The following is a 461,373-nucleotide window of genomic DNA, read 5'->3' on the forward strand; positions in this document are numbered from 1 at the left end:
CACGGTGGATGCGGCCATCACCCCCTTCTGTACCCTGGAGGAGATGATTCAGGACGGCCTGGTGAAGAAGGAGGATTTCAGGGTGATCCACCCCACCATGCCGGCGGGCTACGAGTGTCTGGTGAGCACCCAGCTTTACCCCAACTGGTCCTTTGCCGCCGCCGATACCGTGCCGCCGGCCATCACCCAGAAGATCACCCAGGCCCTCTATGCCCTGGGGCCGGACCATCCCGCCGCCATTCAGGCCAAGACCCTGGGCTGGACAGCGCCCATCAGTCAGCTGAAGGTGATCAAGCTGTTTAAGGAGCTGCAGCTCAAGGCGCCACCGCCACCGCTGCACTACACGGTATTGAAGTGGATGGAGAAGAACAAGGAGTGGGGCCTGGCGCTGCTGTTGCTGTTTCTGGTGTCCACCGTCTATCACCTCTGGCTTGAGTATAAGTTTCGGCAGAAGAGCGACTTTCTGATCGACACAGAGCGTCAGCTCAAGGACAAGGCGCTGCAGGTGGAGCGGATGAAGAGTGCGGCGATCCTCGGTGAGATAGGCTCGGGGCTGGCTCATGAGCTGAACCAGCCGATCGCCGCCATCACCCAATACAGCGAGGGGGGCATGATGCAGCTCAACAGCCGCGGCGATGCCGACTCAGACCTGTATGAGTTGCTGGCGAAGATCAATGCCCAATCTGCCCGGGCCGGCGCCGTGGTGCACCGCATCCGAGGCCTGCTCAAGCGGCGCAAGTCCCAATATGAAGCCCTGTCTCTGGATGAAGTGGTCACCAACACACTGGCGCTATTTCGCCGCGAGTTTCAGCAGCAGGGCATCGTCCTCACCCAGGAGGTGCGCGGCGAGCCTTACAGCCTGTTTGGCGACGCAGTCGGCCTGAGTCAGGTGCTGGTGAATCTTATCAAGAACAGCCTGGATGCCATGGCGGAGATGAAACCCGACAGGGAGAAGCGACTGCTGCTGACCCTTGAATATGGTGCCCAGCAGGCGACCCTCAAGCTGGTGGACAATGGCCCCGGCCTCAAGGGCAAGGCCCAGGATCTCATGGCCTCCTTCTACTCCACTAAGGACGACGGCCTGGGGCTCGGCCTCGCCATCTGCTGCGACGTGATGCGCCAGCATAAGGGGCTGTTCACCATAGATAACTGCGCCAATCATGCCGACCTTCCCTGGCGGGAGGGATGCGTGGTGAGTTTGAGTTTGCCAAGAAACTTAGGGACTTGTGAGAGGGGAAGTTAGCCGATTTGGGCTAATCGGCAAATTAGCCTTGTTACCGTTGATTACATTAGTTGTAGTTTGAGTTTAGTTACTTAGTTGTAGCGTTAACCTCAGCTGTCATCAATAGCCTGCGGCTCGCTTATGTGCAGATACATCTGCTACACGCCGTGAATCCATCCGTGGAGGCTCGACGATGGCATCCCTGCCATCGACGTCCGCAGATGCATCTACACCAGGTTATTTCATCTCTTCGATTTGGCGGTATTGGGTGCGAGTAGCGAATCTAAAGCCTGGGTTATTTTTGCCCCATTGCGTATTTTTCCAGATGGTATATTTGGCAAAATGCTGATAAGTTCATTGTATACAGATAGTTAACTGTGTGCGTTTTCACTAGTCCAACGAGGTAAACGCGCATGCGCACTAATAAAATGTTATGCGAAATCAATACGGTGCCAATATTTGTGATTAAGTATTTATACGGAAAAAAGCAGTATCTTACTCCTCTAATAGAGGGGGATTCAGGTTTCCGGTTTAGTGACCTTTCTCATTACGCTCGAATGGAAAATGACGCAATGAGGGATGAAGAGTTGGTGAAGACATTTGCTATCGATAAGTCAACTTTCGAAGTGAAGATAAATGATCATGTAATTGATTCAGAAAGTATGACGGCTGATCCCATATTTTCCTTTCCGGCTCGGCATTGCTTTTGTCTATGTTTGAGTAACCGAAAGGATAGTGAAGAACTCTACGAAAAATTCATGGCAGATGTATGTATTGAGGTTAAGGTTGATTTATATATTGAATTCCTTAATGACTTGTTTAAGCATCGATTTAAGGGCATGGAGATTGTCGCGAAAGATATTACTTATTATGGGAATAGCAGTTTACCAAAAGTCAGCAACCCTGATGAGCTTGTCTTTTTCAAACCAGATGCCTTTTCTCACGAAGATGAATTCCGTATAGCTCTATTTTATCCTGAAGATAAGCAAGGATTTAAAACTAAAGAGGGTGACACAATTCCTTTTTACAATGAGAATGAGTCGAATCATCTTACGCTATCTTATCCTGACCGAGAATTTCAAAAGCAATTTATCGGTGAGATATATGCGCCACGCGCATAATAAGGTGGTGCAGTGGAGCCAATTACCACGGCGTTAGCCTTACAAGGAGGATTATAGTTTGGCAAAAGAGAAAAATTCGGTAAATGTTAGTCATGAGCATGCGAAGCCAATATTGAAGTTTCTATTTAGTAAGTATGACTCTCGGCATAAGGATGATAGTGCTTTAAATAGCTATCCATTTACCCCTCATCACCTGTATCCAGAGCTTAGCGCAGAATTAATTGAACTAATCCATACGATTAAGGACAAGCATAACTTAGCGGAGACTAACCAGACTGTTTTAGACACTGTTTTGAATGGTTTTGTCAAAAATGACCTGCTTAAGAGTGATGATTACGTGGTTTTTAACTTTACGCCCCGTGGCTATAAATTTGCTTTGAAGTACAGCAGTACTTTCCGTTATTTGTGGAAATATCATCCAGCAACTTTATGGGCTGCACTTTCATGTATTATCGCAGGGGCGGGCGTAGTCGCTACGTTGACACAGTAAGGCTAACAAAGCGTTTAAGACAGACTCCCAACGCTTAGCATTCTCAGTTCAGGTTGGGTTTTGTGTTTACGGTGCAATGGTTTAGGTTCGGTGTTTAGAGTTGCTTACACCTTAATGCGGCGTTACTGATTAAATACTCTAACGCGTTTCTGTCCAAAAATGACTTGGCTCTAGACAGTCCGATAAGGTCAAATCGAAGAGACGATAGATACTGGTGTAAACACGTTTTTGGCCTTCGAAATCAGGGCTGAAAATGTTCCCGACATTTTTCGGCATTCCCTACATCCATGTAGGTCAGATTATTTCGTAGAGCCAACACGGACGAGCTGGCGGCCTGCCAAAAACGTGTTTGCACATGAGCCCACCGCAGGTGATAGGTTGCCATGAAGGTGCGACCTTCAAAGAGGTCTACAAGTACCAAAGTTCTTTGCCGTTAAATTTACACATATTATTGGGTTACTCGAAATGGGTCGATAATCCTCACATAGGAAAGGCAACATCTCCATGAACCCCACCCCAAAATCAAAACTCGATAAAAACTGAGTTCCCAGTTTTTTTGATCTAGCTCAATTTTTGTGAGCCTAATAACAATTCCCTACCCGCTGGTTTATTCCTGTGCGCGAGCCTGCGATACTCTTGCCATCGAACTTAGTGTCCCTGCCTGATAACACGCGGAGCTCAATGGATAAGACCCTCGAAAAAGTCCTCGGCCGCTGGCTTAAGCAGCAAAAATCGGCCTGTGGCGCCTACCTCAATCTGACCGTGTTGATTGGCGTGCTTACCGGCTTCGCCCTGGTGGCCCAGGCCTATCTGCTGGCGACTATGCTCCACGGCCTGATCATCGAAAACCTGCCTCGTGAGGCCTTTACCAGCGAGTTCATCGCCCTGATAGCCGTGATCGTGTTGCGGGCGGCGCTGGCCTATGGCCGCGAGCGCATCAGCTTCAAGGCGGGCATGTTGCTACGCAGCCAGATTCGTCAGAGTGTGCTCGACAAGCTGGTGGAGCTGGGGCCTGTGTTTATCAAGGGGCGCCCGGCGGGCAGCTGGGCCAGCATAGTGTTGGAGCAGGTGGAGGACCTTCACGACTTCTACGCTAAATATCTGCCGCAGATGATGCTGGCGGGCTTTATTCCCCTGACCATATTGGCCGTGGTGTTTCCCATCAACTGGGCGGCGGGGATCATTCTGCTGGCCACCGCGCCGCTGATCCCCCTGTTTATGATCTTGGTGGGCATGGGCGCCGCCGATGCTAACCGCAAAAATTTTGGCGCCCTGTCGCGCCTCAGTGGTCACTTCATGGATAGGCTGAGGGGGATTGGCACCCTACGTCTGTTCCACGCGGGTGAGCGCGAGCAGCAGGCGATCGAGAGCGCCTCGGAGGAGTTTCGCAGCCGCACCATGGCGGTGCTGCGTATGGCGTTTCTTAGCTCGGCGGTGCTGGAGTTCTTCGCCGCCGTCTCCATCGCCGTGCTGGCCGTCTATTTCGGTTTTAGCTTTTTAGATCATCTCGACTTTGGTCACTACGGCGCAGGTATGACGCTGTTTATCGGCCTGTTTGTGCTGATTCTGGCGCCTGAGTTTTATCAGCCTCTGCGGGATATGGGTACTCACTATCATGCCAAGGCCCAGGCCATAGGCGCCGCCGAGGCGCTGATGGAGCTGCTGAATCATCAAGGGGATGAGGCTGATGAGGCGCCGCGCGTGCCTTTTACAAGCGAGACGCCACTTAGCATTAAGCTGCAAGGGGCCGAGGTGTTAAGCCCGGATGGCCAGGTGTTGCTGGGGCCGATAACGGCCGAGGTTATCGGCGGCGAGCAGCTTGCCATCGTCGGTCCGAGCGGGGCGGGCAAGACCAGCCTGCTCAACATGTTATTGGGCTTCTTATCCTATCGCGGCAGCGTCCTGATAAATGGCGTAGAGTTGAGCAGCCTAGAGAGGGAGAGCTATCGTCATCATCTCGCCTGGCTGGGGCAGGAGCCGCAGCTGTTTCACGGCACCATTGGTGACAACGTCGCCATGGGCAAGGAGATGTCGGATGAAGCCATCTATACATTGCTGGACGACGCCCGTATCGGCGATTTTGTGCGGGCGCAGCCTCTTGGGCTCGCTCATCCCATAGGGGAGCAGAGCGCCGGGGTGTCCGTGGGGCAGGCCCAGCGCCTCTGTCTGGCAAGGGCCTTAGGTCAGTCCGCCAAGCTGTTTGTGCTCGATGAGCCGACCGCTAGCTTAGATAGCCACAGCGAGGCGGCGGTGATGCAGGCGCTTATTGATGTGCGCCAGGGCGCCACCAGCCTGCTGGTGACCCATCGTCTGGATGCTCTCATCGATATGGATAAGATCTGGGTGCTGGATGGCGGCAAGCTGGTGCAGCAGGGGGATTATCACACCCTGATGGCCGAGCCTGGGCTGTTTAGCGACCTGTGCCATCGACAGGAGGAGGCGTAATGAAACACCTGCTGCCTTTTATCAAGCTGTTTAAGCGCCAGTGGCTAATGATGCTGGTGGGTCTGCTGCTGAGCCTGACCACCCTGATGGCGGGCATTGGTCTACTGTCACTGTCGGGCTGGTTCCTGTCGGCTACCGCGGTAGCCGGGCTGAGTGTGGTGACCGCCCAGGCCTTTAACTATTTCACCCCGGCCGGAGGGGTACGTTTCCTCTCCATCGCCCGTACCGCCAGCCGCTATGGCGAACGTCTGGCGACCCATGAGGCCACCTTTCGCCTGCTGACCGAGCTGCGCACCTGGGCCTGGGGCAAGCTGATGCCCTTGAGCGCCAAGGAGCTCAGCCATCTGCGCGGCGGCGATCTGCTCAATCGTCTGGTGGCGGATATCGACACACTAGATCATCTCTATCTGCGGCTTATCACGCCGCTGCTGGCCTCGCTCTTGATGATCGCCGCCCTGTATGGTTTTCTCGCCTGGTTCGATAGTGAGCTGGCGCTGACCCTGTGCGGCGTGCTGCTGACTCTGTGGTTCCTGCTGCCTCTGGTTTTCTATCGTTTGGGCCACAGGCCGGGCATCGCCCAGTTGGAGAGCCGCCGCCAATACCGGGTGCTACTGTTGGAGTACCTGCAAGGCCAGGCGGAGCTGACCCTGTTTGGTGCCGAAAAGCGCTTCAGGGCTGAGTTAGATAGTGCCCAGGCGAAATTGTTTGCCAGCCAGTCCACCATGACGGCGGTGACCGCCCTGAGTCAGGCGCTGCTGATCTTAAGCCATGGGCTGGCGCTGGTGCTGCTCTGTTATCTCGCCGCCGATGGGGTGGGGGACAAGGTGCCGCCAGGGCCGCTGCTGGCGCTGGTGGTGTTTATGACCCTGGCCTGTATCGAGATGTTGATGCCGCTGGCTGGCGCCTTTCAGCACCTGTCGGCCTGCGTGCAGGCGGCCGAGCGGGTGAGTGAGATCACCGAGCGTCGCCCCAGCATCGGCTATGGGGAAGAGGCCAGCCTGGCGGCGAGTCGCGGTGCCCTGTCTATCGCGGGTGTCAGCTTCGGCTATCAGCCGGGCCAGCGGGTATTGGACGATTTGAGCCTGGAGGTGAAGCCGGGCGAGAAGCTGGCGCTACTGGGCCAGACCGGCTGCGGCAAGTCGAGCCTGTTGTCGCTCATCACCCGGGAGTGGACGCCCGATGCGGGCACTCTCTTGCTCGACGGCCGCCCAATAGAAGATTACAGCGAGCAGGCGCTGCGCCGCGCCATGACGGTGGTGAGTCAGCGTATCTATCTGTTTGCCGGCACCCTGCGCGATAACCTGACCCTGGCGCAGTTTGAGCAGGCGCCCGAGGGCAGCCGCGCCGAGCGCAAGGCCTGGCGTGAGGCCAACGATGCCAAGTTGATTGAGGTGTTAGAGCGTGTCGGCCTGGAGACATTAACCCAAGGCGAAAAGCCGCTGGATAACTGGATAGGCGAGGGCGGCAGACAGCTCTCAGGAGGCGAACGTCGCCGTATTGGGGTCGCCAGGGCGCTGCTGCGTGACGCGCCATTATTGCTGCTGGACGAGCCCACCGAGGGGCTGGATCAACGCACCGAGCGGGAGATCATGGCGCTGTTGCTCGATTTTGCTAAGGATAAGACCATGGTGATGATAAGCCACAGACTGACGGCCATGGACAAGATGGATAGCATCCACCTGATGGAGGCGGGCAAGATCCGCACTAGCGGCACTCACCAAAGTCTGCTGGCACAGGATGCCCACTATGCCAGTTTGAACCGCGTGCTAAGTTAAGGCGTATTCTTCGCCTTGAGTGCTTAGTCCTTAGCTCTTAGTCCTCAGTTCTTTTAGCCCTTGTGACGGGTAATAAAAAAGCCAGTGGAAATCCACTGGCTTTTTTGTTTGTCGCTTAACGAGAGCGCTTAACTAAAACGCTTAGCGAGCAAGATTACTCTTCGCTGTCACCCAGAGAAAGCAGGGTGGCGTTACCGCCGATGGCGGTGATGTTGTTGGTGCGCGTCTTCTCGGTGACGAAACGGGTCAGGTAGTGTGGACCACCGGCCTTAGGACCCGTGCCCGACAGGCCTTGGCCGCCGAACGGCTGCACGCCAACTACGGCGCCGATCTGGTTACGGTTGATGTAGACGTTACCCACGTTGACCTTGTCGGCCACTTCCAGGGCATGGCCCTCGTTGCGGCTGTGGATGCCCAGGGTCAGACCGAAACCGGTGGAGTTGATGTCGTCGATCACCTTAGGCAGGTCGGCTGCCTTGTAGCGGATCACGTGCAGGATAGGACCGAAGTGTTCCTTCTCCAGCACCTTGATAGAGTCGATCTCTACCGCAGTCGGCGCCACGAAGTGACCATTCTCGGTGCCTGCTGGCAGTTCCAGCTGGTTGATCAGACGACCCACCTGCTTGATATGGTCGATGTGGGCGTTGAGGTTCGCCTTGGCGGTCGCATCGATCACAGGGCCAACATCTGTCTTCACCGAACCTGGGTTGCCTATGGTCAGCTCGTCCATGGCGCCCTTCATCACGTCGATCACGCGATCGGCGATATCTTCCTGTAGATAGAGCACGCGCAGGGCCGAACAACGCTGACCGGCGCTGGTGAACGAAGAGGAAACCACGTCGTTAACCACCTGCTCTGGCTGTGAAGTCGAGTCCACCACCATGGCGTTCTGACCACCTGTCTCGGCGATCAGCGGGATGATGGCGCCATCACGCTGGGCCAGTGTCAGGTTGATGCGCTTAGCGGTCACGGTAGAGCCGGTAAAGCAGACGCCGCCGATACGCTCATCGGCCGTGATGGTCGCGCCAACGGTTGCACCCGTACCTGGTAGGAACTGCAGGGCTTCTTTCGGAATACCGGCTTCATGGGCCAGCTGCACTGCGCGGTAACCTACGATAGAGGTCTGCTCGGCAGGTTTGGCAACCACAGTGTTACCCGCCGCCAGGGCTGCGGTGACCTGACCTAGGAAGATCGCCAGTGGGAAGTTCCACGGGCTGATACAGACGAATACGCCGCGGCCTTGCAGGAATAGCTCGTTCAGCTCACCCGTTGGGCCAGGCAGCAGTTCAGGCTTGCCCATCATCTTCTTGGCTTGTACCGCGTAGTAGCGACAGAAATCGACCGCCTCGCGCACCTCGTCGATGCCGTCTTGAATGCTCTTACCCGCTTCACGGGTACAGAGGGCGATCAGCTCTTCGCGGTTCTCTTCAAGCAGATCCGCCAGCTTCTGTAGTGCGTTGGCACGTACTTCAACCGGGGTTGAGCACCAGCTGCCGAAGGCGTTGTGGGCGCTGGCCAGAGCCTGCTCGATCGCCTGATTGTTGGCGAAGGCGACCTTGCCGACGATCTGTGTGGTGTCGTATGGGCTCTTCACCTCAATGGTTTCACCGCTGAGGGTTTCGCCATTGACGATAGGGCCGGCAGACCATTGCTGGTCTTTGAACTTGTCCAGCGCGGCGAAGAAAGGCTCAGATTCTGAGATGATGTTCATGTTGATTCCCTTGGAGTTTTTACGCTCGGCGCCGAAGATGTCGATCGGCTGAACGATTTTATTGTTGGCTAGGGTTTTATAGCTTTGTAGGGTCGTCAATGGGTGGACAACCAAAGATTCGATCGGTGTCTTAGGGTCGACCAGCTTGTGTACGAACGAGGTGTTGGCGCCGTTTTCCAGCAGGCGACGCACCAGGTAAGGCAGCAGATCTTTGTGAGCACCTACAGGGGCGTAGATACGAACCGTGCTTACGCCGCTCTCGGCCAGCAGGGTGTCGTACAGCTCTTCGCCCATGCCGTGTAGGCGCTGGAACTCATACAGACGGTCGCCGGCCATGTCGGTGATGGCGGCCACTGTCTGGGCGTTGTGGCTGGCAAACTGCGGGTAGATGGCGCCGCGGGTGGCGTCAGACAGCAGGTAGCGCGCACAGGCCAGGTAAGAGACGTCGGTTCCTGCCTTGCGGGTGAACAGCGGGTATCCGCCTTCGCCGGCAACCTGAGCCCATTTCAGCTCGCTGTCCCAGTAGGCGCCTTTCACCAGGCGGACAGGGATCTCATCGCCCTGATCTTTGGCCAGACGGGTGATCCAGCACAGCACGGGGAGGGCGCGCTTAGAGTAAGCTTGTACCACGAGACCCAGCAGGCCCCAGCCCTTGGCGGCGTCTGAGTTATACAGCTTCTGGAAGAGTTTCAGCGACAGCTCGAGACGGTCTACCTCTTCGGCATCGATAGAGACGCCTACGTTAAGGCTACGCGCCTGAGACACCAATTTTATGAGCGTGTCATACAGCTCTGTCATGGTTCTGTCTTCGTTGGCCACCTCATAGCGAGGGTGCAGCGCCGATAGCTTGATAGAGATAGTCGGGCGTGGCGCCTCGCTCTCATCGTATTGCTGGGCGCCCAGTGCCGCGATGGCATTGGAGTAATCTTGGTAGTACTTCTGCGCGTCTTTCATGGTCAGGGCGGCTTCGCCCAGCATGTCGTAGCTGTGGGTGTAGCCCAGCTTGCGCTTGTCAGTGCTGTTCTTCAGTGCCTCTTGGACCGTACGGCCCAGTACGAACTGTTTACCCATGATCTTCATCGCCGCCAGCATGGCTTGGCGGATCACAGGCTCACCCAGGCGGTTGACCAGACGATTCAGCAGGCTGCTTGGCTTGCCGTCTATGCTCTTGTCCAGGGAGATGATCTTACCCGTGAGCATCAGGCCCCAGGTAGAGGCGTTAACCAGGGTAGAGTCACTTTTGCTCAGGTGCTCGTCCCACTTGGCGCCCGAGAGTTTGTCGTCGATCAGGGCGTCGGCGGTGGCCGCATCAGGGATACGCAGCAGGGCCTCGGCCAGACACATGAGGATGATCCCTTCTTGGGTCTCCAGGCTGTACTGTTGTAGGAAGGCGTCGATACCGACCATGAGTCCTTTCTTGTCGTATTGACGCACCTTGTGCACCAGGTCGTGGGCACGCTTGGTAATACGTTGAATCTCGTCGTCGCTCGAGGGAACAAGCTTAATCAGTTCAGAGAGGTACTGCTCTTCGTCGACAATATAGTTGTTGGTGATCGCTGTAAATAGCTCATCTAGGGTAGCTGAGTCGTAACGACCAGTCAGAACTTCACTTGCTTTGAACATAGTAATCACTTCCACCTGGACCTAAATAGGGACAGTTTTGGCTTGAACAAAAGGTAAGTTTTCAGGCGTTTAGTATTATTTTTGTATACAATCTGGCGCCATTTGCGCGCCGATTATACCTCCAAAATGTGACGAGGGACACTCTTGTGTGGGTGAATGTGACCTTTGTTTGATCTCGTCCGGCCAGAAGGCGGCTAAGGCCACTGTTTATGGGGGTTGTGGCGGCGTGCTATGAATAAAATTCAGGGTGTTTTATGGCTATTTTAGCCATAAAAAAAGCCAGGGACTCAGCCCTGGCTCATTATGCTCGCTCGCGGTAATGCCTAGATGATTACCAGCGGTTCTTCTGGCGACGACGTGGACGCGGAAGATAGACCAGAATTACACCGATCAACACGCCGATACCGGCAATCATGCCGCCTTGCTTCATCAGCTCGAAGCGCTCGTCGTTTTTCAGCTTGGTCAGCTCGCGGGTGGCGCTGTCGCGCTCGCTCGAGGCCTTGGCCAGGGCTTCTTCGGCGTTAGCCAGTTGCGAACGTAGCTGGCGGATCACCTGAGTGCTGCTGTCGCTCTCGTTGGTGATGTTCTCAAGTTCAGCCTTGACTCTGTCGAGTTCGGCCTGAACCTCTGGCAGCTGCACACGGAAGCTCTTGCCAGAGTCCAACATCTTGCTGTCGACCCAGCCTTCGCGGCCCTTGTGGTCGACGACCTTGGCGTAGTCGTTTTGCATCTCACCCAGGTAGGTGACCGGTTGACCGGCTTCGACGCTGCCCAGAATACGGTATTGGGTGCCAGGACCACCGTGAATGAAGGTGTAGACGTTATCTGAGATATAACGGGTCTGCTCAGCCGCCATCAGGGTCGATGATATTAGCATCATGGCGAGAATAGATAGGAGTCTTAACACTTTGAGTTCTCTTCAGCGAAATATTGGCACATGCTAGGGATTTAGCCACCTATTTGCAAGTGCAACATGGGAAGTGTTACCAGGAATTAATCTTTGTAGCTGCCCAGTTTGGCAGACAAGTTGCACAGAAAAGATAAGCCCAAACGGAATGGCTAAAAGTCAGGATAAATGGAAATAAAAAAGGAAGCCTTGAGGCTTCCTTTTTATTCTCTTATGAATAGGACTTAGCTTAGCTAAAGATCCCCTTGATCATGAAGAAGAAGATGATCGACAGGCCCGCGCCCGCAGGTAGTGTGACTACCCAAGAGACCACGATGTTACGTACCACGCCGATGTTGATGGCGGCGATACCACGCGCCATACCCACACCCAACACGGCACCAACCAGTGTCTGAGTGGTCGAGATAGGCAGACCCGTACCCGAGGCGATAACCACGGTAGAGGCGGCAGCCAGCTCGGCGGCAAAACCACGGCTAGGTGTCAGGTGAGTGATGTTCTTACCGATAGTCTGCATCACACGCTTACCGAAGATAGCCAGACCCATGACAATACCGAAGGCACCTAGTGGTAGGATCCACCAGACTAATTCAGCCTTGCTGGCGATCTCGCCACCGCTATTTACCACGGATACCACGGCGGCCAGAGGGCCAATAGCGTTGGCGACATCGTTAGAACCGTGGGCGAACGCCATACAACAAGCGGTCACAACCATCAGAATAGCGAATACCTTCTCCACGTTACCAAACTGCGTCTGACGATCGGCGCTCTGGCTCATCTTTAGACGTCTGATGGCAATCATACCGCCAATGCCCACCAGGATCGCAATAAAGACCGCCAGTGAGTAGGCTTCGACGTTGGTGAAGTGCAGACCTACGTGCTTCAGACCCTTCTTGATGGTCACCAGCGACATGACGAAACCGGCCAGTGCCATATAGAAAGGCACGTAACGCTTGGCGTTTTCCAGCGGGTTGTCAGTGTTGAAGATCAGCTTCTGTACGCTTTGGAAGATGGTAAAGGCGATAAAGCCAGAGATCGCCGGTGTGATGATCCATGACCCCACGATACCCAATACCTTGCTCCAGGCAACAGAATCGGCGCTCACACCCACGGCGGCAAAACCTACGATAGCGCCGACGATAGAGTGAGTGGTCGATACCGGCCAGCCCAGGGCTGACGCGACAACCAACCAGATACCGGCAGCCAGTAGCGCCGAGATCATGCCGTACACCAGCAGCTCAGGTGAGTCGACAAAATAGGCCGAATCTATGATCCCTTTACGGATCGTGCTGGTTACTTCACCGCCTGCGAGGTACGCGCCGGCAAATTCGAAGATCATCGCGATGATGATCGCTTGTTTAATGGTGATCGCGTTTGAACCTACTGAGGTTCCCATAGCATTAGCGACATCGTTTGCGCCAATACCCCACGCCATTAAAAATCCAAATGCAGCCGCAATGGCAATTAGCCACGGGCCATTGGTGATTAATACATCAACCATGTTGATACCTTGATAACTTTGTTTTTAGACGCGAGCTAACATTAGCTCTAGGCGGGAACCGACACGCTCGGCAAGGTCTGCCAAGTCTCCAACCCACTCAATTATCTTATAGAGGAACATCACATCCACAGGGTTTAGCTGATTCTCGATGCTAAACAACTGACGACGGATTTTGATTTGTAGATCGTCGGTGTCCTCTTCAATTTTGTCGAGTTCCACGATCATTTTAGCGACAAGATCGACCTCACGGCCTCTGAAACCTGTTTCTAGCAGGTCATCGAGCTCGTTAATGGCTTGCTTAGCCTGAGCCACTGCATCGAGACAGCGTGCCAGGTAGGCATTAAAGGTATCTTGAATTGCTTCTGGGACAAGTAGCTGACGGCCGATAACGCGACCTGAAATGTCTTTCGCCTTGTTGGCGATTTTATCTTGCTGGGTAAGTAGCTCCAGTAAGTCTGTTCTTTCAACTGGCATAAACAGGCCGCCGGGAAGCGTTAAGCGGATCTCACGCTTGAGTTCGTCTGCTTCACGTTCTGATTGGCTGATTTGTTTACGGAGTTGAACCGCTTTGTCCCAGTCACCTGCGACAGTAGCGTCAAAAAATGGTACAAGGATCGAGGCACAATCGTGCACCTTGTCGATATGATCTTGTAATGGTTTAATTGGCGATTTTGCAAACACGCCCAAAATAGAGTTTACTGGCATTGCCGTGTACCTATTTAGGTTATTCCACTGTTGGAAAATGCGGGCGCATGTTAACCCAAGCGTCCGCGTATTGAAACTGTGTTTTTATATAAAAACCCACAGTTTTTATTCTAACGAGTTATATATAAACTGCAATGCGAGATACTAATGGCCGATTATGACATTAATGTGACATTGTGAAATTTTCATTAAAGTATAATGACACATTCATTACAGTTCCGAGTCCTAGATTAAAAAAGTGAGCAGCTGGCGAATGGAAGCCGAGATAGAGCTAAAACTATTTTTCCCCGAAAACAAACGCGAAGCCTTGGTATCACTGCTTAACAGTCTACCCCATAGTGATGCAAAAGGCGCGATTCATCTGACCAACAGTTACTACGATACCCCAGATCTTCAGCTCAGACGCTGGGACATGGGACTGCGTATTCGTGGCCGAGACGGTCAATTTGAGCAGACGATCAAGACCGCCGGCACTGTGGTAGGTGGGGTGCACTCCCGCCCCGAGTACAATATTGATATCGATCAAGCAAAGGTCAATTTGTCGCTTTTCCCCACTGAGATCTGGCCAGAGGGCGCCGAAATCGGCCCGGTGCAGGATGCGCTGGTCTCGCTGTTTGACACAGACTTTACCCGCATGAGCTGGCATATCTATCTCGATGAGAGTCTGGTGGAGGTGGCGCTGGATATTGGCAGCATCAGCGCCAATGGCCAGTGCGAGCCTATCTGTGAGTTGGAATTTGAGCTGCTGGCGGGCGATGCCCAGGCGCTATTGGCGCTGGCCGAGCGGGTGACAGAGCAGATCCCGGCGAGACTTGGGCGCGCCAGCAAGGCCCAGCGGGGTTATCGCCTGGCGGCCATGGCTAGCCCCCTGCAGCTAGATACCCTGGCCTTTATCGCCCTGCCAAAGAAGGGCACTCCGAAACAGGCCTTGGTGACTCTATTGGAAACCGGCCTTGATCGCTGGCAGTTGCTGGAAGAGATGCTGCTGGAATCCCGGCAGGCGGCGCGGCAGTTGCCGTTGCTTGGCTATCGTCTGCGCGCCTGCATTCGCCTGCTGCGTTGCACCCTGGCGCAGTTTTCCCTGCTGGACGACAAATTGCTGCAGGCCTTCGACGCCATAGAGTCGCAGCTGAGCTTCGTCGACAAGGGGCTGAGTCTTTGCGAGCTGCTGGACGGTGACGGTGCCCTGCTGAGTAACCTGAGTGAGCCCGAAGGCTTGCTTGATGCGGTGCGCCATGAGCTGGCAGCCCTGGAGATGCCACAAAAGATAGATGCCATGCTTAACCATGTGACCTATGGTCAGTTGCAGGTTCGTCTGGTGAGCCTCTTGATGGCGGTCAACGCCGGGCAGGTATATATCAGCGAGCAGCAGAGCCTGCAGGCCTTCGCCGATCGGCTGCAGGAAGCCTCCTGGCAGCAGATTGTCGATTTAATGCCTTCCAATGCCGAGCTGAGCAGCGAAGATTATCAATCTTTTGCCAAGGCGCTTGATGAGAGCATCTTGGTCGGTGTCGCCTATGGTGAGCTGTATAAGCATAAGTCGCGGGATCAGTTCCGAGCCCCCTGGCAGGACTTGGTATTAGGCATACGCACCCTGGGTGCCTATCACAGTCTGAGGCAAACCGCCGCCACGCAGGGGCGGGATATCGATGATTGGCTCGATAGCAAGGAGCAGAGCCTGCTGTTTGCCATGGAGCATTCGCGCCGCTCGGCGCTTAAGGTGCAGCCCTACTGGCGATAATTGTCCAACAGGGCCATCACTCAACGGATGACTCGGCGCAATCGCCCTGAGTCATCTGTTACTTATTTTTCTCATTTAACTGCTGCTTTAGCGTCGCAATTTCCGACAGCAGGGTCTCCTGATTCTTCTCCATTCGCTGCAGTACCATCTCTAACTCATCACGCATCTGTTGGCTCTGGGCCTCCTGTCGCTGCTTGCTGTCTGGTGCGATGAAGATAGAGGCCATGTAACCCGAGATCACCCCGAAGAAGCTCACCCCACAGACGATCACCAGGCCGCCGATGAAGTGGCCTATTGTGGTGACAGGATAATAGTCGCCGTAACCTACGGTAGAGATGGTCACCAGCGCCCACCAGATGGCATTTTCTGCGGTGTGGATATTGGCATTTGGGTCGCCGCTCTCCACCAACAGAATCATTACCGAGGCGAGGGTGAGTATGGTCACCATGGCCACCAACAGGCTGGCGAGGGTGGTCTCTTGGCGCTGGCGCATCAGGGGGATCAGGATAGAGCGGGTCATGCGGATCAGACGGATCACCCGCAAAATCTGGAAGAAACGGGCCAGCCTCAAGGCTTCGATGGCGGGGATACTGGCCACCAGGTCGATCCAGTGGTGCCTGAAGTAGTCACGCTTATCTTCGGCGCGAAACAGGTTGATAAAGAAGTAGCTGATGAAGATGACGCAGATGCTGGTGTCGATGAAGAAGAGTAGGCGACGGGTCTCGCCATCCAGCTTGGCGAAGGTCAACATGAGCACCACGATGACAGAGATCAGGGAGAGCAGCATCATCGCCAGCTCGAAGGGAGTGGGGTTCTGGTTGATGGGCAGAAGCCAGCGCTTTCTATCGATCATGATATCGATTCCTTTTTGGCGGCGGCGCTCAAGCCGAATTTCCCTGTGAGTCGCCCTTGATTTGTGATCAGCCCATGATCTTATTCGTTTTTGTCGACAAAATGAACCAGGTCATCCAATACGCGGCGTTTTATTTCCAGTTGCTCATCGGCGGCCAGGCCATATTTCTCCGCCAGCAGTTGATAATCTTCCGGGCTGAGGGAGACGGTGAGGCGTGGACGCTTGGGCCGCTTGGTGGTGGCCAGCCCTAGAATGCTGCGGATCTGATCTGAGGGGCTGACACCGGCATCCAACGCGGCCTTGCGGATAGAGTATTGAAACTTCTCGTCCAGATCGAAGGCGACCTGGGTGGCCTTGGCGGCTTTCTGATTCTGCTGCCACTGTTCGGGAAGCAGCTTCTTATTCTTGCTCATTAGCTTGCCTTAAGGTGCTGTGAATCTTGCAAAGTGGGCGGCAAGACCGCCCTGTGTTGTTTATAGCTGTCCCGGCCAATATTGGCGAATATCGCTCAAGGGACGGTAGAGGGTGAGGCTGACATCTGTGTCACCCCCTTCATATACCTCGACCTCGACGGCGCGGTTTTCCTCTTCATCCAGCAGCAGATAGCTCTCGAATGGCTCGCCCGAGCTCATCCCCTCGTCTTGAGGCGGACGCATGCCGCGATAATCGACGCGGTGGAAATAGCCAAACTGGGCGAAGTTTACCTGATGATAGCGCTCACCCAGCCATCCCATGAGGGCGGCAGGGGTCTCTTTGACCTCAAGCTCGGCGTGCGAGTCTTCTTCGAAGATCTCGCTGAAGGCGTCGAGATCGAACAGCTGCTCCACCTGGCTGCGGGGGATCTTGATGGAGAAGGCCAGATAGGTTTCATCGTCTTCATCCAGAGAGAGGCAGAGGCTGTCGTTGCCGTGGCCCTTGAGCACCCACTCACACTGCTGCTTGCGCTGGTATTCGTAGGTGTTGATCCCTTCGACTCTCAGCTGTTGGCCTCGCAGTTGCTCGGGCAGGGCGAAGCTGTCATCCAGGCTGATAATATCGCCTTTTTGCAAATGATTAGGATGGTTGAGTTGGCGTTTGGGCGCCTCTTTCTTACCAAACAATCCTTTTAAGAATCCCATGAACTACCCTCGAGAAGAATAATGGTTGATATCAATCCTAGTAAATCGCTGCTCATGCTGGCTTGTTAAAACCTTCGATAACTGCTTATCGAAAAATCCTGGCTCGTTAGCAAGCGTTTTCCTGCGCCATTGCAGAACGCTTACCGTGATTGGCACAAAAGCACCTTGGGCAGAGCCGCAAGGTGCTATAGCTTGATTTAGCCTGTGTTATTTACGGGCTTTGAGGCGATCCAGTACCGCGTTGGCATTGGACTTCTGCTCGCCGATACCCGCCTCGGCAAGCTTGGCCTGTAGCGACTTGTCGCTGTTCTCGTCGGCCAGGGTTTCGGCGGCCTTGAGACGGTCGTCAAACTGCTGCTGACGTGCCTTGATGCGTTCCAACGAATCCTTGGCGTTCAACAGTTTAGAGTTGCTGCTGGCGAAGGAATCGGTAATGGTCGCCGTGGCTTTCTGCACGCTTTCCGTGGTCTTGACCATGCTGAGCTGACGTTGGTAGTCGGCCAGCTGGCGCTCTGTCTTGCGCACCAGGTCTTTTAGACGGGCGGCGTGGGCGCTAAAGCTGTCGTTGGCGCTCTGGTGTTCAGAAAGCTCTTGCTCAAGCTGAGCGATCTTCTCGGCCACTTCCAGGGCCAAGGCTTCGTTTTCCTTCTCCAGCGCCTGAGTCGCGTAGCCTTCGTGTTCGGCGATGGCGCGCTTTAGGCGATCCACTTCGCGGCTGGCTTGCATCTCTTTGGCCATGACGTCGGTCAGCTCGCGCTTGGCCTTGGTCAGGTGTTTCTCTGCGTCACGGATCTCTTGTTCGAAGATGCGTGTCGAGTTGGCGTCGACGATACTCTGGCCAACTTCGGTGGCGCCACCGCGAAATGCGGTGAGGATCTTGTTCAGTATGCCCATAATATGACTCCTCTTGGGGTAATGGCGTCGCCTTGTGCGTAAACCATCACATGACTAAATTGGTTAGCGGTTACTTTAAGAAATCGGCCAGCTCGTCGATCACTTCCAGACAGTTGTCTGACAGGACTGACAGCTCTTGCTCTATCTCTAACATGCTCGATTGCACAGACAGGGCTCCATAGACCACATACTTGTCGTCGACCTTAGCGAAGGAGGACAGTGGCATAGGGATGTTGAGTTCGAGCATGGTTTCAAACATCTCGCTGCGACGGTCTTGCTTAACTTCGTCTTCGCCCCACAGGTAGCTGATGCACAGGATTTGGTTGTCCGTTACCGATACAAACACAGGGATCTCTTCGCGTCCCACAACGTTGACTTGCAGTACTTCGACGTCGCCATCTATGGGATAACAGTCGAATTGAAAGCCGGTGTGGCTGTTGTCGCCAAGTGCATTGAGGTGGTTGGCAATGTTGTGAATGTTCATATTTATCCTCTTTGACATATTATGTCTGCGATTAAAGATAGCACTGCGACATAATATGTCAAGCGCTATTTTTGTGTTCCATTTTTACCTTCAGTCGAGCGTCAGGTTTTCATCCTCTGACCAGGCGCGCTGATGGTAGCGATACAGATGCATTGAGCCTATATCGTTGACCTTCACCTGGTCTGCATGTTCATAATAATTTTTAGGAAATTCAAAAGCCGCCCTGATAAGCCCAGGCGTGAGCCAGGGGTCATCGACCGGCAGCTCTGTCATACTCGACAGCCGCTGCTTGGCGTTTTGGCCCCTTAGGGTGCCTATGCTCCAGCCCCATTCGCCGAAACTGGGCACATTGTGGTGATACTGCTCAACTTGAAAGCTTGCGGCTTGCAGCGTCTTACCGACCGAGATGAAGGCCTTGGCGGCGTGATAGGGGGAGGTCGACTGCACCGAGATCGCCCCGTCGCTGCTCAGCAGCTCCTTGAGCTTGCGATAGAAGAGATCCGAATAAAGCTTGTTGAGATCCGGATGGCTGGGGTCGGGTAGATCCACGATAATGGCGTCAAACTTCTCGCCGCGCCTTATTAGCTTGTCGGCGCCGTTAAAGGCATCGTCTATCAGCAGCTCGACCCGCGCATCGTTAAAGGCATCGCCATTAAGCTTTAACAGCGCGTTTGATAGTCGCGGCGGCATCTCTGGGTCGCCCTCCTTGAACAGCCTCACCAGATCCGCGTCGAGATCCATCAGGGTGACCTGCTTGGGTTGCCACTTGAGCACCTGCCTCAGTCCAAGTCCGTCGCCGCCCCCTATGATCAACACCTTATCGTGACGGGCACTGGCGGCCAGCGTCGGGTGTACCAGGAAGGCGTGATAGATATGCTCATCCTGGCTGGAGAACTGCAGGCGGCCGTTGATATACAGAGAGTAGACAGGCGCCAGGTGATTGCCCCGCAGACGCTCGGTAAAGGTGAGCTGCTGAAAACGGGTCGCCTTGGCATAGACCACCTTGTCCTTGTAGAGCAGATTGTTGAAGGCCTGATCCCACTTGGGGCCATGAATGGCCAGTACCAGCAATATACCAGTGGCGAGCAGATGGCCTGCCAATAACAGTCGGTTAAAGCGGATCTTGGACCAGAAACGCCAGATAAACAGGAAGCCGGCCAGCAGGTTAAAGCTGGCGGTGAGCGCCGCGGCCAGCTGGATATCCAGCGCCAGCATGAAGATCACCCAGATGGCGGCGCCGACGCCGGCACCTATATAGTCGGCGCCATAGATGGTGCCTGCGTTATGCATTAGGTGCTCGTCACAAAGTGACTGACGTACCCGGGCGATCAGGGGGATTTCCATGCCTATCATCAGGCCGAGCAATACGCCCCAGGCGTAGGGCAGGTATTCACTCAGCTTCTGCAGCGTGCCGATAAAGCCGCCCTGGGGCAACTGATCCGGCGGCAAGCCTATGGTGCTGGCGATGATGATGGGCAGCTGTTGGCCGAAGCCGATCACGGCGGCGGTGATCAGAATCGCCAGGGCGCCGCAGAGGGCGACGCACAGCTCCAGCATGGCGAAGCCGGTGAAGGCGCAGCGGATCTTACGCGCGGCGAAGGCGCCGACGCCCATGGAGACTATCATCAGGCCGATCATTGTGTAGATGGCGGCTTCCAGGGCCCCCAGGATCCGCCCCGCATAGTGGGACAGCAAGTATTCGTAGATGAGGCCACAGGCGGCCAGTACCGCCATGATCCCCAGCAGCAGGAGATCGTCGAACCAGCTTAATGATTTAACGCCTGCAGGAGCAGGCGTTGTGGTGTGTGTTGATTGCATTCAGGGTAGCGTCTTAGGCCATCAGGCTGGTGAGGATCAGGGCGATGGCCACGCTGATGGCCAGCTCGACGGTGGCGATACCTATGTTGTGCTGCTCTTCGACCTCTGCTTTCAGGTTGATATTGGCCAGCACCAGTTTCTTCACCAGGGCCAGTAGCAGTGAGAGGGCGAGCAGCATGATCACCGAGAAGATCAGCCAGCCGAGTATGTTGGTGACATAGGCGGTCGGCATGAAGACGATGAAGTGGCTGGCGGCGTTGAAGCTCAGTGCCATGGCGAGCATATAGCCGCTGTGACGTATCGCCACCGCGATATGCCCCTTGGCCAGCGCCTCTTGCATTGAGCTGTCGTCGTGGCGCTTGGCATAGCTACGCTCACGCAGACGGGTCAGCAGCACCAACATTAGCTGTGAGATGGCAAAGGCGCTGAAGATGGCGATAAAGGTGTCCAGGGTCAGATCTTCGGCCCAAAGCAGTACGGAACGTATGATGATGGCGGTGGCGATGGCGGCGGTGGCATCTACTATGGCGACAGAGATATTGCCCTTTAAGATCATGGCGTTCTTATCTATCTCGTTCAGCGCCACCTTGTCATGCAGGAAGCGACCGAGTTTGATCAGAATCAGGCCGAAGATGCCGTAGGCGCTCATGCCGATGGCCTCGAAAAGGTAGGACTGGGCCGCCTCGCCGGTGATGGCGCCGGTAAGTACGATCCCCAGGCCTGCTACGGCACCAGCTGTGCTGATGCCGAAGGCGAAGTTATCCCGCTCGGACAACTCATGGGTGCTGTTGACCTTAACGGTCCAGCCCTGCAGGTAACGCATGGCCGTGAGCAAGACGATGGCGATAGTCAGATCTATGGCCAAGATGATCGCCAGTTCCTGGGTCAGACCGTAGTGTTGAAAAAATGTCATCTTAATATCCTTTATTTGCCCCGACGAACACTGCGCGTCGTACGACTGCTAGAGTTTCTGAAGTTACTGTTCTTAGAGTAGTTTGAGCGGAACTTGCTGCCGCCAGTTGCCCGTCCTGTGGTGCTGGCCTTAGGCGTCGAGGCGCTTTGACGCGACAGGCTGGTGGAGCCAGAGCGAGACTTGGCGTAGGGGCTGTCGAATTGCTTACCCTGACGGTTGAACTGCTTCTTGGTGCGCTCGAAGGTTTGGTTCTGGGTGCGAGCCTGTTTGGGCGAGGTGTAGCGATAGCGGCCCACGTCGTTGTAGTAGCTGTAGTTGCGGCGGCTCGACCATCTGTCGTAGTAGATGGGGCCGCGTACCAGGTTGGAGAACATGGAATACATGCCATACCAGGCCCAGAAGGACATACCGTTACTGCCGGTCTGCCAGCTGCCGTAGGCGGGGTTGCCCACCAACTGGCTGCCTGCGCCAAAGTCTTCGCCGCCGTTGGCGAGAATATCCGCCTCACGGCTGATGGCATTTACCCTGGCGAGGGCGCCACCTGACATGTCGGCGACCACGTTCACCGGGTCAGACAGCATGTCGTTATACAGGCTGGGATCGGCCGCCTGGTAGAGGTTTTCCGCCTCGTCGAGCTGCTGGTCGAGATCGACGAAATTGCTCTCGTTGCCCAGCTCCTGTAGACGCCGCTTGAGCGAGGCATACATGGGGCCCTGGCTGCTGGCATCTTTAGACAGCTCCTGCAACAGGGGGGCGACGTCTGGCTTGGTTGATGCGAGGATATCGGCATACTGCTTGAGTAGGTTGGCGTTGCGCACCTCGCCGTTGTCCAGCATCTGGCCTAGGGTGTCGACCCTGGCCTGGGCCAGCTGTTGAAACTTGGCGATCTTCTCTGGCCTGTCGTCGCCGCATCCCGCCAGGGCGAAGACCAGGGTCAGCGCGAGAACACGCATTAGCATCACTGCCATGTTTTCTCCATAAATTTAGTTGAGATTGAGACCGATAAATGAGTGATCAGTCTGCGACTTCTTTGCATAATATAGCGATAAGCTGGGTTATAGTAACCTGTAGTGCAGGATAAAAAGCCATCTTTACTCCCCCTGATAATATGGATGAGTAATTTGGGTGACAATTTTATGCCAAGATGATTACCGCTTGGTTGCATTAACAGCTTATCTATAGCATTGATGACATAATATGTCGACCGTTTAAGGCTGAAGGATTTTTCTGGCGATGGAAAACATGAGCGAGCAAGCGTTACCCCATGAAGTCAATCAGGTTGCCGAGCAGCATTGGCAACGCCTCGCCGAGGCCTGGCCGGATATCTCCGAACAGCTCACCCCGGAGCAGACCAAAGAGCTGAAAACCATCTTCGGTCTCAGCGACTTTGTCGCCGAGCAGCTGTGTCGCCACCCCAACTGGATAGTCTCTCTGTTCGAGGGGCAACTGAGTATGCTGGCCCGCGACAGTTTCAGTAGTGAGCTGCACTCCATTCTGGCAGGCGCCAACGACGAGGAGCAGGTCAAGGCGATACTGCGCCGCTACCGTAACCGTCAGATGGTGCGTCTCGCCTGGCGAGATTTCTTAGGTTATGCCGAGCTGAACGACTCCCTGCTGGATCTCTCGGCCCTGGCCGAGGCACTGATCATCGCCGCCCGCGACTGGCTCTATGGCCAGATGTGCCAGCAGTATGGCACCCCTTGCGACAGCGAGGGCAATCCCCAGCCCTTGATGATCTTGGGTATGGGCAAGCTGGGTGGCCGCGAGCTCAACTTCTCTTCCGATATCGACCTTATCTTTACCTTCCCCGAACATGGCGAGACTCAAGGCGGTCGTCGCAGTCAGGACAACCAGCAGTTCTTTATCCGCATGGGACAGCGCCTGGTTAACCTGCTCAATCAGGTGACGGTCGATGGCTTCGTCTACCGGGTCGACATGCGCCTGCGTCCCTACGGCGAGAGTGGCCCTTTGGTGGTCAGCTTTAGTGGCCTGGAAGACTATTATCAGGAGCAGGGCAGGGACTGGGAGCGCTACGCCATGGTCAAGGCTCGTGCCCTGGGCCCCTGGAGCGCCTACAGCGACGAGCTGCACGACATGCTGCGCCCCTTCGTCTATCGCCGTTATATCGATTTCTCGGCCATCGAATCCCTGCGCAAGATGAAGCAGTTGATCACCCAGGAGGTGAGACGCCGCCGCCTGACCGACAACATCAAGCTGGGAGCTGGTGGCATCCGCGAGGTCGAGTTCGTGGTGCAGAGCTTTCAGCTGATCCGTGGCGGACGTGAGCCGGCGCTGCGTCAGCAGAGCCTATTTGGCGCCATAGACACCCTCTATAAGCTGGGGCAGTTGGAATACCTGGCGGTGGATGAGCTCAAACAGAGCTACCTCATGCTACGCCGGGTGGAAAACCTGCTGCAGGCCATAGGTGATCAGCAGACCCAGACTCTGCCGCAACACCTGCTGGACTGGCAGCGCCTCTGTTTCGCCTTGGGCATGGCCGGAGAGGCTGAGCTGCGGACCCATATCGAATCGGCGATGGCCAAGATCCATCGCTACTTCAAGGAGACGGTGGGCGGTCAGGAGAGCGACGAGGTGGCCGAGCAGTGGACCGCCCAGCTGTGGAGCCTGGTTGATGATGAAGATGCCGAGGCCCTGCTCAAGGAGCATGGCGTCGAGGAGAGCGAACTCTGGCCAGCGCTGAAGAGTTGGCGTGGCACAGTCGCTAAACGCACCATAGGCCCGCGCGGTCGAGAGACCCTCGATAAATTAATGCCCTGGCTGCTGCAGGAGTTTATTCAGCTGCCGACGCCCACCAAGGCCTTCCTACCGGTAAGTAAGGTGCTGGATCAGATCCTCACCCGTACCACTTACCTCGAGCTGCTGTTCGAGAATCCAGGTGCCCGCCAGCAGCTGGTGAGCCTCTGCATGGCCAGTCCCTGGATCGGAGAGCAGCTGGCCAAGTTCCCTATGCTGCTGGACGAGTTGATCGATCCGGCCCAGCTTTATGACACTACTTCGCTGGATGACTACCCCAGCGAGCTGCGCCAATACCTGCTGCGGGTGCCCGAGGAGGATATGGAGCAGCAGATGGAGGCCCTGCGTCAGTTTAAGCTGTCGCAGCAGCTGAAGATTGCCGCCGCCGACGTGACTGGCGTGCTGCCTGTGATGCAGGTGAGTGACCATTTGACCTTCCTCGCCGAGGCGATCATAGAGCAGGTGGTGCTGCAGGCCTGGCAGCAGGTGAGCAAGCGCCACGGAACGCCGTCTTATCTGGCACCTGAGGAGATGGGCTTTGCGGTGATAGGCTACGGTAAGGCGGGCGGCCTGGAGCTGGGTTATGGCTCGGATCTGGACCTGGTGTTTCTGCACAACTATACCCGCGACAAGTACCCCGATGCGCAGCAGACCAACGGCGATCGCCCCATCGACATTGGCCACTTCTATCTCAAGCTGGCTCAGCGGATCTTGCACCTCTTCTCCACCCGCACCACCTCGGGGGAACTCTACGAGGTGGATATGCGCCTGCGCCCCTCGGGGGCTTCGGGACTCTTGGTGAGTGAGATCGAATATTTCGGTAGCTATCAACGTGAAGAAGCCTGGACCTGGGAGCATCAGGCGCTGGTGCGGGCACGCTTCCTGTTTGGCGATAATCGCCTGGCCGCCCGTTTCAGCGAGCTGAGGGCCGACGTGCTCGCCATGGAGCGGGACAAGGCTGAGCTGGCTAAGGAGGTGCGTGAGATGCGCCAGAAGATGCGCACCCATCTACTCAAGGTCGATGAGGGCTGCTTCGATCTCAAACAGAGCCCGGGCGGGATCGCCGACATCGAATTTATTGCCCAGTATCTGGTGCTGGCCAACACCCATGACCATCCAGAGCTGGCGATCTGGTCCGATAATGTGCGCATCTTCGAGGTGCTGTCTGAGCTGGAGCTACTGCCCCACCTGAGCGCCCAACACCTGACCCAGGCCTATTGCTATCTGCGCGACGAGAGTCACCGCCTGACGCTGCAACAGGCGCCGGGACAGCTGCCTCAGGAGAGTGTTGATCTTCATGTGCAGCGGGTGCTGGCCATCTACGAACAGGTGCTCAATAACGGCCAATAGCCTTTCTGCTACACTCAAATTAGGTCGGTGACTGATGGGGTGGGCATGTGGCTATATGTCGGGCGTTGATCCTCGCTGTTGTGGCATTTTTTAGCTGCAATGGCGAGCTATTGGCCCTGAACAAGCTGTCGCAGCTCAGCTATTACACCGAATCCTACCCGCCCTATAATTACCGTGAATCCCATCAGCTTAAGGGGATCGCCGTGGATCTGCTGGCCGCGGCGGCCCGCAGGGTCGACGGTCGTTTCGACATCCACAGCATACAGCTGGTGCCCTGGGCCAGGGGCTATAAGCTGACCCGCACCGGCAAGAATACCGTGCTCTTCTCCACCACCCGTACTCCCTATCGCGAGCCGCTATTTGACTGGGTCGGCCCCATCTCGGCGACCCGTATCGTGATCTTCGCCCGTGCCGATCGCGTCATCCATATCACGGATGTGGAGCAGCTCAATCAATACAGCATAGGGGTGATCGCCCAGGATATCGGCGAGCAGGCATTGCTGGCCGCCGGCATCGCCCGTGAGCAGTTGCGCCGCGCCCATGAGGCCACCTCTTTGGTGCATATGCTCAGGCGTGAACGGGTCGATCTCTGGGCCTATGAGGAAGTGGTGGGTCGCTACCTGATGAAACAGGAGGGGGTCGACACCGACGAGTTTGAGGTGGTCTTTACTCTCAAGGTGAGCGAGCTTTATTACGCCTTCAGCCGGGATAGCGATCCCGAGCTGCGTCGTCGCCTACAGCAGGGGATAGATAAGGTGAAGGCCACCATAGAGGCCAACGGCAAGACCCAATACGAGAACATTCTGGCCAAGTATCGTTAGTGCTAGTTCTTGATTGATTCGACGCTTTTTATCAGCAGCTTACCGCTGTGATTCAGGCATTGACGCACCGCCAGACTGAGGGCGCTGGCGACGCTCATACTCTGCATCACCAAGATGGCTAGCATGATCACCACCTGATATTTCACCGCGACTAAGGGATCGCTGCCGCCGAGGATCTGTCCCGTCATCATGCCGGGCAGGGTCACCAGTCCCATGGTGCTCATGGCGGCGATACTGGGGGCGAGGGCCTGTTGCAGCGCGCCTTGTATGAAGGGAAAGGCCGCCTGCCAGGGTGTTGCGCCCAGGGCGAGTCGCCCCTGATAGTCCTCCTGTTTCTCCTCGAAGGCGTTAAACAGACGCTGTAGCGCCAGAATATTCCCCGAGAGGCTGTTACCCAGTAGCATGCCCGCCAGGGGGATCAAGTATTGTGCCTGATAGACAGGCGAGGGTTGCAGCAGCGCCAATAGCAGCAGTGTCAGCAGGGGCAGCAGGCTGAGGCTTAGGCTAAAGAGCAGTGGCAGCATTAACCTGGCCTTAGGTAGCCGGGCACCGCCCAGGATGGCGCTAGCGCCCACAAGTAACATGACACTCAGCCAGAGCAGATTCACCCAGAGACTCTCCAGACTAAAGAGAAACTTAAGGTAGAAGCCGACTAACAATAGCTGCGCCGTCATCCGCGCGGTGGCCAGCAGCATCTCGCCGCCGAGTTTTAGGTTAAACAGCCTGCCTATTCCCAGGGGCACAAGCAGCACCAGCATGAAGAGCGCAAGCGCTAGCCAGCCGATATCCAGACTCGCCTGCATCTGGTTTGCCATGGTTTAGGCCTCGCCCGCGGTGCGGGTTGCGTTCAGGTATTGGCGCGACTGCATCTCAATGAGGCGACTCATGGTGCGTCTGAATTCGAAGGCCAGGGCGCCCGGGGTGTAGAGCTGCTCAAGCGGCAGACTGGCCTCTAGGTAGAGTTTGACCCCTTGATCGTAGAGCTCGTCCACCAGAGCGATGAAGCGCCGGGCTGGATCATCGTTGGGCGCGTAGTTGAGCTGGCGGTCCCCCGCGGCCACAGCGGCGGCGCCATCTTCTGTGCCCCTGGCGCGGATCCAGCTGCGGGGCGTGCCGCCAAGGGGCGGTACCTGGCTCAGGAGCAGGGTATCGAACTGACTGGCGATGGCGATATAGTCGAGCTGTGAGCGTGGGCCGCCGCACAGGGCGTCGAAGTCGAGCCAGAGGGTTGAGGTGCCGCGGCGAATAACGCTAATTTCCCTGCCTAAGATAGTTAACGGTGTGTCGCTGCCACCACCAGGCTCCATGGCATCGAAACGCCTGGAAAACTCCCCCTCATCTTGCTGGAAATAGGTCTGTACCTTGTCGAGGTGGCGCAGGCGATGATCCATGCCGCCATCCAGGTGCAGGGCATCCGTGTGGGCTTCTAACAGGGCGATGCAGGGCAGAAACCTGTCTCTTGCCAGCCCATTCTCATAGAGGCGCTCTATGGGGGTATTGGAGGTGGCGACCAGGGTGATCCCGTGATCAAACAGGGCCTCGAACAGGCCGGACAGTATCATGGCGTCGCCTATGTCGCTGACGAAAAACTCATCGAAGCAGATCACTCGATAATTCTGAGCGAGCCTGCCGGCGATTCGCCTTAGAGGATCGCGCTTGCCGCTCTCGGCCTTGAGCTCCTTATGAACCCGCTCCATGAAGCGATGAAAATGCAGCCTGAGAGCCATCCCATCGGGCAGGCTCTGACAGAAGAGATCCATCAGCATTGTCTTGCCGCGACCGACGTCGCCCCATAAATAGAGCCCCTTGATCGGTGCCTGATTACTTGGATGTAGAGTGCCTGGCTTATGAGCGTCAGAAGGCGTTGCTTGCAAGGCCTGATAGAGGGCTTCCAGGCGCAATATGGCCTGCTGCTGAGCCGGGTCGTCGACAAAGTTCTCCTGGGTGAGTTGATGTTGAAAACCTTGGAGGGGAGAGCGCGACATGAGATGACCCAGGTAGTGAGCGGACGATCATTATATCAAGATGTTATGAATTAAACAGCGCCCGCAGGGGGCGCCGTTTTGATGGACTATTGCATGTCTGAGCGCAGTACCAGTTCCACGCGACGATTACGCTGTCTGCCCGCCTCATCCAGGTTGTTGGCCACAGGCACATATTCGCCCACGCCCATGGGACTGAGCTGAGCCTTGTTGATGCCGTGAGATTGGGTGAGGGTGGCGACCACCGCCTTGGCCCGCTGCTCCGACAGCCCCTTGTTGTAGCCCTGTTTGCCCTGGTCATCCGTGTGACCCACCACATAGAAGTGCTGCTTGGGATGGCTCTTGAGGTAGGTGGCCAGGGTGGTGATCACTTCGTCTGCCTCGGGCAGCATCTGATCGCTGTCGAACTTGAACAGCAGGCCATCCAGCGCCACGTGGCCTTGTTGGGCGATCTTATCCTTAAGCCCCTCGAGATCGATGACCACTCTGTCGTCGACGAGTTTGGTCTCCTCCACCACCTTTATCTCGCCCCACAGGCCGCCATGATAACCTGTGATAAAGACCATGGCGTGCACAGCGCCATCGGGGCGATCGAGTCGATACAGGCTGTAATATTGGTTTTCATCGAAACCTATGCTGATCAGTGTCTTGATGCGACGTTCGATGAGATCTGTCTTACCACAGGCTAAGCCCTGGCAGTGAAAGCCCCGGACAAAGCCAAGCTTTTCCAGCGCCGCCTTATAGTTAGCGTCAACCTCATACTCCGAGTAGCCCCTTGGGAGTTTATAGCCGATGTCGGTGACCTTACCCTCTAATGTCTTAATCTTGTGCTGGCCCTGTTCGACACCGTCAAATACCAAGGTCTGGGCATAGCCCTGCTGCTGATATTTTTGGATGAAGGCGCCGGGCAGCCTGGCGATCATTGGGTGATCCTTTGAGCCTTGGGTATCCTTATTGCCTCTGTCCTTAAATTCGCTCTGGCTGACCTCGCTTGTCAGGTAGGCCTGGTTGGTGGCAAGCAGATCCAAGGGCTCGTCAATCACCTCGATGATATCCAGCTGCAGGCCGGCGCCGTTGTGCCAATTAGCGCCATAGACGGAAAGGTAGAGCTGTTTCTTGGCAAGCGTGAGCTTGGTGGTTAGCAGTGCGGGTGTCTTCTTGGGGATGTCGCTGAGCGGCGCTATCTGTTTTGAGAGTTTGTGGTCATCGCCGCAGGCCTTCTCCTGACACTCGAACAATATTGTGCCGCCGAGTTTTTCGATCTGTGCCTTGTAGTTGTTGACGGCGTGGGAGGCAAGATAGCTGCTTGGCAACTTGTAATAGACCCGTTTCAGCTGACCGGCAACCGTCTGCGTCTGATAAGTGTTCTTGTCGACGCCAATCACCAGGTCGAAGGGAGTGTAGTGGCGATCTTCTTGCTTATAAAGTTTACCTTCTGGCAGGGGCTGAAAGGGGAGGTCATTGGCCAGTGCCAGGCCGCTAAGGCCTAAGCCGCCACATAAGGCGAGTGTGCAGGCGAGAGTTTGGGGTTTCATCTTAATTCCCTTTAAGTTTCTGAAAGTCGTTTTATCAATATCTGCTTGGTCATATCGCGTGCCCAAATTAAGGCGCCGGGCAATCCGTCATTATGGTAGGCCCCTGCATAGATGCCTGGCGTTGCATCAGGTCGGCCATGGCCTGTGGCGATAGGCCTTTGTAGAGCAAGGCAACATTTGGCTGATTTGCTAATGGTTTTAAGGCGTCGCAGCGCGTCGGCGACATGATGGCGATCGACTCGGCCTGAGCGTTTGCCAGTGCCTGCCAGTCTTGGCTATCGACCTCGCTGAAGCTGAGGTTGCCCTTAAGCGCCTTGAGGTCACCAAAGCTGTTGATTTGACTCTGTTCAATGTTCAGCAGACTGAGATGGCTAAGGCCAGCCAGCGCCGACAGGTCGGTCAGCACGCCGCCCTGCAGGCTCAGGATCTCTAAGTTAGACAGCTTGCTCAGGACTTTTAGGCTGACCGAGTCGCTGGATAGGCGGCAGCTTAATACTGTAAGCGCCTGTGCCGAAGTCAGCCCCAGTTGCGAGACCTGCTGCTTGATACAGGCATCGAGCGTGTTACCTTGCAGGCCTGGCTGCTTAGGCGTCGTATTCTCTTCTCGTTGGTTAAATGCTTCACTGTCTACAGGACTTGAACCATTAGTATTTGAATCACCAAGGATTGTACCTGCTGCATTGGCGTCTGAACGGCTTGCATCCGCGCTTTTAGGTTCGGACCCTTTTAGCTCTGCTTCGTTAAGGCTAGGTTCGTTAAGGCTAGGCTCGTTAAGGCTTGGCCCTTCAGGCTCGGATGCCGACAGATTGGCCGCCTCTACTATTTCGGGGAGCCGCTCGGCCATGAGTCCTTCGAGCAATAAGATATCCTGGGCAACCGCCGGCATGGCCTGGGTAACATAGCAAAGCTTGCTGGTTTCCAGCAGGTTGACCAGCACGGCCGCGCGGCTCTGGCCGATATTTATCGCCATCAGCGCCGCGTAAGCCTCCCCCTGCTCCTGGGTCTGAGTCAGGCCTTGCAGCTGGTTGAGGTAGTCTTGTACCTCGTCTCTGGTCTGCTGAAATTGTTCGAGTCGCTTGGGCTGATAACAGCTGGAGTTTTTGTCGATTCGGGTGAGGAAGGCGCGATAGCGAGGCAGATACTCATTGGTCAGGGTTAACATCTTGTTCGCGGTGAGCGCCATCTCACCGATTAAGGCATCTTGCAGTAGTGGCCTGGCATCTTGGTATTGGTCAAGCTTGTTAGAGAAAGTCTCCATCTGCTCTCTGTGTCTGCGACTCAACTGACGGGCACGCTCGGTCAGTGGCGTCGTTTCGAGTTGAAATTGTTTGATGGCTTCTCTGTCGGTATCTTTGTCGGTTCCTGTGCCGGTTCCTGTGCCGGTATCGGCAGAGGCTAGGCCGCTAATCGATACTAAGCTCAGCGCCGAGGTCAGCGCCAGTGCGCGCAGCACCTTGCTGCTGAAATTGTAGATGCTTTGGGGGATCCTAAGGTCTTGATCAAATAACACGACTTAGCCTTATCAGATGGCGAGCGTTGAGGGGGCGTTAATCTTGCGATTGAGCCGCCATGGCATAGAGGCTCGTGCCTATGCCATGGCGATTAATTTAGAAGTAGAGGTTGTCTACTAGCTTTTCGTTGACATAGAGCTCGCACTTATCTGCGGTGCTGCTCTTAGAGGATTGAACTATACCCGCGATGGCGCCGAAGGCACCGCCTTGCTTACCCAGCACAGACCCGAAGTAGCAGTGGCTTTTAACGGCAAAGTCTTTGTAGTTAGCCTTAAGGTTTTGGGTTGGGGTGTAAGGGGGGAATCGGCCCTGCATGATAGGGTCGCCGTTGACGCTAAGGATCAAGATGTTCTTCTTGTCGTGGTAGCTGCCGTTAAATTTAAGCACTGTGCCATCGACTTCGACTGTCTTTTCCAGTGCCATGCGCGGGCCGGGATCTGAGGCGCAGGCGGTCAATAACAGGGCTAGGGTCAGGGCAGAGAGTGAAGCAATTTTCATTGATATAGTCCTTTATATGGGAAGAAATAGTCCTGAGTGGTTGAATGATTTTGAGGATGAAATGCCTCTCAATATGCTTTATTCACAACCACTTAAAATAAGCCTTTAGGTTTATTCGTAGCGATCCTATCGCAAAATATCGGCCGGAAACATTATTCTTTTGGGTGTATTTTGGCGGTTTTATCGGCAAAAAAATCATCGCTATGCACCGCCTAAGCGCTTTCAGCGTCAAGTTAAGGGCTGATGAAAATCATCCATAGATTCAGCAGCAAGACGCTCGCCCCCAGGACGAGGAGAAAGCTACCCAGTCGCTCCTTGGGTGGCGTGCTTTCCTCCATGATGATAGGGTAATCGAAGAAGATGGCCAGATAGAGCAGGCTTCTGAGGGGATAGGCCATGCTGGATAAGCTATAGCTTTGCCCCCGTTTCAGCTTGATGACGAGCCTGTGGGCGCGCTTACACTTTATCTGGTTGCTGTTTTGGTAGCTGTGCCAGTCGAACTGCAGCTGGGCTATCTCTTCTCGGCCTATGCTTTGCGACGACCCAGAGTTGCTGGTGAGAAAGGGGGGCAAGGTGATGCCAGATTGGCTAATGATGATCTGCTGATTGGCCTGGCTATCGGCCTCTATCCCCAGGTGTGTTTTAACCTGGCGTCTACGGATAATGGCGTAAACCAGCAGGCCTATTACGGTCAATATCGGGAAGCGCAAAAAATCGAACCTGGGGTCGACTGAAGGAATGAACAGCGCCAATAGAATGAACGGGAGCAGACTTGTGGCGAGCAGGAACTCTTTCTTAAGCGGCAGGGCAAAGAAGTTAAACGAGATGGGAAGCTTTTTCGTACTCTGCTTGTCGAGACCTAGGTACTGACTCAAGAAGACGGTATCGAACCATTGTAGATTTTCCAGCAGGTGATTGAGTGAGTTCATCTCGATGAAAAGTCCCTTTTTCTTAGCATTTGTGTCGAGCATCAATGCTCTGATTGCCGCCTAATACACCAAAAAGGGCATTCAATTTGCCCAAGAAGATGCTGAAAATATCTCAGATAATCGCTGTTAACTCAAGGCTATAGCCGTAACGAGCGGAAATACCAGCTGTCACCTATGCGTAGGTATTTGCAAGCCGTCGCGCTACTGTTGCCTTTGTTACTGGCGATATAGAGGTTGATCTCCTTGGCCTCTAGTGCACCTAACTTGTCTTGCTCTATTTTGGCAACCTTGGCTGGCGTTACTGCCTTAATTTTTATGGTGTCAGGCTTAGCCTGGTATTCTTTAACATATTTACCATGGCGATCGGCGAGCTGTTTCCTCAAGGTTTTTTCACCGAAGATGCCTAGCCAGGGCTCGGGAAATTCTGCCACATAGGCGTCGAAGTCCTCTGCGGCGTAGATATCCAGCATCTTGATGCAGCGCTGAGCCAAGGGGTCATCACTGAAATTTTGCTCGGTCGATGCTTGGAGCTTGGTTGATATTAGCGTTCCCGCTAATATTCCCATTAATGCTAATGCCATCCAAGGTTTGTTCATTTGTTAAGTTCCTTTTTAAGCTGATGGGTTTACAGAAAATACTCTTTAAACAGCAAGCCAGTTACCGCCATAAGGGCGACTAAGGGAAAAGCCACAAACAGGCTACGAGCGACTATGGCCAAAGAGTGTCGGCGCTTTTGCAGCGTGATTGGGTAGTCGAAATAGACCAACAGGAAAAGAAGTGGCTTAATCGGGAAGTAGAGGCTCTTCAGACAGATTGATTTACCCGACTGCAGCATGATGACGAGTTCGCTGACATCGTAGGTGGTGCGCAGGTCGCGTGTGCTGGGCCAATAACGCACGCCTATCTCCTTTATGTCTCGTCGCTGCATTTCCAAAGGGCCCGCTTTGGTATCGATAAGGCGACTGCCGGGAATACAGACCCTTTCAGCGTTAATCTGGCAAACATGGTTTTTCGCCAGGCCATAAATGCTATTGATAAACAGTTTCTTGAGAAGCAGATAACTTATGATGGCGCCGATATTTAGCATCAGCCAGGCCTCTGGAAGCATAAGGCTAGGATTGATAAAGGGCAGAATGGCCAATGTCAGTGGGCCAATGAAAAAGAGTATTTCTAACGGCAAGGGGAGCGGGTAGAGCAACCTGGATGACTTGAGGCGAACGTCGCTGTCGCTAGTTAGTTGGTTCTTTCCCTTGAAGTCTGTGGTACCAAACCAGGGAGTGTCGTCAAGGGTTAGCTTTTCCATGCTTATCGGGTTCCTTTTATGCCAAGTGAGCCTGTGAATGCCGCTATTTGAGTAAATAAATCATGTCGTGACTGTCGCCTTGTGGAGCGCCGCGGTAGCTAACCAAAGTTATCAATACCACAAGTGGTTTTAACATTTTTTTATCAGGGATAAAAAATGGCCCCTAGGGGCCATTTTGTCCTTTATTGGTTGGCCTTGGGACACTCTGTTGGTGTCTCGGCTGCCATATTGGCATACTCGGGTTGCAATATCATTGGCTGTATCTGTGCTTTTAACGAAGCCGATTGCCCTGAGCTGTCAGCGCCGCTGGCGATGGTGACTTTATAGGTCTTATGTGTATTTGGACATAAGTCTCTACCCGTTAACGCATCACCGCTGACATTGACAACATCACCAGCAAATTCAATGTAGTAGGTGGCAATACCGTCGTCGGCGCGAATACCTGTTAACTGGACTGTATGTTCACCTTCCTCAAGCGAGACGTTTAGTGGGCCCACCTTGCGTTGAGGTTGGTTGTTGTCATACATCACCTTGTTATTGACCGATAATTTAAACACATCGTCGTTAAAGTTACCATTGTCACCAAAGGTGATCAGTAGCTGGCTTGGTCCAACGAATGGGTATTGATTACTCAATATATTGGCGACCTCCACGGTGATATACCCAGTCACCGCACCATTAGGCACGATAATCACTAGGGTATCTGTGGTGGCAGACTTTACCGCAGCTCTAATACGTTCCCCATTCGCACCGCTAAAGGTGACGATATTGCCCATTGGTTGTTTACTAAAACCAATGCCACTTATCTCTAACTCTGTGCCGGGAGAAGCCTTGTTAGGCGTTATGTTAGTGATCGTGAGATCTGTGCCGATTAGAATTTCATAAGGTACCTCGGCCACCTCATCTCTGTGGTGAACCTCAACCTTTAAGGGGCCTACAGCATTCTCGATTTGGCTTATGTCATTAAGGTCAAAGGTCAGTTCAGTGCCCAGTTTATTGACGCTTACGAAACTGGTGTCGAGCTGCTTCTCACCCTTGCCCAGATCGAAGACTTTCACTTCTGGTTTGGTATCACCAAATACCCCTTTAACGACGGCCATGCCACTTCCGACTATGGTAAATCGCTTAGTTTCTTGGGTCTTCTCAATGGCTCTTGGCGTGATATCTGAGGCCTTTAGTCCCCAGGTAACGATATAGTCGAGCTTGGTCGGCACATCGACCAGATCGTCTATGGTTTTGGCCATATCGACCATAGAGTCCGCAAGCTTACTGGCTTCATATACCGAGGTAATAGTCCCCCAGCCAGGAATAAATTTTTGGGCGACCTTTTGCAGCATTTTGTTGATGAAGTATTTCTCGTCAACCTCTAATGCAGTCAGAAGTGCCATGGTGACTGGGCCGTAGGAGGCACGATTGGTTGGATCTGAGATCACAGCCTTGATCTCTTTGCTGTATAACTCCTTCCCTAGATTAGCCGCAAGGGTCTGCCAGTCGTCAAAACTTGGCTTATCCTTGGCCATTAGTTTGTCGATCTCTGTGCTGATGGCTGGCAGGTATTGATAAACGGCCTTGACGATTGCCAGGGCTGTTGCCTGTTTCTTGTATTTGCTGTCGTTGAGGTCTATGCCCGCCGCATCGAATAATATGGAGTAAAACCGAATGACGACATTATCTATAATGGTCCTGATCGCCAACATCTTACGGGCATCTTGAGCTCGCTTATCGTAGGCCTCTTGTCCCCTGAAGCTGAATGGGCTGGGGCCGAAAATGCCATCAACGCCAGGTGTGATGATCTGGTATAGGCAATCTGTATAGACGCACTTGTCGATAAGGGAATCACTCGACCAGAGCGAAATGCCTAACCAGGTACCAGATTGCGGCCCCATCATACCCGAATCCCAAGGGGTAGTGATATGGTCGGCAATCGGTTTGTTGAGAGAGGCTAGATCTGTTTTTATCTCTCCTGTTTTGGAATCGATAGGATAGATTCTGGCGCTTAGGTAGAGCTGACTGCGATTTCTTATTTCAACGCAGCCATCGGCATTCAATACTTGGTACCACTTGGGATCGACCCCTTCGCCACAGTTATTCATTATCTCTGTACTGTTTTCGGCGAAGGTTGTGGCCGCCATCGACATGTCGAAGGCTTGCCAAGTGCCATTAGTCTCTGGATAGGAGACTATGCTGGGTTCAATAGCCGATAGTGCCTGGTTGGTACTCGATCCCGCGGCATCGTCATCTAGAGGAGTAAACCTAGCCTTGGATGGTGACAACGAGGATTTCAGCAAACGCTTTGAGGTTAGCTCTTCCTTGATTTTGGACTCAAACCGGTTGAGTAGATCGTAAGCTTCAGCTTTTCTCGCCTTATAGCCGAAGAAGCTCGTATCTTTGGCTAGTGCCGCTTTGGCCTCTGCGAGGTAAGCTTGGTATGCCTGTGTTGTCTGCACTATTTGCATGAACTTCTCTGTGCCGACACCTTTTGCCTCATAGTAATAGTTCATATGAAGTACCAAGCTTGCCAAGGCTGTCGATTCGAAGCTCAATGAGATACTGTCTTGGTTCATGGAATAGACTGTACTCAGGTAGGCTTCGAGTTGGCCGTCGGCACCCTGGGTATAAGAGAAGATGACTTCCGCCTCACTCCCCATTTTCTCCAATTCGAAGCTATTACCATTAAGCGCCTTGGCCATCTCGGGATAGATGCCCCCTATCGCAGCTAAAGGTTTGGCTGAAGGTTCGAGGACGTTAACGGCTATCTCTTGTGTGATGATGAAGGTGATGGGGTTACTCTGTCCGTGAGCATTGCTGACAGAGTAGCTACCACCACTCAATGTCTCTGGCACTGTGGTTCGAACAGTGTTTTCATCGACGAACTGGGCATTGACAGGTTGGTTGTTGAAGAAAACGCTGGTGTCTTCATCAAAGTTGTCACCACTAAGTGTTATCTGTTGGCCTGGTTTGAGACTTCTAGGGTTAGAACTCATGAGTATTGGCAGTTCAGCGTCGCCAATTTCAATTGGAAATGGGTCTGATTTATTTGTGCCGATAACAATCGAGAGCGCGCCCTTACCCATATCTTGGGGAAGTAAAAACCTTAGGTGGCTTCTTTGCGATGCGTGTTCGACCTGCTTTGGAAATAGGTTGTAAATTCTGCCATTTATGTTCACCACTAACAGCGTGTTTTCAGACGCACTAGACACTCCTTCGACGGTGAGTTCGAATTCATCCCCGGCTCTGAGATAGTTTTTGATCTTATTCTGCTGGAAGAGGGTGTGCAGAGATTCGATAAAGAGATCGCCTGGCTTGGTCCAGGAGACAATAGTGGCCGGGATTAAACGTTGAGCGTCATTCTTGTCGAAGATATCGTCGTTGTCGTCGTCGTTGTCTAAGTGATCAATGAATTTATCGTTATCCGTGTTAGTGGGATCATTGCTGTTGCCACTTTCTAGTTGATCATCAATACCGTTACCGTCGGCATCGCGCTCAAGGAAGTTGGGGGCGCCGTCATTGTCCAAATCTTCCATGCCTTCGATGGAATCGTTGAAACTATCGCCGTCTGAGTCGGTATCTAACCAATTGGGAATGCCGTCCCGGTCTGTGTCTAGTCCTAGACTCTCCAAGGCCATACTGAATTCGATACCGTCAATGATCTTGTCTTTATCTTGATCATTTTCATTGATATCTGCGCCTAAGGCGGGCTCTTTCGTATCGTCGAATCCGTCGATATCCTGATCGTTAAACATAGTCACTTGATAGGTGAGGTCGCTACCGCCAGCATAGTTCTCATCTATGATACTGAGCTGATAAGTACCTGGTGTATAGACGGGAAAGTTCACTACATAGGTATTTGCACGAGTGTATCGATATAGTTGAATGTCATTAATGACCAAACCATTGGCATCTGAAACATAAACCTGAGGTTTAAACCTTGCCGAAGGTGAAGTGAAATAGGCTGTGTAAGATTGCGGCTTATCGACATGGAATTTAAACAGGTCGCCTTTATCAAACTCTGAGTCAATGACACCTTGTACCCTGACGCCGAGATCGATTTCGATTGGGGTGGCTACCGCAGGATTGTCATTTGGCTCTTGTTCTACAAACAGAGGATAAGCATGCTTGCTAGCATCAAACGGATAGTCATCCAATTCATCTACCACGCCGTCGCCATCTTCATCCCTGTTTTCCCAGGTGCCCACCTGAGGTGGCTCTGTGGGATCGGTAGGATCCGTAGGTTCGGTCGGCTCAGTTGGATTGGTGGGATCTACAGGGTCCACAGGATCTGTCGGCACCTGAGAGTTAGGGCCTTCTCCCTCTTTGAGTTCGCCGTTACACCCCGTTATTGCCAGGGTCGAGGTCAGCATGAGTGCCAGCCAATGTTGCTTGGTCAGGCGAGACGTGTGTTTCATTTTATATATCCCTATGATTTTACAAGGTCCAGAATTCTTGTTTGGTATTGAATATTGGGTTTAGCTGTTTCGCTGAGCTTACATTCGAAATGGTGTCTGCATACGCATCAGTCCCTGAGCCGTGATTGCCAAATACGTATCACCTGTTGCCAATCCCAGCACGTTGCAGGCCAGCTGTTCCCGGCTTGGGTTATAGAAGGGGGAGGTGACTATCTCCTTAATGAGGTAGTTGGCAAAGGGGACGATCAGCTTTTGGCACCAGCGCACCTCTATCTGCAGCAGGTTGGCGTCCTGCACATTCAGTTGTCGGTTATTGCCCACGTTCTTGGGGGCTGGGTCACGAAACATCAGGTTGTTGTTGGGGATCTCATAGCGAGAGCCTGTGTCATATCGACTTCGCACCTTGAAGCGGTCGAAGGTTTCTCTGTCAGGGCTGAGTATGGTTATTTGACTTTGTACCAAGGTGGCGAGTCTTGCCTTGGCGAAGGCCTGAACCGTGTCACTCGTGCCCGTGCCGTGGGCAAATAGCGGCATCATCCCCTGGGCCAGCCCTTTGCGCATCTCGTCAATATTGCCATGGTGTAGGGTGCCGGCCCGAACGGCGGCAACCGTGGCCGCATCCAGGGTGCTCTTGCTGGTATAGATAAAGGCCCACTGCACGATCAACATCATGGCAACCAGAATGATGGGAATAAGAAACGGCAGGGCAAGGCTGAACTCAAACATACTCTGCCCTCGCTGTTTCGATCGTGCCGCTATCATAGCCCCGCCTGTGCCGTCGTTTGTGGCTGGCTCTGCAGCTGATTGAGGGCGTCGAGCAGCGCCTTGATTTGACGGCCCACGGCAGAGTCGGCATCGCCCTGGTTGCTGGCGGTATTGAGCGCATTGGTGGACTGCTTGATACGCACCAATCCCATGTTGTACCAGGCCTTCTGGTTATTTGGCTCTAGCTCGATGCAGCGTCGATAGGCGGCGATGGCCGCTTCATGACGGTTGGTACGGGTATAGATGTTACCCAGGCGAAACCAGGCGGGCGCATAGTTAGGTACGCTCTTTAGCACCTCGAGATAGAGGCTCTCCGCCTGATCCAACATGGCCAGTTTGTAGGCATGCTCCGCCTGAGACTGAATCGCCATGATCTGCTCATTGCCCTTGTGCTCAGGCTTCTGAGGCGTAGTCGAACAGGCGCCGAGTAGCGCGGTAACGGCGACGAATAGCGAGAGGCGTATTAGTTTGCCCATGTCAAAATATCTCCGGGTTTTATCTGTTTGTGGGTGGAGTTGCCTGCCGCCAGCTCCAAAACCTGGGTGGCACCTCGACAAGCACTGCTGCGCCAGGGCTTAAGATTTCGGGTGATCTTAAGCACCTTGTTGTTTTTATTGAGGTAGACGATATCCAGCGCATAGCGCATCCCCAGGGTATGCACCGAGCTGCAGGGAGCGATAAGCATCCCCTGCTCGTGAGAGAGGGGGCGACGACCTAACAGTCCTCTGAGTCTGAGCCAGGGAGTATCGGCCACGAAGACTTCGGTGATCGCCTGTCCGTTTGGGGTTTTCAGTGTGGTTTTCTTCATGTTAGAGCTCGTACATAAACTTCATGGCAATCGGGAAGGCCAAGATCATAAAGGTCACGGGAAAGATGAAGACGATCAGCGGGAAGACCAGCTTGACCGGTGCTTCCAGAGCCTTCTTCTCGGCGCGCTGAAAACGCTCTATTCGGCGTTGATCAGACTGGATCCTCAGTGTCTGGCCCAGGCTGGCACCGGTTCTTTCCGCCTGTGCCAGGGCGCTGACCAGGCTGTTGACCTCGGTCACCTGCACACGATCGGCCATGTTACGAAACGCCTGGGCACGTGACATACCGGCGCGCATGTCGCGAATTACCTTCTCAAATTCGATGCGCAGTGGTCCGGCTGGGCCGCGCTCGACCGCCTGACTGAGTGCGCCCGTCATGTTCAGGCCCGCCTCGATCGACATAGTGAGGTAGTCCAGATACACGGGCAGGCTCTTGACGATCAGCCCCTGGCGTTTCTTACGCAGATCGTTGAGGGTCATCACAGGCAGAAAGTAACCGAACACGGCGGCCAGCAGCAGATATTGAGGCACATAGGCATCGAGCATGGCGCTACATATGAGCGTCAGCCCCAGGCTAAACAGGGTGCTCAGAATGCGGATGGCAAAGTATTGCTCGGCGGTCATTATGTAAGATAACCCTGAGACCTGGAGCTTCTTGGAGACCCGCTCCAGATAATCGACGCTGAGGTTCTCACTGACATAGAAGGCCAGCAGGCGCACCAGGGGCCAGATAAGCTTAAGACCCGGCGAAAGCGGGTCCATAAATTCACGGTTTTCCTTCGGTACTCTGTGGTAGATGCGGGCGCAGCTTACGGTCAGGAAAACGAAGGAGATCACGAAGCAGGCGACAATAAGATTGACCATGATATTTCCTATACGTCTATCGCGACGATCTTACGGATCGACAGGTAGCCACTGGTGAGCATGATGATGACCAGGGCAATCAGGGCCCACCCCATAGGCTCGGTGAGAATACGGCCCATGGCGGAGGGCTCCATGTGATAGAGCACCACGCCGATAAAGACGGGCAGCAGTGTCATCACTATCCCTTGCATCTTGCCCTGGGAGGTCAGGGCATCTATCTTGCCTTCCATCTCTATCTTCTTACGCAGGGTGGCGGATAGGCGTTGTAGCACCTCCGCCAGGTTGCCCCCGACCTCGCGGGAGATCTGCATGCCGGCGGTCACTAGCTGAAACTCCTCTTCGGGGATGCGTTTAAACATGTTGTCCAGCGCCGTGTTGAATTCCACCCCCAGGCGCTGCTCGCGCAGGAAGAGCTGAAACTCTTGCTTGATCGGCGCCTCCATCTCTTCGGCCATAAACTCGATGGCGTTGCTGACGTTGGCCCCCGACTGCATCGAAGAGGCGATCATGTTGAGTGCATCGGGCAGCTGGTGGACAAACTTGCGGCGACGGCGCTTATGCAGGAACTGATAGGCGAAGCGCGGTAGCAGCGCCAGTGCGATACTCAATAATATCCCCAGCACCCAGGAGCCGAAGAAGAGCCGCACCAGGAAAGGCACCGCCAACAGGGTCAGCATGTTGATGACAAACAGCTGCCTAGGTTCGATAAACAGGAACATATCGAACAGGTTGGTGCGGGCCGAGCTGGTAAAGGTTTCCTGATAGCGTTTGGCGAAGCGTGTCGACAGATGCTTAAGCGCCCACACCAGTATGGTGACCGAGGCGAACGCCAGCATGGCGGCGATTAACGGACTACTCATAGCGGCTGTCCTTGTCGAAGATATCCAGACGCACGGCGATCCCTTGTTTTCTTAGCTGTTCGTAAAACTCGGGCAGAGTGCCGGTTGCGGTGTAATAGCCCTGTACCTTGCCCTGCTCGTCGAAGCCGGTCTGCTGGAATTTGAAGATCTCCGACAGTTGCACCACAGTGCCTTCGATGCCAGTAACCTCACAGATGCTGGTGACCCGGCGCGAACCGTCACAGAAGCGTGACTGCTGCACTATGATGTTGACCGCCGAGGTGATCTGCTCGCGGATCGCCGTGACAGGTAGATCCATTCCCGCCATCATCACCATCACCTCGAGACGTGAGATGCAGTCTCTTGGCGAGTTGGAGTGGGCCGTGGTGAGCGAACCGTCGTGACCCGTGTTCATCGCCTGCAACATGTCGAGCGCCTCACCGCCACGACACTCACCGATCACCACGCGATCGGGACGCATCCGTAGGCAGTTCTTGACCAGATCGCGGATCTCTATGGCACCCTTGCCCTCTTGGTTAGGGGGACGGGCCTCGAGGGAGACCAGGTTAGGCTGATAGAGCTGAAGTTCGGCGGCATCTTCCACGGTGACGATACGTTCGTTGTCTGGGATGAAGTTAGACAGTACGTTTAGCAGGGTAGTCTTACCCGAGCCTGTCCCCCCGGAGATGACGACGTTGCGCTTCTGCTTCACGGCGATCTCGAGAAACTCCGCCATGGCCTGGCTCATGGAGCCAAAGGCCACCAGATCGTTGCAGCTCAGGCGTCGTTGCATAAATTTACGTATGGTGATGCAGGGCCCCTTGAGTGCCAGCGGGGGGATCACCGCATTCACGCGGGAACCATCCTTGAGGCGGGCATCCACCATGGGGGAGCTCTCGTCGATACGTCGGCCAATGGGGGTCACGATTCGTTCGATGGCGCCGAGTACCGCCTGATCGTCTGAGAAGGCGATATCCGACAGGTAGAGGTTACCCGCCTTCTCATAGAAGATCTGATCATGGCTGTTGACCATGATCTCAGTGACATCCGGGTCGGCAATCAGCCCCTCGAGCGGCCCTAGGCCTATGGTCTCGTCCAAGACCTCTTTGGTCAGCGCCGAGATCTCGATGTCGTCGGGTAACTTGAAGTTGTCGATGATCTGCTTGAGCAGCACCTCACTCTGGGCGCGCAGCTCGGTATCACTCATCTCGTTAACGTTAACCCGGCGCAGATCCATCTGCTTGAGTAGCTCGGTATGCACCTTGCGGCGCCACTCGTTGCGTCTCTGAATCTGGGCGCTCTGCTCCGTCACTATTGGAGGCTGCGCCTCGACAGAGGTTACAGCAGCGGCCACGGGAGCGGCTGGTGCCACGACGGGCGCTGCAGGTGGCGGTGGCGTCTCGGCGGGGGCACTTGCCTGAAATTGCGGATCGCTGCTCTGTACCCTGAGCTGGTAATCGCCCACCTGAATCTTGTCGTTGAGGGTGAGGGGACCGAACTCCTGATGTTTCTCATCGTTCACGCGTACGCCGGTACGGCTCTTGTTGTCGACGATGAAGATCCCCTCCTCATTTTGCCGCAGGGTGGCGTGATGCTTGGAGATCTTAAAGCCCCGAAGGACGATCAGCTGATCGGGATCTTTACCCACACGGCATTCGCGGTGGATACATTGAAACTCGCCGACCTTGGTGCCCTTGGTGGTGCTGACTAAGATGTTAAACATGAGCTGCTCCTAGTCCAAGATATAGAAAGCTTCGAGCTTGGTGGCTTCTTCCGCCATCTCCAGGCCGCGATTGAGTTGAGTGTCATGCTCCTCCTGCCCGGGATAGACCACCACAGGGGTGACGAAGATGACCAACTCTGTCTTGTCGTCTTTAAAGTCGCGGGACTTGAAGAGTTCACCCAGGATGGGGATATCGCCAAGCAGAGGGAACTTGTTGACTATCTTGGACATCTCACTGTTGACCAGGCCAGAGATCACTATGGTCTCGTTGTTCTTCACGTTGATAACCGACTCGGTGCGGCGGGTCAGCATACCTGGCACACCATCGACGGCCACAGAAGGATCGATTGAGCTGACTTCGGCCATGACCCGGCTGACGATGTTTTGTTGCTCGTCTACCACAGGCTCGATGTCCAGCTTGATGCCGTACTCTTTATATTCGACATCCACGGCGCCCAGGCCGCTGACGCTGCGGATAGGGAACTCGCCACCGGCCAGGAAGCTGGCCGACTCGCCGCTGCGGGTGGTCAGGTTGGGCTGGGCCAGTAGGCGGGCATCGCCCTTTTCAGATAGCAATTGGATCTGGCTGCCGATACCCGAGACGATACCCAGCGAGCTCCAGCCACGGGTATCTAAGACGCCTATGTTCTCGGTAATGGATTTGGTGATCGCCTCTGTGTATTGGCCGGGTGAGGCGACGTTGAAGATAGGGTTGGCAGTAAAGCCCTTGGCCACACCATAGGCCGGACCAGCCATGGAGGTTTCCCACTTGATGCCGACGTTGTTGAGGGTCGACTTGTTAAACTCGACTATCTTGACCTGCATCTTCACCATGGGTGACATTGTCTTGGCAAACTTGAGGTATTTCACCAGGGAGACGACGTTAGGATCGCCTTCGAGGATCTTCTCCAGCTGTTCTTTCTGGGCAAGGTCGGCTTCGCCCTGAACTATGATCAGGCCATCGCTCTCTGAGACTGTGAGCGACGGGAAGGCGGCGAGCATCTTCTTGACCATGGTGGTGGTGCGCAGGCTGTTGTCTGGGGTGACGGTGAGGCTGAGCTTGATCAGCTTGCCATCTTTCTGCCATAGCTGCAGGTCGGTATTGCCTGGAGCCTCGCCGATCAGCAAGACGCCCTTGTTATCGACGACCTTGGCGCTGAGCACCTTGCCGTTACCCACGACGATACGCTCGACGTTGGCGGCCTTATAGAGTTCGACTGCACCGACATAGAGCTTCATGGGGCGATTGTTGTGTGCCATGCTGGACGCGGGCAGCAGTAGGCATATCCAAAAAAATGCGATAATTTTCAATGTTTTCATAGTACGGCTTTATCTTTTTGTTGGCTGAGTTGCTCTAGCATCTCTTTGGGAAGCGGGTAGGTTTGGGTACTGGTCTTGATGCCACTGCCACCGGTGATCACCTCAACGGCAAGCTCGTGGTTTTCCTCTTCGCGATTAAACAGCTGGCCTTCATGCATAGAGATAAACTCCAGCGCGCTAGACTCCTTCTGGTTTCTCAGCAGGGTGACGAAATCGCCTTTCTGTTTTGCCAGTGAGACGCGCGCCGCGTCGTTGACCGATAGCGCCAGAGTGACTGTGTTATAGGCGTTGGGGTTGTCGTATAGGGTGTCGACCAACTCGGGGTTGACATCTATGCTGCGTCTGCCTGTGGCCAGCACAGTGACATCCTCCAGTAGCAGCTGGAGTCGTTTTCGCTCGCCATTGCGTCCCTCTTCTTTGAAGGAGAGCAGCAGATCGATATGATCCGAGGGCACCAGCATGCCGGCACTCGAGTTAATCTCATCGATATCTATGGTGACGGCACGTTGGCCCTCTTTAAGAATGTCGGAGAACTGCGCCACGCGCATGCCGGGCAGATAGGTCTCGATCAGCGGGCGACCCGGTGCCATGGGTTGTAGCAGCATCTGCCCGGCAACCTCGCCGAAGCGGCTGGGATGTATGGCGTCCAGAGGCAGGGTATCGGCGCGGATCTGACGTACCGACATGTTGGCCTGGGAGATGATGTCGCCCTTTTTCAGAGGCTGGGTGGCGACGATGACGTCGGCCATGGCAATGTTGTCCTTGGTTAACTCATCTCTGAGTTCCTGCTCTTTGGCTATGAAGTAGTTCTTGGTCGCCCAGGCCGAAATACCACCTAAGATCAAGGCAATAACTAGCAGCACCCAATTGAAGTCAATTGATTTTAATTTCATCGTTAAACCTGAAGTTAGTTGGGGAGTATCGAGAGCGATTTCGTGTAGGCAAACGCCGTATACCACTCGGTGAGGGCATCGGCGCAGAGGTCTAGCACATTGTCATCATTGCTGACGGGGGTGAGCAGGGCGGCGACTAAGGCGCCGCATACCACCAGGTATTCGACGCTGGCCTGGCCCCGACAGCGGGTGTTGCTTAACTGCATGGGTTCATCATCCTTGTTTCACTTGATTGGCAACTATGTAAACTTGCGAATTACGGGTGTCGAAACTGATATCGACGCTGTTGGTTCCCTGGCTCATCTGAAGAGCGGCCTTGCCCGATTGGGTATCGAGTATGGCGGTCTCTTCCACCCAGCCCCGCTGCTGATAGTGGCGGCGGTAGTAGTGATAGTTACTGGCCAGGCTACGAGTGCTGCTCAGCACGATAGTGCGCCCCTGCTTGTAGAGGTCGGTGGAGGCGATATCTGACAGCACGGTCGCGCCGCTGGGCTGGGGGAAGGTGTTGCGTCTAACCCTAGCCAATTCATTTTCTTCCATATTCTTAGTGATGCCGACAAAGGCGGTGACGCCATCTAACTGCTGGCTGATGCGGGCGGTCAGCAGATAAGGGGATTGCAGGCTGTTGATCACCAGGTCGCCGTTAAAGGGGCGGGAGTCGAAGCGTTCGCTATCTTTCTGCCAGGCCTTAGTAAAGAAGGCTGCCAGCTGAGCCTGGCTCTGGGTGTCTTTGACCACCCAGGTCTTCATGGGGTAGCCGTTGTAGCGCATCTCATCGGCGACTATCTCTACCTTGGCGGTGTCGGGAAAATTTACTTCAGGCCAGTCGCTTGCCTGTGTAAGGCCGGTGAAGAGGACGAGAATAAGGGGGAAAAGCGATTTCATGGGGTCAGCCTCCACAGTTCTTGGTGCCATAGGTACATAGGCGGTTGGCGGGCAGCACATCGGGCTCGACGAAACCTAGCTTCAGCGAGTTGGACTTGATCTCCTTGCCGAAGGGGATAATGCCGATGAGGTTCTGGGCGGTGCGGATCACGCCAACGTCCATATAGTTGGTCAGCACCAAGCGTCTTACCCGGTTCTTCACATGGTAGGGGCCGGCGGCGTTCCAGCCTGAGGCGAGCAGGGCGCTTTGACCCTCGACGCTCAGGTTTAGTTGATCGAACGGACTCATTTCGAGGTTTTCCAGATCTGTCTTGACCTGGGTGCGATAGAACTGATCTCTGGGCAGTTTAAAGCCGGTAAAAGAGAGCATGCCGACGGCTCGTTCGACACTTGCGCCATAGGTGCCAGGTGTTCCAGAACCTTGCTGGCTACCGCTAATTCTGGCCAGTTCCTGTTCATCCTTGGCCGACTCCTGCAGGTTCTTTAACAGAAGGCTATTTGTGCCGTCGCGCTTGAGGGGATACTTGAGGAGCGGGTGGACATTATTGTCCCAGCTCCATTGATCCTTTTGGCGGGTTGCTATCTTGCGGCCATCTTGCTGGTAGAAGCGCCAGGGCAGGTATTGCATCTGCTCTTCATCTGAGCGAATGGCCACATAGAGGCCGCTGCGGCTTGGCATTCTGTCGGGGCGACTCTCTTTCCAAACGGTGCGTTCCCAGGCGTTATAGTGCGCGGCCTGATCTGCCCTGTGCTGGGCGCTAGAGACCTTAGCCAGTAAGGGGAAGATGATCAGCAGGGGGACAATCACAAAGCTTAGCCCTACGACACTCTCGACCAACGCCTGGCCCTTTTGTTTCTTGGCCATTAGAGCATCCTCGTTAAGGCCAGCACTGTGCTACGCTCGCCGTTGGTGGAGTCGGTCAGACGGGTCTGCCAGAAAGGGTTATAGAGGTTGCCATATTCGTGGCGGCCATCTCGTCTGGCCCAGGAAGAGGTGATTTGCATCAGATCTCTTGGGCGTGAGTAGTAGGCCTGCGCTGTCGCCAGGGCCGTCATGCGATTGCCGAGCATCTCTTCGTCTTTTGCCGGGTTAAGGCCATCGCCCACCAGTTGCACACTGCTCGAGGTGCCGACATTGTTGCGTTTTTTAGAGACTACAATGGCGATGTTATCTGTCTGACTCTTCTTGTTGGCGCTGCTTGAGAGACCGAAGAAGGGGCGGACACCATTGTAATCGCCGCGAGTTTCCTGGGCGTAACCCGCGTATTGGGATGCAGTACGGTTGATGCGGCGACTGCTGCCCCAGGTTTGGCGATCACCTTCGCGGGGAATATCGGCGCGATCATCCGAGCTGGTCGAGCCCCAGCCGAGCGGGATCTCTCTGTATCCGCGCCAACGGCAACCGGACCAACTACAGCGAAACTTGGAGAGGTGGAAGCTGATGGTATCCATAGAGGTCCAGGATTCAGCCTGCCTATCGTCGTAGGCTATCAGATCGCTACCACCGGTTTTCTGGGTCTTCCAACGTATAGGGAAGACGGTCATCGACCAGATCCCCCCAAGTTTATAGGTTCTGTTTTTACTGAAGGGATCGCGTGACGCCAGAGTCACACCGATGAAATCTCTAAACTGGGTCTCTTTGCTATTGGGGTTGCGGCTATGGCGCTTCTGGAACGATATCCAGGTATCTTTCACATCGACAAACAGTAGTGGATTTTGCGCCAGATCCAGCCTGGCATCGCTATCATTGGCTTTGACCACCTTGCCGGCCGATTCGATGCTAGAGGCCATGCCAGCGTAGTGGATAACCTGTTGTGAGCTGCTCAAGGTCCAGAGAATGGCATCTTCGGCGTAGATCAAGCCTTCAAATACGGGTTGCGCCACCTGGTTGATGGTGCCGACCGCCTTCTCGATACCAGCAAGTACCTGGCCAAGATAAGGTACCCAGCAGAGGGTTGTGCAGGCATTTTGTGCGAATTGGTCTGTCATGTTGAACCAGGAGGAGAGCCCGACCATCTGGGCGATGGCGACTTGATTCGCGACAGATGCACGGTTGGTATAGGCCTTGAAATTGAAATCTCGGGCGGCAAAGGTCGCGACGCTGTAGGCCGTGTTGTCGGCAGTATTCTGCAGCTTGGTCGCGTTGAGATTGACCTTGGTTGTATTAAAACTGTAGAGCACAGACATGAGTGCGAGCGACATCAGCATTAAAGACAATGCCATGGCCTGCCCTCGCTGTTTGGAGCGCATGGTATTTGGTTTCATAGGAGTCTCTTGGCTAGTCGAAAAGGCTGGGGTTAATCTACGCCGCTACTTGAGCCACTACCTGAGCCGGTACCACCACTGGCACTATTCGCCCCTTGGTCATAGTTACCTAGGTTGTAATCCTGGTTGGCAACACCGTTTGCTGCGGTGGCTGCGCCTTGTGCTTGACCTATTTGACCGTTAGCACTCTGCCCTGAGACCTCGGCGGAAAGGCCGGCAACCTGGTTACGCACCGTCTTGCCGAAGAAGCTGTAGACGCCAATTGCCGAGACGGCGATTAAGGCGACTATGATGATATATTCGGTCATGCCCTGACCTTGTATGTGTATCTTTTTCACCATAAGTTCCTTTTATGATTTATGGAAAGGCAAGTGCCTTGGCACTTGCCTTAGTCTTGACCCCAAAACAGTCTTGACCCCAAAACAGGTTTAACGCTTATAGGGTTAGTTAGTACCACCAGCGCTGCTGTTTGCAGCTTGGTCGTATGTACCTAGGTTGTAATCCTGGTTGGCAACACCATTTGCTGCGGTGGCAGCGCCTTGTGCTTGACCAATTTGACCGTCGGCGCTTTGACCTGACATTTCGGCTGACAGACCGGCAACCTGGTTACGGATCGTCTTACCAAAGAAGCTGTATACCCCGATGGCTGACACGGCAATCAGTGCGACAATGATGATATATTCGGTCATACCTTGACCACGTTGCTTTTTCTTTAACATCTCTTTTCTCCTTGAGAATATATAATTAAGACTCGGTTATTTTATCGTCATACCTTAGTGTCTCAATTATCCCTAGGAATAATATTGCCTCGCTGAACCTACCCGTTGTTATTATTTTCCTGCCTATAACTGATTATATTTAACCAGGAGTTGTCCTCGGCTCTTACAATCGGTTTTTTTGTAAATGTTTTGTAAATGCATCTTGATGGTATTTATTGAAACGTTCATTTTATTTGCGGCTTCTGAGTTACTCAGGCCTTTACAGATAAAAGAGAGCACCTCTTTCTCTTTCTTGGTGATCCCTTGAAACAGTGCATGTTGCTCTGAGGCTTTAGCCGGTTTTTGTTGTGTCTGAATATAGTGCGACAGGGCGCTCAGGCTAAAAAACAGGTTGCCCTCGAGTACATTGTCGAGCATTTGCATGATGGCATGTGCAGGGCTGCACGCCTTGGTTGCACCACTAAACCCATGTTTTATCAGGGTTAGCTCATCATCCATCGAGAGGTTTTCGCAGATGGCGATATGTTTGCCTGCCGACAAGAGCTCAGGATCTATCTGACCGAGTTCGCCGTGAACGTCTTTGAGGAAATGAAATAGAATCTTGGGGGCTTTCTGTGGGTTGTGCCAGGCCGCTAGCGGCGTAATGCTGGCATTAACCTTTAAATTGAGTAGCCCAGAAATATTCTTTAACAGCTGAATATTTTTCGGCGACCGGCTTAGGGTAAATAATTCACCATTATACATTTCACGTCCTTATGAGATTTATAATGTACTACTTTGTTACTAATAGGGTTTGTTTATTTTTTTCGAGCGTAAGACTTTATTATGACTAAATTATTAAACGCTCGTTTATTTTTTCATATTCTATATAAGAAGGAATTAATATCAAGAGGCGATAACTTATGACTTATATCCTTTCGGGCAGGCATCAGGCCCCCTGCACTCGTGATCAGGCATAGCTTGTTCGGTGTCTTTGTGTCAGACGACACCTGATGTGGGATGAAGTTGTGGGAGAAGATGTTGGTGAAAAATAAGCAACGCAGAGGCGACAGCTTGCCGCCTCATTTTAGCGCCCTGTCTTTGGCGCACTCTCTTTAACGCCTTATCTTTAGTGCCCTCTCTTTAGCGCCTGATCATTGGAATGAGGTTAGTCTACCGAGGTGACCTTGAGCTGCCACTCGGGTAACTTCTCTTCGAGATCCGGCCTGATACGTGCTAGATCGCCGCGGATGACAATTACGGGCTCTTGGCCAAAGTGCGCTTGTGCCAAGGCTTGCAGCTCCTCTGGGGTTAACGTTTGCCAGCGTTTGAGTCGCGCTGCCATAGCGTCGCTGCCTGCTTGGCGTGCAATGGCCTGACTGTAATCTTCGATGCGATGGCCTGGATCGTCCTGGCGCAGGGCGATCTGGCTAAACTGCGAGGTCTTCAGCGCGGCGAGCTCGGCCTCTGAAGGCGGGGCTTCTGCCGCTAGTTTTAGGTGATCTAAGATGCCACGAATAAAGGCGCCAGTATGTTGCTGTTGGGTGGCGCCGTAGTATTTGAGGATTCGCGCCATAGGATTGTTGAAGCAGCGGCCATAGATGCCATAGGTAAGACCCCGTTGCTCCCTGAGATCGAAGTAGAGGCGCCCGGAGAAGCTACGCCCGAGCCAGCGACTGAGGGCTTCGCAGGCAAACGCCGAATCCTCTTGGTCAGCTAGTCCCATAGGCAGGTGATAGCCGATCCGCACCTGAGTCTGTACCGTGCCCGGCGCATCGATAACAAATAGCTGCTTGCCATAGGGGCTAAAGGTATCGACGAAGCGCTCTTCCTGCCTCTGCTGAGCACCTAGCTGGCTCAGACTCGCGGTAAGCTGCTCCCTTAAGCTGTCATCCACCTGAGGGACGCCCTCCAATAACAGATGCCATTGGCTCTGGGCTTTAGTTTGCGCGAGCAGGGCCAGTAGTTGAGGCTTATCCAGGCTTTGCTGTAGCTCCCTGTTATTCAGGGCCTTATTGTAGGGATGAGCGCTGCCGAGGATCTTATCGGCCCAGACCTCTTCTATCTCGCTGCCATTAAAGGCTCTGATATGTTTATCCAGGGCCAGCTGGCGTTTGAGTCTAGACAGTTCCAGCTCGCCGTAGGCGTCTGACGACCAGCTCTGGGCTAAGATGTCGACCGCCTGCGCCAGTGCTGAGGCCGGGCATTTTAGGCTGAGCCTGAGACCATGGATGCTGGGATGTATGGTCAGTCCTTCGATACAGGGTAGGTCGCGCTGGTTGGCCAGCTTGACGCTAAGCTGGGTGAGCGCCGTATGCAAAATATCGAGATTCTCATAGGGGGCATCCGGGCTCACGGCCAGTAGGTGTATGCCCACCAACTTGGAGGGCGTGCCGGGGAGTAGATGCAGGCTTAGCTCGTCTGACAGCGAGATAACCTCAGGCGGCGCCAAAGGCGTAAACTCTTTTTTCGCCAGCGTCGGCGCATTGGTCGGCGCGGTAAAACTTGGCACCTTAGGTGTTTCAACCTGGGTGAAGCTTAAGCGGGTCTGCTGGCAGCCACCACTCCAGAGGCAGCCAATGAGGATGAGGAGTAAGCTTATGGGTCTCATAGCACCTTCTCCTCCAGTGAATCGGAAAGGCCTTCGGGCAGCCACTCTAATATCGCCTTGCCCCAACGAATATACCAGGGCGGCAACAGGTCGAGTCGAACATACCCTTGGCTCAGATAGTACTGGGTGACCCGTTTGATATCCTCTTGAGTTACCGCCGCAATGCGCTCCCAGGGGGCGGTGAGGGGATGCTCTCTATCCCTTTGTTGGCTGGCGCTGAGCAGATTGGCCAGGCTGACATCATTGTCCAGCTTGCTCAGCTGGGTGAGTAGCCAACGGCGTTTAAGTTGATCGAGCTCGAGCGGCGTTACCCCCTGGCTTGCCAGAGTATCCACCATGCCAGTGATGCGCTGGCTGAGATCGTCGAGGGAGACCTTGGCTCTGGGCACCAGGATCAGGTTCATCACGCCAAGATGCTCCATGGAGAGGGGGACTGAGTAATGCAGCAGGGTGTCGGGCGCCTTGAGGTTCATCTGCTCCAGCATACTGGTGCGGTTTTGCAGCAGATAATCTTCGACCAGGGTGATGGCGGCGGCATCCGGATGCAGGGCGCCCACCGTGTGCCAGGCCAACATCAGACCAGGCCAGGGGCCGCGACTATCGACTATCTCGCCTCGCACCGGCTGGCGCTCGACGGCTAGCGGCGAGAAGTGTGCCAGGGGACGCTTGGGTTTCTGCCAGCTCCCGAAGTACTGCTCCACCCAGCTAAAGGTTTGTGACGGCAAGTCGCCGACGATGGCCAGTTGCATGGCATCGGGGCGGTAGAAGTCATGGTGAAACCGATTCAGGCTGGCGGGCGTGGCCGCCGACACATCGTCAACAGAGCCGATCACCGCATGGCCATAGGGGCTGCCCTTTACCTGATTGAGCAGAAAGGTCATGGCCGGGCGGATGTAGGGCTGATTGTCTATGGTGGTGGCCATCTCCTCGAGTACCGTCTGCTGTTGATTACGCACCGTTTCGTCGCTGAGCTGGGGGCGGATGAAGCGGTCGGATTCGAGCCAGAGCGCCAGCTCTAACGCCTGACTGGGGAGGTTGACATAGTAGTTGGTAGCATCGAAGAAGGTGCTGGCGTTGAAATAGCCGCTGTTGGCGCTCATGGTCTGGCCATAGCTGTCGCCCGGGGCATTTTCGCTGCCCTTGAACAGCATATGCTCGAACAGGTGAGCGTAGCCCGACTCACCCTCGAGTTCGTTGCGCGAGCCCACCGCAAACTGGCTGGAGAGGGCGACGCTCTGCTTGTTGGGCAGCACCAGCAGATATAGGCTCATGCCGTTATCCAGTTCGTGCCGGCTCAGTTGCTGCTCCAGCTGGTAGAGGGGCGCGGCCAGCGTCTCCAAGCTGGGCTCGCTGGCCATGGCGCTCACGCCTATGAGGCTGAGCAGGCAGGCGAGCAGGGAATGGCGTGTCGGGCTTGGCATCTTATTGTATTTTCTGAAATTGACTTACTTTAACCCTATCCGTTTTGCCAGGCGGTGTAAATTACCCGAATCGACCTCGAGATCCCTGGCGGTGGCGGCCCAGTTATTATCGTGCTGGCTCAGGGTTTGACGTATGTAGTCGGCCTGAAAGGCTTCGGTCGCCTGCTTGAGGCTGCCGCTAAATTGCGGCGCCAGGGTTTTACCGCTGCTTTGGACGGCGCGCGGTGCCTGGTTGGCGAACTCGAAATGCTCGGGGTTGATGACGCCGTTACTGCCGGACGACTGGGCCCTCGCCAGAATGGCCGCTCGGTAGATGCTGTGCTCCAGTTCCCTGACGTTACCGGGCCATTGGTAGCACTCCAGCATGGCAAGACTGGTCGGGCTGAGCCTTAGTGTCTGTAGCCCAAGTTGCTGACGGCAGCGCTCGACGAAGAAGCCGCTCAGCAGGGTAATGTCCTGCTCACGTTCTCTCAGTGGCGGCGCGATCAGCGGGAAGACGCTGAGTCTGTGGTAGAGGTCGGCGCGAAAGCGTCCCGCCAGCACCTCGTTCTTCAGATTCTTGTTGGTGGCGGCGATGATCCTCACATCCACCTTGAGGCTGCGATCGTCGCCGACTCTTTGCAGATCGCCATATTGCAGCACCCTGAGTAGTTTGGCCTGCAGGGTCAGCGGCAGCTCGCCTATCTCATCGAGAAACAGCGAGCCCTTATCGGCCATCTCGAACTTACCGCTGCGGTTGCTGACGGCGCCGGTAAAGGCCCCTTTGACATGACCGAACAGCTCACTCTCGGCCACAGATTCGGGCAGGGCGGCGCAGTTGAGGTAGACCAGCGGCTGGCTGGCGCGCATGGAGCCTTGGTGGATCTCATGGGCGATCAACTCCTTACCTGTGCCTGTCTCGCCCATGATGAGTACGTTGAGATCCGTTGGCGCCACCACGGCGATCTCCTGCTTGAGGTTGTTCATCACCTGTGACTGGCCGATGATCTCCTTGGTGCCTTCCTTACTCTGGCTAGTGCTGTCACCCTTATCCCATTGGGCCTGCAGCGCCTGCTTCTCCAGCTTGTCGATCAGCAGGGCGTTGTTGAGCGACGCCGAGGCGATGGCACTGATCCCCCTAAGCTGCTCGTTGGTGAAAGACTTAAACTGATCCGGATCGAAGCCATCTATGGTGACGGCGCCTATCAGGCTGCCATCGGCGAGCAGTGGCAGGCCGATACAGGCGTGTACCGTGAGGTTGTCCCCCTGATTGGGGATCAGGCCGTCGTAAGGATCGGGCAGATCGCTGTCGGCGGGAAAGCGCACCACATCACCGGCGCGGGCGATGGCCTCTAGCCTTGGGTGTTCGTGGAGCACGAAGCGGCGGCCCAGAACATCTGGGCTCAGGCCATTGATGGCCAATGGGGTAAACTGCTGACCCTTAAACTCCAGCAGCGCGGCGGCGTCGCACTGCATGCTTTCCCTGATGGTGTCGAGCAGGCGTGAGAACCTGTCATGATTGGACAATCCCGAGGTGATATCTAACGCCATCCGCGTTAATTGGGTTTGACTTAATGCCATGGGGTCTCCGAAATATCGCGCCAGTGCCAAGGGACATCCTTCTTCATCGGCAGGCTGCGGCTGTACTAGGAATTAGTATATGTCAATTTAACAGTAATGTTTATTGTCATTTTTACACTTGCTTTGAGGGTAAAAAGGGGTCGATATGACCCCTTTGTCGAGTGATGTCAGGTGTTATGCGTTGGCCGACAGCGGCGCATCGGCAATGGCTTGAGTGCCTTTGGCGCCGATGGCTTTTCTGATGATGTCGAACAGGAAGGCGCCGAGGAACAGGCCGCCTGCACCGAAGATGACGTCACCAGGGACACGCATCCATACCAGGGTTTCAACCAGTGGGCTGTGGATCACCTCTGGTGAGCGGGCGAACCAGTAGCCGTTTTCGATGACGGCGAAGAACTGAGTCAGGCCCACAGGCAGCAGTGACATGAAGACCATGGCCGCCAGACCTATGTTCAGGCTCCAGAAGGCACCCTTAAGCAGCTTGTCGCTCCACTGGATCTGACCTGTGAGGCCGCGCAGACAGAAGAGCATCAGGCCTACACCCAGCATGCCGTACACACCCATGAAGGCGGCGTGGCCATGGGTCGCAGTGGTGTTCAGACCCTGGATGAAGTAGAGCGAGATAGGTGGGTTGATCAGGAAGCCCAGTACGCCGGCACCCACTAAGTTCCAGAAGGCGGTAGCCACGAAGAACATGATGGCCCACTTGTAGCGAATCATCCAAGGGCTGGCGTTACGCATACGGTAACTCTCGATGGCTTCGAAGCCGATGAGGGCTAGTGGAACCACTTCCAGTGCTGAGAAGATGGCGCCCCAGGCGATCACACCCGTTGGTGTACCTGTGAAGTAGAGGTGGTGCAGGGTACCGATAAGACCACCGGTGAGGAAGATAACCGTGGCGAATAGTACGGCGCCGTTGGCGCTGCGGGCACGGATGAGTCCCAGACGAACCAGCATCAGGGCGATAACAGAGGTCGCGAAGGTCTCGAAGAAGCCTTCTACCCATAGGTGAACGACCCACCAGCGCCAGTATTCGGCGATAGCAAGGTTGGTGTGTTTGCCCATGAAGAGACCGGCACCATAGAAGAGGCCGATGGCGACACAAGAGGCGTACAGTACCCAGATAACAGGGCGCATCTCGCCTTGAATCTTAAGGGCTGGGCGCATGGCGGCGGTGACTAGGGTTAGCCAGATCAACAGGCCAGCCAGTAGCAGTACCTGCCAGACACGGCCGAGGTCGATATATTCATAGCCTTGGTGACCGAAGAGGAAGTTGGTATCCAGGTCGAAGTACTGCTGTACGCCAATCCATTCACCAGCCATAGAGCCCAGTACTACAACAACCAGAGCTACCCAGAGGACGTTGACGCCCAGACGTTGGAACTTAGGCTCATATCCAGACAGCGCAGGCGCTATGTAGAGACCTGTGCCGAGCCAGGCGGTGGCGATCCAGAATACCGCCAGCTGGGTATGCCAGGTACGAGTAACCGAGTAGGGCAGTATCTCTGCCAGTGGGATGCCGTAGAAGTTTTGCCCTTCTACCGCGTAGTGCGCCGTCACGCCCCCTAGGAGGATCTGCAGCAGGAAGAGGCCGACCGCGGTGACGAAGTATTTACCCACGGCCTTCTGTGAGGCGGTAGGCTTCTTAAGGAACAGAGGATCTTGCTCGGCTGGCTTAGGCAGCTCTTCATGTTTGCCTGAGGCGTGGTGCCATACCAGGGCGCCAATACCGGCGATCAGGGTGACGATACTCAGGATAGACCAGACGATGTTGTCTGAGGTTGGGGTGTTACCTAGCTGAGGATCGAAAGGCCAGTTGTTGGTGTAGGTATACTCTTGCCCCTCGCGCTCAGTGATGGCGGCCCAGGCGCCCCAGAAGAGGAAGGCGTTGAGCTGTTGGCGACGCTCAAGGTCAGGCACTGTGCCTTCCTTCATCGCATACTGTTCGCGCAGAGTAGAGAGCTCAGGATCGTCGCCGAACAGAGACAGATAGTGGTCTGATACCTGGCCGATGGCCTGAATACGGGTGTCAGACAGGCTGATGCGTATCTCGCCATTGGCCGAGGTAGTCAGGGTGTTGCGACGTAGGTCGTCACGCAGCGATTGCTCAAGACCGGCCTGTTTGATCGAGTCCAGCTCGTTGAAGCTTCTGCCATACTGCGCCTTGGCGGTGATATCCAGCCAGGCCTGCGCCTCACGGTGCAGCCAGTCGGCGGTCCAGTCAGGGGCGACGTAAGAGCCGTGACCCCAGATAGAGCCTAGCTGGTGTCCGCCCATAGAGCGCCAAACCAGTTGACCACGCTCTATATCGTTTTGGGTGAACAGAGGTTGACCCTGCACATCGGTAAAGGCGGTGGGGATTGGGGGTTTTTCGCGATAGATCTGACTGCCTATGCTCAGCAGTACAGAGAAGGAAGCGATAAGTACTATCAAGAGTGCTATCGCCGTTAGCCGTTGTTTATTCATAGAGCCTCTCAGCGCAATATATTGTAGGTGTGGAGTACCCTGCTATAGCAGCTAATGTGCCATACTTTTAAGCTGTTGATTATTATAGATAAGAATATATTAGTGTCTTATTAAATTGTCATAATGACAATCTAGTTAAAGTGTAAAAATGACACCGCGTGTCAAAAAGACAGTGTGTGTTTTATCTGTGTCGATTTGATACTTGTTGGGTTATGGGGAGATGTGCGGCAAATAAAAAAGCCAGCCTAAATGGCTGGCTGTTACCGAGCGACTAACCGCTTGGCAGTCGGGCTAGCGATAGAGCGACGGGTCATCCTTATTGGGACGGGTCTTGAAGCGTCTATGCAGCCACATGTATTGCGCCGGGCTACGTTCGATGATCTCTTCTATGATGCGGTTACCCCGCTTGGCATCTTCCAGCTCGTTCTCGCCGGGGAAGTCTTCCAGCGGCGCTTGTATCTCTATGGTGTAACCCTTGTCATCTTCATTGCGCACCACAATGAAGGGCAGCACCTTGGCCTTGCCCAGTTTGGCTAGGGTGGTGGCGCCCGTGATAGTCGCGGCCTCAGGCACGGCGAAGAAGGGGATAAAGACGGCGCTTGAACGGCCGAAATCTTGGTCCGCCGTATACCAGATCACATCGGGATTGCGCAGGCTGCGCACCATCTGTCTGAGATCCCGCTTGGGAACCAGCCCTTTGTTGGAGCGCAGACGCCCCTTAACCTGAAGGTATTCCATCAGCGGATTATTGTGGGGGCGGTAGACGCCTATGCCCGGCTGAAACTGGCCGAATATGCGTGCGCCCATCTCCAGCGGCAGACAGTGTACGGCGAAGAGGATCACTCCCTGTCCGGCGGCCAGGGTCTGCTCTACATGCTCGCGGCCTTTAATGGTCATGTGGCGCTGAATGCGCTCGTCACTCCACCACCAGGCGTTGGCGATGTCGAATATCGCCTTGCCCGTCTCTTCGAAGTTGCGGGTCAAGAGTTGCTGCTGCTCGGCCTGGCTCATCTCGGGGAAACAGAGTGCTATGTTGCACTTGGCGGTATTGACGCGACTGCCGGCTATCGCCATGGCCAGGCGGCCTATGCCTTGTCCCAATTTCATCTGGGCTCGCAGGGGCAATAGCTGGGTCAGACGCATAAAGCCGACACCTAACCAGATGAGCCAATACTTGGGATGGAAAAATTGAGCGGAGAATTGAGCGTTTTCGACCACGGTTGACCCTATGGGGTTTACAAAAATTACTGCTTATTCTAACTCAATTTATTGGGAAAATTAGGTATAATCAGGGATTAATTTTCGCAAAAAGATAAGTGCCATATGAAGATTTCTCTGCCAGCTTTCGAAAAAGCAAACGTTCTGGTCGTCGGTGATGTGATGTTAGACAGATACTGGAGCGGTCCAACGGGGCGCATTTCGCCCGAGGCACCTGTGCCCGTGGTACGAGTGAATCAAATCGAAGACAGACCCGGCGGGGCGGCCAACGTTGCCTTGAATATCGCCACCCTGGGCGGTCAGGTGAGCCTAGCGGGCATAGTGGGTGAAGATGAAACCGCAGCGGCCCTGACCCAGGGCATAGAGGCGCTTGGCGTCGTGCCTAAGTGGCACACTGTGGCTGAGCTTCCCACCATCACTAAGCTCAGGGTGATGTCGCGTAATCAGCAGCTGATTCGCCTCGATTTTGAGGAGGCCTATCCGGCCGAGCAGAGCCTGGCACTGCTGGCGAGCGCCGAGAAAGAGCTGGATAAAGTGGCTGTGGTAGTGCTGTCCGATTACGCCAAGGGCGCCATCGATAAGCCCGAGGCTTTCATCGCCAAGGCCAAGGCCAAAGGGGTCAAGGTGCTGGTGGATCCTAAGGGCAGCGACTTTTCCCGTTATCGCGGCGCGACCCTGCTGACGCCTAACATGAGCGAGTTCGAACAGGTGGTCGGTAAGGTTGCCGACGAGGCGGATCTGGTGACTAAAGCCAAGGAACTCCTCAAAGAGTTCGACTTCGAGGCCCTGCTGGTGACGCGCTCCGAGAAGGGGATGACGCTGATCACCGCCGATGCCCCCGAGCTGCATATTCCAACCGTTGCCCACGAAGTCTATGACGTGACCGGCGCCGGTGACACGGTGATCTCGGCCCTGGCCACCTCGCTGGCGGTGGGCTGTGAGCTGCCAGTGGCCTGCGCCCTGGCCAACACGGCCGCGGGCATAGTCGTCGGCAAGCTGGGCACCTCTACCGTGAGCCGAATCGAGCTGATCGCCGCCCTGAACCTGAGCCATGGCGAGAGCGGCTACGGGGTGGTCAGCGAAGATCAACTGGCCTACGCCCTGGAGCAGGCCAAGCTGAAGGGCGAGCGCGTGGTGATGACCAACGGCTGTTTCGACATTCTCCATGCCGGCCATGTGAGTTACCTGCAACAGGCGAGGGCGCTGGGTGACAGGCTTATCGTGGCGGTTAACGATGACGACTCGGTGAAGCGTCTCAAGGGCGATGGCCGTCCGGTTAACAAGCTGGATCGCCGTATGGCCGTACTGGCGGGGCTGGCCTCGGTCGACTGGGTGGTGCCTTTTAGTGAAGACACGCCGCAGCGCATCATCTCCAGACTGCTACCCAATAAGCTGGTGAAGGGCGGCGACTATAATGTCGAGGATATCGCCGGTGGCAAAGAGGTGATCGCGGCTGGTGGCAGCGTCGAGGTGCTGGGCTTCGAAGATGGCGTCTCTACTACGGCCATCATAGAAAACATCATGGCTAAGCAGTGATCCCAGAGACGTTATTGATCGCCAGTGCCTGGTTCTGGGCGCCTATGCCCCAAGGCCAGGCCCTGGTGTGTCAAACGTCTCACGTTCAAGAGTGCCTTGGGCAGTTACCGAGTAATGCCAGGGCACAATTACCCCTAAATCCTCAGACGCTTTTGAGTCAGATGGGTCGGCGCGGCGCCATGGTCAGGCCGTTGACTGATGCCGATATTACCGGTCTTGTGTTGCTGCATGATGAGCGGATCCCCAAGGCATATTCGGCGCTGTGGAATGGCCAGGTCTATGCCCTGCCGATAGAACAGGCCTATCAGATGACCCTGGCCCATGAGCTCGGACACCTGGCTGTGAGCCGCTCGAGCTCCGTCTATCTAAAAGCCGACAGGCTCACCCCCTATCAACACGAGTGGCTGGCGGACTTCTATCTGCTCTGGTCCCTGGCCAGAGAAGGGCAAGCCGAGACCCTGGCCTGGCAGCAGTATCACAGGCGTAACCTAGAGGTGTTTGAGAGCGTGACGGCCATCTCTCACTGGTCGACCCCTATGCTCGCACAGCTTCTGGACAGATACAGCTGGCAGGCGCTTGGGGCATTTGAACATTTCGATTCGCTTATCGACGCCATCTATCCAGAGCTGGTCCAGTATGATCAGGAGACGCTCGATGAGTTTGCCAGCCTGCTGCACTGGCTGTTCGGCGCCGCAAATCAGGCTAAGTTACCCCAGTATATGTTTTGGCGGAGAGCTGAGATGGGGGCGTTTATCCGCCCGACCCTGAGGCAGCTGATGGGTGAGCAGGCCGCCGAGAACTGGATGACGCAGCAGGCGATGCAGGGGGAGTAGTCGCTTGGTTTTAGAAATCGTTTGCGAGTCAGATAGAAAATAAAAAGGAGCCAGAGGCTCCTTTTTTTGCTTATTGCTTTCGAGGTGGACGGCGTTCGCGCAGGACGACATCTGGATGAAAGTCGATATCACCTTCGTCGTCAATGGTAGCGAGTTGATCTTCCTGTTTGGCGATAGCGGTACTCGTTGTTGGGGTTTGCCTCACAAAGAGCAGCTGATAACCAAGTTTCGCTAAGGTGTAGAAGGCGAATCGCTGCGCCGTCGTCAACCTGTCCCAATGTTCGTTAGCGTGAGCCTGAGAAACGCGCCTATCCTCGAAAGATAGCAGTCCATTATTTAGCACTTGAGTTTGCATTTTCAAAGCCTCTTTAGGAAACGCTAACATTGTTACATGATGATTATATAATCAGATGTTAATCCAATATGCAAGCGATTCACCCGGCCAAAGCGCGGCCTCTCAGGCTAAGTATAGCCGAAATGTTTAGATAACTTTCCACCAAAAAGCAAGGCGGTGGCGGGTAAAAAATAAACTGCAAACTAATCAATAAGATTTATCTAATTTTATTTTCAATAGGCAATAAAAAAGGCCGTTAAACGGCCTTTTTTCGATTTTGTGCGCTTAGTCCGCTTCTTTGAGGGACTGGGTCAGATCGACAATCGCCTTCTTACCATCGCCAAACAACATCAGGGCGTTGTCCTTGGCAAACAGCGGATTAGGCAGACCGGCGAAACCTGGGCTGAGTGAGCGCTTGACGACCACCACGGTACGGGCCTTGTCGACGTTGAGAATCGGCATGCCGTAAATAGGGCTGCCCTTGTCTTCACGTGCCATAGGGTTGGTCACGTCGTTGGCACCGATGACGATGGCCACGTCTGTCTGTTCGAACTGGGGGTTGATCTCATCCATCTCGATCAGCTGCTCATAGGGCACCTCGGCTTCGGCCAGTAGCACGTTCATGTGGCCAGGCATACGACCGGCAACCGGGTGGATGGCGTACAGCACCTGGGCGCCGCGTGCCTCCAGTACCGAGGCCAACTCGCGCACCGCATGTTGCGCCTGAGCCATCGCCAGACCATAACCAGGGACGATCACCACGCGCTCTGCGGTTTCCAGCAGCATGGCCACCTCTTCCGGCGAGGAGGAGGTCACCTTACCCGCATAGACCTCGTCGGCATCTACCGTCTCGCCACCTTCGGCCATGACGCCAAAGAGCACGTTAAACAGTGAGCGGTTCATCGCCTTACACATGATCTGAGTCAGGATGATGCCCGAGGCGCCAACCAGAGAACCCGAGACGATCAGTACTGTGTTGCCGGTGATAAAACCTGTGGTGGCCGCCGCGATCCCCGAGTAGGAGTTCAGCAGAGCGATAACCACTGGCATGTCGGCGCCGCCGATAGGCACCACCAGGAAGAGACCCAGTAATAGCGATACGGCTACCAAGGCATAGATGAAGGTCGGATTGCTCGGCGTGGTGACCACGGCAACCGTTAGCACCAGGGCGGCGATTAACAGGCTAGCATTGATAAACTTGTTGCCCGGTACCCGGATTGGGTTACCCGAGATCAGCTCCTGCAGCTTAGCAAACGCCACGAAGGAGCCCGACAGGGTCACCGAGCCGATGAGCACGGTCAGACCGATGGAGATCAGCGCCACCACATGAGTCGCCGAATCGGGATCCAGGAAGCTCGCCAGGGCGATAAACAGCGAGGCGCCGCCACCGAAACCGTTGAGCAGGGCCACCATCTGCGGCATGGCGGTCACCTGGATCTTGGTGGCCATCACGGCGCCTATGGCCCCCCCCAGCAAGATACCTGCGATGATCCACTCATAGCTTAGGATGCTCTTATCCAGCAGAGTGACCACCACGGCGATAAACATACCCAGGGCCGACAACTGGTTACCACGCACAGCGGTACGTGGCTTGGTCAGCCCCTTGATCCCTAAAATAAACAGACTCGCAGCCACAAGGTAGGCGAGATAGATAATCGTCATACTCATGTTGGCTTATTTCCTTTTAAACATGGCAAGCATACGGTTGGTGACCATGTAGCCACCCACAACGTTGATGGTGGCCAGTACCACGGCGATAAAGCCCAGCACATTGACCCAGAGTCCCGCACCTGAACCTGCGGCGAGCAGGGCGCCGACCAGGGAGATCCCCGAGATGGCGTTTGAGCCCGACATCAGCGGGGTGTGCAGGGTCGGCGGCACCTTAGTGATCAGCTCAACCCCAAGGAATACTGCCACCACGAACAGGGTTAGTAGTAATAAAATTTCCATTATTGAGCCTCCTCTGTTGCCGCCAGTGGCGGCAGTGATAACAGGTCGCGTAATCTGGCGTTAGCCACCTCACCCTGATGGGCCACGACTGTGTCGCGGACAATCTCGTCGTCGAAATCCAGGTTTAACTGGCCTTCATTGTCGACGATCAGTTTGAGCAGGTTCTCTATGTTGGTGCCATACATCTGGCTGGCGTGGGTCGCGGCGCTGCCCGGCACATTTGATGGCCCGAGTATGGTAACGCCGTTATGGACAACTGTCTGGTCCAGCTCCGTCAGCTCGCAGTTACCGCCGGTTTCGGCGGCAAGGTCGACAATCACCGTGCCAGGTTTCATGGCATCCACCATCTCCTTGGTGATCAGTACGGGCGCCTTGCGGCCTGGGATCGCGGCCGTGGTGATGACGATATCCTGCTGGGCCAGCACATTGGCCATCGCCTGCTGCTGACGCTTGATAAAGTCATCGCTCTGCTCGGCGGCGTAACCACCCTTGGTCTCTGTGTTCTCGGTTTCCAGATCCAGCTCAACCGGTTTGGCACCTACAGAGAGGATCTGCTCCCGGGCGGCCGGGCGAATATCATAAGCTTCCACCACGGCACCCAGGCGTTTGGCGGTGGCACAGGCCTGTAGGCCGGCGACGCCGACGCCCATGATGAAGGCGCGGGCGGGTTTGAGTGTGCCGGCGGCCGTCATCATCATAGGGAACATGCGCGGCGCCTCATGGGCGGCCAGCAACACGGCCTTGTAACCGGCGATGGTGGCCATGGAGGAGAGGATATCCATGCTCTGGGCGCGGGTGATCCGCGGTACCAGCTCAAGTGCCAACGCGCTGGTGCCTGTTTGGGCCAGGGCGGCGGCATTTTCCGGTTGCGCCAGGGGATCCATCATGCCGATAAACAGCTGCTGGGGCTTCGCCTTGGCCTTGATCTCCTCGAACTGCTCACCCTTGAGGTTGACCAGGGTGATGATATCGGCGCCGAGTACCTCGTCTCTGTTGGCAATAACGGCTCCCGCTTCCTGATAGGCTTGATCGCTAAAGCCCGCAGCGAGACCCGCTCCGCTCTCCACGAGAATTTGGAGGTTTTTTTTGATTAACCGAGTCACATTGGCCGGGATCAACGCAACGCGTTTTTCGTCGGCATGGCTCTCTTTAGGTAGACCTAGTTTCACTGAGAAACCTCTTAGTTGGGGACAGACGTCGTTTGAATTGTTGGCTCGCTATTGTGGCGAGTCTGGACTTAGACACAAGCGCGAATTTTTCATAATCAGCGCTGGTGCACTGGTCGGAGCAAAAAGTTTGCGCCAGTCCACAAAATTTCATTTCAAATTCTGTGGTTAAGGGCACAGCTTAAGCAAATATCACTCACCACTCTCACTTTTGTAGCTCAAATTATGACCTTTGCATATTCCAAAAATGAATTAAAAATTAGATTTTATTCTTTTTTGCTTTTCTCTTAAGCCACTAAGCTAGGCTAATTACACTGTTATAGGGCCGTCTTCCATGCTGTTAAAAGAGCTTTCATCACTGGCTTCTCCCCTGTCTGCGACGCAGGTGGATAAGCTTAAGCAACTCACCTCTGAACTCAACGCCGTGCAACTCGCCTGGGTAGGCGGTTACCTGTCGGCCACGGCCGAACTGAGCGGCGTGGCCGGCGAGGTGCAGCAAGCGCCCCAGCAGACTATCACCATTCTCTACGGCAGCCAGACAGGTAATGGCCGCGGTATCGCCACCGAGCTGGCCGAGAAGGCGCAGGCCCAGGGCTATAGCGTCAACCTAGTCTCCATGGCCGATTACAAGACGCGCCAGCTCAAGCAGGAGACACTGCTGCTTGCCGTGGTGAGCACCCATGGTGAAGGCGAGGCGCCGGACGACGCCATCGAGCTGCACAAGTTCCTGGCCTCTAAGCGCGCCCCTCAGCTAGACACCCTCAACTACGCCGTATTGGCGCTGGGAGACTCCAGCTATGAGTTCTTCTGCCAGACGGGTAAAGATTTTGATGCGCGCCTGAGCGCACTGGGCGCCAAGGCGATCGTGCCGCTCACCGAGTGTGACGTGGACTACGAGAGCGCGGCCAGTCAGTGGCAAGAAGCCGTGCTGTGCGCGGTCAAGCCACTGGTGGGCACCGGCGCCAGCGTGGTCTCCATCGGCAGCGCAAGCAGCAAAGTCAGCAGCTCGGCCTTCAGCAAGCAGAAGCCCTACAGCGCCGAGCTACTGGTGAGTCAGAAGCTCACCGGCCGTGATTCGGACCGCGACGTACGCCATGTGGAGATAGACCTTGGCGAGTCTGGCCTGAGCTATCAGGTGGGTGATGCCTTGGGCGTCTGGTTCAGTAACAGCGACGCCCTGGTTGAAGAGATCATCAATGGCCTGTCTCTAGATGGCGAGGCCGAGGTGACTCTGGGGGGCGCCACCCTAACGTTAGCCCAGGCGCTCAAAGAGAAGCGCGAGCTGACCCAGCTCTATCCCGGCCTGGTGCAAAACTGGGCGCAGCTGAGCGGCAACGAAGCGCTACAGGCGATCAGCGAAGACAGAGAGCAGACCCGCCAGTTTATCCTTAAGCATCAGCTTGCCGACCTGGTGGCCAAGTATCCTGTGGATATCGGTGCCTTCCAGCTGGTGGAGCTGCTGCGTCCAATTACCCCAAGACTCTACTCTATCGCCTCGAGCCAGTCTGAGGTGGAGAGCGAGGTACATTTGACCGTGGCCTTGGTGGCTGATGAGCGCGACTCGGGCACCCGCTTTGGCGGCGCGTCTCACTTCCTGGCAAGCGCCGAGGAAGGCGCCGAGGTGAAGGTCTATGTGGAGCCGAACAACCACTTCCGTCTGCCGGAAAACCCAGACACGCCTGTGGTCATGATTGGCCCTGGTACGGGGGTAGCACCGTTTCGTGCCTTCATGCAGGAGCGCGCGGCCCAAGGTGCCCAAGGCGATAGCTGGCTCTTCTTCGGTAATCCGCACTTCGAGCAGGATTTCCTCTACCAGACAGAGTGGCAGCAGTATCTCAAAGATGGCGTGCTGACCCGCTTAGATTCCGCCTTCTCGCGGGATCAAGCCCATAAGATCTATGTGCAGCACCGCATCCTGGAGCAGGGCGAGACATTGTGGCAGTGGATCGAGCGCGGCGCGCATCTCTATATCTGCGGCGACGCCGATCGCATGGCCAAAGATGTGCATCAGGCCCTGATCGAGGTGATCAAGCAACATGGCGGCAAGAGCGAAGAGCAGGCCGAGGCCCTGCTTGAGAGCCTGCGCAGCGACAAGCGTTACCAGAAAGACGTTTATTAATTGAGACAGGCGCCAGTCGCCGACAGATTAACTTGCATGGGCAGAGCCGGTGCAAAAGAGACAATAGGGCAGCAGCCATGAGCGACCAGAAATTATCAGTAAACGAGTACCTAAAGACCGACAGTAACTACCTGCGCGGCACTATCGAAGAGGGGTTAGACACCTCGCTGACCGGTGCCTTCAACGACGCAGATCAGCAGCTGATCAAGTTCCACGGTTTCTACCAGCAGGACGACCGCGATCTGCGTAACGAGCGTAAGGAGCAGAAGCTAGAGCCTCTCTACAGCTTCATGCTGCGTGCCCGTGTGGCCGGTGGTGTCTGTACGCCTAAGCAGTGGCTAGGAGTAGATAAGATAGCCTCGACCCTGACCAGCTCCAACAGCATTCGTCTGACGACCCGCCAGACCTTTCAGTATCACGGCATCCCTAAGCGTAATCTCAAGACGCTGATCCAGGATCTGGATAGAGAGGCGCTGGACTCTATCGCCGCCTGTGGCGACGTGAACCGTAACGTCATGTGTAACCCTAACCCGGTAGAGTCCAAGCTGCATCAGCAGGCCTACTACTGGGCCAAGAAGCTGTCGGACAATTACCTGCCACGCACCAAGGCCTACGCCGAGATCTGGCTGGGTGACGACAAGGTGGCGGTGAGCGAGAGCGAAGAGGTGGAGCCTGTCTATGGCAAGACCTATCTGCCCCGTAAGTTCAAGATGGCCGTGGCCGTGCCGCCGGATAACGATGTAGATGTCTACACCAACGACCTTGGCTTCATCGCCGTGGCCGAAGATGGGGAGCTGGTAGGCTTTAATATGGTGGCCGGTGGCGGCATGGGCTCGACCCATGGCGAGGTCGCGACCTTCCCGCGTCTGGGTGACGACTTTGGTTTCATCAAGGCCGAAGACTGCCTGAAATTTGCCGAGGCCGTGCTCAAGGTGCAGCGTGACTGGGGTAACCGCTCAGATCGTAAGCAGTCGCGCCTCAAGTACACCATAGTCAAGCATGGTTTTGAGGCCTTCAAGGCAGAAGTGGAGCAGCGCGCCGGGGTAAAATTTGAGCCTAAGCGTGAGGTGGTGATCGGCGATCGCGGCGATCGTTACGGCTGGATCAAGGGGGTGGATAATAACTGGCACCTGACCCTGTTTATCGAGGGGGGCCGTATCAAAGATCTGCCGGGACAACCGCTGCAGACCGGCCTGCGTGAAATTGCCCTGGTACACAAGGGTGATTTTCGCATGACAGCCAACCAGAACATCATCATCGCCGGTGTGGCCGAAGAAGATAAGGCGCAGATCGAGGCTCTTGCCCGCAGTCATGGCCTGATGGGTAAGTTGATAAGCCCGACTCGTGGTCATTCCATTGCCTGTGTGGCGCTGCCGACCTGTGCCCTGGCGATGGCCGAGGCCGAGCGTTACTTCCCAGATTTCATGACCAAGGTGGAGGCACTGCAGGAGAAGCATGGCTTCCTGGAGCAACCGATAGTGATCCGCATGACGGGCTGTCCTAACGGCTGTGCCCGTCCCTTCGCCGCCGAGATTGGCCTGGTGGGTAAGGCGCCGGGTCGATACAACCTCTATCTGGGGGCGAGTTTCGAGGGGACGCGCCTCAATAAACTCTACCGCGAGAACATTCAGGAAGCCGAGATTCTGGCGGCCCTGGACGAACTGTTTGCCCGTTACGTCAAAGAGCGTGAAGCAGGCGAAACCTTTGGTAACTTCACCGTGCGTGTCGGCGTGGTGAAGGCGGTTATCGATGCCGCTAAGGATTTCCATGGATAATTCAGTGATCTCTGCCCAGGCGCTGCAAGCATTGCTTAGCGCGCCCAAGGCGGAGCAAGACGCAGAGCTGGCTCGAGTCAACGCCTTCCTGGCGGGACTCACGCCCGCCGAGCGGGTGATCTGGGGCCTGGCTTACCTGCCGGGCACCCATGCGCTGTCGTCGAGCTTTGGTATTCAGGGCGCCGTAATGCTGCATCTGGTCACCCAGGTACAGCAGGATATTCCGGTGATCCTCACGGACACTGGCTATCTGTTTCCCGAGACCTATCACTTTATCGACGAGCTGACCGAGCGACTCAAGCTTAATCTTAAGGTGTACCGCGCGCCTATGACCAGCGCCTGGCAGGAAGCCCGTTTCGGTCGCCTGTGGGAGCAGGGGCTGGATGGCCTGGAGCAATACAACCGCCTCAACAAGGTGACTCCTATGCAGACGGCGCTCAAGGAGTTGGAGGTTGGCACCTGGTTTGCGGGCCTGCGCCGAAGCCAGTCCAGCACCCGTGAGGATCTGCCGATTCTGGCGATCCACGGTGATCGCTATAAACTGCTGCCGATCCTGGAGTGGAGCAACAAGGATGTGCATGAGTATCTCACCAAGCATGACCTGCCATACCACCCGCTTTGGGAGCAGGGCTATGTGTCGGTTGGCGATACCCATTCGAGTCGCCCGCTGGAGCTGGGGATGACCGAAGAGGAGACCCGCTTCAACGGCCTCAAGCGTGAGTGCGGCCTGCACTATGAGATCTAATGCGGCGGAGTAAATCTCACTGCACTAGCAGTATGATTCATTAGTACTTTTTTCTGATTTGTGCACTTTTTTTACACAGGGTTATGCACAGATCAGAAATTTGAACTATAGTGGTAAGTTCCCGTAGATGGTTTTGGATTGTTGTCTGTATCGGATCCCACTTGGATCCAGTCGCTTTCTCTTCCTCTTTGATGCGACAGGCAGAGCCGCCGACAAGATCGAAACCCAACTCGCTTGGCGAGAGCTAGATGTTTGATTGGTCTGCTGGCGCATGCTAATTAATAGCCATAGGCCCTGGATAGTCCGCTGCGGCTATCCAGGGATATCCCCGCTAATCTTATTTCCCTTTTTATTCATCTATATAGTAATATCGACCCCATTCTTTTCTTATACCAATCAAAGTAAGAACTTGGTGGGTATTACGTGCTTGTCAGCTTGGGATAGGCCCGACTGCCGCGCGAATTAACAGGGAGTTTAGTGAATGAAGAAGGCATTAGTGGCGGCGGCGATCCTCGCCATAGGCGCGGGGGGCTACTGGGCGATGCAACAGGCGCCTAAGTCGGTGGATAATCAGGTATTGGCCTATGTGCCTGCCGATACACCGCTATTTTCCGCACAATTTGAGCCTTTTCCCATAAAGGACTATATCGACGCGCTTCCCGAGGCGCAGAAGCAATATCCGGCAGAGATGAAGACCCTGCTGTCTGAGGATGACGATCCCAGAGCCCAGTTTATCTTCAGGGTGTTGGAACGTTACTTCGACGCCTCGAAAGATGGCCAGCAGCTGATCGATACCTTCGGCCTGCCCGAGAAAATCACCAGTTATTTCTATACCTTAGGCGTATTGCCCGTGATCAAGCTGGATATCGCCAATCCAGATCATCTCTGGGCGGTGCTGGATAAGGCCGAGGCTGAAAGCGGCCTGACCCACACGGCGAAGCAGCTTGGCGAGGTTAAGTACCGTGCCTATCGTCTTACCGATGAGGGCGAGAACGAACGCGTTGATCTAGTGTTTGCCATCGACAAGGGCATGCTGACCCTGACGCTGGAAACCAGCTTCCTCGAGCCTGAACTGCTTGAAACTGCACTGGGGCTTAAGCCGGTTCAAGACTCGCTGGCCAAGGCTGGCACTGTCGATGAGATCATCAAGAAACACGGCTTTAAAAAGGACAGCGTCAGCTATATCAATCATCAGGAGTTAGTGAAGGCGATCACCACCCTAGATGCTAATCAGATGGCGCGTCAGCTGACCAAGATCTTTAAGTTGATTCATGATGATCCCTTCGTTGAGCTGCGCTCTCAGGCCTGTCAAAGTGAGCTGGCCGGCATCGCCGCCAACTGGCCACGCACAGTGATCGGTTATAAGGATTTCGAGGTGAAGAACAAGCGGGCCAAGATAGGCTTTAGCACTGTTATCGAGAGCAACAACCAGGTGATCCTCGGCGCCCTGAGTCAGATGCGCGGCTTTATTCCGGCCCATACCAAGCGCATAGACACTGGCGTGTTCTCCATGGCCCTTGGCCTGGATGTGAATCAGTTTGTGCCTAGCATCTCTAAAATCTGGGATGATCTGCTTACCCCAAGCTATCAGTGTGAGCCGCTGGCGCAGCTACAGGGTGAGATGGAAGGGCAGAGCCCGGCCATGCTCGGCATGTTTACCGGTATGGCCAACGGCGTGAAAGGGGTCTCCTTCTCGCTGCTGGATTACGCCCTGGAGCAAGACACACAACAGATCTCACTTAAGGATCTCGACGCCATCGCGACCCTGACGGCGGATGACCCGGCGACTCTGTTTAACATGGTGAAGCCGTTTGCCCCCGAGCTGGCAAATGTCAATCTGCCTAGCGACGGTAGCACGGTCGACCTTGGCGCAGCGCTGCAATTGCCGCCATCCCTCGGGGTGCGGGCGCAGATGGCGCTTAAGGGTCAACACCTGACCATCTACACGGGCGAAAAGAGCCAGGCGATCGCCGATAAGCTTGTCGCTGAGAAGCCAACGGCGAATGGCCTGTTTTCTATGACAGCCGATTACGCCAAGCTGTTCACCCCAGCCATGAACCTGATGGCCATGAGCGGCGAGCCTATTCCTGAGGAGCTGGAGGCGCTGAAAGATTATCGCACCCAGCTGAAGGTCGAGATGGATATCAATGCCAAGGGCATAGTCATCGACAGCCTGGTGGAGACCCGCAACGACTAAGCGTATTCATCGTTGCAAATACGTCATTGCACATAAGTCATAGCGAATAAAAAGCCCCGGGGCCTGAGCGCACGGGGCTTTTTTTATCGCTACCTTTTTACTTACTCGGCCTTGGCGATGCCTAAGGCAGCCAGGTTGGCGGCGATATCTTCCGCGGCCGTCTTAGGATGAATATCTTCATCGATCTTCAATATGGTGCCGTCCTCGCCTATGTAGAAGGTGACCCGGCTGGCGACGCGCACCAGGTTGAGCACGTCATAGGCCTTGGCGGTCTCCTTGGTGGGGTCGCTGAGCATAGGGAAATCGGCCTTCTGCTCCTTGGCAAACTTCTGATTGTCTTCGAGATCATCTACGCTGGCCATCATGTATACGGCCTTGTACTGACGGATAAGATCCCCTTTCTCCACCAGAGATTTGCACTCAAGCGTACAGCCTCGGGTATTGGCCATGGGGTACCAGGCCAGTACCAGGGTCTGTTTGCCCAGGTAGTCGCTGAGCTGATAATAGTGGCCGTCGGTGGCCTGTAGGCGGAAATCTGGCGCCTTATCGCCCACCTTGAGATCGGTGGCGTTGGCCTGTGCGGCGAGAAGTAGGCTCAGGCCGAGCAGGAGTCTGGTGACTAACTTATTCATGTGTGGTCCTTTTTTAGTCAGTTGGCTGTGTTAGTTGTAGGCTTGGTTATATTAGCTGCTTGTATTAGCTACTTGTATTAGCTACTTGTATTAGTTACTTGTATTAGTTACTTGTATTAGTTACTTGTATTAGTTGAACTCGGCGCCTGGCTGTCTGTATCCGGCGCAAACAGGGCGATCAGGTTTTCCCAGTAGACGGCATCATCCAGCGGCTGCTCGATATCCGGCTGGGTCGGCACGCCCGACAGCGCCTTGCCCGTGGCGTCATATACCTGGGTGGCGTTGAAACTTATCTTAAAGCCACTGTTTGGCAGGGTGAGCTGTTGCTGTCTGCCATATTCCCCCCGCGTCGCCTCACCCACCACTAAGGTGTCTGGCCAGGTCTTGGCGAAGTGGGCTACCCACTGGCACTGCTGACGACAATCTGGGCCGATCAGCAGCATCAACTTGCCTCGTTTAGGGCGGGGAAGATACGACCAGGGTAGGCTGGCCAGGTGCCAAAACTTGGCCTGCCAGGGGCTAAAACCGGGTTCCTCTTCGGGCAGGTGTGGGCGCAGCAACTCCAGCTGTAACTGCTCCGCCTGACTCAGGCTGGCAGGTGGCAGGAAGCCTAGGGGCTTGAGGTAATCGCTGCGCAGATTAGGCCCCTTCTTGTAGCGCGCCACCGCCTGCAAGGAGTCTGGCCAGCCCGCCAGTAGCGGCGGTCTGATGTCCGGGCTGAATGTCTGGGCCAGCAGTTTGAGGAGTTCATCGCTCGCGCCATAAGCCTGGCGTAGATCCAATATGGTGACAGGGCTGGTCAGCGAGCGCTTGAGACGCTGCCCTAGGGGGCTGCCTGGATTGAAGCTCGACAGGTCATGGAGGCTAAACACCCCGTGCAGGTCGGCACTGACCTGCTCATTGTCATTGCCACTGAGCGCCTGAGGCGGCTTGCTGGTCAGCGCCAGGCTAACTTGGTGGCCGTTGCCCTCCTCATTGCTCAGGGTGAGGCGACAGTGCTCGCTGGGCGCCAGGCCTATCTCGCGCCTGAGCATGGTGATCATCGTAAGATAGCTTGCCTGTTCGCTTACCGTGTCGGCCAGGCTGGGGGGCAGAAAGCCCTGGGTGGCTGCTACCCAGAGGGCGATGGGCAGGCCATCGATATGGGTGATAAAGGGGGCTTCACTATCCAGCGGGCGATTGTCCTGGGTCAGCGCCAGCCATTTATCGTTTAACTTGCGCAGCTTTATCGGCAAATAGGCCTGGGCGGTAACACCCTCGAGCCGGGCGCTGGGATCGTCAATGGCCGTCAGTATCTTAAGCAGTTGCTGGGCAAATAGCTGACGCTCACCGCCCAGGGGCAGCTGGCCCCGGGCCTTGTTGATTTCGGTCTCCAGGCTCACTAAGCGCTGAGGGGAAGCTGCCGCGCTGGCGGAATATTGGCTGAGATGTTGTTGCAGGTAGTTAAGATCAGACTGCATCTCCCGGGCCGAGAGCTGCGGCTTGGGCGGCTCTTCGCGCAGGGCGATCACCGTCAGCTGAATACAGCTCAGCAGCATGATGAGGCCGAAGCCGTTGATGATGCTCTGGTGTCCGAATTTCATTCTGCTTCCTAATGCGAGCGGCGGGCATAGCGCGCCGCCTATGGTTAGAGAATGTCGTTGATCGCGAAGCCGATGCCGATCCGCTGGGTATGGGCGTTGTAGTCGATGAGACTCTCGCCATAACCATTAAAATATTGCGTATAGAGACGCAGATTGCCAATGATAGGATAGCTCCAGGTAAACTCCACCGCGCCGCGGTTAGGGCTCTCTAGGTTGTTGCGCAGCATCAGCGAGAACCTGTGTTGGTCTACACCATAGACCCCCATGAGCTCGAAGTTGCCCATGTAATCCAGGATATCCGGGTTATCGTCTCCCTTGGGTGAATCGGGTGTCTCTTTCTCATCTTCGGGAATCCGCCACCACACCTTGGCGGCGAGGGCAAAGGGGCCGCTATCGAACACCATGGTGCCATAGATACGGTTCCAGCTGCGGGAGAGGGAGCCGGAATTGCCGTTGGACTGATGCACGGCGCCGACGCCCCAGAAGGAGTTGGTCAGCGGGCCTATCTGCCAGTCGTTGTTGAACAGCATGAAGATCTCAGGCTCATGGTTGGTTTCACGAAATGGCGAGGAGATATCCTTGTTATACACCTGCCAGTAAGACTGGTTGGTGTAGGCGAAAAACAGATGACCGTTGTCGCCGAACACGTTGTACATCAAGGGGAACTTAAAGCTAATCTGAAACTTGGCTTCCAGGTTGTCGATTTCCGAGTTGTTCTTGGACAGTTTCTCATCAAAGGGATCCCTATTGGGTGAGCTGTTATAGGTCACGGGCAAGATGTAGTTGACCTTGTGCGGCGTGATCACGAAGGGTCTCTCCGAGGTGGCCAGCTCATCTTCGACGCGCTGGTCCAGCAGCGAGCTATCCTCTGTGGTTTTCTTATCTTCTGTGGGCTCGGCGCCCAGGCAGGTTGCAGGCAGTGAACATAGGGTGATCAGGGGAAGCCATTTAAGGTATTGGGTGGTTTGCATCCTTGTTTCCTCTCGTGTCGCAAGCTTAGCGCGTCGTCTCCAATCTAGGCTATGTTGTAACATTTGCGCCCGCCGCGCGCACCTATTTTAATTCTGTCTACTTGATTTGTTTCATGAAAATTTCGCCAAACCCCACTAATAACTAAAAAGAATAAAACCTAATAAACTTCTATTTTTTATGGAATAAGAATGACGCTATATTAACCTCATCACTATTGTATGAGATGCGGATATGGAACTATTTACTCTACCCGGGCAACAGGCACAGGGCAAAGTCTGGCTTGTGGGCGCCGGTCCTGGCGACATTGAGCTATTAACGCTCAAGGCCTACCGCATCCTGAAGAAGGCCGATGTGGTCTTGTTCGACGCCCTGGTGAGCGAAGAGATCCTGGCTTTAGCGCCGAAAGAGGCGGAGTTGATCGCCGTGGGCAAGCGCGCCGGTAAACACAGCGCCGCCCAGGAGGAGATCAACCAGCTGTTGGTGACCAAGGCCTATACCCGCAAGAACGTGGTACGCCTCAAGGGGGGCGACCCCTTCATCTTCGGCCGTGGTGGCGAAGAGCTGGAGACCCTGGTCGAGGCCGGGGTGGAGTTCGAGGTGGTGCCTGGCATCACGGCGGCCAGCGGCACCTCTGCCTACGCAGGTATTCCCTTGACCCACAGGGATCATGCCCAGGGAGTCAGCTTTATTACCGGTCACTGCAAGTTGGAGAGTCGTCCCATGGACTGGCAGTCCTATGCCAACAGCGCCAATACGCTGGTGGTGTATATGGGGATCCTCAACGCCGCCAGCATTCAACATGGACTTATCTCGGCCGGGCGCTCGCCCAAGACGCCGGTGGCCATTGTCTCAAAGGCGACCACGGCGGCGCAGCAGCGATTTATCGGCACCCTAGGTGAACTGGCGGAACTGGCGGCGGATCCGGCACTGGAGATGCCGGCGCTGATGATCATAGGTGAGGTGGTTGGCCTGGCCGATAGCCTGCACTGGTTCAACCCAGAGACCAGCCCTAAGACCCTGGATGCGGCGCTGAAGCAGTCGCTGGGCCAATAATCTACTTTTCAGTAGTCTACTTTAAAGTCTTTCTTAAATAGTGCCTGCAGCGCGCGGGCATACTCTTCATCTGCCTTGGGGCGCACCAGCTGCGCCAATTCGTCGCCGGTCGGCGTCAGTCGATAATAGCTAAACACTAAGTGCCCGTGCTTGGGCGTCAGCGTCATGCGCTTGCCCGACAGGGTAAAGCTGATGGGGTTCTTGGCGTTGAGCTGCCCCGTCTCAAACTCGCTCCTGTGTAGCAGGCCCGCATCTACCAGGGTGAGCACGGAGGAGTAGGGCAGACCAAACTGCGACAGGGCGATCTGGGTGGTATCCGTCTTGCGAAACAGCTGGCCTATGCCGCCGGCGTGGCGAAAGCCGATCACCAGCTTGAGCTTAGATTCGTTGTTGAAGGTGACTGCCATCCCCAGGGCCTTCTCGAACATCTGCGCCTCTTTGTGAGTCAGCTGCTTCAGGGTCGCCAGACTCCTGAGGCTAAAGCTGCCTGGGCTGGTGATCTCGTTGGCCAAGATCCGTCCCCACAGCGCCTGCATGTTGCGGTTGTGGATCTGCTCTGCCAGCTGAAAGAACTGGTGGATCCAATCGGGGTCGAGATCCGCCCCGGTCACATCCGATGGCGTATGGGAGAGGGCGATGGCGTAGATGTTTTCCAGGTTAGCCTGATACTGGCTGGCGAGCTTGCGCAGACGATGGTCCGATCGCTCTGCCACAGAGGCCTGAGAGGGACGGTAATCCTCGTCGCTTCCCAGACCGATCAGGCGGCCAAGCAGCAGGGCCTTGCGGCGGGCAGATACATCGGGTTGATTGGACCCTGAGTTGGATAGCTTAACGATCTCGGCCATAATCTTTTCTTGTGAATAATCTTATCTTGTGTCGCTTTAACGTCCGATTCTATCTGAATTTCGCCCTAGGCCCTAGCCCCAACCCCCAACCCCTAGTTTCAAGCGCTGGCCGGCCAGTTGACATGCTTGTCCTGGGCCGGATGGCGCGGAATGTTGAAGGCCAGCACCAGTGAGCAGAGGGCGAAGCCTGCCCCGATAAAGAACACCCACTTGTTGGAGTAGAGCCAGAGCATCCCCAGCAGCGCCGGGATCACCACGGCCGCGATATGATTGATGGTGAAGCTGACCGACATGGTGGCGGCGATATCCTTGGGCTCGGCGATCTTCTGGAAATAGGTCTTGATGGCGATGGCCATGGCAAACAGCAGATGATCCAGCACATAGAGCACGGCCGCCATCTCCGCCTGCTGGACGAAGGCGTAGCTGGTGAAGATCACTATCAGGCCCACATACTCTATCATCAGGGCGTTACGCTCGCCGATGCGGCCGATAAAGCGGCCAATGGCGGGGGCGAACAGCAGGTTGACCACATAGTTGATCAGAAACAGCGCGGTGATCTGGCTGACGCTATAACCAAACTTCTCCACCATCATGAAGCCGGCAAACACCATGAAGATCTGTCGGCGCGCGCCGGAGAAGAAGGTCAGCAGGTAGTAGAGCCAGTAGCGTCGTCTGAGGATCACCTTCTTGTGCTGCACCTCGCCCTGAGGAAACTGCGGGAAGTAGAGAGTCAGGGCGATCACCATCAGCAGCCCGAGTCCACCTATGATGGCGTACATCCACTGATAATCCAGCTGTAGATAGGTCATTACCACCCAGATGCTACCATAGCCTGTGAGGGCCGCCGCCGAGCGCCAGGCCAGCGCCTTGCCCATGAAGCCAGCGGTGTCGGCCTTGTCTACCCACTGCAGGGTGAGGGACTGATTGATGGTCTCGTAGTAGTGAAAGCCCACCGACATGAGTATGGTGGTCATGTAGAGGCCCAGCACCTGAGGGAAGAAGCCTGTGATGCCGACCCCTATGGTCAGCAGGGCGAGGGAGACTAGGGCGAAAGTCTGTTCCCTGAGCAGCAGCAAAATGAAGATGGCGGTAAAGGCCAGAAATCCAGGCACCTCCCGCAGACTCTGTAATATGCCTATCTCGGCGCCGGTAAAGCTGGCTCGCTCGATGACGAAGTTGTTCAGCAGCACCTGCCACACAGAAAATACCAAGGACATCACGAAGGTCATCAGCAGCAAGAGGGTTTGTGGGTTCTTCTTTAACATTCCATTGGCTTCCAGTCTTTCCCGGGGCGATCAGTCTACCCCATAGCTTGGGCGGCACAAACTGGTTTCAATCATTACGCCCTAGCATGCTTTGTCATCAATTTGTTATTAACAAATGTAAATTGTAATGCAAATTATTCTCATTTGAAATATTGTGCCCGCAATTTAATGGGGGATGCTGTTTATTCAGCATGGAGAGAAGATGACACTGAAATTAACCACCTTAGGGATGGCTATCGCCGGCTTGCTGGCGGGCAATGCCTATGCCGACACTCAACTAAATAACACAACCAATACCGCGACCAATACCGCCACCTTAGCCGAGTCGATCGCCAGGCAGGAGCAGGCGCTTATTCAGCTGAAACAGGAGCTGGCCCAGCTTAAGGCGCAGCAGGCCGACAAACAGGTAGAGAAACAGGCCGAGCAACAGATTGATCGACAGGCGCTGACCAAGGCGGTACAGGAGCAGGTTGCCCTGGAGGCCGCAAACAGCCCCTGGAGCCGCTTCAAGTTTGAATCCTACGGCAGCATGAATTACACCAGCGACGAGTATTTCGATAACGTGCAGGACACCTCGCCCGAGCGTCGCGGCCGCCTGGATCTGGAGCGGATCGTCACCGAATTTGGCTACCAGTTCAACGACGAGTGGGACATGGAGGTGGAGATCGAATATGAACATGGCGGCACGGGCAGCGCTCTGGAATATGACGGTTTCGACGAGTTCGGCGAGTTCGAGTCGGAGGTCGAGGCCGGCGGCGAGGTGATGATCGAGAAGGCCCAGCTCAGGTATCGCCCGAGTAAAGCCTTCGGCGTCAAGTTCGGAAACATACATCTACCGGTGGGCCTTTCCAGCGTGCTGCATAAGCCTAACCAATACCTGACCGTGCTGCGTCACCGCAGCGAGGCGGCCATGTTGCCCGCCGTGTGGAACGAGACGGGTATCGGCATCTTCGGCGACCTGGGGGATTTCCACTATCAGGCTCAGGTGGTCAGCGGCCTCAACTCTGAGTATTTCCGCACCTACGACTGGATAGCTTCCGGTCATCAGAAGCGCTTCGAGCACATCAACGCCGACGAGCTGGCCTATGTGCTGCGTCTCGATTACGGCAGCTTCAAACAGCCAGGCCTGGCACTGGGCGTCGCCTACTACTATGGCAACACCAGCGGTAATCGCCACAAGAGCAACAAGCTGGCCGGTGACGGCAGCGTGAGCCTGCTGGCGCTTTCCGGTGCCTATGTGGACGGCCCCTGGATACTGCGCGGACAGTACCTGCAGGGCACCCTGGATGATGCCGATGCGATCACTCAGGCCAACAAGACCACCCCGGGCCTCAAGCCTGGCAACTTCGCCCAGCTGGGCAGCAAGGCAGAGTCTTTCTTCGTCGAGGCGGGGCTGGATCTCAACCACTTCTTCTCTGTGCCGCTGACTGTGTTTGCCAACCTGGATTATGCCAACCCGCTGAGCGAGGTGGAAACCGGTGCGGCCACCAAGCGCTATGAGAACACCTGGACCAGCGTCGGCATCAACTACTCACCGATCCCCGAGATAGTGATCAAGGCCGAGGGCGGCCTGCATCAGGTGGCGGTGGCTGCCATCCCGGATACCCATTTCTTTGCCCTAGGCGTGGGCTATCAATTCTCGCTCTAACGGCCGACAACCAACTTTGATTTTTATGGAGAGACAGATGAAACACTTTAAATATGGCGCGATCGCATTGACACTCATTTCTGGTTTGGCGGCCTGTGGTGGTTCGGGCAGCGATGAGCCTGAGGTGGTGGTGCCCGAGACTGGTTTTAGTTTCGATGCCGACGCCCTGATCGTCAACCTGAGCGACGAGGTGATCGTCAAGGGTTACAGCACATTAGCGGATCGCGGCGAGGCGCTGCTGCAGGCCACCCAGACCCTGGTTGCCACTCCTACCCAGGCAAATCTTGAGGCGGCGCAGTCGGCCTGGAAGGCGGCCCGTCAGCCCTGGGAGCAGGGCGAGTCACACATCTTCGGCCCGGTGGACTCTCTGGGGATCGACCCACACCTGGATAGCTGGCCGCTGAACACCACAGATCTTAAGACGGTCTTAATCAACAGCAGCGGCTTCGATGCCGAGACCATCAAGGGCTGGAACGATGACGTGCAGGGTTTCCACACCATGGAGTTTCTGCTGTTCGGTGACGGCATGGACGACAACGTCAAGCAGATCGACGAGTTGACCGCCAATGAGCGCGACTACCTCATGGGACTGGCTGAGGTGTTTCGCGACTACACCAAGCAGCTGGCCGATGCCTGGCTGGTAAGCCATGACGGTCAGAGTGGCAAGGCCTATGGCGAGTTGCTGAAGTCGCCGGGCGTCGATGGCAATACCTTCTACAGCTCGCAGGTGGGCGTGTTGGAGGAGCTGATCAAGGGGATGATCGGCATAGTCGATGAGGTGGGCAACGGTAAGATCGCCGACCCCTTCGGCGGCTCGCTGGCCAGCGCGGACACCTCTAAGGTGGAATCGCAATACTCTTGGAACTCGCTGACCGACTTTAGCGATAACATCATAGGGGTGCGCAACGTCTATCAGGGCGAGTTCACCGGCGAGGCCGACAAGCAGGGGATCATCGACTTCGTGCGCGCCGCGGACAGCGAGTTGGCTAGCCGGATCGCCGCAGAGATAGACGCTGCAATCTTGCAGATCCACGCCATCGAAGGCACCGACAAGATGCCGTTCCGTCAGGCGATAAAAGATGAGGCGGGCCGCGCGCGCATCCAGAAGGCGGTCGATGCCCTGGCCACCCTGCAGGCGAGCCTGGAAAACCAGGTGTTGCCACTACTCAAAGAGTGGAAGGTATAAGGCCAGTTAAGAAGAGAGCCCAGGCTCTCTTTTTCTTGCCTATATAACCTCATAAAAACAAAGGCTAAATGGCAAAAGCCCATTTAGCCTGACTGCAATAAAGTGTGATAAAGATGATGAATTGCTTAACAAAACCCTCCGCCCTGTTGGCGGCCTTGACCCTGGCTCAGACATTGGCATTGGCCGGTTGTGGCGGCTCGGGTGATGAGATAGAAGTGCCAGAGCCCGAGAAGCAGTATCCCGACTATACCCAGGTGACGGCATTGGGCGGTGACACCACCACCTTCGATGCCTCGAGTTCGGGTCACGGCTACTCGACGCCGGCGCTGAATCTTAACCAGACGCAGCTCGCCCAGCACCTAAGCGGCGACCTGAATTTTGAGACCGCCTTTACCACGGCGCCCAACGAGGAGCATCCCGAGCTCGACGGCCTGGGCCCAGTGTTCAACAACGCCGACTGTAACTCCTGCCATCAGCGCGACGGTCGTAACTCGACGCCGATAGTGCCAGCGGGGCAAACGCGCATTAAGCTCGGCTCCGAGGCGGGGATCTTCCTGCGTATCAGCAAGGCGCCGGACCAGCCTTGCCTGCAAGGGACGGCAGCGAACAACTACTGCGCGCCTATTCCTGTGCCCAACTTCGGCACTCAGCTGTTTCACCGCGGGGTGCTTAAGGCCAGGGAAGACTGGCAGCAGAACCTGTTCGGCGGTCAGGCGGATGTCTACCTCTCCTACGAGCTAAAGACGGTAACTTATCCCGACGGCACTGAGGTGACGCTCAAAAGGCCACTGTTTGCGGTGGAAAATCCCTTCGATGCGCCGGGTGAGAGCCTCAACAGCAGCAACGTCACCTCTGAGCTTTTGCAGGGCGATGTCTTGATGGGCTGGCGTACCGGCATGCCTGTGTTTGGTCTTGGGCTGCTGGAGGCGATTCCCGAGGCGAGTATTCTGGCGCTGGTGGATGAAAACGATGCCGACGGCGATGGCATCTCAGGACGGGCAAACTATGTGTTCGACGCCGTCAAGGCGCAGCGCGGCGAGAGCCATCCTGTCTCTTTGGGGCGTTTCGGCTGGAAGGCCAATACCCCCAGCGTGCGGGTGCAGTCATTGGGCGCGCTGCGCGGCGACATTGGGATCACCAACCCCTTGTTTCCCGAGGAGAGCATCCAGGGCACCAGCATGCATGACAGCTACCTAACCCGCACCGGGTTTGTCGATACCGGCAGCGGCGTCGACGGTGAGCCAGAGGCGAGCGCCGAGTTCAGCGACGACGTGGTCTTCTACGCCGAGACCCTGGCGGTGCCGGCGAGGCGGCAGGTGGATGATGTCAAGGTGAGGGAAGGGGCGCGGCTGTTTGAGCAGGTCAACTGCAGCGGTTGTCACCAGCCCAAGTTTGTCACCAAGAGCAGCGGCGAGATTGGCGGGCTGCCCATGATAGAGGCCCTCAAGGGGCAGACCATCTATCCCTTCAGCGATATGTTGCTCCATGATATGGGTGAAGGCTTGAGTGATGCTCGTCCCGACTTTCTGGCCAGCGGTAGCGAGTGGCGCACCCGGCCGCTTTGGGGCATAGGCCTGACTCAGACGGTCAATCCCCAGGCGGGCTTCTTGCACGATGGCCGCGCGGCGAGTGTGGAGGAGGCGATCCTCTGGCATGGCGGCGAGGCCCAGGCCAGTACCGATAAGTTCATGGCCCTGACCCAAGAGGAGCGCTCGCAACTGCTGGCCTTCGTGATGTCCCTCTAAGGCTAAGAAAGACCATGAAGAGCGCGGTCTAGGCCGCGCTTTTTTATGACAAAATGTATCCAGGAGGCAATTTGTGACATCGGTAAACTTAAGCCGGATTTTGCCCTTAGTCCTCGTGATCTGTTTCAATTAAATATTGCCCGATTTCCCCTATCATGGTGCTATAGCAAGAGTTAAGTCGACTTAGGGGCCTTCGTGAGCAAAATATTAATCATCTATTCCAGTGTGCATGGGCAGACCCGTAAGCTGTGCGATTTCATGCAGCGCGAGCTCGAGGCGCTGGAACATAGTGTCACCTGCGCCAGCATAGACAACCCGCCCGCTATGGAAGGGTTCGATAAGATAGTCCTGGGCGCCAGCATTCGTCACGGCAAGCATAATCCCAGGGTGTACGACTTCATTCGCGAGAACATCAAGGTGCTGCAGGAGAAGGCCAGCAGTTTCTTTTCGGTGAGCCTGGTGGCGCGCAAGCCCGCCAAGAATACCCCTGAGACCAACCCGTACATGCAGGCGTTTCTGGCCAAGTCGCCCTGGCAGCCAAAGCTGCTGGCGGTGTTTGGTGGTAACCTGGATTATCAGGGTTATAACGCCCTGGATCGCAACATCATACGCTTCATCATGTGGATCACTAAGGGGCCGACGGCGCCGGATACCAAGGTCGAGTACACCGACTGGGACAAGGTGAAGCACTATGCTCAGCAGGTCGACGCGCTCTAGTATTGCGCGCTTTCGTAAAGTTCAAGCGTCAAGATAGCGTGAGTCATATCAAGGGGAGAGCAAGATGAAGACACTGACCAAGCTGCGCGAGGTGCTGGAGACCTATCAGCATCTGTTTGTCATCCTGCTGACCCTGTTTCTGGTGGGGACCAGTGGCTGGCTCATGATGGGGCGGGCGCTGCGGGCCAACGCCTCGGTCTGGGATATCCTGCATGTCTACCTTGGGCTGCTGGCGGGGATCTTCTCGGTCACCATGTTGGCGATCAACCTGATGCGCGGTCAGTGGCGACAATATTTTCCCTATCTGGTGGGCGATTTTACCCAGCTGAGTAACGACGTGTGTGGCCTGAAGCGTGGCAAGTTGCCCCTGGCCGGTGGCCGCGGCCTGTTTAGCGTGGTCGAGGGGATAGGTATGCTGCTGTTTGTGGCGGTATCCGTTACCGGCCTGATGTGGTTTCTCACCCAGGGCAGCAGCGAGGCCCTCAACTGGCGCAGCTATCATCACAGCCTGGCCCATGGTTTCATCGTCTTCATGGTGATCCACGCCCTGTTTGCCCTGTCGCACCTGCTGGACTTTATTCGTCGCTAGGCCAGTGCTAGGCCAGTGCTAGGTCAGAGTTAGGCCAGTGCTAGCGCCCGCGAGAGTTTAAGCGCCGCAAAACAAGGCTAGAGTTGATCACTCCTCATCGATCAACTGCTCGATAAACCAGTTGCCCGCCTGGCCCAGTCCCTCCTGCCAGATGAGATCTATGGGCCAGTGATTGCCCTGCTTACCATAATCGAAGTTCAGATCCTTAAGCTTGCCCTCCTCAATGAGCGGCTGGGCGAGCGCCTGTGGATACATGGCAAAACCACAGCCCGCCAACAGTAGCTCCCGCAGCTGATAGAAACGCTCTACGGTCACCAGCTTGCTGGAGTAGCGCATCACCTCGAGGTAATGGGGCAGTATGATGTTGCCCGCAGGCGGCATCAATTGGTGATGGTGATCGAAATCTTCCAGCTCGGGGGCACTCCTCAGTTGCGCCAGCGGATGTTGGGGCGCGCTCACCAGCAGCCATTTAATACGGCTGATGGTTTGTATGTTGACCCCCCTGAGGTTTGCCAGGCGATTGGGTGCGATGATGATATCGCACTGAAGATTCTGCCAGTCCAGGGTCTCCGCCTCGACTATGTTGATTTCCAGATCTGGGTAGCGCGCCGCTAGCTCGCCGATGAGCTGGGTGTATTTGGGGTAACAGGTATAGGGATGCAGGCAGATGGAGAGCTGGCTCTCTATTCCTTCACTCATCATCTGTGCCTGGCGCTCCATGGCGATAAGCTTGGGCAGTATCTCCAGCGCCTTCACATAGAGGCGTTTGCCCTCCTGGGTGAGCTGTGGTTTCTTACCTCCATGGCGCTCGAACAGGGTCAGTTCCAGATCAAACTCCAGATGTTGTATCGCCTTGTTGACCGCAGCGACGCTGACCCCCAGCTCCTTGGCGGCGCCGGAAAAGCTGCCATGCTGGGCTACGGAAACAATGTATTGCAATCTCTCTGTGGTGATGATCATCGGCGAACCTTTAACTTTAGGTTGATAGTTCTTAGCGTAGCACTTTTTTCGCCTTTGGTACGATTAACCCGTCAACGAATCAACATCCTTAGTTACGGAGATTGTTACCATGAAAAAAGTACTACTAAGCACCACTATCGCAGCCCTATTTGCCACTACTATGGGCGCCGCCATAAACGCCGAAGCCTGTTCTCGTCTGGTGACAGAGACCCAATACGGTACTATGTTAATGCGTACCGCAGACTGGGTGAGCACAGCCCCCTTCGACGGTCACATGTCTGTCTTCCCTGTCGGCACCGAGCGCACCATGCGTGGTCAGGTTGCCGAGTACCAGCAGGCCATGACTAAGTGGCAGACTAAGTACCACACCCTCTCTATCGAAGAGCATGGCGCCTTTGGCGGCCTGTCGGGTCAGACTTCTAACGAGAAGGGACTCAGCGTGATGGCGCTATCTCAGCATGACAGCGAGCCTTATCTGAGCCAGCACAAAGATAATGGCGCGCCAGCGGTCAACACCGCCGACGTGGTGAGCTTTATCACCGAGCGTTATGCCACCACCGCCGAGGTGAAAGCGGCCCTGGATAATGGTGAGTTCCAAATCGCCTGGGCCTCTGCGCCAAATGGTATGGAGCACGCTGCGCCGCTGCACTACTCTGTGGTCGATGCCGACGGTAACATCATGCTTATCCAACTGGTGAAGGGCGGTGAGCAGAAGATCTATCTGGGTGATGCCGAATCGGATCTGCGCGTCAAGACTAACGACCCGCTGCAGGAGAAGCACAGAGAGTATATGCAGCAGTTCGACCTTAAGGATCCTAGCGTTGCCACTAAAATGCCTTGGAGCATCGGCGGCCTGGAGCGTAACTCTCGCCTGCTGGCCATGTCGACTCACATGGACTTAGAAGGGCTGAGCTACACAGAGACAGTTGCTCGTCAGAAGGGCACCTTCGATGCGGCGGCGCTGGTGCCATTCGGTGTGCAGGACCCTAAGACGGGCGAAGACTACCCAAGCTTCTTCAGCATGCAGTACAACCTGGATAACGGTGATATCTGGTTCCGCAGCCTGATGAGTGGCAAGGAGATCAAGTTTAACCTGGAAGACACCAAGCAGTTCAAGACGCCAATGCATGCCGATATCATGGCTCAGGTGGATAAAGGCGCTCAGACCATCACTTGGTCTAAGATGTAAGCTAGGCGAATGCCTTAACAAAATGGGTTTAAAAAAGCGCGGCTTAGGCCGCGCTTTTTTTATCTGCTCCTATGGCTAGTTGCCAGCTTGGGCGGCCGCCTTAGGTTCCTTTGCGGGGGCATTGCTAGGCGCCTCCTCTGAGCGCTTCTCATCATCCGCGCCCGTCTCATCAGTCAATTCCGTTTCATCAGTTGACCCCGTCTCATGGTGCAGCATGCTGAGCAGCAGGCCACCAATAATGATGGCGATACTGATAGAGATAAGACGCACCAGCTGGGCATAGAGGGCATCGGATCCTATGTGAGTGATGATCTGATACACAAGCACCACAAAGTTGGTAAACAGCAGCTGATAGATGGCCAGGGGAGTGGCTCGCCTGATGGCAAAGCCCGCCAGTTGCAGGCCGCAGAAGATGGCCATTCCCAACACCACCCAGGTCGGCAGACCGAAGGCGAAGGTTAACATCACGGGAAAGGTGAAGAGGATACCTATGGCCGTGGTGATCAGACGATTCTGCTTGAAGCTCTTATGCTCCTTGGGATCCGCCAGCTTGATCATGCTGCCTATGGTGATAGCAATCAGCATGCTCTGGGAGCTGCCGATGCCGATCAGCGCCGCCAACACTATGGTCATGGCGGTGGTCTTAAATAAGATGGTGCCCATATGGGCGCTGCTGCCATCGGCCTGGGTCTCATCGGGCAGTATATCTTGCTCGTCGCCGGGAAACAGCAGGAAACTCAGATAGGTGAGGATCAGTGCCAGCACCGCAGATTTCATCAACAACCAGGGCAGCACCTCGATGGGCGCCTGCATCTGCTTACTCATGATGGTCATGATGATCACCACGATCAACATCAGGGTCGCGAGCAGATCTTTGCCATCGTTGTGGCTGCGATAGAAACTCCAAAACAGCAGCGACCAGCAGAACAACAGGTAACCGCTGGGAGAGTCGAGCAAGAGTCCGCCGATAAACACCAGCCCCAGGCTGACAAATAGGACGATCAGCAGCAGCTTGAGCATCAGGCTCAGGGGCGGACGCGAGGGCATCAGGGTGAGAAAGATCACCATGAACATGGGCGCCAATATGGCTAGCGGCGCCGCCTGGGACCAGAGGTAAAACAGCAGCGCTAGCGGGCCGAATACCAGGCGTATGATAGGGTTGGCTGGGCTATGAAACATAGGTCCAGATACTCACTATCTGCATCCAGATGCCGGCTAGGAACTCGCCTATGCTGCTCTGCTCTGTGTAGAAGGCCACTGTGGCCTGAGAGCCGTAGCGAATATTTCCTGGCGGCTTGGTGCCGGTGAAGACTATGTTGACCGGGTAGCGCTGGGCCTTGATGCCATTGCTGTCTGCAGTGAGAAACCCTGTATTCTGGTCGATATTGTTACTGCCGCCCGTACCCCAGCCTATGCTGTCGACCTTGCCTTCTAGCACTCGTCCCGGCAGGGCGTCGAGGACTATCTCCACCTTGTTGCCCACCTTGATATGTTCCAGCGAGTTCTCTCTGACCAGGGCCGAGATCCACACGCCCCTTGGATCGATAAAGGTCAACATGGGCGAGCCGACGTTGGCGCGCTGTCCCAGGGTGAGCTGAAGGTTGGTGACTACGCCCTTAGAAGGGGCCTTGACCTGAGTCTTTTGCAGATCCAGCTGAGCCTTCTCCAGGTTTGCCATGGCCGCGAGGATCTGCGGATTGTCCTGACCTGCCGGGCCCAGGGCCTGTCTGGCCTGCACTAACGAGGCCTCGGCCGCTTCGAGATTCGCCTGGGTTCTGTCTCTGGCCTCGATGGCATTGTCCAGCTCTGCCTGGCTGAGTACCCCCTGTCCGGCCAGCTCGCTGACGCGCGCGGCCTGCTCCTTAGCGTTGTTACGCGCGGCGATGGCATCTACCACCTTGGCCTGGGCCACCTCTACCGCCGCCGTGCTGGCACCGATATTCTGCCCCGCCAACGATAGATTGGCCTGAGCCGATTGCATGGCGAGACGATAGTTGCGCGGATCGATCTGAAACAGGGGCTCGCCGGCCTCGACGATCTGGTTATCTCTGACGCTCACCTCTGTGATGTTACCGGCGACCTCTGAGGCCACCCTTACCAGATAGGCATGCACCCTGGCATCGCTCGTCATGGGCGTTACCCTGTCGGCCCACAGGCTATAAAGCCAGACGACTAAGATTAAGCCTATGATGTAAAAACTCATTTTCCGTGATGATTGTTCCGCAGCAGACATGCCTTCGCCTCGATGAATAGAGATTGTTTCATGGTAAACCTCGATCCTGTTACCAGCAAGTAACAAGTCTCGTTTTAGTGGTGTTTATATGACCTAGGTATCTAAAAAGGCGGGGAAAGTGAGTTAGCCTGATTTAGCGTAGGTCTTGGCAAGCTTATTGTGAAGGGCTAAGAGCAGAGCTAGGCATAGCCTGCTTTGCAGAGCATAGCGAGTATGTTAGCTTGGGAGCGTATCGCCATGGCGAGCGGATAAACGTCTTCGTCGGTGCGTGCAGGGAATGGGTCAATTCATGGAAGGCATCTGGGATCTCTCCTGGCAAATACACTCCTTCAGCAGTCTAGATTTACCGACATTGCCTAATGTTTTTCGCTAAAAAAAATTAAAGGATTAATTAGATATGCCTAGATTGAGCAAGGTGAATTTGCTGTTTCTAATCGGCCTTGGCGGCTGCCAGGTCTCCCTTAACGGTATCCCTCCTATGCCCGAGGTGATCGAGCTAGCCGATGGTACCTATAAGGTGTTTGTTGCCCACCCCAGTAAGACACAGGTGGTGAAAACCTCTAAAGGATTCATGAATAAGATATGTAGTGATAAGGGACTGAGTTACGACATCATCTCTGAAAATATCGAGATGACGGGTGAAGCCATCGACCAAACCAAGAAATCTTCCTCTGTATCTGTCTTGGGCGTGAGCCGCACCGAATCAGAATATGAAACTAAACATATGCAGGAAGGGGAGGTGCATTTCAAGTGTGTCCCTGAGGATGAAGCGGCCTCAAGCCTGGTGCATCGCACGACGCCTTGAGCTGCTGTCTTACAATTAGCGCTTTAGTAAACGGATAATGCCAGAAATAATAATAGGAAAATCATAATGTCAGGGAATATCTTTAAATTTAAAGACGCAAGACTTTTAACTCAATGGGTGCGTTATCTGCTTTATGCCCAAGTCTTTGTTGCATTGCTCGCGATTAGCTCCAATTACATGGAATATCAGTTGCTGATGGATTATCAGTCTGGGGCTTATTCTTCAGAGGAGCAGGCGATTGCCGATGGTGACGAAAATGATCGACGTCAGCTGGGGGTGGCAGGTCTTTATTTTGTTGTCTTTATCGTTTCGGGGATCATGATTCTCAAGTGGATATACAGGGCGAACTTCAACGCGCGTCAGCTGGGGGCTACTGATATGAATTTTACTCCTGGCTGGTCCATCGGTTACTTCTTCATTCCCATCTTCTGCATCTGGAAACCCTATCAGGCGATGAATGAGATCTGGCAGGCTAGCCATGATCCCGAGAACTGGAGTTTGAGCGGCTTCAACTCCAGCATCAGCCTGTGGTGGCTACTATGGATCGTCAGTAATGCCCTGGGTCAGGTGGTATATCGATTAACCGATAGGGCAGAGGAGTTACAAGATTTCATTAATCTCAACATGCTAGCTCAAGTATCAGAGGTTTCCACTATCTTATTGGCCTTCGCTACCCTAAGTGTGATTAACACTATTTATAGGGCACAGACCGAGGCGTTGGCGCGGGGGGAGCAGCAGGCCTATCAGGGGGCGCAGCAGGTGGTTGTCGGCTAACGCCACAAGGTTAAAGCCAATGCGATTAATAACAACGAGAAACGAAAAAGGCGCCGTAGGGCGCCTTTTTTATGTCATTTTGCCGAGCCTATTTGTGCTCGACGGCCAGGTAGTTGATCAGATCGATCAGCTCACCCAGGGTGCGGATCTGGCTTAGGTTGACCGCATATTTATCGTTAACGATAAAGGTGGGCACACTCTGAATGCGGAACTCACGCTGCTGGGCGCGCCACAGGTCGAGCTTGCCACTGACCGTCTTACCATCGGCGATCTCGTCATACTTGCTGATGTCGATCCCCTGATCGGCGAACACCTTCTTGATGTCGTCGCGGGTATTAATAGCAGGTTTCTCATGGGCACTATGGTCGTGATCATGGCTGTGTCCGTGGCCGCCTTGCTCGCCCTGAATGGCGCTAAACATGGCGTGGACCATCTTGTCTTCGATGCCCAGCTCCTGGATCACCCCAAGTGAGCGCATCACCTCTGTACCTATGTCTGAGTTCATGAAATCTACATGCTTGCTGTCGAAGCTCACTCGCTTGTCCAGGTTGGCCTTGATGTCTCCCAGGAACTGAGTCTCCATGTTGAAGCAGTTGTGGCAGTAGAAGGAGTAGAACTCAGTCAGCTTGGGGCTGGCACTGGGGGCCTTGTCAGACACCGTCATGAAGTGTTGTCCCTCGACAAACTGGGCGGCAAAACTGGTGAGCGGCGCCACGGCTAGGGTCAGGGCGAGTGCGATATGTTTAATCATGATGATCCTTAAATTGATAGCGTCGTTGTGCAATCAATGGCTAACGTCAATCGACAATAGGGTTAGCCTAAATGCCAAAGCTTAATTATGACTGAAGGCGCAGTGAGAAACAGTGGCCAGAGTGTGACCTGAGCTGAAGTTCTGCGTTTTGTTTGTCGGTAGAAAGGGCGGATCTGTGACTGGGCTAGCGGGATTCTCTCAGTGTCTGCCAGGCCTCGCAGACCCGCTTAAATTGAGTGGCGTCGCCGCCGTCACGGTCGGGGTGCCATTGCAGGGCCAATTTTCGCCACTGCTTGCGTATCTCTCTGTCGCTGGCGTCTTGGGGCAGCTCGAACACCTCAAGCGCCTGACGCTTGGGCAGGGCGTTGTGGCTGGTGCCGATATAGTCCTCATAGCGCTGCCAGAAGGATTCCAGCATCTCCTGAATGATATCCGGGCAGGTGTCGTAGTGCTGCCAGTCCTGATAGTAGCTTCTTAGGGCGTCATCCTGACTCAGCTGGCTATCTAAATTGCTGGGAGGGATGCGAAAGATCTGTATCTCCATCGCCCTGACCTGCAGGTAGCTGCCGGGCAGTAGCATGGCCTGTAACTCGAACAGGGCGTTCATCAGCAGGAAGTTCTGCTTAAACAGGGCCTTCTGTGGGTCTGTGTCCAGCGCGCGCATCAGGCCTTTCTCTTGTAGGGCGGCGGCCAGGTGATGCACCTTCCAGCTACGGTTGCTGCGCTGCAGCAGGGTGAGGAGCGGCCAGATGAGCGGGTTATCGCCTTTGATGGCGAAGCATTGGCTGGACGATGAGGCGTCTTGCAGCCTGGCGGCTGTCGGGGTCGATTTGGCAAGAAGCATACAGAGAGTCTCATCCGTGACTGGCGATAATTTCTACTATGACAATGGAGAAAATAGAACGCAAGTCTTATTGGTTAAGCCTGGGCTTGTCGGGCCAGCAACCAATGAAAAGGCGATGCATGGCATATGCATCGCCCTATGGCAGATCATGAGTTGAGACGCTTAGATCTCGGTGAAGAGCGTCTCGATAGGCAGGCGCGACTTAGGCAGCTTGGCATTAAAGTCATCCTCGCTGTGATAACCCAGGGCCACCACCACAGAGGCGGCGTAGCCTTTGGCCGGCAGCTCCAACACCTGGTTGAGCTTAGTGGCGTTGAAGCCTTCGATTGGTGTAGCGTCGATGTCCAGCAGGCTGGCGCCCAGCAGCAGGTTACCCAGCGCCAAGTAGACCTGCTTCTCCATCCAGTGCTGGCTGTCTTTCAGCTCGATTCTGTGCATGTTGGCGAAGAAGGAACGACCATTGTGCTGGCCCTGTTTGGCGGCTTCGTCGGCGAAACGGCCATCCGCATCTTCCTGCTCGAGTACCTTTAATAGGTGGGCCTCATCCATGTTTGTCTTAGTGCAGAGCACCAGCACGTGGGAGGCGTTGAGGATCTTGGCGGTGTTGAAGGCGAAGTCGCTGGTGGCCTCGGCAATCTGCGCCTTACCTTCTTCGGTCGAGGCGAGCACGAAGTGCCAAGGCTGTGAGTTGGTCGACGATGGGCTCATGCGAAGCAGCTGCTTGATCTCCTCGATCTTGTCGTCGGCGATCTTTCGGCTTGGGTCGAATGCCTTAGTGGTGTAGCGCTTATTGGTGTAGAAACTGAGTTGTTGCATGACAAGCATCCTGTGATTGAGTCGATTCTTTATGTCGATTCTTTATGTCGAGAGTGAGGCTGATTCTACGTGACTCTTTCACCGATAAAAACAGAGGAAAGTCACATATACTTTCAAAAATATATTGATAATAGGCGGTCGCCAATCTGCAGAGGCCATTATTATCGTCTAGGTATAATCCTTAGCGATTGCTCAACGGATAGCAGTCGCATAAGTTAAGCTAATTACCTGACAAAAAAGATGATTTATGCTTAACTTTCAGGGCTGTTATCTTGAGTCGAGCGCTCCGCCCGACTCGCCTACGCCGGAGAAGAAACCATGGCTTTTCGAATCGATTCATCCATCATCGCCTGGCCCCTGATGGGGGCATTGCTGAGTGCACCCGCCATGGCCCTGGACTGGCGCCTGGGCATAGGCGGACACGACTACTATGTGGATGAGGCCGACTCCCACACCTTAGGTGCTGGGGTGAGTATCGGCCTGACCCATCTTACCGAGAGTGAGATCAAGCTTACCGGCGAGCTGAATATCTTCGTGGATCATGATGTGGACGAGCTCGACCCCGACCATATTCCCGTCTGGTTTAGCTCTTACTACAGTGCCAGTGGCGACCTCTTCTCGCTATCCCAGCATTCTCGTCTCTTTTGGGACATAAGCCTGGGGGGCAAGCGTAATACCGTTAGCTCGGTGGAGAAACAGGTCAGGCTGTTTCCGGCCCTGGGCTATGGCTACCAGAGAGAGGGTTTTCAGGCCGACGTTAAGCTGGGAGGCGGTTACTACTTCCTTGAGATCGACGACGATGTGCCGCGCATGCGTGGCTATGACAGGGAAGATTTCCAGAATAAGACAGGCGCCTATACGCTGGCCGCGGCGACCCAGTTTGCCCTGGGCAAAGATTTCGATCTGAGCCTGGCGGCGCAGCAGTGGCACGATGGCAGCGATTGGCTGGAGAACCAGCTGGAGGCGCGCCTCAGCTATGACGCCGACCATTGGTCATCCAAGAGTCAGCTCGTCTTCAGCGTGAAATATAATGAGTATAATCTGGACCCCTATGCCAGGGTGCCCGTGGACTCGCCGGACTATCTGCCAATCCTGCCCTGGAACAAAGATCTCTTCGTCAGAGTCTATTTCGACATGCCCTGGGGTTAAGCATAGTTGCACCTTAGATAGAGATGCGTAACTGTGCTAGCGGCAGGGGTTTTCTACTCATGATGGCTTTGCCGCGAGTAAGGGCTTTGCCGTTAGTATAGGTTTGGCCGCTAGTATAGGTTTGGCCGTTAGTATAGATTTGGCAGTTAGTAGAGGCGTAGAGGAGGGGACGTGACCCAAACGTCAGCAGCGGCGAGCCAGATACGGATCGCCAGTTTCAATCTGTACAACTTCATCGCGCCGCCCGACGCCTATTACGATTTTAATAACATCTACACTCAGGCCCAGTGGCAGCAGAAATGTGACTGGATAAGGCGCTATCTGGCGAGCCATGACCCCTGCGTCATCGGCTTTCAGGAGGTGTTTTCGATAGAAGCATTGCAAGCCCTGCTGGCCGAGGCGGGTTATCCCTATTTTGTTACCGTCGACAGACCCGAGGTCAGCGACGACTTCATCTATCGCCACCCAGTGCTGGCCTTGGCCAGCAAGTACCCCATCCTTAGTTATGAGCCATGCGACATAGATCAGACGGTCGCCAGCGTCATGGGGATCGCCCCCGGCTTTCAATACAGCCGCCTGCCCTTGAGGGCGACCATAGCGCTGCCGCATCTTGGCCCCTGCGACTGTTATCTGGTGCATTTTAAGTCCAAGCGGGCTCAGTTTGACCCCGAGTTAGCGGTGACGCCAGACTCGGGGAGTGAGCCGGCGGCGTCCCAGAGCGATAGCCTGACCATTGAGAAGAGTGAAGCCCTGTTTGCCATCGAGGCGGCGGCCAAGTGGGCTTCTTCGCTGATACGCGGCAGTGAGGCGAGCCTGCTGCGAGTCGCCATCGCCAGGCGCCGTATCGATACCCGCTATCCAGTGATCCTGATGGGCGATTTTAACGATAGCCTGGCCGGTGGCGTGCTGTCGGCCCTGGTGAGTGAGGATAGTCGCCTGCTTGGGGTCTTGGGTGAGGAGGCGTTTCAGGACTATCGTCTGCAGGATGCCTACCTGCTTCATGAGCGCTCCGAGTACAGCCCTACCTCGGTGGCGCGGGCCCCGACCCACTATCACCTTAATCGCGGCGAGGTGATCGACTATATCCTGCTCTCCAACGAATTCGATCCCCATAATCATCAGTGTCTGGCACAGGTGAGTCAGTATCACACCTATGATAGCCACCTGATCAATCCGCAATATGATCGCGACAGCCACAGCACAGATCACGCCCCCGTGATGGTCAGCCTCAAGATCAGGGAATAGGGCGAGGTCCAAAGAGGCAAAATGTGGGCTATATTCTTGTTTTACTTGTGGGATTAATTAACACTATCGGCTATATTTTGCTCAGACTAGGTGGTGAGGCCTAAAGCAAAGATTCTGTTTTAGCGTTTAACGCTTTGGGCCTTAGTCGGGTTATCGGTACGCACTTACACACGCTGGGAAGGAAAAGTTATGGACAATGAAGCCAAGGCGCAGCAGCGCAAAGAGTTTATCGGTAATATGACGGAGTCGGCGATTCGCATCGGCCTACTCGCCATCTTAGTGATCTGGACCTACGACATAGTGCGGCCCTTTATCGTGCCCGCCCTGTGGGGGGCCATCATCGCCGTCGCCCTGATGCCTTTGACCCACAGGCTGGAGCGTATGTTAAAGGGTCGTCGTGGCCTGGCCGCGACCCTTATTGCCCTGGTGGGGATAGCCCTATTGGTGACCCCTTTCGTGGTGGTCTCTGGCTCCATCTTCGAGGGGGTCTCCAACACCCTTAAGGTGCTGCAGAGCGGCGAGATCCACCTGCCAGAGCCGACCCAGCGGGTGGCAGAAATTCCCATCATAGGCGAGCGCCTGTTTGAGGTGTGGCATAACATCGCCAGCAACCTGGAGAAGGCGATATTGCACTTCCTGCCAGAGATCAAGGCGGGCTTCTCGGCGCTGGCCGGAGTGATAGGCAGCAGCCTGGCAACCCTGGTGATGTTTATCATCTCGCTACTGATCGCCGCCGGCTTCATGGCGAACTCAGAGCAGTGCGCAGCTGCCATGAGTAAAGTGGCGGTGCGGGCTGTCGGCCCCAATGCCCACGCCTGGACCAGTCTGACCGCCGCCACCATACGCAGTGTGCTCCTCGGGGTGGTCGGTGTCGCCTTCATCCAGGCCATGCTTATCGGCTCGGCCCTGTTTGTCTTCGGCCTGCCCGCCGCCGGACTGCTCACCCTGGTGGCCCTGTTCCTGGGGATCGCCCAACTGCCGGCGCTGATCATAGTGCTGCCCCTGATTGGCTATGCCTACTCCTCCATGGAGGGTACCTCGGCAACCATCTTCAGCGTGTGGATTTTCCTCGGCGGCATCTCGGACAATATCCTCAAGCCTATGTTGATGGGCCGGGGCGTGGATGTGCCCATGCCAGTGATACTGATAGGTGCCATCGGCGGCATGCTGTTTGCCGGGATCATCGGCCTCTTCCTGGGCGCCGTGGTGCTGGCCATCTGGTATGAACTCTTCATCGCCTGGCTAAATGGCGGTGAGCCCGAGGCGGTGTTGGCTCAGGCGGAAGCGCCTGAGTCACAGCGCGATGTCGAGGCGGCGGAGTAGGTCTATGCTGGATGCCGTCTGCCGGGTCGAGGGCCAGGCCGAGAAAACCTATTCTGTGTTTACCTTTCAGCGCCTCAGCGAGCAAGAGATAGAGGCGCTGCGCCAGCAGCTCTATTGCCCCGTGTGTGACGGCAAGGCCTATTTTCGCAAGGCCTCGCGTGACGGCAAGGCCGCCTGTTTCGGCTCTCGCTATCATCAGGTGGACTGCAGCGAGTTTAATCCCTCGGCCAGTCGCAAACAGGAGGAGCAAGATGCCCTGGAGGTGAATCAGCAGCTGCTGGAGAGTGACGCCCTGAAGATAGACTTCAGCATGCCGCTCAGGCGTAAGAGTCAACCAGCGCAGCAGGCTCAGGCCAAACAAGCTCAGGCGGATGGCGTGCAGAGCCCCAAGGGGAGTTATCTCGCTGAGGCTAATTCAAGAGCCGAGACTAAAACCGAAAATCAAGCCGAGCCCAAAGCTGAATCAGAGCACCAGTCGAAGGGCTCGCCAGAACCTAAGATAGCCGCCCAGGGGCTACAGAAACTTCTCCACAGTCTGTTGCGGGGCAGCGATCTGGCCAGCTCAGATCTCTGGGTCTATACCGACGACAAGTATCGCTGGCGGGCCAAGAACCTGTTCGTCAACTTTGCCGATGCCGAGCCCAACGAGCGTCACGCCCCACGCATGTATTGGGGTACCATCTCCCACGCCGACAAGGCGCTGCTCTGGCTCAATCCCGCCGACTGTAAGGATGTGGGCATCCCCATCGAAGAGGTGAAGGACGAGCTGTGTAAGAAATACGATATCCAGCAGCGGGAGGATCTCGAAGGCGCCGGTATCATTCTCTTCGGCAAATGCTTCTGGAACAAAGACAAGACCCGCAAGATCATCCAGCTGTGGAATAAGGACCTTAGTCGGCTGCATCTGGTGAAGGCCGAGGATTAGGAGGCGTTTTGCATTGCAAAGCGCATTTTCTTGACGCCGCCTGAGCTTTCCCCTCTGCTAAGCATCGTCAAATCATATTAACAACCCTTGCCGATTGAACCACTTGAGTGGCTTTCTCATGGATTGGTACGCCTTATGCTCAGCTAGGTTATCGAACCAGATACCTCAATTTTGAGGATAAGGAGTCGGCGATGAGGTTATGCAATCAAGCTCCCCTGCTGGGATTTGTGGTCAATCGGACCCTGTATGCCAGCAGCGAGGCCTACCGGCAACGTATCGATTATATCTGCAAGTTAATGCGTCTGGCGGGTGCGGACAGGCGCCAGTCTGACAAGGGCCAGGCAGACAAAGGCCACACCCGACGTGAGCGCCAGGCCAGCCTGATAAAGCGTTAGAGCTGTGAGGAGACCCTGGCTCTTCGTCGGGCCAGCAGGGTATCGCCCCACTGAAACAGGCCGAGCCCCGCCAGCACCAGGCCGGCACCTATCATCAGGGTCTGGGAGATCTGCTCATGATTCACCATTGCGCCTAGGGCCATGGCAAATACCGGGGTGATCAGTGTGACCAGGGCGACCGTGCTGGCGTTGAGGTGCTGCAGAATATAGAAGTAGCCGATGAAGCCTATCAGCGATCCGAAGATCCCCAGGTAGAAGATGGCGGCGATGGAGCGCGTCGACCAAGTATCCACCGGCAGGCTGGCATCGAATATCAACCAGGCCAGGGCAAACAGTGGGGTCGAAAACAGCAGGGCGCCGACCGTGCTGGCGATGGGGTGAATCGCCAGATCCACCGTCTTGATCAGCACGCCGCTGAGGCTGAAGAGAAACACGGCAAAGAGGATCAACACCAGGCCTATCCAGGTATCGCTGCCCAGGGCGAGCTTAGCCGAACAGACCACGCCCAGGCCGCAAAATGCCAGAATGAGCGCCATGATCCGCATGGGGCTGAATTTAGGTTCGTTTAGTAATCGCTGTGCTAACAGGCCTGATACCAGCGGGGAGAGGCCGAATAGCAACGACATGGTGCCCGAGGCCAGATAACGGGCGGCAAAATAGCTCAGCAACATGCCGCCCACTATGCCTATGGCCGAATAGGCGTAGAGCTTGAAGGCGGTGCGATGCCAGGGCAGGCGTATGCTGCTAAAGAGGATGATCAGGCTGCCAATGATTAGGGCGATCACCATGCGCGAGAGTACCGCCATGGTGGGATGTACCGTCTCGCTGCTCCAGACGATCCCCAAGGGGGTGGTGGACCAGATGAGCACCACGGCCAGAAACGAAACAGGCACCAGACGCGGCAGTTGAGCTGCGTCGGCTTGAGTAGGGGAAGACATGCTAGCAGGGCCCTGGTACAAAAATAAGCAAAGAGTGATAGAGGCGATTTTGACCCAGTTCGCACTGGAAAGCTATGGCCATGTGCGGCCTTGAGAAAAATTTATGATGGGCGGTTTATGGTAAAAGGCTAAAGGGGATGCAGGCCGAGTCGGATCTTTGGTTTCGACTCATTTCTTGGTGTCAAACGCAGGGGCTTAAAAAGTCAAAAGGGGCATTGCCCTTCAGCATATGCCCCTTTTGTTGTTGGCGTTTGTATGACCCTTTGCCTTTCTTGGGTTTCTCGACGCGCATCTTAAACAGTTCGCTGGTGACTATCGCCTGTAAGGCGTTGTCCTTGATGACGCCACGGCCGCTCTCGTGGGGAGCGTGCCCGTTGCGGCGCGATTGCTTGCTCATGATTTTTCCTCTTACTATCAGTATTAAACTGCCTGTATTGTCGTGCCTGACTCTGTCAGGCGGCGCAAGACTACTTCTTGATTGCTTAAAAAGCAAACAGTATTTTATCACAGATTAGTAAATAATGTTTTTGCTTTTGATTCAGTTGTTTACGTCTAAGCGTGTTGGATGGAATAGGGTTGACCCCTACCTCAAAGAAGAGGGCAAGGGTCAACCCCAAAGCTTGCTAGATATCTGCCAGTTCGTGGCGATAGGGGATGGCGCGCTGGGCACCGGCGCGGGTCACCGAGATGGCGGCGGCGCGGTGGGCAAAGGCGACCGCCTCCTCGACAGACTTGCCCTCGCCAAGGGCCACCATGAGGGCGCCGTTAAAGGTATCGCCGGCGGCGACCGTGTCTACGGCTTTCACCTGAACGCCTGGGATCAGGGCGCAATAGTCCTTGGTGCTGAGCAGGGCACCTTGCTTGCCCAGGGTGATGATCACCGTCTGCGGCCCGAATTGATGCAGCATCTGCGCCGCCATTCTGGCGCTCTGCTCATCGGTCACCTCTATGCCTGTGATGGCTTCGGCCTCTGTCTCGTTGGGGGTGATCACATCCACCAGGCGGAACAGATCTTTGCCGATCACCATGGCCGGCGCGGGATTGAGTATGGTGGTCACGCCATGCTTCTTGGCGTGCTTTAAGGCATCCAGCACAGTCACCGCCGGGGTCTCCAGCTGCACCAGCAGATAATCGGCCTTTTCGATCAGCTCAAGATGGGCCTCGAGCGCCTCGGGGGTCAGGGTCGCGTTGGCGCCGGCTGAGACGCCTATGATGTTCTCGCCTTTATCGGCGACGAAGATCATCGCCGTGCCTGTGGGTTGATCGTCCGTATAGGTGATGCCGTAGGGCATTATGCCATCTTGCTGCCAGGCCTGGGCCATCGCCTGACCTATGGCGTCCCGGCCCAGATGACAGATGAAGTCGACCCGGGTCTCGTCCTTGCTAAGGCGTGCGGCGGCCACCGCCTGATTAGCCCCCTTGCCGCCGTGTTCCAGCCTATAGCCGCGACTCATCAGAGTCTGTCCTGCGCTAGGCAGGTGTTCCAGGTTCATCACATGATCGGCATTGGCACTGCCGAGGATTAACAGTCTGGTCATAGTGTCCTCTCGCCTGAGGGGAGGGCGAACCCTCCCTAGGCTATTAATTATAGGCGCTGAGACAGTCGACAATCAGGTCGACGAAGCCTTGGCGATCTAAGTCAAACAGCACAGTGGCGTTAGCCGTCTTGCCGGTTAGCTGATAGCGATCCACCACCGTCATCCCTTGGGTATATTCACCCTTGGTCTCGACGCCGACCCAGCACTCCTGGGCGGTGAACAGCTCAGGTTTTAGCAGCCAGGCGATGGTGCAGGGATCGTGCAGCGGTGCGCCGGTGAAGCCCCACTTAGGATCTCTGTGGTAGATCATGAAGAAGTCCAGCAGCTCGGCGACACACTGGGCCACAGGGTTGGGGATGGCGCGGATCCGCTCGATATCCTCATCCATGATCTGCGCCTCGTGGGTCACGTCCAGGCCGCACATGGTGATAGGAATGCCCGATTTGAACACCATATCGGCCGCCTCTGGGTCGACGAAGATGTTGAACTCGGCGGCTGGGGTCCAGTTGCCAACCCCCGCGGCGCCGCCCATCAGCACGATTCGCTCCACCTTGCTGTGTAGCTCGGGATAGTTAGCGATAAACAGGGCGATATTGGTCAGTGGCCCGGAGGGCACTAAGGTTACGGGTACTGCGCTCTGACGCACCTTTTCGGCCATCAGCTCGATGGCGTTTTGCGTTAGGGGATCAAAGCTGGGATCTGGCAGCTTAGGGCCGTCGAGACCGCTTTCGCCGTGGACGTTGTCGGCGATAATCAGCTCCCTGGCCAGGGGCTTCACCGCGCCGCCGGCCACCGGCATGTCGGCGCGGTTGAGCAAGGTCAGGATGCGCAGGGCGTTGTTGAGGGTCTTGTCCGGCGTCTGGTTACCCGCGCTGGTGGTGACCGCCAACGGATTGAGGCGCTCGCTGCTCAGCGCCAGGATCAGGGAGATCGCATCGTCATGGCCTGGGTCGCAGTCGAGAATAATCGGGGTCGCCGAGGCGAGCGGGCGGATGGCTTTTGGAGAAGCGTTTGCTGCGTGAGAATGTGGGGCAGCGTTTGATTGAGTCATGGTCATGCTCCTTTGATTGACACCTGTGGCAGAGTAACACGCTTTAGGTGCGTGTCATCTTTGAGATGAAAATTTGTGATTGAGCAGACAAAGCATGTCTCTGGCCACAAGGATAAAGTGAAACCGACTCAGAGGCTTATCTATACGCGGCTTATCGACATGCCGGCATATCGAATTGCTGATGATGGCATTAGCCGCTTATCGAGTTGCTGGCGAATGGGGTTAGCGGTTGATTGGCCTTTTTGAGTAGTAATCCCGCCTTCGAAGATTAATTGAGCATGGCCTTATTAATTAAGCGCTTTCGCTGCATAAGCTTAATTTTGAAGGCGTGCGAAATTAGCGCATTCTATTTTGCTTATATTGTTATTTATCAATGGTTTGGTTTGTTTGTTTTTGAGGGCGAAAAATTATTTATCGCCGGATAACTATTTCTGATTGACTCAGTCTCCAATGCAGATTATTTTGCGCCCGATGTTTTAGCTGGGGTACAAAAATAAAGGCATGGTTCGCTAAGGGCGAACGTCGTTATGTCCATAATAAAGCAGCAATTAAGCGTATAAACTTTGGGGTTTTACGCCGAGTAAAATGAGTTTGCCGTATCGGCTCAATTTTAGAAGGACCTTAAGCCATGTCTGACGCGACAGCCTTAAGTCTTATCCCACCTGTGGTGGTCTTGGTGTTAGCGGTTTGGCTACGCCGTCCAATCCTTTCGTTAATCATAGGTGCCTTAGTGGGTCTTGTCTTGTATCAACCCGATCAGGTGCTGAATAACTTCTCCGATATCTCGCTCTCTGTCATGGCCGATGAAACCATAGGTTGGTTGATTCTGGTCTGTGGCGGTTTTGGCGCCCTGATCGCCCTCCTGGTTAAGACGGGGGGGTCTATGGCCTTCGGTCGCCATGCGCTCAAGTATGCCAAGGGGCCTAAGTCATCTCTGCTGATGACCTTTATCCTGGGCGTGGTGATCTTTATCGACGACTACCTCAATGCCTTGACTGTGGGGTCGACCATGAAGTCGGTGACCGACAAGTTTAAGGTGTCGCGGGAGATGCTGGCCTATGTGGTGGACTCTACCGCCGCGCCCATCTGTGTGCTGGTGCCGCTATCGACCTGGGCCGTCTTCTTCGGCGGCCTGCTGGTGGACAACGGCGTGGCGGGCGAGGGCCAGGGGATCAGCGTCTATATGTCGGCCATTCCTTACATGCTCTACGCCTGGTTGGCGGTGGCCATGGTGCTGCTGGTGATCCTGGGCATAGTGCCTGCTTTTGGCCCGATGAAGAAGGCGCAGCTGGCGGCCATGGCGGGTAAACCGGCCAAGGCGGTCGATGCCATCGACGAGGTGCAGACCTCGGATGATTACAGCGTCAAGGCGATCGAAGAGGAGTTTAAGCATGCCGATAATCTGGGCAAGCTGCATAACTTCATGGTGCCAATAATCTTGCTGGTGGGCTTTACCGTCTACTTCGACATCGACGTGCTCAAGGGGCTGATCGCCACGTTGGCGGTGACCCTGCCTTACTATGGCGTGCAGCGTCTGATGCCTCTGTCAGAGATGATGGAGCAGATGCTCGACGGCTTTAAGTCTATGCTGCCGGCCATAGGCACGGTTATCGCCGCCTTCGTGTTTAAGGATGTCTGTGACAAGCTGATGCTGCCGCAATATGTGATTGGCAATCTGAGCCCCTTCATGACCTCACAGTGGCTGCCGGCCGTGGTCTTCCTGACCATGTCGATTCTGGCCTTCGCCACTGGCTCTAGCTGGGGGATCTTCGCGGTATCTATCCCTATCGTGATGCCTCTGGCCCAGGCGGTGAATGCCGATATTCCTCTGGTGATCGGCGCCTTGTTGTCGGCCTCATCCTTCGGTAGTCAGGCCTGTTTCTATTCTGACTCTACCGTGCTGGCGGCCCAGGGCTCAGACTGTAACCTGGTGAGCCATGCGGTGACCCAGCTGCCCTACGCTCTGCTGGCGGCGGGACTGACCTTTATCGGTTTCCTTATCTTGGCCTAAGTCAGTAAGAGTACTGCAAGAGAAAGGGGCGTTGACTAGTCTAGTCAACGCCCCTTTTGATTAACCCATAGGGTGACTATAGGTAATCTAACTTTTTCATTCCTTCACGCTACATGCTACATACGACACTCGGACTTAGAACAGTGAGCTGTTGAGCCAGAGATGCACCAGGATACTGGCGATGTAGCCCAGGGCGATCACGGGCGTCCACTTGAGGTGGCTGGCGAAGGTGTAGATGCCGCGGGCCTGTCCCATCAGGGCCACACCGGCGGCGCTGCCGATAGAGAGCAGGCTACCGCCCACCCCTGCGGTCAGGGTCACCAACAGCCATTGGCCAAGGGCCATCTCAGGGTTCATGGTCAGCACGGCAAACATTACAGGGATGTTATCCACGATTGAGGAGAGTACACCCACGGCGATGTTCGCATAGGTCACGTCCCAATGGGTATACATGGCCTCGGACACCAGGCTGAGGTAGCCCATGAAGCCCAGGCCACCGACACAGAGCACCACACCGTAGAAGAAGAGCAGGGTATCCCACTCGGCGCGGGCGATGCGGCTGAACACATCGAAGGGCACCACGTTACCCAGCTGCTCCAGGCGCTTGAGGTTGTTGTCGCGCTCCGCCTGCTCTTTGGCCTTGAGCACCGCCTTGGGGAAGCTCTTACGCAGGTAGAAGCCGAAGAACTGCAGGAAGCCGAGGCCCGTCATCATGCCCAGCACGGGTGGTAGACCCAGCACGCTGTGGGTGCAGACGGCGGTGGCTATGGTGAGCAAGAACAGGCCGACTATGCGTCTGGCGCCGCGCTTCATCATCACCTTCTCCTCTTCCGCTTCTTGTACCTGATTGACGATGAAGGCGCTCATAATCGCCGCCGGCACCAGGAAGTTAACCAGGGATGGGATGAAGAGATCGACAAACTGCTCGAAATGCACCACGCCTTTTTGCCACACCATCAGGGTGGTGATATCGCCGAAGGGGCTGAAGGCACCGCCGGCGTTGGCCGCCACCACTATGTTGATACAGGCCAGGGCGATAAACTTCTTGTTGTCGCCGCCCACCTTCATCACTACGGCGCACATCAACAGGGCCGTGGTCAGGTTATCGGCGATGGGGGAGATAAAGAAGGCCATGAAGCCGGTGAGCCAGAAGACGGTGCGCTGACTAAAGCCCTTGCCCACCATCCAGGCCCGCAGGGCGTCAAACAGGTTGCGCTCCTCCATGGCGTTGATATAGGTCATGGCAACCAGCAGGAAGAGCAGCAGCTCGGCATACTCCAATAGGTTGTGCTTGAAGGCGGTCTCGGAGAGTTCCGACATGCCATGCTGCACATAGATGTAACCTATGATGCCCCAGATCAAACCGGCGGCGACCAGCACTGGCTTGGATTTGCGCAGATGCAGCACCTCTTCACCCATCACCAGCAGATAGGCCAGGACGAAGATCACCACGGCGACATAGCCGGCGCCGGTGGCGGTGAGATCTAACAGCTGCCCATGGGCCTCGCCACTGCTGGCAAAGACAGCCGGGCTAAACAGTGCGGCCAAACATATAACTAAGCTTGCTAAGGTACTGGCAAGGTTGCCAAAGTGGGGCTTAAGGTTTCTCATTAAGTATTCTCTGTGTTAGGAATAGCTTAAAAATTACCACAGCTTTCCTGCTGTAAATTTTGATGCGCCTCAAGTTTATGTGTATTAGTTACGGCTAAGTCACATAAAATTGACAAAATTATGTATGAAAAATAAATATTTACCTACAAAGTGGTAATAAACCTATCATCAGAATTGTGACGATTGCGCGTTTTGCGTTGTTAGAAAGTTAGCACAGGATCACGCTTTTGGCGCCTGCGGATGCTGCTGAATTTACATAAAAAAAGAGGACCCTGGGTCCTCGTTTTGTGTGGTTTATCTCAGGCATTAGGCCTTGATGCTGCCAAATCGCCCCGCCTGATAGTCGGCGATCGCCTGCTGGATCTCCTGTTCAGTGTTCATCACGAAGGGACCCATGTGCACTATCTTCTCGCGAATGGGTTGACCGGCAAACAGCAGGGCACCGGCGCCTTGTTCGCCCGCTTTAAGCGTGATGAGCTGCTGGCTATCGACAATCAGATATTGCCCCGCGCTATAGGTTTTCTGCGGCGCCGACTGGCTGACTATCTCTCCCTGATAGAGGTAGAGGCCGACATATTCGCGTTCATGCAAGTCCAGCTGGGCCGAGCCATTTGACGCCAGCATGAGATCGGCAATCTTGCCTGCACCTGCCAAGGTTTGAATCGGCGCATCGATGGGAGCGGCCCCCGTTAGCTGCCAGCTGCCGGCCAGGGCGCGCAGCTTGGCGCCACTGTCGTTTTCGGTCTCGGGCAGCGGCTCATCCGTGCTGTCGCGATAGATGGCCGGGCGCATCTTCTCCTTGGTGGGCATGTTGAGCCAGATCTGGAAGCCGTGCAGGCCATCCTGGGCGTCGGCCAGGGGCATCTCAGAGTGCACCACGCCGCTGCCGGTGCTCATCCACTGCACATCGCCTGCCTTGATCGCCTTGACGTTCCCCAGTTGATCCCTGTGCTCGAAGCCGCCCTTACGGATATAGGTAAAGGTCTCTATGCCGCGGTGAGGGTGGGGCGGGAAGCCACCAATATAGTCGTTGGCGTCGTCTGACTTGATCTCGTCCAGCATCAGGAAGGGATCGAAGCGGGTATTCATAAAATCGGCCACACGGCGGATGTTGACGCCGTCGCCATCCATAGCCGGGCGGGCGGTAAATTGGCTGATCACTTTCATCTTTAGTACCTCATGATTAGGAACCGCCTGGTGCTGCTTCAGTACTGCTTTAGTGCTGCTTAAGTGTAGCTGGCGGGAATGGGATCAGCCTATCACTGGATTAATCGAACGAATATTACTAAATACCGCATATTAGATTCTAAAAAATAGGATGATTAGCCGAGTTGTTGCTAGGCAATTGGCTAAGGCCGAGTGAGGGTTTTATCAAGAATAAGATTGGTAATCCTTGTTTTTGTTATCAAAATTTAATCTCTCTGTACAAAATCATCATCGGCCTGTGTTAGTATCCGCGCTTGCCTCGCTTCCCCCATTATTGTCTTGGGCGGCGAGCCTGTTATTTGTTACCGGAGCCTGGATATGGATGTTAATGACAAAGCCGCCTTGGATGAGGGCAAGCGCTTTCCCCGTTTGGACAATAGGGAGCTGGTAAAGACCAGCTTTTGGATCAGCCAGATCTTCATGATCATCGCCACGGTCGCCGGCGTCTATCTGGCGGCTCAGGAGGGATTGTCTCAGGCGATTACCTTCGATAATCTGACCAACAAACAGAACAACTATTACCTGCGTCATGCCCTGTATGACGAGGTGCAGGATAATGTCGGCATCATCAACGAGTACGCCGACTTCATCGCGGGTAAGGCGCCTTTTGACATCAAGAATCACAGGCCTGCGCTGGCCACCTTCGTGTGGGAGAATATGCGCTACTCGCCCTATACCCTGGAGACACCGCCTCAGCTGCTGTCGCAGACGCGGCGCTTCTACCTGCAGGTGAACGATATCATCGGCAAGATAGAGGGGCGTGTCTATGGCGCCAAGTACGGCGGCGACCTGCTCAAGGCCCAGACCAAAGCGATGAGCGACGACACCCTGCCGGCATTGAAGGCCAACTACACTGCTCTGGCCGATGAGCTGAGACGCAACGACATCACAGTAGATTAGGAAAGGAACTCCCCATGACCAATATCTGTCCGGGTTGCCACGATGGGCGACTGAGAGTGTTTAAATTTCACGGCGAAGAGGTAGATTGCTGCCGCCAGTGCGGTGGCCTCTGGTTCGAGAATGGTGAGCTCAACGCCGCCCTGTCTAAGGCCGATAACGGCGACGACAACGTGCGCATCGAAGAGACCCTAGGCGATCAACTGGGGATCTCCAGTCGCTGCTGCCATCGTTGCGACCTTGCCATGCAGCGCTATCATCTGATGGCTGGCTATGAGATAGAGGTGGATCTGTGCCACGGCTGTAGCGGCATCTGGATAGACGAGCATGAGCGCACCAAGGTGGTACAGTCGCCCAAGGTGCGGCAACTGCTGGAGGAGTTGAATGGCAGCATCAGCGTCAAGACCTGGCTGTTCCAGTTCCTCTCTAAGATGCCGGTGGAGTTTAACCTCAAGCCTAAGTCTACGCCCCTGGTGACCTATCTGCTGCTGGCGCTCAATATCCTGATCTTCTTCGCCTACGGCTTTAACCTGAGCACCACAGATATGGTGTTTGAGAACTTTGCCATGCGTTCCAACGATCTGCTTGCAGGACACCATCCCTGGAGCCTGGTGAGTCATATGTTTCTTCATGGTGACATCATGCACCTGGCGGGCAACATGTATTTCCTCTATGTGGTGGGGGATAACCTGGAAGATGTGCTGGGCCGCACTAAGTTTTTCGCGCTCTATCTCCTGTGTGGCCTGGCGGCTGCTGCGGCGCAGATCGCCGCCGATCCGGGCTCCGGCATCTATATGGTAGGCGCCAGCGGCGCCATCGCCGGCCTGTTCGGCATGTACCTCATGTGGTTCCGCCATGCCAGCCTGACCTTCATGTTTGTGGTGTTTCAGAAGAAGCTCAGTCCTATGGCCTTCTTCGCCATCTGGCTAGGCTTCAACATCTTTGGTCTTGTCATGGCCGGTCAGGGCGTGGCCTACTGGGCCCATATAGGTGGCTTCGTGATGGGACTTATCCTGGGCGTGACCCTAAAGACTCGGGTGATGAATAATAACCCTATGCTGGCGCTGCTCAACGAGCCAGAGGTGAAGATCGCCCGCTAGCTATCTTATGGTGATTTAAGGCCCCGTCTGTTGATGGGGCTTTTTTATGGGCGCGTTTTTTGTGGCTGAAACTTAAGCGAAAATGCCGGGTCTAAGCTGTAGGCTTAACGAGTCGTGGCAGGCTGGTATTCCCGCCAGACTTGGATACAATGTAATCAATTTAACAGCGAGAGCGAGAGATAAATGTCCAGAGCGAAAATCTTGATCATAGATGACGATCCCGTCTGCACCGGGATATTACTCGCCATGCTGGGGGACGACTATGACGTGACCTCGGTGAACTCGGGGAGCGGTGGCATAGAAGTGCTGAAATCCCTGACGCCGGATCTCATCCTGCTGGATATCACCATGCCCCATGTCAACGGCTATCAGGTGATCCAGTATCTTAAGGGCAGCGAGGAGACCGCCAAGATCCCCTTGGTGGTGATAAGCTCGCTGGCGGAGCAGTCGGACAAAGACTTTGCCCTCAAGCTGGGGGTGGATGACTATATCACCAAACCTGTGATGCCAGATGCGATTCAGGAGATGATAGAGGCCTATCTCTAATCCATATTCAGGCCTCTGTCTTGATTAGATCTGCATGCCTGAGCCTTTTATCTATCGACTTTTTTCTCACTAGACAGGCCAGACTGGGCTGAGCTATCTTATGGCGGCAACAAGGATGTCACCGCCTGGTCGACCGACCATCACCGGCTCTTAACATCACCGATTTTTCACATCAATAAGGGATTAATGATGAAAGCAACACTCTTACTACCACTGTTTTTTATCCTCACCAGCGCCCAAGGCACCGAGCTGCCCGACAACGCCCCCTATGACTTGGCTAGCATGGAGGTGGACGTCGATAAATTTATCGAGATGAATGTTTCGCATATGAAAGCCGGCGGCGACTTTACCGCCATGGAGCAGGTATCTGGGATCGACAGCGGCAAGCTGGAGCGTGGTTACCGCAGCGCCATGAAGTTTTGTTTCGATAAGTATGAGCAGATGACAGAAGAGAACGCCGACGCCTTGTCCAACTGTTTCATCGACCAGACCGCCACAGAGGTGGGCGTGACTAATCAGCAGTTTTACGCCTGGCTGGATGAGCTCGACCGTCAGGATGCCGCTAATCCCGACTCCTTGGATGCTATTTTTGATGAGATGGATAGGGTTAGCGAAGCCATCTATGCCCTGCAGGATAAGCCCGAGCGCAGCGCGGCGGATGAGGCGCAGCTCGAGGCGTTAGAGCGTCAGCTTATCGAACTCACCGAGAAGCGTGACCGGGTACAGGCCGAGGAGACAGAGGCGGTAGCCGCAGAGATGGAAGCCATCTTCAAGCGCAAGTAATCCAAGGTTAATCGCGCGGCAAACTGCGTGAATAGCCTAATCGATAACAGGCTCGGTACTGAATTTGTCTTCAGGCCGAGCCTTTCTCTTTATGGATAGGGTTAGCAGTATCTCGAATGCCAATTCGAGTGCAAGTTCTAGTGCTAGCTTTAGTGTCTGCTTTTGTTTAAGTCTCGCTGATTCTTGCAGCCGCCTTGCCTGGCTATTTTCCAAGAGTATGCTTGGCATAATCGGGAAGTATTACAGCGCAGATTTTCTAGTATGGATTTGTTACGGATGACAAACTCAAATCAAGGAGATTGCGATGAAAAAAACAATTGCACGCTGCCTATGCTTAACCGCCTTCTATTGCGTAAACCTCCAGGCGACTCAGCTATATGTTTGTGATAATTGTACTCAGACGAAACTTAACGCCCTGATAGAGATAAATGTGGAAGCGACTCATTCCCTAGAGACGAGTGGCTCTGAAATAAGTGGCGCTGAAAAAAATGCTTATGAGAGTCTGGTTGTCCTGGACAGAGAGAAGGCGACGGTGACCGAGTTCAGGCTGCGCTACGCAGAAGATAGTCCGGCGACCGCTTCGGCCCCCTATGTTGTCGAGATTAATAGCGACAAGCCACACCTGCTCGAAGCCGCTAGCGCATTGGCCGAACTCAAGGCCATCAATTTGCAGCTAGCCAAACAGGCAAAGCAGGGCATTAAATTGCCGCCAGATACGGGGTTTATCACGGTTGCCGACACCTTAAGGGAGACCGCCGATTTTGAGGGCGTTCTAGCGACCGACTTAAGTAGCGCAGATCTCTCAAGACTCAATGAACGGGTCACCCGGTTGAGTCATCAGGTGCAACGACTCGGTAATGCGCTCGGTTTTAGCTACCGAAATGTTGCGACCATCTTGGGGCTTTTGACGCAAGAGCGTTCCTGGGTCGTCAGTTTATCAGACTCCTCCCAAATCCTGGTCGATATCCGTCTAAAGGCATTCGATGATCAATTGCGATTAGCCTTCAAAGCCATTCCCGAACTGGCAAGAGACAACCTAGGTAAACGAGTGCCGCTTTCTGAGATAGCCAGTGACGGTTATGGTTTCGGTGGAAGTCTGGCTCAGGCACAGAGTTACGCCGAGCTGATGCGAGGCATGGGGATCGAAGGCTCGGTTCCTAACAAGCACGGCAAGATCTACTGTACAGTCACCAAGCAGGCAGGAGCCCGGCCGGATAAGACCAGCTATGGCTTCGCCTGTAACTAGGGGGTAACAAAAAGGCTCGGTACTGAATTTGCCTTCAGTCCGAGCCTTTGTTGTTCTTCTGCTGTTAGTCTAACTTAGCGCTAGCCCAACCCAGCCCAGCCTAACCCCTGGCGATGGTGATATCGGCAATATGGCCATGGGCGGTGGCCTTCAAGGCGCCCTGTAACATCTCGGCGGCTTCGTCTGCGCTCATGAAGCTGGAGGTATCGAGAGACTTACCGCTGCTTGGCCAGAAGCCTGTGTCCATGCCGCCGGGATAGACGGCGATGATCTTCATCGGCTTGCCCTTGAGTTCCAGACGTACCGACTCGATAAAGCCGCGTACCGCCCATTTCGCCGCGCAGTAGGTCGACTCCCCCGCCTTGGGCTGCTGGGCCGCCGTCGACATCACCACCACCAGATGCAGCGGCGTGTCCTGATAGCGTTTCACCAGTTCGCGTACCAGCAAGATGCTGGAGGTGACGTTGTTCTGCATCAGCTTGTGGATCTCATCGGCCTGCTGCTCGGCGATGGGGCCGAAGTAGCCGCTGCCGGCGCAGTGGATAACAGTGTCGAGTGCGGCGCCGCCGCTCATGGTCGCCAGGGTGTCGAGTAATGTCGCGACGCCCTGCTCATCACAAAGATCGGCCGCTAGCGGGTGCAGATTCGTTGACGCTTGTGCGACGCCGGCCAGTCTGGCCTGGTTGCGACCCGAGATCATCACCTGCTCGCCCTGATCGGCGTATCGCTTGGCCAGGGCTGCCCCCAGGCCGCTGCTGGCACCGGTAATTAATATCATGATTCATTCACTTAGAAGCTGTGTTAGGTTGACCTATTATGCCGTAACTGGCCCTCGATGCCAGTGGCCGGCTCATCCAAGCGCTGTGAGCGTGAGCCTGGGCAGAAAAAAGGGAAGCCGCGGCTTCCCCGATAAGTGGGTGCTAGTGGATGCTCTGATAGCTGAATCTCAGGTGTTTTGCGTCTTTGATCAGCTTGATGAAATCTTCGCGGCTGAGCCTGACCAGGCTGGTGTGATCGCCGGCCTCTAGGTAGAGCTCCTTGGCCTCGATCAGTAGGTCGTCATAGATGGTCTCGATATTGTAGGCCGCGCCGAGGGAGGGGATGGCGCCATGCTCGCAATCGTCAAACATCTGATAGACGGTTTGCTCCTTCACCAGATGCAGATCGCGGTTGAGCTTGTCGCCCAGCGCCTTGAGGTTGATCTTATGATTGGTGGGGAGCACAGCCATGACTCTGCGTCCCTGATGATCCTCCAGAATCACCCCCTTGGCGACTTGGGCGGGGGCCAGCTGGGCGGCAATGGCCGAACTGATAGAGTTGTGGCTGTGGCGGTGCAGCACTATCTCATAGTTCACTTCATGTTCCGCCAGGTAGTGATTTAAGCGGTTTGAAATACTCATATACTTGCCTCGTTAACGTTGTGAAACGTTATCGCTAAGTATAGTTCAGCCAGGCCCCAATGCTGGCTGAGTAGCGCTTGTCATCGATTAAGTCACCCGCCGAGTCTGGCTTGCCGATCAGCTAAACCAGGTCTTGAATTTGCTCAGCAGCGAAGGGCGATAGAAGGGCTCAAGCTTCTTCAGGCAAAAGTCGCTTATCTCATCATGTTTGTCACTTCTCAGCAGGTAGGGGCGTATCTCCCAGCCATGAAGCTCAATCTCTCTATGTAGGTTGCGGCAATCGCTGCGAATGCGGCTGAAATCATCGCTAATCCTGTCTCCCTCCAAGGTGAGCGCCAGGGTGAAGGCGCTGTCTGTGCCGCCGCGGCGGATATCCAGCTCGCATGACTCGATGAAATAGCCCGCCTTGACGCTGGGGTAGTTAGCCAATATTTGGTGCACCGCGCCAAACATGGGCAGCCCATCATCAAGAACCTTGCCCAGCAGCAGGAGCTGATTGCCCTGGGGGAGTAGCGCCATGTCGGGCAGCAACATATAGCGGATCTCATCGCTGCTGACGACTTTCGATAGATTGCTATTGGGGTTGAGTGCCATATCCATCTGGTTGCTCAGCAGCAGCTGAAATGCCTGAGGCGCATCTATCTCAATCTGACCGTGAAATTCGCTGCCCTCACTCTCCATTATGGCCTTGGCCTGATCGACTGCCTCCTGGGAGGTAAACAGCGGGACGAAGTAGTGCACCTGATCATCGCTGACGGGAATGTGCCATTGCATGATGGAGAGCTCAGTGGTGCCATCGGCCTGAGGAGCTTCTTGGCCATCGCTCAGCAGGTAGAGCCTGGCCTTGATCAGCTGTTCATAGAGGGCTTTGGCCTGGGTGTGATCGGCAAGTGCCGCCTGCAGGGCGGTTTCGAGCGCATTGCTCGGGGTGAGTGTGACTTCCATTTTCTTAAATCCTTGTTGCCAGCTGGTAGAGACCAGACATCCTGGTGAGTAGGCATAGTAGATCAAGGTGTTAGCTGGGTCTAGGGGGAGTGGGGGCAAACTTAGTTTAGGGAAATAATGTTGTGGGTCTTCAACCCATACCTGGGTATGTGCGGCCTTACGGCCGAGGTAAGTCGTGGAACTCCGTTCCACACCAGGGCAAGAGGGAGATCAACAGCAATCCCCCTCTTGCATCTCCCCCTGCCGCCCCAGACGAAGTTACATGCATTGGTTAGGAGCCTCGTGCTTATGGATAAATCGTTATCGCTTCCGAAGGATGCATCCCTGCACCTGCGGAAGCTAGCCGGGCATCCATGCCCGCCTCACCCGATTTATTCCAACGCCCTTCGGCAACTTCGAGGGGGATTTACTGTAGCCACAACCGGTAATGATAGGAGGTTAGCTTGCCAGTTGAGGGATGTGATTAGAGCAAACTTTGTTTGGATATTAACGTCGTGGGATTCCATCCCACACCCGCGCAAAAGGGGGAGCTTCAGCAATCCCCAAATATATCCCTATATAAAAGCCAGTTCGGCATCCCTGCCTCTCGTTCGTAAGCACAATCATCAAAGATGATTATTCACCTTGCATCTCCCCGTGCCGTCCCAGACGAAGTTAACTGCATTGGTTAGGAGCCTCATACTCCAATGAGAATCGCCTAACGACTCGGATGGGACTCCTGTCCCCCCGAGCCTTAGCCATCGTCCATGATGGCTATACGGCATTTTCATCTACGCATTTCGGCTCTGGCATCCTGCTTCGCTCTACCTTCTGCATCCATGCAGTCGTCGGCAACTTCGATGGGGATTTGTTGTAGCCACAACCAGTATTGTTTCTTCGGTGACATGGTTGTGTCGATTTTGTCGAGGTGGGTAGGGACGGAGGTTTGTCGGGCTATGGTCATAACTGTGGTTTTCGCCACTAAAAAATCTTTCTTATTTTCGATTAAGATAATCGTTTTTATTCGATATATGCTTTTAGTATCTTGCTTCTAATATATTCCTGATGACTAAATAACGCCCTGGAAATTTAGCCTTGCCGCTTGCTGTCTCTTTTTGTGGCTTGGCGAAATCCACTCTGGGCTGACAACAGGCTTCGCCTCGGCGAAGCGCAATTAACCTGAAGGAAGCTAACCATGAAAGGAAAAACAGTAAACAAGCAAACGCTCGCGGCGTTAGTGAGTGCCTTGTTGGTGTTTAACCCTGCCGTCGCCGATGAGCAAGAATCCGCACAGATGACAAAGCCCAAAGGGGCTGCTGCCACTGGTACCGCCAAAGCGTTTCAACCCAAGAGCAAACAGTTTTGGTGGCCCGATCAATTGGATCTTTCCCCGCTGCGGGATCACGACTCCCGCTCCAATCCCTACGGTGAGAGTTTCGACTACGCCAAGGCCTTCAACTCGCTGGATCTCGACCAGGTAAAAGCCGATATCGACCAGCTACTCACCCAATCGCAGGATTGGTGGCCAGCCGACTACGGCAACTATGGTCCTTTCTTCATCCGCATGACCTGGCATAGCGCAGGTACCTATCGCACCCTGGATGGCCGTGGTGGCGCCGGTGGCGGACAGCAGAGATTCGAGCCGTTAAACAGCTGGCCCGATAACGCCAGCCTAGACAAGGCGCGCCGCCTGCTCTGGCCGGTGAAACAGAAATATGGTGAGGCACTCTCCTGGTCAGACTTAATTGTACTCGCGGGCAACGTCGCCCTGGAAAACATGGGATTTAAGACTTTCGGTTTTGCCGGTGGTCGTAACGACGACTGGGAGCCAGACATGGTGTACTGGGGACCGGAGGTCGAGATGCTCGCCAGCGATCGTGAAGACAGAGACGGCAAGCTGCAAAGGCCGTTAGGTGCGACCCACATGGGGCTCATCTATGTTAATCCGGAAGGCCCGAAAGGGGTGCCAGATCCGCTAGGTTCGGCCAAGAATATCCGCACAGCCTTCTCTCGTATGGCGATGAATGATGAGGAAACTCTGGCACTTATCGCCGGCGGTCATACCTTCGGTAAGATGCACGGCGCCCACAAGCCGAAAGATTGTCTGGGGGCAGAACCTGCTGCGGCAGGCATCGAAGCCCAGGGGCTGGGCTGGCACAACAAGTGTGGCAAGGGCCACTCAGAAGACACCATCACCAGTGGCCTGGAAGGGGCCTGGACTCAGGCGCCCACCAAGTGGACCTCGCTCTATCTGAGTAACCTGCTGACTTACGATTGGCAGCAGACCCGCAGTCCTGCAGGTGCGATCCAGTGGATCCCAACCGACGAGTCGGTGCACAAGGCCGTGCCCGATGCTCATGTCAAAGGTAAGTTTCATGCGCCGGTGATGACCACGGCGGACCTTGCGCTCAAGTATGACCCCGAGTATCGAAAGATTGCCGAGCGCTTCCTGGCCGACCCGGAAGAGTATCGTCTGGCCTTTGCCAAGGCCTGGTACAAGTTGACCCACAGAGACATGGGGCCTGCCCGTAACTTCCTCGGTAAAGAGGTGCCTCAGGGCAACTTCATCTGGCAAGATCCAATCGATGATAAGACCCAATCGCGTCTCAGCGCCGGCGATATCAAGCAGCTTAAAAAAGCCATCAGCAAGTCTGGGCTGAGCGTTGCCGAGCGTGTGCGCCTGGCCTGGGCGTCGGCGGCTAGCTATCGTCAATCAGATATGCGTGGCGGCGCCAATGGGGCACGTATCGCCCTGGCTCCGCAGAAGGATTGGACGGTGAACAACCCAGCCGAAACCGCCAAGGTGCTTAAGACGCTGGAGGCGATTCGTGCCGACTTTAATAAGGGCGCCGGCAAGCGTCAGGTTTCCTTGGCCGATCTTATCGTACTCGCGGGGGCGAGCGCCCTAGAGCAGGCCGCCAAGCAGGCGGGTTTCGAGGTCGCCGTGCCTTTCACCCCAGGACGAGGTGATGCCACTCAGGCGCAGACGGACGAAAACTCCTTTAGTCTACTGGAACTGCATGCCGATGGCTTTAGAAACTACTTCGACGTAAACCACAGCTATAAGTCGCCCACCGAGATGCTGGTGGATAAGGCCGACCAGCTGGATCTGACGGTGCCCGAGATGACGGTGTTAGTCGGTGGCCTGCGTGCCCTCGATGCCAACTATCAAGGGGCGAAGCACGGGGTGTTGACCCAGCGTCCCGGCACGCTTAACAATGACTTCTTCGTCAACCTGTTAGACATGTCGACCCTGTGGCAGAAGTCAGATGTCGATGGCATCTATCAGGGACTGGATCGCAGCAGCGGCAAACCTAAATGGACCGCCACCTCGGTGGACCTCATCTTCGGCTCTAACTCTGAACTGCGCGCGGTCGCCGAGGTTTATGCCTTCGATACCTCTAAGCAGAAGTTTGTCGATGATTTTGTCGCCGCCTGGGTCAAGGTAATGAATTTAGATAGATAACAGGGACTATACGGCCTGACGGCCGAGGTAAGTCGTGGGGTTATTTCTTTCCCTTTTGGAGGTGATGCCTCACGGCTTATGTATGTATTGGTTCAAACTTTGTTTGGATATTAATTTAACATCGTGGGACTCCATCCCATTGTTATGAGGTGAGTCGGTCTAGTGACCGAAGAAAGTCGTGGGATTCCATCCCACACCCGGGCAAGGAGGACTGCTCGTCCTCGCCAAATACTTCCTTGTAAAAAAGCCAGTTCGGCATCCGTGCCTCTCGCTCAAAACGGTCATTGACATGACCTTCGCCCTTGCATCCACCCTGACGCCCCGGCGAAGTTGTACTCCTTCGTGTCTTTTTGAAAATCCCTATCGCCTCATATTCGCCATCCATGGCTCATCTGAGGCTATCTCGGCATCCATGCCTCAATCACGTGATTTTCTGCAAGCCACTCCGGCAACTTCCAACGGGGTCTTTTAAACCACAACCGGCATCTGTTATAAGTCGCCTTAGATGTGATTTAACTGTCTGTAATGTAAGGGGTTTGAAGGTTTTTGGCTGTGTGCGAATGAGGTTGGATGCTACAATAAGTCCCCATCGAAGTTGCCGAAATACGCAGATGAAAATGCCGTGTGGCCATCATGGATGATGGGCAAGGCTCGGGGGGACAGGAGTCCCATCCGAGTCGTTAGGCGATTTTCATTGGAGTATGAGGAAAAACAACTTCGTCAGGGGCGGCAGGGGAGATGCAAGAGGGGGATTGCTGTTGATCCCCTTCTTGCCCTGGTGTGGAACGGAGTTCCACGATTTACCTCGGCCGCAAGGCCGTATCCGCCAAGCGGTGTGAAATGGAATCCCACGATTTACCTCGGCCGTAAGGCCGTATCCGCTAAGCGGTGTGAAATGGAATCCCACGACTTACCTCGGCCGTAAGGCCGTATCTGCTAAGTGATGTGAAATGGAATCCCACGACTTACCTCGGCCGTAAGGCCGTATCCGCCAAGCGGTGTGAAATGGAACCTCACGACTTACCTTGGCCGTAAGGCCGTATAGGCAAATTAGGTGAAGCCTGGAAGGCTTCGAGTTCTAGCCAAGCAAAGCTTGGCTCATAAAAGCGTAAAAAGGTTTACGCAGGAACCCTCTCCGTTAAACATCATAATCGAGTACCGGTGCCAACCAGCGCTCTGTCTCCTCGACACTCATTCCTTTGCGCTTGGCGTAGTCCTCTACCTGATCCCGGCCGATATTGGTCACGCCGAAGTAGCGCGACTGCGGGTGGGCGAAGTACCAGCCGGAGACAGCGGCGGTGGGGAACATGGCGTAGCTCTCGGTGATCTTGAGATCTATGGTCTCGTCGGGCTTTAGTAGCTCCCACAGCAGGCCTTTCTCTGTGTGATCCGGGCAGGCGGGGTAACCGGGGGCCGGACGTATGCCCTTGTATTTCTCGCGGATCAGCGCCTCGTTATCCAGGTTCTCATCGGCGGCGTAGCCCCAGAACTCCTTACGCACCCGCTCGTGCATCCGTTCGGCGAAGGCCTCGACCAGACGGTCGGCTAGACACTTGAGCATGATGGCGCTGTAGTCGTCATGGTTGGCCTCGAAGCGGGCCACATGTTCGTCGATGCCGTGTCCTGCAGTGACGGCGAAGCCACCCATGTAATCGGCGACGCCAGAGTCTTTCGGCGCGACGAAGTCGGCGAGACAGAAGTTGTCGTTGCCCACACGTTCTATCTGCATCCGCAGATGGTGAGTGGTCATCTCAACCTTGCTACGGCTCTCGTCTGTGTAGATCTCGATATCATCATAATTGACCGTGTTGGCCGGGAAGAGGCCGATGACCGCCTTGGCCGTGAGCCACTTCTCATCGATTATGGTCTTGAGCATCGCCTTGGCATCTTGATAGAGCTTGCGCGCCTCTTCGCCTACCACCTCGTCATCGAGGATCTTGGGGAAGTGGCCGTGTAGCTCCCAGCTGCGGAAAAATGGCGTCCAGTCGATGCGATCGACCAGGTCTTCCAGCGGATAGTCGTCAAACACCTGTCTGCCCAGTTGATTCGGAACGAAAGGCGTATGGGCGTTCCAGTCTTGCTGGCAGCGATTTTCCCGTGCGGCCTCCAGGGAGACGATCTGCTTGCGCTTGGCCTGTGAGTTGCGTTTGTCGCGCATCACCCGATATTCCTCGTAGGCGGCATCTATGGTCGCCTGACGGGTCTCCTTGTTGATCAGCTTGGCCACCATGGGCACGGCGCGCGAGGCGTCGGCGATATAGATGGCGCCTTCGGGGGCGTGGGGTGCGATTTTCACTGCCGTGTGGATCTTGGAGCAGGTGGCGCCGCCTATGATGGAGGGAATATTCAGCCCCGCCTTGTGGAAGGCTTTGACGTTGTGCACCATTTCATCCAAGCTCGGGGTGATAAGCCCCGACATGCCTATGATATCTACCTTTTCCGCCTTGGCGACCTCTATGATCTTCTCGACCGGCACCATGACGCCGAGGTCCACCACCTCGTAGCCGTTACAGGCCAGCACCACGCCGACGATGTTCTTGCCTATGTCGTGCACGTCGCCCTTTACCGTCACCATGAGGATCTTGCCGTTGGACTCGCCCTCGACTTTTTCCGCTTCAATGTAGGGATTGAGGTAGGCTACGGCCTTCTTCATCACCCGCGCAGATTTCACCACCTGGGGCAGGAACATCTTGCCCGAACCAAACAGGTCGCCGACCACGTTCATGCCATCCATCAGCGGGCCTTCGATCACATCCAGAGGACGGCTGGCCAGCTGGCGCGCCTCTTCTGTGTCCTGGTCGATAAACTCTGTGATCCCCTTTACCAGGGCGTGCTCCAGCCGCTTGTTGACCGGCCAGCTGCGCCACTCGAGATCTTCCTTCTTGGCGCCCGCGGCACCGTCGCCACGGTACTGCTCGGCGATCTCCAGTAGCTGTTCTGTGTTGTTCGACCCTTGCACCGGGCAGGGCAGGTTCTGCACCACGGCCTCTACCCTGGCCTTAAGATCAGGATCGATATCGTCATAGATCGCCAGCTGCCCGGCGTTGACTATGCCCATGTCCATTCCCGCCTGAATGGCGTGATAGAGGAACACGGCGTGGATCGCCTCGCGCACCGGGTTGTTGCCGCGGAAGGAGAAGGAGACGTTAGACACGCCGCCGGAGATCATGGCATGGGGCAGGGTACGCTTGATCTCGCGCGTCGCCTCGATGAAGTCCACCGCATAGTTATCGTGCTCGTCGATGCCGGTGGCGATGGCGAATATGTTGGGGTCGAAGATGATATCTTCAGGCGGGAAGCCCACCTTATCCACCAATACCCGGTAGGCGCGGGTACAGATCTCTATCTTGCGCGCCATGGTATCGGCCTGGCCAACTTCGTCGAAGGCCATGATGATGGCCGCCGCGCCGTAGCGTTTCACTAGGGTGGCCTGCTCGATAAACTTGGCCTCACCCTCCTTGAGGGAGATGGAGTTGACCACGCCCTTGCCCTGAATGCACTTGAGTCCGGCCTCGATCACCTCCCACTTGGAGGAGTCGATCATGATGGGTACCCGGCTGATGTCGGGCTCGGAGGCGATAAGGTTGAGGAACTTCTGCATCACCTCGACACCGTCCAGCATCCCCTCGTCCATGTTGATGTCGATGATCTGGGCGCCGTTTTCCACCTGATCCCTGGCGACCGACAGGGCCTCTTCATATTCGCCTGTCTTGATCAGGCGCAGAAACTTGGCCGAGCCAGTCACATTGGTGCGCTCGCCCACGTTCACAAACAGGGAATCGGCATCTATGGTCAGCGGCTCCAGGCCTGAGAGGCGACAGGCCACGGGCAGATCCGGCAGCTCGCGGGCGCCGTGCTTGATGACGGCGGCGCGGATTGCCTTGATATGGTCTGGGGTGGTGCCGCAGCAGCCGCCTATGATGTTGAGCAGGCCTTCCTCGGCCCAGGGGCCGATCACCTCGGCCATCTGCTCCGGGGTCTCGTCATAGCCGCCAAATTCGTTGGGCAGGCCGGCGTTGGGGTGCGCCGACACATAACACTCGGCGATTTTCGACAGCTCCTCGACATAGGGGCGTAGCTCCTGTGGCCCAAGGGCGCAATTGAGGCCGATGGAGAGCGGCTTCACGTGGCGCAGCGAATTATAGAAGGCTTCTGTAGTTTGGCCCGTCAGGGTGCGGCCCGAGGCATCGGTAATGGTGCCCGAGATCATCACCGGCAGACGCTGGCCCAGCTGGTCGAACAGGGTTTCGATGGCAAACAGCGCCGCCTTGGCGTTGAGGGTATCGAAAATGGTCTCGACCATGATGATGTCGGCGCCGCCCTCGATAAGGGCCTGGGTCGACTCGATATAGGCCTCTACCAGATCGTCGAAATGGATATTACGATAGCCAGGGTCGTTCACATCCGGGCTGATGGAGCAGGTGCGGTTGGTGGGTCCGAGAACCCCGGCCACATAGCATTGACGACCGCTTTCGGCGGCAACCTCATCACAGGCGGTGCGGGCGAGTCGGGCGCCTTCAAGGTTGATCTCCCGTGACAGCTCCTGCATCTCATAGTCGGCCATGGCCACCTGGGTGGCGTTGAAGGTGTTGGTCTCTATGATGTCGGCGCCCGCCAGCAGGTAATCTCTGTGGATCTGCTTGATAAGCTCGGGTTGGGTCAGCACCAACAGGTCGTTGTTACCCTTGAGATCGCAGGGCCACTGCTTGAAGCGCTCGCCGCGAAAGTCGGCCTCCTCCAGCTTGTGGTTCTGAATCATGGTGCCCATGGCGCCGTCGAGGATCAAAATTTCCTTATTGAGCCGCGCGCGGATCGCGTCGTTAATCTGCCTTACGTTTCGAACAGGGGATTGGGTCGCCATAACTTTCACCTACTTCAACTGACCTATTGCCTAAACTGCCGCGTCTATCGATTTGACGTGCTATTTTTATTTTGGATGTATAAACGTATAGACGTCTATACTAATCGACTTATAATACCCAGGGCAAGTCAAATGAGTATAAGCTTAAATCTGGTTTGGCTTCGAGGAAGAATGCTGGTTTAGCCGCGTTCCCATGGCAAAAGGCTCTCCCCTTGATAGTGGGTGAATCTGAAAGTTTTTCAAGGTCTTATTTATCTTTCATTGCCACGGGATACTTCCAGAGAGTATCCTGCTAACCATCTAGATTTTAAAGGTTTAATGCTGCAGTTATGACGCAAACGACACTCTATTTGATGCGGCACGGCGAATGTGAAGGCGGCAACTTGCTGCGCGGACATAGCGATCAACCTCTCACCGAGATAGGCTTCGCCCAGATGCAGCTGGCCTATGCCAAGCTGCCCCAGGCGGTGGACAGGGTGATCAGCTCGCCGCTCAAGCGTTGCCGTGTATTTGCCGAGCACCTCACCGCTAAGAATCAGGTGAAGGTGGCCCTGGATGCCGGGCTCAAGGAGATCTACTTCGGCCGTTGGGATGGCCAGCCTATCCCTGAGCTGCATGCCGATCACGGTGAGGAGCTGAGTGCCTATTGGCGGGACCCTTGGGCCAATTCGCTGCCCGAGGGGGAGCCCATGGCTGAGTTCGAGCAACGTGTCGACGAGGTGGTCGAGCAGTTGGTGCATCAGCATTGCGGCGAGGCCTTGTTACTGCTCACTCACGGCGGCGTGATACGTCACCTGATGGCCAAGGCCCTGGGGGTAGAGCGCGCCGTAGGCTTCTATACCCGGCTGAGCCTGGACTACGGCAGCGTGGTCAAGATAAGCCATTACCGCGACAAGGCGGGAGAGGGCTACTGGCGTCTGCATTGGCACGACGCCGAGTGAGTCTGGCCTTGTGTCGGCGGCAAAATTTAGCATAATAACCGGGCGCAGGGACCGCCTGCGCCGGGAGTATGGTGTCGAGATCGCCAAGGCGATAACTCGGACTTAATAGGGAATTGGGGAAGGCCTCGCGCCGCTAGCCCAAACTGTGCCCGCAACTGTGAGTGTGTTGCCTAGTCGAACCCGACCTGGTCGCCACGAGTCAGGATACCTGCCTACTCTCCAACTACTATCTCAAGCGGGTGACTTGAGGGAGCCAATAGATGAAGAATACCTCGGGGCCGAGTCTGGCCCAAGGGCGAGGGCGCCTCGGCGCTGCTTCCCGGAGGGCGCGACCTTGAGCGCCCCCAATCAGCCATCACAAACAGAATCACTCCTGTCTCTCGGCGCCAGTGAAGGATCGAACCTAAGTGCAGGCGATGGCGCCTGCGCGCGCCCGGCGCTGTCGGTGCGGGATCTCAGCTGGCGCTGCGGTGAGCGCGCCATCCTCTCTGGGGTCAAGCTGGATCTGCCAGAGGGTAAGATGCTGGGGATCATAGGCCCCAACGGCGCCGGCAAGTCCAGCCTGCTGCGCTGCCTCTATCGTTTCCTCACCCCTAGCAGCGGCGAGATCCAACTGTTTGGTCAGCCAATCGCCAGCCTGAGCGCCAGGGCCTTTGCCCGCGAGGTGGCCGTGGTGCTGCAAGACACGCCTCAGCATTTCGACATGACCACGGCCCAGCTGGTGGCATTGGGGCTCACGCCACACAAGGCCGCCTTCTCCATGACCACTAAGGCTGACCGCCTGGCGGTGAGTCAGGCCCTGGAAACCGTGGGGCTCAAGGAGCGCGCCGGACAGACCTACGCCTCCCTGTCCGGGGGCGAGAAGCAGCGGGCGCTGATTGCCCGCGCCATAGCGCAGCAGCCTAAGCTATTGATCCTCGATGAACCCACTAATCACCTGGATATCCGCTATCAGATCCAGATCCTTGAGCTGCTCAAGGCCCTGGGGGTGACCGTGGTGATCTCGATTCATGACCTGAATCTGGCCAGCGCCCTGTGCGATCAGCTTTTGCTGCTGGATCAGGGCAAGGCGGTGGCTCAAGGCTCGCCCAAACAGGTGCTGAGTGAGGCGCAGATCGCCAGGGTATTCTGCGTCTGCTGTCAGGTATCGCCCCATCCACAGCACGGTAATCCGCAGATTAACTATTTCTATGGCTATCACCTTCACAATGCTGACCAGAGTGCCCAGCATGGCAGTAGCAGTGGCAGTGCCAATGGCCTGGCTGACCAGCCATTTGAGGCGAAGGAGGCTAACCATGACGAGCGCTAGCCTGAGTCTGGGAAGAGGCTATAGTTCGCTGCAACACCTGGCCTTCGTCTGCCTGGGACTGCTAACCCTGGCGACTCCTGTGCTGGCGGTGAGCTTCGGCGCGGCGCAGATAGGCGTCGCCGAGGTGCTTGAGGTGCTGCTGGCCAAGCTGAGCGGCGCCGATCCCGGCGGCGTGACCGCAAGAATATTGATTGAGCTGCGCCTGCCGCGCATCCTGCTGGCCTTCATCGCCGGATTCGGCCTGGCTCTGGCGGGCGCCGTGTTACAGACGGTGACTCGCAATCCCCTGGCCGACCCTTATCTGTTTGGCATCTCCTCGGGTGCCAGTCTGGGGGCGGTTGTGGTGATCACCCTGCTGGGCGGTGTCGGCGGCGCTTTGGCCAGTGTCGGCCTGCCGCTCGGTGCCTTTATCGGCGCCAGCCTGGCGGTGCTCATGGTGCTGGCCCTGTGCGGACGGGATCTCAACACTCAGATAGAGCGCATGTTGCTCTCCGGGGTGGCGATCTCCTTCCTGTTTGGCGCGCTGGCCAGCTTGATGCTCTATTTCTCCGGGCCGCAATCGGCCGCCTCTGTGCTGTTCTGGAGCCTGGGCAGCTTTGCCAAGGCGAGCTGGCAGATGCTCTGGCTGCCCTGGCTGCTGGTGTTGGCGGCGAGCGCCATCTTGCTGCTGCTTAAGCGGCAGATCCTCGCCATTCAGGCGGGGGATGAGACCGCCCACACCCTGGGCATTCGGGTGCAGCGCCTGCGTCTCGTCAGCCTGCTGCTCTGCTCGCTGATCACCGCCGTCCTGGTGGCCAACTGTGGCGGCATCGGCTTCGTCGGCCTGATGGTGCCCCACATGGTGCGGCTATTGCTGCCGGGGCGTTTCGCCCTGTTGCTGACGGCCCTGGTGGGCGGCCTGTTTATGATCTGGGTGGATGTGCTGGCGCGCTGCCTGCTCAGCTATCAGGAGCTGCCGGTGGGGATCATCACGGCTGTGATAGGCAGCCTCTTCTTCCTGTTTATCCTGGGCGGCAAGCGTAGCAACTAGCCCAAGTCCCCTATGTATTGAAGGAAAGGTGTATGGAAGGAAAAGCGTATTGAACTATGCCAGCAAAGAAGGTGTGGATTGCAATGAATCGAGAACGAGGGCGAGCGATATGAGGTTCCAGTATGTTTGAAGTCACTGTGGTAAGTAGCGAGTTCGATGCCAAGATCCAGCAGAAGATAGACACTAAGACCAAGCCACTGGGCGCCCTCGGCGCGCTCGAGACCCTGGCGATGACTATCGCCAGGGTGCTGGGTCCAGACAAGCCGCAGATAACCAAACCAACCCTCTTGGTGTTTGCCGGCGATCACGGCATCGCCGCCTCCGGCGTCTCCATCGCGCCCAGCGAGGTGACTACCCAGATGGTGATGAATTTCCTCAAGGGCGGCGCGGCCATCAATCTGTTCTGTGCCCAGGGGGGGATCACCATGGAGGTGATCGACTGCGGCATCGCCCAGGAGATCCATGATCAGCCTAAGCTTATCAATCACAGGCTGGGGGCCGGCACAGGTGCGATTCATCGCGAGCCCGCCATGACCCTGGGGGCGGTCAAGCAGGGCTTCGCCATGGCCAGGGAGCGGGTCGCGCTGCATCACGGCCGCGGTTGTAACCTAATAGCCTTCGGTGAGATGGGCATAGGTAACACCAGCTCGGCGGCGGCCATCATGGCGGCGCTGATGGGGCGCGAGGCGGCCGAGTGTGTCGGTCGAGGAACTGGCATAGATGCCGCCACCCTGGCACGCAAACAGCTGCTGGTGGAGCAGGCGCTGTTTTTGCACCGTGAGCAACTGGGAGATCCATATGGCGTATTGGCCTGCCTGGGTGGCTTCGAGATAGTGCAGATGACCGGCGCCATATTGGCGGCGGCCGAGCTGAAGATGCTGGTGCTGATCGACGGCTTCATCGCCACGGCGGCGGCCCTGGCAGCGGTGACTATCGCGCCTCACGCCCGGGACTATATGATCTTCGCCCACGAGTCCGGCGAGCGCGGCCACAAGCTGATGCTGGAGCATCTCAATGCCCAGCCGCTCTTGTCCCTCGGACTACGTCTCGGTGAGGGAACCGGGGCGGCGCTGGCTGTGCCCCTGGTGCAGGCGGCGGCCACGTTTTACAACGAGATGGCCTCCCTCGAAGAGATGGGCATTTCGATTTAGCGGCATTAACAATCTAAGGAACCAAAAGGGAAAGCGCGAAGATGTTTGCCAGAGAGTTAAACCTGTTTTTTATCGCCATGGGCTTCTTTACCCGGATCCCCATGCCGACCTGGGTGAAGGTCGACAATGAGCGGCTCAATCAGGCCAGCCGTTACTTCGCCCTGGTCGGCGTGCTTGTCGGTGGCCTCTGCGCCCTGGTCTATAGCCTGGCGACTCAGGTATTGCCTATCAGCGTCGCCATCTTACTCGCCATGGTGGCCGGGCTGCTGCTCACCGGCGGCTTCCACGAGGATGGCCTGGCGGATACCGCCGACGGATTCGGTGGCGGCTGGCAGGTGCAGGATAAGCTCACCATAATGAAAGACTCGCGTGTCGGCACCTACGGCGTGCTGGCCCTGGTGATGAGCCTGCTGTTTAAGTTTGTGCTGCTCAGTGAAATTGCCCTGTTCGATGGCGATCTTGTGATGGCAGCCTTGGTGGTGGGCCACTGCCTGAGCCGTATGGTGGCGGCCTCCTTAATCTTCACCGAGACCTATGTACGCGATGACGACAGCAGCAAGAGCAAGCCCCTGGCCCAGTCGCAGACCACAAATGAGCTGGGCATTTTGCTGCTGACGGGCATCCTCACCCTCTGGCTCAGCGGTATCGCCTCGGCGCTCTCCCTCTGTCTGGTGTTGCTGGCGGCGCGCCAACTGCTGGTACGCAGTTATCGCCGTCAGATTGGCGGCTATACAGGCGATGTGTTGGGGGCCACCCAGCAAGTGATCGAGCTGCTCTGTTACCTGTTTATCCTGGTGATCAGCCTATGATGCACCTGGTTCTAGGCGGCGCTCGCAGTGGCAAGTCTCGCCATGGCCTTTCCCTGGTGGCCGATTATGTGGCAAGGGGTTATGAGTGCCTGTTTGTGGCCACCGCCCAGGGGCTGGATGAGGAGATGCGCGCGCGCATCGCCCGCCACCAGGATGAGCGCCGTGAGGATGGTTTGTCCTGGCAGACCCTGGAGTGTCCGCTACACTTGAGTGCTTGTATCGAAACTCACGCCAGGGAGAAACGGGTGATCTTAGTCGATTGCCTCACCCTCTGGCTCACCAATCAGTTACTCGAGGGCGATGACTGGCCGCTCGCCAGGGCGGCGCTGCTGCGCGCCCTGGAAACTGCGCCCGGGGCTGTCGTGCTGATCAGCAATGAGGTGGGCTGCGGCGTGGTACCGGCCGACCCCTTGAGTCGCCGCTTCGTCGACGAGGCGGGTTGGCTGCATCAGGCGATAGCTCAGCGAGCCCAGCAGGTGGTCTTGGTCACCGCCGGTCTGCCGCTGATCCTCAAGGATGAGACGAGCCAGGGCGCCAAGGAATAGGAAGAGAAGTCAATGACACCAGATAACTTAAGTAATCAGTGCAATCCGAGCAAACAGGGCGAGCAGGGCAATAGCAATCAAGAGGCGAGTGGCAATATCTTGATGGTGCAGGGCACCACTTCGGATGCGGGTAAGAGCACCCTGGTGGCGGGCCTGTGCCGCTACTTCGCCCGTGAGGGGCGCAGGGTGGCGCCCTTCAAGCCGCAAAACATGGCACTCAATAGCGCGGTGACCCTTGACGGCGGTGAGATAGGCCGCGCCCAGGCGCTGCAGGCCGAGGCCTGTTACCTTGCGCCCCACACAGACTTCAACCCCATACTGCTTAAACCCAACTCGGACACCAGCTCCCAGGTGATAGTCCAGGGCAAGGCCCTGTCCCACATGGAGGCCCAGACCTATTTTGGCAAAGACAGCCAGGGGTATCGCACCAAGGCGATGGCGGCGGTGCTGGACTCGCTGTCACGCCTGGAGCAGCAGTATGAGCTGATCTTGGTGGAAGGGGCGGGCAGCCCGGCGGAGATCAACCTGCGCGAGGGGGATATCGCCAACATGGGCTTCGCCGAGGCGGTGGACTGCCCGGTGATCCTGATCGCCGACATCGACAAGGGCGGGGTGTTCGCCCATATCGTCGGCACCCTGGCGCTGCTGTCTGCATCCGAGCAGGCCAGAGTCAAGGGCGTGGTGATCAATCGTTTTCGCGGTGACATCTCCCTGCTTAAGCCTGGCCTGGATTGGCTCGAGGCCAGTATAGACAAGCCAGTGCTGGGCGTCTTGCCCTATCTTAACGATCTGCATCTGGAGGCCGAGGACGCCCTGGATGCCCGCCAGGTGAGCAGTGGCAACACCCGCTTTCGGGTCTTGGTGCTGGTCTTTCCCCGCATCAGCAATCACACAGATTTCGACCCCCTCAGGCTGCATCCGGATATCGACTTTCGCTATCAGCAGGTAAACGAGGCCTACGACGGTCAGGCAATTGATGCCGATCTCATCATACTGCCCGGCAGCAAGAGTGTGCGGCAGGACCTGGCCACCATGGTCGAACAGGGCTGGGATCGCGCCCTTAAGCGCCACCTGAGATATGGCGGCAAGGTGATCGGCATCTGTGGTGGTTATCAGATGTTGGGGCTGGCCATCGAAGATCCCCAAGGGGTCGAGGGCGAGGCCGGCGACAGCGATGGCCTGGGGCTACTGCCCATAGTCACAGAGCTGACCCCTAACAAGCGTCTGGCTCAGGTTAAAGGCACGATAAAACTGGTGGGTGAGAGCGCCAGCATCGCAGGTTATGAGATCCACTGTGGTCGCTCCACGCTGTTATCTAAGGCGACCAAGCCCCTCACCCTGACGAGTGACGAGGGTAATCAGTTTAACGAGGGCTGCCTGTCTCATGATGGTCAGATCCTGGGCAGCTATCTGCATGGTCTGTTCGACAGCCCTGAGGCCTGTGCGCTGCTCCTTGGCTGGGCCGGGCTCAGCAGCGCGGCCGCCGTCGATCCCGATGCGATCAAACAGGCACAGTTAGACCGCCTGGCCGATACCCTGGCCGAGCATCTGGACATGGCGAGGCTGAGCGCCATCCTCGTCGAGACGCCACTAAGGCGACCAAACAAGAATAATTAGCTAAAGGAGAAAAGATGAGCGCGGATAAGCAGGCGGAAAATCAGGCGGAAAATCATAAGGCCGAGCGTCATAAGGCGCGTCAGCAGAAGGTGAAGGAGGCGGTGGACGCCAAGATCGCCAAGGCTCAGACCGAGAAGGGCGTGCTGCTGGTGATGACGGGTAACGGCAAGGGCAAGACCACGGCGGGTTTCGGTAACATCACCCGCGCCGTCGGTCATGGCAAGAAGGCCGCCGTGGTGCAATTTATCAAGGGCAACTGGCCCTGCGGCGAGCGCGCCGTGCTGGAGAAGGTCGGAGTCGAGTTTCATGTGATGGCCACCGGCTTTACCTGGGAGACCCAGGACAGAGAGAAGGATACCCTGGCGGCGCTGAGTGCCTGGGAGGCGGCCGAGACCCTGCTGAGCGACGACACCATAGACATAGTGCTGCTGGACGAACTCACCTACATGGTGAGCTATCACTATCTTGATCTGGACAGGGTGCTGACGGCGATCAAGAACCGTCCGCCCATGCAGCATGTGATTGTCACGGGGCGTGCCTGTCATAGGGCGATTTTGGAGCTGGCGGATACCGTGAGTGAGGTGCAGCCCATAAAGCATGCATTTGAGAGTGGCGTTAAAGCCCAGCTCGGCTTCGACTACTGAAAATTGCTATTGCAGTGCTCAATTGCGGCGTTGCGTCCTCATTCACGGCTCGCCTACCGGTAGGTATGTCTTCGCCGTTCATTGCGGGGCGCCTTGCACTAGAGCACTTCATGACGCAATTTAGATTTCTTCCTGTTTGCTCCTGTGGCGGTATTGTCTGCGCTGACTCACCCAATCACATACTCATGTATGCTCATGGGCTGAGCCAGCTGGACGGCTTAGCCACAGAAGCAAACAGATTGAAATGAGCGAGTGGATTTTCTTCGAGCTCACCACGGTGGCGATCTCTGTGAAAAATTGATTGGGATGGCGGGTTGAAATGTTTGATTGCGAACAAGTTATTGTTCTGTCAGCTTAATATGGAAAGGGAAAAGGAATAGATGAAGATGAGGGTTAAGCTGTGGCTGTTGTTGGCCTTGCTGCTGTGTGTGCCTGGGCTTAAGGCGGCGCCTGCAAAACGGATCATCGCCCTGTCGCCCCATGGGGTGGAGATGCTGTTTAGTATAGGGGCGGGGGACAGTGTAGTCGCGACCACAGATCATGCCGATTTTCCCGATGCGGCCAAGGCGATCCCGCGGATCGGCGGCTACTACGGCATACAGATAGAGAAAGTTATCGAGCTCGACCCGGATCTGATTGTCATCTGGGGCGGCGGCAACAAGCGCGAGGATATCGAGCGCCTGACCCAGCTGGGTTATCCCATCTATAACAGCGACCCTAAGACGTTGGAGGCGGTGGCTGACGATCTGCTGGCGCTGGGCAAGCTGACCGGCAAGGAGCGCGAAGCGGAGCGGGTGGCCGAGCAGTACCTTATCGGCCTCAAGGCGCTCAGTAAGGAAAATCGGGCCAAGGCGGCGGTGCGGGTCTTCTATCAGCTCTGGTCAGTGCCTCTGATGACGGTGGCCGAGGGCAGCTGGATAGAGCAGATTATCCAGGTCTGCCACGGCGAGAATGTGTTTAGCGACGCGGGGAACGAGTATCCCCAGGTGAGCCTGGAGGCCGTGCTGCTCAAGCAACCTCAGGTGATATTGCAGAGTCAGGATGAGGGCAATGTGCGCGGCATTGACTGGTCTGCCTGGCAGGAGATCCCGGCGGTGAAGCAGCGCCACATCTATCAACTGGATGCCGACCTATTGCATCGAGCGACACCAAGGGCCATCTTAGGGATTGAATCTTTGTGCAAGGCCCTGGACAAGGCGAGATAAACACAAATTAAAATTAAAACTAAAGCTAAAACAATGCGCTAAACAATAAGGAGATAAATGATGACTATGCTACTGGCCTGCCTACTCTTTGCCATGTTGCTTCCCTACCTGGCCAAGGTGCCCGTGGCCATGGCGATGGCCAAGCAGGGGGGCTATGACAACGCCTATCCCAGAAGCCAGCAGGCTCAGCTGACCGGCTTCGGCGCCCGCGCCTTGGCAGCACATCAGAACGCCTTCGAGTCCCTGCTGATCTTCGCCGTGGCGGCGCTGACCGTGATCGCACGGGACAAGGTCGACGACACAGTTGGTCTGTTAGCCCTTGTGCATGTGCTGGCAAGATGTGCCTATCATCTCCTCTACCTGCTGGATAAGAGCACCCTGCGTTCGCTTTCCTGGTTCGTGGCCATTATCGCCGCCTTCGCCATCTTCGCCCGGGCGTTTTAACTCCTTCCTTAATGCCCACTCAGTGGGTTCGCCATGAGCGCAGCCCTGTACTTTTAGAGAGAGGGGCTGCCGCTTACTAGCTCGCTAATCTTCCAAGTGTTTTAACGCTCTACCCGGCTTTCTCCTATGTCCGTACTTTCTCATCTGTCCGGCTTTCCTCATATGCGGACACTCGGGGAAAATGACCGGACACTTTTGCGGGTGTCCGCGGACACTTTCATGAAATACTTAGCGGACATCTTCATCTAAATTATTGAAAATTAGTGAATATAAAAGTTGGCACGGCAATTGTAATCCTAATGGGCAGAAATCGACTCGGTCGAGTAACGGACACTGTTAGGGATAAACAATGATTAAAGATACCAGCGCACAAGATAAGCAAGTTGCCCCCAGCCTCGGACGCCGCATCAAATGGCCTGTCACTATCGGCGCAGGCGTTCTCCTGGTTTCTGGTCTGGTGTGGGCCAGCGTCAGTGGCAGCAGCGTGAGCGAGTCTATCGACCGTAGCGAGCTGCGTTTTGCCACTCTGGAACGCGGCACCTTAGTGCGTGATATCGCCTCTACCGGCAAGATAGTCGCCGCCAACGCCCCTATCCTCTACGCCCCAGAGAAGGGCACGGTAACCTTAATCGCCAACCCGGGTGACAAGGTGGAGCAGGGCCAGGTGGTTGCCACCATAGAGAGCCACAGCCTGACCAACAACCTCAAGCAGCAGCAGGCGCTGCTGGAAGGGATGCAGAGCAGCCTTGAGCGTGCCCGTCTCGATGCCCGTCGTGATCAGCTTAAGGCGATACAGACCCTGGATATGGCCAAGGTGGATCTCGAGGCGGCGGATCGCGAGAGTCGCCGTGGCGACCAGCTGATCGAGTCCAGCCTGATCTCTAAGATAGATTATGAGAAGAGCAAGGATGAGCTGCACAAGGCCAAGCTGCTCTACGCTCACGCCCAGCAGGAAGCCGAGCTGATGAAAGATACCCTCAGCTTCGAGCTGAAGAACAAGGCCTCAGAGGTGGATCGTCAGGCCCTGGTGGTCGCCGAGCTTGAACGTCAGGTGGCGGCGCTGAACATCACGGCCCCCGTCGGCGGCATCATAGGTAACTGGCTGACCGAGCAGAAGGCCCGTATCGGCCAGAGCCAGCCCATATTGACCGTTGTGGATCTCAGCGCCTTCGAGGCCGAGCTGGCGGTGCCAGAATCCTACGCCGACGAGCTGGGGATTGGCATGGATGTCGAGCTTAACTTCGGCGGCCAGCTGGTGATGGGCAAACTGTCGGCCATCTCTCCCGAGGTGCGCAACCGTGAGGTGACTACCCGAGTGCGCTTCGAGCAGCAAGCTGCCCTGCACCTGCGTCAGAACCAGCGTCTGTCGGCCCGCGTCTTACTGGAAAATCGTCCCGACGTGCTCATGGTCAAGCGTGGCCCCTTCGTCAACAGTGGCGGCGGCACCCTGGTCTATGCCGTCAAGAACGACCTGGCCGAGCGCACCGAGATCCAACTGGGTGCCCGCAGCATGAGCCACATAGAGGTGGTCTCGGGCGGTGAGGTCGGCGACCAGTGGATTATCTCCTCCACCGACGCCTTTAAGAACGCCGAACAAGTATTGATCCGCTAAGGAGCTAAGCGATGAAGACCCTGATGATAAAGCTACATCCAGAACGAGTGGTCGCAGGACTGGCGCTATTGCTCCTGCTGGTGGCGACTCAGGTCTATACCCAGGATGCCTCAGACTGGTTTCTGCTCGGGCTCAACATATTAGAAGCGACCGGCATGCACGGGCAACCGGTCGATAGTAGCCAACTTCCCGACGTCGCCAGAGTTGGCGGTGATTTAACTCAATGGTTATTGGCCCGATTGTCCTAGTTCGTCCGGGCATAGGCGCAATAACAAACTGAATAACGCGATACAAAAACAAAGGATACAACCCATGTTAACGATGAAAAATATCAACAAGGTGTTTAAAACGGATTTGGTGGAAACCCATGCGTTACGGGATTTCAATCTCGAGGTTAAGGAAGGTGAGTTTGTCGCCGTCACCGGGCCGTCTGGTTCGGGCAAGACCACCTTTCTCAACATCGCCGGCCTGTTAGAAGGCTTTACTAACGGCGAATATCATCTGGACGATGTCAACATCTCTAACCTGAGCGATAACAAGGCGGCCGCCATTCGCAACGAGAAGATAGGCTTTATCTTTCAGGGCTTTAACCTGATCCCCGACCTTAACCTGGCGGAGAATGTCGAGGTGCCACTGCGCTATCGCGGCTTCAACGCCAAGGAGCGTCAGCGCCGCGTGAAGGCCGCGCTGGAGCAAGTGGGTCTGGGGGCACGTATGAAGCATCTGCCATCACAACTTTCCGGTGGTCAGCAGCAGCGTGTGGCGATTGCCCGCGCCCTGGCTGGCGAACCAAGATTTCTCCTCGCCGACGAGCCAACAGGTAACTTGGACAGCCTGATGGCTCGTCAGGTGATGGAGCTTTTAGAAGAGATCAACAAGGCGGGCACCACCATCATCATGGTGACTCACGATCCCGAATTGGCGCGCCGCGCCCAGCGAAACATTCAGATCGTCGACGGTCAGGTGTGTGACTTCACCCTGTACCAGGGCGGTCAGTCGCACCTGGTCGATACGGCCGAAAAAGTGGCCAGCTAAGGAGAGTAAGCATGTTTCTATATTACGTCGATCTGGCCTGGCGCAGCATACGCAAGACGCCGATTCTGTCGCTGCTCATGGTGCTGGCCATCTCTGTGGGGATAGGCATCACCATCACCACGCTTAACGTCTACAGCATGATGGCCTATAACCCGGGCGGTGAGCGCTCCGAGCAGCTCAACGCGATTCAGCTCTGGTCACAGGGACCGGATTCCTGGGACGACTTTCATCGCTTGGTCACCTATCAGGATGCGATGAACCTGCGTAAGGGCAATGTGGCTAAGGCCCAGGCGGCCATGTTCCGTAGCGGCATGGCGGTGCAGACAGACGACCCTGAGGTGTTGCCAAGGTTGCAGGGCATCAGGGTGACCGATGGCGACTTCTTCAAGATGTTTGAGGTGCCTTTTATCTATGGCAATCGCTGGGACAAGGCGGTGGATCTGGACCCTGCCTATCAGGCGGTGATCGGTGAGAAACTTAACCAGAAGCTGTTTGGCGGCGAGAATAGCGTCGGCAAGACCATCTACCTCAACCGCAAGCCCTATCAGGTGGTGGGTGTGATCGGCGACTGGAATCCTCAGCCTAAGTATTACGATCCGACCAGTGGCGCCTTCGCCAAATCGGAGCAGATCTATATTCCATTTTCGCTGGCGGCAAACGAAGAGTTTAGCGTCTGGGGCAACTCGTCGGGTTGGAAACATGAGCCGATGAACAACTATCAGGACAGGTTGAATTCGGAGAAGGTGTGGTTGGAGTACTGGACCTATCTGCCGACGAGTGAAGATCGCGCCGCCTACAAGAGCTATCTGGCCAACTATGTGGAGCAGCAGAAGGAGCTGGGCCGTTTCACCGATAACAAGTCACCTGTCGACTCTGTGCTCATGTCAGATGTCGCCGACTGGTTGGAGCGCAGCCATGTGGTGCCTGAAGATAACAAGATTCTGGTGGGACTGAGCGCCTTGTTCCTCAGCGTCTGTCTGGTGAACATCCTCGGCCTGATGCTGACCAAGTTTCTCAAGCGTGCGCCCGAGGTGGGTGTCAGACGAGCCATCGGCGCCAGCCGGGCACAGATCTTCTCTCAGTACATGGTGGAAGTGGGCGTCATCGGCCTGTTTGGTGGCCTGGTGGGACTGCTATGGGCCTGGGGCGCGCTTTACGCCCTGTCGGCACGCTTCGGCGTCGCCGAGGGATTGACCCATCTCTCGATGAGCATGTGGTTGATCACCCCAACCATCGCCGTGGGTACCGCGCTGCTGGCCGGACTCTATCCTGCCTGGGTGGTGTGTCGCACTAAACCAAGTGTCTACTTGAAGAGCCAATAAGGGATTGAAAATGCTTAACATTAAACCAATTTTTAGCAGTTTGCTCCGCAGTAAGAGTGGCCCGGTATTGCTACTGGTGCAGATTATCCTGTCGGTGGCCATAGTCGCCAACGCCAGTTTCATCATCCATGAGCGTCTCGAGCTGATGCAGCGTGACTCTGGGATTAATGAAGAGGAGGTGTTGACCTTCAGTGTGTTTAACTTCGACCCCAGCATAGATATCGAGCAGCAGAACAAGATAGATCAACAGATCCTGCGCGGTTTGCCTAACGTGCAGGCGGCCACCTCTACCAACATGTTGCCCCTGAGCGGCAGTGGTTGGTCGAGTACCCTCAACCTGGGACCAGATCCAGAGACGGCCAAGTCGACGCCACAGTTTGCCATGTACCTGGGCACAGAGCATACCGTTAAGACGCTTGGGCTCAAGCTCATCGAGGGACGCAACTTCTACGCCGATGAGATCAATAAGAGCGTCAACGATCCCGGTAAGCTGGCGATCATCTCCAAGGCGTTTGGTGAGGCGGTATGGCCGGGTGAGTCGGCCATCGGCAAGTTGCTCTATATCGATGACGAGCAGCTTGAGGTGATCGGCGTGGTGGAGAAGTTTCAGGGCGCCTGGGTTGACAGCGATGAGCTTGAATACAGTGTGATCCACAACGTCGATTTTGCGGGTTATAGCTATATGGTGCGTGCGGAGCCCGGCCAGCATGAGGCGTTGCAAGATGCCATCACCAAGGCCTTGATGAAGGAGAATCCTAATCGGGTGATCGATGACTTCCAGTCTGTCGCCGAGGTGAAGAAGCGCTCCTACCGAGATCACGAGCTGATGATAACCGTGCTCTCCATGATGGTGGTCCTGCTGCTGTTGATCACTAGCCTAGGCCTGACCGGTATGGTGATGTTCAACATCCAGCGCCGCACCAAGCAGATAGGTACTCGCCGCGCCCTGGGCGCGACCAAGGGGGATATCCTCAGCCTCTTCCTGGTGGAGAACTACCTTATCTGTCTCTCAGGTGGCGTATTAGGGGCCAGCCTGGCGGTGCTGCTGGGGCAGCAGCTGATGAAGTACTATGATCTGCCGCAGCTCAACCTGCTCTACCCGCTCATGACGGTAGTAGGCATGATGCTGGTGACCACAGTGGCCGTGGTACTGCCGGCGCGCAAGGCGGCGAACATCTCGCCGGCCATGGCGACCCGCAGCGTCTAAGCTTGGTCTTTAACTCACGGCGCTAAACCAGGACGCTAAACAAGAGACACCGAAAGCGTTTGCCCTTTTCATCGGCGGCGCTTTCGGTTAGTTTGTTGCTCTGCAAGTAAAAAGTTAATAAGAATATATGGATACGATTCTCATCGTCGACGACAATCAGGCAGTATGCAGCGCGCTCTCCCTGATGCTCGAACTCAATGGATTTAAGACCCTAACTTGTTTCTCCCCGGAGGAGGCACTGGGCTTGGTGGCTGAGCAGGAGATCGCCCTGGTGATCCAGGACATGAACTTCACCCAGGACACCACCTCGGGCGAGGAGGGCAAGCGCCTGTTCTACGATATCCGTGCCTGCCAGCCCCAGCTACCCATCATACTCCTGACCGCCTGGACTCAGCTGGAGCTGGCGGTGGAGCTGGTGAAGGAGGGCGCCGCCGACTACATGGGCAAGCCCTGGGACGATGATAAGCTGCTTAACAGCGTCAACAACCTGATTTCCCTCCACGCCCTGTCGCGGCAGAATTCGCAGCTGGCCCGCTCCGAGCACCAGCGGATGTCGGCGATCAAGGATGCCGATCTCTGTGGCATCGTCTTCGGCAGCGGCGCCATGCAGCGCTGTATCGATCTGGCGCTGCAGATAGCCAAGTCCGACGTATCAGTGTTGATCACCGGCCCCAACGGCGCCGGTAAGGACAAGCTGGCGGACATACTGCACGCCAACTCCCCCCTCAAACATAAGCCCTTCATTAAGGTGAATATCGGCGCACTGCCGATGGAGCTGCTGGAGGCCGAGCTGTTTGGCGCCGAGGCGGGCGCCTTCACCGGCGCCAACAAGGCGCGCATCGGTCGTTTCGAGGCGGCCGACGGTGGCACCCTGTTTCTCGACGAGATAGGCAACCTGCCGCTGTCGGGTCAGGTGAAGCTGCTGCGGGTGTTGCAGACCGGCGAGTTCGAGCGTCTGGGCAGCCATCAGACCCGTAAGGTCAAGGTGCGGGTGATCAGCGCCACCAATGCGGATCTTGCCGAGGATATCGCCAGCGGTCGTTTCCGCGAGGATCTCTTCTATCGCCTCAATGTGATCGAGCTGGCCTTGCCGCCTCTCAATCAGCGCCAGGACGATATCCTGCCCCTGGTGAATCACTTCATCGGTCAGGACTTTAGCCTGAGTAAGCCCACCCAGCAGGCGCTGGTGAGCTACCCTTGGCCGGGCAATGTGCGCGAGCTGGAGAACGCCTGTAAGCGGGCGGTGATCCTGGCCGCCAGCCCCATGCTGACCATGGCCGACTTTGGCTTGAAGCCTGTGAATGGTTTAAAGCCCGTGAGCGGCTTAAATCCTGTGAGCGGCGCACCATCGACCAGCTCGGTTTCTGCACCTAGCCCGGTAGCGTCGCAACAGGCTCAGGAACAGAGACAGAAACCTCGTTTCGCGGAGCAAGAGGTGGAAACTGACAGAGCACCCACGGTTGATTCAGCTAGCCGCGGTGAGCCTACTGGGGCCGATATCGAGCTGGCCCTGGCGGAGCATAATGGGGTGATCGCCCGGGTGGCCAAGTCCCTGGGGCTGAGCCGTCAGGCGCTCTATCGCCGCATGGAAAAATTTGGGATCGAGAAATAATGCCGACGCTGCGCACTAAGCTCATCTGGGGCAATGTGATTGTTAGTCAGCTAGCCCTTGCCCTGTTTATCCTGCTACTCAAGATGCTGGCGCCAGAGCTGTATCAGGAGGTGGCGCCTGAGCTGATAGTCGCCTGCCTGTTGCTGTCTGGCGGCTTTGCCTGGCTGCTCAGCCGCTGGCTGACCCGGGGGCTGTCGACTAGCCTCAAGGCGCTGGAGGTGGGGCTGCTTAACATCAAAGACAATGATTTCAGCGTGAACATTCCTGTGACGGGGGACAGCCAGCTCAAGGCGCTGGCCAGCCTGTTTAACGAGTCTGCGGCCGTGCTGCGCCGCGAGCGTCAGTATATCTATCAGCGTGAGCTGCTGCTGGATAAGGTGATTCAAAGCTCGCCTAATGTCATGGTGCTGCTGGACGATCGCCAGCGCATCATCTACGCCAACGACGCCGCCCGCCACCTGTTTGCCCAGGGGGCGCGCATTGAGGGCAGCATGTTAGACGAGTTGCTGGACGGCGTCAGCGAGGAGCTGGCCGGCGCGGTCAACAATCCCAAGGGCGGGCTGTTTACCCTGGCGAGCGTGGAGGAGGGCGGCGAAGATGAAACCTGGCATCTCTCGCGGGGACGCTTCCTGCTCAACGGTCAGTATCACCATCTCATTCTGCTCAAGCAGATGACCCGTGAGCTGAACCGTCAGGAGGTGGCGGTATGGAAGAAGGTGATCCGCATCATCAGCCACGAGCTCAACAATTCGGTGGCGCCCATCGCTTCTATGGTCAATTCGGGCCGCAAGCTCACCGAGCCGCTGGATGACCCTAAGCTTAAGCTTATCTTCGACACCATAGAGGACAGGACCAGCCACCTGAGCCAGTTTATCTTCAATTATGCCCGCTTCGCCAAGCTTCCCCTGCCCAAGAAGAGCGAGGTGGATTGGCACAAGTTGGTCACTCAGCTGGCCGAGCATTTCCGTTTCAGTCTGGTGGGGGAGCTGCCTCGGCGCTGCGGCTATTTCGACCTGATTCAGCTGGAGCAGGTGCTGCTGAACCTACTCAAGAACGCCCATGAGTCGGGCTCGCCCGAGGAGTCGGTAAGCCTAAGCGTCAGGGAGCAAGGCCTGGCGGATGGCAGCGACGGTGTGACTATTGAGATAACCGATGAGGGCAGCGGCATGTCGCCGGAGGTATTGACCCAGGCGCTGCTGCCTTTCTATTCCACCAAGCAGTCGGGTACCGGCCTGGGCCTGCCCTTGTGTAGGGAGATCATCGAGGCCCATGACGGCCGTATCAGTCTGCACAATCGCGAGCACAAGGGGCTGCTGGTGCGGATCTGGCTGCCCTATGATCAGGCTCAGCAGCTCGGGCAGGCAAGCGCCTAGACAAGCATTTTAGAGACAAAAACACCGCCAGCTGGCGGTGTTTTTTTATCAGGCAAAGCCGTGTACTAACCCTGTTAGTCTTCTACCTGCCAGTCGATGGTTTCGCCGGCGCGGATTGGCACTACGCCTGTGTCACCCAGCGGATAGGTGGCGGGCACCTCCCAGCTGCGTTTCACTAGTGTGATGCTGTCTGTGTTGCGTGGCAGACCGTAGAAGTCAGGGCCGTTGAAGCTGGCGAAGGCCTCTAATTTGTCTAAAGCGCCCACCGACTCGAACGCCTCGGCGTAGAGCTCGATGGCGGCGTGGGCGGTGTAAGAACCGGCGCAGCCACAGGCGGCCTCTTTACGGTCCTTGGCGTGGGGCGCCGAATCTGTGCCCAGGAAGAACTTCTTGCTACCGCTGGCCGCAGCCGCCAGCAGGGCCTGCTGATGGGTGTTGCGCTTCAGGATAGGCAGGCAGTAGAAGTGAGGACGAATACCACCGGCCAGCATATGGTTACGGTTGTAGAGCAGGTGATGGGCCGTGATGGTGGCGGCCACGTTGTCGGAGGCGCCCATGACGAAATCCACCGCATCTTTGGTGGTGATGTGTTCCAGCACTATCTTGAGTGATGGGAAGTCGGCAACCACCTGCTTGAGGGTATTGTTGATGAAGGTGGCCTCGCGATCGAAGATGTCGATGCTCGAATCTGTCACTTCGCCGTGTACCAGGAAGAGCATGCCCACTTCCTGCATCGCCTCCAGCACGGGGTAGATGTTCTTCACATCAGTGACGCCCGAGTCTGAGTTAGTGGTCGCGCCCGCAGGGTAGAGTTTGGCGGCCACCACCTTGCCCGACGCCTTGGCGGCGCGGATATCTTCGGCCGTGGTGTTGTCGGTGAGGTAGAGCACCATCAGCGGCTCGAAGTTGGTGGTGCAGACCGCCTTGATGCGCTCATAGTAGGCCAGTGCCGAGTCGACATTGGTGGCCGGTGGCACCAGATTAGGCATGATGATGGCGCGGCCCATGTAGCGGCCAGTGTCTCTTACGGTATCGGTCAGCACGTCACCATCGCGTAGGTGAACATGCCAGTCGTCGGGTCGGGTAATGGTTAATTTGGTCATCGAGGACTCTTTCTTTTGCGTGGACTGGCTGGATCTTATGTGGCTGGCCAGGGCCTGTAAAGGGCAAACTGAGTTTTATCCCCGGGATAAAGGTGGACAATATTTAATAAAGTCTTGCTCACTTTGCCATCGAGATCACTGTTTTTATCATTCGCTTAGATTTTTCTAATAAAAGGAATTTGCATGTAATAGCGAATGTAATACACTTTCGGCCAAGGTCTGTTTAGTGCAGTAGGAGAAGCATTGAGATGAAGAAGATACTGATTATTGGTGGCGTCGCGGGCGGCGCATCGGCGGCGGCAAGGGCGCGTAGACTCAGCGAAACTGCTGAAATCATTATGTTTGAGCGCGGCGAATATGTCTCCTTTGCCAACTGTGGCCTGCCTTATCATATCAGTGGTGAGATCGCTCAGCGCAGCGCCTTAGTACTGCAGACGCCAGAGAGCTTCAAGGCCAGATTCAATGTCGAGGTGCGGGTTAAGCATGAGGTGGTCGCCATAGATCGCGCCGCCAAGTTGGTGACCGTCAGACGACTGCTCGATGGCAGCGAATACCAGGAAAGCTATGACACCCTGCTGCTCAGCCCTGGCGCGGCACCTATCGTGCCGCCGATCCCGGGTGTGGATAATCCGCTCACCCACTCCCTGCGCAATATTCCCGACATGGATAGGATCCTGCAGACTATCCAGATGAACAATGTCGAGCATGCCACTGTGGTTGGCGGCGGCTTTATCGGCCTGGAGATGATGGAGTCACTGCATCATCTGGGGATCAAGACCACTTTGCTTGAGCTTGCCGATCAGGTGATGACTCCTGTGGATCGCGAGATGGCGGGCTTTGCTCATCAGGCGATTCGTGACCAGGGCGTAGATCTGCGTCTGGGCACGGCCCTGTCAGAGGTGAGCTATCAGGTGCAGACCCATGTGGCCAGTGACGCCGCCGGTGAAGACACCGCCCATCAACACATCAAGGGACATCTGAGTCTGACCCTGAGTAACGGCGAGCTGCTGGAGACAGATCTCTTAATCATGGCCATCGGCGTGCGCCCCGAGACTCAGCTGGCCCGCGATGCTGGGTTAGCGATTGGCGAGCTTGGTGGCATCAAGGTCAACGCCATGATGCAGACCAGCGATCCCGCCATCTACGCCGTGGGTGACGCCGTCGAAGAGCAAGACTTTGTGACCGGCCAGGCCTGTTTGGTGCCGCTGGCGGGCCCGGCGAACCGTCAGGGCCGTATGGCGGCCGACAACATGTTTGGCCGCGAGGAGCGGTATCAGGGCACCCAAGGTACGGCGATCTGTAAGGTGTTCGATCTCGCGGTGGGTGCTACGGGCAAGAATGAGAAGCAGCTCAAACAGGCGGGTATCGCTTTTGAGAAGGTGTATGTGCATACCGCCAGCCACGCCAGCTACTATCCCGGCGCCGAGGTGGTCTCCTTCAAGCTGCTGTTCGACCCGGTTAAGGGCACCATCTTTGGCGCTCAGGCCGTGGGTAAGGATGGTATCGACAAGCGTATCGATGTGATGGCGGTGGCCCAGCGCGCCGGCATGACGGTCGAGCAGCTACAGCACCTGGAGCTTAGCTACGCGCCGCCCTATGGCAGTGCCAAAGATGTGATCAATCAGGCGGCCTTCGTGGCCAGCAACATCATCAAGGGCGATGCAACGCCGATCCATTTCGACCAGATAGATAATCTCAGCGAAGATCAGCTGCTGCTGGATGTGCGTAACCCTGGCGAGCTGCAGAATGGCGGCCTGGAAGGCGCGGTTAATATTCCTGTGGATGAGCTGCGCGATCGCATGCATGAGCTGCCAAAAGATAAGGAGATCATCATCTTCTGTCAGGTGGGTCTGCGGGGCAACGTGGCCTATCGTCAGCTGGTCAACAATGGCTACCGTGCCCGCAACCTGATCGGCGGCTACCGCACCTACAAGTTCGCCAGCGTGTAAACGCCTTATTGATAAATGATTTAGTTATAGATAGGCGGGGCATCTTGCCCCGTCTCTTTTCCTTTGCGACAGATGAAAGAGGTACTCGATGTTTTCATCACTCGCTATCGCCCTGTGCGGTGGTCTCTTGATTGGCTTGGCGGCAAGCCTGCTCCTGGTGGTTAACGGCCGCATCGCCGGTATCAGCGGTATTATTTCTGGCGCCCTGTGGCGCCGCGGCTCGGGCCTGTTTGGCTGGCAGTTCTATTTTCTCGCGGGTCTGGTGCTCAGTGGCCTGCTGCTGGCCGAGCCGTTAAAGGCCTGGCTGGCTATCGAACCAGTGGTGCTGCGTGAGCTTGGTATAGCCGCGCCGACCCTGCTGCTATCGGCGCTACTGGTTGGACTCGGCTGCAGCCTGGGTAACGGCTGTACCAGTGGCCATGGCATCTGCGGCATAGGTCGTCTGTCGCCGCGCTCCATCGCCGCGACCCTGGTCTTCATGCTGGTGGGTGTCATCGCCGCCGTGCTGCTGAACTAGGAGGGGCCATGCGTAACTTATTTGCCTTACTCTCTGGCCTGCTGTTTGGTGCCGGTCTGCTGCTCTCCGGCCTTGCGGATCCCGCCAAGGTGCTTGCCTTCTTAGATATTAGCGGCGTGGTCAACGGCCATTGGGACCCTAGCCTGATGCTGGTGATGGGCGGCGCCCTTGGGGTCTATCTGCCCGTCTATCTGCTGTGGGTAAAACCCAGAATGGCGCGCAATCAAGGCCCTGTGCTGGACAGCCAATATCATCTGCCCAGCAAGACCCGTATCGATGGGCCGCTGATCGTTGGCGCCGCCCTGTTCGGCCTGGGCTGGGGAATGCTCGGCATCTGTCCCGGGCCTGCCGTGGTCAATCTGGCGAGCCTGGATCCCATGGCGCTGGCGTTTATGGCGACCATGGTGCTGGGGGCTTACCTGGGACGCCTGATTAACAAGATGATCGCCCGCAGGTTGCCAGGGCCGATAGAGGCCTAAGCGGCTTATTTTTATGTAAAAGTGCTTGGCAGCCTCTCGCTTTGATGCTTAGCTAGTAGGCAGAAGTTAGGCTGGATCTATATGGCTATTACTTTAATTCCTGACACGAGTGATGACAGGAGTGACGGCATGAGTATTAGCATGAGTTCTGGCCAGCTACCCTGGTGGAGGCTGCTATGCACTCGTTTCTGTTTCGACAACCCTTTGCTACGCTGGCGGCGAGCCGATTTGCTTTTGCATTAGCGATTCCGTTAGCGGCTTTATTGCAGTCAGGCCTGCGCCATGGCTGAGATGTCGCTTCCGCTCCTCCTTATCATATTCCTGGCTATTGGCCTGATAGCCGTTGCGACATGCATGCTTGCTCTGCGCTTTATCCTCAGGCGCCGCGGCGTAGACTTTTCTGCCTTGGAAAATTCTATCGAGGATGGTCTGCTCCTTATTGACGAACAGGCGAAGATCTTGGCTCATAACACCCAGGCCGCGGCCTTGATGAAGGCCGAGGGGAGTGACTTCACAGGCCAGGCTCTCAGCCTCTGGCTCAAGGATTCCAGCGGTGAGCAGCTGCAGGTGTTTTCCGACCGTCAGCTTGGCACCAGCCTGAACCTAGGCCATGAGATCTTAAGCTTTACCCGCCTGGCCCGTGAACCCAGAGGGCTGCTGCTCTTGGTGCGTCATCACAACTTGGAACAGGACATTCGTCAGGATATCGCCCGTTATCACCACAGTCAGTATTTCGCCAAGATAGGCACCTGGGACTGGCAGGTGGGCACTGACACCCTCTATTGGTCCGATGCCATCTTCGGCATCTTCGGTTACAAGCTGGGGGAGGTCACCCCTAGTTATGAGTTCTTCTACTCTAGGGTGCATCCCGAGGATCGAGACAAGGTGAAGGCGGGGGAGGCGCGCTGCATCGCCACTGGCGAGAACCATGACGAGGAGTATCGCATCCTCTGGCCCGATGGCTCTGTGCACTGGGTGCGCGAGACGGGCAACCTGGTGAAGGATAGCGATGGCCAGCTGTTAAAGATGGTGGGGGTGGTGCGTGATATTACCCAGGAGAAGGCGCTGCATCATAAGCTCGAAAAGATGGCTCACCAGGACCCCTTAACCGGACTGCCCAACCGGCTGCAACTCGAGCTGCGTCTGAGTGAGGCGATTCGTGAGGCGTCGCAGAGCGGTGGTCGCCTGGGGCTTATCTTCATCGACCTTAATCAGTTTAAGGCGATCAACGATAGCCTAGGGCATCAGGTGGGGGACCGTGTCTTGATGACGGCGGCCACCAGGCTGCAGAGCCTCAAGGGGTCAGAGGATCTGGTGGCCCGCATCGGCGGCGATGAGTTTGTGATGCTATTGCCCCAGTGGCCGGCTGATAGGCCGTTAGAGGAGGAGGTGGCGCGTCTGGCCGAGGCGCTGTTTGAGCGATTCGCCGAGCCTGTTATTCAGACCGGCAGGGGAATCGCAGCCAGCATAGGATTCGCCATCTATCCGGATCATGCCGGCCATATGGATGCGCTGCTGCATGTGGCCGATCAGGCCATGTATATCGCCAAGGGGCGCGGGGATAACCAATATCATCTGGGGCCGGATCATCGCATGGATCTCGGCCACCGTCTGGCCCGTTAAACCATATTAACTTTTGACCTGTTAAGGCGATTAGCCTCGGGCGGTTTCCAGCGCCGGGCTAATTGCGGGCTCTGGCTGGCGACGCAGGAAGAGGGCGTAATACCAGGTCAGCGCCGAGAACCAGGAGATGGTGAGGGTCCAGACATCGTGGGAGATGAAGTGGGCGCCCCTGAGCTGCTGGGCAATGCCGAAGGTGAGCCCAAGCAGCAGACCGAAAGCAAGGCCGAACCAACGATAGCGCGGCGCGTAGGCCAGGGCGAAGAAATAGAGTGCCACCCAGGCATAGCCGCCGCTGGAGTGACCGGCAGGGAAACACTGACCCGGTGAGTTGGCATCAAACTGACCCGAGAACAGCGAGAAATAATCTGCGCGGCCACCAAAGATCTTCAGATGCCAGGGGCAGTCTAGGTGTACGAACGATTTGCCCAGCCTCACCAGCAGCACGCCGCTCAGCACACTCATGAAGAGAAACACCAGGCCTCTGCGATAGCTGGCCAGGGCGGGTTTCTTATAGCTCAGTCCCAGCAGGCTGAGGACGGTGACTCCGAGTAAGATCACTAAGTTACGACCGCCGACATGGATCAGATTCTCCGTGACCCAGGCGTTGCGTAGCGGCCAGCCATCGACGCCGCCCTCGAGACGAAACAGCCACTGACCCAGGGCGATATCCAGATGAAATAGCCCTATCAGGCTGACGGCCAGCAGGAAGCAGACGGCGGGCAGCAAGAGATGATAGCGCCAGAAGGCGGGTGAGCTAGCAGTGTCCAATGACTTAGCAATCGACATAGAAAAGTGTCCTATCGGCACCTAAAGTCTGGTGCAAAGATAAAAAAATTCAGGCTAGGACAAGAGTCTAGGGGGAGGGGCGTGAATTATATGTGAATTACCCGGCCCCATGGGGCACGGCTGGCGCCTTGGAGCGGGATTTAACTGTGTCGCTCAGATGTAAGATTTAGCTGTGGCGCTTAAACTGTTAGTTGGTTTGGCTCGAAAGTCGTATTGCTTGCCAGTCGAATTTAGCCGCTAGCTGGGCTGAATAGCGGCGGCCTTGATCGCCTCGGCCAGCGCCAGCACGCCGTTGGTGCGCGATGGGCTCAGCTGACCGCTTAGCCCCAGTCGGTCGAAGTACTCGTGTAGATCTAAGGCGGCTATGGTTTTCTTATCCTGCCCCTGCACTGCGGTGAGCAGCAGGGCGATCAGCCCCTTGACGATGCGGGCATCGCTGTCGGCCAGGTAGTAGTGTCTGCCGTCTATCTCCTTGTGATAGAGCCAGGCGTTGCTCTCGCAGCCTCTGACCTGGGCCGACTCTTGTCGAAGGGCATCATCCAGCGGCGGCAGGCGTTTACCCAATAGCATGAGGGCGCGGTAGCGCTCCTGCCAGTTGGCGGCCTGGGTGAAGCTTGGCAGTATCTCCTGGGGATCCAGGATTAGGCCAGTAAAGGCCTCAGTGGATGGGCTTGGCTTGTTATCATTCATTTGGACATTGTCTCATACATTTAAAGCAGCAGCTCTTTTACCGATTTTAGCGCCTGGATGAAGCGATCGACATCTTCATCATTGCTATAGACGCCGAGGGAGGCGCGGCAGCAGCCTGACAGCCCCAGGGTCTGCATCAGAGGCATGGCGCAGTGATGACCGCAGCGCACGGCGATCCCCTGCTGATCCAGCAAGATCCCTACGTCTTGGTGATGCTCGCCGGTGAGGTTAAAGGCCACGGCGCCGACATTGTCGCCGTGGGCGCCATAGAGGCTGATGCCACCCAATGCCCTGAGCTCATCCTGAAGACGCTTGAGCAAGGCCTGTTCATGGGCCCTGAGTTCGGCGCGGGGCAGGGACTGGATAAAGTCGATGGCGGCCCCCAGACCTATCACCTCGGCGATGGGCGGCGTACCCGCCTCCAGACGGTTGGGCAGGATATTAAATGTGGTGCCCTCGAAGCTCACCTGCTTGATCATCTCACCGCCAGTGAGCAGGGGCTCGAGCTTGTCGAGCGCTTCATAGCGGCCATATAAGATGCCTATACCCGTCGGGCCATACATCTTGTGGCCGGAGAAGAGGTAGAAGTCGCAATCCAGGGCCAGCATATCCACCTCGAGATGGGCGATCGCCTGGGCGCCGTCGATAAGCGTCAGTGCGCCTACCGCCTTGGCCTGTGCGATCATCTCTCTAACGGGATTGACCGTGCCCAGCACGTTGGAGACATGGCTGAGGGCGACGACACGTGGGCCACGTTGCAGTAGCGCTTGATAGGCCGCCTGATCCAGGCGCGCCTCAGGGGTCAGCGGGATAGGCCGTATCTCGGCGCCGGTTTGCTTGGCCAGCATCTGCCAGGGCACTATGTTGGCGTGATGGGCGGCGCTGTCTAACAGGATCAGATCCCCAGCCTTTAGCTGGCTGGCCAGCCCCAGGGCCACCAGGTTGATCCCCTCTGTGGTGCCATGGGTAAAGATGATCTCTTCGCAGCGGTCTGCCTTAATGAAAGCCTTTACCTTGTCGCGCACCGCCTCATATTGGCTGGTGGCGCGGGCAGACAGCTGATGGGCGGCGCGGTGCACGTTGGCATTGTCCGCCTGATAGTAGCGGCCCATGGCGTCGATCACCCCTTGGGGTTTCTGACTGGTCGCGGCCGTATCCAGGTACACCAGCGGATAGTCGCCGAGTGACTGGGTGAGAGCGGGAAACTGGCTGCGCAGCTGGCTTAATTCCATCGATTGGGTCCGTTGCGTGGTTCAAACAAAAAAGGCGCTCAGATCTTGGGAGATCTCAGCGCCTAATGCAAGTTCAATTAGCCTTTTAGGGCATCTCTACGGATTTAGGGGCAGGGAATGCGGTAAATGGCCGCCAACTCGTCGATTCGGCCCATCAACTCGGCGCTCAGGCTGACCGAGGTGCTGTCGATATTCTCTTTCAGCTGCTCTAGGTTGGTCGCGCCTATGATGTTACTGCCGACGAAGCGGCGGCCGTTGACGAAGGCCAGTGCCATCTGCGCCGGGCTGAGGTTGAACTCCCGCGCCAGCTCCACATAGGCTTGGGTGGCATCCAGGGCCATCTGCGAGCCTGTGTAGCGGGCGAAGCGCTTAAACAGTGTGAGTCTCGCCCCCTCTGGCCATTGGCCACCTATGTATTTGCCGCTCAGGGCGCCAAATGCCAGTGGCGAGTAGGCCAGCAGTGGCAGCTCTTCCCTGTGGGCAATCTCGGCCATGCCCACCTCGAAGCTGCGGTTAAGCAGGTTATAGGGATTCTGTACGCTGATGATGCGCGGCAGGCCGTGCTTCTCCGCCAGCTGCAGATACTTCATCAATCCCCAGGGGGTCTCGTTGGAAACGCCTATGTAGCGGATCTTACCGGCCTTGATCAGATCGGCCAGGGCCTCCAGGGTATCGATTATGGGGGTGAGCTTCTCATCATCCTGCTGTTCATAGAAGAGCTCGCCGAAGAAGTTGGTGTTGCGATCCGGCCAGTGGAGTTGATAGAGATCTATGGTCTCTATCTGCAAGCGCTCCAAGGAGTCGTTGACCGCCTGGTGGATGTTGCGCCAGTCCAGCGCCATGTTCTGACGGATATAATCGCTCTTGCCGCCGGGGGCCGCGACCTTGGTAGCGATAATGAGATCGTCACGCTTGCCCCTGGCCTTGAGGTAGTTACCCAGGATACGTTCTGTCTCGCCCTGAGTCTCGGCCTTGGGCGGCACAGGGTACATCTCGGCGGTATCGATAAAGTTGATGCCCTGTCCGATGGCGTAGTCGAGCTGCTCGAAGGCCTGGGCCTGAGTATTCTGTTCACCCCAGGTCATGGTGCCCAGGCAAATTTTACTGACGTCTAAGCTGGAATGGGGGAGTCTTGTATAGTCCATTCAAATCTCCAGAATGCGCAAGAATTACTTCTGAGGCTAGCAAGCTTTCTTAGGAAACACTAGATAAATTACTTCATGGTGAAGTAACAAAATATCTCAATGATTTGCTTGAGTTTTTAATTGCTAAAGTTTAATCAGCATGGGCATTTCACAGGCATCGTGGCCCGTGTTGCCAAGGGGGGCATCCAGATGCTCGAACCCCAGTTTCTCATAGAGGCTGACCGCCTCACTCAGGCAGGCGGTGGTCTCCAGATAACAGTGGCTGAATCCCTGGCTACGGGCAAACTCGAACGCCTGCAGTGCCATGCGTTTGGCAAAGCCCTTGCCTCTGAGTTTTGGGTCGAAATACATCTTCTGTAACTCGCAGACATCATCGTGGCCCGGTAGGGGAGCGATCCCCACGCCGCCCAGCACCAGCCCCTTGTAGTCGACCACCCAGTAGTGGGCCTTGTCGGCCTGATAGACGCTGTAGAGATCGTCCAGGGTCGGGTCGGCGACGCTGTAGCCCTTATCCGGTGTCAGGCCATATTCGGCAGAGACGTTACGGATCACCCGGGCGATGTGGGGGTTATCCTCCTGGGTGAGGCTGCGGATAGTGTAACCCTGCTGGGCGCTGGCCAGATCCATGGCGCGGGTATATTGGCGCAGGCTGGCTTCCAGCTGGGCGATCTGCTCAGGCGAGAGCTGGGCCAGGATCTCCTGGTACATCTTGTTCTGTTGCTCGTTCAGGCTGTTGAGTTGGCGTTTACCCTGAGCCGTAAGTTGGCACAGCGAGCTGCGACTGTCTCTGGGGTTGTTGCGACTCTTGGCAAAGCCCTTGTCACACAGCTGGCTCACGGCGCGGCTGGCATTGGACTTGTCGATATTCAGGGCCAGGGCCAGCTGCTTTATCGACAGCTCCTGGGTGCTGAGCTCGATCAAGGCGTGGGCCTGCACCGGCGACAGCGGCTGATCGCCGCAGGCGGAGTTGAGCATGCCCAGCTGCCTCACCAGTTGCCTCGACAGGCTGCGCAGTGACGAGCAGGTCTGGGGCAGTTCGACGGCCTGAGCGAGACTGGCATCATCGAGCATCGAAGGACAAGATTGTGACATGGTTAAGATCCGAGTGAGCTATATAGTTGCGATATACATCTAACTTAGATCCCTAAAAAGAGAAATGCAAGTTTTTGCTAATGTAGATAAATTCGGCAGGCTTATCTGGGTTGGCCTGCCTTCTCCTGCCGCCGAATTAGCCAAAGATCTCCGGGTTGAGCAGCGGCGCCATCGCTAGCACGATCGCCTGGGTGTAGACGCTCTCGCGACAGGCCTTGCCTTGGGTAAAGAGGCCGATGGCACCTCCCTTCTGCTTGATATTGACCGTGTTGAACAGCCTGTCCATCACATCGCCAAGTTCCTCGCCGGCCACCAGGGCGTCATACACAGGGGCGGGCAGGGGCATCTGTGCGCTGCGACCTATGCTCAGGTTGCCTCGATGGACGATGGCCATGTAGGCGTAGGTGGCCGCGCCGTGGTCGAACAGGTCGACGCCGCCTTCCATGGCGATATAGAGATCCGCCGTAAGGCGCTCATCGTTCTTGCCTTGCTGCTCGCAGTAGCGGGCGCGGTTGATGGCGCCTTCGCGGGTCTCTGAGTCAGTCATCGGCTGGGCCGCGACTCCAGAGGGGGCGTGCATGCCCTGGCAGAGGATCTCGGCATCTGGAAACAGCAGGCAGAGGGCGTTGCGGGCCGCGCCTATCTTGACCGGATTGGTCGAACCGACCGTGATACGAATGATGGCTTGTTGGCTGAGAGCGCTGGGCATGGGTATTCCAAAAGTGAATGAATCGACAGGGCGCCATTTTGCCATAAAGCGCCTCGCGATGCATGGGCGGGCAAGCACCAGGCGCGGCGCGATATTTAACCTAGTGGATGCGCGCAAATGGCATCTTACCGCGGCGAAACAGGGCTAAGCGGCAGAGCGGCCGCCATAGCGCCGGGTTAACAGATGTAAAAAAGGGTAACGCGCTTGTGATGTTCTGGTTCGCTTTGGTTAGCGTGAGATTGCCGTTATGAAAATTTACAACACAATAAGTTAGATTCGGCTCACAAAGCCGATTCATTCTGAAAATTCATTACAAAAAGAGGTGTCAGATCAATTTCTCGCGTCCTGCCTGCTATATGCTACGCCCGAATTTTAGTCGTGCTCGCCAGGCGGAAAAACGCCGCGGGGCGGGGCGTCGAAACACTCAGATGCTAGGGCATCGATAAGGTTATTTTATGCAAAACGAAGCGACAATCTCTGATGTAAACCTCGCGCAGCGCCAAGGTTGGACTCGCAGCGACACGACCTGGATGTTGAGCCTGTTCGGCACCGCCGTCGGCGCCGGTATCCTGTTTCTACCCATCAATGCCGGCATGGGCGGTTTCTGGCCCCTGGTGCTGATGGCCGTGATTATCGGTCCCATGACCTACCTGGCCCACAGAGGCCTGTCTCGTTTCGTCTGCTCCTCTCAGCGTCAGGGTAGCGACATCACCCATGTGGTCGAAGAGTATTTTGGCGTCGGCGCCGGTAAGGCGATCACCTTGCTCTACTTCTTCGCCATCTACCCCATAGTGCTCATCTATGGTGTGGGTATCACCAACACGGTCGACAGTTTCATCGTCAACCAGCTGGGCATGGCCTCGCCACCACGCTTCCTGCTGTCCGGTATCTTAGTGCTGGGCATGATGTCTGTGATGGTGTCTGGCGAGAAGTTTATGCTCAAGGTGACTCAGCTGCTGGTGTATCCACTGGTGGGGATCCTGGCCTTTATGTCGCTGTACCTGATCCCAAGCTGGAAGATGGACGCCCTGATGGAAGTGCCTGCCGCCGGTGAGTTTCTCGGTACCGTCTGGCTGACTATTCCAGTGCTGGTATTTGCCTTCAACCATTCGCCAGCCATCTCACAGTTCTCGGTATCGCTGAAGAAGCAGTACGGTAGTAACGCGGCCAAGAAGGCCGATGTGATCCTGCGTAACACCAGCATGATGTTGGTGGGCTTCGTGATGCTGTTTGTCTTCTCCTGCGTACTGTCGCTGAGTCCAGCCCAGCTGGCCGAAGCCAAGGCGCAGAACCTGCCGATCCTCTCATACCTGGCCAACGTACACGCCAGCGGTTTCGTCAGCTATTTCGGCCCCATCATCGCGGTGATCGCCATCGTCTCCTCATTCTTCGGTCACTACCTGGGCGCCACCGAAGGCCTCAAGGGGATCATCACCAAGCAGCTGCGTAGCAGCAACAAGGAAGTGTCGGACGCCAAGATCGACAAGTTTATTCTCGGCTTCATGTTCCTGACCATCTGGGGTGTTGCCGTGATCAACCCGAGCATCCTGGGGATGATCGAGGCCCTGGGCGGCCCTATCATCGCCGCGATCCTCTACCTCATGCCTATGTATGCCGTCTACAAGGTGCCTGCGCTCAAGGCTTACCGTGGTCGCATCAGCAACATCTTGGTGATCCTGGCAGGCTTGCTGGCGATGACGGCCATACTGTTTGGCATGCTCTCTTAATCGACTCATGTTACGCCCGGCGACTCTCCGCCGGGCGAATCTAAGTGGAAGCATTTATGGTTAGCGCATTTGATATTTTTAAGATAGGTGTGGGTCCCTCCAGCTCACACACTGTCGGGCCGATGAAGGCCGCCAAAGGTTTTGTTGACGATCTGCGTCAACGTGGAGAACTGCTGAGCATCACCAGTGTTAAGGTGGATATCTATGGCTCCCTGTCGCTCACCGGCAAGGGCCACCATACAGATAGCGCCATCATCATGGGGCTGGCGGGCAACAGCCCTGAGACGGTAGATATCGACTTGACCCCTGAGTTTATTCGTCAGGTGGCCATGACCTCCTGTCTGCCACTGGGCACAGAAGGGCATGGGGTCGACTTTCCGCCCGAGGCCGTGGTGTTTCACCCCGAGGCCCTGGCGCTGCATGAAAACGGCATGACGTTGAGCGCCTATGTCGGTCAGCAGTGTGTCTATCACAAGACCTATTACTCCATCGGCGGCGGCTTCATCGTCGACGAGGAACATTTCGGTATGACGGCCGCCAACGAGGTGGTCTTGCCCTATCCCTTCGCCAATGCCGAGGAGCTGCTGGATCTATGCCAAGAGACGGGCATGAGCATCAGCGCCATCATGATGGCTAACGAGCGTGCGCTTCATAGTGAGGCCCATATTGCCGAGGGTTTCGAGGCGGTATGGCATACCATGAAAGAGGCTATCGAGCGCGGCTGTCACACCGAAGGCGTGTTGGCTGGGCCGCTGCGGGTGCCGCGTCGGGCACCGGCGCTGTTCCGTCAGCTGGCTACCGGTGAGCGTCTGTCGGCGGATCCCATGATGATCGTCGATTGGGTCAACATGTTCGCCCTGGCGGTGAGCGAAGAGAATGCCGCCGGTGGCCGGGTGGTGACCTCACCGACCAATGGCGCGGCGGGGATCATCCCGGCCGTGTTGGCTTATTTTGACAAGTTCATTCAACCCGTGGGGCCCAAGGAGTACAGCCGCTACTTCCTCGCCGCCGCCGCAATCGGTGGCCTGTATAAGCGCAACGCCTCTATCTCTGGCGCCGAAGTGGGTTGTCAGGGTGAAGTGGGGGTTGCCTGCTCCATGGCCGCCGCCGGACTGGCAGAGCTGATGGGCGGTAATCCGGCTCAGGTCTGCATCGCCGCCGAGATCGGCATGGAGCATAACCTGGGGCTGACCTGTGATCCGGTCGCCGGTCAGGTGCAGGTGCCCTGTATCGAGCGCAACGCCATCGCCTCGGTGAAGGCGATCAACTCGGCGCGCATGGCGCTGCGGCGCAACAGCGAGCCCAGAGTCAGCCTGGATAAGGTGATTGCGACCATGTATGAGACAGGCAAAGATATGCATGTGAAGTATCGCGAGACCAGTCAGGGTGGCCTGGCGATCAAGGTTACCAGCATCTGCGCCTAAGCTTTTGTCTGAGCAGTTAGCTTAAGCTATGCGCCGGAGCCATAAAAAAAACGCCCATCAGGGCGTTTTTTATATTTGGTTACCGGCTACTTTTCTTCATACATCAGGTAGTAGCTCTGCTTCATGCCGAGGGCCTCGTAGGTCTTCTGCGCCTTATGATTCTCCTGCTCCACATAGAGTCTGAAGCTGGCGGCGCCGCCATTGTCCTCGGCTATCTGTTTCACCGCCTCATACAGCTTGCCATAGATCCCCTGGCGACGATTCTGCGGGCGGATATAGACGCTCTGGATCCAGTAGTAGTCCTTGGCGCGCCAGTCGCTCCATTCGAAAGTGACCATGAGGGAGCCCAATATTTCGCCGCCTTCCTCGGCGACCAGGTAGAAGCCGCGGGCGGGGTTTTCGAGTAGCGTCTGTACGCCTAGGGTGAGGGTCTGTTGATCTAGGCTGAGCCCCTCGGTTTCGTTGGCCATGGCCTGATTAAACTGCACTAGTGCGGTGAGATCCGATTGTTGGCCTTTTCTTATTTGCATTATCGCCTCCTTAAATTTGGCCATACTCTAGCACGCTTCATGGCCAAGCCAAGGCAGAATTTTTTCGATTGCTCCTTAGACTAAAGTCTAACTCTGCTATGCTTTGAAGAAGGGAGTGCTAAGTGTCTATGGGGTGAGGCGATGAGTGATTCTGACCAGAATGATCTTACTAAACTCAATCAAAATCAGCGTGATAGCTTGGCGCTTGGCCGGGAGCAGGAGGCGGTAAATCATCTGCTGCATTTTCTGCTGACCCTGGTTACCCTAGGTCTCTGGGGCCTGGTCTGGTGGCACCTTATCCTAAAGTCCCAGGGCAAGGCGGAGCGGCTGTTTCATGGCTTCGACGACGCCTACTGGAGCCATCTCATCGAGCGCGAACAACCCCCCGCGGCCCTGCATACCTTCAGGGTCGATGCCAAACAAGAATCTGCCTACTTCGAGGCCTGATGGGGCCTCTCTTGATATGAATCACAGCTTACTCCAGGTTTATCTGATATTATCCCCGTCCCATTTGCGTCTGCCGTCTGCTGCGTTGCTACTTGCTCCGTTGCGACAGGCTTCTCTGTCATAGGGCGGCAGGACGAAACCACTCTCGCGATTCAAGGTTATTAATGATGCGTCAACAAACCTCTTCTTGGCTGGGCCGAGCCTGGTCTGGCTGGATGTCTGTGCCCCTGTGGCTACAAATCCTTATTGGTATGCTGCTGGGTATCTGCGCCGGCCTGGGCCTGGGCGAACAGGCGGTGCTGCTTAAGCCAATAGGTACGCTTTTTGTCAACACCATCAAGATGTTGATTGTCCCCTTGGTGTTCTGTTCCCTGATCGTGGGGGTAACTTCGATGCAGGATACCGCCAAGATGGGCCGCATCGGTTTTAAATCTTTCGCCTTCTATCTGGGCACTACCTCAATCGCCATCACGCTCGGTTTGGCCGTGGGTCATATCATGCAACCCGGCGCCGGACTGGCGATGACCTCGGCTGAGAGTCACAACGCGGTGAAAGAGGTGCCTTCTATCATGGAGACACTGATCAACATAGTGCCAACCAATCCTATCGCGGCGCTAGCGAGCGGGCAGATCCTGCAGGTGATCGTGTTCGCGGTGGCTCTGGGTATTGCCCTGGTGTTGATTGGCGACCATGGTAAGCCGGCCATCAAGGTGTTCGAGAGCCTGGCCGAGGCCATGTATAAGCTGACCGACATGGTGATGAAGCTGGCGCCATATGGTGTGTTTGGCCTGATGGCCTGGGTGGCCGGTGAATATGGCATGGATATGTTGATGCCGCTGATCAAGGTGATTCTGGCGGTTTATATAGGCTGCGCCCTGCATATCATAGGTTTCTACAGCCTGGTGCTGACCTTCGTGGCCAAGCTCAACCCCATGCAGTTCTTCAAGGGGATCAGCAATGCACTGGCGGTGGCCTATACCACCTCAAGCAGCGCCGGCACCTTGCCTGCCAGCATGAAGTGCGCCAGCGAATCCTTAGGGATCAACAAGAAGATCTCCAGCTTCGTGCTGCCCCTGGGTACCACCATCAACATGGATGGCACCGCCCTGTATCAGGGAGTCACGGCGCTGTTTGTTGCCCAAGCCTTCGGGATCGACCTCACCTGGGTCGACTATATCACCATCATTCTCACCGCGACCCTGGCTTCAATTGGTACCGCTGGGGTGCCGGGTGCGGGTCTGGTGATGCTTACCCTAGTGCTGACCACGGTTGGCCTGCCGCTGGAAGGGGTGGCGATCATCGCGGGTATCGATCGTATCTTGGATATGGCGCGTACCGTAGTGAACGTGTCCGGGGATCTGGTGGCGACCACAGTGATCGCCAAGTCTGAAGATGAGCTGGATCTCGAGCACTACAACGCCGACGCCGAGCAGAGCCAGATACTGGCAGAGCGCCTGGATAGCTAGTGTTAAATAGCTAGTTTTAAATAGCTAGTTTTAAACAGCTAAGCCGAGTTTTAGACATAAAAAAACCGCCAATCAGGCGGTTTTTTTGTGTCGGCAATAGCGCTTACTGCTTGCTGAGGACCAGCTGGGTTTCGCCATCGGCGTCGCTGAGCAGCAACTTGCCTTTGACCAGCTTGACCTGGGTGACCTGAGACATGGCCTGCATGACATTGCGCTCCTGCTGCATCAAGGCGTCGACACAGGCTTTCATCGTGCTACCGGCGGGGGAGAGGGTCAGGGCCTGACCCTCTAACTGATACTGGCCGAAGAACTGGTTACAACTGTTGTTGCCGCTCAATGCGCCATCTTCGGCAAACACCAGCTGGGCCGGGCTGTAGTCGATGACGGCCTTACCCTGGGCGGCCTCGATATGCCAGCTGCCTAAAATATCCAGATCCTCGCCGCCTGTGAGGGATGCGCTTTGACAGGCAGATAAGCCGAGCAAGGTACCGGCGATAAACATTAACTTCTTAAACATGGGGAAACTTCCAATTCTGTGAGACAGATATTTTGACAAGCTTACGCCTAATTAAAAAGCCTTATTCGGGGTTTTTCCATGATATTTTGTTCATGGTAAGCTGTTTCCACTGATGGCCCAGCTGCTGCGCCGACAAAAAGCTGTGCCGACGACAAGCTCTGCTGAAAGGGGAAAGACGAAGCTATGATGACAGGATTAAAACTGGCCCACTGGTTGGGACTCGCTATGGTGCTCGCCGGCCTTGGGATCTATGGCCTGACCTCCTGGACCGAGCAGATCCAGGGGATACTCTTGGTTTCAAGCCTGATAGGCCTGGGGCTGGTGATGATGTCGCCTTTCCCCATAGTGCTCTTTTTTCAATGGGCAAAGGCGCAGGATCACAGCCAAGACGCACCTGAGTGCGAGAGCCAGCGCGAGAGCTAGCGCAAAACTTAAGGCTTAACTCGCCCTAGGCCTTTACGCCACCTTGCTGTTTCAGCTCTCGGTTGGCATGTAGATTCTGTCTCGCCGCCTCCACCATGGGCTCGATGGCAAGATGTGTGGTGGGGGTGAAGAAGCTTACGCCTATGGCGATCTCCGCCTTGATCTCCTCCTTGGCGATCTGCTTGAGCAATCGCTTGGTGAGAGATTCGAGATTGGCCTGACTGTCGACGAAGGCCAGTATGGCAAACAGGCCATCTTCGATGCGGGCCGAGACATCGGCGTCACGCATATTATGGTGTATCACCCGGGCTAACTGCCTCAGCCCCTGACTCTGTTCCATCACTCCCTTATAGGAGGTCATGTCCTGCAGCAGGACGATACCTGCATGGGAGCCGAAGCGGCGACTCAGGCTCAGTTGTCTTGGCGCCATCAGGTTGAAGCCATAGGGGTTGAGCATGCAGGTGAGATCGTCCTGTACCGACATCATCTGAATCTGCTGCATCAAAAACAGGTGCTTGAGCTCCGCCTGGATCAACGCCTTGGCGTTTTCCATAAGCGGCAGGAGTCGCTGAAAGTGTTTACTGCGCTGGCTGTCGCAGATCAGCATGACGCCAAATGGTTGACCGTCTGACCAGTAGAGGGGCAGGGCCAGCAGGCTGTTAAAGCGTGCCAGGTGACTCTTGGGATCTTGGCTCTTGGTCAGATCCAGCAGGCCGTAGGCGGTGTGGCTCTTGAGGGCTTGGGTGAGGCTGGCATCATGAAACTGAGTACCGGCATAGAGATTAAGATCCGTGTGCTGACGACTACAGACCACCTGATACTCGCCGTCGATAAACTGCAGCACCACACTGGCCTGAGCCTGATAAAATTCATTAAGTAGATCAACTTGTTGCTGCCAACGCGGCAGGGTAATGGCGGGATGGTCGGCTTCCCTGAGCCAAAGGCTGGTATCGGCGCATTCTAATAGCATAGTAGTGCTCGCTTATTGTTATTATTAAATTGCATAACTCGCTAGATAAGGTGGGTCAGCCGAAAGACTGACGACACAAAGTGTTTACATCATACTCAAAAATCATATGTTGTGAGAATGTAAATTTTCAATTTTGCGAGCAAAATCTGTTTTTTCGATTTCCTAACCGAATCTCTAACGCTTGTCTTTTGCGCCAGTCTCTAACACTAGACCTCTGTCTCAATTTCATCATCTTTCTGCTGAGACTTGAGTTGCTGCTTAGCCTTCTCCAGCATGGGCGCCAGCTTGGCCGAGGAGTCGGGGGCGAAGAAGGAGTGGCCCGAATCCAACTTGAGGCGATCGTTTTGTTGTAGCAGCAGTTTCTCGACCCTGTGGCTGATGTGGTTGAGATCCCGCTCGGTATCCACAAACACCAGCACCACGAACTGGCTGTGGCTGTAGTGGGCGGCGATGTCGGCGGTGCGTATGGTGTCCTGAATGATGTTGCCCAGCAGGCGGATATGCTTGTCCTCGATCTCGTCGATCAGCGGCGGATTGGGGTAGAGCTCGAAGAAGAGGATGCCGGCATGGGCGCCGAAGCGGCGGCCCAGGTTGAGCTGTCGCGGCGCCATCATGATGAAGCCATAGTGATTGAGCATGCCCGTGTCGCGATCCCGCATCGACAGTGATTCGATGCGCTGGCTCTGACACAGGAGCGCCAGGTCCTGTTGCAGCAAGATCTGGAAGGGCTCCAGCATGAAGGCGTTGGTGCTGGCGGTCTCCTTGCTGGCCGGATTGATCACACACAGACAACCGAATACTGTGCCGTCGGGCCAGAGGATCGGCCTGGACAGCATGCTGCTGGCGGTGGCGAGATCTTTGGGGAGCTCGGCGTTGGATTCTCGGCTCAGATCCAGGTTGACCCCTTCGGGCTGACTGTTGGACAGGCGGGTAAAGAGCTCGAATTTCTCGTTATACAGGGTGCCGGAAAGAAACCTGCGGGTATCGTTGATGGAGCTGACGATGATCTCAAAACCCAGGTCCGTCTGCTGGGCGACAAAGGCGACATCCGCTTCGAAATAGCGTTTCATCAGCTCGCACTGATGCATCCACCTGACTAAGTTGATTTGCGCGTTATCGTTTTCAAGTATACTCACACCCGTGTGAATGTTTTCCGGCAGCATGATCGGCTCTAACCTATTGGTGTTTCAGGTGTGTTAAGTGTGGTAGTCGATTAGCTATTTTGCAAATAACCCGAAGATTTAAGGGGATATTCTTGTTTCTTCACAGCATAGTGAGTCCGTCATGGTGATCCGTCTGGCAACCCGCGCCGACCTAGATGCCATCGCCGCCCTGGAAGCGAACCAGTGGGAGGCCGAGCTTGCCCCAGATCAGCGCGGCGGCATGATGACGGGCCAGAGTTTTAGTCGCCAGCAGCTAGATGAGCTGATTCAGAATCATTGGTTGTTGCTGGCCGAAGTCGGCGGTGAGATCGCCGGCTATGTGATCGCCGGTCGCTGGCCTTTCTTCGGTGACTGGCCCATCTACCGTTATCTCTTGAAGCGACTCGAGGCAGGCCGTTTCGAGACTGGCTCGGGTATAATCAATAAAGCCAACAGCTGTCAGTATGGTCCCATCTGGATAGCGCCGTCCCAGAGGGGGTCTGGCCTGTTTGCCGAGTTGGTGGCCAAGCTCAAGAAAGAGGTGGCACCTCAATATTCCTACATGGTTACCTTTATCGCCGAAGAGAACGAACGTTCCTTCTCCGCCCACACCCAGAAGGGGGGCATGCAGGTGCTGGACTTCTTCGAGTTCGATGGCCGCGGGTACTATCTGCTGGCGGTCGATACCGCAGGCGCTATCTAGGGGAGGGCGACCTTTTGACGAGCAATAATACCGAGAGTGACATGAATGAGAGCAAGATGGCCGAGAGCAAGATGCAAGGCTTCCCACCGCGTCTCGCCGAGCTGTTTGAGCCCTATGCCGGCGTCACCCTCAGCGCCCTGGATAACCTCAAGCTGCTCAACGCCTTGGCGAACCAAGCGGCGCTTAGCTGCGAGTGTCTCGAGCTCAGCGGTGAGTCCCGCGCGGTTTACGTCGCCAAGTGGGATGAAGGCTGGTTAGATTGCGGCTTTAGTAACGCCTACAGCGCCGAGATACGGCCTATGACGCCGCCATCTGAGGTGCAGCTTGCGACAGCTAACAAGGTCGAGGTGCCACTGTTAAATGCGCAGCAGCTGAGTTTCATGTGCATGCAGTATGCCCATTTCGATCATTGTTAGCCGGGATTGAAGATATTGAAACAGAGAAATGGAGGCAATATGTCAAGGATGAGTCGTTTGTGATGGTGAGAACCTTTGCCCTGCTGGGCGTGTTATTCAGTGGTTTCCTGGTCTGGCTGATCGTCAGCGCCGATGCCGGGCGCACTAACCCCTTGTTTGAGCTGGCCCATGCGTTGCCCTATGGCGATAAGCTGGGACATATGCTGCTGTTTGGTACATTGACCCTGTTTGCCAATGTTGGCAGCAACTTCAGGCGCGTCTCTTTAGGGCGGCTTTCTTTAGGGCGGCAGTCGTGTTTGGGGGTGAGACCCTATCTGGGGGCTCTGGTAGTGGCGATTGTGGTGATTATCGAGGAGTGCAGTCAGCAGTATTTTCCCAGTCGCACCTTCGATGGCTATGACCTAATGGCCGATGGGGTCGGTATCTTGCTCTTCAGCCTGGTGAGCCTGTATCTTGAGAAGCGAATCTCTACTGGCAATGAGACCTCTAATCGCAATTAATATATCTCATTGACCCAGATACAAAAAAGCCGCCAAAGGGCGGCTTTTTGCTGACTGGCAAAACCAAGCTTACAGCTTAGCGTCTGCGCGCAGGGCTTCAGCCTTGTCGGTGCGCTCCCAAGGGAACTCGTTACGACCGAAGTGACCGTAAGCCGCAGTTGCCTTGTAGATAGGACGGGCCAGGTCGAGCATTTCGGTCAAGCCATAAGGGCGCAGATCGAAGTGTTGACGAACCAGGCCGATAAGCACTTCTTCAGAGACCTTGCCTGTGCCGAAGGTTTCAACGCTGATAGAGGTTGGTTCTGCCACACCGATAGCGTAAGAAACCTGGATCTCACAGCGATCCGCCAGACCGGCAGCCACTATATTCTTCGCCACATAACGGGCCGCATAGGCCGCGCTGCGGTCAACTTTTGATGGGTCTTTACCCGAGAATGCGCCGCCGCCGTGACGAGCCATGCCGCCGTAGGTGTCGACGATGATCTTACGACCCGTCAGACCACAGTCACCCATAGGACCACCGATAACGAAACGGCCGGTTGGGTTGATGAAGAACTTGGTCTCTTTGTTCAACCACTGTGCCGGTAGCACAGGCTTGATGATGGTTTCCATCACGCCTTCGATCAGATCAGACTGGCTGACGCTGTCGCAGTGCTGGGTAGAGAGAACCACGGCGTCGATGCCGACGATCTTGTTGTCTTCGTAGGCGAAGGTCACCTGGCTCTTGGCATCTGGGCGTAACCAAGGCAGGGTGTTGTCTTTACGCACTTCTGACTGACGCTTCACCAATGCGTGAGCATAGGTGATAGGGGCTGGCATGAGTACGTCAGTTTCGTTACTGGCGTAACCGAACATCAGGCCCTGGTCGCCGGCGCCTTGCTCTTTAGGATCGGCGCGATCGACACCCTGGTTGATGTCTGGAGACTGCTTACCAATGGCGTTAAGTACCGCACAAGAGTCGGCATCGAAGCCCATGTCTGAGTGGGTGTAGCCGATCTCGCGAACCGTCTTACGGGTTAGCTCTTCAATATCGACCCATGCAGAAGTGGTCACCTCACCACCTACCATCACCATGCCGGTTTTGACGTATGTTTCACACGCCACACGTGCCTTAGGATCTTGCTCTAAGATCGCGTCGAGTACCGCATCAGAAATTTGATCGGCGATTTTATCTGGATGACCTTCTGAGACCGACTCAGAGGTAAACAAGTGCTTTGCCATAATGGAAAAATCTCGTCTTTAAACAATTCGAATGTGTAGAAGTATCTACATCTAGACGGCCATTTTAGTGGAAATCAGATCGGATGACACCCTTTTCGATGAAAATTGTGGAGTAAAACCGGGTAAATATTCTAATGCTTCGGATGAGTTTAAATAAAAGAGCAACTTAAAATGTTGTTAATGTTGAATTTTTATTGTTGTTATAAGGCCGCGATTTTTTATTGCCAAAGGATCGCTTAGGCCAGTTAGATGAAGATCGCGGCGACTCGGGTCTGCCTGCTCAGTCTTATGTTCGCAAATTCGGGTGAGGGCGCCGGAGAAGTTTGAGCGGCGAGGCGAGGTTTTGCCTGGGGTCATCTTGAGTGTCACTGAGGTGCACTTTTTCGTGTCTAGATGGATTTAATCTAAGCTAAAGGGCGAATTTTATTTGCGTCCCATCCACGAGTAGGGGAAAATATGCCCCCATTGTTGCCCGCAAAATCGGCCCGCAAAATCCCCAACATTCAAATCAGCAGGAGAGAGCATGTCATCTCGTAAAGAACTCGCAAACGCTATCCGTGTGTTAAGTATGGATGCCGTTCAGAAAGCCAACTCTGGTCACCCAGGTGCGCCATTGGGAATGGCCGATATCGCCGAAGTGTTGTGGAATGATTTCCTGAAGCACAACCCGAACAACCCAGAGTGGGTCGACCGCGACCGTTTCATCCTTTCAAACGGCCACGGCTCTATGCTGATTTACTCTCTGCTTCACCTGACGGGTTATGCATTGCCGATGGATGAGCTGAAGAACTTCCGTCAGCTGCACTCTAAGACGCCGGGTCATCCTGAATATGGTTACACACCGGGTGTTGAAACCACTACAGGTCCACTGGGCGCGGGTATCAGCAACGCCGTAGGTATGGCGATTGCCGAGAAGACTCTGGCGGCGCAATTTAACCGTCCTGGCCATGACATTGTCGACCACTACACCTACTGCTTCCTGGGTGACGGCTGTCTGATGGAAGGTATCTCTCACGAGGCCTGTTCTCTGGCGGGTACCCTAGGTCTTGGCAAGCTGATTGCCTTTTGGGATGACAACGGCATCTCTATCGACGGTCACGTCGAAGGCTGGTTCACCGACGATACCGCCAAGCGTTTCGAATCTTACGGCTGGCATGTGATTGCCGGTGTCGATGGCCACGACAGCGATGCTATCCGCAAGGCAATCGAAGAAGCCAAGTCAGTTACCGACAAGCCAACTATGATCTGCTGCAAGACCATTATCGGTTTCGGTTCACCAAACAAGTCTGGCAGCCACGACTGTCACGGCGCGCCACTGGGCGATGCCGAAATTGCGGCTGCTCGTGAGTTCCTGGGTTGGGAACACGGTCCATTTGAGATCCCTGCAGACGTTTACGCGGGTTGGGATGCCAAAGAAGTGGGCGCGGCGAACGAATCTAGCTGGAACGAGAAGCTTGCTGCCTATGAAGCCGCTTACCCAGAGCTGGCGGCGGAATATAAGCGCCGCGTGATCACTGGTGAACTGCCAGCCGATTTCGAAGAGAAGGCACAGGCCTTCATCAAAGAGTGTCAAGAGAAGGGCGAAAACATCGCCAGCCGTAAGGCATCACAAAACGCTATCGCGGCCTTCGGCGCTGTCCTGCCTGAACTGCTCGGCGGCTCGGCTGACCTGGCCGGTTCTAACCTGACCCTATGGTCTGGTTCTAAGGGCATTCAGGAAGATCCAGCCGGTAACTACATCTACTACGGTGTGCGTGAGTTCGGTATGAGCGGCATCATGAACGGTGTGTCGCTGCACGGTGGTTTCATCAACTATGGCGCGACCTTCATGATGTTTATGGAATATGCGCGTAACGCGGTACGTATGTCTGCGCTGATGGGCATTCAAAACATCTTCGTTTACACCCACGACTCTATCGGTCAGGGTGAAGATGGCCCGACTCACCAACCGGTTGAGCAGCTGGCTAACCTGCGCATGACACCAAACATGATGGTATGGCGTCCATGTGATGCGGCGGAAACTGCCGTAGCTTGGAAGATGGCTATCGAGCGTCGTAACGCGCCGACTTCACTGGTATTCAGCCGTCAGGGTCTGCCTGCTCAGCCACGCAGCGAAGAGCAACTGGCTAACATCGCCAAGGGTGCTTATGTGTTGCAAGATTGCGCCGGCACGCCAGATCTAATCCTGATCGCAACCGGTAGTGAGGTGCAGCTGGCACTGGATTCGGCTAAGGCGCTGACCGAGCAAGGTAAGGCGGTACGCGTGGTCTCTATGCCATCTACCGACGTGTTTGACGCGCAAGACGCTGACTACAAAGAGTCTGTACTGCCTAAGTCAGTCACTAAGCGTGTGGCCATCGAAGCGGCTCACGTCGATTACTGGCACAAGTATGTCGGTTTCGACGGCGCCATCGTTGGCATGACCACCTTCGGTGAGTCTGCTCCAGGCGGCGCGCTGATGAAGCACTTCGGCTTCACCGTTGAGAATGTGGTTGCCAAGGCAAGCGCTATTCTCTAAGGCCTAGAGCCTGCAAAAGGGCATAGGGCAAGCAGTTGCTCTATGCCATGATGACTCGGCTTATCGATAACGATAGGCCGTTGTCGCATCAAGAAAGCCTATCTCAGGACGGTGTTAGGAGTAGAAGCACTTAATGATTAAAGTTGCTATTAATGGTTATGGCCGTATCGGTCGCTCGATTCTTCGTGCTCTCTATGAGTCAGGCAAGCGGGATCAGATTCAGATTGTCGCCATTAATGAACTCGCCAACCCCGAAGCCATGCTTCATCTGACCCAATACGATACCACCCATGGTCGTTTTCAGTCTCCCGCGTCACTCGACGCCAACGTGATGACCATAGGCGATGATCGTATCCAATTGCTCCATGAGGCCGATGCCGAGAAGCTTCCCTGGCGATCCCTGGATATCGATATCGTGTTCGAGGCCACGGGTGCCCTCATCGACCGCCAGGCCTGTGAGGCCCATATCAGGGCGGGCGCCAAACAGGTGCTGATCAGCCATCCCTCATCCGGCGATGTGGACGCCACAATCGTCTACGGCGTGAATCATCAAGATCTCAAGGCCGAACATAAGGTGGTCTCTAACGCCTCCTGCACCACCAACTGCCTGGTGCCCATTATCCAGGTGCTGGACCGTGCCTTTAAGGTGCGTAGCGGCGCCATCACCACCATCCACTCGGCGATGAACGATCAGCAGGTGATCGATGCCTATCATGACGACCTAAGACGTACCCGCGCGGCGGGGCAGTCGATCATTCCGGTAGATACCAAGCTGGCCAGAGGGATCGAGCGGATCTTGCCCGAGATGAAGGATAAGTTCGAGGCGATATCTGTGCGCGTGCCGACAATTAATGTGACTGCAATTGACTTATCGGTCACCTTAGATAAACGTGTCGATATCGATACAGTGAACCAGGTATTATCTCAGGCGGCAAATGGCTCATACCAAGGGGTTGTGGGCTATACTAATGCGCCATTGGTATCGTGCGATTTTAATCATGATCCCAGATCCAGTATCGTCGATGGCACCCAGACCAGGGTGAGCGACGGCCATCTGGTGAAGTTGCTGTTGTGGTGTGACAACGAGTGGGGCTTTGCCAACCGTATGTTGGACACCAGTTTAGAGATGATAAAGGCCGTTAGAGCCTGATTTTAAAGATTTTAAACCTATGGCCGGTGAAGCGTCCCGGCGGTGGGTAGCCCAGTTTTGCTTTAACTTTTATTTTTAACTTTAAACTTAAGGAAACGTGAAATGGCGATTATCAATATGTCAGCGTTAGATCTTCAGGGCAAGCGCGTGCTTATCCGTGAAGACCTCAATGTCCCGGTCAGCAATGGTGTGGTCACCAGCGATGCGCGTCTGCGTGCCTCTCTGCCAACCATCAAGCTGGCGCTGGAGAAAGGCGCGGCCGTGATGGTGATGTCTCACCTGGGTCGTCCGACCGAAGGTGAGTACAACAGCGAGTTCTCTATGCAGCCTGTTGTGGATTACCTGGAGAAGGCGCTGGATTGCCCGGTACGTCTGGCAAAAGACTACCTGGACGGTGTAGAAGCCAATGTCGGTGAAGTCGTGGTATTCGAGAACGTGCGCTTCAACGTCGGCGAGAAGAAGAACGACGAGGCGCTGGCCAAGAAGCTGGCAGCCCTGTGTGATGTGTATGTGATGGACGCTTTTGGCACCGCGCACCGCGCCCAGGCATCGACTCACGGTGTCGGCCTGTACGCCCCTGTGGCCTGCGCCGGTCCACTGCTTGCCGGTGAGCTGGAAGCCCTGGGTAAGGCGATGGACAATCCGGCGCGTCCGCTGGTAGCCATCGTAGGCGGTTCTAAGGTGTCGACCAAGCTGACCGTACTCGAGAGCCTCTCTGGTATTGTCGATCAGCTAGTCGTGGGTGGCGGTATCGCCAACACCTTCATTGCCGCAGCCGGTCACAACGTAGGTAAATCCCTCTATGAAGCTGACCTCATCGATGAAGCCAAGCGCTTGGTAGCCAATGCCCAGAGCCGTGGCGGCGACATCCCAGTACCGACCGACGTAGTTGTGGCGAGCGAGTTCAGCCCAACGGCGAGCGCGACCCTCAAGGCGGTCGATCAGGTGGCAGATGAAGATATGATCTTCGACATCGGCCCTGACAGCGCCGAGGCCCTGGCCGAGATCCTCAAGAACGCCGGCACCATAGTATGGAATGGTCCGGTAGGCGTGTTCGAGTTCGATCAGTTCGGTGAAGGCACCAAGCGTATCGCTCAGGCGATCGCCGACTCTTCTGCCTTCTCAATCGCGGGCGGTGGTGACACCCTGGCGGCGGTCGACAAGTACGACATCGCCGATAAGGTCTCTTACATCTCTACCGGTGGTGGCGCCTTCCTGGAGTTCCTGGAAGGTAAGGAACTACCTGCTGTGGCTATGCTGGAAAGCCGCGGCGAATAAGTAAAAAAATAATTAGTATTATAAGAAACCGCCGATAGTCGGGTCGCAAGGAGTTCGCGACCTTTCTGTCGGTATCAAAATCTGTCCAAACGATAGTGACCTCGGTGGTTAAGCGGGCATGGCCCGATTGCCACCCTATTATTGGAGTTAAAAATGGCCTTAATTTCCCTACGTCAACTGCTAGACCATGCCGCAGAGCACGGATACGGCGTTCCCGCGTTCAACGTTAACAACCTGGAGCAGATGCGCGCCATTATGCAGGCGGCAGAAGCCACAGACAGCCCGGTTATCGTTCAGGCGTCAGCCGGTGCGCGTAAGTATGCTCGTCCTCAGTTCCTTAAGTATCTGATGGCGGCGGCGCTCGAGCAGTATCCAGATATCCCTGTGTGTATCCACCAGGATCACGGTACTCACCCTGACGTGTGTCAGCGTTCTATCCAGCTGGGTATGTCTTCAGTCATGATGGACGGCTCACTGATGTCAGACGGTAAGACACCTGCTTCATACGAGTACAACGTCGACGTGACCCGCAAGACGGTTGCCTTCGCCCACGCCTGTGGTGTGTCGGTAGAGGGTGAAATAGGCTGTCTGGGTAGTCTGGAAACTGGTCAAGCCGGTGAAGAAGATGGTGTTGGCGCCGAAGGTATCCTGAGCGAAGATCAGCTGCTGACCACGCCGGAAGAGGCGGCGCGTTTCGTGGCCGATACTCACGTGGATGCCCTGGCCATCGCTATCGGTACCAGCCATGGTGCCTACAAGTTTAGCCGTAAGCCTACCGGCGACGTGCTACGTATCGACCGTATCAAGGAGATCCACGCACGTATTCCTAACACCCACTTGGTCATGCACGGTTCTTCTTCTGTGCCGCAAGAGTGGCTGGAAGTGATCAACCAGTATGGCGGCGCCATCCCTGAAACTTATGGTGTGCCACTGGAAGAGATCGTCGAAGGTATCAAGCACGGCGTACGTAAGGTTAATATCGACACCGACCTGCGTCTGGCCTCTACCGGCGCGGTACGTAAGTTCCTGGCGGAGAACCCAAGCGAGTTCGACCCTCGTAAGTTCCTGAAAGCCTCTATGGATGCGATGGCAGACATCTGTACCGTTCGCTATGAAGCCTTCGGTGCGGCGGGCATGGGTTCTAAGATCAAGCCTAAGTCACTGCAGGCCATGTATAAGGCATACCAGTCTGGCGAGTTAGATCCACAGGTGAACTAATTCGGTCTGATGACCCAATATGAAAAAGGCCCGCCAATTTGGTGGGCTTTTTTTATGGTAAAAACACCACAAAGAGTAAGGACTAACTCTCGCCCTTAGCTGAGCTGTTAGTTCAAAATGCTGGAAAGGCAAGCGTAATTTTCATTTCTGTGCGCCGGATGATACTATTGCGCCAATTTTTAAGGGACTTAGATAAATAGGTAAACAGATAATGAAAAAATTGCTGACGGCTACGGCCATCCTGATGGCGGCCCCTTTTGCAGCGCATGCGGGCGCAGATTTCGTTAAGGGTGACAGAACCTTTGCCGCCGACGCCGAACTGGGTGCGACGGTGACTACGGGTAACACAGAGACGACCTCTCTCAAGGGCCGTCTGGACATGAAGCACGAGCTGGGTAACTGGGAAAACCAATACCTGCTAGAAGCCCTCTACAAAGAGGACAGCGGCGAAGAGACGGGTAAGCGCTACTACGGCCTGGTACAGGGTAACTACAAGTTCAGCGACGTGAACTATATGTTTGCTAACGCCAACCACGAGATCGATCCCTTTACCGGTTTCGATTCTAAGTCGACAATTTCTGCCGGTTATGGTCACAAGTTTGTCGATACCGAGAAGACGACCTTCGCCGTCGAAGTGGGTCCGGGTTTCCAGTACAAGCGTCTGGACGATGAGAGCGCCGCCGAAGCGGGTTACGACACCGAAGAGAGCTGGGTGGCGCACGGCGTGATGAACTTCGAAACCGAGATCACCGACAACTCTAAGTTCAAGCAGCTGTTTGTGGCCGATTACGGCGAGAGCCTGGAAGGTCGCTCTGAAACCTCTATCACGGCCAATATCGTTGGCGCCCTAGCGATGAAGTTTGCCGTTATCGTGCGTTACAACAGCGAGCCGCTGGATAACAAGAAGAGCACAGATACCGAAACCAACATGACGCTATTGTACTCTTTCTAATAGGGTTTTTATTGGACTTAAGAGACGCCTTTCGGGGCGTCTTTTTTTGTCTGAAATCAGCCTGAAATTAAGCCTAAGCGGGCTTAAATCTGTATCAGGGTGTATCATAATTATTCAGATAATTTAATGGGTTATGTGCTGATTGTCACGAAAGTTGGCCGGGTAAAATGTCACACTAACAACTAGACGCTAGCCTTAACAGGCATCGCGATATTTGTGTAATTTCCCCTTAAGTGTGAGACCCGGATGCAGATAGGTTGCTGTTGGTTTGAGCCGTCCCAGTCGACGCTGTCGAATCAGGACAATGACACCAGCTGGCTTATGCCAGGTGCGGAGTTTGCCGTGCTTAAACTATTGACCGAGCATCGTGGTCAGGTGATGTCCAATGCCGACCTGTTGGCCTGCCTACCCGAAGATGACGCCAACATGGCACGTCTGGTGCAGGCGGTGGATCGCATCCGCTTCTTTCTCGGCAGTCCGTCGGGCAAGCTGCTGGAGTCGGTGGACGATCAGGGCTATATACTGCACAGCAAACTCTCGCCCCACCGCGAGCTGCTGGGCAACGGGCCTATCCGCCGCATGACCAAGCAGCAATACATACTGCTGATCTCTCAGCTGCTACTGCTGTTTCTGCTCATCTATTCAGTGTTTGAGCCCTTCAATTATCTGCCCTCGTTAGCCGAGATCATCGGCGAGCAATAACCCCTTCTTCTATCTATGGTCGTGTCCCGCTTGCTGGGCAGGTTTAGCTCTGGTTTAGCTTTGATTTAGACTTAGACTTAGGCTTTAGTTTTAGCTGACAGCGCTCTGCTGTTGCCGAATGAGTGGCAGGAGCGGACATAAAAAAAGGGCCACACGCTAGGTGATGGCCCTCAAAGTGGTGCAGTGGGTTAAGTGGAGGGGAGCAGAACCAGTTCGTTGGTCGCCTTGGCACCTTTGATCTCGATACCTACCTTGTATTCCTTCACCGAACCAGGCGCCGTGTTGGCATCCCAGTCCAGATCCGTGGCATCGAAGCTGTATTGACCCTTGTCTGTCTCTTGCAGCACGCCCTGGCAATCGCCGGCGGCGCTGTCACATGAGTAGCTTTGGGTCACGTGCCAGTGTTTCCACGCCTTGGCGTTACGTGAGGTGGTCGAGCTGTCAGGGAAACCGAAGTAGACGATACGGTAATCCGTGGCATTGGTGATGGCCAGGCCGGCGTCATCCTTCAGGGCGAAGTTGAGTGTGCCCGTCTCGCCGTCAAACTCGGCCAGGGTCAGGTTGATGGCCAATGCCTCACCGGCATCTATGGTGTCGGCAACCGGTGGCGGAGTGATCTCGCCGCCGTCGTTGTCATCATTGTCGTCACTACCGCAGCCGCCGCAGATAAGCGCCGTTGCCAGTAGGGCTGTTAATAACTTCTCATTCATGACCTGCTCCTTTAGTTAAAGTGGCCGGTATGGCAAGTCGTACATTCCATGTCAGACTTCACGCTGGCGGCGCTGCCCATGGTGCTCTCTACGCCGTGACAGCTTTGGCAAGCTTGCGCCTCGCTCGAAGGCTTTGATTCAGGCAGGGCAGAGATATCTTCGCCTTTGTAGGCACGGTTAAGCAGCTCGACCACATGGTAGGCCACAGAAGCTGACAGACGCTTACAACGCTCACCCTTCTGGCTGAAGGTAAAGCCTGAGGCCTTAGACCAGTTACTGATAGAGGAGTGACACAGAATGCTGTTGGCAACAGATGACTTACCCACAAGTGCCGTCTTCTCGGCGGTAGAACCGATACCGGCCACGAACTCGTCGCTGGAGAAAGGCAGCTCGGTCACTTCGTAATAGCGGAAAGAGGCGCCGATCACCGCGGCGTTTTGGCCATTGATGTCGTCGAGTATGTTCACCAGCATACCTGTGGCGTTGTTGTTACCACACACTGTGCCCTGACCCACGATACCTGCCCAGCCATAGCCGGCCAGTGCGGTAGGAATCGTTGCAAACTTGGCGGCGTCGGCGCTTTCAGAGTTGGCCAGCATGGTGACTAACGCGTGAAACACCTGGTGCATACAGCCGCCGCCTGTCTCGTAGGCGAGCTTGGCCGTTGCCATAGGATCCAGGGGGACATACTTGAGCTTCTCACCCAGTTCCAGTTTGTAGTTACCTTGTTCGTCGGTGGCGGCGAAGGCCGATGTACCCATTAGGGTTGCGCCCGCCGCAGCGGTGCTGATGCCGATGATTTGGCTAAGTGCTTGGCGTCTATTGATGGTCATGACAATGTCCTCACTTGGATAGATGTTATTTTTGTTGTTGGCGTGGTTAAAGGGATACGCCGGTTTGAACTTGAGGCCAGTGTGGTCTGGGTAGATTGCAAATAGTGTGACCTGGGCTGGATGAAGCTTGGGGCTGGGCGCGCATCTGCCTGCGCCGATTTTTTCGGCGCCTTGTATCGATTTAATTAATTAATACCTCCAGCCTTCATCGTCGTTATGTTTTGCGATGTGAAGCTGATCACTCTATTTGTAGCATTCATGTTAATTCGCGAGGTTTCAGCCAGGGATAAATATTGGGGCTTAGTGGATGAAGAAGGGGGCTGGGATCACAGAGCGCATAACTCCCTAGCTTTTGTAAGGGTATTTTCTAGATGACTTTCGAGGAGATAGAGGGGATCACAGATTTTTTTGCTGGGTTTGCATAAGCTTATGCACAGCGAAATGAAAGAGTAACCAAGATGCAACTGGGTGATTGCCGATTCGACAGACATACAGGCGTGCTCACCAACGACTTAACGGGTGAAGAGTGGCATCTACCGCGCGCCGAGCTGCAGGTGTTGCTGCTCCTGCTGGCCAATAGCGACAAGGTAGTGGCTAAGCGCGTCTTAGGGGCGGGGGATGACGACCATCCGCCATTAAGCGATTCGTCGGTGGCGCGGGCGGTATTTATGCTGCGCTCCTTCCTCGGTCCGCTGCATGAACACATGATAGAAACCGTCAAGGGCAAGGGCTATCGCCTGCGCCTGGATAGCGGCGTTCCTTCGTCTGCGCATCATATCGATAACGCCTCGGCAAGCGGCGAGCCCCATGGCCTGGGCGAGCGAATAGAGGCTGTGCTGGCCTGGCTGTTTGGCAAGCGAAATCGCTGGGTCAAGCTGTGGGTTGGGCTTATCGTCCTGCTGCTGGGGGCGCTGGTCTCCTTGCAGCTCTTCTCCTCGGTCAACTTCGAGGCGCAACATACCGAGCCCTATCTGCGCCATGGCATCACCTTGGAGTCGGGGCAGAAGGTGATGTTTATCAGCTACGCCAAGTCCAAGACCAACAACACCTCGCTGCTGCGCCTGTCGGAGAAGATGTCTCAGGCGTTCGAGCGCTGCGAGTCCTCGCCCTGGAAAGAGGTCTATATGTCGCTCTCCCACGATAAGCAGGTGTTTAACATCACCATGCGCGGCGAAAGGATGGGGCAATCTTTGGTGCGCAACCTTAAGTTAACCGATTACAGGCAGCAGAAGGTGTTTATCTCCGAGGCCTGGTTTAAAGAGGTATCTTTGTGTGAATAGAAAGGTGCTGTGGGCGATCAACATTATCGTGCTGGGGCTGCTGGCGATTAGCATTACCATCAGCTATCGCTACCTCAATCCCAGCGAAACCCTGATGCTTAGCTGTAGCTCTGAGCTGTTCGACCGCCGCGACGACGCCCAGGCGGAGGGGCGCCACTATCTCCTGGTGGATATCATGGCCAAGAAGCAGCAGGCGCAGATCAACTACCGCTACTTCAACCTCGACGGCACCTCGGCGGGGATCATCCGCATGCAGGGCAAGTACCTCGAGTTCGATGAGGCCAACGGCCGCTATAACTTCTCGGTTGACACCAAGGAGGAGAGCGGCGCCGAGTCGACCGAGGCCATGCCGAGACACATGCAGTACCTCTCCTATATCAGTTCCTTTAACCTGGACAGCAAGGGGATGCACAATCTCTCTATCGAGCCGCTGGAATTAGATCCCCACAGGGACTATGCCGTGGTATTGTTCCAGCCGAGTAACACCGTCTGTGGCTGCCGTATAGTGCAATAGCCGTACTTGGGCTATACTCAGGATGTGCATTTCTAAATTACTGAAATAATTCTATTATTCTGAGGTTTTGTGTCTAAGGTTAATATCAAGCAGGAAGAGTCACTGTCGATCAAGTTTACCCATCAGATGAAGGTGGGCGACCATAGACGGCTCGACCTCTATTTCTTTCTGCCCAAAGAGATGGGGATCAATCCCCAGAGCCTCGACGAAGAAGAATATTATCACGCGGCCATCGCCGGCCGGCGCTCCTATTACTCCTCCGGGCTGCATCTGCCCCTGGTGCAGGGGCGTTTCATCAGTCAGAAGAAGCGTACCGTAGAGGAGTTCAGGCTCTACCTCAACCTGTTTGCTTACCAGTTTGCCGTGGCCATCGAGACCGACAGCAAGGAGCTGGCGCAGGTGGAGGATGTGGAGCAGTTCTACCCCTCCCTCAAAGATCTGAGCGAAATCGTCACCCAGCTGCTGAAGAAGTTTCGCCGTAACGAGCCCAGCGATCCTAAGTGGAAGCACTACTTCGAGAACGCCGACAACTACCTCTCCTGGTTTTGTGAGCAGCGCCTGCTGAAACTCATGTCCCACGCGCCCCGCAGCAGTGACTACAGCGAGGTGGTGGAAGAGGTGATCAACCTGTGCCGCAGTGAGAACGGCTACCGCGACAGCAAGAACTACAACTCCTCCCAGACCCAGAGTGACCCGAACCGCATCTCCAACAAGATGTTGCTGCTGCGCCGCCTGATCCAGCAAGGGGTTGTGTTAAAAGAGGAGCAGAAGCGTCTCGGTGTGGGCCTGAAGAAGATGACCACGGGCATCGCCACTGCCTTCGTGATGTTGGTGGTCTCGTCGCTCATCATCAAGGCCCAGGGTATCTTCAGCGGCCTCACCATGGCCTTGGTGTTCACCCTGGCGGTGATCTATGGCTTTCGTGAGATCTTCAAGGAAGATATTCGCAACGCCCTGTGGCGGGTGATCCAGAAGGGCCGTCCCCGCTGGAGCCGCATCCTGCGCGATACTACCAGCCAGGCGATGATCGCCAAGCAGCACGTGTGGATCGATTTCGTTAAGTCTAAGGATCTCCCCGAGGAGATAGACGAGATATTGAAGCGCCGTCATAGCCAGAACAAGCTCGACGCCGATATTCTCCACTATGGCATCAACTCGCGCATCGCCAGCAAAGACTTTCTCGCCGGCTACTCCACCATACAGGAGCAGGTGAACTTTAGCCTGGCTCCCTTCGCCCGCTACCTGGAGCGCGGTAAGGCCAAGATCTACAAGGAAGCCGACGGCAAGATCAGCAGCGACTCGGTAGAGCGCCGCTACCAGATCAACCTGGTGCTCTCCCTGCAAGAGGGCCGCAAGCCCCCCCAGTTTGCCCGCTACAAGATCACCATGAACCGCTCCACCATAGTGGATATCAGTCAGAGTGAGATGCCAGATGGCATCGAAGCCATCGGGTTTGAACACGATGAGGAAGGCGCAAGTCCAAGCGCCTAGATTTGGGTTGGGGTCTAGTCTGGCTGATTTTGATTTGAATTTAGCTAGTCGTAGCCTTGACCTTCAATTTTTTGAATTGCCTGCGGCAGGTGCAGTGCATGGATGCACCAATGTCGCAATCACATGGATGTGAATGAGCGACCTTATGTGCAGATACGCCTGTGAGACGCCGTGAATACTTCCTTGTAGGCTCTGCCGAAACATCTGACTTCCATGGATGGAGGGAATGCCAAAAAATGTAGGGAACATTTTTGGCCCTGTTTCGGAAGCTCACCGGCGTATCTACACCTAGTTATTCATCTCTTCGATTTATCCGCATTTGGTATCCATTAGCTTGATTAAGCGCATATTTTGGGGATGAGGGAGTGTTAGACTTTCGGCTCTAGCCGTCATCAGATATGGAATAATCCTTGTGTGAATAACGCCTGTCATAGGGGTGAAAGATACTTGACTAAAACTAGGGGAAATGAGCACAAGCCTAGTGTATTGTGTTAATTTTTAAGGCGTTTGTAATAGATTCCTTGCACTAACTTCATTCCAAATTGCGTCTCCCGCTTCTGGAACAGTAATCAAGATCCAGACAAGACCTAGTAGAATACAGCAAACGCAGATCGATATTAATCCAGCAACAACTCTTTTGCGCGTTTCATTTGCTAGATAGTATTTAGGAAAAAAGACAGAGATTCCCGAGTACTTAAGCAGGAAGGGGACTTCTTTTCCACATTTGTGCAAAGTGGAAAGACCAATGGCTGCAGCTAGCCCTGTAATAAATCCAACTAACCAAATTCCGACAAAAATGTTCGCAATGAAATCCATGCTCATAAGAGATATAACGCCTTGCTATGGGACGAGAGTTGGCTTGCTAAACTTGGTGAGGAACGAACCCGAGCAAGCCGTTTCGAGTCCCATCCATAAACCGCTTGTCATACGAACATTAGCAGCAGAAAGGTGACCATTGTTGATGTTACTGCAAAACCCGCAATAGACAACAGAACCATAGCATTAAACTTTTTAGGGTTTTCAGCCTTGTAGTATGTGCCAAATCTTGTCTGTATCAACTGCCACTTTAGCGCTAATAAGGTATGAACAAAACCTGCTATTGAAGCAATAAGCAAAATTGTAATTAAAACTAACTTGCTCAACTCAATGTCTGTTGCAAAGCTAGCAGAAGTTAACAGCATTATTGCAGCTGGAAACAGCCACATTAACTTTGCTTTTGCTTGTGCGTAGTTTTTGGAGCGTAGGTGCTTATTCATCCGTGTTCGTATAACGCCCGCCTACGGGGCAAATTGAGTGGGCTAAACTTGAGCGAAGCGAAAAGCCCGCGAAAATTTGTCCCAGCGAGTTTACGAGCAACATAAGGCGCTTGTTATGTTGCGATTTCATAACTTCCATTTTTTATTGATTGCCTTGGTTATAGCTTCCTGAGGATCAACACCTAATTCTTCTAATTTACTGCGCAAAACCTCAATGTGAAACCAAGGACAAGCTGGATCATCACATGCTACATCGGGATCACCTTCGTGCTCAAACACCAGGTGAAAACAAAGCCAATGCATCTGCTCAAAGACTTTGTAATCCTCGGAATACTTTTCTACTGGCTTCTTGCAGTGTACGCATATTTTAGGGTTACTCATGATGATTACTGCAAACTTTCCTTAGCTACATAACGCCTTGCTAACCCGAAACATTGCGAGCGAGTCAGCGAGTAATTTTTCGGGTTGAGCAAATTGTTATGCTCAACGTTCATATAAAACTTTAAAATTCGTTTCAAATGCGGGCTGCATTACTTCCGCATACCAATTTTCATCTATAGAGGGAAAGATTTTACTTAGTATTCCGATCAGATGTTCGAAACCACTTTGTTCTTCATGCGCGAGAAACACTTTTCCATTATTAAGCTCAAACTCCAAACAAATTAAATCGGTCGTGATTAGGTCGTCCTTATAGGTCACTATTTTTATGCATTCCTTCCACTCAAAGCTGCTCTCTTCAATACTATCTCTAAAGTATCGAATACCTATATCATTACTTGATAGCGAGCATTGAGAATTATTTCTCCTAGTAAAAAAATTGCTTATCTTTCGGAAAATGTTCATCTATTTACTTAGCATAACGCTTATTAGCGAGAATGCCGCCTATGTAAATCACTTCCTACTAATGTACATCGCGGCAAACTTTTTAAATATCTGAAATTTATATCAATAACAGCATTACATAACAAGGAGAGAATAAGCAGCCCGAAAACAAAGCGAGACTTCATTTAACGAGACCTCCACCACTCCCTATTAAATGGCTGATGCTCAGTTTTTTACTAAATTTAATCAATTAGTTACGAATTTTCAAAAACAAAGCGAGAACAGCAAGATTACATAGTAGGAAGCGAAAGGGGCGCTTTTTTGCAAAATCCCATTATACCTGTATAGATGCGCAGTCTAGCGAGTAGAGTTTGGCAACCTGCCGAACACTCATCTAGCCCTCCTACTCACATCAAATGAAGCGAAATCGAAGAGACGTTGGATACCCAGTGTAAACACGATTTTGGCCCTCGGCGGCAGGGCCAAAAATGTTCCCTACATTTTTTGGCATTCCCTACATCCATGTAGGTCAGTACCGCCGCGGAGCGTATAGGGACATATTTACAGCGTGCCAAAATAGTGTTTGCACATCCCTCGCCGGGCAGGCGTTAGGTTGCCATGAAGGAACGGCCTTCAATCCGCTAATCGATTCAAATAAGGGAAAGCCAGAAAGCATTGAAGCAAACAATGACGTTAAATCGAAGAGACGTTGGACACCGGGTGTAGATGCATCTGCGGACGTCGATGGCAGGGATGCCATCGTCGAGCCTCCATGGACGGATTTACGGCGTGTAGCAGATGTATCTGCACATAAGCTCACCGCAGGTGATAGGTTGCCATGAAGGTACGAACTTCAACTCACATGTCAATGACCATAGCGGCAGACGCTACAAACCGAAAAAAGGTTAACGGCAAAAACCTAATTTTGCCTCGTAAACGCCTGACAAATATTCTGCTCACCTATCTGCTTGGCGCGCTTGAGCGCCACCTCGGCGTTACTCAGGTACTGCTCCAGGTTCTGGCCTGTCTGGTAGCTGGCGATCCCCATGCAGATCCCTGTGCCCAGGCCGATCTCGTTGAGGCCGTTCAGGGATTTCACCGCGAAGTGGTGGGCGTCGTCCGAGCAGGTGTCCGGCAGTATCACGATCAGCTTGCCCAGCTGCCAGTGAGACATCTGGTAGTTGACCGGCAGTGTCCTGAGGATATGGATTTCCACCTCGCGCTGACGATTCTCCAGCTGGCCGATATCACTCATGTGGCTCAGCATGCTCTCGGCGGTGATGTCGATCAGCAGCAGGCTGGAGTGCTCGCGGCTGACGGGGCTGAGTGACTTGAAGTAGTCGTCCAGATCCCTGAGGTTCACCAAGATGGCGCTGCGGTGGGGGATGAAGTCGCCGGTGTCTTGCAAGAGGGCGCGCTTCTGCGCCTGCTCCAGGGTGCAGACGATATGCTCTATCTCACCGGCGGCGTCCAGGTGGCCCTTGAGGGTCGCCTGCAGACAGGTGTTCTCCTTGCTGTTGGGGTCACAGAGGATCTGTCCCTTCCAGCTGCCCTGCAGCAAGATCTGCTGGGTGATCCTCGGCCACTGGGAGCTGAGGTCATTATTAAGCAGATCGGTGAGGTTCTTGCCCTGAATATCGTGGATGGAGACCAGCTGCATGAAGGCCTGGTTGGCCAGCTCCAGCATGCCGTTGGCCTGCACCAGGGCGCAGGGGATGGCGTTGTCGTTCAACAGCTCGTTGAGCTTAGCCTGATGCTGGACCTTTCTCAGCTGAGACACATCCTCGAAGGTGACCAGATAATATTTTTCCTGACGGCTGCGGCGCGGCGAGCTGGTGACTGTGATCGCCAGATGACTGCCGCCGGGCGAGTCGAAGTCGATAACCCCTTGCCACTTGTTATTGGCCTCAAGCTGGGCGGCGACCTCGGCGTACTGCTCGTTCTCGAACTGCAGGATCCGCTGCAGGTTACGATCTTGCAGCTCGTCCAAGGGCAGGCACAGCAGCTCTGCGGCCTTCTCGTTGGCTGTCATCACCCGGTTTTTGTCGTTGATGATCACGCAGCCGATATCCTGGTGGAACAGGCGGTGTGCCAACTCGATACTGTATTCCCGAGAGCGCTGGCCGATGCGGTAGGAGTGGCTCAGCAGGATCAGCGCCAGTGCCAGTAGGGTAAGCACCACGGCGCCGACGATAAGTATGTTGCGCCACTCGGAGAACAGCTCGGCGATGGCGTCGTTGCGCACATAGGAGACCAGGTAATATTCCCGGCGCGTCTCATACTGGGTGGTCAGCTCTATCTTGAGGTAGACGAAGGTGGCGTCGTCGCCGTGGAACTGACCGAAGTTGCTCATGGCCATCTTGCGCCACAGCGCCGGATAGGTCTGACGCAGGCTGCCGCCCATGGTATCTGGGATGCGGTTGATGGTCGGCTTGCTCTCGGCGCCGGCGTACAGCAGCCCCTGGGTGTCGAGCATCATGAGCGGCGACTCGGCGCTGGAGTAGGCAGGCTTGATGCTTTTCAGCATACGGCTCATGGACTGATAGGTCAGCAGGTAGCCGCGCACGCTCTGATCGGGGTTCTCCAGCCAGGCCAGCTGATACAGGTAGGGCTCGAGCTTGCCCTTGATGGGGGTAAACTCCAGCGGCGAGGTGTAGACCTCGTTGCCGCCCATGTTGCGCGCGCCGCCGAGCAAGGATGGCGGTAGCGGGTCGCGGCTAAAGTCGTTGGTGGTGGAAAACTTGTACTTGCCCTGGGGATCGAATAGCGCGATATCCAGCAGCTCGGGGATGTTGCGTATCATCACCTCCCAGCTCTGTTGTAGCTTAAGCTGACGCACCTCGCTGGGGATGGTCAGGTAGCGCTTGAGCAGTTCGTCGTTGGCAAACATCTGGGTGCGGAACTGCTGGAAGGAGACCTTGTCGGCGATTAGGGTGCCGACAGATTGCAGTTCGCTGTATCTCTGGGTGGCCCAATCTTCCTGCAGGCGACGCTCGCCCAGGGTGATGATGACGTTGGTGAGGAGCAAGACGCTGATCAGCAAGATGATGATCTGGGTGACCACCGAGAAGATGCGTTGCGCAGACCAGTGCAGGCCCTGTCCGGCGATCAGTTGTGGTTGTTTCTGCGTCAGCATTGCAAGCGGTGTTTCCCCAGTGATTTTGCGGCTATGTTAGCATGATTTTCGCCGCAGAACACAGTCGGTTACAAACCGGCAACGCCCCGGTAAATCATCGGATGACGCCCCGGTAAATCATCGGATGACGCCCCGGTTATTCAACCGATGATAGCTAGGTAATTCAACCGGCGGCGCCCAGATAACTTAACCGACGACGCCGAGTTTTCTGTGTTTAAACTGCGCCTTGGCATCAAGCACCAGGGCGCGGCATCTGTCGATATCCACCCCTTCCAGGCCTTCGATGGCCGACACCTGCACCTGCTCGATATAGCCGGGTGCCATACGGATAAAGTCCCACAGTGACTCATAAGCACCTTTAAGCTTGGGCTGGCAGTGTTTGAGGTAGGCGGCTTCGGTATCGGCGTTGAGCGAGATGGAGAGGGCGTCGACCACCTCGGCTAACTCAGGCAGTATGTTGCGCCGGTGAAACAGGTTGCCCAGGCCGTCGGTGTTGACCCGCACCCTGCCGCCGCGGCGTTTTATCTCTCTTGCCACGCTAAGCAAGGTGGCTAGGTTGAGGGTGGGCTCGCCGTAGCCGCAGAACACATATTCGTCGAACTGGCTCACCTCGCCCAGCAGGGGGATGAGCTCATCGGCTTTTGGCTGATGGTCGAGATCCAGCTGGTACTCATGTACCTGCTTGCTGCCGTTATGTTTGGGGCAGAACTGACATCTCAGGGTGCAGCGACCCGTGATGTTGAGGTAGCGGCTGTTGCGAATGTCGTAGACTAAGGTGGACTGGCTCATGGTACTCAAAGCTGTGATTAGTTGGCCCTTGGCAAAATGAGTTGCAAGGAGAATGGCTGGAGTCTAACGCGTTTGGCGTAGCGAAAACCTCTGCTGGATCAAAAAGGGAGGCTAAGCCTCCCTTCGAATTTAGATTGGTTAGGACTGCTCGCCCTCGACGCTATGGCTACGGGGCTGCCACCACCAACGGAACACGCGGCCGGTGAGCTGCCTGATATCGTTGAGTATGATGTAGAGCACGGGCACCAGTACTAGGGTCACCACGGTGGAGAAGAGGATACCGAAGGCCAGCGAGGTGGCCATAGGGATCACAATCTGCGCCTGTAGACTGCGCTCGAGGATGATGGGCACCAGACCGACGAAGGTGGTCATAGAGGTAAGGATGATCGCCCGGAAACGATAACAGCCCGCGTCTATGGCGGCATCTTTAAGCGGCAGGCCCTGAGCGCGGGCGCGGTTGACAAAATCCACCAGGATCAGCGAGTCGTTTACCACCACCCCGGCCAGCGCCACGATACCACACAGGCTGAGCACGCTCATGGAGAGCCCCAGGATGAAGTGGCCGAACAAAGCGCCTATGATACCGAAGGGGATCACCGACATGATGATCAGCGGCTGGCTGTAGGACTTGAGCGGAATTGCCATAAGCGCATAGATGGTGAACATGGCGAAGAAAAAGCCCTGGATTAGGCCTATCATGGCGCTCTGCTCATCGGCGCTGCCACCATCGAGTGTGGTGGAGATGTGGCGATACTTGCTCTCAAGGTAAGGCAGGAAATCCTTCTGGATCTCACCCACCACCTTGGAGGGCTCGACCACATTCTTGTTGGCGTTGGCGATAACCGTGATGGCGCGGCGGCCATCGACACGGGTGATCGACGAGTAGGAATCACCCAGCTCTATGTCGGCCACGCTGGAGAAGGGCACCGAGGTGCCTTGGGGCGTACGGATCATCATGTTTTCCAAATGCCCCAGGGTGCGGCGCTGCTCAAGCGGATAGCGCACCATCACCTTGACTTCTTCTTTGTTGCGCAGAATACGCTGGGCCTCATAGCCGTAGAAGCCGTAACGCACCTGGCTGGCCAGATCCGACAGGGTCAGCCCCAATGCCTCGGCCTCGGGCTTGATCGCCAGGCGGATCTCGTGGCTGCCGGAGGAGTAGTTGTCCGAGATGTCATACACCCCCTCGTAAGTGCGCAGCTTCTGTTTCAGCTCGTCGGCGGCCTGGGAGAGCTGCTCGAGATCGCTCGAGGTGAGCCTGAAGGAGATATCGCCACCGGCGTCGTTGGTGCTGGCATTGATGTTAAGCTTCTTTACAGAGATAAGCTCAGGCAGCGCCTTGCGCCAGGCATCGGCGATGGTGACGCCGTCTACGTCCCTGTCTTCGCCCTTGGTCAGCTCGGCGAAGATGAAGGCGGAGGTGCGCGAGCCCATGTTGATGAAGCTGTGCTTCACCACAGGGTAGCCGTACTCGTCTTCCATCTGATCGTTCATCACATAGAGGGCGTTCTCTATCTCCTTGACCACCTTGAGGGTGTTGGCCTCTGAGCTGCCTACATCCATCTCCAGTCGCACCTGAATGAAGTCGGACGGGATATCGGGGAAGAAGACCCAGCGCACCTTACCGCTGGCAACCAGTGCCACCGAGAGGATAAGCACGCCCACGAAGGTGGCGACCACATTGTATCTGTGCTCGATACAGCGACCGATAAAGCTGCGGTAGCTGTGGTGGATGAAGTGTTGCACCTTGTTGTTAAGCGCCGTCTTGAAGCGCACAAACAGGTTAGGGTTAGGGCTCGGGCGACGCGGTTTTAGGTGAGCCAGGTGCGCCGGCAGAATAAGCTTAGACTCCACCAGTGAGAAGGCGAGACAGAGGATCACCACCAGGCCGATGGACTTCCAGATGATCGCCATGGGGCCGGAGACCATCAGCATGGGGATGAAGGCAGCAATGGTGGTCAACACGCCGAAGGTGGCGGGCATGGCGACCTTATGGGCCCCCTTGATCACATTGTCCAGCGAGTGGCCGTGGCGCTCGATCTCCGTATAGGCACTCTCGCCGATGACGATGGCGTCATCCACGACGATACCCAGCACCAGAATGAAGGCGAACAGGGTCAGCATGTTGATCGACAGCGAGAAGGGCTCCAGCGGCATCAGCAGCATGGCGCCGAGGAAACAGACCGGCAGGCCCATCATCACCCAGAAGGCCAGACGCAAGTCGAGGAACAGCGCCAGAATGATAAATACCAGCAGGGCGCCATAGAACATGTTCGACAGCATCATGTTGAGACGGCCCTTGAGGTAGTGGGTCAGGTCGCCCCAGGTATCTAGCTGGGCGCTGGCGGGCAGGGTGGCGCGGCGCTCCTCTACATAGGCTTTGACCTGAGAGGAGATATCCAGCGCGTTCTGATCGTCGACGCTCAGCACCTCGATAATGGCCGCCGGTTTACCGTTGAAGCGGGTATATTCCAGACGCTCCTCGAAATCGTCGCGAATGTTGGCCACCTCGGGCAGCATGATGCGGCTGCCATCCTTGCGGGTCTTGACCACTATCTTGGCAAAATCATCGCCCGTGTAGGCCTGGCCCTTGGTGCGCAGTAGGATGTCGCCATCCTCGGCGCGAATTGAGCCGCCGGGCAGGTCGATAGAGGAGTTACGCACCGCCATCGCCACGTCGGCGAAGCTCAGGCCATACTCACGCAGCTTGTCTTCGGATACCTCTATGCCTATCTCATAGTCACGCACGCCGGTAACCTGTGCGCGGGTGACGGCGGGTAGGGCGGTGATCTCTTCACGTATGCTCTTGGCCAGCTCCTTCATCTCGTGCAGGTTCATGTCGCCATACACAGAGACCCAGATGACGTTGTTTTCCGGCTTGATGCGGAAGATGTTGGGCTTCTCGATATTGTCGGGGAAGGTGGCGATGGCGTCGATGCGCAGCTTGGCCTCGTCCAGGATATCCTGGGCATCGAAGCCATCCTCCACCTCTATGGTGACGCTGCCAGAGCCTTCGCTGGCGACCGAAGTCACCTTCTTGATGCCGCTGATGTCCTGGATCGCCTCTTCGATCTTGATGTTGATCCCCTCTTCGATCTCCTGAGGGGCGGCGCCGGGATAGGCGACGGTGATCTGCAGATAGTTCAGCTCGAAGGAGGGGAAGACCTCCTTATTGATCAGCACTGTGCTGAACAGGCCGCCGATCAGCAGCGCAAACATCAAGAGGTTGGCCGCCACGCTGTTGCGGGCGAACCAGGCAATGATGCCCTTATTGGTATTGGTCTCCATTACTGATCACCTGCTGCCACTAGGGTCTGCTGGCTCTCATCCTCTTTGTCCTGGCTCTGAGACTTGTCCTCTTCGCCGATCACCTTCACCAGCTGGCCGGTAGCCATGTTGTTGATGGTGGTCAGCGAGATGCGCTCGCCATCTTTCAGGCTGTCCTTGATATAGACCTTGTCGATATCGCTGCGCACCACGTTGACCTCACGCATCTCTAGCGTGTTGTCGTCGCGTACTACGGCGACCTGGTGATCCCGGACGATATAGCGAGGCAGCTTGACGATCCCCTCGACGGTGCGGCCCTTGATGATGGCGTTGACGAAGCTGCCGTATTTCAGCGGCAGCTGGCCTTCAGTCTTGTTCTGTCTTAAGTAAGGGTCTTTCACCTCGGCCACCAGATAGACCATGCGGTTGTCGGCGTCGATCACCCCTTCGCTGCGTACTATCTTGCCTGTCCAGTTCACCGTGCGGCCCGCCAGCTCGGCGCTCAGGGTCACCTGGGTATCGGGATTGTCGATAGATTCCAGGTAGGCCAGCTCGTGGTTGGCCAGCGGCAGACGGATCTCGGCGATGCGGGTGTCGTACAGCTCGCCCAGGTTAGTGCCCAGGGTGACATACTGGCCTAGATCCACGTTACGGGACTTGATGATGCCATCGAACGGCGCGCGTATGGTGGTGCGCTCCAGGTTACGCTGGGCGCGGGCCAGGGCGGCCTCGGCAAACTTGACGTTGGCCTGCTCCTTCTTGAGCTGTGGCACACGTAGGCCAAGCTCTGGCGGCACGCCGCCGTCGTAACCCTTCCAGTCCTCTTTGGCCACTTCGCCGCGGGCGATCTCCTCATCCAGTGCCGCCTTGGCCTGGGCCAGGGTGGCCTGCGCCTGCATCAGATCCGCCTCGTAATCCGAGGGTTCGATCTGCGCCAGCATATCGCCGCGCTTGACTATGCCACCGGCGACAAACTTGTCCGAGATGGTCAGCATGCGTCCTTGCACCTCTGTGACCAGCTGGGTCTTGTTCTTGGGGAGCACCACGCCGTAGGAGGGCAGGTTTAATGAAACGGTTTCACTTCGTACCGGCATCACGTCCACTATAGGAACCGGCATCTCTTCCTCTTTCTGCTCTGGGGCTTCCTGAGTACTCATCAAGAGGGCGGCAAACAGGCCGAAGACGATCAGGATAAGAAAAGGGGGGAAAACTCTTCGTAGGATAATTTTTATCATTGACTTCATGCTATTCCGTGCTGAGCTGAATGCCCTATAAATTACCAGAGTCTCTGCTGTGCGCAAAAGTCTTTTTGTAAATAAAATGTGTCAAATTTACTCTGTTAAACCAATTTAACATATTGAAAATCAAGTGAAGCTGGTGACACTTGCTACCAATTTGTTAAATCGCCATAAAAAAAGCGCCCCCAAAGGGACGCTTAATTGCCGAGACGGCGGGCGTTTGGTAAGCCTAACGCTAGCGCTTCTTCTTGGCTTTCTTCGGGCTCTTCTTGTCGCTGCTCTTCACCTTCTTCTTGGTGGGCACCTTAGCTTCCTTGTGTTTAGGACGCAGCGAGTCGATCACCCGGCGTTTCAGCGGCTGCTCGATATAGCGCTCAATTTTGGCGACGACACGCATGTCGTGGGCCTCGACCAGCGAGATGGCCGTGCCCTTGTTACCGGCGCGGCCGGTACGGCCGATGCGGTGCACATAGGTGTCTGCCGAGCGCGGCATATCGAAGTTGATCACATGGGTGATGCCGTCGATGTCGATACCGCGGGCCGCCACGTCGGTGGCCAGCAGCACGTTAACCTCGCCCTTGGTGAAGCGACCCAGCGCCTGAAAGCGCGCCTTCTGTTCCATGTCGCCACGCATGAAGGCGCAGTGGATACCTGCCTGTTGCAGCTGACCTTCCAGGCTGGCTACGACCTCGCGGGTCTTGACGAAGACGATGGCGCGGCTAACCTCTTCACGCTTGAGGATGTCGCACAGCAGGGCAAACTTATGCTCTTTGTCATCGGCCAGGTGCATCCATTGATGGATCTTGGCCTTCTCGCTGCGGGGCGGCTTAGTCTCAATGGTTACGGGATTGGTCAGTAGCATCTCGGCGAATCGACTCACACCGCCGCCTTCCAGGGTCGCAGAGAACAGCATGTTGTGCTTACGCTGCTGCGCCTCGATGGCGATAGACTGCACCGCGGAGGAGAAACCCATGTCCAGCATGCGATCGGCCTCGTCGAGTACCAAGATCTCCACCGATTGGGCGTCGAAGAGTTCCTTGTCCAGGTATTCCATCAGACGGCCGGGGGTGGCCACCAGAATGTCGATATTTTCCTTGAGCGCCTGCTCCTGCGGAGCGTAAGGCACACCGCCCGTGATGATGGCGATATCCAGCCCCAGGCCGGTGGCCAGGTGGCTGGCGTATCTGTGTACCTGGCTGGCCAGCTCACGGGTTGGGGCGAGGATCAGCACGCGCGCTTGGCCCGAGTAGCGGCGGGGGAAGTCCAGCAGATGTTGCAGCGCCGGTAGCAGGAAGCTGGCGGTCTTGCCTGTGCCTGTCGGTGCCCTCGCCAGGATATCTTTGTGCTCCAGGGCTAGGGGGATCGTCTGTTGCTGGATGGTGGTCGGGGCAAGATGGCCCATCGCCTTGAGCGACTCGAGCAGGGTGTCGTCAAGGTGGAAATCTTCAAATTGCATGCGCTGCGTCTCTCTAAATAATAGCGGCGCATTATACACCCAAACCTGAGTAAAGTGCGAGGCCGCTCGCCGCGCCTATTAGCTGCGGTTTAGAGCTTGAGGTAGAAGGCCTGAGTCAGGGCAACCATAGCCTGGCTGTAGGCCCCAGAGGCATCGCGAATGCTGAGGTGCTCAGCCTCTATCGCTTCGCTAGACTCGGCGCTCGAGACGGCGTGGCTCAGGCAGAGCAGATGACGCTGAGGCGCCTTGTTGGGCGCTGTGGTGATGTCGACCCTGGCACTTAGCTTGAGTTTAAATTCGGCCAGCAGGGGCAGAAATCGTCCCAGGCTGGCATTTGGCAAGATCAGGCTCGCCTTGCCCGTGGGTGCCAGTAGCTGCTTGATGGCTGACAATAGCTGGTCAAATGCCAGGCTGTCCGTGTGTCTGGCCTGGGCGCGTTTGCTGCACTGAGACTGAGGCCCGTTGTCGAAATAGGGCGGGTTGCAGAGGATATGGTCGAACTGAGTCTGAGCCTGAGTCTGAGCAAGGGGATACCACTGTAGCAGATCCGCCTGGATCAATGTGATGCGATCGCTCCAGGGACTCTGGTCGATGTTGTGCTGGCAGTCCTGCGCCGCCAGGGGGTCTATCTCTAACGCCTGTATCACCGCCTCGCTGCGCTGGGCCGCCATCAGGCTCAGCAGACCACTGCCGGCGCCGATATCCAGTATGGTTTTGGCCTGGGTGAGTGGTGCCCAGGCGCCCAGCAGGACGCCATCTGTGCTGACGGGCATGCCGCAGTGGCTGTCATCGACGTGAAATTGCTTGAAGGTAAAGGGCATGGCCTGACGTTGGAGATTAAAGATGCGTGGGGCGCATTGTACGTGATCCCGCCCAATGCAGAAACCCGCCAACGCCTGAAACTCGCTTGAGCCAGAAATTCGCTTGGCGCTGAAAGTCCGCTGTTACAGGGGCGCAAAACAGTGAATCTTGCTAGGGCCAAATGTTGCCTGGTGTGAAGGGTGAAAACAGCCTGTGGCGAGTTTGTTAAAATTAGGCTCTCATTTGCGTCAATCTGGCGCCGCAATCTTGTGTCTCGGCGGCCTTTTTGCTAATAGTAGGTCCTCCTATCGGGGCTGAAAGCCTTGATTTGAGCCAGGTAAGCCAGTTTGAATGCATTTTTAGCGTTAGTTAATCCTGCTGTCGTTCAAGAAGTAGCCAAGAATGGGCTAGATTTACCACGGAGACGTGTAATAAGAAGTTTACACGCAATGAAGGTCGCGGTCATTAGCCAATAATTTCCACTAAGCGATTAAGATCATTATACAAAGCAGATTAACGGGGCGTTGTGTGCAGAACAATAAATTGAGTATGACGGATACATTGGGCTTAGGTTTCATGACCTTTGCCTTCTTCTTAGGCGCGGGGAACCTGATCTTCCCGCCGCTGGCCGGATTCCTTGCCGGTGAGAACATGTCTTGGGCCATGATCGGCTTCCTGCTGACTGCGGTGACCCTGCCGCTGGTGACCCTGATTGCCGTGGCAAAGGCCAACGGCAAGGTGATGGGCCTGCTGCCACCTTTGGCCGCGACCATGCTGGCGATCGCCATCTACATCATCATTGGCCCAGCCTTTGCCGCGCCTCGTGCCGGTCTGGTGGCCTATGAGATGGGCTACAAGCCTTTTATCCAAGATGCTCAGGCGAGTTTTGAAGTCGCCGGTGTCGTCTTCACCAGCTCACAGCTGCTCTATACCAGCATCTTCTTCGGCATCGCCATGTTGCTGTCGCTGTTCCCCGGCAAGCTGCTGGACAGCGTAGGTAAGGTGCTTACGCCTATCATGATCATCCTGCTGGTGGGTCTGGCAATCTCTGTGGTTGTGCTACCAGGCTCAGACGTGGCCGCTGCTGTGGGCGACTATCAGACGAACCCGCTAACCAAGGGGATCATCGAAGGCTATAACACCATGGACACCTTGGCATCGCTGATCTTCGGCATGCTGATCATCGACCTGCTGCGCAAGAAGGGCGTGGATTCGCCAAGAGAGCAGACCAAGTACCTGGTGCGCGCAGCCTTTATCGCTGCCGGTGGGCTGGCGTTCGTCTATGTATCACTCTTCTACCTGGGCGCGACCGCCGGTGATCTGGCCGTGGGCGCCGATAACGGCGGGGTGATCCTGACCAACTATGTGAACTATCAGTTTGGCGCCTCGGGTCAGCTGCTGCTGGCGGCCGTGGTGACCCTGGCCTGTCTGACGACGGTTGTCGGTCTGGTTTCTGCCTGCGCCGAATACTTCAACGAGCTGATGCCTAGCCTCTCATACAAGCTATTGGTGGTGGTGATGAGCGTCACCTGCGCCGTGGTGGCTAACGTGGGTCTGGCGCAGCTGATCAACATCAGCATCCCTGTGTTGGTGACCATCTACCCAGTGGCGATCGCCCTGGTAGCGGTGACCTACCTGACCGAGCGCTTCGCTCAGCCCGCCTTTGCCCATCGCATGGTGTTGAGCGTGGCCCTGGTGTTCGGCATCATCGATGGTCTTAAGGCGGCGGGTGTCAACATGAGCATGTTCGATGTGATGCCACTGTCGGCTCAGGGCATGGCTTGGTTAATTCCGACGGCAATTACCATCTTTGCCTGCTTGATGGTCAAACGCCCACGAGGTGAAGCGGTATTAAATTGATGCCAGCCTAAGCCATAGCGTAAGATAGCGGTGTTAACTCTAAGAGTTAGCACCGTTTTTGTATCTAAAGGATTTCATGTGCTAGCTGAGAGCAACGAATATCAGACCGATCCCCTTATCGAGCCGTTTCTCGATGATCTCTGGGCCGCTAAGGGACTGAGCGATCACACGCTGCAGGCTTATCGCAGCGATCTCAGCCACTTCGATCGTTACCTAAATAAACAGGGTTCCAGCCTGCTATCGACCAGTCAGGCTGAGGTGCGTGACTACTTGGCCCTTCGGGTCGAGCATGGCTTTGCCAAGACCAGCAGTGCCAGGCTACTCAGTAGCCTGCGGCGCTTCTATAAATACCTGCTGGCCAAGAAGCTGATAGAAGTTGACCCTATGGCGATGATCAAGCCGCCCAAGCTGGCGAGAAAGTTACCCGATGCCTTGAGCGAGGCGGACGTGGATCGTCTGCTTAGCGAGCCCAACCGGGAAGATCCCGTCGAGGCCAGGGATCGCGCCATGCTGGAGCTGCTCTATGCCAGTGGACTGCGGGTGTCTGAGCTGGTGGGGCTGACGCTGGATCAGATGAGTCTGAGGCAAGGTGTGGTACGCATAGTGGGTAAGGGCAGCAAGGAGCGCCTGGTGCCCTTTGGCGAGCAGGCGGGCGCAGAAATTGAGGACTACCTCAAGGCGGCCAGGTTCGAGCTGTTAAAAGGCAAGGCCAGCGACGTGGTGTTTCCCTCCAAGCGCGGCAATATGATGACCCGCCAGACCTTCTGGCACAGGATCAAGCTCTACGCCCAGCGTGCCGGGATTGCGGTGCATCTGTCGCCTCACACCCTGAGACACGCCTTCGCCACCCATCTGCTCAATCATGGCGCGGATCTGCGGGTGGTGCAGCTACTGCTGGGCCACAGCGATCTCTCCACGACCCAGATCTACACCCATGTGGCCAAGGCCAGATTGGCCCAGCTGCATCAAGCCCATCACCCCAGAGGTTGATGCGAAAGCCACAAAATTGCACCGTGAAGGCCTAAGTTAAGGCCTCCATTGCGATTATTCGTTTGCTTTAACGGCCTCGAGCATGTAACTTTTCTGCCTCTAGGCCGGTCTATAACAATGACATCTTGGTCATAGCAAGTTTTAGTAACAATTTAGGTTGGAAAACCGGCAGCCTATTTTGCTTTAATGCTATTAGCCCTAACACCCTATAGGAATTCTAATGAAGTTTACCCGAGCGCTCACCTTAGTTGTTGCCATGGTGGCCACGCCTCTAATGGCGGCATCAAACAACGTGGTCGACAATGGCGACCAGTTGAAGCAGAAATTATCAGATACCCTAGGCGTCGAGGTGCAAAACCTTAGCCAGTCGCCAATCCCAGGCCTGTATGAGGCGATCACCAACCGTGGCGTGCTCTACATCAGCAAAGACGGCAGCAAGCTGTTTCACGGTAACCTGTACGATCTCGACAACGGCATGAAGAACCTCACCGAGGCGGCATTAGCCGGTCCGCGTATGGAAGCGATCAAGCCGTTTGAGCCAAACATGCTGGTCTACAAGGCCAAGGATGAGAAGCATGTGGTGACCGTATTTACCGACATCACCTGTGGCTACTGCCGCAAGTTACACAATCAGATGGCCGAGTATAACGACTTAGGCATCACGGTACGTTATCTGGCCTTCCCTCGTCAGGGCGTGCCGTCTAAAAACGCAGTGGATATGGAAGCCGTATGGTGCTCGGCCGATCCGCTCAAGGCAATGACAGATGCCAAGGCGGGTAAGCAGGTTTCGGGGGCTAAGTGTGATGCTAAGATCGCTCAGCAGTATCAACTTGGGCAGAGTCTTGGGGTGAACGGCACGCCAGCCATTATCTTGGAAGACGGTACCATGATCCCGGGTTATCAGCCGCCTGAGCAGCTACTCCAGGTGCTGGACCGCGTCCAATAATTCGCTAATGCGCGAAACAAGGTGAGCCTGGGCTCACCTTTTTTTTGGCCATCTTTTGCTGTGTGTTCCGAGCTGGCTTTGTTATGCTAGCGACAAGATTTTTAGAGGTTGTTTGAGTCGTGATCCATAAGATAGTGCGCCGCCCCAAGGTAGATGACAGCCATCTGCCGAGTCACCTTTCCCCCATCTTAAAGCAAGTCTACGCCAGCCGAGGCTGCACTGTGGACGACTGCGAGTTGGCGCTGGCTAACCTGCTCCGCCCCAATACACTCAAGGATGTGGATAAGGCCGCGGCCATCATCGCCGATGCCATGGCCAAGCAGCAATCGATTCTAATCATCGGCGACTTCGACGCCGACGGCGCCACCTCCACCAGTGTCTGCCTGCTTGCCCTGCGAATGATGGGCGCGATTAATGTGGATTACCTGATCCCCAACCGCTTCGATTACGGCTATGGCCTCAGCCCTGAGATAGTTCAGGTGGCCCAACAGAAGGGAGCAGAGCTGCTGATCACCGTCGATAACGGCATCTCCTCCATCGAAGGGGTTGCCGCGGCCAAGGCGCTGGGGATGCAGGTGGTGATCACCGACCATCACCTGCCGGGCAACAGCGTGCCAGAGGCCGATGCGATAGTGAACCCTAACCAGCTAGGCTGTGGCTTTGCCAGCAAGGCGATCGCTGGGGTCGGGGTCGCCTTCTATCTGATGTCGGCTCTGCGCGCCGAGCTGCGTAGCCGTGGCTGGTATCAGGCGCAGGGCATACAGGAACCCAATCTCGCCACCCTGCTGGATATCGTCGCCCTGGGCACAGTGGCGGACGTGGTGTCGCTGGATACCAACAACCGCATCCTGGTGGACGCCGGTCTCAAGCGGGTGCGCGCCGGACGCTGCCGCCCAGGAATTACCGCACTCTTGGAAGTGGCCAAGCGTAACACCTCCCGCATCGTCGCCTCCGATTTTGGCTTCGCGGTCGGCCCCAGGCTCAACGCCGCCGGGCGCCTGGACGAGATGGCCTTGGGGGTCGAGACCTTACTGTGCGACGACATGATGCGCGCGCGCCGCATGGCCAGCGAGCTGGACGGACTCAACGCCGAGCGGCGCGAGCTGGAAACCGGCATGCAGCAGGAGGCGCTAAAGAGCCTGGAGAGTCTGTCGCTTAATGAGGCCGAGCTGCCCTGGGGGATCGCCCTCTACCAGCAAGACTGGCACCAAGGGGTGATCGGCATCCTGGCGTCGCGAATCAAAGATAAGTATCACAGGCCGGTGATCGCCTTCGCCGAGGCGGGCGAGGGGGAGATCAAGGGCTCGGCGCGCTCCATCAAGGGGCTGCATATGCGCGACCTGCTGGAGCTTATCAATGCCCGCCATCCCGGAATGATCATAAAGTTCGGTGGTCACGCCATGGCCGCGGGCCTGTCCCTGCGCGCCGGTGAGTTCGAGCGTTTCGCCAAGGCCTATGATGAGGCGGTGCGCGAACTGCTTGCGCCCGAGCAGCTGACCGGCGAGATCGTCAGCGACGGCGAACTAAGCCCGGCTCAACTCAACATGGCACTGGCCAGGGAGCTTCGCAGTGCGGGCCCCTGGGGGCAGAACTTCCCCGAGCCGATATTCGACGGAGTGTTTCGTATCCTGCAACAGAGGATCGTCGGCGAGCGTCACCTCAAACTCGTGCTCGAGAGCGAATGCGGCCAGACCATGGTGGATGCCATCGCCTTCAACGTGGATCTCACCACCTGGCCCGATGCCACCATCCAATACGCGGAGGTCGCCTATAAGCTGGATATCAATGAGTTTCGTGGCAACGAGAGCCTGCAGCTGATGGTGGAGCAGATCGAACCTAAGTAGCTTCGGTAATATTACTGCCGGCGCCACTTAGGGCACTGCTGGAATCAAAGTCGTGAATTGGCTTTTTATATGCTTGCCATGAGGCAATAAAAAAGTCGCCAATTGGCGACTTTCTACTTTTTAAAGGAGCAGACTAGCTTACAGGCTTGGCTCTTCGCTGTAGTCCTGACCATGGTATTCCAGGCAGGCATCGACTTCGTTGGCCGAGCCTAAGATCACAGCGACGCGCTGGTGGATCTCGCTTGGCAGGATGTCCATGATGGTTTCATAGCCGGTAGAGGCCTTGCCGCCCGCCTGCTCAACCAGGAAAGACATAGGGTTAGCTTCGTACATTAGGCGTAGCTTGTATGGCTTCTCTGGATTCTTGTTGTCGGTTGGGTAGGTGAACAGTCCGCCGCGTGACAGTACACGGTGCACGTCGCCAACCATGGCCGCGATCCAGCGCATGTTAAACGACTTCTCGCGCGGCCCTATCTTGCCAAGTAGCAGGTCGGCGATATAGGTCTGCATCGGTGCTTCCCAGAAACGCTGGTTAGACATATTGATGGCGAACTCGCTGGTGTCCTTGCTGATGGACATGGCTTCGTTGGTCAGCAGGTACTCGTTGGTCTCTGGGTTGAGGGTAAACAGCTGCACCCCTTGGCCTGTGGTGAGGGCCAGCATGGTCGAAGGACCATATAGCACGTAACCGGCGGCGACCTGTTGACGGCCGGGCTGTAGGAAGCTCTGCTCGCTCAGCTCTCCGCTCGGAGCCGGTAGTACCGAGAAGATGGTACCGACCAGAGAGTTTATGTCGATGTTTGACGAGCCATCCAGTGGGTCGAAACAGACCAGGAAGTCGCCGCTCTGGCCTACCTCGACGATATGATCTTCCTCTTCAGATGCCAGACCACGTACCGTGCTGTCGGCCGTGAGCGCCTCTTTAAGCATGTCATTGGTGATCACGTCGAGCTTCTTCTGGGTTTCGCCCTGAACGTTTTCCTGTTCGGTGGCACCCAGTACGCCAGCGAGGGCGCCGTGACGCACCGCGTGACTGATGGCTTTAGAGGTATCGGCCAGCGTGGTTAATAGCTGGGCCAGCGGGGCTTGAATTCCTTGTGAACTAAGGTGTTGTGCCAGAGTTTGCATGTTATTTCCTATGACAAATGGGAGCTAGGCTCGCACTGGAGGTCAGATCTTGTTTATCTTGTTATGCGGGCGATTCTACCCCAGATGAATCATTTTTTCAGCGGCAATTTAGCCCGTCTGGATCGCGGTTTTCGTTTTGTGTCACTTTAGGGCACAATGTCAGCCTGCAATTTGACCTATACCTGTTTTCTATCCAGGACATAATAATGACTAAAAAATGGATAAGTTCAGCCTTGATGGCGGTGCCTATGTTTTTATCTCACGCGGTAAGTGCGTCACAACCCCAACTAGCGCAGCCTGTCGGCGGCAATGAACCCCTCACCATAGAAAGGCTCTATGCCTCTCCCGCATTGGCGGGCAGCAGCCCCAGGGGCTTAAAGCTGTCGCCCGACGGTAAGCGTGTGACCTATCTGGCTGGTCGGGCAGAGGATCAACACTTCTACGATCTCTGGCAGATGGAGGTGGCCACCGGTAAACAGAGCCTGCTGCTGGACGCCGACAAGTTGAAGAGCGGCGAGCTGTCCGATGAGGAGAAGGCGCGGCGCGAGCGTCAACGCATCTATGGTCAGGGGATCATGGAATATTTCTGGGCGGATGACAGCCAGGCACTACTGATCCCAGCATCGGGCGTCCTCTATTACTACTCGCTGAGCGATAACAAGGTGACGCCACTGCCTGTAGGGGAGGGTTTTACCACAGACGCCAAGCTGTCGCCTAAAGGCCATTATGTCTCTTTCGTGCGGGATCAGAACCTCTATGTGTTCGATCTGCGCACTCAGAAGCTGACTGCCATGACCACAGACGGTGGCGGCGCTATTAAGAACGGCATGGCAGAGTTTGTCGCCCAGGAGGAGATGGACAGGATGACCGGCTATTGGTGGGCGCCGGATGAGTCGGCCATCGCCTTTACCCGCATCGACGAGTCGGGTGTCGAGCTGGTGACTCGCAACGAGATCTATGCCGATGGCATCAAGCTGACCGAGCAGCGCTACCCCTATGCCGGCAAGAACAACGTCGCCATCGCCCTGGGTGTGGTGACTCTGGCTAATAAGCAGGTACGCTGGGTCGATCTGGGAGAGGATAAGGATATCTATCTGCCGAGGGTGAAGTGGTTGCCCGACAGCCTGCAGCTGTCGTTTCAATGGCAGAGCCGAGATCAGCACAGACTGGATCTGCGTATCTTAGATCTTCGCAGTCAAGATGCGCCCATGACCATGATCCGCGAGGAGAGTGACGCCTGGGTGAACCTGAATAATGACCTATATTTCCTCAAGAAGTCGCCACAGATGCTGTGGGCGTCTGAGCGTGACGGCTTTAATCACCTCTATTTGTTCGACCAGCAAGGGCGACAGCTCAGGCAGCTGACCAAAGGTGACTGGGCGGTGGATGAGCTGGTGCATGTGGATGAGCAGGAAGGCTGGGTCTATTTTACCGGCCGCAAGGCGAGTGTGGTCGAGCAGCACCTGTTTCGCGTACCGCTTAAGGGCGGCAAGATAGAGCAGCTGAGCAAGCGTAGCGGCATGCACGCGCCGGTATTTGCCGACAATCAGGCGATCTACCTGGATTACTTCAACAGCCTGGCGCAGCCGCCGCAGATAAGCCTTCATGACGAGCAGGGCAAACGCCTGGCCTGGGTCGAGCAGAACCAGGTGGACAAGAGCCATCCCCTCTATCCCTATTTTGGTCAGTGGCAATTGCCCGAGTTTGGCCAGATAAAGGCGGAAGATGGTCAGGCGCTGCAATATCGCCTGTTTAAGCCGACGCAGTTTGACGCCACTAAGCGGTACCCTGTGGTGGTGCGTGTCTACGGTGGTCCCCATGCTCAGCTGGTGGTTAACAGCTGGAGCGAGCACGACTACTTTACCCAGTATCTGCTGCAGCAGGGCTTCATCGTGTTCCAGCTGGATAACCGCGGCTCGGCCCATCGTGGTACTAAGTTTGAGCAGGTGATCTACAAGCATCTGGGCGAGGCTGAGGTGAATGACCAGAAGGCCGGTGTCGACTACCTGCGTAGCCTCAGCTATGTCGATGGCAAGAATATCGCTATCTATGGCCATAGCTATGGCGGCTACATGGCGCTGATGAGCCTGTTTAAGGCGCCGGACTACTTCAAGGCGGCTATCTCGGGTGCCCCCGTGACCGACTGGTCTCTATATGATAGCCACTACACAGAGCGTTACCTGTCGCACCCGGCGACCAATGCCGAAGGCTATGAGGCCTCTAGCGTACTGCCGTACGTCAAAGGTTATCAGTCTGGCCTGCTCATGTATCACGGCATGGCCGATGACAACGTGTTGTTTGAGAACAGCACCCGTGTCTACAAGGCGCTGCAGGACGAGGGCAAGCTGTTCCAGATGATAGATTACCCCGGCTCTAAGCACTCGATGCGCGGCGAGAAGGTGCGCACTCACCTCTATCGCTCACTGGCCGACTTCCTCGACAGGCAGTTGAAGCACTAAGCGATCGGCGTTAGGCCTTAGCAAAACAAAAGCCCTGTTGCTTATTGAAAGCAGCAGGGCTTTTTGTTGTGAGAGTCGTAAATTCGATGGGGAAGCAAGCATGCCTTACTAGTTGAATATGAGTTTTCAGAAGAAACTTTTAAGTCAGGTTTCTAATGATTTACAAATCAGAGTCAAAGGCCCATTCATCATTTGGGGCTTAATTAATTCTGCATCATGGCAACAACTGGCTGATAACGCGAAGCCATGTAAGTAGTCAGCGAGTAAATCTAGACTATCTTTTTCTGTTTTCTCGTCTAGTGCTAAAGGGGCGATAATACTTCTATAACGCTCGGTAAATATTTGGGCGGGACCCAGGGATGTCATCCCTAACATGATTTGTAGTAGCCCGTTGTATTGCTGCAACAATTCAATATAGCTGACACATAAACGCCTTAATTCGCCTTGCCAATCAGGGTCTGCTTGAGGTTGATAGACTTCGGATACGAGCGAAGAGGTAAGGGCTTCTAACAATGCATTCTTGTTTTTAAAATAGTGATAGATTGCCATTGGATCCACGTTTAATTCTGTTGCCAATGAGCGGATACTCGGTGTTTTACTATCTCTTTTCATCAAAGACTTAGCTGCTTCTAGTATGCTTTGCGCACTTAACTGCGACTGTTTTCCATTAGGGCGTCCACGTTTCTTTTCATTGACACTCATTTGAGCTCCCGATAAACTCACCATTAATTCTACGGTGTAGAAATTATTTTAAACCATATTTTAGCTTGGCTCAATCACCATAAACTTGACGAGGTGCTCATGGCAAACATCGTATTTATTGCAACCAGTTTAGATGGATATATCGCAGATAAGCGAGGCAAACTCGACTGGCTACATTCAGTACCTAATCCAAACAATGTTGATACGGGATTTGTCGCTTTGATGGAGAGAGTTGACGGCTTAGTAATGGGGCGAAATACCTTAGATATGGTGCTGAGTTTTGATTGTGACTGGCCTTATAGTAAGCCGGTGTTTGTGTTGAGTAACACTATGACCGAAGTTCCTCAAGGTTATGAAGATAAAGTTTTTTTAGTTAAAGGGAAGCTAGTTGATATTATCGCTGACTTGAATGCGAAGGGATTCAATGAGCTATACATTGACGGTGGAGTGACTATTCAAAACTTCCTTAAAGAAGATCTGATCGATGAAATGGTGATTACTCGTTTTCCTATTTTACTTGGTGGTGGAGTCCCCCTATTTGGTGAACTTGAAAGCTCACTAAGTTTTAACGTGATTAAGAGTGAAGTGGTATTAGACTCTTTGACCCAAACCACTTATCACCGAAAGAGAGCATAGAGACTTTCTTGTCGGAGAGTCGTGAATGTTCGAAAGGCCGACTCGATACTCAGGTATCGTTTCGGTTAGGTCTAAATCCTTCTCTAGGATTTTAGACATTCCTCACTTCCCTGTGGGGCAGGGAGGAAATGCCTTGAAATGTCGGGAACATTTCAGGCCCTGGCCACCGGGGATAACTCTCTATAAACAGAGAAAATCCATGTACAAAAAAGCCAGTCGTTAGACTGGCTTTTTAATCGAATCACATTTGCGCTAGCTGGATGTGATTTATGCTTCTTCTAAGTTACCGCAGAAACGATAGCCTTCGCCGTGGATGGTGGCGATGATTTCTGGCGTATCTGGCAAGCTTTCGAAGTGCTTACGGATGCGACGAATGGTCACGTCCACGGTACGGTCGTGTGGCTTAAGCTCACGGCCTGTCATCTTCATCAGCAGGTCGGCACGGGTCAGGATCTTGCCTGGGTTCTCAACGAAGTGCAGCATGGCGCGGAACTCACTGCGGGGCAGCTTGTACGACTCGCCTTGTGGGCTTACCAGTGAACGGCTGTTGATCTCTAGGCTCCAACCGTTGAAGCGGTAGAATTCTACGGCACTCTTTTCTTCGGTTTCGCCGCCAGTGCTGTTGACGCGAGTCAGCAGGTTGCGTGCACGGATAGTCAGTTCGCGTGGGTTAAATGGCTTGGTGATATAGTCATCGGCACCAATTTCCAGACCCAAGATCTTGTCAACTTCGTTGTCACGGCCGGTAAGGAAGATAAGGCCGATGTTATTGATTTCACGAAGTTCACGCGCAAGCAGCAGACCATTCTTACCTGGTAGGTTGATATCCATAACCACAAGATTGATCTTGTTTTCCTGCATGGCTTTATGCATCTCTGCGCCGTCATTGGCTTCAGTTACCACATATCCTTCAGCCTCGAAAATACTTCTTAGCGTGTTCCGGGTAACGGCTTCATCTTCAACGATCAGAATGTGCGGGTTTTGCATATTTATTTACCTAATATTTGTTTAAAACTGTTCTAACCATGAGCGCTAGTTGGTGCTGCTGCGCCCTATCTGTCTTCGCGACAATTACCGAACTCACGTAGTGCTTTTATCAAACCCAATTGGTACAGCAACACACTTCATGATTAGTAAAGTATACGTATCTCTTTCAAAAGACACGCGAACTGTTACTCACTTCGATTAACAATAGTTGGGAATAGTTCCGTTAACTATGTAATATTTTCAAGTTTAAATGCTAAATCAGCCTAAGCTCACATTTTATACAGGAAATTGACTAACTTTTGATGACCTTGTCGTCGACAAGATGTAACAAAAAGTATTTCATCGTGAGATGAGTGGAAGTGAATCAACGAACTTATTGTACTCGTTTTAGTCATTTGTTAACAAATGAAATGTTAACAAAATTCCTTTGAGATTTGATGTAAATCACATTTATGTATGTAAGGGTATGATTTTAATGGTATTAATAAAATTTAATAAAGTGACCTGTCTCACACCTCTAGGAAGGCGGAGGAATTTTGCTATAATCGACGGAATCTAATTTAGGAATATTTTAGTGATGAGTACAGCAAGCGAACATCTTTGGCAATGCTATCAGCAAACGCAGTTCTTACTTACACAACCTTTCTCCCCTTCGTTATCATTTGCAATCATTACCGCTCATAATCCTAAAGGCCAACACCTTTCTCCCTCGCAAAACCGTCTCCTCGACAAACAGCTTCAACGTCATATTCAACGTCTTCAATATCCTTATCGTGCCCTAATCGGTGCCTCCAGTGACAGAGGCCATATGGAGAAGAGCTGGGCGGTGTCTATCGATAAGGCCGCAGCAGTGGATCTTGGCAAGGTGTTTAATCAAAACGCCATCTATTTTGTCGATGAGGACGAGCTGCAACTGGTGCCTTGTCTGGTGGAGTATGACGAGCTCACCCTGGGCAAGTTTTCTGCCCGGGTCTGTCTGGTCAGCGAGCTGCCCGACATCAGCCGCTAGCAGGCGGGGGAACTTGAGAGGCTTTCATCAAGACAAGCTAAAATATCGTTGACTTTTTATTCTGTTATTTGATAGTTTTCTTGCATCCTGACCTTAAGGTTAGTGATACAGAAGAGGAGCGTTAACTAGGTAGTAAGCCCGAGGAGTCCAAACTCCGTTGACGGTTTATGAGGGAGATTAACGCCGAGGTAAAGAGATGTTTGGTTTCATCTATTTATCGGTCGACTGGGCTGAATCCCATCGATTGTCACCTGTTTTTTGGTGGAGAGCTTCTGGTGGCAATCGCTGTTTCCCGTCTTGGGGTGCGTCATCTTTGCACCAGGCTCTTCGAACGAAGTAAGTTCGGAGCGTATTCAATGTTATCTATTTCTTTTGTGTCATCGTCAGCTACTTGGGTTGAGGTGCGCTAATGTCTATTGTTGTTGCTAAGTTTGGTGGTACCTCGGTTGCCGATTATGAGGCGATGAACCGCTGCGCCGATATCGTATTGGCCAATCCTGAAACCCGCGTGGTGGTCGTCAGCGCCTCGAGCGGCGTGACCAACCTGCTGGTGGAGCTAACTCAGGAGCATGTGGACTTTGAGCGTCGCCAGCAGCTGCTCAAGGCGATCGCCTCGATTCAATATAAGATCCTCGACGAGTTGGGTCAGCCCCATGATGTGGCCGCCCGCCTCGATGCTATATTAAGTAAGATTGCCAGCCTGAGCGAGTCGCTCTCCCAAAACCGCAATAAGGCGACCACAGACGAACTGCTTGCCCAGGGTGAGCAGTGTTCATCTGTCTTGTTTGCTGCCGTGCTGAGAGAGAAGGGCGAGCGGGCGAGTGCCTTCGATGTGCGTCAGGTGATGCGCACCGACAGTCATTTCGGTCGCGCCGAGCCGCAGATAGAGGCGGTGAAGCAGCTTTGCACAGAGCATCTGTTGCCCCTGCTTAGTGAGCAACGAATCGTGACCCAAGGTTTTATCGGCGCCGATGAACAGGGAGCCACCACCACGTTAGGCCGTGGGGGCAGCGACTACTCTGCGGCCCTACTTGCCGAGGCGCTGGATGCGTCTGCGGTTGAGATCTGGACAGATGTGCCGGGGATCTTCACCACGGACCCGCGCCTTGCACCGAATGCGCGTCCTATCCCTGAGATCAGTTTCAACGAGGCGGCCGAGATGGCTACCTTTGGGGCCAAGGTGCTGCACCCGGCAACCATTTTGCCGGCGGTCAGACACAAGATTCAGGTGTTTGTCGGTTCCAGCAAGGCGCCTGAGCTCGGTGGCACCTGGATACGTCATCAGGTGAACGACGAGCCTATCTATCGCGCCGTGGCGGTGCGACGCGACCAGACCCTACTTAATCTTCATAGCCTACAGATGCTGCACGCCCAAGGCTTCCTGGCCGAGACCTTTGCCACCCTGGCGCGCCACAAGATCAGTGTGGACTTAATCACCACCTCAGAGGTGAACGTCTCTCTGACGCTAGATAAGACGGGCTCAGATTCGGCCGGAAACAGCCTGCTGAGCGAGGCCTTGTTGCAGGAGCTGTCGCAGCATTGCCGGGTGCGGGTCGAAGATGGTCTGGCGCTGGTGGCGATAGTGGGCAATAAGATTGCCACCACGTCGGGTGTGTGTCGCCGCGTATTCGAGGTGTTAGAGCCCCACAATGTACGTATGATCTGTCAGGGCGCCAGCCCACACAACTTGTGCGTCCTGGTGGCCGAGTCTGAGGCGGCTCAGGTCGTCAGCGCCCTGCATCAAAACTTGTTTGAAGGGTCACTATGAAGCCGGGTCGTTCTACGCTAAAGATTGGCGAGCTCGCAACTGGCCAAGATCTCGAGCTGAATCTGTTTGAGTTTGCCCCTGAGGTGCTGACCGGGCCGAGTGTCTATATACAGGCAAACGTCCACGGCGCCGAGGTGCAGGGCAATGCGGTGATCTATCAGCTGATGCAGGCCCTAGAAAGCTGCGAGCTGCGCGGTAAGATCACCCTAGTGCCCCTGGCCAATCCGTTGGGGATCAATCAAAAGAGTGGCGAGTTTACCCTAGGCCGGTTCGATCCCATTACCGGGGTGAACTGGAACCGTGAATATCTCGACCATAAGTTGGATATTGCTAGCTGGTATCAAGGCCATAAACACCTGAATGATGCCGAGCTGATCGCCCATTTCAGGGCCTTGCTGGTCGAGCGTTGCTATAGCCGTCTGCATGAGCCCTGGGGGATCACCACGGGCCATCGTCTGGCGGTGAGCCTACAGCAGATGGGCCATGAGGCGGATATCGTGTTGGATCTGCATACCGGCCCTAAGTCGTGCAAGCACCTCTATTGCCCCGAGTATGACCAAGATGCCGCCAAGTACTTCTCTATTCCCTACACCCTGCTGATCCCCAACGAATTCGGCGGGGCCATGGATGAGTCTATCTTCTGCCCCTGGTGGCAGCTGAGTGAATACCTGGCCACTCAGGGGCGCGAGATTGAGGTGCCCGTATCGGCCTTTACCCTGGAGCTTGGTAGTCAGGAGAATGTCGACCTGGCAGATGCCCTGGTTGATGTCGAAGGGATCATGGCTTATCTCAGCCTGCGCGGTGTAATAAGTGAGCGGGTTGAGCCAGCTGAGATGCCTCGCTACGCCTGTTATCTGAAAGACTATAAGAAGTATCACGCGCCGCAAGGCGGCTTGGTGGAGTATAAGGCGAAGGTGGGGCAGCCACTTTTGGCCGGTGAGCCGCTCGCCAACATCTTGCGTGTCGACAGATATGGCGAGGAGGATGCGATAGTGCCTCTGAGTCTGCCTGTTGACTGCGTGCCCGTACTGCATTTTGCCTCGGCGTCTGTGTATCAAGGCACAGAGCTCTATAAGGTGATGACTAAGGTGTTTGCGCTTTAGGTTGGGCTTTTAGCCTGGAGGATTTGTATTTCATCGTTTAGCGCTTGGTTTAGTCGCCTTTCGCGTTATCAATAAAAAAGGGAGCCAAGTGGCTCCCTTTTTCTGTTCAAGCTATCTGCTTACTTGCGACGACGTAGCGCGGCAAATGGTAGCATCAGCAGAGCGAACCAACCCAGTGAACCACCGCCTGAAGATTTCTCTTCCTTGGCGTTAACTGTGATAGTCGCAGTGCCCGCTTCACTCTCTAGCTCACCATCGCTGGCAACGACAGAGAAGGTCAGGGTGTTGTTACCTGCTGGAGCAGTAAACTTAATTTCTGCGCCACCGTTGTTGAAGGTAACAGGTGTACCTGCAGTCTGTGTCCAAGTGTAGGTCAGGCTGTCACCATCAACGTCTTTGCCATTGGCCTTAGCGGTTACCACGAAGCCTTCGGTACTTGTCATACCTGTAGGAGCCACGGTAGGTGCATCGTTGATGTTGTTAACCATAACATTAACAGTGGTCGCTGCGTTCAGGTTGCCTTCGGCATCCTTAGAGGTGTAAGTGAATGAGTCTTTACCGAAGAAATCATCTTCTGGTGTATAGGTAATAGAACCATCTTTCTCTAGAGTCACTTCACCGTGTGCAGGCTCGTCAACCAGTGTTGCTTCACCTAGTGCACCAGCTGGCGCAACATCGATGATGCGTTGTGCGTTAGCTGTCATGCCGTCACCAGTTACAGAGACGCGAGCTACTTTCTGGCTAACAGTGTCGTTTTCTAACACGTTTGCTTCCAAGGTCGCTTCTTCGTCAACAGAGAAGTTGTCTGTTTGACCTGGGTTGAAGCTAGTTGGCGTCGCCAGATAGTCGATCTCTACGCTGCCTGAAGAGGTCGCTTGCAGTGCAACATAATCGTCAGTAGTGACAGTGCCACCTTGTCCGTTGTAGTGGAAGGTTGTACCTACGCTACCGCTGATGTTTTCTGCACCGATAGTGACATTGCTTGGCATGTTAGGGATATCTAGGTAGTTGAACCAAATATCTTCTACGTCACCAGTTTGGATCCAAAGGCTGAAGCTGTACTTGTTGCCAGAGGCGTCAGCATATAGCTGGGCATCTTTCCACTCGACAACAATCCACTCGTTACCACCAGCAGAAACAACCTGGATACCTAGCTGTCCGCCACCCGTGTCGCCGACAGTGCCGTCGCTCAGGTCGTAGTCACTCCAGAACGGTGCCAGGATGTTGTTTGGATTCGCGCTATCTGGCAGTTCCTTGTTGTTCCAAGTACCAGATGCTGAACCGCCACCAACGATTGCGATACCGTTATCAGAGATGGTTAGCTGGGTGTAAGTTGCACCGTTGTACTTGAACTCAGGTAGGTTGAAGGTGAATGATTTCTCATCACAACCATCAGCACAAGCTGGTACATAGGCCAGGTCTAGGTCGAAGATACTTGGGCTAGCGCCAGTACCTTTGGCAGACTTAATCTGTGGCAGATCCAGTTGACCTACCCAGGTGATGCGACCAAGCGCTTCATCAACTTCGAAACCGTTTTGCGTTGCGCCGTTTAGCGTAACTTCAACGTCATCGGCAGAAGTAAGTTTAGTGCCTTCTGGTGCCATAGCGGTAACAGTTACAGTGTTTTCAAATACTGTGTTGTTTACAACGGCTTTGATTGGCATATCTTCAGCAGCTGTCAGATCAGCCTTGGTTGCCATGGTAGAGATCAGTGAAGAATCACTTGATTCTTTAGCCAGGATAGCAACTGGTAGGTGAGCGTCTTGGTGAGATGCGCTCTTGATCATGACGTTACCGAAGATCCAAGCACCGTATTCGCTGAAGGTTGAATCAACAGTCACAGTGAAGGTTGCTGATTCGCCAGCTTCCAGTTCCAGTGATGAAGGCGATACGCTGATACCTGCGCTGTCAGAAGAAGCTGAAAGCTCCCAAGAGGTCTTCTCGTCACTCTTGTTGTATACGGTACGAGTGAAAGTACAAGGACCGACACAAGAGTCAGAAGCAATTGAAGGCTTGTCGAAGGTCAGTACTGCTTTAGCCGCAGCATCTAGATCCATACGACCCGCGCCCATTGCAAATGGATCGGCAGGAGTCGCCGCATCATCATCGAGTACGCCTGCCATGTGAGCAGTAGAAGTTAGCGCTGTCTTGATGTCATTTGCTGACCAATCAGGGTGTAGCTGGCTCATCAGTGCAGCAGCACCTGCAACGTGTGGGCTCGCCATACTGGTACCAGACATAGTGGTAAAGTCAGTACCATCTTCATCAGGAGAAGTTGCCGACAGGATAGAGGTACCTGGCGCAGCAAGATCTGGCTTCAGAATGTTTTGGTTACCGTTAGGACCACGAGAGCTAGACTGGTTCAGGATATCGGCAAACTTGCTGTTAACGATACGAGTCACTTCAGCCGCGATAGTACCTGTGGTGTCATCACCCAGACCTTCAAGGATAGCTGCGCCGTCGGCGTCAGAAACCATCACTGCTGGCAGTGTTGAATCTGGCATGAACATAGAGATTGGAGCGCCTGGTACGCTGTTGTAAACGACCATAGCTTTCGCGCCCGCAGCCTCGGCATTTTCAGCCTTGGTTGCGAATGAACATGAACCGCGAGAGATCAGGGCGATACCGTCTTTGAAAGAGTCGGCAGCAAATGGCGTACAGCCAAGGGTGTTCTCTGCGTCAATGTTAGCTGCAGCGATGATAGGTGCAGTGATATCTGCCTCTAGCAGGCCATTGTTGCCCTGCAGTGCAAGAATCTCTTCACCATCAACGGTTAGGGTGTTAGCAAAGAAACGACCAGTAGTAGTGTTAGCAACGGTAATACCTGATTCGATACAGGCTGGACAACCGATAGTTTGTGGGCCGTTACCATCGTTACCTGCAGCGGTAACAACGACTACGCCAGCCGCTTCAGCAGCTTCATACATAGCCTTGTATGGGCTGTTGGCTGGGTCGCCACCAGCGCCGCCACCCCAAGAGTTGTTGATAACATCTGCACCATCGTTTACGGCGTGCTCCATTGCTTCCATCAGCATGATGTTAGAGCCGCTGCCGCGTGCACAGTCAGTCTTAGTAAATAGTGCCTTATAAACCATCAGGTAGGCTGCAGGTGCAACACCAGATAGTTCAACTTCAACACCTTCGTAGGTAGTGGTGACTTTGTTACCTACAGAGGTACCGGCAACGTGAGAGCCGTGACCACCGTAACCCAGTGGGCTCATATGCTCGTCGGCACACACTTCAAAAGTAGGTTGTGACCAACGGGCAACGATTAGTTTGTCGTTACAGAAGCTTGCATCTACTGTCGAACAGTAGTCGTCGCTTGGCATTCCTTCGGCTGGTTTTGTGAAACCTTCGCCAGCAAACATTGGGTTTTCTGGGCGAATACCTGTATCAATTACCGCTACACGAATGTCTTTACCGGCGTTTTCCATGCCAGAAACCGCTTCCCACATCGCTTCAGTGTTAATGACGTCGTGAGATGAGTCCATGTTAGCTTCGTACATAGTCTCAGGGTAGACAGACTTAACGTTTGGCATGGCCGCTAGCTGCTCGATGCTCAGACCTTGACCAACAATAGTCACACCATTGAATAGGGTCTTGAAGCTTTGCTCAACTTTGGCGTTAGGTACTTTCTTCGCCAGTTCACTCACAAATTGTGACTGCTCTTTGGCTAGGAAACTGGCGTAGCTTTGAGCTGGCGCAGACTGTACGTTAACTTTTTGGCCTTTCTTAGGGGCTGTGGCCGCCATTGACTCGATGCCGCCTTGGTATTTAGCAACGGCAGGAGAGTTCAGTTCGATGATGAAGCGCTGCGGAGCCACTTGTGAAGGCTGAGAAGCTGCTGGCTTCTTGTAGCTATCAGCAGAAGTGATTTCCGGAGCATAGGGATTTGCGGTGTACTGGTTGCTGGCTACAGCCGCACTCGAGATCAGCGCCGCTGAAATGGCTAGAGATAATTTAGTTTTCACAACTTCTTCCTTGTCAAATAGAAGTGTTTTGAGACACAAAACACTATTGGTATTGCTGTAACTTTGGTTACTAATCTTTTCTTATTTTGTTGCCGCTATGTTGACGGCTTGTTCTTTTTAACACAAAAGATTACCAAAGTTAAAGCTGGTAGAAGAAAAAGTTGTAAGCGGTTTTTAAATAGTAGTATCCACTAAGGCTGTAAGCCCCAGTGGTACTGGATTAAGGCTTCACGGCGCGGCTGATAGGATTTTGTAAACTGATGAGTGTCTCGGTGGATTGGATCTCATCGATGGATTGGATGCGGTTGATCAGCACATGCTGAAGGCCATCGATCGACTGACACATCACCTTGACGAAGATGCTGTAGTTGCCCGTGGTGTAGTAGGCCTCGGTGACCTCTTCTAAGGCATTGAGTTTGGCGATGGCGGCGGGATAGTCGCCGGCGCTCTTGAGGTTGATGCCGATAAAACAGCAGACGTCATAGCCGAGGGCCTTAGGGTTTACCGTGATCTGGGCGCCCGTGATGATGCCCGCCTGTTTCATCTTCTCTACCCGCACATGTATGGTGCCGGCGCTGACGCCGAAACGTTTGGCCAGTTCGGCGAAGGGGGTGCGCGCCTCTTCCATAAGCGCCGAGAGGATCTGGTTGTCGAGCTGATCTCGCTGAAATGAACTATCCATTGCTACATACCGTTTTAAGTCAACATTATGAGGTAATTTACGGTATTGGTTAGCTAACTGCTAATCTTTTAACGAATTAAGTAGATTTTATCGCGAAGCAGGCCCAGTGAATGCCGATAAGTTAACACCGGGCTCTATTGCTCCTCGGTGACATCCGTGAAGGGGATTGGCGTGCTGAAGGTCATAGGCTGTTTGCTGTAGGGATGGGTCAGGCTCAGCGACTGGGCATGCAGCAGCAGACGCGGTGCCAGGCGTTTGGCCAGCGGGTCGGCGTAGAAGTTATCGCCCAGGATGGGGTGCCCTATGGCCATCATATGTACGCGCAGCTGGTGAGAGCGACCTGTGATCGGCGTGAGCTTTACCAGGGTCGAGCGCTTGGCGCGGCTGATGACCTCGAACAGGGTCTTAGATGCCTTACCGATTTGATGATCCACCTTCTGTTTCGGGCGGTTGGGCCAGTCGCAGATCAGCGGATAATCGACGCTACCTTGCTCCGCCTTCAGATGACCGGCGACCCGGGCATAGTAGATCTTATGGGTCTCGCGATCGCGAAACTGGCGCTTAAGTTCCCGCTCAGCGCTGCGTCTGAGGGCCACCACGATAATGCCTGAAGTCGCCATATCCAGACGGTGAACTATCTGGGCGTTGGGGTGATCGCGCAGGACGCGGGTGTAGACGCTGTCATAATAGGCGGGGTCACGGCCAGGCACGGAAAGTAGGCCTGAGGGCTTGTTGACCACCAGAATATCTTTATCCTCGTGGAGGATCTCGAGCCAGGGCTCGGTGGGCGGTGCATACACGAAATCAGACATGGCAAACCTTGGGTGTTAAATCGGGCTGCAAAGATACCTTTAGGGCGCGGGCGGCGCAAGTGCTACCCACGAATCCTGCGTGGTTTAGCGGGCCTAAAAACTGTGGCCATTGACATGCATGATGGCAAAGGTCCAGACCACGAACGCCAGGCTGAGGTGGATAAAGGCGTAGATGCTCTGATCCAACCGCTCTATTCCCTTGGCCTGCCAGATCAACTTGCCATGCAGTAAGATGTTAAGGGGAAACAGCATAAACAGCGGGTAGAAGGCGATGGCGCTGTCGTCGCCGAACAGGGCGCGCGAGACTATCGACCATAACACCATGAGGGCGGTGACTAATGGTGGCGCGGCGAGTCGGTACTGTTCGGGATAGGGAAACATCTATCGTCCTTAACGCTGTGAGATCCTAGTTAGCCGGTTTGCGGCCAATATATTGCGCCTTGAAGCAGGGCGTCTCTTCACAGCCTACATTACCTTCGAAAGCGTGCAAAGTCTCCCAGCCACAAAAGCGCTGCGATAATTCGCCTTCGGCCAGCAGGAAGTTGGGGTTCTTGGGCCTGCCCACCTCAGCCTGCTTCTCTATGAAGGTCTCGTAGATGATGAGACCGCCGGGTTTGATGCTCGCTTTGATGAGCTCAAACAGCGGGCGGTGCAGGTAGTTGAACACCAGGACTATGTCATATCGCGACTCGGGGAGTCGTGGCTCGCCGCTTTCCAAGTCGAGCGCTAACGCCTGACACTGCTTAGGTACAGCCGCGAGTCTGCCAAGGTCTCTGTCGAGAAAGGTGACATGGGCGCCATGGGCCGCTAACCATATGCCGTTACGCCCTGTGCCGCAGGCAAGGTCGAGTACCTGGGGATGGCTATCAAGTTCGATAAGCTGGCTGCTTTGCGTCAGCAGCGGCGCGGCTTCAGCCTTTAATCTCTTTTCGTCCATCGAGGCGTCGTCCATGAATTACCGAGAAATGTCTGAGCCCGGCCGGTCCGTGGGAGACGATCACCGACAGCAAGACGATGGCGATCAGCAGCTCAGGCTTGTAGTTGGCTAAGGGAATAAATAGTGCCAGCAGGCAGAGTTTCACCAGGGTCAGCACGCCCTTTAGCTGGATCAGCCAGCGCCAGTCTCTGACCACTTCCCACAGCATCAGCAAGCTGCCTGTGCTCATGGCCAAGATCCAGTAGTTGCACCACAGGCTTTTATCCACCCCGAGTAAGATGCCGCCACCGGCACCTGTTATGCCTAAGATGTGCAGGGCGCGCAGGCTGGTCTTGCTCAGGCGTTGCAGCCAAAACTGTTTCTCGGAAATCGGCTTGTGCTTTTGACTCATGGGGCGAAAGAAGACTGAAAATTTGCGCCAGCTTAGCAGGAAATCGGCATAAAACACATTGACGGCTCACAAAGTTAACTATTTCGTGATCTAAGCGCGATTTATCTTTGCTAAGTCACATATTTCCTTGGCTATAATGGAGCCAAGACAGGCAGGGGCTTTGTGATACTAGGGTGACAAATCTCTGTCTAATGTTGAATTACTTTTAGGTAGCTAAGATGAGAATAGGTTTTTTTAGTGCTAAGCACTATGACATGGAACATTTCAACCGCACCAACCAGGCCTTTGGCGCTCAGATTGAGTATTTCGACTATCGCCTCTGTATGCAGTCGGTCAAGCTGGCCTATGGTTTCGAGGTGATCTGCGCCTTCGTCAACGATTCGCTATGTGAAGAAGTATTGGTAGAGCTAGCTAAAAATGGCACTAAGATCATTGCGATGCGCTGCGCCGGATTTAACAACGTCGATCTCGAGGCGGCCAAACGCCTGGGGATCAGGGTGGTAAACGTTCCCGCCTATTCGCCCGAGTCGGTGGCGGAGCATACTGTGGCCCTGATGCTGACCCTCAACCGTAAGGTGCACAAGGCCTACCAACGTACCCGCGATGCCAACTTCTCCCTCGAGGGGCTGGTGGGCTTCAACATGCATGGCCGCACCGTCGGCGTGATCGGCACGGGTAAGATAGGGGTGGCGACCATCAAGATCCTCCTGGGCTTCGGCTGTAAGGTTGTGGTTTACGACCCTTATCCTAACCAGGCGGTGCTGGATATGGGCATCGAATACCTGTCGCTGGATGAGCTTTATGCCGTGAGCGACATCCTCAGCCTGCATTGTCCGCTGACCAAAGAGAACCATCATCTGCTCAACAAGGCGAGCTTTGACAAGATGAAGCCTGGTGTCATGGTGATCAACACCAGCCGTGGCGGCCTGCTAAATGCTTTCGATGCCATGGAGGCGCTCAAGACGGGGCAGATAGGTTCCCTCGGGCTAGACGTGTACGAGAATGAGAAAGAGCTCTTCTTCGAGGATAAGTCGAACCAGATCATCCAGGACGATGTGTTCAGACGCCTGTCGGCCTGCCACAACGTGATCTTTACCGGTCACCAGGCCTTCCTCACCGAAGAGGCGCTGGGCGCCATTGCCCACACCAGCCTGACCAATGTGCGTCAGCTGCTCGATGGCGAAGCGTGTCCTAACCAGCTATTTTAACTTCTTTCACTTCTACTTCTTTCACCTCTTTAGTTTCATCAGCCGGGTTTCACCTGACAAGGGGAGCCCAGGCTGATAACTTAGGGATAAGTTTATTGGCCTGAGGGCAAGATTATGATGGTAAAACAGGAAGTTCGCGACATAGACACGCCCACGGGCACGATGCGCTGTTATCTCTATCGTCCCGACAGCGAGGGCTTGTTCTCGACGATCATCTTCTATTCGGAGATTTTCCAGCAGACCGCGCCCATCGCCAGGGCCGCGACCATGTTAGCCGGTCACGGTTTCGTGGTCTTGGTACCGGAAGTCTTCCATGAACTCAATCCCATAGGCACTGTATTGGCCTATGACGATGAGGGCAAAGACAAGGGCAATCAGGATAAGTTTACCAAGGCGCTGGAACATCACGACAGTGATACCCAGGCCTTAGTCGACTTTGCCATGAGCCAGCCCTTCTGCACCAATCAGGTCGGTGCCATGGGCGTCTGTATCGGCGGTCATCTGGCCTACCGCGCCGCGCTCAATATCGACGTGGTCGGTGCCTTCTGTCTCTACCCCACGGACATTCATTCAAGTACCCTTCCGGCCAATCCGGGTAATGATTCCCTGAGCCGCACCGGAGATATTGAGGCGGAGTTGGTGCTGGTGTTTGGTAAGCAAGACCCCCATGTGCCGAGCGAGGGACGGAGGCTGATCTATGACAGACTCACTGAGACGGGGCGCAAGTTTACCTATATCGAGGTCAATGCTCAGCATGCCTTTATGCGTGATGAGGGAGACAGATACGATCCCGCGTTGGCACTGCAGATCTATCAGCAGGCGGTGGCCTTCTTCCATCGAGTGCTGCGCTAAGCTGCGTGCGTAAAAAGTGAATAGAACAAAAAGGCGAACCTAAGGTTCGCCTTTTTACTTTAGTCGAGACAATCTGCGCTACAGGCTAGCTAGAGCCATTTGCGGCGCCTGAATAGCCAGATCAGTACTGCCGTGATGCTGAGCATCACCCCCCAGACGATGAAGTAGCCATCTTTATGTTTCAGCTCGGGAATATACTCGAAGTTCATGCCATAGATACCGGCGATAAAGGTCAGCGGTACGAAGATGGCGGTGATGATGGTCAGCACTTTCATGATGTTGTTGAGCCTGTGGGCGCTGATGGAGATGTAACCGTCGATCAGATCACTTGAGACCTGATAGAAGAGGTCTGCCAGGCTGGCCGCCCTGTGTTGATGCTCGCACACGTCGTTGATCTCATGGTAGAGGCTGTCGTCGAAGGGGATAGAGGGCTCGCTGCGCAGGCTGTCGAACAGCTCCACATGGTAGTGAAAGTTGCGTCTCAGCCGGGTGAGATCTGTCTTGTAGAGTACTACCTCGGCCAAGATCTTATCGTCCGCCGTGGTGAGCATCACGGTTTCCAGCTCCTCTAACCGGCTCTCGAGATCAAACAGGATCTTATGATAACGCTTGATCACGTAGCGGCTGAGTTTCAGCGCTACGGCGCCTGTGTTTTGCAGCGACAGCTCGTCCGCCTCCAGCGAGGTCATGGTGCGCTCGATGGAGAGGGAACGTTTGCTGTGGCGGGTCACGATGAAACGCGGCCCCACAAACAGCGCCAGCACTATGTTGTCGCAGTTGATGGAGTCAGAGTCGGCCGACAAGCCCCTAAGCAGAATAAAGGTATGGTCGTCGAAGTCCTCTATCTTAGGAGGATGGCGATCCCGCGAGGCGTCCTGCAGCGCCAATGGGTGCAGGCCGAAATCCCGCTGCAACGACTCGCTCAGCTCGCTGTCTATCTCGCCGTCGATATTGAGCCAGAGTATGGTGTCGTCCCTCTGCTGCCAGCAGGCGACCTGAGACGCGTCGCCCCGGGTGAGCGAATTATTTTGCGGATCATAGAGTAATGTCGTGAGCATCGCGGCCCCCTGTCGGTTAATCGCTTTGTACTTGAGTATGGTCTTTCTCGGGCGATTCGCTCAAGGGCTTGGCCTGAGTGTGCGCCTGAGTCAGTTTCAAAACCCCTTTCTGTAGCATCAGGTTGTTAGGGTAGGTGATGGTGATGCCGTCGCTGCGCTCGATCAGCACGTGAAACAGACTGATCTCGGCGATGATGCCGCTAACATCTTCATCCTTGTCGATAATCTTGATGCGATCGCCAATACGGTAGGGGAAGACGAAGAAGATCAAGATCCCGGCGGTGATGTTACTCAAAATCGACCACTGGGCCACCAAGGCCACGCCGAGCACGGCAAATACCGAGGAGATAAACAGCGAGACCTGCTGATATTCGATGCCGAGTGAGATCACCCAGAGACAGGCGATGATGATAAACAGCAGGTAGGTAATATATTGGGTTACCATCTTGGTGCGTTTAAAGGAGACCTGTTTGGACTCGGCCAGCTTGGCGATCCAGTTGGTGAGCAGACGCTGGGCGAAGATGAAGATGCCGATGTAGAGACAGCTGACGAGTAGGGTTTGTGTCATGGTAAATTGCAAATGAGCCAAAGATTTCAAACAAATACTACAAGGCTTGCCCGATTGCAACGCGAGAATGATGGGCCGAATGAGGGGAACGGCTCGTCATCGGAGGAGGCTGCTTAGCTCTTATCCTTAATTCACGAACTAAACCCTCGCACCTGCCTCTCGTTCAGTATAAGGCACTGTAAAAGGTTTCAGGAAAGGGATCTGCCTGCTGTTGTGTGCGCAGTTGCCTTTGCTGTTGCCTTTGCCGTTGTGGGGGCTTTTGCGGCATACTAGCGCCTTTATTTCGCCTATCTTTTGTTGCGTTTGAAGACCTGCGCCTAAGATGAGGCGTTCCTGCGGAGAGACAGATGTCAGACTATACCACCCTACATACCGGCGAAGATGATCACGGCCCACTCCTGGTCATGGAAGATAAGGAGGTTCGCCTGCTCTCCTTTGGGGATAACGATGAGCAGAGCAAGCTGCTCAAGTCGGCGCTGCATGTGCCCATGCATACCTATCTGCAGGCCATGTTGCTGGTGCTGCTGTTTATCAAGCCAAAACGCGTCATCGTACTCGGCCTGGGTGGCGGCGGCCTCATTCATGCACTGCGTAATTTCGACCGCGGGATCAATATTACCGCGGTCGAGCTGAGGGAGGCGGTGATCGAGGTGGCCAAGCGTTATTTCTGGTTGCCGCTGGGTAAGAAGCTCAACCTGATCCATCAGGATGCCAATGCGTTTCTGGCAGATGCTGATCATAAGAAGGCTGACGTGATCTTCGCTGACATTTACCATGGCGACGGCGTGGACGAGCAGCAGCTCAGCGAGACCTTTATCGCCAACGCCGCCGCGCTGCTCAAGAGTGAAGGTTATTTGGTGCTTAACTGCTGGAAGGAGCATAGCCGTAACGCCACCCTACTGGCCCTGTTACAGAAACACTTTAGCGACGTGCGCGCCTGCCTGACGGGTGGTGGTAACTGGGTGGTGCTCGCCGGTAAACAGGCGCGGCAGATAAGCGCCAGCGGCCTCAAGGCGGAGGCGCAGCAGTTGTCGCTGCTGCTAGACTTTCAGTTAGGCCGCAGCCTGACCCGCTTCGAAACCTGGGAGTGAGAGCGACTCGCTCCCCTTAATCGGTTTTATGTCGTCATGCCAATGATAATCTTAAAAACCGATTAGCATGATAGCTTTTATCCGTTATATTTAATTATCCAGTCTCGTTATTATCTCCTCATCGACAAAGAACACGGGGTCAAGGCAAACGCCTCACCCCACAAATTTACTCTTAATAACGAGCACTGGAGCAAGCAATGACTCAATCTATCATCAACACCGAAATCAAGCCTTTCTCAGCCACCGCATACCACAAGGGCGATTTCGTCTCTGTGACTGAGCAAGACCTACTGGGTAAGTGGTCTGTGGTTTTCTTCTACCCTGCCGACTTCACCTTCGTCTGCCCAACAGAGCTGGGTGACATGGCTGACCATTACGAGAAGCTACAGTCTATGGGTGTTGAAGTTTACTCTGTGTCTACCGACACTCACTTCACTCACAAGGCATGGCACGATAGCTCAGACACTATCGGCAAGATCAACTACCCAATGATCGGCGACCCAACGGGTGTTATCTCACGCAACTTCGGCGTGATGATCGAAGAGGAAGGTCTGGCACTGCGCGGTACCTTCGTGATCAACCCAGAGGGTCAGATCAAGGTTGCCGAGATTCACGACCTGGGTATTGGTCGTAGCGCTTCTGAGCTGGTTCGTAAGATCCAAGCAGCTCAGTATGTTGCGACTCACGACGGTGAAGTTTGCCCAGCTGCATGGCAGCCAGGTGAAGAGACCCTAGCGCCTTCACTGGACCTGGTTGGTAAGATCTAAGATCTTCCTCCTCAAGGTCGCCCGGGCCTCATCATCTCGGGCGACCCGGCGAAAGCCAAAGTAGTTTAATCATCATTCTTTTTCATTGCCGGTTCACCTCCCCCTGCATGCGAGCCGGCAATTTTTCCCTATGTTTTTGGCTCCCTTATGGGGGCCACTTTTTCCTAGGAGTTATCATGTTAGATGCGAATGTGAAAAATCAGCTGACTACCTATCTGCAAAACCTCAAGCGCCCAGTTGAACTTGTCGTATCGGCAGATGAGCGTCCTAAAGCAAAAGAGTTATTGTCGCTGGCAACCGATATTGCCGCGCTTTCAGAATTAGTGTCATTGACCGAATCCGTGGGTGAGCGTACCCCGTCGATGACAGTGACTAGCCCTGACACCGGCAGTCAGATCCATTTCGCCGGCCTGCCAATGGGCCATGAATTTACCTCTCTGGTGCTGGCGTTGCTGCACACAGGTGGGCATCCGATCAAGCTCGCACCCGAAGTGATAGAGCAGATCCGCGACCTGCCAGGCGAGTATCGCTTCGAGACCTATGTGTCACTCAGCTGTCAAACCTGTCCCGAGGTGGTGCAGGCGCTCAACATGATGTCGGCGATCAACCCTAATATTCAAAACACCATGATCGATGGCGCCCTGTTCCAGGATGAAGTGAACGAGCGCAACATCATGGCGGTACCCTCTGTCTACCTGAACGGCGAGCCGTTTTCTGTCGGTGGCATCAGTGTGGTTGAGATCCTCAATAAGCTGGATGTCAATGCGGCCAGCCGTCAGGCGGAAAAGCTCAGCCAGAAAGAGGCTTTCGACGTGCTGGTGGTCGGCGGCGGCCCGGCGGGCGCATCGGCAGCCATCTATGCGGCCCGTAAGGGACTGAGAACCGGCATTCTGGCGGACAAGTTTGGTGGTCAGGTGGCCGAAACCGTGGGCATCGAAAACTTTATCTCGGTCAAGGCGACCGAGGGGCCTAAGCTGGTGGCCAACCTGGAAGCCCATGTTCACGACTATGATGTCGACATCATGGACAATCAACGTGCCCTTAGCCTTAAGTCAGGTGAGCTGTTTGAGATCCAGACCGAAAGCGGCGCACTGCTGCGCAGCAAGACTGTACTACTGGCCACGGGCGCTCGCTGGCGTGAGATGAATGTGCCGGGTGAGAAAGAGTATCGCGGCAAAGGCGTCGCCTACTGCCCACACTGTGACGGCCCGCTATTTAAGGGCAAGCGCGTGGCTGTGATTGGCGGTGGTAACTCGGGCATAGAGGCGGCCATAGATCTGGCCAATATCGTCGAGCATGTTACCGTGCTGGAGTTCGACAGCAAGCTACGCGCCGACGAGGTGCTACAGCGTAAGGCGGCCTCCATGGGCAATATCGAGATCATCACCCAGGCGATGACCACAGAAGTGGTGGGCGATGGCACCCGGGTACAAGGCCTGAACTACACAGACAGAGCCACGGGCGAGCAGCACCATGTTGCCCTGGCGGGTATCTTTGTACAGATAGGTCTGGTGCCTAACGCCGAGTGGCTTAAGGGCACGGTAGATCTTAGCGAACGCGGCGAAATCATCGTCGATGCTAAAGGCCAGACGTCATTGCCAGGCGTATTCGCCGCGGGCGATGTGACCAACTCTGCCTTTAAACAGATCATCATCGCCATGGGCAGCGGCGCGACAGCCTCTCTGGGCGCCTTCGATTACCTAATCCGTCTCGGCGAGCCGGCGGACGCGGAAGCCGCCTAAAGGTACAAAATGCCACAAAATAAACAGTCAGCTTTATGCTGGCTGTTTTTTTTTTCGTCTTTATAATTACTTAAGCTTATGACGAAAGCAGAAGAGGGCGGGCACAGACACGATGAATAGTAAGCCAAAAAGCTTTGACGAACTCCTAATCCAAGAGACCCACATCTATCTTTGTCGCTCGGTAAAATGGACCGCCTATCTCTCCGTGTTCCTACTTGTCGCCATCTTCCTTGCGTCCATGCTACAGAAGAATAGTCTTCTGACGCTGCAGGATCTTCTGGTGCTGCAGATGCCGACCCTATGCATCGCCCTGTTTGGTCTGGCGGGGATCCTCTATCGTCAGCCAGAGCAGCATCGCATGGGGCTGGTGTTGGCCTATCTCTTGGTGTTAGAAGTTGCCTGGATCTATTTTGTGGTGGGCCATTACTGGCTCACCAGCTCCTATAACCTGTTGGGTGAATATGGCTCTCTTGCCACAGTCGATTCGGTAACCGACGTGCTGGTATTTACCTTCGCCATCTCTCTCTATCCGGTGCGCCGCTGGCTCCTGGTCAGCGTGGTGCCTCTGCTATTGGTTAGCCTGGTGACCCGGCTTATCGAGATCCCGGAAAATCCTATCTTTGCCCTGACCAAGTTTGTCTGTCTCTTGGTGATCATCATTACCGGGCAGAAGGTGCTGCTGCAATGGTTTCGTAAGGCAATCTTGCGCGACGCCGAGAAACAGCAGCTGTTGCAGCAGTTTAAGCGTATGGCGCTGATAGATGGTCTAACTGACCTGAGTAACAGGCGTCATTTCGATGAGGTGCTCGCCCTGGAGATTAAGGCTGCCGAGCGCACCGGTGACCCCCTGAGTATGATCCTGCTGGACGTGGATTTCTTCAAGCGCCTTAACGACAGCCTGGGCCATAGCGATGGCGATCGCTGTCTGGTAAGGCTGGGTGAGGTGTTACACGGGGTGGCCTCCCGGCCTCGGGATCTGGCGGCGCGCTACGGCGGCGAGGAGTTTGCCATCATTTTGCCCGATACAGATCTCAGTGGTGCGCGTCATATTGCCGAGCAGATACGTTACGAGCTCAAGGCCGCTGAGATCCCCCATCCAGACTCGACGCTAGGCGCCTATGTCACCGTCTCTCAGGGGGTCTGTTTGTGGCAGCCGGGCTTGGATGCGGATGAGCTGCTGGCCAGCGCCGATCAGCTTCTCTATCAGAGCAAGGCCCAGGGACGGGATAGATGTAGTACTGGGGTGGCCAAGGGGGAGGCGGCCGAAGATAAGGTCGTCAGTTCCTACCTGTCTTGAGGGCGCCTCTGGAAGGCGCCCATAAGGCTAGCTGTATTTGGCGTCTATGGCCTTGAGCGAGCGTAAAAACAGCCCCAAACCGCCAATTGCCAGCACCAGTATGACCAGGAGATCGAAGGTGGTCATGGTCCTGAGGTTGAATCTGACGCTGGAGAGTACACCAAAAATAAGCGCCGTGAGCGACCCCAGGGTCAAGAGCCAACCCAGCAGGTTTCTGGCGTTATAGAAGATGATGCCTATGCCGAAGATAAGCGGGATCAGTATGGTGCCGCCGGTGATCCCCATGCCACCGACGTTGTAGAGTCGATAGCCAAGGCTAAAGTTTGAGGTCACTGAAATTGCGTTCAGCAGCAGGTAGAAACCACCGCACATCATCACCAGGCCCACTAAAAACAGGCCTATCCCTCCGGAACTGCCGCCGGCTCCTCGCATCTTGTTATCCTCCATAATTAATCTTCCACTATTTGTGACCAGCTTTCTGTGCCTTGCTGTCTGTAACTTGATATCTGTAACCAGCTTTGGCGCCCAATGCTGTTTGAGATGCACGCCTTGGCATATAGCAAGGTCGGCCCAGCTTAGTATTTTTTACCGCGTTAGCCAAATATCTTTGTTAGATGTCGGCAAGCCTTGAGGCAGGCAAGGGGAGTGAAGAACCTGAGGCAATATCAAATTGCGACAAATAAGGGCCATAAAAAAAGCCCTCATGATGAGGGCTTTGCGAAGTTCGCTCTGATCTAAGCTGTGGTATTAATGTTGTGACCACTATTTCCCACAGGCCCAGCGCTAGGCGCCGAGTCAACCGCTTCAATCAGTTGTAGTGCAATCTCTCCCTCTGCCTGCTGCTGCTCTTTGGCGAGCTGTGCAACTTTAACCCCAACGCTTCCATTGCTTAGATTAGGTTGTAGATTACTGGTTCCAACTGTTATTGCCATGATTACCGCCTTAAACTGGGTGAGAGCCTATAGTTAACCGATTATGTATAGGTTAACTATAGTGCTATCGGCAGCGTTTTGGAAAACTTTAGCCTTTGCCAAATTAACTGGTGGCGCCGCGCCTCTCTATCAATTTGCGTCCCATGCTGATGATGAAGGTCAGGCCGATGGAGGCGAAGATCAAGCCAATGGCAAGGCCGGCATTTTGCAGTGCGGTCGGATCCAGGGCCAGCATGCCACCCAGGCCAATCATCATGATCCCCGACATCAGCTTCAGTGTCTGCCCCTCTTTCTCGGTGAGCTTGCGCTTACCCAGGGTAGCGCTGAAGGCGATCACGATAGCCGCCAGTGGGATCACATAGACTATGTTGTAGAAGGCCAGGTAGAGGTAGCGCTCGAATGCCGGCAGCTCATGCATAGATAAGACGCTGGTGTAGATCATCGGGAAGCCTGCGGTGCACAGCAGCTCATAGGCGTTGGCCAGTATGGCCAAGACCACAGTGCCGGCAATCATCGCCGCCATGCTGCTGGCGCTGGTGAGTTTGCCCATGCGCTTGATAAGCCCGGTGCGGTTCTCCGCCGACATAGAAAGGCTGACCTCGCCCTTGGTGAAGAAGTATTCCTTGATGTTGATGGCACCGGCGACCAACGCCATCAGGCCGGCCCCGAGTATGATGAGGCCGCCATCGCTCCCCGCGCCCAACAGCTCGAAGATGTTGAGCCAGGCGATCATAAACAGGAAGTAGATAAAGCCCGAGAAGAAGACGAAGATGCCGCCGACGATCAGCATGCGGCTGCGGCTCTTGGCGTTGACCATGATAGAGAGCAGAAACAGCAGCACGAAGAAGGCGCAGGGGTTGAAGGCATCGACCCCGGCCAGCACCACGGTCAGCACGGGCAGTGAGAGCTGCTCTGGCGCCACCACGCCGATCAGCGGCAGCTCTATGGGTTGTACCTTAGTGACGGGCGCGGCAGGTGCGCTTTCTTCCAGCCCCAGGTCACAGGTACCGGGCTCGCTACTGGCGCTACAGGTGGCAAACAGCGGCTCGCCCTCAGCGGATGCCATGCCTGTCTGGACCGCCTGATCATTGTCAGCTACTACACCACCCAGGGCGCGGTAACAGGCCTTGAGCTGCTGCAGAATAAATTGCCCCGTCACGGCTTCGCTGCTGTAGCCCACGGTCGCCTGTTCACAGGCGGCGATATAGGGCACGGAGCGAGCGGCAACCTTGGTCTGCTCGGCGATTGCCTGCCATTTCTCCTGAGTCCCCGCCTGAGACACCATGTGTGACTCCAACTCTATCCAGGGATACTTTTCCGGCAGACTGTCGATGAAGGGGTGCGCCTCGGCGCAGTGCGGACAGGTCTTAGACCAGAAGAAATAGAGCTTAATCTTCAGCTGGCCGTCGGCGTCGACATAATGCCAGGTGGCATTCTGAGACGCAGTGTGTTCCTCGGCCTGTGCGAAGCTGGGTAGTGCGCTCGAGAGTAACAGAAAACAAAACATCAGGGCTCTAAACATAATCCCTCCCCGGGGCTGACTTGCCAAAAGACGATGACAAAGGCGTGAATCCTCTAGGGCCTGTTTATTTTTCAGGTTTAATTTTTGTTCAATCTAAACGCGTTTTGCTCTAGGCGCATGCTGTGCGGCATAGTTATTCTATGTAAATAGCAGGCAACACAGCGCAAGGCGCGTTTAGATGAACCCTTCGGGCAGCTTGTGTAGGCCATTTCTACTGCGTTATCGCCCGCTCATGTAGAATAACTACACTACACGGACTCTGTCTTGTATAAATGGCCTACAGAATGCTGCAAAAACAAACAGGAAAGATCAACAGACCCTAGGGACAGTTTACTGCGGGCGCTGGGGGAGACTAAGTTTATGTTTAAGATTTGCAACGCAAATCTTGAAATGTACAGGAAGTGTTAACTGGCGCGGATTTTTGTCTATCGTCAAGCTGCCGCCTCGCCAATTTTGAGGGAGACGGCCTGTCGACTAGCACCTATTTAGCTAGGGCTTATTAGCCACAGCCTATTGGCTACAGCCTATTGGCTACAGCATACCCCTTGAGGCGCTTACTTTAACTGGTGACGGCTTGGGTCTACCGTGCTGGCGATGGTGGTTTCGCTCTCGCCCTGCTGGCACCAGTGAAGGCTCAGGGTACGGGTATCTTCCTTGCTGGCTGTCAGCAGCTTAGTGACTACAGGCTGGTTGTAGTCGGCCTTGGTCAGGAAGGTCTTGACCCGTTCGATGCGGCGGTTGGCGAGCCAAAGGTTATAGTCTCTGATCTTCTTATCTGTCTCGCCCTTGTAGAGGGGAAACTCTAGCAGCAGGTAACCGCTGTCGGCTTGAGTCTTCTTTATCAGCGTCTGCAGCTGTTTGGCATATCGGCTATCGAAGTAAGAGCTGTTTTTCTCAAAGGGAATGTCGCCAAAGCTGATGTTTTGCGGGCAGGCGGCACTGACTTGGGCGGCAAAGAGAAATGACAACATCACTAGCAGCAATTGCTTCATAGTGAACACCTCCATTGTGTTTTTTAGTGTATCGAGCTGAATAGTGGGGGGAATTTAGGGGATTATCGCTCGAAAAGCAACCATCTTTGTTGGTGGAAAGGTGCGGAAATTTCAGCCTTTTTGAGTATTTAACCTAGCGTCAGGATTCAGTCGAGCCGCATCTAGATGGTTTTACTTAGTTATTTGATTAAGTCTCTGTAAAGATGACAGATTATTGACTAACTATGCAGTGAAAAATTTTTTTGATAATTTTTCACTTTGGCCTGCGCATGGCGTAAACTTGGTAAAAGTTGTGTGCAATTTAATGATGGCGATCCAATTCATGAGTCAATCCACGAGCCAAGATATTCAGCCTAATCCCCTAGCCCTCGAAAACCAGGTCTGCTTCTCGCTTTATAGCGCCGCCAATGCCATGGTGCGTGCCTACCGCCCTCTGCTGGAGGCGTTGGACTTGACCTATTCCCAATATCTGGCGATGTTGGTGTTGTGGCAGGAGCCGGGGATCAGCGTCAAGACCCTGGGTGAGCAGCTACACCTGGACTCGGGCACCCTGACACCTCTGCTAAAACGATTGGAAAGCAAAGGCTTGGTGACCCGTGGGCGCAGCGAAGCCGACGAGCGGGTGCGGGTGTTGCAGCTGACCGACGCAGGCCGTGAGCTGCAGCAGCAGGCCCGGTCGATCCCTATGCAGATGCGCTGCAAACTTGGGGGCGAGCCCGAAGAGTTTGCCGAACTCAAGCGCCTGTGTGACAAGGCCTACCGCTACCTAGACGCGGCGAGTCAGGGTTAATCTAATTAGATTCATTAAGCGAAAGGATGCGATATGCAAGCAGTGGATTTAGTGGTGATTGGTGGCGGCATAACTGGGGTGGGCATCGCCCAGTGTGTCCAGGCCGCCGGCTACTCTGTGGTGCTGCTTGAGAAGGATAATCTGGGCGAGAAGACCTCGTCGAACTCCAGTAAGTTGATCCATGGCGGCCTGCGTTACTTAGAGTCGGGTCAACTTGGCCTGGTGCGCCAATCCCTGAGTGAGCGCAAGGCGCTGCTGACACTGGCGCCCGAGCTGGTAAAGCCAGTGCCTTTCTATATCCCTATCTATCGTGGCAGTCAGCGCGGCCCGCTGGCCATTCGCGCCGGGCTGAGCCTGTATGCCTTGCTGAGCGAGCTGGATCCCCTGGGCCAGTTTCAGTCTGTGCCGGCCAGTCGCTGGAGTGAGCTTGCTGGACTCAAGCTCAAGGGGCTGCGCGCCGTGTTTCGTTACTGGGACGCCCAGACCGACGATGGCGCATTGACCCGAGCAGTGGCCCAGAGCGCCAGAGCGCTGGGGGCAGAGCTGCTTACCCAGGTCAGCTTGGAGCAGATAGAGCACAGGCCAGACTCCTGCATCGTCAGCTTTAGCCATAAGGGAGAGACGCGGCGCCTCAGTAGTCGCTGCGTCATCAATGCCACAGGGCCCTGGGTCAATCAGACGCTCGAGCGGGTCACCCCTAAGGTGGAAGTATCGCCGGTGGAGCTGGTGCAGGGGAGTCACCTGGTGCTGGATATCCCAGCGCCCAGCGGCATCTTCTACCTGGAGTCTATCTTCGATAAGCGGGTGGTTTTTGTGATGCCCTGGCAGGGTAAGACAATGATAGGCACCACAGAGACGCCAATCGATGCGGTGGACGCGGCGGGCGTGACGCCGGCCGAGGAGGCCTATCTGCTGGGGATCTACCGCCACTACTTCCCCCTGAGTGAGAATGATGGCGCGCTCGAGGAGCGCATCACAGGGCGATACTGCGGCGTGCGTGTGCTGCCCAAGCAGGGCGGCGAGGCGTTCGACCTGCCCAGGGATACCATGATGCTGTCGCGCGATACCCATCCCAACCTGCTCACCGTCTATGGCGGTAAGCTGACCACCTTCAGGCACACGGCCAAGGAGGCACTGGCCTGGGTCAAGAATCGCCGCGGCCCCAAGCCGATACGTGCCGATGTCGATAAGTTGCGCCTCACTCCCGTGACCGATGAGGCGCCATCAAGCGAATCGCCCACGGCGAAAGGTGATTTTTCTCCCCAAAAAGGCTAAAGTAGGGCGCCTTTTTTAAGCCAAGCTGCGAGCAAACCATCCGTGAAGTGTGCCTATTTCGATGCTAATCAGTGTCTTTCCTGTCGTCATCTCAAGACGCCCCTGAGTGATCAGGTGGCGGCGAAAACGGCGACCCTAGCGGCATTGCTCAAGGATCTGTCGGTGGAGCAGTGGCTTCCTCCCGTGGTGGGGCCAGAGAGCGGTTTTCGTAACAAGGCCAAGATGGTGGTGTTGGGCGCCGCCCATCAACCTATATTGGGGCTGGTGAGCCCGAGCGGCGAGGCGGTGAGCCTGTGTGATTGCAGCCTCTATCCTCAGGATATGCAGCAGTTGCTGCATCGTTTAGAGGCGTTCGTGCGCCAGGCCGGTATTCCGCCCTATAGGGTCGATAAGGCCAAGGGCGAGCTTAAATTTATCCTGCTGACCCGCAGTCAGGTACGCGGCGAGTATATGCTGCGTTTCGTGATGCGCTCGGAGCAGGCCATTCCCCGCATCGAACGTGAACTGCCAAGGCTGTTAGCCGAGCACCCTGAGATCAAGGTGGTGTCGGTGAACCTCCAGCCCGTGCATATGGCTATTTTGGAGGGAGAGGAGGAGATCTTCCTTACCGAGGCGACTCGGCTGGAGGAGGAATTTAATGGCGTGCCCCTCTACATTCGTCCAAAGAGCTTCTTCCAGACCCATCCCGAAGTGGCGGCCAAGCTCTACCTGAGCGCGCGGAAGTGGACCCGTGAGTTGGCGCCTACATCGATTTGGGATCTCTTCTGCGGCGTCGGCGGTTTCGGCCTGCACTGCGCCTCGAAAGAGGTGGCCCTGACCGGCATAGAGATCGAGGCCGAGGCGATCGCCTGTGCCAAGATGTCGGCCGAGACGCTGGGGCTTGATAAGGTGCGCTTCACCGCGCTGGACTCGACCAGCTTCGCCAGCGACAGCCGCGGCGAAGAGAAGCCGGAGCTTATTATAGTCAACCCGCCCAGACGCGGTATCGGCGAGGCTTTGTGCCACTCCCTGAGCGAGTTTGCCCCTAAGGCGATCCTCTACTCCAGCTGTAATCCCAAGACGCTGGCCAAAGATCTACATTGCATCTCAGGCTACCGGGTGACCAAGGTGCAGCTGTTTGACATGTTCCCCCACACAGATCATTTCGAGGTGCTGGTGATGCTGCAGCGCATCGGCGAGTAACCGCTGAGTCTCAATTATCGAGTCTCTATACGTCTGTCATCAGACGGTCACCTGTCTGTCATAATCTAATTAGCCAGTATTTCAAAAGGCTGCGCGCAACTTAGCGGCGCGGCCAAATCTCGGCTCGGGCTTGACGGAGGATGACAACTTGGGTGAGGTATTTAAGCAGTTTCTGCTCCTGGGGCTGATGAGTTTCGGCGGACCGGCGGCGCATATCGGGTATTTCAAGCGGCGCTTCGTCGATGATCTCGGCTGGCTGGACGCCGAGCGTTTTGGCGCCATAGTCGCCATGAGTCAGGTGATCCCCGGTCCGGGCTCGAGCCAGGTGGGCTTCGCCATCGGCCATCACAAGGCGGGACTTCCCGGTGCGCTTGCTGCCTTTCTGGGCTTTACCTTGCCCTCATTTCTACTCCTCTATCTTATGGCGGTGGCTAGCCTGAGCTGGCTGGATACCAGCTGGTTTCAGGGGCTGATCCATGGCCTCAAGCTAATGGCGGTCGTGGTGGTGGCAGATGCCGTGCTGAGTATGTTTAAGCAGTTCTGTCGTCGCGGCGCCACCCGGATACTTATGCTGCTCTGCGCCTCGCTCACCCTGTTTGTAGGCACCCTGGCCAGCCAGCTAGGCCTGTTGATCTTGGCCGCAGTCATCGGCGCCGTCTGCCTGGCACCATCGGCGCTCCGGGGCATAGATCAGGATGCTGGGCGGCAAGGCGCGAAAGGAGGAGAGGGCGGCGCTGTCGATACCTTACGGCCGCAGATGCTGCCGCTTATGCTGTTTATCCTGCTGTTTGGTCTGTCGCTCTTCTGGCTAGGGACTGGCCATAGCCTGTCTCAGCTGTTTGCCCAGTTTTATCAGGCGGGTGCCCTGGTGTTTGGTGGCGGTCATGTAGTGCTGCCGCTGCTTGAGGCGAGTGTTGGTCAGCAGCTGACCAGCGAGCGTTTCCTGACGGGCTATGCCCTGGCTCAGGCGGTGCCCGGCCCCATGTTTACCCTGGCGGCCTTTCTCGGCGCAGAATCCTGGCTGGAGTCGCCGCTGCTTGGGGCCCTGGTAGCGACACTCGCCATCTTCCTCCCGGGATTCTTGCTGCAACTCTCTTTGCTGCGCAGCTGGCATGGCTTGATGGGGCGGGCGAGATTTCGCGGCGCCATCATGGGGATCAACGCCGCCGTGGTGGGCCTGCTGCTGGCGGCGCTTATCTCGCCTGTGATAGCCAGTGCCATCCTCGCCTGGCCCGATGCGCTCTTAGTACTGATAGGACTGGCCTGGCAGCTGCGTTATCGGCCCAGCATTCTCATGCTATTGCTGGGCTTCGCGCTGACGGGGATACTGCTCGGCGTGCTGGGTGGGCTTTCTTAGGATGAGACAAGTTTAACGCAGCGGCGAGCCGAGTCTATTTTGCTGGCTGATTGCGCCAGACCAGGGTGAGGCTGGCACCGCCTAGCTCTTCGGACTTTGCCACCTCTAGCCGGCCCTGATGCCAGATGGCGATCTTGCGTGCTATGTAGAGCCCCAGGCCATAGCCCGAGCCGTCGGACTGTTCCTTGTCCCTTGCAAAAGCGGCCAGCAGCTGTTTACCTTTGCCTTCGAAGCCTGGGCCATCATCTTCTACGGTTATCCGACACAGATCGTCTTCGCAGCGAAAACGCACCTGGATGTTTTGCTTGGCGAAGCGCAGGGCGTTCATGATCAGGTTTTGGGTGGCTATGCTCATTGAGCTGGCATCGAATACCGCAAGCCTGTCGTCGGCAATAAAAGTGATGCCTATCTTGTCCTGGTAGAGGGCAAACTTCTCCTCTAACTCATCGAGGAAGGCCTGGGTGCTCACCGCCTCTTTCTTTATCTGCGCCTCCCTGTGTTCCAGCTTGGCGAAGGAGAGGTAGTTGTTGGCCAGCTGCTCTATCTCGTCGATATCGGCGTTGAGTCGCTGCCAGTATTTCTCATCCAGCTCAGCCTTACTTAGCTGTAGCGCGAAGCGCATGCGCGCGAGAGGCGTCCTGACCTCGTGGGAGATGGTGCGCGACAGCTCCTTGTGCATCTGCAGGAAGTCGACGATCTGCACAGTTACCTCATGGAATACCTTGGCTAGGGGATAGATGGCCGATCGCTTGTTGATCGTCTGCTCCATCTTTCTCGGGTTGGCACCGAACTCCACCGCGGATGCCTGCAGTTGGGAGAGATCCCGAAACAGGGGCCAGATCAGCAGCAGCGCCAGACAGCCCAGGCTGGCGTAGAGGGCGAAGATGATAAGTTCTGTGGGCACCGCCTGAGTGGGTTTGCGCAGCACAGGGCCGAAGGCGATCACCTTGGCCGGTTCTTTGTTGTTTGGATCGCTGATATCTGGGGCCTGGCGATAGTAGTAGGTCTTGCCGCCGCTCAGGGTGAGGGCGATGGTTTCGCCGCCATCCAGTTTATCGGCCAGGTCCTGGGGTAGCGCCAGTTCATCGCGGGAGAGTTGGCGGAACAGCACGCTGCTGTCTTCCTCGCTCAGGCCGCGAAACACGCTGTCGACATCTATCTGGTAGGACTCCACCTGATGCTGCATGGCGCCGTGGATCTCGCTGAAAGACCAGATGATCAGGGCGCTGCTTAAGATCAGCAGGGCATAGAGACGGTAGAATTGAAACTTCATCCCTTGTCCGAGAGCTGGGGCTGATAGTTAAACAGATAGCCCTGGCCATGCACCGTCTTGATGGTCAGGCCGTCTATCTGATAGCTGTCTATCTTCTTTCTCAGGCGGCTGATCTTAAGATCGATCGCCCGGTCCAGGCCATCGTAAGGACGGCCCACATACTGCTCGAACAGGTATTCGCGGCTGAGCACCTTGCCCGGATGCTGGGCGAAGATCCATAGCAGGTCAAACTCCTGGGTGGTCACCTTCTGTTGTCGGTCGCCTATGGTCAGCTGTTGGTGGGTATGATCTATGGTGAAGTCGTGCAGGGTGACACTTTGGGGCGGCGCCTCGCTGGGGAGCTTTCTCAGGTTGGCCTTGATGCGAGCCACTAAGAGTTCGGGGTTGACCGGCTTGACGATATAGTCGCTGGCGCCCAGCTCTAAGCCCTTTATCTGTTCCTGCTGGCCGTCGAGGGCGGTCATGAAGATGATCACACACTGGTAGCGCGCCTGTAGCTCGGCAAACAGGCTAAAGCCATCGCTGTCGGGCAGCATGATGTCGCAGATGATGAGATCGAACCTTAGATCTGCGGGCAAATTAGCCACCGCCTGGGCCGATTCGCTGTGGGTCAGGTCGAAGCCTTGCTGTGTCAGGTAGAGCAGGGTGAGCTCCGCCAAATCCAGATCGTCTTCAATCAGGAGAATCTTAGGTTTGCTCATAACAGGTTCCAGTTGAGTCCTCGTCGCTTGCGGGTGTTTACGGGCTGATAGGTGGCGATCTGTATGGTCACCTCATCGAGCACCTTGTTGTTGAGATCTTTGATCAGCACCTGGGTATCCTTGGTGAGCGTCAGCTCCAGCAGGTGATCCACGCTCATCCGGTCGAAACACTGCTCCGGGGCCTCCTTGAGGGCTATCCAGATACAGGTCTGCTCCAGTGCCTCGAGTTTATAGCTGATCTTGAGCGTCATGTGACAGGGCGTGCCGGCCTCGAGAACCGCGCAGGTCTTGGGCTTAATATTGACCTGAGTGCTATTGGCCTGGCAGTAGAAGCTGGTGGCCAGCGCCAGCAGTAACATGCACTGTATCAGCTTGATGGCATTAGAAGGCATAGCTGACTCCGATGAACCCTGACAGGTATCCATCCTTCTCTATCATGCGGTTCTTAGTGATCTCGTCTCCTAACCAAGTGTAGGTGATAATGGCTATAAAATTAATGTCTTGCCACAGGGGCACATTGACGACGCCGCTGGTGTGATAGTTGATTGCCGCCGACTGAGGTTGCTGCACCCGGCTGCGGCCCAGCTCCTCCTCGGTGAAATGGTAGTAGTAGCTGATCAGCTGGCTGCTCTTGCGGATCGCGCCCACCTCGAAGCCCAGGGCGCCCCAGGAAAATGCCATGCTCTTCTTGGCCTTAAGGTGGATCTCGTTGCCCTGGTGGACGCCGCTGATGTCGTGAAAATAGCCCAGGGTGAAATCGCTGTAGGGGGTGAGCCAGGTGGTGCTGAGTCCGCCGAGATAGGAGATGTTGCGTTCGATCGGCACCTCGGGGATCGCCGGGCCGAATATCGGCTGCTTGTTGGGTTTAAAGCCGAGGATGTCGCTCAGGAAGACCTTGTTCCAGCCGTCGAGTTCGAAGAAGAAGCCATCTTCGTTGAGGCGGGTCTGCAGGTCGACCAGCAGGCTATCGGACTCATACAGGCTGTAGCCCAGGGTGAAGTTTTCCACATAGAAGCGGTCGTCATAGTAGGACCAGCTAGGCAGGGCGTAGGTGGTGATATCGTCTGACTTGGCCCTGGGGTTCTCGATTCCGCCATAGCCTAGGGCGAGGGTGAAGTGAAATTCGCCCGTGGTAATATCATCTATCTGCTCTTCGGCCCTAGCCTCGCACAGGAAAAAAACCGTGAGGAAAATAAGACCGGACAAGAGGTACTTCATGGCCTTCATCCACATCCCGAAACTGAAATTAGCATCTAAAACCATCTCAGGTTAAAAGTCTGTAAAAATATATATAAGTGTACAAAATGCTACATGCCTTGGAGAGATTTTTCGAGTAGAGGCCTTGGGTTAGCTCACATCGAATCCTCAAGATATGCCACTTGCCAAATTTCAAGGCTGCAAAATTTTAAGCTTGGCAAATTTTAACTTTGGCAAATCTGCGCTATCGCTTTGCTGGCATCCTTGATCGACATCAGTGCTCGACATCAGAGTCATCCGGTCGATTTTTTTCATTCTTGATGAGTCCGCTGGGCGACTCGCGTCTATTGAATGAATAATCATGCTTCAACCACTTAATGCCGCCAGAGCATAACATCATTTTGCTATGTCGCAAGCATGGGGCTAAGCAGGTGATGTTCCTCAACTGCCTATCGCTTATGGTCTGTCCTGCCTTACTTTGTAGCGGCTTTGTTATCATGTTTTGTTTCGAGTGATTTTCGCGAATGATGTATTACTTTATTGTTTTTAAGTGACTTTATTTGTTTTTGAAGCTTGCTTTATGACTCTGGTCTGACCTTGGATAAGCCAAAAACACCGAGTGTTAACCAAATGTTTGTTTTTTAACAAAACTACAAAATGCTACACCAAAGCTATCCACCTTAGTTAAGCCATCATGATTATATGTTAGTTCGCTGGTGAATAAGTATGCAAACAACAAGCTTCATCAGGGCATAACTACAAAAAAGGTGGAAGTTCCATGAAGGTGAAAACATTAGTAACAGCCGTGGCAGCCGCACTCTACAGTGCCGGTATGGCCCATGCGGCGATACAGCAGGCTAAGGTCGAAAGACTCGAGCCGCTGAAGATCACCGCCGAACAGGCGAAAAAACTCAATGCCGCTAGCACGCAAGAGGTTAACCTGTTGCAAAACGATGGCCTGAACGTTCAGATCAGCCATCAGAACCAGAAGTTCGTTGCCGAAGAGGGACTGACTGGTGAGCACGTCTACATCGTCAGACTTTATCAGAAGCCTTTGGCTCAGGCGGGCGCTAGCCTGCTGGCTCAGGGCGGCGCCGAGCGTAGTGCTGTCAAGGCTAAGCCCGGTGAGGCTAAGTTGTTTGTGGCCGGTCAGCCGGTTAACCGCGAGATCAAACAGTACCGCGATCAGCTGCTGAGCAAGCAGCAGGCGGTCATCTCTGAGCTGTCGGCTACCTTGGGCGATCGTCCTGTGCGTCAGCAGTTTACCAATGCGGTCAACGGTTTCTCTATGACCATGAGCCAGGAGGAGGCGCAGCGTGTCTCTCAGATGGCAAGCGTCGCCTCTGTTCGTCGCTCTAAGACCTATGATCTGCTGTCCGATGTCGGCCCTGAGCTGATCGGCGCCGATAAGATCTGGACAGGTACTGTGACTGATTCGGTTCCCTACAAGGGGGAGAATGTGATCGTCGGTATTATCGATACCGGGGTGAACACAGACCACAGATCTTTTGCCGATGTGGGCGACGATGGCTATGACCATCAAAATCCATGGGGGGCGGGCCAGTACGTAGGTGACTGTCTCAAAGAGGGCTTCGAGGGCATGTGTAACGACAAGCTTATCGGTGTGCGCTCATACCCAGTGATCACAGATAATTTCACCAGCGGTGTCTATGGCGATACCCGCCCAGCCGTGGGTGAAGACTACCAGGGCCACGGCTCTCACGTGGCCTCGACCGCCGCGGGTAACGTGCTGCTGGATGTGGATTTCGTTAATCCGGCGCCAGGCGCGGTTAACGATGGTAGCGTAGTCAAAGAGGCACTCTTCCCGCGCATGAGCGGTGTGGCGCCTCACGCCAACATCATCTCTTACCAGGTGTGTCACCCATCGAACGAATTCAACCCAGGCTGTCCGGGTGAAGCCCTGATCGCTGGTATCGAAGATGCCATCAGCGACGGTGTCGACGTAATTAACTTCTCTATCGGTGGCCAGGATTCTCACCCATGGAGCGACGATGTCGAGCTGGCCTTCTTGTCGGCTCGCGAAGCTGGTATCTCGGTTGCGGCTGCGGCCGGTAACTCGGGTCAGCCTGCCGGCTACAAAGAATACTTCGGCGCTATTGACCATGCTTCGCCTTGGTTGATGAACGTGGCGGCGAGCACTCACTCTCGTGAGATCTTGGTTGAGACCAAGCTGGTCGATCCTATGGGGGGCGATGAAGCACCACGTTGGAGCGAGATCGTCGGCGGCGCGGTAAACACCAGCTCGGTAACGGGTATGGTGGTTAAGGCTAGCGACTATGGCGACGAGTATTGTGGCGACCCGTTCCCGGCCGGCACCTTCGATTTGACCGACGCCGATGGCAACCCGACCGATGTGATCGTGGTGTGTAAGCGTAACGATCTGAACGATCCTAACGGTATCGCCCGTAGCGCCAAGGCCAACAACATCCTGGCCGGCGGCGCCGATGGCATGATCATGTACAACTATGCCAATGCCGACAGCATTGTGGCGACGGCAGCCTATTCTGTGCCAAGCATCCATATCACCAAGCAGGAGTGGGATGGTCGCTGGGACAACGGTATGTCGGGTTACGGCCTGAGCGACTGGCTAGCCAAGGGCAGCAACCATATGCTGACCATCTCTGAAACCACGATCGATCGCGACCTGGATCCAGAGCGCGCCGACTGGTTGGCCGCCTTCTCGTCACGTGGTCCTAGCCCGTCGACTCCAGAAGCCCTGATCCCAGCAGTTGCGGCCCCTGGCGTTAACATCTACGCCGCTTTTGCCGATGAGCATCCATTCGTCTCTGGTGGCGCATCCGGTGATTTCGCCTTCCTCAGCGGTACCTCTATGGCCTCGCCACACGTTGCCGGTGCCATGGCGCTGCTCAAGCAGGCCAAGCCGAGCTGGAGCGCTACCGAGATCCAATCTGCGTTGGCGATGACGGCAGAGAACAAGGTGCAATATCACAGACTCAACGATGAGAACGGTGATGTAGCGTTGGCGTCTACCTACCGTGCCGGTACCGGTCGTATCAATGTGGCTAATGCCGCCAAGGCCGGTTTCATCATGGATGAAACGGTTGAGAACTTTAAGGCTGCCGATCCGCAAAATGGCGGCGCGGTGCACAAGCTGAATATTCCTCAGCTGGTGAACTTCGAGTGTAAGCCACAGTGTCAGTGGATCCGTACCATCAAGGCGACAACCGCCGGTAGTTGGAGCGTGACCCATGACGACGTGATGAACTGGGCCTTCGATTCTCGTTCACAGATGGCACAGAACGGTGTGTCTATCAAGGTGACCCCGAGCGAGTTTACCCTGGAAGCGGGCGAAACCATGGATATCGTGGTCGAGGCTTCGATCATGGATACCCAGGATTGGTTCAGCAACGCGGAAGTTGAGCTGCACTCTAACCTGATCTTCACCGAAACCAGCGGCGCGGCGTCTGAGGCGCACTGGCCAGTGGTGTTCAAGTATGACAAGAATGGTATGCCAGGACGTCTGGCGGCAACGGCTCACCGTAATGATGGCAATGCGATCATTAAGGGGATCAGCCTGCCGGAAGGCGACAACATCCAAGGTCGTATCTTCGCGCCTGTTAAGGCCGATGTGAAAACTATCACACTGCCGAAGGATAACGATGGTAGCTTCCCTTGGAGCAGCAATGCCGATCAGAGCGTGCCGATGGAAGAGCGCTTGGATGAAGCGACTCATGTGGAGATGATTCAGGTGCCGGCTAATGCCCGTCGTCTGATGGTCGAATCGTTCGGCACCACAGAGAGTGGTCTGGAAGGCAGCCTGGATAAGGGCAACCTACTGGTTTACGTGGGTAAGGACTACAACGGCAATGGCAAGGCGGATCCGTTCGAAGAGCTATTGTGTGTCTCTAACCACATCCAGTACGACAACTTCTGTAACATCAACCAGCCGGAGGAGGGCCAATACTGGGCAATCTTCTACAACCCAAGAAAGGGGTCGGCGCAGAACAACTACCACGACTTCATGGAAGAGACCTTCCAGTTCGCGACAACTGTTGTGACCGACAATGTCGCCTCAGACATGAGCGTGGGCGTGCCTGCCAGCAATGGTCAGGAGGCGGTAGATATCCAGGTGAACTGGAACTTGCCTGAGATGGTTGAGGGCGATGTTTACTACTCACTGATCGATTTTGGTACCTCAGAGGTCAACGCCGGCAATATCGGCAAGGTCGCCTTCAAGCTTGAGCGTGGTATCGATGACGTGCATCTGGATGTACCGCAAACCGGTGCCCATCTGGGTGAGCAGGTGCCTTTCACCTTCGAGGTGCAGCCTAATGACAGCGGCGCGGATCGTGCCTTCACCATTAGTGCCGACATCCCGGCAGGCCTGAGCCTGAATGTGGAAGATGTACTGACCTCATCTAAGGCGATAGTGACAGACATCAGCCTGGAAGAAGGTAAGCTGACCATCAGCGGTGTTCAACCTAATACCGCCGATCAAGCGCCTAGCTACAATGTCACCACTAACCTGGAAGACGCCATGTGCCGCACGCCAGACTTTGGTAACAAGAATCCGGGTGGTTATGTGGATCTCGAAGAGTTCCGTATCTATCCGATCTTCAGCGGCTTCGCGCCGGTGGAATACGATGCCAACGGTCGTGCCGTCAATGGTAAGGACAACAACATCCTGAGCCGCAACGGTATCGTGCTGCCAATCGATGTGATCTTCGGTGGTCGTTATGACAGCTTCCATCTGTATAACAACAACGAAGAGCTCAATGTTGCTAAGCAGAACGCCCTGGATATCCATGCACACGGTATCGTGTCGCTATGGGAAGGTCAGCCTTTCTTCTTCCCATACCATGACATCTTCCCGTATCAGAGCTTCCCATACGAGTCGATCGGCATGATGTGGCGTGGCTTCGAGGCGCTGGATCCAAGTGCGCCAAAAGCTATCCTATCGGCACCACTGGTCAACAACTTCAGCGAGCGTTCGGGCATCTCTATTGCCAGCACGCAAACTGGTTGGGGCATCCTGGAATACGATAACGCGCGTACATACCTGCCTGCGGGCCGCGATGCAAACCGCGTCTATCAGTGGCAAGAGCTGGATGACAGATTCGACTTCGAGCTGATCTTCAACGTCAACACCCGTCATGGCGACGGTGAGTACGAGATGATGATGGCCTATGACAATCTGGACTTCGGTAGCCAAGACGGCCGTGGTTCTATCGGTATCCAAGGCTTCAAGGGCGGTGTCTATGCCTATGGTCCGCTGAGTGCCTACCTGGGTGAGCAGTTTACCTATGGCGAGCTGGACAAGAAGCTATCTGACGGTCTGGTGATCTGTTACGACTACGTGGGCCCTGAGTCTTCGCAGTTCGAGGTAACCGCCTGGACTCGTGTGAAAGACAATGCCGCTGGTCAAGACCTAACGGTTAACGCCGTGAGCCAGGTAGAAGGCATGGCCGACATCAGCATGAGCCACACAGTCAGTGTTGCCTCTAACATCACCCTGGGCGCTATCGCCGACCAGAGTGTGGCAGAGAACACTAGCCTGGAAGGCATCGCCGTGATGTACGCCGATGAGCAAAACAGCGTTAACCAGATCACCGTTACCGGTGAGCACATTACCGCTGTGGTCGATGGCCATACCTCAGGTAGCGAAATCACCATCACGCCGGAAGCCAACTTCTACGGCGAAGTGGAAGTCACGGTTACCGTGAGCGACGTGGAAAACCCAAGCGATGCGGCATCGACCAGCTTCATGCTGACCGTTGAGTCTGATGGCGTCGAGCCACAGCCTGAGCCAGAAACTCAACCTGAAGTCGAAGAGAAAGACGACGGTGGTGCGCTCGGTTTCGCGGCCCTGATGATGCTGATGTTTGCCGGCCTACGCCGCAAGCTAGCACGCTAATCAGGGTAGGGTGTCAGGCGGTTTGCTATTGAGCCGCCTGATACTAAGCCGGAAAGTTAGTGCGTAAAATCGGTGCTTAGTCGTCGGAGTGATACCTAAGCACTATTTGTTAGCACAAACCAATTACTGAAGTGATTGCCAGTATTCCAGGGATGGAATGCTGGCTTTTTTATGTTAGGCGGAAATTTCCGGCGAGTTGGCTAAGATTATTGATCTACTACAATTTATCTAGCATTAAGCACTGACACTGGTACTTTTTAGCTATATTTTACTTACAAATGTAATAAACCCTGTTGGAGTGGAACATGTGGCAATTAAGAATGAAAAATAAGCTGTTGGTATTTGCTCTCCTGCCCCTGATTTTGAGTTTTCTCTTCTTAGTTTCAATCACCTATAACCTGGAATCTAACTCCCTCGAAGAGAATATGTCGACCTTCAAGGCGAGCCTCTATAGCGAACGTAAGGCGCAGCTAAAGGATCAGGTCGATATCGCCCTGGATATCGTCGAGCATCAGCTCTCCCTGGGGACGGCGGGCGATGTGAACAAGGCGCTGCGTAACGTGCGCTTCGGCACCGCCGGTTACTTCTTCATCTATGATTTTGACGGCTTCAACCGCTTTCATGCGGTCAAGCCTGCGCTGGAGGGTACGGCGCAGATCGGCATGACAGACCCTAACGGCAAGAAGATAGTGGTCGGCCTGATCGATGCCGCCAGAAGCGGCGATGGTTTCTTCAACTATGACTACTCCAAACCTGGGGTCACGGGGCTGGTGCCTAAGATAGGCTACGCCGCAACCGTGCCGGGTAAAGATTGGATCTTGGGTACTGGCGCCTACACCGACGATATCGACGCCCAGGTGGAGAGCTATCGTGAGGTGATGACCAAGCACATGAACGACAAGGCGATGATGATTCTGCTCTTTGCCCTGGTGCTGGTGGCGATCACCGCCGTGGTGATGCTGGTGGCCGCCCAGCGCATGGTCAACCCGATTCACAACATGGTGCAGAACCTCGAAGATATCGCCAAGGGTGAGGGGGATCTGACCAAGCGCCTGGACGTGCAGGGCAGCGATGAGATCGCCATGCTGGGCCGCGCCTTCAACCAGTTTGTCGATAAGCTGCAGGGGATCATCAAGGATGTGGCCAGGGCCACCGTCGAGGTGAAGAGTGGCGCGGATAACATCTCCTCCCAGACAGCGGCCATGGCGCAGCAGCTGATCAGCCACAACAACGAGACGGATCAGGTGGTTACGGCGATCACCGAGATGTCGGCGACCGCTTCAGAGGTGGCCATGAGCACCACTCAGGTGGCCGAGGCGACCCAGGCGGCCACCCAGGATGTGGGCAACGCCCAGGAGTGTGTCGACAGCTCGCTGCATGAGGTCTCGACCCTGATGGCGGAGATCGATATGGCGGCCGGACATATCAACTCCCTCAACGAGCAGTCACAGAAGATCAACAGCGTGCTGAGTGTGATAGGTGGCATCGCCGAGCAGACTAACCTGCTCGCCCTCAACGCCGCCATCGAGGCGGCCCGCGCCGGTGAGCAGGGGCGCGGCTTCGCCGTGGTAGCCGATGAGGTGCGCAGCCTCGCGAGCCGGACACAGGCCAGTACCTTAGAGATCAACGAGATGTTGTCTGAGCTGCATAATCTGGTGTCGCTGGCGGTGAGCAGCATGGAGTCGAGTCAGCAGAGCTGTCATCGCTCGGTGACCTCGTCGCGGGCGATCTCAGATAGCCTGGGGGCGGTGACCTCGGCGGTGACATCGATCAACGACATGAGTACCCAGATCGCCACGGCGGCCACCGAGCAGAGTTCGGTGACCGAGGAGATCAACCGCAACGTGTTTGCGATTCAGGAGATCGTCAACGAGCTGCTACAGGCCAGTAATAGCGCCTCGGACACCAGTCAGGGACTGGCCAACGAGGGCCGTAACCTGGATACCCTAGTTGGTCAGTTTAAGGTGTAACGGGCAGTCTAAGGTGTAGCAGCCTGCTCGAAGCATCAAGTTGCTAAGCCACAAAGAAAAAGGCCACAACTCCTGTTGGGGCCTTTTTTACTACGTTAGCTTGCCCTAAGACCAGCAGATCGCCTCGCTGGCCTTCTCGACCCTGACGGCGCAGATCTTAAACTCGGGGATCTTGGCCACAGGGTCCAGCACATTGTTGGTCAGCTTGTTAGCCGCCGCCTCGGCAAAGTGGAAGGGCAGGAAGAGCACTCCCGGCTGGGCGCGGCGCGTGACGAAGGCGGCGATGTTGATGCTGCCGCGTCTCGTCGACAGAGTCAGCACGTCGCCGTTGTTCACCCCTAGACGGTCGGCGTCGATGGCCGACATCATCACCCTGGGCGACCCCAGGGTATTGAGGCCGTCCGTCTTGCGGGTCAGGGTGCCGGTGTGGAACTGCTCCAGCAGGCGCCCGGTGGAGAGGGTGAAGGGATAATCTTCGCAGGGCAGTTCGGCCGGTAGGCGGTAGCCGACGGGCGTCATCTTGCCGAGCCCTCGGGTAAAGCGCTCTTTATGCATCAGGCGGGTGCCCTCATGGCCAGGCTCTGGGCAGGGCCACTGCTTACCCAGCAGGCCTTTCGGCGTACTCGGGTCTGTGTCCTGCCATTGGATGCCGCGGTACTGGGGTGTGACGCGGGTCAGCTCCTGCCAGATGGACGCTTCATCCTCATAGTGCCAGTCGGCGCCAAGGGCCTTGGCGATATCTGTGATGATCTGCCAGTCGCGGCGGGCCAGGCCTGGGCTGTCGATGGCCGCCTGCAGACGCTGCACCCGACGCTCGGTATTGGTGAAGTGGCCTGGCTTCTCGGCGAAGCTGGCGGCCGGCAATACCACGTCGGCCAGCTGGGCCGTCTCCGTCATGAAGATATCCTGGACGATCAGCAGCTCGGCCGACTCCAGCCCTTGCATCACATGAGCCTGGTCGGGATCGCTCAGTACAGGGTTTTCTCCCATCACATAGAGGGCTTTGAGCCTGCCGTGGGCCAGGGCGTGCATCATCTCGGTGGCCGCCAGACCTATCTGATCTGGTAGCCACTCCTGTTGCCAGGCCTGTCTGAAGGCGGCTTGCACCTCGGGGTCGGTCACCTTCTGGTAGCCGGTGAAGTAGTTGGGCAGGGCGCCCATGTCACAGGCGCCCTGGACATTGCTCTGGCCCCGCAGTGGATTGATCCCCGCGCCCTCGATGCCTATGTTGCCGCACAGCAGTTGCAGGTTGGCGATGGCGGTGACATTGTCGTGTCCCGAGGTGTGCTGGGTGATCCCCATGGCATAGTAGATGGCGGTCTTCTCTGCCGTGCCTATCATGCGGGCCAGCTGGGCTATCTCCTCTTCGCCAACCCCAGTGATCTTGGCCGCATTGTCTAGGCTGTAGTCGTCCTTCATCACCTCGGTGCGAAGTGCATCGAATCCTTCTACGCGTCGGTCGATATAGTCCTCGTCGTGCCAGCCCTGCTTGATGATCTCCTGCATGATGGCGTTGAGCAGCATAACGTCGCTGCCGGGGCGATGACGCACGTAGAGCTCGGCGCTGTCGGCGATGCTCACCCGTTTGGGGTCGGCCACCACCAGGCGGGCACCGTGTTGGCTCACCGCCTGTTTGATCTTGGAGGCGATGATGGGGTGGGCGGCTTCGGTATCCGAGCCCAGGATGAAGATGAGATCCGAGGATTTTATCGACGGAATATCATTGGTCATGGCGCCGCTGCCAAGGCTCTCCTGCAGGGCGGTGACCGTCGAGGCATGACACAGGCGGGCGCAGTGATCTATGTTGTTGGTGCCGATGACGCTTCTAAACAGCTTTTGGAACAGATAGTTATCTTCGTTGGTCGCCTTGGCGGAGGCCAGACCGGCGATGGCGTCACCGCCATGTTCGGCCTTGATGCGACCAAGCTCGGTGCCTATGTAGTCGATCGCCTCATTCCAGCTGACCGGCACCAGCTCGCCATCTTTGCGCAGCAGCGGCTGGGTCAGACGTTGCTGGCTGTTGATGAAGTCAAATCCGAAGCGGCCCTTGACGCAGAGCATCCCCTCGTTGACCTGGGATCGGCTGTCGCCCGAGACACGTTTGATCTCACCAGTCACGGGATCGCTATGGATGATGACACGGCAGCCTACGCCGCAGTAGGTGCAGACGGTGGAGGTCTGTTTCAGCTCATGTTTAACCCCCTGACGCTTGTCTCTGGCATCGGTCAGCGCCCCTGTGGGGCAGACCTGGACACAGTTACCGCACTGGACGCATTGGCTGTCGGCCATGGTGGCGCTGAACCCGGCGCGGGGCGCCTGGCGGCTGTGTGTTGCGGCCATCTCCTGGGGCAGTGCCAGGTAACTGTCGGGCTCGAAACTGATCGCCTGATGGCCAGACTGCTGGCGGCACATGGCGACGCAGGCCCCGCAGCTGATGCAGCGGTTGGGGTCGAAGTTGATAAAAGGCGTGCTGGCATCCTGGGTAAAGGCGCGGTGGCCCTGTTTATCGAGCGCGGCACCATCGACACGGTACTCGGTGGCGTAGTCCCGCAGGGCACACTCAGTGTTGGCCTGACAGCCACACTCCAGGCAGCGGGCGGCCTCGAGCATCGCCTCCTCATCGTTAAAGCCGAGTTCTATCTCGTCGAAATTATCCAGGCGCTTGTTGATGGCGAGTTCCGGCATCTTGGCCTTGGCCTGTAGCAGACGAGCCGGGAAGTGACGGCTGTCTGGCTTCTGCTCATCCTGCTTCTGGGAGTTGAAGGGCGCAGGTGTCAGCTCACAGCTCAGCTCGCCGCTCAGCAGTTTCTCGATGGCATTGGCGGCCTTACGCCCATCGGCCACCGCGGCAACCGCCGTGGCGGGGCCGGTGCGCGAATCACCGAGCACGAACAGTTTCTCCACCCCTGAGGACATAGTATGTTCACAGCCGGAGAAGGTGTTCCAGCGGGTCAGGGCCACCTCGCCGGTGGAGAGCTGGCTCTCTGGATGTTCGAGGAAGGTCATGTCCGGGGTCTGGGAGACCGCCGGGATCACAGTATCGAACGCCTCGGTGAAGGTCTCGCCTGTGGTCTGGGGTGAGCGTCTGCCGGAGGCATCGGGTTCGCCAAGGCGCATCTTCTCGAAGGTGATGGCATTGATACGGCCATTGGCGTCGCCATGGTTTTCGATAGGGTTAGTGAGGAAATAGAAGCGCACGCCCTCATGTTCGGCCTCCTCTATCTCATAGACCTCTGCCGGCATCTCGTCGCGGGTGCGGCGATAGGCCAGGGTTACCTCGGCGCCCTTGCGCAGCGCGGTGCGGGCGCAGTCGATGGCGGTGTTGCCGCCGCCGATCACCGCCACCTTCTGGCCTGTGTGGTAGTTGTTGTCTGTGCAGTGATCCTTAAGGTAATCCACCCCCAAGTAGCAGCCTTCGAGGTCTACGCCAGGATAGTTCATGGGCACCGCCTTCTGGGCGCCGATGGCGAGACAGACGGCGTCGAATTGGTTGACCAGCTCCTTGAGGTGGATGTCGCGGCCGAGACGAGTATCTGTCTGTATCACCAGGCCATTCTGGCACAGCAGGTCTATCTCTCTGTCCAGGATCTGCTTGGGCAGACGGTATTCGGGGATACCGTATCTTAGCCAGCCGCCCGCCTTAGGCATGGACTCGAAAATGGTCACCTCATGGCCTGAATTGGAGAGATAGTAACCCGCGCTGATCCCCGCCGGGCCGCTGCCTATGATGGCGACGCGTTTGCCGGTAGCTGGCGCCTTGGGCGGCACATAGGTGTCTTCACTGCCCAGATCCAGATCGGCGGCGTGACGCTTGAGTTGGCGAATGGCCAGGGGCTCATCCAACTCGCCGCGGCGACAGGCCGATTCGCAAAAGGCCGGGCAGACACGGCCGATAGAGAGCGGTAGCGGTAGGGTTTGTTTGATCACCTTGACCGCTTCCTTGTGGTTGCCCTGGGCGATATGCAGCAGATAGGACTGCACGTCTACGCCGGCCGGACAGGCCTGTTGGCAGGGGGCTTCGCAGTCGGCGAAGTGGTCGCTCAAAAGGTGTTTCAGTGCCGCCTGGCGGCGTTTGCTGAGGGCGGCCGAATGGGTGATCACCTCGAGCTGTGCCTCGACCTGTGTCTTACAGGCCTTGACCGTGTGGAAGTCGCCCTTTTCGTCGCGTACCTCGACATAGCAGAGGTTACAGTCTTGTTTGCCTGCGAGTTTGTCGTCCAGTTGCTTGCCCAGATGACATAAATTAGGGATCGCTATGCCTGCGGCCTTGGCACAGGTGAGCAGATCTTCGCCCCGGTTGGCTTTGACGACCTGGCCGTCGAAGGTGAGTTCTATCATGGTAGGGACCTTTTATTAGAATCTAAGCTTGAGCTTGGCTACCTTGGTCTCGTCGATGATTTTTTATGGACTGCCTATGGGTAAAGAGGCTTATCGTAAATTAGCGAAACAAGGTTTGCTTGAGTATACCCAGAGGCTTTTTCACCACAGGTCTTAGTAGTGATTTTTTGTGCTGCATTTGCAGTGCTGCTCACAAATTGTGCTGAGTTTGTTGGCTTACGCCGTGGCGGAATTAGTGCGATTTGAGGTGGATCACACTCTGCCCTTAGCGGGTCATCTTCTTGACGAACACCACCACGAACAGGGCGATGGTAAAGCTGCCGGTGAAGGCCTCGACGGCCGCGATGGCGCGGGAATAGCCTATGGGGGTGAAGTCGCCATAGCCTAGCGTGGTGAAGGTGACGACCGAGTAGTAGATGCAGTTGAAGAAGAGCGCCAGGTTGGTGGTGAGATCGTTTTGCCAGTTGAACACATGGATATTGCCGTCGTAGTTGAGGCCGGTAAACAGGTAGAGCAGGGCGCAGACGAATATAAGCCCCATGGAGAAGCCGATCACCCGGGTGGGAGCCTCGCCATAGCCGCAGAAGATGTCGATCATCTTGGAGAGGATGCGCGAGTAGCTGTATTTGGGCATCTGATGGCGGCGCATGGTGAGCTCTTTACGCAGGTAGTCGCCCCCCATGGCAAACAGGCCTTCGCGCTCGGCGGCCTTGCGCAGATCCCGGTAGATCTCCTCGGCCTGTTCGAAATAATCCAGGGCTATCTCGTTTTCGCCCACTCTCTCTGCCTCGTTGGCCAGACGTTCCTGCCTGAGGAGCTTGCCGGTATTGATGTTCTCTATCTTGGCGCCGTTCCACTTGATCCCCAAGAGGTTGGTGCCCACCAGATTGGCGCAGTGAACATTGGCTTCGCGCAGATCTGCTTTCATCAGGCTGGCGTGTTGCAGGTTGAGGTTAAACATGTGCGCGCCCTGTAAATTGGCGCGATACAGCTCGGCGTGGCTCATGTCGAAGCCCGTCTTCTGATGGTGTCTCACTAGGTCGATGCCGGGCAGGTTGGCCCGCTTGAGGGAGATGCCCCGCAGCATGCCACCGTTGCGGGCGAAGGCCTCCAGACGGGCGATATCTTCCGGCTTATCTTTAATTATTTTAGGATCATGCCAATAACAGAGCCCTGAGGCTTCGGCCGGCTCGGTGCAGGAGAAACCTTCGTCTTCGTGATAGCAGCATTGGTTCGTCTGTTTCATATTGAACAGTATAGCCAGCCTGCCGAAAAGGGGCGGGGATTCTCCCCGCTGCCGGAGCCGGGCAAGAATGGCGTTTTTTGCGATGAAATTCGCTCAATTAGCACTGCTTCGCCCCTATGCGAAAAGGGACGATTGCGTTAAAATACCGCGTTTGCATTCCTGCCAATCGAATTTTAAGTAGAAAGAGTCATGTTTGAAGTAAATCCGGTTAAATTTAAAATCAAGGAGCTGGCCGAGCGCACCCAACTTCTTCGGGGGTATCTTTGACTACGATGCCAAGAGTGAGCGTCTAGAAGAAGTCAGTCGAGAGCTAGAGAGCGCCGACGTTTGGAACAATCCCGATAATGCCCAGGCCCTAGGTAAAGAGCGCGCCTCACTAGAGGCCGTAGTCAAGACCATAGACGATATGGACAGTGGCCTAGAGGATGTGGAAGGTCTGCTGGAGCTGGCCGTCGAAGAGGATGATGAAGACACCTTCAACGACGCCAACAGCGAGCTGGCGGGTTTAGAGAAGCGCCTGGAAGAGCTGGAGTTCCGCCGCATGTTCTCGGGTCCGAACGACGCCTCTGATTGCTACCTTGATATTCAATCGGGTTCTGGTGGTACCGAGGCGCAGGATTGGGCCAACATGGTGCTACGCATGTATCTGCGCTGGGGCGAAGCCAAGGGCTATAAGCCTGAGCTTATCGAAGTCACCGACGGCGATGTCGCCGGTATCAAGGGCGCCACCATCAAGTTTACCGGCGAGTACGCCTTCGGTTCGCTACGCACCGAAACCGGGGTACACCGTCTGGTGCGTAAGTCGCCGTTCGACTCCTCGGGTAAGCGTCATACCTCGTTCTGCTCTGTGTTTGTCTATCCGGAGATCGATGACTCTATCGAGATCGATATCAATCCGGCGGATCTGCGCATCGACGTTTACCGCGCCTCGGGCGCCGGTGGTCAGCACGTTAACCGTACCGAATCTGCGGTGCGTATTACCCACTTGCCGACCAATACCGTGGTGCAGTGCCAGAACGATCGTTCACAGCACAAGAACAAAGACACGGCGATGAAACAGCTGAAAGCTAAGCTGTTCGAACTGGAAATGCATAAGCAAAACGCAGAGAAGCAAGCCGCCGAAGACGCCAAGTCTGATATCGGCTGGGGCAGCCAGATCCGCTCATACGTGCTGGACGATGCCCGTATCAAAGATCTGCGTACCGGCGTGGAAAACCGTAATACCCAGAGCGTCCTCGACGGCGATCTGGACAAGTTTATTGAAGCTAGCCTGAAATCTGGCCTTTAACGAGAGAAGAAGATGACTGAACAAACTCAAGACGAAAACAAGTTAATTGCAGAGCGCCGTGCCAAGTTAGATCACGTTCGCGCTTCTTGCCCTGCTAACGGTCACCCGAACAACTTCGATCGAAAACATAAGGCTGCCGACATCCAGGCCGAATATGGTCAATACAGCAAGGAAGAGCTGGAAGAGATGAATGTCCAGCGCTCTATCGCCGGTCGTATCATGGCTAAGCGTGGCCCCTTCTTGGTTATCCAGGACGTGAGCGGTCGCATCCAGGCCTATGCCGGTAAAGACGTTCAGAAAGATCTTAAGGCCAAGTATCAAGGTCTGGATATCGGTGACATTATCGGTGTGACCGGCCAGCTGCACCTGTCTGGCAAGGGCGACCTCTATGTCAACATGGAAGAGTACCAGCTGCTGACCAAGGCGCTGCGTCCGCTGCCTGAGAAGTTCCACGGCCTGACTGACCAGGAGACCCGCTACCGTCAGCGTTATGTTGACCTCATCGTGAACGAAGAGTCACGTGCGGCCTTCATTATGCGCTCTAAAGTGGTTACCGCTATCCGTAACTTCATGGTAAGCAAAGAGTTTATGGAAGTGGAAACCCCTATGATGCACAGCATCCCGGGTGGTGCCTCTGCGCGTCCTTTCATTACTCACCACAATGCGCTGGATATCGAGATGTACCTGCGTATCGCGCCTGAGCTATACCTCAAGCGTCTGGTGGTTGGTGGTTTCGAGCGCGTGTTCGAGATCAACCGTAACTTCCGTAACGAAGGCCTGTCGCCACGCCATAACCCAGAATTCACCATGATGGAATTCTATATGGCCTATGCCGACTACAAAGATCTGATGGACCTGACCGAAGAGATGCTCTCTTCGATCGCCAAAGATCTGCTGGGTGATACCAAGCTGCCATACGGCGAGCACACTATCGACTTCGGCGGTCCATACGAGCGTCTGAGCATGCTGGATGCGATCAAGAAGTACAACCCAGACAACGAGACGATTCAGTCTATGACCTATGAAGAGGTTAAAGACGTCGAGTTTATGCGTAACCTGGCCAAGAGCCTGGGCATGACTATCGAGAAGTTCTGGACCTGTGGTCAGCTGCTGGAAGAGATCTTCGGTGAAACCGCCGAGCCTAAGCTGATGCAGCCTACCTTCATCACTGGCTACCCGGCAGATATCTCACCGCTGGCCCGCCGTAACGATGAAAACCACTTCATCACCGACCGTTTCGAGTTCTTCATCGGCGGTCGCGAAGTGGCCAACGGCTTCAGCGAGCTGAACGATGCGGAAGATCAAGACAAGCGCTTCAAGGCGCAGGTCGATGCTAAAGATGCGGGCGACGATGAAGCCATGTTCTATGACGCCGACTACATCACGGCGCTGGAGCACGGTCTGCCACCGACTGCCGGTCAGGGTATCGGTATCGACCGTCTGGTGATGTTGTTTACCAACACCCACACCATTCGTGACGTGATCCTCTTCCCGGCGATGCGTCCTCAGGGATAAGCAGGCAACGCTTAAGAAAAAAACCAGCCCCAGGGCTGGTTTTTTTATCTGCGTCATTTGCAGCTAAAGTGACCGTCTGAGATGAAGTTTTAGATTAAACCACTGATAAGTTACTCTATTTCTAGTATAAGATGGGTTGGGCCGCTGCCCGCGCCATTTTTTGTCGGGGCTAACACACTTTTGTTAAATTAAGGTTAATTTATCGCATTTGCAGGTGTCCATTACGACTATTTGGCGATAAGCTAGCGAAAAGGATTCAGGGATAGTGACACTCGGTCGTCGCTCTCGGAGTAGGATAGTGATAGATATCAAGATTCCAGATGAAGCGTTACAAGATTGGCAGGAAGCGTTAGAGACCCTAGCCCAGGCGTTTGATGGCAGTCTTTTCCTGTTAGCCCTCACCGCCAGCGATGGTCTGACGCCACAGCTTAGCCTGTGCGATGACAATCAGGTCCATCGCCAGAGTGTCGCCCAGCTTTGCGCCCAGGGACTCAGCCTGTTTCGAGACTATATCGAACATCCCCATCATCCCCGTGAACCTGTCGATGTCGGCGGCATCATACTGCATCCGCTCTTCTGGCCTTCCCAGGCCCTCTATGGCGCCCTGTGTCTGGTGCCAAACGAACAAGCCAACCACAATAAGCGGCTAAATACTCAGGTCAAGCTGACCTGTCAGGCGATGCAATATGCCCTGATTAACCTCTATCAGACCCATCGCCAGCAGTTAATAGAGATAGCGCCGCAAGCGGCGCCGAATGTGGATCTGCAACTCTTCATCGACAGCCTGCAGGAGCATGTGTGGATGAAGGATGTGGCGGGGCGCTATGTGCTGATCAACCACAGCGTCGAGATCGCCTGGGGGCGTAGCAAAGAGCAGCTGCTCAATCGCACCGACGATGAGATCTTCTCCCCCGAGCTGGCCGAAGAGTTTGTTCAGGGGGATTATGAATCAATCGTGCGCGGCGTGCAGGTGACTGCCGCCGAGTGCGAGGCTAAAGATATCGACCAGTCCAACTCCTGGCTGGAGACCACTAAGGTCCCGGTCGTCTCGCCCGACGGCACTCTGGAGGGAGTGATCGGCATCTCCCGTAACATCACCTCCCATAAGGCGGCCCAGGAACAGCTGGAGCTGGCGGCCAACATCTTCGAAAACTCGGTGGAAGGTGTGGTGATCACCGATGCCAGCGGCAATATCATCGAGGTTCATGGCGCCTTTACCGAGATCACCGGCTATAGCCGCGACGAGGTGCTGGGGGAAAATCCACGCATCTTAAATTCCGGCCGTCACGACAAGGCCTTCTTCGAGCGCCTGTGGCGCTCGTTGCTGACCAACGGCAAGTGGCACGGTGAGATCTGGAACCGCCGTAAGAGCGGCGCCATCTATCCAGAGCAACTCACCATCAGCTCCATGTATGGCGACGATCATCAGGTGCGCTACTTCGTCGCCGTGTTTGCCGATATCTCGGCCCAGAAGCAGAGCGAGAAGGAGCTGGCGCGGCTGGTGTACCACGACCCGCTGACCAAGTTGCCTAACCGCATGATGCTGTCGGCCAACCTGGAGCAGGAGCTGAGACACGCCGCCCGTGAAGAGACGGAGCTGGCGCTGATCTTCATCGACGTGGATCTGTTTAAACATATCAATGACAGCTACGGCCATGTGACCGGCGATGCCATCTTGGTGGAGGTCGCCAGACGTCTGGGACAGAAGCTGGGGGAAGAGGCGACCCTGGCCAGGCTGGGCAGTGATGAGTTTATCGCCGTCCTGCCCCATGTGGAGAGTGACGACAGCGTCTCCCTCATGGTGAGTCGACTGCGCGAAGCCTTCGATGCGCCCTTCTTGCTGGATGATGAAGGCAGCGTGCGCCTCACCGCCAGCATGGGGGTGGCCATCTATCCGGGTGATGGCGAGAGCGGCGACACCCTGCTGCGTAACGCCGACACCGCCATGCACAGGGCCAAGGCCAATGGCCGCAACAACTACGCCTTCTATACTCAATCTCTGACCCTGGCTTCGGTGGAGCATCTTAAGCTACAGAGTGCGCTGCACGATGCCATCAACAAGGATGCCTTCTATCTGGTGTATCAGCCCAAGTTGGCGCTGGGCACGGGTCAGTGTGTCGGCTTCGAGGCGCTGCTGCGCTGGGAAGACCCACAGCTTGGCACTATCTCGCCGGCCATCTTCATCCCTGTGGCAGAAAATATAGGCCTGATCAACGAGATAGGTCTCTGGGTGCTGAAACAGGCGGCGACTCAGGGGGCTCAATGGTTAGCCGAGGGCAAGCGCTTTGGTCGCATCTCGGTGAACGTGGCCGGGCCTCAGTTGCAGCAGAAACAGTTTTGCGCCCAGGTGAAACGCGTGCTCGACGAGGCGGGACTGCCGCCCGAGTATCTGGAGCTTGAGGTCACCGAGAGCTGCATGATGTCCGATCCCCTGGCGGTGATCGAGGTGCTTAAACAATTGGGTGAGCTCGGGGTCGAGCTGTCGGTGGATGATTTCGGGACCGGCTATTCGTCGCTGAACTACCTGAAGCGTCTGCCCATACATAAGCTGAAGATAGATCAGTCCTTCATTCGCGATATTCCCAGAGACGGTAACAACACGGCAATCGCCAAGGCGGTGATCGCCCTTGGCCATGCGCTGAATCTCTGCATCATTGCCGAGGGGGTGGAGACGCCGGAGCAGGCGGCCTTCCTCGAGGCGGCGGGGTGCGATCAGGCCCAGGGCTATCTCTACAGCAAGCCCAGAATGGTCGAGGAGCTAGCCGAGTTCTTAGGTTAGCCCTAGGGCTAGTACTTAGATTAGCGCTTGGGCTAACGTCTGGCTTAGCCTAGTGTCGCGAGCGATTTAACTTCGCCTGGCTGCAGCGTGCCCAGGCGGATATCGCCTATGCGCACCCGCACCAGCCTCAGGGTGGCAAAGCCCACGGCGGCGGTCATCTTACGCAGCTGACGATTCTTGCCCTCGGTAATGGTGATCGCCAGCCAGCTGGTAGGCCCGTGGCGGGCGTCTCTTATCTTGCGTCCCCGCGGCGGTAGGTCTGGCGCCTGGTCGAGGCGGCGCGCGCGGCAGGGTAGGGTGCGATACTTCTCGCCCTTGATGCCTATCTCGACCCCCTCGCAGAGGCTCGATATCGCCTGCTCTGTGATTTCGCCATCGAGCTGCAGGTAATACTCTTTCTCGATCGACTTGCTGCGCACAGCGTGGCTGGTCTTGCCATCTGTGGTCAATAGCAGTAATCCCTCAGAGTCATGATCCAGCCGGCCGATCGCCATGATGCCCGTTGGGAAGTTGGCCAGCTCACCAAGTAAAGGCTTACGTTTACGCCGCTCGCCGACAAACTGGCTCAGATAGCCGTAAGGCTTAAAGATCATGAAGTGTTGGGCAGGCGTGTTCTCCTGGCTCTCGCCTTGAGTCGCCTCCCTTGAATCTGAGGTCACTTTTAAAGGGCTATCTTCTGCGGTCGTGACTTTTGCTGGTATCGGGGCTGACTTAGAGGCTGCCATACGGGCTGATTTAGAGGCTGGCTTATAGGCTAACATGGGCTTCTCTGTGGTAATGGGCCTGGATAGTTTACCACGAATGGCGCGGCGTTTTTATGGTCAGATTAATAATGACAACGCTGTCATTTGTGGTTATAGTAATGTTAATTTCTCTCATCGGCGCCTTGAGCTGCTGCAGCCAGCCGCCGTGAGAGGGCGTTAACTACCAGGGCCGAGACGAATCAAATCATGCAAATTGTTATTCTAAAAGATAGCGCCGAGGTGGCGGAATATGGTGCCAATCTCATCATCAATCAGCTTAAGCGCAAGCCAGACTCTGTGCTGGGGCTGGCGACTGGCTCGACCCCTGTGTCTCTCTATCAGCGTCTGGTGGCGGCCAATCAGGCGGGCGCCGTCTCTTTCGAGGGGGTGACCAGCTTTAACCTGGACGAATATCTGGGGCTGGAGGGCAGTCATCCCCAGAGCTATCGCTATTTCATGGACAGCCAACTGTTCGATGCTATCGACATCAATAAGGCCAACACCCATGTGCCGCCGGGGGATGCCGAAGATCCCATCGCCGCCTGCGAGGCCTATGAGGCGCAGATCCAGGCCGCCGGCGGCATAGATATTCAGCTTCTCGGCATAGGCCGTAACGGTCATATCGGTTTCAACGAGCCCTCATCTGGCCTGATGTCACGTACCCGGGTCAAGACGTTGACCCAGGCGACTATTGAGGACAATGCCCGTTTCTTCGCCGAGGGGGAATATCAGCCCCATCTATCGATCACCATGGGGATTGGCACCATTTTAGATGCCAAGAAGGTGCTGCTGCTGGCCACAGGTGAGAGTAAGGCCGACGCCATTCGCGCCGCGGTTGAGGGCGCCCTGAGTGCAGCCTGTCCGGCATCGGCGTTGCAGCTGCATCGCGACGCAGTATTGGTGATCGATGAGGCGGCGGCATCTAAGCTGGCCGACAAGGAGTTTTATCGTCATATCGAGGCGGAGAATCAGCTGCTGCAGGCCAGGCTGGCGGCCCTCAAGGCCGGTGAGTAGTAACTGCTATTGGTAAACAAAGGGCGTCTCTCACTGGAGGTGCCCTTTCTGTTTTGTGGCCTTGCCATGGCAAGGCCTTGTTATTAATCGGCTCTTTGCTGGTACTAAGAGCTGGTACTAGGATTTGGTATTAGGAGCCGATGTTAGCTGCCGGTGCCGGTTTCCAACACCCTGATTTTTGACTATGTTATGACAGATACAACTAGGCCAGACCATTTTGTGCCAGCCACAAGGGTTATCGCCATCCTGCTAAGGAACTCGTCATGCTAAAGAAACTCCTGATACTCGTACTCCTGCTACTCTCATCCCCCTTTATTGCCGCCTTGTTTATCGAAGAAGATTACCGTGTGGATACCCAAATCGTTATCGACAGGCCGGCGGACCAGGTATTCGACTTCTTGAGAAAGCTCAAAAACCAGGATGAATTCAGCGTCTGGGCCAAGATGGATACGGCCATGGAGAAGAGTTATCGCGGCGAGGATGGCGCAGTCGGCTTTGTCTCGAGCTGGCGCAGCGACAACCCAGATGTCGGTGCGGGAGAGCAGGAGATCATGGCGATCTTCCCCGGCAAGCGTATCGAGTATGAGCTGAGATTTAAGACGCCCTTCGAGGCGGTCTCGCCCGCCTATATCACCACAGATGCCCTGGGGCCGAACCGGACCGAGGTGCATTGGGGCTTTAGCGGCCACATGGCCTATCCCATGAATATATTGCTGCCGCTGATGCAGGTGGATGCCATGGTAGAGCGGGATCTCAGCCAGGGGCTGAGTAACCTCAAGACCCTACTCGAGAGCAAGTGACGGAGATGGCGATGGAAAAGTACAACTTCTTTGCGTCTTTGCCGGATGACCTCACCCTGGAGGCGTTCGAGCCTCTGGTGGAAACCGGCGGCGTGTTGATCGAGCGTATTGTCTCTAAGGCCCACCGCACGCCAGAGGGGCAATGGTACGATCAGGACAGAAACGAGTGGGTCATGGTGCTTAAGGGGGAGGCGAGCTTAGTGTTCGAGGGCGCCGAGGTGGTGCACCTTAAGATGGGCGATCACCTGAATATTCCTGCCCACTGTCGCCACAGGGTCAGCTGGACCAGCGAGCAGGAGGAGACCCTCTGGCTGGCGGTGCATTATTGAGTATAAGGCGACCGGCATTAGTTAAAGCCGAGGCTCGAGTGGTATCTGAGCCTGATGAATGGCTGGCTTGGTGAAAAAATGCGCGATATCGAGGTGTTTTGTGAGCCAGGTCTGTTATAATCGCGCCCCTAATTTTTATCTATCTGTGATCTGATTCGAGACTCTTCATGGACAAGCCTGAGATTTTTATCCCCGATAGCGCCGCCAGTGCGCCGGTAACTACCCGCTCAAACCGCCTCGAGCTCTTGGCCCCCGCCAAGAATGCCGACTATGGTATCGAGGCCATCAAGCATGGTGCCGACGCCGTTTATATCGGTGGCCCAGCTTTCGGTGCCAGGGCGACTGCCGGCAACAGCGTCGAGGATATCGCGCGTCTGTGTGAGTTTGCCCACCGCTATCACGCCCAGGTGTTTGTCGCCATCAACACCATCTTGATGGACGATGAGCTGGACGCGGCGCAGAAGTTGATCTGGCAGGTGTATGAGGCCGGTGCCGACGCGCTGATAGTGCAGGATATGGGGGTGCTTCAGCTGGATATTCCACCAATCGCCCTGCATGCCAGTACCCAGATGGATAACCGTAATCCAGAGAAGGTTGCCTTCTTAGAGCAGGTAGGCTTCTCACAGGTGGTGCTCGCCCGTGAACTGGGCCTGAGTCAGATCCGCGACGTGGCAGCTAAGACCAATATGCAGCTGGAGTTCTTCATTCACGGCGCCTTGTGCGTTGCCTACAGCGGCCTGTGTAACCTGAGTCATGCCTTCAGTAACCGCAGCGCCAACCGCGGTGAATGCTCGCAGATGTGCCGTCTGCCGGGGGATCTCAAGACCCGCCAGGGTGAGGTGTTGGCGCAGAACGAACATCTGCTGTCGCTCAAAGACAACAACCAGACAGATAACCTGGAGGCGCTGATCGACGCCGGTATCCGCTCCTTTAAGATCGAGGGCCGCCTCAAAGATCTCAGCTATGTGAAGAACGTGACCGCTCATTATCGCCAGGAGCTGGATAAGATCATCGCGCGTCGCCCCGAGTTTGTGGCATCGAGCCACGGCCGCTGCGAGCACAGCTTCACGCCTAACACTGAGAAGACCTTCAACCGTGGCCGCACCGACTACTTCGTCAACGAACGTAGTCAGGGGGTCAGCGATTTCCGCTCACCGAAATATATCGGTGAAGAGGTGGGCAAGGTCGCCGCCCTGGGTAAAGATTTTATTCAGGTAGAATCGAGCCACAGCTTCAACAACGGTGACGGCCTATGTTACTTCCCGCCTAATTATGAGAAGGCCAAGCAGTCTGACGATAAGCTGCAGGGGCTCAGGGTCAACCGCGCCGACGGCAACAAGCTGTATGTGATCGCCGTGCCGGGCGATCTTAAGGTAGGCGCCACCCTGTATCGTAACCATGACCAGGCGTTCGAGACAGTGCTGTCCAAGGAGTCCTCCAAACGCATCATCAAGGTGGACATGACGCTGAGTGATACCGAAAAAGGGATCGCCCTGACCATGACGGACCAATATGGCCTGAGCGCCACGCGCGAGCTGGAACTCGACAGGACCCCGGCCACAGACACAGAGAAGGCGCTGAAGAATCTGCGTAAGCAGCTGGGTAAGCTGGGCAGCACGGACTTCGAGGCCCGCGAGATCAATATCGAGACTGCCAGTCCCTGGTTTATGCCGGCCTCCCTGCTTAATGGCCTGCGCCGTGACACGGTTGCCGCCCTGGAGCTGGCGCGCGTCGAGGGCTACGAGCGTCCTCAGGCATGGAAATACAACCAAGACGCCGTCTATCCCTTTAAGCATCTGAGCTTCATGGGTAACGTGGCCAACGAGAAGGCGAAAGACTTCTACACACGTCATGGGGTGATCGAGATAGAAGACACCTATGAGAAGAACGGCGTGACCGAGGATGCGCCGTTGATGGTGACCAAGCACTGCCTGCGGTTTAACTTTAACCTATGCCCGAAAGAGGTGCCCGGCATCAAGGCGGAGCCGCTGCAGATTGAGATAGGTAAAGATGTGCTTAAGCTGGTCTTCGACTGTCCTAAATGCGAAATGATGGTTGTCGGCGCTAACCGTCAGGTATAGGCTAGGGAACAAATTAAGTTCACTTTCAAGGAGATCAAATATGGGACTGTTAGATGCGCTGATGGGCAATGCTGCCGAAGTGAACCTGGATGAATTAGCCCAGGAGCTGGGGCCCATCATGGGCGATAACGAGCAGTTAGCGCTGGCTTACCGTGTCATCCGCGACATGTTTGTGTTTACCAACAAGCGACTCATCCTCATCGACAAGCAGGGCGTTACCGGCAAGAAGGTGAGTTATCACTCTGTGCCCTATAAGGCGATCACCCATTTTGAGGTGGAAACCGCCGGGACCTTCGACATGGACGCCGAGTTAAAGTTATGGATCTCGGGGCAGAAAGATCCCCTGGTGAAGGAGCTGAAGAAAGGCACCGACGTCGTGGGCATTCAGAAGACGATTGCCAACTTTTCTCTATAACACTAGTTCGCTTTAACGCGACGCGCCCTCGTTATTTTTAAGCCCAGGCCTAGCCCTGGGCTTTTTGTTGCCAGTTCCAGCCTGGGGTCGAGAGCAGATCTTGCCCCACTATCCTGGTCTGCCCCAGCTGCTTGTCGAGTTCGATTAGCTGACACTGCTCAAATTCGTTGAGGGCATTGATCAGCCGATTGGCGTGGGACACCACCCAGAGCTGACACACCTTAGTTGCCTTGGCGATAAGCCGGGCCAGTGCAGGTAACAGATCCGGGTGCAGGCTGGTCTCCGGCTCGTTGAGCACCATCAACTCAGGCGGCCTTGGGGTGAGCAGGGCGGCGATCAGCAGCAGATACCTTAGGGTGCCGTCAGACAGCTCCTGGGCGTTGAGGGGTCTTAGCAGTCCCTGCTGGTGAAAGTTAACGCTTAACAGGCCACCGGCCTGGTAGCCTATGGTGACATGGGCGCCGGGAAAGGCATCACTCACCGCCTCATCGAAGCTTTCCCTATCGCCTATCTCGAAGATGGTCTGAATCGCCGAGGCCAGATCCCGGCCATCATGGTGCAGCACTGGGGTGCGGGTGCCCAGCTGTGGCTGACGCGCGGGCGCCTCGCTGTCGCTGCGGAAATGATCGTAGAAGCGCCAGGCACGGATGCTGTCTCTGAGCCTGAGCACCTCGGGCGTGCGGCTGGGATCCGACAGCTCGGTGAAGATGCTGTCGCCATGCTGCATATGCTGATTCAGGCTCTGCCAGCCATCTTGCCCTCGTTGCTGGGCGCGCCCCTTCACCATGGGGCCACGTCGCTCAACCAGTACGGCGGCGGGTCGATACTTGTTGCCGACCCAGATTGCCTCGCGTTTTATTTGAGGATCTAGCCCGAAGAGGGTGGTGTTGTCTGGCTTGGGTAGCCCAAGCTCGATGAGGTAGCTGAACTCATCGCCGGCAAAGCCCAGTTTCAGTCGCTTGGTTTGCTGCCGTACCGTAGGGGTTATCTCGGTGTCGCCGCTCAACATCCCCTTGGTGAGATTTTCGGGTCCCGCCCAGAAGCAGGAGTCCAGTCCGCCCTCCTGGGCCAGGGCATTGACCACGCCACCTTGGGCCGTCTGTGCCAGCAGGCGTAGCGCCTTGTAGAGGTTGGACTTGCCACTGCCGTTGGCGCCCGTGACCAGATTGAGCCGTCCCAGGGGCAGGCGTATGTCTCGCAGCGAACGGTAGTTATTGATGGCTAAGGTGGTCAGCATGGCGCTCTTTTTTGTGGTTTGAGTATTGGTTTTAGTCGTGGTTTTCGTTGTTGTGGTTGAGCATGAGTCTAATTTTGGCTTGGGGCCATAGTGGCATCTTTACTTGCTAGATGCCATAAGCGCTCCGGCGTGAGGCGAGCTTGTTCCTGTAGCTGCTTATCCCTGTTTCTGCTTGGCCAGATGCGCCTTGCGCTCCGGGGTATAGTGCCACCAGGGCTGGGACGCTTCCCCTTCCATGAAACGCACCGCGGCGATAAACACATCTATGACACAGGGATCGTGACGACACTGGGCGATGGCTTCGAGCTGGGCGTGCATCTGATACGGATCCTGCCCGATAAGCTCCTTGGGGTGATGTAGGCCGAGTTTGTAAAAATCCTCCGACGTGGCCTTACCCACGTTGGGGATCATGGTGAACTCTGTGATGGTATCGCGGGCTGACATCTGGTTTCTCTTCTTATCTGTGTGGTTTTAAGTGTACGGCGTTTAACGCGGCTTGTCAGCGGTTCCCTAGGCCAGCAAGGCATAACCGACCGCGACTAGCATGGCGACGGCGAAGAAGATGCGCAGCGCCCTTGCGGCCTTTGGCCTGGAAAATAGCGGGCGTAGCAGGCCGCCGAAGATCAGCCAGAGGCTATCTACCAGAGTCGCGACCAGCAAGGCGCAGATCCCAGTGGCCAGATAACCCAGGGCCGTGTTCTCCAGTGGCAGTAAAAACTGGGAGAAGATGGCGAGGAAGGCGGCATAGGCCTTGGGATTAAGCAGGTTGAGGATAAAGCCATCTTTGAAGCTTGGCGCTCGCTGCGCGTCATCTAACTGGGTGCAGGGGGCGCTGGCAATCTTATAGGCGATGAAGGCGATATAGGCGGCGCCGAGCAGTTGACAGGTGAGCCTGAGGTCGGGAAAGCGGCTAAACAGGGCGGCGAGCCCAATGCTGGCGCCTATGATGGCCACCGAGAGCCCAAGGAGTATGCCCGCCAGGAAGGGGGCGCCGCGTCTTATGCCAAAGGTGGCGCCAGTGGCGGCCAGTGCCAGCGGCGCAGGGCCGGGTGAGCCCAGGAGTAATCCGGTGGCGGCGATTAACGAAACGATTGATTCCAACATGCCAGGCTCCTTGTGGCTCGCTTTTAATGGGCAACCCATTTGCCCGGATAGAGCATCTTAGCCTGATTGGTTTATCTGTAAAGCCATGGGGGCGATTTGGCGCGGCGCCTCGCTGCAAGGCTAACGCTACACCTAGCACTGCCCTCTTGGTAACTCGGCGATAAACCTGGCGATAGAACTTGCGATAAACCTAGGGCGACACCTCGCGAGATCTGCACAGGTTTCATTACACTTTCGAAATCCTACCTATCGGGCCGGTGCGGGCTGCTTGAGGATATCTTGCTGCCAGCGCTCGGCGAGAAAATCGATGAAGTGGCGAATCAGATGTTGCTGATAGCTGCGCGACAGGTAGACGGCCCACAGCGTCTTGCCCGGCAGGTGATATTCAGGCAGCAGCTCGACCAACTCTCCAGAGGCCAGATGGGCATTGGCGAGATCGCAGGGCAGGTGAATGAGCCCCTTGCCCCGCATTGCCGCCTTGATGAGCACGCCCATGTCGTTGGCCTGTAGGTTACCGCTGATCTTTTTTTCAATATTTTGATTGTCTTTGACAAACAACCAGCGGGTTTGGCTGGCGTGCAGCAGGCAGTTGTGCGCCGTGATATCGTCGAGGCTGGTGATGGGCTCATGGCCAGCGAGATAGTCAGGCGAGGCGCACAGCACTGAGTCTATATGCATCAGGCGACGGGCGATCAGGCTCTCATCGGGCTGCTGGGTGTAACGCAGGGCGATATCAACCCGCTCATCGACCAGCTGCACCATCTCATCCGACAGCTGCAGCTGCACCTTGACTTCGGGATGCTCGCGGGTGAAGTCATCGACCGCATCGAACAGCAGCGCCTGACCCAGGCCGATGGGGGAGGCGATACGTATGCTGCCGACCAGCTCCTGCCTATGACGCTGGGCGCGGTTTTGCAGCGCCGCGACCTCATCGAGGATCTTCTGACAATAGATGAAGGCCTCCTCGCCCTGCACGCTCAGGCTAACGCTGCGGGTGGTGCGATGCAGCAGGCGCAGTCCCAGCCAACGTTCCACCTCCTGAATATGGCGGGAGACCTGTAGTCGGCTGAGGCCTAGTTGTTCGGCGGCTTGGGTAAAGCTGCCGCAACTGGCCACCTCGACGAAGCTACGGATCGCGCTGATCTTATCCATTCTAGTAACCTTATTTTGTAATCCAAATTAGTAACACAAAGTGAAACAATGATGCTCTATCTAAGCTGTTTATCACGATAGGTGGGCTAAGTAAACTGATGCCAATTTAGTCAGATAGTGAGGAACAGAAGATGAATATAGCGATTATTGGCGCCACGGGTTGGATAGGCAGCACCTTGATGCAGGAAGCCTTAAGCCGCCAATTGCCGGTCACCGCCTTGGTGAGAGACTCGGCTAAATTAAGCGGTGAGTTAGCCGGTCAGGTCACGGCGCGGGTCGTAGATCTCGAGCAGGGTATCGACCCTCAGGTATTCGAGGGGATCGATCTGGTGATCGCCTCCGTGGGTGGACGAGCCTCTGGCCAGCATCAATTGGTGCCCCAGAGCGCCAAGGCGCTGCTGGAGCTGCTGCCCAAGACTCAGGTTAAGCGCCTGCTGTGGGTCGGCGGCGCCGGCAGTCTCGAGTTGGCCCCGGGCCAGACCCTGGTACAATCGCCAGGATTCCCGCCTGAGTACAGGGATGAGGCTTTAGCCCAGGGCGAAGCGCTCGAGGTATTCAGGGCTAGTGACTCGCCGCTTAACTGGACCTTTGTCAGCCCGGCGGCAGAGATCTATCCCGGCGCCAGCGAAGGGCCCTATCGTATCGGCGGCGATAGGTTCTTTACCGATGAGGAGGGACGCAGCCGCATCTCGGTCGCGGACTACGCCAAGGCGATGCTAGATCTAATTGATTCAGACAACTATGCCCGCCAGCGGATCAGCGTGGCTTACTAGAGTCGAGAAGAGGCGCATTAGGGCCTGAAAAACAAAAAAGCCACTCTATGAGTGGCTTTTTTAATGGCTTTTGGCTCAGCCTATGGCTTTTGGCTCAGCCTATGGCTTTTGGCTCAGCCTATGGCTTTTGGCTCAGCCTATGGCTTTTGATTTGGCCTATGGCTTAACCGTCTTTACGCCTTCAGGGGTGCCGACCAGCAGGACGTCGGCGCCGCGGTTGGCGAACAGGCCGTTGGTGACCACACCAACGATCTGATTGATCTGCTCTTCAAGCGCTTTTGGATTGAAGATCTTCATGTTGTAGACATCCAGGATCACGTTGCCGTTATCTGTGACTACGCCCTCACGGTAGACAGGGTCACCGCCTAATTTGACCAGCTCGCGGGCCACGTAAGAACGTGCCATAGGAATCACTTCTACCGGCAGCGGGAACTCGCCCAATACCTCGACTTCCTTAGTGTTATCCACGATGCAGACGAACTTGTCGGCCACGGCGGCGACAATCTTCTCGCGGGTCAGCGCGGCTCCGCCACCCTTGATCATGTCCATGTGGCCGTTGATCTCGTCGGCGCCATCGACATAGACAGAGAGCTGATCGACAGAGTTCAGGTCGAATACCGGGATCCCCAGCGCCTTCATCTTCTCGGTCGAGGCCTCAGAGCTAGACACTGCGCCTTCGATATCGGCCTTCATAGTGGCCAGTGCATCGATAAAGTGGTTAACGGTCGAGCCGGTACCCACGCCGACAATACTGTCTTTCTCTACATACTCGAGCGCGGCCCATCCGGCGGCTTTTTTCATTTCATCTTGAGTCATAAGGAGTTCCTATAAGGATAAACGAAGCATTTTGTCGTCATTATACCTCTAGTTCTCCTCTGGAGTATGTCAAATGACGCAGTTTGTTGCTTTAGCGCAGAATTTATTACCCAGATCCCAGGGGAAATTTGTGTGAAATCTCCCAACTTGGGCCTGCGACTGGGGTTTTGTCTGGCGCCCTCTGGAAAAATGTATTGAGGCAGAGTACTTTAGCTCTCAACAAGTGTACTTTAGCTTGCAGTTAGCGTTAAAGATTGGCGCTTAATTCGCGAGAGCGCCCTCACGCCCAAGGCGGTGGGTAAAGGATATAGAAGAGAGTAAGGAGAGAGCATGGCGGGCGCGAGTCTGTTAACCCTGTTGGATGATATCGCGGCAATATTGGATGATGTCGCCCTGATGAGTAAGGTGGCGGCGCGCAAGACGGCCGGTGTGTTGGGGGACGATCTGGCGTTAAACGCCCAGCAGGTGTCTGGGGTGAATGCGGACCGTGAGCTGCCCGTGGTGTGGGCGGTGGCTAAGGGATCGCTGCGCAACAAGTGTATCTTGGTCCCGGCGGCGCTGCTGATCAGTGCCTTTATCCCCTGGGCGGTGACGCCGCTTTTGATGTTCGGTGGCCTGTTTCTCTGCTATGAGGGTTTCGAGAAGGTATATCACTCCCTGACCCACAAGCATGAGCCTGCCATGAGTCAGAGCGAGATGGCTAAGGCGGCGGAGGATCTTAAGGCCTTCGAGAAGCAGAAGGTGGCCGGCGCGATTCGTACCGACTTCGTGCTCTCGGCGGAGATCATCGCCATCACCCTTGGAGTGGTGGCCGAGAGTAGCTTCATGACCCAGGTGGTGACCCTGGCGATCATCGCCGTGCTGATGACAGTCGGTGTCTATGGCCTGGTGGCGGGCATTGTTAAGCTAGATGATGCCGGGCTCTATTTGAGTCAGCGTCAGGGGGATGGCCTGCTGCGCCGTCTGGGGCGTAAGCTAGGTGGTGGCTTGGTAAATGCGGCGCCTTATCTGATGCGTGGCCTTACCGTGGTAGGCACCATCGCCATGTTTATGGTGGGCGGCGGTATTCTCACCCATGGGATACATCAGATTGCCGAGGTGTTCGAGCAGGCGGCCCATTGGGTGGCTGGGCTTACTATAGTCGGGCCTGTCTTAGCCTGGATGACCCCGAGTCTGCTCAACGCCCTGTTTGGTGTCTTGGTGGGCGCGGTGGCCCTTGTCGTGATGTCGCTGATTGGGCGGCTTCGCAACTGATATTTGGCCGTTAGATGTAGCATAATGTATCAGTAACAACTTGTATCTTATATTGTTTTCTAATTTAGTGCCTCGTAACATCCCTAAGGTGACACGCGTTGGGGACTGTGATGAAAAAGCAAATAAGAGAGAAGTTGGCACTGGGTATTCTGCTGCTTTTGGGCTTAACCGCCTGCGGCGGTGAAGAGGGCAGCAATGGGGCGATAGTCAATCCGCCGGTGACCGGCCCCGTGCCCGAGATGAGCATAGACGCCTGCTTCACCATGATCACGAGTCTGGGGGAGGTTGGGTTAGGCATCGATAGCCGCCATACGCCGCAATCGGCCGCCAACTTCATCGGCTATGTCGACGACGGCTTTTACGACGGTACCCTGATCCACAGGGTGATCCACAACTTCATCATCCAGGGGGGCGGATTTACCTCTGGCATGGTGCCTAAGCCCGGCAAGGCGCCCATCAAAAATGAGGCCAGCGTAGGCTTTAGCAACCTCAGGGGCACCCTGGCCATGGCGCGCGCCCGTCAGAGCGATTCGGCAACCTCGCAGTTTTTCATCAACACCTTAGACAATCCGCAGCTGGATTATAGCGCCAGCAGCGAAGGCTACGCCGTGTTTGGCAGGGTGTTGTCTGGCATGGAGGTGGTGGATCAGATTGGCATAGTCGCCACCACCCGGGTGGGGGATTATAGCGACGTGCCGCTGGAGGAGATAGTGATCGAACGTATCGCCCCCAGCGAGTGCCCTATGCTGGAAGAATGATCGTCTAAGCGCCGCTTGCCTGATGATGTTTGACCAGATCTATCATTGCCTGGGCGGCGAAGGAGAGGCTGAGATCTTTACGCCAAAACAGGCTCATCTGCCAGCTGAGATCCGTCTGGGTCAGGGGGCGGGTGATAACGGCGTCTGGGCGGTAGCGCTCGGCAATAAATTTAGGCAGCAGCATCAGGCCGATCCCGGCGGCCACCAGGGCGACGCCAAATTCCGGCTGATTCACCTGGGTGGGGTTCTTGATGCTCACACCAGCATGCAGGCAGGCATTGATCACCATCTCATGCAGAGAAAACTCAGACTCAAACAGGATCTGCGCCTGGCCATCGAGCTCGCCAAGGGGGATCTCTGAGCGCCTGGCTAGCGGATGCTCGCTGGGGAGTACCACCACCATGGGCTCGGTATGGATGGCGATCCCCTCATAGCGATCCTTGAGATCGATAATGCCGGTGGCGAGTTCAATTTCACCCTGTTGCAGTGCCTGGGTCTGCTCGACGCCGCCGCGAACCAGCAGCTGGGTCTCTATCTCAGGGTAAGCCTGGCGATACTTGGCGATGATGGGGGCAAACAGCTCGGCGCTGCCCAGCGGCGCCAGCCCCAGTTTTAGTATGCCGCGATTGAGGCCCTTCAGTTGTGCCAGCTCCTCCATCATCGTCTGCTTATCTTCCAAAAGCCTGAGGGCGTGGCGGTAGACCACCTCGCCATGGGGAGTGAGCTGCACCTTAGTGCCGCGTTTGCCGCGGGTGAGCAGGGGCAATGCCAGCTCGGTCTCCAGCTGGGCGATAGACTTGGAGAGGGCGGGCTGGCTGATATGGATCCGCTCGGCGGCGCGGTTAAAGCCTCCCGAGGCGACGATCTCGACGAAGTAGTGTAGTGCCTTAAGATCCATAAAATAGCGTTTGGTAATTTATTTTATAAATAATATTCATTTTTTTTATTTAAATGGCAAGCGTAAGATCGCCATATCATCTCGTTAGACAGAGTTTTTCATGGCAACTTATCTCCCCCCACTTAGAAACTTGCTGCAGCTGTTGTTGCAGGTGGGGTTATTGTCTCTACTGGCCCTGGCCGCCCAATGGTTGGTGACTCGCCTGGCACTGCCGCTACCCAGCGGCGTGATTGGCTTGGCGGCGCTTCTAGCCCTACTGGCGCTTAACTGGCTGCCGGAGCGTTTCGTGGCCCGCGGCGCCGCCTGGCTGCTCGGTGAGCTGCTGCTCTTCTTCATTCCGCCCGTGGTGGCCTCGATGCATTATGCGCCGCTGCTGGAGCAGTATGGTGTCAGCCTGCTCTGCACCTTAGTGCTGGGCAGTGTCAGTGTCTTGCTGATCACCGGCTTCGTGATAGACAGGGTCTTCAAGTATGAGCGCCGCCTCAGACAGGCCGGCGCGGCCAAAGCGGTGGGCGTCTGATATGTTGGCTTCCATGCACCTGTCGCTGCTTGGCCTTGCTTGTTTGCTGGCGACCCTGGTCAGCTATGGCCTGAGTAAGCGTCTCTATCGCCGCTACGGTCACTGGTGGCTGTCGCCCATGGTGCTGACGCCGGGCTTCTTGCTAGCCTTGGTGGTGGGGTTTGCCATTCCGCTGCCCACCTACTTCGAGTACAACCACTACCTCAGTTTATTGCTGGCACCGGCGACCATCGCCTTCGCCCTGCCTATCTACCGCGAGCGCCATCTTATCCGCCGCTATCCGCTGACCCTGAGTCTGGGTGTGTTGACCGGCCTGTTGGCGGGCTTGGTCTCCTCCTGGCTGCTGACTAGGGTTATCTATCTGCCGCCCGAGCTGTCCCACAGCTTGCTGGTGCGTTCGGTCTCGACCCCCTTTGCCCTGGAGGCGACCCGCGAATTTGGCGGCGTGCCGGATCTCACCGCCGTACTGGTGTTGATGACGGGGGTGCTGGGCATGTTGCTGTGTGGTCCTGTGTTCAGGCTGGCGAAGATCTCTAGCCCTTTGGCTAAGGGCGCCGCCTTAGGCGCCAGTGCCCACGGGGTGGGGGCGGCCAAGGCCGCCGAATATGGCCGGGAGGAGGGCGTGGTGGCTAGCCTCACCATGATCTTTACCGGCATCGCCATGGTGGTCGGTGCGCCGCTATTCGCCTATCTGCTGGTCTAGCCGGGCGTTACCGGCTTGAGCGGTTGTCTGTTCTGTTGCCTCATTGTTTTAGCAGTGAGGCGCACAGCTTAACGAAGTCCGACGAGGTCAGGATGCCGATCACCTTGTGATTGTCGTCGACCACAGGCAGGCAGCCCAGCTTGTTGTCGATGAAGTAATCCACCACGACCGCAAGTGGCTCGTCCAGCGTGACCCTCTGAAATTCCCTATCCATGATCTCGGCCACCGAGGTGCGCCGCTCCTGACGATCCAGCCCTTCGTTGCCGTAATGGGTCAGCATGCCCATGACGGTGCTGATCATCTTCTTGTGCGTCAGTATGCCCACCAGGGTGCCGTCGGCTTCGCTGATGACGGGCAGATGGCGCACGCCGCGGCTACTCATCAAGAGGTGGGCATCCTTGGTGGTGGCCTGATCGCTGATGCACACAGTGTCTGTGGTCATGATATCGCTGACTCTCATGGTCGACTCCTTCAACTATGGGGATGCCTTCATCATAACAGCTATTTACGCCGTGGTTGAAAAATGCACACAGGCAAGTGATGGGTACGACCTCTGCTTGGCGAAAAATGCTGTGACATGGCGATAAGCAAGCCTCTGTCGAGATGTTCTGCTGCCGCCGCTGTGGCCCTTAGTCGAAACTAGCGGTTGCCGTGATCATAATAATTTTGCAATATTGTTAATTGATAATTAGAGTCATTAGACCTCTTACCAGGAATAACAATAACAAGGTCAGTTATCTTTCGCAGTACGCGTTTTCAGCTTCACATGGTGTGAACCGAGGGCACAAGGGATAACCGGCTCAAATAAAGGAATAACAATGAAAACCAATTATTCTCGCAGGGATTTTCTGGCCATGTCGGCCAAGGGTGTGGGTGCCGCCGTTGTCTCCTATGGCCTGATGGGCTGTTCAAGCAGTGACGACGATAAGCAAGAAACCGCCCCTAAGGTTCAATTTCTACACGGTATCGCCAGTGGTGACCCTACCCCCAGCGCAGTGATCCTCTGGACTCGAGTAACCCCTGACACCGACGGTGATGTCAAGGTGGGTTGGGAGATAGCTTCCGACGCCAATTTTACCCAGATGATCTCAAACGGCGAGACCACCACTAACGCCGATCGCGATTACACAGTGAAGGTCGATGCCATCGGCCTGGATTCGGGTACCGCTTATTATTATCGCTTCATGTCGGGTGAGCAGGTCTCAAGTGTCGGCATGACCAAGACGCTGCCAGAAGGTGCCGTCGAGCAGGTCAAGCTGGCGGTGATGTCTTGCGCCAACTTCCCAGCCGGTTACTTCAACGTCTATGAGCTGGCGGGTCAGCAGGAAGGGCTGGACGCCGTGGTGCACCTGGGTGACTACATCTATGAGTATGGCCGCGGCGGTTATGCCAGCGAACATGCTGCCGAGCTTGGTCGTGAAGTACTGCCTGCCGGTGAACTCTTTACCCTGTCAGACTATCGCACCCGTTACGGTCAATACCGCAGCGACGAGTCTCTACAGACCCTGCATGCCAAAGTGCCTTTCATCACAGTTTGGGATGACCATGAGGTGGCAAACGACACCTGGTCTGGCGGCGCCGAAAACCACAACGAGGGTGAGGGCGACTTCGAGGCCCGTAAGATGGGCGCCCTGCAAGCCTATTTCGAATGGCTGCCTATCCGTCCATGGCGCGAGGGCAACCACGAGGAAATTTATCGCTCATTCAGCTTCGGCGATCTGGTCGACCTGCACATGCTAGACACTCGCGTACTGGCTCGTGACAAGCAGCTGGACTACGCCGACTATGTCGATGCCACCACAGGTGCCATGGACAGTGCCCGCTTCATGGCGGATGTCACCAGCACAGAGCGGACTTTGCTGGGGGCCGAGCAGCTACAGTGGTTGCAGGCCAGCCTGCTGGGCGCCACGGGTAAGTGGCAGGTGCTGGGACAACAGATATTGATGGGCACCATGATGCTGCCGGCCGCGATCGCCATGCAGAAGCTCTCTGTCTATGAATATGCCGAGCTAGGCGCGTTGGCGCAGCTGGCGGCCCGTGCGGCGGCCAATGATCCGACCCTGACGCCACAGGAATACAGCTTCCTCATAGGTAACCAGTACAAGTTGACGCCTGAGGTGATGGCGCTGCTGCAACTGCCTTCTATCCCCTACAACCTGGATGCCTGGGATGGCTACGCCTATGAGCGTGAGGTGATCCTGGCAACGGCCAAGCAGAAGGGCGCTAACCTGGTGGTGATCGCCGGTGATACCCATAACGCCTGGGCCAACGAGCTTAAGGACAGCCATGGGGACCTGGTGGGCGTAGAGTATGCGACCAGCTCGGTATCCTCTCCTGGACTCGAGTATTACCTCGGCATTCCCGCCGACCAGCAGAGCGTGACCGAGGCCGGCGTCGTCGACCTGGTCGATGGCCTCAAGTACACCAACTTAAGGGATCGCGGTTTCATGGTGCTGACCTTCACCTCTGAGGCGGTGCGCAGCGACTGGCACTTTGTCGATACCATTCTCGACAGCGAGTTCAGCGAGGCGACTGAGAAGCATTACGCGGCGATGACCATGGCGGGTGAGCCTAAGATCACTGCGGCATAAGCCAAATTTAAGCCGACAAAGCCGCCCTCGAGGCGGCTTTTTTACCTTTAAAAGTGCATCCTCCGTCCAAGTTTCGTTATTTAGTTCTGCATGGGGGAATTTTTTAGTATAAAATTCAGCTCCAAATCCCGCAGCGTCGATTGTCGTCGTGTTGAAGTTCAATACGCGCCCCTTGTGCTACGCTGGATTTGGGGCGAAGCCTAATCGATGGATTACCTTCCTCCCTCTCAAAGACCAAATAGAACAAGATGGGGACGGCCTGATGTCTGAGAAACACTTTATTACCGCACAGGAATTGCTGGAAGATTCTTTTCGCCTAGCGGCGCAAGTTTATGAGAGCGGTTTTAGACCACAGTTTATTGTCGGCATATGGCGTGGCGGTGCTCCGATAGGGATTGCGGTCCAGGAATATTTCGATTTCAAGAAGGTCGAGACGGACCATATCGCCGTGCGTACCTCCTCTTACTATGGCATTGGCACTGATAAGCAGAGCAAGCAGATCAAGGTGCATGGCCTGCACTATATCGTAGAGAACGCTAACGCCGATGACGGCCTGCTGATTGTCGACGATGTGTTCGACTCTGGCCGCAGCATCCACGCCCTGAAAGAGAAGCTGGCGGAGCTGATGCGCCTCAATATGCCAACCGACGTGCGTATTGCCTGCCCTTACTACAAGCCGAAGAATACCGCGGTATCTTTGAAGCCGGACTACTTCATCCACGAGTCTGAAGACTGGTTGGTGTTCCCACACGAAGTTTCTGGCCTGTCGCCAGAGGAGATCGCCAACGGTAAGGGCGATCTGAAGAACATCAAAGAGCTTTTCGTGTAACGCGTTAAGCCATGATTAGTAACATAAAAAATGCCACTCTAGGGTGGCATTTTTTATGCTGCTAATTCTTGCTCTAGCCTGGTTATAGCTTGTCTATCTCGTCACCCAGCTGATAGGCCTTGTCTGTGACTATCTTCTCCAGGGTGGCGATGCGGGATTTGAGTTTATCTATCTCGGCCTTAAGTGCATCAATTTCACTGTTGTCTACACTGGCCTGTCGCCTGTTGTGTTCCTTAAAGGCGGCGAATGCGAATGCGCCTATGATGGCGATGGCGGCGAGTTGAAAAATGCCCATGGGCTTGCTCCTGTTTATGCTAGGGCCTGTAGACCTAGACGTCCCAATGTCTGTTATCTCACTATAACCCAAAAATGTTTCGCTACCAGGCCCTTATCCTGTTTTATCTATGCTGCTTACGAGGGGCTGACTCGATCTACCTATATTAGGGATTTGGCTGCATCGCCTCTTGCACCCGGATACATTCTTGCTCGGCGGCTATGGTCCGATTGATGCCTCTCAGGGTCGTTGGGCTATAGCCCTCTGGTTTATCGAGCAGTGCCTGCAGCCTGAGCAGGCTGGCGTAACTGCAGCTTCTGGGCAGCAGGTTAGCCGTGTAGCTCTGCATGAATGCCTGGCTGTTGCGTTTGTCCACCTCGGCAAGTTCTGCCAGACGCTGCTCGGCGCTGGCCTGACTCGGGGCCTTCTGCTCGCTGGGGTAGAGGTGGCGCATCACCTGAGTTAATTTCTCCAGCAGCTGAGGATCGCTCTCCTTGCTGTGAGCCTGGATTCGCTCGAACCACTGGCGTTTCTCCTTGGCGCTGGGACGGGCCACCAGGGCGCCGAGCGCCGCCGCTTGCCCCTCGGGCGAAGTATCCTTCTGTTTCTCCTTGAGCAGCAGGCGTTCACTGCCTGGATAGTCATAGCGATTAAGGTGGGTGATTATCTGCCAGCGGCGCTCTGGCGTGAGCGTGATGCCGGGCAGTGACTCTCTCTCATCGAGCAGCGCAGCAAGGTGACTCTTGGCTTGATGACTGACGGCAAAATGCAGGTAGTTGTCGAACCACAGAGATTGCAGCGCGGGATCAGCCTTGTTGCTGATGGTCAGGCGCAGGCTCATCTGGGCGATGGCGTTGAGGGCCTGACGGCTATAGCGCTGCTGATTGGGACTCATCTGCTCCAGCAGGGCCTTGGCCTGTTTAAGCTGGTCTTGAGCACTGACCAGCACCTGGGGATCGGTTTCAGCTGGCAGGTTCACCAGGGTGCTGCCGATAAAGCGGGGCAGGGGCAGTTCGCCCGCCAGCACAGACTCCCACAGGGATTGCCACAGCATGCGTCTGAGATCGGATTCTTCCAGGCTGCCAAGGTGCAAGAGGGCCGTCTCGAGAGAGGCCTTGTCCAGCTTGACCCTGACGTAGGCCTTGTTCTGATAGTTGCTAAACACCAAGTCGGGACAGCGCACTCCTTTGAGGCGCTTGACCTCGGTGCTCGCGCCCTGGTAATTGACTTCGCTCACCAGATTCTTGTGCAGGCCATGTCGCCCCAGGGTAAACAGACCTAGCTTGACCCTCTGTGTGCTAGCCAGATCGCCGTTATGTTGTTTGAGGTCAAAGCGCGATATGCGATCGCCTGCGCAGCTGAACTCTGCCTCAAGGCGGGTAACGCCGGCGCGCTTAAAGGCCGCCTGGCTCCATTGGCTCAGGGGCTGTTTGGTAACCTGCTCTAGGCTCGAAATAAAGTCATTCAGGTCGGCATTTTGCAGGGCAAAGCGCTCGAGATAATTGCCAATGCCCTGATAGAAGTTGGTATCGCCCAGCATAAATTTCAGCTGATTAAGTTGGGCGATCGCCTTGTTTTGACTCGGCAGGGGATCTTGCGAAAACAGCTCCAGGCTGTTGGCGATCTGCTGCTCCACCTGCTCTGGGCTGCGGATAAAACTCTGTTGCTCATCGGCCTGAGTCTGGCCAAACAGCTGGGCCTCGCCGTCGTCGGCAACCAGATAGGCCAGACTCTGATTGAGCCAGAGCTGATCCCACCACTTGAGGGTGACCAGATTGCCCAGCCACTGCTCGGCCAATGCCCGCAGGATCTCACGGCGAGGTGTGCCCTGGGGCAGGTTTCGCTCATCGAAGGCGGTCTGAGCCTGACTGGCGCGAAACTCACTCGGCAGGTGAGGCACGATTGCCTGGGTGTAGTGACCGAAGGGGTACTTGCTGCCAAGACGCTGCTGATAATGGCTAAGGGCCTGCTGGGTTTGTGACAGCCAGGTCTCGGCATCGATTGATTCTGCCTGGGACTGACGGGCGAACAGCAGCAGCGCTATGCCCTCGGCCTCACTCTGCCAGGTTTGATAAGGCCCCGCGAGCAGGGAGAAGTTATGGGGGCTGACCGGCTCGCTCTGCATAAACTGCCAAAGACTGTTTTCGCCTGCTGGCTGATGGTTCTCGCCCACAGTCTGACGGCTCTCATCTAATGCCTGATGGCTCTCGCCCATTGGCTGATGGCTCTGCACCTTGGCCGCGCTGGCGACTTGCCAGTCGCTGGGTGCCAACACGCTCAGCCGATAGCTGGCCCTGAGATCTGGCTGATCAAACTGCGGCGCCAGGGTCTGGGCGCTGGAGGGCAGGAAATGGCTGTAGAGATAGCGAAGACCATCCTTGGGGTCGATAAACTCGATAAGCCCTTGGTCTTCATGGCTGTAGGGACTGCTAAAGTCCACCTTTATCAGGTTGGCGCCGCCCTGTAACAGGCTGGCCGGGATCACCAGAGTGTGGCCATCATAGTTGGGGTAAAGTTTCTGGCCGTTGATGACAAGTTGACTGATGAGCGCCTGCTCCAGATCTAGGCTCAAGGCCTGCTGGGTATCGGCTAACTGAAACTGGATCTGCGCCTCGCCCTTGAAGCGTCTCGCCTGGGTAAGGTCGAGGTGCAGCTGGTAGCTGACCTGACTAACTCTGCTGGCACGCTGCTTGGCGACACTGGCGCTGATGCCGAGGGACTTTTCGCTGCGCTGGTTGCTGCCGGGGGAGGTGCTTTGACATGCGCCGATAAGGAGGCAGAGGAGGAGGCTAGCGCACAGGGAAAACAGTCTCAAAATGGGTCCTTCTTATTCTATAGGCTCGAGGGCTTGTCGGTTTGGCTGGCAGTCAAGGGGCGGGTAAACAGCCGCATCACGAATGAGTGCCAAGGGCCGCCACATTCTACCCGACTCTACCGCTCGGCAGTAGAATTTATCGACAAAAATTCTGTCTCTTCGCCTGCTTTAGGCGATTGCTCGCCGATGACAAGAGATAAAAAAACCAGCCTTGGGCTGGTTTTTTATAGGAACTGCTGGCTTACATGCCGAGGAAAGACTTCGACTTGGTCTTGCGGATCTCTTTCTCGTCAGACCATTCGATCAGGCCGGTTTCCAGATCCATCAGGCGCATGGTCATCTTGTAGTAGACATCCTTAGTGCTGCCATCTTGCTTAACTATGCTCGACAGGTTGCCGTACAGCATATACTGAGCACCGATCTGACGGCCGAAGTTGATGGCGGTCGATGGGTCGACCATGCCGGCATTGTTTTGATAATCCAGTTGCTTGCGTACCGTGTCGACCTTAGTCATGTCGATGAAGCGGAACTTACCTGAGCGCAGCAGCTTGTTGCTGATGGAGTCGGTAACCGATTCGGTGTCGATATGCTCTGAGGTCTTGTTCTTAATCTTGTCGACGAAGATGACGGGACGATCTTTGGCTGTCATGGCGACCACTGGCGGGAAGCTCAGCATGCTGTCGACCATCTTGGCAGTGATCGCCTGAAGATCCGTAGAACCGAAGTTTTCATTAACGGTTTCGACTTCAGTTGCATCACCGTACTGCACCTTAGATTGACAGCCCGCCAGGCCAATCGCCACGGCGATGATAAAAATGAGGTTGAATTTTTTCATAAAAATACCGATTCCTTAGTCTTGATTAGATGATTATTGAATAAAAACGGGTGAAATTACCAGTCTCAATTATCCAAATTAATGTGGTTTTATCGCTTTGTACGTCAATCGCTTGCGTCTGGGACTGCCCCAGGCGGATTTGATACTGGCCCGCATCCAGATAACGCCGTCCTAACTGTGCCTGCTTGGGCAGGGTCAACCAGCTACGCCTGTCGGCCTGCTCTGTGACCACGTTAAAGATCTGCATGGCGATGGCGCCGGCATCGAACTCATCATTGCGCCGCTTAGATTCACTGCGCACGCTGCGGGCCATCTCTGCCTTGGCGTAGATCCTCGCGGCCTGGCGAAACAGGGCGCTGGGGAGCTCCTCCTTGAGGGCGGTGATCGCCAGGGCGTCGATATTGGCGAGTGGCGCCGTTTGTAGCACTGTGCCTAGGCCGACGATCTCCCCTTGAGGCGCGCTTACCCTGCCCGGGGCATAGGTGGCCAGGGATGCTGTCTGCCAGTTGCCGTGGATACGAAACGGCACGGTAAAGCTTTGCTTCTCGGGGACAAATCCCCGCTCGAGCAGGATCACCACCTGGCCCTGTCCTGCCTTTGCCAGCTTGGCGTCGCCCCAACGACGCTTAAACTCTTCATACTGTGGCATGGCCAGTTTCTTGGCCAGACGCACCAGATCTTGCTGCAGATAGGGGTTGTCAGGGCTTATCTGCGCCGCCTTGCGATAATCGATGAAGGCGTCGTTCTCTTCCCCTAGCAGCTCATGCAGCAGGCCTGTGGTGTAGTAACTATAGGCGTTGAGGAAGGAACTAGTGGTGGTGCCTGCCGCCTGCCCGAGTCGATTGACCTCGGCGTCTATGGTGCCGTTGGCCATCGCCTGCACCGAGGCCTGGGATTTCTGGTATCTGGCCTGCTCGCTCTGTTGTAGCTCGTTGCTGCGCCTGACCTCCACCAGTGCCCCCTGACTGTCTCGGCTAAAGAGATAGTTTAAGGCCTGATATTGGTGCAGCATGATGCGCTCATAACCTGGGCCGCGATAGGGGATCACATTGTCGTTGATAAACAAACTGCTGGCGGTGGCGCCAAGGTCGGATGCGCTGATCACCGCCTGCTCATCAAACTTCTGGTAGGCATCGACCGCCTGCCGGTAATAGGCTTTGCTGGCCTCGAAGTTGCCGGTGATCTGGGCGATACGCCCCGCTTCCTGGGCGTACAGCAGCCCATCTTGTCCCGTGATGGCATCGTCGAACTGTCGATAGAGGGCGGCATCGCCTTGCCTGCCGAGCTCGGCCTTCACCGGTGCCAACTGAGAGGGGTAGCTGATGAACACGCTGTTAAAGGCGCAGCCCGATAGGGTGAGCGACAAGAGCGCGCCGGCAAATGCCGCGCGGTATCGACTTGAGACTCGGTTATGGGGGCTGCTTTGGTGTGGCATAGCGGGTCAGATCCTTTGTAAAGCAAGTTCCGTCAAATGGCTCCGCGCCCAGCGCGGCATCGATTTAATAGTGAGGTGGTGGCGTCTCTTCCGCCTGACTGGCGATGTTGCTGGGTTCGACCTGGGAGAGCTTGCTGGTGAGCAGGCGTAACTTCTCCTGTTGGTCCGCCAGCAGGTCATTGAGCCTGATCACCTGCTGGTTCAGTGACTCTATGGTGTCATCCTGAAAAGCCAGTTTCATCTCAAGATCTTCGATTCGTTGTTCTAGTTGCACCAATTTAAATCCTCTATCAATCGGGCTTGGGCCAGGTCTCCAGCAAGCCATTGCTGCTAAAGCTGATGATCTGCCCATTAATGGTTTCAGCCACAGAGTATACAACGGCGCCCTTGATTTGGGCACGCTCGGTGCGGGTAACTTGCCAGTTGGCGCGCATTTTTCCATCGGCTACCCGCCAAACGCTCACTTCTCTGGCGGGAGTGCCCGTTAGCAGTGTCTGATTATCTTTGGTAAAGCGCGCGGTGGAAAAGTTCATTGTGCGGCGTTTTATTTTAAGCGACGACACAGGTTTACCTGTCTGGGTCTGCCAGATGTCGGCCTTGTTGGTGCTGTCGGCGGCAAACGCCAGGCTGGCATCTTGACTCAGGCTCACCTCTAATACCCGGCTGGGGAGTTGCCACTGGTGCAAAGGCTGGCCCGTGTTGGCCTGCCAGAGGAAGACTTTATTGTCGTTGCCGCCCGACAGCGCCCAGCGGCCGTCGGCGGACAGGGCGACGCTGTTGACCTTTTCGCTGTGGCCGAGAAATTTGATCAGGGTATCTGTCTGGTGATTGAGCGACATGACGCTGCCGTCGGTGAGGCCGATGAGCAGGGTACCGTTATCGGCCAGCGCCAGACACTGACCGTTGGCGGGCAGGGACCACCATCCCAAGGGTTGACCGTCGTCCATGTTCCACAGGGCCACCGAGTCGCGGCTGAGGGAGGCGGCATATTTCAGGTTGTCCGACAGGGCCGTGGCTATCGCCGTGCCGCCCGCTTTACCGTGGAGCCACTGATATTTAAGCGTTTTCTTGCTGAGGTCCCAGAGCTGTAGGTTGTTGCTGGTGGTGCTGACTAACAGATATCGGGCCTGGGGGGAGAGGCTGGCGTCATAGCTGGGTTCGGCGACCAGGCTGCTCACCTCGGGCTTAGGCTGGCAAGCGCTCAGCAGGAGTGTACAAGCAATCAGTGTACAAAAATGTAGCAATCTGGTTCTGCTCATGAACTTGTTCCTGGTTGCGTTGTCTCTAGCTCAAAGGTTTTCGCCTGGCGTAAGGGCGCCAGCCGACATTGATGAAACTTAATCAATGTAATTGGTATATGTTAATTAACTAGTATAAAGTGGTTCGTCTTAGAAGAGTAAGGTTATTGTAACCACAAGAAAATGCTGAGGAAGCTTTAATGAAGTCCATTTATAAAATGTCACTGGTCGCGTTGGCGGTGGTTGGTCTAACTGCTTGTAACCAAGAACAAAAAGTAACAAAACCGGCAGAAGTTAAACTTGAGACCCAAGCGCAGAAGCAAGCCTATAGTGTAGGTGCGTCTATCGGTAAATATATGTCTGGTCATATCAAAGAGCAGGAAGAGCTAGGTCTACCAGTCGATCGTAGCCTGATCATTCAAGGCTTTAGCAATGGTCTGAACGATGAGCTTAAGCTGACTGAAGAAGAGATGCAGACAGTACTGCAAGGCCTAGACGAGCAGCTAAATGAGAAGCGTCAGGCGCAAGCCACTGCACTGGCAGAGAAAGCCAAGGCTGAGAGCGCGGCTTTCTTAGAAGCCAACAAGGCAAAAGAAGGCGTAACGACCACAGATTCAGGTCTGCAGTATGAAGTGATCACCGAAGGTACTGGCGACAAGCCAAGCGCCGAAGACACGGTTGAAGTGCACTATGTGGGCACACTGATCGACGGCACCGAGTTCGATAGCTCTATCGCCCGTGGTCAGAGCGCTAAGTTCCCGCTAAACCGCGTTATCCCAGGTTGGACCGAGGGTGTTCAGCTGATGTCTGTGGGTTCTAAGTACCGTTTCGTGATCCCAGCCGAGCTGGCCTATGGTAGCCGCGACACAGGTAGCATTCCAGCTAACTCTACGCTGATCTTCGAAGTTGAGCTGCTTTCTATCGAGAAAGCTGCGCCAGCAGCAGAAGAAGCCGCAGCGGCTAAGTAAGCCATGCTGCTATAGGTTTGGAAAGGGGCGCTTAGGCGCCCTTTTTTGTGGCCGAAAGAAAAGACTGTGAGAACCGCATATGTGAACAGCGAGGGGGAATTTTCGCCGCTTAGCGCAAGGGGAATCGGATAACTCTGGCATTGTCTCGGCCTTAGGTTAGAATTTGCAAGGTAACCTTGGGGAAGACAGCTTATGGAATATGAATTTCGCCGCAACACATTGACCGGCACCCTGGTGGCTCAGTTCACCATGGATCATGAGATTATGGGGCTTTGGTTTGTCGATGAGCTGGGCGAAGATAAGGCGCTTATCGCTCAGATTGCCTCGACTATCGAGGCATTGCAGCAGGGTAAGCTGACAGAGCAAGGTTTTATCGGTAAAGCCATCTCTCTCGAGCTGGATGAAGAGCAGGCCAGAGTATTTGCCAACGCCCTTGAGATGGATGACGACACCTTGCTGGATGAGTCCATGTCCCTGTATGACGGTGAGTCCCAGGCTTTCTGTGGCCTTGAGGATTTTGAGGCGGCGCTCAAGAGCTGGCAGGCCTTCATCGAAGAGAGCCGATAAGCAGAAAAAGCACGGGAAATCTTGCAAAGAAAAAGGCAGCTCAGGCTGCCTTTTTACGTTTTAGCTGTTTTGACCGGCGTAGCACCTAGGCTCACTGGTTAAGGTAGCGTACCGCCATCTCTGTACGTGACTTGGCGTTGGCCTTGCGCAGCAGGTTCTTCACATGCACCTTGACCGTGCCTTCGCTGATATGCAGCTGCTCTGAGATCACCCGGTTGCTCTTGCCTTCGGCCAGTTGCTCGAGGATCTGTAGCTCTCTCGGGGTCAGGTTGTCTATCCAGGCCTGCTCGTCGGCGCCATCTTTCAGCTCATAGATGAAGTCTTCCACCGACTCAGAGATCACTCTGTGACCCTGCATGGCATTCTTCAGCTTCTCCAGCAGCAGATCTGGCTCTGTGTCTTTCAGTAGGTAACCGTCGGCGCCGGCCCTGACCAGGCGGATAACGTCCTGCTTGGCATCGGATACCGTGAGGATCACGATGCGGCTGGTGACCCCTTCCTGACGTAAGGCATTGAGGGTATCAAGCCCTGTCATTCCCTTCATGTTGAGGTCCAGTAGCACGATATCTGGTTCGTTTTCGGCAATTGCCGACAGGGCATCTAGGCCGCTGCCTGCTTCACCAAACAGGGTGAAGTCTGAGTCAGAGGTGATAAGTTGACAGATCCCGCGACGTAGCAGGGGATGATCGTCTACGACCAAAACTGAATATGGTTTGCCCATTATATTGCCTCCACTGAGGTCTGTTTTATTTAAAAATTAGTATCTTATTTCACCAGCATCCCTACTGGCGCGGCTCTTGTTCGGGCGGGAAAAGCAAGGTGACTGTGGTTCCGCCCTGTTCATTGCTGCTGAAGTCTACCACACCCGAGAGGCGACTTGCGCGTTCATGCATGATTCCTATGCCAAAATGTTGATCCCTCTCCTTGAGCTTCTCAAGGCCAACGCCGTCGTCGCTGATGCTGATCTTGACGTTGTTACCGCTACGGGTACAACAGATATGAATATGATCCGCCTGGGCATGCTTGATGGCGTTGAGGGTCGCCTCACGGGTGAGCTGCAGCACATGAATGTGTTGATGAGCGCCGAGCAGCTGGATAGGCAGCTTATCTTCCAGGGTGATCTTGGCCGTAGTTTGTCCCCTGAGCTGGTCGAGCATCATCTCGATCGCATGATTGAGGTTGGGATCTTTAATGGTCAGGCGGAAGGTAGACAGCAGCTCACGCAGCTGCACATAGGCGGTGTTGACCCCTTCGTTGATCTCCTTGAGCTGCTCCTCTACCTGAGGGCTGCGACACTGGCTGTCCAGCCCCTTGGAGAGCAGGTTGACCTGGATCTTGAGAAACGAGAGTAGCTGACCCAGAGAGTCGTGCAGCTCACGGGCGATCACGCCGCGCTCCTCCATCAGTGCCAGTTGCTGGCGCTGCTCGCCGGCGTTATAGATGACGATGGAGCGGGCCAGCATGATGGCGAAGTTCTCGAACAAGGGGTGATTGATTTCACCCAGGGCAGTGACCTCAAGATAGCCCAGTTCGTTGTCGGCAAATTTCAATGGGAAACGGGTCTGGCTGCGCGAGGCGATGGGCCAGCCGCCGTCGGCATCTATGTAGAGCTTCTCTTTATCATCTTGGGCGATCACCAGGCGCAGGAAACTGTTGGGTTCGTGGGCCCTGAGCTGATTCAGCGCTTGTTTCAGGGTACTGATCTCCAGCTTGCCCGAGTGCAGCATCACCAGGTTGTCGTAGAGCAGCTTGAGCTCGTTGTTGGCGCGGGTGAGGGCGAAGGTCTTCTCTTTGACCTGATTTTCCAGGTTGTTATAGAGGGTCGACAGCTCTTTGGCACTGGTGGCCAGGGCGTTGCTGAGCGAGCTGAGCTCAATATATTCGCTATCTGGCATGGTGACATCGAACTCCCCCTTAGAGATGGTGTTGGCCGACTCCATCAACTGATTGAGGGGGGTGACCACCTTACGCTTGGTAAAGCGTACGGCGAAGAAGGCGATCAGTAACATGAGCCCCAGGCCGGTGATCTGGCTGGCGGCCAGCAGCTTGAGCTTGAAGGCAGCGAACTCCTCGGTTTCCAGCACGAAGAGATCTATGGTGTCGACGAAATCTTTGAGGGCGGAGACATAGAGGCGTGAGTTCTCCTCTTCAATATATTGCTTCATCACCTGCCATTTCTGGATAACCAACAGGTATTGGGAGGCGAGATCGTCTGGGGTCATCCAGTCGAGTGAGCGTTTCAGTGCATCCGAGTGGAGGGTGGCCTCAAACTCTCTAATTTTGTCGTCGGCTCCCTCGCTGCCAGAGTTGGCGTAGAACATCAGACGGTAACTCTGCATACGCAGCGAGCCGGAGGCGTTGATGGCTCTGGCGTCTCCCAGGCTATAAGCCAAATTAGCTATGGCGAAGGTGGCGAGTCCACTGGAAAGTAAAATTAAGGCCAGCATTAACCTTAATATGGTGGAGGTGAGGCTGCCTTTCTTCATGTATTAGAACTCATTAAATTATAGGGAAAAATCGGAAATTTGGACTATGATACTTGTTTAGCAATTGCTGATAAAATTAACAAGGTGATAAAAATGTGACCAACAACACATTCACATTATGATCTGCCTCAAGTTTTGACCCGGATACCCCATAAGGGGTATATTTTTAACGGGGTTAAGGGACTAACTTTGGCCTTGGAGATGTTGTGGTTTTTAAGACTACTATAAAAAGTAACACGGAGATGAGATGGTGAGAACATTAACTACAAAAACCTTTGCACTGAGTGCTTTGGTCGCCGCTGGCCTGATGGCTACCGGCGTGATGGCAAGTGACAAGACTGAGCCACGTAACGAAGTCTACAAAGACAAGTTTTCTAAGCAGTACAACAGCTGGCATGACACAGCCGAAAGCAAAGAAGTTGTCGATATGCTTGAAGAAGTTCCTAGCCTGGTTGTGTTGTGGGCAGGTTACGGCTTCGCAAAAGATTATAATGCACCTCGTGGTCATATGTATGCGGTAACCGACGTACGTAACACACTGCGTACCGGTGCACCTAAGTCTGCCGAAGATGGCCCAATGCCAATGGCATGTTGGTCATGTAAGAGCCCAGACGTGCCTCGCGTGATCGAAGAGCAGGGCGAAGATGGCTACTTCACTGGTAAGTGGTACAAAGGTGGCGCAGAAATCGTGAACACTATCGGTTGTTCTGACTGTCACGAGAAAGGCTCTTCTAAACTACGTATGTCTCGTCCATTCGCCGAGCGCGCCATGGCAACACTAGGCACGCCATTTGACAAGGCTTCTAAGAAAGACAAGCAGTCTATGGTGTGTGGTCAGTGTCACGTAGAGTACTACTTCGAGAAGACCAAAGATCGCAAAGGTTTTGTTAAGTTCCCTTGGGATATGGGCACAACTGTTGAGCAGATGGAAGTCTACTACGACAACATGGAGTTCAAAGACTGGACTCACGCCGTATCTAAGACTCCTATGCTGAAAGCACAGCACCCTGGTTATGAAACTTGGCAGCTAGGCGTACACGGTAAGAACAACGTTACTTGTACCGACTGTCATATGCCTAAGGTGAAGAATGCTGAAGGCCGTAAGTTTACCGACCACAAGGTAGGTAACCCATTCGACCGCTTCGAAGAGACTTGTGCGACTTGTCATACTCAAAGCAAGGAGTTCATGGTTAACCTGACGAAAGAGCGCAAAGTTAAGGTTGCTGACCTTAAGGCACGTGCCGAGTCTCAGCTAGTTAAGGCGCACTTCGAAGCTAAAGCGGCTTGGGATGCGGGTGCAACTGAAGCTGAAATGAAGCCAATCTTAATGGATATCCGTCACGCTCAATGGCGCTGGGACTATGCAACTGCCTCTCACGGTGTTGCGGCTCACGCAGCTGACGAAGCGCTACGCATCCTAGGTACTGCGGTAGATAAGGCTGGTGATGCACGCATCAAACTAGCTCAACTGCTAGCAACCAAAGGTGTTAAGCAGCCTATCGCCTTCCCAGATGTTTCTACCAAGGCCAAGGCGCAAGCTGCATTGGGTATGGACATGAACAAGTTGAATGCCGACAAGGCTGAGTTCAAGAAGACTGTACTGCCTAAGTGGGATGCAGAAGCTAAGAAGCGCGAAGCAACTTACTAATTTCCCCCCCCCCTGCATAGTAAAAGCCCCGGTTATCCGGGGCTTTTTTATCTCTTCACTATTTCAATTTTCTACTACTTTATCAGTTTCAGCAGGGCCCTGAATCTGTCGCCACTGGCCTCTGCCTGTAGCTCGAACAACAAAGACTCGCAGTTGGTCAGCAGGGCGCCGTGCTGGGTCATCATCTCACAGCCTAACCGCTTATTGGCCTCGGTTCGCGAGGAGACGGCGTCGGTCACCAAGTGCACCTCATATTCGTTGTCCAGCAGATCCCGGCAGGTCTGATAGACGCAGATGTGGGTCTCTATGCCGGCGAGCAACACCTTGGGCCTGCCATACTGCTGTAGTGCCTGTCTGAAGGGCTCGGCGTGCCAGCCGCTAAAGTGAGCCTTGGGGATAGGCTGATAATGAGGCGTCAGCAGCTCGGCCAATGCCGGGCTAGTGGCCCCCAGCTTTTCGGGCAGCTGCTCAAGCCAGACGACAGGGATCTCAAACAGCTCAGCCGCCTTTACCAGTGTGGTGAGCCGGGTTTCCAGTTCCTCTGCCTGGTGCATCAGGGTGGCCAGCTTTCCCTGGACATCGACGATGACGAGTACACATTCCTGTGGTTGCAACATAGGGCGCTCCTCTATGGGTGATGACTCCATCATACCCGGATAATTTCGCCACCCAATTCGTCATAAGTCGAATAGGCGACTGCGCTATTTTTGTGCGCTCGGTGCATAGTCGCACCTAATTGGTGCATTTATATGCAGCATGAAGGGCGTCGCTATTACTAAGTTTATGAATGTTAAAGTTTTGTAATGTTGGCCTGATGATTGAATTGCCTTTGGCATCAGCAAGAATACTAAGATGAGTCGGAGGCGGTAATGAAATTAATCAGCGCAATAATCAAGCCATTCAAACTCGATGATGTGCGAGAAGCCATTGCAGGGTTGGGGATTGAGGGGATGACGGTGACCGAGGTGAAGGGGTTCGGACGTCAGAAAGGCCATACAGAGCTCTATCGTGGCGCCGAATACCAGGTGGATTTTCTGCCTAAGGTTAAACTGGATATCGCTACTAAGGCTGAAAACGTCGATCACCTTATCGAGTCCATCGTCGCGGCGGCGCATACGGGCAAGATAGGCGACGGCAAGATTTTCGTGACGGATCTCGATCAGGTGATCCGTATCCGTACCGGCGAACTCGATAACGAAGCACTTTAAGGGGGAATTCCAATGGAAGAGTTAGTAACACTAGGTGCGACAGTATCTGAGTTGAAGTTTGCTCTCGACACCTTTTATTTCTTGATCTCAGGCGCGCTGGTGATGTGGATGGCAGCTGGGTTTGCCATGTTGGAAGCGGGTCTGGTGCGCTCCAAGAACACCACAGAGATCTTAACCAAGAACGTCTGTCTCTACTCCATCGCCTGTATCATGTATCTGGTGGTGGGTTACAACATTATGTATGTGGATAACGCCGAGGGTGGCTGGTTGCCATCGTTTGCTAGCCTCATCGGTGCTCAGGCAAGCGATGCCGACCATGCGCTGGAATCGGATTTCTTCTTCCAGGTGGTGTTTGTGGCAACCGCTATGTCTATCGTCTCTGGCGCCGTTGCCGAGCGTATGAAGCTGTGGGCCTTCCTGATCTTCTCTGTGGTAATGACTGGGGTTATCTATCCTGTCGAAGGCTACTGGACCTGGGGCGGCGGTTTCCTCTCTGAGGCTGGGTTTGTCGACTTCGCCGGTAGTGGCATAGTACACATGGCGGGCGCTGCGGCGGCTATCTCGGGCGTCTTGTTACTCGGCGCTCGTAAGGGTAAGTATGGCCCTAACGGTCAGGTGAATCCTATCCCTGGTTCTAACCTGCCGATGGCAACCTTAGGCATGTTCATCTTGTGGATGGGTTGGTTCGGCTTTAACGGTGGCTCTCAGCTTTTGGTGTCTGATGCCGAGAACGCGTCGGCGGTGGCGAAGATCTTCGTTAACACCAACTCTGCAGCCGCCTTCGGCGCCGTCTCTGCCCTGGTGGTCTGTAAGATGGTATGGGGTAAGGCGGACTTGACCATGATCTTAAACGGCGCCTTGGCGGGCCTGGTGGCTATCACCGCAGATCCTTTGTCGCCATCACTGCCTCTGGCCGGAGTTATCGGCATGGTTGCCGGCGGTCTGGTGGTCTTCTCCATCGTGATGTTCGACAGAGTAAAGATTGACGATCCTGTCGGTGCTATTTCGGTGCACGGTGTTGCCGGCCTGTTCGGTGTGATGCTGGTGCCGCTGTCAAATGCCGATGCGACAGTCTTGGGTCAGCTCTATGGCGCCTCGGTCATCTTCGCCTGGGTATTCGGGGTTTCCTTCGCGGCCTGGTATATCCTCAAGATCACCATGGGGATCCGTGTCTCCGAAGAGGAAGAGTATAACGGTATGGATGCATCGGATTGCGGTATCGATGCTTACCCAGAGTTTGTCTCACTCAAGAGCGCCAGTTAACGGCTAGTCAAAACAGATTACCAAAACTGATAGTAGAATTAACAGGGTCCGTACCTCATGGTGCGGACCCTGTCTTTTGTATTATGCTATCAAAAAAATGTGGTGTAAGGAGCGCTAACATGAAGCAGTCTCTCTGGGTGTTGTTGTCGTTACTGGTCTCAATTCAGTTGCAGGCCGGTCAGGTGGTGGTGCGTAAGGCGAGCGAACCCTTCGACGCCTTCGCCGTGCGCGACAAGGTGCAGCAGGACTTTGAGTGGCGGGAATCCCTGCGTTTGCAGCAGCAGATCCAGATATTACAGAGTCTGCCCTTGGGCTGCGTGCTGTTTAAGTCGCCCTATGCCTACTATCGTTGCGGCGCGAGTTTTTATCGCCCCTATCTGTATCAAACCGAGGGCCTAGACCCTCAGCAGTTCTATATTCAGGTAGATCCGCCAGTATCTCAGTGATTGTTAATATTTTGTAACGCTTTGCGTGGGGCAAAATGAAAAAGCCTACTTTATGATAGATCTTACGGTGCCCTCATCAGCGTAGGTTTAATATGAAAAGGCTAATTGAGTATAAGCGCGCTATCTTGTTGTTATTCTTCATAGTGAGCGGTTGTGCCAGCGGCCCGGGTAAGGAAACCCTCGCTAATATCGATCAGTACTTTGCCGACGATGAATTCGCGGCGGTTGCGGTTCAGGTTACGCCGGATAAGCTATTTGCGCTGCCGACTCAGGTCACGATCGATCTGCGGCAAGATTATAAGCGCAGCCGAATGGCGCGAGACTATATTGCCGCTAACTTGTGGCTAGCCAACTACATCAACGCCGATAAAGGCGGTTTCAAATACCAAGATAATCTAACAAAGATCCCGGCGGATACCTTTAATGCGCGCGCCGGTAACTGTCTGTCGTTGGTGTTACTCAGTGCCTCGCTTGCCGATGCCTTGGGGGTCGATGTCGAGTTTCAAGAGGTCGAAGTGCCGCCCGTGTGGGACAAGGCCGGTGACTTCTATCTGGTGAATGGTCACATCAATCTGCGCCTAATTCCAAGAGAGACGAGTGATACCTTCCTTGCCGACAAAAATGCGTTGCAGATAGATTTTCTGCCCGAGCGTACCATGCGTGGCTATGCCAAAAGGCGAATCGACAGAACCACCGTCATGGCGATGTTCTATAACAATGTCGCGGCAGAGTCTCTGGTGGAGGGACGTTACGACCAGGCCTATGCCTACCTGAAACAGAGCCTGATGTTAAAGGCCGATTTTATTCCCGCCTTGAATACCCTGGCGATCCTCTATCGTTACAAGGGGCTGGATGATAGGGCGGAAAGCCTCTATAAGCTGGCGCTATCCCGAGACAGTGAGGATATGAACGCCCTGTTTAACTATGGGGTGTTACTCGCCAGTCAAGACAGGCTAGAGGAGTGGGCCAAGGTGCATAAGACCCTTGAGCTGGTTAGGATCCGCAATCCCTATTACTACTATGACATGGCGCAGCAAGCCTACTCGGAGCATGAATATCAGACGGCGCTTACCTGGTATAAACGTGCGGTAGAGAAGGCCGATTATCGCCATGAGTTCTACTTTGGACTCTCCAGGGCCTATTGGGCCACGGGCGATGAGCGCAGGGCTAAGCTGAACATGCAAAAGGCACTGTCGCTGTCGGTGGATGAATATAATCAGCGACGTTATCAGGCCAAGCTGCAGGCGATGCAGTCCCATCAAGGGATTCATTAGTCTTTTTATTCAGAGAAAATGTTATTCAGAGAAAAGGTTATTCAGAGAAAAGGTTATTCAGAGACCAGTTTATTCATAGATTAAGTCTTCTATAAACCAAGGCAAACAGGCACGTATGCCTTGGTTTAATGACCGTATAATTAGTTCACTCAATGAATCGTTAGCCGCATGAATAGCTAGCGGGTTACTTGAGAGCTTCAGGCATTTTTTCTGGTTCAAGTTCCGACTCAGGCTTAGACACTGGCTCTAGCTCTAGCTCTAGTTCGAGTTTGGGCGCGGGCGCAGAGGGAATGCTTTTCCTCACCTCCTCGGCTTCTTCTCTATCCAGTTGCGCAATACCCAGATCTATCTTTTGTGCTATAGACTGACTGTGGCAGGCTATCTTGCGCGGCGCCGCTGCAAATAGGGAGTGGCGAGAGGTTGGCTGCAGTGTGTCGACTCTAAACTTGAGTTGCTCGCGGTAGTAGTCGAAGATGCGCCCCTCTAGGATGATGGCATCGACCCGCCCGGAAAACAGCATCATCACCTGACTCTTCTGACTATTGGATTCGCCATATTGTGGGTTACTGAGCGCCATCTGATAGAAGTCTCTACCTAAGTATTGGGTCGCGTTCTGAAACCCCATGACAGAGATCCCGGCCAGATCGGCAACCGAGTCGATGGCCAGTTTATTGCTGGCCAGGGTAAACACGCTGTTTTGGTAGCTGATTAGGCTGCGGGTGTAGTAGAGACCCGCCAAGTTTTCCGGCGCATTAATGAGGCAGTCGACATTGCCACTGGCGACCTGACGAAAGGCTCGCTTATTGGGGGACAGATAGATATGGCCGATCGATAGGGACTGCTTGGCTAGCGCGGAGGCGAGACGCTCATATTGAATTCCGCTTTGACCGTTAGCAAAGAAGTAAGGGGGTATGGTGTTGCTGACCGCAAAGGAGATCTCAGTGTTAGCATTTTGTGCCAGTAGTGGGTTAGAAACTAGCATAAAACCAGATGCCAGCAGCAATCTTCTCATCGGGGGGATGGTTACCTCAACAGTGGCTGTAGCGCCATCGGCGCCGTTTCGAGAGCCTTAATGTGACTCTCTTATGACCATTAATAATCTACTATAGATAGGCTTTTGGTCGATTTCCAGATAAATGTTAACACTTTGTTTTGTTACTTCTGTTTTTTCTAGCAGGCTTAGCTGAGGAAGTTTTAAATAAAAATAATAATTTAATCTTATATAACAGATGGTTATTTTTATCTTCTTTATTTTATTAATGTTTGGTTGCAATAGCTGTGGATACTGGATAAATTGAAATCAGTAGTGCAATAGAGAGACCCTTATTTAATCCAGAGCCGGAGTGGAAAATAAATATCATGTATTATCAAACTGATGACGTTCGCATTAATAAAATTAAAGAGTTGTTACCCCCTGTCGCTATCCTCGAGCGATTTCCGGCAAGCGAAAATGCATCGGCAACAGTGTTTAACGCGCGGCAGAATATTCACAATATCCTGAAAAAAGAAGATGATCGTCTGTTGGTGATCATCGGGCCTTGTTCTATCCACGACCCTAAGGCGGCGCTGGAATATGGTGAGAGACTCGCCAAATTGCGCGAGCAATATAAGGATCAACTCGAGGTCGTGATGCGCGTCTATTTCGAGAAACCGCGCACCACAGTGGGCTGGAAGGGCCTGATCAACGACCCTTACATGGACAATAGCTTCAAGCTGAATGATGGCCTGCGCACAGCTAGAAAACTGCTATTAGATCTCAATGAGTTAGGCGTGCCGACCGCGGGTGAATTTTTAGATATGATCACGCCTCAATATGTGGCGGATCTCATGTGTTGGGGCGCTATCGGTGCTCGCACCACAGAATCACAGGTACACAGAGAGCTGGCATCTGGCCTCTCTTGCCCCGTCGGTTTTAAGAATGGTACCGATGGCACCATCAAGGTGGCTATCGATGCTATTGGCGCCGCCAGTGCGCCGCACCATTTCCTGTCGGTGACCAAGTATGGCCATTCGGCGATCGTCTCCACCAAGGGCAATCCTGATTGTCACATCATTCTGCGTGGTGGCAAGGAGCCTAACTATAGCGCCGAGCACGTGCAGGCGATCAGCGAGCAGTTGGCTAAAGCTAACCTGCCGCAAAATATCATGGTGGATTTTAGCCATGCTAACAGCAGCAAACAGTTTAAGCGCCAGATGCTGGTGGGCGAAGATGTGGCCAGCCAGGTGAGCGCCGGTGAGCGGGCGATTTTCGGTGTGATGGTTGAGAGTCACCTGGTTGAGGGACGTCAGGACTATATCGAAGGGCAGCCGTTGTGTTACGGCCAGAGCATCACAGATGCCTGTATCGGTTGGGAAGATACCGAAACCTTGCTGGCAAATTTGAATCGGTGTGTGCTCGAGCGCCGCAGCTAACGCTATGCCAGCTTTGCCCAAGGTTTTGTTAGTTGCAGAGTTAGTGACAGTCGCTTGATGCAATGCCGACCTGAAATGAAAAAGGAAGCCAATTGGCTTCCTTTTTTGCGTTCTGCTGGCCTGTTTATTTGGCTTGTTGTTTCACCAGATATTCGTTGGCTTTAGCAAGACTGCCAAAAGACGATATTAAATTGTTTTGACCCTTTTGTTGGATTTCTGGGCTGTTCGATTCTGTCATCATCCATACCCAAGTTTGTACCAATGGCAATGGAGGGTATTGCACGTCAGATGATTGTGGCATATCGGCTTCCTTTAAAAATTTGGGGTTATTCCCGCTCTGCTTTTTACTCAGCTTGAACTGCCTTAAGCTGATCTTGAGATTATCAAAATCTCCGGCAAGAGATAACAATAATTACCCCGTTGAAACACTAAACTGATAATTATTCTCTCAAGAATAATGCTTTTTTCTGGTTTTGCCATCATTTAATCAGTCAAAAGTTGTACCTGTTTGTACTGGGGACTGCACCAAAAGTCTGATATTGACCTCCTTATCTAAGGCAAAATGCTAACCCCTTGGCAAAGGCGGATAATTGAGCTAGTGGCGGGTAAGCCTACTGAGGTAAGATGGTGTATGTTATGGCTTTTATCTTAATTTCACCTAAATGCCATCGTCCTTATCTTGATGCTAGCTGGAGTTGCCATGCGTCCCACGCTCTATTTTGATGGTCCTATCGATAAACTGAACTGGCATGTCCTGAAATTGCTTTGGCCCTATTTGTTGGAGTTTAAGGGGCGAGTGATCTTGGCGCTTGCTTGTCTGGTGGTGGCCAAAATGGCGAGTGTTGGCCTGCCATTCGTGCTCAAGCAATTGGTGGATACCCTGAGTGAGGCCTCAGTCGAGCAGATGATCGCCGTGCCCATCGCCCTGGTGCTCGCGTACGGCAGCCTTCGCCTGCTCAATACGGTGATCTCAGAGGTGAGAGACACACTATTTGGCCGGGTCACCGAGCGGGCGATAAGGCGTCTTGGCTTGTCAGTGTTTGACCATCTGCACCGGCTGGATCTGGCATTTCATCTTGAGCGGCGTACCGGGGGACTGTCGCGGGATATCGAGCGCGGTACCAGCGGGGTCAGCTTCTTGATGCGCTTCATGGTATTCAACATAGTACCGACCCTGCTCGAGATAGGCCTGGTGGTGGGCATCTTGCTGTATAACTATGGCTGGGCGTTTGCGTTAATTACTCTGAGCGCGGTCGTCGCCTACATCCTCTTCTCCATCTTCGCCACCGAATGGCGTACCGGCTTCGTGCGGGAGGCGGCGATGGCCGATTCTCAGTCCAATACCCGCGCCATAGATAGCCTGCTTAACTATGAGACGGTGAAGTACTTTAACAACGAGGCCTATGAATCTGAGCAATATGATCATGCCCTCGAGCGCTGGGAAGTGGCCAAGCGTAAGAATCGACTCTCATTGTTTGCGCTCAATGCCGGTCAGGCGCTGATCATCTCGCTGGCGATGACCCTGATGTTGGCGCTGGCGGCGACTCAGGTGAGCCAAGGGGCTATGACCATAGGTGACTTTGTGCTGATCAACGCCTTCATGATGCAGCTGTTTATGCCTCTGAATTTTTTAGGCTTCGTCTACCGCGAGATCCGCGGCGCCCTGGCCAACATAGAGCGCATGTTTAGCTTGCTAGACAGGCAGCCTAAGATTGAGGATGGCCCCGATGCGACATCGCCCCAGATCGCCCAAGGGAGCCTTAAATTTGAGGGGGTGAGTTTTCGCTACGGTGACAGGCCTATCTTGTCCGATGTGAGTTTCGAGATCCCCGCCGGTCACAAGGTGGCGATAGTGGGGGATAGCGGCGCGGGAAAATCCACCATAGTGAAGCTGTTGTTTCGCTTCTATGAGACGCAGCAGGGGACTATCACCATAGATGGCCATGATACCAAGGCGCTGACTCAACACGCGCTGCGTAGCGCCATCGCCATAGTGCCCCAAGATACCGTGTTGTTTAACGACTCCCTAATGGAGAATATTCGTTATGGTCTGCCGGGGGCGAGCGATGAGCAGGTGAAGGCGGCGATAGAGCTGGCGCATCTGTCAAACTTCGTCTCGCAACTCAGCGAAGGCTGGCACACCAAGGTGGGTGAGCGCGGGTTAAAACTCTCCGGCGGCGAGAAACAGAGGGTGGCGATCGCCAGGGCGATCCTCAAGGGCTCGCCCCTATTGGTGTTCGATGAGGCGACCTCTTCGCTGGATAGCCATTCGGAGCAGGCGATCCTCAATGCGCTCAAAGAGATGGCCAAGGGGCATACGAGTCTTGTTATCGCCCACAGGCTGTCGACGGTCGTGGATGCCGACCAGATCTTGGTGCTGAGTCAGGGCAAGATAGTTGAACGTGGCGATCATCAGAGCCTGCTGGCGGCCGATGGTCTGTATAAGAAATTGTGGACCGTACAAAATCAGCATTAATTGTGTGGGATTAAGTATTCGTTCAGGTTTGATTTGCATAATATTTGTTAATAACAAACCTACGGAGGCGCTCCCATGAAAAACATCCCTATACATGCAAGTATCGAAGGCCAGGCGCGGATCGTAGATACCGATTGGCTAGCCATCATGGCGACCTTAAGAGAGCGGGGATTGGGACAGGAGGAGTTGGTGGTCGTCTATGCCCAGCTGAGCTCCTACCTGAGGGTCACGACACGGGGCTTGACCCTTGCCATGATCCCGCCCTCGACCGTAATCGAAGGTATTACGCGTGAAGTAAAGCACTACGCGAATGACTATGCGGGGATGATGTAGGGTTTGCCGCCAGACTGGCTGGCAGAAGGACTAGGCTCTTTTTGAGGTGTTGATCGGCTTCCAACCGTCACAGAGGAGGCTGAGCTTGGTATTTTGCGGCTCATAGGGGGTCAGTCTAATGATCTCTCCACCCTTGAAGCAGATTGTCTCGCCTTCAATAACCGTTAATCGGTTGCATTTTTGACAGCTAACCGACAAAGGTTTACTTTTATTTCCCGCTCCAAAAAACGAATTACTCACCAGTGATTCTCCGTGGCTGCGCTTAACGTCAGCGCGTGCTGCTATTCCATATATCGCTAATGTAATCAAGTTTAGATCATAAAGCTAGCGCTATCTAGACTAATGTCTAATCCTTATTGGGTATTGTCTGAAGTTGCACCATATTGGGTTTTTATCAGGCTACTTGCGCCATCTTGGGGCAGGGAAAGGATAAATAAATTGTCATATTCATCCTCTCTCAATTGAGGTATTTCGGGTCCTCGAAGTGCCTTGATGATCAGTGGCACAGTATTGGAGTGGCCGGCGATGATCACATTGCCCTGCTGCGCCATGACCTTGTCGGCAATGGCCGCAATATGTTTGTCCAAATCCTTGCCTGCGTCGATCACAACTAAAGGAATTCCTCTGGCGGTAATAAGCGGCGTTAAGGTTTCCTGGGTGCGCTTAAATTGTGTGGATATGGCCAGGCTGAGTGGGGTATCGCCCAAGCTTTCAACCAATGCCTGTGCTCGCAACTTGCCCGCGTCATTCAAGCTAGGGTCGCGTCCCTGATCGGCTTTTTCGGCATGACGCACCAGAATTACCGTCTTGCTGGCGATTGCTGGATTGGCCTGCGCCATTGGCAGGTAAGCCACCAGGGCGAAAAGTCCAATGCTGATGAGTCGTAACATGGGAACCCTTATTTAATTAACGAATTGGTTAGCATACCGCACTTTGTGTGAATTGCCGATGACAGATTAATTGGGCATTTGCGCTAAAGTTGCTTACAAAATGGACGATAATAATAGCTGAGGGCTAATTTAATTTGGTGAGCGAGGCGATTATGGAGATTCAAAATCACGGCGGAGCCGTATCTGCGGCGGCGCACAACAAGACAGATTCGACGACTAACCATGGTCAACAAGTCTCCGAAGTGGCCAAGAACAAGACGGCATTGGCGGCCAGTAAACAGCTGATGAATACGGCGATCTTGGAAGCGCAGCAAGAGGTGAACTTGAGCGCGGGCAATGAGCCCATGCAGCTGTTGTATAAGGCGGCGATTGAGGCGATTAATGAAGAGCTGGCACCAACCATGGGTGAGCACGCCATCGAGAGGGCGGCGGCTCAAGGGGTGGATACCTCACCCGAGGCGACGGCCGAGCGCATCGTCAGCTTTGCGACTCAGTTTTTTGCCATACATCAGCAGCAAAACAGCAGCATGTCCTTCGATGAGCAGCTCAGCTCCTTCATGGACATAATCGGTGGTGCCATTGACCAAGGTTTCGATGAGGCCAAAGATATCCTCTCCGGACTCAAGGTGCTTGAAGGCGATATTGCGGCTGGGGTCGACAAGACCTATGCCCTAGTACAGGAAGGGCTGCAGGCATTCAGAGACAGTTTCAATCAAGAGACAGAGCAAGAATAAGGCCTTCTGACTCCCATTTGATTTCGATAAACCCCTTAAGATAAGGGGTTTTTTGTTGTCTTGACTCGGATAGAAAATCTATGAATCATGGGAGTATCAGTATCGATTGGTGCCAGCAGAGGTGGCGATATGTGGGGAGAGGCAAAGGTTGTAGAGCGGATTGACTGGAGCGATCAGTTATTTACCCTGAAGCTGTCGGCCGATATCGGCGAATTCATTGCCGGGCAATTCATTAAGTTGTCGCTGCATATTGACGATAAACGTGTCGCCAGAGCCTATTCACTGGTCAATGCGCCCGATGCGTCGCTGCTGGAGGTGCTGGCGGTCAGTGTCGACGATGGTCTACTGTCGCCTAAGTTGCAGGCCCTAGCCCCGGGAGACAGCATCGATATCTCCACCAAGGCGGCGGGCTTCATGACGCTGGATGAGATCCCAGCCCAGGGCAAGCATATGTGGTTTTTTGCCACAGGAACCGCGGTGGGCCCCTTTATCTCCATGATGAGAACCACCGAGCCATGGCAGCGTTTTGAGCGGGTGATCTTAATCTACGGCGTGCGCTATCAAGAGGATCTCGCCTATTATGAAGAGCTTAAGGCGTTCGAGGCCAAATACCCCGGAAAGTTTACCTTAGTTACCTCAGTGACCCGGGAGCCGGTGGAAGGCGCGCTCAGTTGCCGCATCACCCAAGGTGTCGAGAGCGGTGTAATCGAGCAGCAGGTCGGCCTCAAGCTGAGCGCGCAAAATTCACAGGTGATGATCTGTGGTCATCCTGAGATGATCAAGGAGCTCAATACCCTGTTGCAGTCCCGCGGGCTGGCTAAGAACCTTCGCCGCGCGCCAGGGCAGATCACCGTCGAGAAATATTGGTAGAGGAAGCGATATGCAATTACTCTTTTCGCCGGCGTCACCCTACGCCAGAACCGTGCGGGTCGTTATCGCGCAGTTTGCCATCAGAGGGATCGAGCCGATCGCCGTTAATCCACTTGAGAATACCGAGCTATTACTGGATGCCAATCCGCTGGCCAAGATCCCTTGTCTGCTGTTAAACGATGGTGGCACCTTGTATGACAGCGAGGTGATCCTGCGCTACCTAGATCATGAGTATTGTGGTGGCGAGCTGTTTGGACAGCCCGGTGATTCCTGGTACGGCGAGACCCAGTACTCCCTGATTAAGGGCTTGCTCGATAGCGCGGTGGCCTTAAGACAGGAGCAGATGCGTGACGATGAGGGCTTGCGTAGCCCATTTTGGACGGCGCGGTTTGAACAGGCCTTACTCAGGGGCTTGGCGCAGATAGAGCTGATGGCCATTTCAGGGCACAGTAAGGTGTCTTTGCAGCAGATCTGCCTCGCCTGCCTGTTAGAGTATGTAGATTTTCGTCATCCGGATCTGGATTGGCGTAAGGTCGCCCCGGCTACGGCCAGATGGCTACAGAGCTTCTCCAAGAGCGCGCCCATGTTAACCACGCGTCCCCACGCCTAGGCTTGGCTGTATCACTAAAGAGTTTGCACTCAAGGATTTGGGTTTAGTGAGAAGCAGTTGGTGCTTTTCTGTTAGCTGTTAGTGGCGAGTATCAGTATGGCGCCGTCCCTTAGCCGGTTGACTGCGCCTGTTCGGCTCGCCAAACACACCATAGAGTTCACGGGTCACACCGAAGTCGACCCGCCTATCGTCAGTTTGTTCTCTCCTGTCTTCATGATGCAGATATCGGCAGCTACATTCACTCTCGCTGCAGCCGGGAAGTGGTAGTGTCGGTGCGTCTATGGAGAGGAATCGTTTACCTTTTAACTTCTTCGCGCTGCCACAGAGGCCCTCGTCGTTGACTATCTCGACACAGTGATAGGGATGGCTGGTATTGAGATTGTGTGTCGGCGCATGGGGAACGTCTTCGCTGATCATCCTGGCACTCAGACTGGTCTGCGGCACTGCGGCTCTACGGGCGCGCCTGACTCGTACCCGAGTAAATCTATGTTTAAACAGGAATAAAATAAGAATGACGGCGAGTATCAGCGCGAGAATTTCCAGAAACATATGAGATCCTTTTTGTGGCCGAGTCCTTTGAGTCTAGTCAGCGAGGCTATTTTGGTCAAAATGAGCGGTCACGCAAATTTTGACGGATCTCACTTGCCGTTTCCTGCCAGATTGATTACTCTTGTCGCAATTGATAATTATTATCATTAACTTTATCGCGGAGTATTGCATGAGATTCATGAAACGTTTGGCTGTTCTGGGTTTTGCTTGTGTCACTTCAATGGCCAATGCGGCCGACAGCATCACGGTTTATTCCTACCGACAGGCTTTCCTTATTGATCCCATTTTGGCTGACTTTACCAAGGAGACAGGCATCAAGGTCAATCTGGTATTCACCAAACAGGGCATTGCCGAGCGAATCGCCCGAGAGGGACGCCTGTCACCTGCGGATCTCGTGCTTACCTCAGATTTCTCTCGTTTGATGGAGCTGGCGGATAAAGGGCTGGTGGCCTCGGTCGACAGCCAGACCTTAGCGCAGAACATTCCAGCGAATCTTCGCTCGCCCAATGGCGATTGGTTTGCCCTGACGAAACGCGTGAGAAATATCTACTCTTCTAAGGAGCGCCTCGGCCCCTTGGATATCGATTATGAAGATCTGGCGGATCCTAAATTTAAGGGCAAGATCTGTACCCGTAGCGGTAAGCACCCCTACAACATCTCTCTGGTGGCGTCGATGATCGCCCATCATGGTGAGGCAGACACTAAGACCTGGCTAGAAGGCGTTAAGGCAAACTTGGCCCGCAAGCCACAGGGTAACGACAGGGCGCAGGTGAAGGCGGTTAAAGAGGGGCTGTGTGATATCGCCATAGGTAACAGCTACTACCTAGGTAAGATGTTGCAAGATCCTAAGCAGGTGCCTTGGGCCGAGGCGGTCAACATCAACTTCCCGAATCAGAAAAATCGCGGTGCTCACATCAACGTCTCTGGCATGGCACTGGCTAAGTATGCGCCAGAGCGCGAGAACGCCATCAAGTTGATGGAATACCTCTCGGGTCAACAGGCGCAGCAAACCTACGCCGAGCTCAACATGGAATACCCGGTCAAGGCGGATGTGAAGCCGTCTAAGCTGGTCGCCTCCTGGGGTGACTATAAGGCCGATGAGCTGCCCATCCACAAGCTGGCCGAGTATCACGGTGCGGCGGTGAAGTTGCTCGACCAAGTGAAGTTCGATCTCTAGTGATAGGCGGTCATTGTTCAAAAGATAGCCTTCCTTCGGGAAGGCTATCTCGTTTTTATGCCGCATGGGTCACTATTCAATTAATAATCGTTTGCGTTTAAGCTTAGATTTAAGTTGGTCACAGATAATGGCCTGACTCGCTTTATTGAGATTTTCTATGATTTTAGGCTTTCCCAAATCCTGGTCGACCCTAAGTTATCTGACCGCCATCTGCTTCGCCCTGCCCCTGGGAGCCATCTGCATACAGGCAATGGTGCCAGATGAGGCGGTATTCGGTCACCTGATGCAAACCGTTCTGCCGACCTATATTTTCAACACCTTGGCCTTGATGTTGTTTGTCAGCCTAGGCGCCTTGCTGATTGCCGTGCCCGCCGCCTGGTGCGTGGCCCGCTGTGATTTTCCCGGGCGCAATGGGTTTCAGTGGGCGCTGCTGCTGCCACTGGCCATGCCCGCCTATGTGGTGGCCTATGTCTATACGGATCTCCTAGACTATGCCGGGCCGATTCAGACTTGGCTGCGGCAAGTTAATGGCTGGCTGTCGCCTACGGATTATTACTTTCCCGATGTGCGCACCCTGGGGGGCGCGTCTGTGATGCTGGCACTGGTGCTGTTTCCCTATATCTATCTGCTGGCGCGCACCGCCTTCATGGAGCAGTCGCCAAGCCTGCTGCACGCCTCCAGAGTGATGGGCGCAGGGCCCTGGCGCAGTTTCTGGCGCCTGAATTTGCCGATGGCGCGGCCCGCCTTGGCGGTGGGGGCGGCGCTGGTGGCGATGGAGACGGCTGCCGATTTCGCTACCGTCAGCTACTTTGCCGTGCCTACCTTGACGACGGCGGTCTATGATACCTGGCTGGGATACGGCAGTCTGGCGGCGGCAGCTAAACTCTCAGCCATCATACTGCTGGTGGTCTTCTGTCTGATCGGCGCCGAGCGTTTTGCCCGGCGTAAACAGCAGCTGTTTCAGAAACAGACGCCGATAACCTCCCACGAACGATATGCGCTCTCGGGTGTTAAGGCCTGGCTCGCTGCGGGCTATTGCGCTGTGCTGCTGCTGTTGGCCTTCGGCCTGCCTGTTTGGGTCTTGCTGGGGTATGCCTGGGATTACTTTGATGTCAGTTGGAATCAGGCCTTCTGGGAATACAGTCTTAACAGCCTGATCATTGCCCTGGTGGTTAGTCTAGTCACTGTGGTGTTCGCCTTGCTCTTGATGTTTGTCCGGCGCTGCAGTCCAAGAAAAATCGATATCCTGCCTTCACGCCTGGCCTCGACGGGCTATGCCCTGCCGGGTACTGTGCTGGCGATAGGCGTCTTGGTGCCTCTGAGTCTTCTTGATTTCGCGGTCAACGATCTCTATGCCTATTTCGACCAGAGTGGGCCAGGGCTTATCTTCAGTGGCACCCTGTTTGTGTTAATTTTTGCCTTTGCGATCCGCTTTGCCGCCATCGCCATCGGCAGCATAGAAAACAGCTATAAGCAGATCAGCCCCTCGCTGGACATGGCATCGGTCACCATGGGGATGAGGCCTAGTGCCATTCTATCGCGGATCCATCTACCACTGCTTCGCAGCGGCATTTTTGCCGCCATCTTGCTGGTCTTTATCGAGTGTATGAAGGAGTTGCCGGCGGCTTTGCTGCTCAGGCCCGTGGGGTTTGAGAATCTCGCCACCTATGTCTATCAGTTTGTCTCAGACGAACAGCTCGAGCAGGGCGCCCTGGGGGCCATAGTGATCGTCTTGGTGGGGCTGATCCCGCTTATCTATCTCAATCGCTCCTTGGAGCAAGGTAACTAGTATGTCGACACTTACCATAGAACAGGTTCACAGCGATTATCAGGGGCAGACGATTCTGCGCGGCTTAGATCTTGTGCTGCATCAGGGAGAAATTGCCGCCCTGCTCGGCCCAAGTGGCTGTGGCAAGACCACGCTCCTCAAGGCGATTGCTGGGCTGCAGCCTATCTCCCAAGGGCGTATCAGCATCAATGGCCGACTGCTCTCTGGACCCGAGACGTTTGTGCCCAGCGAGCGGCGAGAGGTCGGGATGATTTTCCAAGACTACGCCCTGTTTCCTCACCTGACAGTGGCCGAGAATATCTTGTTCGGGGTGAAAGGCTTGGATAAGGCTGCCAGACAGGCGAGGCTGGGTGAGATGCTGGCGCTGGTGAAGCTAGAGGGCTTAGGGGGCCGTTATCCTCACGAACTCTCGGGGGGTCAGCAGCAGCGGGTGTCGATTGCCCGGGCGCTTGCTTATGAGCCAGAACTTCTGCTGCTCGATGAGCCCTTTTCCAATATCGACGCTAAGGTGCGCGGAGAGATGATGGTGGAGATCCGCGAGATCTTAAAGCAGCGCGGAGTAAGTGCCGTGTTTGTAACCCACAGCAAGGATGAGGCCTTCGTGTTTGCCGATAAGCTGGCTCTCTTCAAGGATGGGGGCATAGCCCAATATGGCAGTGCTGAGAGCCTCTACGCCGAGCCAACGGATAAGTATGTGGCGGAATTCCTCGGTCAGGTGAACTATCTTAGCTGTGAGGTGAAAGATAGGGCCCGGTTACAGACCCTGCTGGGTGAGGTACAAAGCAGCAGTGATTTGCCCAAAGCGGCCGGATATCGCGGCGAGCTCCTGCTGCGTCCGGAGCAGCTGCAGATGGCAGGAGATGAGCAAGGTGAGGGCACTATAATAGCGCGGCGCTTCCTCGGTAATCTGTGCCACTACAGCATCTTGATTGGCGAGGAGATATTGGCAGTGCGCTCGCCCCTGCACCATTTTAGCCCTGGGCAGAAGGTTGGCCTGTCGGTGACGCCTCATCCGGCGGTGCTCTTCTAAGCTGGCCTATGTAACACTTTTGTGAAGGGCATTTGCGTCTGGCTATGGTTGCCAACTTAAAAAAAAGTTAATCTAGCCGGTAAATGACGTTTCGCTTTAACGGTTTGTGGGTTGTGTAATACTAATTATCGCTAAAGTTTCGGATAATAACGCCGAAATTGAGACTGACGAAAGGTAGGTTTATTTATGGATAGTCTGGTTATGCCACGTGAACAGCTGGGTGTGTGTGCCGAAGGAAATTTACATAGCGTGTATCTGATGTTCAACGCCAACGACGGCGTCGAGTCTCAGCTGCGTCCCTGCGTCGCCAATGTCGCACAGTATATCTATGAATTGGCCGACCAGTATGCCGACAGCGCCTTCAACGGTTTCGTGGCCATAGGTGCCAACTACTGGGATAGCCTGTATCCAGGGCGTCGTCCTTCACAGCTCAAGCCTTTCCCGGCCATGCATGCCGATAATCGTGATGCACCAGCCCATGAGTATGATCTTTTCGTGCATCTGCGCTGCGATCGTTATGACATCTTGCATCTGGTGGCCAACGAAGTGTGCCAGATGTTTGAAGATTTGGTTGAGCTGGTGGATGAGGAGCGCGGATTCCAGTTTATGGATACCCGGGATCTAACCGGATTTGTCGATGGCACAGAGAACCCTAAGGGACGTCATCGTCAGGATGTGGCCTTGGTGGGCGACGAAGACGAGTATTTCCGTGGCGGCAGTTATATTCATGTGCAGAAGTTTGCCCATAACCTCAGTAAGTGGAACCGTCTGCCGCAGAAGAAGCAGGAAGATATCATAGGCCGCACCAAGATAGACAATATCGAGTATGCCTCTGAGGACAAGCCGCTTACCAGCCACATCAAGCGGGTCAATCTGAAGGATGCCGACGGTAAGTCGATGGAGATCCTGCGTCAGAGTATGCCTTACGGGTCGATGAAGGAGCAGGGGCTGATGTTTATCTCAGTCTGTCGCAACTCGGTACATTTCGAGAAGATGTTGAGCAGTATGGTTCATGGCGACGGCGAGGGGAATCACGATCACCTGATGCACTTTACCCAGGCACTGACAGGCTCGGCATTCTTTGCCCCGTCGCTTGATTTCATGGAGCGAGAGGCAGAATTTGAGGATTAAGGCATAGCGGCACTCTTGATGTGAGTACCTCAAAAGTCCATATTGCTAGCTTCTAGCTTACCCAATAAAAAACACACCCTAAGGTGTGTTTTTTTGTGTCCGATTATCGGTGAATTAACGGTCGGGATCCCAGTAGTTGGTGGGGCGCTTGGCATAGATCTCGTCGATGGAGCGCACCTGCACCTTATTATGCTCTGGGTACACCACCACATCGTGGGGATCGCGATTGCCCAGCACCAGAAACAGGAAGTCGGCTTCGGATTCGTTTTTCAGGGTATGGGAGATGCCTGAATTTGCAGTAAAACAGATATAGTCGCCCTGCTTAAAGGGGTGAGGCTCGCCGTCGATATACAGGGTGGCTTCACCTTGCAGTGCGTAGAGGTGTTCCTCTTCCTTGGTGTGGTAGTGGGCGACGGAGGAGAGCTTGCCGGGTTCCAGTCGTTCCATGGTGACGCCGATCTGCTGACAACCGGCGGCATCGCCGATATGTTTTTGATGGCTGGCGTATCGATCTGAGTGTTGCCAAGATTCCCAGCAAAGGTTGTCGATATTAATTATCTTATTGTTATTCATCTCGGGTCCTTAACCATCGGGTGACAGAGGGGGGATGGTTTGGACTCAGTGTATCCTATCAGATATATAGTATTCAATTTGAGCGTGATTAAACCTAGGTAAAACCAAGTCAAAACTTAGATAAAAAAACACCCTTTGCCCAAACAGGCTAAAGGGTGTCTCTCGGGGGATGGCTTAGGCCGTCCTTGCGAAGCGGACTAATCGGCGTAGTTAAACAGCGACTTGACCGTCTCGAGCGTCTTGTCCACTTCCTGAATGTTGGAAGGGCAGATGAAGATGGTATCGTCACCGGCGATGGTGCCCAGTATGCCTTCTGGCTTACCTATAGAGTCCAGCAGTCTGGCGATCAGCTGGGCCGCACCTGGGCTGGTTCTGACCACTATCATAGATTGATTATGGTCGACATCCAGCACTAAGTTTTTCAGTGGGCTGCCGGCCGTCGGGACCCCAAGCTCGGCGGGCAGGCAGTAGACCATCTCCTGCTTGGCGTTGCGGGTGCGCACGGCGCCAAACTTGCTCAGCATGCGTGAGACTTTGGATTGGTTAATGTTGTTGAAGCCCTCGGACTGCAGGGCGTTGACTATCTCGCTCTGGGAGCCAAAACGCTCCTCCTTCAAGATAGCCTTAAAGGTCTTTACAAGTTCGTCTTGATTTTTATTGGCTTGCATATCGAATTATTCTTATATTCAAAAAACTGGGTTATTTTGAATATTTTTGCGCCATTAGTCAAGCGTTATTCGGATTGTGTGAATAAAAATTCAGGTTTACGGGGTGGTTGGAGCGGTAAGGGGTCGCAGGCAAGGCCGGGCAGTATATCTTAAATGGGCTGTAAATGGCAGTTGGCTGGGAGAAATTGAAATTATCTGGCCACACGACTAAGGGATAATTGAATTTTTACCGTGATTCCAGTAATGTTGCGCCATCGGTAAATCTAGATCTATATCACATAATATCCAAGAATTAACGGAGATAACTATGAAAGTTGCTGTACTTGGTGCCGCCGGTGGTATTGGCCAGGCTCTTGCCCTACTACTCAAAACTCAACTGCCTGCCGGTTCAAAACTATCCCTTTATGATATCGCGCCAGTCACTCCTGGTGTTGCCGTTGACCTAAGCCACATCCCGACTGCTGTAGAAGTTAAGGGTTTTGCGGGTGAAGATCCAACGCCAGCGCTGGAAGGTGCCGACGTGGTACTGATCTCTGCCGGTGTTGCACGTAAGCCAGGCATGGATCGTTCAGATCTATTCAACATCAACGCGGGTATCGTAAGAAACCTGGTTGAGAAGTGTGCCGCAACTTGCCCTAAGGCGCTGATCGGTATCATCACTAACCCAGTTAACACTACTGTCGCTATTGCTGCTGAAGTACTGAAAGCTGCCGGTGTATATGACAAGAACCGTCTGTTCGGTGTGACAACCCTTGACGTTATCCGCTCTGAAACTTTCGTTGCTGAAGCGAAAGGTCTGAACGTTGCCGACGTTAAAGTGAATGTTATCGGTGGACACAGCGGCGTGACTATTCTGCCACTACTGTCTCAAATCGAAGGCGTAAGCTTCTCTGATGAAGAAGTGGCTGCACTGACGACTCGTATCCAGAACGCGGGTACCGAAGTGGTTGAAGCTAAGGCGGGTGGCGGTAGCGCGACTCTGTCTATGGGTCAGGCGGCATGTCGTTTCGGTTTGTCACTGGTTCGCGGCCTACAAGGCGAAGCTAACGTTGTTGAGTGTGCCTATGTCGATGGTGGCAGCGAGCATGCTGACTTCTTCGCGCAACCTGTGCTGCTGGGTAAGAACGGTATCGAGCAGGTACTTGCCTATGGTGAGGTTAGCGAGTTCGAAGCCAACGCACGTGATGCTATGCTAGATACGCTTAAAGCCGATATCACACTGGGTGTCGACTTCGTAAAATAAGGCTAAGCCTTTAGTTCGTCCTTAATAAAAAAAGGAGCCAATTGGCTCCTTTTTTTATGGGTAACTTTTACCTTGATACCGAATGGCGAAAGACTGAATAGGATCTAATAGTCTGCGACTTAGTGATCGCGCGCCACGGCGATTCTCGCCAGCGATATCAGCGCCTGCTTATAGTCGCTATCGGGTATTAGATCTAATGCGCGTATCGCCTTCTCTGCTTCTTCCCGAGCGCGTTTCTCTGTGTAGTCTAGGGCGCCACACTGCTTAAGGGCATTTAGTATGGTATCGATATGCTCAGTGCCGTCACCTTTCTCAATCGCATCGCGAATTAATTGACGCTCCAGCTCGTTGCCGTTGGCGATGGCATAAATTAATGGCAGGGTAGGCTTACCCTCGGCCAAGTCGTCGCCTATGTTCTTACCTAAAGCCTCAGTATCGGCCGTATAGTCCAATAGATCGTCGGTGAGCTGGAAGGCTGTGCCCAGATACTTACCATAGTCGGCCAGTGCGGTCTGCACTTCTATGCTGCTTTCGGCCAGCACACCAGCCAGACGGGTGGCAGCTTCAAATAGTTTCGCTGTCTTGCAGTAGATCACCCGCATGTAGCTCTCTTCGCTGGTGTCTGGGTCGTTACAGTTCATTAGCTGCAATACTTCGCCTTCAGCCAATACGTTGGTGGCATCGGCGAGCACTTCAAGTACCTCCATGCTCTTCAGCTCTGTCATCATCTGGAAAGAGCGGGTATAGAGGAAGTCACCGACCAGTACGCTGGCACTGTTACCAAACAGGGCGTTGGCGGTTTCTCGGCCGCGTCTAAGCATAGACTCATCGACCACGTCGTCGTGTAGCAGAGACGCGGTATGGATAAACTCAACGATTGCCGCCAGTTTAAGATGCGCTTCACCTTCATAGGCGATGGCGCGGGCGGCCAAGATAGAGAGCAGCGGACGCATGCGTTTGCCGCCGCCATTGATGATGTAGAATCCGAGTTGATTAATAAGGGCGACATCCGATTCCAACTGCTTATAGATAAGTTGGTCGACGGCTTTCATATCAGCGTCTGCCAGCTGACGAATGGCATTCAAATCCATATAATGGCTCTACTTTTAGGGTTGCGAGGTAATTCAGACAGCCCAAATTAAGGCGAAAATGTTATAATTATTAGATTCTACCTAAAAATGCCTCGCCTGACAGTAGCAGAAGAGTATTGTGCGAGTAATTCCGATCTTTTTTTGATCAAAGTGAATTAGGACTTGTCAGCCAGGCGAACTTAGCGTAAACTCCGCGACCATTGTCATTAAAGCTTTTATAGCACCCAGCCAAACAAAAAGGGTCTGCGTGCTAGAAATATCGGAGTAAAATAGCTATGTACGCTGTTTTTCAAAGTGGTGGTAAGCAACACCGTGTTGCTGAAGGCCATACTGTACGTCTAGAAAAATTAGAAGTTGCTACAGGTGAAACTATCGAATTCGACCAAGTTCTTTTGGTTGCAGATGGTGAAACTGTACACGTTGGTGCACCTTTAGTTGAAGGTGGTAAGGTTGTAGCTGAAGTGATCAGCCATGGCCGTGGCGAGAAGGTAACTATCGTTAAGTTCCGTCGTCGTAAGCACCACGATAAGAAGATGGGCCACCGTCAGTGGTTCACCGAAGTTAAAATTACAGCTATCAACGCTTAATAAGGGGTCTAACTAATGGCACATAAAAAAGCTGGCGGTTCTACTCGTAACGGCCGCGATTCAGAAAGCAAACGTCTTGGTGTTAAGCGTTTCGGTGGTGAATCAGTTCTAGCTGGTAACATCATCGTTCGTCAACGTGGTACTAAGTTTCACGCAGGTGTTAACGTAGGTATCGGTCGTGACCATACCCTATTTGCACTAACTGACGGTAAAGTTAAGTTCGAAGTTAAAGGTCCTAAGAACCGCAAGTTCATTAGCATCGAAGCTTAATACTTAGCTACCCAAGCTAGTTCCTAAAGCCCTGCCTCTGGTGGGGCTTTATTGTTTATGAAGAATCATTACTGGTGAAAGAGCCTGTATATCGCTCCAGCACCAGTTCAATATTGTCTCTGCCGCTTGTGTGCTGGGGCAGTTGCATCATTGTTTTTTGGCGGTAAGTTTCGATAGGCAGTATAATCGGTCTATTGTTTGGCGCCTGGAGTTGGTATGAAGTTTGTCGATGAAGCCGTGATCAGAGTCGAAGCTGGTGATGGCGGTAGTGGTTGCGTTAGTTTTCGACGCGAAAAGTATGTGCCCGATGGCGGCCCAGATGGCGGTGACGGTGGTGACGGCGGCAGTGTTTATCTGCAAGCCGATGAAAACCTCAACACCCTGATCGATTACCGTTTCGAGCGTTTCCATTTTGCCGAGCGTGGCGAGAATGGTCGTGGTCGCGACTGTACCGGTCATGGCGGTAAAGATCTTATCCTTAAGGTGCCAGTCGGGACCCGCGCCGTCGATGAAGAGACCCAGGAAGCCCTTGGGGATCTCAAGACCCATGGTCAGAAGCTGTTGGTGGCTAAAGGTGGCTTCCATGGCCTGGGTAACACTCGCTTTAAGAGCAGTACCAACCGCGCGCCGCGTCAGAAGACCCTGGGCACCCCAGGTGAAGTGCGTAGCCTGAGACTCGAGCTGATGCTGTTGGCGGATGTGGGTCTGCTGGGTATGCCTAACGCCGGTAAGTCGACCTTCATTCGCTCTGTGTCTCGTGCCAAGCCGAAGGTTGCCGATTATCCATTTACGACTCTGGTGCCTAACCTAGGGGTTGTGACACCAAGACATGGCCAAAGCTTCGTGATCGCCGATATTCCCGGTCTGATCGAAGGCGCCGCCGAAGGGGCTGGCCTGGGTATTCGCTTCCTTAAGCACCTCGAGCGTTGCCGTGTGCTGCTGCATATCCTGGATATCGAGCCTATCGATGGCAGCGATCCCGTCGACAGCGCCCGCGCCATCGTGGGTGAACTAGAGAAGCACTCGCCGCTGCTGGCCAGCAAGCCACGTTGGTTGGTGTTCAACAAGACTGACCTGCTGCTCGAAGAGGAGCTGCAAGAGCGCGTCGATCGCATCGTCAAAGAGCTGGACTGGCAGGGCGATGTCTACTGTATTTCGGCCTACAACCGCGAAGGCACGCAGGAACTGGCACTCAAGCTGATGGACTTTATCGATGCTCTGCCACCAGAGGTCGAGGAAGATCCCGATGCAGAGGTCGAGTTCAAGTGGGACAACTATCATCAGAAGACCCAGGAAGTGGTCAACGAAGACTATGATGATGACTTCGACGACGACTTCGATGATGATGACTATGATGTCGAAATCATCTATCAAAGGTAAGTTTATTAAGTTACCCCTTTCATTCTGAGAGAATTGTGTACGCCGATACTCAAAATGATATTACCCGGCAGGTTGTCCGGGTTGCTCAACTCTTACTGGCCTATGGTGCTGAGTCCGACCTCGTCGAAGAGATCAGCCAGCGCCTGGGTCAGGCATTAGGTCTCGCCAGTGTCGAGATCTCCATCTCCTCTAACTCTCTGGTACTGACCAGCCTGGTGCACGGTCGCTGTATCACCACTACCCGGCGCATTCGCGAGCATGGCATCAATATGACCATCATCTGCGAGCTGCAGCGTATCTGCCTGTTGACCGAGAAGGGGATCTACGGCCTCAACGAGGTGCGCAAACGTGTCTCGCGGATCCAGCCAAAGAGCTATCCTAGGCGTTATCTGGTGCCCATGATCGGCCTCTCCTGTGGCAGTTTCTGCCACCTGTTTGGTGGCGATACCATGGCGGTGTTGATCACCATAATGGCCGCATCAGTGGGCATGTCGGTGCGTCTGGCCATCGCCAAGCATCATTTCAACCTGCTGGTGAACTTTGCGGTGACCGCCTTTATCACCACCTTGGTGGCGCAGATGGGCTATCACCTGCAACTGACCGATACCCCTAAGCTGCCGATGGCCGCCAGTGTGCTGATGTTGGTGCCGGGTTTTCCCATGATCAACGCGATCTCGGATATGGTGAAGGGGCACCTTAACGTGGGGATCTCCCGTTGGGGCCACGCTACCCTGTTGACCGTCTCATCCGTCATAGGGATCACCATCGCCATGCAACTGGGAGGACTCTTCCTATGATGGAGCTGCTGCTCAAGCTGCTAAACGATGCGGCCTTCTCGGCTGTTCCTGCGGTGGGTTTCGCCATGGTGTTCAATGTGCCCAAACGCTTCCTGCCATACTGCGCCCTGGCTGGCGCCCTGGGCCACAGCCTGCGCACCTTGCTGCTGCATTTCGGTATGCCGATAGAGTGGTGTACCTTCGCCGCGGCGGCCTTGGTCGGGGTGTTAACCATAGGCTTTGCCAAGAAACATCTGGCACCGCCGCTGATGTACGCTGTGGCGGCGATCATCCCAATGATCCCGGGAACCTATGCCTACAACACAGTGATTGCCTTGGTGCAGCTGTCTGCCCAGTCTGAGGTGAGCCCAGAGCTGACCGCCGAGGTGATAAGCAATGGCTTGAAGACCATCTTCATCTTAGGGGCGTTATCTGTCGGACTCGCCATGCCCAGTCTGCTCTATTTTCGTACCCGCCCAGTGATCTAATTCTTAACCCTACAGACGGCACAAGACCGTTGGAGAGCCCATGAAAATAGCTATGATTGCCGCGATGGCAAATAACCGGGTTATCGGCAAAGATAATCAGATGCCCTGGCACCTGCCGGAAGACCTGCGCCACTTTAAACAGATGACCCTAGGTAAGCCTGTGGTCATGGGCCGTAAGACCTTCGAATCCATCGGCAGACCCCTGCCTGGGCGCCACAATCTGGTGGTGAGCCGACAAGAAGATTTAGTTATCGAGGGAGTGACCTGCGTGACCTCATTCGAACAGGCCAAGGAATTGGTACAGGGCTGTGATGAGTTGGTGGTGATAGGTGGTGGCCAGCTGTACGCCGAGCTCTTACCTCAGGCGGATCGCCTGTATCTGACCGAGATCAATCTCGATGTCGAGGGCGATACCCATTTCCCCGACTGGGACGATGGCAGTTGGCAGCTGCTCGACAGTGAATCTCACATAAATGATAAAGGTTTGGAATATCGCTTTATCAATTTGGCAAAAAAATGTTAACTTATGGTGTTGCCCCGAGTTGTCTTTAGGCAGTCACTTTAGTGATAGCCTACTGAAAAAAATAATAAATATTATAGGAGTACCCGATGCGTTTTTTACCGACTACGTTAGCTGTGGTGATTGCAGCCTCTGTTTATACCGTTCCAGCACCAGTTCAAGCCAACGATCAACTCGTTGCCAACATCTGTAACTATGTTCAGGCCGATGATAAAAACCGTTTACGTAAGAAATTGAAAGAAGCGCGCGTTAAGCTACGCAACGTGTACGAAGGGGTGACCTGTGACGGCAACAGCCTGCTGCGTTTCGCCATGATTAGCGGTGCCAACGACGTGGGCGAGTTCATGAGTAAGCGTCTCTCCACCGAAGAGTTGAGTGTCAAGGAAGCCGATGGTCTGACGGTCGTCGAATGGGCCGAGGGTAACGGCCACGGTGGTAGCCCAATTACCGCGGCAATCAAGGAACGCCTCGCAGGCAATTAATCTGCCAAAACGCCTCAAGTAAGCATTAAAAAACCGGACCTTAAGTCCGGTTTTTTGTACCTGTTTAAAGGGGCTACTGTGTCTTTAACTTTGGCTTTAGCTTTTACACCTTAAATTCGCCCACAGAGGCCTGGAGCTCTTCGGCAAGCTGAGCCACCTGATGGCTAGATTGTGCCGTCTGATCGGCACCTGTGGCCGTCTCTTCGGAGATCGCGGCGATATGCTCTAGCTTCTCAGACACCTGCTGGCTCACCAGGTTCTGCTCCTGGGCCGCATTGGCAATATGAGTACCAGAGTCATGGGCATAGTGCACCGCGTTGCTGATGCTCTCCAGGGCGACGTTGGCCTGCTCTGTCTTCTCGACGCAGCTATTGGCCTGCTGACGGCCCAGCTCCATCACGGAAACGGCTTCCTGGGTGCCTTGTTGTAGCACCTGAATCATCTGCTGGATCTCTTGGGTCGAGTCTTGGGTGCGAGATGCCAGACTGCGAACCTCGTCGGCTACCACGGCAAAGCCTCGGCCCTGTTCACCGGCTCTGGCGGCCTCGATGGCGGCGTTTAGCGCCAGCAGGTTGGTCTGCTCGGCGATGCCTCGGATCACATCCAATATCGAGCCGATAGAGGCGCTGTCGGAGTGGACCTTGTTGATCACCTGACCCGCCTTGGCGACTTCGTCGGCCAGCGCCAGAATGGTGCGCTTATTCTCATCGGCGATGGCACGCATATGCTGCGCCTCTTCATCGGCTTGCCGGATCTGGTTCAGGGCCTCATCGGCACTGGTGCTCACCTGCATGGCGCTTGAGCTGAGCTGGGTGGTGGCGGTTGCCACCTGATCGACCTGGTTCTTCTGCTCCTGAATGCCCGCTGTGGTCTGCGCCGTGATGGCTGACGTTTCTTCGGCGGCAGCAGCCAGTTGGTTAGAGCGGTCCAGGATCCCTTGGATAAGGGTACGCAGGCTGTCTACTAACCTGTTACAGTTGCGCGATAGCTCGGCAAATTCGTCATGGCCGCTGTCGTCCAGCTTATGGGTCAGGTTACCCGAGGCCAGGATATTGAGGGCGTTGTTGACCTTATCGAGTGAGTTCTTGAGTGGGCGGATCACCGCGATACTCACCAGCACCGCCACGACGATGGCTATCAGGACCAGTGCCAGGGTCTTATAGCTGGCGCTGTCGATCTCGTCGATCGCCTTGACGCTAACGGCCTGAGAGGTGGACTCGATCGCCTTGTTCAGGCTGCCCATGCTTTGGTTGACGGCGGTGGCGTTGGACTCGACAGTATTTAGCAGTTGACTGGCCTGCAGGTTGAAATCCAGCTGCTGACCTTTGCGCTTAAGAATCGAGTCTGGGCCGTTGAGCATGGTGAATACCTTGCTCGCCTCGGTGTTGATATTGTCCAGCGCTTCCTGGTCGATGACGCCTTCCCAGTGACGGCTCACATATTCCAGTTTGTTCTGGGCTTCGCTGATGATGTAGTCCAGCTCCTTGAGTATGGTCTCGTACTTGGATTTCTCCTTGGCATTGACCAGGTCATAGCTGCTGGTGATCAGGTTGCTGAAGCTGTTGTCTATGTTGCTGGCGGTGGCGGCAATTTCGCGTTCTGTGGGATCTTGACTGGTCTCCAGATCGATAAGGTCCAGTAGCAGTGATGCGGTATCATCGGCGGCGCCTTCGAGACTTTCCAGGTTGTCGACCAAAGATTCCTGAGTCTGCAGCGACTGCTCTCTGGCCTGCATCATCTTGAGGCTGTTGTCGTTGAACGACTGGTAGTTGGCCCTGAGTGACTTGATCTGGCCGCCAAGATTATCCTCGTGGCCTTGAATGATACGATTGAGTTGATCCAGTTCGGTGATAAAGCCTTTGCTGAGGCTGGTGAATTGGCTGCGAACCTGAGGCAGTTCTTTGGATTGCTTGCTATGGAAGGCCACCAGTAGCTGCTTTTCTTGCAGTGCAAGATTCTGTGTCAGGCCATTGCTGCTCTTTAGGGCGGGAAGGCTCAGGTCTTGCAAAACGAGGGTGCTGCTCTTGATGTTGTCGTTGGTGACCAAGGACGCCACACCTAAGACGATAAGCAGTAAGGTGACGACACTAAATCCACCGATGACTCGAGTGGCGACATTCAATTTCATAGGGCACTCCGGTTTTTGTTGTTATATCCCTAATTACATAACATATTCTCAGGGCAGGGCGGTGATATCCGCTCATTTTTTTATCGGCCAAGCTAAGGGCTAGTTTAACTCTTTTTTAACTTATTTTGGGTAATTTTTTGATTCGATTCAAGATGCCAGAGGGTTAAATATTGTCCCCAGCAGCATCCGGTATCCAGCGCCTGCAGCCCAGGTTGGTTCACCTCTCCCATCAGGGCCGCCCAATGGCCGAAGACCAAAGTATGGCCTTTCATGGCCCGGCCTGGTTGTTTAAACCAGGGGATCAAGCCTTCCTTCTCGCCTTTCGCTGGCGGCAGCTTACAATCGAAGTTTAATCGACCATCGCTGTGGAGAAAGCGCATCCGGGTGAGGGCGTTGATGGTATAGACGAGGCGCTTGAGTCCCTTGGTCTCGGGTGACCATTCGCTGACGGAGTTGGTGTACATCTTGGCGATGAGGTGCTCGATATAGTCATCTCTTGCCAGTGCCTCCTGTACCTTGCGCGACTCCTTGAGGACGGTTTTAACGTCCCACTGGGGCGGAATGCCGGCGTGAGCCATCAAGACAGAATGGGCTTTATGTTCCCGGGCCAGTGGCTGTAGCCTGAGCCAATCGATGAGCTGGTTGAGATCCGGCGCCGCTAACAGGGCGCCCAGGTTATCCTTGGGGTTGACCCGTTTCACCTTGCCATGCAGCGCCATCAGGTGCAGGTCGTGATTGCCCAGCACAGGTTTTACCGAGCCCTCAAGCCCCTTGAGGTAACGCAGCGTCTCCAGCGATTGGGTGCCCCTGGCCACCATGTCGCCGACCACCCAGAGCTCATCTTTGGAAGGGTTAAAGTCCACCTTGGCCAGCAGGACATGGAGCTCATCGAAACAGCCCTGAATATCGCCCACGAAGTATGTTGCCATAGATGCTCTCGGTTCGCTGTGTCGAATTAATGCAGCAGGCCGGGGGCCGCTAGACGGAAGGGGGCGATGGGTGCCTTGAAGGTTTCACCCTGTTCGGTCACCATCACATAGTAGCCCTGCATGACGGCAAAGGGCGTCTCGCATACCGTGCCACTGGTGTACTGGTAGGCGGTATTTGGCTTGATGGTAGGGGTCTCGCCAACCACACCTGCGCCTTCAACCTTACTCTCATGGCCATTGGCGTCTGTGATGCACCACATGCGGCTCTTCAGGGTGACGGCTTCATCCCCTAAGTTGATGATGGTGATGGTGTAGCTGAACAGGTATCTCTCTTCTTCGGGCGAAGATTGCTCTTCGATATAGTCGGTTTTGACCTCAATCCTGATTGAGGATTCGAGTTGTTTCATTCGGATCCCTAAAGGTTAACGGGTGGGAGGCGCACAGCGCCTCCATCACGGTTAGGCTTGGCGTTTATCGACCAGATGGTTGGCCATGGCGACATATTGCTGCACAGTGATCTGCTCAGGGCGCATGCTGGCATCTATGCCCAGCGCGCTGAAGTCGTCATCGTTCAACAGCTGCTTGAGGTTGTTACGCAGTGTCTTACGGCGCATGTTAAAGGCCGTGGTACACAGGTGTCTTAGCAGATCCACATCTTTGCAGGGGTAAGGCTTCTCCTTGTAGGGCACGAGTCTCACCACGGCAGAGTCGACCTTTGGCGGCGGTGTGAAGCAGCCTGGTGGCACTTCGAGTACCGGCATTACCTGACAGAAATATTGCGCCATCACGGTCAAACGGCCATAGGCTTTGGTACCGGGTGCGGCAGAGAGTCTCAGTACCACCTCTTTTTGCAGCATGAAGTGCATATTCTCAATATGCTCTGCAAACTCAAACAGGTGGAACATCAGCGGTGTAGAGATGTTGTAGGGCAGGTTACCAAACACCTTCATCTGCTTGCCTTCTTCGACCAGCTGCTTGAAGTCGAATTTCAGCGCGTCGCCCTGGTGGATCTCCAGCTTGTCCTTGAGAAACGGATGTGTCTGCAGACGCTCAACCAGATCTTTATCCAGCTCGACCACGGTCAGCTTGTCGATGCTTTCGGCTACCGGCTCGGTAAGCGCCGCCAGGCCTGGGCCAATTTCGACCATCACGTGATCGTTATCGGGCGAGATGGCGCCGACGATACGATTGATCACATTGCTGTCGGTCAAAAAGTTTTGTCCGAAACGTTTTCTCGCCGTGTGGCCTAAATGTACTTTATTACTCATTACTACTCTTTAAGTGACTCATTCTTGGTGGCTAGTTCGATAGCCTTGTTTAGCGCGCAGACAAAACTGCCGATGTCGGCTTTGCCAGTGCCGGCCAGCTCCAGTGCCGTACCATGGTCGACCGAGGTGCGGATGTAGGGCAGGCCTAGGGTGATATTGACCGAGCTGCCAAAGCCTTGGGATTTCAGTACCGGCAGTCCCTGATCGTGATACATGGCGAGGATCACGTCGGCATCTTCCAGATACTTTGGCTGGAACAGGGTATCGGCAGGCAGTGGCCCGACGATATTCATGTTTTGCTCACGCAACTCGTTGAGCGCGGGAATGATCACATCGATCTCTTCGCGGCCCAGGTGGCCATCTTCGCCCGCATGGGGGTTGAGGCCACAGACATAGATCTTAGGATCATCCAGAGCAAACTTAGTCACCAGATCTTTGTGCAAGATCTTGATGATCTGATGCAGACGGTCACGGGTGATCGCCTTAGACACATAGGCCAGCGGAATATGTGTGGTGACCAGCGCCACCTGCAGGCCTGGGGCTGCGAGCAGCATCACCACATCCTGACAGTTGGCCTGGTGGGCAAAGAACTCGGTATGACCGCTAAAGGGGATACCCGCCTGGTTGATGATCCCTTTGTGGACAGGGCCTGTCACCACGGCGTCGAACTCGCCATTCATGTTCTTTTCACCGGCATAGGCCAGGGTGTCGATCACATAGCTGCTGTTCTGTTCATCGAGCTTACCGCACACTGCTTCTTTTACCAGGGGGAAGGGCACTATGGTCAGGGTACCAGCTTCCTGCGGCTTAGGCGCCTGATTGGGCTGGAAGGGACGCAGCTGGATCGGCAAGCCGATCTGCTTGGCGCGGCTGGTCAGCAAAGTGGGGTCGGCACAAACAACAAGCTCAGCGGGCCAAGCGCGCTGAGCAAGTTGAATGACTAAGTCTGGGCCCACACCGGCAGGTTCTCCCGGTGTGATGGCGATGCGTTTAGTCGTCAATATGATTAACCTCGATTGAAATCGGCATCGAATACTTCAATGTAAGCCTCTGCTCGCATTTCATCCAGCCAGTTTTGTAATTCTTCATTAAACTTGCGGCGGAAGATGAGCTGGTGCGCCCGATTAGTGTTAAATTTATCTGTCGCATCCGTCTTACGTCTCTCCTCCAGCTGCACTATGTGCCAGCCGTGGCTAGAACGGAATGGCTCACTGATCTCGTTGATCTTCAGTGCGCCCAATGTTTGTGCGAAGGCAGGTACGTAGACGGTAGGATCTGCCCAGCCCAGTTCGCCGCCCTTGGCCGCCGAACCTGGGTCTTCGCTGTATTGACGGGCCAGGGTGGCAAAGTCGGCTTCGCCGCGTCTTAGCTGGGCCGCAAACTTGTCTAGCATCGCCTTGGCGCGCTCTTCCGACAGGATAGGCGACGGCTTGATCAGTATATGACGTGAACGTACTTCGTCAATTTCTTTGGTCTGCAGGCCGCGGGCATCCATCACCTTGATGATGTGGAAACCGGCGCCGCTGCGCACAGGGCCTATGATGTCACCCGTCTTGGCACCGACTAAAAGCTCGGCGAACAGGGTTGGCATCTCATTGACGTTCATGTAATCCCAGATACCGCCTTCCAGCGCCTTAGGGCCAGAAGAGGAGGCGATGGCGGTCTGTTTGAAGTCGGCATTGTCTTGTAGGCGCTTGAGCACGGCATTGGCACGGCTGCTGGCGGCTTCAAGTTGTTCGCTGTTAGGGCTGTTGGGCACCTCGATCAGGATATGACCGATCTGGTACTCCACCTGCTGCATCCCTTGCTCTTCGATTAGCTTAACCAGGCTGTTGATCTCCTGTGGAGAGACCTGGATACGACGCTGTACCTGAATACGCTGGATCTCGCCCAAGGTGATCTCTTCGCGCAGTTGCTCGCGGTACTGGCTCCAGCTCATGCCTTCGGCCTCGACCTTTTCGCGCATCATCTCAGGAGTCATCTTCTGCTCTTTGGCGATGTTCTCGATTGTCTGGTCCAGTTGCAGGTCACCGATATGCAGGCCGATGCGGTCGGCCATTTGCAGTTGCAGACGGGTCACGATCAGACGCTCGATCACCTGAGTGCGCAGCGCCTTGTCAGAAGGTAATGACTGGCCGGCGGCTTTTGCGTTGGCTTTGACTGTCTTCAACATGTTGACGATTTCGCTTTCCAGCACTATGCCTTCGTTGATCTGAACCGTCACCCTATCCAGGGGTACGTTCTCGGCCATCGCGCCGTGGCTCATCGCCAGTGTAAGTAAAGCAAAAATCAGTTGTTTACAGGGTTTCATCCACAAAAATCCTTGGCATATTCAGGTCGGTCGACACAGGTGTCGACCGAGTATCTAATTCGACTATTCTGATTGGACTACAAGTCCGTATCTAGGTTCAGCGCAAAGCCGATTAAAATATCAAAACTAGTTTTTCAGGTAGAGCGGCTTGCGATAGTTAAACAGGCCATCGTTAAGCATGTCCGATACCCCAAGCGGGCCGGAACCCCCTAATCCCTTGATCACAAAGTTCAGGTAGAAGCCGCTTTCGAACAGCTCCCTGTCGTTGAACGTGGGATCCAGGTTGTCAACATAGTTGGTTTTAATGCGGTAATGATAACTTAAGCGCACCGCCCAGCAACAAGATTCGTATTGAAATCCTGTGTAGGTCTCGACGCTACGTTTCTCATTGAGATCGTAATACCAGTTGCCCACGATATACCAGTTGTCGTTGATCGGCCAAGCCGTACGCAAGCCGGTTTGCGACACATTAACAGATTCGTTGGTGTTGCTGTTAACTAAATCGGGCACATAACGGTAGCTGAGCTGCAACAGCTTGTTGACCCCGGGGCGGAAATCCAGGGTGACCTCACTCTTCTTGTTGTTCCTGTTTTTGGTGTCATATTGAATGGCACCGCTTAAGAACCAATCGCTGTAGAGCTGAGTGTTGAGCTCTGCTGCCAGCACTGAGTTTGAGGTATTTTCCTGCTTAAAGATCTCGTTGGGACGGGAAGGATCTGTAATGCCAACCTTGCTGTCCTCGAAGTAGTAGATCTGACCCAGGCTGAACTTGAAGCGCTCGAGGTTATGGTCGTCAAACAGACGGGTCGTTAAACCCAGTGTCATCTGGTTGGCGTCGGCGATACGGTCCAGACCCGAGAAGCGGCGATCCCTGAAGAGGCCGTAGTAGTCTTCCTGCAGCAGCGCTGTGTCATAGATGCCGATGTTGGACTGATCCTCATAGCCGACATACAGATACTGGAACTGTGGCTCCAGAGTCTGACGATAGTTGGCATCGAAGTAGTCGGTGAAACGCTCGAAGTTTATCTGACCGTGGATACGCACCTGGGGCAGGGTACGGCTCACCGAGCTGTCCAGCGGCTGAGTGCCAGTGTAGTTCTTGGTGTCCTGCCAGTAGTTGGTCTGCAGAAGCTTAAGCTCACTGGTCAGCGATCCGGCCGGCCCGTGGATCGGTAGTGAGACACTGGGCTCGAAGTGCAGACGGCTGGCGGTAGCATATTGATCTTCCTTATGGCGGAAGTTGCTGGCTTCTCCCATGAGATTGAAGTCCAAGCCTTGCCAGAAACCTGGGGCGCGATAGTTAAAGCCTATCTGCGGCATCACCTGATAGGGAGACTCTTCTTCACCCAATACCTTGATATCCTGCACTCTGGCAGACATGTCCCAGTTATCTTCGAAATAGGCGATTTCGCCTATGCGAGAGAGCTGGTTGTCGGTGGCGCGCAGCACGTCTGAGGGCAGATCGTTGAAGTAGTTGTTGTCCGACACATCGGTAAAGTTGGCCAGTACCCGCCAGTTGTCGGCGATGGCCCCCTGATGCTCCCAGTGGTAGAGGTAACGGTCGGCGCGGTTGGGCACCAGATCGTCATTGCTCAGGTATTCCACATTCAGCTGCCCCTGCTGGGCCTCACCGGCGAGATAGCGAAATTCCGACTTGAGGAACAGTCCGCGGGCCGACATATAGTGCGGAGTAAAGGTGAGATCATACTCTGGCGCTATGTTCCAGTAGTAGGGGGTCGCTACCTCGACACCATTGGTGGTGCTGGTGCTGAAATAGGGGAACAGGAAGCCTGACTTACGCTTCTCCGACACGGGAATTGTCATGTAGGGCAGATAGAAGACGGGCACATCGCCTATCTTGAGCTTGGCATCCCAAAGCTCGCCCCACTCTTCGCTGCTGTCTATCTTGATGGTCTCGGCTTCCAGCAGCCATGAGCTATCGCCCGGCGGACAGGTCGTGAAGTTGGTGTTCGACAGGTGCAGGTTGTTGTCCTGGGTGATCTCCAGGTTTTCCGCTTCGCCGTGGATCTGCTGACCGTGGAGCCAATATTGGGCACCCTTAAGTTGGGCGCTGTTGCTGCGCATCTCGGCGCTGAGAGAGTCGGCCGTGACGGTAAACATATTGTCCTGGAACACCAGGTTGCCGTTGGCATCTAGGCGCTCGTTAGCCTGATCCAGTACCGCGCTGTCGGCGGCGATATGGCGTCCGCCCTGGCTGAATGTCACATCTCCCTGGAAACTGGCCTTGTCACCCATCTTAGCTGCCGATGAGTCGGAAACGATCTTAATCTGCTGCAGATCTAGGGGACGTTCGTCTGCGCTGGGCTCAGGAATGGGAACAGGCGGGAGCACCAGACACTGGGCACCGGGCGCGGGAGTGGTTTCCGATTCGTCTGCCAAGACTAGCTGCGGGAGTAGCGCCAATGCCAATAAGTAACGGATATGCATCTTTTATCGTTTTTGTGATTTCTTAGTCTAGACAAGTTATCGGTGAGAATAGTTGCATCCCCCTTGGGAAGCAACTTAGCAAAAGAGATAGAATCATCTTAATTGCTGTTTCTATTTTGCTTTATAATAAAGCAATTTTCTTCTAAGAGCCATGAGGTGCCCTTGTCAGATCCAAGATTTCTTGCCCTTAATTCATGGATAGCGCGAACTTTAGGCGATGAGGCGCGAGTCGCCTTAATTTCCGGTGACGCCAGTTTTCGCCGCTACTACCGTGTCCAGTTTTCAAACCAGACGTTTATCGCCATGGACTCGCCGCCGGATCTGGTGCCCGTCGCCCCTTTTATCGCCCTCGCAAACGCCTATCACGACCATGGCATACTGGCGCCAGAGGTTAAGGCCGCCGATCTGTCTCAAGGCTTTCTGCTGCTCTCGGATCTCGGCGATACCCAGCTGCTGGAGGTGCTGACCTTAGACAATGTCGGACAATATTATGGCAAGGCTCTTGGATTGCTTGATAAGCTACAGACCATTACTTCGGCGGCGGGGCAGCCCTTGCCCGATTATGATGACGCCTTCGTGCTGCGTGAGCTGAATATTTTCGTCGAGTGGCTGCTCGAACATCATCTTAAGCTGAGCCTCGACAGCCAGACCCGGCAGATAATCGATAAATGTTTCCACCTGCTTATCGATAACGTCGCCGAGCAGCCCAAGGTAGGCATGCACAGGGACTACCACAGCCGCAATCTCATGCTATGTGATGGCGAGCTGGCGGTGATCGATTTTCAAGATGCTGTCTTAGGTCCCATCACCTATGACGCCGTCTCCTTGCTGCGCGACTGCTATGTGCGCTGGCCGCTCGACGTGGTCGAGCCTCTGCTCAATCGGCACTATCAGCAGATGCGCGCCCTGGGCCGCCTGGGCGATGAGGTGAACTTGAGCCAGTATCGCCGCTGGTTCGATCTCATGGGGATGCAGCGCCACCTCAAGGCGGCGGGGATCTTCTGCCGTCTCAACTATCGTGACGCCAAGCCGGGCTACCTTAAAGATATTCCCCTGACCCTGAATTATGTATGTGACATAGGGGCGCAATATCCTGAGTTTGCCGAGTTTGTTGCCTGGTTAAGGCGTGAGGTGATGCCGCAGATGACGAGCGACAAGTTGTCGCAGCTGACAAATGAAACGGAGGCGCTGTGATGAAGGCCATGATACTCGCCGCCGGTCGCGGTGAACGCCTGCGCCCCCTGACCGACACCCTGCCTAAACCCCTGGCAGAAGTCGCGGGCAAGCCGCTCATCGTCTATCACATAGAGCGTCTCGCGGCCCTTGGCATCACAGAGATAGTGATCAACCACGCCTGGCTGGGCCACAAGCTCGAGGCCAGTCTGGGGGATGGCAGCGCCTGGGGCGTGAGTATCAGCTACAGCCCAGAGACTGAGGCGCTCGAGACAGGCGGCGGCATCAAGCAGGCCTTGCCTCTGCTTGGGGATGAGCCTTTTCTGGTGCTCAATGGCGATGTCTATATCGACAGCTTGCCGACGGTGAAGGGCCTGCCGCTGGATGCCGCACTCAATACGGCAAAGATTGCCGAGCTGATGAGCGAGCAGGAGGCTTATCTCTGGTTGGTGGATAACCCTAAGCAGCATCCAGAGGGCGATTTTGCCCTGAGGGATGGCAAGGTGAATGATGAGGACGAGCCTAAGCTGACTTTTTCTGGCATGGCCATCTATCATCCGCGTTTCTTCGTCGGTACCTCGAATGGCCGTTTCGGCCTGGCGCCGCTATTGAGAGCCAAGATGCAGCAAGGGCTTATTGGCGGCGAGCATTACCCGCACCTCTGGTGCGATGTGGGCACGCTGGAGAGGCTTGAGTCACTGGACGCCGAGTTAAGGGCGGCACAATCAAACACTGGGGCGACACTTTCACACACTAAGGTTGTTAGATGAAGATTTGGGGTAAGTTTTTCGGTTTTGCCATAGGTTTCATGTTTGGCCGCATCATAGGTGGACTCATAGGCCTCTGGCTTGGCCACCTCTATGACAAGAAGCGCGGCGAGGTGGAAAAGTTGATGGGCAAGGGCAGCGATCGTCAGGCGCTGTTCTTCAATACCGCCTTTGCCGTGATGGGCCACGTAGCCAAGGCCTCGGGCCAGGTGACAGAACATGATATTCGCTTGGCGACGGCGCTGATGGATCAGATGCGTCTGAGTGGCGATGCCCGCCGCGAGGCCCAGGCGGCCTTTACCCAGGGCAAGGCCGCCGATTTCGATCTTAAGGCGTCGCTGCGCACCTTCAGGTTGATCTCCATGGGGCGGCGGGAGCTGCTGCAGATGTTTCTGGAGATCCAGATCCAAACCGCCCTGTCGGATGCCAAGCTAGATGCCAAAGAACATGCCATACTCTTAACCGTGGCGCAGGAGCTGGGCTTTAGCCGCGAGCAACTCGACGAGCTGCTCAAGCGCTGGCAGGCGGAAGTGAACTTCCAGCGCCATGGTCGCCAGCAGACTTCCATCAAGGATGCCTACGAGGTATTGGGTTTGGATGAGCAGGCCTCGGATCAGCAGGTGAAGCGCGCCTATCGTAAGTTGATGAACGAGCACCACCCGGACAAGCTGGTCGCCAAGGGGTTACCCGCCGAGATGATGGAGCTGGCCAAACAGAAGGCGCAGGATATTCAGGCCGCCTACGACAGTGTAAAGCAAGACCGCGCCATGAGATGATTATCTAACAAAGGAGAGGGCGATGAAGCGTACAAGGCTGATCTTATTGACAGGACTCTTAGCATGGATGGCGGCCCAGTCTGTTTGGGCAGAGTCGGATATCTTCGTCGCTCCCTTCGGTGGTTATAGCTACGGCGCCAGTGAGCTCGATGCTACAGATATCGACACCAATACCCAGGGTAACATCAGCATCAAGGATTCGAGCCACTACGGCATCATATTGGGGATGAAGACCCGGGATCCCGGCGATGTCTACCTACTCTACAGTCACCAGAGCACAGATATGCATGCCTCGGGCATGTTCAACCCCAACCGTTTGGCAAAGATTGAGCTGGATTACGTCCACCTGGGCGGCTCGCTCTATTTCCCCAAGGGCAACCTGCGTCCCTATGTTACCGTCAGTGTCGGCATGACACAGATGCGCCCGTCGGGGGATTTCTCCGACGAGTCACGCTTCTCCATGGGAATTGGCGGCGGGGTGGAGTACCTGCTCGGCGATAATTTCAGCCTGTTTGCCGATGGCCGTGGCTACGCCACCTTTATCAACAGCGACAATGCGCTGTTTTGCGATGCCAACCGCTGTATCTGGAATATCCGTGCCGATGTCATGTGGCAGGGCCAAGTGAACGCCGGATTTAAATACACCTTTTAACCCATAAGAGAGCAGTCTTAATGAAGATAGTGGTACTCGATGGTTACACCCTCAACCCTGGCGATCTCGACTGGCAGCCCCTCGCGGCGCTGGGCGAGTTTCACTGCTTTGACAGAACCTCCCCGGCCGAACTCCTGGATCGCGCTCAGGGGGCCCAGGTGCTGCTGACCAATAAGACTGTGCTCGACGCCGATGCGCTTAGGGCACTGCCAGATCTTGAGTATATCGGCGTGCTCGCCACTGGCACCAACGTGGTGGACCTCAATGCCGCCCGCGAGCTTGGGATCAAGGTGACCAATGTGCCAGGCTATGGCCCGGATGCGGTGGCCCAGATGGTGTTTGCCCATATTCTTCATCATACCCAGCGATTGTCGGACCATCACAACGCCGTGGTGGCCGGGGCCTGGTCTCAGGCGCCAGATTTCTGCTTTACCCTGGCGCCGCTACAATCCCTAAAAGGTAAGACCCTCGGCTTGGTGGGGTTTGGCGACATAGGTCGGCAGGTGGCTAATATTGCGAAGGCGTTTCAGATGCGGGTGCTGGTCAACACGCCATCCATTAAGCATGACCTCCCTGAGGGGGTCAGCTGGTGTGAGCGTGAGGCGCTCTTTGCCAGCGCCGATATCATCTCACTGCACTGCCCGCTAACGCCGGATACCGAGAAGTTGATTAACCGAGAGCGGCTCAGCGCCATGAAGCCAAACGCCATCTTAATCAACACGGCCAGGGGCGGTCTGGTGGACGAGCAGGCCTTGGCCAATGCCCTGGCTCAGGGGGAGATTGCCGCCGCCGGGGTGGATGTGCTCTCTAGCGAGCCGCCACAGGCTGACAATCCGCTGCTGAGCGCACCTCATATCAGCATCAGCCCGCATAATTCCTGGGCGACCAAGGAGGCACGCCAGCAACTGCTGACGATAGCGGTCGATAACCTCAAGGGCTATCTGGCGGGTCAGCCGATGAACCTGGTGAATTAAGCTCTGATAATACGTTAAATCTAGATAGACAAAGGGCGCCTGATTCATGAGAAGAAGAGGCGCCCTTTTTGTCATCGCTTTGCTGGTTTAATCCAGCAAGGCGCTGGTTTTAGTGGATTAATCCAGAATCACCTCGACCTGTTTAGCCACGTTAAGCGCCTTGTAGATCGCCTCATCAATGGTATTGCCACGGGCCAGGGCGACACCGAGACGGCGGCGACCGTCGATATCCGGCTTGCCGAACAGGCGTAGCTGAGTGTTGGGCTCAACGAGTGCCTGTGCCATCCCCTGGTAACCTATGTTGTGGCTGCTGCCTTCTGCCAGGATCACCGCCGAGGCCGATGGACCGTGCTGCACAATGTTGGCGATCGGCAGGCCTAAGATGGCGCGCACATGCAGGGCGAACTCAGACAAATCTTGGCTGATGAGTGTCACCAGGCCTGTATCGTGGGGGGAGGTGATACCTCAGAGAAGTAAACCTCCTCTCCCTTGATAAACAGCTCGACGCCAAATAGACCATAGCCACCCAGTGCCTCGACCACCTTGCGGCCTATCTCCTGCGCCTTGGCGAGCACGACATCAGACATCGCCTGGGGCTGCCAGGACTCGCGGTAGTCACCATCTTCCTGACGGTGGCCTATGGGGTCGCAGAAGTGGATGCCATTCACAGCGCTGACGGTGAGCAGGGTGATCTCATAGTCGAAGGGCACGAAGCCTTCGACGATCACCCGGCCACCACCGGCGCGGCCACCTTCCTGGGCATAACGCCATGCCGCGAGGATCTGCTCCTCGCTGCGAATGATGCTCTGGCCTTTACCCGACGAGCTCATCACAGGCTTGACGACGCAGGGCAGACCTATGTCGGCGACCGCTTGCTCAAATTCTGCCTGGGTGTCACAGAAGAAATAGGGTGAGGTGGGCAGCCCCAGCGTCTCGGCGGCCAGGCGGCGTATGCCCTCGCGATCCATGGTGAGCTGGGCGGCCTTGGCCGTTGGGATCACCTTAAGGCCTTGGGCCTCCATCTCAACCAGAGTCTGGGTGGCGATGGCTTCGATCTCGGGGATCACCAGGTGAGGTTGTTCCTGCTCTATGATGGCGCGCAGGGCCTCGCCGTCCAGCATGTTGATCACATGAAATCTGTGACTGACCTGCATCGCTGGGGCGTTGGGATAGCGGTCGACGCCAATTACTTCGACCCCCAGACGTTGTAATTCGATGGCAACTTCTTTGCCGAGTTCGCCGCAGCCAAGCAGCATGGCGCGCAGCGCGCCGCGTGAATAGGGTGTGCCTATCATGGTGTGGGTACCTTTTTATCTTGAGTGGGTCGTTCGCCCAACTTAGGTTATTTGGCGATCATCTTACCCCGTCCACAGGAATAAGCAGACCCTTTGCGCCGACAAGTGTGTACTGGATCAAGATTCTGACGCGAATTAGAAAAGAAATATCAGCAATTTATGACTAGTATAGTTAAAGTAATGTTGCGAGATTTACTCGTTTGCGCCAGTCTCAATGGGGTGGTGCGCCGCCTGTTAAATGGATTAAATAAGAGTAAGGAGCGAGCCGTGTTTCTGGATTACTTTGCGTTAGGCGTCATCATTTTTGTCGCCGTTTTCCTGTTTTATGGGGTGATCGTCATCCACGATATTCCCTATGAGATAGCCAAGAAGCGTAATCATCCCCAGCAAGATGCCCTGCATGTTGCCGGTTGGGTGAGCCTGTTTACCCTGCATGCCATCTGGCCCTTTCTGTGGATCTGGGCGACCCTGTATCGCGAAGACAGGGGCTGGGGGTTCAACAAGGTGGTCGAGCGCGAGCTGGCGCTGGAAGATGAGGTGAAACAGCTCAATCAGACCATAGCCCAGCTTGAGCAGCGACTCACAGCTATCGAAGGCGGACAAAAGGCCCTGCATGTGGTCGAGACGCCGTCCAACGATCAAGAGAAGGAGTCATAAGATGGATCTGCTACTCATTCTGACCTATACCGCCATCTGCATCGCCATCTTTAAGATCTTCAAGATACCCTTAAACAAATGGACAGTGCCCACGGCGATTCTCGGCGGCATAGTGATCGTCGGCGCCCTGGTGCTCTTGATGAACTACAACCATCCCTATACTCCCTATGCCCGTCAGGTGTTTGCGACCGTGCCCATTAACCCTGCGGTGCGCGGCTTGGTGACCAGTGTCGAGGCGAAACCCAATGTGCCCCTGAAGAAAGGGGACGTGCTATTTCGTATCGATCCTGCCCCCTTCGAGGCAGTGGTGATGCAAAAGCGCGCGGCCCTGGCGGCGGCCGAGCTGGAGGTGCCTCAGCTGGAGGCGGCCTGGCAGACGGCGCAGGCCAGTGTGGAGCGCGCCACGGCGGACAGAGACCGCACTAAGTCGGCGTTCGAGCGTTACGAGAAGGGACGCAAGCGCGGCGGGGCCAATTCGCCCTTCACCGAGCTTGAGCTGGATAACAAGCGTCAACTCTACATGGCCTCAGAGGCGCAGCTCACCGCGGCGCGTTCCGAGGAGTTGAGAGTCAGGCTCGCCTATGAATCTAACGTCGATGGCGTCAACACCAAGGTGGCCGGGATTAGGGCCGAGCTGGACAAGGCGCTGTACGATCTCGAGCACACTGTGGTGCGGGCTCCGGCCGATGGCATAGTGACTCAGATGGCACTGCGCCCAGGGGTGATTGCCGTGCCTATGCCGCTGCGCTCCCTGGTGAGCTTTATTCCCGATGAGGATCGCTACTTTGCCGGTGCCTTCTGGCAAAACTCTCTGCTGCGACTCAAGGAGGGGGATGAAGCCGAGATGATCTTAGACGCAGCGCCGGGTCAGGTGTTTAAGGGACGGGTGGCCAAGGTGCTACCTGCTATGGCCGAGGGCGAGTTTCAGTCTCAGGGTTCGCTCATCTCTTCCATGGCGCTGCTGCCTAGGGGGCGCGCTATCGTCTTGATCGAGCTCGACGATCACGAGGCGAAACGTAATTTTCCTGCCGGGGTATCGGGTCAGGCGGCCGTCTATACCGAGCACTTCTCCCATGTGGCGGTAATGCGCAAGGTGTTGCTGCGTATGCAGGGTTGGTTGAACTATCTGTTCCACTAAGCATTAGTTGCTAGATTATAAATCGTCATTAAAAGGCCCCATGGTGGGCCTTTTGTTTTACTGGTGCTTTGTTTTCTTGGGCTTAGCTATCTATTCAATGTAAATGGCAAGGGATCAGTCTTTGCTGACCAGGCCATTGACCGTATCTGCTACCTGCTGCGCCCCGCGGCGGATCTCGTCGATCAACGCCTGGGTGGCCGCCAGCTGTTGATTGGAGAGGGAGACCTTCTGCTGAATCGATTGCATCCCCTGCTCAGACACTTGGGTCAGCTCGCTGTTGCGGGCGACGATGCGCTCGATATCCTGGGTGGCATTGGAGGTGTTGGCGGCGAGGTTGCGCACCTCGTCGGCGACTACGGCGAAACCGCGTCCCTGTTCGCCGGCGCGGGCGGCCTCGATGGCGGCGTTGAGCGCCAGCAGGTTAGTCTGATCCGCTACCTTGGCGATGGTGTGCACTATCTGGCTGATCTGCTGTGACTGCTGCGCCAGTTCGCCCATTAGCCTTGTGGCATCGGCTACCGCACCATCGATCTCATTGGCCAGGCTGGTGGCGGTGCTCAGGGTGCTTGCCCCCTGGCCGGTGATCTCTACGGTTTCTACGGCGCTTTGGTGCGCGAGTTGTGACGCCTCCTGTACCGCTTGTTGATGCATGATGCGCGGGGTGATGTCGCTGGCCAGTTTAACCACCCGTACGACCCGTCCTGCATCATCGAATACCGGGTTATAGGTGGCTTCTAACCAGATGGCTTGCCCATGTCTGGTGACGCGCTCAAACAGGCCAGACTGAAAACGCCCCTTGGCGAGATCGGCCCAGAAGTCGGGGTGCTGGCGCATGAAGGCCTCGGTGCAGAAGAGGCGGTGGTGTTGCCCCTTTAATTGCTCGAGGGAGTAGCCCATGGCGCTACAAAAGTTGGCGTTGGCGTCGATGATCTCCCCTTGCGGGGTAAACTCGATATAAGCCAGAGACTTATTTAAGGCATCGAATATAGCTTCTTGCCGCTCTGCCTGCTGTTTCTCCTGGGTAACGTCGCTGGCGATCTTGACCACCTTAGTGATGCGCCCCGTGTCGTCGGCAACCGGCACATAGGTGGCCTCGATCCAGATTGGTGAGCCATCCTTGTGTTGGCGCTGAAAGGTGCCGTGATTGGCCTCGCCCATGGCGAGGTTTTGCCAGAAGGTGCGATAGGCGGCGCTGCTGGCTAGTGACGGGCTGCAGAGCAGCCTATGGTGCTGGCCCTGTATCTCCTCGAGTCTATAGCCGATGGCGGAGAGAAATTGCTGATTGGCAGATAATATTTTCCCCTCTATGGTGAACTCGATAAAAGGCGCGCTCTGACGAATCGCCCTAAGCATCTGACTATCGTCACACAGGGCCTGATAATCCTCGTCCTGTGGGACTAGCGCTTTTCTTCGATTAAAACCAAACATCTGAACACCTTTGGGTTGCGGTACATAGATTAACAAGGCACTAATCGGCGACAAGGGGCTGATAATTATTTTGTTGCCAACCAATTACCTAGGACTATAGCCTGAATTGATACGCTTAGAGACATTTTGCCATGTCGATCTGTCTGTACGCCAGCAACTCCTCTCGGGATCAGTCCGGGGGCGAAATGTGCCATCAGATACCGATGAGATTGAATTTACCCGGCTTGTGGGGTATCAATAGCTGATGCTGCACCAGGCCGACTAAGCGAGTATAGAGCCTGGCGACCCACTATTTTTTTTAAGGATGATTATGCAAGATATCAGGGACCTCACCGCCGTCCTGCGCTCAAACACCCCCATAGTGGTGATCGAAACCTATGAAGAGTACCGGGTGATCGAGCTGCTAAAGCGGGTGTCGACCATCTTGTATCAGCCGCTGTTCACCTGGAGCATCACTCAAGGCCTTACCCGCGCCGATGTGAAGATGGGAACCCAGAAGTTCAACACAGATCCCACGGAGATCCTGGGGCAGATTAAGTCCACCAGTCAGCAGGGGATCTATGTGTTGTGTGACTTTCATCCCTTCGTCGACAACGCGCCAAAGAATGTGCGTCTGCTCAAGGAGATCGCGCTGGAGTATGAGGCGCTGAAACATACCATAGTCCTGGTGAGCCATGCCTTCGATATTCCACCCGAGATTAAACGCTACTGCGCCCATTTCTCCATCTCGCTGCCGGATACGGCGCAGCTGCAAAATCTCATCTATGAGCAGATAGACAGGGCCCGTGCCGATGGTTTGCTGCAGAGCGTCGATGAAGATGCGGTGCTCAAGTTGGCGGAGAACCTCAGGGGGCTGACCTTCGACGATGCCCGTCGCCTGGCCCACAAGGCGATAGTGGACGACGGAGCCATCACCCACTCGGATGTCGACAGGATCAACCAGGGCAAGTTTAAGCTGTTGGATATGGAAGGCGTATTACAGTTCGAATATGACACCAGCGACTTCTCTCAGGTGGCCGGCCTGCATAACCTCAAGAAATGGCTGTCCCAGCGTAGCCCTGCATCGAGTGCTGAGGGGCGGGTCGATCATCCCAAGGGGATTCTGCTGCTGGGGGTACAGGGCAGCGGCAAGAGCCTGGCGGCCAAGGCGGTGGCGGGCATGTGGCAGCGGCCCCTGCTGCGTCTGGATATGTCGGCGCTATATAACAAGTATATCGGCGAGACAGAGAAGAATCTGCGCAACGCCCTGGCGCTGGCCGACCTCATGGCCCCCTGTGTCTTGTGGATCGACGAGATAGAGAAGGGGCTCAGTAGCGGCAGCAGCGACGATGGCACCTCTAAGCGGATACTCGGCGCGCTACTCACCTGGATGGCCGAGCGTAAATCTGAGGTGTTTCTGGTGGCCACGGCCAACGATATCAGCGCCTTGCCACCCGAGCTGATGCGTAAGGGCAGGATGGATGAGATCTTCTTCGTGGATCTGCCCGACGACAGCGTGCGCCAGGCGATCTTCCTGATACATCTGCAGCGGCGTCAGCTGGACCCGCTCAACTTCGATCTGGCTAAGCTGTCACAGGCCAGTCAGGGCTTCTCCGGCGCCGAGATAGAGCAGGCGATCATCTCGGCCCGTTACACGGCGCGGGCGCTGGAGCAGAACGTATCACAGCAGCTGCTGTTGGGGGAGTTGATGAAGACGCGGCCCCTGTCCGTGGTGATGCGGGAAAAGCTGGCTGCGCTGCGTGATTGGGCAAAGGGGCGTACGGTCAACGCCCATCAATAGCGCCCGGGGAGATTATTGGGCCTTAGGGGGAAACTGAGAGAGAATCTTGTTCACGGTTTCCCGGGTCTCTTTGGCCTTCTTCTCGCCGCCGTCATCGTAATCAAACTTGTCGCTGCCGCGCCAAATAAGCTTGTTGCTGGCGCTGTCGACGATATCTATCTGGATGATCTGCATCTTGGCGCTGTCGCTACCCAAAGGCACGCCGACGCTGGTGCCTACACCTACGCCGCCAGAGCTGCCCCAGCTGCCTGTGCCTAAGCCGATTGAGAGGCCTGAGCTCTTTGGCTTGTCCACCACCTTAAAGCCATAGGTCACCATAAACTGAGACTGTTCGGCGACCTGGCTATAGCCGCGCTGTGTCAGGCTGTCGACGATGGCACTATCGATTCGCTCAGTGCTGAGTGGGTCGCCGATATTGGCCGGTCTCTGCAGGGTGAAACGCTTGAGCGAATTAAAATCAAATTGGGTATCGTAATCTGTGGTGGGTTTGCTGGCACAGGCGCCCAGTAGCAAGGCGGCGATTGTGAGGATGGGCAGGCGTAGTGAGTTCATAGGGCTTCCTGTGAAATAATCATAAATTCAGCTATCAGCTTATTTATACAAGAGTTTTTAGTGTAGCGATATGAATAAAGTTTAGCCAGTTGCCGAGAATTAGGTTATGTTTTAACTATAGGCTCATTTAGCGTCCCCTTATGTGAGTCCGAATTCAAGATGACATAGATAATTAGGTGCGGCTAGCCCCCATGGAACAGTTAGAGTTTTTCGAGATCCCCAGTCCCTGTATTGGTGTCTGTCAGACAGACGCCAGGGGCTATTGCAAGGGCTGCCTGCGTAGCAGAGACGAGCGCTTCAACTGGCTGAACTTCTCTGACGCCCAGAAAAATGAGGTGATTCGCCTGTGTAAGCAGCGCCATCGCCGTCGTCGCCTGGCCCTGTTAAAGGCGAAGAAGACGGCTATCCTGGAGGAGCGTGCCGCCGCGACCCAATCGCTGGACTTTGATATCGATGCCGAATGATCTCGGCTGGGGTTAACTCGATCTCGAGTGCGCCCTCATCAAGACACCAGCTTCCCGTTTAGGCCAATTTCCCGCCTGCTATTTTCTTAGTCTGTTCGCGCTCACCCTGGGCCAGCTCAGGGTAAATACAGTATTGCCAGGCTCGCTGGCCAGCGACACCCGGCCATTGTGTTTGTGCATGATCCGTTTGATGATGGCCAGTCCCAGGCCATGACCCTTGTTGCCGTTCTGCACCACCTTGCTGCGATAGAAGGGCTCGAAGATCTTCTCCTGATCCACGGCGGCGATGCCCGGGCCATCGTCCATCACCTCTAGCTGTACCGATTTGTTGTCCTGACGGATGGCGATAGTGATATGACTTTGGGCGAAACGCTGGGCGTTGATGATCAGGTTTTGCAGTGCCCGCTCGATGAGTGACGGGTCGCCCATCACCTTCAGCTCAGGTGTCTGCTCGTCAAAATAAATCGGAATGCTGTGGCGATTTTGCAGCCGGCTGATGGTCTGCTGGGTAAGCCGGGTCAGCTCGCAGCACTCAAATTCCAGATCTTGCTGCTGAGACTCCAGGCTGGCGTAGGTCAGCAGCTCCTGCAGCAGGGTCTCCATCTCTTTGACATCCTGCTGCATCTCGTCGAGAAACGCCTGTCGCTGAGCGGGATCAGAGTCCGGCGCGCAGTATTGGGGCACCAGGGCCAGGGCAAATTTGAGCCGGGCCAGAGGCGTTCTTATCTCGTGGGAGACGGCGTTGGAGAGATGCTTCTGGTTCTCTATCAGGGCGCTGATGTGGCGCGCCATCTCGTTGAAGGTGCTGGCCAGCGGCTGCACCTGAGAGCGGCTGGAGAGTTGAATTTGGGTGTCCCACTTGGCCTGGCCAAATGCCTTGGTCGCCAGGCGCAAGGTCTTGAGGTCCCGTGACAGGGGCCATACCCAGATCAGCGCGACCAGTGCCAGGGAGAGGTAGAAGAAGAGGGTAAACAGGCCGCGCAGCTGCTCCCTGGGATCTATCTCTATGGGGCCGGCCATCAGGATCTGCTGGTCATCCACCTGGATAAAATGCAGCTCGTGTTGTTCATCCGGCGCCGTGACCAAGACGCTGTCGCGCGCGAGGGAGTCGTCTAGGTTGACCGCCACCTGAGCCTTAGGCAGTAGCCTGAGGGGATAGCTTTGTTGGGTACTAAGCTCGGCGAGAAACGCCTCGCGCTGGCTCTCAGGCAGGTTGCCGATCAGCTGGGCTAAGGCGATGAGCGGCGCATCCTGCACACCGCTATCGTCGACATTGTTTTGCCAGATGCTGTCTAAGGTCCAGCCTATACCGAGAAAACTGAGGCTCAGTAGCAGGTATAGGCTGATGAAGAGTCGTTTCAACGCAGCTCCGTTAGTTGTTCCAGGCTTCTGGGGCGAACAGATATCCCTGACCCCATACCGTCTTAATTCTAAATGGGGTTTCGATATTGTCACCTAACTTCTTACGTAGCCGTGAGATACGCACGTCGATCTTCCTGTCCTTACCGTCGAAATCGATGTTGAGCAGGTATTGATAGATATATTGGCGGCTCAGTACCTGGCCCGCCTGTGAGGCCAGCAGCCAGAGGAGTTCAAACTCATGGCTGGTGAGATCCACCTCGAGATCGCCAAGGCGAATCGCCTGAGTGTGCGGATCTATGCTTAGCTTGCCGAAGCTCAGGCAGTGAGACTCCGCCTGTGGCGGCTTGGCGGTGCGTCGCAGCAGATTATTGATGCGGGCGATAAGCAGCGCAGGATCTACTGGCTTGACCACATAATCGTCGGCGCCCAGCTCCAGCCCCTTGATCTGATCTTCGTTGGAACCCAGGGCGCTCATCAGCAGGATAGGACCGGCGAAGTAGTCGGGCAGTTTTTCACAGAGGGTAAGGCCATCCATCCCTGGCAGCATGATATCGAGCAAGATGATATCTGGTTTGTAGTTGATCAGTCGGGTCAGTACGGTATCACCGCGACGCTCAACTTCCACGTGCATTCCATGCGACTTTAAATAATCCACAATCAGGTTTGCCAGACGAATATCGTCTTCGACGAGCAAGACTCTATGGGTCGATTGAGATTCTGTCATTAGAATAGACTCCAGGGGTTGCGATAACGACGTCTCACCTGAGGCGCCGAAGTAGGGGTAACTTTTAATTTTACGCCGGCCAAGGTTTGGTGGCTTTCTTTGTCTATCATGACAAATTGAATATCTTTTTGTGTCTCAACCTTCAGGGTGAGTGAATGGGTATTGGGCGAGTCGGCGCACCACTTCTCCAGCTCGTTATGATCCGACATGATGCAAACTACCTGGGGATAGGGGGTCTCCCAGTTTAGTACCAACTCGATTTCACAGCTCTGCTCGACATCGGCCGTGATGCAAAATTGGGGTGACAACGACAAGCTGGCCGTAGACTCTTGGCCCGCGGCATAGGTAATGTTACACAGTAAAATGATGACAAGAGTTGCCTGTATCAGCTTGAAAGTCATTGAAAACACTAACCTTAGAACCTATAGGCAGTGCCGATAAAGTAGGTGTTGGTGTAACTTTCAGTGACGAGCGGACTGGCGGTGATTTCATCGGCCAAGTCGGTATAGCGTACCAGGAAGAGCAACTCCCAGTGCTCACTCATTATGTATTGTGTCGTCAATTCTAATCCTAAATTAGTGCCAGAACCGGCACGGTAGCGTTCACTCCAATAGGTGTTCTCACTTGGACGTACGCCGTAATAGTAGTTGATGATCTCTTCGCTCTTCCAGTTAGCCACTGCGGCGAATTCAAATTTCCAGTCGGTCCATGATAGGTTGTAGAGCCACTTCACCTTGGCCTCCATACCGGAGTGCACGTCGAAAAGATCGTGGGCCAGGGCGAGGTTGATTATACCCATTGGTGTGTAAATAAACGCTTCTGCTCCGCCAAGAAGTGTAAATTTTCTGTCTTCCAGCTCATTAAATACCGGTTCGGGCTCGGCGCCAAAGGCTTGAAAACGAGAGGTAAATGCCGATGGTGTTGAGCTGAGTTGGCTAGTGCCAGAGATAAAGATGTTCGACGGGTCCCAACGGTAGAAGTAGGCGCTGTCGCTGCTGAAGCTGGTGGTCAGGTTGACGCTAAATAGCTCCTCATCCGCCAGGGTGTAACCCAGATTGCCATTGTCGAAAAACCATCTGTCGCCATAGTAGGCCAGGGTAGGTGCCAGGTAGATGGGGATATCGTCGTAGTCGCGAACAGGATTGCTACGCTCACCATAGCCCAGCGCCAGACCAAGTTGCCACTGACCAACTTCGACACATTCATCATCCATATGACAAACCTTCTGCTCTTCGGCCTGCACGGCAAAGCAGAGGAGCAAAGAGGTAAGTAGGCTTGTCAGCAGCTTGTTTTTCATGGGTATAGATACACTAAATCGGGTCAAACAGGAGTCTAAGCAAAAGATTACCATTTACGTCATATATGCACAGCGTTTTCGCTGCTGCTGATGCAAAATGATACAGCTTCATGCCTAGTGTTGGTTAAGTTTTGGCAAGATGTTGCCTGGCGAGTACGCCGCTGTGATCCCTTTTAGCTATAGAGTTTGCTGACTTGTTGCAACTGTTTCTGCTGCTCGGTGCGCTCACCCTCTCTTTGCATGGCCAGGCCGACGGTGCGCCTGAGCTGCAGATCGCCAATCGCCTTATAGATGATGTTGCTCTGCTCCATCAATACCGGCAGGGCGGGCACCAGGGCGATGCCGACCCCGGCCGCCACCAAGCCTACCGCGTACTCTACCGTCTGGATCCGCGCGCGGATCTGCATCTTTATCCCCTCGAGATCCATCAGCTGCTGCAGATCCGCCAGGGCCTCGCAGGGCGCGCGGTGGATGAAGGGCTGGCCGCTAAGATCCTGCAGGCGGATCTCCTTCTTCAGGGCCAGGCTCATGGTCGAGGGGATCGCCAGCAGGTAGTCGTCATGCCAGATGGGCTGAAACACCTCATCCGACTTTAGCTGACTGGTGGTGATGATGCGGGCGTCGCAGGGCTCGTTGGCCTCGACCAGGGTGAGCTCCATATCATGGCAGGCCTGGCTGAAGTCTTTGAGCAGCATGCTCATGCGCTGCACCCCGAGGGAGTTGATCAGCCCAAGCTTGAAGGGTTGGCGCTGCTCTGGCGTATTAAACAGCGAAGCGATCGCCTTGGACTCGTTTAGCAGCCGCTGAGCCAGGGGATAGAGGCGCTCTGCCGACTCTGTTGGGCTCACACCTCTGCCGTGACGCTGGAACAGCTGAGTGTTGAGCTCGTCTTCGAGTTGACTGATGGCCGAGGAGATAGAGGGCTGGGCGATATAGCACTGCTTGGCGGCGGCGCTGATGGTGCCCTTATCGTAGACGGCGACAAAGTAACTCAGGGCTCTGAGGTTCATGGCTAGGCTCTTAGGTTAGTGTTGGAGCTCATCTTTACGCTTACGTAAGATATAGGTAATAGCTATGCAAGCTAAACAAAAAGAATATTTTTCCTACGGATAAATTATGCCTATGCTAGTCGAATTAGCAAGTGGTGAATTAGTCACCAGTTGCAACACAACAATAAATGACAGCAAGGAACAGACTCATGGCTCGAGTGAAATTTGATTGGCAAGATCCACTGCAATTCGATGCGTTGCTTAGCGAAGATGAACGCATGATCCGCGACATGGTGCACGACTATGCCCAAGAGAAGTTGATGACCCGGGTATTGATGGCCAATCGCAATGAGCATTTCGACCGTGAGATCATGAATGAACTGGGCGAGCTCGGACTCCTGGGGGCGACTCTGCCCGAGGCCTATGGCTGCGCCAACGCCAACTATGTCAGTTATGGCCTGGTGGCCCGAGAGATTGAACGGGTCGATAGCGGCTATCGCAGCGCCATGAGCGTGCAGTCCTCCCTGGTGATGCACCCCATCTATGCCTATGGCAACGAGCAGCAGCGTCAGAAATACCTGCCTAAGCTGGCAACCGGCGAGTGGGTGGGCTGTTTCGGTCTGACCGAGCCGGATGTGGGCTCGGATCCCGGTGGGATGAAGACCCGCGCCGAGCGTATCGACGGCGGCTATCGTCTCAACGGTGCCAAGATGTGGATCACTAACTCGCCTATCGCCGATGTGTTTGTGGTGTGGGCCAAGCTCGACGGGGTGATCCGTGGCTTCATCCTAGAGAAGGGGATGAAGGGGCTGAGCGCACCTAAGATTGAGGGTAAGTTCAGCCTTAGAGCTTCGATCACCGGCGAGATAGTGATGGACAATGTCGAGGTGGGTGAAGAGGCGCTGCTGCCTAACGTTGAGGGACTCAAGGGGCCGTTCGGCTGTCTCAACAAGGCCCGCTACGGCATCGCCTGGGGCGCACTGGGGGCGGCAGAGTTTTGCTGGCACGCGGCGCGTCAATACAGCCTGGACCGTATTCAGTTTAACCGCCCACTGGCGGCCACTCAGCTGATCCAGAAGAAGCTGGCCGACATGCAGACAGAGATCACCACAGGCTTGTTTGCCTGCCTGCAGGCCGGTCGCCTGATGGATCAGGACGCGTTGCCCGTCGAGGCCATCTCACTCATCAAGCGTAACTCCTGCGGTAAGGCGCTGGAGATCGCCCGTACCTCCCGCGACATGCATGGCGGTAACGGCATCAGCGACGAGTTCCATGTGATCCGTCACGTGATGAACCTCGAGGCCGTCAACACCTACGAGGGTACCCATGATATTCATGCGCTCATCCTGGGGCGTGCGCAGACCGGCATTCAGGCCTTCGGGTAATCCTTCTCCTTCAGCTCGGAGCGACGGCGTCGCTCCGCCTTCTCGTCGCAGCGGCCGAGTGAACGCCTGTGGTATAGGCCTAGTTGCGCCCAATTGAGGTAGATCAACTTGGAAGATAGAGCTATTGCCCTCGACAGGCAATTTGTCGAACGAGTATCACAGCAAGATTTTTTAGAGATAGAGCAGGGCTGGTGCCATACCCGCCTGGGGCTCAGTGACGCCGATTTCGTCGGCATCTTCGAGTCACAGATGAAGAGCCGCCTGCTGGATCTCGAGTCCCGTAAGATGCGCGCCCGTAATCAGGGCTTCTACACCATAGGCAGCTCGGGTCACGAAGGCAACGCCGCCTGCGCCGCGGCCCTGCGCCCGACCGATATGGCATTTCTGCACTATCGCAGCGCGGCCTTTATGATAGAGAGGGCGCGCCAGGTGCCCGGCGAGACCTCCCTGTGGGACATGCTGCTTTCTTTTGCCGCCTCCAGCGAAGACCCTATCTCCGGCGGGCGTCACAAGGTGCTCGGCAGTAAGCGGCTGATGATACCACCACAGACCTCCACCATAGCCTCGCATCTGCCCAAGGCGGTGGGGGCGGCCCTGAGCATTCCGCTGACGCATAGGTTAGATATCGACAGCGCCTTGCCCGAAGACAGCCTGGTGTTCTGTAACTTCGGCGACGCCTCGGCCAACCATGCCAGCGCGCAGACGGCGATCAATGCCGCCGGTTGGGCCGCCTACCAGCAGGTGCCGCTGCCGCTGCTGTTTGTCTGTGAAGACAATGGCATAGGTATCTCTACCGCGACCCCAAACGGCTGGATAGCCGCCAACTTTAAAGACCGCGCCGGCATCAAGTATTTCTACTGTGATGGGCGGGATCTGCTGGACTGCTATCGGGTCAGTCGTCAGGCGGCTGAGTATGCCAGGGTCAAGCGCAAGCCCGTCTTCTTGCATGTCAGAACCGTGCGTCTGATGGGCCATGCCGGCAGCGACGCCGAAATCGCCTATCTCAGCAAACAGAAGATCTTCGATAACGAGGCTCAGGACCCATTGCTGCTCAGTGCCAAGCAGATCATCGAAGCCAAGCTGATGAGCCCGGACGAGATAATTAATCAGTATCAGACGCTCAAGGCGCGCATCGCCGCCATCGCCATGGTGGCGGTTGAGCGGCCAAAACTAACCAGCGCCAAGGCGGCGATGGCGGCGGTGATCCCGCCCGTCAATGACAAGCCCTTGACTCACCATAACCTGACCGATGAGGCCTTCGCTCAGCTCTTTAGTGCGGACAAAAACTCTCTGGGTAAGCCGCTACACATGGGCAAGCTTATCAACATGACACTCACTGAGTTAATGGCGCGCCAGCAGAACATAGTGGTCTGCGGTGAGGATGTGGGCAAGAAGGGCGGTGTCTATCATGTGACCTCGCGCCTGGTGGAGCGTTTCGGCCCCAACCGGGTGATCAATACCCTGTTGGATGAGACCTCAATCTTAGGCCTGGCCATAGGTATGGCCCACAACGGCCTGCTGCCGATTCCGGAGATCCAGTTTCTTGCCTATGTCCATAACGCCGAGGATCAGATCCGCGGCGAGGCGGCGACCCTGCCGTTTTTCTCCAACGGTCAGTTTAGCAACCCCATGGTGATCCGCATCGCCGGCCTGGGTTATCAGAAGGGTTTCGGCGGTCACTTCCATAACGACAACTCACTGGCTGTGTTTCGTGACATTCCCGGCCTCATACTGGCCTGTCCCTCCAACGGCGCCGATGCCATGGGGATGCTGCGGGAATGCGTGCGGCTGGCCGAGCAGGAGCAGCGACTGGTGATCTTCTTAGAGCCTATCGCCCTGTATATGACACGGGATCTCCATGAGGAGGGAGATGGCCTCTGGAGTCATGACTATTGTCCTCAGGAAAAGGCCAAAGCCCTGCCCTATGGTGAGCTGGGGGTCTATGGCAAGGGTAAGACGCTGGCCATCCTCAGCTATGGCAACGGCTATTATCTCAGCCGTCAGGCCGAGCGCGAGCTATCTAAGCTCGGCATCGACTGTCGGGTGATCGACTTGCGCTATCTCATCCCCCTCAACGAGGAGGCGATCATCGCGGCGGTGAGCGAGTGCGAACATCTGTTGATCGTCGATGAGTGCCGCCGCAGTGGCTCGGTAAGCGAGGCGATAGTGACCTGCGTCCATGAGCGCTTGGGGGATCTCGCGCCGCAGATGGCCAGGCTCACCGCCGAGGATTGCTTTATCCCGCTGGCCGAGGCGGCGACTCTGCCACTGCCGAGCCGCTCGCAAATTGTCGAGGCTGCCCTGGCCCTGGTTGGTGAGCAGGCCCTGGTTGGCGAGCACGCCGTTGACGATGAGGGCAGTGAAACCATCCAGGATGCGGGAGTGAGACAAGTCTTATGACACAGGAAGCCAAGATGATGAAGAGCGATCAAGCGGGTAGTGCGGCGGGTAAGCTAAGGGCCTTGGTGGTGGCGCCGGGAAGAGGATGCTACAACAAGGAGGAGCTCGGCTATCTCGCCAGATACCACGGCGATAAGTCCGACTTTATCGAGGCGATCGATGCCTATCGGCGTGACCTGGGCCAGCGGCCGATTGCCGACCTCGATGGCCAAGGGAAGTACTCCTTCAAGCTACATACGCCGGGGGAGAATGCCTCGGCCCTCATCTATGCCTGCGCCATGGCCGACTTCATGGATATCGATCGCGAGCGCTTTGAGATAGTGGTGGTGACCGGTAACTCCATGGGCTGGTATATCGCGTTGGCACTGGCCGGCGCCCTGGATGAGCGCGGCGCTTTCGAGGTGATCAACACCATGGGCAGCATGATGAGTGATGGCCTGATCGGCGGGCAGATGATCTATCCCGAGATGGATGAGAACTGGCGCCGGGACAACGCCAAGACAGCATTGCTGGATAAGGTCATCGATGAGGTGAACCAGGAGGCGGGCTGTGAGCTCTACACCTCTATTCATCTCGGGGGCTATCGCGTGCTGGCGGGTAACGAGGCGGGTCTTACCCAGGCCGAGGCCCGTCTGCCCAAGCTGGAGGAGCGCTACCCTATGCGCCTCTACAACCACGGCGCCTTTCACTCGCCGCTGCTGCAAGAGATCGCCCGCCGGGGTCAGCAGGCACTGCCCGTGTCGCTGTTTCATCAGCCTAAGCTGCCCATGGTGGATGGCCGGGGACAGATCTGGGGGCGCTTCTCCAGCGACATGGAAAGGCTGCACAACTACACCTTAGATCATCAGGTGGTGGCGCCCTATGACTTCAGTCAGGCGATGGCGGTTGGGGTGAAGGAGTTTGCCCCTGATTGTGTGATAGTGCTCGGCCCGGGCAACACCTTAGGCGGCCCCGTGGCGCAGACGCTGATCGCCAACCAGTGGTTCGGCTGGCAGAGCAAGCAGGATTTCAGCGAGGCGCAGAAACAGGCGCCTAAGCTGATCGCCATGGGGAATCCGGCGCAGCGGCTGCTTGCTACGGGTAAGGCCTAGTGTTACGGATTAGTGTTGTGGATTAGTGCTAGGGGTAAGTGTTGCGGATTAGTGCTACGGGTTAGGCCTCTAGCCGGAGGAGCGGCGGCCTTGTTCATACTGTCATTGCTTAGCTTATTGCAACTATGGCATATTGATACTGTGGCATATTGCCTTCTTTTATAAGGAAATATAGGACGTTTATGGCAGAGCATCAGTTTGATTCCCCCCAAGCCCCAGAGATCAGCATACGTCACAGCACAGATGGCGACATAGAGGGGATTTTTGCCCTCTATGGCCAGCGCAGCTGTTATGCCGGCACCCTGCAGCGTCCCTATCCGTCGCTGACCTTCTGGCAGAAGCGGCTGAAGGATCTGCCGGAGAACTGTTACAGCCTGGTGGCCGTGCGCGAGGGCAAGATTGTGGGCCAGCTCGGCATGGAGGTCTATAGCAATGCCAGGCGCAAGCACGTGGCCAACTTTGGCATGGCGGTATGCGAGTCGGCCCGCGGGCAGGGGATTGGCAGTGCCTTGCTGGGGGCCATGATAGATCTGGCGACCAACTGGCTGGCGGTACGGCGCATCGAGCTCGAGGTCTATACCGACAACGAGGCTGCCGTCGCCCTCTATAAATCCCATGGATTCGAGATAGAAGGTGAGGCCAAAGATTACGCCTTTCGGGATGGCCGCTATGTGAATGCTTTCCTGATGGCCAGATGCTGCTAAGCCCTTTAAAAAACTTGGCTAAGAGCTTTGGCTCGAGCTACACACTTAAGCCAGTCACACAAGCTAAGCGCAAAATTAGCTTTTAGTTGAGGCGCAAAACTGATCTAGATCAGCAGATGGTTAACTAAGCCCCTCTGCTGATTTTTTTGTGGGCTGGATCACGACAAGTGGAGAAGCGTGAGGCTTATCTTGTCTGGCCCGCTTTTCATTAGCATCTGATGTTTATCCTGGGACGGTACGAAACTCCCTTTGTGATGAACCCCTCGAAACCTCGCCTTTTGTGATTCCAATCTCACGCGGTCTGCATCTCATGTTTATCTTAATGAATTTATTAGCAATTTTTCTTGCCTGTCAATGTCCCTTCTCGACAGCCTTTAGTTATCATGTTGTTTTATATCGATTTTAATTATGGCGTTTTGCCCATTTGGCCTGGTATTGTGATGCCCTTAAGACTTCTCTAGAATCCGCCGCGATTTTGACCGCGCCAAAGGGGCGCATCATTCACTGCGAGCGATAACGAGGGGAATTAAATGTCGACAAAATTGGCCAATCCAGCGCCTCTGGGTCTGATGGGATTTGGTATGACGACCGTGCTATTGAACATACACAACGCGGGCTTCTTTGCCATCGATGCCATGATCTTGGCGATGGGGATCTTCTACGGTGGTCTGGGCCAGGTGCTGGTGGGCATGATGTGTTTTAAACGGGGAGATACCTTCGGCACTACGGCATTTACCTCCTATGGCCTGTTCTGGCTGACCTTAGTGGGGCTAATCATGCTGCCTAAGCTTGGCCTCGCCGCAGCCAGTCCGAGTCACTTCATGGGCTGGTACTTAAGCCTCTGGGGCCTGTTTACCGCCTTCATGTTTGTCGGCTCATTGCGTTACCCACGCGCCAAGCAGGTGGTGTTCGGTTCCTTGACGATACTCTTTTTCCTGCTTGCGGCCCGTGACTTCACAGGTAGCGAGTTGATTGGGATGATCGCCGGGTTCGAAGGGATCTTCTGCGGCGCCAGCGCCATCTACTTCGCCATGGCTCAGGTGCTTAATCAGGAGTATGGCCGGGTGATTCTGCCCATTGGTGAGGTTAAGGCTTAGCCATATTCGATGGCGGTCTTGACCGCCTGAAGGATCTCGGTGCGATTGGAGGGCTTAAGAATATAGCCCTTCAGTCCCACCTGGGCCCAACGCTTGATCAGCTCACGGTTGTTGTTGCTGGTCAGCGCCACCACGGGAATATCCTTGCCGTCATTATCTGCCTTGAGCTGTTTGGTGGTGTTGATGCCATCCAGATGAGGCATGTAGAGATCCATCAGGATCAGGGCGTAATCGTTACCCTTGATCATCTTGAGGGCCGTAAGACCGTCGCAGGCCTGCTCGGTATCATACTCATCTTGCTCCAGCACCTTGACGATCATCTCCCGGTAGATCTGATTATCCTCCACCACCAAGATCTTCTTCTTGGGGGGCTTGGCTTCCTGTTCATCCAGCAGCGAGCTGACCAGGGCCTGGGTCGGGATCTTGGCTTGCTGTTTGGCGATCACCTGCTGCTTAATGTCTTTGATCTCGCTATGGCGACTGGTGAGCTGCGCCAGAATGAGATCCAGCCCATCTTTGATCTCCAGCTCCAGCTGAGTCAGTAGGGGCTCGATATGCTGTTTGGCCAGCGACTTGACCAGCGCCTTGTCGTGACTCATGCCCTCACTGCCATGGGGGAGCTGCTCGGTCGACTGTTCGACTGACGCCTTGCAGGAGTCGACCGAATCCAGTAGCTGGCGCTTACACTGGCTACTGAGCTCGATGAGCGAGGCGAGGTTGGTATCGATGCGCTCCAGCTGGTCGTCATCCAGACCTGCATAGTGATCATCCCCCTGGCTCTGTCTCAGTCCGTTGTGGACTATCATCTTCAGACGAAACTTCTCGTACAGGGGCAGGTAGACGAAGTAGTTGTCGAACACCCCCTTGATGCAGCTGCGAAAGGCCAGGGCAGACTCCTTGTTCTTGCACAGCACTATGGCGTAATGCCTGTAGGCGATCTGCTGGTTTTTCAGGAGTTTGGTATAGAGCTCTATGCTGAGCTTCACCGAGCTCATGGCAAAAAGGATCACCGAGGGCTTATGCTCTTTTATCTGCTCGCCCACTAGCCGGGTCACAGGCACGGTGCGATATTCGTCGACCTGCTCGGCAATGATATTGGCGGCGCCCGAGATATCCTCCTCCTTCTCATAGAGCATGATCACTTCGGGGTGGCGACAGGCAACGCTGGGTTTTCGAGTCATGAGTTGATCACCTCTATCAGGGACTGCAGGGCATTTTTGAGCTGGATGATGAGCTGCTTGCATTGGGGCATATCTTCCCCCAGGGCGGCATATTCCAGGTGTTGCAGCTTGTCGGCAACCTCTTCGGCGCCGATCGCCTTGGCAGAGGTCTTGAGAAAGTGCGCCTTCTGTTTAAGGCCGGCAAATTCACGGTTGTTGTAGTGGGTGGCCAACTCGCGCAGGCTGGTGCGGGCCTGGGCGACGAAGTCCTGCTTAAACTGGGCGATGAGCCCGGGATCATTGCCGATGAGATCACGCATGATCTTAGGGTTGAGGATCTGGGGACTATTCTTCATGGCGATACCATTTCTGGATGACCTTCTTTAGGTCTCTAAGCTGCACAGGTTTACTGACAAAGTCGTTCATGCCCGAGCGGTAGCAGTCGTCGAGTTCGGTGGCCATGGCGGCCCCTGTGATGGCCACTATGGGCACAGATTTACGTTGGGTACTGTTCTCTATCTGGCGGATCTGCTTAGACATGTCATAGCCGTCCAGGTTGGGCATGTGGCAGTCAGTAAGGATCAGCTTATAGTCTGCCGACTGCCAGAGGTGCACCCCGGCCAGACCATCTTCGGCGAGGTTGCAGCGATAGCCGAGCATGTCCAGTTGTTTAAGAATTAGCTTCTGGTTTAACGGGTTATCTTCAACCACCAGTATGTCGGCGTCTCCCTTAAGCCCTGGCATTGGCTCCTGCGTCAGCGGATCGCAGAGATCCAGCTCCATCTCGTCGAGGTCGATGGCAAGGCCTGTGTTTAGGCGTTTGTGCACCGCCTTGAGCAGCAAGGCCTTGGATAACAGATAGCTGTCCAGGCTGTCTATCTGGGGAATCGTCTGTGTCAGCGCCTTGCGTTGATGTTGGGGCAGGGCGACAAGCCAGTTGCTGTGGCCCTTTGGACTCGCCGCCTGGTTGGCGAGAAAGCGCAGCTCGTCAGCCTCGCCGGTGGCGAGAATGATCACCAGAGGCAGAGCCAGGGTATCGATGCCCAGTTGCTCGGCCTGGTAGCATTTGACCCTGCCCCCCTTGTCGGTCAAACACTGTTTTATCCAATCAAGCGTGGTCTGGGGCTGGCCCAGGTTCACCATCCCTATGGTGTGTTCGCTAAGTTCTTGAGTTTGTTCGTGGTGATGGGCGCGCCAGAAGGGAAGCTCTACACAGAACTGGGCCCCCTGGCCAAGTTCGCTTTTAAGGCTAATGCTGCCGCCCATCAGGTTGGTGAGCTTGCCACAGATAGCCAGGCCCAGGCCCGTGCCGCCATAGTTGCGCGTGGTCGAGCGCTGGGCCTGCACGAAGGGGGTAAACAGACGTTTCTGGGTCGCCTTGTCTATGCCTATGCCATTGTCTGTCACGGTAAAGCGTACCCGGGTCACTATGTCATTCTGCTCACCTACCGTGATGTTTAGCGACACGCAGCCGGTCTGCTCCTGTGTGCTGTGGGTGAATTTCATCGCGTTGCTGAGCAGATTGCTGAGGATCTGCCGCACCTTGACGATATCCCCTTCGACCCAGTCGGGCAGCTCCAGGGCTTCCTGCACGGCAAAGCGTAACCCCTGACGACTGGCCACCGGTGAGAAGCTCTTGATCAGATCGGCGATCACCCCGGCGAGGTGGAAGTCTTGCTGCTCCAGCTGCATCTTGCCCGACTCTATTTTGTTGATGTCGAGGATGTCGTTGAGGATATAGATGAGATTATTGGCCGAGGTCGACGCCGTCTCGATAAGATCTCTTTCCTCGCCCGACTTGTCGGCCAGGGAGAGCAGCTCCAGTGCGCCGATCACCGCGTTCATTGGGGTGCGCAGTTCGTGGCTGATCATAGAGAGAAATTCGCTCTTGGCCTGACTGGCGATTTCGGCCCGCTCCTTGGCGAGCTGCAATTCTGTGGTGCGCTGCTTTACCCGGCTCTCGAGTGAGCGGTAGCTTTCCTGCAGCGCCAGGCGCGCTTGGTAGATGGGAGTCTGATCGATGCAGATGCCATCGATGCGGCTGTTTTGCTGGTTCTGCCCCTGGCTCACCTTGCCCTTGGCCAGTATGTAGATGATCTCTTGGTTTGGCAGAATGGCGCGATACTCCTGATGAAACGGATTGCCATTGGCCAGCGAGTCTTCCACCGCGGCCATCACGGCGGGGAAGTCTTCCGGGTGGATCCGCTCGGCCCACTTCTCCAACACGCCAATGTCTTCTATGTTGAGGCAAAACATCTCGTTGGCCCTCTGATCCCACTGCCAGATCCACTGCCCCTGTTCATCTATCTGTGCCCGCCAGTTGCCTATGTTACCGGCCTCGAGCGCCAGCTTCTTCGACTCGTTGGCCTCGTTGAGGGCGTCGAGCATCGCCTTAGACTCTGTCTGATCTTTGATAAGGCCGAGCAGCTTGAAGTGGCCATTTTCCAGATAGATATGCTCGGCGAAAAGCTCGTACACCCTGGCGACATCGTTCGAGTCGATGCGAAAACGAAACGCTAGCTTATGTTTCCCCGAGGGCGAGGGGGCGAGAAAGGGGTCGAACTTATAACGATCTTTCACCGTGACCATCTGCTGTAGACTCTGCCAGCTCAGGGGGCTGTGATGGTTAAGTTGCAGCAACTCCTTCACCCGGTTGGAGAAACGTGTCTCGCCGGTGGTGGAGTCATAATGCCAGATGCCGATATCGGCGGAGCAGAGAAAGGCCTCGAAACGCTTGAGGTATGCCTGATTGATGTTGGGATCGTCGCGCTGGGGGACAAACAGCAGCAGGTAGCGATTATTGCTTAGCGCCTGGGGAAACAGCTGATACCAAGGCGTCCTGGATTGGCGATGAAGACGCACATCGAGCGATTGCCTATCTGCTAAGGTAAGTGCCAAGGCGTGAGTGATGGCCTCAAGCAGTGAGTCGCTTGAGTCGGTCTGATTTAGCGTGAGTAGCTGCTCGAGTGGGCGCTTGACGACGGCTTCATGGTTGAGCTCAAACAGCGCATACAAGGCGTCGTTGGCCTCAATGATCACTCCTTGCTTGTCGCAGATAAGCTGTGCAAACGGCGAGTCGTCTATGCTATTCCCTGCTGGCGCCATGGCATCCACATCCTTGTTATCCCTTGAGAATAAGTCTAGACCTATGGAGGCAATTTAGGGGAGGCGATTTGTGAATCTTTTTTGCGGAAGAGGGGGTAAAGCGTGTCCCTCAAGCAATAGGGCGCGAGGGACACGATAGGATTAGGTGGTTAACCTGGTGCTTAGCCTTGTGACATTGGGCTTAGCACGATCTCGACACGGCGGTTTTGCGCGCGGCCTTGCTGGGTCGAGTTGTCGGCGATTGGACGAGACTCACCCATGCCCACAGAGCTGATGCGCTGGCTCTTGATTTCACGAGACATCAGGTAGTTGGCAACTTCTGCCGCACGTACCTGAGACAGACGCAGGTTGTATGACTCGCTGCCAGAGCTATCGGTGAAGCCCATGACATTCAGCATGGTTTCATCATACTCCTTGGCGACCAAGGCGACACTGTCCAGCACGTTCTTGGCACGGCTGCTCAGCACAGATTGATCGACACCGAAGGTCACTTCGTTTGGCATGTTAAGGATGATGTTGTCGCCGTTACGGGTCACGCTGACGCCAGTCGATTGTAGCTGCTTACGTAGCTCGGCTTCCTGCACGTCCATGTAATAGCCGATACCACCACCAACGGCTGCGCCTGAGGCGGCACCGATCAGTGCACCCTTACCCCGGTCGCTCTTGCTTGACGAGGCCACACCGATAGCAGCACCGGCGATGGCACCTATGATGGCGCCGTTAGTCGCCTTGGCGTTCTGGCTTTCGTTGGTATACGGATTAGTTGTCTGACAAGCCGAAATAAATAGTGTCGAACCGGCCAAGATTGCCGCGACGAGTTTCTGGTTACTGATCATCGTTACTCCATTATCAGGTTTGCCTTAGGGCGGAGATCGTCCTTAGGGCTTGTTGTTATGTGCGCTATTGTCGCATTTTGTTTGCATAATAACAAAGCGAGGCACTTTTGCCTGAATCTATACAAAGTTTAATAAAACTGCGGCAAATTTAGCCCTGTTTGGCGCCCTTGCCGCGCATAAACTGGCAGCAGGCTTCATCGAGAAAACGTTTGGAAAGGTAGTGTTTTTGGCCGCCTGTCAGCAGCAGAAAGCCTGCGCTGGTCTCCTGTATGTCGTCGATACTGTCCCAGCTTAGCTGCTGTTTAACATAGAGGGATTCGATGCTGATCCCTTGTTCGTTCAGGGTGAGGCTGGCCTCGTTGCCGGCGGCCTTGCTCATCATCTGGCGGGTCAGGTACCAGGGGCGCTTAAACTTGATACTTAAGCCCTCCAATACGCCGAGGGCGATGATAAACCAAGAGGCGTAGGCGTTAACCCCGGTCAACAGCAGGGCCAGGCCGATCAGCAGAAAGCCGAGCGCCTTAGTGTATTCGGCGCGGGGAGCGGGCTGAGTCACTGAGGCATCGAAGCATTCAGCATAATAGGCTCTGTCCAGGGTAAAGTGGGTGCTGTAGCTAAACGAAGCGTTTAATTGAGAGTGAGATGAAGCTGTCATACAAGTAGAGATAGCAGAATTTGGGACACAGTGTAATCTCTTGTGAGTGAAGTGCAATCTCGCCGTGAGCTTGCCTTAGATCTTTAGCCAAAATTAGACTAAGTTTAGCTTTCTGAACGTCGGCAATCGGCCTTGAAAATGGGAGCCTCAAGATGTCATTTGTGCCTAAGGGATATGTGAAGTGCAAGAAGACACCTGTGTTTAGCGAGCAGGATATGCCCGCCATCTACCGTGAGCGGCATTTTACCCGGCCCGGCGTGTATGAGCAGATCCATGTTATCCAAGGCGAGCTGATGTTTTTCGGCTACCTAGACAAGTTGGGCGAGGTCAATCGCGAGGTGCGACTAGGGGCCAATGAGACGGCGATTTCTCATCCCGGCTACTGGCACAGCATCAAGCCGCTTACCCCTGATACCCGTTTCGAAATTCATTTCTTCATCAAACCCGAGGGGCCGGTAGAGCAGGCCTAGCCGAATCATTTTTTGTCTTCACTTATCCAATAACCATAGTAACGCGCTAGCTAAAGTGACGTGCTAGCTAGAGTGGAGAGCAGGCTAAAGTGGAGAGCTGGCTAAAGTGGTGATCTGGTTAAGCATTGGCCTGACACCAATAAGAGGTGAATATAAGAAGTGAATAAAAGTTAACCTGACTTTCTATTGGCCAGGCTTTAGAGTCCAATAAAGCCTTTAGCTAAGGAAAGCTGATGAAGACCTCCCCAGACTCTACCCATAAGTCTCAGGCGTCTATGGAAAACTTGGCAAAGACTAAGCCAGATAAGCTAGTGCATAGAAGTGCCGAGACATCTAATACATCTAAGACATCTAAGACAGCGAAGACAGCCAAAACGCCTGCTAGCTCCTCCTTGTTACGAGACTTGGCTGAGATGGACACGGGCTTTGCCCTGCTGCAATCCATGGCACGCTCCAAGACGCTCACCATTATGGTGATCATCTTTCTGCTCGCAGGCGCGGGTTTTGCGTTGTTTCTTAGCAAGATGGCGGGGTAATACTCATGTTAGCGGCTAGTCTCACCGAACTCTTTATCTGGTTTATCTGGGAGATCTTACTCTCGTTTGTTCTCTATACCACGGGCGCCGTGGTGATTGGGCTAGTGACCTTTGGCCGGGTGCAGAAGCCCTTGTATTGGCCTGCCTTGTTTCATCAAGAGAAACGCCTGGCGAAAAACGATTTTTACGCCGTCTATATGGCAGGCTTTTTCTTCTATCTCTTGCTGTTTACCCTGCTGGTCTATCTGGGATAGGCCCGGATATCAAAGATAGATAGATCTATCCCCTCGTATTTTTGCTAATGCTTCGCGGCCGCTATCAAGTGTCGTAGCGGTTACGCTGCTCTGGCAGGTCACTGAGATACTGCACAAACTCCACCTCATAGCCGTTGGAGTCGATAAAGTAGACGTTGCGGCGGAAGGGATCTTCCTGTCCCGCTTTGTCCACCTCGAAGCCCGCGTGCTTGAGTCTGGCGATCACGCCATCGAGATCTTGGGTCACGAAAGCAAAGTGAGCCAGGCCGACCTGGTGTCCGCTTAAGTCGCGGTTTTCGCCTTCGCCATCATCGTTGAAGGCCAGGTATTGGTAGTCATCGCCGAAGTGAACCCAGTTGCGTGGCTTGCCATACCAGGTTCCCTGACCACCGCCACGTACCGACCAATGGGGGAAGGCCGCACGGTAGAAATTAAGGGCCGTTTCTATGTCGGTGACGACGAGATTTATGTGTTCTAAATGGATCATGATGCAATTCCTTCTCTGCTGGCTTGGTGTTATTCCGTTAATACGCTCGATCTAGTGCCTAGCTTGGGGTTAGTGCCTCGCTTGGGGTTAGTGCCTAGCTGGGGCTGGCGCATCACTTGAAGTTAGCACTTAGGCGGCACTACATGCCGTATACATATTCCTGCTGTTTGGGGTAGGGCTGATCCCTATGGCGCTGGCGTATGACGCCGAGGGCATCTGCATACTGGCCGAGCATGTGCAGGCTGTAGTCGATGCGCGCTCTTAATCCCTGCTCTCTGGCATCTATCTCACCCTCTCCCAGTACCTGCTCCACGTTACGAATGATCAGATGATCGGGAATGGGCACCAGCTTGTTGTTCTTCAGGGCATTCATCTTTAACTCGGCGATAGGGTAGGCGCCGCTGATGCCGCTGGTAACCGCGACCAAGAGGGCGGGCTTGTGGGCCGTGTCCTGGTTGTCACACAGTAGCAGAAAGTTTTTCAACATGGGTGAGGCCATACCGCCCCATTCTGGGGTGATCAGAACCAGAGCGTCGGCTTGCTTTACCAGCGGGCTTATCTTTTGCCAGTCGCTCGCCTTAAGCGCTGCGCCGTTTCTGTCGCCATCCCAGAAGGGCAGGTCATAGCGGCACAGCTCAATATGTTGTATCTCACTGAATTGGTTAGCATGTTCGCTAAGGTAGCCGGCGACTCTGGCACTTTGAGAACCTGGACGTTGACTGGCACTGACGATAAGAAGTTTCATTATGTAAACCTTTTTATTTATTTAATGTTTTATACACTAATTGCTTTATTTAATTTTGTAAAGACTAAAGTAAATAAAAAAGTTTACTTAATCTCTGGATCGGTAATAATGGTCCCATAGAAGTCCAGAGGAGACGGCGGGTGAGTAAGAAGACCAGCGACAAGATCATCGACCATATCAAGATCCACGGCCCCAGTACCGCCAAGGTATTGGCCGAGCTGTTTGCGTTGACCACCATGGGGGTTAGGCAACATCTGCAGGCCTTGGAAGAGGAGGGGATCTTGAGTTTCGAAGACAGAAAGGCGAGTCGCGGTCGTCCCACCCGTTACTGGGGGCTTACCGAGAAGAGCTACAAGCTGTTCCCAGACCGACACGACGATCTCTCCAGTCAACTGATCGACTCGGTGCGGGTAGTCTTTGGTGACCAGGGGCTGGATCAATTGATCGATCACCGAGAGCAGGCGAGTCGGCGTTTGTATCAGGAGGCGCTGTCGCAAGCGACGGGTCTGGCGGATAAGTTAGCCGCGCTGGCAAGGCTCAGGACCCAGGAGGGGTATGTCGCCTCAGTCGAGGAGCAAGATGGCGTCTTTTGGCTGCTGGAAAATCACTGCCCCATCTGCGCCGCGGCGAGTCGCTGCGCTAACTTCTGCCGCTCAGAGTTGCAGCTGTTTCAAGAACTGTTTAGCGAACTGGCGAGCGTCAGCCGCGAGGAGCATATCATAGCCGGCGCCAGACGCTGCGCCTACAAGCTGGTGCCGCTCGCCTCTCACGCACCGACACAACAAGATGTCCGCTAAACGCGCCAGGCTGGATCGTTTTATCAGTCAGCATTGTCAGATCCCTCGCAAGCAGGTACGCCTCATCTTGGCAAAGGGCCGGGTGAGTGTCGACGGTCAGGTGGTGCGCGATGCCGACTGTCAGATAGATCAGTTCTCTCAAGTGATGCTCGATGGGCAGGCGCTGAGACAGGAGCAGCCCATCTATCTCATGCTGCATAAGCCGGTTGGTGTGGTGAGCGCGACCAAGGACGATGAGCACAAGACGGTGATGGATCTCTTGCCCGACTATCAGGACAAGGGGTTGCACATTGTCGGACGGCTGGATCTCAACACCTCGGGTTTGCTGCTGCTCACCAACGACAGCCGCTGGTCGAAGCGTATCATGTCGCCGGAGCATAAGGTGGCCAAGCAGTATCTGGTCACCCTCAAGGCTCCCCTCACTCAGGCCTATGTGAAGGCCTTTGCCGAGGGTTTCTACTTTGCTTTTGAGAATATTACCACTCAGCCTGCACAGCTTGAGATCCTAGAACCCCACCTGGCCAGGGTCACCCTGCATGAGGGGCGCTACCATCAAATCAAGCGCATGTTTGGCCGTTTTCGCAATCAGGTGATGGCGCTGCACAGGCTCTCCGTGGGTAACCTAATCCTGGATGAAACCTTGGCTGTAGGGCAGTATCGCCCGCTGACGCCACAGGAGGTGGCTAGCATATTCGGCTAAAAGCCAGCCATGCTCAGTACAAGATTTTGGGTTTGCCGCTTCACCTAGCACTAATTTCTGGGTTCAACAAGCCAAGTGCAAATGTGTGACTAATGGCTATATCGTTTGATGCAAATCATGTGTTATAAATATTAGATTACTAATATAAACAATAGTATCGATGAGCAATCAAACACTTAAGAAAATCAGCGAACTCGATGTGTTTTGTTTGATGGTGTTTAAAGTCATTTTTCAAACCGGACATGCCAACATAGCGGCTAAGCAACTTAATGTGTCAGCCCCTAAAATTAGCCGCTGTTTGAATATGTTACGTGCCACCTTCGACGACGAACTCTTCTATCGTCGTCAGCTCGGACTCAAGCCGACGCCTATGGCGGAGTTTCTCTACGAGCCCGTGTGTCAGTTCTGTGAAGCCGTCCTGAAAATAGAACAGTCTATCAGCGAAAAGAGCAGCGAGCTGGCCAGTGAACGCCTGAGAGTCGCGGTTACCCCGAGTATCATGGCCAGCCTTTCCCTGGCTTTTTCCCGCAGCAATGCCAGAGACGCCTTTAGTCAGTTACAGTTTGTGATCTGGGGAGATGACTCAGCCGATCAGATCCATAACGGTGAACTGGATATGGGAGTGACGTTCGACGCCTGCAACGAGCATCCGCTGTCGGTCGAGGCGTTAGGCTGTCTGAGCGGTGTCTGTCTGGCCGCCAACGAGGAGCATGCCATCTGGTCCCAGAGCGAGCCTTTGACCCTGGAAACCATCTGTCGTCACCCCTTTCTCTGCCTGGATGGCAAGGGCTTTAATGACAAGATCGACCCCCTTGAGGTGTTCGCTCGTCAAAACGGTGCCGACATCGACAGCATAGAAAGAGTCAGTTCGCGAGACGAGTGGTACAGCCATCTGCTGACCATGAACTCTGTGGCTTTCCTGCCTTGCTCTGAGGCCGAGATCTGCGGCGCCCTGCCGGGGATCCGCGTGGTACGCCTGTCTGACGAGGAGGTGGGGCGCCTTCACGGTGAAAGCATGTCGCCTCAATACCTGTTGCTGGAGAATCCGGCCGAGTATCGACGCTATTCGCTGGAGCAGAGAGAATTAATTATCCAGCTTATCAAACAGCTACTCGTTAAATGTTAATTTCAAAATTTGAAATTTACGCTTTCAAATTTTGAAATTTCTGTTAATGAATCTTTAAATTGCAGTCACAACTTGGACTCAATTATCTAACAATTTATCGTCACTCCCTTATATTTGAGGTACTGCAATAGCAGAAATACCTATAAAGGGATATGGCGATGAAAAAAAATAAAATTACCTTATTAGCCATGGCACTCTTCTGTGCCATTGGTGTGAGCGCGTGTAGTGATGGTGAAGATGGTAAAGATGGAGCACCGGGTGAACCTGGTGTTCCTGGTACTCCTGGAACACCCGGTGCACCAGCGGGATCTACCGTTGATACTGTAGCCACTGCCGCAGACTTCAAACTAACTCTACAACCTGCCGATATCGTAGTAGTAGGAGCTGATGACTTCTCTATTAAGTTCACCGCGACGGGTAAAAATAGTAAAGGAGATGATGTTCCGTTTACTGGCCTAGAGAAAGTTGCCCTATATGTGACTAACCAAGTGGCTAACACCACTAGTAGTGGCGCTCCTATGCTCTGGTCGAACAATGCCCTGGCTAACGAATTTGGTTCTAGCATGTACTGTACGCCTACTGGTAAGGCCGCAGCGCGTGGCGGCGCCGAAGTCGATGCATGTACCTTGGTAGAAGATGCTGAAAACCCTGGTACTTACACAGGTACTTGGGAACATGATGGTAACGCACCTGTTGTGGTAGCCGATGGCGATCCTAACAGCATGTTCCGTGTCATGATCCGTACCTATGATGTGACCGACGCAACTGGCGTATCGATTTCCGACAAACTACTCTCTACTCCGCTCGATTTCATTCCTGCGACCGGTGAGATGGCCGTATCGGCGAAAGATTCGGTATCAAGCGCTGCCTGTATTCAGTGTCACAGTGAGTTGATGGGCTATGATGATGGCGACAAACGTATTGCTAACATCGGTGCTCACCATAACTATCAGAAAGTTGAAAACTGTATCGCGTGTCATAACCCAGCTTATGCCGCCGATCAGAACGATCCAGAAAAAGGCTTTAACCCTAACTTTAACGCCATGATCCACACCATCCACGCCGGTGGTCATCTTGCCGAGTGGGGCGTGTTAAAAGGTGATGCAGAAGAGTTTGCTGGCGTTCACTTCCCAGCAGAGCTGAATGAATGTACTACCTGTCACGACAATGGCAACCAGTGGAAAGAAAACGTTTACCGTGAAGCTTGTGTAGGTTGTCACGTAACCGTTAACTTCGAAACCGGTGAAGGTCACTCTGACTTCCAGCTACCACAGGCTGATGATTCTCAATGTATGAACTGTCACATTGGTAACCTGAGCCCAGATGCTGTGCACAAAGTCGGAGCTAGAGCTATTGCGACGGACTCTATGGAAATTAGCGTTAGCTCAGTGTCTTACACAGAGAATGCTTCTCCTACGGCAGATGAAATTGTGGTGACATTTGATGTGACTGTCGACGGTGCGCCTATCGCGGATGGCTTTGATTTTACTGATTACACTAAGTATGACGTAATGCTGTTAGGTTGGGTTGATACTGATGGTACTTACCATGGTAATGCCACTAAGACAATGAACTTAAATGGAGTACCAGCTGTTGGTGGTAAGTTAGTGGTTACACTACAAAAAGACGGCCTAGACTTCGATGGTAAGAGCATTGCAATTACCCCACGCTTCTCTGTATGTGCTGATGCTAAGGGTATGCTAGCTAAATGTGCTGATGCAGATATTGAATATGTAGGGGTCACCATGGCACCAGCATATTGGAATCTCGCTAATGCAGATGGTAGTGGTGCAACTCCAGTTAGACAAAGTAATCCTGCTTCTATTACGGCAGATGAAGCTAAGTGTAGTACATGTCATGGCTCGCTAACTGTTGCTAAGCACTATGGTAATGAACGTTTTGACCAATGTGTTGGTTGTCACAACAATACTTGGGGTGGCTCTTACCATGTGGCTGTTGAGTATAAGAGTGATGAGGTTGATGCTGACGGTAAGCCAATATTCAAGACGCTTGAAGGTGTGACCTTCAGCAATAGAGATCTTGTTACAGTGGCTCACCGTTTCCATACAGGTCTTTGGGATGACAACAGAGGTTTCCCTGGAATTCACCTAGATTCTGATTTGGAAGTGGTTGGATACCCAGCATTGGCAACCGATTGTCAGGCATGTCACAAAGATGGAGCGAAATTCTTCGCTGCTGACGGTGGTTTGACTTCAGGTAAACGCGCTATTGCAGTTGACGCCGCAGGTACACAGTTTATTACCCCTGTTGCAGAGTCATGTCGTTCTTGTCACTACAGTGCCTCTGCACTCGCTCACTTCGAGAGCAATGGTGCGACTGTACATGGTAAGCCAGATACAACTGCTGACCTGCCAGTCGAGTCTTGTGCAACCTGTCACGCCGAAGGTAAGACATACGGTGTCGATAAAGTTCACGCCGGTGGTGCTCACTAGACGCCAACAATAATAATTCTCGCTAATTGGGCATACCCCTGCTAAATGCCCACTGAGATAGCAGTAATCTTGGGGAACCTGATTTAGGTTCCCCTTTTTTATGCCCAGCTTTTGCTGTCATGCTTTGTATCCGTTTTGTATTCGTTTTGTGTTGGCTTTCTCAGTCGCCCGCGCTGTACTGCCTATTTTCAGTATCTTGGTCTATTCAGTATCTTGGTCTATTCAGCATCTTGGACTAACTTAAATAGAGTCCATCAGCAGATCTCGGGGGCCGTAATTTGGCGGTCAAAGATACCTCTTCCAGCCTGTTTCTCATTGCGATAAAAGAGTCTTTTATTGCCCTCTTGCCTTTTATCTTCGTTAACTCGCTGCTGGCACTGATCGTCGCCTTGGTGGATGTGTGGCAGCCCAGCTGGCAGGGCAGTGCCGCCTATGCTTGGCTGAGTCAGTTTGGTCGTCTCCTGTTTAGCTTCTTTCCCTTGATGGCGCTGCTCTCCTTGTCATTTCATTTTGCCAAGTATCTCCATGTCTCGGCGGTGGTGGTGGCGTCGCTCTCCATCGGCAGTCAGATTGCCCTGCATATCCATGGCAGCGAGGCAATCGACCTTAGCAACGGCTTCGACTTTCTGTTTGGCGATGCCAGGGCGATTATCACGCCGATTCTGGTTGCCTACCTGCTGCAACGCCTCATGGCGATTAAGGCGCTGAGCTTGCTGCAAAGCACCAGCCTGAGCAGCTACCTTAAGCTGCATCTCAACCTGTTTATTCCCTTGATCCTCTGTTTCGTGCTGGTGACCACCGGCATCTACTGGGTGGGGGAGCTGTTGGGCATGGTGCTGAGTCCGCTGGTGGATTCCCTTGCCGCCAGCAGCACACTGCTTCAGCTGTTTGTCAGGGTGTTGGCCACCCATGTGCTTTGGTGCTTCGGTGTCCATGGGGATATCGCCTACATGTTGGTGCTTGGGGTCGACAATGGATTACAACAGGTTGCGCCGAATCTGACGCTGTCTCAGTTTACCGATCTCTTCGTGTTGCTCGGCGGAAGCGGCGCCACTCACTCGCTGCTGATCGCCCTGTTTATCGCCTCCAAGGATAAGAATGCCGTCAATGTGGCCAAGTTGGCCTTGCCCTTCGCCCTGTTTAACATCAACGAGATCCTCATCTACGGCCTGCCGATCATCTTTAACCCCAGGTTGATGCTGCCCTTCGTGTTAGTGCCCCTGTTTAATACCCTGATAGGCACCCTGTTGATCGTCAGTGGCTGGGTGAGCTTCGCCGGTAACGACTTTGCCTGGATCACCCCCATCTTTCTCAATGGCTATGTGGCGGGCGGCACCCTGGCGCTGCCCCTGGTACAGCTCTTATTGGTATGCGCCGGGGTTTTTATCTATCTGCCTTTCGTGCGCCGCTATAGCCTGCTGGTGGGCAATAAGGGATTCGAGCGGGACCTGATCAAGCGGGTGCAGCTGCAGCAGGATATCGAGAAGATCAGCGAGCGAAACTATGCCCGTCAGCAGTCAGAGGATCTCGCCGCCAACCTAAACCTGGAGAAGACCATTAAGGCGGTGCTCAACGGTGAGTTGCTGCTCTATTACCAACCTAAGATCAGCCTGAGTGACAGGCGGGTCGTCGGCTATGAGGCGCTGCTGAGGCTGAGAAACGAGCGTGGTCAGGTGGAGGGCCCCTATTTTATTCCCGCCTTCGATCAGGCGGGGTATTCCAATTTGATCGACAGCTTCGTCATCCGCCGCCTGCGAGACGACCTACAGGCCTGGGCCAAGCAGGGCTTCTACCCCAGAGTCAGCATCAACCTCAATCCCAATAGCGTCCTGAGTCAGGATGTGCAGTCTATGCTGATCGAGCTGCTTGGCGACATGGCGGACAGAGTCGATATCGAAGTGCTCGAGTCTATGTTTGTGGCGGACCTCACTGCCGTCGAGGCCAGCATGGCCTACCTGCGCCAATATGGGTTCTCCTTTGTGCTCGATGACTTCGGCACGGGTTTTTCCAGCATCAGCCTGCTGAGCAAGATCACCATAGATGGGGTCAAGCTAGACAGATCGATATTGGAGAATACCGGGCATCACAAGGGGCAGGTGCTCTACCGTCATACCTGCATGTTGTGTCGCAGCCTGGGCTTTAATCTGGTGGCCGAGGGGGTAGAGACCAAGGCCGAGGAGGCCTTCGTCGCCTCAGCCGGGGTCTCGACGGTTCAGGGTTGGCTGTATGCCAAGGCGATGCCGGCCGCCGAGGCCAAGCGCTACGCCCTGCTGCAGGAGCGTTTCAGCGAGCAGGCTGCTGATTCAAGGGGAGACTCGAAGGCTGAGTTAAAGGCAGATGTAAAGGCAGATGTAAAGACAGAGGTAAAGGCAGGGTTAAAGGCCAATTCAAAGACTGAATAAAAGATTGAATAAAAGATTGAATAAAAGATTGAGCCAAAAGCTGAATAAAAGATTGAACAAAAGACTGAGCCTGATGCCGAGCAGCCAATAAAAAAGGGAGCCCTAGGCTCCCTCTCTTTATTAGGCGCGGGCGCGCTGCAACGTCAGCAACCACTTGCCGTAGATGAAGATCCCCACGGCCGAGATGGTGCCGATAGCGGCGATGATATACCAGGCCATGCCTATGTTGTGGCTGTTATAGAGCAGGGTCGTCAAGGACTGCGCCGACTCACCTGTGTAGCTCACCAGAGTAGTAAAGGCTTCACCCTGAGGAATGGCGGCGATATCGCTGGCGCTCATGCCACGATCGAGCAGCAGCTCGCGAGAGAAGATCTCTTTCGAGGCGTACATCTCATACAGCTTAGGACCGAAGTAGCCTTCCAATCCCCAGCCTATCCCTTGTGGCAGCATGACGAAGCCCAGGTACATGGCCTTCTTACCCTTAGGGGCGATGTTACCCATAAACTCGTTCTTCTTGGGGCTGATCATCATCTCGCCGAAGGAGAACATGGCAATCGCCAGCACTATCATCCAGGCGGCGTTGGTGGCGCCGATAAGCACGAAGGCGATGATACTCAGTAGACAGCCCGCTAGCATGGCGGTGGTGATGCGGTATTTAGCGGTAAGCGCGGCAACCAGGAAGCAGCTGGTCATGATCATGCCGGCGTTGAGGTTTAGCATCCCCTCTGGCATCACCTTAGTACCCGAATTATCCAGGCCGAGCCAGAATTGCAAGATGCCGTTTGAGGTGCCCTCACTGCCAAACAGGCTGGTGACGATCACGCTGGTATCGACCCACTCGGCGATATGAATCGGCAAGACGTCGAACAGGGAGTTAAACAGGAACCAGAAACCGGCGAACACCAGCATGTAGTAGATCACCACAGGCTTCTTCAGCTCGTGCAGGGCATCTTTCCACAGTGCCTCTTGGGTGATCTCACCGCTCTTGATCTTGCGGTTGCGCTCGATGCGCTCCTCCTTTCCCGGCTCCTTATAGGCGAGCAGGAAGAGGAAGTTGAGTGAGATGATGGCGGCGCAGGCGTAGAAGACGTTGTCCCAGGAGAGCTGACGCATATGCACGGCCACCAGAGGACCGAGGAAGCCGCCTATGTTGACCACCTGATAGAAGATCCCCCAGGCCATAGAGGTGTTTTGTCGGCCGGTGGAGAGTACCAAGGTGCCCTGAATGCCAGGCTTGAAGATACCCGTGCCGCCTGCCAGCAGGATGGCGCCGAAGAGGAAGCCCCAGAAGTTAGGGAAGAAGGCCATCACCAAGTAGCCGGAGATCTTGATCAGTGTCGAGGCGAAGATGGTTTCTTTGTAACCGACACGGTCTGAGATGCCGCCGGTAAACACAGGAATAAAGGTCTGCATCAGGGCCCACACCGAGATGATGACACCATAGTCGTGTAGACTGATCCCCAGGCCGCCCTGAGAGACGGGCGCCTTGGCGTAGAGGCCGGCACTGGCTTTCACGCCATAATAGGCGATACGTTCGACCAGCTCCATGCCGCCGACGATCCAGAAAATATAACTTAGGCTAGCAATGGAGGCCCACATTCCCAGCTGCTTAACTTCACGCAGATCATTATCTGCGTAAGCATCATTGGCGTCGCTCATACCCTTCCTTAATTTATCTTTTTTGTTGTGCTGCTTGGCTGCAACATCTCGTGTTGGTTTGTGATAAACACTCGCTATTGGGGTGATAGCTCGTCATTTGCCAGCACACTTTACCTAAAAATGACCTTAAAGACCAAAATCATTCACTGTGGGTCAAACTGGTGTGAGCAGCAGGTAAAAAAAAGGCGAGCACTCCGGCTCGCCAAAAAGGGTGTGACAACTATGGATTTAGTTCAGGGTTAGGCTTCGTTGGTGTTGTCTTTATCGTTAGCTTTTGTGGTTATGTTTCGTTTAACAAGGCTAGAGAGGCCAGGCCTGCTCGCCATCGACGGCAACCGCTTGCAGATCCAGGCCATAACAGTAATCCCCAGGGGCGTAGACATAGATGCTCTTTGGCACGGCTGGGTAGGCGAAGCTAGCGACCTGGGCCTTGGCGGCATCCGAGGTGGCCAGTCCCCACATCTGATAGAAGTCGCGATAGTCGAGCCCGGTAGAGAAGCTCATGGCGATCATCAGAAAGTCGTTGTTGCTTAGCCCCTTGGCCGATGCAAGGTCGAAACTGCCAAAGCCCAGTTGGTCGCGCTTGGCCAGCCAGCTGGCCTCGTCGGCCTGGGCGCGCTCGAATTCGCGCAGCAATATGTGTAGCCTCGCCAGCAGATGCCAGCCATTTTGCAGCGCGCCCTGTTTCTGGGCGGCAATCATGGTCTGTAGCATGGTGGCCATGCCGCTCGACCAGCTGGTGAGCTTAGCCGCCTGCACATAGGCGAAGGGATCGGCCTGGCGCTGACTGGCCTGCAGTACATCGAACTCATCCTGAATCGACAGGCCCTGGCACTCGGGCAGCTTGCCGGTTTCCTGATAGGCGCGCGACTTAGTGTAATAGGAGTAAGGGTTGGTGGAGGCGTGGCCCTCGTGACCGTCGAATCTCAGGCGTCCCCGCTCCAGGCCGTGGCCCAGCTCGTGGATGTCGCCATGGCCGGTTGGGCTGAATGACCAGGAGGCGTCGTAAGGATTACCCGAGCAGCCGGACCCACAGGTAGGTTGGTCGGCGTTCATATGTTTGACCATGTCGAGTTGATCTAGCTGCCAACCCTTACTGGCGGCAAAGTTGGTTATCTCATCGACGCTGTCGATCCCCGGCCCCTTAAAGCCTGCCAGCAGGTGCGGGTAGTTGTGTACAAAGGTGCCGATGGCCTCACTCATCTTCTGCGGCGTATCCCATCTGGGTTCATGGCTCATGGTCTCTTGCATCTTATTGAGCCGCGAGTGGACCTCGAAGTGCTCGGTTGCCAGCTCGGCCCAGTCGTAGTCGCCCTTGGCGAGTCCCTGAATGAAGGCCTGATCGTCCTTGTCACTGCGCCAGAAGGGGTGCAGCCCCACATGGCTAAAGGTAAATTCAACCGGCAGGTCGTTGGCGTTAAATCTTATCTGCACCGGGCCGCCATAGGGGGAGGTGAGGGTGATAGTTTCCCCCGGTTTTATCGCTATGGCTGGCGATTGCAGATACTTGGGGCGGTTATAGCCCTTGCTGCCATATTCCTGGGTAGAGCCAGAACGCTGGGTATTGATGAAGACCTTGGTCTCTACCTGGCTGTTGTCTGTGCGTGTCACGCTAAAGGTCTGTCCCGGCAGGGCGTAGACGCCTGCGGCGCGAAACGGCGCCTTGCTGCTCAGCGCGACTGTCTTGTCCACCGGCGTCACATGGGAGAAGTCGGTGCGGCTGAAGTTACCCAGATCCGCAGGCACAGGATTAATGCGGCGGCTGTTGTATACGCTGCTGTCGGCAAAGAGCGCCTTAAGGTAGCTCATCGGCGCCGTGGTGCTGACATCCATGGGGTAGTCAATCTCGCTGCGGTAACGATCGCCAAGCAAGATCAGGTACTTGTATAGCTGATACTCTGGGCTGTCGAAGATGGCCGTCTTCTCCGTGTCCAGGCGGTTGATGCTGCTGCGAATATGCGCCAGGGCGCTGCGGTACTCTTCGCTAAATTGGCTGTCGCAGGTGTCCGCGCAGTTGGCCAGGTTAAAGCTTGGGTTTTCGCTCTTTAGCAGTTCGAGCCAGAGGGCCTCCTGGCTCAGCGCCGGATTAGCCGCCTGCATGGCGAGATAGTCGCTCCAATCCGCTTTGTCTGGGCTGAAGTAGTTGCCGGGGCCGCCTGGGCCCTGCATGGCAAAGCCCATGGCGCCAAGAACGGTTTGAGTCAGCGGCACGCTGTTCCAGGCGTGCATGTGCAGATAAAGCAGGGGGATCTTGGCCTGCTGTAGCGCCTCGAGTCTTGCCGCCACCTCGGCTTCATCGAACGCCTCGATGGAACCTGTGATCACCAGCTCGGCCTCGCCCAGGCAGCTTGCCAGCTCGCTGGCGACATCGCAGCGGCTCACCTGCCAGTTGGGGTAGTGACTGGTGAGCCAGTTTGTCACCCGGCTCTTGCTCCAGTCGCTGATGAGGAACAGGCGCACCTGCTTGGTCGCCGCCAGGTTTGCTTGCGCCTCACCCGTCAGCCAGGAGAGTAGACGCATCATGCTAGGCTCGAAGCCCAGGTTGTTGCCGCCCTGCATGCTAGAGATGATGTCTGTGCCGAAGGCGGCGTTGCGCTGACCACTTAGGTCGCTCGCCGCGGCAAACAGGCGCCCCTGATTGCCCCGCACTAGCTCGAAACTCTGCTTGAGGGGGAAGCCCTTACTTGCCAGCGGCATCTGGATCATCTGCGAGTGTTGACCCGAATCGTAGCTGACCCTGTCCGCCTGATAGATGGTGTTTAAGAAGCTCTTCTGGGCGCCGCGATAGTCTTGAATGAGCTTGAGGCCGCGGGCGATCACCTTAGGCTCAAGGCCTTCGATGAGACTGGCATCGCCGCTCTGGCTGGCGGCGCTTATCTTGTCCTTGAGCTTGAGGGTGAGGCTATCCTCACTGCTTAGGCCGGCAGCGTCGGTGACCTTGAGGGAGAGGGCAATATCTTCATCTTGCAGCAGGTCACTGGCGTCCAGGGTGAGGGTGTCGCTGCTTAGGCCGCTGAGTTTGACGCTCGGCCCACTGGTCTGCAGCCACTGGTAGCTGGCCGTGCCCGGATTAAACAGGGTAACGCTTGCCGTGAGGGAGAGGGTTTCATGATTCCAGGTTTGTTGATCCGGGCCGAGCTCGACACTCGGGGCTTGGGCCAAGGGGGGCGTGACTGCGCCGCCGTTACCCGCATCCGTGTTGCTATCCTCTGAACCGCCGCAGGCCGTCAGCCCCAGGGCGATACAGGCGGGGAGTATCCATGGTTTCATTGTTACACCTCATTTTCAATTTGCGACATTCTGATAGCAAACGTCGCCGAAATCAAATGAAAATGAAAAATTATTCAATAAAAACAATGGCTAAGTCGATATTTTGACGTCTGCGTTTTTTTGACGCCAAGGCGATAAAAGCGCAAGCAAGGCGAACGCGGTAGCAAGCGAGCAGCTAAAGCTTGACCCGTTTCTCGCCACCGCTTTCCAGCTATCTCGCTTGACCTAAGTGAGGCCTAAGTCAGGCGTAAGCGTACAGATTGGCCAAAAAGATGGGGCAAATGTGATCTACCACTAATTAGGTAAAGGTATCTGCTGGCACTCTGCTGCAATAAGGGTTATTAGTTTAAGTATTATTAGGTTAACTATCTTTGCCTGACTCATCCGGCGTAAGTCTGGGGCTCAATTTTGGGTGGCCTAAATCAGGCCTGTGATTTTAGGTGCCACGGCTTTAGCAGTCGTGATGCCGCCTGGCCTAGATGCAATGAATTGGCAATAAAAGGAAGCGATTATGTCTGAACACAAACGCCAGGAGGCACATGAGATGACGGCAGCGTCCACCCAGGGATCAGGCTTGATGGAGCGGATCAAGTCGGTAAGATTTCAATTAAAACTCAATATCTTCTTAATCATCTTCGCCTTCATCTTCCTCGGCTATAAGGGGATCACCGGTATGTTGGATGCGGGATATGCCATAGGGGATCTCTACGGTCAGGGTATGCAGCACAGCATCCGGGCCGGTAAGGTGCTCAACGAGCTGGAGAAGGCCCGCAGCGGATTGCTGCTCGGCTTTCAACATGATCCCGCCAACGCCTTTGCCGACATGCACAACCACCCCCTGAGCTTCCATATCGATGCCAGCCGGGCCTCGATTAAGACGCTGCACGACATTATAGATAATCAGATCTTGGCATCGGATCTCGCCGACGATGAGCGCGCCGAGGTCAATCGCCTGGTGTCGCTATTGGACAAGGTTACTCAGGAGGGCTTTAACCCCGCCATCCAGGCCTTGAGTCAGGGAGAATATAAACGCTCCAATCAGTTGCTGCTCGAGAAGATTAACCCCCTGTTTAAGGATATCACCGACCAGGCCCAGGCCTTCCTGGATATGCAGATCGCCGAGGCTAAGACTAGCTATCAGGCCTCACAGGAGACCGTCTCCCTCTACATCTGGCTGGTGGCCATCTTCTCTGGCGTCGCCATGCTTGCCATCAGCGTCAGCTCGGTATTTATCATTCGCCGGGTGAGCCTGTCTGTGGTGCAGCTGGAAGAGACGGCGGTGGATATCGCCGCTGGCGATCTCACCAAGCGTATTCGCCTCGGCGGCCACGATGAATTTGCCCATATCGCCGAGCATGTGAATCGCATCGCAAGCGATTTCCAGCAGGCGGTGACCAACACCCACGCCTCGACCTCACGCCTGGCCAGCGCGGCGGAAGAGAATGCCGTGGTATCGACTCAGACCCAGCGCAACGTGCTGGATCAACAGCAGCAGACCCAGCTGATCGCCACCGCCATCCATGAGTTTACCGCCACTGTGCGTGAGGTGGCTCAGAGCGCTGCCTCGGCCGCCACCGCCTCCCAGGATGCCAACGGCGCCGCTCACGGCGCCCAGGGCGTGGTGGATGAGAGTATCGCCGTGATTGAGGCGCTGGCGCAGGAGCTGAGCCGAGCCAGCGAGGCGATGACACTACTAGCCCAGCATTCCAATGAGATAGGCACTGTGGTGGATGTCATTCAGGCGATCTCCGAGCAGACCAACCTGCTGGCGCTGAACGCGGCCATCGAGGCGGCGCGGGCGGGTGAGCAGGGCAGGGGGTTTGCCGTGGTGGCCGACGAGGTGCGCTCTCTGGCGAAACGCACCCAGGACTCTACCGAGGAGATCCAGAAGATGATCCAGCGCCTGCAACAGGGGGCGCGGGACTCGATGCAGATGATGCAGAGCGGCACAGAGCAGGTGAAACTCAGCGTGGATAAATCCTTGATGGTTCGTGATGCCCTGCAGCAGATCTTAAACAGCATAGAAGAGATCAACGCCCTCAACGCCCAGATAGCCACCGCCTCGGAGGAGCAGAGCTCGGTCACTGAGGAGATCAACATCAATATCACCAACATCAGCGAGATCTCGGATCAGACCGCCGAGGGCGCCAGACAGAGCAGCGATGCCACCGAGGATCTGGCCAGGCTGGCAGAATCCATGGAGGCGGATATCGCCCACTATAAGGTGTAGCTGAGGTAACTATTTGCCAGAGTTAGGTATTTGATGCGTTAAACGGCCCGGAAGAAAATCGCGGGTAAGAAAAAAGGCAGTCAACTGACTGCCTTTTTAGTATCTCAAACCGGATTAGCCTTCGAGCTTAGCCAGTTCGGCTTTCTGCTCGCATAGCTTGTCCATATCCCGTTGGAACTCGGCCAGCTTGGCGCGCTCCTTCTCAATAACCGCTTCCGGCGCCTTGGCCACGAAGCCCTGGTTATTGAGCTTGCCTTCGATACGCTTGGCTTCGCCCACTAGTTTTTCAAACTGCTTGTCGATACGCGCCATCTCGGCGGCCACATCGATAAGGCCTGCCATAGGGATCAACAGCTCCATCTCGCCAACCAGTTGAGTGGTCGACATAGGCGCGGTGTCACCGTCCGCCAGAATCGTCATCGACTCCAGCTTGGCCAGGGTGGCGAAGAAAGTCTGGTTAGCTTCGACGCGAGCCTTGTCTTGCGCGCTGACGCTGCGTAGCATGGCATTGAGCGGCTTGCTTGGGGCGATATTCAGCTCGGCGCGGATGTTACGCACGGCAACGATCACCTGCTTGACCCACTCAAGATCCGCCATGGCGGCTTCATCTACCTTGCTTGCCTGATATACAGGGAACTCGGCCAGCATCAGGGTGTCACCCTCGACGCCTGCCAGCGGCTTAACGCGCTGCCAGATGGTCTCTGTCAGGTATGGCATCATAGGATGCAGCAGACGTTGCATGGCTTCCAGTACTGTCACTAGGGTGTGACGGGTACCGCGCTGCTCGGCCTCGGTGCCGTTTTGCAGTACTGGCTTGGTCAGCTCAAGATACCAGTCACAGAACTGGTTCCAGGTGAACTCGTACAGTGTGTTGGCCGCCAGGTCGAAACGGTAGTTTTCCATGTGCTCGTCAAAGGCCTTAACCGTCTGGTTAAACAGGCCGACGATCCAGCGATCCGCCAGTGACAGCTGCATTTCGCCGTCAGCTTTTCCGTTTGGAGACTGAGGGCCACAATCTTGCTCTTCTGTGTTCATCAACACATAGCGCGACGCGTTCCAGATCTTGTTACAGAAGCTGCGGTAACCGTCCAGACGCTTCATGTCCCAGTTGATGTCACGGCCGGTAGAGGCCATGGCTGCCAGGGTGAAACGCAGGGCGTCGGTGCCGTGGGCCTCGATGCCGTCGGCAAACTCTTTACGGGTGCTCTTCTCGATCTTAGCCGCCAGCTGAGGCTGCATCATGTTGCCGGTGCGCTTCTCAACCAGGGCTTCGAGATCGATACCGTCGATCATATCCAGCGGATCCAGTACGTTACCCTTAGACTTGGACATCTTGTTGCCCTGTTCGTCACGGATAAGGCCGGTCACATACACCGTCTTAAACGGCACCTGTGGCTTGCCATCTTCATCCTTGATGAAGTGCATGGTCATCATGATCATGCGCGCCACCCAGAAGAAGATGATGTCGAAACCTGTCACCAACACATCGGTTGGGTGGAAGGTCTTGAGGGCCTCGGTATCGTCTGGCCAGCCTAGGGTTGAGAAGGTCCACAGCGCCGAGCTGAACCAGGTATCCAGCACGTCTGGGTCTTGGCGCAGCACCACTGAATCATCCAGATTATGCTTGGCGCGTACCTCGGCCTCGTCGCGGCCCACATATACCTTACCGGCCTCGTCGTACCATGCCGGGATACGGTGACCCCACCACAGCTGACGCGAGATACACCAGTCTTGAATGTCGCGCATCCAAGAGAAGTACATGTTTTCATACTGCTGCGGCACAAACTTGATGTCACCGTTCTCAACCGCTTCGATGGCGGTCTTGGCCATTGGGGCCACGGCTACATACCACTGGTCTGTCAGTAGTGGCTCGATCACCACGCCAGAGCGGTCGCCGTAAGGCACCTTGAGGGCGTGCGGGTCAATCTTGCCCAGCAGGCCGAGTGACTCGAACTCGTCGACGATAGCGGTACGGGCCTTGAAACGGTCCAAGCCGGCAAAGCGCTCTGGTAGGCTGCCATCTAGCTCGTCGTTGGCGGTGCCATCTGAGTTAACCACCTCTGCCTGGCTGCGGATGGCCGCGTCTATGGTCAGAATGTTGAACATGGGCAGGTTGTGACGCTTACCTACCTCATAGTCGTTGAAGTCGTGAGCCGGGGTGATCTTCACACAGCCGGTACCGAACTCCATGTCCACATAGTCGTCGGCGACGATAGGGATACGACGGTTAACGATTGGCAGCAGGATGAACTTGCCGATCAGCGACTGATAGCGCTCATCGTCTGGGTGTACGGCAACCGCGCTGTCGCCCAGCATGGTTTCTGGACGCGTGGTAGCCACTTCAAGGTAGTCTTTACCGTCGGCGGTCAGTGCGCCGTCGGCCAGCGGGTAGCGGAAGTGCCACATGCTGCCCTGCTTCTCTTTGTTTTCGACTTCGAGGTCTGAGATGGCTGTGTGTAGCTTAGGATCCCAGTTAACCAGACGCTTGCCACGGTAGATGAGGTCGTCGTTGTACAGACGCACAAACACCTCTTGTACCGCGGCTGACATGCCTTCATCCATGGTGAAGCGTTCACGATCCCAATCGACCGAGGCGCCCAGGCGGCGCAGCTGCTTGGTGATGGTGCCACCAGATTGGTTTTTCCAGTCCCAGATACGGTCGATAAAGGTTTCACGGCCCAGGTCGTGACGGCTCTTGCCCTCTTCGGCCTCTACCTTGCGCTCCACCAACATCTGGGTGGCGATACCCGCGTGGTCGGTACCTACCTGCCACAGGGTGTTCTTGCCCTTCATGCGTTGGTAACGGATTAGGGTATCCATGATGGTGTCTTGGAAGGCATGACCCATGTGCAGGCTACCGGTCACGTTTGGTGGCGGGATCATGATGCAGTAATTGCCGTTCGACTCATCGCCGTGGGGCTTAAAGTATCCTTTCTCTTCCCAGTTCTGGTACAGAGCCTGTTCGATTGACTGTGGGTTGTATGTCTTTTCCATAGGAGCGTGTGCTTCTCAAACTAATTAATTTGGTTGTTGGGTCGTCAGGGGGATCCCTAACTCGCGATACTGGCGATAACGATCGCGCGCGGTCGCTTTCATGGCAGCATCGTTGGCAACGAAGTCGATAATCTGGCCAAAGTTTACCGCAAATTGCGGCGCTTGGTCTGCAAGATTAATCAGAAGGTGACGATTTTTATTGGGGCCCAATTTATCGAAGCCTATCTCCACCGGTGCGCCACCCGTCGGCCCTTCGCCCTTGAGGTTATGGGGCACAAATGCGCTGGGTTCAAATTGCCATAAAATTTCGTCAACTTCATAGGCCTGCTGCTGGTCATTGCAGTGGATATACACCAGCTGTTGACCACGATACGCCTGCTCGGCGAGTCGGCAGGCGAAAAGATAGACACTCTCTTGCTCCGCCTTGGCAACATTGGTTGCGGCAGAACTGGCTTGTGGCATCAAGTAAAACAAGGCGTTAGGCATTATTTGGCTCTATGTCGCTCGTGTCTGGCTAGGCGTTGACGAAAGAGAGGATTTTACACTAAAAGTGAGTTGTTAAACCAGAGGGGGAGGGGATTTGTCGAATAACAAATTGGGTAATATTTTTGTTGCTTGCAGCGTTTGGCTGCATTGGCATTTATTGGGTTTGTTTGAAGGTCGAACCTTCACTGGTATCAATCGCCTGTCCGGCGGGGAATGTGTTTGAAGCTTTAACCTTCATTGTTATGAATAGCCTGCGGCTCGCTTATGTGCAGATACGGCTTCGGGACGCTGTGCGCCATCCATGGCCGCTTAACGAAAACATCCCTGTTTTCGATACCCTCAGCCATATCTACACTGGGTTATTATCTCTCTTCGATTTGCCCGCGTTTGGTAAGCATAGGTTTTTGAGTTGGGATAGAGTCAAGCTCGCTGAAGACTAATGCTTCATCGTTTTGAATGGCTTGGTGGCAGGTGCAGTGCATGGATGCATCAATGTTTTAGGCATATCCGCGTTAGAACTTTAGTTCTGTATATGTGAGTTTCAGATGAATATTTCTATCAGCTAACGCCCTATTAAGGTGTGAGCAACGCAATACAGAAGTTACTGCATACCACCTTAAACACTAAACGCAACGCATAGCAAAAATGCCAAGCGTTGCGAATCACTTTTAAATAGAATGTTAGCTATTTTCTCCCAGTAAACGAGGACTAAATGTTGGGTACACTACACTTAAGTCATTTAGTATTTCGTTTACTAAAACACACGCATCTTGAAGCGTATCGGGCAGTGTTGACTCCTTAGGGTATCTATGTAACCGGTGTAGTGGATTACCACATGTATGAAAGCAAACCTCCCTGATAGCCCCCCAAGTTCCGTGCGAATATGTAGATGACCAAGAGTAAAATTGGTCATAAGAAGATTTTAAGCCTGCCTTATCACTCAATTTTCTTAGGTCAGATCCACTCCAACTACCAAGTTCAATATTGATGAACTCTTCCCACAAGTCTTCGCCTGCAATAGATTCTAGCGTTTCAGTATTAATAAATTTTGGTGGATCTATAAGCTCATCAAATTTCAACGCGTTTAGTTTGGCTTGACCTGCTCCGTAAGTTCTCCATTTGGTCCAAAGTTGATCGTCATTTTTTTGAATCAAATATCTAAGACCGATATGAATTTCTAAAATGGTTCTCAGCCCTAACCTTGCAAGAATTCCGGTGCTAACTCCAACCGATACTATCTCACTCAATATCGATAGTGCGTAAAATGCTGTACCAAAAACTCCGTCGTGCTTAGCATCAACTCCAGTTGTAGTGTGAGTTTTTCCCCAGTGTGTTTTCAACTCACCTCTAAGTTTATGGATGTCATCTAAATCACAACAACGTTCTTCGGAATTAGTGTCACTTTCGGGAATTAATTCTAGACAAGGGGTGTTTTCCCATGCCTCAGCCCAAAAATCGTTTGACCATGTTAAATCTTGCTCGACTATCGGATTGATAGCCATTTCGCACGAACGGATGGAAGGGCGAATTCTTCGTTGATCGCCCTCATAAGGGTAGTTAATCCAAGGTTCAACCATTTCTCTTGGTGCTTGAAATTTACCACCTACAACCATTAACATTAATTTGAGCCAACGGCAATCCGTAGCCTGTTGAGACTGATGAGGTAAGCACATACCAACTGCAGCCATCAAAATATTAAGTTCTGGCTCACATGGTGGTAAAAACTTGAGCCAAGACTCTTTTGCTGGCAAGTTTTTAAATAACTTTAAAACAGTTAAGGCTGACGCTGTTTTGGGATTCGACGTTAGGAAATCCAAAAACTCGTTCCGTAGCTCTTCATCTAACTTTGAGATCCCTGTAATAGAGAGATCTGATAGTTTCTCTTTTTCTGAATTCTCTGAAACAAATGTAATTATCCTCCTAAATTCAACGATTGCCGAATCTTGGTCTTGAATAACGCGGATAATCGCAGCCCACAACATTTCGGGGAGACGCTCATTGGACCAAGAAGAGAACGTCATTTTATCCCCTAATTGTGCAAAACCTGGCTGTAATTCAGAACCTACTTTTTTGTGTTCGAGCAGAGCCGTTCTATTCTTACCACTTTTCGAAGGTTTCTTTTTCCGTGTTTTTTTATTTCCTGCCATAACCCACCTAATACTGATGATTAATTACAGCTAACGCCAGCAGCAGGGGCGCGACGTCAGGACCATCCCTTGCCTGCATTTGTTAGAAATTATATTGGCAGCTTTCTCGAAGCATCTTTAAACCAGCCTGGAACTGGATCTAGCTCAGGCTTGATTGGAAGAGCTTCAATGACCCCTTTTTCTGGTGATACTTTCCATACCGCTTGTTTGATTGTCTGGGGCTTGTTCCAAAGATCATCTAGGCACCGAATCGAAGGCTCTAAAACAATGTAGTATTTTTCGTCTCGGAGCTTACTGCCCTTGGCGTAGAATATGTCGTGGAACGTAACCAGTACATAGGGAACATAGTTGAGCTCAAACCCCTTGTAATCCCAAACTCCCTTCTCACCAGCCTTGATTATAAGATCTCGAAACTCCGCATACTTGAGACCGTCAACGATAGAGCTGCATGCCTGATAAATTGTGTAGATATGCTCTCTTACCTCTGCACGTAACATTTCGCCGGCTTGCTTATCGATAGCAGAGGGAGGAAGGTCTTCGTATTTTTTGCGATTCTTTTTGATAGAAGGACAGGTTGCACCCATTCCGTGCCAAAAGTGCACGGCTGTTGTTATCGAACTCTCAGCACGCAATTCCATCTCAGAATCACACACTGGACATAGTCCAATCTTCTTTCTATTCAGGTGAAACCAGTCAGCATCATGGGTTTTGCCAGTGGGCGGATCAATTGCAATAAATGTCATTGCGCATCCTTTTGATTTATAACAATTTGTTGGTTAGGTCTTGCAAGGTGCGCTACCTTGTAAGGTAGGAGACCAAGCATGTAAATAAATGGGGTCAGAGTTTACTTTTATGGGAGGTGATCGGCGTATGGTGGTTGGCTTTTTCATTCCCTGAATGGCGTGGTCGATGTTTGATTCGAGTTGGCCTAGCTCTGTCCTTGATTGGTTACACATTAAGCTATTGGTCAGGTAGTAATCAACATCTTCGGTCACATTTTTGTTCGTTTTTTTCTTAAAAATAATAACTTGTCTCAATGCCACCCAATGAAGCTAAATCGAAGAGACGTTAGATACTGAGTGTAAGCACACTTTTGGCTCTCGGCGGCATGGTCAAAAACATTCCCTACATTTTTTGGCATTCACTACATCCATGTAGGTCAGTATCGCCGCGCCAAAAGCGTGTTTGGTTTCTTCTATCGATAACTAATGAAGCTAAATCGAAGAGACGTTAGATACCGGGTGTAGATACGCCGGTGAGCTTCCGAAACAGGGATGTTTCGGCAGAGCCTAAAGGGATTTATTCACGGCGTCTCACAGGTGTATCTGCACAGCCCCCGCCGGGCAGGCGTTAGATTGCCATGAAGGTTCGACCTTCAAATCTCCCGCCAATATCAATGTGGCCAAATGTTCCTCCCCAATCGACAACAATGAAGCCAAATCGAAGAGACGTTGGATACCGAGTGTAGATACGCCGGTGACCTTCGAAAGCAGGGCCGAAAATGTTCCCGACATTTCTCGGCATTCCCTCCATCCTTGGAGGTCAGATGGCGCACAGCGTGTCACAGGTGTATCTGCACAACCCCCGCCGGGCAGGCGTTAGATTGCCATGAAGGTGCGATCTTCAAATCCCCCGCAAATACAAATGTGGCCGAATGTTTCTCACCAATGGGCACCTAATGAGGGCAAATCGAAGAGACGTTAGATACGGGTGTAAGCACACTTTTGGCTCTCGGCGGCATGGACGCCGCCGTGAAGCCTCCAGGGACGGAATTTCGGCGTGCCAAAAGAGTGCTTGCACATCCCCCGCCGGGCAGGCGTTAGGTAACAATGAAGGTACGACCGTCAAATCCACTTAGCAAACGGCCACCACGCTATGCGCTAATACCAATTTTTCACACATTAAATACAATGTCCTCCATCCCCGCCGGGCAGGCGTTAGGTAACAATGAAGGTACGACCTTCAGTTTCACTTAGCCAATAGCCACAACGCTATGCACTAACCTTCAGTTTCTGACATTAACCACAATGTCCTCCATTCCCGCTGGGTAGGCGGTTAGGTTAAATCGAAGGGCGTTGTTGAATTGACGGCTTTGTTGACGGGAGGGGGAGGTGAACTACACTTTTTAGGACAGTTTTAGGTGAGGCGTAAACATAAAATTATAACGTTAAATCATGTGGTTAGTTAACGTGTTAATTAGCGTGTTAGCAAGCAATGCCCCTGTTAAGGCGGGCATCAGTGCGATGCTTGAGTGTCTCACCCTACTAAATACCAATGAGGTCACTATGTTACTCAAGAAGATGATGATTAGCCTGCTTGTTCTTTCGGCCACTGTGTTAGTAGGCTGCGCAACCAAGAATCCGCCACAAGGCCTTGAGGCCAATGTCATGCAAGCCGACATGGTGTTCACCAATGGCAAGATCTACACAGTCGATGCCAGCAACTCCTGGGCCGAGGCAATTGCTATCAAGGGCGACAAGATAGTCTATGTAGGCAGCAATGAGGGAGCCGCGCCCTACGTGGGGAAGTCGACACAGGCAGTCGATCTTGCGGGTAAGTTGATGTTACCTGGTTTCGTTGAGGGGCACTTTCATACCACCACCCAAGGGATCATATTGCATGGCCCGGATCTACAGACTGACTCCATGGAGGATATGTTGGCCAAGCTAAAGGCCTATGCCGATGAGAATCCTGAGCTTAACTTTATCAATGGCTGGGGCGTTCGCCCCAACACCTATGGCCCTGGGGAGCCGACGGCGGCCATGCTCGATGCCGTGATACCCGACCGACCCGTTTATCTATGGCAGGTGGATGGTCATTCCGCCTGGGTAAATACCAAGGCGATGGAGATGGCGGGCCTGAATAAGGATACGCCGGATACTGTGCCAGGGGTCTCCTACTTCGAGCGTGATAAGGAGGGCAACCCTACTGGTTATATCGTCGAAGTACCGGCGCAAGTTCAGATATTTAAGCATTTTGTCACTATCAATGATGCCTATATTCGCGAGGGGATGGCAACTTGGTTTCCTGAATATACCAAGGCGGGTATTACCGCCGTCCATGACTTTGGTTGGGCCGGGGTGGACCAGGATACCGCCATAGGCATTCTCAAAGATTTCGAGCAAGACGGCACGCTAACGATTCGCGTATACGGCAGCTTCTATTGGAACGATGCCAGTATAGATCCTGTCCCCATCGCCAAGAAAATGCGCGACGAGAATCAGACGGGGCTGGTGCAGGTGAGCGCCCTTAAGATCAACATGGATGGAGACGATGATAAATACAGTACTCTGTTGGTCGATGGATATGCCGATGACCCTAAGGCAAGTCCTCCACCTGTGATCCCTTTCGATGTGATTAACGATGCCGCCGTGCGGGCTGATAAAGAGAAGCTAAATCTTATCTGCCACTGCTTCGGTGACATGGCGGTGCGTAAGTTTCTTGATGCGGTTGAGCTGGCGAAAAATAGCAACCCTGAGTGGCAGCGGCGCGCGGTGGCGTCCCATGCCATCTTAGTGCATCCCGATGACTATCCACGATTCAAGGCTCTTGATGCCACCTATGACACTACGGGTCAATGGATGGCACTCGATCCATACACTGGGGTGATAACGCCCCAACGAATTGGCGAGGAGCGGATGCAGCGACTCTTCCCCATCAAGGCAATACTCGAAGCCGGCGGTAACGTGTCGCTGGGCTCGGATTTCCCAGCGGCATCTTATGTGGCAGATTTTAGACCACTCAATGCCATCACCCAGGCGGTGACCCGGCAGATGCTGGGCGAGCCGGATATGCCAATCCTAGGCGGTGAACAGATGCGCCTCACGGTTGCTCAAGCAATCCGCGCCAATACCTATGGCGCTGCCTACGGCATAGGTAAGGAACAACTCTTGGGGTCACTGGAGACCGGAAAGCTGGCGGATCTTATCGTGCTGGATCAGAACCTGTTCGAGATAGACCCACACGAGATCTATAAGGCTAAGGTGCTGCTCACCATCATGGATGGTAAGGTGAGGTATAGAGACGGCATTTAGTTTTTTTTCGATAGCTCGTATCAATGTGCTCCCTATCGATAGCAATGAAGCCAAATCGAAGAGACGTTGGATACTCAGTGTAAACACGATTTTGGCCTTCGAAAGCAGGGCCGAAAATGTTCCCGACATTTTCGGCATTCCCTCCATCCGTGGAGGTCAGATGATTTCGCAGAGCCCACATGGATGATGAGATGGACACCTCTTGTGAAGTCGGCGTCAAAAGCGCCATATTGAATTTACAAGGTTCAATGTCAACAAAAGGTGTCCACTATGAAAGTTACTCTAATTGGTATCGATTTGGCAAAAAATGTTCTTCAGGTTTGCGGTGTCAATCAAGTCGGTAAAACGCTCTTTAATCGCACCGTTAAACGCACTCAACTGTTGAAAACGCTCGTTCAGTATCCAGATGCAGTGATTGCCATGGAAGCCTGTAGTGGCTCAAATTATTGGGGCCGAGAGCTGTTGTCGCGTGGATTTGAGGTAAAACTTATCCCACCACAGCATGTGAAGCCCTTCGTGAAAGGCAATAAAAATGACCGCAATGATGCCTTTGCAATCTGTGAGGCTGCGATGCGCCCCAACATTATCTTCGTTAAGCCAAGAACCTTAGCGCAGGTCGATATCATTATTTCCCATCGAATTCGCGAGCGTCGTATTCGTGTCAGAACCGCGTTGACCAATCAAATACGTGGATTGTTGAGTGAATACGGCATTGTTATTCCCAAAGGCCGCGACCCGCTCAACCTTGCTCTACCTGAGTTACTCGAAGATGCCGATAACTCACTAACCACCACCGCCCGCAGGTATATCAGAGAGTTACTTGATGAGCTATATGCCATCAATGCTTCGATTAAAGCACTGGAAAAAGAGATTCGACTACAGGCAAGAAATCATGAAGATACCAAGCGGTTAACCGCCATACGAGGTGTCGCTGAAATTATTGCTACGGCGTCGGTATCGTTCGCTGGTGATGGTTCTGGGTATCAAAATGGGCGACATTTCTCGGCAAATTTGGGGCTGGTACCGAAAGAATTCTCAAGTGGTGGAAAACAGAAATTAGGAGCTATCACCAAGCGGGGAAACAGCTATCTAAGACGACAGCTGATTCAAGGTGCTTGGTCTGTCATACGCTATGCAAAGAATAATGACGACAGGTTATCTGTCTGGGCAAGAAAGGTCATTGAACGAAGAGGCAAACAGAAAGCGGCGGTAGCTGTGGCCAACAAACTCGCCAGGATAATTTGGGCGATGCTTTACTACAAAACGGAGTACAGACCTAGCTAAACAACAAGAACAATTACATACCCTAAAAACCGAACACAATTAATGAAGTAACAGGTAATACCGGCCTTCGTAAATGCTGAGAGAGCACAAGGTGTTGTAACACCGAACGGACGATAAGCAGCGAAGGCGCGGTTCTCATTAAGGCCAGAGCACAATGATGCTCACAAACAGGTCGGATATACGTACGCAGTATTACTTTCTGTTACTCACAAAATGTTTGATCTATCCGAGGTGTCCATATATGTGCTTGCGGCGAGCCAAAATAGTGTTTGCACATACGTCGTTCCTTCACTTCCCTGTGATCACGACATTCGTACTTCCATGTACAGCACCCGCTGGGCAGGCGATAGATTGCCATGAAGGTACGACCTTCAAATCTCCAGCAAATACAAATGTGGCCAAAATCTCCTTCCCAATCGGCAACATTGCAGCCAAGTCGAAGAGACGTTGGATACCGAGTGTAGATGCATCTGCGGACGGCGATGATAAGCGGCAAATCCCTCGCCGCGTATTGCGGCAAAAAAAATCCCCCAGGGTGGTGGGGGATTTGGGTGCCATTGAATCTAGGCAAAGGGAGCGCCTCTAACCTGATGAGCGTCTTGCCATCGAGCTAAAGGCCAAGGTTAACCATTAATGGAATTTTCTGCGGATGGCCAATGGGAGGAGCAGCAAGACCAGGTACCCCAGGCTACCGCCACCTGAACTCTCTTCTTTGATATCGATTGAGAGGTTTGCGCTAATGCTCAGTCCCATGGTGTCGGTAGCCGTTACCACTACGCTTGATTTACCTGTGACCTTGCTGCTACCGCTGAGTTGGCCTTGTGCACTCAGACTGATACCCGATGGTAGGCCAATGGCTGAGAAGCTAAGGGTATGACCATCTGCATCGGCAAATGCGCTGGCTAAATCGCGAGAGACGGCTTCGCCAGCTTTGAGTGACACCGCACCTAGGCCAGAAGCTGTTGGGGCTGAATTCACCTGGACGGTAGCAGACACAGAGGCCTTGGCACCTAAGGTGTCTGTAACTGTGGCGAGTACCTGATGTTCACCTGCCTGGGTGAGTTGCCCGTAAGCCATGCCGAGGGCATTCACCTCAAGCGCCGAGCCTTCATCCTTTGTAAAGCTGAAGTCTTGGCCCTCTGAATCGCTTACCGCATCGGCGAGGTTAAAGGTGATGTTCTCTCCTGGATTGATCCAATAGGTGTCTATGGCTTCAACGACTGGTGCCCTGTTAGCCAAGAAAGGCAAGCTTATGCTGAGTGTCATGTCATTACTGTCGGTCACCAGGATATCGAGTTCACCCGAGTCATGGCTTGTCGTGTCATAGGTGAGCACGCCCGACTCAGTTAGTTCGGCGTCAGAAGGTAGGTTGGCAGAACTAAAGATGAGTTGATCATCATTGTCGGCGTCAAATACAAACTCGCTGATATTACGTTCGACTTTCTCACCTTCATTCGCTAGTAGGGGCAAGAGCGCAGAGGTCAAAACGGGGCTGGTCGCGAGATCGGCACGCATTAGTATGTTGGTGGAGTAATTAATGTTCGCGTTAAAGATCAGGTTTTGTTTTACCGAGTCGCCATAGGCTATCTTGCTGGTATTTAAGCCTGACACACCTAAATCCTCAGCCATGATGCTCTCTAGCTTTTTCCAGGCGCCGCTTTGTCTGTCGATAGCATAGCTGTTCAGACTATTATAATTGGCGTTTACGACGTAATCTTCAGATATGAAGGTTAAGTCATTGGAATAAAGCCCTGAAACAAAAGAGGTCGACATAAATGACAGGCTGAGATCGTAATTGATCTTATAACTCGATACTGCGGAGTCGTTTATAAAATAGATGTTCTTGCCGTTTGTGATGATCACTGCGTCGTTGGGGACCGAACCCGAAAGATCTATGCCATCTCCAAGATCGACGTCCTTGTTAGCAACATCGACATCGACGAAATAGAATTTAGCGTTTTCTCTGTCCCAGACATAGGGTTTTCCGTCGACGAAGCCTATGCTCCTATAGTAGTAATAAGTGTTAAAGAGGGCTGAGTCTAAGGTGTCGATAAAGGTTGGATTATTGTCCGCATCCAGGCTAAAAAATGCATAGCCGCCATCTTGTGACAGAAATGCCGCGACTCCACTGCTCGGGTCAAACTGGGCAGAATTGTTGTTACTTTGGTAGTAAAATGGATTTCCCGATACGGTCAGTGGTTTCACCTCTGTCGAAATGACCCCTTTATCATCGAGCTTAAGGGCCATAAAGCGGTCATTTTGCGAACTCGGTGTAAAGTTAAAATATCTCCCCGCGAGGAGTATGTTATTGCCTTTAACGACGACCCTATCTATGAAAGGCGATGCATTAATATCGAAACCCAATTGTTCCCATGTCTTAGAATAGAGTGGGGTTTGAGCGCTTGCGTCGGCGAGCATTGAATAGATGCCTTGTCTATCAATAGCAACAATGATATCGAGTGACTCGATAAAGGCGATTTGGGTTCTTGAATTACCAAATATTGGCATATTTTGTTGACCATCGGCGAGGGTATCTTTTTTGACAAAGTCATAAGCCGTGGAGCTGTTGGCAAAGAGTTCGGCCTTTTCATTCATCATTCTCCAGCCGAGTCCATCTGCGATTGCCAGTTGATTCAAATAGACACTGGTGGTGACTGTGTCTTCCAGTGAAAAAGAGGGTGAAGTACCGCCATTAAAGCGATAAATTTTGGCAAGATTATTACTTTGCTGAACAAATAACTTGCCGTCAATTAACCTGACTGACTTACTGCTTACATAGGTATTGAAAGTATTGTAGGTAGAATCACTGTAGCTGGTCGTTAACGTGTTATTGGTTTCATCTAAGTGGTAGACGTTAATATTACCACTCTCAGTGATAAATATATTCTTGGTATTAGGATCAAATTGGATGTAATCAATATTTTGGTAGGTGCCGCTCAGTGGGAGTCGGGCAATTTCGGTTGCCGATCCATTTATTGAGTCGATTTTGAGTGCAATTAATGCCGAGGTCGAGTCATAGGGGCTGCCTTGGCCAAAAATGAGCAAAGTCTGGTTGGCTTCATCATATTCAACTCCTTCCACTCTTGAGGGGAGTTTATCGCTTTTGACCAGTATTAAAGGGCTAAGCTCGCCAGTCACTTTATCTCTCTTCGCAATAGATAGATTTCTTTGATAGCTACTCCACATAAAGAGATAGTTTCCATCGTCAGAGATCTGGCTCTGGGTACCATAATCGATAGACTGAGTCCCTATGCTGGTATAGGTAAACTTGGTTTCCCACTCTTTATTCTCAGAATCTAAGCTCATCACCTCGATCTGATAGATATTGTCTTTTCTTTTCTTTAAATACATAAACTTAGCATCAGGACTCAAAGAGATATTGTCGCGGTTGCTATAGTAGTCCTCTTCACCGATGCTTTGCTTACCCATATAGCTTATGGTGTTGTCATCCTTTGCAAAAAAAGTATGCAAGTAATGATCGTCTATGCCTACTGCTAGCTTATTCGATGCATAGAATTGATAAATGTCATGAATATGACCTTCATTAACTATGCCTGTATTTTCAACGGCCAGTGCATGCTGCATATTTTCGGTGATAGCCGCCGTTTGAGCTTCGCTATAGACAACGCCGTAAGATTGAAATGAAGACAGTAGGCCGAGAGCAGCCAACCAACAGAGAGGTTTAGTGGTGATCATATGGGGCAACATCCATTTAAAGTAAAAATTCCTAAAGCACACCCAAAGTCATTGTGCTATTTATTCGCCGCTTATATTAGCGTTAGCGATTATTTTGAGCATTTCGCTTTATTGAATTAGTTGAGGAAATGAACAGAATAATTGAGCGAGAAAAATACAGGCTTATAAACAAAAGTGCAACATTTTTAATTAAACTTGTTAACTTTAGTATTAGCTTAATTGTATTCGAAGGTGAGTTCGATATGTGCCAAATGCCCTTGTTGCTGGATCTGCAATCGAACTTATTAAATTATCATCGCTCTGGTTGGTTGAATTTTGTACACGCCAAAGAGGGATAGAAATTTATAAGTAATAAGGAAAGTCGAGAAAGTCTGAAAGGTGTGAAAACTAAACATTGGAGAGCATTCAATCCTTCACCACCTGAGTGGTAAACCTCTGCAGCGTGATGGTGTCACGCCAATAATCTTGGGGCCAGCCGCCTTTCTGTTTGAGGGCGGCGACGAAGTCCTTGGGATCTGGCAGGCTCTGCCATACCGAGGGCAGAAACAGGGCGCGGTGGTGGCCATCATCCATGAGTAGGCCGTCGATGTTGGGACGCAGGCTGGAGCGCAAGGCCGCTTCCCCCTGGTTTACCATAGGCGTAAGCGGCGAGAGGATAGAGATATCTAAGGTGAGCGACTCGCGCTCTTCACTCCGCAGTGGGGCGAAGCGGCGATCCTTAAAGGCGGCGCCATAGGCGTTTTCGCAGGCGCACAGCCACAGGGGCTCACAGGCATCTACCCGGCCGATACAGCCCCTGAGTTCACCGGAAGAGTGTAGGGTGACGAAACAGGCGGCGGGGGTGAGCAGGGCCTCACTCTCGGGAGCCTCTGGTAGCGTCAATCCACCCTGTGTTAACCCGGCATCTATCACCTGCCACACTAGATCCAGCAGGCAGGCCTTGTCGCTGGCGGTCAGTTCAATAGAGGGCGAAGCTGGCATAGCCGACCACCTCCTCATCATCCCTCGGGCGGCGGGCCTGGGCGCGCGCGGTCACGTCACCCGAGTTGGTGTGGGTGACGCATTTTATCTGCCAATTCATTAGCTTGGCATAGGCCAGCAGACCGTTGAGGGCATGACAGCCACAGGCCTGTTCCGGTGCCAGGTGTGGGTCGAGCGCCAGTATGTGGCTGCGGGTATCTGTGTCTATCCGGTTGGCATCCAGATAGGGGTGATAGTGGCTGAGATCGCTGCTGACGACGATCAGGGTATCGCTATCGGCGACCGCCTGGATCAGCTGGCACACGGCTTCTGGGCTGGCGCCGCCCACCACCACGGGCAGCAGGATGAAGTCGTCCAGACAGAATTGCAGTAGCGGCAGTTCCACCTCCAGGGCGTGTTCTCTCTGATGGGCCATGTCGGAGGCGATGGCGAGACGCCGGTTGAGCAGCAGCTCTATGCCTACTCTGTCGATGGGGATCTCACCCAAGGGGGTGATGAAACTGTCGCTGCGGGGCAGGGCGCAGCCGTTGAGGCCCACATAGTGGCTGGGGCCCAGCAGGACGACGCGTCGATAGCCGTCTGGGTGGTTGCGCAGCAGGTTTACGGCCTTGGCGGCCACCTCGCCGGAATAGAGATAGCCCGCATGGGGCAGGATGAGGGCCTTAGGGATAATGTGAACGCTGGGGGCCTCGCCGAAATAGTGGATAAGTTGCTGGGTGAGTAGTCCTGGTTCTGCCGGATAGAATCGCCCGGCGACGGCGGCTTGTCGGTACTTCATCTCTCTCCCCTAGCAGGGCGTCAACTATACTTTCAGTGTAGGTCAACGACAGGCAAACTCCCATGTTAACTGCACCACCGGCATACTTTCCGACCCAATATTGGCATGCCCTGGATGACGGGCGGGTGTGCTGCGACGTCTGCCCGCGCAAGTGCACATTGCGCGAGGGTAAACGCGGCGCCTGCTTCGTGCGCATGCACCATCAAGGCGAGATAGTGCTGACCAGCTATGGTCGCTCCTCGGGTTTCTGTATCGACCCTATCGAGAAGAAGCCGCTAAACCATTTCTACCCCGGCTCAAGCGTGCTGAGTTTCGGCACCGCCGGGTGCAACCTGAGCTGTCTCTTCTGTCAAAACTGGGACATGAGTAAGTCGCGCCAGATGGATACCCTGTGTGACAGCGCCATGCCAGACGAGCTGGCGGCCACCGCCCGTCGCCATGGCTGCAAGAGCATCGCCTTTACCTATAACGATCCTGTGGTGTTTATGGAATACGCCATCGATGCCGCCCAGGCGGCCCATGAACTTGGGCTAAAGAGCGTGGCGGTGAGCGCGGGCTATATCTGTGAGGCGCCGAGGATTGAGTTTTATCGGTATATGGACGCGGCCAATATCGACCTTAAGGCCTTTAGCGAGTCGTTTTATCACAAGATCTGTCACGGCCAGCTGCAACCTGTGCTCGAGACCTTGCTCTATCTCAAGCATGAGACCCAGGTATGGTTTGAGATAACTACATTGTTGATCCCCGGCGAGAACGACAGCGATGAGGAGCTCAATGCCATGTGTCAGTGGCTGGTGGAAAACCTGGGGCCAGATGTGCCGCTACATTTCAGCGCCTTTCACCCCGACTTTAAGCTGCTGGACAGGCCGCCGACACCGCTAAGCACGCTGCAACGGGCGCGGCGTATCGCCCTCAATCACGGCCTGCATTATGTCTATTGCGGCAATGTGCATGACCCAGATTCCGACGCCACTTACTGCGCCAGCTGTCACAAACGCCTGATCGAGCGTGACTGGTATCAGCTCGGGCAATATGCGCTGGATGAGCAGGGTACCTGCCGATACTGCGGCGCGCCGCTGCCGGGACGCTTTGCCAGGGTGCGGGAGGATTTCGGTGCACGGCGGATCGCGGTGCGGATCCATCGCGACTGAGGTGAATGGTTGAGATGATGCTTGCGGCTCAGATAGGGCTTAGGGCTCAGATGGGGCTAAGGGCTTTCGCGCCACGCCGCGAATCGTCGGTCTGGCCAGGGGCATCGCCTTACGCATGCTCTCTCGGGTGATCGACTCTATCTCGAAGCCCGCGCTACGGATCTGCGCCTCCGTCTCGCGGTTGAGGTGGCAATTGCCGGCGATACGGCGCCAGATGAAGTTGAGTCTGTCTTGCCAGCGACGCCTGCGAGTGCCCTTTTCTGCCGCGACATGCTCGAGAAACAGCAGGCGACCGCCGGGTTTGAGTACCCGCCAGATCTCCGCCAGGGTCCCGGGCAGGTCATGGACTGTGCAGCACACCAGGGAGACAAACACCCAGTCGAAGCTCGAATCCTCACTGTCGATGGACTCTGCCGGGCAGTCCAGCAGGGTGATATGGCTATCTGGTAGCTCGGCGACGGCCTTCTCCAAGAGGCGCATCATGTCGATGTCGGGCTCGGTCAGCACCAGCTCCAGATCTGCGCCTTTCGGATAGAGGGGCAGGCTGGCTCCGGTACCGGCGCCAATTTCCAGCACCCGGCCGCTGACCTGGCTAAGTAAGTTACGGCGCCAGTCGATGAGACAGGCCTGCTCGGGCCCGCGCATGAAGCTGTCGTAACAGTAGGCGATGATACGTGACATATCGGCCTCCCGTTCACACGCCGCGCCCATAGGCTCACGGCGGCATATGATGAATGGCTTATTTAAGTATGGGCGTTAGCGGCGAAAAGGGACACCCGCGCCGCTTTGCTTAGGGAGAGGTTTGTTGCCTAGTAGCGTCTAATTGTTAGCTCTCGCTGGAGGAGATCAGTATGTCGAACCTGGGGTTGCTTCTCAGGTTGCTGAAGTCGTCCTCGTTGGCGGCCACCTCCTTGAAGGAGACGCTGTTTTCTATAGCCTGCTCAAGATCCGACAGGGCGCGCTCCTCCTGGCCCAGACAGGCGAAGGCGCAGGCGCGCTGATAGAGGGCGTGCGCGTTGCTGCCGTCGACCTCAAGCACCCGGTTACATAGGCTCAGCGCCCAGTTAAACTCGCGCATCTCCATGGCGGCATCGGCCTTGTAGGTCATCGCCTCGAGGTCTCCCGGGCGTATGGTGAGGATCTCGTTATAGACGGCGATCTTCTGCTCTGGGGTCTGGGCACTTTGGGCGTGTAGCCAGAGGGTGTGGATCTCGTTGATGATCTCGATCTCGCGGTTGTTCTTGGTGATGATGCGGCTCTTACGCTTAAGGTCTTGCTCCAGTACCTTAAACTTCTCCTCGTATTGCTCTGTGATGGATTGCAGCTGCTCGGCCGCCAACTTGGCGGTGTTGGTCTTGATCTCTCTAAGCGACTGCCAGCCGATGAAGGCGATCAAGGATGCGACACCCGCGATGATGTAGAAGAAGTAGGTTACCGTCACGTTGGCATAGTTCAGCGACTTGTCGGCCACCGCCAGCTCACGGTCGGTGATCTCCACCGTCAGGCGGCGCTCGAGATCTTGCTGCTCCATCCTCAATGCCTTGAGTTCATCCAGTATGTAACGCTCCACCAGGGGACGGTCGAGGATAGGCGTCTGGGAGTGGGGCAAGGCCTCTTGTTGGGTTAAGGGCACTTGTTGCTTAGCCGCAGGTTCTTGTTTAGCCGCAGGCGCTTGAGCGGCGGCGAGATGGAAGGCGGGGGCGAGGAGTAACAGCAGGCAAACGGTCAACGAACGTAACATAACAGAGTCCTTTGGCAGTAATCATATCTAATCCGGCACTTAGGCCGCGCTACCACACTAACAAGATATCGATGGCTATGCGAATCTGTAGCCGAATTAGTTGCCGAACTTAGTGGAGAATTAGTTGGTGACTTAGTTGGTGACTTAGCTGGTGAATTAGCTGGTGAATTAGCTGGTGAATTAGCCGCTGAGCGACTCGATGAGTTAGCCACCGAATTTGCTGATGACTGTTGATGTTGACCGCCGAGAGGAGGAGAGAGGAGAGAGGAGAGAGGAGAGAGGAGATTCGGTGTTGGGGAAATAGGATGAGCTAAAAAAACCGGCAAACGTCCCTGTTGCCGGTGGTTGGTTAAACGACTGCGTTAGTCACCACTCGCCATTAGCGCTGGCGGCGTCTAAGGCCTGAGAGACCAAGCAGTAGCAGGGTGAAGTAACCTAGGCTGCCGCCGCCACTCGATTCACTCGGTGGCTCGACAGGTACTATCGGCGCCGCTGTCACAGTGACGGTAAATTGCGTCTCTGTGCTGAGTTCCCCGTCGCTGGCCGAGATGACAATTGGGTATTCGCCGCTGGCGGTAAAGTTCATCTCAAGCTGAGTACCATCTAAGGTTATCCCTTCGACACCCGTCGCCGATAGCGTGAGGGTATCGCCCTCGGCGTCGCTAAAGACCTGGCTGAGATCTAGGCTGACCACTGCGCTGCCCTGTTCGCTTAGCTGGGTCTGAAGGTCGGCAATCGGATTGGCCAGCACGGGCGCGGTGTTTTGCGGCACCTCAACCGGCTCTAGGCCTTTTACCTTGATCAGGGTGGCGCCTATGTTGCGCTTAAGCTCGCTTGTGGTGCCCATCTCGAGCAGGCCATAGTAGGTCTCGCCGGCTTCAAGCGGCTGCAGACTCAGGCTGTCATCCAGATAGCCGTTGACCGACAGGCTCACGTCGAAGCGCTCATCCTGTGCTACCTGACTTGGCGCCGTGATGTCGAAACTCGCCTGATTGCTGTAGTTCACATGGGTGATCTCCAAGGTCACCTCGTCGGCTTCATCCTCGACCCTGCCCTCATAGTTGTGGGCAAATATCCAATAGTTGCCGGTTGGCGGGTTTTCCAGGATGCAGCGCTCCTTAGAGTCTACCTCGCCGCTCAGACAGAGCAGTGAATAGTACATCTCATAGGCATCAGGCATGCCGTCACCGTTCTCATCTATGCCGACATAGAGATCCATGTCGGGTGAGGTGGTGTCGGTTATCTCTACGACCAGGCGTTTGGTGTAGGGCTTGACCACGGTCGGCACGCTGAAGATCACCTCAGGATTCGAGTGCGGGCTGCCACGCTCGGCATCGTTAGAGGAGCCAATCGCGCTGCCAGTGAAGGACTGCGCCTTATACAGGCCGAAGCCCTTGACCTGGAGTGCATTACTGCCCGAGGTGAAGATATCTTCGATCACCAGCTGGTTGTCGACATTGTTCATCTCGGCGCTGACTTCCTCGGCCACCTGGCCGGCCTTGAAGCCTATGGTGGCCTGCAGGTGGGTGTCGCTCATGCTGGTATCGGCATTGTTAAGCTTGATGTAGCCGTGCACCCACTCATCCACCAGGTTAATGTTGGCGGTCGCCTTGATGGTGAGCACCTGAGATTCCCCCGCGTTGAGGGAGAAGCTCGATGGGGTCACCTCCAGGGTGAAGCCTGGATTGAGATATTCATACTCGGCGCTCCAGCTGCTGGCCTGGGTCGCGGTGACGGTGCGGGTCCAGCTGCAGTTGGAGATACACTGGTTTTGCACCATGGAGCTGGTGTTGAGCGCACTGGGATCGCCGCCCATCTCAGGATTAGCCGCCAGATATCCAGCCTTGTCGATATCCAGCAGCAGGCCTGCCTTTAATGCCTGGTTGATACGCAGGCTGCCCGCGCCCTGGTCGAAGAAGTCGGAGCGTTCTAGGGTGCCATCATAGTCATCGTCCTTGTAGGTGGTCTGATGGGCGGTGCTCATGAAGGCCGATTGCGCCTGAGCCGGTGTCCAGTCTGGATGCGCGGCCTTAAGCAGGGCATAGGCGCCGGTCACATGGGGCGTGGCCATAGAGGTGCCGGACAAGCTGGCGAATGGAATATGGCCAATCTGCCCCTCGAACAGCCTGTCTTCGGCGTTGGCGGCGTAGATATCGACCCCGGGCGCGGCGATATCTGGCGAGAAGATGTTGGGATAGGGCAGGTTAGGCCCGCGAGAGGTGAAGACCCCGGCGATATCACCCAGGCTGGCGTTTCTGGTGGTTTCTGAGGCTTCAATTGTCGCCTGGTGACCTTCACCGCTGGCCAGCCACTGGGTCAGACGCTCGCCATCGGCGGCATTAAGCTGAATGGCAGGCAGAACATGGTTGTCATTGTGCAGCGAATCTACACCATCAGGCATGTTTATCAAGATCATGCCGCCGGCGCCGCCTTCTTTAACATTGATCCCCTTGCGCACCCGCGCGTTGGTTCCGCGTTCACAGACGACGATCTCACCATCGAAGCTGCCAGCCTCGAAAGGGTCGGTGCACTGGGCGTTGTCGGAATTGACGCTGGCCGCCAGAACCACCTTGCCGCTCACCCCTTTGGTCACGCCAAAGCCCATCATGTCGGCGGGTGGCGTCTCGCCGCCATTCATGTTGGTGAGGGATTTCTGTTTAAACTCGAGATCGTGGGTGTAGGCGGCGACCGTCGTCACCCAGGGGGCGTTTCCCGGCGAACCTATTGTGCTGGCGCTTGGGCCCGCATTACCCGCGGCCACCGCCACATGAATACCCGCCTCGCGGGCGTTGAGGAAGGCTTCGGCGTCGATGGAGGACCAAGGGTCTTTGGCCGAGCCGCCCACAGAGTAGTTGAGCACCTGTACCCCGTTTTCTATGGCATGTTCAATCGCCTTGAGGGTAAATTCCGGATAACAGGAGCCGGCATCGTCACACACTTGGTAAGAAACCAAGTTGGCATGGGGAGCTACGCCGCTGATGGCGTCAAATTCGAAGGCGCTCTTTTCGGCGATGATAGTGCCATCCTCCTCCTGCACCTGCAGATAGAAGTTGACGTCGTGCAGTATATTGCCCGACGCGGTAGAGGCCACGTGGGAGCCGTGTCCGTTGAAGTCATAGCCCACCTTGACCTTGTTGGCGAGATCCTCATAGGCGGGATCGTCCAGGCTGTCGGCCGTGTCCTGACGATATTGGATAAGCTCGGGATAGCTGATGATGCCTATGAGTTTGCCGTTACAAAACTGACTGTACTGCTGGCAATCCCCCAGGTACTGGCCGTCGCCTAGGGGGTTCTTGTGCTGGTAGCCATCGGCGCCCACCTCAGCAAAGGAGGGGTGATTGGCGTTGATCCCTGTGTCCATCACGCCAACGATAACCCCTTCCCCCTTAGTAGCCTCGACGATTTCATCGCCCTGCCAGACCTGCTTGGCGCCGATAAATTCGGGCCCGGTGGAGGTTTGAATAAAGTGCAGGCCTATGGGCTCGACACTCAAAACCTCAGGGTCTTTGGCTATGATGTCGGCCTCACCCGGCTTAAGCTTTACCGCCATGGCGTTGACGATCAGCTGGTATTCCTGGGTCGGGGTCAGAATACGTTTGAGTTTGCCGTTTAGTCTCTGCTTGATCTTGGCTTGCTGCTGTTTCAGGTAGCCTCTGTATTGCAGGCTGGCCTTAGACTGGCTGTTCAGCAGACCAGATGCCTGCTTGTTTGACTGGTTGACTTGAATATTGGTGGCGGCAAAGCCCGCCAGCGAGCCATCATAGCTGGCGACCGGGGCTTCCTTGAAGCGGACGAAGTACATGCCGTCGCTGCGTTGTTTATCGGCGCGTTCGAGTTTGAGTTTTTCTTGGCCGGGAATAATGGTTTGCAGTGGCTTGGTATCATCGCTAAAGCTTGCGGCGCCAGGGTTGGCATAGCAAGCGCTGGCGATGGCAACCGAGAGTGCACTCAGTAACAAATTTCTACGACTTGATTTCATTTGAATACCTTAATAGTGGCGAGAAGCGGGATAGCCAACATTGGCTATCCCAATCATGTGAAGACTCAGGAGCTGCCTAGCGGCGGCGACGAACCATGGCCGTCAGTCCCAGCAGTAGCGATAGCCAGCCCAGGGCGCCACCATCGTCGCTTTCCTGTGCCTGGCTCGCCTCAATCTGCAGCGTGTGGCTAACCTCATGCTCACCGTCGGAGGCGATGATGGTCAGAGGATGACTGCCTTCGCTGTCGACCTGGCCGGTTATCTGAGTGCCAGAGATGCTCAGGGCGGCGAAGCTGCTGCCTTCTACCTGGTAGCTCAGGCCGTTGCCTTCCATGTCGGTGAACAGGCCGCTCACATCCAGGTTGAAGCTGGCTGATGAGCCAGACTTGAAGCTCAGTGGTGCGACTTTCAGTGATGCTGCAACTGCTTCATTCAGCTCGGGCGCCATATCATTGATGTCCTGTACCATGACGGTCAGGGTCTCGGTTTCGCCTATGCTGTTCCCGCGCTGAGACGTGATCTTGACTTCGAACTCGCGGTTGTTCTCGAAATCCAAGGCCTCAGGATTGGCCACATAGAGCTCGAAGGTCTCCTGATTGATGGCAAACGGTGTACCGACAAGGGTATTGGTAATATGTAGTTCGAAGGCCGTATATGAACTCGAGCCCGAGGTAAAGAAGCCCTGGGTATCGAGGGCTATCTCGCCGACGACTGTGCCAACCTCAGCATTTTCCTCTACGCTAAACACCTGTCCGGCTTTGGCTTTTGCAATTGCCGAACCGTCATCGTCCACCAGGGCGTTGTAGCCTATTTGCATGAAGTCGTCGTTAAGGCTCACCACCATGAAGCCCTTAGGCTCGGGTAGCCTGCCAAAACCACCTAGCTCAGAGGTGCCCACAGAGGCGATATAGACTTCCTCACCAGGCTGGGCCGTATAGGTCTGCTCGAAGGCCAGATCGCCGACCACCTGGTCGTCCTCCTTACCGGCGAAACCTATCTTGAGCGAGCGATCGAATACGGTTTCAGAGCACACCTCTTCGCCGCTAAACCAGTCTAGGTAGCAAGATTCTTCCGTGGTGTAGCTGCCGCCCTTGATGGGGTTGAACTGAGTGATAGGCTCATATTGCGCCTTGCCCGTGTGGCGGTCGGTTTCGATATGGAAGCCAAAGTTTTGGTCGAAATCCTCGACACTATCCAGCTCGTGGTGGAACATATCTTCCAGACAGACCTGCGACACGATATTTCTCCCGTTGTTGGCAAAGAAGGTCGGCAGCGTCGATTCCTTATAGCGGCCCGTAGGGTTTGAATAGTCGTAAGGCAGGTTGAGATCGATCACATAGGTGGTGGGTTGTCCCTTGTCGTTGAGGGCGACGAAGGGTTGGTTCACCTTCTGTGCGTCATCATAGATGTAGGCGCCTTCGAAGCTCTTGTCCCAGCCGTTCTCCTTAACCGTGGCCTCATAGAAAAGGTCATAGGTAAACAGGCGCGGTCCACGTTCGAAGAAGTTGGGCAGGGCCACATCCGCTGGTTGAAACAGGCTGACGGCGATGTTCAGTTTTTTGCCGGTCACACTGCACTGGGCGTCATCATAGACAGCACCACCGACCGCCTTGATCATGTGCCCCTTCAGCCCCTGTAGCTTCTCGGGCAGGGTCGGGTTTTGCAGCAGCAATGGGTAGGCCTGGTAAGTAGTTGCTGTGTTCGACTCGTTAACGAACGACGCCACATAGCCCTGATAGTTCAGCGAGCCAGATTCGGTATCTGGATAGAGCTCGCGGCCCCAATTCAGGTGCTCCCATTCTGTCTTGCCCAGATCTGGGTTATAGCCCAGGTAGTTAGGGTACTCGATGGCGTTGGGCTTCTTAGTGATGCTGGTGTTGCTGCGCGCCTTCACCATCCAGCCCAGGTTGATCTCGGGCTGATCATCTGCGCTCAGGCTGATGTAGCCGTTAAGCTCGGTGGCCTTGAGGTTGGCATCCACATGGTCGCCTGTACCCATCAGTGGCCACTGGGGCAGCTTGTCGCCCGTTATGGTCAGGGTGAGCGGCAGGATCACGCTCGAGTGCGCCGGAATGTTCACGCTCTCGGGCAGGCTCATGGTCAGCGCCTGGTAGCCGGCCTTGTCCCCGGTCATCTTGTAGGAGAGTTGATAGGTTTGCGCCGTATCTGAGAGGTTTCTCAGGGTTATGCGCTTATGCAGCGTCTTGCTTTGGGCGACCTCATGCATGCCAAACTGCACATAGGGCTGGTTGCTGCTGGTTTCCCAGGCAACGATAGGCGAGGCGATGGCGTTGGTGAGGTTTTCGACACCATGGCCCATAGCATAAAGCTCTGCTGGGGTCACGCCGTCACTCTCCAGGATTGAAGAGATGTCGGCGGTATTGGCCAGCAGGGCCTTGATCTCGGCGGGACCGAAGCCTGGGTGCTGGCTCTTGATCACGGCTGCCGCCGCCGCGATGCGCGCCGCACCTGTGAAGGCGCCGCTGCGACTCCCCAGCTTGGCGGCGGTCTCATCTGGGTTAGAGATCTTGGCGACTGGCTGCTCATCGGTAAAGGTAACTATCTCAGGCTTAAGGGCCTGGGAGCCGCGCACCGGGCCCATAGGTGCCCAGTCGGGAATGACCTTGCTCTCGCCATCCTCGCCATGGTTGACGGCGCCGACGGTAATGGCCGAAGTGGCGCTACCTTCGCTGGAGATCCAGTTGCGATGTTTGGCCTCGGCATCGCCAAATAGCGAGTAGAGGCCCAGGTTACCGGCGTGGGTCACCACTGTCATGCCTTGAGCTGAGACGCGTTCGATCAGCATCTGCAGCAGGCTAGGGGAGGCGTTGCCGTCGATGTCGAAGAAGGCGCCCGCGCCCGCCGCGTCGATCAGGGCGATATCCAGATGATCGCTAGTGTCGCCATCCTGGTTAGGATCCATGGCATGTTCGAAGGCCGAGACAATGGAGTTAAGGCTGGGGCCAGAGGCCGATACCCTGCCGTTCTTCTCCATCACGTTATACACCTTGTAAGCGTGTAGCTTGGCGCCTGGTGCGAGCTGATGCACTATACTGGCGATCTCAGTGCCCGTGCCTGTGGGGTAGACCCAGCCATTATAGGCTTCATATTCTAGGTTCTGATCTATCGGGTTGGCATCGTTGCCATAGTTTTCGCTGACAAAGTCCCAGCCCCCGGCCACGACATCAGTGGGGAAACCTGCGTACTCGATGGCCCCATTTTCAAGAGCTTCCAGGTAGCTGCCTGCCGGTGGCGGCGTTTCGGGGTCATTGTCTTCACCATAGACGCCAGAGCCGCCGAAGATTGGCAGGGTATAGTCGATACCGGTAGAGATGATGGCGATGCTGACGCCTGTGCCTGCGGTCTCTTTACCTGTGTAGGGGCTCATCAGCTCGTTAGCTTGTTCGCTGAGGGGGCTGGCTTCTTGGCTGGCGATGCGTGAGCGAGCTTGGGCTATCGAGGTCTGCTCGCTAAAGAGCTGCTCGCCGTGAAAGGTTTGGGCGATGGCATCCAGTGCACGGATCTTGGCCAGCGCATCTTGCTGTACCTCGACGGTGACGGTATTGGCCAGTAGATGGCTGCTGCCTACCAGGCGTGCCTGTGGGTCTATGGCCTGGATCTGCTTAAGTAGCTGCGCCTGTTGGTTGAGGGCATCCTGGGCGCTGAGCTGGCTAGCGGCTTTGTCTGTCTGCGCCAGTGAGAAAGTGTAGGTCGCCCTGGTCTGCGCCTGCTCCACGCCAAAGGCTGAGATCGATTCTGTCTTGGCCTGTAGGGCGCTGGAGAGAATGGCGGTCGAGACGCACAATGCTAGGGTGCATTTGGTAAATTTCATGTCCTTTCCTTCTTGTTATTGTGTGCTGTCGAGTCAATGGATTTTGACTGTCACAATTTAATAACGTGAAGGTAATAAGCGCACAACGAAGGGCGTCTCGATTATTCGCCGTTTTTTGCTCTATGAGGGCATTTTTTATCTCTTTAAAATATCTAATTCAAATTAGATCAATTAGTTAAATCTATTCTGTCACCAGCTTGTAACCGAAGACATCGGCCTCGTTGGCCAGTTTTAAGGTGACCAGGAAGGAGTGGCCATCCGCCGGCGCAAGGCCGAAAAACTTGCGCACCGCATCTGGGGCAAAACTTTGCACTAACTCTGGCTTGTGGTCATTGTCGGCAAGAGAGATACGCATGATGGCGTCGCGCTCGGCATCGCGACTCAAGAAATAGAGATAGCCCTGCTCATAATAGAAGGCGCCGTAGTCATACTTGGCTAACTTGTCGGTGATCAGCGTCATCTGGTTCGTGGTGCGATCCAGATGCCAGATGCCGTTCTGATCGAACTTGGACAGATAGAGATGGTTGGCGTCCTGACCCTCGATGGCGTAGACACCTTGCTGCTGGGGGATCTTTTCAAGCTCGCCAGATTTGACATTCAGCTTATAGATGCCGTTTTTTTTCTTGGCGAAGCCCTTGAAGTAGAGGGCTTCGCCATCCGCCGACCAGCTCAAGTTATCGGCCTCGATCCCCTGGATATCGATGGCGCGAAAGTTCTCAGATTCTATGTTGCCTATGTAGAGGGTGCGGCCCGTGTCGGAGATGATATTGACCGCAAAGTCGCTGCTCACGGGAGAGATAGCCGGCACGCCGACATTACCGAGAGAGTGGGTGATGTTCTTGCTGCTCACCTTGTTGTTGCGCCAGATAGACCAGAGGGCAGAGCGGTTGGAGAGAAACAGGATATCGCCAGTGGCATTGGCATACTTACCATACATGTCACGGGAGGAGGAGGAAATGCGCCTGAGCTGCTTGCCATCACCGTAGGCCTGCTGGGTGATGTACTCCTTGGAGATATGTTCGGTCACATAGAGCATGGCTTGTGTGTCAGAGAGGCTGATGCTGCTGGGTAAGCCAGATTGCGCCAGCGGTGCCAGCTGGCTGCCGTCCATAAGAATACGGGAGATGATGGCCGCCGCGCCGTCGAGATTGTTGACGTAAAACAGCTGCTCGCGGGCCGAGTAGTCGAAATCGACTATGCTGGGGCTGTTTTGGATAAGCTCAAGCTCACTGCCATCCGCCGTCTGTAGGATCAGGCTGAGCAAGTTGGAGGCCGCCCGCTCGCGAATGAAGGCCAGCTGGGTATCCTGGTCCAGCCATTTGGGGGCGTAGTCTATCTCGTTCTTATCGGGAAAACTCACCTGCTGATGCTCAGCCGTGTCGAAGTTGTAGGCCATTAGGGCCACGCGGTCCTGCATCTTCTTGGCGTAGAGCAGGCGTTTGTCATCGATCCCGGACCAGGAGACGATGCGCTTATAGGGGATATAGAAACAGTCGGAGGCGATGAGTTGGTCGGTGTTATCCAAAAGGTTTCTCACCCTGACCTGACAGCCACCAGCCGGGTCGAGACGCACATAGGCCAGCTTTTCATCGGAGCGTGACCAGGCGGGGGAGGCCTCTTCGTTGTTCTCGAAGGAGATCAGGGTCAGCGGTGCATCGACCTGACTCAGCTCCTTGATATAGATCTTGCCGCTCAGGGAGTTGTCGCGCCACTGCATGGCCAGTCGCTGGCCATCATGGGACACGGCGATATGCTCTTCGACCCCACCATAGTTGGTCACCTTGAGCTTGGTTGGGTTTGTGACAGGCCGTAGCTGGCTGAGCTGCACGGGTTGCTCGTCGGTAACCTCGCTCCAGGTTAGCCAAAGGAGCAGAGCTGTTATGAGTGAAATAGCGATAAAGGCTGCGTAGCGGGTATAGGAGCGAGTCGGGCCTGAGGTTGTTTGGCTGTCGATGGGCTGCACCGTCAGGGTGAGTTGATAGCCGAGTTTAGGCAGGGTATTAAACACCTCCTCTTCGACCCCCAGATCCTTAAAGGTTTTTCTCAGTACCCAGATGCCGTTGGTGAAGCCCTTCTTGCCGACCCCTTCGTTGCCTAGCCAGATGGTGTCGATCGCCTGTTGGCGCGAGACGACATTGTCTGGACTGTCGATGAAGAGCATCAGGAGTTCGAAGACTTTGGAGGAGAGTTTTATGCTGCTGTCTGCGTGTTTTAATGACATTAACTTGCAGTCTAATTCGCATCCGCCTATCTGGTAGCTTAGCTTGGTCATTAAATGAGGGTCCGTACATTATTGTTATTCTTATGTGAACATCATAGGGGGAGAGTCGAGTTTGGCTCAAGAGTCCTTGAATAGTTATTATTACAGCATCTTCTAACATACTGTTTCTTAAATGGTTTAAAAGGTTACAATTTGCTACAAAGCGGTGAAACGGCCGCCAGCCGTCATCTCCGAGCCAAGCTGACCTACACTGAGTAGATAGGTTTGCTGGGCATTTGGGCCCCAACGGAGTGACAGAGATGGATAGACGATATCTTTTAACGGCCTTTAGCTACGCCCTGCTGGGGCTAGCCTTGGGCCTCTACATGGCGGCCTCCCACGACCATGGTCAGCTGGTGACCCACGCCCACATCATGATGATAGGCTTTCTGATCTCCTTCAGTTATGCCCTCTGTTATCGCCTCTGGCTAGCGGCTTCTACGGGGGCGCATTCGGGGAAACTGGTCACGGCGCAGTTCTGGTTGCATCAGCTGGGCACCATAGGGGTCGCCATCGGCCTGTTCCTGCTCTATGGCGAGTTTGTGGCGCTGGAAGTGGTTGACCCTTTCCTGGCGATCGCCTCCTTTAGCGTGTTCGGCGGCGTCTTGCTGATGATGGTGCAGCTGCTTAAGGCCAGGCAGTTGGACTAAGCAGGCGGGTAAAGCAGGAGGCTAGACTTCTAAACAAACCCATTTAGGAAGAGTCAATCCCATAAAAAAAGGTGAAGCAATTGCTTCACCTTTTTTGTGTTAAACACGCCATGAGGCAGTGTCTAAGGGGAGTGGATTACTCGCCCTGTTCAACGCCTGCACGGTTGATCAGGAACTGAGTCAGTAGCGGTACGGGACGACCGGTTGAGCCCTTGTTAGCACCACTGTTCCACGCGGTACCCGCCACATCAAGATGTGCCCAGTTGTACTTCTTGGCGAAGCGCGACAGGAAGCAGGCAGCTGTGATGGCACCGGCAGGACGACCACCCAGGTTGGTCATGTCGGCAAATGGACTTTCCAGATGCTCCTGGTACTCATCCCACAGCGGCATCCGCCATGCGCGGTCACCACTCTGCTCACCGGCGTTCAGTAGCTCGTGGGCCAGCGGGTTGTGTGAAGAGAATAGACCCGAGGCGTGTTTACCCAAGGCGATCACACAGGCACCGGTAAGGGTTGCCGTGTCAACGACCAGCTCAGGGTCGAAACGCTCTACATAGGTGAGCACGTCACACAGTACCAGACGGCCTTCGGCGTCGGTGTTGAGCACTTCGACTGTCTGGCCCGACATAGTGGTCAGGATATCCCCTGGACGGTAGGCGTTGCTCGACGGCATGTTTTCACAGCCCGCCAGGATGCCCACTACGTTGATCGGCAACTTCAGCTCACACAGGGCCAGCATGGTACCGATAACGCCTGCGGCGCCGCCCATGTCATATTTCATCTCATCCATGGCTTCGCCAGGCTTGAGAGAGATACCGCCCGAGTCGAAGGTAAGACCCTTACCCACGAGCACGATTGGCTTCTCTGTGCTGTCTACCGCGCCCTTGTATTCCATGACGGTCATGACAGATTCGTTATGGCTGCCGCGGCCGACGGCCAGGTATGAGTTCATGCCAAGCTTGGCCATCTGCTCTTCGCCTACCGTGGTGACGGTGAGGTTTTCATGGTTCTCGGCAATCTGGCGTGCTTGAGAGGCCAGGTAAGCCGGGTTACAGATGTTTGGTGGCATGTTGGCCACGTCGCGACATAGCTGGGTACCGGTCGATACAGCCATACCGTGCTCGATGGCGCGCTCACCCACGGTGAGTTCGCGGCGGGTCGGTACATTGAAGACCAGCTTGCGCAGTGGACGACGGGTCTCGCCCTTACGGGTCTTGAGTGCGTCGAAGCTGTACAGACTATTTTGAGTCGATTCAACGGCTTCGCGTACTTTCCAATAGGTGTCACGGCCCTTAACGTGCAGTTCGGTCAGGAAGCAAACGGCCTCCATTGAACCTGTATCGTTTAGGGTGTTGATGGTTTTAGTGATGATCTGCTTGTACTGGCGTTCGTCTAGTTCTCGTTCTTTGCCACAACCTACAAGAAGGACGCGTTCACTCAAGACGTTGGGCACATGATGCAAAAGTAGCATCTGACCCGGCTTACCCTCTAAGTCGCCGCGGCGAAGTAAGTTGCTAATGTAGCCTTCACTGATTTTATCCAGTTGCTCAGCAATACCAGAGAGGCGTCTAGGTTCATAGACACCAACGACAATACAGGCCGAACGTTGTTTTTCCGGGCTGCCGCTCTTAACGCTAAACTCCATGAGCTCTCCTAGATTCTTAAAGACAAATATTATTATTTATTAGATAATGTCTGCTTGTGTCCAAAACGGACCTAAAATTGGTACACCAATGTTAATTTTTCAGGTGTTTTTCTGCCATTTTTAGTTAAAGGCTGGTCACAAAACTACCAAAAGTAGACAGTCTACATGAAAAGTGGGCTGATACCAGCATAAATATAAGTTTAGGGACTGGATCCTGCCTGTGATTGTATTTAGATACTTGATTCGTGAAGTTTTAAAAGCGCAGATGGCAGTGCTTTTAGTACTGTTAGCTATTTTTATTAGCCAACATTTTGTTCGTGTACTCGCTGATGCATCCGATGGCGAGTTTCCCGCCTCTCTGGTGATGACCCTCCTAGGCCTTAATCTTCCCTATCTTGCCGTGCTTGTGGTGCCTCTGAGTCTGTTTTTGGGGATCCTGGTGGCCCATGGCCGTATGTACGCCGAAAGCGAGATGGTGGTCTTCCACAGCGTCGGCGTGAGTGAATGGTATGTCACTCGGGTGACCCTGCTACTCGCCGTCGCCAACATGCTGTTTACCGGCTTTTTAGTCATCTATGTCACCCCCTGGGCCGAAGAGACCCAAAACCGTGTGCTTGAAAATGCCCAGTCGGAGGCAGGCCTGGCGGCATTGACCCAGGGGCGTTTCCAGACCAGTCCTAACGGCCGCGCGGTACTCTTCGTCGAGCGGATCGGCCGTGACAATCAACTGGATAAGGTGTTCGTGGCTCAGCTACCAGACCCGGAAGATGGCGCCAGCCAGTCCAATATCGTGGTGGCCCAAGGGGGCAGCGTGATCGAGGATGAAAGCGGCGAGCAGCGCCTCAAGCTCAACGATGGTATCCAGTACCAGAGCAAGCAGAATCAGCTCGATTATCAGGTGGTGCAGTTTGCCGGTTACGAGATGCAGATCAAGGAGCAGGAGGTGGATCAGCGCCGCCGCAAACTGTCGGCCTTGCCAATCGACCAGCTGCTGGATACCGAGGGGCCCGAGGCCGTGGCCGAGTTCCACTGGCGTCTGGCCATCCCGCTGGCGATCCCTTTCATGACGCTGATCGCTGTGCCCATGGCGCGGGTGAATGTGCGCCAGGGTAAGTTTGCCAAGATGTTCCCGGCGATCTTGCTCTATCTGGGTTATTTCGGCTTGATGATTGCCGGGCGCAAGGCGCTCGAAGATGAGGTGATCCCAGCCTATCTCGGTATGTGGTGGATCCATGCCTCGGCGCTGTTTTTAGGGATGTTGCTGCTGAGTAAGGAGCGCCCCGCGGGGGCTAAGCTTTCTGGCTTGCTAAAGCGTAAGAAGGTGGCGGCATGAGAATTCTAGATTTATATATCGCCCGTGTCCTGCTGAGCACCTCGGCCCTGTGTCTGCTGGTGTTAACTGGCCTGTCTGGCATCATCAAGTGGGTGGATCAGATTCGTCTGGTGGGACGCGGTACCTACACCATGGTGGATGCCGGCATCTATGTGCTGTTTCTGATCCCGCGGGATATCGAGATGTTTTTCCCCATGGCGGTGCTCCTCGGGGCGCTGATCGGCATGGGCATGCTGGCGTCGAACTCTGAGCTGGTGGTGATGCAGTCGGCGGGCTTGTCTCGCTTTCAGATCACCCTGTCGGCGATGAAGACGGCGGTGCCGCTGATGCTCTTGGTGATGGCCCTGGGGGAATGGGGCGCGCCGGTGGCCGAACGTCACGGCAAGGAGCTGCAGGCGGTTAAACTCTCCGGCGGTAGCCTGTTTAAGTCGAGCCGGGGGATCTGGGCCAAAGATGGTGACCTGTTCGTTAACATAGGCGAGATAGAGGATATCAACAGCCTGCACAATATCGTGCTCTATGAGTTCGACGATAAACTGAATCTGGTGGGCACCATAGAGGCGCGCCGTGGCGTTTACTCTAAGGATCATTGGCGCCTGCTCGATGTGCGTCAGACCAAGATCACTCCAGAGCAGGTGAGCCTGACGGATCTCACCCTGTATCGCTGGGAGTCGACTCTGACCCCGGATAAGCTGAGCGTAGTGTCGGTAAAACCCGAGGCCTTGTCGATTCAGGGGCTGGTGGATTATCTCGAGTACCTGAGGGTGAATAACCAGGATTCGGGCCGCTATGAGCTGGCACTATGGCGTAAGATCATGCAGCCTATCACTGTGGCCGTGATGATGCTGGTGGCCCTGTCATTCGTGTTTGGTCCGCTGCGTACTGTGACCATGGGCGCGCGGGTGCTGCTGGGTGTCGTCGCTGGTTTCAGCTTCTATATCTGTAACGAGATCTTCGGCCCCATGACTCTGGTGTATGGCCTACCGGCCGTGCTGGGCGCCGTGATGCCGCCGCTTATCTTCAGTAGCGCGGCCATCTACTATATTCGCCGCTAGGCTATTTCTACTAAAGATGAGCTCATTAAAAAAAGGACCCCTAGGGTCCTTTTTTCTTGTCTGAGTTTAGCTTACACGCCGTGCCAGTTACGCATCTGGTTGGCTTCTTTGGAGAGCACCACCACTTCCGAGCGGGTCATCATATCCTGTAGCGCCAGCTTGTCGCCGTTGATCAAGATCCACAGGTTACCTATGCCAAGTAGCGACCAGACGAGACGTGCGGTGGCGGTGATCATGCTCAGGCTTTGCCCGTTGGGATGTTGGATCTTCAAACGCCAGGCGCGCATGCCCAGGGTCTGGCCGCCATAGCTCCAAAACAGCACATAGAAGAGGCCGACGCAGAAGGCGATCCACAGCTGATAAACACCCTTGTATAGCGGTGTGCCATTCAGCAGATCTGAGACATGTTCGAAGCCATTCATGGCCAGCAGGCCACTGCTGGTAAGGGCGGTAAAGATACCGAAGCCTATGGCTCCGGCCACCATGTAGACGGCGACCGCCAGCAGCAGGTCGTACACTATCGCGCCCAGGCGGCGAAAGAAGCCGGCTCTGGGAAAATTGGCATGTTCAATATTAGACATTCAGGGCCTACATCATCTGGTAAAAGGCGAAAATGGGTGGCTTATTCTAGCGAACTTGGCCTTAGCTTTCATCCTGTGCGCTTTCATCTCGAATAAAGTGGATGTCGCTAAAGCCGAAACGGGCGAACTCCTTCTGGCGATAGTCTTTCACCGCCTGGGAACCCTTGGAGGTCATGGCGACCTGCGCCTCCATGGCGAGGTAGCGGGTCAGATCGATTCCCTCGGCTGCGGCCACGGCTTCGTATATGTCATGAAACTTGTCGTAGACGAAGTTGATCTCTTTGTATTGATTCTTAAAGGTATAACCGACTCTGCGGGCCATAGCATTCTCTTAAAGTAGCACTTTCTTAAATAAGGGTTCTTTTAAAATAGTTTCTTTCAGTCCTGATAGGCATAGCCAGGGTTATCTGCGTCGATGGCATACACCATGTAGCAGGCATCTTCCGGGTAGCTGCCTAAGGATTTGTCGATTATACGCGATTTAAAGCCCAGACGTTGCCAATATGTGTGGGCGCCGCCCACGGCCACTAGCGAGATGCTATCCAGCGCCTTGTTTCTGGCCTGTTCGATGAGGCGATTAAACACGGCCGCGCCGGCCCCCAGGCCCCGAGCCTTGGCTGAAAAGGCGATATCGTGCAGGTAGAGGGTCTCCTGCTTGGGCGCTGCGTCGAGCACCTGCTCCAGACTCGGCGGCAGGTCGCGCTGCCAGGGGTGCGCCAGGCAATAGCCTATGACGGCATCGTCTTGCGTGACCACAAAACAGGTCTGTGGGGAGAGCCGGGCCTTACTCTGCAGGGCAGCGAGGGACTCGGGCTCGATGTCGGGATAGCACTCGTCTTGAATGCGTAAAATGGCTGGCCAATCCTGGGCCTGTATCTCTCGTATCTGCATTACTAATGTTTCTAATTTCGAGGGGCTGGAGCCTTTAAGGGCGCATTGGGGCAAAGGTTAGATGTTCGCACAGCTTTTAGGCCTTATCAATGGCACAGGTAAGGGGTTAAGATTAGTCAAAACAAATGTGAATATTGGCTATTTACTCAATTATTCAGTCTGTTATTCTCTAACCTCGGTGGCTCGCCTGCCTTGGCAAGTCGTATCTTGTCTGAGCCGCCCATCTAGGAATACTAGCAAGGACTATCAGTTAAGAACTATTCGCTTAGGACTATCAGTTTAACAATCGACGTATAGCAATATACGTGCGCGATATTAAGCGGGCCTTAAATCCTCACTAGGGGCTTTGGCATTATCTCATGGAGAGAGACAGTGGATTTTTTACTGCTTACCGATAACTTACCCTACAGCCTGGCGCTGGCCTTGGTGATCCTCTTGGGCCTGGTCGAAGGCTTCTCTATGGTCTTTGGCCTGAGTCTGTTTGGCCTGCTGGACGATCTGACGCCCATGGAGATGGACGCCGATGTCGACACCGGCGTGTCTGGGGTCACAGGCGTAGCCGGCTGGCTCTGCCTGGATCGCCTGCCACTGCTTATCTGGCTGGTGCTGGCCCTGACCAGCTTCGCCATCGCCGGCTTTGCGATCAACTATCTGGCAATCTCGTTTCACGGCGCCTTGCCGGCGCCCCTAAGTATTCCGCTGGCCATAGTGCTCGGCGCATTTTCCTGCCGTATCCTCGGCGCCCGTCTCGCCAATCTGTTGCCCAAGAATGAAACCTCGGCTGTCTCGGTAGACGAGCTCAGCGGTCTGGTAGGCGTCGTGACCTTAGGCTGTGCCCGCAAGGGATTTCCCAGCGAGGCAGTGGTGAAAGATGCCTATCAGCAGAAACATTATGTGCTGGTGGAACCCGAGCTGGCGGGCGAGGCCTTCTCCCAGGGCACCTCTGTGGTGCTGCTCAATCGCAATGGCCAGGTCTGGTCTGTGGTGCAATTTAACGATGAAATTTAGGCAGCCTTGCTGCCGTAAAACCTGCTTATAACAAGCTTAGATTAAGGATGAAACATGAACGAAGTTGAAGGAATAGGCGTGTCATTGGGTGGCAGCTTTGTGTTTATTGCCGCTGGCGCTGTGTTAATCGGTATCTTGGTGATCGGCATGATCTTCGCCAAGTTGTATCGACGAGCGTCGAAAGAGACCGCCTTTGTGAGGACAGGTTTTGGCGGCGAGAAGATCATCAAAGATGGCGGCGCCATAGTGCTGCCGGTGCTGCATGAGACCATAGCCGTTAACATGAACACCCTGCGGATCGAGGTGGAGAAGATGCAGAAAGATGCGCTGATCACCAAAGATCGCATGCGGGTGGATGTGCGCGCCGACTTCTATCTGCGCGTGGCGCCGAGTGTGGAGGGGATCTCTATGGCCGCGCAGACCTTAGGTACCCGCACGACTCGGGTCGAAGAGGTGAAGAAGCTGATGGAGTCTAAGTTTGTCGACGTGCTACGCGCGGTGGCGGCCGAGATGACCATGACAGAGATGCATGAGCAGCGCGCCGACTTCGTGCAGCGGGTGCAGAACAACGTCGCCAACGATCTGGAGAAGAACGGTCTAGAGCTGGAATCGGTTTCTCTGACAGGTTTCGACCAGACAGACCTGCAATTCTTCAATGAAAATAACGCCTTCGATGCCGAGGGTCGCGCACGTCTTGCTAAGATCATCGAAGAGAAGCGCAAAGAGACCAACGACATCGAACAGGAAAACCGTATCAAGATAGAGCAGCGTAACCTGGAAGCCGAGAAGGAGTCGTTGGAGATCGAGAAGGCGGAAGAAGAAGCGCGTCTGGTGCAGCAACAGGCACTGGAATTTAAGCGCGCCGAACAGAAGGCGGAGATCCTCAAGAAGCAGGAGCAGAAGAGCCGCGAAGAGCGTGAGGCGGAGATCGCCAAGGAGCGCGCGGTAGAGACGGCGCAAATTGAGAAGACTAAAGATATCGAGACCCGCGAGATCGAGAAGCGTAAGGCGATCGAGCAGTCACGAATTCAGCAGCAGCGCGATATCGAGGTGGCCGAGCAGGACAAGCAGATCGCGGTGGCGCAGAAGTCGGAAGAGGAGTCTGCCGCTCGTGCCAAGGCGGCCGAGGCAGAGAAGCTCAAGGTTGAGAAAGAGGAAGCGGTGATTACCGTGCGTCAGGTAGCCGAGGCTAACCGTCGTAAAGAGATCGAGGTGATCGATGCCCGCAAGGAAGCCGAGCGTGATGCGGTGGGCGTGACGGTCGAGGCGGAAGCCGAGAAACGCGCCGCCGAAGATAAGGCAAGCGCGATCCTTACCGAGGCGAAGGCGGCAGCCGATGCCAAGAAGCTCAAGGCCGAGGCAGACGAGAAGGTATACGCCGTCGAGGCGGCCGGTAAGCAGGCATTGCACGAGGCGGAAAACGTGCTCAGCAGCGAGCAGATCGAACTGCAAAAAGCGTTGGCCATGCTCAAAGCCCTGCCGGAAGTGGTGGCTCAGGCGGTCAAGCCGCTGGAGAACATCGAAGGGATCAAGATCCTCCAGGGCTACGGCACCTCGGGGGCGACTCAGGGCAATGGCGAGACGGTACTTAGCCAGGGTGGCATTGCCGAGCAGGTGACCTCTGCGGCGCTGAATTACCGCGCCAACGCACCAATCGTCGATGCCATGCTAAGAGAGCTGGGCATGGTGGATGGCAAGCATGGCGGACTCAACGACCTGCTTAAAGGCCACAACATGATCACCCAAGATATGCTGGGCGCCGGCGAGATGAGTGACGAGAGTCAAGGGGCTCACTCTCCCTTGAACGGTAAGACGCCGCGCGAGGGCGATGCCGCCAACTAGGCGACATGACGATGACGAGTCAGCTTACAGAATAAAGCTGTCGGTAATAGAAGAAAAAAGGCTAGCGCATTGCGCTAGCCTTTTTGTTTGCCTTGTTGCGAGTTTAACCTAACTTAACCGAACTTAACTTAAGTAGCGCTGCTCCAGATGACGCTTGAAGTGAACCGGGTTTAGCACTTCGCCGGTCACTTGCGTCACCAGCTCATCTGTGGTCAGAAGCGATCCTTGAGACCAGATGTTTTGGTTGAGCCAATCCATAACTTGGGTGATATTGCCCTGCTCAATCAGGCTGTCGATATCGCCCAGCGCCTTGACCATGCTCGCCTTAAACTGGGCCGCGTACATGGCGCCCAGGCTGTAACTCGGGAAGTACCCCAGCTCGCCTACAGGCCAGTGGATATCCTGCATGCAGCCGTTGCGATCGTCCCCGCGGGTGGATAGCCCCAAAAGGCTCTGCATCTGATTGTCCCAGAACTCGGGAAGGTCGGCGACCTGCAGACTCTTGTCGATTAGGCCTTTCTCCACCTCATATCTCAGCATGATGTGGCAAGGGTAAGTCACCTCGTCGGCATCGACCCGGATAAGACCAGGTGTCACACGCTGCACCAGGTGTATCAGGGACTCCTGAGTGAGTTGGCTGCCCAGATGATGATTAATCTTCTCTGTCAGCAGGGCAATCATCGCCGGGCTTCTGGCGAGCTGCATCTCGAAGAACAGGCTCTGGCTCTCGTGAAGCGCCATGGATCGCGCCAGCCCAACAGGTTGGCCACGCCAGTCGATGGGTAGGCCCTGCTCGTAGCGGGCATGGCCTACCTCGTGGATGGTGCTATAGAGGGAGGTGGCAAAATCGGCTTCATCATAGCGGGTGGTGATGCGCACATCGCCGGGCACGCCGCCTGAGAAGGGGTGGCTGCTGGTATCCAGACGACCCTGATTAAAATCAAAGCCGAGTAGCTTCATCACATCCAGGTTGAGGGCTTGCTGGGCTGAGGCCTTACTGTGAGGCACAGGTGCCAATGGCCAGCTCTGCTGCTTGGCTTGCACCTGCTGGATCATCTCGGGCAGCCAGGTTCTCAGCTCGCCAAATACCTTATCCAGCGCCGCCGTTTGACAACCTGGCTCAAACTTATTGAGCAGGGCGTCATAGGGGGAGAGTCCCTGAACCTCGCCGAGGATCTGTGCCTCTTCGCGCACCAGGGCGATCACCTTCTCCAGATTTGGCCGAAAGCCCTGCCAGTCGTTGTCTTTGCGTTGCTGACGCCAGGCATGCTCACAGGCGTAGGTGAGCGCCGTCTTCTGCTGCACCAGCTCGCCGGGCAGGGCGGTGGCCTGCAGCGTGTGATAACGCATCTCTCTCAGGTTGGCCTTCTGCGACGCGGTTAAGGCCTCTTCGCCTGCCGCGGCTAATCCATCCACCAGACCTGGGGCGGTCTTGAGTGTGTGAATATGCAGAGCCAGCTCGGCCATCGCCTCACCCCGTCCTTGGCTGCCGCCACTTGGCATCATGGTGGCCTGGTCCCAGTCGCCCAGGGCTTGCAGGTGCTGGAAGTGATGGATCTGTTTAAAGGCGGCGCACAGGGCGTCGTAGTGCGGCGTCGCCGAATCTTGCTTGTTTGCTGTCATAGTGGCTGTCGACCTTAAGTAAACCTGGCTGACATGCTAACACGAGAATGGCCGAAAACGAGTGTTGATATGCGAGTGTCGATAAGCAGGGCCGTCCTGGTTAAGACGGCCTGTAACAGAAGGCGAGCTAAAGCGTGTTTAGGCTTGCAGCAGTGCCAATGCGGGTTGGCGGTTGCCAGGATAGAGGCGATAGGCCTTATGGTGTTTGATGCAGCTGGCTTTCTTGTCGCCCTGGCTCAGCAGCAGCGCGTGCTTGACGGCGTGTTGGGCGATCAGCTGCTCGTCGGCGCGCATATAGAGGGTGATGGACTTGATAAGCTTACCCTCGACCAGATGCTGCTCATACTGCTCGACCGAGATCACCAGGCTGTTTTGACCGTCGCTGTCGAGCCTGAGCTTGCCGCTCACCTCACAGTCGAGGATGACCAGCCAACCCTGGGCTTCGAGGTCGGCAATCAGCGCCTGAAGCGACTGACCCACCTCGGCATTTTCCATGGCCGGTAGGTATTGTGTTTCGATTCGTTGCAGCAGCTGGGGGAGCTGGGCACCGGCGCCCTTGCTGCGCCCTTCTCGGATCCAGCGGGTCAAATCATCGGCCACTAACTTGGAGAAGCGTCGCTCCTTGAGTGATTGCACCATCCAGTTGCAGAGGAAATGGCTCTCTGCCGCCGGGGTCTTGATGCTGCCTGGATTGGCGTTGCGCGCCGCCAGATCGGCGAGGCCCGCCTGGGCTAATGCCACTAGGGCCTGGTTGTAGCTTTGCTCTGTCATTGCGTCTCCACGCAAAAGAAAAAAGGGATGCGGCGCTGAGTATACCCTATCGGCGCGCTTATCAATATCGGCAGGATAAAGAAAACCGCCGCAGCTTGTGGCTGCGCGGCGGTCTGTCTAGCTGCAAGCCCTGTTATTTGCTTGGGCTGTCGGCACTAATATTTGCTAGCGCTGTAGGGACTAATATTTGCTAGCGCTGTAGGGACTAATCTTTGCTAGCGCTGTTGGCACCTTTGCCTACTGGGGGATGAGGCTCGCCGCGGTGAGGATCAGCTTAGGCTCGGCGCGCACCTTGTAGTTGGGGTTGATGTATTGAAAGTGCACTAGTCCCGTCTTGTCGGTGATATAGACGGCGGGCACCGGCAGCACCAGGCGGGACTCGCCGGCGGCGTTCTTCCACAGCTTGTTTTTCAGCTGCATCTTGGCCATGTATCTATCCGATATGGTCTGACTGGTGAAATAGGCCAGGCCGAAGGCGCGCATGGCATTGAGGTCTGCATCCGAGACCAGGGTGTAGTTGAGATCGTTCTTGGTCATGGAGGCGCGCAGCTCCTCTGGCGCATCGGGTGAGATGCCGATTAGTTGAAAGCCCATCTTGAGGAGATCGCCTTCGATCGCCTGCAGCTGACCCATCTGGGCGTTACAGAAGGGACACCAGCCGCCGCGGTAGAAGAAGAGTACACTGGGCTTCTCCTGGAGCATCTGCTGCAGATCCAACGACTTGCCCTTAAGATCCTTTACCTGAATCGAGGGCACCGTCTGACCGTTCAGCAGCGGCGAGATCGATGTCGGGCTTTCAGCTATCGGCTTAGCTGATACGGAGGGGGTTATGAGCGCCAGGCTCATCAGGGTAAAGAGTAGGGCGCTCAGCAGGGCGCCAGCGCGTGAATTTTGTGTCTTGGTCATAGGGTGGCCTTCTCGTGATTGTTTTATCTGTCGAACAGACCCAGGCGGCGGCCGTAAACTTTCACCCTGATGTGGAATTAATCGATGCGAACAAAAAAGGCACTGTTAAGTGCCTTATTTGATTAGATAATAATTTTGTGACCGTACGTCGATTATTTTTGCTTCTTTATTTTCGCGTTGGATGAGTTCTTCACCTTCACCCGGCGAGCCCCCATGTTCTTCTCGGCGATCACCTGGGCGCCCACGTTGTCGCTGCGCTGCTGTTTCTTGGCGAAGCTGCGACGCTTCTGCAGCTGTTTGATCAAGAGATCGCGACTGCCCACCTCATAGCCTGGGATGGTGATGCGGCGGATCTTATTGCCGATCAATTTCTCGATGTCGGCTAAGGTGCGCTCCTCCTCGCGGCTCACCAGCGAGATGGCGACGCCAGTGCGACCGGCGCGGCCGGTACGACCGATACGGTGAACATAGTCCTCAGCCAGGAAGGGCAGGTCGAAGTTGACCACATATTCCAGCTCGGGAATGTCCAGGCCGCGGGCGGCGACCTCGGTGGCAACCAGGGCGCGCACCTTACCCTCTTTAAATTCTCGCAGCGCACGGCGACGATTGCCCTGGGCCTTCTCGCTGTGAACTACAGCCGAGGGGATGCCGTCCAGGTTGAGTTCTTTCACCAGGACGTCGGCGGCCTCACGGGTGGCGGTAAATACCAATACCTGTTGCCAGTTCTTCTTGCCGATAAGCTCTGAGAGGAGTTCACGCTTGCGACGCTGCTCCACTGGGTAGACCACCTGGCTGACGGTTACCGCCGTGGTGTTCTGCTTGTCGACGGCGATCAGCTTAGGCTTGACCAGCATCTCGTTGGCCAGCTGCTTGACGGCGCTGGAGAAGGTGGCGGAAAACAGCAGGTTTTGACGGTCGCGATTAACCTGCTGCAGGATCTTCTGGATGTCTGTGATGAAGCCCATATCCAACATGCGGTCGGCCTCATCCAGCACCAGAAAGTCGACGTTAGACAGGTTGAGGTTACAGGCTTGCAGGTGCTCCAGCAGGCGACCCGGGGTGGCCACTATGATGTCGGCGCCTTTCTTTACCTTAGCCGCCTGGGTATCCATCTTGACGCCGCCATAGACGGTCAGCACTGAGATGGGCAGGTAACGGCTGTACTGCTTGATGTTGTCGGCCACCTGAGCCACCAGTTCGCGGGTGGGGGCCAGGATTAGCGCGCGGGTGTTGGAGCGCTGAGTGTCGCTTGGGCTATCGAACATCTTCTGCAGGATAGGCAGGGCGAAGGCTGCCGTCTTGCCGGTACCCGTCTGGGCGCTGGCGAGCACATCCTGTCCGCGACGGATCGCCGGGATGGCCTCTTTTTGAATGGGCGTCATTTTTTGGTACCCACATTCTGAGATGGCGTGCAAAATCTCGGGAGCAAAACTGAAAGATTCAAATCTCATGGGATATCCTGTTGTTTACCTTTTAAAATAACGACATATCAAATTGAGTTTAGTCCAGACTCGAGCTGTACCTTAACCCATTACCACCCTGGGCCACAAAGGCGGCCGCGGAGTATAGCAAAATTTTCGGTTAAAACCTGCACTTTTATCTGCCGTCATTATCGCCTGTGCCGACAATTTGGGTCAATTTGACACTTAAGCGCGCTGAACTAACCTTATTAAGTTAACGTTTGGAGGTTGTCACAGGCATGGAGGCTTAGGTGTATATTTGGTATGCCCCAACTGCGAGGCAGCATCCTGCTTTGGATGAGGGGATGTCATGTCGATAAATGTCTTGATCGTCGATGATTCGCTGAGCGCCTGTCGGGTGCTCAGCCGTCACTTTTTGCTGCTGGATGTGGACAAGGTGGAGTTCTGCCGCGATGCCCGCAGCGCCATTCGAACCTTAAGTAAATATAGCGATGACTACCAGATAGTGGTGGTAGACCTGCATATGCCCGAAGTCGACGGCATAGAGTTTCTGATGCGTCTGAGTAAGATGGAGTTTAAGGGGGGGATCATCATCGCCTCTGGCATGGAGTCGCGTATCGTCGAGGCCGCCTCCCAGCTGGTGGAGGCCTCCAAGCTCAGGCTGCTGGGCGCCCTGATGAAACCAGTTACCACGGAGCAGCTCAGGGTCTGTGTCGAGCGATATCGCCTGATGGCCTTTCAGGGCAACGGTGTACGCCACAAGGGATTGATGAGCATCGACGAGATCCGCCGCGCCATCAACTCCAATAAGATCATTCCCTATTATCAGGCACAGGTGGATATCGCCAGCGGCAAGATAAAGGGGTTCGAGGTGCTGTGCCGCCTGCAGCAGGGCACTCGCTTGCAGTTGATCACCCCAGATAAGTTTATCGATGTGGCCGAGTGCAACAATGCCCTCAACAGCCTGACCACTAAGCTGCTGAACAATGCCATCCCAGAGTGGGCGCTGATCAGCCAGTTCGAATCTTGCAAACAGTGCCACCTGTCGATCAACCTGACTCCCAAGCAGCTCAATCAGAGCGGCTGGCATACCCGCCTGATGCAGTATTGCGAGCAAAACCTCTTATCGCCGTCGCGCCTGACGGTGGAGATCACCGAAAATCAGGTGCTGGATAAGCAGCGTCAGCACTCTACCATCAGCCAGCTGAGGATGAACCGTATCGGCGTCGCCATAGACGACTTCGGTACCGGTTATACCAATCTCTCCCAGCTGTGCACCCTGCCTATCAGCGAACTGAAGCTGGACCGCAGCCTGGTTCATGGCATACATAAAGACCCTGTCTCTCAGACCATACTGAAATCTATGCAGGCGATCAGTGGCAAGCTCGGCATTCATCTGGTGGCCGAGGGAGTAGAGGATATCCATGATCTCAACTACCTGGAGCAGATAGAGGATATCTCCTTGCAGGGCTATCTCATCTGCCGTCCTAAACCCTACAGCGAGCTGGTGCGCTGGTTAAAGGCCCGCGAGCGCTTGGTTCAGGCCTGAACAAAAACAGCACCTTAGGGTGCTGTTTTTTATGGGGTAAATGCCCCAGTCTTAAAAGGCCAAAGCTTTAAATAGCTAAAGCTTTATATAGCCAAAGTTTTATATAGCTTCGGTCGCCTTGAGTAGCCAGTCGAGCTCAGTGCCTTGCATCAGCGGGCTCAGGGTCTCTCTGACTCTCTGATGGTAGCCATTGAGCCAGTTGATCTCGGCGTCATTCAGCAGCTGCTTATCGATAAGACGAGTGTCGATCGGGATCAGGGTGAGGGCATGGAACTCATACATCTCACGCTCGGCGCCGGCCAGGGCCTCGCAGGCCTGCACCGTGATGAGGTTTTCGATACGAATACCAAAGGCATCGGCGCGGTAGTAGCCCGGCTCGTTCGACACCACCATGCCCGGCAGCAGGGCGACGCCATTGCTGTTCTTGGCGATGCGCTGTGGCCCCTCATGGACGCTGAGGAAGTGGCCCACGCCGTGGCCAGTGCCGTGGTCATAATCGAAGCCGTGCTGCCACAGGTATTGGCGGGCGAAGCCGTCGAGCTGTTGGCCCGTGGTGCCTTTAGGGAATCTGGCCTGATCCAAAGCGATATGGCCCTTCAATACCAGGGTGACCATCTTACGCTGCTCGTCGGTGACCTCGCCGATGGCTATGGTGCGGGTAACGTCTGTGGTGCCATCCAGATACTGGGCGCCCGAGTCCACCAGATAGATGCTGTCCATGGTCATCATGGCTGGGGTGCCATTGTTGTGGTTGTAGTGGCACATGGCGGCGTTAGCGCCTGCGGCCGAGATGGTGTCGAAGCTTGGCTCGCGATACAGGGGATCTTCCAGGCGGAAGCTCTCTAGCTTATCGGCCAGGGTGCCTTCGTCATAGAGACGCTTGGCGGCTACCTCGACGTCGAGCCAGGCGAGGAAACGGCTCACGGCCACGCCGTCGCGAATATGACAGGCGCTAAGGCCGGCGAGTTCGGCCGGATTCTTCTGCGCCTTGGGCAGGGCAACCGGATCTTGTCCAGCGATCAGCCTGGCACCGGCTTGCTTTGCCGTTAGCTGCATCCAGGCGTTGGCGCTGTCTGGGTCGGCCAGTAGCTTGACGCCATCGAATTTAGATAACACGCCTTCGAGTTCGGTCTCGGCCATGAAGCTCACACCTGCGCCCACATGGGCCTGGATCCCCTCTGGTAGCTTGGCGAGATCGGTAAAGAGTGTCATCTCGCCATTCTTATACAGCAGGGCCGTGCCTAAGACCACGGGCAGACGAGGTACGTCGCTGCCGCGAATGTTCAGCAGCCAGCAGAAGGAGTCCAGTGCGCTGATGAGCGCCACATCGGCGCCAACTGCGGCCACGGCCTTACCTATCTGCTCACGCTTCATGGTGCTGCTGATGCCGGCGCTCTGCTCGCTAAACAGGCTGATGGCGGCGCTGGAGGCGGCGGGGCGCTCTTGCCAGTGGCGATCGATAGGGTTGTCTGCCACGGCAACCAGCTCGATACCGGCGCGCTGACACTGGGCCTCGGCCTGTTGTTGCCAGCTCAGGGTATGTAGGCGCGGGTCGTAGCCGATGCGAGCGCCTGCGCTTAGCTGGGCGATGAGCCAAGGGATCTGCGGCGTGTCGGTGAGACTCTGATAATCGAACTGAGCACTGTCTACCTGCTGCTTGACCTGAACCGTGTAACGGCCATCGATGAAGATGGCGGCGCTTTCTTTGAGCACTATGGCCATGCCCGCCGAACCGGTAAAGCCGGTGAGCCAGTGCAGTCTTTCGTTACGCTCGGGGACATACTCGCCCAGATATTCGTCGGCCCGGGGCACGATGAAGGCATCGAGGGTTTGGCTGAGCATGTCACTTCTTACGGCGTCTAGACGTTGTGCGGTTACAGATGTCATGAAGTCTCCTTTAGTACCCAATTACGGGGCCATCTAAGCGTGGCCTTCTGGGCTTGAGCGAATAGGCTTGGCCCTATCTCCAGAGGTGAGATATTGGCTGAGTTGCCGCCGATTATCGCAGCTCGGCGGGTGAGTTGGAAGGGAGGCGCGAAAAAGCTGATCAAGGACGGCGTAAAGCCTGGTGTGAGTCGCTAGGTTTCCTGTGGATATTGAATCAGATAGCGCTGAGGGGCAGAGATACAGCGCGCAATATCCGCGTTCTAGGCTGGTAAAGTTCGCCGCGAGCCAGTATTTTGCTTATAAGTGAACGATTTGTGATTAGGGGCAGTTGACCTTTATGAGCACAAATTTTGTTTTCAAGACGAAGCCTAGGGGCAGCGTCTGTATCATTTTTCTACTGGGTTATCGCTTATTTAACTAGCGTACTAGATTGCAAGTGCTCTGCCTTGCCTAGAATGAATACAGAATGCTGCAAAATGAACGCAGAAGATCAGTAGATCCTACCTTTATGCCAAGAAATGTATGGGTATTAACCCTGGCTCAGGCCTTTGCCATGAGTGCAACCCCCATGATGATGTTGCTCGGCGGCCTGATTGGCGCCGAATTAGCGCCAACCCCGGCGCTGGCCACCCTGCCGATTGCCATCATGGTGATAGGCGTGGCCGTCTCAGTGGTGCCTGTCAGTCGTTTGATGCGTCGCTTCGGCCGCAAGAAGATTTTTCTGCTGGGTAGTGGCTTGGGGGCGAGTGGTGGTCTCCTGGCGGCCTTCGCCACCCAGGCACAGCTCTTCGTGCCTTTCTGTCTCAGTGGCCTGCTCCTGGGCTCTGCCGGGGCGATAGTACAGCAATACCGCTTTGCGGCCATGGAGTCGGTGGCGGCGCTCGATAGTGCCAAGGCGGCCTCCCGGGTCTTGGTAGGTGGTTTGGTGGCCGCCATTATGGGGCCAGAACTTGCGGTGCTGGGTGAAAACCTGTTTGCCACGCCTCATGTGGGCGCCTTTCTGTTTCTGATCTGTGTCTGTCTGATGGCGGGGCTGGTGCTCTGTTTCTATCAGGAAAATCGCCAGGACAAACCGGCCCATGCGGCATCCCATCAGGCCGTGCGTCCCCTTGGCAACATCTTGCTGCAGCCTTCTATCTGGACCGCCATCGGCGCGGCGACCATAGGCTATGGCATGATGAGCTTCATCATGACGGCCACGCCCCTGCATATGCATCACATGGAGCACTATTCCCTGGCCGATACCAAGTGGGTGATCCAGAGTCACATCATCGCCATGTATTTCCCCTCGCTGTTTAGCGGCTACCTGGTGGCCAAGTTTGGCACCAGCCGCATGATGCTGGTGGGCCTGGCAGCCTATGGGGTGACCATCACGGTCGCCTTGCTCGGACGAGAGCTGTTGAACTACTGGGTGGCCCTAGTGCTGTTAGGCGTCGGCTGGAACCTGCTGTTTGTGGCTGGTACCGTCTTGTTGCCACGCTATTATCACAGCGAAGAACGCTTCAAGGTTCAGGCCTTTAACGATGCCTTCGTCTTTGGTTCCCAGGCCCTAGCCTCCTTGAGCGCCGGCTGGGTGCTGCACTGGTTAGGCTGGGAGGTGATGCTGCTCACCTGTATCCCGCTGCTGGCCATTCATCTACTCCTGATGGCCTGGGGGCGGGTGCCGCTGAGGCTGGCAAATGAGCAGAAAATCGATGAAACCTGATAAGTCTTGATGGAAATTCAATCAAAGCAAGGTGTTAGTCGCATTTTATATAGCCTTAGTTGATGGTTTTTGTGATAAAATTTAGCGATACACAACTCTTCTACTCATCGCGCCGAGAGGCTCTCGCTGTGATGAGCTAGTCGGCTACGGAGCTCGTTATGCAATCCCTGACCATAGATATTGGCGCGACTACCGCCCTGTTCGAAATTGAGACTCAGGGGCGCACCGAGCAATATAAAATCGCCACCGGCGAGCACTTCACCCTGGCCGACCTCAACCGCCACATCGTTGACATCGAAGCCGACTATGGCCTGAGTGACTATGCCTTAGGGGTGGCGGTGCCAGGACTGGTGAAGCAAGATACCTTGATCGCTTGCAAGGTGGCACCTAAGCTCAACGGCCTGTCACTGGCCAAGCTCAAGACTCAGGCCCGCTTTAGCCTGCTCCACAACGATATCGATGCCGGCATGCTGGCGGTCTGTGACCCCAAAAATGCCTGCGAATTGCTGCTGATGAGCGGCGCTGGCATCGGCATGGCGATCGCCATCAAGGGCGAGCCGTTTCTCGGTGCAGGCGGCGTAGCCGGCGAGCTGGGTCATTGCCGGGTGATGAGTGAAGGTGGCGAGTACAGTCTGGAGCAGCTGGCCAGTGGCGAGTCGATTCGCATTCGCGGCCTCAAGAGTCCCCAGGAGCTCTACCGCGCCGGTAGCTATCTGGGGATGGGCATCGCCTGGGCCATCAATCTGCTGAATCCTAATCGTATCTGGCTTGCGGGCCCTATGATGAATCAGCCGGACTATTACAAGGGCTGCGTCGAGTCCCTGAGACAGCTGGCGCTGACGGCGCCGCTGGGGGATGTTAACATCGCCCGGGTCGATGATATGGAGACCCTGGTGTGCCGCGGCCTCAAGGTACTGCTGGCCCAGCACGCCGAGTGAAGACCTAGCTCATAACGTCATAGCTCCTAAAGCCATAGCTCCTAAAGTCAACAGAAGTAAAAAAACCATTCCGAGTAAAAGTATTGCGAGCAAAATCAGAAGGCACTAATTCGATTTAGTCGTTATCCAGCTTTTACGTTTGTCGATTAGGTTGCGTTAGCTCTTGAGTTCCCCCTTAAGCCTTGAGCACCTTGAAGATTTTTCTTTCTGTTAGCTACTGCTTTTTTGTATACATTATGCTAAAAAGGCTGCCTGTCATTCTTCTTTTCCATGGTGGTTGCGGGTTGGCCTCGCGACTGCCATCAAAGGTGTTAACTATGAGTGTAAATACCACAGGCTTAATTTCTACGATGGGTGTTGGCGGCTCGACGCCCGAGCAGGAGCTGGCCAAGCTGTCTGATATGACCCAAGGGGTCGAAGGGATCTCGGCGCAGGAGTACCGGGCGCGTATCGACAAGGCGCAGCAGCTGATGCGTCAGCAGGGCATTGCGGCCATCTATCTCAACGCCGGCACTAACCTCTACTACTTTACCGGCACGCGCTGGTACGCCAGTGAGCGTATGGTGGGGGCCATATTGCCCGCCGAGGGTGAGCTTGAATATATCGCTCCCGCGTTCGAACTCGACACACTTAAGGGCTACATGGTTATCGAGGGGCGGGTGAACTGCTGGCATGAGGATGAGAGTCCCTATGGCTTGTTCGTTCAGCGACTCGGTGAACTTGGCATAAGCCAAGGCAAGCTGGCGATGGATGAGTCGGCGGCGTTTTTCATCTTCGATGGCGTGCGTCAACTGGCGCCGGCATTTGAATTCGTTAACGGTAAGACGGTTACCGCCGCCTGTCGCATGATCAAGTCTGAGACAGAGCTAGCCCTGTTGCAGCGCGCCAAGGATATGACCCTTGAGGTGCACAAGGCCGCCGCACGCATCCTGCATGAAGGGATCACAGTCGGCGAGGTGGAGAGCTTTATTCACCAGGCCCACAAAGCCGTGGGTGCTCCTGCAGGCTCCTATTTCTGTATCGTGCTCTTTGGTGAAGACTCGGCCTATCCCCATGGGGTTAAGTCGCCTAAGGCGCTCGAGCTTAACGATACCGTGTTGATCGACACCGGCTGTCAGCTACACGGCTATAACTCAGATATTACCCGCACCTATGTCTACGGCACGCCGAGCGAGCGTCAGCGTCAGCTGTGGCAACTGGAGCAAGATGCTCAGCTAGCCGCCTTCGAGGCCGCTAAGGTGGGGGCACCTTGTTCAAGCGTAGATCGCGCCGCCCGCGACGTACTCGAGCAGGCGGGTTTCGGCCCAGGTTATGACCTGCCGGGTCTGCCCCACAGGACGGGACATGGCATAGGCCTAGATATCCATGAGTGGCCCTACTTGGTGCTGAATGACCATACGCCGCTGGCCCCTGGAATGTGCTTTAGTAACGAGCCCATGCTGTGTGTGCCGGGCGAGTTTGGGGTGCGCCACGAGGATCACTTCTATATGACACAGAGCGGCCCGAAATGGTTTACCCAACCGGCTCACTCTATCGATAACCCCTTCGGGTACTGATACCAATCGTAGTAAATAACTGAGCATGCTAGCTTGTTAAAACGTTCGATAACTGCGTTACTATTTTTGATTGTAGAATAACTACTTATCGAAAAATTTCGCCTTGTTCTCTAACGTTTTTCCTGTGCTATTTCTGATCACTTATTTCCGTGATTGGTATGATACAAAAAACGCGCCTTAGGGCGCGTTTTTCATGTCGTAAGTCACTGTCTCTACCTTTCTATGCTAATCAGCTCGACATCGAAGATTAGCACGGAACCGCCGGGGATCTTGCCGGCGCTGCGATTGCCATAGGCCAGGCTGCTGGGAATAAAGAAGCGGGTCTTTTCCCCTTCGACCATCAGTTGTACCCCCTCGGTCCAGCCCTTGATGACGCGATTAAGCGGGAAGGCGATAGGCTCGCCGCGCTCGACCGAGCTGTCAAACACAGTGCCGTCGATCAGCGTGCCATGGTAGTGAACCGTCACAGTATCGCTGGCCTTGGGATGGACGCTGCCGTCGCCCTTTGCCAAAACCTTGTACTGGAGCCCCGAAGCGGTCTCGATAACCCCTTCCTCTGTCTTGTTCTGCGCTAGAAAGGCCTCGCCCTTGGCGATATTCTCCTTGGCCGCCTTCTGATTGTTCATGCTGGTAAAGAAGTAAAACAAGACGCCGGCGATCACCACGACTGCTAATATCATTCTCATCTTTGATTTTCCTATAAAAGTGCGGCCTTCATCATAGCCAATTGTGCCCTGTGGGTAAACGAGGAGGGCTCATCTGAATCAATAGGCTAGTTAACCCCTAGCTGTGTCAGCAGGGCTTGCCCTTGAGGTGATACCAGTGCGCCTAACAGGCTGAGGTTGATGATCACCGTCAGCCAGAGCACAACACGAAAAGCACGCTTACTGGACTTGTGTCTCAGGTGCTGCTGGCCCTGCATGGCCCCCGGCCATCCACCCAGTAGGGATAACCAATGCAGACGACTCTCTTTAATGCGCCAGGTGTCTTGCCTGGCGGCACGTTTGTCGATCGCGTAGCTGGTAAAAGTGATGAGGCTTATGACGACGTAATAGATGAAGACTGCTATTGGTAGTCGTTGCAACAGACTAGCAAGTAGTAGGCCGATAAACAGTGCCATCATCAGCAGGAGGCGTAGTTTATCGGCTAGAGTCCATCTCGTCCCTTTTTGTCTGATCTTTCCCCCATGAGGGCGCTTGGAGCTTGATGTCTTGGGGCCTGTTGTTTCTCCAGGCCCGCTTATGTTTTGCCTAGGTTTTACGCTTTGCCTAGGTGTTACACTGTGACTGTTAGGACGATTCTGTCTCATTGATGCTCTTGCGTTAATTTGGGCAGTGGGTTTTATATCACTTAGAAATAGGTGATCTCCAGTTCGTATAGCGTCGCGTCGTCATCATAAGAGTCATATTTCGCCACCAGCGAAAAGTTTTTTTCATAAATATCGACGCTGTCGAATTCATCGTTAGCCTGTTCGAATTGCGCAAGCAGTTTATCCTTTTGCGATGGAACCGCCATCTTATCGCATAGCACGGCAAGATCCGCATCGTCTGCATTTGGGTAAATACCTGAAGCTAGTCTAACCCTATGTAAGGTGTCGCCGTCGAACTTAAGTTGCAGATGGTTGCCCAGCAGCCACCATTCGCCATCGCTCGAGATAGCTAATCTCGCTATGCTGGGATAGGCCTTTTGCAGTTGCTGCAGGCTAGGACGCTCACCGACAAACGAAGGGGTGAGCTGTTTTAGCAGTGGCTGGAGCGCCTCCTTGTTGGGTTGTTTTCCTCGCAGCGTCAGCTTGGCCTTGTCTTGATAGAGGCTAAAGCCGGTTAATTGAGATTCGGACGTCGCTTCGCCGCTCTGGAGATAGGTATCAAAGTTAAGGATCAAGCGCTGCTTACCGTCACTGAGGTTGAGGTGGTCGCCCTGTCGCTGGGCTTGGTTGGCACTCAAGGTGCGAATGACCTGTGAGATGGGCGTGCGATAGGCGATCTCACCGTTAATTAACCAAGGGGCACCGTCGAATCCGTCGCGATAATCGATAAGATTCTGGCCGGTATTGTTCAATGGGCTGAACTCTGTCGAGATGGCGACGAGCCGCTCTTTGGTAAACACAAACCAGAGTTGCCTGCCGTAACCCCAGGCAAAATCTTGATCGCTAAGCGGTAACTCTATACTAGCGGGGCCGAGTAAATCATAGAGGGCTTCGGGACTTATGCCGAGTTTGGCGCCATATACGCCATTGTCTAACGATACTAAAGCGGGAGGCAGGCTCTTCGCCGCCGCAAGTTTGGCAACCGATTGAGGTGTGGGGGCCTCAAAGGTGTACTCGAAGCGAGACTGGCGAATTTCATAGCCCTTGCTGTCATAGGCGGCTGCTGTCTGTGACAGGCTTTTATCATGCTCACAGAGACGATATAGCTGTGCTTCGAGATGGGTCTTTAACTGAGTGACCTTAACCATCTCCTGGCTGGAGCGTTGAGAAAGCTTCTTCTCCTTCATCTTGCTGACAATATGGTTGCTCACCTGGGTGAGAACAATGACTTCGGCGCCTCTGCCTGTCGCTTGTTGAGTTAACTGATTCAACGCTGATTTAAAGGCTTCGCTCTCCAGAGGTTTAGTCTCTGCGGGATACTTTTTACTCGTAAGAGTCAGCGATATCGGTGCTAACGTCGTCTCGATACAGTTAGGCTGCTTGTCTAAGATGCGGGCACTTTTATTGCCATCATTATCTGAGGCTGAGGCGTTAGCCGTGAGGCAAAGATATCCCAATAAAAGGGTGTAGCTAGATATTGTCCTTAATGTCGCTCCCATGTGGCGCTTCCCTGATGCCAAAGTATGCCACTAACTTGAGAGACAGAGGCTAAATTGTCAAGTTTTCATAGGATTATCGACAGTGCCATGCGTTTGCTTGCTGGGTGGCGTAGGTAAACCACCCAGCAAATCTGTGTTAAAGCGTGGCTAGGCTTTTGAGGGTTTGAGGGAGATCCACAGCTTGATGTGGCCCTTGACCACCACCACATCGTTCTCATCCAGGGCGGTAACATTGACCAGCATGTCGCCCTCGACCCACTGTTCGGGCGTGACCTCGGCGATGCAGCGGATGTCGCTGCCGGCCTTGGCGGTATAGTCGACACTCATTCCCTTGGGGATCCAGCGCAGGTGGGCAGGAATTGACGCCTCGGCCATGGTGCCCATGGCCATCTCCAGGCCATTACAGATGGCGATGACGTGCACTGTGCCTATGTGGTTCTGCACCGCCTTGCGCTTTCGCACCAGCAACTGGCAATAGTTGGGTCTCAGCTCTGTGACCAGGGGCTTAACGGTGGCGAAGTAAGGCGCCATGCGTGACACCATGAGGGAGAAAAACTTATGGCCCAGTGGCCACTTGGTTAGGCGGTGGTAGAGGGCCATCACCCGTGTCGGTTTGTTATTCATTGGCTTACTCGTTATTAAAATGCTTTGCTGGTTGAAGAAAAAGCTTGTCTGGTCAGATGAGTTGTTAGACTAGCCGAATAACAAGTGGTTAACAATAGGCCCGTGATTTGGCCGCCTAAACCAAACTTCATTTTCCTTTGGCTGCACCGGGCGCGTATAATCGGGCGCTAAGGCTTTTGGCTTAAAGAAAATCATTAACTTAAGGATCTTGAGTGAAATATCTGCTGACTTATTTCAAAGGGATGGCCATGGGGGCCGCCGATGTGGTGCCCGGCGTTTCCGGCGGTACCATTGCCTTCATCACGGGGATCCTCGACCCCCTGCTCAACAGCATACGTAAGGTTAATCCCAGCCTCATCGGCGTGATCCGCCAGCAGGGGCTGAAGGCCGCCTTTATGCATATTAACGGCCCCTTCCTGATCGCCGTGTTCGGCGGTATCCTCACCAGCATCTTTACCCTGGCCAAGCTGATCACCTATCTGCTGCATAGTCATCCGATCCCCGTGTGGTCCTTCTTCTTCGGTCTCATCATCATCTCTGTGGTGCATATGCTCAAGCAGGTGAAGGGCTTCTCTGTGGGACGCCTGGCCCTGTTTGCCCTGGGCGTGGCATTTGCCTGGGGGATCACAGTGCTGCATCCAATCGATATGCAGATGACCTATCTGAATGTCTTCATCGGCGGCAGCATCGCTATCTGCGCCATGTTGCTGCCGGGGATCTCTGGCAGTTTCATCCTGCTGCTACTCGGCCTCTACACCTCGGTGCTGGGCGCCGCCAAGAGCCTGGATATTCCCGTGTTACTGACGTTCGCCAGTGGCTGTGTGGCAGGCTTGCTCTCATTCAGTCATCTGCTGTCGGCGCTGCTGCGTAAATACCATGACGCCACGCTTATATTCCTCACCGGCTTGATGCTCGGCACTCTAGGTAAGATCTGGCCCTGGAAGCAGGTGCTCACCTGGCGTGAAAACTCGGCGGGCGAGCAGGTGCCGCTGCTGGAACAGAACCTGTCGCCCATGAATTTTGAGCAACTGACCGGGCAACCGGCGCAGCTTGGCCTGGCCATCTGCGCCATGTTGGCGGGTATCGCGCTGGTATGGGCACTGGAATATTTTGCTGGCGACAATGCTGCTAGCACTAAAAGTAAGAATACCGCTAAAAACTAGGAGTGGGGACGAAAGATGAATAAGTGGATACTGCTGGTGGCGCTTGGTTTAAGCGCCTGTTCGACAGGGATAAACATGAGTGTGACGGCTGAGTCTGAGCCCCAAGGGGATCCGCCGGAGGTCAAGGATCCCATGTCACAGGATAATCAACGCATCATAGACGATGCCAAGGAAGATGGCCGCCTGGATCAGTATCTGAATCCGTAACTCGGGGCGGCCTCTGCTTAGGCTAGGTCTAGCATAGGCTAGGTTTAGCTTTGGGCGGGCCTAGCCTGCCTGACGCGAATTATCGACGGTTTTCTTGTCGTAGTATTCGAACGGAAATTGGTTGCGGATGCGCTGAATGATGGCATCGCTGACGTTGGCCGACACATGCAGTCTGACGCTGCCACTCTTCTCGGCGCGTACCACACAGGTCAGTTTCTCACTCTTGGCGATGGCTTTACATTCCCGCTGAAACTTCTCCGGGATCTTGCCCTTGTGGGAGATGAGACGGCCATCTTTAAAATGCATCTCAAAAAGGCTTAAGCCACGTTTGCCTGAGAAGATCAGCTTGTAGATCAGAAAGAGGCCCACTAGGATAAAGGCGATTTTCAATAGGGTTTCAGTCATAGTCACTCCTTAGCGTTATAGTTTGAAGATACTCCCGGCTAAGGGTTTTTCCTAGCGGCTTAGATCAAATTTTTAATAAACTGGCTATACTCTTCGAAGGAGTTTAATACGTTAAGGAAAACACTATGCACCTGTCTAATGCCCGCCGCTGGGAAAAACTCTGTCATCAGCAAGCCAACATTCTGCAAGGGTTGTCGCAAACCTTTCCGGAGCGCGCGCAGGCGCATCAAGAGCTGGTGAATTACTGGCGCGCCCTGGCCGAGCGAGTCCGCCGGGGGGAGAGCCTGAAGCTGTAATGCTAGCGATTGTCGAGTTTAGGAGTAGATTGTCCTTAAACTCGTAAATATACCCCTAATAAAAAACCGCCGATGAAGGCGGTTTTTTACAATCACTTGGTTGGGGAGGGCTGGGGGTTAGAAGGCGTAGCTGGCGGTGGCCAGAATAGTGCCTTCGTTCTTCCATGGACCGTCCTTGATCTCGTTGTCGCTGCTCAGGTTAGTGTCTAACCAGGCCAGCGACAGGCCGACACCGCCGATCTCGGTGGAGACGCCAATGGAGTAGTCGACATAGTTCTCACCCCAGTCTAGGTCCGCACCGTCGCCATAGTTGTAGCCCACGTGAGCATCTATGCTCCAGTTCTCGATAAACTCGTAGGAGTAGTTCAGCTCGCTGTAGTGCAGAGACACATCGGCATTGGCGTAGTCGTTGGTGTACCACTGGGCGAAGTGGAAGTCGGCGAAGTAGAAGCCTAGTGAGGCCTCGAGATACTTAGTGCTCTCATCCTGTCCCGGATAGGTGTAGTAGGTCAGGGTGAAGTCATATTCCACCGCATCGTCTTCGCCGAAGGCGCCGGCGTAACCGGCATAGAAGTCGACTTCGACATCGGCATCATAACTTTCATCATCGACATTACTGCCCCAGGCACCGATGAAGAAACCACTTTCCATGCTGTAATCTATGCTGGCTTGAACGGCAAAGTCGCCTGCGGTTTGTGAGATACCGCGGAAGCGGTAATCGTTGGTGACGCCAATTTCTCCCGAGACTTCAGCCTGTGCCAAAGGTGTGATTAGCGCGGTTGCCAAGGTTAAGCCAGCTAGCTGGGCTATCCGTTTCTTATTAAATTTTTTATACACGGTGGTTTCTCCATTTCACTTTGTTGACACCGATCCGGTTAGCAAGCTATCCAGATCAGATTAAGCCAAACAACAGCTAGTTAGCTGAGACTACATGGCAATGATTTTAGTTATTTTTGCTCAAATACGACGTAAATCTTGCGACACTCCTGCAGCACTCGCCATACGCCCTTAAAACCGGCGGGGATGACGAAGCGATCGCCCTTGCTGACCGTCAGGCTGTTGCCTGCTTCATCAATGATCTCGCTGCTGCCCGATAGGATCTCGCAATACTCATGTTCGCTGTAGTTGACCTTCCAACTGCCGACCTGGCCCTGCCAGATCCCGGCGTGAAATTGATCGCAGGGGCTGGAGTAATGGTTCTCCAGTTGCTGCTTAGGCTCCCCGCTTAATACCTTTTCCGGTGCCACCTCATAGTGTTCCGTCTTAACCTTATGCTGGCCAAAGTTGATGATGGCATCAATAGTCTGTGTCATTTCTGCTCCAATTTACAGATAGACTTAAGGCGCAGCGAGGCGCCTTAAGCTTAGTTTATTTCATGGTCGGCATGACAAATTCTGCCTGACTCCCCTTGCCCTTGGGCCAGCGGGCGGTGATCGCCTTACGCTTGGTATAGAAGCGTACGCCGTCCGGGCCATGCATGTGCAGTGGGCCGAAGAGGGAGCGTTTCCAGCCGCCAAAACTATGGAAGGCCATAGGGACTGGGATAGGTACATTGACCCCAACCATGCCGACCTGCACATGGTGGCAGAAGTGTCTCGCCGCCTCGCCGCTCTGGGTAAAGATGGCGGTGCCGTTACCAAACTCGTGTTCGTTGATCAGGGTCAGCGCCTCGGCATAATCCTTCACCCGGACGATGGTCAGCACTGGGCCGAAGATCTCTTCCTTGTAGATGGTCATCTCTGGGGTGACGTGGTCGAATAGGCAGCCGCCGAGGAAGTAGCCCTGCTCGTGATCGGCGACCGTGAGTTGACGGCCATCGGCCAGCAGGCTTGCACCCTCGCTCACGCCTGTGTCCACATAGCTACGTACCTTGTCGAGATGCTGCGCCGAGATCAGCGGTCCCATCTCCATCTCGCCTTCCAGGCCGTTACCGACCTTGAGCGCCTGGATCTGTGGCAGCAGTTTCTCTACCAAGGCATCACCCACTTCGCCGACGGCCAGCACGACAGAGATCGCCATGCAACGCTCGCCGGCACTGCCATAGGCGGCGCCCATCAGGGCGCTGACCGCCTGGTCGAGGTCCGCATCTGGCATCAACAGCATGTGGTTCTTCGCGCCGCCCAAGGCCTGTACACGTTTGCCGTGAGCCGCCGCCGTCTGATAGATATACTCGGCAATTGGCGTGGAGCCAACGAAGCTCACCGCCTGAATGTCCTTGTGGGTCAGCAGGGTGTCCACCGCTTCCTTGTCGCCGTTGACCACGTTAAACACGCCATCCGGCAGGCCTGCCTCGGTGAGCAGTTCGGCCATGCGCATCACGGAGGTCGGATCCTTCTCCGACGGTTTCATGATAAAGGTATTGCCCGCGGCGATGGCGATGGGGAACATCCACATAGGCACCATCACAGGGAAGTTAAAGGGGGCGATGCCGGCCACTACGCCCAGGGATTGGTTGAGTGTCCAGGCATCGACGCCACCACCGACCTGCTCTGTGTGCTCGCCCTTGAGTAGATGAGGGATGCCACAGGCAAACTCCACCACCTCGAGGCCACGGATGATCTCGCCCTTGGCATCGTCGAGCACCTTGCCGTGTTCGCGGGTGATCATGGCCGCCAGCTCATCCATGTTGGCTTCGACCAGTGCCTTAAACTTAAACAGAATGCGCGCGCGGTTAAGGGGGGTCATCTCTGACCAGGGGCCGTGGGCCTTCTTGGCCAGTTCGATGGCCGCATCCACCTCGAGCGCGCTGGCCAGGGAGACGTTGGCCTTGTGCTCGCCGGTGGCGGGTTCGAAGACGGCGGCGCTGCGGGCGCTGGGCTGTGTGTGCTGGCCGTTGATGTAGTGGTTTATCTGCTGCATAGCGCGTAATTTCCCTGCAAAAATCTCTAATGTGTCTTGGTTATTCTGGGTTAGCCAACTGTGGTGATGGCATCGCTTAGGGTGTTGACCATTTGGTCAATCTGGGCCTCGTCGACGATCAGTGGCGGCGATAGGGCGATGGTGTCGGCCGTTGCCCTGACCAGGGTGCCGTTCTTGAAACAGGTCTCGAAGATGCCGAAGCCGCGCTTACCTATGCCTTTATCGCTCGGACTAAACTGGATACCGGCTACCAGGCCTGTGTTACGAATGTCGATAAGGTTCGGTAGTCCCTTGAGGCTGTGCACCGCTTTTTCGAAGTAGCCTTCCAGAGACTTGGTGCGCTCGAACAACTGCTCCTCCTGATAGATATCTAAGGTAGCGATGGCGGCGGCCGCAGCTACCGGATGGCCTGAATAGGTGTAGCCATGGTAGAGCTCTATGGCGCCCTCTGGGGCATCCATGCTGGCATCATAGATGGCATCGTCGATCAGCACGGCGCCCATGGGGATGGTGCCGTTGTTGAGCGCCTTGGCTGTGGTGATCATATCCGGTGTGACGCCCCAGCGCTGGCTGGCGAAGGCGTCGCCCACACGGCCAAAGCCGGTGATCACCTCATCGAAGATCAATAGGATGCCGTACTTGCGGGTGATCTCTCTCAGACGCTTAAGGTAGCCCTGAGGCGGGAGTATGACCCCGGCCGAACCCGACATAGGCTCGACGATCACCGCGGCGATATTCTCGGCGCCATGTAGGGTAACGAGCTGCTCCAACACCTCGGCCTTCTCTGCGCCGGTTTCCGGTAGTCCCTTACAGAAGGCGTTTTGCTGGATATCCAGGGTGTGGGGCAGGTGGTCGACCCCCTGCAGTAGCTGCTGGCTGAAGGTGCGGCGGTTGCCGCCTATGCCACCAACTGAGATGCCGCCGAAGCCGACGCCATGGTATCCCAGCTCACGACCGATGAAACGGGTACGGGTCGCCTCACCACGGGCCCTGTGGTAGTTGAGGGCGATCTTCAGCGCCGTGTCGACAGATTCAGAGCCAGAGTTGGTGAAAAATACCTTGTTGATCCCTTTGGGGGCGATGGCGGCGAGACGCTCGGCCAGTTCGAAGGCCAGTGGGTGGCCCATCTGGAATGAGGGTGCATAGTCCATCTCGTGGATCTGTTTGCTGACCGCCTCGGAGATCGCCTTGCGACCGTGTCCGGCATTACAGCACCAGAGACCGGCTGTGCCGTCGAGTACGGGACGGCCGTTTACATCCTTGTAGTACATCCCCTCTGCCTGTGCGAGGAGGCGGGGACTTTGTTTAAACTGTCTATTGGCGGTAAAAGGCATCCAATAGTGTTCCAGCGTGCCTGTTGCTACCTGGTCAGCTTTATTAAAATCTTCCATATCATCTACCCTGGTTCTGTGTAATTGTTGTTTTATTGAGTGGTTGATATTCGCTATGCTATGTCAGAAATAATGAACATGAAAGCTTTTTGTTCATTATTTATAGCAAAAAATAACTTTTTGTAAAAAATATTGAAATTGATTGAGGGTTGAGCGTAATCTAGGGCAGGCACAGTCGCGCCAGAGAGGGCGTGGACGTGCATTAGCATTGACGCTAGAGCAATTATCACCCGTTAAGAGGTCAGAATGAGTACTCCACAAAATCGCGAACAATGGCAAGAGATGGCGGACAGCCTGGTGATTCAGGGCCAGGCATTTATCAATGGCGAATACTGCGCCGCCGATTCGAATGACACCTTCGACTGTATCAGCCCTATCGATGGCAGGGTGCTGACCCAGGTGGCCAGTTGCGATCTGCTGGATGCCAACCGCGCCGTTGCCAATGCCCGCGAGGTGTTTGAGCGCGGCGACTGGTCGCAGCTGCCGCCGGTAAAACGCAAGCAGGTGATGATTCGCTTCGCCGATCTGCTCGAGGCAAACAGGGATGAGCTGGCCCTGCTGGAAACCTTGGATATGGGTAAGCCTATCCGTTATTCCGGCGCCGTCGATGTGGCGGGCGCGGCTCGCGCCTTACGCTGGTCGGGCGAGGCGGTGGATAAGATTTACGATGAAATTGCCCCAACGGCTCATAACGAGATCGGCATGATCACCCGTGAGCCCGTAGGTGTGGTGGCGGCTATCGTGCCCTGGAACTTCCCACTCTTGATGGCCTGCTGGAAGCTGGGCCCTGCGTTGGCCACAGGCAACAGCGTGGTGTTAAAGCCCTCAGAAAAGTCACCGCTGACCGCCATTCGCATGGCGCAGCTGGCGATAGAGGCGGGGATCCCTAAAGGGGTGCTTAACGTGCTGCCAGGATACGGCCATACCGTGGGTAAGGCGCTGGCGCTGCACATGGATGTCGATACCCTGGTGTTTACCGGCTCGACCAAGATTGCCAAGCAGCTGATGATCTATGCCGGCGAATCCAACATGAAGCGTGTCTGGCTGGAGGCCGGGGGCAAGAGCCCGAATATAGTCTTCAACGACGCGCCGAACCTTAAAGAGGCGGCGATTGCGGCGGCCTCGGCTATCGCCTTCAACCAAGGCGAGGTCTGCACCGCGGGCTCCCGTCTGCTGGTGGAGTCGGGGGTGAAGGAAGAACTCATTAACCTGATCGAAGCCGAGATGCAGGCCTGGCAGCCGGGACACCCGCTGGATCCTGCCACCACCTGTGGCGCCGTGGTGGACCAGCAGCAGCTGGAGAATGTGCTGCGCTACATTCGCGCAGGGGTAGCCGAAGGGGCTCAGCTGCGTCAAGGTGGCCAGCAGGTACTGGCCGAAACAGGCGGTGTGTATGTGGCGCCGACCATCTTCGCCAACGTGAAGAATGAGATGACCATCGCCAAGGAGGAGATCTTTGGCCCTGTGCTGTCGGTGATCACCTTCGATGGCATGGAGGAGGCGATTCGTATCGGTAACGATACCATCTACGGCCTAGCGGCTGGCGTCTGGACCTCAGATATCAGCAAGGCTCACAAGACGGCCAAGGCGCTGCGTAGCGGCATGGTGTGGATCAACCACTATGATGGTGGTGACATGACGGCGCCATTTGGTGGCTATAAGCAGTCCGGTAACGGCCGCGACAAGTCCTTGCATGCCTTCGACAAGTATACCGAGATCAAGGCGACCTGGATCGCGCTATAGGAAAGCCTTTCAGGGAAAGCCACCGTCTTAGCGGCAAGCAACCCGCTTATACAAAACGCTTTAATCACAGCCCTTTAGCAATAAAGGGCTTTTTTTATGCCAGTTTGTTAGCAGGGTTAAAATAAGTCACTTGTCCTTGGCCCCTCCCATCGTATATTGTCTTTACAGATAAGCGTCATACTATTGATAAGAGGGGCGGGCAGATGCTGATTAGCCCCCACATTGGGAGTCACTATGGAATTGGAATACCCGTTAGTTACCACCGCCTGGCTTGAGGCGAATCTGTTTGAGGGTAATCTGGTGTTGCTCGACGCCAGTATGCAGAGTGTGGTGGGCAAGGAACCCATACTCTATGATGAGTTTGTCTGTATTCCCCGGTCGCAAAAGTTTGATATCGAACAGGTGTTTTGCGATACCACTTCATCGCAGCTGCACGCGATGCCCACCCCTGAGCAGTTTGAGCAAGGGGCTACGGCGCTGGGCATAGACAGAGACAGCCTGGTGGTGATCTACGATAATCAGGGGATCTACAGCGCGCCGCGCGCCTGGTGGATGTTTAAGCTGATGGGCCATGAGAATGTCTATGTGCTCGATGGCGGCCTGCCCCAGTGGCTCAGCGAGGAGCGCATGACCAGCGAGAGCTATCAGCCCACGGTAATAGATGAAGAGTCTGTGCCCTATGTGGCGGATTTCCAGCCGGGCCTTATCTGTGACGCCAACTATGTGCTCGAATCCCTGGGAGGCGACAGTGTTATCTTGGATGCGCGGGCAGCGGGGCGTTTCGCCGGTGAGGTAAGTGAGCCCAGATCAGGCGTGCGCTGCGGTCATATTCCCGGCTCGGTAAACCTGCCTTTTGGCGAGCTGCTGCGCGAACATAGGATGAAGCGGGTCGAGGATCTGCAGGCCATGTTTGAGCAGCTAGTGGGCGAGCAGGAAGCAGAGCGGATCTTCAGCTGCGGCTCAGGCATTACCGCCTGTATCCTGATCTTAGCCTCTGTGGCCTCGGGACATGACAAGGCGGTGCTCTACGATGGCTCCTGGGCCGACTGGGGCAGCAATGCCGATTTGCCTATTGAGCAAGGGGCGTAGTCGTTACTAACAGAAAAGGTGCCTAGGGCACCTTTTTTTATGCTGACTATTTTAGGCTTTAGGCTAAAACAGGTCTTTCAGCCTGTGATACAGCATGCCCGCCGCCAACATGGGGGAGCGAAATCTCGGCCCGCCGGGGAAGGTCATGTGTTGTACCCTGTCGAAGATATCGAACCTTTCGGCCTGAGCCGTCAGGGCTTCGCCGATGAGCCTGGCGGCCATATGGGTGGCATTGACGCCGTGGCCGGCATAGGCCTGGGCGTAGAGGATGTTGGGGCAGTCTGGCAGCCGGCCAATCTGTGGCAGGCGGTTGGCGCCTATGCCTATCATGCCGCCCCATTCATATTCTATCTTCACCCCCTTGAGCTGGGGGAACACCTTCTCCAAGTTGGGGCGCAGCGCCGCGTCGATATCCTTGGGATCTTTACCCGAATAGGTGCACAGGCCGCCAAACAGTAGGCGATTGTCCTGGGAGAGGTGGAAATAGTCGAGATCGATACGCATGTCGGCGAAGGCCATGTTTTGCGGGATAATCTCATCGCACATCTCCTGGGACAAAGGCTCGGTGGCCAGCAGATAACTGCCGGCGGGCAGCACCTTACCGCCTATGTAGCCGTTGAGTTCATGGCCGATATAGGCGTTACCGGCGAGCACCAGGTAGCGACAGTCGACACGGCCATGCTCCGTATGTACGCAGGGGCGCTCGCCCTTGACTATCTTGGTGGCGGCGCTGTATTCGAACATCTTGACCCCCAGGCTGCGGGCCACCTTGGCCTCGCCCAGTGCCAGATTGAGGGGATGCAGATGGCCGCTGTTCATGTCGACCAGAGCGCCGCAGTAGAGATCTGAGCCGATCACTTCGCCAAGCTGGTGCTTCTCCAGCAGCTTAAAGCCCTCGCGTCCCTGATGGAGCATCTCCTGATAGTCGGCGGCGAGCTCCTTCATGTGTCTCGGCTTGGTGGCCAGATCGCAGTAGCCCATCTGCAGGTTACAGTCGATATTGTGTTTGGCGACGCGGTTACGCACTATCTCGACCGCCTCGAAGCCCATCCGCTCGATGGCCTCGACGCCTTCGGAGCCTATCTCGTTGCGGAACTGTTCGACATTATGGCCTATGCCACGGATCAGCTCGCCGCCGTTACGGCCCGACGCGCCCCAGCCGATCCGTTTCGCCTCGAGCAATACTACCTCGAAGCCTCTCTCGGCCAACTCGATGGCGGTGTTGATGCCGCTGAAACCGCCGCCGACGATGCAGACATCGGCGCTGATCCGCTCTTTGAGTTGCGGCAGGGCTTCCAGGGCATTGGCGGTGGCATGATAGAAAGAGTCGGGATATTGGTCACTGTGGACAGGGCGCTTGGTGGTCATTTGGGCTCCGAGTGAGGGTTTTATTCTTGTTATTCGACTAAATTGGCCAGAGTAAGTATACTTTTGACCCTTGAGTTGGTTATAATTCACACCTGTTGATTATATTTAACATGCTTTTTAGTTTGATACAAACTAGTATGGAAAATTGTTTCTTCCTGAGTCTTGTTGGATAGGAGATGTTTTTTGGATATAGGCGCAAATCTCAAAGCTGTTCGTAAAATGAAAGGGTTATCGCAACGCGAGTTGGCTAAGCGTGCCGGCGTGACCAACAGCACCATCTCCATGATCGAGAAGAACAGCGTCAGTCCTTCGGTGAGTTCCCTGAAGAAAGTCTTGTCGGGTTTGCCTATGTCACTGGTGGATTTCTTCTCTATTGAGGAGAGCATGCCTACCGAGCAGAAGGTGGTCTACCGCTCCGGCGAGCTGCTGGATATCGGCGATGGCAACCTGGACTACAAGTTGATCGGCAGAGATTACCCCAACCGCGCCATGTCTGTGATGAACGAGGTCTATCCACCTGGGTCCGATACCGGTGAAGAGATGCTGCAGCACGAGGGTGAAGAGGCGGCCATGGTGATCGAGGGTCAGCTGGAGATCACCATAGGCGACGAGGTCTATGTGCTGAGCGAGGGCGACAGCTACTACTTCAACAGCGAGCTGCCACACAGATTCCGTAACCCCTTCGACAAGCCGTGCCGTATCGTCAGCGCCACCACGCCGGCAAACTTCTAACTAAGTTTTCCTGTTAGGCTGGGCATCCCCCGGCCTCTGCAAACCCCTTCCGCTTTACTAAAACTCCCGTGACACTGCCTGTGCCGCCGCGTGTGCGCTTTTTCCTATGGCCGCGAGGCTGAGTCGCCTCCCGTCCCATTTTGTAAATAATTTTGTCCATTAAGGCCGCCGAGTCAAAATTTCAAGCTGACTTTTCTGTGGGAGCTGGTTCACAAAAGCCGTGAGCTGATTTTCGCCTATTTTTGGCTTTACATTAATTTTAATTGCCTTTTGATGTTGTTTTAATTGGCTTTTATTCTAATTGTTATTCTATTGTATATTTTGTTTTCGGCGGCCTATTGCCTCGTTCATTATTTCAGTGTAGTGTGTGAAAAAATGAACATTGATTGAAGTCTGTTCATTGCTATAACTATAAGAAGACGCAACAAAGCTAAAGGTGAACTATGTCCGATGAAGGACTTGCTGTTATCGGTGTCACGGCCTGTAATCAACAGATAGGCCTGCACCCATTCAATATCGTTGGCGAGAAATACCTGCTGGGTATTGCCGATGCCACCCAAGGCTGGCCCTTGGTGATCCCCGCGCTTGGCCATTGCCCGGCCGAGACGATATTGCCCAGACTAGATGGCCTGCTGTTCACCGGTTCGCCCTCCAATATCGAGCCCCACCACTACGACGGTGTGGCGAGTGACCCAGATACCCTACACGATCCCAAGCGCGACGCGACCAATCTGCCACTGCTCAAGGCGGCGATTGACGCCGGCGTGCCTGTGCTGGCCATCTGCCGGGGATTTCAGGAGATGAATGTGGTGTATGGCGGCAGTCTGCATCAGAAATTGCATGAAGTTGGCGATTATATTGAACACAGAGAAGACAAGACGGCTGACGTCGAGGTGCAATATGGCCTGTCTCATCCGTTGAAGATAGAACCGGGGGGATTGCTCCACGAGGCTTGGGGCCGCAATTTGGCAGAGGTGAACTCTGTGCACACTCAAGGTGTTGACCGTTTGGGTGTTGGATTGCGGCCAGAAGCCTATGCCCCCGATGGATTAATCGAGGCGTTTTCGGTCAAAGATGCGAAAAATTTTGCGCTGGGGGTGCAGTTCCACCCCGAATGGAAGGTGTTAGAGAACCCTTTCTACCGCTCGATTTTTAGCGCCTTTAGTCAAGCCTGCCAAGCCAGAGCAGCTCAACGCAAGAGATAGTGAAGCATGAAGAAGTTAATCGATTATTTGAAAGCCAATAAGATCACTGAGGTCGAGTGTGTCATCAGCGATATGACGGGGATTGCCCGCGGCAAGATTGCGCCGGTCGATAAGTTTATCGACGAGAAGGGGATGCGTCTGCCCGAGAGTGTGCTGCTGCAGACGGTGACCGGCGACTATGTGGATGACGACCTGTACGACAGCCTGCTGGACAAGGCGGATATCGACTTTGTCTGTGTGCCCGATGAAAATGCGGTGTTCATGTTGCCCTGGACGGTCGAGGCCACCGCCCAGGTGATCCACGACACCTTCGATAAGATGGGTAACCCCATAGAGTTGTCGCCCCGTAACCTACTGAAGAAGGTGCTCAAGCTCTATGAAGATAAGGGCTGGAAGCCGGTGATCGCCCCCGAGATGGAGTTCTATCTGACCCATAGAAACTCAGATCCCGATATGCCATTGATTCCACCAGTTGGCCGCAGTGGCCGCAAGGAATCGGGCCGTCAGTCGTTTTCTATCGACGCCGCCAACGAGTATGACCCGCTGTTCGAAGATATGTATGACTGGTGCGAGGCCCAGGGACTGGATATCGATACCCTGATCCACGAAGAGGGCACGGCCCAGATGGAGATCAACTTCAGCCATGGTGATGCCCTGTCGCTGGCGGATCAGGTGTTTGTGTTTAAGCGTACCCTGCGTGAGGCGGCGCTCAAGCATGACGTTTGCGCCACCTTTATGGCCAAGCCAGTCACCGACGAGCCGGGCAGCGCCATGCATATTCACCAGAGTGTGGTGGATATCAAGACGGGCAAGAACATCTTTACCAATGAGGACGGCACGAAAAGTGCTAAGTTCCTGTGCTACATAGGCGGCCTGCAGAAGTATATTCCCGAGTTGTTACCGCTGATGGCCCCGAACGTCAACTCCTTCAGACGATTCCTGCCGGGCACCTCTGCGCCGGTTAACCTGGAGTGGGGCGATGAGAACCGCACCTGTGGTCTGCGGATCCCCGAGTCGTCACCTCAGAACCGTCGTATCGAGAACCGTATCGCCGGTGCCGATGCCAACAGCTACCTGGCCATCGCCGCTACTCTGTTGTGTGGTTACATGGGCATGGTGGAAGATGTGAAACCATCGACGCCGGTACAGGGACGCGCTAACGAGAATCGTCAGGGGATCAGCCTGCCGCTGACGCTGGAAGAGGCGCTGGCGGTGATGTCGGAAAGTTCGGCGGTGAGGGAATATCTGGGTGACACCTTCACCTCAGGTTATATCGCGGTGAAGCAGGCGGATCTGGAAAACTTCCGCCGGGTGATCAGCTCATGGGAACGTGAGTTCCTGCTGCTGACCGTTTAGCCTTTTTGCACCAGATTGGGGCAGGGCCGGCGACAAAATGAAGCAAGATTGCCGGGGGGATTAACCCCCTGGTGGAGTCATGGGTAACTAACCGGTGTAATTAGATATAAATTCATATTGATGGTGAAATTATTCGATTTTACACTAGCGATGAATGTTAAACAGGTTCGATGCAGTTGTAAGCTGTAGCATTGGCAATAATAACAATGAAAGCCGTCACAAGCGGCAATGCAATGGCAGTAATCATCAGACTACTGGCAAGCTAACAAGGAGATAGCATGAAGCTTTTAAAGAAAATGACAACACTCGCTCTGGTCACCGCCGGGGTATTTACAAGCTCTGTCGTCAGTGCTGAAGAGGTGGTTAGGGTCTATAACTGGTCTGATTATATCGCCGAAGACACCTTGGCTAATTTCGAGAAAGAGACAGGCATCAAGGTGATCTACGATGTGTTCGACAGCAACGAAGTGGTCGAGGCCAAGTTGCTATCGGGTCGTTCAGGCTATGATATCGTGGTGCCGTCAAACAACTTCCTGGCTAAGCAGATCAAGGCGGGCGCCTTCCAGAAGTTGGATCAGTCACAGCTGACCAACCACAAGAACCTTAATCCTGAGCTGATGAAGCAGCTTGAAACTGCCGATCCACGTAACGAGCACGCCGTGCCTTATCTGTGGGGCACCACAGGCATAGGTTACAACGAGGCCAAGGTGAAGCAGGTACTGGGTGAAGACGCGCCGGTCGATTCTTTGGAGCTGATCTTCAATCCTAAGTATGCCGAGAAGATTGCTAAGTGTGGTTTCTCACTGCTGGACAGCGCCGACGAGATGCTGCCGATGGCGATGATCTACCTGGGGCTGGATCCTAACAGCACTAAGAGTGAAGACTACGCCAAGGCGGGTGAGGTGATGGCGAAGATCCGTCCCTTCGTGACCTATTTCCACTCATCACGTTACATTACCGATCTGGCCAACGGCGACATCTGTGTGGCATTCGGTTACTCGGGTGACGTTTTCCAGGCCGCCGCGCGCGCCGAAGAGGCTGAGAATGGTAATGTGATCGGCTATGCCATCCCGAAAGAGGGTTCTAACCTTTGGTTCGATATGTTGGCGATTCCTGCCGATGCCAAGAACGTGAAGAACGCTCACACCTTTATCAACTACCTGCTGCGCCCAGAGGTGATTGCCCCTATCACTAACTATGTGGCGTACGCTAACCCTAACGTGCCGGCCCAGGAGCTGGTGGATGAAGAGATCCGTAACGACGCGGCTATCTATCCAACCCCTGAAGTGCTGTCACGTCTCTATGTGGCCGATGTACGTCCGATGAAGGCCCAGCGCGCCATGACTCGCGTATGGACCAAAGTCAAATCTGGCATGTAATGCCTACACCCGGGGGCAAGTTCGCTTGCCCTCCATTTCTTAGATCATCTTAACTATTGCAGTAGGTGCCTTAGCGGTGCTTTTTGTGGAGAAGTATTATGGCTAGCAATTCGGGCGTCACCAACAAACCGACAACAAAGACGCAAGGAGAGGTGTTGCTGAAGATAGAGAGAGTCAGCAAGCTATTTGACGATGTTCGTGCAGTGGACGACGTCTCGCTTAATATTAATCGTGGGGAAATTTTTGCACTGCTTGGCGGCTCAGGTTCGGGGAAATCGACGCTGCTTCGCATGCTGGCCGGCTTTGAGAAGCCGACCGAGGGACGCATCTATCTCGATGGGCAAGACATCACTGACATGCCGCCCTATGAGCGTCCTATTAACATGATGTTCCAATCTTATGCCCTGTTTCCACACATGACGGTGGCGCAGAATATCGCCTTCGGCCTCAAGCAGGACAAGATGCCCAAGGCCGAGATTGAGCAGCGGGTGAAGGAGATGCTCAAGCTGGTTCACATGGAGCCTTATGCCAAGCGCAAGCCGAACCAACTCTCAGGCGGTCAGCGTCAGCGTGTGGCCCTGGCCCGTTCACTGGCCAAGCGTCCAAAGCTTTTGCTACTGGACGAGCCCATGGGGGCGCTGGATAAGAAACTCCGTACTCAGATGCAGCTCGAGGTGGTGGACATTCTCGAGGCGGTTGGGGTGACCTGTGTGATGGTAACCCATGACCAGGAAGAGGCCATGACCATGGCCGAGCGTATCGCCATCATGAATGATGGCTGGATCGCCCAAACCGGTTCGCCAATGGATATCTACGAGAGCCCGGCTAACCGCATGGTGGCAGAGTTTATCGGCAGCGTTAACCTGTTCGAGGGCGACATTGTCGAGGATGAGGTGGACCACGTGGTGATCAATGTGGCCAACATTCCTCAGCCCTTCTACGTGGGTTACGGGGTGTCGACCAGTGTGGATACTACCCAGGTATGGGTGGCGATCCGTCCCGAGAAGACCCATATCAGCCGCGAGCAGCCAGAGGATGCGCGCAACTGGTGCGCAGGAAAGGTGGAAGATATTGCCTACCTGGGCGGTATCTCGGTTTACTACATACGCCTGTGTAACGGACAGCTTATTCAATCTGTGATGACCAACAGTGACCGCCGCGCCGACTCGCCCACCTGGGAAGAGGATGTCTTCGTCAGTTGGGAAGCGACCAGTGCCGTTGTACTGAGATCTTAACGGGGGCGTTATGAAGAAGTCATTGAAGTTTCGTTTGCCCAAGGGGCAGTGCTGGACGATAGGCGTGCCCTATTTCTGGCTGCTGATGTTCTTTGCCTTGCCGTTTGCCATCGTATTGAAGATCAGTCTGTCGACCCCGGCCGTGGCGATTCCGCCCTATGAGGCCTTGTATCAATATGCCGATGAGTCGCTGCAGATCATGCTCAATCTGGGCAACTATATTTTGATCTTCGAAGATCATCTCTATATCAATGCCTACCTGGGCTCGCTCAAGATGGCCTGTGTTACCACCATCGGCTGTCTGCTTATCGGTTACCCCATGGCCTATGCCATTGCCAGGGCGCCTAAGCAGCATCAGACAGTGCTGATCCTCTTGGTGATGTTGCCATCCTGGACTTCGTTCCTTATCCGGGTGTATGCCTGGATGGGCATCTTGAGTAACAACGGGGTGATCAATAACCTGCTGATGTGGCTGGGGGTGATCTCCGAGCCGATTCAGATGCTTAACACTAATTTCGCCGTCTATATCGGTATCATCTACACCTATCTGCCCTTTATGATCTTGCCGCTGTACGCCAACTTGTCGCAGCTCGATGGCAGCCTGCTCGAGGCCGCGGCGGATCTGGGTTCACGTAGCCTCAACACCTTCTGGAAGGTGACGCTGCCGCTGTCGAAAGGCGGTGTGATTGCCGGGTCTATGCTGGTGTTTATTCCTGTGGTCGGGGAGTTTGTGATCCCTGAGCTATTGGGCGGTCCTGATTCGCTCATGATAGGTAAGGTGCTGTGGCAGGAGTTCTTCAACAACCGTGATTGGCCGGTCGCTTCGTCGCTCGCCATCGTGATGTTGGCACTTCTGATCATCCCTATCACCCTATTCCATCGTTATCAGTCCAGAAGTATGGAGAAGACGATATGAGCAACAGACTAAGAAAATTGAGTTTCTCCACCCTGATGCTCTGGGGCGGGATGTTTTTCCTCTACGCGCCCATGTTCATCCTGGTCTTCTACTCGTTCAACGAGTCTAAGCTGGTGACCGTTTGGGGCGGCTTCTCGGCCAAGTGGTATGGCGAGCTGTTCCGCGACGACCAGATCCTCGATGCGGTGGCGACCAGCTTAAAGGTGGCATTCTTCGCCTCCACCATGGCGGTAATTCTCGGCACCATGGCGGCCTTCGTGATGACACGCTTCGCTCGCTCCTGGGGCAAGATGACATTGTCGAACATGATCACCGCGCCCCTGGTTATGCCAGAGGTGATCACGGGTCTCTCGCTGTTGCTGTTGTTCGTGCACATGGCGGATCTGCTGGGCTGGCCCGCCGAGCGTGGCATGTTGACCGTGTGGATCGCCCACTCGACCTTCTGCGCCGCCTATGTGGCCGTAGTGGTCTCATCCAGGCTGCGTGAGCTGGATATGTCTATCGAGGAGGCGGCTCAGGATCTGGGGGCGACGCCACTCAAGACCTTCTTCCACATCACAGTGCCTATGATCTCGCCGGCGCTGATCGCGGGTTGGCTGCTCTCCTTCAGCCTGTCGCTGGATGACCTGGTGATTGCCAGCTTCGCCTCGGGACCGGGTGCAACGACCCTGCCTATGGTGGTCTTCTCCTCGGTGCGCATGGGGGTCTCGCCTAAGATCAACGCCTTAGCGACACTGATCATTCTGATCGTCTCGCTGATCGCCTTCATCTCCTGGTATCTGGCCCGCCGCGCAGACAAACGCAGCCGTATGGTCAGCGACTAGGCACGCAGCGTTAGCTCAAGACGACAGGCGGCCGCGCCGCCTGTCTACCCAAGCCATTATTATAACGATTCAGGGTGAATGATATGACCTGTACACCTCATGCAAATTCCTATTATGCGGCATCTGCCAATACCAAGGCGCTGCGCGACAAGTTAAGCGATAACATAGAGACCGACGTCTGTATCATAGGCGCCGGCTATACCGGCCTCTCTTCGGCGATCCATCTGCTGGAGGCGGGCTTTAAGGTGACTGTACTGGAAGCCGCCAGGGTTGGCTTCGGCGCCTCAGGGCGTAACGGCGGTCAGATAGTCAACAGCTTCAGCCGGGATATCGACACCATAGAAAAGGTTGTGGGCACAGAGCAGGCCAAGTTGTTTGGTCAGATGGCCTTCGAAGGTGGCCGCATCCTCAAGGGGCTGGTAGCTAAATACAACATCCAGTGCGATCTGAAAGATGGCGGCGTGTTTGCAGCGCTGAACAAGAAACAGATGGGCCACCTCGAGGCGCAAAAAGCGCTGTGGGAGAAGCATGGTCATCTGGGGCACTTAGAGCTGCTGGATGAGCAGGGCATTCGCGACGTGGTGGATACCGAGCGTTATGTCGGTGGATTGCTTGATAAGAGCGGCGGCCATATTCATCCGCTTAACCTGGCACTGGGTGAGGCCGATGCGGTGGAATCCTTGGGCGGACAGATCTTCGAAGATTCGGCCGTTGTTCGTGTCGATCAGGGCGAGAATCCTGTGGTGCATACTCAGGAAGGTTCGGTGAAGTGTAAGTTTGTCATCGTCGCCGGTAACGCTTACCTCAAGGGGCTGCTGCCCGAGCTGCAGGCCAAGTCTATGCCCTGTGGTACTCAGGTGATCACCACTGAGCCCTTGGGTGAGGAGCTGGCGCACTCGCTGCTGCCCCAGGACTACTGCGTGGAAGATTGTAACTATCTGCTGGATTACTTCAGGCTCTCGGGTGACAAGCGCCTCATCTATGGTGGCGGTGTGGTCTACGGCGCGCGGGATCCTGCCAACATAGAGGCGATCATCCGTCCCAAGATGCTGGCGACCTTCCCGCAGCTTAAGGATGTGAAGATAGACTTTACCTGGACGGGTAACTTCCTGCTGACCCTGTCGCGCCTGCCGCAGGTGGGGCGTATCGGCGGTAACATCTATTACTCTCAGGGTTGTAGCGGCCATGGGGTGACCTATACCCATCTGGCGGGGCAGATACTGGCCGAGACCATCAATGGCCAGGCGAAACGTTTCGATGCCTTCGCCCAGTTGCCCCATTACCCCTTCCCGGGCGGTCATCTGCTGCAGGTGCCTTTCTCGGCGATCGGCGCCTGGTACTACACAATGCGTGACAAGCTGGGTGTCTAGCCAGGTTATTGCCATTAAAAAAGCCCGCTCGATGCGGGCTTTTTTGTATTGATTAAGGCTTGCAAGCGCAATCAGAGTGTCGATGAATGTTTCTAGTTACTGTTTCTTGCTGCTCATGTTCCACAGCACGCTCTGGTCGCTGCCCATAATGGTGGTGGGCATCTGACCGTTCCACTGCTGGGCGCGCACATAATCCACCAGAGTCTGAGATTCTCTCAGCGCCTCGGCCTTCTTCTTGATCGCTTCTGCTTCTGCGATACCCTTGAGGCGAATCGCTTCCGCCTCGGCAATCGCTTCTGTCTGAATGGCGTAGGCTTTACCGTCGGCAGTGGCCTTGGCGGCGTCACGCTTGGCGTTCGCCGTGTTCACCTCACGCTGGGCCTCCAGGTTCTGTCTTTCCAGACGGTGTTTCTCGGCGGCTGCGAGGTTTTTCTCTGTCTGTTTGGTCTCGATAGACTGGATATACTTCTGCGGAAGACCAAGATTTTCCAGCTGGGCGGAGTCCAGCTTGACCGGGTACTCCTTCATCTCCTCGACAAGAAAATCTTCTATCTGGGCGATCACCCGGCTGCGGTTTTGGATGATCTCCTCGGCCTTGTAACGCGCCAGGGCATCCTTGGCGGCGGATCTCAGCTTAGGGTCCAGGATGCGCGATTCGAACTGGCTCAGGCCACCATAGCTCTTAAACAGGTCGAAGGCCTGATCGCGATTGACCGTCCAGTTGATGGACACCTCGGCGGTGACTGGCATCTGTTCGTGGGTCGAGGCGTTGAGCTTCTCGACGTTCTTGCGGGTACGTATCTCTAAGACTTCGACCTTGTCGACAAAGGGGATCTTAACGTGCAGGCCGGGATTAACCTGTTCTGTGGCCTGGCCGAAACGCTTGATGATGCCCACATGGCCCTCATCGACCGTGTACATGGTCTGGCTGAACAGGACGAGGGCGAAAAGCAGGCCGGCGATTAACACCAGGGCGCCTTTGCCTTTGGTCTTTATCGTCGATAGGTTGGCGATATCCTTAGGTAGTGTGGTCATTCTCTCTCCTTGTGACTGTGTCTCTTGGCGGCAACAGCGCGTTGGCAATATCTGTTACGCCCAGGTTGTGCCCGAGTTAAGGTGCTGAGGATATTACGTTATTTACCCTTTGAGTCAAGGGAGAGTAGGGGGTCAGTGGTTGAGGAGCTGGTCGAACTCTTTGAGGGGGAGCGGCTTGCTGAACATATAGCCCTGGCCCTGTTCGCATTCCAGCGCCACCAGTTTTTGCAGCTGTTCGGCATCTTCTATGCCTTCGGCGATAAGCTTGAGCTTGAGGGACTTGGCCAGATGGATCACCGCCTTGACGATATCCAGGCTCTGCTCATCCCCCAGCATATCTTTGACGAAGGATTGATCTATCTTCAGGGTGTTGACCGGGAAGAACTTGAGGTAGCTGAGGCTGGAGTAGCCGGTGCCGAAATCGTCGATAGCGATGCTCAGTCCCAGAGAGGAGAGGGTATTGAGCACATTTAACGCCTCGTCGAAATCATACATGAGGGAACTCTCTGTCACCTCGAGTTCGAGGAAGCTGCTGTCGAGTCCGGTGAGCTCCAGCACCTTGGCCACCGAGTCGCAAAACTCGGGATTGGTAAACTGCTTGGCGGCGATGTTGACGGCGATCTGCAGCGGCCGACCCCTTTTTTGCCAGGCCTTTGCGGCCATGCAGCTCTGTTTGAGGATGATCTCACCCAGCTGATGGATGAGGCCTGTCTCCTCTGCAAGGGGAATAAAGTCCAGCGGCGAGATCAGCTTGCCGCTGGGGTCGTATAATCGGGCCAGTGCCTCCGCGCCTATGATCTCTTTGGTCTTCAGATCCACTTTTGGTTGGTAGTAGACCTCTATCGCTTCCGTGTCGATGGCGGTGCGCAGCAGGGTGACCAGCTCGTGGCGTTTCGTTAGCTCTTGCTCGAGATCCTCGGAGAAGTAACAGAAGCGGTTGCGCCCCAGATCTTTGGCGCGGTACATGGCTGCATCCACATGGGTCATCAGCTCCTCGGCCCTGAGGGCGTCCGAGGGGTAGATGCTGATCCCGACGCTGACCGACAGGGTATATTCCTGGCCGTCGATACGAAATGGCGTGTTGAGGCTGCGGACGATATCTGTGGCGATAGAGTCCACCTGGCTGGTGGCGGTGAGCGAAGGCAGCAGCAGGACAAACTCGTCGCCGCCGATGCGCCCCAGGGTGGCGTTGGGGTCGATGAGGGACTGCAGTCGTTTCGCCACCTGCTTGATCACCTGATCCCCATAGCTGTGGCCCAGGGAGTCGTTGAGGTATTTGAAGTGATCTATGTCGATCAGCATCAGGGCGACGCTCTTGTCATAGGAGTCGGCCACGGCGCAGGCGTGATTGATCCTGTCATGCAGCAAGATGCGATTAGGCAGGTCGGTCAGCTGATCATGGTTGGCCAGGTGGCTCATCTTCAGCGACATGGCCACAGACTCGCTGCAATCGTGGAAGACTATGATGCCGCCTGTGACCTTGCCTTCGCTGTCTGTGATGGGGGCGGCGGAGTCTTCAATCTGGAAGGTGGTGCCATCCAAGCTGTTGAGCTGACAGTTGAGGGCCATGGCGACGTTGCGTTTCTCCTTGATGGCGATGGTGACCGGGTTAGGGCTGCGGTACTTGGTCTTGGCATCGCACAGATCCATCACCTGTTCGATATGCAGGCCGATGGCGTCGCGACACACCCAGCCGGTGAGGCGTTCTGCGATGGGATTCATGAAGGTGATCATCGCCTCGCTATCGGTGGCGATGACGGCGTCGCCGATGGCGTTGAGCATGATCTTCAGGCGCCGATTCTCGGTATCCAGTTGGCTCTTGGCCCGCTTGATGGAGGTGATATCCGTCAGGGTCAGCAGCATGCCCGCCACGTGTCCATCTTGTTTCCTGATGGTGAGATGGGCCTGGGCATAATCTATCTTGCCCGGGGTATCTTCCAGGGCAACCTCGAACTGATGCTTAGGTTTATTGCTGGCGATACGGGCCAGTATCTCCTCATACAGGGCCTTAGGTAGCAGGCTAGAGGCGGGCTTACCCAGTGCATCTTGGGGGATAGTGCCGAACCACCTGCCGTTGTAGTCGTTATGAAAACGGTTGAGCAGATCCTTAGACCAATAGGAGATGTAAGAGGGGATCTGATTGACCAGGGCTTGCATATCCTGGCGCGCCTCTATGATGGTCTGCTCCTGACGTTTGAGCAGCAGATGATTCTTGACCCGCAGGCGACAGGTGGCGAGATCGATAGGCTTGTGGATGAAGTCTATGCCGCCCGAACTGAGGGATTTATATTCGAAGCTGCTCTCGCTGTGGGCGGTCACGAAGATCACCGCGCTGTTGCAGGTCTTGGGGTTATTCTTCAGGCGCTTACACATCTCGAAGCCATTCATCTGTGGCATCTCGATATCCAGCAATATGATGGCGGGTTGATGTTGCTCGGCCTTATCCAGCGCGTCCTGACCACCCGTACTACAGATGATCTCGGCCAGATCGGTAAGGGATTGCTCCAGCAGATGTAGGTTGGCGCTCTCATCGTCGACAACTAATATTTTTTGTCGAGTCTCTACATCGTTGCCGAAAAGCATAGAAGAATTCCTTTTCAAATCTGCCGTCTATATTCAGCTTAGCCGACTATAATCAGTTTGCTTAAGGTTTTTCGCGCTTAATGCTGAAAACCAGATTAAATACTACTTTTTAGTTAGTTAGCTGCGGGTAATTGACCATATTCTCCGATAGAACACCGCGCAGTTTATCGCCTATGCTGAAAGCGTATTGATTGAATAACAGTGTGTTACTGAGGCTGGATAGTAAAAGGAGTTATAGTCCATGGTGCGACAGATTTCACGCTTATCTTCTCTCTTTGGCGGACGCTCACTGCTGCTGGCCGCCTCCATGCTGGTGCTTATGGTGGCGCTTGTCATCATCGCCAGCTTCGAATCTCAATTAAATCAGAATATTGTCGACGGTCTGCGCTCCGATCTCGAGATTCAGAGCGAGCAGGTCAACAATCAGGCCCAGGACAGGCTTAACCGTTACTTCAACAACCTACGTTTTCTGTTTGAGACCCCGCCTATCTCCGGCCTTTCCCGGGCCAGAAATAATCAGGGGATCGACCCTGTGGACGAGACCCGCTACGACCAGTGGCGTCACCGACTGGAAACTATCTTCGTTGCCTTCTTACAGAACAATCGCGAGTATGAACAGCTGCGCATATTGAGCAGTGATGGCATGGAGCTTATCCGGGTAGACAGGCGCGGCGGCGCCGTGCAGGTGATAGATGATACTAACTTGCAAGACAAGCAGGGGCGGGATTATTTTCAGGCCAGTAAAGATCTGCAGCAGGGGGAGATCTATACCTCGCCCATCAACTTAAACCGTGAGTTTGGCAAGATAGATTATCCCTACCGCCCCATGTTGCGTCTGGCAACCCCGATCTTCGATGACAACGGCGGTCACTTCGGTCTGCTTATCGTCAACATCAATGCCAACGCTCTACTCTCCTCTTTCAAGCGCCTGGTGCCTGCGCCCATAGAGCTTGTGCTGACCGACAGCGATGGCTATTTCTTGGTGCATCCCGATGAGGAGATGCGTTTTAGCCGCGACCTGCATCCAGACCTGGTGTGGGATAAACATTATCAGCAGAGCAAGACACTTAAGCGTAACTTCGAGTTGGTGCTCGACAGCTATCACGATAATAAGCCCTATTATGCCTATCGCCGCGCCATCACGCTCTCTAACGATGCCCAGAGCGGTCGGCTTACCGCGACCCTAATGGCGCCCAAGCAATATGTGCAGGAACTAGCGGTCTCCCGGCGCATCAGTGTCTACAGCTTCATGTTGGCCGTGGGAGTCTTGTTTCTGTTTGTGGTCATCATACTGGGGCGCAGCGCCCGTAGCAGTCAGGCGCTGGCCAAGGAGAAGGCGCAGTCGGCGGCGATCATCGATGGCTCCAAGGATGCCATCATAGGCGTGGGTACCAGCGGCGTGGTCAACAACTGGAACCGCGCCGCCGAGTTACTGTTTGGCTATGACGCCGACTACGCCAAGGGCCACTTTATCAATCAGCTGGCGCTGCTGCCCGAGGTCGACCTGGCGGCCTTGGTCTCAAAGGCTAATCAGGGTAACAAGACACTTAATCTGGACGCCGAGCTGCCATTGAACGAGGGGCGCATCGTCGATCTCTATGTGTCGGTTTCCCCCATCCTGGGGGAGAACAAGCATGCCCTGGGCGTGGCCATCATCATACGTGATGTCTCCATCGAGAAGCAGGCGGCCAAGAAGATCCAGCTGGTGAACGCCGAGCTCGAGAAGAAGGTGGCGATAAGAACCCAGGAGCTGCAGAAGGCCAGCCTAGTGAAGAGCAGCTTCATCTCTAACATCAGCCATGAGATGCGTACGCCGCTAAATGGCATAGTAGGTACTTTGAATCTGGTGCGTAAAGACTCGCTTACCGAGCGCCAGGCGAGGTACCTGGAGATGGCCGAGGTGAGCGTTAATACGCTTTCTGCGCTGATTAACGATGTGCTGGATCTTTCCAAGATAGAGGCGGGCAAGCTGGATTTAGACATGAGCAGCTTTAATCCCCTCAACCTGATCGAGAGTGTCTGCAGCAGCATGGCGGTGAAGGCCCAGGAGAAGGGGATAGAGTTTGTCATCGATGTGGTCGACCTTCGCTGCCAGAGCGTAGACAGCGACCCCCACAGGATCACTCAGATCCTCACCAATCTGATAAACAATGCCATCAAATTTACCGACCATGGCTATATCAAGGTCAGGGCCCACAGCCGCCTCCGAGAGACGGGGGAGCTAGAGTTTATCTGTGAGGTGTCTGACACAGGGATAGGGATCGCCGAGGAGAATCAGGCCAAGCTGTTTACCGCTTTCTCTCAGGCCACTTCGAGTATTGCGGCCCAGTATGGTGGCACAGGGCTGGGACTCTCTATCTGTAAGGAACTCAGCGAATTACTCAACGGCAAGATGAGTTTCGAGTCCCACAAAGGGCAGGGGAGCTGCTTCATCTTCACCATGGTGTTGCATCAGGGCGAGTTTAAGCTGATGGCGCCCGAGGCGCTGCTGCACGAGATGACCTGTAGCGTCTTGCTGGTGAATGAGGCGCAGCAGGCCTGCGTCGAGGCGGCAATTGCCCGGCTCGGTGGTAAGCTGCTACCGGGCTCGCCCATACGCGACTGGCTCAATCAGGATGCTCCCGTACCCGATGTTCTGCCCCACGTGTTAATCGTGGAGCAGCGTCACTCCCTGCTTACCGATCTCGACAGTCTCTGGCCGACACTGACGGCGACTCATAAGCGACTGCCGAGAGTATTGGCCTTTCAAAAGAGCGCCGATGGCAATAAGGCGCTGAGAAATATTGAGCTTGAGTATCTCAATAACCCGCTGCTCTTCTCCGAATTTATGCAGAAGTTTGGCGCGCCCAAAGCGAGTTCTGGCGTAGAAAATGTTCATCCCCAAGTGACTCCCATAATCTCTGAGGAGGAGGCCCATCGCATCAAAGGTGCTCGGGTGTTGGTGGTCGATGATAATGAGATCAACATAGAGGTTGCCCTGGGGATCTTGTCCGAGCTGCCGCTGGAATTTGTCAGGGCCATCAATGGTCAGGAGGCGTTAACCAAGCTGAGGGAGTGCGAGCAAGAGGGGCTGGGCGTGCATTGCATCTTGATGGACTGTCAGATGCCGATCCTCAATGGCTATGACTGTACCCGGGCGATCCGTGCCGGGGAAGCGGGCGAGGCGTTTGTCGATACGCCCATTATTGCCATGACGGCCAGTGCCATGATGGGCGAGCGTGACAAGTGCATCGAGGCGGGCATGAATGACTATATCACCAAGCCTATCGTGGCCGAGCGTCTGCAGGAGAAAGTGACCGATTGGCTGATCTCTGTCTGTGAGTTTGGTGACTTGCCTACTTTAGTTGAGGCTGCGCCCCATGAGGAGATCCAAGTAAAGGATGAGGACTATGTCTGGAACCGTCAACTGGCCCTCAGCCGGTTGATGAACAATGAGGTGCTGTTCGCCGAGATCTGCCAGATGTATCACGACACGTCGCCGGCACAAGTTGGCGAGCTGGAGGAGGCGATCGCCGCTAAGGATTATGAGAAGGTGCGTCAGCTCAGTCATGGCCTCAAGGGGCTCTCCAGCAGCATAGGTGCCATCCAGCTACAGGAGCAGTTTTTGAGCCTGGAGATGGAGGCGAAGATGAAGAACTGTGATAAGTTGAATCTACTCTTCGGGGTAATAAAACCTTGCTATGCCAAGCTCATGGAGCGGCTGCAGGAGACGCTCGAGCCCAAGGATGAGGTACAAAACGCGTCTGCCCAGACTTAGGGAGTTTCAATAAAAAATGTCGATAGGTAGATAATGGAACAGAATAACGATATGTCTCCATTAGTGTTTTCTCGTAAGGGGAGAATTCTGATCGTCGATGATATGCAGGTCAATATCATCATACTCAGACAGCTCCTGAGCCAGGAATATGAGATAGCCACGGCCCTGAGTGGTCAGGAGGCGCTCGCCCTGTGCCATAGCTTCAAGCCGGATCTCTTGCTCTTGGATATCGAGATGCCGGGGATGTCCGGCTTCGAGGTCTGTCGCCGTTTGAAATCTGAACCCTGCACTCGGGAGATCGCGGTGATCTTTGTCTCTGCTCATCACGACGAGGAGCAGGAGGTGAGCGGTTTTGTGCTGGGCGCGGTGGACTTTATCCATAAGCCGCTCAATGCCGTGGTCACCCAGACCAGGGTAAAGAATCAGATGCTGTTGAAACGCCAATCGGATTTGCTGCGCTTCATGCTTAAACAGGAGGCGACTCGCAGTGTTTCAAGCTAGGCGTGTCGAGCTAGGTATGTCGAGCTAGTTTTAGTGAGAATAAGCTGAGAGAGCCCGAATAACAAAAAAGCCTGCAAGATGCAGGCTTTTTTGTTTGAATTGGTGGCCCCTCACAGACTTGAACTGTGGGTCTAAGGGAGATGACCTTGTTGAACTCGTGGCGATTCATATGGCGTTTTTGCTGCCGTTATCCAACGTCTGTCCTATTTGCCGTCTTAGTCGGTTAAGTCATCTTGATAAGTGATTATTATTTTTAATTTTTAATGAGTTTTTTTGAATATTAGGTTGTCATTAAAAAGTTTCATCTTTTGTTTGTACTGTCATTATTTATTTTCTCATCCTTCTTAGTGCGGCTCGTAGTGTGACGTGCTTCACGGAAATGAAGTGAAGTGAGCGCATAATCGCTTAACCGATGGTTAACAAATGTGTCTTTCACTTAAGGAAAAGCGATTATGGCAAAGTGCTTTAAATATGGGGTTATTGTTTCTCAGATAGCCTTGATCGGTTTAAGTTTCTCTATACAAGCCAAGGAAAATAATGATTTTTCCTCTATGCAGATGAAAGGGGTTGAGCAGGTGTCGGTGAAGGTAGACCTAGACCCTGCGGTTGAGCGTTTGTCTAAGGCGGTGCAGTTTCGCACCATCTCGAATCAAGACAGAAATGACTTCGATGAGAAGGCTTTTACCGACTATCATCAGTTTTTAGAAAAGGCCTACCCCAATGTGCATAAGACGCTCAAGCGTGAGGTATTAGGCTCTCCCCGTCCATTTAGTCTGTTATATACCTGGAAAGGTAAAGATCCCTCCCTGCCACCTGCGCTGTTTTATGCGCATCAAGATGTGGTACCTGTCCCGAGTGAGTCGAGAGACCAGTGGGCCGTCGATCCCTTCGCCGGTGCGGTGCAAGACGGTTATATCTGGGGACGAGGCGTCTTAGACGATAAAAATCAGATCCACGGCATCTTAGAGGCGGCCGAGATGAAGATTAAGGAGGGGTGGCAGCCGTCACGTACTCTTTATTTCGTCTTTGGTCAGGATGAAGAGGTGGGTGGACCCGAAGGGGCCAAGTATATTGCCGATGTGTTAGAGCAGCGCGGCATCAAGCGATTTGCCTTCGTCATTGACGAGTCGGCGCCGCTGACTCCGGGTATCTTCCCCGGCATTCCTGATAACACAGCCCTGATCGGTATTGCCCAGAAAGGCTTTGTGAGTCTCGAACTGGCGATGAATGGCATAGGTGGTCATTCCTCTCAGCCGCCTGAAGAGTCCAATATCGGTATTCTGGCTAAAGCCATTACCAAGCTGGAGGCGGCGCAGTTCCCCTATCGTATCCATGAGGCGGTGCGTCATCAGTATCGCTATATGGGCCCTGAACTGAGTGAAGATAAACAGCCTATGTATGCGGCGGTGGCTTTTGGTAAGGATGGTGAGATCACCCCATTGGAGCAGAAGTTTATCGATGAGATGGCGAGCCAGCAGGTGACCCGAGCCATGTTGCATACCACCATTGCGGTGACTATGTTTAATGCTGGCATCAAAGATAACGTGTTACCGCCTTCGGCCACGGCCGTGGTGAATTTCAGACCCATGCCGGGTGATACGCCTGAAGTGATCATTGCCCACGTTAAGAAAGCCATAGGTGACGATCGCATCACGGTAAGGGATATCTCGGCGTCGACTCCCGCAACCAATGTGGCCGACCCGAGTAGCAAGAGTTATCAGCAGCTTGAGAAGACCATACGTCAGATCTACGGCAACGATCTCATCGTGTCGCCTTTCTTCGTGATCGGTGGCTCAGACTCTAAGCACTTCCAGGCACGTAAGTTTGCCCCTGATGTTTATACCATTACCGGCTTGCAACTGGAGTCGGTGAAGGAGTTCGCCGGATTCCATGGTGTCAATGAGCGTATTCGTGTCGATGAATATGGCCGCACCATAGGTTTCTTCTACAAGTTGATGGATAACTTAGAAGAACTGTAAGTCGTTATACCATGTGCCTTGTCTGTCTCGGCACATGGTAGTTGCCTTAGCTCTCGTATCTTATTTAGCAGTGTGGAATTAAATGCATTTCATAGTAGCGATGTGTGAAACAGTGTCTAATGTTTGTTAGGTAAGATTTAATCTTTTTAATATCAATAGGTAAGAAATTGCGAACACATTTTAGTTTGGATGTTGAAAATGATTAAAGATGTGTGAGCAGTTACTAGGCTAATTCAGAGAAAAAGGATATAGAGTCATGAATAAATTGCTTGGATGTTTGATCTCTGTTGTTTTTCTAATAACCGCACTTCCCGGATTTTCGCAGGAAACTGAAGCTGTCACTTTATTTACCAATGTGAATGTCTTCGACGGTGTACATGAGAAGTTGATTAAAAATACTAACGTAGTGGTAACGGGTAATGTGATCACCAAGATCTCTAACGAGCCCCTAATGGTAGCCGGCGGCAAAGTCATCGATGGCGGTGGCCGTACCCTGATGCCTGGGTTGACGGATGCGCATTGGCATGTGATGCATGCCCATATTGCTAGCATGCAAATCTTTGTGAATGACATTGGCTATCTGACACTGGCGGGAGCAGAAAGCGCCGAGGCAACATTAATGCGGGGTTTTACAACGGTTCGAGATATGGGAGGTCCAGTTTTTGGCATTAAGAAGATGATCGATGAGGGACGATATGTGGGGCCAAGAATTTATCCTTCAGGGGCCTATATTACACAGACTTCCGGTCATGGGGATTTCCGCTTTCCGACAGCAATGCCAAGGAAGGATGGCAGAGAATTGCTTGATGGGGAAATGATGGCATGGACAGCCGTCGCAGACGGAGTGCCTCAGGTGCTGAGACGAGTGCGCGAGAATTTAATGCGAGGCGCCTCTCAGATAAAGGTCATGGCAGGTGGTGGCGTAGCGTCACTAAGTGACCCCTTGGATGTCAGGCAATATACGTTTGAAGAAATGAAGGCTGCAGTGGATGCGGCTGCGACTTGGAACACCTATGTCGCTGTGCATGCATACTCAGATTACGCGGTCCGTGGTGCCCTGGAAGCGGGAGTCCAATCTATCGAGCACGGACAGATGATAACGGAAGACACCGCAAAACTGATTAAGAAAAAGGGGGCTTGGCTTAGCTTGCAACCCCTGCTGAATGATGAAGACAGAGTGCCATTTCCTGAGGATTCTTTCGAAAATAAAAAATTCTTAGCAATGACCGCTGGCACGGAGAAAGCCTACGAGCTGGCCAAAAAATATAATCTGAAACTTGCCTTTGGCACAGATCTGCAAAACGGTGCGGCAATAGCTGCTAAACAGGGCAAATCACTGGCAAAACTTACTCGGTGGTATGAGCCATGGGAGGTTCTGAAAATGGCTACCAGCGCCAATTATGAGCTCTTTAAAATGTCGGGCCCGAGAGATCCCTATCCTGGTGAGAATGGCGTGATCAAGGAGGGAGCCTTGGCTGATATTATTTTAGTGAACGGTAATCCGCTCGAGAACATCGATCTCATTGCCGATCCGGAGAAGAACTTCGTCATCATTATGAAGGACGGCAAGATCTACAAGAATACGCTGCAGTAGCTAGTGGACTTAGCATCAATAATGAGGATTCATGATGAAACAGCTCAAAAGTTTTTCACAGTACAGATTGAGAAATGAGCGGCTACACTCAGCAAGAACTTTGTCGTTGTCTGCCGCGATGCTTATCGGCATACAGAGCCTAATGCCTGCCATGGCAGAGCAGCAGCCGGTCTCGACCAGTAAATCCGTCACCGAGATCCGCGAGCTGTTTCATTTTTTCCATACCCCCGCCAATGTGGTGCAGATACAAGTGGCTAACGATAAGACCCTGTATGCCTGGCAAAATATGTCTGCCTTTCAGTACACCATGCAGATAGAACGGGATGGTCCTATCAGTCTTTTGCCTGAGAAAATTGACCCTAAAATCGGTCAACTCACATTCACCCGTCCCGGCAAAGCCCTAGAAACCGTGGCGCAGCATTTTGACAATAGCAACATGGATGGCCTGCTGGTGTTACATAAGGGCAATGTGGTTTATGAAAGCTATAAAACCATGCGTCCATTCGATAAGCACCAATGGTTTTCTTGCAGTAAGGTGATCCCTGGCACTATGGTGGAATTGCTGGCATTGGAAGGCAAAATCGATATTAAAAAACCTGTGAGTACCTATGTTCCCGAGCTGAAAGGATCGGGCTGGGATCAGGTGACGGTGGAAGAAACCTTGGACATGGCGACAGGGCTGGATTCAACCGAGCATGAGGAGCCCAATGACGATGCACGAGTGAACCCTATTCGTGGCTGGTATAAATGGGCTGTCAGTCTTGGCCTGTTTGAAGACAAGCAGAATCTTAATCAGAGCCCGTTCGATGTCTTACGTAACATGAAAAAGATCAAACCCGGCCATACTGTATTTGAATATAACTCCATCAATACCTTTGTTCTGGAACTGATCGTCAATCAGGTCACCGGTAAAACCCTCAACGAAGTCTTTGGTGACAGGGTCTGGCGCAAGATTGGTGCACAAAACGACGCCTTTGTCGGTGTCACCAAATATGGACTGGGTAACGGTTGGGGATTTGTGAACACCACCCTGCGTGATATGGGCCGCTTTGGCATGATCTTTACCCCAAGCTGGAATAAGATCAGCAAGGAGCAGATCATCCCCGATAGCCTTATAACCTCAATCCAGAAAGATGGCAAACCCGAGATTTATCTAAAAGGATTTGTCGGTAAAGAACTGCAGAAGTCCTTCCCGGATATCAAGGGGCTTAGCAACCGTTATCAATGGGACATCGTCTTCCCCGACGGCGATTTTTATAAAGGCGGCGTGGGCGGCCAAGGGCTCTATATTTCACCAAGCAATGACACTGTGGTGGTCTGGTTCAGTACAGGTAAACAGCAAGAAGAGATCCTGGCTCGCGAGATAGTGAAGAGTCTGGGTGTATAGCAGTACGAGATGACACTAAGTGTTCAACGCTGACCTAATGTGGAAGGTACCGAGCGTCAGCGTTGCATTTTTAAATAGGCTACAACCAGCTAAGGGTCAGATGAAATCCATTGTTCACCGAGTTGTCAGTGGGGAATGACCCTTTAGTTTTAGTCATTTTCATGCTTGCGTTGAAAGACTGGCTATCGTTGGTGATAAACATCGCCTTGTAGGTGTTTTAGGTTGGCGATAATGCTTCCGTTAAAACGATAAGATTATAGCCGTGTAGGAGAATGGGAAATAGGATGAATGCAATGACAATAATCAGACTTATTTTTGTGGCAGTGTTTTTGTTTGGTTGCAGTTCAAGCCCAAGGGCTCCTAGTGGTGGTGTGGTTGATGAGTTGACGCAGAAACATATGGAAGATCGCCGTTGGCGTTCAGCTGACGAGCTAAAAAGAGATTACATTAAACTTGCATCAGAATCTTCTCTTCCGATTCAGGAAGCGCTTGTCAAAGTGGTAGGAACGGATACCGGCAATGCTATTCAAAGTATTGCAGATAAAATTTATCTTATCGAAAACGCCAAATATACGGTTGACCTGACTTACTATATTTTTTCCACAGATATAGTGGGGGAGGCGGTTTTAGGCGCTTTATGTAATGCGGTAAAAAGAGGCGTTGATGTTCGCATTATGGTTGACAGCTTAGGTTCATTTAGCTTCGTACATAGTGAATTAAAAGGACTTAAAGAGTGCGAGAATGAAGCCGGATATTTAAAGAATCGCCAAGGAGAAATCACTAACAGTAGAGCTAGAGTTCAAGCCGTCGTTTTCAATGCGTTGACTGAGCTGGCCTCTGATAGTAATCGCCGATCTCATGACAAACTTTTAGTTGTTGATGGCGCTTACCCGGAAAATGCATTTGTTATGACAGGTGGACGTAATATTTCGACTCATTATTATGCCCTAGATGAAATCGGTGAATTTGACCCTACAGCGTTCAAAGACATTGAGATAATCATTCGCCCCTTACCGAATGCTTCAGCGACAACTTCTGCTGCACAACTGGCTGAATATTACTATTCAGTGCTATTTTCTAAACCTGGAAATAAATTCATAACCGCAGTACTAGATTATGAAGGTGTGATGGAAAAACACCAAGAAAAGTTAATGGAATTAAAACAAAAACAGGGGTTTAAGCAGGCTTATCAACGAGCAGCTGAGCATACTCAGCAAGGTTTTTCCTCAACAAAGACTCGTTTAGCACATGAACTTGATAATTTAATCAACGACAATTTGGTGTCAAATTACAGCTCAAACAAGCTTAAAAATGCGAATTCCATTAGTGGGATATTGGGGCGCGTTGGTTTTGAAAATTATGATTTGAAAAAAGTGAGAATAGTCTCACCATACCTGTTTCTTCAATCTGATCTGTTGAAGGATGAAGCGCTGATCGATGAAAATGTAAATGTGACGCTTGAGTGGCTAAACAAGGACCCAGATCGCACGATCGAAATCATCACTAACTCAGTATTGACTAGTGATAATTTTTCTACTCAGGCAGTGATTGACATGCATACCGCACCGATATTATTGATGAGTCCCGAACAACGAGAGCAATGGCTAGATAGTGATCTAGAAGTGAATGAAGAAAATCTAGAATTTACTTCTTCGGAAACTTGGAAAAAGTTAGTGAACCATCCCCGAATTCTTTTCTATCAGCTCGGTAAGGATGATGCCGTTCCTCTAGGGGGGGATCAATATTACGGCAAGTTGCATGCTAAGTTTGTTATTGCTGACGATAAAGCCTTTGTAGGAACGACTAACTTGGATTTTCGCTCACTTATTTATAACAATGAAATGGGCTTTTTTCTGTTTAATGGTGTAGTCATAAAGGAGCTTAACGATCAATTTGAGCTGTTGAAATCTCAATCGACTAGGTGGGGTAGCGACGAATGGCTAAGTATGAGGCATAAGGTGCGAGAGAGTGGCGGGTTAAAAGGGATGACAACGAAAAAACAGCGCCTAATTTATAAAACTTTGGAAAATACCGGGCTGATATATCAATTTTAGGTTTGCCTTTGCCTGTTATAAGTCTTTTGAGTACGTCGTTAGGATCTTGGTATCAGCGGCTTGTTAGGCTATCAGAGGGGTTGCAGATTGCCGTTAGACAAATTGATCGAGCATTACAATAGTCGTCGACTTCCTAGGTTTGTGGAAACAGGGAAGAGCGTTAACTGAACAACAGATACAAAAAAGCCTGCAAGATGCAGGCTTTTTTGTTTGAATTGGTGGCCCCTCACAGACTTGAACTGTGGACCTAACGATTATGAGTCTAACACGCCAAATTGAGCTAACTGCATGATTTAGCTCGTCTTTTTCAAATTTTCTTTTCTAAAAAAACCTGCCGGAACGGCAGGTAAATCCCTTGTATTTACTGCCTCCGGAACAACGGTTTTGGAAGCAGTTTTACGTCTGAAATTTTACCTGCCGGGAAAAACAAAGCCCCCGAAAGCGAATGTCTGTGGCGGACAACTTTCGAGGGCTTCACCGGCTCACTGAGTGAGCGAATTTGTTTTACAGGGCACATGTTAGCCCTGTATCGAACAATTCGCAAGTAGCTCAGGGGCCGCACTCGGCCCAGAGAACGCGAAAGCAAGCCTGTGGCCGAGTCGGCGGCAGGTTTGTACGTCCTCCCCTGATTGTCGCGGGTCGCGCCGCTAACTTGGGGGCTGTCTCGCTGGGCTTGCCGCTCAGATTAGCCCCTCCTGGTGTAACAACCAGGCAAACCCTTGTTGCGGCTTGGCTGCTGCGGCTTGTGGTTAGTACAGAGGAAGCTCAGGGGGCCGCGTGGGATTATGCACCGCTTCAGTTGCTGCACGGGGAGTTGATCAGGCTAGGCCCCATAAAAACCCAAGCCAGTAAATCGCAGCATGGGGCGAAGGGTGTTGCCGGAGCGCGGAGCCACCAAAACGGCTTGAGAGAGCGCAGAGTGCCCAGAATCAGCTGGGATCATTACTGCCTGTACTCAGAGACATATCAAGCCTAGGTGACAGTACCGGCTGGCTGTAATGCCTTGAGGGCGCAGCTTTTCGCTTAGTGAACCAAAACCTTGCCTTAAAGGGTTTTTGGGGAGCTAGGGGAAAGACTGCGCCAGCCAGGGGGCTGGCCGCTTCGCGGGAGGCCGCAGGCCTCAAAAAAATTTAAAGCGCGGTGGAAGGTGTTTAGCCCACCAACCACCGCTAACCACAACCACCTTACAGGAGGTGATTCTATGGCTACTTATGATTCTAACGGTTCAGAAATCAATGGAACACAAGCTCGAAGCTTTGGACGTGTTTTATCGTTGCTTGTCGCTGTTGAACGACTCGAAAAACCCAATTTGGATGCATTGGTAGAGAGAACGAACCTTCCAGGTCGATCAATTCACGCAATGATTGGAAAGCTGCATAAAGACTATTTTGTGGTTATTGAAAGACAAAATGGTCGCCGGTTCGGTTATTACAAGGTTGTTGATTGGGGCGTCCTAGATCGAGATCGAATCCTCAAGATGGTTGGGGACGACGAATCAGAAAAGGCCGATGAAGAGCAGTGCGAGCTGGATTTCCAGCCAATTTGACAAGTGCTTTTCTGAAATTACGTTGAACTAACCCGAGAGGATTTTTTATGAATAAATATTCACTTCGATACCGTATTGCCAGAGCACAGTTGAGTTGTCATTTGCTTGAAACTGCTGCTGGTCAGGAATTTCCTGATATTCGTGATTGGTCAATATATGCGGTTACCAGATTTGTGGTTGATGGAAATTTTGTGTCGCCTGATCAGGTTCCGCTGATTGGTTCGGATGGCCGTCAGGTCGTTTTTCTCGGATATGCCGAACGTCGAGAAATTCCTGACATTAAGGCGATTAACGTCTCGTCCTTAGACCAGATCATGGCTCTACAGTTTTACAACCAGATCGCAGCTAATGCAGAGGTGGGTGTATGAAATCGTCCGTTCAGTTTAAATTTCAACTTATGGCCTGGCTGATTCATTTCGCCGGAGTGGTGTTTGCATTCATTGCTCTGCACTGGATTCAGGGTTGGCTTACCTGGTTTTCAAATGAATGGATCTCGGGCGCGTTCATAGTTTTTGGGGCGCTGTATTTGTCTGCGGTTACGATGCGTATTTACAACGGAGTTCATCCAGGGCCACGACTGATCCAGCAGCATTTTGAGCGTTTTGGAGGTCATCGTCATGAGTAGATGGACGATAGTCGAGAAGGAGGCCCTTAAACGGGCCTCCCATTTCGTCTGCGTAATTTTGGTGGCGCTCAGCTCACAAGCTCAGGCCACCAGTTGCGATCCCTGTATTCAGGCTGCCGCCAATGGCGCTGAATTCACAATGGTCAGCGCCATTAATACCGGCGTTACTTCCGTACAAGCGAATGAGGCCGCCACAAAGGCTCTTAACTCTGCAATACAGGCAACTGACACTGCAATCCTGGCAACATTGAATCTCAACACACAGCAACTTCTGCAGGGGTTGTCAGCTTCGACAAACAGAGTTGAATTGTCTGTTCAGCAAACCTCTAAAGCCGTAGAGCGGATGACTGATCACACGGTTAAAAGCATGGTGTCAGCTTTAAAGCAGGTTCGAGTTGCTGAGGAGGTGGATGAGAACAATAAGGCATATAGCGGCGTCCTTGCTCAACCACTTTCCGTGGAGATAGGAGCCAACAGAGCGCCCTTATTGAAACAGGGGTTTGTTCAGTCCGATCAGGTATGGCGCCAGATGGCAGACGACATGAATGCTTGGAGCAACAACACAAGCGATGCTGATCAGGCTGGAATGGGAGTTAAACAGGCTGCTCTACTGACTGAGGGGGAGGCCGTCTGGAGTCCGGTACCGCTAGTTACACAATCTCAAATTACCACAGACAAATCAGTTGAAATGCAAAAGCTGCTAACCATGCTAATCAATCCCGTTCCTCTACCTTCGGCGTCTGATGAGCAAATAGCTTTTAGTTCGGAGGCCGGTGAGTATGAGCTTGAACGTCGGATTCTCAATGCTCAATTAGGGCTTGTACACGCTGTATTAGCGAAATCAGTTGCCGACAAGCAACCACTCATTCCAATGTCAGATGAAGACTGGCAAAAGGGCTATGTAATGGCTGAGCCTGATAACAATGGCAGCGTATCTGTGATGAGTATGCTGGAATCAGAAACGATTGGGCGGTTAGGGGCTGAGGGCTGGTATCAGGACGTAAAAACAAAAACCCAGGCTGGCATATTAAGGGAGCAGGTTGCGATGGGATCAATCAATGCAGCGCTCTGGCATAGGCTACAGCAGCAGGAAGAGCAAGCGCTTGTTCTGCAGTCATTACTGCTGCTAAACACCTTACGGGAGGGGCAACCTCATGAGTGATATTTTGATGAACCAGCGAGAGCTGCTCAAGTGGTCACAACGACTTGCAGAAGATGACTGGAGCCACCAAGTTTGGGAAAACTTGGTATTCAGCGGAGCGTGTGCCAGTTTATGGCTTATCTGCATATTTACGTTAGTTGCCTGCCTGGTGCCGCCTATCAGACGGTTGATTCATAGTCGAACTGGTGTTTATCTGCCCTGGAATATCTGTGTTGGAGTGTGGCTGATTACAGGTCTAATCGGGATTATGGGATGGCCGTCTCTTTTCACAGTTGGCGTACTCGCCTATTGGGTTAATGCCACTGTCCCAGGGTGGTTGCTGGAACCAGTGGCAGAGTTTACTCAGCAGTTTTTTACTGCTGCTGGTTGGTTCATTTGGCGTTATTGATTACTTGGGGCTGAGCATTTTGCTGATTTTGCTCATCCCCGATTTTGCAGCACCGGTAGCACTTTTGATTCCATTGCCTGCTGCTTCCGACATTGATTGAGCACCACCACGGGTTTTATCTCTCATTGAGTGACCAGCCCCGCCCACCAATTTTGCTGCACCACCAACAAAAATACTGCGGCTTTGCTGCTCATTGGACGCTTCACCCAAATTCTCAGCCCCCCCTCCAATGTACCGTAATACCTTGTCTGGGACTTCATGAATTAATCCGTAAGCTCGATGCGCGATCTGGATCAGGACAATGGTGAAGATTGCCAGTAACGCGGCCAGTGTGACTACGCCGGACAGGCTATCACCTATCATCCCACTCATTGCCGGTAGAAAAAGCAACATGAGAACCTTACCCATGACGATGACCAGCAGCATTCCTGAGAAAAAACCAAATATGGCAAGAGTCGGCCTCAGAAATAGCGATAGGGCCACCATATAGCCCGCTTTGGCTCTCTCCCCTATGAACCCCTGCCCCTCAGGCATGGCATGGCTCACGGCCCAAACAGGAGCCGCTATTACGGCCTCGATGAGCATTACAAGCCAGCCAGCTACACCCATGATCCAGAGAATCATAGGGGTGGCTGGTAGATAAAATGCCAGCATCAGCGCGATTGGAATCAGTAAAAAACCCGCGCCGACCAGAGACCATAGAGTTTTGTTTGTCATACGGCAAAGCGTGCTGGTTACGGGTCGTGAGGCCCCGCCGATCAGACCGCCTACAGCTTCGCTGGTGTCATCGGCAACGCAAGCTGCCAGGTCAGTCAAAAATGCCGCCGCAAGCGTTGTCTCAAAGGCCGTTATTATCGTGTGTCCAACGTTTGCCATACCAGCAATAGGGTCTGGCTCACTCAATGCAAAATTCAATATTGAATCAGCAGTGCTCATAACAACGCCCAGCCCGTTATTGTCGTCTGCATAAGTAGATCGTTCCATTGCATTCACGAGTGCGCCGGTTCTTGGGTCAGTAACTTGCATATTCTGAGAATAAGCTGACAGGGCGCTGGAGAATATTTTGTAATCTGCATTTTCTATGGCCGATTCCGTTGGCCCTGATAATTCTGCCTGTACTGATACCATTTTTTGTGTTTCAGCATTAACTCGTTGCAAGTCCCAATACCATGCGCCGACTGAAATCCATCCGGCATCCCGAGCACCCACGGTCATACCAGCAGCATCGGGATTGCCGCCTGCCCATTTATTTATGCGAGCAGTAGCAATTTCGCTTAGTGCATCATTAACGGCTTTGTCATAGCCAATTTTGAATTGCTGGACAGCCATGTTGTAGGCGGTTGGATCAGGATCGGGCGCGGTATCATCCACCGCCTTTAGCACAATCTCTCTTGCCAAGGCATCGAGATCCTCATCCAGATCTGCATGAGCCTGAATGATTTTTGACTGAAAACTCCTGACGGGAACATCTATCGCCGTCCCTTCGTCAATTTCAGCGAATTCCAGACTGATAGAACCGCAGGGATTCGAGCCGTAACTTCTCGGAACACCACTCGGAAAACCAGAAAGCCAGGCTGCGCCATACGCGACGCCGGCACCAGCCAGACTGTAGCGACTGTCATACCGCTGCATGACTTTGTGCTGAACAGGAACCAGGGTAGACCCCGTTGAACCGGATGAACGCATGGAAACCACTTGATCATCAGCAACAATTTCAATCGGCTTCTCCTCAATATTTACATGCCGGTCAGCGGTATTGATTCCATGCATACAAACGCGCGATTCTAAAATTCGCATGGCCGTTTGTTCATAGTTGATGGCAATCTGCGGAGGGTATAGCGTACCAGTCCCACTGATATGATCTAGGGCCATATTCCACGTTGAGTTTGCCAATCCAATTCCATGTCCGGCCAACCAAAGCACACCAATCTGCATAGTGGAGTAACCCCCACTGAATGGCAAAACCAGAGCCAAGGCTACGACCATTCGTAGTGGTACCCACATAGTAGAATACATCTTCCCAAGAGGGTTTCCTTCGTGAGCCGAATTCAATACTCCGGTTAAAAACACGTAACCGATTATTAGGCCGGTAAACACAAGCATTCCTGTGTTCAGAATCTGTGACATTGCACCTAGCACTGAATCTGGAGCGGAAGGCCCCGTTCCTCCAGTAATGATGTCAACAGTCGAGCCAAATATATAACGGAGGTACTCCAAGCTTTTGTCTTGAGGATCAACGTCAGTTATCGACGCAAACGCCAATGAGCTACTCAGCAGAAGAGGGAGTAGCAGAAGTGCTGTTTTCATTCTCATAGTTTTTTATCTCCCATCCACGCGTAATTAGAAAGTTTCTATCTGTTTGTCGAGTTGCATGGCGATTTAATAATTCAGTCAATCCAGCCCTAAACTTTTCATTTCTTTCTGCCTCGGCTGCAACGCATGAAGCAATCACCATCAACTCCCGATTCCGTGCTTTTCGGTTTTCGGCTTTTTGCTGCGCAAGAAAATCGCTGAGCCTTGCGGTTAGCTGATCGTGTTTTTCCAACTCACTGGCAATTCTTGGATCAATCGATGCTAAGGCGCGTAGTTTTTTTTCTTCACTTGGTTTAAGTCGTGCCATAAAAATATCTCCAAACACATTCCACTTAATTCTTCCATCTCAAAAGCATCCCTTAAATAGAAAAGTGTCGAAAAGTACAGTTTTCTCTGGAGTTAAAAAGCGGGCTGATATTAGTCTCATTCAATGCATTAAATCAGCCGCTCAATTGTGCTGTTTAACAGCGTATAGGCGAGAGGATGCGAGTTTTTGCACAAAGTTTGAGGCTGGCACGGGGTGAGCCCCTCTGGCGATGAAGAGCGCAATACGAAAACTTCGTTTTCTTGCGGCAGGGGTAACCCCTGCACCCCAAAATCGGCTTATGCCGATTTTTAAAAACCATGAGGAATCGTTATGGCAATTTTCTTTCTTCGTATGAACCCAGTTTCAAGGCAAAAGAAATTGCCTAGCGGAAAAATTATTAAGCAATCAGCGACTGCTGGAGCGGCATACAGGGCGGCTGAAAAAATTGTTGATCAGAGAACTGGGAAGGTTTCGGACTACACCCAAAAAAAGGCGTAATGGCGACAATGCTATTTAACAATCAGGGATTAAGCAGAGCTGAGCTATGGAATATGAGCGAGCTATCAAATCCAAGGAAAAATTCTCGTGTTGCACGAGAGACCATTGTCGCCCTTCCACATGAGCTGAATTTGGATAGCTATAAATCCATTTTAACAAGATATGCCAATGCAATAGTTGAACGATATGGCGTTGCGGTTGATGTGGCCATTCATGCACCAGGTAGAGATGGCGACCATAGAAACTTTCATGCTCACGTCTACTGCACCACTCAAGTAATAGAAGATGGAAAACTTGGAAGGAAGGCAGAGATTGAGTGGAGTGATGCGAATCTGAAAAAGGCTGGAATACCAAAAGGAAAAGCACAGCTTTTGGCCGTTAAGCAGCTATGGGAAAAGTGTGTAAATCAGGAGTTTTACAGGCTCGGAATGGACGAGCGAATAGATCACAAGTTTGAAATTAAGGGAGACAAAATACCTCAAGTTCACGTGGGGCCGCATGGAACCAAGCTGGCTCGACATGGGAAAGGCCACGAGTCAGACGAGTGGCAAATTAACCAGGCGATCATCGCCTACAACAATGTTGTTTCATTACAACAAAAGAGGACTGAAAAAATGCAAAACCAATTACAAACCGAAATCCAAAGTAACACCTCGACACCTCAAAAAACCGCGACCGCCTACGGTGGTCTTGCAGCCTCTCAGGAGGCGGCTGAGGAAGCTCTGAAGCAGGTCAAACAGCGAACCCAGGAACAGCAAAAGAATGAATCGGAACAGATAGAGGCTGAGCGGTGGAAGCCAGCACAGATAGACCCCAACAAGGGCAGTGTTATCAATATGTTTCAACAGGATTCCCAGGGCGTTTATCGATGGACTAAGGGGCGAAATGAAGGTGCGGAAGCATTCCGCGATACGGGAAAAGCAATTCACAGTCAGACTACCAATTCATGGGCGCTGGCTGCCGAACTGGAGCTTGCAAAAGCCAAAGTTGATGCCGGTGACTGGAAGGAGATCCGCACTTTTGGCAGTGAGGAATATCGTCGTGCGGTGTGGATACAGGGACAAACGATGGGAATACAGGTTGAGGGTTACAAGCCCACGAAAGAAGAGCTTGCCAGATACGGCCAAGCACCTGCTCAAGGGTTGGCCGGTGATCAAAAATCAGCAGCAGAAGCTACCCAAAACCGCTTTCAAACAGACCAGAAATTTCAGAACAAATTCGAGAAAAATTCCGGCACGGCCAGCACGCCGGATAACTCCAACTCTAGCCCATCACGTAGTCCCAAAATGTAAGTCACTATTGGAGTATTCTAATGAGCAAGTCAAAAATTGAATTGGTAAAAGACAAAATAGCCTCTCTTCAAAGTCGCTTAAATTGCAAGCTTCAGGTGACGATCTATAACAGCGGATTAAACGATGATGACTTCAATCAAGCTGCGAGAGATTGTCGTATGTCGATGGTTACGTTTAAGTCAGATAGTGATGAATGGGGCGATACCCAGGGAGAGGTTTTTTCTGTGCGTGTTGTTGCTGAAGGGCTAGGAGAGATCCCTTATGCCCTTATGTGTGAGACGGCCTATTTCGAAAATGGCGAGGATAAGGGAGAGGCCGAAGTGTTCAGCAGTCGTGCGCTTGCCCCGGCAGCGCTGGCCAGCGTAGTGACCAGCATGTTGACCATTGATGAGCTTGAAAGCCTAGTTAATTCCGCCTGTGAGTCAGGAAAGCTTAATGACCAACAATTGACACTTATTAAGCAAGAATACCTAGGTGAGGAGGTGGCAGATGGCGTCTAACCAAGGCCGAACGATCCTGGACACGCTAGGGACTGCATTGCGCAGCCCCCAGACAATTCGCAATGAGTGCCTGGCTAAAGGTTTGGAGCGTTTCAAACTGAGGCAGGTAATGCGCCAGGCGGAAGAGCGGAACCAAGAAAGGCGGCAGGTAGAAATTGCCGAAAACCGCAGCAAGGCGCTTTTCAGCTCGAAAATAGATGAATTGGAGGATTTATCTAAAATGTTTGATGACTGAAACCGCACCAGTGCGGTTTTCGTCATTTAAATTCATTGAGTGGACGGGAATCAATGCGGTTTTCGGCATTTTCCCGTTCACCAGTCCCCACACAGATATGGCGAGGCAGTTCCATTGGCACGTCGTCCACAACCAGGTAGTTATACTTCTCTCTTTCCTCCTGAGATGCGGCATCAAATTCGGCTTGTGTGACCAAGAACCTTGGCAGATATTTCATCTATTGCCTGCCCTCAATGACTTGTTTCCCGTAGTCTCTCAGTTCACCTTTCGGGCTGACATAACGATACAGGGTCTGTCTAGATACTCCCAGTTCACGGCACAATTCCGAAACGTTCGTATCCCGGTGCTGCATTGACGCCTGAGCCAAACGAACCTGGCTCTTGGTCAACTGATGCCTGCGGCCACCCTTTTTGCCTCTTGCACGAGCGGCGCTGAGTCCGGCTAGAGTCCGTTCCCTAATCAGTTCGCGCTCGAATTCAGCCAACGCAGCAAATATCCCGAAAATCATCTTACCTGCGGCAGTGGAGGTGTCGATGTCTGCCCCTTGGCCGCTGATCACCTTGAGGCCAACCCCTCGATCGTTTAATCCCTGAACCGTATTTACAAGGTGTGTGAGATTGCGCCCCAGTCGGTCGAGCTTCCATACAACAAGTGTGTCCCCCTCCCGTAGAGCTTTAAGGCAAGCGTCAAGTCCCGGGCGGCTATCCTTCTTACCAGATAGCCGGTCGTAGTAGATATTGGATGGGTCTATGTCCAAAGCCCGCATAGCATCCTCTTGCAAATCCAAGACTTGAGAGCCATCAGACTTAGAAACTCGGACATATCCAATCTTCATTGAGTGGGTCACTTGTTGCGGTTGGAAAGGGACGTCAGCTTGACAGATTCGTCATGCTCTCTCAGATCGATAATGTAATCCGGCTCAGTAGAGAACCAGGCATAGGAGCCCCATGCCAGCTCAGAGATAGATTTTTTGAAGGGTTGCGAGCTTCGATCAAGAAATGCAGTTAGGAAAGCCAGGTGTTCGGGATCAAAGCCGGCTTCTGTCGCAAGAGTCGTCAGAATCTCTTTCCTTTGGCGGTTGATGGGGCCGTCAGATGCGACAACCTCAGTGAACACAACCAGCATTTCAAGTCCCGTGCTGTCGTCCCCTAGATCAACCAGGATAATGTCGGGAAGGGCCCGTGATGGATCTATTTGAAGCCCTAGCGCCTTCGCCAAGGCTTCGTCCTGGGCTACCACCTTGTTTCCCGATTCCGATAACCAGAGCACTTTTGGCTTTTTTAGGAATCTCGGTGCGAACTCTTCTATAACAGCCTTGGATATAAGGCTAGACGGCCCCGGTTCAAGTTTGCGTATTGCGCCATCAGGAAACTTGATCTGTACAGATTCGGAGTCCTCTGAGCCATAGTCCTTCATCAACTTCAGGCGTGTAATTGCGGCTTTTGAGAGATGTCTTTTCTGCCAGCTTTCAATTGCGGCATCGAGATCATCACCGTAAAGGTTGATAGAAAATAGTGCTGAAAATTCTTTTTGTAGGGCGTAAGTGGGCTTTGATGAAGTGGTGGGGATACCTTGGCGAACTACAACGGCTTGAAGGGGAATCAGCCCTGTTCGGATGGTTTCATCCCGTACAGGCTCCCGACTGTTCGCCGCATACCAAGGGTTTTCAGGCTTCTTTTTCTTATTGGAAAGCATCATTTTTACCCATGCTTTCCTGTTTTCGGCATCAGTTAGTTGGGCTTGCTCATCCGTCATATCCGTGACCTGGCTTGGACGAACCCATCGATCTGATCCCTCAATGGCTCCGGCATAGAACATCACATAGATGGTTTTAGCTGCCATTTCTCGAATAAGATAATTTCTGTGCTCTGTGCCTTCTGGGAAAATTTGTGGGAGTCTTTCAGCGATCAATGCTAACGATGGTACTTCCGGAAATGTCACTTTGTTTTTTCCCCATAGAATTCTGACACCTTGCGCTCTATCGTCGCTTTAGGGCATCCGCTACTGATTAATTGTTCTAATTCGCAAATTTGGTCAACGGTGGGCAGAGGTAAAGCATTCAATTCATAGGCAGATACAGCAACGCTGCCACTGATACCACGAAATGCCCTGTCCACGGCTTCAGTGCTGAGTAAGGCGCAAACAGTTTTCGGGCTGACTACTGCAATGTCTAAGCCTTCGCAGTAAATCATGTTGAGGTGGTTTTCCACTACGGCCCCGCCATGCTCATCTAAGAAGTCTTGTGGTAACAAGGCTGGGATTAGGCGGCGAGCCTGCTCTTTCGCAGTAGTACGCTGCAGCAGAACACAAGAATGCCGTGTTACCAGGTGAGGCTGTTTAGCGGAGAGCGCAAGATACGGAACATGATTCCGGCGAGTGGCGCTGAACTTGAATCCGTCGGCTGTTACTGATTCTGCCCAGATCAATGGCAGAGTGCTTTTTGAAGGCATCGAGCGGAGCTGATCTTTGTGGCGGTTCCACACCAGTTGGCCAGTCGAGACTGTATAGCCAAGGTCGATCAGGCGCGTGGGCATCTTTTCCAGGTTGGCGATAAATTTCGCATCAGCCGTGCTGCGAGGAAGTACCCAAGGCTCACCCGACTTAGGAATTTTAACCTTACCGATCTTTTCAACCTTCGCGGAATTTAGCCCTTGCGGCATGATCAGCGATATATTGGCAGACTGATTACTTTTCTCTTTTTTGTATGCTGTCAGTAAGGTTTCCTGAAGTACGTCATCAAAGACGCCATTTCGATCAGAGATGAAGTCAATACCTTTTACCGTTGTTTCGGCGGTCAGCAGCTCGCGCAGTGATTTGAAATATTGCCCACCCAGGAATGAAGTGGGAGTGAGGTAAGCAACCACACCATTGTCAGCAGCAAGTCGCAATGCCAAGTCTGTAAACAAACCATATAGATTCGCATGGCCGTACAATGACCGAGAATAGGTGTCCCGCATTTCCGGAGAAAGTGTTGTACGCCCATAGGGAGGGTTGCCAATTACCAAGTCAAAAGTGCCCATATTGGACACGTTAAGTGCATCTCCAACGGTGACTAGATTCGGCAATCGCCGTTTAGCCTCAACACATAGCGGAAGAATAGATGCTTCTAGGATGACGCTGCTCATCCATGCAGCAAAGGGGTCAATTTCGATACCACGCAGCCTTTGGCCAATGCGTTTGAGCGTCCATTCAGCGGACGCTTTGGGCATGCGCTTAATCATTCTCATGGCAACAGGGGCCAAGAAGGCACCGCCACCACATGCAGGGTCAATTGCCGTACCCTTGCCGAAATCAAAGCCAGCTTTTTCGGCCAGATCCAGCAGTCTGGATACCAGCGGCGGCGGCGTGTAATAAGCCCCCAGGCTTGAGCGCAAGGAGCTGGGTAACATTACCGTGTAGATTGAGCCAATCAGATAACCAGCATCTTCTACTGGGAACTGAGCAATCAGCTCTCCTGTATCTGCAGCCAACTGAAGGGCATCAGGCTCAATTTCCTGCTCCAGGTATTGAGAGCCTTTAGGCTTCATTCTCGACTTGTAGCGTTTGCAGAGGGTCTGCCAGTACGCATCGATTACGGCAGCACAAAATACCCGCGCATCCTGAACACGTTGCTCATCAGAGTTACGTGAGTTTGCAAAGCCCCTCGCCATCGCTTTGCAGGCATGGTAGCGCACGAGTGGGTCATTGAGCTGTGCAACATCCTGTAAGGCAAGCGCCGTTCTCATTGTCGTTTCCTTATCGGTAAGGGTGGTGGTGTGTTGCATAAACCACCGTTTGTGGAGCGCCCAAGAATATGGCCCCCAACCCCAAAATTTCCGCATCATATACTGTAACTTATACAGTGTCTATTAAACGTAGCACAGTTTAATTATGGAACAAAAATAAGATTTTTCACTTGTCTTGATATGTATTGTATGTATAATACGTACATACAATACATACACGGAGCCGCAAAGATGAAAATTAAGCCAGAGATTAGGGAGAGAATTGTTGTTGCTGCCAGTGCGCTGGCGGCAGAAGGCATTGACAGCCCTACCAATGAGCAGGTGCGCGAGCGTATGGGTGGCGGTTCGCTTTCTCATATATCGCCTGTTATGCGCGAATGGAGGGAGTCAAGAAAGGCAGAAGTTGTTGCAGCCTTGGAGATGCCTGCTGAATTGAGGAAGGCTATTGAGTCCTCTGTGGGGCAAGTGTGGACTGCAGCCAGCAAGCTGGCATCTGCCCAGGTTGAGACCGTGCGGCAGGAAGCTGACGCCGCCATCGAGGCCGCCACCGGTGAGCGGGATGAGGCGTTGGCAGAGGTTAGCCGTCTGGAAGAGCGAATTGCTGAGCTGCAAAAAGCCGTGACTGAAAAAGAGCAAGCTGTCAGTCAGGCTCGCGAAGAGCTGGAAAGAGATCGCGCTCAAAGCTCCAAGTTGATTAGCGATAATGCCGCCCTTGTCGCTCGTGTGGATGACAGGGATGAACAGATCAAAGGGCTTAAGGCCGAGTGGAAAGAGTCGCGTGATGACAATAAGGCTCTGCAAAATGAGCTTGTTGAGATAGCGCGTGATTCTGGCAAGGGTAAGCGGTAAGTTTGGTGGGTAGACCTCGCCGGTCTGGCTTCGCGTCTCTCGATAGAGAGAACGCAGTGAACGTACCGGCGAGCAAAGAGAAAAGCAAATCAAGTGGAAATAGTGCGGTTTTCGGCAGTGTTTCTTCCACTTCATTTGAGTTTTAGGGTGTTTGAGGCACTTTCTCTCGAAAAGTGAAGTTTTTTGTTGATGGGGGTTGACGGCTGAGACAAAAATTCAATTGTCCGCGGTCATCCGCCGTCCGCAACACGTGAGCTAAACGAAAGAAGAGGTGCTTATGGATCTACTACTAACAGACGATGAAGTGACAATGTTGACTGACTACGAAAAGCCGAAGGCTCAGTGCAGGCAGTTGATGAAAA

General features: G+C 54.6%; 396 protein-coding genes, 1 tRNA gene, 1 pseudogene and 2 riboswitches (2 of these 400 cut by a window edge). Of the genes and pseudogenes, 199 read left to right on the forward strand and 199 right to left on the reverse strand.

Annotation, left to right across the window (positions count from 1 at the left end; genetic code table 11):
* The 5 genes from SHEW_RS03140 to cydC all read left to right on the forward strand — a co-directional run.
* Positions 1 to 1,243: the 3' portion of a sensor histidine kinase gene (locus tag SHEW_RS03140; protein WP_011864416.1), read on the forward strand. The gene continues 638 nt to the left of window position 1, outside the view; the window shows 1,243 of its 1,881 coding nt (coding positions 639-1,881); its start codon lies off the left edge, out of view; its stop codon occupies positions 1,241 to 1,243.
* 392 nt (positions 1,244 to 1,635) lie between these two features.
* Positions 1,636 to 2,343 carry a hypothetical protein gene (locus SHEW_RS03145; protein ID WP_011864417.1) on the forward strand — a complete coding sequence of 236 codons (708 nt, stop codon included), beginning with the start codon at positions 1,636 to 1,638 and terminating at the stop codon, positions 2,341 to 2,343.
* Positions 2,344 to 2,401: 58 nt separating this feature from the next.
* A complete protein-coding gene (locus SHEW_RS03150) occupies positions 2,402 to 2,833 on the forward strand; it encodes a hypothetical protein (protein ID WP_011864418.1) in 432 nt (143 codons plus the stop codon).
* Between the two features lie 681 nt (positions 2,834 to 3,514).
* Positions 3,515 to 5,278 carry a heme ABC transporter permease/ATP-binding protein CydD gene (cydD, locus tag SHEW_RS03155; RefSeq protein ID WP_011864419.1) on the forward strand — a complete coding sequence of 588 codons (1,764 nt, stop codon included), beginning with the start codon at positions 3,515 to 3,517 and terminating at the stop codon, positions 5,276 to 5,278.
* A complete protein-coding gene (cydC, locus tag SHEW_RS03160) occupies positions 5,278 to 7,053 on the forward strand; it encodes a heme ABC transporter ATP-binding protein/permease CydC (protein ID WP_011864420.1) in 1,776 nt (591 codons plus the stop codon). The genes cydD and cydC overlap by 1 nt, the downstream gene beginning before the upstream one ends.
* 154 nt (positions 7,054 to 7,207) lie before the next feature.
* Here the strand turns inward: cydC and putA are convergent, their stop codons facing one another.
* The 4 genes from putA to SHEW_RS03180 form a co-directional block, all read right to left on the reverse strand.
* Complete coding sequence (gene putA, locus SHEW_RS03165) at positions 7,208 to 10,387, reverse strand: bifunctional proline dehydrogenase/L-glutamate gamma-semialdehyde dehydrogenase PutA (protein WP_011864421.1); 3,180 nt, start codon at positions 10,385 to 10,387, stop codon at positions 7,208 to 7,210.
* 331 nt (positions 10,388 to 10,718) lie between these two features.
* Positions 10,719 to 11,267, reverse strand: a complete 549-nt coding sequence (locus SHEW_RS03170) for a TIGR04211 family SH3 domain-containing protein (protein WP_011864422.1) — start codon at positions 11,265 to 11,267, stop codon at positions 10,719 to 10,721.
* A 256-nt stretch (positions 11,268 to 11,523) separates the two neighbouring features.
* A complete protein-coding gene (locus tag SHEW_RS03175) occupies positions 11,524 to 12,792 on the reverse strand; it encodes an inorganic phosphate transporter (RefSeq protein ID WP_011864423.1) in 1,269 nt (422 codons plus the stop codon).
* Between the two features lie 24 nt (positions 12,793 to 12,816).
* Positions 12,817 to 13,497: a TIGR00153 family protein gene (locus SHEW_RS03180; protein WP_011864424.1), complete on the reverse strand. Its 681-nt coding sequence runs from the start codon at positions 13,495 to 13,497 to the stop codon at positions 12,817 to 12,819.
* 253 nt (positions 13,498 to 13,750) lie between these two features.
* Between SHEW_RS03180 and SHEW_RS03185 the strand changes: the two genes are divergently transcribed.
* The gene (locus tag SHEW_RS03185; protein WP_011864425.1) at positions 13,751 to 15,238 is read left to right on the forward strand and encodes a CYTH domain-containing protein; all 1,488 of its coding nucleotides are present in this window, start codon (positions 13,751 to 13,753) and stop codon (positions 15,236 to 15,238) included.
* 58 nt (positions 15,239 to 15,296) lie between these two features.
* Here the strand turns inward: SHEW_RS03185 and SHEW_RS03190 are convergent, their stop codons facing one another.
* From SHEW_RS03190 to SHEW_RS03225, 8 genes are all read right to left on the reverse strand, one after another.
* The gene (locus SHEW_RS03190) at positions 15,297 to 16,091 is read right to left on the reverse strand and encodes an ion transporter (protein WP_011864426.1); all 795 of its coding nucleotides are present in this window, start codon (positions 16,089 to 16,091) and stop codon (positions 15,297 to 15,299) included.
* Positions 16,092 to 16,171: 80 nt separating this feature from the next.
* Complete coding sequence (locus SHEW_RS03195) at positions 16,172 to 16,504, reverse strand: hypothetical protein (RefSeq protein WP_011864427.1); 333 nt, start codon at positions 16,502 to 16,504, stop codon at positions 16,172 to 16,174.
* 60 nt (positions 16,505 to 16,564) lie between these two features.
* Positions 16,565 to 17,209: a hypothetical protein gene (locus tag SHEW_RS03200; RefSeq protein WP_011864428.1), complete on the reverse strand. Its 645-nt coding sequence runs from the start codon at positions 17,207 to 17,209 to the stop codon at positions 16,565 to 16,567.
* A 207-nt stretch (positions 17,210 to 17,416) separates the two neighbouring features.
* Positions 17,417 to 18,103 carry a PspA/IM30 family protein gene (locus SHEW_RS03205; RefSeq protein ID WP_011864429.1) on the reverse strand — a complete coding sequence of 229 codons (687 nt, stop codon included), beginning with the start codon at positions 18,101 to 18,103 and terminating at the stop codon, positions 17,417 to 17,419.
* Between the two features lie 70 nt (positions 18,104 to 18,173).
* Positions 18,174 to 18,587, reverse strand: a complete 414-nt coding sequence (locus SHEW_RS03210) for a YjfI family protein (protein WP_011864430.1) — start codon at positions 18,585 to 18,587, stop codon at positions 18,174 to 18,176.
* A 90-nt stretch (positions 18,588 to 18,677) separates the two neighbouring features.
* Entirely contained in the window at positions 18,678 to 20,405 is a 1,728-nt protein-coding gene (locus SHEW_RS03215; protein ID WP_011864431.1) for a polyamine aminopropyltransferase, read from the reverse strand.
* Between the two features lie 13 nt (positions 20,406 to 20,418).
* Positions 20,419 to 21,318 (reverse strand): DUF350 domain-containing protein, encoded by a 900-nt coding sequence (locus tag SHEW_RS03220; protein ID WP_011864432.1) that lies wholly within the window; start codon positions 21,316 to 21,318, stop codon positions 20,419 to 20,421.
* An 11-nt stretch (positions 21,319 to 21,329) separates the two neighbouring features.
* Complete coding sequence (locus SHEW_RS03225; RefSeq protein ID WP_011864433.1) at positions 21,330 to 22,286, reverse strand: hypothetical protein; 957 nt, start codon at positions 22,284 to 22,286, stop codon at positions 21,330 to 21,332.
* A gap of 265 nt (positions 22,287 to 22,551) precedes the next feature.
* On the opposite strand from SHEW_RS03225, the gene glnE reads away from it, so the two are divergent.
* Both glnE and SHEW_RS03235 read left to right on the forward strand, forming a co-directional pair.
* Positions 22,552 to 25,422, forward strand: coding sequence for a bifunctional [glutamate--ammonia ligase]-adenylyl-L-tyrosine phosphorylase/[glutamate--ammonia-ligase] adenylyltransferase (glnE, locus tag SHEW_RS03230; RefSeq protein ID WP_011864434.1), 2,871 nt, complete (start codon positions 22,552 to 22,554; stop codon positions 25,420 to 25,422).
* Positions 25,423 to 25,532: 110 nt separating this feature from the next.
* Positions 25,533 to 26,243, forward strand: a complete 711-nt coding sequence (locus SHEW_RS03235; protein WP_223294757.1) for a substrate-binding periplasmic protein — start codon at positions 25,533 to 25,535, stop codon at positions 26,241 to 26,243.
* A 2-nt stretch (positions 26,244 to 26,245) separates the two neighbouring features.
* Here the strand turns inward: SHEW_RS03235 and SHEW_RS03240 are convergent, their stop codons facing one another.
* The 29 genes from SHEW_RS03240 to SHEW_RS03380 form a co-directional block, all read right to left on the reverse strand.
* On the reverse strand, positions 26,246 to 27,058 hold the full coding sequence (locus SHEW_RS03240) for an ABC transporter permease (RefSeq protein WP_011864436.1): 813 nt from the start codon (positions 27,056 to 27,058) through the stop codon (positions 26,246 to 26,248).
* Positions 27,059 to 27,061: 3 nt separating this feature from the next.
* A complete protein-coding gene (zapE, locus tag SHEW_RS03245; RefSeq protein ID WP_011864437.1) occupies positions 27,062 to 28,228 on the reverse strand; it encodes a cell division protein ZapE in 1,167 nt (388 codons plus the stop codon).
* An 86-nt stretch (positions 28,229 to 28,314) separates the two neighbouring features.
* Positions 28,315 to 29,760 (reverse strand): OmpA family protein, encoded by a 1,446-nt coding sequence (locus SHEW_RS03250; protein ID WP_011864438.1) that lies wholly within the window; start codon positions 29,758 to 29,760, stop codon positions 28,315 to 28,317.
* Between the two features lie 67 nt (positions 29,761 to 29,827).
* The gene (locus SHEW_RS03255) at positions 29,828 to 31,270 is read right to left on the reverse strand and encodes a leucine-rich repeat domain-containing protein (RefSeq protein ID WP_011864439.1); all 1,443 of its coding nucleotides are present in this window, start codon (positions 31,268 to 31,270) and stop codon (positions 29,828 to 29,830) included.
* 97 nt (positions 31,271 to 31,367) lie between these two features.
* Positions 31,368 to 31,769, reverse strand: a complete 402-nt coding sequence (locus SHEW_RS03260; protein WP_011864440.1) for a hypothetical protein — start codon at positions 31,767 to 31,769, stop codon at positions 31,368 to 31,370.
* Between the two features lie 233 nt (positions 31,770 to 32,002).
* Entirely contained in the window at positions 32,003 to 32,698 is a 696-nt protein-coding gene (locus SHEW_RS03265) for a hypothetical protein (RefSeq protein ID WP_011864441.1), read from the reverse strand.
* Between the two features lie 137 nt (positions 32,699 to 32,835).
* The gene (locus SHEW_RS03270) at positions 32,836 to 33,294 is read right to left on the reverse strand and encodes a hypothetical protein (RefSeq protein WP_011864442.1); all 459 of its coding nucleotides are present in this window, start codon (positions 33,292 to 33,294) and stop codon (positions 32,836 to 32,838) included.
* Between the two features lie 29 nt (positions 33,295 to 33,323).
* Positions 33,324 to 34,001: a hypothetical protein gene (locus SHEW_RS03275; RefSeq protein ID WP_011864443.1), complete on the reverse strand. Its 678-nt coding sequence runs from the start codon at positions 33,999 to 34,001 to the stop codon at positions 33,324 to 33,326.
* A 182-nt stretch (positions 34,002 to 34,183) separates the two neighbouring features.
* Complete coding sequence (locus tag SHEW_RS03280; protein WP_011864444.1) at positions 34,184 to 38,407, reverse strand: IPT/TIG domain-containing protein; 4,224 nt, start codon at positions 38,405 to 38,407, stop codon at positions 34,184 to 34,186.
* A gap of 78 nt (positions 38,408 to 38,485) precedes the next feature.
* Positions 38,486 to 39,133: a pilus assembly protein gene (locus tag SHEW_RS03285; RefSeq protein ID WP_011864445.1), complete on the reverse strand. Its 648-nt coding sequence runs from the start codon at positions 39,131 to 39,133 to the stop codon at positions 38,486 to 38,488.
* Between the two features lie 32 nt (positions 39,134 to 39,165).
* Positions 39,166 to 39,648, reverse strand: a complete 483-nt coding sequence (locus SHEW_RS03290; RefSeq protein WP_011864446.1) for a tetratricopeptide repeat protein — start codon at positions 39,646 to 39,648, stop codon at positions 39,166 to 39,168.
* Positions 39,636 to 39,980 (reverse strand): DUF192 domain-containing protein, encoded by a 345-nt coding sequence (locus SHEW_RS03295; RefSeq protein WP_011864447.1) that lies wholly within the window; start codon positions 39,978 to 39,980, stop codon positions 39,636 to 39,638. Before SHEW_RS03295 ends, SHEW_RS03290 begins: the two co-directional genes overlap by 13 nt.
* 1 nt (position 39,981) lies before the next feature.
* The gene (locus SHEW_RS03300) at positions 39,982 to 40,845 is read right to left on the reverse strand and encodes a type II secretion system F family protein (protein WP_011864448.1); all 864 of its coding nucleotides are present in this window, start codon (positions 40,843 to 40,845) and stop codon (positions 39,982 to 39,984) included.
* An 8-nt stretch (positions 40,846 to 40,853) separates the two neighbouring features.
* Positions 40,854 to 41,705 carry a type II secretion system F family protein gene (locus SHEW_RS03305; protein ID WP_011864449.1) on the reverse strand — a complete coding sequence of 284 codons (852 nt, stop codon included), beginning with the start codon at positions 41,703 to 41,705 and terminating at the stop codon, positions 40,854 to 40,856.
* On the reverse strand, positions 41,698 to 43,407 hold the full coding sequence (locus SHEW_RS03310; protein ID WP_011864450.1) for a TadA family conjugal transfer-associated ATPase: 1,710 nt from the start codon (positions 43,405 to 43,407) through the stop codon (positions 41,698 to 41,700). The genes SHEW_RS03305 and SHEW_RS03310 overlap by 8 nt, the downstream gene beginning before the upstream one ends.
* A 9-nt stretch (positions 43,408 to 43,416) precedes the next feature.
* Entirely contained in the window at positions 43,417 to 44,727 is a 1,311-nt protein-coding gene (locus tag SHEW_RS03315) for a type II and III secretion system protein family protein (RefSeq protein WP_011864451.1), read from the reverse strand.
* Positions 44,724 to 45,620: a Flp pilus assembly protein CpaB gene (cpaB, locus tag SHEW_RS03320; protein WP_011864452.1), complete on the reverse strand. Its 897-nt coding sequence runs from the start codon at positions 45,618 to 45,620 to the stop codon at positions 44,724 to 44,726. The genes SHEW_RS03315 and cpaB overlap by 4 nt, the downstream gene beginning before the upstream one ends.
* 14 nt (positions 45,621 to 45,634) lie before the next feature.
* Positions 45,635 to 45,826, reverse strand: coding sequence for a hypothetical protein (locus SHEW_RS03325; RefSeq protein ID WP_011864453.1), 192 nt, complete (start codon positions 45,824 to 45,826; stop codon positions 45,635 to 45,637).
* Positions 45,827 to 45,833: 7 nt separating this feature from the next.
* Positions 45,834 to 46,505 carry a hypothetical protein gene (locus tag SHEW_RS03330; protein ID WP_011864454.1) on the reverse strand — a complete coding sequence of 224 codons (672 nt, stop codon included), beginning with the start codon at positions 46,503 to 46,505 and terminating at the stop codon, positions 45,834 to 45,836.
* Positions 46,506 to 46,509: 4 nt separating this feature from the next.
* Positions 46,510 to 47,370 (reverse strand): hypothetical protein, encoded by an 861-nt coding sequence (locus SHEW_RS03335; RefSeq protein ID WP_011864455.1) that lies wholly within the window; start codon positions 47,368 to 47,370, stop codon positions 46,510 to 46,512.
* The gene (locus SHEW_RS03340) at positions 47,370 to 48,770 is read right to left on the reverse strand and encodes a hypothetical protein (protein ID WP_223294758.1); all 1,401 of its coding nucleotides are present in this window, start codon (positions 48,768 to 48,770) and stop codon (positions 47,370 to 47,372) included. Before SHEW_RS03340 ends, SHEW_RS03335 begins: the two co-directional genes overlap by 1 nt.
* 32 nt (positions 48,771 to 48,802) lie before the next feature.
* A complete protein-coding gene (locus SHEW_RS03345) occupies positions 48,803 to 49,111 on the reverse strand; it encodes a Flp family type IVb pilin (protein ID WP_011864457.1) in 309 nt (102 codons plus the stop codon).
* A 102-nt stretch (positions 49,112 to 49,213) separates the two neighbouring features.
* Entirely contained in the window at positions 49,214 to 49,489 is a 276-nt protein-coding gene (locus SHEW_RS03350; protein ID WP_011864458.1) for a Flp family type IVb pilin, read from the reverse strand.
* Between the two features lie 123 nt (positions 49,490 to 49,612).
* A complete protein-coding gene (locus tag SHEW_RS03355) occupies positions 49,613 to 50,233 on the reverse strand; it encodes a helix-turn-helix transcriptional regulator (RefSeq protein WP_011864459.1) in 621 nt (206 codons plus the stop codon).
* Between the two features lie 403 nt (positions 50,234 to 50,636).
* Positions 50,637 to 52,079 carry a M16 family metallopeptidase gene (locus tag SHEW_RS03360; RefSeq protein ID WP_011864460.1) on the reverse strand — a complete coding sequence of 481 codons (1,443 nt, stop codon included), beginning with the start codon at positions 52,077 to 52,079 and terminating at the stop codon, positions 50,637 to 50,639.
* A complete protein-coding gene (locus SHEW_RS03365; RefSeq protein ID WP_011864461.1) occupies positions 52,076 to 53,500 on the reverse strand; it encodes a M16 family metallopeptidase in 1,425 nt (474 codons plus the stop codon). Before SHEW_RS03365 ends, SHEW_RS03360 begins: the two co-directional genes overlap by 4 nt.
* 24 nt (positions 53,501 to 53,524) lie before the next feature.
* A complete protein-coding gene (gene norR, locus SHEW_RS03370) occupies positions 53,525 to 55,060 on the reverse strand; it encodes a nitric oxide reductase transcriptional regulator NorR (protein WP_011864462.1) in 1,536 nt (511 codons plus the stop codon).
* Positions 55,061 to 55,234: 174 nt separating this feature from the next.
* A complete protein-coding gene (locus SHEW_RS03375; protein ID WP_011864463.1) occupies positions 55,235 to 57,526 on the reverse strand; it encodes a nitric-oxide reductase large subunit in 2,292 nt (763 codons plus the stop codon).
* A gap of 291 nt (positions 57,527 to 57,817) precedes the next feature.
* Positions 57,818 to 58,744 (reverse strand): LpxL/LpxP family Kdo(2)-lipid IV(A) lauroyl/palmitoleoyl acyltransferase, encoded by a 927-nt coding sequence (locus SHEW_RS03380; protein ID WP_011864464.1) that lies wholly within the window; start codon positions 58,742 to 58,744, stop codon positions 57,818 to 57,820.
* 105 nt (positions 58,745 to 58,849) lie between these two features.
* Here SHEW_RS03380 and hldE point away from each other — a divergent pair, with 105 nt between their 5' ends.
* Together hldE and SHEW_RS03390 are read left to right on the forward strand one after the other, a co-directional pair.
* Complete coding sequence (gene hldE / locus SHEW_RS03385; RefSeq protein ID WP_011864465.1) at positions 58,850 to 60,280, forward strand: bifunctional D-glycero-beta-D-manno-heptose-7-phosphate kinase/D-glycero-beta-D-manno-heptose 1-phosphate adenylyltransferase HldE; 1,431 nt, start codon at positions 58,850 to 58,852, stop codon at positions 60,278 to 60,280.
* Positions 60,277 to 61,113: a hypothetical protein gene (locus SHEW_RS03390; RefSeq protein WP_011864466.1), complete on the forward strand. Its 837-nt coding sequence runs from the start codon at positions 60,277 to 60,279 to the stop codon at positions 61,111 to 61,113. Before hldE ends, SHEW_RS03390 begins: the two co-directional genes overlap by 4 nt.
* Before the next feature lie 70 nt (positions 61,114 to 61,183).
* On the opposite strand, the gene SHEW_RS03395 is transcribed toward SHEW_RS03390, so the two are convergent.
* The 4 genes from SHEW_RS03395 to SHEW_RS03410 all read right to left on the reverse strand — a co-directional run bounded on the left by SHEW_RS03395 (position 61,184) and on the right by SHEW_RS03410 (position 64,566).
* Positions 61,184 to 61,468, reverse strand: a complete 285-nt coding sequence (locus SHEW_RS03395; RefSeq protein WP_049766562.1) for a hypothetical protein — start codon at positions 61,466 to 61,468, stop codon at positions 61,184 to 61,186.
* 264 nt (positions 61,469 to 61,732) lie between these two features.
* Positions 61,733 to 63,115 (reverse strand): NAD(P)(+) transhydrogenase (Re/Si-specific) subunit beta, encoded by a 1,383-nt coding sequence (locus SHEW_RS03400; protein ID WP_011864468.1) that lies wholly within the window; start codon positions 63,113 to 63,115, stop codon positions 61,733 to 61,735.
* A 6-nt stretch (positions 63,116 to 63,121) separates the two neighbouring features.
* Positions 63,122 to 63,397, reverse strand: coding sequence for an NAD(P) transhydrogenase subunit alpha part 2 (locus SHEW_RS03405; protein ID WP_011864469.1), 276 nt, complete (start codon positions 63,395 to 63,397; stop codon positions 63,122 to 63,124).
* Positions 63,397 to 64,566, reverse strand: a complete 1,170-nt coding sequence (locus tag SHEW_RS03410; RefSeq protein ID WP_011864470.1) for a Re/Si-specific NAD(P)(+) transhydrogenase subunit alpha — start codon at positions 64,564 to 64,566, stop codon at positions 63,397 to 63,399. The genes SHEW_RS03405 and SHEW_RS03410 overlap by 1 nt, the downstream gene beginning before the upstream one ends.
* Before the next feature lie 331 nt (positions 64,567 to 64,897).
* Between SHEW_RS03410 and SHEW_RS03415 the strand changes: the two genes are divergently transcribed.
* The 4 genes from SHEW_RS03415 to SHEW_RS03430 all read left to right on the forward strand — a co-directional run bounded on the left by SHEW_RS03415 (position 64,898) and on the right by SHEW_RS03430 (position 71,399).
* Complete coding sequence (locus tag SHEW_RS03415) at positions 64,898 to 66,682, forward strand: assimilatory sulfite reductase (NADPH) flavoprotein subunit (RefSeq protein ID WP_011864471.1); 1,785 nt, start codon at positions 64,898 to 64,900, stop codon at positions 66,680 to 66,682.
* A gap of 77 nt (positions 66,683 to 66,759) precedes the next feature.
* Positions 66,760 to 68,457: an assimilatory sulfite reductase (NADPH) hemoprotein subunit gene (gene cysI / locus SHEW_RS03420; RefSeq protein WP_011864472.1), complete on the forward strand. Its 1,698-nt coding sequence runs from the start codon at positions 66,760 to 66,762 to the stop codon at positions 68,455 to 68,457.
* The gene (locus SHEW_RS03425; RefSeq protein WP_011864473.1) at positions 68,450 to 69,202 is read left to right on the forward strand and encodes a phosphoadenylyl-sulfate reductase; all 753 of its coding nucleotides are present in this window, start codon (positions 68,450 to 68,452) and stop codon (positions 69,200 to 69,202) included. The genes cysI and SHEW_RS03425 overlap by 8 nt, the downstream gene beginning before the upstream one ends.
* Before the next feature lie 481 nt (positions 69,203 to 69,683).
* The gene (locus SHEW_RS03430; protein ID WP_011864474.1) at positions 69,684 to 71,399 is read left to right on the forward strand and encodes a hypothetical protein; all 1,716 of its coding nucleotides are present in this window, start codon (positions 69,684 to 69,686) and stop codon (positions 71,397 to 71,399) included.
* A gap of 101 nt (positions 71,400 to 71,500) precedes the next feature.
* Here the strand turns inward: SHEW_RS03430 and SHEW_RS03435 are convergent, their stop codons facing one another.
* The 3 genes from SHEW_RS03435 to SHEW_RS03445 all read right to left on the reverse strand — a co-directional run bounded on the left by SHEW_RS03435 (position 71,501) and on the right by SHEW_RS03445 (position 74,585).
* Positions 71,501 to 72,031, reverse strand: coding sequence for a peroxiredoxin family protein (locus tag SHEW_RS03435; protein ID WP_011864475.1), 531 nt, complete (start codon positions 72,029 to 72,031; stop codon positions 71,501 to 71,503).
* A gap of 116 nt (positions 72,032 to 72,147) precedes the next feature.
* Positions 72,148 to 73,614: a S41 family peptidase gene (locus SHEW_RS03440; RefSeq protein WP_011864476.1), complete on the reverse strand. Its 1,467-nt coding sequence runs from the start codon at positions 73,612 to 73,614 to the stop codon at positions 72,148 to 72,150.
* A gap of 44 nt (positions 73,615 to 73,658) precedes the next feature.
* On the reverse strand, positions 73,659 to 74,585 hold the full coding sequence (locus tag SHEW_RS03445; protein ID WP_011864477.1) for a phospholipase A: 927 nt from the start codon (positions 74,583 to 74,585) through the stop codon (positions 73,659 to 73,661).
* Positions 74,586 to 74,817: 232 nt separating this feature from the next.
* Between SHEW_RS03445 and cobA the strand changes: the two genes are divergently transcribed.
* Positions 74,818 to 75,639 (forward strand): uroporphyrinogen-III C-methyltransferase, encoded by an 822-nt coding sequence (gene cobA / locus SHEW_RS03450; protein ID WP_011864478.1) that lies wholly within the window; start codon positions 74,818 to 74,820, stop codon positions 75,637 to 75,639.
* An 8-nt stretch (positions 75,640 to 75,647) separates the two neighbouring features.
* Here the strand turns inward: cobA and SHEW_RS03455 are convergent, their stop codons facing one another.
* Entirely contained in the window at positions 75,648 to 76,484 is an 837-nt protein-coding gene (locus tag SHEW_RS03455) for a TIGR03899 family protein (protein ID WP_011864479.1), read from the reverse strand.
* A gap of 98 nt (positions 76,485 to 76,582) precedes the next feature.
* Entirely contained in the window at positions 76,583 to 77,749 is a 1,167-nt protein-coding gene (locus tag SHEW_RS03460; RefSeq protein WP_011864480.1) for an MFS transporter, read from the reverse strand.
* Between the two features lie 202 nt (positions 77,750 to 77,951).
* Here SHEW_RS03460 and SHEW_RS03465 point away from each other — a divergent pair, with 202 nt between their 5' ends.
* From SHEW_RS03465 to SHEW_RS03485, 5 genes are all read left to right on the forward strand, one after another.
* On the forward strand, positions 77,952 to 79,397 hold the full coding sequence (locus SHEW_RS03465) for a hypothetical protein (protein ID WP_011864481.1): 1,446 nt from the start codon (positions 77,952 to 77,954) through the stop codon (positions 79,395 to 79,397).
* Between the two features lie 37 nt (positions 79,398 to 79,434).
* The gene (locus tag SHEW_RS03470; RefSeq protein ID WP_011864482.1) at positions 79,435 to 80,583 is read left to right on the forward strand and encodes an imelysin family protein; all 1,149 of its coding nucleotides are present in this window, start codon (positions 79,435 to 79,437) and stop codon (positions 80,581 to 80,583) included.
* A gap of 113 nt (positions 80,584 to 80,696) precedes the next feature.
* Positions 80,697 to 82,328, forward strand: coding sequence for a di-heme oxidoredictase family protein (locus tag SHEW_RS03475; RefSeq protein ID WP_011864483.1), 1,632 nt, complete (start codon positions 80,697 to 80,699; stop codon positions 82,326 to 82,328).
* 195 nt (positions 82,329 to 82,523) lie between these two features.
* Positions 82,524 to 83,045: a menaquinone-dependent protoporphyrinogen IX dehydrogenase gene (gene hemG, locus SHEW_RS03480; RefSeq protein WP_011864484.1), complete on the forward strand. Its 522-nt coding sequence runs from the start codon at positions 82,524 to 82,526 to the stop codon at positions 83,043 to 83,045.
* Positions 83,046 to 83,109: 64 nt separating this feature from the next.
* Entirely contained in the window at positions 83,110 to 83,634 is a 525-nt protein-coding gene (locus tag SHEW_RS03485) for a cytochrome b/b6 domain-containing protein (RefSeq protein WP_011864485.1), read from the forward strand.
* Between the two features lie 87 nt (positions 83,635 to 83,721).
* Here the strand turns inward: SHEW_RS03485 and SHEW_RS03490 are convergent, their stop codons facing one another.
* Positions 83,722 to 84,594: a LysR family transcriptional regulator gene (locus SHEW_RS03490; protein WP_011864486.1), complete on the reverse strand. Its 873-nt coding sequence runs from the start codon at positions 84,592 to 84,594 to the stop codon at positions 83,722 to 83,724.
* A 109-nt stretch (positions 84,595 to 84,703) separates the two neighbouring features.
* Between SHEW_RS03490 and SHEW_RS03495 the strand changes: the two genes are divergently transcribed.
* Positions 84,704 to 85,783: a linear amide C-N hydrolase gene (locus SHEW_RS03495; RefSeq protein WP_011864487.1), complete on the forward strand. Its 1,080-nt coding sequence runs from the start codon at positions 84,704 to 84,706 to the stop codon at positions 85,781 to 85,783.
* Positions 85,784 to 85,858: 75 nt separating this feature from the next.
* Here the strand turns inward: SHEW_RS03495 and SHEW_RS03500 are convergent, their stop codons facing one another.
* Positions 85,859 to 86,962 carry a DUF2955 domain-containing protein gene (locus tag SHEW_RS03500; protein WP_011864488.1) on the reverse strand — a complete coding sequence of 368 codons (1,104 nt, stop codon included), beginning with the start codon at positions 86,960 to 86,962 and terminating at the stop codon, positions 85,859 to 85,861.
* Positions 86,952 to 87,986 (reverse strand): HlyD family secretion protein, encoded by a 1,035-nt coding sequence (locus SHEW_RS03505; protein WP_223294759.1) that lies wholly within the window; start codon positions 87,984 to 87,986, stop codon positions 86,952 to 86,954. The genes SHEW_RS03500 and SHEW_RS03505 overlap by 11 nt, the downstream gene beginning before the upstream one ends.
* 427 nt (positions 87,987 to 88,413) lie before the next feature.
* Between SHEW_RS03505 and SHEW_RS03510 the strand changes: the two genes are divergently transcribed.
* Positions 88,414 to 88,821, forward strand: coding sequence for a hypothetical protein (locus tag SHEW_RS03510; RefSeq protein ID WP_011864490.1), 408 nt, complete (start codon positions 88,414 to 88,416; stop codon positions 88,819 to 88,821).
* 66 nt (positions 88,822 to 88,887) lie between these two features.
* The gene (locus SHEW_RS03515; RefSeq protein ID WP_011864491.1) at positions 88,888 to 89,595 is read left to right on the forward strand and encodes a DUF4328 domain-containing protein; all 708 of its coding nucleotides are present in this window, start codon (positions 88,888 to 88,890) and stop codon (positions 89,593 to 89,595) included.
* Between the two features lie 88 nt (positions 89,596 to 89,683).
* Here the strand turns inward: SHEW_RS03515 and SHEW_RS03520 are convergent, their stop codons facing one another.
* The 3 genes from SHEW_RS03520 to nfsB form a co-directional block, all read right to left on the reverse strand.
* Positions 89,684 to 90,346 (reverse strand): thiol:disulfide interchange protein DsbA/DsbL, encoded by a 663-nt coding sequence (locus tag SHEW_RS03520; RefSeq protein ID WP_011864492.1) that lies wholly within the window; start codon positions 90,344 to 90,346, stop codon positions 89,684 to 89,686.
* Between the two features lie 184 nt (positions 90,347 to 90,530).
* Positions 90,531 to 91,190, reverse strand: coding sequence for a DNA-J related domain-containing protein (locus tag SHEW_RS03525; RefSeq protein ID WP_011864493.1), 660 nt, complete (start codon positions 91,188 to 91,190; stop codon positions 90,531 to 90,533).
* 162 nt (positions 91,191 to 91,352) lie between these two features.
* The gene (gene nfsB, locus SHEW_RS03530; protein WP_011864494.1) at positions 91,353 to 92,006 is read right to left on the reverse strand and encodes an oxygen-insensitive NAD(P)H nitroreductase; all 654 of its coding nucleotides are present in this window, start codon (positions 92,004 to 92,006) and stop codon (positions 91,353 to 91,355) included.
* Positions 92,007 to 92,324: 318 nt separating this feature from the next.
* On the opposite strand from nfsB, the gene SHEW_RS03535 reads away from it, so the two are divergent.
* The 5 genes from SHEW_RS03535 (at position 92,325) to SHEW_RS03555 (ending at position 97,043) form a co-directional block, all read left to right on the forward strand.
* Positions 92,325 to 93,155, forward strand: coding sequence for a hypothetical protein (locus SHEW_RS03535; protein WP_011864495.1), 831 nt, complete (start codon positions 92,325 to 92,327; stop codon positions 93,153 to 93,155).
* Between the two features lie 171 nt (positions 93,156 to 93,326).
* Positions 93,327 to 94,400: an endonuclease/exonuclease/phosphatase family protein gene (locus SHEW_RS03540; protein WP_011864496.1), complete on the forward strand. Its 1,074-nt coding sequence runs from the start codon at positions 93,327 to 93,329 to the stop codon at positions 94,398 to 94,400.
* Positions 94,401 to 94,589: 189 nt separating this feature from the next.
* Positions 94,590 to 95,723, forward strand: coding sequence for an AI-2E family transporter (locus SHEW_RS03545; RefSeq protein WP_011864497.1), 1,134 nt, complete (start codon positions 94,590 to 94,592; stop codon positions 95,721 to 95,723).
* 4 nt (positions 95,724 to 95,727) lie between these two features.
* Entirely contained in the window at positions 95,728 to 96,648 is a 921-nt protein-coding gene (locus tag SHEW_RS03550) for a hypothetical protein (RefSeq protein WP_011864498.1), read from the forward strand.
* A gap of 191 nt (positions 96,649 to 96,839) precedes the next feature.
* Positions 96,840 to 97,043 (forward strand): hypothetical protein, encoded by a 204-nt coding sequence (locus tag SHEW_RS03555; protein WP_041406367.1) that lies wholly within the window; start codon positions 96,840 to 96,842, stop codon positions 97,041 to 97,043.
* Here the strand turns inward: SHEW_RS03555 and SHEW_RS03560 are convergent.
* From SHEW_RS03560 to rihA, 4 genes are all read right to left on the reverse strand, one after another.
* Positions 97,040 to 97,981 carry a DMT family transporter gene (locus SHEW_RS03560; protein ID WP_011864500.1) on the reverse strand — a complete coding sequence of 314 codons (942 nt, stop codon included), beginning with the start codon at positions 97,979 to 97,981 and terminating at the stop codon, positions 97,040 to 97,042. The two genes, SHEW_RS03555 and SHEW_RS03560, sit on opposite strands and share 4 nt — an antisense overlap.
* Before the next feature lie 181 nt (positions 97,982 to 98,162).
* On the reverse strand, positions 98,163 to 98,378 hold the full coding sequence (locus SHEW_RS03565) for a ribosome alternative rescue factor ArfA (protein ID WP_011864501.1): 216 nt from the start codon (positions 98,376 to 98,378) through the stop codon (positions 98,163 to 98,165).
* 226 nt (positions 98,379 to 98,604) lie between these two features.
* On the reverse strand, positions 98,605 to 99,519 hold the full coding sequence (rbsK, locus tag SHEW_RS03570; RefSeq protein WP_011864502.1) for a ribokinase: 915 nt from the start codon (positions 99,517 to 99,519) through the stop codon (positions 98,605 to 98,607).
* A gap of 43 nt (positions 99,520 to 99,562) precedes the next feature.
* Positions 99,563 to 100,570, reverse strand: coding sequence for a pyrimidine-specific ribonucleoside hydrolase RihA (gene rihA / locus SHEW_RS03575; RefSeq protein WP_011864503.1), 1,008 nt, complete (start codon positions 100,568 to 100,570; stop codon positions 99,563 to 99,565).
* 628 nt (positions 100,571 to 101,198) lie between these two features.
* Here rihA and SHEW_RS03580 point away from each other — a divergent pair.
* On the forward strand, positions 101,199 to 102,581 hold the full coding sequence (locus SHEW_RS03580) for a Na+/H+ antiporter NhaC family protein (protein WP_011864504.1): 1,383 nt from the start codon (positions 101,199 to 101,201) through the stop codon (positions 102,579 to 102,581).
* 135 nt (positions 102,582 to 102,716) lie between these two features.
* Here the strand turns inward: SHEW_RS03580 and nhaD are convergent, their stop codons facing one another.
* Both nhaD and SHEW_RS03590 read right to left on the reverse strand, forming a co-directional pair.
* Positions 102,717 to 104,192 carry a sodium:proton antiporter NhaD gene (gene nhaD, locus SHEW_RS03585; RefSeq protein ID WP_011864505.1) on the reverse strand — a complete coding sequence of 492 codons (1,476 nt, stop codon included), beginning with the start codon at positions 104,190 to 104,192 and terminating at the stop codon, positions 102,717 to 102,719.
* Positions 104,193 to 104,498: 306 nt separating this feature from the next.
* Entirely contained in the window at positions 104,499 to 105,359 is an 861-nt protein-coding gene (locus SHEW_RS03590) for a pirin family protein (protein WP_011864506.1), read from the reverse strand.
* Between the two features lie 357 nt (positions 105,360 to 105,716).
* Here SHEW_RS03590 and SHEW_RS03595 point away from each other — a divergent pair, with 357 nt between their 5' ends.
* The 5 genes from SHEW_RS03595 (at position 105,717) to SHEW_RS03620 (ending at position 109,970) form a co-directional block, all read left to right on the forward strand.
* Entirely contained in the window at positions 105,717 to 106,298 is a 582-nt protein-coding gene (locus SHEW_RS03595; protein WP_011864507.1) for a hypothetical protein, read from the forward strand.
* A 14-nt stretch (positions 106,299 to 106,312) separates the two neighbouring features.
* Positions 106,313 to 107,395, forward strand: coding sequence for a rhomboid family intramembrane serine protease (locus SHEW_RS03600; protein WP_011864508.1), 1,083 nt, complete (start codon positions 106,313 to 106,315; stop codon positions 107,393 to 107,395).
* A gap of 183 nt (positions 107,396 to 107,578) precedes the next feature.
* Positions 107,579 to 107,941: a response regulator gene (locus SHEW_RS03605; RefSeq protein WP_011864509.1), complete on the forward strand. Its 363-nt coding sequence runs from the start codon at positions 107,579 to 107,581 to the stop codon at positions 107,939 to 107,941.
* 186 nt (positions 107,942 to 108,127) lie between these two features.
* Complete coding sequence (locus SHEW_RS03610; protein ID WP_011864510.1) at positions 108,128 to 108,724, forward strand: hypothetical protein; 597 nt, start codon at positions 108,128 to 108,130, stop codon at positions 108,722 to 108,724.
* Between the two features lie 430 nt (positions 108,725 to 109,154).
* A complete protein-coding gene (locus SHEW_RS03620; protein ID WP_150099941.1) occupies positions 109,155 to 109,970 on the forward strand; it encodes a hypothetical protein in 816 nt (271 codons plus the stop codon).
* Positions 109,971 to 110,070: 100 nt separating this feature from the next.
* Here the strand turns inward: SHEW_RS03620 and SHEW_RS03625 are convergent, their stop codons facing one another.
* The 3 genes from SHEW_RS03625 to SHEW_RS03635 form a co-directional block, all read right to left on the reverse strand.
* A complete protein-coding gene (locus SHEW_RS03625; protein ID WP_011864512.1) occupies positions 110,071 to 110,748 on the reverse strand; it encodes an SDR family NAD(P)-dependent oxidoreductase in 678 nt (225 codons plus the stop codon).
* A 142-nt stretch (positions 110,749 to 110,890) separates the two neighbouring features.
* Positions 110,891 to 111,370, reverse strand: a complete 480-nt coding sequence (locus SHEW_RS03630; RefSeq protein ID WP_011864513.1) for a YbaK/EbsC family protein — start codon at positions 111,368 to 111,370, stop codon at positions 110,891 to 110,893.
* A gap of 117 nt (positions 111,371 to 111,487) precedes the next feature.
* Positions 111,488 to 112,315, reverse strand: coding sequence for an SseB family protein (locus SHEW_RS03635; RefSeq protein WP_011864514.1), 828 nt, complete (start codon positions 112,313 to 112,315; stop codon positions 111,488 to 111,490).
* Positions 112,316 to 113,489: 1,174 nt separating this feature from the next.
* On the opposite strand from SHEW_RS03635, the gene katG reads away from it, so the two are divergent.
* A complete protein-coding gene (gene katG / locus SHEW_RS03645) occupies positions 113,490 to 115,760 on the forward strand; it encodes a catalase/peroxidase HPI (RefSeq protein ID WP_011864515.1) in 2,271 nt (756 codons plus the stop codon).
* A 1,138-nt stretch (positions 115,761 to 116,898) separates the two neighbouring features.
* Here katG and metH read toward each other — a convergent pair.
* Positions 116,899 to 120,621 carry a methionine synthase gene (gene metH / locus SHEW_RS03655; protein ID WP_011864516.1) on the reverse strand — a complete coding sequence of 1,241 codons (3,723 nt, stop codon included), beginning with the start codon at positions 120,619 to 120,621 and terminating at the stop codon, positions 116,899 to 116,901.
* A gap of 329 nt (positions 120,622 to 120,950) precedes the next feature.
* Here metH and SHEW_RS03660 point away from each other — a divergent pair, with 329 nt between their 5' ends.
* The 17 genes from SHEW_RS03660 to SHEW_RS03740 all read left to right on the forward strand — a co-directional run bounded on the left by SHEW_RS03660 (position 120,951) and on the right by SHEW_RS03740 (position 138,477).
* Entirely contained in the window at positions 120,951 to 121,562 is a 612-nt protein-coding gene (locus SHEW_RS03660) for a histidine phosphatase family protein (RefSeq protein ID WP_011864517.1), read from the forward strand.
* A gap of 51 nt (positions 121,563 to 121,613) precedes the next feature.
* Positions 121,614 to 121,792: riboswitch (cobalamin riboswitch) on the forward strand.
* A 104-nt stretch (positions 121,793 to 121,896) separates the two neighbouring features.
* A complete protein-coding gene (locus SHEW_RS03665) occupies positions 121,897 to 122,871 on the forward strand; it encodes an ABC transporter ATP-binding protein (RefSeq protein WP_011864518.1) in 975 nt (324 codons plus the stop codon).
* Entirely contained in the window at positions 122,858 to 123,901 is a 1,044-nt protein-coding gene (locus SHEW_RS03670) for a FecCD family ABC transporter permease (protein WP_011864519.1), read from the forward strand. The genes SHEW_RS03665 and SHEW_RS03670 overlap by 14 nt, the downstream gene beginning before the upstream one ends.
* A 122-nt stretch (positions 123,902 to 124,023) precedes the next feature.
* On the forward strand, positions 124,024 to 125,052 hold the full coding sequence (cobT, locus tag SHEW_RS03675) for a nicotinate-nucleotide--dimethylbenzimidazole phosphoribosyltransferase (RefSeq protein WP_011864520.1): 1,029 nt from the start codon (positions 124,024 to 124,026) through the stop codon (positions 125,050 to 125,052).
* 41 nt (positions 125,053 to 125,093) lie between these two features.
* Positions 125,094 to 125,861: an adenosylcobinamide-GDP ribazoletransferase gene (locus SHEW_RS03680; RefSeq protein ID WP_011864521.1), complete on the forward strand. Its 768-nt coding sequence runs from the start codon at positions 125,094 to 125,096 to the stop codon at positions 125,859 to 125,861.
* On the forward strand, positions 125,858 to 126,406 hold the full coding sequence (gene cobU, locus SHEW_RS03685; protein WP_011864522.1) for a bifunctional adenosylcobinamide kinase/adenosylcobinamide-phosphate guanylyltransferase: 549 nt from the start codon (positions 125,858 to 125,860) through the stop codon (positions 126,404 to 126,406). The genes SHEW_RS03680 and cobU overlap by 4 nt, the downstream gene beginning before the upstream one ends.
* Positions 126,407 to 126,418: 12 nt before the next feature.
* Positions 126,419 to 128,023 (forward strand): cobyric acid synthase, encoded by a 1,605-nt coding sequence (locus tag SHEW_RS03690; RefSeq protein ID WP_011864523.1) that lies wholly within the window; start codon positions 126,419 to 126,421, stop codon positions 128,021 to 128,023.
* 14 nt (positions 128,024 to 128,037) lie between these two features.
* Complete coding sequence (gene cobO / locus SHEW_RS03695) at positions 128,038 to 128,667, forward strand: cob(I)yrinic acid a,c-diamide adenosyltransferase (RefSeq protein ID WP_011864524.1); 630 nt, start codon at positions 128,038 to 128,040, stop codon at positions 128,665 to 128,667.
* A gap of 380 nt (positions 128,668 to 129,047) precedes the next feature.
* Positions 129,048 to 129,872, forward strand: coding sequence for a cobalamin-binding protein (locus SHEW_RS03700; RefSeq protein ID WP_011864525.1), 825 nt, complete (start codon positions 129,048 to 129,050; stop codon positions 129,870 to 129,872).
* A gap of 60 nt (positions 129,873 to 129,932) precedes the next feature.
* A complete protein-coding gene (locus tag SHEW_RS03705; protein ID WP_041406383.1) occupies positions 129,933 to 130,316 on the forward strand; it encodes an MAPEG family protein in 384 nt (127 codons plus the stop codon).
* 349 nt (positions 130,317 to 130,665) lie between these two features.
* The gene (locus SHEW_RS03710; protein WP_011864527.1) at positions 130,666 to 131,928 is read left to right on the forward strand and encodes an efflux RND transporter periplasmic adaptor subunit; all 1,263 of its coding nucleotides are present in this window, start codon (positions 130,666 to 130,668) and stop codon (positions 131,926 to 131,928) included.
* An 11-nt stretch (positions 131,929 to 131,939) separates the two neighbouring features.
* Positions 131,940 to 132,176 carry a hypothetical protein gene (locus SHEW_RS03715; RefSeq protein WP_011864528.1) on the forward strand — a complete coding sequence of 79 codons (237 nt, stop codon included), beginning with the start codon at positions 131,940 to 131,942 and terminating at the stop codon, positions 132,174 to 132,176.
* Positions 132,177 to 132,240: 64 nt separating this feature from the next.
* Complete coding sequence (locus SHEW_RS03720) at positions 132,241 to 132,963, forward strand: ABC transporter ATP-binding protein (RefSeq protein WP_011864529.1); 723 nt, start codon at positions 132,241 to 132,243, stop codon at positions 132,961 to 132,963.
* 11 nt (positions 132,964 to 132,974) lie between these two features.
* The gene (locus SHEW_RS03725; protein ID WP_011864530.1) at positions 132,975 to 134,285 is read left to right on the forward strand and encodes an ABC transporter permease; all 1,311 of its coding nucleotides are present in this window, start codon (positions 132,975 to 132,977) and stop codon (positions 134,283 to 134,285) included.
* 10 nt (positions 134,286 to 134,295) lie between these two features.
* Positions 134,296 to 135,492, forward strand: a complete 1,197-nt coding sequence (locus SHEW_RS03730; protein WP_011864531.1) for an ABC transporter permease — start codon at positions 134,296 to 134,298, stop codon at positions 135,490 to 135,492.
* 127 nt (positions 135,493 to 135,619) lie between these two features.
* Positions 135,620 to 137,104, forward strand: a complete 1,485-nt coding sequence (locus SHEW_RS03735) for a sigma-54-dependent transcriptional regulator (protein ID WP_011864532.1) — start codon at positions 135,620 to 135,622, stop codon at positions 137,102 to 137,104.
* Positions 137,104 to 138,477: a sensor histidine kinase gene (locus tag SHEW_RS03740; RefSeq protein WP_011864533.1), complete on the forward strand. Its 1,374-nt coding sequence runs from the start codon at positions 137,104 to 137,106 to the stop codon at positions 138,475 to 138,477. The genes SHEW_RS03735 and SHEW_RS03740 overlap by 1 nt, the downstream gene beginning before the upstream one ends.
* Before the next feature lie 74 nt (positions 138,478 to 138,551).
* Here SHEW_RS03740 and pyrC read toward each other — a convergent pair whose 3' ends face one another.
* Positions 138,552 to 139,580 (reverse strand): dihydroorotase, encoded by a 1,029-nt coding sequence (gene pyrC, locus SHEW_RS03745; RefSeq protein WP_011864534.1) that lies wholly within the window; start codon positions 139,578 to 139,580, stop codon positions 138,552 to 138,554.
* Between the two features lie 248 nt (positions 139,581 to 139,828).
* On the opposite strand from pyrC, the gene SHEW_RS03750 reads away from it, so the two are divergent.
* From SHEW_RS03750 to SHEW_RS03760, 3 genes are all read left to right on the forward strand, one after another.
* Entirely contained in the window at positions 139,829 to 141,529 is a 1,701-nt protein-coding gene (locus SHEW_RS03750; RefSeq protein ID WP_011864535.1) for an FAD-dependent oxidoreductase, read from the forward strand.
* A gap of 88 nt (positions 141,530 to 141,617) precedes the next feature.
* On the forward strand, positions 141,618 to 142,046 hold the full coding sequence (locus tag SHEW_RS03755) for a YeeE/YedE family protein (RefSeq protein ID WP_011864536.1): 429 nt from the start codon (positions 141,618 to 141,620) through the stop codon (positions 142,044 to 142,046).
* Positions 142,047 to 142,054: 8 nt separating this feature from the next.
* Complete coding sequence (locus SHEW_RS03760) at positions 142,055 to 142,525, forward strand: DUF6691 family protein (RefSeq protein WP_011864537.1); 471 nt, start codon at positions 142,055 to 142,057, stop codon at positions 142,523 to 142,525.
* A gap of 207 nt (positions 142,526 to 142,732) precedes the next feature.
* Here the strand turns inward: SHEW_RS03760 and SHEW_RS20805 are convergent, their stop codons facing one another.
* On the reverse strand, positions 142,733 to 142,993 hold the full coding sequence (locus SHEW_RS20805; protein WP_041406387.1) for a hypothetical protein: 261 nt from the start codon (positions 142,991 to 142,993) through the stop codon (positions 142,733 to 142,735).
* On the opposite strand from SHEW_RS20805, the gene SHEW_RS03770 reads away from it, so the two are divergent.
* On the forward strand, positions 142,985 to 144,148 hold the full coding sequence (locus SHEW_RS03770) for a sensor domain-containing diguanylate cyclase (RefSeq protein ID WP_190272405.1): 1,164 nt from the start codon (positions 142,985 to 142,987) through the stop codon (positions 144,146 to 144,148). The genes SHEW_RS20805 and SHEW_RS03770 overlap by 9 nt on opposite strands.
* 30 nt (positions 144,149 to 144,178) lie before the next feature.
* Here the strand turns inward: SHEW_RS03770 and SHEW_RS03775 are convergent, their stop codons facing one another.
* The 6 genes from SHEW_RS03775 to yjjX all read right to left on the reverse strand — a co-directional run bounded on the left by SHEW_RS03775 (position 144,179) and on the right by yjjX (position 149,802).
* Positions 144,179 to 144,934: a phosphatase PAP2 family protein gene (locus tag SHEW_RS03775; RefSeq protein WP_011864539.1), complete on the reverse strand. Its 756-nt coding sequence runs from the start codon at positions 144,932 to 144,934 to the stop codon at positions 144,179 to 144,181.
* Positions 144,935 to 145,171: 237 nt separating this feature from the next.
* A complete protein-coding gene (locus tag SHEW_RS03780) occupies positions 145,172 to 145,624 on the reverse strand; it encodes a SufE family protein (protein WP_011864540.1) in 453 nt (150 codons plus the stop codon).
* Between the two features lie 20 nt (positions 145,625 to 145,644).
* A complete protein-coding gene (locus tag SHEW_RS03785; RefSeq protein ID WP_011864541.1) occupies positions 145,645 to 146,856 on the reverse strand; it encodes a cysteine desulfurase in 1,212 nt (403 codons plus the stop codon).
* A gap of 104 nt (positions 146,857 to 146,960) precedes the next feature.
* Positions 146,961 to 148,001 (reverse strand): NADP(H)-dependent aldo-keto reductase, encoded by a 1,041-nt coding sequence (locus SHEW_RS03790; RefSeq protein ID WP_011864542.1) that lies wholly within the window; start codon positions 147,999 to 148,001, stop codon positions 146,961 to 146,963.
* Positions 148,002 to 148,124: 123 nt separating this feature from the next.
* Positions 148,125 to 149,093 carry a bifunctional helix-turn-helix transcriptional regulator/GNAT family N-acetyltransferase gene (locus SHEW_RS20300; protein WP_011864543.1) on the reverse strand — a complete coding sequence of 323 codons (969 nt, stop codon included), beginning with the start codon at positions 149,091 to 149,093 and terminating at the stop codon, positions 148,125 to 148,127.
* A gap of 136 nt (positions 149,094 to 149,229) precedes the next feature.
* A complete protein-coding gene (gene yjjX / locus SHEW_RS03800) occupies positions 149,230 to 149,802 on the reverse strand; it encodes an inosine/xanthosine triphosphatase (RefSeq protein ID WP_041406390.1) in 573 nt (190 codons plus the stop codon).
* Between the two features lie 455 nt (positions 149,803 to 150,257).
* Between yjjX and SHEW_RS03805 the strand changes: the two genes are divergently transcribed.
* Together SHEW_RS03805 and SHEW_RS03810 are read left to right on the forward strand one after the other, a co-directional pair.
* Positions 150,258 to 151,529 carry a serine/threonine transporter gene (locus SHEW_RS03805; RefSeq protein WP_011864545.1) on the forward strand — a complete coding sequence of 424 codons (1,272 nt, stop codon included), beginning with the start codon at positions 150,258 to 150,260 and terminating at the stop codon, positions 151,527 to 151,529.
* Positions 151,530 to 151,585: 56 nt separating this feature from the next.
* Entirely contained in the window at positions 151,586 to 152,953 is a 1,368-nt protein-coding gene (locus SHEW_RS03810) for an L-serine ammonia-lyase (RefSeq protein WP_011864546.1), read from the forward strand.
* Between the two features lie 86 nt (positions 152,954 to 153,039).
* Here SHEW_RS03810 and SHEW_RS03815 read toward each other — a convergent pair whose 3' ends face one another.
* On the reverse strand, positions 153,040 to 153,483 hold the full coding sequence (locus tag SHEW_RS03815; protein ID WP_011864547.1) for a GNAT family N-acetyltransferase: 444 nt from the start codon (positions 153,481 to 153,483) through the stop codon (positions 153,040 to 153,042).
* Positions 153,484 to 153,624: 141 nt separating this feature from the next.
* Between SHEW_RS03815 and SHEW_RS03820 the strand changes: the two genes are divergently transcribed.
* Complete coding sequence (locus SHEW_RS03820) at positions 153,625 to 153,930, forward strand: DUF4234 domain-containing protein (protein WP_011864548.1); 306 nt, start codon at positions 153,625 to 153,627, stop codon at positions 153,928 to 153,930.
* Between the two features lie 167 nt (positions 153,931 to 154,097).
* Entirely contained in the window at positions 154,098 to 155,396 is a 1,299-nt protein-coding gene (locus tag SHEW_RS03825; protein WP_041406394.1) for a dicarboxylate/amino acid:cation symporter, read from the forward strand.
* Between the two features lie 103 nt (positions 155,397 to 155,499).
* Here SHEW_RS03825 and SHEW_RS03830 read toward each other — a convergent pair whose 3' ends face one another.
* The gene (locus SHEW_RS03830) at positions 155,500 to 155,913 is read right to left on the reverse strand and encodes an META domain-containing protein (protein WP_011864550.1); all 414 of its coding nucleotides are present in this window, start codon (positions 155,911 to 155,913) and stop codon (positions 155,500 to 155,502) included.
* Positions 155,914 to 156,096: 183 nt separating this feature from the next.
* Between SHEW_RS03830 and SHEW_RS03835 the strand changes: the two genes are divergently transcribed.
* Positions 156,097 to 156,336 carry a hypothetical protein gene (locus tag SHEW_RS03835; protein ID WP_011864551.1) on the forward strand — a complete coding sequence of 80 codons (240 nt, stop codon included), beginning with the start codon at positions 156,097 to 156,099 and terminating at the stop codon, positions 156,334 to 156,336.
* Positions 156,337 to 156,361: 25 nt separating this feature from the next.
* Here SHEW_RS03835 and SHEW_RS03840 read toward each other — a convergent pair whose 3' ends face one another.
* Together SHEW_RS03840 and SHEW_RS03845 are read right to left on the reverse strand one after the other, a co-directional pair.
* Positions 156,362 to 157,306, reverse strand: coding sequence for a GGDEF domain-containing protein (locus SHEW_RS03840; RefSeq protein WP_011864552.1), 945 nt, complete (start codon positions 157,304 to 157,306; stop codon positions 156,362 to 156,364).
* Between the two features lie 206 nt (positions 157,307 to 157,512).
* Positions 157,513 to 158,469 carry a nucleotidyl cyclase domain-containing protein gene (locus SHEW_RS03845; RefSeq protein WP_011864553.1) on the reverse strand — a complete coding sequence of 319 codons (957 nt, stop codon included), beginning with the start codon at positions 158,467 to 158,469 and terminating at the stop codon, positions 157,513 to 157,515.
* Between the two features lie 121 nt (positions 158,470 to 158,590).
* On the opposite strand from SHEW_RS03845, the gene SHEW_RS03850 reads away from it, so the two are divergent.
* The 3 genes from SHEW_RS03850 to SHEW_RS03860 all read left to right on the forward strand — a co-directional run bounded on the left by SHEW_RS03850 (position 158,591) and on the right by SHEW_RS03860 (position 160,067).
* Positions 158,591 to 159,151, forward strand: a complete 561-nt coding sequence (locus tag SHEW_RS03850) for a GNAT family N-acetyltransferase (protein ID WP_011864554.1) — start codon at positions 158,591 to 158,593, stop codon at positions 159,149 to 159,151.
* Between the two features lie 14 nt (positions 159,152 to 159,165).
* Positions 159,166 to 159,567: a hypothetical protein gene (locus SHEW_RS03855; RefSeq protein ID WP_150099942.1), complete on the forward strand. Its 402-nt coding sequence runs from the start codon at positions 159,166 to 159,168 to the stop codon at positions 159,565 to 159,567.
* Positions 159,568 to 159,629: 62 nt separating this feature from the next.
* Positions 159,630 to 160,067: a VanZ family protein gene (locus tag SHEW_RS03860; RefSeq protein ID WP_011864556.1), complete on the forward strand. Its 438-nt coding sequence runs from the start codon at positions 159,630 to 159,632 to the stop codon at positions 160,065 to 160,067.
* Between the two features lie 69 nt (positions 160,068 to 160,136).
* On the opposite strand, the gene metK is transcribed toward SHEW_RS03860, so the two are convergent.
* Entirely contained in the window at positions 160,137 to 161,288 is a 1,152-nt protein-coding gene (gene metK, locus SHEW_RS03865) for a methionine adenosyltransferase (RefSeq protein WP_011864557.1), read from the reverse strand.
* 523 nt (positions 161,289 to 161,811) lie between these two features.
* Between metK and tkt the strand changes: the two genes are divergently transcribed.
* From tkt to SHEW_RS20075, 6 genes are all read left to right on the forward strand, one after another.
* Entirely contained in the window at positions 161,812 to 163,806 is a 1,995-nt protein-coding gene (tkt, locus tag SHEW_RS03870) for a transketolase (RefSeq protein ID WP_011864558.1), read from the forward strand.
* 133 nt (positions 163,807 to 163,939) lie between these two features.
* Complete coding sequence (gene epd, locus SHEW_RS03875) at positions 163,940 to 164,956, forward strand: erythrose-4-phosphate dehydrogenase (protein WP_011864559.1); 1,017 nt, start codon at positions 163,940 to 163,942, stop codon at positions 164,954 to 164,956.
* A gap of 102 nt (positions 164,957 to 165,058) precedes the next feature.
* A complete protein-coding gene (locus SHEW_RS03880; RefSeq protein ID WP_011864560.1) occupies positions 165,059 to 166,234 on the forward strand; it encodes a phosphoglycerate kinase in 1,176 nt (391 codons plus the stop codon).
* 153 nt (positions 166,235 to 166,387) lie between these two features.
* On the forward strand, positions 166,388 to 167,452 hold the full coding sequence (gene fba, locus SHEW_RS03885; protein ID WP_011864561.1) for a class II fructose-bisphosphate aldolase: 1,065 nt from the start codon (positions 166,388 to 166,390) through the stop codon (positions 167,450 to 167,452).
* Between the two features lie 211 nt (positions 167,453 to 167,663).
* Complete coding sequence (locus tag SHEW_RS03890; RefSeq protein ID WP_011864562.1) at positions 167,664 to 168,404, forward strand: DUF481 domain-containing protein; 741 nt, start codon at positions 167,664 to 167,666, stop codon at positions 168,402 to 168,404.
* Positions 168,405 to 168,650: 246 nt separating this feature from the next.
* On the forward strand, positions 168,651 to 169,106 hold the full coding sequence (locus SHEW_RS20075; protein WP_011864563.1) for a winged helix-turn-helix domain-containing protein: 456 nt from the start codon (positions 168,651 to 168,653) through the stop codon (positions 169,104 to 169,106).
* A gap of 188 nt (positions 169,107 to 169,294) precedes the next feature.
* Here the strand turns inward: SHEW_RS20075 and SHEW_RS03900 are convergent, their stop codons facing one another.
* Both SHEW_RS03900 and SHEW_RS03905 read right to left on the reverse strand, forming a co-directional pair.
* On the reverse strand, positions 169,295 to 169,816 hold the full coding sequence (locus SHEW_RS03900; protein ID WP_011864564.1) for a hypothetical protein: 522 nt from the start codon (positions 169,814 to 169,816) through the stop codon (positions 169,295 to 169,297).
* 11 nt (positions 169,817 to 169,827) lie between these two features.
* Positions 169,828 to 170,649 (reverse strand): cytochrome c3 family protein, encoded by an 822-nt coding sequence (locus tag SHEW_RS03905; RefSeq protein ID WP_011864565.1) that lies wholly within the window; start codon positions 170,647 to 170,649, stop codon positions 169,828 to 169,830.
* A 458-nt stretch (positions 170,650 to 171,107) separates the two neighbouring features.
* Here SHEW_RS03905 and SHEW_RS03910 point away from each other — a divergent pair, with 458 nt between their 5' ends.
* From SHEW_RS03910 to SHEW_RS03920, 3 genes are all read left to right on the forward strand, one after another.
* Positions 171,108 to 171,929: a winged helix-turn-helix domain-containing protein gene (locus SHEW_RS03910; RefSeq protein WP_011864566.1), complete on the forward strand. Its 822-nt coding sequence runs from the start codon at positions 171,108 to 171,110 to the stop codon at positions 171,927 to 171,929.
* The gene (locus tag SHEW_RS03915; protein ID WP_011864567.1) at positions 171,922 to 172,443 is read left to right on the forward strand and encodes a hypothetical protein; all 522 of its coding nucleotides are present in this window, start codon (positions 171,922 to 171,924) and stop codon (positions 172,441 to 172,443) included. The genes SHEW_RS03910 and SHEW_RS03915 overlap by 8 nt, the downstream gene beginning before the upstream one ends.
* A 69-nt stretch (positions 172,444 to 172,512) precedes the next feature.
* Positions 172,513 to 173,934 (forward strand): hypothetical protein, encoded by a 1,422-nt coding sequence (locus tag SHEW_RS03920; protein WP_011864568.1) that lies wholly within the window; start codon positions 172,513 to 172,515, stop codon positions 173,932 to 173,934.
* Positions 173,935 to 174,432: 498 nt separating this feature from the next.
* On the opposite strand, the gene SHEW_RS03925 is transcribed toward SHEW_RS03920, so the two are convergent.
* The 9 genes from SHEW_RS03925 to SHEW_RS03970 form a co-directional block, all read right to left on the reverse strand.
* Complete coding sequence (locus tag SHEW_RS03925) at positions 174,433 to 174,756, reverse strand: hypothetical protein (protein WP_041406397.1); 324 nt, start codon at positions 174,754 to 174,756, stop codon at positions 174,433 to 174,435.
* 101 nt (positions 174,757 to 174,857) lie between these two features.
* Complete coding sequence (locus tag SHEW_RS03930) at positions 174,858 to 175,190, reverse strand: hypothetical protein (RefSeq protein WP_041406400.1); 333 nt, start codon at positions 175,188 to 175,190, stop codon at positions 174,858 to 174,860.
* A gap of 126 nt (positions 175,191 to 175,316) precedes the next feature.
* The gene (locus tag SHEW_RS03935; protein WP_041406402.1) at positions 175,317 to 175,571 is read right to left on the reverse strand and encodes a hypothetical protein; all 255 of its coding nucleotides are present in this window, start codon (positions 175,569 to 175,571) and stop codon (positions 175,317 to 175,319) included.
* 1,360 nt (positions 175,572 to 176,931) lie between these two features.
* Complete coding sequence (locus SHEW_RS03945) at positions 176,932 to 179,148, reverse strand: PAS domain-containing protein (RefSeq protein WP_011864569.1); 2,217 nt, start codon at positions 179,146 to 179,148, stop codon at positions 176,932 to 176,934.
* A 186-nt stretch (positions 179,149 to 179,334) separates the two neighbouring features.
* Positions 179,335 to 179,937 carry a TatD family nuclease-associated radical SAM protein gene (locus SHEW_RS03950; RefSeq protein ID WP_011864570.1) on the reverse strand — a complete coding sequence of 201 codons (603 nt, stop codon included), beginning with the start codon at positions 179,935 to 179,937 and terminating at the stop codon, positions 179,335 to 179,337.
* 138 nt (positions 179,938 to 180,075) lie between these two features.
* Positions 180,076 to 183,225 carry an efflux RND transporter permease subunit gene (locus SHEW_RS03955; RefSeq protein WP_011864571.1) on the reverse strand — a complete coding sequence of 1,050 codons (3,150 nt, stop codon included), beginning with the start codon at positions 183,223 to 183,225 and terminating at the stop codon, positions 180,076 to 180,078.
* A complete protein-coding gene (locus SHEW_RS03960; RefSeq protein ID WP_041406407.1) occupies positions 183,225 to 184,439 on the reverse strand; it encodes an efflux RND transporter periplasmic adaptor subunit in 1,215 nt (404 codons plus the stop codon). The genes SHEW_RS03955 and SHEW_RS03960 overlap by 1 nt, the downstream gene beginning before the upstream one ends.
* A gap of 238 nt (positions 184,440 to 184,677) precedes the next feature.
* Complete coding sequence (gene srmB, locus SHEW_RS03965; protein ID WP_041406410.1) at positions 184,678 to 185,898, reverse strand: ATP-dependent RNA helicase SrmB; 1,221 nt, start codon at positions 185,896 to 185,898, stop codon at positions 184,678 to 184,680.
* An 89-nt stretch (positions 185,899 to 185,987) separates the two neighbouring features.
* On the reverse strand, positions 185,988 to 186,719 hold the full coding sequence (locus tag SHEW_RS03970) for a tRNA1(Val) (adenine(37)-N6)-methyltransferase (RefSeq protein WP_011864574.1): 732 nt from the start codon (positions 186,717 to 186,719) through the stop codon (positions 185,988 to 185,990).
* Between the two features lie 529 nt (positions 186,720 to 187,248).
* Between SHEW_RS03970 and brnQ the strand changes: the two genes are divergently transcribed.
* The 4 genes from brnQ (at position 187,249) to recJ (ending at position 192,339) form a co-directional block, all read left to right on the forward strand.
* Entirely contained in the window at positions 187,249 to 188,559 is a 1,311-nt protein-coding gene (gene brnQ / locus SHEW_RS03975; protein WP_049766495.1) for a branched-chain amino acid transport system II carrier protein, read from the forward strand.
* A gap of 78 nt (positions 188,560 to 188,637) precedes the next feature.
* Positions 188,638 to 189,549: a site-specific tyrosine recombinase XerD gene (gene xerD, locus SHEW_RS03980; RefSeq protein WP_011864576.1), complete on the forward strand. Its 912-nt coding sequence runs from the start codon at positions 188,638 to 188,640 to the stop codon at positions 189,547 to 189,549.
* A 220-nt stretch (positions 189,550 to 189,769) separates the two neighbouring features.
* Complete coding sequence (gene dsbC / locus SHEW_RS03985) at positions 189,770 to 190,495, forward strand: bifunctional protein-disulfide isomerase/oxidoreductase DsbC (RefSeq protein WP_011864577.1); 726 nt, start codon at positions 189,770 to 189,772, stop codon at positions 190,493 to 190,495.
* Between the two features lie 119 nt (positions 190,496 to 190,614).
* Positions 190,615 to 192,339 (forward strand): single-stranded-DNA-specific exonuclease RecJ, encoded by a 1,725-nt coding sequence (recJ, locus tag SHEW_RS03990; RefSeq protein ID WP_011864578.1) that lies wholly within the window; start codon positions 190,615 to 190,617, stop codon positions 192,337 to 192,339.
* Positions 192,340 to 192,477: 138 nt separating this feature from the next.
* On the opposite strand, the gene SHEW_RS03995 is transcribed toward recJ, so the two are convergent.
* Positions 192,478 to 193,467 carry a class 1 fructose-bisphosphatase gene (locus SHEW_RS03995; protein WP_011864579.1) on the reverse strand — a complete coding sequence of 330 codons (990 nt, stop codon included), beginning with the start codon at positions 193,465 to 193,467 and terminating at the stop codon, positions 192,478 to 192,480.
* A 206-nt stretch (positions 193,468 to 193,673) separates the two neighbouring features.
* Here SHEW_RS03995 and SHEW_RS04000 point away from each other — a divergent pair, with 206 nt between their 5' ends.
* Complete coding sequence (locus tag SHEW_RS04000; RefSeq protein ID WP_011864580.1) at positions 193,674 to 195,926, forward strand: S9 family peptidase; 2,253 nt, start codon at positions 193,674 to 193,676, stop codon at positions 195,924 to 195,926.
* A 144-nt stretch (positions 195,927 to 196,070) separates the two neighbouring features.
* On the opposite strand, the gene SHEW_RS04005 is transcribed toward SHEW_RS04000, so the two are convergent.
* Positions 196,071 to 196,628 (reverse strand): TetR/AcrR family transcriptional regulator, encoded by a 558-nt coding sequence (locus SHEW_RS04005; protein WP_011864581.1) that lies wholly within the window; start codon positions 196,626 to 196,628, stop codon positions 196,071 to 196,073.
* Between the two features lie 99 nt (positions 196,629 to 196,727).
* Between SHEW_RS04005 and SHEW_RS04010 the strand changes: the two genes are divergently transcribed.
* On the forward strand, positions 196,728 to 197,264 hold the full coding sequence (locus SHEW_RS04010) for a dihydrofolate reductase family protein (protein ID WP_011864582.1): 537 nt from the start codon (positions 196,728 to 196,730) through the stop codon (positions 197,262 to 197,264).
* Between the two features lie 267 nt (positions 197,265 to 197,531).
* Here SHEW_RS04010 and arcA read toward each other — a convergent pair whose 3' ends face one another.
* A complete protein-coding gene (arcA, locus tag SHEW_RS04015) occupies positions 197,532 to 198,251 on the reverse strand; it encodes a two-component system response regulator ArcA (protein ID WP_011864583.1) in 720 nt (239 codons plus the stop codon).
* A gap of 577 nt (positions 198,252 to 198,828) precedes the next feature.
* On the opposite strand from arcA, the gene SHEW_RS04020 reads away from it, so the two are divergent.
* The 3 genes from SHEW_RS04020 to SHEW_RS04030 all read left to right on the forward strand — a co-directional run bounded on the left by SHEW_RS04020 (position 198,829) and on the right by SHEW_RS04030 (position 202,131).
* Complete coding sequence (locus SHEW_RS04020; protein WP_011864584.1) at positions 198,829 to 199,260, forward strand: DUF3293 domain-containing protein; 432 nt, start codon at positions 198,829 to 198,831, stop codon at positions 199,258 to 199,260.
* Positions 199,261 to 199,363: 103 nt separating this feature from the next.
* Positions 199,364 to 199,540, forward strand: a riboswitch (Lysine riboswitch).
* A gap of 129 nt (positions 199,541 to 199,669) precedes the next feature.
* Entirely contained in the window at positions 199,670 to 201,028 is a 1,359-nt protein-coding gene (gene lysC, locus SHEW_RS04025; RefSeq protein ID WP_011864585.1) for a lysine-sensitive aspartokinase 3, read from the forward strand.
* The gene (locus tag SHEW_RS04030) at positions 201,025 to 202,131 is read left to right on the forward strand and encodes a succinylglutamate desuccinylase/aspartoacylase family protein (protein WP_011864586.1); all 1,107 of its coding nucleotides are present in this window, start codon (positions 201,025 to 201,027) and stop codon (positions 202,129 to 202,131) included. Before lysC ends, SHEW_RS04030 begins: the two co-directional genes overlap by 4 nt.
* A 119-nt stretch (positions 202,132 to 202,250) precedes the next feature.
* Here SHEW_RS04030 and SHEW_RS04035 read toward each other — a convergent pair whose 3' ends face one another.
* From SHEW_RS04035 to SHEW_RS04060, 6 genes are all read right to left on the reverse strand, one after another.
* Positions 202,251 to 206,102 carry a S8 family serine peptidase gene (locus SHEW_RS04035; RefSeq protein WP_011864587.1) on the reverse strand — a complete coding sequence of 1,284 codons (3,852 nt, stop codon included), beginning with the start codon at positions 206,100 to 206,102 and terminating at the stop codon, positions 202,251 to 202,253.
* 220 nt (positions 206,103 to 206,322) lie between these two features.
* Entirely contained in the window at positions 206,323 to 206,784 is a 462-nt protein-coding gene (gene asnC / locus SHEW_RS04040) for a transcriptional regulator AsnC (RefSeq protein ID WP_011864588.1), read from the reverse strand.
* Positions 206,785 to 206,918: 134 nt separating this feature from the next.
* Complete coding sequence (gene rluA / locus SHEW_RS04045) at positions 206,919 to 207,596, reverse strand: bifunctional tRNA pseudouridine(32) synthase/23S rRNA pseudouridine(746) synthase RluA (protein WP_011864589.1); 678 nt, start codon at positions 207,594 to 207,596, stop codon at positions 206,919 to 206,921.
* 93 nt (positions 207,597 to 207,689) lie between these two features.
* Positions 207,690 to 207,977: a hypothetical protein gene (locus SHEW_RS04050; protein ID WP_011864590.1), complete on the reverse strand. Its 288-nt coding sequence runs from the start codon at positions 207,975 to 207,977 to the stop codon at positions 207,690 to 207,692.
* A 25-nt stretch (positions 207,978 to 208,002) separates the two neighbouring features.
* Positions 208,003 to 208,533, reverse strand: a complete 531-nt coding sequence (locus SHEW_RS04055) for a class I SAM-dependent methyltransferase (RefSeq protein ID WP_011864591.1) — start codon at positions 208,531 to 208,533, stop codon at positions 208,003 to 208,005.
* Positions 208,508 to 208,924, reverse strand: a complete 417-nt coding sequence (locus SHEW_RS04060) for a hypothetical protein (RefSeq protein ID WP_011864592.1) — start codon at positions 208,922 to 208,924, stop codon at positions 208,508 to 208,510. Before SHEW_RS04060 ends, SHEW_RS04055 begins: the two co-directional genes overlap by 26 nt.
* A gap of 218 nt (positions 208,925 to 209,142) precedes the next feature.
* Here SHEW_RS04060 and SHEW_RS04065 point away from each other — a divergent pair, with 218 nt between their 5' ends.
* On the forward strand, positions 209,143 to 210,132 hold the full coding sequence (locus tag SHEW_RS04065) for a 2-hydroxyacid dehydrogenase (protein ID WP_011864593.1): 990 nt from the start codon (positions 209,143 to 209,145) through the stop codon (positions 210,130 to 210,132).
* 114 nt (positions 210,133 to 210,246) lie between these two features.
* The gene (locus SHEW_RS04070; protein ID WP_011864594.1) at positions 210,247 to 210,984 is read left to right on the forward strand and encodes a dienelactone hydrolase family protein; all 738 of its coding nucleotides are present in this window, start codon (positions 210,247 to 210,249) and stop codon (positions 210,982 to 210,984) included.
* 89 nt (positions 210,985 to 211,073) lie between these two features.
* Here the strand turns inward: SHEW_RS04070 and SHEW_RS04075 are convergent, their stop codons facing one another.
* Entirely contained in the window at positions 211,074 to 212,042 is a 969-nt protein-coding gene (locus tag SHEW_RS04075) for a magnesium transporter CorA family protein (protein ID WP_011864595.1), read from the reverse strand.
* A 16-nt stretch (positions 212,043 to 212,058) separates the two neighbouring features.
* Positions 212,059 to 212,610: a mechanosensitive ion channel domain-containing protein gene (locus tag SHEW_RS04080; RefSeq protein WP_011864596.1), complete on the reverse strand. Its 552-nt coding sequence runs from the start codon at positions 212,608 to 212,610 to the stop codon at positions 212,059 to 212,061.
* 347 nt (positions 212,611 to 212,957) lie between these two features.
* Here SHEW_RS04080 and SHEW_RS04085 point away from each other — a divergent pair, with 347 nt between their 5' ends.
* From SHEW_RS04085 to SHEW_RS04100, 4 genes are all read left to right on the forward strand, one after another.
* A complete protein-coding gene (locus tag SHEW_RS04085; protein WP_011864597.1) occupies positions 212,958 to 213,701 on the forward strand; it encodes a spermidine synthase in 744 nt (247 codons plus the stop codon).
* A 197-nt stretch (positions 213,702 to 213,898) separates the two neighbouring features.
* On the forward strand, positions 213,899 to 214,468 hold the full coding sequence (ahpC, locus tag SHEW_RS04090) for an alkyl hydroperoxide reductase subunit C (RefSeq protein WP_011864598.1): 570 nt from the start codon (positions 213,899 to 213,901) through the stop codon (positions 214,466 to 214,468).
* A gap of 176 nt (positions 214,469 to 214,644) precedes the next feature.
* Positions 214,645 to 216,210 (forward strand): alkyl hydroperoxide reductase subunit F, encoded by a 1,566-nt coding sequence (ahpF, locus tag SHEW_RS04095; protein WP_011864599.1) that lies wholly within the window; start codon positions 214,645 to 214,647, stop codon positions 216,208 to 216,210.
* A gap of 112 nt (positions 216,211 to 216,322) precedes the next feature.
* On the forward strand, positions 216,323 to 217,507 hold the full coding sequence (locus SHEW_RS04100) for a GGDEF domain-containing protein (RefSeq protein ID WP_011864600.1): 1,185 nt from the start codon (positions 216,323 to 216,325) through the stop codon (positions 217,505 to 217,507).
* 27 nt (positions 217,508 to 217,534) lie between these two features.
* Here SHEW_RS04100 and SHEW_RS04105 read toward each other — a convergent pair whose 3' ends face one another.
* The 4 genes from SHEW_RS04105 to SHEW_RS04120 all read right to left on the reverse strand — a co-directional run bounded on the left by SHEW_RS04105 (position 217,535) and on the right by SHEW_RS04120 (position 220,953).
* Entirely contained in the window at positions 217,535 to 217,939 is a 405-nt protein-coding gene (locus SHEW_RS04105; protein WP_011864601.1) for a hypothetical protein, read from the reverse strand.
* Between the two features lie 302 nt (positions 217,940 to 218,241).
* Complete coding sequence (locus SHEW_RS20895) at positions 218,242 to 218,439, reverse strand: hypothetical protein (protein WP_011864602.1); 198 nt, start codon at positions 218,437 to 218,439, stop codon at positions 218,242 to 218,244.
* A gap of 103 nt (positions 218,440 to 218,542) precedes the next feature.
* Positions 218,543 to 219,961, reverse strand: a complete 1,419-nt coding sequence (locus SHEW_RS04115) for a cytochrome c biosynthesis protein (protein ID WP_011864603.1) — start codon at positions 219,959 to 219,961, stop codon at positions 218,543 to 218,545.
* A 554-nt stretch (positions 219,962 to 220,515) separates the two neighbouring features.
* A complete protein-coding gene (locus tag SHEW_RS04120; protein ID WP_011864604.1) occupies positions 220,516 to 220,953 on the reverse strand; it encodes an OmpA family protein in 438 nt (145 codons plus the stop codon).
* 322 nt (positions 220,954 to 221,275) lie between these two features.
* Here SHEW_RS04120 and ohrR point away from each other — a divergent pair, with 322 nt between their 5' ends.
* The 4 genes from ohrR (at position 221,276) to chrA (ending at position 225,557) form a co-directional block, all read left to right on the forward strand.
* Entirely contained in the window at positions 221,276 to 221,743 is a 468-nt protein-coding gene (gene ohrR, locus SHEW_RS04125) for a transcriptional regulator OhrR (RefSeq protein WP_223294760.1), read from the forward strand.
* A 33-nt stretch (positions 221,744 to 221,776) separates the two neighbouring features.
* A complete protein-coding gene (locus SHEW_RS04130; protein WP_011864606.1) occupies positions 221,777 to 223,018 on the forward strand; it encodes a glycerol-3-phosphate dehydrogenase/oxidase in 1,242 nt (413 codons plus the stop codon).
* A 42-nt stretch (positions 223,019 to 223,060) separates the two neighbouring features.
* Positions 223,061 to 224,200, forward strand: coding sequence for a 23S rRNA (uracil(747)-C(5))-methyltransferase RlmC (rlmC, locus tag SHEW_RS04135; protein ID WP_011864607.1), 1,140 nt, complete (start codon positions 223,061 to 223,063; stop codon positions 224,198 to 224,200).
* 148 nt (positions 224,201 to 224,348) lie between these two features.
* Entirely contained in the window at positions 224,349 to 225,557 is a 1,209-nt protein-coding gene (chrA, locus tag SHEW_RS04140) for a chromate efflux transporter (RefSeq protein ID WP_011864608.1), read from the forward strand.
* Between the two features lie 34 nt (positions 225,558 to 225,591).
* Here chrA and SHEW_RS04145 read toward each other — a convergent pair whose 3' ends face one another.
* Genes SHEW_RS04145 through SHEW_RS04160 form a run of 4 tightly spaced genes read right to left on the reverse strand, consistent with a single transcriptional unit; the run spans position 225,592 to position 228,749 of the window.
* Entirely contained in the window at positions 225,592 to 226,830 is a 1,239-nt protein-coding gene (locus SHEW_RS04145) for an ATP-binding protein (RefSeq protein ID WP_011864609.1), read from the reverse strand.
* On the reverse strand, positions 226,827 to 227,531 hold the full coding sequence (locus tag SHEW_RS04150; RefSeq protein ID WP_011864610.1) for a response regulator transcription factor: 705 nt from the start codon (positions 227,529 to 227,531) through the stop codon (positions 226,827 to 226,829). Before SHEW_RS04150 ends, SHEW_RS04145 begins: the two co-directional genes overlap by 4 nt.
* Positions 227,528 to 227,923 carry a DUF3019 domain-containing protein gene (locus tag SHEW_RS04155; protein WP_011864611.1) on the reverse strand — a complete coding sequence of 132 codons (396 nt, stop codon included), beginning with the start codon at positions 227,921 to 227,923 and terminating at the stop codon, positions 227,528 to 227,530. The genes SHEW_RS04150 and SHEW_RS04155 overlap by 4 nt, the downstream gene beginning before the upstream one ends.
* Positions 227,913 to 228,749 carry a MipA/OmpV family protein gene (locus SHEW_RS04160; protein WP_223294761.1) on the reverse strand — a complete coding sequence of 279 codons (837 nt, stop codon included), beginning with the start codon at positions 228,747 to 228,749 and terminating at the stop codon, positions 227,913 to 227,915. The genes SHEW_RS04155 and SHEW_RS04160 overlap by 11 nt, the downstream gene beginning before the upstream one ends.
* 757 nt (positions 228,750 to 229,506) lie before the next feature.
* Here SHEW_RS04160 and SHEW_RS20985 point away from each other — a divergent pair.
* Both SHEW_RS20985 and SHEW_RS04170 read left to right on the forward strand, forming a co-directional pair.
* Positions 229,507 to 234,624 carry a S8 family serine peptidase gene (locus SHEW_RS20985; RefSeq protein WP_011864613.1) on the forward strand — a complete coding sequence of 1,706 codons (5,118 nt, stop codon included), beginning with the start codon at positions 229,507 to 229,509 and terminating at the stop codon, positions 234,622 to 234,624.
* A 305-nt stretch (positions 234,625 to 234,929) separates the two neighbouring features.
* Positions 234,930 to 236,594, forward strand: coding sequence for a methyl-accepting chemotaxis protein (locus SHEW_RS04170; RefSeq protein ID WP_011864614.1), 1,665 nt, complete (start codon positions 234,930 to 234,932; stop codon positions 236,592 to 236,594).
* Between the two features lie 105 nt (positions 236,595 to 236,699).
* Here the strand turns inward: SHEW_RS04170 and fdhF are convergent, their stop codons facing one another.
* Positions 236,700 to 240,932: a formate dehydrogenase subunit alpha gene (gene fdhF / locus SHEW_RS04175; protein WP_011864615.1), complete on the reverse strand. Its 4,233-nt coding sequence runs from the start codon at positions 240,930 to 240,932 to the stop codon at positions 236,700 to 236,702.
* A 265-nt stretch (positions 240,933 to 241,197) separates the two neighbouring features.
* The gene (locus SHEW_RS04180) at positions 241,198 to 242,178 is read right to left on the reverse strand and encodes a pentapeptide repeat-containing protein (RefSeq protein WP_011864616.1); all 981 of its coding nucleotides are present in this window, start codon (positions 242,176 to 242,178) and stop codon (positions 241,198 to 241,200) included.
* Positions 242,179 to 242,367: 189 nt separating this feature from the next.
* Between SHEW_RS04180 and prfB the strand changes: the two genes are divergently transcribed.
* From prfB to SHEW_RS04195, 3 genes are all read left to right on the forward strand, one after another.
* Positions 242,368 to 243,466, forward strand: a protein-coding gene (gene prfB / locus SHEW_RS04185; protein WP_190272406.1) for a peptide chain release factor 2 whose coding sequence is annotated in 2 segments (ribosomal slippage) — positions 242,368 to 242,442 and positions 242,444 to 243,466 — 1,098 coding nt in all. Because the reading frame shifts where the segments join, the coding sequence is not laid out codon by codon here.
* A 12-nt stretch (positions 243,467 to 243,478) separates the two neighbouring features.
* Positions 243,479 to 244,981: a lysine--tRNA ligase gene (gene lysS / locus SHEW_RS04190; RefSeq protein WP_011864618.1), complete on the forward strand. Its 1,503-nt coding sequence runs from the start codon at positions 243,479 to 243,481 to the stop codon at positions 244,979 to 244,981.
* Positions 244,982 to 245,279: 298 nt separating this feature from the next.
* On the forward strand, positions 245,280 to 247,760 hold the full coding sequence (locus SHEW_RS04195; RefSeq protein ID WP_223294762.1) for a sensor domain-containing protein: 2,481 nt from the start codon (positions 245,280 to 245,282) through the stop codon (positions 247,758 to 247,760).
* A gap of 44 nt (positions 247,761 to 247,804) precedes the next feature.
* Here the strand turns inward: SHEW_RS04195 and SHEW_RS04200 are convergent, their stop codons facing one another.
* On the reverse strand, positions 247,805 to 248,353 hold the full coding sequence (locus SHEW_RS04200) for a pseudouridine synthase (RefSeq protein WP_011864620.1): 549 nt from the start codon (positions 248,351 to 248,353) through the stop codon (positions 247,805 to 247,807).
* A 357-nt stretch (positions 248,354 to 248,710) separates the two neighbouring features.
* Between SHEW_RS04200 and nagB the strand changes: the two genes are divergently transcribed.
* The 5 genes from nagB to SHEW_RS04225 all read left to right on the forward strand — a co-directional run bounded on the left by nagB (position 248,711) and on the right by SHEW_RS04225 (position 253,142).
* Entirely contained in the window at positions 248,711 to 249,517 is an 807-nt protein-coding gene (nagB, locus tag SHEW_RS04205) for a glucosamine-6-phosphate deaminase (protein WP_011864621.1), read from the forward strand.
* A gap of 263 nt (positions 249,518 to 249,780) precedes the next feature.
* The gene (locus tag SHEW_RS04210) at positions 249,781 to 250,317 is read left to right on the forward strand and encodes an SRPBCC family protein (RefSeq protein WP_011864622.1); all 537 of its coding nucleotides are present in this window, start codon (positions 249,781 to 249,783) and stop codon (positions 250,315 to 250,317) included.
* 11 nt (positions 250,318 to 250,328) lie between these two features.
* The gene (locus SHEW_RS04215; protein ID WP_011864623.1) at positions 250,329 to 250,646 is read left to right on the forward strand and encodes a cupin domain-containing protein; all 318 of its coding nucleotides are present in this window, start codon (positions 250,329 to 250,331) and stop codon (positions 250,644 to 250,646) included.
* 167 nt (positions 250,647 to 250,813) lie between these two features.
* A complete protein-coding gene (locus SHEW_RS04220) occupies positions 250,814 to 252,727 on the forward strand; it encodes a peptidase U32 family protein (RefSeq protein ID WP_011864624.1) in 1,914 nt (637 codons plus the stop codon).
* A 40-nt stretch (positions 252,728 to 252,767) separates the two neighbouring features.
* A complete protein-coding gene (locus SHEW_RS04225; RefSeq protein WP_011864625.1) occupies positions 252,768 to 253,142 on the forward strand; it encodes a PH domain-containing protein in 375 nt (124 codons plus the stop codon).
* 49 nt (positions 253,143 to 253,191) lie between these two features.
* On the opposite strand, the gene SHEW_RS04230 is transcribed toward SHEW_RS04225, so the two are convergent.
* From SHEW_RS04230 to SHEW_RS04245, 4 genes are all read right to left on the reverse strand, one after another.
* Complete coding sequence (locus SHEW_RS04230) at positions 253,192 to 254,379, reverse strand: AAA family ATPase (protein ID WP_011864626.1); 1,188 nt, start codon at positions 254,377 to 254,379, stop codon at positions 253,192 to 253,194.
* A 156-nt stretch (positions 254,380 to 254,535) separates the two neighbouring features.
* Positions 254,536 to 254,823: a helix-hairpin-helix domain-containing protein gene (locus SHEW_RS04235; protein WP_011864627.1), complete on the reverse strand. Its 288-nt coding sequence runs from the start codon at positions 254,821 to 254,823 to the stop codon at positions 254,536 to 254,538.
* 66 nt (positions 254,824 to 254,889) lie between these two features.
* Complete coding sequence (locus tag SHEW_RS04240) at positions 254,890 to 255,483, reverse strand: LysE family translocator (protein WP_011864628.1); 594 nt, start codon at positions 255,481 to 255,483, stop codon at positions 254,890 to 254,892.
* Positions 255,484 to 255,729: 246 nt separating this feature from the next.
* Positions 255,730 to 256,635, reverse strand: a complete 906-nt coding sequence (locus tag SHEW_RS04245) for a LysR family transcriptional regulator (RefSeq protein WP_011864629.1) — start codon at positions 256,633 to 256,635, stop codon at positions 255,730 to 255,732.
* Between the two features lie 131 nt (positions 256,636 to 256,766).
* Between SHEW_RS04245 and SHEW_RS04250 the strand changes: the two genes are divergently transcribed.
* Complete coding sequence (locus tag SHEW_RS04250) at positions 256,767 to 257,408, forward strand: NAD(P)-dependent oxidoreductase (RefSeq protein WP_011864630.1); 642 nt, start codon at positions 256,767 to 256,769, stop codon at positions 257,406 to 257,408.
* A 156-nt stretch (positions 257,409 to 257,564) separates the two neighbouring features.
* On the opposite strand, the gene rpiA is transcribed toward SHEW_RS04250, so the two are convergent.
* Entirely contained in the window at positions 257,565 to 258,224 is a 660-nt protein-coding gene (gene rpiA, locus SHEW_RS04255) for a ribose-5-phosphate isomerase RpiA (protein WP_011864631.1), read from the reverse strand.
* A 330-nt stretch (positions 258,225 to 258,554) separates the two neighbouring features.
* Between rpiA and SHEW_RS04260 the strand changes: the two genes are divergently transcribed.
* The gene (locus SHEW_RS04260) at positions 258,555 to 259,478 is read left to right on the forward strand and encodes a DUF808 domain-containing protein (protein ID WP_011864632.1); all 924 of its coding nucleotides are present in this window, start codon (positions 258,555 to 258,557) and stop codon (positions 259,476 to 259,478) included.
* Between the two features lie 110 nt (positions 259,479 to 259,588).
* Complete coding sequence (locus tag SHEW_RS04265) at positions 259,589 to 260,236, forward strand: peptidylprolyl isomerase (RefSeq protein WP_011864633.1); 648 nt, start codon at positions 259,589 to 259,591, stop codon at positions 260,234 to 260,236.
* A 4-nt stretch (positions 260,237 to 260,240) separates the two neighbouring features.
* Here the strand turns inward: SHEW_RS04265 and SHEW_RS04270 are convergent, their stop codons facing one another.
* On the reverse strand, positions 260,241 to 261,134 hold the full coding sequence (locus SHEW_RS04270; RefSeq protein WP_011864634.1) for a LysR substrate-binding domain-containing protein: 894 nt from the start codon (positions 261,132 to 261,134) through the stop codon (positions 260,241 to 260,243).
* Positions 261,135 to 261,234: 100 nt separating this feature from the next.
* On the opposite strand from SHEW_RS04270, the gene SHEW_RS04275 reads away from it, so the two are divergent.
* Together SHEW_RS04275 and SHEW_RS04280 are read left to right on the forward strand one after the other, a co-directional pair.
* Entirely contained in the window at positions 261,235 to 261,654 is a 420-nt protein-coding gene (locus tag SHEW_RS04275) for a CidA/LrgA family protein (protein ID WP_011864635.1), read from the forward strand.
* Between the two features lie 13 nt (positions 261,655 to 261,667).
* Complete coding sequence (locus SHEW_RS04280) at positions 261,668 to 262,357, forward strand: LrgB family protein (protein ID WP_011864636.1); 690 nt, start codon at positions 261,668 to 261,670, stop codon at positions 262,355 to 262,357.
* A gap of 40 nt (positions 262,358 to 262,397) precedes the next feature.
* Here SHEW_RS04280 and SHEW_RS04285 read toward each other — a convergent pair whose 3' ends face one another.
* The gene (locus SHEW_RS04285) at positions 262,398 to 262,817 is read right to left on the reverse strand and encodes a CBS domain-containing protein (RefSeq protein ID WP_011864637.1); all 420 of its coding nucleotides are present in this window, start codon (positions 262,815 to 262,817) and stop codon (positions 262,398 to 262,400) included.
* A 358-nt stretch (positions 262,818 to 263,175) separates the two neighbouring features.
* Between SHEW_RS04285 and SHEW_RS04290 the strand changes: the two genes are divergently transcribed.
* Together SHEW_RS04290 and SHEW_RS04295 are read left to right on the forward strand one after the other, a co-directional pair.
* Positions 263,176 to 264,948, forward strand: a complete 1,773-nt coding sequence (locus SHEW_RS04290) for an alkaline phosphatase D family protein (RefSeq protein ID WP_011864638.1) — start codon at positions 263,176 to 263,178, stop codon at positions 264,946 to 264,948.
* A 262-nt stretch (positions 264,949 to 265,210) separates the two neighbouring features.
* Positions 265,211 to 265,777 carry a phosphoribosyltransferase gene (locus SHEW_RS04295; protein ID WP_011864639.1) on the forward strand — a complete coding sequence of 189 codons (567 nt, stop codon included), beginning with the start codon at positions 265,211 to 265,213 and terminating at the stop codon, positions 265,775 to 265,777.
* Positions 265,778 to 265,859: 82 nt separating this feature from the next.
* On the opposite strand, the gene SHEW_RS04300 is transcribed toward SHEW_RS04295, so the two are convergent.
* The 6 genes from SHEW_RS04300 to SHEW_RS04325 form a co-directional block, all read right to left on the reverse strand.
* The gene (locus SHEW_RS04300) at positions 265,860 to 266,072 is read right to left on the reverse strand and encodes a hypothetical protein (RefSeq protein WP_011864640.1); all 213 of its coding nucleotides are present in this window, start codon (positions 266,070 to 266,072) and stop codon (positions 265,860 to 265,862) included.
* A gap of 145 nt (positions 266,073 to 266,217) precedes the next feature.
* Positions 266,218 to 268,866 carry an ERAP1-like C-terminal domain-containing protein gene (locus tag SHEW_RS04305; RefSeq protein WP_011864641.1) on the reverse strand — a complete coding sequence of 883 codons (2,649 nt, stop codon included), beginning with the start codon at positions 268,864 to 268,866 and terminating at the stop codon, positions 266,218 to 266,220.
* A gap of 241 nt (positions 268,867 to 269,107) precedes the next feature.
* Complete coding sequence (gene lpoB / locus SHEW_RS04310; protein ID WP_011864642.1) at positions 269,108 to 269,701, reverse strand: penicillin-binding protein activator LpoB; 594 nt, start codon at positions 269,699 to 269,701, stop codon at positions 269,108 to 269,110.
* A 25-nt stretch (positions 269,702 to 269,726) separates the two neighbouring features.
* Complete coding sequence (locus tag SHEW_RS04315; protein ID WP_011864643.1) at positions 269,727 to 271,136, reverse strand: COG3014 family protein; 1,410 nt, start codon at positions 271,134 to 271,136, stop codon at positions 269,727 to 269,729.
* 64 nt (positions 271,137 to 271,200) lie between these two features.
* Entirely contained in the window at positions 271,201 to 271,413 is a 213-nt protein-coding gene (locus SHEW_RS04320) for a SlyX family protein (RefSeq protein ID WP_011864644.1), read from the reverse strand.
* A gap of 13 nt (positions 271,414 to 271,426) precedes the next feature.
* The gene (locus tag SHEW_RS04325; protein ID WP_011864645.1) at positions 271,427 to 272,395 is read right to left on the reverse strand and encodes a WD40 repeat domain-containing protein; all 969 of its coding nucleotides are present in this window, start codon (positions 272,393 to 272,395) and stop codon (positions 271,427 to 271,429) included.
* A gap of 179 nt (positions 272,396 to 272,574) precedes the next feature.
* On the opposite strand from SHEW_RS04325, the gene fkpA reads away from it, so the two are divergent.
* Positions 272,575 to 273,342, forward strand: coding sequence for an FKBP-type peptidyl-prolyl cis-trans isomerase (gene fkpA, locus SHEW_RS04330; RefSeq protein WP_011864646.1), 768 nt, complete (start codon positions 272,575 to 272,577; stop codon positions 273,340 to 273,342).
* A 192-nt stretch (positions 273,343 to 273,534) separates the two neighbouring features.
* On the forward strand, positions 273,535 to 273,909 hold the full coding sequence (locus tag SHEW_RS04335; RefSeq protein ID WP_011864647.1) for a YacL family protein: 375 nt from the start codon (positions 273,535 to 273,537) through the stop codon (positions 273,907 to 273,909).
* A gap of 91 nt (positions 273,910 to 274,000) precedes the next feature.
* Here SHEW_RS04335 and SHEW_RS04340 read toward each other — a convergent pair whose 3' ends face one another.
* Together SHEW_RS04340 and narQ are read right to left on the reverse strand one after the other, a co-directional pair.
* Positions 274,001 to 274,630, reverse strand: a complete 630-nt coding sequence (locus SHEW_RS04340; RefSeq protein ID WP_011864648.1) for a response regulator — start codon at positions 274,628 to 274,630, stop codon at positions 274,001 to 274,003.
* A 61-nt stretch (positions 274,631 to 274,691) separates the two neighbouring features.
* Positions 274,692 to 276,395: a nitrate/nitrite two-component system sensor histidine kinase NarQ gene (narQ, locus tag SHEW_RS04345; protein WP_011864649.1), complete on the reverse strand. Its 1,704-nt coding sequence runs from the start codon at positions 276,393 to 276,395 to the stop codon at positions 274,692 to 274,694.
* A gap of 247 nt (positions 276,396 to 276,642) precedes the next feature.
* Here narQ and nrfA point away from each other — a divergent pair, with 247 nt between their 5' ends.
* Complete coding sequence (gene nrfA, locus SHEW_RS04350; protein ID WP_011864650.1) at positions 276,643 to 278,043, forward strand: ammonia-forming nitrite reductase cytochrome c552 subunit; 1,401 nt, start codon at positions 276,643 to 276,645, stop codon at positions 278,041 to 278,043.
* Positions 278,044 to 278,117: 74 nt separating this feature from the next.
* On the opposite strand, the gene SHEW_RS04355 is transcribed toward nrfA, so the two are convergent.
* Positions 278,118 to 278,660 carry a hydrolase gene (locus SHEW_RS04355; protein WP_011864651.1) on the reverse strand — a complete coding sequence of 181 codons (543 nt, stop codon included), beginning with the start codon at positions 278,658 to 278,660 and terminating at the stop codon, positions 278,118 to 278,120.
* Positions 278,661 to 278,912: 252 nt separating this feature from the next.
* Here SHEW_RS04355 and SHEW_RS04360 point away from each other — a divergent pair, with 252 nt between their 5' ends.
* From SHEW_RS04360 to SHEW_RS04375, 4 genes are all read left to right on the forward strand, one after another.
* Positions 278,913 to 279,251: a P-II family nitrogen regulator gene (locus SHEW_RS04360; RefSeq protein WP_011864652.1), complete on the forward strand. Its 339-nt coding sequence runs from the start codon at positions 278,913 to 278,915 to the stop codon at positions 279,249 to 279,251.
* A 12-nt stretch (positions 279,252 to 279,263) separates the two neighbouring features.
* Positions 279,264 to 280,514 (forward strand): ammonium transporter AmtB, encoded by a 1,251-nt coding sequence (locus SHEW_RS04365; RefSeq protein ID WP_011864653.1) that lies wholly within the window; start codon positions 279,264 to 279,266, stop codon positions 280,512 to 280,514.
* 119 nt (positions 280,515 to 280,633) lie between these two features.
* Complete coding sequence (locus tag SHEW_RS04370; RefSeq protein ID WP_011864654.1) at positions 280,634 to 280,960, forward strand: hypothetical protein; 327 nt, start codon at positions 280,634 to 280,636, stop codon at positions 280,958 to 280,960.
* A gap of 92 nt (positions 280,961 to 281,052) precedes the next feature.
* The gene (locus tag SHEW_RS04375; RefSeq protein ID WP_011864655.1) at positions 281,053 to 282,234 is read left to right on the forward strand and encodes a tetratricopeptide repeat protein; all 1,182 of its coding nucleotides are present in this window, start codon (positions 281,053 to 281,055) and stop codon (positions 282,232 to 282,234) included.
* A 184-nt stretch (positions 282,235 to 282,418) separates the two neighbouring features.
* On the opposite strand, the gene SHEW_RS04380 is transcribed toward SHEW_RS04375, so the two are convergent.
* Positions 282,419 to 283,246, reverse strand: coding sequence for a substrate-binding periplasmic protein (locus SHEW_RS04380; protein ID WP_011864656.1), 828 nt, complete (start codon positions 283,244 to 283,246; stop codon positions 282,419 to 282,421).
* A 347-nt stretch (positions 283,247 to 283,593) separates the two neighbouring features.
* Here SHEW_RS04380 and aroG point away from each other — a divergent pair, with 347 nt between their 5' ends.
* Positions 283,594 to 284,646 carry a 3-deoxy-7-phosphoheptulonate synthase AroG gene (gene aroG, locus SHEW_RS04385; protein WP_011864657.1) on the forward strand — a complete coding sequence of 351 codons (1,053 nt, stop codon included), beginning with the start codon at positions 283,594 to 283,596 and terminating at the stop codon, positions 284,644 to 284,646.
* A 124-nt stretch (positions 284,647 to 284,770) separates the two neighbouring features.
* Here aroG and SHEW_RS20660 read toward each other — a convergent pair whose 3' ends face one another.
* The gene (locus SHEW_RS20660; RefSeq protein WP_041406420.1) at positions 284,771 to 285,055 is read right to left on the reverse strand and encodes a hypothetical protein; all 285 of its coding nucleotides are present in this window, start codon (positions 285,053 to 285,055) and stop codon (positions 284,771 to 284,773) included.
* 291 nt (positions 285,056 to 285,346) lie between these two features.
* Between SHEW_RS20660 and SHEW_RS04395 the strand changes: the two genes are divergently transcribed.
* Together SHEW_RS04395 and SHEW_RS04400 are read left to right on the forward strand one after the other, a co-directional pair.
* The gene (locus SHEW_RS04395; RefSeq protein WP_011864659.1) at positions 285,347 to 287,122 is read left to right on the forward strand and encodes an ABCB family ABC transporter ATP-binding protein/permease; all 1,776 of its coding nucleotides are present in this window, start codon (positions 285,347 to 285,349) and stop codon (positions 287,120 to 287,122) included.
* Between the two features lie 75 nt (positions 287,123 to 287,197).
* On the forward strand, positions 287,198 to 287,455 hold the full coding sequence (locus SHEW_RS04400; protein WP_011864660.1) for a hypothetical protein: 258 nt from the start codon (positions 287,198 to 287,200) through the stop codon (positions 287,453 to 287,455).
* Between the two features lie 353 nt (positions 287,456 to 287,808).
* Here SHEW_RS04400 and SHEW_RS04405 read toward each other — a convergent pair whose 3' ends face one another.
* Complete coding sequence (locus SHEW_RS04405; protein WP_011864662.1) at positions 287,809 to 288,345, reverse strand: phosphoglycerate mutase family protein; 537 nt, start codon at positions 288,343 to 288,345, stop codon at positions 287,809 to 287,811.
* 152 nt (positions 288,346 to 288,497) lie between these two features.
* On the opposite strand from SHEW_RS04405, the gene SHEW_RS04410 reads away from it, so the two are divergent.
* From SHEW_RS04410 to SHEW_RS04420, 3 genes are all read left to right on the forward strand, one after another.
* Positions 288,498 to 289,079 (forward strand): DUF5610 domain-containing protein, encoded by a 582-nt coding sequence (locus tag SHEW_RS04410; RefSeq protein ID WP_041406962.1) that lies wholly within the window; start codon positions 288,498 to 288,500, stop codon positions 289,077 to 289,079.
* A gap of 129 nt (positions 289,080 to 289,208) precedes the next feature.
* A complete protein-coding gene (locus SHEW_RS04415; RefSeq protein WP_011864664.1) occupies positions 289,209 to 289,949 on the forward strand; it encodes a ferredoxin--NADP reductase in 741 nt (246 codons plus the stop codon).
* Positions 289,950 to 289,959: 10 nt separating this feature from the next.
* Positions 289,960 to 290,559 (forward strand): glutathione S-transferase N-terminal domain-containing protein, encoded by a 600-nt coding sequence (locus tag SHEW_RS04420; RefSeq protein WP_011864665.1) that lies wholly within the window; start codon positions 289,960 to 289,962, stop codon positions 290,557 to 290,559.
* A gap of 78 nt (positions 290,560 to 290,637) precedes the next feature.
* Here the strand turns inward: SHEW_RS04420 and SHEW_RS04425 are convergent, their stop codons facing one another.
* Positions 290,638 to 291,108, reverse strand: coding sequence for a hypothetical protein (locus tag SHEW_RS04425; protein ID WP_011864666.1), 471 nt, complete (start codon positions 291,106 to 291,108; stop codon positions 290,638 to 290,640).
* A 169-nt stretch (positions 291,109 to 291,277) separates the two neighbouring features.
* Between SHEW_RS04425 and SHEW_RS04430 the strand changes: the two genes are divergently transcribed.
* The 4 genes from SHEW_RS04430 (at position 291,278) to SHEW_RS04445 (ending at position 296,235) form a co-directional block, all read left to right on the forward strand.
* Positions 291,278 to 292,285 (forward strand): Fe(3+) ABC transporter substrate-binding protein, encoded by a 1,008-nt coding sequence (locus SHEW_RS04430; protein WP_011864667.1) that lies wholly within the window; start codon positions 291,278 to 291,280, stop codon positions 292,283 to 292,285.
* Between the two features lie 157 nt (positions 292,286 to 292,442).
* Positions 292,443 to 294,074, forward strand: a complete 1,632-nt coding sequence (locus tag SHEW_RS04435) for an ABC transporter permease (protein ID WP_011864668.1) — start codon at positions 292,443 to 292,445, stop codon at positions 294,072 to 294,074.
* A 1-nt stretch (position 294,075) separates the two neighbouring features.
* The gene (locus SHEW_RS04440; protein ID WP_011864669.1) at positions 294,076 to 295,104 is read left to right on the forward strand and encodes an ABC transporter ATP-binding protein; all 1,029 of its coding nucleotides are present in this window, start codon (positions 294,076 to 294,078) and stop codon (positions 295,102 to 295,104) included.
* 186 nt (positions 295,105 to 295,290) lie between these two features.
* On the forward strand, positions 295,291 to 296,235 hold the full coding sequence (locus tag SHEW_RS04445) for a Dyp-type peroxidase (protein ID WP_011864670.1): 945 nt from the start codon (positions 295,291 to 295,293) through the stop codon (positions 296,233 to 296,235).
* Positions 296,236 to 296,349: 114 nt separating this feature from the next.
* On the opposite strand, the gene SHEW_RS04450 is transcribed toward SHEW_RS04445, so the two are convergent.
* Both SHEW_RS04450 and argR read right to left on the reverse strand, forming a co-directional pair.
* Positions 296,350 to 296,808, reverse strand: coding sequence for a cupin domain-containing protein (locus tag SHEW_RS04450; RefSeq protein WP_011864671.1), 459 nt, complete (start codon positions 296,806 to 296,808; stop codon positions 296,350 to 296,352).
* A gap of 197 nt (positions 296,809 to 297,005) precedes the next feature.
* Positions 297,006 to 297,476 (reverse strand): transcriptional regulator ArgR, encoded by a 471-nt coding sequence (argR, locus tag SHEW_RS04455; protein ID WP_011864672.1) that lies wholly within the window; start codon positions 297,474 to 297,476, stop codon positions 297,006 to 297,008.
* 307 nt (positions 297,477 to 297,783) lie between these two features.
* Here argR and mdh point away from each other — a divergent pair, with 307 nt between their 5' ends.
* Entirely contained in the window at positions 297,784 to 298,719 is a 936-nt protein-coding gene (gene mdh / locus SHEW_RS04460) for a malate dehydrogenase (protein ID WP_011864673.1), read from the forward strand.
* Between the two features lie 119 nt (positions 298,720 to 298,838).
* On the opposite strand, the gene ispB is transcribed toward mdh, so the two are convergent.
* Entirely contained in the window at positions 298,839 to 299,810 is a 972-nt protein-coding gene (ispB, locus tag SHEW_RS04465; protein WP_011864674.1) for an octaprenyl diphosphate synthase, read from the reverse strand.
* 275 nt (positions 299,811 to 300,085) lie between these two features.
* Here ispB and rplU point away from each other — a divergent pair, with 275 nt between their 5' ends.
* The 7 genes from rplU (at position 300,086) to SHEW_RS04500 (ending at position 304,313) form a co-directional block, all read left to right on the forward strand.
* Positions 300,086 to 300,397 carry a 50S ribosomal protein L21 gene (rplU, locus tag SHEW_RS04470; RefSeq protein ID WP_011864675.1) on the forward strand — a complete coding sequence of 104 codons (312 nt, stop codon included), beginning with the start codon at positions 300,086 to 300,088 and terminating at the stop codon, positions 300,395 to 300,397.
* Positions 300,398 to 300,412: 15 nt separating this feature from the next.
* The gene (gene rpmA / locus SHEW_RS04475) at positions 300,413 to 300,667 is read left to right on the forward strand and encodes a 50S ribosomal protein L27 (RefSeq protein ID WP_011864676.1); all 255 of its coding nucleotides are present in this window, start codon (positions 300,413 to 300,415) and stop codon (positions 300,665 to 300,667) included.
* A gap of 216 nt (positions 300,668 to 300,883) precedes the next feature.
* Positions 300,884 to 302,047, forward strand: coding sequence for an Obg family GTPase CgtA (gene cgtA, locus SHEW_RS04480; RefSeq protein ID WP_011864677.1), 1,164 nt, complete (start codon positions 300,884 to 300,886; stop codon positions 302,045 to 302,047).
* A 35-nt stretch (positions 302,048 to 302,082) separates the two neighbouring features.
* Positions 302,083 to 302,844 (forward strand): threonine/serine exporter family protein, encoded by a 762-nt coding sequence (locus tag SHEW_RS04485; protein WP_011864678.1) that lies wholly within the window; start codon positions 302,083 to 302,085, stop codon positions 302,842 to 302,844.
* A complete protein-coding gene (locus SHEW_RS04490) occupies positions 302,841 to 303,311 on the forward strand; it encodes a threonine/serine exporter family protein (RefSeq protein ID WP_011864679.1) in 471 nt (156 codons plus the stop codon). Before SHEW_RS04485 ends, SHEW_RS04490 begins: the two co-directional genes overlap by 4 nt.
* Before the next feature lie 40 nt (positions 303,312 to 303,351).
* Positions 303,352 to 303,834, forward strand: coding sequence for a type 3 dihydrofolate reductase (gene folA, locus SHEW_RS04495; protein WP_011864680.1), 483 nt, complete (start codon positions 303,352 to 303,354; stop codon positions 303,832 to 303,834).
* A gap of 86 nt (positions 303,835 to 303,920) precedes the next feature.
* The gene (locus SHEW_RS04500; protein WP_011864681.1) at positions 303,921 to 304,313 is read left to right on the forward strand and encodes a DUF3718 domain-containing protein; all 393 of its coding nucleotides are present in this window, start codon (positions 303,921 to 303,923) and stop codon (positions 304,311 to 304,313) included.
* Positions 304,314 to 304,416: 103 nt separating this feature from the next.
* Here SHEW_RS04500 and SHEW_RS04505 read toward each other — a convergent pair whose 3' ends face one another.
* The 7 genes from SHEW_RS04505 to lptD all read right to left on the reverse strand — a co-directional run bounded on the left by SHEW_RS04505 (position 304,417) and on the right by lptD (position 313,397).
* Entirely contained in the window at positions 304,417 to 306,441 is a 2,025-nt protein-coding gene (locus SHEW_RS04505) for a methyl-accepting chemotaxis protein (protein ID WP_011864682.1), read from the reverse strand.
* Positions 306,442 to 306,545: 104 nt separating this feature from the next.
* Positions 306,546 to 307,370 carry a symmetrical bis(5'-nucleosyl)-tetraphosphatase gene (locus tag SHEW_RS04510; protein ID WP_011864683.1) on the reverse strand — a complete coding sequence of 275 codons (825 nt, stop codon included), beginning with the start codon at positions 307,368 to 307,370 and terminating at the stop codon, positions 306,546 to 306,548.
* Between the two features lie 26 nt (positions 307,371 to 307,396).
* Positions 307,397 to 307,777, reverse strand: a complete 381-nt coding sequence (gene apaG, locus SHEW_RS04515) for a Co2+/Mg2+ efflux facilitator ApaG/CorD (protein WP_011864684.1) — start codon at positions 307,775 to 307,777, stop codon at positions 307,397 to 307,399.
* A 51-nt stretch (positions 307,778 to 307,828) separates the two neighbouring features.
* The gene (rsmA, locus tag SHEW_RS04520) at positions 307,829 to 308,638 is read right to left on the reverse strand and encodes a 16S rRNA (adenine(1518)-N(6)/adenine(1519)-N(6))-dimethyltransferase RsmA (RefSeq protein ID WP_011864685.1); all 810 of its coding nucleotides are present in this window, start codon (positions 308,636 to 308,638) and stop codon (positions 307,829 to 307,831) included.
* Positions 308,639 to 308,640: 2 nt separating this feature from the next.
* Complete coding sequence (gene pdxA / locus SHEW_RS04525; protein WP_011864686.1) at positions 308,641 to 309,639, reverse strand: 4-hydroxythreonine-4-phosphate dehydrogenase PdxA; 999 nt, start codon at positions 309,637 to 309,639, stop codon at positions 308,641 to 308,643.
* Positions 309,640 to 309,644: 5 nt separating this feature from the next.
* A complete protein-coding gene (surA, locus tag SHEW_RS04530; RefSeq protein ID WP_011864687.1) occupies positions 309,645 to 310,949 on the reverse strand; it encodes a peptidylprolyl isomerase SurA in 1,305 nt (434 codons plus the stop codon).
* A gap of 126 nt (positions 310,950 to 311,075) precedes the next feature.
* Positions 311,076 to 313,397, reverse strand: coding sequence for an LPS assembly protein LptD (gene lptD / locus SHEW_RS04535; RefSeq protein WP_011864688.1), 2,322 nt, complete (start codon positions 313,395 to 313,397; stop codon positions 311,076 to 311,078).
* 156 nt (positions 313,398 to 313,553) lie between these two features.
* Between lptD and SHEW_RS04540 the strand changes: the two genes are divergently transcribed.
* From SHEW_RS04540 to SHEW_RS04560, 5 genes are read left to right on the forward strand one after another with little or no spacing between them, the layout of a single operon-like run.
* Positions 313,554 to 314,591 carry an aminoglycoside phosphotransferase family protein gene (locus SHEW_RS04540; protein ID WP_011864689.1) on the forward strand — a complete coding sequence of 346 codons (1,038 nt, stop codon included), beginning with the start codon at positions 313,554 to 313,556 and terminating at the stop codon, positions 314,589 to 314,591.
* Positions 314,591 to 315,340 (forward strand): N-acetylmuramate alpha-1-phosphate uridylyltransferase MurU, encoded by a 750-nt coding sequence (gene murU / locus SHEW_RS04545; protein ID WP_011864690.1) that lies wholly within the window; start codon positions 314,591 to 314,593, stop codon positions 315,338 to 315,340. The genes SHEW_RS04540 and murU overlap by 1 nt, the downstream gene beginning before the upstream one ends.
* On the forward strand, positions 315,337 to 316,113 hold the full coding sequence (djlA, locus tag SHEW_RS04550) for a co-chaperone DjlA (protein ID WP_011864691.1): 777 nt from the start codon (positions 315,337 to 315,339) through the stop codon (positions 316,111 to 316,113). Before murU ends, djlA begins: the two co-directional genes overlap by 4 nt.
* Positions 316,114 to 316,135: 22 nt before the next feature.
* Positions 316,136 to 316,765, forward strand: coding sequence for an outer membrane beta-barrel protein (locus SHEW_RS04555; RefSeq protein ID WP_011864692.1), 630 nt, complete (start codon positions 316,136 to 316,138; stop codon positions 316,763 to 316,765).
* A 20-nt stretch (positions 316,766 to 316,785) separates the two neighbouring features.
* On the forward strand, positions 316,786 to 317,739 hold the full coding sequence (locus SHEW_RS04560; RefSeq protein WP_011864693.1) for a D-2-hydroxyacid dehydrogenase: 954 nt from the start codon (positions 316,786 to 316,788) through the stop codon (positions 317,737 to 317,739).
* A 117-nt stretch (positions 317,740 to 317,856) separates the two neighbouring features.
* On the opposite strand, the pseudogene purT reads toward SHEW_RS04560, so the two are convergent.
* Positions 317,857 to 319,034: pseudogene (gene purT / locus SHEW_RS04565) on the reverse strand (formate-dependent phosphoribosylglycinamide formyltransferase).
* A gap of 267 nt (positions 319,035 to 319,301) precedes the next feature.
* Between purT and SHEW_RS04570 the strand changes: the two are divergent.
* Positions 319,302 to 319,691: a DUF3302 domain-containing protein gene (locus SHEW_RS04570; RefSeq protein WP_011864694.1), complete on the forward strand. Its 390-nt coding sequence runs from the start codon at positions 319,302 to 319,304 to the stop codon at positions 319,689 to 319,691.
* 1 nt (position 319,692) lies between these two features.
* Positions 319,693 to 320,829 (forward strand): HlyD family secretion protein, encoded by a 1,137-nt coding sequence (locus SHEW_RS04575; protein ID WP_011864695.1) that lies wholly within the window; start codon positions 319,693 to 319,695, stop codon positions 320,827 to 320,829.
* 114 nt (positions 320,830 to 320,943) lie between these two features.
* Here the strand turns inward: SHEW_RS04575 and SHEW_RS21020 are convergent, their stop codons facing one another.
* The gene (locus tag SHEW_RS21020) at positions 320,944 to 322,257 is read right to left on the reverse strand and encodes a methyl-accepting chemotaxis protein (RefSeq protein WP_011864696.1); all 1,314 of its coding nucleotides are present in this window, start codon (positions 322,255 to 322,257) and stop codon (positions 320,944 to 320,946) included.
* A gap of 310 nt (positions 322,258 to 322,567) precedes the next feature.
* Between SHEW_RS21020 and SHEW_RS04585 the strand changes: the two genes are divergently transcribed.
* Positions 322,568 to 324,037 (forward strand): AAA family ATPase, encoded by a 1,470-nt coding sequence (locus SHEW_RS04585; protein WP_011864697.1) that lies wholly within the window; start codon positions 322,568 to 322,570, stop codon positions 324,035 to 324,037.
* Positions 324,038 to 324,049: 12 nt separating this feature from the next.
* Here SHEW_RS04585 and SHEW_RS04590 read toward each other — a convergent pair whose 3' ends face one another.
* Positions 324,050 to 324,589 carry a DUF4136 domain-containing protein gene (locus SHEW_RS04590; protein WP_011864698.1) on the reverse strand — a complete coding sequence of 180 codons (540 nt, stop codon included), beginning with the start codon at positions 324,587 to 324,589 and terminating at the stop codon, positions 324,050 to 324,052.
* A gap of 191 nt (positions 324,590 to 324,780) precedes the next feature.
* Between SHEW_RS04590 and SHEW_RS04595 the strand changes: the two genes are divergently transcribed.
* Entirely contained in the window at positions 324,781 to 325,053 is a 273-nt protein-coding gene (locus SHEW_RS04595) for a DUF1289 domain-containing protein (RefSeq protein ID WP_011864699.1), read from the forward strand.
* Positions 325,054 to 325,131: 78 nt separating this feature from the next.
* Here the strand turns inward: SHEW_RS04595 and SHEW_RS04600 are convergent, their stop codons facing one another.
* The 5 genes from SHEW_RS04600 to SHEW_RS04620 form a co-directional block, all read right to left on the reverse strand.
* Positions 325,132 to 326,415 (reverse strand): ATP-binding protein, encoded by a 1,284-nt coding sequence (locus SHEW_RS04600; protein ID WP_011864700.1) that lies wholly within the window; start codon positions 326,413 to 326,415, stop codon positions 325,132 to 325,134.
* A gap of 10 nt (positions 326,416 to 326,425) precedes the next feature.
* Positions 326,426 to 327,139 carry a response regulator gene (locus SHEW_RS04605; protein WP_011864701.1) on the reverse strand — a complete coding sequence of 238 codons (714 nt, stop codon included), beginning with the start codon at positions 327,137 to 327,139 and terminating at the stop codon, positions 326,426 to 326,428.
* Positions 327,139 to 327,447, reverse strand: coding sequence for a DUF3019 domain-containing protein (locus SHEW_RS04610; RefSeq protein ID WP_258406173.1), 309 nt, complete (start codon positions 327,445 to 327,447; stop codon positions 327,139 to 327,141). The genes SHEW_RS04605 and SHEW_RS04610 overlap by 1 nt, the downstream gene beginning before the upstream one ends.
* A gap of 107 nt (positions 327,448 to 327,554) precedes the next feature.
* The gene (locus tag SHEW_RS04615; RefSeq protein ID WP_041406431.1) at positions 327,555 to 328,436 is read right to left on the reverse strand and encodes a MipA/OmpV family protein; all 882 of its coding nucleotides are present in this window, start codon (positions 328,434 to 328,436) and stop codon (positions 327,555 to 327,557) included.
* Positions 328,437 to 328,609: 173 nt separating this feature from the next.
* Positions 328,610 to 329,446, reverse strand: coding sequence for a LysR family transcriptional regulator (locus SHEW_RS04620; RefSeq protein WP_011864704.1), 837 nt, complete (start codon positions 329,444 to 329,446; stop codon positions 328,610 to 328,612).
* Between the two features lie 188 nt (positions 329,447 to 329,634).
* Between SHEW_RS04620 and SHEW_RS04625 the strand changes: the two genes are divergently transcribed.
* From SHEW_RS04625 to SHEW_RS04645, 5 genes are all read left to right on the forward strand, one after another.
* A complete protein-coding gene (locus SHEW_RS04625) occupies positions 329,635 to 330,810 on the forward strand; it encodes an acyl-CoA dehydrogenase (protein WP_011864705.1) in 1,176 nt (391 codons plus the stop codon).
* A gap of 108 nt (positions 330,811 to 330,918) precedes the next feature.
* Positions 330,919 to 333,210: a dehydrogenase E1 component subunit alpha/beta gene (locus SHEW_RS04630; RefSeq protein ID WP_011864706.1), complete on the forward strand. Its 2,292-nt coding sequence runs from the start codon at positions 330,919 to 330,921 to the stop codon at positions 333,208 to 333,210.
* A gap of 14 nt (positions 333,211 to 333,224) precedes the next feature.
* Positions 333,225 to 334,301: an ACP S-malonyltransferase gene (locus tag SHEW_RS04635; protein WP_223294763.1), complete on the forward strand. Its 1,077-nt coding sequence runs from the start codon at positions 333,225 to 333,227 to the stop codon at positions 334,299 to 334,301.
* Between the two features lie 182 nt (positions 334,302 to 334,483).
* Positions 334,484 to 335,005 (forward strand): GNAT family N-acetyltransferase, encoded by a 522-nt coding sequence (locus tag SHEW_RS04640; protein WP_011864708.1) that lies wholly within the window; start codon positions 334,484 to 334,486, stop codon positions 335,003 to 335,005.
* Between the two features lie 530 nt (positions 335,006 to 335,535).
* The gene (locus SHEW_RS04645; protein ID WP_011864709.1) at positions 335,536 to 336,102 is read left to right on the forward strand and encodes an acetate uptake transporter; all 567 of its coding nucleotides are present in this window, start codon (positions 335,536 to 335,538) and stop codon (positions 336,100 to 336,102) included.
* Here the strand turns inward: SHEW_RS04645 and SHEW_RS04650 are convergent.
* The 5 genes from SHEW_RS04650 to SHEW_RS04670 all read right to left on the reverse strand — a co-directional run bounded on the left by SHEW_RS04650 (position 336,099) and on the right by SHEW_RS04670 (position 341,858).
* Positions 336,099 to 337,283 (reverse strand): response regulator, encoded by a 1,185-nt coding sequence (locus SHEW_RS04650; RefSeq protein WP_011864710.1) that lies wholly within the window; start codon positions 337,281 to 337,283, stop codon positions 336,099 to 336,101. The genes SHEW_RS04645 and SHEW_RS04650 overlap by 4 nt on opposite strands.
* Complete coding sequence (locus tag SHEW_RS04655; protein WP_011864711.1) at positions 337,280 to 337,618, reverse strand: Hpt domain-containing protein; 339 nt, start codon at positions 337,616 to 337,618, stop codon at positions 337,280 to 337,282. The genes SHEW_RS04650 and SHEW_RS04655 overlap by 4 nt, the downstream gene beginning before the upstream one ends.
* The gene (locus tag SHEW_RS04660; RefSeq protein ID WP_011864712.1) at positions 337,608 to 340,367 is read right to left on the reverse strand and encodes an ATP-binding protein; all 2,760 of its coding nucleotides are present in this window, start codon (positions 340,365 to 340,367) and stop codon (positions 337,608 to 337,610) included. Before SHEW_RS04660 ends, SHEW_RS04655 begins: the two co-directional genes overlap by 11 nt.
* Before the next feature lie 161 nt (positions 340,368 to 340,528).
* A complete protein-coding gene (locus SHEW_RS04665) occupies positions 340,529 to 341,203 on the reverse strand; it encodes a YiaD family glycine zipper/OmpA-like lipoprotein (RefSeq protein ID WP_011864713.1) in 675 nt (224 codons plus the stop codon).
* Positions 341,204 to 341,351: 148 nt separating this feature from the next.
* Positions 341,352 to 341,858, reverse strand: a complete 507-nt coding sequence (locus tag SHEW_RS04670; protein ID WP_011864714.1) for a YcxB family protein — start codon at positions 341,856 to 341,858, stop codon at positions 341,352 to 341,354.
* A 152-nt stretch (positions 341,859 to 342,010) separates the two neighbouring features.
* Here SHEW_RS04670 and SHEW_RS04675 point away from each other — a divergent pair, with 152 nt between their 5' ends.
* From SHEW_RS04675 to SHEW_RS04685, 3 genes are all read left to right on the forward strand, one after another.
* The gene (locus SHEW_RS04675; protein WP_011864715.1) at positions 342,011 to 342,328 is read left to right on the forward strand and encodes a TehB-like domain-containing protein; all 318 of its coding nucleotides are present in this window, start codon (positions 342,011 to 342,013) and stop codon (positions 342,326 to 342,328) included.
* Positions 342,329 to 342,561: 233 nt separating this feature from the next.
* The gene (locus SHEW_RS04680; RefSeq protein WP_011864716.1) at positions 342,562 to 342,864 is read left to right on the forward strand and encodes a hypothetical protein; all 303 of its coding nucleotides are present in this window, start codon (positions 342,562 to 342,564) and stop codon (positions 342,862 to 342,864) included.
* 5 nt (positions 342,865 to 342,869) lie between these two features.
* Entirely contained in the window at positions 342,870 to 343,118 is a 249-nt protein-coding gene (locus tag SHEW_RS04685) for a hypothetical protein (protein ID WP_011864717.1), read from the forward strand.
* A gap of 64 nt (positions 343,119 to 343,182) precedes the next feature.
* Here the strand turns inward: SHEW_RS04685 and SHEW_RS04690 are convergent, their stop codons facing one another.
* Positions 343,183 to 343,605 carry a VOC family protein gene (locus SHEW_RS04690; protein ID WP_011864718.1) on the reverse strand — a complete coding sequence of 141 codons (423 nt, stop codon included), beginning with the start codon at positions 343,603 to 343,605 and terminating at the stop codon, positions 343,183 to 343,185.
* Positions 343,606 to 343,744: 139 nt separating this feature from the next.
* The gene (locus tag SHEW_RS04695) at positions 343,745 to 344,350 is read right to left on the reverse strand and encodes an NAD(P)H-dependent oxidoreductase (protein ID WP_011864719.1); all 606 of its coding nucleotides are present in this window, start codon (positions 344,348 to 344,350) and stop codon (positions 343,745 to 343,747) included.
* Positions 344,351 to 344,490: 140 nt separating this feature from the next.
* Between SHEW_RS04695 and SHEW_RS04700 the strand changes: the two genes are divergently transcribed.
* The 5 genes from SHEW_RS04700 (at position 344,491) to SHEW_RS04720 (ending at position 351,828) form a co-directional block, all read left to right on the forward strand.
* Positions 344,491 to 345,147 (forward strand): helix-turn-helix transcriptional regulator, encoded by a 657-nt coding sequence (locus SHEW_RS04700; protein ID WP_011864720.1) that lies wholly within the window; start codon positions 344,491 to 344,493, stop codon positions 345,145 to 345,147.
* Positions 345,137 to 345,847, forward strand: coding sequence for a pseudouridine synthase (locus tag SHEW_RS04705; protein WP_011864721.1), 711 nt, complete (start codon positions 345,137 to 345,139; stop codon positions 345,845 to 345,847). Before SHEW_RS04700 ends, SHEW_RS04705 begins: the two co-directional genes overlap by 11 nt.
* 211 nt (positions 345,848 to 346,058) lie before the next feature.
* A complete protein-coding gene (locus SHEW_RS04710) occupies positions 346,059 to 346,973 on the forward strand; it encodes a LysR family transcriptional regulator (protein WP_223294794.1) in 915 nt (304 codons plus the stop codon).
* A gap of 158 nt (positions 346,974 to 347,131) precedes the next feature.
* Entirely contained in the window at positions 347,132 to 349,426 is a 2,295-nt protein-coding gene (locus SHEW_RS04715) for an OmcA/MtrC family decaheme c-type cytochrome (RefSeq protein WP_011864723.1), read from the forward strand.
* 278 nt (positions 349,427 to 349,704) lie between these two features.
* On the forward strand, positions 349,705 to 351,828 hold the full coding sequence (locus SHEW_RS04720; protein WP_011864724.1) for an EAL domain-containing protein: 2,124 nt from the start codon (positions 349,705 to 349,707) through the stop codon (positions 351,826 to 351,828).
* 120 nt (positions 351,829 to 351,948) lie between these two features.
* Here SHEW_RS04720 and SHEW_RS04725 read toward each other — a convergent pair whose 3' ends face one another.
* Positions 351,949 to 353,487 carry an MFS transporter gene (locus tag SHEW_RS04725; protein ID WP_011864725.1) on the reverse strand — a complete coding sequence of 513 codons (1,539 nt, stop codon included), beginning with the start codon at positions 353,485 to 353,487 and terminating at the stop codon, positions 351,949 to 351,951.
* A gap of 300 nt (positions 353,488 to 353,787) precedes the next feature.
* Positions 353,788 to 356,757 (reverse strand): ImpA family metalloprotease, encoded by a 2,970-nt coding sequence (locus SHEW_RS04730; RefSeq protein WP_011864726.1) that lies wholly within the window; start codon positions 356,755 to 356,757, stop codon positions 353,788 to 353,790.
* A gap of 511 nt (positions 356,758 to 357,268) precedes the next feature.
* On the opposite strand from SHEW_RS04730, the gene SHEW_RS04735 reads away from it, so the two are divergent.
* Complete coding sequence (locus SHEW_RS04735) at positions 357,269 to 358,987, forward strand: methyl-accepting chemotaxis protein (RefSeq protein WP_011864727.1); 1,719 nt, start codon at positions 357,269 to 357,271, stop codon at positions 358,985 to 358,987.
* A 114-nt stretch (positions 358,988 to 359,101) separates the two neighbouring features.
* On the opposite strand, the gene SHEW_RS04740 is transcribed toward SHEW_RS04735, so the two are convergent.
* The 4 genes from SHEW_RS04740 to SHEW_RS04760 all read right to left on the reverse strand — a co-directional run bounded on the left by SHEW_RS04740 (position 359,102) and on the right by SHEW_RS04760 (position 365,357).
* Positions 359,102 to 361,981, reverse strand: coding sequence for a valine--tRNA ligase (locus SHEW_RS04740; protein WP_011864728.1), 2,880 nt, complete (start codon positions 361,979 to 361,981; stop codon positions 359,102 to 359,104).
* Between the two features lie 24 nt (positions 361,982 to 362,005).
* Positions 362,006 to 362,467 carry a DNA polymerase III subunit chi gene (locus tag SHEW_RS04745; protein ID WP_011864729.1) on the reverse strand — a complete coding sequence of 154 codons (462 nt, stop codon included), beginning with the start codon at positions 362,465 to 362,467 and terminating at the stop codon, positions 362,006 to 362,008.
* 680 nt (positions 362,468 to 363,147) lie between these two features.
* Positions 363,148 to 364,614 carry a DUF5677 domain-containing protein gene (locus SHEW_RS04755; RefSeq protein ID WP_011864730.1) on the reverse strand — a complete coding sequence of 489 codons (1,467 nt, stop codon included), beginning with the start codon at positions 364,612 to 364,614 and terminating at the stop codon, positions 363,148 to 363,150.
* Between the two features lie 89 nt (positions 364,615 to 364,703).
* Positions 364,704 to 365,357 carry a hypothetical protein gene (locus SHEW_RS04760; protein WP_011864731.1) on the reverse strand — a complete coding sequence of 218 codons (654 nt, stop codon included), beginning with the start codon at positions 365,355 to 365,357 and terminating at the stop codon, positions 364,704 to 364,706.
* Between the two features lie 1,431 nt (positions 365,358 to 366,788).
* On the opposite strand from SHEW_RS04760, the gene SHEW_RS04770 reads away from it, so the two are divergent.
* Together SHEW_RS04770 and SHEW_RS04775 are read left to right on the forward strand one after the other, a co-directional pair.
* A complete protein-coding gene (locus tag SHEW_RS04770) occupies positions 366,789 to 368,648 on the forward strand; it encodes an amidohydrolase (RefSeq protein ID WP_083764343.1) in 1,860 nt (619 codons plus the stop codon).
* Positions 368,649 to 368,918: 270 nt separating this feature from the next.
* Positions 368,919 to 369,932, forward strand: coding sequence for an IS110-like element ISSlo1 family transposase (locus SHEW_RS04775; protein ID WP_011864733.1), 1,014 nt, complete (start codon positions 368,919 to 368,921; stop codon positions 369,930 to 369,932).
* Between the two features lie 630 nt (positions 369,933 to 370,562).
* On the opposite strand, the gene SHEW_RS04780 is transcribed toward SHEW_RS04775, so the two are convergent.
* The 3 genes from SHEW_RS04780 to amrB all read right to left on the reverse strand — a co-directional run bounded on the left by SHEW_RS04780 (position 370,563) and on the right by amrB (position 375,387).
* The gene (locus tag SHEW_RS04780) at positions 370,563 to 373,628 is read right to left on the reverse strand and encodes a putative Ig domain-containing protein (RefSeq protein WP_041406438.1); all 3,066 of its coding nucleotides are present in this window, start codon (positions 373,626 to 373,628) and stop codon (positions 370,563 to 370,565) included.
* Between the two features lie 405 nt (positions 373,629 to 374,033).
* Positions 374,034 to 374,609, reverse strand: a complete 576-nt coding sequence (gene amrA / locus SHEW_RS04785) for an AmmeMemoRadiSam system protein A (RefSeq protein ID WP_011864735.1) — start codon at positions 374,607 to 374,609, stop codon at positions 374,034 to 374,036.
* On the reverse strand, positions 374,587 to 375,387 hold the full coding sequence (gene amrB, locus SHEW_RS04790; RefSeq protein WP_011864736.1) for an AmmeMemoRadiSam system protein B: 801 nt from the start codon (positions 375,385 to 375,387) through the stop codon (positions 374,587 to 374,589). The genes amrA and amrB overlap by 23 nt, the downstream gene beginning before the upstream one ends.
* A 62-nt stretch (positions 375,388 to 375,449) precedes the next feature.
* Here amrB and amrS point away from each other — a divergent pair, with 62 nt between their 5' ends.
* The gene (amrS, locus tag SHEW_RS04795; protein WP_011864737.1) at positions 375,450 to 376,538 is read left to right on the forward strand and encodes an AmmeMemoRadiSam system radical SAM enzyme; all 1,089 of its coding nucleotides are present in this window, start codon (positions 375,450 to 375,452) and stop codon (positions 376,536 to 376,538) included.
* 39 nt (positions 376,539 to 376,577) lie between these two features.
* Here the strand turns inward: amrS and SHEW_RS04800 are convergent, their stop codons facing one another.
* The 5 genes from SHEW_RS04800 to SHEW_RS04820 all read right to left on the reverse strand — a co-directional run bounded on the left by SHEW_RS04800 (position 376,578) and on the right by SHEW_RS04820 (position 388,311).
* Positions 376,578 to 377,219: a class I SAM-dependent methyltransferase gene (locus SHEW_RS04800; RefSeq protein WP_041406441.1), complete on the reverse strand. Its 642-nt coding sequence runs from the start codon at positions 377,217 to 377,219 to the stop codon at positions 376,578 to 376,580.
* Positions 377,220 to 377,364: 145 nt separating this feature from the next.
* Complete coding sequence (locus SHEW_RS04805; RefSeq protein ID WP_011864739.1) at positions 377,365 to 378,279, reverse strand: tetratricopeptide repeat protein; 915 nt, start codon at positions 378,277 to 378,279, stop codon at positions 377,365 to 377,367.
* Positions 378,280 to 378,658: 379 nt separating this feature from the next.
* Positions 378,659 to 382,258: a S8 family serine peptidase gene (locus SHEW_RS04810; RefSeq protein WP_011864740.1), complete on the reverse strand. Its 3,600-nt coding sequence runs from the start codon at positions 382,256 to 382,258 to the stop codon at positions 378,659 to 378,661.
* A 76-nt stretch (positions 382,259 to 382,334) separates the two neighbouring features.
* Positions 382,335 to 386,090, reverse strand: coding sequence for a S8 family serine peptidase (locus SHEW_RS04815; RefSeq protein ID WP_011864741.1), 3,756 nt, complete (start codon positions 386,088 to 386,090; stop codon positions 382,335 to 382,337).
* Positions 386,091 to 386,271: 181 nt separating this feature from the next.
* Positions 386,272 to 388,311: a winged helix-turn-helix domain-containing protein gene (locus tag SHEW_RS04820; protein WP_190272407.1), complete on the reverse strand. Its 2,040-nt coding sequence runs from the start codon at positions 388,309 to 388,311 to the stop codon at positions 386,272 to 386,274.
* A gap of 299 nt (positions 388,312 to 388,610) precedes the next feature.
* On the opposite strand from SHEW_RS04820, the gene SHEW_RS04825 reads away from it, so the two are divergent.
* Positions 388,611 to 389,000, forward strand: a complete 390-nt coding sequence (locus SHEW_RS04825; protein WP_011864743.1) for a hypothetical protein — start codon at positions 388,611 to 388,613, stop codon at positions 388,998 to 389,000.
* 136 nt (positions 389,001 to 389,136) lie between these two features.
* Here SHEW_RS04825 and pepA read toward each other — a convergent pair whose 3' ends face one another.
* A complete protein-coding gene (pepA, locus tag SHEW_RS04830) occupies positions 389,137 to 390,645 on the reverse strand; it encodes a leucyl aminopeptidase (RefSeq protein WP_011864744.1) in 1,509 nt (502 codons plus the stop codon).
* A gap of 220 nt (positions 390,646 to 390,865) precedes the next feature.
* Here pepA and lptF point away from each other — a divergent pair, with 220 nt between their 5' ends.
* Both lptF and lptG read left to right on the forward strand, forming a co-directional pair.
* The gene (gene lptF / locus SHEW_RS04835) at positions 390,866 to 391,978 is read left to right on the forward strand and encodes an LPS export ABC transporter permease LptF (protein ID WP_011864745.1); all 1,113 of its coding nucleotides are present in this window, start codon (positions 390,866 to 390,868) and stop codon (positions 391,976 to 391,978) included.
* The gene (lptG, locus tag SHEW_RS04840) at positions 391,975 to 393,033 is read left to right on the forward strand and encodes an LPS export ABC transporter permease LptG (protein WP_011864746.1); all 1,059 of its coding nucleotides are present in this window, start codon (positions 391,975 to 391,977) and stop codon (positions 393,031 to 393,033) included. Before lptF ends, lptG begins: the two co-directional genes overlap by 4 nt.
* 71 nt (positions 393,034 to 393,104) lie before the next feature.
* Here lptG and SHEW_RS04845 read toward each other — a convergent pair whose 3' ends face one another.
* The 3 genes from SHEW_RS04845 to SHEW_RS04855 form a co-directional block, all read right to left on the reverse strand.
* Entirely contained in the window at positions 393,105 to 393,614 is a 510-nt protein-coding gene (locus tag SHEW_RS04845; protein WP_011864747.1) for an RDD family protein, read from the reverse strand.
* 61 nt (positions 393,615 to 393,675) lie between these two features.
* On the reverse strand, positions 393,676 to 393,936 hold the full coding sequence (locus tag SHEW_RS04850) for a DUF2960 domain-containing protein (protein WP_011864748.1): 261 nt from the start codon (positions 393,934 to 393,936) through the stop codon (positions 393,676 to 393,678).
* Positions 393,937 to 393,992: 56 nt separating this feature from the next.
* Entirely contained in the window at positions 393,993 to 394,505 is a 513-nt protein-coding gene (locus tag SHEW_RS04855) for a GNAT family N-acetyltransferase (protein ID WP_011864749.1), read from the reverse strand.
* Positions 394,506 to 394,877: 372 nt separating this feature from the next.
* Here SHEW_RS04855 and SHEW_RS04860 point away from each other — a divergent pair, with 372 nt between their 5' ends.
* Together SHEW_RS04860 and SHEW_RS04865 are read left to right on the forward strand one after the other, a co-directional pair.
* Positions 394,878 to 395,513, forward strand: a complete 636-nt coding sequence (locus SHEW_RS04860) for a YqiJ family protein (protein WP_011864750.1) — start codon at positions 394,878 to 394,880, stop codon at positions 395,511 to 395,513.
* A 54-nt stretch (positions 395,514 to 395,567) separates the two neighbouring features.
* Positions 395,568 to 397,355 carry a flotillin family protein gene (locus SHEW_RS04865; RefSeq protein ID WP_011864751.1) on the forward strand — a complete coding sequence of 596 codons (1,788 nt, stop codon included), beginning with the start codon at positions 395,568 to 395,570 and terminating at the stop codon, positions 397,353 to 397,355.
* A gap of 123 nt (positions 397,356 to 397,478) precedes the next feature.
* Here SHEW_RS04865 and SHEW_RS04870 read toward each other — a convergent pair whose 3' ends face one another.
* From SHEW_RS04870 to SHEW_RS04885, 4 genes are all read right to left on the reverse strand, one after another.
* Entirely contained in the window at positions 397,479 to 398,978 is a 1,500-nt protein-coding gene (locus SHEW_RS04870) for a carboxypeptidase M32 (protein WP_011864752.1), read from the reverse strand.
* 138 nt (positions 398,979 to 399,116) lie between these two features.
* Entirely contained in the window at positions 399,117 to 399,749 is a 633-nt protein-coding gene (locus SHEW_RS04875; protein WP_011864753.1) for a DUF2913 family protein, read from the reverse strand.
* A gap of 237 nt (positions 399,750 to 399,986) precedes the next feature.
* Entirely contained in the window at positions 399,987 to 400,655 is a 669-nt protein-coding gene (locus SHEW_RS04880; protein WP_011864754.1) for a peroxiredoxin-like family protein, read from the reverse strand.
* A 152-nt stretch (positions 400,656 to 400,807) separates the two neighbouring features.
* Positions 400,808 to 402,106, reverse strand: a complete 1,299-nt coding sequence (locus SHEW_RS04885) for a DEAD/DEAH box helicase (RefSeq protein WP_011864755.1) — start codon at positions 402,104 to 402,106, stop codon at positions 400,808 to 400,810.
* 319 nt (positions 402,107 to 402,425) lie between these two features.
* On the opposite strand from SHEW_RS04885, the gene SHEW_RS04890 reads away from it, so the two are divergent.
* Entirely contained in the window at positions 402,426 to 403,625 is a 1,200-nt protein-coding gene (locus SHEW_RS04890; protein ID WP_011864756.1) for an EAL domain-containing response regulator, read from the forward strand.
* A 99-nt stretch (positions 403,626 to 403,724) separates the two neighbouring features.
* Here SHEW_RS04890 and SHEW_RS04895 read toward each other — a convergent pair whose 3' ends face one another.
* Positions 403,725 to 405,512, reverse strand: coding sequence for an aminopeptidase P family protein (locus tag SHEW_RS04895; protein WP_011864757.1), 1,788 nt, complete (start codon positions 405,510 to 405,512; stop codon positions 403,725 to 403,727).
* Between the two features lie 508 nt (positions 405,513 to 406,020).
* Here SHEW_RS04895 and SHEW_RS04900 point away from each other — a divergent pair.
* The 3 genes from SHEW_RS04900 to SHEW_RS04910 all read left to right on the forward strand — a co-directional run bounded on the left by SHEW_RS04900 (position 406,021) and on the right by SHEW_RS04910 (position 409,711).
* Complete coding sequence (locus SHEW_RS04900) at positions 406,021 to 407,217, forward strand: MFS transporter (RefSeq protein ID WP_041406977.1); 1,197 nt, start codon at positions 406,021 to 406,023, stop codon at positions 407,215 to 407,217.
* A gap of 158 nt (positions 407,218 to 407,375) precedes the next feature.
* Positions 407,376 to 408,155: an ROK family protein gene (locus SHEW_RS04905; RefSeq protein ID WP_011864759.1), complete on the forward strand. Its 780-nt coding sequence runs from the start codon at positions 407,376 to 407,378 to the stop codon at positions 408,153 to 408,155.
* A 317-nt stretch (positions 408,156 to 408,472) separates the two neighbouring features.
* Complete coding sequence (locus SHEW_RS04910; RefSeq protein WP_011864760.1) at positions 408,473 to 409,711, forward strand: M24 family metallopeptidase; 1,239 nt, start codon at positions 408,473 to 408,475, stop codon at positions 409,709 to 409,711.
* Between the two features lie 212 nt (positions 409,712 to 409,923).
* Here SHEW_RS04910 and bamJ read toward each other — a convergent pair whose 3' ends face one another.
* From bamJ to SHEW_RS04930, 4 genes are all read right to left on the reverse strand, one after another.
* A complete protein-coding gene (gene bamJ, locus SHEW_RS04915; protein ID WP_011864761.1) occupies positions 409,924 to 410,397 on the reverse strand; it encodes a BamJ family beta-barrel-assembly machinery protein in 474 nt (157 codons plus the stop codon).
* An 86-nt stretch (positions 410,398 to 410,483) separates the two neighbouring features.
* Positions 410,484 to 410,834 carry a DUF1294 domain-containing protein gene (locus SHEW_RS04920; protein ID WP_041406446.1) on the reverse strand — a complete coding sequence of 117 codons (351 nt, stop codon included), beginning with the start codon at positions 410,832 to 410,834 and terminating at the stop codon, positions 410,484 to 410,486.
* Between the two features lie 227 nt (positions 410,835 to 411,061).
* Entirely contained in the window at positions 411,062 to 412,291 is a 1,230-nt protein-coding gene (locus SHEW_RS04925) for a hypothetical protein (RefSeq protein WP_150099944.1), read from the reverse strand.
* 375 nt (positions 412,292 to 412,666) lie between these two features.
* On the reverse strand, positions 412,667 to 413,143 hold the full coding sequence (locus SHEW_RS04930) for a hotdog fold domain-containing protein (RefSeq protein WP_011864764.1): 477 nt from the start codon (positions 413,141 to 413,143) through the stop codon (positions 412,667 to 412,669).
* Positions 413,144 to 413,355: 212 nt separating this feature from the next.
* Between SHEW_RS04930 and SHEW_RS04935 the strand changes: the two genes are divergently transcribed.
* On the forward strand, positions 413,356 to 414,306 hold the full coding sequence (locus SHEW_RS04935) for a polyprenyl-phosphate transporter (protein ID WP_011864765.1): 951 nt from the start codon (positions 413,356 to 413,358) through the stop codon (positions 414,304 to 414,306).
* A 15-nt stretch (positions 414,307 to 414,321) separates the two neighbouring features.
* A complete protein-coding gene (locus tag SHEW_RS04940; RefSeq protein ID WP_041406452.1) occupies positions 414,322 to 414,513 on the forward strand; it encodes a hypothetical protein in 192 nt (63 codons plus the stop codon).
* Between the two features lie 60 nt (positions 414,514 to 414,573).
* Here SHEW_RS04940 and SHEW_RS04945 read toward each other — a convergent pair whose 3' ends face one another.
* The gene (locus SHEW_RS04945) at positions 414,574 to 414,918 is read right to left on the reverse strand and encodes a DUF3634 family protein (protein ID WP_011864766.1); all 345 of its coding nucleotides are present in this window, start codon (positions 414,916 to 414,918) and stop codon (positions 414,574 to 414,576) included.
* A 125-nt stretch (positions 414,919 to 415,043) separates the two neighbouring features.
* Between SHEW_RS04945 and SHEW_RS20810 the strand changes: the two genes are divergently transcribed.
* Positions 415,044 to 415,214: a hypothetical protein gene (locus tag SHEW_RS20810; protein WP_011864767.1), complete on the forward strand. Its 171-nt coding sequence runs from the start codon at positions 415,044 to 415,046 to the stop codon at positions 415,212 to 415,214.
* Positions 415,215 to 415,331: 117 nt separating this feature from the next.
* Here the strand turns inward: SHEW_RS20810 and SHEW_RS04950 are convergent, their stop codons facing one another.
* The 4 genes from SHEW_RS04950 to aptA all read right to left on the reverse strand — a co-directional run bounded on the left by SHEW_RS04950 (position 415,332) and on the right by aptA (position 419,464).
* The gene (locus SHEW_RS04950; protein WP_011864768.1) at positions 415,332 to 416,051 is read right to left on the reverse strand and encodes a TorF family putative porin; all 720 of its coding nucleotides are present in this window, start codon (positions 416,049 to 416,051) and stop codon (positions 415,332 to 415,334) included.
* Between the two features lie 110 nt (positions 416,052 to 416,161).
* Positions 416,162 to 416,527 carry a cupin domain-containing protein gene (locus tag SHEW_RS04955; protein ID WP_011864769.1) on the reverse strand — a complete coding sequence of 122 codons (366 nt, stop codon included), beginning with the start codon at positions 416,525 to 416,527 and terminating at the stop codon, positions 416,162 to 416,164.
* A 55-nt stretch (positions 416,528 to 416,582) separates the two neighbouring features.
* Positions 416,583 to 418,073, reverse strand: a complete 1,491-nt coding sequence (locus tag SHEW_RS04960; RefSeq protein WP_011864770.1) for a CoA-acylating methylmalonate-semialdehyde dehydrogenase — start codon at positions 418,071 to 418,073, stop codon at positions 416,583 to 416,585.
* A 50-nt stretch (positions 418,074 to 418,123) separates the two neighbouring features.
* A complete protein-coding gene (gene aptA, locus SHEW_RS04965) occupies positions 418,124 to 419,464 on the reverse strand; it encodes an omega-aminotransferase AptA (protein ID WP_011864771.1) in 1,341 nt (446 codons plus the stop codon).
* A 246-nt stretch (positions 419,465 to 419,710) separates the two neighbouring features.
* On the opposite strand from aptA, the gene SHEW_RS04970 reads away from it, so the two are divergent.
* A complete protein-coding gene (locus SHEW_RS04970) occupies positions 419,711 to 421,207 on the forward strand; it encodes an aldehyde dehydrogenase (RefSeq protein ID WP_011864772.1) in 1,497 nt (498 codons plus the stop codon).
* Positions 421,208 to 421,447: 240 nt separating this feature from the next.
* Positions 421,448 to 422,296, forward strand: coding sequence for a sulfurtransferase (locus SHEW_RS04975; protein ID WP_041406978.1), 849 nt, complete (start codon positions 421,448 to 421,450; stop codon positions 422,294 to 422,296).
* Between the two features lie 63 nt (positions 422,297 to 422,359).
* On the opposite strand, the gene SHEW_RS04980 is transcribed toward SHEW_RS04975, so the two are convergent.
* Positions 422,360 to 423,664: an NAD(P)/FAD-dependent oxidoreductase gene (locus tag SHEW_RS04980; protein ID WP_011864774.1), complete on the reverse strand. Its 1,305-nt coding sequence runs from the start codon at positions 423,662 to 423,664 to the stop codon at positions 422,360 to 422,362.
* 183 nt (positions 423,665 to 423,847) lie between these two features.
* Between SHEW_RS04980 and SHEW_RS04985 the strand changes: the two genes are divergently transcribed.
* The 8 genes from SHEW_RS04985 (at position 423,848) to SHEW_RS05020 (ending at position 432,681) form a co-directional block, all read left to right on the forward strand.
* A complete protein-coding gene (locus SHEW_RS04985) occupies positions 423,848 to 424,396 on the forward strand; it encodes a cupin domain-containing protein (RefSeq protein ID WP_011864775.1) in 549 nt (182 codons plus the stop codon).
* A 443-nt stretch (positions 424,397 to 424,839) separates the two neighbouring features.
* Positions 424,840 to 425,601 (forward strand): gamma-glutamyl-gamma-aminobutyrate hydrolase family protein, encoded by a 762-nt coding sequence (locus SHEW_RS04990; RefSeq protein ID WP_011864776.1) that lies wholly within the window; start codon positions 424,840 to 424,842, stop codon positions 425,599 to 425,601.
* 6 nt (positions 425,602 to 425,607) lie between these two features.
* On the forward strand, positions 425,608 to 426,957 hold the full coding sequence (locus SHEW_RS04995) for a glutamine synthetase family protein (protein WP_011864777.1): 1,350 nt from the start codon (positions 425,608 to 425,610) through the stop codon (positions 426,955 to 426,957).
* Positions 426,958 to 427,235: 278 nt separating this feature from the next.
* Positions 427,236 to 428,336, forward strand: a complete 1,101-nt coding sequence (locus tag SHEW_RS05000; RefSeq protein ID WP_011864778.1) for a polyamine ABC transporter substrate-binding protein — start codon at positions 427,236 to 427,238, stop codon at positions 428,334 to 428,336.
* A 98-nt stretch (positions 428,337 to 428,434) separates the two neighbouring features.
* Positions 428,435 to 429,571: a polyamine ABC transporter ATP-binding protein gene (potA, locus tag SHEW_RS05005; protein WP_011864779.1), complete on the forward strand. Its 1,137-nt coding sequence runs from the start codon at positions 428,435 to 428,437 to the stop codon at positions 429,569 to 429,571.
* 10 nt (positions 429,572 to 429,581) lie between these two features.
* Positions 429,582 to 430,487, forward strand: coding sequence for an ABC transporter permease subunit (locus tag SHEW_RS05010; protein WP_011864780.1), 906 nt, complete (start codon positions 429,582 to 429,584; stop codon positions 430,485 to 430,487).
* Positions 430,484 to 431,311, forward strand: a complete 828-nt coding sequence (locus SHEW_RS05015; RefSeq protein WP_011864781.1) for an ABC transporter permease subunit — start codon at positions 430,484 to 430,486, stop codon at positions 431,309 to 431,311. The genes SHEW_RS05010 and SHEW_RS05015 overlap by 4 nt, the downstream gene beginning before the upstream one ends.
* An 83-nt stretch (positions 431,312 to 431,394) precedes the next feature.
* Complete coding sequence (locus SHEW_RS05020; protein ID WP_011864782.1) at positions 431,395 to 432,681, forward strand: NAD(P)/FAD-dependent oxidoreductase; 1,287 nt, start codon at positions 431,395 to 431,397, stop codon at positions 432,679 to 432,681.
* Positions 432,682 to 432,777: 96 nt separating this feature from the next.
* Here SHEW_RS05020 and SHEW_RS05025 read toward each other — a convergent pair whose 3' ends face one another.
* Both SHEW_RS05025 and SHEW_RS05030 read right to left on the reverse strand, forming a co-directional pair.
* The gene (locus SHEW_RS05025; RefSeq protein ID WP_011864783.1) at positions 432,778 to 433,716 is read right to left on the reverse strand and encodes an SPFH domain-containing protein; all 939 of its coding nucleotides are present in this window, start codon (positions 433,714 to 433,716) and stop codon (positions 432,778 to 432,780) included.
* A 132-nt stretch (positions 433,717 to 433,848) separates the two neighbouring features.
* On the reverse strand, positions 433,849 to 436,299 hold the full coding sequence (locus SHEW_RS05030) for an EAL domain-containing protein (RefSeq protein ID WP_011864784.1): 2,451 nt from the start codon (positions 436,297 to 436,299) through the stop codon (positions 433,849 to 433,851).
* A 241-nt stretch (positions 436,300 to 436,540) separates the two neighbouring features.
* Here SHEW_RS05030 and SHEW_RS05035 point away from each other — a divergent pair, with 241 nt between their 5' ends.
* The 6 genes from SHEW_RS05035 (at position 436,541) to SHEW_RS05060 (ending at position 447,571) form a co-directional block, all read left to right on the forward strand.
* Complete coding sequence (locus tag SHEW_RS05035; RefSeq protein ID WP_011864785.1) at positions 436,541 to 440,056, forward strand: ATP-binding protein; 3,516 nt, start codon at positions 436,541 to 436,543, stop codon at positions 440,054 to 440,056.
* A 33-nt stretch (positions 440,057 to 440,089) separates the two neighbouring features.
* On the forward strand, positions 440,090 to 440,557 hold the full coding sequence (locus tag SHEW_RS05040) for a response regulator (protein ID WP_011864786.1): 468 nt from the start codon (positions 440,090 to 440,092) through the stop codon (positions 440,555 to 440,557).
* Between the two features lie 452 nt (positions 440,558 to 441,009).
* Positions 441,010 to 442,536: a M20 family peptidase gene (locus SHEW_RS05045; RefSeq protein WP_011864787.1), complete on the forward strand. Its 1,527-nt coding sequence runs from the start codon at positions 441,010 to 441,012 to the stop codon at positions 442,534 to 442,536.
* Positions 442,537 to 442,792: 256 nt separating this feature from the next.
* Complete coding sequence (locus SHEW_RS05050; protein WP_011864788.1) at positions 442,793 to 444,130, forward strand: metal-dependent hydrolase family protein; 1,338 nt, start codon at positions 442,793 to 442,795, stop codon at positions 444,128 to 444,130.
* A gap of 100 nt (positions 444,131 to 444,230) precedes the next feature.
* On the forward strand, positions 444,231 to 445,517 hold the full coding sequence (locus SHEW_RS05055; RefSeq protein ID WP_190272408.1) for a serine hydrolase domain-containing protein: 1,287 nt from the start codon (positions 444,231 to 444,233) through the stop codon (positions 445,515 to 445,517).
* A gap of 284 nt (positions 445,518 to 445,801) precedes the next feature.
* Positions 445,802 to 447,571: a phospholipase D-like domain-containing protein gene (locus SHEW_RS05060; protein ID WP_223294764.1), complete on the forward strand. Its 1,770-nt coding sequence runs from the start codon at positions 445,802 to 445,804 to the stop codon at positions 447,569 to 447,571.
* Between the two features lie 216 nt (positions 447,572 to 447,787).
* Here the strand turns inward: SHEW_RS05060 and SHEW_RS20665 are convergent.
* Positions 447,788 to 447,855 (reverse strand) — tRNA-Met (locus SHEW_RS20665).
* Positions 447,856 to 448,772: 917 nt separating this feature from the next.
* On the opposite strand from SHEW_RS20665, the gene SHEW_RS20080 reads away from it, so the two are divergent.
* The 5 genes from SHEW_RS20080 to SHEW_RS05085 are packed head-to-tail and all read left to right on the forward strand — an operon-like array spanning position 448,773 to position 451,292.
* A complete protein-coding gene (locus SHEW_RS20080) occupies positions 448,773 to 449,117 on the forward strand; it encodes a helix-turn-helix domain-containing protein (RefSeq protein WP_011864791.1) in 345 nt (114 codons plus the stop codon).
* A gap of 47 nt (positions 449,118 to 449,164) precedes the next feature.
* The gene (locus tag SHEW_RS05070; RefSeq protein ID WP_041406455.1) at positions 449,165 to 449,485 is read left to right on the forward strand and encodes a hypothetical protein; all 321 of its coding nucleotides are present in this window, start codon (positions 449,165 to 449,167) and stop codon (positions 449,483 to 449,485) included.
* Entirely contained in the window at positions 449,482 to 449,742 is a 261-nt protein-coding gene (locus tag SHEW_RS05075; protein WP_041406457.1) for a hypothetical protein, read from the forward strand. Before SHEW_RS05070 ends, SHEW_RS05075 begins: the two co-directional genes overlap by 4 nt.
* Entirely contained in the window at positions 449,735 to 450,904 is a 1,170-nt protein-coding gene (locus tag SHEW_RS05080; protein WP_041406458.1) for a hypothetical protein, read from the forward strand. Before SHEW_RS05075 ends, SHEW_RS05080 begins: the two co-directional genes overlap by 8 nt.
* Positions 450,897 to 451,292: a hypothetical protein gene (locus SHEW_RS05085; protein ID WP_041406460.1), complete on the forward strand. Its 396-nt coding sequence runs from the start codon at positions 450,897 to 450,899 to the stop codon at positions 451,290 to 451,292. The genes SHEW_RS05080 and SHEW_RS05085 overlap by 8 nt, the downstream gene beginning before the upstream one ends.
* Here SHEW_RS05085 and SHEW_RS05090 read toward each other — a convergent pair whose 3' ends face one another.
* Positions 451,293 to 453,605, reverse strand: a complete 2,313-nt coding sequence (locus tag SHEW_RS05090; protein ID WP_011864793.1) for a DotA/TraY family protein — start codon at positions 453,603 to 453,605, stop codon at positions 451,293 to 451,295.
* Positions 453,559 to 453,912, reverse strand: coding sequence for a hypothetical protein (locus tag SHEW_RS20670; protein WP_150099945.1), 354 nt, complete (start codon positions 453,910 to 453,912; stop codon positions 453,559 to 453,561). The genes SHEW_RS05090 and SHEW_RS20670 overlap by 47 nt, the downstream gene beginning before the upstream one ends.
* A 330-nt stretch (positions 453,913 to 454,242) precedes the next feature.
* Between SHEW_RS20670 and SHEW_RS20990 the strand changes: the two genes are divergently transcribed.
* From SHEW_RS20990 to SHEW_RS05105, 4 genes are read left to right on the forward strand one after another with little or no spacing between them, the layout of a single operon-like run.
* Positions 454,243 to 454,410, forward strand: a complete 168-nt coding sequence (locus SHEW_RS20990; RefSeq protein WP_150099946.1) for a MobA/MobL family protein — start codon at positions 454,243 to 454,245, stop codon at positions 454,408 to 454,410.
* Positions 454,410 to 455,702, forward strand: a complete 1,293-nt coding sequence (locus SHEW_RS20995; RefSeq protein WP_011864794.1) for a MobA/MobL family protein — start codon at positions 454,410 to 454,412, stop codon at positions 455,700 to 455,702. Before SHEW_RS20990 ends, SHEW_RS20995 begins: the two co-directional genes overlap by 1 nt.
* 20 nt (positions 455,703 to 455,722) lie before the next feature.
* Positions 455,723 to 456,202, forward strand: coding sequence for a hypothetical protein (locus SHEW_RS05100; RefSeq protein WP_011864795.1), 480 nt, complete (start codon positions 455,723 to 455,725; stop codon positions 456,200 to 456,202).
* Positions 456,192 to 456,437 (forward strand): hypothetical protein, encoded by a 246-nt coding sequence (locus tag SHEW_RS05105; protein ID WP_041406463.1) that lies wholly within the window; start codon positions 456,192 to 456,194, stop codon positions 456,435 to 456,437. The genes SHEW_RS05100 and SHEW_RS05105 overlap by 11 nt, the downstream gene beginning before the upstream one ends.
* Positions 456,438 to 456,459: 22 nt before the next feature.
* Here the strand turns inward: SHEW_RS05105 and SHEW_RS05110 are convergent, their stop codons facing one another.
* From SHEW_RS05110 to SHEW_RS05125, 4 genes are read right to left on the reverse strand one after another with little or no spacing between them, the layout of a single operon-like run.
* Positions 456,460 to 456,654 (reverse strand): hypothetical protein, encoded by a 195-nt coding sequence (locus SHEW_RS05110; RefSeq protein ID WP_041406465.1) that lies wholly within the window; start codon positions 456,652 to 456,654, stop codon positions 456,460 to 456,462.
* A complete protein-coding gene (locus SHEW_RS05115) occupies positions 456,655 to 457,272 on the reverse strand; it encodes a recombinase family protein (protein ID WP_011864796.1) in 618 nt (205 codons plus the stop codon).
* An 8-nt stretch (positions 457,273 to 457,280) separates the two neighbouring features.
* Complete coding sequence (locus SHEW_RS05120; protein WP_011864797.1) at positions 457,281 to 458,378, reverse strand: BsuBI/PstI family type II restriction endonuclease; 1,098 nt, start codon at positions 458,376 to 458,378, stop codon at positions 457,281 to 457,283.
* Positions 458,375 to 460,201, reverse strand: a complete 1,827-nt coding sequence (locus SHEW_RS05125) for an HsdM family class I SAM-dependent methyltransferase (RefSeq protein ID WP_223294765.1) — start codon at positions 460,199 to 460,201, stop codon at positions 458,375 to 458,377. The genes SHEW_RS05120 and SHEW_RS05125 overlap by 4 nt, the downstream gene beginning before the upstream one ends.
* A gap of 192 nt (positions 460,202 to 460,393) precedes the next feature.
* Between SHEW_RS05125 and SHEW_RS05130 the strand changes: the two genes are divergently transcribed.
* On the forward strand, positions 460,394 to 461,011 hold the full coding sequence (locus tag SHEW_RS05130) for a DNA-binding protein (RefSeq protein WP_011864799.1): 618 nt from the start codon (positions 460,394 to 460,396) through the stop codon (positions 461,009 to 461,011).
* 277 nt (positions 461,012 to 461,288) lie between these two features.
* Positions 461,289 to 461,373: the start of a DUF4224 domain-containing protein gene (locus tag SHEW_RS05135; RefSeq protein ID WP_041406468.1), read on the forward strand. It continues 137 nt past the right edge of the window; only the first 85 of its 222 coding nucleotides appear in the window; its start codon is at positions 461,289 to 461,291; its stop codon lies beyond the right edge, outside the window.

The organism is Shewanella loihica PV-4 (assembly GCF_000016065.1).
Lineage (GTDB): Bacteria > Pseudomonadota > Gammaproteobacteria > Enterobacterales > Shewanellaceae > Shewanella > Shewanella loihica.

Bases quoted from the DNA above. Each gene is read 5' to 3' on its own strand.
- SHEW_RS03145 (WP_011864417.1), top strand. From the start codon at position 1,636: ATGCGCACTAATAAAATGTTATGCGAAATCAATACGGTGCCAATATTT.
- cydD (WP_011864419.1), top strand. From the start codon at position 3,515: ATGGATAAGACCCTCGAAAAAGTCCTCGGCCGCTGGCTTAAGCAGCAA.
- cydC (WP_011864420.1), top strand. From the start codon at position 5,278: ATGAAACACCTGCTGCCTTTTATCAAGCTGTTTAAGCGCCAGTGGCTA.
- putA (WP_011864421.1), bottom strand. From the start codon at position 10,387: ATGTTCAAAGCAAGTGAAGTTCTGACTGGTCGTTACGACTCAGCTACC.
- SHEW_RS03170 (WP_011864422.1), bottom strand. From the start codon at position 11,267: ATGATGCTAATATCATCGACCCTGATGGCGGCTGAGCAGACCCGTTAT.
- SHEW_RS03175 (WP_011864423.1), bottom strand. From the start codon at position 12,792: ATGGTTGATGTATTAATCACCAATGGCCCGTGGCTAATTGCCATTGCG.
- SHEW_RS03180 (WP_011864424.1), bottom strand. From the start codon at position 13,497: ATGCCAGTAAACTCTATTTTGGGCGTGTTTGCAAAATCGCCAATTAAA.
- SHEW_RS03185 (WP_011864425.1), top strand. From the start codon at position 13,751: ATGGAAGCCGAGATAGAGCTAAAACTATTTTTCCCCGAAAACAAACGC.
- SHEW_RS03190 (WP_011864426.1), bottom strand. From the start codon at position 16,091: ATGATCGATAGAAAGCGCTGGCTTCTGCCCATCAACCAGAACCCCACT.
- SHEW_RS03195 (WP_011864427.1), bottom strand. From the start codon at position 16,504: ATGAGCAAGAATAAGAAGCTGCTTCCCGAACAGTGGCAGCAGAATCAG.
- SHEW_RS03200 (WP_011864428.1), bottom strand. From the start codon at position 17,209: ATGGGATTCTTAAAAGGATTGTTTGGTAAGAAAGAGGCGCCCAAACGC.
- SHEW_RS03205 (WP_011864429.1), bottom strand. From the start codon at position 18,103: ATGGGCATACTGAACAAGATCCTCACCGCATTTCGCGGTGGCGCCACC.
- SHEW_RS03210 (WP_011864430.1), bottom strand. From the start codon at position 18,587: ATGAACATTCACAACATTGCCAACCACCTCAATGCACTTGGCGACAAC.
- SHEW_RS03215 (WP_011864431.1), bottom strand. From the start codon at position 20,405: ATGCAATCAACACACACCACAACGCCTGCTCCTGCAGGCGTTAAATCA.
- SHEW_RS03220 (WP_011864432.1), bottom strand. From the start codon at position 21,318: ATGACATTTTTTCAACACTACGGTCTGACCCAGGAACTGGCGATCATC.
- SHEW_RS03225 (WP_011864433.1), bottom strand. From the start codon at position 22,286: ATGGCAGTGATGCTAATGCGTGTTCTCGCGCTGACCCTGGTCTTCGCC.
- glnE (WP_011864434.1), top strand. From the start codon at position 22,552: ATGGAAAACATGAGCGAGCAAGCGTTACCCCATGAAGTCAATCAGGTT.
- SHEW_RS03240 (WP_011864436.1), bottom strand. From the start codon at position 27,058: ATGGCAAACCAGATGCAGGCGAGTCTGGATATCGGCTGGCTAGCGCTT.
- zapE (WP_011864437.1), bottom strand. From the start codon at position 28,228: ATGTCGCGCTCTCCCCTCCAAGGTTTTCAACATCAACTCACCCAGGAG.
- SHEW_RS03250 (WP_011864438.1), bottom strand. From the start codon at position 29,760: ATGAAACCCCAAACTCTCGCCTGCACACTCGCCTTATGTGGCGGCTTA.
- SHEW_RS03260 (WP_011864440.1), bottom strand. From the start codon at position 31,769: ATGAAAATTGCTTCACTCTCTGCCCTGACCCTAGCCCTGTTATTGACC.
- SHEW_RS03265 (WP_011864441.1), bottom strand. From the start codon at position 32,698: ATGAACTCACTCAATCACCTGCTGGAAAATCTACAATGGTTCGATACC.
- SHEW_RS03270 (WP_011864442.1), bottom strand. From the start codon at position 33,294: ATGAACAAACCTTGGATGGCATTAGCATTAATGGGAATATTAGCGGGA.
- SHEW_RS03275 (WP_011864443.1), bottom strand. From the start codon at position 34,001: ATGGAAAAGCTAACCCTTGACGACACTCCCTGGTTTGGTACCACAGAC.
- SHEW_RS03280 (WP_011864444.1), bottom strand. From the start codon at position 38,407: ATGAAACACACGTCTCGCCTGACCAAGCAACATTGGCTGGCACTCATG.
- SHEW_RS03285 (WP_011864445.1), bottom strand. From the start codon at position 39,133: ATGTTTGAGTTCAGCCTTGCCCTGCCGTTTCTTATTCCCATCATTCTG.
- SHEW_RS03290 (WP_011864446.1), bottom strand. From the start codon at position 39,648: ATGGGCAAACTAATACGCCTCTCGCTATTCGTCGCCGTTACCGCGCTA.
- SHEW_RS03295 (WP_011864447.1), bottom strand. From the start codon at position 39,980: ATGAAGAAAACCACACTGAAAACCCCAAACGGACAGGCGATCACCGAA.
- SHEW_RS03300 (WP_011864448.1), bottom strand. From the start codon at position 40,845: ATGGTCAATCTTATTGTCGCCTGCTTCGTGATCTCCTTCGTTTTCCTG.
- SHEW_RS03305 (WP_011864449.1), bottom strand. From the start codon at position 41,705: ATGAGTAGTCCGTTAATCGCCGCCATGCTGGCGTTCGCCTCGGTCACC.
- SHEW_RS03310 (WP_011864450.1), bottom strand. From the start codon at position 43,407: ATGTTTAACATCTTAGTCAGCACCACCAAGGGCACCAAGGTCGGCGAG.
- SHEW_RS03315 (WP_011864451.1), bottom strand. From the start codon at position 44,727: ATGAAAACATTGAAAATTATCGCATTTTTTTGGATATGCCTACTGCTG.
- cpaB (WP_011864452.1), bottom strand. From the start codon at position 45,620: ATGAAATTAAAATCAATTGACTTCAATTGGGTGCTGCTAGTTATTGCC.
- SHEW_RS03325 (WP_011864453.1), bottom strand. From the start codon at position 45,826: ATGCAGTTAAGCAACACCCGCTGTCGGGGCCAGGCCAGCGTCGAATAC.
- SHEW_RS03330 (WP_011864454.1), bottom strand. From the start codon at position 46,505: ATGAAATCGCTTTTCCCCCTTATTCTCGTCCTCTTCACCGGCCTTACA.
- SHEW_RS03335 (WP_011864455.1), bottom strand. From the start codon at position 47,370: ATGGCCAAGAAACAAAAGGGCCAGGCGTTGGTCGAGAGTGTCGTAGGG.
- SHEW_RS03340 (WP_223294758.1), bottom strand. From the start codon at position 48,770: ATGAAACCAAATACCATGCGCTCCAAACAGCGAGGGCAGGCCATGGCA.
- SHEW_RS03345 (WP_011864457.1), bottom strand. From the start codon at position 49,111: ATGGTGAAAAAGATACACATACAAGGTCAGGGCATGACCGAATATATC.
- SHEW_RS03350 (WP_011864458.1), bottom strand. From the start codon at position 49,489: ATGTTAAAGAAAAAGCAACGTGGTCAAGGTATGACCGAATATATCATC.
- SHEW_RS03355 (WP_011864459.1), bottom strand. From the start codon at position 50,233: ATGTATAATGGTGAATTATTTACCCTAAGCCGGTCGCCGAAAAATATT.
- SHEW_RS03360 (WP_011864460.1), bottom strand. From the start codon at position 52,079: ATGAGACCCATAAGCTTACTCCTCATCCTCATTGGCTGCCTCTGGAGT.
- SHEW_RS03365 (WP_011864461.1), bottom strand. From the start codon at position 53,500: ATGCCAAGCCCGACACGCCATTCCCTGCTCGCCTGCCTGCTCAGCCTC.
- norR (WP_011864462.1), bottom strand. From the start codon at position 55,060: ATGGCATTAAGTCAAACCCAATTAACGCGGATGGCGTTAGATATCACC.
- SHEW_RS03375 (WP_011864463.1), bottom strand. From the start codon at position 57,526: ATGAATAAACAACGGCTAACGGCGATAGCACTCTTGATAGTACTTATC.
- hldE (WP_011864465.1), top strand. From the start codon at position 58,850: ATGAAGATTTCTCTGCCAGCTTTCGAAAAAGCAAACGTTCTGGTCGTC.
- SHEW_RS03395 (WP_049766562.1), bottom strand. From the start codon at position 61,468: ATGCAAACTCAAGTGCTAAATAATGGACTGCTATCTTTCGAGGATAGG.
- SHEW_RS03400 (WP_011864468.1), bottom strand. From the start codon at position 63,115: ATGAGTATGACGATTATCTATCTCGCCTACCTTGTGGCTGCGAGTCTG.
- SHEW_RS03405 (WP_011864469.1), bottom strand. From the start codon at position 63,397: ATGGAAATTTTATTACTACTAACCCTGTTCGTGGTGGCAGTATTCCTT.
- SHEW_RS03415 (WP_011864471.1), top strand. From the start codon at position 64,898: ATGCTGTTAAAAGAGCTTTCATCACTGGCTTCTCCCCTGTCTGCGACG.
- cysI (WP_011864472.1), top strand. From the start codon at position 66,760: ATGAGCGACCAGAAATTATCAGTAAACGAGTACCTAAAGACCGACAGT.
- SHEW_RS03425 (WP_011864473.1), top strand. From the start codon at position 68,450: ATGGATAATTCAGTGATCTCTGCCCAGGCGCTGCAAGCATTGCTTAGC.
- SHEW_RS03430 (WP_011864474.1), top strand. From the start codon at position 69,684: ATGAAGAAGGCATTAGTGGCGGCGGCGATCCTCGCCATAGGCGCGGGG.
- SHEW_RS03435 (WP_011864475.1), bottom strand. From the start codon at position 72,031: ATGAATAAGTTAGTCACCAGACTCCTGCTCGGCCTGAGCCTACTTCTC.
- SHEW_RS03440 (WP_011864476.1), bottom strand. From the start codon at position 73,614: ATGAAATTCGGACACCAGAGCATCATCAACGGCTTCGGCCTCATCATG.
- SHEW_RS03445 (WP_011864477.1), bottom strand. From the start codon at position 74,585: ATGCAAACCACCCAATACCTTAAATGGCTTCCCCTGATCACCCTATGT.
- cobA (WP_011864478.1), top strand. From the start codon at position 74,818: ATGGAACTATTTACTCTACCCGGGCAACAGGCACAGGGCAAAGTCTGG.
- SHEW_RS03455 (WP_011864479.1), bottom strand. From the start codon at position 76,484: ATGGCCGAGATCGTTAAGCTATCCAACTCAGGGTCCAATCAACCCGAT.
- SHEW_RS03460 (WP_011864480.1), bottom strand. From the start codon at position 77,749: ATGTTAAAGAAGAACCCACAAACCCTCTTGCTGCTGATGACCTTCGTG.
- SHEW_RS03465 (WP_011864481.1), top strand. From the start codon at position 77,952: ATGACACTGAAATTAACCACCTTAGGGATGGCTATCGCCGGCTTGCTG.
- SHEW_RS03470 (WP_011864482.1), top strand. From the start codon at position 79,435: ATGAAACACTTTAAATATGGCGCGATCGCATTGACACTCATTTCTGGT.
- SHEW_RS03475 (WP_011864483.1), top strand. From the start codon at position 80,697: ATGATGAATTGCTTAACAAAACCCTCCGCCCTGTTGGCGGCCTTGACC.
- SHEW_RS03485 (WP_011864485.1), top strand. From the start codon at position 83,110: ATGAAGACACTGACCAAGCTGCGCGAGGTGCTGGAGACCTATCAGCAT.
- SHEW_RS03490 (WP_011864486.1), bottom strand. From the start codon at position 84,594: ATGATCATCACCACAGAGAGATTGCAATACATTGTTTCCGTAGCCCAG.
- SHEW_RS03495 (WP_011864487.1), top strand. From the start codon at position 84,704: ATGAAAAAAGTACTACTAAGCACCACTATCGCAGCCCTATTTGCCACT.
- SHEW_RS03500 (WP_011864488.1), bottom strand. From the start codon at position 86,962: ATGTTTCATAGCCCAGCCAACCCTATCATACGCCTGGTATTCGGCCCG.
- SHEW_RS03505 (WP_223294759.1), bottom strand. From the start codon at position 87,986: ATGAGTTTTTACATCATAGGCTTAATCTTAGTCGTCTGGCTTTATAGC.
- SHEW_RS03510 (WP_011864490.1), top strand. From the start codon at position 88,414: ATGCCTAGATTGAGCAAGGTGAATTTGCTGTTTCTAATCGGCCTTGGC.
- SHEW_RS03515 (WP_011864491.1), top strand. From the start codon at position 88,888: ATGTCAGGGAATATCTTTAAATTTAAAGACGCAAGACTTTTAACTCAA.
- SHEW_RS03520 (WP_011864492.1), bottom strand. From the start codon at position 90,346: ATGATTAAACATATCGCACTCGCCCTGACCCTAGCCGTGGCGCCGCTC.
- SHEW_RS03525 (WP_011864493.1), bottom strand. From the start codon at position 91,190: ATGCTTCTTGCCAAATCGACCCCGACAGCCGCCAGGCTGCAAGACGCC.
- nfsB (WP_011864494.1), bottom strand. From the start codon at position 92,006: ATGCAACAACTCAGTTTCTACACCAATAAGCGCTACACCACTAAGGCA.
- SHEW_RS03535 (WP_011864495.1), top strand. From the start codon at position 92,325: ATGGCTTTTCGAATCGATTCATCCATCATCGCCTGGCCCCTGATGGGG.
- SHEW_RS03545 (WP_011864497.1), top strand. From the start codon at position 94,590: ATGGACAATGAAGCCAAGGCGCAGCAGCGCAAAGAGTTTATCGGTAAT.
- SHEW_RS03550 (WP_011864498.1), top strand. From the start codon at position 95,728: ATGCTGGATGCCGTCTGCCGGGTCGAGGGCCAGGCCGAGAAAACCTAT.
- SHEW_RS03555 (WP_041406367.1), top strand. From the start codon at position 96,840: ATGAGGTTATGCAATCAAGCTCCCCTGCTGGGATTTGTGGTCAATCGG.
- SHEW_RS03560 (WP_011864500.1), bottom strand. From the start codon at position 97,981: ATGTCTTCCCCTACTCAAGCCGACGCAGCTCAACTGCCGCGTCTGGTG.
- SHEW_RS03565 (WP_011864501.1), bottom strand. From the start codon at position 98,378: ATGAGCAAGCAATCGCGCCGCAACGGGCACGCTCCCCACGAGAGCGGC.
- rbsK (WP_011864502.1), bottom strand. From the start codon at position 99,519: ATGACCAGACTGTTAATCCTCGGCAGTGCCAATGCCGATCATGTGATG.
- rihA (WP_011864503.1), bottom strand. From the start codon at position 100,570: ATGACTCAATCAAACGCTGCCCCACATTCTCACGCAGCAAACGCTTCT.
- SHEW_RS03580 (WP_011864504.1), top strand. From the start codon at position 101,199: ATGTCTGACGCGACAGCCTTAAGTCTTATCCCACCTGTGGTGGTCTTG.
- nhaD (WP_011864505.1), bottom strand. From the start codon at position 104,192: ATGAGAAACCTTAAGCCCCACTTTGGCAACCTTGCCAGTACCTTAGCA.
- SHEW_RS03590 (WP_011864506.1), bottom strand. From the start codon at position 105,359: ATGAAAGTGATCAGCCAATTTACCGCCCGCCCGGCTATGGATGGCGAC.
- SHEW_RS03595 (WP_011864507.1), top strand. From the start codon at position 105,717: ATGGATGTTAATGACAAAGCCGCCTTGGATGAGGGCAAGCGCTTTCCC.
- SHEW_RS03600 (WP_011864508.1), top strand. From the start codon at position 106,313: ATGACCAATATCTGTCCGGGTTGCCACGATGGGCGACTGAGAGTGTTT.
- SHEW_RS03605 (WP_011864509.1), top strand. From the start codon at position 107,579: ATGTCCAGAGCGAAAATCTTGATCATAGATGACGATCCCGTCTGCACC.
- SHEW_RS03610 (WP_011864510.1), top strand. From the start codon at position 108,128: ATGATGAAAGCAACACTCTTACTACCACTGTTTTTTATCCTCACCAGC.
- SHEW_RS03625 (WP_011864512.1), bottom strand. From the start codon at position 110,748: ATGATATTAATTACCGGTGCCAGCAGCGGCCTGGGGGCAGCCCTGGCC.
- SHEW_RS03630 (WP_011864513.1), bottom strand. From the start codon at position 111,370: ATGAGTATTTCAAACCGCTTAAATCACTACCTGGCGGAACATGAAGTG.
- SHEW_RS03635 (WP_011864514.1), bottom strand. From the start codon at position 112,315: ATGGAAGTCACACTCACCCCGAGCAATGCGCTCGAAACCGCCCTGCAG.
- katG (WP_011864515.1), top strand. From the start codon at position 113,490: ATGAAAGGAAAAACAGTAAACAAGCAAACGCTCGCGGCGTTAGTGAGT.
- metH (WP_011864516.1), bottom strand. From the start codon at position 120,621: ATGGCGACCCAATCCCCTGTTCGAAACGTAAGGCAGATTAACGACGCG.
- SHEW_RS03660 (WP_011864517.1), top strand. From the start codon at position 120,951: ATGACGCAAACGACACTCTATTTGATGCGGCACGGCGAATGTGAAGGC.
- SHEW_RS03670 (WP_011864519.1), top strand. From the start codon at position 122,858: ATGACGAGCGCTAGCCTGAGTCTGGGAAGAGGCTATAGTTCGCTGCAA.
- cobT (WP_011864520.1), top strand. From the start codon at position 124,024: ATGTTTGAAGTCACTGTGGTAAGTAGCGAGTTCGATGCCAAGATCCAG.
- SHEW_RS03680 (WP_011864521.1), top strand. From the start codon at position 125,094: ATGTTTGCCAGAGAGTTAAACCTGTTTTTTATCGCCATGGGCTTCTTT.
- cobU (WP_011864522.1), top strand. From the start codon at position 125,858: ATGATGCACCTGGTTCTAGGCGGCGCTCGCAGTGGCAAGTCTCGCCAT.
- SHEW_RS03690 (WP_011864523.1), top strand. From the start codon at position 126,419: ATGACACCAGATAACTTAAGTAATCAGTGCAATCCGAGCAAACAGGGC.
- cobO (WP_011864524.1), top strand. From the start codon at position 128,038: ATGAGCGCGGATAAGCAGGCGGAAAATCAGGCGGAAAATCATAAGGCC.
- SHEW_RS03700 (WP_011864525.1), top strand. From the start codon at position 129,048: ATGAAGATGAGGGTTAAGCTGTGGCTGTTGTTGGCCTTGCTGCTGTGT.
- SHEW_RS03705 (WP_041406383.1), top strand. From the start codon at position 129,933: ATGACTATGCTACTGGCCTGCCTACTCTTTGCCATGTTGCTTCCCTAC.
- SHEW_RS03710 (WP_011864527.1), top strand. From the start codon at position 130,666: ATGATTAAAGATACCAGCGCACAAGATAAGCAAGTTGCCCCCAGCCTC.
- SHEW_RS03715 (WP_011864528.1), top strand. From the start codon at position 131,940: ATGAAGACCCTGATGATAAAGCTACATCCAGAACGAGTGGTCGCAGGA.
- SHEW_RS03720 (WP_011864529.1), top strand. From the start codon at position 132,241: ATGTTAACGATGAAAAATATCAACAAGGTGTTTAAAACGGATTTGGTG.
- SHEW_RS03725 (WP_011864530.1), top strand. From the start codon at position 132,975: ATGTTTCTATATTACGTCGATCTGGCCTGGCGCAGCATACGCAAGACG.
- SHEW_RS03730 (WP_011864531.1), top strand. From the start codon at position 134,296: ATGCTTAACATTAAACCAATTTTTAGCAGTTTGCTCCGCAGTAAGAGT.
- SHEW_RS03735 (WP_011864532.1), top strand. From the start codon at position 135,620: ATGGATACGATTCTCATCGTCGACGACAATCAGGCAGTATGCAGCGCG.
- SHEW_RS03740 (WP_011864533.1), top strand. From the start codon at position 137,104: ATGCCGACGCTGCGCACTAAGCTCATCTGGGGCAATGTGATTGTTAGT.
- pyrC (WP_011864534.1), bottom strand. From the start codon at position 139,580: ATGACCAAATTAACCATTACCCGACCCGACGACTGGCATGTTCACCTA.
- SHEW_RS03750 (WP_011864535.1), top strand. From the start codon at position 139,829: ATGAAGAAGATACTGATTATTGGTGGCGTCGCGGGCGGCGCATCGGCG.
- SHEW_RS03755 (WP_011864536.1), top strand. From the start codon at position 141,618: ATGTTTTCATCACTCGCTATCGCCCTGTGCGGTGGTCTCTTGATTGGC.
- SHEW_RS03760 (WP_011864537.1), top strand. From the start codon at position 142,055: ATGCGTAACTTATTTGCCTTACTCTCTGGCCTGCTGTTTGGTGCCGGT.
- SHEW_RS20805 (WP_041406387.1), bottom strand. From the start codon at position 142,993: ATGAGCCAAGATCTTCGCCTGTTCGTCAATAAGGAGCAGACCATCCTC.
- SHEW_RS03775 (WP_011864539.1), bottom strand. From the start codon at position 144,934: ATGTCGATTGCTAAGTCATTGGACACTGCTAGCTCACCCGCCTTCTGG.
- SHEW_RS03780 (WP_011864540.1), bottom strand. From the start codon at position 145,624: ATGAATGATAACAAGCCAAGCCCATCCACTGAGGCCTTTACTGGCCTA.
- SHEW_RS03785 (WP_011864541.1), bottom strand. From the start codon at position 146,856: ATGGAATTAAGCCAGCTGCGCAGCCAGTTTCCCGCTCTCACCCAGTCA.
- SHEW_RS03790 (WP_011864542.1), bottom strand. From the start codon at position 148,001: ATGGACTATACAAGACTCCCCCATTCCAGCTTAGACGTCAGTAAAATT.
- SHEW_RS20300 (WP_011864543.1), bottom strand. From the start codon at position 149,093: ATGTCACAATCTTGTCCTTCGATGCTCGATGATGCCAGTCTCGCTCAG.
- yjjX (WP_041406390.1), bottom strand. From the start codon at position 149,802: ATGCCCAGCGCTCTCAGCCAACAAGCCATCATTCGTATCACGGTCGGT.
- SHEW_RS03805 (WP_011864545.1), top strand. From the start codon at position 150,258: ATGCAAAACGAAGCGACAATCTCTGATGTAAACCTCGCGCAGCGCCAA.
- SHEW_RS03810 (WP_011864546.1), top strand. From the start codon at position 151,586: ATGGTTAGCGCATTTGATATTTTTAAGATAGGTGTGGGTCCCTCCAGC.
- SHEW_RS03815 (WP_011864547.1), bottom strand. From the start codon at position 153,483: ATGCAAATAAGAAAAGGCCAACAATCGGATCTCACCGCACTAGTGCAG.
- SHEW_RS03820 (WP_011864548.1), top strand. From the start codon at position 153,625: ATGAGTGATTCTGACCAGAATGATCTTACTAAACTCAATCAAAATCAG.
- SHEW_RS03825 (WP_041406394.1), top strand. From the start codon at position 154,098: ATGCGTCAACAAACCTCTTCTTGGCTGGGCCGAGCCTGGTCTGGCTGG.
- SHEW_RS03830 (WP_011864550.1), bottom strand. From the start codon at position 155,913: ATGTTTAAGAAGTTAATGTTTATCGCCGGTACCTTGCTCGGCTTATCT.
- SHEW_RS03835 (WP_011864551.1), top strand. From the start codon at position 156,097: ATGATGACAGGATTAAAACTGGCCCACTGGTTGGGACTCGCTATGGTG.
- SHEW_RS03840 (WP_011864552.1), bottom strand. From the start codon at position 157,306: ATGCTATTAGAATGCGCCGATACCAGCCTTTGGCTCAGGGAAGCCGAC.
- SHEW_RS03845 (WP_011864553.1), bottom strand. From the start codon at position 158,469: ATGCTGCCGGAAAACATTCACACGGGTGTGAGTATACTTGAAAACGAT.
- SHEW_RS03850 (WP_011864554.1), top strand. From the start codon at position 158,591: ATGGTGATCCGTCTGGCAACCCGCGCCGACCTAGATGCCATCGCCGCC.
- SHEW_RS03860 (WP_011864556.1), top strand. From the start codon at position 159,630: ATGGTGAGAACCTTTGCCCTGCTGGGCGTGTTATTCAGTGGTTTCCTG.
- metK (WP_011864557.1), bottom strand. From the start codon at position 161,288: ATGGCAAAGCACTTGTTTACCTCTGAGTCGGTCTCAGAAGGTCATCCA.
- tkt (WP_011864558.1), top strand. From the start codon at position 161,812: ATGTCATCTCGTAAAGAACTCGCAAACGCTATCCGTGTGTTAAGTATG.
- epd (WP_011864559.1), top strand. From the start codon at position 163,940: ATGATTAAAGTTGCTATTAATGGTTATGGCCGTATCGGTCGCTCGATT.
- SHEW_RS03880 (WP_011864560.1), top strand. From the start codon at position 165,059: ATGGCGATTATCAATATGTCAGCGTTAGATCTTCAGGGCAAGCGCGTG.
- fba (WP_011864561.1), top strand. From the start codon at position 166,388: ATGGCCTTAATTTCCCTACGTCAACTGCTAGACCATGCCGCAGAGCAC.
- SHEW_RS03890 (WP_011864562.1), top strand. From the start codon at position 167,664: ATGAAAAAATTGCTGACGGCTACGGCCATCCTGATGGCGGCCCCTTTT.
- SHEW_RS20075 (WP_011864563.1), top strand. From the start codon at position 168,651: ATGCAGATAGGTTGCTGTTGGTTTGAGCCGTCCCAGTCGACGCTGTCG.
- SHEW_RS03900 (WP_011864564.1), bottom strand. From the start codon at position 169,816: ATGAATGAGAAGTTATTAACAGCCCTACTGGCAACGGCGCTTATCTGC.
- SHEW_RS03905 (WP_011864565.1), bottom strand. From the start codon at position 170,649: ATGACCATCAATAGACGCCAAGCACTTAGCCAAATCATCGGCATCAGC.
- SHEW_RS03910 (WP_011864566.1), top strand. From the start codon at position 171,108: ATGCAACTGGGTGATTGCCGATTCGACAGACATACAGGCGTGCTCACC.
- SHEW_RS03925 (WP_041406397.1), bottom strand. From the start codon at position 174,756: ATGAGCATGGATTTCATTGCGAACATTTTTGTCGGAATTTGGTTAGTT.
- SHEW_RS03930 (WP_041406400.1), bottom strand. From the start codon at position 175,190: ATGAATAAGCACCTACGCTCCAAAAACTACGCACAAGCAAAAGCAAAG.
- SHEW_RS03935 (WP_041406402.1), bottom strand. From the start codon at position 175,571: ATGAGTAACCCTAAAATATGCGTACACTGCAAGAAGCCAGTAGAAAAG.
- SHEW_RS03945 (WP_011864569.1), bottom strand. From the start codon at position 179,148: ATGCTGACGCAGAAACAACCACAACTGATCGCCGGACAGGGCCTGCAC.
- SHEW_RS03950 (WP_011864570.1), bottom strand. From the start codon at position 179,937: ATGAGCCAGTCCACCTTAGTCTACGACATTCGCAACAGCCGCTACCTC.
- SHEW_RS03955 (WP_011864571.1), bottom strand. From the start codon at position 183,225: ATGGAGACCAATACCAATAAGGGCATCATTGCCTGGTTCGCCCGCAAC.
- SHEW_RS03960 (WP_041406407.1), bottom strand. From the start codon at position 184,439: ATGATAAAAATTATCCTACGAAGAGTTTTCCCCCCTTTTCTTATCCTG.
- srmB (WP_041406410.1), bottom strand. From the start codon at position 185,898: ATGCAATTTGAAGATTTCCACCTTGACGACACCCTGCTCGAGTCGCTC.
- SHEW_RS03970 (WP_011864574.1), bottom strand. From the start codon at position 186,719: ATGCCCTTTACCTTCAAGCAATTTCACGTCGATGACAGCCACTGCGGC.
- brnQ (WP_049766495.1), top strand. From the start codon at position 187,249: ATGACGGATACATTGGGCTTAGGTTTCATGACCTTTGCCTTCTTCTTA.
- dsbC (WP_011864577.1), top strand. From the start codon at position 189,770: ATGAAGTTTACCCGAGCGCTCACCTTAGTTGTTGCCATGGTGGCCACG.
- SHEW_RS03995 (WP_011864579.1), bottom strand. From the start codon at position 193,467: ATGCAAACTCTGGCACAACACCTTAGTTCACAAGGAATTCAAGCCCCG.
- SHEW_RS04000 (WP_011864580.1), top strand. From the start codon at position 193,674: ATGACTAAAAAATGGATAAGTTCAGCCTTGATGGCGGTGCCTATGTTT.
- SHEW_RS04005 (WP_011864581.1), bottom strand. From the start codon at position 196,628: ATGAGTGTCAATGAAAAGAAACGTGGACGCCCTAATGGAAAACAGTCG.
- SHEW_RS04010 (WP_011864582.1), top strand. From the start codon at position 196,728: ATGGCAAACATCGTATTTATTGCAACCAGTTTAGATGGATATATCGCA.
- arcA (WP_011864583.1), bottom strand. From the start codon at position 198,251: ATGCAAAACCCGCACATTCTGATCGTTGAAGATGAAGCCGTTACCCGG.
- SHEW_RS04020 (WP_011864584.1), top strand. From the start codon at position 198,829: ATGAGTACAGCAAGCGAACATCTTTGGCAATGCTATCAGCAAACGCAG.
- lysC (WP_011864585.1), top strand. From the start codon at position 199,670: ATGTCTATTGTTGTTGCTAAGTTTGGTGGTACCTCGGTTGCCGATTAT.
- SHEW_RS04030 (WP_011864586.1), top strand. From the start codon at position 201,025: ATGAAGCCGGGTCGTTCTACGCTAAAGATTGGCGAGCTCGCAACTGGC.
- asnC (WP_011864588.1), bottom strand. From the start codon at position 206,784: ATGGATAGTTCATTTCAGCGAGATCAGCTCGACAACCAGATCCTCTCG.
- rluA (WP_011864589.1), bottom strand. From the start codon at position 207,596: ATGTCTGATTTCGTGTATGCACCGCCCACCGAGCCCTGGCTCGAGATC.
- SHEW_RS04050 (WP_011864590.1), bottom strand. From the start codon at position 207,977: ATGTTTCCCTATCCCGAACAGTACCGACTCGCCGCGCCACCATTAGTC.
- SHEW_RS04055 (WP_011864591.1), bottom strand. From the start codon at position 208,533: ATGGACGAAAAGAGATTAAAGGCTGAAGCCGCGCCGCTGCTGACGCAA.
- SHEW_RS04060 (WP_011864592.1), bottom strand. From the start codon at position 208,924: ATGAGTCAAAAGCACAAGCCGATTTCCGAGAAACAGTTTTGGCTGCAA.
- SHEW_RS04065 (WP_011864593.1), top strand. From the start codon at position 209,143: ATGAGAATAGGTTTTTTTAGTGCTAAGCACTATGACATGGAACATTTC.
- SHEW_RS04070 (WP_011864594.1), top strand. From the start codon at position 210,247: ATGATGGTAAAACAGGAAGTTCGCGACATAGACACGCCCACGGGCACG.
- SHEW_RS04075 (WP_011864595.1), bottom strand. From the start codon at position 212,042: ATGCTCACGACATTACTCTATGATCCGCAAAATAATTCGCTCACCCGG.
- SHEW_RS04080 (WP_011864596.1), bottom strand. From the start codon at position 212,610: ATGACACAAACCCTACTCGTCAGCTGTCTCTACATCGGCATCTTCATC.
- SHEW_RS04085 (WP_011864597.1), top strand. From the start codon at position 212,958: ATGTCAGACTATACCACCCTACATACCGGCGAAGATGATCACGGCCCA.
- ahpC (WP_011864598.1), top strand. From the start codon at position 213,899: ATGACTCAATCTATCATCAACACCGAAATCAAGCCTTTCTCAGCCACC.
- ahpF (WP_011864599.1), top strand. From the start codon at position 214,645: ATGTTAGATGCGAATGTGAAAAATCAGCTGACTACCTATCTGCAAAAC.
- SHEW_RS04100 (WP_011864600.1), top strand. From the start codon at position 216,323: ATGAATAGTAAGCCAAAAAGCTTTGACGAACTCCTAATCCAAGAGACC.
- SHEW_RS04105 (WP_011864601.1), bottom strand. From the start codon at position 217,939: ATGCGAGGAGCCGGCGGCAGTTCCGGAGGGATAGGCCTGTTTTTAGTG.
- SHEW_RS20895 (WP_011864602.1), bottom strand. From the start codon at position 218,439: ATGGCAATAACAGTTGGAACCAGTAATCTACAACCTAATCTAAGCAAT.
- SHEW_RS04115 (WP_011864603.1), bottom strand. From the start codon at position 219,961: ATGTTTAGAGCCCTGATGTTTTGTTTTCTGTTACTCTCGAGCGCACTA.
- SHEW_RS04120 (WP_011864604.1), bottom strand. From the start codon at position 220,953: ATGAAGCAATTGCTGCTAGTGATGTTGTCATTTCTCTTTGCCGCCCAA.
- ohrR (WP_223294760.1), top strand. From the start codon at position 221,276: ATGAGTCAATCCACGAGCCAAGATATTCAGCCTAATCCCCTAGCCCTC.
- SHEW_RS04130 (WP_011864606.1), top strand. From the start codon at position 221,777: ATGCAAGCAGTGGATTTAGTGGTGATTGGTGGCGGCATAACTGGGGTG.
- SHEW_RS04145 (WP_011864609.1), bottom strand. From the start codon at position 226,830: ATGAAGTTTCAATTCTACCGTCTCTATGCCCTGCTGATCTTAAGCAGC.
- SHEW_RS04150 (WP_011864610.1), bottom strand. From the start codon at position 227,531: ATGAGCAAACCTAAGATTCTCCTGATTGAAGACGATCTGGATTTGGCG.
- SHEW_RS04155 (WP_011864611.1), bottom strand. From the start codon at position 227,923: ATGCCTTCTAATGCCATCAAGCTGATACAGTGCATGTTACTGCTGGCG.
- SHEW_RS04160 (WP_223294761.1), bottom strand. From the start codon at position 228,749: ATGAAGTACCTCTTGTCCGGTCTTATTTTCCTCACGGTTTTTTTCCTG.
- SHEW_RS20985 (WP_011864613.1), top strand. From the start codon at position 229,507: ATGAAGGTGAAAACATTAGTAACAGCCGTGGCAGCCGCACTCTACAGT.
- SHEW_RS04170 (WP_011864614.1), top strand. From the start codon at position 234,930: ATGTGGCAATTAAGAATGAAAAATAAGCTGTTGGTATTTGCTCTCCTG.
- fdhF (WP_011864615.1), bottom strand. From the start codon at position 240,932: ATGATAGAACTCACCTTCGACGGCCAGGTCGTCAAAGCCAACCGGGGC.
- SHEW_RS04180 (WP_011864616.1), bottom strand. From the start codon at position 242,178: ATGAAACAGACGAACCAATGCTGCTATCACGAAGACGAAGGTTTCTCC.
- lysS (WP_011864618.1), top strand. From the start codon at position 243,479: ATGACTGAACAAACTCAAGACGAAAACAAGTTAATTGCAGAGCGCCGT.
- SHEW_RS04200 (WP_011864620.1), bottom strand. From the start codon at position 248,353: ATGATCTTTAAGCCTTACGGCTATCTGAGCCAGTTTGTCGGCGAGCGG.
- nagB (WP_011864621.1), top strand. From the start codon at position 248,711: ATGCAAATTGTTATTCTAAAAGATAGCGCCGAGGTGGCGGAATATGGT.
- SHEW_RS04210 (WP_011864622.1), top strand. From the start codon at position 249,781: ATGCTAAAGAAACTCCTGATACTCGTACTCCTGCTACTCTCATCCCCC.
- SHEW_RS04215 (WP_011864623.1), top strand. From the start codon at position 250,329: ATGGAAAAGTACAACTTCTTTGCGTCTTTGCCGGATGACCTCACCCTG.
- SHEW_RS04220 (WP_011864624.1), top strand. From the start codon at position 250,814: ATGGACAAGCCTGAGATTTTTATCCCCGATAGCGCCGCCAGTGCGCCG.
- SHEW_RS04225 (WP_011864625.1), top strand. From the start codon at position 252,768: ATGGGACTGTTAGATGCGCTGATGGGCAATGCTGCCGAAGTGAACCTG.
- SHEW_RS04230 (WP_011864626.1), bottom strand. From the start codon at position 254,379: ATGCTGACCACCTTAGCCATCAATAACTACCGTTCGCTGCGAGACATA.
- SHEW_RS04235 (WP_011864627.1), bottom strand. From the start codon at position 254,823: ATGTCAGCCCGCGATACCATCACAGAGTTCACCATGATCCCCAACGTG.
- SHEW_RS04240 (WP_011864628.1), bottom strand. From the start codon at position 255,483: ATGTTGGAATCAATCGTTTCGTTAATCGCCGCCACCGGATTACTCCTG.
- SHEW_RS04245 (WP_011864629.1), bottom strand. From the start codon at position 256,635: ATGGATAAGATCAGCGCGATCCGTAGCTTCGTCGAGGTGGCCAGTTGC.
- SHEW_RS04250 (WP_011864630.1), top strand. From the start codon at position 256,767: ATGAATATAGCGATTATTGGCGCCACGGGTTGGATAGGCAGCACCTTG.
- rpiA (WP_011864631.1), bottom strand. From the start codon at position 258,224: ATGACTCAAGATGAAATGAAAAAAGCCGCCGGATGGGCCGCGCTCGAG.
- SHEW_RS04260 (WP_011864632.1), top strand. From the start codon at position 258,555: ATGGCGGGCGCGAGTCTGTTAACCCTGTTGGATGATATCGCGGCAATA.
- SHEW_RS04265 (WP_011864633.1), top strand. From the start codon at position 259,589: ATGAAAAAGCAAATAAGAGAGAAGTTGGCACTGGGTATTCTGCTGCTT.
- SHEW_RS04270 (WP_011864634.1), bottom strand. From the start codon at position 261,134: ATGGATCTTAAGGCACTACACTACTTCGTCGAGATCGTCGCCTCGGGA.
- SHEW_RS04275 (WP_011864635.1), top strand. From the start codon at position 261,235: ATGGCAACTTATCTCCCCCCACTTAGAAACTTGCTGCAGCTGTTGTTG.
- SHEW_RS04280 (WP_011864636.1), top strand. From the start codon at position 261,668: ATGCACCTGTCGCTGCTTGGCCTTGCTTGTTTGCTGGCGACCCTGGTC.
- SHEW_RS04285 (WP_011864637.1), bottom strand. From the start codon at position 262,817: ATGAGAGTCAGCGATATCATGACCACAGACACTGTGTGCATCAGCGAT.
- SHEW_RS04290 (WP_011864638.1), top strand. From the start codon at position 263,176: ATGAAAACCAATTATTCTCGCAGGGATTTTCTGGCCATGTCGGCCAAG.
- SHEW_RS04295 (WP_011864639.1), top strand. From the start codon at position 265,211: ATGTCTGAGAAACACTTTATTACCGCACAGGAATTGCTGGAAGATTCT.
- SHEW_RS04300 (WP_011864640.1), bottom strand. From the start codon at position 266,072: ATGGGCATTTTTCAACTCGCCGCCATCGCCATCATAGGCGCATTCGCA.
- lpoB (WP_011864642.1), bottom strand. From the start codon at position 269,701: ATGAAAAAATTCAACCTCATTTTTATCATCGCCGTGGCGATTGGCCTG.
- SHEW_RS04315 (WP_011864643.1), bottom strand. From the start codon at position 271,136: ATGCCACACCAAAGCAGCCCCCATAACCGAGTCTCAAGTCGATACCGC.
- SHEW_RS04325 (WP_011864645.1), bottom strand. From the start codon at position 272,395: ATGAGCAGAACCAGATTGCTACATTTTTGTACACTGATTGCTTGTACA.
- fkpA (WP_011864646.1), top strand. From the start codon at position 272,575: ATGAAGTCCATTTATAAAATGTCACTGGTCGCGTTGGCGGTGGTTGGT.
- SHEW_RS04335 (WP_011864647.1), top strand. From the start codon at position 273,535: ATGGAATATGAATTTCGCCGCAACACATTGACCGGCACCCTGGTGGCT.
- SHEW_RS04340 (WP_011864648.1), bottom strand. From the start codon at position 274,630: ATGGGCAAACCATATTCAGTTTTGGTCGTAGACGATCATCCCCTGCTA.
- narQ (WP_011864649.1), bottom strand. From the start codon at position 276,395: ATGAAGAAAGGCAGCCTCACCTCCACCATATTAAGGTTAATGCTGGCC.
- nrfA (WP_011864650.1), top strand. From the start codon at position 276,643: ATGGTGAGAACATTAACTACAAAAACCTTTGCACTGAGTGCTTTGGTC.
- SHEW_RS04355 (WP_011864651.1), bottom strand. From the start codon at position 278,660: ATGTTGCAACCACAGGAATGTGTACTCGTCATCGTCGATGTCCAGGGA.
- SHEW_RS04360 (WP_011864652.1), top strand. From the start codon at position 278,913: ATGAAATTAATCAGCGCAATAATCAAGCCATTCAAACTCGATGATGTG.
- SHEW_RS04365 (WP_011864653.1), top strand. From the start codon at position 279,264: ATGGAAGAGTTAGTAACACTAGGTGCGACAGTATCTGAGTTGAAGTTT.
- SHEW_RS04370 (WP_011864654.1), top strand. From the start codon at position 280,634: ATGAAGCAGTCTCTCTGGGTGTTGTTGTCGTTACTGGTCTCAATTCAG.
- SHEW_RS04375 (WP_011864655.1), top strand. From the start codon at position 281,053: ATGAAAAGGCTAATTGAGTATAAGCGCGCTATCTTGTTGTTATTCTTC.
- SHEW_RS04380 (WP_011864656.1), bottom strand. From the start codon at position 283,246: ATGAGAAGATTGCTGCTGGCATCTGGTTTTATGCTAGTTTCTAACCCA.
- aroG (WP_011864657.1), top strand. From the start codon at position 283,594: ATGTATTATCAAACTGATGACGTTCGCATTAATAAAATTAAAGAGTTG.
- SHEW_RS04395 (WP_011864659.1), top strand. From the start codon at position 285,347: ATGCGTCCCACGCTCTATTTTGATGGTCCTATCGATAAACTGAACTGG.
- SHEW_RS04400 (WP_011864660.1), top strand. From the start codon at position 287,198: ATGAAAAACATCCCTATACATGCAAGTATCGAAGGCCAGGCGCGGATC.
- SHEW_RS04405 (WP_011864662.1), bottom strand. From the start codon at position 288,345: ATGTTACGACTCATCAGCATTGGACTTTTCGCCCTGGTGGCTTACCTG.
- SHEW_RS04410 (WP_041406962.1), top strand. From the start codon at position 288,498: ATGGAGATTCAAAATCACGGCGGAGCCGTATCTGCGGCGGCGCACAAC.
- SHEW_RS04415 (WP_011864664.1), top strand. From the start codon at position 289,209: ATGTGGGGAGAGGCAAAGGTTGTAGAGCGGATTGACTGGAGCGATCAG.
- SHEW_RS04420 (WP_011864665.1), top strand. From the start codon at position 289,960: ATGCAATTACTCTTTTCGCCGGCGTCACCCTACGCCAGAACCGTGCGG.
- SHEW_RS04425 (WP_011864666.1), bottom strand. From the start codon at position 291,108: ATGTTTCTGGAAATTCTCGCGCTGATACTCGCCGTCATTCTTATTTTA.
- SHEW_RS04430 (WP_011864667.1), top strand. From the start codon at position 291,278: ATGAGATTCATGAAACGTTTGGCTGTTCTGGGTTTTGCTTGTGTCACT.
- SHEW_RS04435 (WP_011864668.1), top strand. From the start codon at position 292,443: ATGATTTTAGGCTTTCCCAAATCCTGGTCGACCCTAAGTTATCTGACC.
- SHEW_RS04440 (WP_011864669.1), top strand. From the start codon at position 294,076: ATGTCGACACTTACCATAGAACAGGTTCACAGCGATTATCAGGGGCAG.
- SHEW_RS04445 (WP_011864670.1), top strand. From the start codon at position 295,291: ATGGATAGTCTGGTTATGCCACGTGAACAGCTGGGTGTGTGTGCCGAA.
- SHEW_RS04450 (WP_011864671.1), bottom strand. From the start codon at position 296,808: ATGAATAACAATAAGATAATTAATATCGACAACCTTTGCTGGGAATCT.
- argR (WP_011864672.1), bottom strand. From the start codon at position 297,476: ATGCAAGCCAATAAAAATCAAGACGAACTTGTAAAGACCTTTAAGGCT.
- mdh (WP_011864673.1), top strand. From the start codon at position 297,784: ATGAAAGTTGCTGTACTTGGTGCCGCCGGTGGTATTGGCCAGGCTCTT.
- ispB (WP_011864674.1), bottom strand. From the start codon at position 299,810: ATGGATTTGAATGCCATTCGTCAGCTGGCAGACGCTGATATGAAAGCC.
- rplU (WP_011864675.1), top strand. From the start codon at position 300,086: ATGTACGCTGTTTTTCAAAGTGGTGGTAAGCAACACCGTGTTGCTGAA.
- rpmA (WP_011864676.1), top strand. From the start codon at position 300,413: ATGGCACATAAAAAAGCTGGCGGTTCTACTCGTAACGGCCGCGATTCA.
- cgtA (WP_011864677.1), top strand. From the start codon at position 300,884: ATGAAGTTTGTCGATGAAGCCGTGATCAGAGTCGAAGCTGGTGATGGC.
- SHEW_RS04490 (WP_011864679.1), top strand. From the start codon at position 302,841: ATGATGGAGCTGCTGCTCAAGCTGCTAAACGATGCGGCCTTCTCGGCT.
- folA (WP_011864680.1), top strand. From the start codon at position 303,352: ATGAAAATAGCTATGATTGCCGCGATGGCAAATAACCGGGTTATCGGC.
- SHEW_RS04500 (WP_011864681.1), top strand. From the start codon at position 303,921: ATGCGTTTTTTACCGACTACGTTAGCTGTGGTGATTGCAGCCTCTGTT.
- SHEW_RS04505 (WP_011864682.1), bottom strand. From the start codon at position 306,441: ATGAAATTGAATGTCGCCACTCGAGTCATCGGTGGATTTAGTGTCGTC.
- SHEW_RS04510 (WP_011864683.1), bottom strand. From the start codon at position 307,370: ATGGCAACATACTTCGTGGGCGATATTCAGGGCTGTTTCGATGAGCTC.
- apaG (WP_011864684.1), bottom strand. From the start codon at position 307,777: ATGAAACAACTCGAATCCTCAATCAGGATTGAGGTCAAAACCGACTAT.
- rsmA (WP_011864685.1), bottom strand. From the start codon at position 308,638: ATGAGTAATAAAGTACATTTAGGCCACACGGCGAGAAAACGTTTCGGA.
- surA (WP_011864687.1), bottom strand. From the start codon at position 310,949: ATGAAACCCTGTAAACAACTGATTTTTGCTTTACTTACACTGGCGATG.
- lptD (WP_011864688.1), bottom strand. From the start codon at position 313,397: ATGCATATCCGTTACTTATTGGCATTGGCGCTACTCCCGCAGCTAGTC.
- murU (WP_011864690.1), top strand. From the start codon at position 314,591: ATGAAGGCCATGATACTCGCCGCCGGTCGCGGTGAACGCCTGCGCCCC.
- djlA (WP_011864691.1), top strand. From the start codon at position 315,337: ATGAAGATTTGGGGTAAGTTTTTCGGTTTTGCCATAGGTTTCATGTTT.
- SHEW_RS04555 (WP_011864692.1), top strand. From the start codon at position 316,136: ATGAAGCGTACAAGGCTGATCTTATTGACAGGACTCTTAGCATGGATG.
- SHEW_RS04560 (WP_011864693.1), top strand. From the start codon at position 316,786: ATGAAGATAGTGGTACTCGATGGTTACACCCTCAACCCTGGCGATCTC.
- SHEW_RS04575 (WP_011864695.1), top strand. From the start codon at position 319,693: ATGGATCTGCTACTCATTCTGACCTATACCGCCATCTGCATCGCCATC.
- SHEW_RS21020 (WP_011864696.1), bottom strand. From the start codon at position 322,257: ATGTTTGGTTTTAATCGAAGAAAAGCGCTAGTCCCACAGGACGAGGAT.
- SHEW_RS04585 (WP_011864697.1), top strand. From the start codon at position 322,568: ATGCAAGATATCAGGGACCTCACCGCCGTCCTGCGCTCAAACACCCCC.
- SHEW_RS04590 (WP_011864698.1), bottom strand. From the start codon at position 324,589: ATGAACTCACTACGCCTGCCCATCCTCACAATCGCCGCCTTGCTACTG.
- SHEW_RS04595 (WP_011864699.1), top strand. From the start codon at position 324,781: ATGGAACAGTTAGAGTTTTTCGAGATCCCCAGTCCCTGTATTGGTGTC.
- SHEW_RS04605 (WP_011864701.1), bottom strand. From the start codon at position 327,139: ATGACAGAATCTCAATCGACCCATAGAGTCTTGCTCGTCGAAGACGAT.
- SHEW_RS04615 (WP_041406431.1), bottom strand. From the start codon at position 328,436: ATGAAAAACAAGCTGCTGACAAGCCTACTTACCTCTTTGCTCCTCTGC.
- SHEW_RS04620 (WP_011864704.1), bottom strand. From the start codon at position 329,446: ATGAACCTCAGAGCCCTGAGTTACTTTGTCGCCGTCTACGATAAGGGC.
- SHEW_RS04625 (WP_011864705.1), top strand. From the start codon at position 329,635: ATGGCTCGAGTGAAATTTGATTGGCAAGATCCACTGCAATTCGATGCG.
- SHEW_RS04635 (WP_223294763.1), top strand. From the start codon at position 333,225: ATGATGAAGAGCGATCAAGCGGGTAGTGCGGCGGGTAAGCTAAGGGCC.
- SHEW_RS04640 (WP_011864708.1), top strand. From the start codon at position 334,484: ATGGCAGAGCATCAGTTTGATTCCCCCCAAGCCCCAGAGATCAGCATA.
- SHEW_RS04645 (WP_011864709.1), top strand. From the start codon at position 335,536: ATGTCGACAAAATTGGCCAATCCAGCGCCTCTGGGTCTGATGGGATTT.
- SHEW_RS04650 (WP_011864710.1), bottom strand. From the start codon at position 337,283: ATGACTCGAAAACCCAGCGTTGCCTGTCGCCACCCCGAAGTGATCATG.
- SHEW_RS04655 (WP_011864711.1), bottom strand. From the start codon at position 337,618: ATGAAGAATAGTCCCCAGATCCTCAACCCTAAGATCATGCGTGATCTC.
- SHEW_RS04660 (WP_011864712.1), bottom strand. From the start codon at position 340,367: ATGGCGCCAGCAGGGAATAGCATAGACGACTCGCCGTTTGCACAGCTT.
- SHEW_RS04665 (WP_011864713.1), bottom strand. From the start codon at position 341,203: ATGATCAGTAACCAGAAACTCGTCGCGGCAATCTTGGCCGGTTCGACA.
- SHEW_RS04670 (WP_011864714.1), bottom strand. From the start codon at position 341,858: ATGACAGCTTCATCTCACTCTCAATTAAACGCTTCGTTTAGCTACAGC.
- SHEW_RS04675 (WP_011864715.1), top strand. From the start codon at position 342,011: ATGTCATTTGTGCCTAAGGGATATGTGAAGTGCAAGAAGACACCTGTG.
- SHEW_RS04680 (WP_011864716.1), top strand. From the start codon at position 342,562: ATGAAGACCTCCCCAGACTCTACCCATAAGTCTCAGGCGTCTATGGAA.
- SHEW_RS04685 (WP_011864717.1), top strand. From the start codon at position 342,870: ATGTTAGCGGCTAGTCTCACCGAACTCTTTATCTGGTTTATCTGGGAG.
- SHEW_RS04690 (WP_011864718.1), bottom strand. From the start codon at position 343,605: ATGATCCATTTAGAACACATAAATCTCGTCGTCACCGACATAGAAACG.
- SHEW_RS04695 (WP_011864719.1), bottom strand. From the start codon at position 344,350: ATGAAACTTCTTATCGTCAGTGCCAGTCAACGTCCAGGTTCTCAAAGT.
- SHEW_RS04705 (WP_011864721.1), top strand. From the start codon at position 345,137: ATGTCCGCTAAACGCGCCAGGCTGGATCGTTTTATCAGTCAGCATTGT.
- SHEW_RS04710 (WP_223294794.1), top strand. From the start codon at position 346,059: ATGGTGTTTAAAGTCATTTTTCAAACCGGACATGCCAACATAGCGGCT.
- SHEW_RS04715 (WP_011864723.1), top strand. From the start codon at position 347,132: ATGAAAAAAAATAAAATTACCTTATTAGCCATGGCACTCTTCTGTGCC.
- SHEW_RS04725 (WP_011864725.1), bottom strand. From the start codon at position 353,487: ATGAGCGACGCCAATGATGCTTACGCAGATAATGATCTGCGTGAAGTT.
- SHEW_RS04730 (WP_011864726.1), bottom strand. From the start codon at position 356,757: ATGAAACCATGGATACTCCCCGCCTGTATCGCCCTGGGGCTGACGGCC.
- SHEW_RS04735 (WP_011864727.1), top strand. From the start codon at position 357,269: ATGTCTGAACACAAACGCCAGGAGGCACATGAGATGACGGCAGCGTCC.
- SHEW_RS04740 (WP_011864728.1), bottom strand. From the start codon at position 361,981: ATGGAAAAGACATACAACCCACAGTCAATCGAACAGGCTCTGTACCAG.
- SHEW_RS04745 (WP_011864729.1), bottom strand. From the start codon at position 362,467: ATGCCTAACGCCTTGTTTTACTTGATGCCACAAGCCAGTTCTGCCGCA.
- SHEW_RS04755 (WP_011864730.1), bottom strand. From the start codon at position 364,614: ATGGCAGGAAATAAAAAAACACGGAAAAAGAAACCTTCGAAAAGTGGT.
- SHEW_RS04760 (WP_011864731.1), bottom strand. From the start codon at position 365,357: ATGACATTTATTGCAATTGATCCGCCCACTGGCAAAACCCATGATGCT.
- SHEW_RS04770 (WP_083764343.1), top strand. From the start codon at position 366,789: ATGTGGTTAGTTAACGTGTTAATTAGCGTGTTAGCAAGCAATGCCCCT.
- SHEW_RS04775 (WP_011864733.1), top strand. From the start codon at position 368,919: ATGAAAGTTACTCTAATTGGTATCGATTTGGCAAAAAATGTTCTTCAG.
- SHEW_RS04780 (WP_041406438.1), bottom strand. From the start codon at position 373,628: ATGATCACCACTAAACCTCTCTGTTGGTTGGCTGCTCTCGGCCTACTG.
- amrA (WP_011864735.1), bottom strand. From the start codon at position 374,609: ATGCCAGCTTCGCCCTCTATTGAACTGACCGCCAGCGACAAGGCCTGC.
- amrB (WP_011864736.1), bottom strand. From the start codon at position 375,387: ATGAAGTACCGACAAGCCGCCGTCGCCGGGCGATTCTATCCGGCAGAA.
- amrS (WP_011864737.1), top strand. From the start codon at position 375,450: ATGTTAACTGCACCACCGGCATACTTTCCGACCCAATATTGGCATGCC.
- SHEW_RS04800 (WP_041406441.1), bottom strand. From the start codon at position 377,219: ATGTCACGTATCATCGCCTACTGTTACGACAGCTTCATGCGCGGGCCC.
- SHEW_RS04805 (WP_011864739.1), bottom strand. From the start codon at position 378,279: ATGTTACGTTCGTTGACCGTTTGCCTGCTGTTACTCCTCGCCCCCGCC.
- SHEW_RS04810 (WP_011864740.1), bottom strand. From the start codon at position 382,258: ATGAAATCAAGTCGTAGAAATTTGTTACTGAGTGCACTCTCGGTTGCC.
- SHEW_RS04815 (WP_011864741.1), bottom strand. From the start codon at position 386,090: ATGAAATTTACCAAATGCACCCTAGCATTGTGCGTCTCGACCGCCATT.
- SHEW_RS04820 (WP_190272407.1), bottom strand. From the start codon at position 388,311: ATGTCATTAAAACACGCAGACAGCAGCATAAAACTCTCCTCCAAAGTC.
- SHEW_RS04825 (WP_011864743.1), top strand. From the start codon at position 388,611: ATGGATAGACGATATCTTTTAACGGCCTTTAGCTACGCCCTGCTGGGG.
- pepA (WP_011864744.1), bottom strand. From the start codon at position 390,645: ATGGAGTTTAGCGTTAAGAGCGGCAGCCCGGAAAAACAACGTTCGGCC.
- lptG (WP_011864746.1), top strand. From the start codon at position 391,975: ATGAGAATTCTAGATTTATATATCGCCCGTGTCCTGCTGAGCACCTCG.
- SHEW_RS04845 (WP_011864747.1), bottom strand. From the start codon at position 393,614: ATGTCTAATATTGAACATGCCAATTTTCCCAGAGCCGGCTTCTTTCGC.
- SHEW_RS04850 (WP_011864748.1), bottom strand. From the start codon at position 393,936: ATGGCCCGCAGAGTCGGTTATACCTTTAAGAATCAATACAAAGAGATC.
- SHEW_RS04855 (WP_011864749.1), bottom strand. From the start codon at position 394,505: ATGCAGATACGAGAGATACAGGCCCAGGATTGGCCAGCCATTTTACGC.
- SHEW_RS04865 (WP_011864751.1), top strand. From the start codon at position 395,568: ATGAACGAAGTTGAAGGAATAGGCGTGTCATTGGGTGGCAGCTTTGTG.
- SHEW_RS04870 (WP_011864752.1), bottom strand. From the start codon at position 398,978: ATGACAGCAAACAAGCAAGATTCGGCGACGCCGCACTACGACGCCCTG.
- SHEW_RS04875 (WP_011864753.1), bottom strand. From the start codon at position 399,749: ATGACAGAGCAAAGCTACAACCAGGCCCTAGTGGCATTAGCCCAGGCG.
- SHEW_RS04880 (WP_011864754.1), bottom strand. From the start codon at position 400,655: ATGACCAAGACACAAAATTCACGCGCTGGCGCCCTGCTGAGCGCCCTA.
- SHEW_RS04885 (WP_011864755.1), bottom strand. From the start codon at position 402,106: ATGAGATTTGAATCTTTCAGTTTTGCTCCCGAGATTTTGCACGCCATC.
- SHEW_RS04890 (WP_011864756.1), top strand. From the start codon at position 402,426: ATGTCGATAAATGTCTTGATCGTCGATGATTCGCTGAGCGCCTGTCGG.
- SHEW_RS04895 (WP_011864757.1), bottom strand. From the start codon at position 405,512: ATGACATCTGTAACCGCACAACGTCTAGACGCCGTAAGAAGTGACATG.
- SHEW_RS04900 (WP_041406977.1), top strand. From the start codon at position 406,021: ATGCCAAGAAATGTATGGGTATTAACCCTGGCTCAGGCCTTTGCCATG.
- SHEW_RS04905 (WP_011864759.1), top strand. From the start codon at position 407,376: ATGCAATCCCTGACCATAGATATTGGCGCGACTACCGCCCTGTTCGAA.
- SHEW_RS04910 (WP_011864760.1), top strand. From the start codon at position 408,473: ATGAGTGTAAATACCACAGGCTTAATTTCTACGATGGGTGTTGGCGGC.
- bamJ (WP_011864761.1), bottom strand. From the start codon at position 410,397: ATGAGAATGATATTAGCAGTCGTGGTGATCGCCGGCGTCTTGTTTTAC.
- SHEW_RS04920 (WP_041406446.1), bottom strand. From the start codon at position 410,834: ATGATGGCACTGTTTATCGGCCTACTACTTGCTAGTCTGTTGCAACGA.
- SHEW_RS04930 (WP_011864764.1), bottom strand. From the start codon at position 413,143: ATGAATAACAAACCGACACGGGTGATGGCCCTCTACCACCGCCTAACC.
- SHEW_RS04940 (WP_041406452.1), top strand. From the start codon at position 414,322: ATGAATAAGTGGATACTGCTGGTGGCGCTTGGTTTAAGCGCCTGTTCG.
- SHEW_RS04945 (WP_011864766.1), bottom strand. From the start codon at position 414,918: ATGACTGAAACCCTATTGAAAATCGCCTTTATCCTAGTGGGCCTCTTT.
- SHEW_RS20810 (WP_011864767.1), top strand. From the start codon at position 415,044: ATGCACCTGTCTAATGCCCGCCGCTGGGAAAAACTCTGTCATCAGCAA.
- SHEW_RS04955 (WP_011864769.1), bottom strand. From the start codon at position 416,527: ATGACACAGACTATTGATGCCATCATCAACTTTGGCCAGCATAAGGTT.
- SHEW_RS04960 (WP_011864770.1), bottom strand. From the start codon at position 418,073: ATGCAGCAGATAAACCACTACATCAACGGCCAGCACACACAGCCCAGC.
- aptA (WP_011864771.1), bottom strand. From the start codon at position 419,464: ATGGAAGATTTTAATAAAGCTGACCAGGTAGCAACAGGCACGCTGGAA.
- SHEW_RS04970 (WP_011864772.1), top strand. From the start codon at position 419,711: ATGAGTACTCCACAAAATCGCGAACAATGGCAAGAGATGGCGGACAGC.
- SHEW_RS04980 (WP_011864774.1), bottom strand. From the start codon at position 423,664: ATGACCACCAAGCGCCCTGTCCACAGTGACCAATATCCCGACTCTTTC.
- SHEW_RS04990 (WP_011864776.1), top strand. From the start codon at position 424,840: ATGTCCGATGAAGGACTTGCTGTTATCGGTGTCACGGCCTGTAATCAA.
- SHEW_RS04995 (WP_011864777.1), top strand. From the start codon at position 425,608: ATGAAGAAGTTAATCGATTATTTGAAAGCCAATAAGATCACTGAGGTC.
- SHEW_RS05000 (WP_011864778.1), top strand. From the start codon at position 427,236: ATGAAGCTTTTAAAGAAAATGACAACACTCGCTCTGGTCACCGCCGGG.
- potA (WP_011864779.1), top strand. From the start codon at position 428,435: ATGGCTAGCAATTCGGGCGTCACCAACAAACCGACAACAAAGACGCAA.
- SHEW_RS05010 (WP_011864780.1), top strand. From the start codon at position 429,582: ATGAAGAAGTCATTGAAGTTTCGTTTGCCCAAGGGGCAGTGCTGGACG.
- SHEW_RS05015 (WP_011864781.1), top strand. From the start codon at position 430,484: ATGAGCAACAGACTAAGAAAATTGAGTTTCTCCACCCTGATGCTCTGG.
- SHEW_RS05020 (WP_011864782.1), top strand. From the start codon at position 431,395: ATGACCTGTACACCTCATGCAAATTCCTATTATGCGGCATCTGCCAAT.
- SHEW_RS05025 (WP_011864783.1), bottom strand. From the start codon at position 433,716: ATGACCACACTACCTAAGGATATCGCCAACCTATCGACGATAAAGACC.
- SHEW_RS05030 (WP_011864784.1), bottom strand. From the start codon at position 436,299: ATGCTTTTCGGCAACGATGTAGAGACTCGACAAAAAATATTAGTTGTC.
- SHEW_RS05035 (WP_011864785.1), top strand. From the start codon at position 436,541: ATGGTGCGACAGATTTCACGCTTATCTTCTCTCTTTGGCGGACGCTCA.
- SHEW_RS05040 (WP_011864786.1), top strand. From the start codon at position 440,090: ATGGAACAGAATAACGATATGTCTCCATTAGTGTTTTCTCGTAAGGGG.
- SHEW_RS05045 (WP_011864787.1), top strand. From the start codon at position 441,010: ATGGCAAAGTGCTTTAAATATGGGGTTATTGTTTCTCAGATAGCCTTG.
- SHEW_RS05050 (WP_011864788.1), top strand. From the start codon at position 442,793: ATGAATAAATTGCTTGGATGTTTGATCTCTGTTGTTTTTCTAATAACC.
- SHEW_RS05060 (WP_223294764.1), top strand. From the start codon at position 445,802: ATGAATGCAATGACAATAATCAGACTTATTTTTGTGGCAGTGTTTTTG.
- SHEW_RS20080 (WP_011864791.1), top strand. From the start codon at position 448,773: ATGGCTACTTATGATTCTAACGGTTCAGAAATCAATGGAACACAAGCT.
- SHEW_RS05070 (WP_041406455.1), top strand. From the start codon at position 449,165: ATGAATAAATATTCACTTCGATACCGTATTGCCAGAGCACAGTTGAGT.
- SHEW_RS05075 (WP_041406457.1), top strand. From the start codon at position 449,482: ATGAAATCGTCCGTTCAGTTTAAATTTCAACTTATGGCCTGGCTGATT.
- SHEW_RS05080 (WP_041406458.1), top strand. From the start codon at position 449,735: ATGAGTAGATGGACGATAGTCGAGAAGGAGGCCCTTAAACGGGCCTCC.
- SHEW_RS05085 (WP_041406460.1), top strand. From the start codon at position 450,897: ATGAGTGATATTTTGATGAACCAGCGAGAGCTGCTCAAGTGGTCACAA.
- SHEW_RS05090 (WP_011864793.1), bottom strand. From the start codon at position 453,605: ATGAGAATGAAAACAGCACTTCTGCTACTCCCTCTTCTGCTGAGTAGC.
- SHEW_RS20670 (WP_150099945.1), bottom strand. From the start codon at position 453,912: ATGGCACGACTTAAACCAAGTGAAGAAAAAAAACTACGCGCCTTAGCA.
- SHEW_RS20990 (WP_150099946.1), top strand. From the start codon at position 454,243: ATGGCAATTTTCTTTCTTCGTATGAACCCAGTTTCAAGGCAAAAGAAA.
- SHEW_RS20995 (WP_011864794.1), top strand. From the start codon at position 454,410: ATGGCGACAATGCTATTTAACAATCAGGGATTAAGCAGAGCTGAGCTA.
- SHEW_RS05100 (WP_011864795.1), top strand. From the start codon at position 455,723: ATGAGCAAGTCAAAAATTGAATTGGTAAAAGACAAAATAGCCTCTCTT.
- SHEW_RS05105 (WP_041406463.1), top strand. From the start codon at position 456,192: ATGGCGTCTAACCAAGGCCGAACGATCCTGGACACGCTAGGGACTGCA.
- SHEW_RS05110 (WP_041406465.1), bottom strand. From the start codon at position 456,654: ATGAAATATCTGCCAAGGTTCTTGGTCACACAAGCCGAATTTGATGCC.
- SHEW_RS05115 (WP_011864796.1), bottom strand. From the start codon at position 457,272: ATGAAGATTGGATATGTCCGAGTTTCTAAGTCTGATGGCTCTCAAGTC.
- SHEW_RS05125 (WP_223294765.1), bottom strand. From the start codon at position 460,201: ATGCAACACACCACCACCCTTACCGATAAGGAAACGACAATGAGAACG.
- SHEW_RS05130 (WP_011864799.1), top strand. From the start codon at position 460,394: ATGAAAATTAAGCCAGAGATTAGGGAGAGAATTGTTGTTGCTGCCAGT.